The sequence below is a fragment of the Tistrella sp. genome (genome assembly GCF_002684955.1).
Classification (GTDB): domain Bacteria; phylum Pseudomonadota; class Alphaproteobacteria; order Tistrellales; family Tistrellaceae; genus Tistrella; species Tistrella mobilis.
On sequence record NZ_NYWI01000029.1, the window covers coordinates 57,672 to 406,562 of the forward strand.

Below are 348,891 nucleotides of genomic sequence, written 5' to 3' on the forward strand. Positions count from 1 at the left end.
GCTCTGCGGGCCGCGCAGCACCTCGATCCGGTCGACGTCGTCGGCAAGCAGGCGGCCGAGATCGAAAGCCCCGCTGGCGCTGGCGGGATCGTTCACCTCGACGCCGTCGATCAGGATCTTGGTCTGGCTGTCATCGGTGCCGCGCAGCCTGAGATTGGTGGCGGCCCCGGGGCCGCCGGTGCGGCTGAACGATACGCCCGGCGCCCGGCGCAGCGCATCGACCACGAAGACGGTGCCGGCTCGGCGCAGGTCGTCGCCGTCGATCACCGTCACCGAGCTGCCGACGGTGGCGGGATCGACGGCCGTGCGGGTGGCGGTCACCACCAGAGGTGTCAGGGTTTGACGGGTTTTTTCGTCATCGGCGAATGCCGGGACGGCACCGGTGGTGGCGGCAAGGGCGGTGCCGAGCAGAAACAGGCGGACGGCGGCGGTCATGGGTCTGTTATGGTCCCGCGATGGCTGGCGCACCGACGCGAACGGGATGGCCGGCGCGTGTCCGGGTCTCCCTGCCGCCGGTCATGCCCGCCCGGCGACCGCGCGATACGCGGGGGTGCGACGGCAGGTCTCCTGGCTCGCGGGTCCAGGCCCGGGCCCCCGGCCTTCCCGGCCTGTTACCGCCAGTGGCTGTCATGGGGGTGGGCTCACCGCCTACAGTTGCGGGTACAGCCGCGGCCTGGGCGCCCTGGCGCCGCACCGCGTTCCCTCTTCGCCGGCCGCCTTTCCGAGGAAAGGCGGCACGGAACCGTCGCCCCGCACCATAAAGACCGGGATGCCCTGGGGCAAGCGGCACGAAAGAAGGGCGCCATCCTCGCGGGGGGAGGATGGCGCCCGAAGTGATCAGGCAGGGAGACGTTCGGGAGGAGAACGTCGGTGGTCCAGGGGAAGGTCGGTGGTCCAGGGGAAGACCGTCGTCAGTCAGTCATGGTCGTCGTTCATGGTCGGCCCGGATCAGCCGCCCGACGGGGCGGTGGTGGGGGCGGGGGTGCTCATCGGCTGGGCGCCGGTGGCGGCATCAGCGTCGCTCTTCACGGCTTCCTGTGACTTGAAGGCCGGCATCTGCTCCAGCTGCTCGGGCGTCACCGAGGCGACCAGGGCCTGTTCGGCCGGCTCGGCCTTAAGCTGATCCCAGGGCACCATCACTTCCTTGGCGCCGAAGCCCAGCACGCCGCCATAGGCGAGCACCGCATGGGTGATCTGACCGTCGGTACCGAAGATCACGCCCTGAAGGGAGGCGACTTCCTCACCGTCGGGGGTCCGGACCACGGTGTCGTTCGACAGCAGGGTATCGGCCGGCTGCGGATCCTCGGCCTCGGCGGTGTCGGCACCGCCAGCCGGCGGGGTCGCGGGCATGGCGCCCGACGGGGCTGCCGTGCTGCCGGCACCTGCACCCATCCCGCTGCCGGCCGGGGCCTGCTGTTCCGTGGGGGCAGCACCCGGCGAGGCGGCCTGTGCCAGTGCGCTGCCGGCCGCGAGGGGGGCGGCACCCAGACCGACGATGATCGCAAGAGCCGAGGTCGTGCCGCGCATGGACTTGAACATGGTCAATTACTCCTGTGTTCGGCGATCCGGCAAGTTCTCTTGCCTTCCTCAATGATCTGGGAACTTGAGCGAAAATTGTTAAGTGCTGCGCTGTGGCATAATCATGTGAGGTTTGGTCTTCGAATACTGGTAGAAGATGATGAAGCCCCCCCGGCTGTGAGCGGGCGATGTCAGAAGGGCCGGATCGGGCCTCCCCCGTGTCGGCATGGTGTCGCGGCCGTGCTTGACGCCGGCCGCGGCGCGTCGCAGGCTCCGGCGCAGGAGGGACGACGGCTGCCCGCAACCCCCGCGGGGCCGAATTTCTGCGCAGGAGATCTGCCGATGCGTATGGACGTTCTGGGACTGGCCGGTGCCGCGGTGATCGCGGTGGGCATTGCCGCCGGCGGCTGGCTGGTCGGCCAGGGTGTGGTCGAGGCGCGGCTCGGCAACCGCACCGTCCAGGTGAAGGGCCTGGCCGAGCGCGAGGTGAAGGCCGACCTGGCAGTCTGGTCGCTGCGCTATGTCGCCTCCGGCAACGATCTGAACGAGGTGCTGGGCCAGCTGAAGCGCGATACCGAGACGGTGAAGCGTTTCTTCACCGATGCCGGCCTGCCGGCCGAGACGATCGAGATGCTGAGCCTGGAGGTGACCGACCAGAACGCGCAGCTCTATCGCTCGGGCCCGGTCGAGGTGCGCTATATCGTGGCGCAGACGGTGTCGGTGCGGACCACCGATGTCGACAAGGTGGAGGCCGCATCGCAGAAGGTGGGCGATCTGGTCGAGGCCGGGGTGGTGCTGTCCAACGACATGGGCGCCTGGGGCAGCGGCCCGTCCTATATCTTCACGAAGCTCAACGATCTGAAGCCCGGGATGATCGCCGAGGCGACCGCCAATGCCCGCGACGGTGCCGCCCAGTTCGCAACCGACAGCGGCAGCCATGTCGGCGCGATCCGCAATGCCTCTCAGGGGCTGTTCCAGATTCTGCCGGCGACCGATATCCCGAACATGCCCGAGAACCGCCAGGTGACCAAGACCGTGCGGGTGGTGACGACCATCGACTTCTTCCTGGAAGACTGAACCCCGCCTTGACGTCGGACGCCCCCCTGCCTGATCCCGCATTGCCCGACCGGATCGCCCGTGCGATCCGGTCGCTGCCCGTGGCGGAGCTTGCCCGCCCGATCCGCGAGGCTCTCCATCAGGGCCGCGATCTGGTGATCGAGGCGCCGCCGGGTGCCGGCAAGACCACCGCGGTGCCGCTGCTGCTGCTGGATGCCCCCTGGGCGGCAGAGGGGCGCATCCTGATGCTGGAGCCGCGCCGGCTGGCGGCACGCGCTTCGGCGGCACGCATGGCCGCGATACTGGGCGAGGCGGTGGGGGAGACGGTGGGCTACCGGGTCCGGCTGGACCAGAAGGTCGGCCCCCGGACCCGGATCGAGGTGGTGACCGAGGGCATCTTCACCCGCCGCATCCAGGGCGATCCTGAGCTTCAGGGCGTGGCGGCGGTGATTTTCGACGAAATTCACGAACGCAGCCTGGATGGCGATCTGGGCCTGGCGCTGGCGCTGGAGGCGAAACAGGCCCTGCGCCCCGATCTGCGGCTGATCGCCATGTCGGCGACCCTGGATGCCGAACGGGTGGCGGCGCTGATCGGTGGGGCCGAACGGCTGCGGGCCGAGGGCCGGATGTTCCCGGTGACGGTGATCCATGACGATCGCCGGCCGGAGTTGCGCGACCTGGCCCCGGCCATGGCGGGCGCAGTGCGGCGGATGCTGGCGGCGGAGCCGGGCGACATCCTGGCCTTTCTGCCGGGTGCCGGAGAGATTGCACGCACCGCCGAGCTGCTGGCCGGTGGCGGCGGGCCTGCGGTCGACATCCTGCCGCTGGCGGGGGAGCTGACGGCAGAGGCGCAGGACCGTGCCATCCGCCCCTCGCTGCCCGGCCGGCGCAAGGTCGTTCTGGCCACCGCCATCGCCGAGACCAGCCTGACGATTGAGGGCGTGCGCGTGGTGATCGATGGCGGCTTCGCCCGCCGGCCGCGTTTCGACCCTTCGACCGGCATGAGCCGGCTGGAGACGATGCGCGTGTCGCGTGCCGAGGCCGAGCAGCGCCGTGGCCGTGCCGGCCGTGTCGCCGAAGGCATATGCCTCAGGCTCTGGCCCGAGGCGGAGACCCGTGCCCTGGCGGGGTTCGCCGCCCCGCAGATCACCGTTGATGATCCGGCGCCGCTGGCGCTGGAACTGGCGGTCTGGGGCGTGGACGACACCCATGCCCTGGCTTTTGCCGATCATCCGACGCCGGCGGCCTGGGGCCAGGCGCGGGAACTGCTCGGCCGCCTGGGCGCGCTCGACGCGGCCGGCCGCGTGACCGGCCATGGCCGGGCGATGGCCGAGCTGGGCCTGCATCCGCGGCTTGCCCATCTGGCGATCGAGGGGGCCAGGCGGGGGGCCGGGCGAGAGGCGGCGCGCCTGGCCCAGATCCTGGCGGAACGCGACCCGTTCAAGCGCGCCCGCGCCGATGCCGATCTTGCCCGGCGCTTGACCCTGGTGGCGGAGGGCCGCGACCCCATGGGCGGTGCCGATGGGGCGGTGGTCGATCGCGGCACGCTCGCCCGGCTGCGTGACGGCGCTCGGGCGCTGGAACGGCGACTGCCGAAGCCGGAGGCGCCGGATGGGGCGGAGCCGCCCTCGCTCGGCCAACTCGTGGCGCTGGCCTATCCTGAACGGCTGGCGCAGGCGCGCGGGCGCGACGCGGTGTTCCGGCTGATGGGTGGCGGCGGGGGTGCGCTTGATCCGCTCGACCCGCTGGCCGCAGAGGACTGGCTTGCGGTCGCGACGACTGGTGGCGGCACACAGGGTGGGGGCGACGTTCGCGCCTTTCTTGCCGCCCGGATCACCCCGGCTGAGATCGTGGAGAGCTTTGCCGACGAGATCCGCACGGTGGACCGGGTGGAATTCGACCAGCGATCCGGCGGCCTGGTGGCGGTGCGCGAACGGCGGTTGGGCCAGCTGGTCATCGATGCGAAGCCGCTGGCGAAGCTTGCGCCCGAGCATCATGCCGCGGCGGTGGCCGAAGGGGTGCGCGGGCTGGGCCTCGACCGGCTGGACTGGAGCGAGGCGGCGAAGGCGCTGAGGGCCCGTATCGCCTTCCTGGCGCGGATCGACGGGCCCGGGGCCGGCTGGCCGGATGTGTCGGATGACGGCCTGCTGGCCAGGCTCGACGACTGGCTGGGGCCGGATCTGGGGCGGGTGCGGCGGCTGGACGATCTTGCCCGGATCGACCTCAAGGGCGCGCTGCTCAGGCTGCTGGACTGGCGCCAGCGCAGCCGGCTGGATCAGGCGGCGCCCGAGCGGGTGACCGTGCCGTCGGGCCGCAGCCATGCGGTGGACTATGCGAGCGACCCGCCGGTCCTGGCGGTGAAGCTGCAGGAGATGTTCGGCGCGGCCGAAGGCCCGCGGGTCGCCGACGGCCGGGTGGCGCTGCTGGTCCACCTGCTGTCGCCGGCGGGCCGGCCGGTCCAGGTGACCGCCGACCTCGCCGGCTTCTGGACCGGCAGCTACGCCCAGGTGAGGTCGGAGCTGCGCGGCCGCTATCCCAAACATCCCTGGCCCGAGGATCCGACCGGTGCGGTCGCGACCCATCGGGCCAAGCCGCGCGGCAGCTGAGCCGCGCGCGCCCCGGGACGGATCAGCCCTTGGCCGGCCGGGGCACCACCGGCGCGCCCGCGGCCTTCCAGCCGCCGAAGCCGCCTTCCAGATGGGCGACGGGTTCAAGCCCCATCTGCTGCAGGGTGTCGGCGGCCAGCGCCGAACGCCAGGCGCCGCCGCAATAGAGCACGAAGCTCTTGCCCGAGGCGAAGACCGGCTTGTGATAGGGGCTTTCGGGGTCGACCCAGAATTCCAGCATGCCGCGCGGGGCGTGGAAGGCGCCGGGGATCATGCCCTCGCGCTCCAGCTCGCGGACGTCGCGGATGTCGACGAACAGGGTGTCCGGGTCGTCGAGCAGGGTTTTGGCCTCGTCGATCGGGATGGTGCGGATGCGGGCGGTCGCCTCGTCCACCATCTGCTTCACGGTCTTCTTCAGCGCCATCGGGGGATCTCCTGGTGTTTCCGTGCCCGCAGCATAGCCCGTCCATGCCCGGCCGGGCTTCGATAAACCGATGGGCGGTGCTAAGGTCCGGGGATCCTGCATCCGGATGCCGCCGATGAAACCCCTGCCGCCCTTCCGATCGATCGAGGCCTTTGCCGCCGCCGTGGAGCTGCGGAGCCTGACCGCGGCCGCCGAGGCGCTGGGGCTGTCGCTGCCCGCACTCAGCCGGCGGATCCGGATCCTGGAAGAGCATCTGGGCGCGCCGCTGCTGGAGCGGCTGCCGCGCGGCGTGGTGCCGACCGCCCGGGGGGCCGCCTATGCCGCCGAGCTGCTGCCGGCGCTCGATGCCCTGCGCCAGGCGACCGAGCGGGCGCGTCAGGCCGATCGCCGGGCGGTCAGGATCAGCCTGATCCCGACCCTTGCGATGACCTGGCTGCTGCCGCGGCTGCCGGGCTTTCAGGTGGCCCATCCGGGCATCCGGCTTGATCTGCACGGCTCGGCCGACTGCGTCGAGCCCGGCGCCGGTATCGCCGATCTGGCGCTTCGCCTGGGGGAGGGCGGCTGGCCGCGGGTGATGCGGGTGGCGTCGATGCCGCTGCATCTGGTGGTGGTGGCGAGCCCCGATCTGCCTTTGGGGCAGCCGCAGGATCTGCTGCATCTGCCGTTGCTGGGCCCCGCCCACCGCCCGGAATTCTGGCCCGAATGGGCGCGGGCGGTCGGCATCGACCCCGCCCTGTTGCCGCCGGTGCGGGGCTTCGACAACCTGCAGATGCTGTATGAAGCGGCGGCCCATGGGCTGGGTGTGGCCATTGCGCTGGATCACCTGGTGCGGCCCTGGATCGAGAACGGGCGGCTGGTGGCGCCGCTGGATCATCGGGTGGCGAGTTCGCGCGGCATTCATCTGCTGACCGGCAGCCGGCCGGCACCGCCGGTGCGGGTGGTGCGCGACTGGTTGCGGGCGGAAATGACGCGCAGCGCCGCCTGAGCGGCCAGGCGCCTTCAGCTTTCCGGAAGGCCCGCGGCCGCAAAGCGAATTGTGGCGACATATGGCGGGGCCCAGGATCGGCAGGCCGTGACCACCTGCCCGGGAGCCCCGCCATGGACGCCACCGATCTCTGTTTTCTGGACGCGACCGCGCTCGCCGCGATGATCCATGCCCGCGAGGTCTCGCCGGTCGAGGTGGTCGCGGCCCATCTGGAGCGGATCGCGCGGATCGATCCGCTGCTGGGGGCCGCCGTCGAGGTCATGGCCGACAGCGCGCTCGGCGCGGCCCGCGCTGCCGGGGCGGCGGTGATGGCGGGGGAGGCGGCAGGTCCCCTCCACGGCGTGCCGTTCTCGATCAAGGATTGCATCGACACCGCAGGCGTGCCGACCCGGCGCGGCTCCAGGCTGTTTGCCGACCGGGTGCCCGGGCGCGATGCGACCGTGGTGGCACGGCTGAAAGCTGCGGGTGCCATTCCGTTGATCAAGACCAATCTGCCAGAATTCTCGTACTGGACCGAGACCGACAACCCATTGTCGGGGCCGACCCGCAACCCCTGGGACAGACGCCGCATCCCCGGCGGATCGAGCGGGGGCGAAGCGGCGGCGATCGCGGCCGGGCTGTCGCCGCTGGGGCTGGGCAGCGATGTGGCGATCTCGGTACGCGGGCCCGCGGCGATGACCGGCATCCTGGCGCTGAAGGCGACCCATGGCCGGATCCCCGTCACCGGCCACTGGCCGGGGCTTCGGCGCTGGTGGCATGTCGGACCGATGGCGCGCAGTGTCCGCGACCTCGCGCTGGCGCTCGATCTGCTGGCGGGGCCGGATGGTGCCGACGGCTATGCGGTGCAGGCGGCACCCCTGATGCGCGGCGACGCCAGCAGCCTGCGGATCGGCTGGATGGCGGCAGAGGGGTTCGGGCCGGTGGATCCCGAAATCGTCGCCACGGTCGCCCTGGCCGCCGACGCCCTGGCCGCGGCCGGACACCGGGTGGCGCCGGCCGGCATTCCGGCGCTGGCGGATCACGACTGGACGGAGGCGAGTGCGGTGCTGCACGCGCCCGAGATCGGCCCGCTCTTCCGGGCCGTGGTCGGCGGGCGGGTGGAGGAGGTGCATCCGGTGATCCGTCATGTCATGACCCGGGCCGAGCCGTCGCTGGCGGATTTCGTCGCCGCGGAACAGGTGGTGCAGGGGCTGCGGGATGCCTTCGCCGGCTGGTTCGGGGCCAATGATCTGCTGCTTTGCCCGGTGTTGCCCATGACCGCCCCCCGTCCTGGGCAGGCCGGGTACGAGGTGGCGGAGGCAAAGGTCCCGGCCCGTCATGTGATGCGCGCCACCGTGCCCTTCAATCTGACCGGCCTGCCGGCCTTGTCGCTGCCGTTCGGGTTGAGCCGCGAAGGCTTGCCGATCGGCGTGCAGCTGGTGGCTCCCTGGTGGCGGGAAGACCGGCTGCTTGCGGTGGGCCGTCAGCTGGAAGCCCAAAGCCCGATGCGAAACCGGCGACCGCCGCTCTGACGGGTCCGAAATCCCTGGGCCGGCCGTCACCGCTCTGGACGTCACCCCCACCTCCGGTGTAGGAATGCAAGTCATTCGCACTTGCGGAATGGCATGTGCGGGACGGCACCATGGACCGAGGGAGCGACAGATGGTGGGCAAGACGGGCAGGCTGGGCGGCATGCTGCTGGGGGGCGTTCTGCTCGCCTCCGGTTCGGCGCTGGCGGCGACGGGCGGTGACGCCCGCGCGGTGGTGACCAATTACGCGAACATCGCCGAGGCGGCCTATGGCGACAGCCTGACCGCGGCGAAGACGTTGCAGACGGCCGTGAAGGCCTTCATCGCCAAGCCCGGACCTGAGACGCTGGCGGCGGCGAAGGCCGCCTGGATTGCGGCCAATGTGCCCTATAAGCAGACCGAGGCCTTCCGCTTCGGCAATGCCATCGTCGACGAGTGGGAGGGGCAGGTGAATGCCTGGCCGCTCGACGAGGGCCTGATCGACTATGTCGACAGCTCGTATATGGGTGCCGAGGGCAATGCGGCGGCGGCGCTGAACGTGATCGCCAACAAGAGCTTCACACTTTCGGGCAAGACGGTCGACGCTTCGAAGATCACCCCCGACCTGCTGCGCGCGCTGCACGAGGCGGAAGGCGAGGAGGCGAACGTCGCCACCGGCTATCACGCCATCGAATTCCTGCTCTGGGGCCAGGATCTGAACGGCACCGGCCCGGGCGCCGGCAACCGCCCGTGGACCGATTACGACACCGCCAACTGCACCGGCGGCAATTGCGACCGTCGCGCCGCCTATCTCCAGGCGGCGACCGACCTGCTGGTCGAGGATCTGTCGTGGATGGCTGCCCAGTGGGGCAAGGATGGCGAGGCGCGCAAGGCGCTGGCCGATGTCACCCCCGAAGCCGGTCTCAGCACCATGTTCACCGGCCTCGGCAGCCTGTCCTATGGCGAGCTGGCGGGCGAGCGCATGAAGCTGGGCCTGCTGCTCAACGACCCGGAAGAGGAGCATGACTGCTTCTCGGACAACACCCACAACTCCCACTATTACGACGCCGTGGGCATGTGGAACGTCTATACCGGCCATTATGTCCGCATCGACGGCTCGGTGGTCGAGGGACCGTCGCTGTCGTCGCTGGTGGCCGCGGCGGACCAGAAGGTCGATGCCGATGTCCGCGCCCATATGGCGGCGACGCTGGCGGCGCTGGGCTCCGTGAAGGCGACGGCAGAGGCCGGCACCCATTACGACCAGCTGCTCGCCCCCGGCAATGATGCCGGCGCGGCGCTGCTGAACACCGCCATCGATGCCCTGGTTCAGCAGACCCGCTCGATCGAGCGCGCGGTGACGGCGCTGAAGCTGGAGCCGGTGGCGATCGAGGGGTCGGACAGCCTGGACCAGCCGACGGCGGTGTTCAAGTAAGCGACCCACGTCCAGCCAGACGGCCGGCGGCGCTCTGCGTCGCCGGCCATTGGCGTTCAGGGACAAGAGCAGCTTTGGGGAGCAGGCAGGGGTGGTGAGGACCGGACTGGTCGCTCTGGCGGTGTTGGCCGGGGTTGCCGTGGCGAGCGATGCATGGGCAGGGGATGCAATTCCGTCCGATGTGCTGGAACAGCCCGACCCGCATCTGAACCAGGTGCCGCGCACGGCGGCAGAACGTGCCCGCATCCTGACGGTCGTGGAACCGACCCGCGATTTTACCCGGCCGGAAGATTACGAGCTCAACATGGGTGGGGCGGCCACGACGCGGGCGGCCGTCAATCGCGATGTCTTCTCGCAGTTCTCGGCCAACATGCCCTTCGCGCATGAGATGGATTTCAAGCTCGGCAACGGGCTGTTCCGCAAGTTCTGGGTCTCGTCGCCGTCGTCGACCAAGGCGTCGGACGGGCTGGGGCCGCTGTTCAATGCCCGGTCCTGCCAGAGCTGCCATGTCAAGGACGGCCGCGGCCATCCGCCGGCAAACCCCGACGACGACCGCATCTCGATGTTCCTCAGGCTGTCGATCCCGGCCGATACCGACGAGCTGAAGGCCGCCATCGCCAGCCACCGGCTGATGGTGGTGCCGGAACCGGTCTACGGCACCCAGCTTCAGGACATGTCGATCCAGGGCATTCCGGCCGAGGGCCGGATGGAGATTGCTTACGACGAGATCCCGGTTGAACTCGCGGGCGGCGAGGTCGTGCATCTGCGCCGGCCGAGCTACAGCATCGCCGACCCGGCCTATGGGCCGCTGCACCCGGATGTGATGCTCTCGCCGCGTGTGGCACCGCCGATGATCGGGCTGGGCCTTCTGGAAGCGATCCCGGCCGAAGACATCCTGGCGCTGGCAGATCCCGACGACGCCGATGGCGACGGCATCTCCGGCCGACCCAATTTCGCCTGGAGCCCGGAATACGGCCGGGTGATGCTGGGCCGCTTCGGCTGGAAGGCCGGTACCCCCACCGTGCATCAGCAATCGGCCGATGCCTTCGCCGGCGATATGGGCATCTCCAACCCGCTGCATCCGGCCGGTTACGGTGAATGCACACCCGCCCAGACCGATTGCCGCGCGGCCCCCGATGGGGGAGATGCGCCTGGCACCGACGGGCTGGAGATCGACGCCGCGGCGATGGATCTGGTCAGTTTCTATGCCCGCAATCTGGCGGTGCCGGCCCGGCGCGATCTCGATGACCCGGTCGTGCTGCGCGGCAAGCAGCTGTTTGCCGAGGCGAATTGCATCGCCTGCCACCGGCCGAAATTCGTCACCGCACGGCTGAAGGACCGCCCGGAACAGAGTTTCCAGCTGATCTGGCCCTATAGCGACCTGCTGCTCCACGACATGGGGCCGGGCCTGGCCGATGGCCGGTCCGAAGGCATGGCCGACGGCCGCGAATGGCGCACCGCGCCGCTCTGGGGTATAGGTCTGACGGCAAGCGTTGCCGAACCGGCCAGCTATCTCCATGACGGCCGGGCGCGCAGCCTGCTGGAGGCCGTGCTCTGGCACGGCGGCGAGGCGGAGGCCGCGAAACAGGCGGTGGTCGCCCTGCCGAAATCCGATCGTGATGCCCTGATCCGCTTCCTGGAGTCGCTCTGATGCGCCGCCCGATCCTGCTCGCCACGCTGGCCGCCGTGCTTGCCGCCACCTCGCCTCTGTCTGCCGCCCTGGCCGCTGACGCACCGGCCGCGGCAACGGCCGAGGCGGCCGGTCCGGACCATGCGGCGCTGACCGCACGCGCGCTGGACGGCTATATCCGCCCCGAATTCGACCGCTTCGTGGCGGCGACCCGGGCGCTGGCGGAGAAGGCCGAGACCGACCAGAGCCCCGAGAAGCTGCTGCCGCTCTATGACGCGGCCTATGACGCCTGGATGCGGATCTGGTTCTTCCGCTTCGGTCCGCTGGAGGAAGAGGGCCGGCGCTTCCGGCTGGAATTCTGGCCCGAGCGCAGCGGCATCGCCTATCGGGCGATCGGCGCCCTGGTCAAGGCGAAGAACCCGATCGTCGACGATCCCGAGGCCTTTGCCGGCGCGTCGGCCGGGGCGCAGAACCTGGTGTCGATGGAACGGCTGCTGCGCCCGCGCGAGGCGGTGCCCGCCGCCGGCACGCCTGCGGCCGAGTATCGCAACCGGCTGATCCGGGCGGTGGCCCGCAATCTGGCCCGGATGGCGGTCTCGGCGCGCGAGGGCTGGGAAGGACCGGAAGGGGCGGCACATGTGCTGACCACGGCCGGCGACGACGAGAACCAGATCTATCTCTCGGCCGACGAGACCACCTTCGCCTTCTTCAACGCCTTCCACGGGGCATTGCAGGAGCTGGAGGAACTGCGCCTGGCGGCCATCACCGCGGATCAGACCGGCGGCAGCCCGCGGGCTGCGCACGAGCGGGCGGGCGCGTCGCTTGAAAACATCCGCGCCGGCATCGGCGGGCTGATCGATTTCGAACGGGTGGTCTTCGCCCCGGCGGCCAGCGATCAGGTGGCGCAGGTCGACATGGCCGCGGCGCTGGAGAAAGCGGCTGCGGCCGCGGATGCGGCCCTGGCCCGCGGCCCGGGCGATGCCGAGGCGATGAAGGCGCTGAAGACCGCGCTTGCCGCTGCCCGCCGGCTGGCGGTGGCCGAACTCGCCCCGGCGCTGGGCGTGCGGGTCGGCTTCAATTCCTTCGACGGCGATTGAGGGGGGAGAGGGATCATGACCGGCACCATCCCCCGCCGCACCATGCTGCGTGGCCTTGGGCTGGCCGCGGGGACCGCCGCCATGCTCAGGCCCGATCATGCGCTCTGGGCGGCGCCGGGCGCCCCTGACTTCCTGGCGGCGGCGAAACAGGCAGACGGATCCTATGCGCTCCACGGGCTGATGCGGAGCGGCGAGATCCGCTTCACCATCCCGCTCGGCCAGCGCGGCCATGGCGGCGTCGTCCACCCCGCCCGGCCCGAGGCGGTGGCCGTTGCCCGCCGGCCCGGCCGCGAAGCCGTGGTGGTGGACTGTGCCACAGGGCGGGAGCGGCTGCGCTTCACCCCGCCCGAGGGCCGGGTGTTTTATGGCCATGGCGCCTTCTCGGCCGATGGCCGGACCTTCTTCACGCCCGAGAATGATTACGAGAGCGCGCGCGGCCGGGTCGGCATCTGGGATGTGGAGGCAGGCTATACGCGGCTGGGAGAGGTGTCCTCGGGCGGGGTCGGCCCGCACGAAATCCGGCTCGAAGCCGGCGGCGCCACCCTGCTGGTCGCCAATGGCGGCAATGCCACCCATCCCGACATGGGCCGCGAGGTGCTGAACCCCGGCACCATGCAGCCCAATCTGACCCGGATCCGCGTCGCGGACGGGGCCGTGATCGATGCGGTGGAGAACGAGCCGGCGCTGCGCATGAACAGCATCCGCCATCTCGCCACCCGTCCCGACGGGCTGGGCGCGGCGGTGATGCAGTGGCAGGGCGACGGCCATGAACGCCCGCCGCTGATGATGCTCCATCGGATGGGCGAGGCCGTGCGGCTGCTCGCGGCACCCGAGCCTGCCCATGCGGCGATGCGCAATTATGCCGGCTCGGTCGCCTTCAACCGCAGCGGCGATCTGGTCGCGATGACCTCCCCGGTCGGCGGGCGGCTGCAGGTGTTCGAAGCCGAGACCGGCCGCTTCCGCGCGGCGCTGGTCGCCGCCGATGTCTGCGGTCTGGCGGCGGATCCGGAGGGCGAGGGCTTCATCGCCACCGACGGCCGCGGCCGGGTGCTGGCAGTGGTGGCCGATCCGGCGGCGGAAGCGGGCTTCCGGTTGAAGCTGCGCGCCACACATCCGGTCGCCTGGGATAATCACGTCGTGGTGCTCTAGGAGAGCACGCGGCCCGGCCGTCGGGGAGGCGGACCGGGCCGGCCTGCGGTCAGGCGATCTGCTTCAGGCGGATCACCTCGAACTTCGCGATGCCCTTCAGCGCCCGGCCCAGGGCGCGGAAATGGTCGGACTTGCCATGGGCGACGGTGGCCGCCTCGTCGGCCCATTCTTCCAGCATGACGAAACGATGGTCGTCGGTGACGTCGACATGCAGGTCATAGCGATGGCAGCCATCCTCGGCGCGGCTGGGACCCGTGCATTCGGCCAGGGCGGCGCGCACGGTTTCGGCATGGCCGGGCTCGGCGGTGATGATCGCGGTGATGACCAGATTGGGGGTCATGGGAACGTTTCCTCCGGTGTGTTCTGGTTGGCGGCTCAGACTACAGCAATCCGTAACTTGACGCGACGGATTGCTGGTCTTCACGCTATTTCACCGTTTTGATCGGTGTTTGAACGGGGACTTGTCAGAGAGCCCGCGCCATCGCGTCGATCGCCCCGGCCAGCTGACCGGGCTCGTCGACCAGGCCGTCGGCCCCGGCGGCCTCCAGCTCTTCGCGCCCGCCATAACCCCAGAGCACGCCCAGCGCCCGCACCTTGTTGGCATGGGCGCCCGAGATGTCGTAGCGCCGGTCGCCGACCATGATCGCGCGGGCGGGATCGATGGCTTCGCCTGCGATCGCGCGGGCGATCACCTCGGGCTTCTCGCCGCCGGTATCGTCGGCATTGGCACCATAGGTGCCGGCAAACAGTCCGATCAGCCCGTGACGATCCAGGATCATCCGGGCGGCGGGCAGGGCCTTGGAGGTGGTCAGCACCAGCTGGCGGCCTTCGGCGGCGAAGCCGTCCAGCACCTCGCGGATGCCGGGGAAGAGCGGGCTTTCCTTCAGCACCAGCTCGTCATGGTGGCGCTGGAACACGGCAACGCCCTCCGCCACCCGGTCGTCGCCATGCCGGCCCAGCAGCAGGGCCATGGTGTCGGTCAGCGGCGGGCCGATCGTCCAGCCCAGATCCTCCGTCCGATCCGCCGGATGGCCCATTTCTTCCATGGTCATATGGATGCAGCGGACCACGGCGTCGTGAGAATCGATCAGCGTGCCGTCCATGTCGAGCAGGACGGTGACATCGGCAGGTACAGCCAAGACGGATACTCCGGACATTCGCGAACCGGTGGCCGGTTCTGGTTCTGACGCGGCGATCCCGCAACGCAGCATCACCGCACTCTTCGAGTTCTACGCCCCGTGATGCCCGGGGACACGTGAAAAAAATGCGGCCCTCCCGTTCGGGGAGGGCCGCATTGCAGGAATAATGACGAGTCGGATCAGGCCTTGCCGGCCATCTCGCGCAGCATGCGGACGATGCCCGAGAAGTCGGCGCCGCCCTGGCCGGCGTCGGAGTACTGCTGGTAGAGGGCAGCGGCAGCAGCGCCGAGCGGCGTGGCGGCGCCTGAGGAGCCGGCGGCGTCCTGGGCGAGCTTCAGGTCCTTCAGCATCATGTCGACCGCAAAGCCGGGCTTGTAGTCGTTATTGGCCGGCGAGGTCGGCACCGGGCCCGGGACCGGGCAATAGGTGGTGAGCGACCAGCACTGGCCCGAGGCGGTCGACGAGATGTCGAACAGGGTCTGGTGCTCGACGCCCAGCTTTTCGGCCAGCGCAAAGGCCTCGCAGACGCCGATCATCGAGATGCCGAGCAGCATGTTGTTGCAGATCTTGGCCGCCTGACCGTTGCCGGCGCCGCCGGCATGGACGATCTTCTTGCCCATCTTCTGCAGGTAAGGTTCGGCCGCCGCGAAGGCGGCCCCGGTGCCGCCGACCATGAAGGTCAGCGTGCCGGCGGCCGCACCGCCGACGCCGCCCGAGACCGGGGCGTCGACCATCGGCCGGCCGGCGGCTTCGGCGGCCGCGATCACCTCGCGTGCGCTGTCGACGTCGATGGTCGAGCAGTCGATGAAGAGGGTGCCGGGGCGCGAGGCGGCAATGATGCCGGCATCGCCCAGATACACGCCCTTCACATGGCGCCCGGCGGGCAGCATCGAGACCACCACGTCGACATCCGTCGCGGCCGCGACGGCGCTGTCCGCCTTGCTGCCGCCGGCATCGACGATGCGCTGCACCGCCTCGTCCGAGAGGTCGAAGCCCTTCACCGCATGGCCGGCCTTGAGCAGGTTGAGCGCCATGGGGCCGCCCATATTGCCGAGGCCGATGAAACCGATGGTCGCCATCTTCGGAACGTCTCCCTGAAGTCGTCGATCTTGTGTGATCGGGTCGATCTTGTCTGATCTTTAAGGTCGTGCAGCGTGTGGTGGCGCCTGTCCGGCGCGGGCCAGGCTCAATCGATCGCCATGCCCTGAAGCAGGCGGCGGGCGATGATCACACGCATGATCTCGTTGGTGCCTTCCAGGATCTGGTGGACCCGGGCGTCGCGCAGATAGCGCTCGATCGGATAGTCCATCAGATAGCCATAGCCGCCATGCAGCTGCAGCGCCTCGTTGCAGATCCGGAAGCCGGCATCGGTGGCAAACCGCTTGGCGGACGCACAGATCGCGGTCTTTTCGGGGTGCTGGCTGTCCAGCGACCAGGCGGCCCGGCGGATCATCAGCCGGGCGGCCTCGAGCTCCGTCATCATGTCGGCCAGGCGGAACTGGGTGGCCTGGAACTCGGCCAGCGCCTTGCCGAACTGCTGGCGGCCCTGAACGTATTCCCGCGCGGCGTCCAGCGAGGCGCGTGCGGCACCGATCGAACAGGCGCCGATATTGATGCGGCCGCCATCCAGCCCCATCATCGCGATCTTGAAGCCGTCGCCCTCTTCGCCGAGGCGATTTTCCACCGGCACGCGGCAGTCTTCGAAGATCACCGCCGCGGTCGGCTGGCTGTTCCAGCCCAGCTTGCGCTCGTTGGCGCCGAAGGACAGGCCGGGCGTGTCCTTTTCGACCACGAGGGTGGAAATGCCCTTCGGGCCGTCGCCGCCGGTGCGGACCATCACGACATAGATGTCAGAGCGGCCGCCGCCGGAAATGAACGCCTTGGAGCCGTTGAGGACATAGTGGTCGCCATCGCGCACCGCCCGGGTGCGGAGCGAGGCCGCATCGGAGCCGGCCCCCGGTTCCGTCAGGCAGTAGCTGGCGAAATGTTCCATGGAGCACAGCTTCGGCAGGAAGCGGTTGCGCTGCTCGTCATTGCCGAAGCGGTCGATCATCCACGCGGCCATGTTGTGGATGGAGATATAGGCCGCGGTCGAGGTGCAGCCGGCGGCCAGCTCCTCGAAGATGATCGCGGCGTCGAGGCGGGTAAGGCCCGAGCCGCCGACGTCGTCGCGGACATAGATGCCGCCGAAACCGAGGGCGGCCGCCTCGCGCAGCTCCGCCTCGGGAAAGATCTTCTTCGCGTCCCACTCCGCGGCCCCGGGGGCCAGCCGGTCGGTCGCGAAACCGCGGGCCATCTCCTGGAAGGCGCGCTGGTCTTCGGTCAGGGAGAAATCCACGGATGTCACCTCCACGATCTTATTGCACCCCACCGCCCCGCGATCCGGAAGATCCGGTCCGCGAGGCGGTGCGGCGAAAGCCGGACGCGACGGGCGATCAGCCCATGGTCGGGATGTGGAAGTCCGCACCCGAGCGGATGCCGGTCGGCCAGCGGCTGGTCATGGTCTTGATCTTGGTGAAGAACCGCACGCCCTCGGGGCCGTGCTGGTTGGTGTCACCGAAGGCCGAGTTCTTCCAGCCGCCGAAGGTGTGGAAGGCCACCGGCACCGGGATCGGCACGTTCACGCCGACCATGCCGACCTGGACGTTGCGGGCAAACTCGCGGGCGGTGTCACCGTCGCGGGTGAAGATCGACACGCCGTTGCCGAACTCGTGCTCGGTGGGCAGGGCTGCCGCCTCGTCGAAGGACTTCGCACGCACGATGCTCAGCACCGGGCCGAAGATCTCTTCCTTGTAGATGCGCATCTCAGGGGTGACCCGGTCGAACAGGCAACCACCCATGTAGAAGCCGTTCTCGTAGCCCTGGATGTTGACCTCGCGGCCATCCACGACCAGCTCGGCGCCTTCCTGCACGCCCAGATCCACATAGCCGCGGACCTTGCGCAGGTGGTCGCCCGAAACCAGCGGGCCGAAATCGCCATCGGCCATCGAGGGGCCGAACTTCAGGTTCTGGACCCGCGGAACCAGACGCTCGCGGAGGGCTTCCGCGGTCGCCTCGCCCACCGGCACCGCCACCGAGATCGCCATGCAGCGCTCGCCGGCCGAGCCGAAGCCGGCACCGATCAGCGCGTCGGCCGCCTGGTCGAGGTCGGCGTCGGGCATGATGATCATGTGGTTCTTGGCGCCGCCCATGGCCTGGACGCGCTTGCCGTGCGCCGCACCGGTCGCATAGACGTATTTCGCGATCGGGGTCGAGCCCACGAAGCTGATCGCCGGCACGCGCGGATCGGTCAGGATGGTGTCCACCGCTTCCTTGCCGCCGTTGACGACGTTGAGCACGCCGGCCGGCGCACCCGCTTCCATCATCAGCTCGGCCAGACGCATCGGGACCGAGGGGTCCTTCTCCGACGGCTTCAGCACGAAGGTGTTGCCGCAGGCGATCGCCACCGCGAACATCCACATCGGCACCATGGCCGGGAAGTTGAACGGCGTGATGCCGGCGCAGACGCCCAGCGCCTGACGCATCGAATAGACGTCGATGCCGCGGGCGACGTTCTCGGAATACTCGCCCTTCAGCAGATGCGGGATGCCGCAGGCGAAATCGACCACGTCGAGGCCGCGGGTGACGTCACCCTTGGCGTCGGTGAAGGTCTTGCCATGCTCGCTGGACAGCAGCTCGGCGAGGCTGTCCATGTTCTGCTCGACGAGCTGCTTGAACTTGAACATCACCTTGGCACGGGCCATGGGCGAGGTGTTCGACCAGATCGGGAAGGCTTCCGCCGCATTGGCGATGCCGGCCTCGACCTCGGCCTTGGTCGCCAGCGCGACCTTCGCCGACAGCTCACCGGTCGACGGATTGAACACGTCGCCGAAATTGCCGCTGGTGCCCTCGACGATCTTGCCGCCGATAAAGTGATGGATCTGCTTGACCATCCCGCGTTTCCCCAACGTTGCGAGGGTGTAGGACCGAGCCCGTTCCCCGGCTTGAACGGGGGGTGAGGCTTTCGGGCCCGCACCGCCCTGATTGTGACGCCGCCGGTAACCCGGACAATCTCTGTCCGGACGGCTTGGTGACGCTACGATAACGATGTAAAACTGCACGGCCAGCCCAAAACGCGCAGAGGCCGTCTGCGCGGATGCACACCTGACACGAGGCCCGGATGTTCGACTGGAACGACCTCCGCTTCTTCCTGGAAGTCAGCCGCCGCGGCCGGCTGGTGACCGCTGCGCGTCATCTGGCGGTCGATCATACCACCGTCAGTCGGCGTATCCAGGCCCTGGAAGAGCGGATGAACACCAAGCTGTTCGATCGTACCCCCGCAGGCTACAGCCTGACACCGGCGGGCGCACAGCTGGTGGAATATGCCGAGGCGATGGAAACCACCGCCTTCGCCATCCAGGAAAGCATCGCGGGCCAGGATCTGCATCTGTCGGGCACCGTGCGGGTCGGGGCGCCTGAAGGCTTCGCCACGGCCTTTCTTGGGGCCCGGCTGCAACCCTTCTTCGCCACCCATCCGGGTATCCAGATCGATCTTGTGGCGGCGCCACGGTATCTCAGCCTGTCGAAGCGCGAAGCGGATCTGGCCATCGGGCTCGCCCGGCCGACCTCGGGCCGGCTGGTGGCGCGCAAGCTGACGGATTATCGCCTCTGTCTTTATGCGACGCCCACCTATCTGGAGCGGGCCGGCACGCCCCGCACGCTGAAGGAGCTGGAGGGGCACGATTTCATCGGCTATGTCGACGACCTGATCTTCGCCCCCGAACTGCGCTATCTGGACAAGCTGGTCCGGGCGCCGCAGGTGGTGATGCGATCCACCAGCCTGGTGGTGCAGCGCGATGCGACGCTGGCCGGGCTCGGCCTCTGTATCCTGCCCTGTTTCGTGGCGGCGACCGTGCCCGGGCTGGTGCCGGTGATGCCGCGCGAGACCAGCATCCAGCGCAGCTTTTGGCTGGTGACCCATGCCGATCTGCGCGACATCGTGCGGGTGCGCACGGTCGCCGAATACATCCGCGATCTGGTCCGCCGGGAACAGGACCTGCTGATCGGCCGCGGGCTGGACGAGACGGCGTGACCGGCCCCGCACGGTTGTGGACCGCCGGGCCGGTTTGCGCCTAGAGTCGGCTCCATGACGGGGTGTCTCGCGTTTCGGTTGGGGGCCGGGCGCAGAGCTGGCACAAGACACGACGGCAGTGGGGGCAGGGGCATATGGACGGAATGACCGGGGCGTCGTTCGGCGGCGTTGCGCAGAGCGCGTTCGGCGTGCTGGCGCTGGTGGCGCTGGCCTGGATGATCGGCCGGGCGCCGAAGGGGGTGCCCTGGCGGGCGGTGGGCATCGGCATCGTGATCCAGGTGGTGATCGCGCTGATCCTGCTGAAACTGCCTCCGGTGCAGGCGGTGTTCGTCTGGATCAACCAGGCGGTCTCGGCCCTGGTCGCCGCCACCAAAGCCGGCACCTCGGTGGTCTTCGGCTATCTGGGCGGCGGTGCGGCCCCGTTCGAGGCGACCAATCCGGCCAATTCCTTCGTGCTCGCCTTTCAGGGCCTGCCGCTGATCCTGGTGGTGGGCGCCATTGCCGGGCTGCTCTATCACTGGGGCGTGATCCCGTTCTTCGTGCGCGCCTTCTCCAGGCTGCTGCGCCGGACCATGGGCATCGGCGGTGCGGTCGGGGTATCGACCGCGGCCAATGTCTTCGTGGGCATGGTGGAAGCGCCGCTCTTCGTGCGGCCCTATCTGGCGCGACTGTCGAACCCCGAGCTGTTCATGGTGATGACGGCGGGCCTCGCGACGCTGGCCGGCAATATGATGGTGCTTTATGCCGCCTTCCTGACCGGCACGGTCGAAGACCCGATCGGCCAGCTGCTGACCGCATCGCTGATCTCGGCGCCGGCGGCGCTGGTGGTGGCGATGGTCATGATGCCGCCGGCGCATGGCGAGCGGACTGTGGACGATGATGCGACCGCCCCGCCATCGGATGCCGCGACCAGCCTGGAAGCGGCGGTCATGGGGGTGATCAACGGCGTCAACCTGCTGATCAGCGTGGTGGCGATGCTGATCGCCGGCATCGCGCTCGCCGCCCTCGCCAACATGATCCTGGGCCTTGCCGGTGACATCTGGGGCGCGCCGCTGACGCTGGAGCGGATGCTGGGCTGGATCATGGCGCCGGTCGCCTGGGCGATGGGGATGAGCTGGCCGGAAGCCCTGGCGGCGGGCCCGCTGCTCGGCACCAAGGTGGTGATCAACGAACTGGTCGCCTATCTGCAGTTCACCGCCGACCCCTCCGCCTTCAGTCCGCGGGCGCGCGTGATCCTGACCTATGCCCTGGGCAGCTTCGCCAATATCGGCAGCCTGGGCATCATGATCGGCGGCATGGTGGCCATGGTGCCGGAACGCCGCACCGACATCGTCCGGCTGGCGCCGCTGTCGCTGGTGTCGGGCACGATCGCGACCTGCATGACCGGCGCGGTGGTGGGGCTGGTGGTCTGGTGATCTTGAACTGCGATATGTCTGCAAAGATTCTGCAATTTTTGGTTGATGGTGATTGGTGATTCAAAATATCATCATCCCAAGACGATGGCCTGTCGCGACAAAGACGACAACGGTCAACCGCTGACCATCATGCGCCATCGGACCTGATGCCGGAGTGGTGAAACTGGCAGACACCGGAAGTGCGGCCCTGGTCGTTCTTCCGCCGGGGCCTTCGTGTCCTTGCAGGTTCAAGTCCTGCCTCCGGCACCACCTTCCTCTTCCGCTCAAGTGCTGCCCTGATGATTGTGCCGTGCTGCCGACGGCCGATGGGGCACCCCTGCGTCGATTTCGAGGAACGTGCCCGATGACCGATGCCGTGCTGGTCTTCCCGCCCTCCTATTGCCCGTGGTTCGTGGCGCCCGGCCTGTCGCACCTCACCGCCTGGTTGCGGTCGCGCGGCTGGCAGGTGGTGCAGCGCGACGCCAACATCCCCGCGATCGAACATGTGCTGCGCCCCGAAGCGCTGGCCCGCGCCGGCGCCCCGGCCGAGCTGGTGTCGGGGATCGGCCCGGCGCTCGCCACCATGCGCGACTGGCAGGCGCATCACGCGCTTGAACCCTATCTCGCCGCCAAGCAGGTGATCGAACAGGCCTCGCTGGTGATCGATGCGGCGGTGCCCGACACCTTCCGCATCTTCCGCAACACGCTGCAATACATCTCGGCCCATGATGCCCGCCGGCGTGCGGGGGTGATGGCGGCGGTGCGCGACCGCGAGACCCATCTCTTCCACGACTATTACCGCGACGTCGAGGTGCCGGCGATCCGGGCGCTGCAGCCGCGACTGGTCGGGCTGTCGGTGAACGACCATCACCAGCTGATCCCGTCGATGGTGCTGGCCTCGATGCTGCGCGAGGCGCTGCCCGACACCCATATCACCATCGGCGGCAATCTGATCGCGCGGCTGAAGACCTCGCTGGAAGCCGACGAACCCGAGACCGCGGCGCTCTACTCCGTGGTCGACAGCTTCATCCATCACGAGGGCGAACAGCCGCTGGACCAGCTGCTCCAGGAACTGGTCCATGGCCGGGTCGCCAACCGGCCGGTGCCGCAGGTGATCCGCTTCGACGGCGCCCGGCCGGTATCCGGCCCGCCCTCGGTGCCGATCGCGCTCGACCGCCTGCCGCGGCCCGACCCCGAGGCCTATGCGCCCTGGACGCCCGAGCCGGTGACGGCACTGAACATCTATCGCGGCTGCTATTACTCGGGGATCTGCAGCTTCTGCGACATTAACGAGGGCTATGACAGCGTCACCCACGAGACCCAGCCCGACGGGGCGGTGAAGGTGAAGTTTCGCAAGCGCCTCCGGCCGATCGAGATGGTTGCCGAGGATCTGGCGGTCTGGCATGGCGAGACCGGCCGCACCCGGTTCAGCTTCACCGATGAATGGTTTCGGGTCTCGGAAATGCTGGAACTGGGGGAACACCTGGCCAGGCGCGGCCTCTCCGAGATCCATTGGGAGGCCTATGCGCGGTTCGAGCGCGCCTATCTGGAGCCCGATACCTGCGTGCAGATCCGCGAGGCCGGCGGGCGTTTCCTGCAATTCGGGCTGGAGAGCATCGCGCCCGCCACATTGAAGGCGATGAAGAAGGGCAACACGCCCGACGAATATGCCCGCAGCCTGGCCAACACGACCGCGGCGGGCATCTGGAATCATGTCTTCTTCATCGTGGGCTATCCGGGTGAGCCCATCCACCATGTCCTGCCGCTGTTCCGCTTCCTGACCGAGAAGGGGCGGGACGTGCTGACCGTGAAGCCGACCCGCTTTCAGCTGGCCCGACGCGCACCTCTGATCCACTCCCCGCCCGAGGGTATCGAGGTGGTGCCCGAGGCCGATTGGGATTTTTTCATCAACATCCCATTCCAGTACAGCCAGAGCTGGTGGTGCAAGCGCTGCCGCACCGAACTTGCCGAGGACGCCATGGTCATGAAGCAGGGCCGGCCGAAATGCGCTGCCTGCAACAGCTGGGCCGAACGCTGGGCGCCCCTCAGCCGTAAGGCGGTGGACGGGATCTATACCCTGTCGGAGGTGTTGTGCGAGCGGCACTGGTCGCATCCCGCCACCAGCCTGTTCCCCTATGTGGCGCGGCTGTTCCTGTCGGAAGCACAGATGACCGACTTCGCCGCCCGCCTGCCCAGGCTGTCGACGGTCGATGCGTCGGCGATCGATCAGGCGCTGGTCAAGGTCCGCGGCGCGCTTGCCCGCGAGGCCGAGATGATCGACGGCATCGGCCGGGTCTATGCCGACAGCGGCTTGAAACTGCCGAAAAAATTCGACGGCTATGACGACTTCCTGGACCATTGCATGGCCTGGACGGAAGCGGCGGCGGCCTGACCCTGCGCTTGATCAGTCGACGCAGGCTCAGCTGTCGGGCAATATGCGCGGACAGACGTTTCGAACGAACGTCTGAATGACAGAGCCGCCGCGCATCTTCCGGCAGGGCATCCGCCCGCCGGGCGGGCCGAGGCGGCCGCCCAGCGGAGGAATGCCCGTCGATGACCGCCGATCCCTTCGACCTGGCCCGGCCAGAGGTGCAGGACCGCCTGACCGCCCATCTGGAACGGGCGGTGCCCGGCTTCCGCGGCCCCGCGCGCCTGCATCGCTTCACCAATGGCCAGTCGAACCCGACCTTCCGGCTGGATACCGATGGCGGGTCCTATGTGCTCCGCAAGCAGCCGGCCGGCAAGCTGCTGCCCAAGGCCCATCAGATCGATCGCGAATACCGGGTGCTCTCGGCGCTGGGGCCGACGCCCGTGCCGGTGCCGGCGGCGCTGCATTACTGCGAGGACGCATCGATCCTGGGCACGCCCTTCTATCTGATGGGCCATGTGCAGGGCGCCACCTTCGGCGATATGCGCCTGCCGGAGCTGACGCCCGATCAGCGCCGCACGGTGTGCTTCCGGCTGATCGAGACGCTCGCCGCCCTGCATGAGGTGGATGTGGCGGCGGTGGGGCTTGGCGATTACGGCCGGCCGGGCGGGTTCTACGAGCGGCAGATCGCGGTCTGGACCCGCAATTACCGCGCGGCCGAGACCGACCGGATCGAGGGCATGGAGGCCCTGATCGCCTGGTTGCCGGCCAATATGCCCAAGGATCCCGAGCGCACCACCCTGGTCCATGGCGATTTCCGGCTGGAAAACTGCATCGCGGCCGAAGACGGCTCCGAGATCCGCGCCGTGCTCGACTGGGAACTGTCGACGCTGGGCGAGCCGCTGGCCGATCTGGGCTATCATCTGATGCACCACTACATGCCGGCGGATGACTTCGGCGGCTATGTCGGCATCGATATCGCAGCCCTCGGCCTGCCGGCAGAGGCAGAGCTGCTGGACCATTACGCCCGGCTGACAGGGCGGCCGGCAATCAATGACTGGACCTTCCACGTCGCCTTCGCGCTGTTCCGTTCGGTCGGCATCCTGCAGGGGGTCTATGCCCGCGCCCTGCAGGGCAATGCCTCGTCCCCTTACGCACTTGAACGCGGCCGCAAGGCCCGGCTGGTGGCCGATGTCGGCCGCCGGCTGATCGAGGCGCGCGGCTGACCTTTGCCTATACGTTCCGCTTTCCAAAACGATCAGACCCGGGAACCGATGATGACCACGCCCACCCGCAACACCTTCGACGTCGCCGGCCGCGGCATCCTGATCACCGGCGCCAGCCAGGGGCTGGGGGCGAATTTCGCCCGCACGCTTGCGGCCCATGGCGCGAAGCTGGTGCTTGCCGCCCGCCAGGTGTCGAAGCTCGAAGCGCTTCAGGCCGAGATCGAGGCGGCCGGCGGCAGTGCCGCAACCGTGGCCATGGACGTGACCTCGGGTGCCGCCGCCATCGATGCCGCAATCGCCGAGATAGCGGAGAAGCTGGGCGGGCGGATCGACGTGCTGATCAACAATGCCGGCATCGCCGTATCCAAGCCCTTCCTGAAGCTGACGGAAGAGGATTGGGATGCGACGGTCGACACCAACCTGAAGGGCGCTTTCCTGGTCGCCCAGGCGGTGGCGAAGCGGATGGTCGAGACCGGCGGCGGCAGCATCGTCAACATCGCTTCGGTGCTGGGAACCGAGGTGATGGGCAATCTGGTGCCCTATTGCGCGTCGAAGGCCGGCGTCAACCACATGACCCGGGCCATGGCGCTGGAACTGGCCCGCTACAACATCCGGGTCAACGCGATCGCCCCCGGCTATATCGAAACCGACATCAACGCCTCGTTCTTCGAGACCGAGGGCGGCCAGAAGCTGCTGCGCAAGGTGGCCCAGCGCAAGCTGGGGGCCGCGGTCGATCTGGACGGCGCGCTGCTGCTGCTGTCGTCGGACGCTTCGGCCTTCATGACCGGGTCGGTCGTCACCGTCGACGGCGGCTTCGGTCTGGCGTAATCTCTGGTCCCATGTCACGGGCCGATTACACATATGTCCACCCCTTCGAGGTGCGCTTCTCCGAGGTTGACATGCATGGGCATGTCTTCAACGGCCGCTATCTGGATTTCTTCGACACCGCCGTCACCGGCTTTCTGGTGGCGCGCGGCTGCGACGAGATCCTGGCGGTGACGGGCGCCGAAGGCGGGGAGGGCGATGCAGGGGCTGCCGATCCGGCGGCCCCGGTCTATTTCGTGCGCCGGGCGGCGGTGGATTTCCTGGCCCCCGTGCGCTTCCGCCACAGCATCGAGGTTGGGGTGGGGATGGCGAAGCTCGGCCGGTCCTCGCTCGTCTTTGCGCTGGAGGTGTTCGGCGCGGGCGAGGATGTGCCACGCGCCCGGGGCGAACTGATCTGGGTGGCGGTGGATCGCAGCACCGGCCGCAGCGCCGAACTGCCGGCCAGCCTGCGCGCGAGGCTTGAACCCACGCTTCTGCCGGGCGGCGCATGACCGCGATGACGGATCGGGCCCTGATCTTCCGAGGCTTCGGCGACCCGGCCGAGGTGCTGGCGCTGGAGGCGCAGCCCGCACCGGCACCGGCTGCCGGAGAGGCGGTGGTGGCCATGACCCATCGCTCGATCAATCCGTCGGATCTGATCCCGATCACCGGCGCCTATGCCCATCGCGTGGCGCCGCCGCGCATCGCGGGGTACGAGGGCGTCGGCATCGTCGAACGGGCGCCGGGCGGATCGGCTCTGGCCCCGGGTGACCGGGTGCTGGCGCTGCGCGGCAGCGGTACCTGGGCCAGCCGGGTGACGGCGCCGGCATCGTTCTGCGTGGCCGTGCCGGCGGACATCCCCGACGAGGCCGCGGCCCAGGCCTATATCAACCCGCTGACCGCCTGGGCGCTGCTGGTCCACGAACTGGCCCTGCCGGCCGGTGCGGTGATCGCGATCGACGCCGCCGGATCGGCCTTCGGGGCCTGCGTGCTGGCCTTTGCCCGGCGGCATGGCTGGCAGGTGGTGGCGGTGACCACGGCGGCCGCACGAACGGCTGCCCTGCAGGCGGCCGGCGCTGCCGCTGTGGTGGTGACCGAAGCGGGCGAGCCGGCGGTGGAGCTGGCGGTCCGGCTGCGCCGGGCCGCGGGCGGGCGGATCGATGCCGGGCTGGACGCCGTGGGCGGCGAGATCGGGACGGGCGTGGCGCTTGCCGTGTCGCCGGGCGGCGCGTTCCGCTTCTATGGCCTGCTTTCCGGCCGCAGCCTTGGGGCCGGTCTTGCCGGAGAGGTCGCATCCGGTGTAACGGTAAGACCGTTCTGGTTGCGGCATTGGCAGGATCAGGCCGGCGCCGATGCCTGGCGGGATGGCTTTGCGGAGATCTTCGATGCCATCCGGTCGGGCGATCTGTGCCTGCCGGCCGAGGCGGCCTTCGCGCTCGACGACTGGCGGGCGGCGCTGGCCGCGGCCGGGCGCCGCGACCGTCGGGGCAAGATCCTGCTGACGGGCGGCTGACATCGCCCGCGCGGCCTGCCCCATCCGAGGGGAGATGCGCAATGCGGGCCAGCGGCAACACACGGCACCACGCCATGTTTCAGGCCTTCGTGGAGCGCGCCCGGGCCCGCCCTGCCGACGAGGCCCTGGTGCTGGGCCAGGTCCGGCTGGATTATGGCCGCCTGCTGAGCCGCGGCCTGTCGGTGGCGGGCGCCATTGCCGGCCTGCCGCGCCCGTCGCCCTCTGCCATGGCGCGGCGGCCGCGCCCTTTGCGTCCATTGCGGCTGGTCGCCCTGGTCGCCGGCAACCGGATCGAGTTCGTCGAAGCCTTTCTCGGCACCGTCATGGCCGGCGCGGTGGTGCTGGTCGTCGACCCCAAGCTGACCACCGCCCAGGGGCTGAAACTGTTCGAGCGGCTGGCACCGGATCTGGTGATCCACGACCCCGCCGTCGCCGGCTGGGTATCGAGCCCCGAGGCCGGGCTGCTGGCGGGCGGATTTCTGGCGCTGACCGGCGGCATGGGCTGCCCCTACCGGCTGTGGCGCGACCGGGCGATGGGGGAGCAGCCTGCAACCGCAGATCTGCCGGCCGCGGTGGCACCCGATCAGCCCTTCCTGATCGCCACCACATCGGGCACATCGTCCGAGCCCAAGGCATTCATCCGCGATCATCAGAGCTGGGCCGAGAGCTTCCGCAACAGCATCGCCGAATTCGCCATCGCATCTGGCGAGACGGTTCTGGCGATGGGGCCGCTGGTCCATGGCCTGTCGCTCTATGCGACCATGGAAGCGCTGGCCGCCGGCGCAACGGCGGTGCTGCTGGACCGGTTCGACGCGACCCGCGCCGCCGCGGTGGCCGCGGCGGAACGCGCCGATCTGCTGGTCGGCGTGCCGACGATGTTCGAGGCGCTGGGGCGGGGGCTGGACCAGGCGCGCGCCCGGCTGCCGGGCGTGCGGGCGGTGGTCTCGGCCGGGGCGAAGCTGCCGCCGGCGCTGGCCCGAAGCCTTGGCGCCGCCCTGCCGCGTGCCGAGATCCACGAATATTACGGCGCGTCGGAGCTGAGCTTCGTGACCCTTGCCCGCAGCGGCCGGGGCGACCCGGCCGAGTCGGTCGGGCGTGCCTTCCGGGGCGTGGAGCTGCGCATCACCGGCCCTGCGGGCGAGGCGCTGCCGGCGGGTGAGGTGGGGCGGATCGACATCCGCAGCCGCATGGTTTCGGCCGGATATGTGATGGGGGGCGAGGACGGCAGCGGCTTCGTGGCGCTGGAGGACGGCTGGTCCACGGTGGGCGATCTGGGCCGGCTGGATGCAGACGGGCATCTGTACATTCTGGGCCGGGCCGGCGGCATGATCATCACCGGCGGGCTGAACGTCTATCCGGGCGAGGTGGAGGCGGCGATCGCCGCCCTGCCCGGATTGGGAGAGGCGCTGGTCTTCGGCGTGCCCGACCCCTATTGGGGTGAGGCGGTGGCCGCCGTGCTGCGGGCAGGGCCGGAGACGCCGCCGGTCGATCTGATCGAGCTGCGCAGCCGGCTGGCCGGGCGGCTGGCGCGCCACAAGCTGCCGCGGATGCTGTGGCATGTGCCGGACTGGCCGCTGGGCACTTCCGGCAAGATCGCCCGCGGGCGCGTGCGCGCGGCGATCGCCGCCGGCGAGGCCGGGCCGCCGCAGCTGCTGGACGAGGGCGTGGCGGGGGCCCTGCCCACCCGCTGACCCCCAACCCGGTGACGGCCAACCCGGTGACCACACATCGAGATTTCGGCGACGGGTCCATTGACGCCTGAAGACTGACGAATTATCTCTTTCGTCAGGAATCAGTCGTCAGACCCGGAGATTGAGGCTCGCCCGCACGCCATGGCCCCCCGCACCGACCACGACGAAACCCGCGTCCGCATCGCCGACGTCGCCGAAGAGCTGTTCCGGCGGCTGGGCTATGCCAAGACCACGGTCGCCGACATCGCCGCCGAACTCGGCATGTCGCCGGCCAATGTCTATCGCTTCTTCCCGTCGAAGGGCGCGATCGTCGAAAGCATCTGCAGCCGCTATCTGGAAGAGGTGGTGGTGCTTTGCGATCGCATCGCCGACCGGCCGGAGCCGGCGGCGGCACGGATCGAGGCGCTGGTGCTGGGCGTGCTGGACTATCACCGCAGGATCGTGCTGCGCGAACAGCGCATCCACGATGTGGTGGTGATCGCGATCCGCGAGAACTGGCAGGCGATCCTGGCCCATAAGGACCGGATCCGTACCGTGATGGCCCGGATTCTGGCCGACGGCGTCCGGCGCGGCGAATTTCCGGGCCTGGATGCCGAAGATGCGGCCTCTGCCTTGTTGAGCGCCGGGACCCGCTTCTGTCATCCGATGATGATCGCCGACCACCTGGACGACGATCTGGATGCCGAGGCAAGGCAGATGTTGCGCTATCTGCTGGCGGGCTTCGCAACCGCCGGACGCCCTGCCGGTTGACAACCGGACTCGCGCTGCGGCCGCCACCCCCACCGGCCGTGGTTCATAAAGCCTGACCGCCGCAGAGCGCGGCCGAGGAGCCAGACGATCCATGAACCGCACCGAAACCGGGCCTGCACGCCCTGACCTCGCCCGTTCTGCACGGCGCCCGGCCGTCCTGTTTCGCAGCGTGTCCGCCGCGGCGCTGATCGTGGCGGCGGTGGGGCTTGCCGGCTGCAAGGAGCAGACCCGCGCCGATGCCCCGCCGCCGGAACGGCCGGTGAAGGTGGCGACGGTGCGTTATGCCTCTACGGCCGAGACCCGCGATTTCGTGGGCGTGATCCGTGCGCGCACCGAAAGCGCGCTGGGCTTTCGGGTGGCGGGCAAGCTGGTCGAGCGGCCGGTGGATGTGGGCGACCGGGTGACGGCGGGGCAGGTGGTGGCCAGGCTGGACCGGACCGATCTGGCCCTGCAGGTGCGCAGCGCCGAGGCCGAGCTGGATGCGGCGCGGTCGAACTACACCCAGGCCAAATCCGACGAGGCGCGCTATGCCAGCCTGCGCTCGCGCGGGTTTGCCCCGGTGGCCGAATACGAACGCAAGAAGGCGGCACTGGACGCCGCCGCCAGCCGGGTTGAACAGGCCCGCCAGTCGCTGGATCTGGCCCGCAACCAGCTGGCCTATGGCGACCTGGTCGCCGATGCCGACGGCGTGGTGGTCTCGGTGGGCGCCGAGCCGGGGCAGGTGGTGGCGACCGGCCAGACGGTGGTGACGGTCGCCCGCGACGGCCCGCGCGAGGCCGAGGTCGCCCTGCCGGAAAGCTGGCTGACCGAGGCGCGGCGCGCCAACGCGGCTGTCCGGCTCTGGGCCGATCGGGGCGATGCCTGGCCTGCCAGCCTGCGCGAACTCGCCCCCCAGGCCGACCCGGTGACCCGCACCTATGCCGCCCGCTTCACCATCGATGCGGCCGGGGCCGAACTGCCGGCCTTGGGCATGACCGCGACCGTGACGCTGGCCCTGCCGGGCAATGGCGAGGTGGCGCGCCTGCCGCTGGCGGCGGTGATGAATGACGGCTCGGGGCCGTCGGTCTTCGTGGTCGACCCCGATACCTCGATCCTGCATCGCCGCAAGGTGGCGCTGCGCAGCTTCACCGAAGAGGTGGCGCTGGTCGAAGCCGGGCTGAAGCCCGGCGAACAGGTGGTGACGCTGGGCGTTCACCAGCTGCGAGACGGCGTGGCCGTCCGGACGCTGAAGGACGGCTGAGCCTCCGCTTCGCCGCCGTCACCCGCTGCTGAAGGCCCGCCGTCGAGAGGCCCCGATGTCCGAAGAGACGCCGCACCGCACCTCCGGTGCCGACGCCCCCTCCACCCATGATGCCCCCTCTGGTCATGGTGCCCCCTCTGGCCATGACGCTGCACCTGCCAAGGATCAGGGGCCGGTGCGCTTCAACCTGTCCGCCTGGGCGATCAGCCACCGGGCGCTGGTGCTGTTCATGATCCTGATCCTGGGTGTGGGCGGGATCTGGTCCTATATCCAGCTCGGCCGGGCCGAGGATCCGTCGTTCACCATCAAGACCATGGTGGTCTCGGCCCGCTGGCCGGGGGCGACCACGCTGGAGATGCAGTCCCAGGTCGCCGACGAGATCGAGAAGAAGCTTCAGGAACTGCCCCATCTCGAACGGCTGGACACCTATTCCCAGCCCGGCGCCACTTTCGTGCAGGTGACGCTCTCGGATGCGACCCCGCCGCGCGACGTGGCGGGGCTGTGGTATCAGGTGCGCAAGAAGGTGGGCGATATTCGCAACCGCCTGCCGTCGGGCGTGCTGGGGCCGTTCTTCAACGACGAATATGGCGACGTCTATTCGGCGCTCTACATGATCACCGCCGACGGGCTGGACCCGGCCGCCCTGGAAAAGGTGGCCGAGGGCATGCGCAGCCGGCTGCTGAAAGTGCCCGACGTCACGAAGGTCGATGTGATCGGCAACCAGGATCAGCGGGTCTGGGTGGAATTCAGCCACACCCGGATCGCGACGCTGGGCATCACCCCCCAGGCGATCTTCGAAAGCGTCGCCCGGCAGAATGCCGTGGCGCCGGCGGGCTCGGTCGATACCACCGCCGACCGGATCTATCTGCGCGTCACCGGCGCCTTCGACGCGGTGGAGCGGATCGCCGCCACGCCCATCCAGGCCGGTGGCCGGGTGTTCCGGCTGGGCGACGTCGCCGATGTCCGCCGCGGCTATGAAGACCCGGCCGACTATCTGGTCCGCCAGGGCGGCAAGACCGCGGTGGGTGTGGGCGTCGCCATGGAAGACGGTGCCAACATCCTGACGCTGGGGGAGAATCTGGCCGCCGCCATGGCCGACATCCGCGCCGAACTGCCGGTCGGCATCGATGTGGTCCAGATCGCCGATCAGCCGCATGTGGTGGATGAATCGGTCGCCGAATTCGTGAAGGTGTTCATCGAGGCGCTGGTAATCGTGCTGGCGGTGAGCTTCCTGTCGCTGGGCCTGCGCACCGGCATCGTCGTCGCCTTCTCGGTGCCGCTGGTGCTCGCGATCGTCTTCCTGGTGATGTTCGCGATCGATATGGACCTGCACCGCATCTCTCTGGGGGCGCTGATCATCGCGCTCGGCCTGCTGGTCGATGATGCGATCATCGCCATCGAGATGATGGTGGTGAAGATGGAACAGGGCTGGAGCCGGGCGCGCGCCGCCACCTTCGCCTGGACCTCCACCGCCTTCCCGATGCTGACCGGCACGCTGGTCACCGCCGCGGGCTTTCTGCCGGTCGGTTTCGCCAAATCCAGCTCGGGCGAATATGCCGGCGCGATCTTCTGGGTGGTGGGCATTGCGCTGATCGCGTCCTGGTTCGTGGCGGTGATCTTCACGCCCTATCTGGGCTATAAGCTCTTGCCCGATTTCTCGAAGAAGAAGGGCGCCCATCACGACCCGGATGCGGTTTACGACACCCGGATCTATCGCATTCTGCGCCGGATGATCGGCTGGTGCGTCGGCCACCGGATCATCGTCATTCTGATGACGGTCGGCATGTTCGCGGCCTCGATCGTCGGCACCGGCATGGTGCAGCAGCAGTTCTTCCCGACATCGACCCGGCCGGAACTGTTCTTCGAACTGCGCATGCCCGAGGGCACGGCGATCGGGGTGACCGATGCCGCCGCGCGCACGGCGGAACGGCTGCTGGTCGGCGACGAGGACATCCTCTCTTACACCACCTATGTCGGCCAGGGCTCGCCGCGCTTCTGGCTGGGCCTGAACCCGGTGCTGCCCAACACCGCTTTCGCCCAGATCGTGATCCTGACCCGCGACACCGAGGCGCGGGAACGGGTGAAGGCGCGGCTCGACAAGGCGATCGAAGAGGGCGCCGTCACCCAGGCGCGCGCCCGCGTCGACCGCTTCGTCTTCGGCCCGCCGGTGGGTTTCCCGGTCCAGTTCCGGGTGGTGGGCGACGACCCGCTGAAGGTGCGCGAGATCGCCTATCGGGTCCGCGATGTGATGCTGCAGAATGACAAGGTCGTCGACCCGCATCTGAACTGGAACGAGCAGCAGAAAAGCCTGCGGCTGGTGGTGGATCAGGATCGCGCCCGGGCGCTGGGCATGACGCCGGCCGACATTTCGGAATCGCTGCGCACCCTGCTCGACGGCTACACCATCACCCAGTATCGCGAGGGCAATGATCTGATCGACGTCGTCGCCCGGGCGGTGCCCGAGGAACGGCTGGATCTGGACCATCTGGCGGGGCTGACGATCGCCACCCGCGACGGCGTGCCGGTGCCGCTGGATCAGGTGGTGCGCATCGACTATGTCTTCGAAGAGCCGATCATCTGGCGCCGCAACCGCGAGATCGTGCTGACGGTGCGCGGCGACGTGATCGATGGCGTCCAGCCGCCCGACGTCACCAATGAACTGCTGCCGGCCCTGGCCGGGCTGAAGGCGGAGCTGCCGGCCGGCTACCGGATCGATACCGGTGGCTCGATCGAAGAGAGCGCCAAGGCCAACAAGGCGATCGCGGCGGTGATGCCGGTGATGCTGATCGTGATGCTCACCATCCTGATGGTTCAGCTGCAGTCGTTCTCGCGGCTCATCCTGGTGATCCTGACCGCACCGCTGGGGCTGATCGGCGCGGTGGGCGCCCTGCTGGTGACCAACCAGCCCTTCGGCTTCGTCGCCCTGCTGGGGCTGATCGCGCTCGCCGGCATGATCATGCGCAACACGGTGATCCTGATCGACCAGATCGAGACCGATGTCCGTGCCGGACACAGCCGCGCCCAGGCGATCGTCGATGCCACGGTGCGCCGCTCCCGGCCGGTGGTGCTGACGGCGCTGGCCGCCATTCTGGGCATGATCCCGCTGTCGCACAGCGTGTTCTGGGGCCCCCTGGCGCTGACCATCATGGGCGGGCTGATGGGGGCCACCGTGCTGACCCTGCTGGCGCTGCCGGCCATCTATGCCCTGTGGTTCCGGGTGCCGCGCACCGAGGTGAAGGCGACCGTCCAGGCCGAGAACCAGGCGGCCCGCGAGCATGGCGGACATGATCACGGCTGAAGACCGGAGACCGACGAAAGAGGCCCCGCCTTCCGAAGGGAAGGCGGGGCCAGTCGCTGCTCAGGCGGAGCAGAAGCGGAAGCGTCAGGAACCGACTGCTCCCGCCCGGCGCGTCAGGCGCCGGGGGCGAGGCAGTCGGTCATGGAACGCGCAAGAGCGGTGATCAGTTCCGGATAGGCGTCGGGGCCGGGGGTGAGATCGGCGCCGACCGGGTCGAGCACGGCGCTTTTGGCCGATGTGCCCTCGGTCAACGTCTTCACCAGGCGTGGATCGAATTGCGGTTCTGCGAAGACGCAGGCGACGCCGCCATCGGTGATCCGCTGGCGCAGCTCGGTGATACGGCGCGCACCCGGCGGCTGCTCCGGATTGAGGGTCACCGAGCCGACGCCGGCCAGGCCATAGGCGGTTTCGAAATACTGATAGGCATCGTGGAAGACGATGAAGGGCCGCGTTTTCACCGGCGCCAGTTCGGCCGTGACTGTCTGGTCCAGCTTTGCCAGACGCGCATCATAGGCGGCGGCGTTGTCGCGATAGCGCGCGGCATGCTCCGGATCGGCTTCGGCCAGCACATGGGCGATTTCAGCCACCATCGCGCGGGCATTGGCCGGCGACAGCCAGACATGGCCGTCCATGGCGCCGTGATCATGGTCGTGATCCCCGTGCCCATGGTCGTCGTGCCCGTGGTCGTCGTGCCCATGGTCGTCATGGTCATGCCCGTCGTCGGCATGCCCATGCTCTTCATGATCATGATCGTCGTGATCACCATGGGCATGCTCATGCGGTTCCCAGACCCCGCCTTCGCGGATCGGCAGGGGCTTCACCCCCGGCGCGTCGATCATGGCGAGCGTGCGGGCCTTGCCGGCCAGACCGTCGACGATCCGGGGCATGAAGCTTTCGACCCCGGGGCCGGCCCAGATCACCACGCCGGCCCGGTCGAGCAGGCGGGCATCAGAGGGCTTCAGCGCATAGTCGTGCGGGCTGGCAGCGCCCTGGACCAGCAGGTCGGGCGTGCCCACACCGGCCATCACGCCGGCCGCCAGCGCGTGCAGCGGCTTGATCGTCGCCACGACCACCGGCACGTCAGCCCGTGCCGAAGACGCACCACCAAGGGCGGTTCCGGCCAGCAGCAGGGCCGCCACCGCGGTTGCCTGCACACCCGTCATGCCTTGCATAGGCCCTCCTAGGATCTGCCCGGGCTGGCAATGATCCGGGCATCGATATAACATAACTCACTGAACCCGCAGAGTACGGAATGTTATAGCGTAGCGCAAGATGGCCGATCACGCTCACGACCACGCCCATGCCAGCCCGCATCCCGCACCCGCCGAGGGCGCGGCGGAGGCTTTTCCGCAGGGCGACCATGATCATCACGCCTGTGTCGCCACCGCGCTGGATGCGGCGGAGCGGATCTGTGCGGCCAATGGCGCGCGGCTGACCGATCTGCGCCGCCGGGTGCTGGAGCTGGTGCTGGAGGGGCACGAGCCGGTGCGCGCCTATGACGTGCTCGACCGGCTGAAGGACGAGCGCAGCGGCGCCGCACCGCCCACGGTCTATCGGGCGCTGGATTTCCTGCTGGAACAGGGGCTGGTGCATCGGATCGAGTCGATGAACGCCTTTGTCGGCTGCGGCCTGGCCGGGCGCAGCCATGCCGGCCAGTTCCTGATCTGCGATGCCTGCGGCCGCGTGGCCGAGGTGACCGATGCCGGCACCAGCGACCGCCTGGCGGCGCTGGCCAGGGCGGCCGGCTTTACGCTGAAGCGGCAGATGGTGGAGCTGCACGGGCTTTGCCCCGCCTGCACCACCGCGGCCGGCGAAGGGGATGCCGCATGACCGCGGTCGGCCTGATGTCGGACAGCCGCGACAGCCGCCCGGCGACCAGGCCCTCAGGGCCGCCGCTGGTCGAGATCCGCAACCTGCTGGTCGAGCGCGACGGCCGCCGGCTGCTGGACGGCATCGACCTTGCCATCGCCCCGGGGCGGATCGTCACCCTGATCGGCCCTAACGGGGCCGGCAAGTCGACGCTGGTCAAGGCGGCGCTCGGCCTGGTGGCGCCGTCGGCCGGCACGGTGGTGCGGCGGCCGGGGCTGCGGATCGGTTATGTGCCGCAATCCCTCGCCGTAGATCGCACCCTGCCGCTGACCGCGCGGCGCTTCATGACGCTCGCCGATGTCCATGGCCGCCGGCCCAGGGCGTCCGAGATCGCCGAGGCCCTGGCCGAAGCCGGGGCGGAAGGCCTGGAGACCCGGTCCTTCCACAAGCTGTCGGGGGGCGAGGCCAAGCGGGTGATGCTGGCCCGCGCCCTGTTGCAGCAGCCCGATCTGCTGGTGCTGGACGAGGCGGCGGCCCATCTGGACATGCCCGGCCAGATCGCCTTCTACCGCACGCTGCGGGCGATCCGCGACCGGCGCGGTTGCGGCATCCTGATGGTCAGCCATGATCTGCATCTGGTGATGTCGGCGACCGACCATGTGCTGTGCCTGAACGGCCATGTCTGCTGTTCGGGCCACCCCGACGATGTCAGCCGCGACCCGGCCTTCCTTGCCCTGTTCGGGCCGCTGGGGGCGGATGCGCTGGCGCCTTATCACCATGCCCACGACCATGTGCACGACCATGTCCACGGGCCCGGGGGGTGCACCGCGGGCTGCGGGCCGGACGAGGTACCGCATGATCACGCTGCCGCCGGCCACCACCATCACCACTGACCGGACCCTGTCCCCCCGATGATCTTCGACGCATTCCTGCTCCGGGCGCTTGCCGGCGGCATCGGTCTCGCCCTGGTGATGGGGCCGCTCGGCTGTTTCGTGGTCTGGCGGCGCATGGCCTATTTCGGCGACACGCTGGCCCATTCGGCGCTGCTCGGCATCACGCTCGGCACCGTCACCGGACTCGGCTTCGGGCCGGGCATCGTGATCGCCTGCCTGTCGGTTGCGGTGCTGCTGGTGCTGATGAAGCGTCGCCAGCCACTGGCCGAAGACACGCTGCTGGGCATCCTGGCCCATTCGGCGCTGTCGCTGGGGCTGGTCGCGATGGCGCTGGCCGGCAATCCGCGGGTCGACCTGATGGCCTATCTGTTCGGCGACATCCTGGCGATCCATGGCGGCGATCTCTGGTCGATCTGGCTGGGCGGCGCCGCCGTGCTGGCGGTGCTGGCGCTGCTCTGGCGCCGGCTGCTGACCATCACCGTCGACGAGGATCTGGCCCGGGTGGAGGGCGTGCCGGTGCTGGGCATGCAACTGGCCTTCATGGCGCTGATCGCGCTGGTGATCGCACTCGCCATGAAGATCGTCGGCGTGCTGCTGGTGACGTCGCTGCTGGTCATCCCGGCCGCCGCCGCGCGGCGGCTGGCGCCAACCCCTGAGGCGATGGCGGTGATCGCGGCCCTGACCGGCGCCGTGGCGGTCACGCTGGGGCTGGGCGCCTCGCTGCTCTGGGATCTGCCGTCCGGGCCCGCCGTGGTGGTGGCGGCTGCCATGATCTTCGGCCTGGTCACCCTGCTGCCGCAGCGGCTGGTGGCGCCATAGCCCGCAAGGCGCGCCGCACCACCCTGACGTTCGGCATGCGGCAACACCGCGCGTCTTGATTTTATGTGCACCGATCTGAACCTCTCTCCCATCACGGCCGACAGGGAGAGGGGCGAGGCTGATGGCGACCATGATCCATTTCGCAACCAACCGCAAACCGGCACCGAAGACGGTGTTTTCGGAGAGCTTCAACGACGACCCGGATGAGCTGCGCTTCGGCACCGCAAGCTTCGACGGATCAGCACTTTATCGTGCGCCGCTGGACGCGGTCGCCGCCAGTGCCGAGGTGACGATCCGGCCCGAGAATCTGGCCCGCAATCGCCTGGGCAGCACCGATGCCTTCGCCGCCATTCGCCAGGCCGTTTCCGGTAATCGCGATGTGCTGCTGTTTGTGCATGGTTACAATCACAGCTTCCGCGAGTCGCTGGGGCGGGCCGTGCAGATCCAGCAATGGCTGGCCGATGGCGGGCGGGACATGGTGATGGTTCTGTTCGCCTGGCCGTCGCTCGGCCGCGGGGGGAGCGGCCGCACCTATCGGGACGAGCGCGGCCGGGCGCAGATGTCGGGCCCGGCGCTCGGCCGGCTGCTGCTCAAGGCCGCCGATTTCCTGCGCGCCGGCCCGGCCGGGGCGGGGGAGCCCGGGGCGGTGTGCACCGCGCGGATCCACCTTCTGGCCCATAGCATGGGCAACTGGGTGCTGCGTGGGGGCATCGGCCATATGCGCACCTTCGTCGGCGACAACATTCCGCCGCTGTTCGACGAGGTGATCCTGACGGCCGCGGACGAGGACGACGACACCCTGACTGCGCCGAAAAAACTGGCACCGCTGCTGCGCGGCTGCCGCCGGGTGACGGTCTATTACAATCAGCAGGATCTGGCGCTGAAGGCGAGCGATGTGGCGATGGGCAATCCCGACCGGCTGGGCCTGTCGGGTCCGCTCAGGCCCGACACCCTGCCGGCCAAGATTGCCGCGATCAACGTTTCGCCGGCCACCCTGCGCAATCTGACCGGCGATCGGGCCTGGGAGGATGATCCGACCGGTCACCAGTATTTCCGCAACAATGCGGTGGTGCGCGCCGACATGCTGCATGTGATGACCGGCGCGCTGGACGAGGACATCCCGAACCGCAGCCGCCGCCAGGGCTGGTGGCGGCTGGGGTAGGGGAGAGATGGGCGATCAGCCGGCGGGGGCGATGCGCTTGGCGGCCCGCCGACGGTTCAGCTCCCAGATCACCGCGCCCAGAATGGTGAGCGCGATCAGGATCAGCCCCAGCGCATTGACCGCGGGGGTGACACCGGTGCGCACCTTGCTTGCGATATAGACGGTGAGCGGCGTATCGAAGCCGCGCACGAACAGGGTGGTGTTGTAGTTCTCGAAGCTCTGCAGGAAGGCGATGAAGGCGGCGGCCAGCATGGTCGGCGCCAGAAAGGGCAGGGTGATGCGGTGGAACGAGGTCCAGGGGCTGGCCCCCAGATCGCGCGCGGCTTCCTCCAGCCCGCGGTCGAAGCGCTGCAGCCGCGCCTGGACCATCAGCATCACATAGGCCGCGATATAGGTGGACTGGGCGACGATGATCAGGAACAGCCCGCCGCCGACCTCGACCTGACGCCAGAAGACCAGGGTCGAGATGCCGATGATCACGCCCGGCGTCAGCAGGGGGGAGACCATCAGCGCGAAGCCGAAGCTGCGCGCCCGCCCGCGCAGCCCGTCGAGCAGCAGGGCTGCGGCGGTGCCGACCGGCACCGTGACCGCGACCACGCCGGCCGCGGCCAGCAGGCTGGTGGTCAGCCCTTCCCACATCTGCCTGTCGGACCAGAGGGCGTCGAACCATTTGAGCGTGGTGCCGGCCCAGGGCGTGATGGTGGGCAGGCGGCTGTCGTTGAAGGTGGCCGCCCCCATCACGATCAGCGGCAGGAAGAGGTAGAACAGAAACAGGCCCAGATAGAGCCGCATCATCATGCGGCCCAGGCGGTCTTCGCCGGTGGCGGTTCCGGTGCTCATCTTGCGATGTCTCCCACGCCGACCTTGAACACCCGCATCATGATCATGATGAAGCCCATGCAGATCAGCAGCAGCACGAAGGCATAGGCCGCACCCATATGCCAGTTGCCGCCTTCGAAGAACCAGTCATAGATGATCTGGGTGAACCAGCGGCTGCCGGGCGAGCCGAGCAGGGCCGGTACGGCATAGGATCCGGCGGCGAGCATGAAGGTCATGATGCAGCCGGTGGCGATGCCGGGTTTGGCATGAGGGATCACCACCCGGCGGTGGATGCGCGGCCAGCCGGCCCCCAGATCGCGGGCGGCTTCGATCTGCGCCCGGTCCAGGCTTTCGATCGCATTGTAGATCGGGAAGACCATGAACAGCACATAGGCATAGACCATGCCGACCAGCACCGCGCCGTTGCCGTCGATCCACCGCACCGGCCGATCGATGACGCCGAGGCCTAGCAGAAGGCCGTTCAGCGGCCCGTTCAGCGCCAGGATGATGTACCAGGCGAAGGTGCGCAGCACCTCGTTGATCCAGAACGGAACGATCAGGATCAGCATCACGGTCGCCGCCCGTCTGCGGGTGGCGACCTGGGCCAGGTAATAGGCGATGGGGTAGCAGGCGACCAGGGTCAGCAGGGTGACCAGCGCGCTCGCCCAGATCGTCTTGATGAAGATGGCGAAATGGATCTGGTTCGAGAACAGCGCGGCATAATTGGCGACGCTGCGGATGTCCTCCGGCCCGCCGACCTTCGAGGGTGGCAGGTTGGGGCGCAGCGAATAGTCCAGCATCCAGAGCTGCGGCAGCACCACCAGGATCAGTACCCAGACCGCGCTGATCCCCAGAATGGCGAAGGCGAGGGCCGGGCCGCGCCGGCGGATCATGTCACCCATCGGCCAGCACCACCGCATCCTGCGGCCCGAAGGCGAGGCCGATGCGCACACCCGGCGCCAGTGGCGGCAGATTGCCGTCATTGACCAGTTGGGCCAGGAATTCGGCCGGCAGCCCCGGGCCACTGCCCTCGGGTCGGGCAACCAGATGCAGGAAGGGGCCTTCGAAGCGCTGATCGGTCACCACCGCCGGCAGGGCGCCGATGGCGGAGAGACCCTCGGCGGCGGTCAGGCGCATGCGTTCGGGGCGCACGAACAGGGCGGCCGGCTGGCCGGCCTTCAGCGGCGCGGGCGCGATGCCGGCCATCGGACCGAAGGCGGTGTCGACCACCGCCTCGTTGCCGTCCATGCCGGTCACCCGGCCGGCGATGCGGTTGGCCTCGCCCACGAAGCCCGCGACGAAGGCGGTGCGCGGCCGGTCGTAGAGTTCAGCCGGGGCTGCGACCTGCTGGACGCGGCCGGCGCTCATCACCGCCACCTCGTCTGACATGGCCAGCGCCTCGCCCTGATCATGGGTGATGTAGATGAAGGTGACGCCGGTGCGCTGCTGCAGGGCGCGGAGTTCGGCCCGCATGTGCTGGCGCAGCTTCAGATCCAGCGCTGAGAGCGGTTCGTCGAGCAGCAGAACCTGCGGCTCCACCGCCAGCGCGCGGGCGATGGCGACGCGCTGACGCTGACCGCCCGAGAGGTCGGTGACCTTCTTGTCGGCGATGCCGGGCAGGGCGATGACGTCGAGCAGCTTCTCGACCCGCTTGCGGCGCTCGGCGGAGGCGACGCCGCGCACCTCCAGGCCGAAGCCGATATTCTCGGCCACGGTCATCAGCGGGAACAGCGCCAGGTTCTGGAAGATCATGGCGGTCGGCCGCTGTTCGGGCCGCTGGCCGGCCATGTCGCGGCCACCGATCAGCACCCGGCCGGAGGTCGGCTCCAGGAACCCGCCGATCATGCGCAGCAGCGTGGTCTTGCCACAGCCCGAGGGGCCCAGGATCGAGAAGAAATGGCCGGGGGCAATGGTCAGGTCGACGTCGTCGACGGCCGCGGGGCCGGCGCCGAAGCGCATGGTGACGTGTTCAAGGGTGACGCCGTGGCTCATGGGATGCCGTTTCGTCTCCGGTGGGTGGACTCCGAAAGCGGCGCCCCCGGGCCCGGGGGCGCCGCTTCAGGCCGTTCCGGCTCAGGCGGACAGGAACTGGTCCTGATAGCCGTTGCGCTTGGCGACGAACCAGCTTTCCTGCACCGGCCACCACCACAGCTTGTCCAGCGCGTCGCCCGGATAGGCGGCGGCGAAGAAGGCCTTGTTCTCGGGCGTCAGCAGCGCATCGGCGCCCTTGACGGTGGAGTTGTAGCCCATGTGGTTGGCCAGCATCGCGCCCGCTTCCGGGGTCAGCAGCCAGTTGATGAAGGCATAGGCGTTGTCGAGATTCGGCGCCTTCGAAGTGAGGCACACGCCTTCCATCCAGGCCAGCGCGCCTTCCTTGGGCGCCACATAGCCGAAGGGCAGGCCTTCCTTGGACAGGGCCAGCGACGACGAATCCCAGGTCTGGCCGATCACGCAGCCATTGGCGCGGAAGGCGCCCTGGGCCTCATTTTCGTTGCTCCAGAACTGGCCGACATTCTTCTTGTGCTTGATGGCCTCGGCGATGATGACGTCGTAGTTCTTCGTCATCGTGGCCTCGTCCTTGAAGCTGTCGCGATAGGGCGCGGGCAGCTTGCCTTCGGATTCGAGCCAGAGACCCAGGCCGGCGAGCGCCGAATGGGCGCGGACGGTGACCTTGCCGGCGAAGTCCGGCTTCCACAGGTCGCCGAAGCTGGCCTTGCCGTATTCCAGCGGCGCCTGCTGCTTATGGAAGGTCAGCGCCTCGGTGCCCCAGTCGACCGGCACGATATAGCGCTTGCCGCCGATCACGCCGCCCATGCCGGCCGAGCCCGAAATGGTGGCGGGCAGCAGGCGGTCGAAGGCGACCTTGCCCTCGTCGATCGGCTGCACCAGCTCGAACTCGACATAGTTGGGCACGCGGTCGACGGTCGGCCAGATGATGTCGAAACCGCCGCCCTGGCTGGCGCGGAGCTGGTTCAGCAGCTCGTCATTGGTGCCGTATTCGGTGCGCACCGGGGTGATGCCGGTGGCCGATTTGAAGGCGTCCAGCATCTCGTCGGTGACATAGCCGGCCCAGGCGAAGATCCGGACCTCGCCACCCGCCGCGCGGGCCGGGTTCAGGATCGCCGGGCCCGTGAGGGCGAGGGCGGCGCCGCCGAGAGCCGAGGCCTTGAGCAGGCCACGGCGGGTGAAGGCACGGGCCGCGGCGGCGGTCCCGGCCGCCACGGAGTTGGCATCGACCTTGTCGGTCATCGTCGGCTCCTCTCGAACGCAGTCTGGATCCGGCACCGGGGCGTATCGCCCGACCCGGAGGGCTTCTCAGGCAGGGGCTGCGGAGGGTGACGTCGCGACCGGTGCAGATCTCCCGTCGACGGACTGCCGGTGTAGGCCGGCTCTCCCGCTCCCCGAAACGCCGTACGCTGCGCCCGATAGCATCGCACGTCACCGATCATTCGCAAAGTCGGGACCGCGCCACCTGTGGTGGTGGCTGCTCCCGGTTGCGCCAGACGTCCGTCCCGCTCCCTGATCTGGCGCACCATAGTCCGATTGCGTGTCGCTTTTTTGACGACCCGGTATCGATCCGTGACACCGCCGCGAATTTCGGCTTCCGCCGTGGCGCAGGGCCGGCCCGGGCGCTAAACTTCGGCTCCGGAGCCCGTGCTGCCCGCCACGCGGATTGTGCATCTGCGGTGCCGGGGCTCCGGCGCGCGACACCGGACGTTCCGGGGTCCCGGAGCGTCTGACACCTTGGAACGAGGGAAGCCGGCCGATGAAGACGATACTGGTCCCCATGCATGGCGACGATGGCGACGCCGTGGCGCTCGAGACCGCCCATTCCGTCGCGCAGCATTTCAAGAGCCATATCGAAGCCCTGCTGATCCGCCACGATCCGCAGATCCTGGCCGGCGACGGCCTGGTCATCCCGTCGGACTATCTGGTCGAGATGGGCAATCGCTGGCAGAACATGGCCGAGCGGGTGCGCAAGGTCTATGAGGAGACGGTCACCCGGCTGGGCATTCAGAAGGCCGAGATCGACGCCGGCGGTGCCGCACTCGGCTGCCCGACCGCATCCTGGCGCGAGCTTTCGGGCCAGGAAGCCGAGGTGGTCGGCCATCAGTCGCGGGTCTTCGATCTGACCATCGTCGCCCGCCCCGACGATCCGGCGCGCGATCTCTGGCGGGTGACCGCCGAGGCGGTGCTGTTCGACGGCGGCCGGCCGGTTCTGGTCACCCCGCAGGCCCCGCGCGCCGAGCTGGGCCGCAAGGTGCTGGTCGCCTGGAACGGCAGCACCGAAACCGCGCAATGCGTGGCCATGGCGATGCCCTGGCTGACCACCGCCGACGAGGTGCTGGTGCTGGCGGTGAAGGGCGGCATGGTGCCCGGCCCCTCGGCCGAGGAACTGGCGCGGCATCTGGCCCGCAACGGGGTCGCTGCCGGCGCGCGCACGCTGGACGAGGGCGACCGCAGCGTCGCCGAGGTGATCATCGCCGAGGCCCATGCCATGGGCGCCGACCTGATCGTGAAGGGTGCCTATACCCAGAGCCGCTTCCGGCAGATGATCTTCGGCGGCGTCACCAACGACCTGCTGCACCGTTCGCCGCTGCCGGTGCTGTTCGCGCATTGATGTCGGAACCGGAGCGAGGCTCAGCCCTCGCTCCGGCCCGATGCGGCACTTCCTGCAAGGCCGGCCTCGATCCGCGGCAGGCGGGTCCAGGCGTGTGCGGCCCCCGCCGCCGCGATCAGGGCGGCCGCGAGCAGGGGCGGGGTGATGCCGACCAGATCGGCGGCGCTGCCGATGGCGAGCGCGCCCAGCGCCGGCACGCCGCGCATGACAACGAGATAAAGCCCGATCACCCGGCCCCGGCGGTCGGGCGGCGCATGCAGCTGCAGCAGGGTCTGGATCGAGATGCCGTTCGAGGTGATGGCGAAGCCGACCAGGGTCAGCAGGGCGATCGCCACCGGTTCGGTGGGGGCAAGGGCCGACAGCGCCGTACCGGCGGCGCCGAGGGCGGTGGCCACCACCGCCACCTGCACCAGGCGTCGTTCGCCCGCGCCGATCGCCATCCACAGCCCTGCCGCCAGCGCGCCGATGCCGATGGCGGCGGTGAAGGCGGCATAGCCGCCGGCACCGGCACCGAAATGGCCATCGGCCAGGGCCGGCAGGATCTCTGGCAAAGCGCGGGCGCCGAGGCTGGCGAAACAGAGCAGAGCGAGCAGCGGGCCGATACCCCCATGGCGCACGGCGAAGGCCAGGCCGTCGCGGAAATCGGCGATCAGGCCGGGGCGGGTGGCGGTGCGCGCACGGCCGCTGCCGGCATCTTCCGCCACCGGCACGCGCAGGCGGATCAGCTGCACCAGGAACAGGATCAGCGTCAGCGGATAGGCGGCGAAAGCGGCCGTGCCGTCCTCCAGCGCCAGCAGCGGGGCGGCGATCGCCGGGCCCAGGAAGCGCGCCAGGTTAAAGAGGCTGGCATTCAGCGCGACGGCGGCGGGCAGATCGTCGCGCGGCACCAGTTCGGGCACCAGCGCCAGACGTGCCGGCTGACCGAAGGCCGTGACCACGCCCAGCACCAGACCCAGCGCCACCAGCCAGCCGATGGTGATCAGCCCGGTCGCCACCAGGGTGAAGGCGGTCAGAGACTGGACCAGCATCAGGCCCTGGGTGGCGATGATCAGCCGGCGGCGGTCCAGCCGGTCGGCCAGCGCGCCGACCGCGGGGCTCAGGATCACCGTCGGCAGCAGTTCGCACATGGCGAGCACGCCCAGCCAGGCGCCGGACCCCGTCAGCTTCCAGGCCATCCAGCCGATGGCGAGGCGCTGCACCCACATGCCGATCAGCGAGGTGGCATTGCCGATCGTATACTGGCGATAGGCGGGTGCGGCGAGCGCACGGAAAAGCGGCTTCAGCCGGTTGCGGGCCATGGGGGCGTGGGTCCGGGAGCGGTTGGTGCCGGACGGTCACGCCCGGGCAGGTATGCCCCGGGATTGTGGGCCGGCCATGGCGGGGATCGCAAGCCCGGTGACGGGGGCGGCCCGCAGCCATGCGCAGGACGCAGGCTTGATCCCGCCGCCCGGCTCGGGCATGGTCCGGCGTCAGGACGGGAACCAGGACGGGAACCAGGGGGGAGAGGGCAGCTGCCATGACCATCGGGGCGGAACGGCCCAGGATCGAGGCGATCCTGTTCGACAAGGACGGCACGCTGGTCGATTTCGATGCCAGCTGGGGCCCTGTCAATCGCCGGGTCGCCGAGCGTCTGGCGCGGGGCGATCTCCGCCTGGCTCATCGCCTGCTTGAAGCGGCCGGCCACGATCCCGAAACTGACCGGGTGCTGCCCGGATCCCTGTTTGCCATGGGCGACAGCATCAGCCTGGCGCGGGCCTGGTCGCCCTTCCTGCCCGGCCAGCCGGATGCGCTGCGGCTGTCGCGAGAGATCGACCGCATGTTCGTGAGCTTCGGCGCCGGCGCGGCCCAACCGGTCTGCGACCTGCCGGCGCTGTTCGGCGCATTGCGCGCCGGCGGCCTGCGGCTCGGCATCGCCACCAATGACAGCGCCGCAGGGGCCGAGGCCCTGGTCGCCCAGTGCGGGCTGCATGCCCATCTGGATTTCGTCGCCGGCTATGACAGCGGCCATGGCGCCAAGCCCGGGCCGGGCATGCTGACCGCCTTTGCCGCAACGATCGGCCGGCCGGCTTCGGTTGTGGCCGTGGTGGGCGACAGCCTGCACGACGTCGCCCTGGCGCGGGCGGGTGGCGCGGGACTTGCCGTGGTGGTGAAGGGCGGGGCGCGCATCGACCCCACGGTCGCTGCGGCCGCCGATCTGGTGCTTGACCGGCTTGAGGATGTAACCGGGCTGGTCCCGAAGCTCGCGGCCGGCTGAGCGGTCGGCTCACCCGAGAGCGGGGGCCGCCAGAAACAGGATCACCATCCCGGCCGCAAGCCCCGGGCCGAAAGGCAGGCGGCGGTCGGCCGAGACCTTGACCGCGAGCAGCCCCGCCAGGGCGACGGTGAGTGCGGCCCCCAGCGCCAGCCCCCAGGGCAGCGCCGCGCCCAGCCAGGCGCCGCCGGCGGCCGCCAGTTTCACATCCCCCATGCCGATGCCGTCGCGCCCGCGCCCCAGCCGATAGGCCATGGCGACCAGCCACATGCCGCCGAAGCCCGCGGCTGCGGCGAGCGCGCGCTCGCCCAGTGCGGCATCATCGGGAGAGGCGAGCAGGCCCAGGATCAGCAGCCCCCAGGTCAGCGGATCGGGCAGGCGGCCCTGGAGCAGATCTGCCGCGCCGAGTGCGGCACAGCCGGCGGCCAGGATGGCGACCTGTGCCGGCGGCGCGGGCGAGCCGATCAGCAGGCCGACCAGAACCGCCAGGGCGGCGAGCAGCCCGGCACCCAGGGCGGCACGGCCGGGGGAGGCCGGCGGCGTCCAGCCGAAGCCGTCTGCCTCGGGTGCGATCGCCCCTGCATCCTGCCGGTCCTGCTGATGCCGCCAGGCCTCGGCATCCGCTTCGGCCGTGGTGGCGCGGCGGCCGCGGGTGATCAGGCGGCGGAGATGGTCGACGCGCGATCTGACGGGGCCGGCGCGGCCTTCATTGCGGGCGATGGCGGCGGCGATGGCATAGCGGGCAAGGCCCCAGCCACCCGCGGCAGCGGCGAGCGTCGGAACCAGGCCCTGGATCATGCCGCTCATCGCCACCTCCCCATCACAGGCTACATCATCGGCATCGTTCAGCGTGGCGGCAGGGCCGCCGTGCCGGCATCGATCGCCCAGACCACCAGCTCCTGCAGGAACCGGTCGGTCGCGGCGTCGAAGGCGTTGATCACCGGCTGCACGCCGTCGGTCACGGCCGGCTGGCGGATCTCGAACCGTTTCTGGGCCACGATCCGCCGGTCGGGCATGGTGACCAGCCGGGTGTTGACCTCCAGCCGGATCACCGGTGCGCCCGCGCCTTCGGCCGGGTACTGCGCCTGATAGTTCAGCAGTTCCGACTGCAGGGTGAAATCGGGCCTGAGCCCGACCGAGGCCGGCGCCACCGAGACATGCGAGCGGGCATTCAGGAAGGCATCGACCATCAGCGACTGCATCATGCCGGTGGTGCGGTCGGTCCAGTTGGCCTTGGCGAAATAGCCGATCTCGGACCGGCCGCGCTGCAACACCACCCGCGAGGTGTCGAGGGCGGCGGAAGCCGTGGGCCGTTCGACCGACAGCTGCCAGTCCGGGCCGCCGGTCGCCACCCCCGGGATCTGTTCGGGCGCGGTCAGACGATAGAGCTGCGGCGGATCGCCGAGCAGCAGCGAGCCCGGCGAGCAGGCGGAGAGGACGAGCGCCGCGGTGGCGGCGAGCATGCCGGTCCGCAACACGGCGCGACGGTTGATCTGGGGTGCGGTCGCGTCAGTCACCGGGGGTGTATCCCTGTTGCTGGCCGCCGAGCAGGAAGCGCTGCGGGTCGCGCTCGATCTGCACGGCGAGGCTGTTCAAGGTGGTGACGAGGCTGCGGGCCTCGGCCAGCAGCGCCGTCAGTTCATAAAGGCCGTTGGACGTAAAGTCGTTGATCGGCGTGCGGTTTTCGTCGATCAGGCTGTTGAGGTTGCGGTTGGTGCCGCGCAGCTCGGTGAGCAGGGCCGTGGCCCCCTGGTCGACATTGCCGACGGTGGTCCGCAACTCGGTGAGCGTCCGGCTCAGCTGACTGTCGAGATTGCCGGCGGTGCCTTCGAGCTTCGTCATCATGCCGTCGAAGCGCTCGGCGGCGGCGCGGGCGGCGGCGACCGTCGCCTCGGCATCGGCCATCACCTTGTCGAGCCGCTCGGGGTTCTGCGCGATCGCGCCGCTCACCGTCTTCAGATCCGACAGGGTGGCGGTGATCATGGCCCGGTTTTCGGGACCGAAGACCTCGTTGGCCTGATCGAGCAGGGTGATGGCGCGTGAGATCAGATCGGGGGCGCCGGCGATGATCTGGTCGATCCGCGAGGCCTTGGACGGGATCACCCGATGGCCGCTGGGGCTTTCGGCCCGTATCCCCGTGGTGGCGAGTGCACCGGAATCGTCGGTATCGAGCAGGATATAGGCGCCGCCGGTGATGCCCTGCAGGGCGAGTGTCGCCACGGTATTGGGACCGATCGGCGTGGTCTCGGCGATGTCGGCGGTGACCAGGATGTAATCCGGGTTCTGGGGCGCGATGCGGATCGAGGAGATCTGCCCCACCGGAATGCCCCGATAGCTGACCGGATCGCCGGTCCTGAGGCCGGTGATCGCCTGGGCGAAGAAGATGTCGTATTGGGTATAGGACTGGTCGGAGCGGCTGCCCGCCACCCAGAGCACGAAGCCCACGAGCCCGATGAGCAGGACCAGCACGAAGCTGCCGACGATCAGATGATTGGCACGGGTTTCCATCGGTGTCGTCCCCGGTGTTCAACGGGCCGGCGGCGCATCCGGCCGCGCATCGGTCGGGGGATCGCCGGCGGTGGCCCGCGGCATCTCCGTCGCCCTGAGCGCGGCGCGGCCGCGCGGCCCGCCGAAATAGGATTGCAGCCATGGATGCGGGTCGCGGGCAAGCTCGGCGATCGGCGCAATGCGGATCTGCTTGTCGACGAGCGCTGCGACCCGGTCGCAGATGGCGTGCAGGGTGTCGAGGTCGTGGGTGACCAGCATGACGGTCACCCCCAGCGCATGGTTGAGGTCCAGGATCAGCTGGTCGAAGCCCTCGGCCGAAATCGGATCGAGGCCGGCGGTCGGCTCGTCGAGCAGGAGAAGCTCGGGGTCGAGCGCCAGCGCCCGGGCAAGGCCGGCGCGCTTGCGCATGCCGCCCGAAAGTTCCGAGGGCAGCTTGCCGCCATCCCCCGGCTTGAGGCCCACCAGCACCAGCTTCTCGATCGCGAGCCGGTGCGCGGTGTCGGCCCGGACATTGGCATGTTCGATCAGCGGCATGGCGACGTTTTCCGCGATGGTCAGCTGGCTGAACAGCGCGCCGTCCTGGAACAGCATGCCCATGCGCCGCTGGCGGCGGCTGCGCGCGGCATCGTCGGAGCCGGTGATCTCTTCGCCCAGCAGGCGGATGCGGCCCTTGGCCGGATGGATCAGGCCCAGGATCGTCCGCAGCATCACCGACTTGCCCGAGCCTGAGCCGCCGACCACGCCCATGATCTCGCCGCGATCGACGGTGAAGCTCAGATGATCGTGGATGACGGTGCTGCCGAAACGGGTCACCAGACCGTCGACCTCGACGATGGGTTCCCCGGATGGCTTGCGTGTCGAACTGGTCATGTCCTCACACCCCCAGGATCGAGAACAGGACCGAGAACAGCGCGTCGAGCAGGATCACCACGAACACGCCTTCGACCACCGAGGCCGTCGTCGCCCGGCCGACGGCCGCCGCCGAGCGGCCGACCCGGAGGCCCTGGAAGCAGCCGATCACCGCGATCATGGCCGCGAAGATCGGCGCCTTGACCATGCCGACCAGGAAGGTGGTCAGCGTGATCGCCGTGCCGAGCTGGCGGAAATACTGCGAAAACGAGATGTCGAGCGCGAGCAGCGCCATCACCGCGCCGCCGAAGATGCCCATCATGTCGGCGAAGAAGGTGAGCAGCGGCAGGGTGATCATCAGCGCCAGCATGCGCGGCATCACCAGCATGTCGACCGGGTCGAGGCCCAGCGTGCGGATCGCATCGACCTCTTCATTCAGCGTCATCGAGCCGATCTCGGCGGTGAAGGCACTGCCCGAGCGGCCGGCGACGATGATCGCCGTCAACAGGATGCCCATTTCGCGCAGCACGCCGACGCCGACCAGATTGACGGTGAAGATCTCGGCGCCGAACTGGCGGAGCTGGTCTGCACCCTGATAGGCCAGCACCACGCCGATCAGAAAGCCCAGCAGGCCCACGATCGGCATGGCGTCCAGGCCCGTGCGCTCGATATGGCTGACCAGCGCCGTCCAGCGCATCCGCCTTGGCTGGAAGACGGTGCGCATCAGCGCGATGGTCACCAGGCCGATGAAGGCCACCAGGTCGCGCGCTTCCTTGAACGCCCCGATCGTGGCGCGGCCCAGGGTTTCGACCATGCCGAGGAAGCCGCCGGCACGGCGGCGGGTGCCGCAATCGACCGAGGCGGCCGGCATCAAGGTCTTCAGCAGGTCGCGATGGCGGTCGTCGCCGCCGGCGACCGCCAGCCGGCCGTCGGTTTCTTCAGGGGCTTCCGAGACACCGGCGAGGGTCAGCAGCATCAGCCCGCCATTGGCGTCCATGGCGGTGACGTCGCCGATATCGATCTCGCCTGCCGGCGGTTCCTTGCCCCGCCGGATCCGCTCGATCCGGTCGAGCCTTGCGGTCGTCCAGTCGCCGCGAACCACCAGCCTGCGCCCGTGGGGGCCGTCGGTCCAGCTGGCCTCGGGCCATCGGGTCTCGGGCGAATTGGTCTGTGTGATGTCGGAAGCGTCGGATCGACGCGGTCCGGCGCCTGTCGGCATGCACCTCTCCCGGCTGATTGCCTCACATCCGCGCCAACTTAGTCGGTTTCCCGGCCGAAGGCCAAGCCGGCGCGACGTGACTTAATCATGTTACACGGGATCGGACTCTTCGGATGCGCCACACATCACTTTTTTTGCGCCGCAGTGTAAAGCCCGGCATGCTCGCTCCGCAGCCGCGCCTTTTCGATCTTGCCCATGGTGTTGCGCGGCAGCCGGTCGACCACCAGCACCCGCTTCGGGCATTTATAGGCGGCGAGGCCGGCGCGCAGGGCCGGCAGGATCCGGGCCTCTTCCGGCCGCGGGGCCCCCTGGGCCGGCTCCACCACCGCGGTCACCGCCTCGCCGAAATCGGCATGGGGCAGGCCGATCACCGCGCTTTCGCCCACCCCCTCCATATCGTCGAGCAGGATTTCGACCTCGCGGGGGTAGACATTATAGCCGCCGGTGATGATCAGGTCTTTCGACCGGCCGACGATCGACAGCCTGCCGTCGGCGTCGGCGCGGGCGAGATCACCGGTGCGGAAGAAGCCGTCGGCGGTGAAGGCCTCGGCGGTCGCCTCGGGGCGGCGCCAATAGCCGCGGAACACCGCCGGCCCGCGGATCTGCAGCTCGCCGGTCTCGCCGGCCGGCAGGGACATGTCGCCGGCGCCGGCGATCCGCGCCTCGATGCCGGGTAGGGGATAGCCGATGCTACCCGGGCGACGCTCGCCGTCGAGCGGGTTGGACACCACGATGCTCATCTCGGTCGCGCCATAGCGTTCGAGGATGGCATGGCCGGTCGCGGTCTGGAACCGGCGAAACAGATCGGGGCCGAGCGGGGCGGAACCGGCGGTGGCGAGCCGGAGCTTCGAACAGTCGGCGGCCCCGAAACCCGGCAGGTCGAGCAGCCGGGCATAGAAGGTCGGCACGCCCATGAATACCGTCGCCTCGGGCAGGCGGGCACGGACGCTTTCCGCCTCGAAGCGCGGCAGCAGGATCATCCGGCCGCCGGCGGCCAGGATCGTGCCGGCCGCGACGAACAGACCGTGGGCATGGAAGAGTGGCAGGGCGTGGAGCAGAACGTCGGACGAGGTCATGCCCCAGGCGGTGCACAGCGTCTCGACATTGCTGCGCAGGTTCTCGTGGCTGAGCAGCGCGCCCTTGGGCCGGCCGGTGGTGCCGGAGGTGTAGAGCATCGCCGCCGGATCGTCAGGCCCGAGATCGGGTGCTGGCGCTGCGATGCCGCCGGCGATCGCGGCATCGGCCGCAGCGGCCAGGTCACCCTCGCCCCGGGTGCCGAGGGTGCGGAGCGCGGTGGCCTCGGGGATTGCCGCGCGGCACTGATCCACCGCGGCCGGGTCGGTGACGAAGATCCGGGGCTCGGCATCGGCGAGCAGGGGGCCGAGTTCGGCCGGGGTATAGGCCGTGTTCAGCGGCAGGAACACCGCGCCTGCCCGCAGCGTGCCGAGGAAGAGGGCGATGGCATCGACGCTCTTCTCCACTCGCACCGCCACCCGGTCGCCCGGCTGTACCCCGGCCGCAGTCAGGGCAGAGGCGAAGCCCGCCGCCCGTACCCCAAGCGCCCGCGCTGTGACCGTGCCGCCGTCGCCGGCCTCGATGGCGACGGCGTCGGGGCTGCGGGCAAGGCCCGCATCAAGAAGGGCGTGCAGGGTACGGGTCATCGGCTCGGGGCTTCCGGTGGTGGTGCAGGTGAAGGCGCGGGGGATCAGTTGCCGGTGAAGACCGGCGCGCGGCGCCCGGTCAGCGCGGCCAGACCCTCGGCATAGTCGGCGCTGCCATTGCAGGCGGCGATCGCCGTGCGGGCGGCGGTGACGGCGGCGGCGTCCTCGGGGCGGGTGGCGGCGCGAACCGAGCATTTCGACGCCCGGATCGACAGCGGCGCGTTTTCGCGCAGCGTGTCGAGGATCGCCTCGACATGGCCGTCGAGCGCGTCGACGGGCAGCACGGCATTCACCAGCCCCATCGCCTTCGCCGCGGCGGCGTCATAGCGCTTTGCGGTCATCAGCAATTCGCGGGCGGGGGCGGCGCCGATCGCATCGACCAGCCGGCGGACGCCGGTTTCGTGGTAGCCGATGCCGAGCCGGGCGGCCGGGATGCCGAAGGTCGCGCGCTCGTCGGCATAGCGCAGGTCACAGGCCAGCGCGACCCCCATGCCGGCACCGATGCAGGCGCCGTGGATCAGCGCAATGGTCGGCACCGGCATCGCTTCCAGCGCCGCCGAGGCGGCTTCCACCGCCGCATCGTACCGCTTGGGCCCCTCGGTGCCCGACCGGGCCTCGTTGAACTCGCTGAGATCGGCGCCCGACACGAAGGCGCGCTCGCCATGGCCGCGGACGACCACGGCGTGCAGCTCACCCGGCTTCATGTCGCGCAGTCCGGCCAGATGCTCTGCCATCGCCACCCACATGCCGTAGCTGACGGCATTGCGCTTGGCCGGGTTGCGGATTTCCAGCACGGCAACGCCGCGGTCGAGGGAAAGCGTGACCGCCGGGGTCTCGGCGGCCTGGGTCTGGTCGGTCATCTGTCTGCCTTCCGGGGAGGGGATCCTGAGGGGTGTGACGTCCGGGTCGAACGAAAACTCAGCCGGTCTCGGCAAGGCCGGGCGGCGGGCGAAGGATGAAGTCGCGCAGCACATCGCCCTGGATGACGACATGGGCGCGCATCAGATCGGCGGCGCGGTCGGCCTCTCCGGCCAGGATCGCGGCCATCACCTCGCCATGCTCGTCGTCAGACCGGCCGAGCCGGCCGGGGCTGCGGCCCTGATGCAGGCGATAGGGCCGCAGCCGGTCGCGCAGCCGCCGGGTTTCCTGTTCCAGATAGCGATTGTGGGCGGCTTCGTAGATCAGCTCGTGGAAGCGCTCGTTGATTTCGTAATTGGCGTTCACGTCGCCGCCCACCGCCTGGGCATGGGCGTCGGCGCAGGCCTGCTGCAGGGCGACACGGCCACGCTCGGTGATCCGGCGGGCGGCGAGGCGGGCGCAGAGCCCTTCCAGCTCGGCCATCACCTCGAACATTTCCAGCACCGACGACATGGTCGGCCGGGCGACCACCGCGCGCTGCCGGGGGCGGGTTTCGATCAGCCCGCTTTCCGCCATCCGCCGCACCGCCTCGCGCACCGGCGTGCGGGAGACGCCATAGCGGTCGGCCAGATGGGTTTCCTCGATGACGGAACCTGGCGGCAGCTCGCCCGACAGGATGTCGTCGGCCAGGCGCTTCTGAACGCTTTCCGCGATCGTGGGGCGGCGTGGGCGGGTCTGCTCGGTCATCGGGTCCCGGATCCGGTTTGCGGGTGCATGCGTCTGCACATTCTAGGGTGCGGTCGTCCAAAGTGTCGCGGCTTCGGGTGCGGCGCAATAGTATTCCTTTTGCAGTGCAATGCATCCCGTATTTAGAAAAGTATATACACTTTGATCGGCGCCGCCTACACTGATGTTCATCACGAAGCCGGCCGGGCGAACCGGCGGCGATCCCTCGGGGAGGACCTTCATGAAAGTGATCCTGGCCGGCGCCGACCGCCTGGCCCGTGCCGCCTTTGCACTCTCGGCCGTGCTGGTGATGTGCCTGGCGGTGTTCGTGTTCTACGAGGTGGTCGCCCGCTATGTCGTCGGCCGGCCGACCATCTGGGTGAACGAGGTCAGCGGCTATCTGCTGGTCGCGACCACCTTTCTTGCCGGTGGCTGGGTCCTGCGTCAGGGCGGCCATGTCCGCATGGAAATGCTGGAAGAGATGACCGGCCCGCGTGGCCGGGCGGCGCTGGCGCTGTTCGGCAACCTGATCGCCGGTGCCGTGGGCGCCGCCATGACCTGGACCGGCGCCTGGATGGCCTATGACAGCTGGGATTTCGGCTGGGAAAGCCCCACCATGCTCGCCACCCCGCTCTGGCTGCCGCAGGCGGCGATCCCGGTGGGGGCGGCCGTGCTGACCCTGTCGGCGCTTGCCGGGGCGCTGGATGCCGTCACCCGTCTGACCGGTTCCGCCGCGGCACCCGAGGTGCGGTCATGACCGGTGGCATCGTCGCTCTTATCCTGCTGCTGGGCTTCGTCTTCTTTGCAGTACCGATCGGCTTCGCACTGTCGGGTGCGACGCTTGCCGGTCTGCTCGCCTTCGGCGATGCGGGGGCGCTGACGGCGCTTTCCAACATCAGCTGGGGGGCCACCTCGGAATTCGTGCTGACCGCGGTGCCGCTGTTCATTCTGATGAGCGAGATCATCAGCTTCACCGGCATCGGCCGCGACCTGTTCCTGGCGATCGAGCGCTGGCTGGGCCGGCTGCCCGGAGGGCTTGCCATGACCGGCGTGGTGGCCTGTGCCGCCTTCGGCGCCGTCGCCGGCACCGGCGTCGGTGTGGCGGCGGTGATCGGTGGCGTGGCCATCCCCGAAATGGTCCGCCGCGGCTATACGCGCGAGATGTCGACCGGCACGGTCGCCGCCTCCAGCGCACTCGGCATGATCATCCCGCCCAGCCTGCCGCTGATCCTTTATGGCGTGGTGACCGAAACCCCGATCGCCGATCTGTTCCTGGCCGGCCTGGTGCCGGGGGCGCTGATCATCGCCGCCTTCTGCCTGTACATCATGGTCGCCGTCTCGCTGGGCCACGGCATCGAGCCCGACGCGCCGCGGCCGCGCTTCACCTGGGCGGAGCGGCTGGCCTCGATCCGTCTGGCCGGCCCGACGGTGGTGCTGATCGTGGCGGTCATCGGCAGCATCTATGCCGGCATCGCGACGCCGACCGAGGCAGCTGCCGTGGGCGTGATCGGCGCACTGCTGCTGGCGGCCGTGTCGGGCAAGCTCAACTGGCCGGCCTTTCGCACCGCGCTGGTCAATGCCACCCGCACCTCCTGCATGGTGATGTTCGTGCTGATCGGCGCCATGCTGTTCGGCTATCTGCTGGGCCTGCTGCGCGTGCCCCAGGGGTTGAGCGACTGGGTGCTGCATATGGGCCTGTCGCGCTGGGCCGTCTTCGCCCTGCTTATGGCGGCCTATTTCGTGCTCGGCATGTTCCTGGAGGTCACCTCGATCATCCTGATCACCATGCCGATCGTGTACCCGACCATCATCAAGCTGGGCTTCGACCCGGTCTGGTTCGCGATGGTGCTGATCGTGAACATGTCTTTCGCCGTGATCACGCCGCCGGTCGGGCTCTGCCTGTACGTCGCCAAATCCTGCCTGCCCGGTACCAGCATTTCCCAGGTCGTGCGCGGCACGCTGCCCTTCATGGGGCTGCTGGCGGTGGTGATCGTGGTGCTCTGCCTCTTCCCCGAACTCGTCACCGGCTTTATCCGCTGACGCCTGCCGGCCGGCGGCCCCGAGGCTGCCGGCCCAAAACCCAATGACAGTCGAACTCGTCCCAAGGGAGGACACGCCATGCCCCTGTTCCGGACCAATGCGCGCCGCCCGCGGCTGCGCGCCCGGCTCGCCGCCGGTGTCGCCGCGGCGACCCTCGCCCTGATCTCGGCCGGTGCCGCGAGTGCCGCCGAGGTGACACTCCGCTTCGGCCATTATTTCGCGACCGAGGATTTCCGCGGCCGTACTGCGCAGTACCTGGCCGACCGCATCCAGACCCTGTCGAAGACGATCAAGGTCGAGGTCTTCCCGGCCGAGAGCCTGGTGAAGGGGCGCGAAGGGCTGCAGGCCACGGCCCAGGGCACCGTCGACATGTATTCCATCTATGCGGGCTACATCACCGGCCAGGCCAAGCTGCTCAACATCTTCACCCTGCCGTTCCCACCGGCGAGCTATGACGATGCCGCCCAGGCGAAGTTTGCGGCCGATCCGGAGGTCCGTGAGGTCATCGACCGCTCGCTCGGCCGCTTCGGCGTGCGCATGCTGGGCGTGATCAACAGCTCGGGCGATGTCGGCATGTTCATGCGCGACCCGATCGAGAGCGTCGCCGACCTGAACGGCCGCAAGATCCGCGGCGCCGGCGGCCTCTCCGACGAGGCGCTGCGTGCCATGGGCGCCTCGATCGTGTTCATGAGCGCGGCCGAACAGTTCCTGGCGCTGCAGACCGGCACGGTCGACGGCATCGCCACCACCTGGTCGTCCTATGTGAACAACAACCTCGCGACCGTCGCACCGGTGCATGTCGACGCCAATCTGGTGCGCTCGCCCTATCTGCTGATCATGAACGGCCGCAAATGGCAGGCGCTGGATGCCGAGCAGCAGAAGGCGGTGGAACAGGCGGTGGCCGAGACCATCACCTGGTCGACCGAGAACTTCAAGGCCGAGCAGGACAAGCTCTATGCCGAGATCAAGAAGCTGGCCAAGGTGAGCCAGGATCTTTCGGCCGAGGATCGCGCCCGCATCGACGAGCTGATGAAGCCGATCTATCAGGGCTATGTCGATGCCCATGGCGAGGACGGCGCCAAGCTGATGGAGCTGTGGAAGCGCTATGCCGGGGTCTCCTGATCGGGATCAGGCGGGCCGGACGGCAGGCGAGGGGGCCCTGCGCGGCCCCCTTGCCGGGCTGACCGTGCTCGACCTGTCGCGGGTGCGCTCGGGCCCGGCGGCGACGCGACTGCTCGCCGACTGGGGTGCGCGGGTGATCCGCATAGAGCCGCCCGAGACCGCTTCGGGCGGCGACGGCATGATGGGGCGCGAGGGCAGCGATTTCGCCAATCTGAACCGCGGCAAGGCCAGCATGACGCTGGACCTGAAGGCGTCGGAAGGGCTGGATCTCTTCCGCCGTCTGGTCGCGCGCGCCGATGTGGTGATCGAGAATTTCCGCCCCGACGTGAAACAGCGTCTCGGCATCGCCTGGGAAGATCTGAAGCCGATCAACCCCGCCCTGGTGATGGCCTCGATCTCGGGCTTCGGCCAGGACGGGCCCTATGCCGGGCGGCCGGGTTTCGACCAGATCGCCCAGGGCATGGGCGGGCTGATGTCGGTGACCGGGCTGCCGGGGCAGGGGCCCGTGCGAGCCGGCATCCCCGTGGCCGATCTGACGGCGGGGATGTTCTGCGCGCTGGGTATTCTGGCGGCCCTGCTGCATGCGCGTGCAACCGGCGAGGGCCAGTGGCTGCACACCTCGCTGCTGGAAGCCCAGGTCTTCATGATGGACTTCCAGGCCGCCCGCACCCTGGTTGAGGGCGAGGTGCCGGCCCAGGCCGGCAACAACCACCCGACCTCGATCCCGACCGGTGTTTTCCCAACCGCGGACCGGCCGATCAATCTGGCGGTGGCGGGCGAGGTGATCTGGCAGCGCTTCTGCAAGGTGGCGGCGCTGGAGCATCTGGCGGCCGACCCCGATTTCGCCGATCGCGACGCGCGGCTGGCCAATCGCGATCGGCTGAATGCCCTGATCGCCGACCGGCTGAAGGCGCGGCCTGCGGAAGACTGGACGCGGGTGTTCAACGAGGCCGGCGTGCCGGCCGGGCCGATCAACGACATGGCCCAGGTCTTCGCCGATGACCAGGTCCGCCATCTGCGGCTTGCAACCCCCGTCGACCTGCCGGGGCACGAGACGGGCAGCACGGCGCTGCTGCGGCTGCCGGTCACGCTGACCGCGACCCCGGGCGGCATCGCGGGGCCGCCGCCGGCGCTCGGCGCCGATACGGATCGCGTGCTGAGCGATCTGGGTCTTGCCGCCGATGCGATCGACGGCTTGCGGGACCGGGGCGTCATCTGATCTGATCTGACCGGTCCGTCACCGTCCTCGATCGAGGGGAAACACGCCTATGTCCATGCCCGAAGCCGGGCGCATCCGCGTCGACACCCAGGGCGCGGTCGCCACCCTGGTCATCGACAATCCCGACCGGCGCAATGCCATCGGCCTGCACATGTGGCACGCGATGGCCCAGGCGCTGGACGAGCTTTCGGCCGATACCAACATCCGCGCCCTGGTGATCCGGGGCGAGGGCAGCCGCGCCTTTGCCTCCGGGGCCGATATCTCCCGCTTCGACCAGGAACGGTCGGAGCCGGCGGGCGTGCAGGCCTATGCCGAGGCCACGAGGTCGGTGCTGCATCGCATCGCCCGCAGCCGGCTGCCGGTGATCGCGATGATCCACGGCGCCTGCGTCGGCGGCGGGCTCAACCTTGCTCTCGCCTGCGATATCCGGATCTCCGACGAGCATGCGGTCTTCGCCATTCCGGCGGCGAAGCTGGGCGTGGGCTATGGCCGCGAGGCGCTGGCCCGGCTTGCGGCCGCGGTCGGCCCGGCCCGGGCGCGGGAGATGGTGGTCTCGGCCCGCCGGCTGGAGGCGAGCCAGGCCCTGGCCTGGGGGCTGGTCTCGGATGTGGTGCCGCATGTGGCGCTGGCCGATGTGGTCACCGAACGGGCCCAGGTGCTGGCCGGTCTGGCGCCGCTGACGATCATGGCGGCCAAGCTTTCGGTCGAACATGTGCTGCTGGGCGACCCGGCCATGGCCCAGGCCGCCGATCTGGCGGTCGATGCCTGCTTCGCCAGCGACGACTATGTCGAGGGTCGGCGGGCCTTCGGCGAGAAGCGGGTGCCGGTCTTCGACGGCAGATAGAGGCACGGAGCGTTCCCTTAATGCGGCGAGGTTGCAGACTGCCGGCTTGACGCCGGAGGCGCCCTCGCCGGATCATCGGCGGGTCACGCGACCAGCCAGGGGAGTGCCGGTGTTCACTTTCGACGGCCTGCATCCGCAGGCGCAGCTGTTCATCGACATGCTGCGCGCCAGCCCGCCACCGCCCTATGACCAGATGGCGCTGGGCGAGGCGCGCGCCCTGTTCCGCGACACCATGCTCCGCTTTCGCGGCCCCGTGCAGGGCGGTGTGGCGGTGAATGCCCTGGTGCTGAAGGGGGCCGCCGGCGACCGGCCCGCGCGCATCTATCGACCGGATGGTTGCGACGGAAGCCCGGCGCCGGCCCTGCTGTTCCTGCATGGCGGCGGCTGGGTGCTGGGCGATCTCGACACCCATGACGACATCTGCCGCCGGCTGGCGGTCGGATCGGGGGCCGTGGTCATCTCGCTCGATTACCGTCTGGCCCCCGAACATCCGTTTCCGGCCGGGTTCGACGATGCGGTCGCGGCCTTCCGCGATCTGGCGGGGCGGGTGGGCGCGCTGGGGCTGGACCCGGCCCGGCTGGCGATCGGCGGCGACAGTGCCGGCGGCAATCTGGCGGCGGCGGCCGCGATCGCGCTCCGCGATGCCGGCGATGCGGTGCAGCCGGTCTTCCAGCTGCTGATCTATCCCGCGACCGATCTGGGCACCGGCGAAAAGCGCGAGAAGAAGCCCGGCGAGGGGCTGTTCCTGACCGAGCGGCTGCTGCGCTGGTTCCGCGCCTGCTATATCCCCGATCATACGGTTTCGCTGGAAGACCCGCGGCTGTCGCCGATCCACGCGCAAAGCCTGGCCGGGCTGCCGCCCGCCCATATCCTGACCGCGCGTTTCGACCCGCTGCAGAGCGAGGGAGAGGCCTATGCCGCGGCGCTGAAGGCGGCCGGCGTTGCGGCCGACCACCATTGCGCCGAAGGCATGTTCCACGGCTTCCTGCACATGACCGCCTGGTTCGCCGATGCGCGCAGCGCCATCGACGGTCTGGCCCGGCGGCTGGCGCAGGGGCTGGCTGTCGCGACCCCCGGGAGATGAGGCGGTGATGCCTGGCCTGCCGCAGGTTCTGCTGGTCAGACCCGAGGGCGATGCCCTGGCCGCCGCCGCCTGGCGGACCGGCCTTGCCGCCGTGACCGCGGCGCCGCCGATCGAGGTGACGGCGTCGGATCTGCCGGGATGCCTGGCCGATCATCCGGGCCTGCTGATCGTGATGCCGCTGCGCCGGCCGCTGACGGCGGCCGAGGACGAGATCCGCGCCCTGCTCGGGCGGCTGCCGACCCGCCGGCTGCTGGTGGTGGCGGCCGAAGGCGACCGGCCGCCGGCGGTGCTGGCCGCGGGCCTGCTGGCGGCCGGGGCCGCCGGTGTGCTGGATGATCCGGGCACGCCCGAGGCGCTGTTCGCCGCGGTCGCCCGCAGCCTGCTGCGGATCGCCGATGGCGGCCGGGTGCTGCCCGACCAGCCCGACGCCCAGGGCCCGGGCGCCGAGCTTGCCGGCCGGATCGCCGCCGAAATCGCGGCCATCGGCTGGCGCCGCCCTGCGGCCGACGAGGACGACCCCGAACCGGTTTCCTGAGCGCCTTCCTCTCCCCCCTGAAAGGCCGATCATCATGAGCCTGCCCGACGATCTCTGCTTCGCCGACGCATCATCGCTGGTCGAGGCCTATGCCGCCCGGCGGGTTTCGCCGGTGGAGGTGGCCGAGGCCTGCCTTGCGCGCATCGCCGAGGTTCAGCCCGAGCTGAACCCCTGCGCCTTTCTCGATCCCGAAACCACCCGGGCCCAGGCACGGGCTTCGGAACTGCGCTGGATTGCGGGGGAGCCGGCCGGGCCGCTCGACGGTGTGCCGGCCACCATCAAGGACCTGCTGCTCTCGGCCGGCTGGCCGACGCTGCGCGGCAGCCGCGCGGTCGATCCCGGGCAGGACTGGGACGAGGATTCGCCGGCCGTGGCCCGGCTGCGCGAAAGCGGGGCTGTGTTCACCGCCAAGACCACCACGCCCGAATTCGGCCATAAGGGGGTGACCGACAGCCCGCTTGCCGGCATCACCCGCAATCCCTGGGATAGCGACCGCACTCCCGGCGGCTCGTCGGGTGGGGCGGCGGTGGCGGCGGCGACCGGGCTGGGCGTGCTCAATATCGGCACCGATGGCGGCGGGTCGATCCGTATCCCCGCCAGCTTCACCGGCATTTTCGGCCTGAAGCCGAGTTTCGGCCGGGTGCCGGCCTGGCCGGCCAGCCCGCTGTCCAGCGTGTCGCATGTCGGGCCGATGACCCGGACCGTGCGCGATGCGGCGCTGATGCTGGCGGTGCTGGCCCGGCCGGATGCACGCGACTGGTACGCGAAACCGTTTCCGGTCGAGGATTTCACCGCCGAGCTGGAAGAGGGGGTGCGCGGGCTTCGCATCGGCTTTGCGCCGACCATCAATGACGAGCCGGTGGATGACGACGTTGCGGCCGCGGTCGATGGCGCGATCGACGTTTTCCGCGCCGAAGGCGCGGTCGTCGAGCCGGTGACGGTGGATCTGCCCGAAACCCGCCGGATCTTCCAGATCATCTGGACCACGGGCGCGGCCCTGATGGCCGCGGGCATGAGCGACGACCAGCGCCGCCGGCTGGACCAGACCCTTATGGCGGCGGCCAATATCGGCCAGGGCTTCGACGCCGTGACACTCGCCCAGGCGCAATTCCGCCGCGCGGGGCTGGCGGCGCATATGGCCGGGCTGCATCGGCGCTTCGATGTGATCCTGACGCCGACCCTGCCGGATACAGCCTTCAAGGCGGGCCGCAACCATCCGGGCGATCCGGCGGCGACCACCTGGAACGACTGGACGCCCTTTACCTACCCCTTCAACCTGACCGGCCAGCCGGCGGCCTCGATCCCCTGTGGCTTCGATCGCGACGGCCTGCCGGTCGGGCTGCAGATCGTGGGGCCGGTGGGGGCGGATGCGCTGGTTCTGCGGGTGGCACGGGCCTTCGAACGGGTGCGCCCGATCCCCCTGCCGCCGCGCAGCGCCGCGGACTGAGCCCCGCCGTCACTGGCGGGAAAATAAACCATGGGTATAATGATCGCCGGATATAGCTCTCGAAACGAGAAGAGTGCCAGAACGAGACTGGTCCGGACGCTCAGACCTGCGGCGGCCCGCGCCCGGTGGCCGGGATGTCGCGCAGACAGGAGAGGACGATGACGGAGATCATCCTCCATCACTACGACTCGTCGCCTTTTGCCGAGAAGGCCCGGCTGATGCTGGGCTTCAAGGGGGTGACCTGGAATTCGGTGGTACAGCCGATCTGGGCGCCGAAGCCGAAGCTGACGCCGCTGACCGGCGGCTATCGCCGCACGCCGGTGATGCAGATCGGGGCCGATGTTTATGTCGACACCAATCTGATCGCCGAAGAGCTGGAGCGCCGCCATCCGCAGCCGACCCTGTTCCCCGAGAACGGCACCGCCGCCGGCGGCTGGGGCGGCCTGCTCGCCTTCTCGCTCTGGGCCGAGCGCATGCTGTTCTGGCCGGCGGTGCGCTATGCCATGGCGTTCAATGCCGACAAGCTGCCGCCGGAACTTCTGGAAGACCGTGCGCGGATGAACGGCGCGCCGCGGGCCGATGTGGAGCGGATGAAGGCGGCCGCGCCGATGTTCAAGGAACAGCTCCACAATGCGCTCGCCGTGCTCGACGATGCGCTGGGGCAGGGCACGCTCTATCTGTTCGGCGACGAGCCGAGCCTGGCGGATTTCGCCGCCTATCATCCGATCTGGTTCCTTGAGAACAACGGCCGCAAGGTCGGCGGGGTGATGGCCGAATATCTGAACGCCCAGGCCTGGAACGGCCGGGTGCGGGAGTTCCGCCACGGCACCCGCATCGAGATGGAGCCGGATGCGGCACTCGCCATCGCCCGCGAAGCGACCCCGCTGCCGCCCGAGACGGTGGGGGAGGCGGACGACAACGCCCCGCAGCCGGGCACGAGCGTGACGGTCACGCCCGAGGATTTCGGCAAGGACCCGGTGGCCGGCGAGGTGACCGCGATCAGCCGGCGGCGGATCAGCATCCGGCGCGAGGATCCCGAGCTGGGAGAGATCGCCGTACACTTCCCCCGCATCGGCTACGTTGTCCGACCCGCCTGAACGGTATACCGTAAGCGCCGCCTGCCGGATGCCGCCCGCGAGCCCGCTCGCGGGCGGCATCGTCGCGACGGCCGCCCCACATCCCTTGCCGGAGCCGTTTCATGACTCGGATCGTCGACTGCTACCTGCCGCTGATGTCGCCCTGGGCTTATCTGGGCCATGACCGCTTCGTGGCGATCGCCGATCGTGGCCGCGCCGTCATTCGCTGGCACCCGGTGGATTTTCCGAAGATCTTCGCCGCGTCGGGTGGCGTGCCGCTGAAACAGCGGCCGGTGCAGCGCCAGACCTATCGCATGTACGAGCTGAAGCGCTGGCGCGACCGGCTGGGCGTGCCGCTGGAGCTGGAGCCGCGCTTTTTCCCGGTCGACGACACCCGGGCCGCGCATCTGGTGCTGCAGGCCATGGCCGAGGGTGTGGATCCCGCCGGGCTGATCGGCGGCGTGCTCGGCGCGGTCTGGGCCGAGGGGCGTGATATCACGGATGCCGAAACGCTGGCCGACCTGCTGCGGCGTGAGGGGCTGGATGCTGAGCTGCTCGATCGCGCCGATGCGGCGACCGCGGATCTGGCGGCGAAGCGCGCCGCCATGACCGACAACGCCATCGCGGCCGGCGTGTTCGGCGCGCCCACCTATATCTTCGACGGCGAACCCTTCTGGGGCCAGGACCGTCTCGACTTCCTGGCCGAGCGCCTGGGCGTCACGCTGGATTGACGCCTGCCGCCGCCGGACCATCTCTCCCCCCGCATCGGGGGCAAACACAACAAGACGTCCTCCCCTGCGCCGCCCGCGCGCCGACGCGGCGGACCCTATCCTTCCGCTTCCGGAGATGAGCCATGCCTGACCAGACCATCATCGACGTCAAGGGCGCCCGGGTTCCGGCGCTCGGCTTCGGCACCTGGCAGATCACCGGCCGGGCCTGCGTGCGTGCCGTGCGCACCGCGCTCGACCTCGGCTACCGGCATATCGATACCGCGCAGATCTATGACAACGAGGCCGAGGTCGGCGAGGCGATCGCCGAGTCCGCGATCGACCGCTCGGAAGTCTTCCTGACCACCAAGGTCTGGTATGAACGACTGGCCGCCGGCACGCTCGAGGCGTCGGTGGAAGAGTCGCTGAAGAAGCTTCAGGTCGATCAGGTCGACCTGCTGCTGATCCACTGGCCGAATCCGAAGATCGATCTGGCCGAGACCATGCGCGCGCTCGAAGGCGTGAAGGCGGCCGGGCGGGCGAAGCTGATCGGCCTCAGCAACTTCCCGGTCGCGCTGATGAAGCGCGTGGTCGAAGAGCTGGGCGTGGACGTCGCCGCCGATCAGGTGGAATACCACCCCTATCTGAACCAGGATCCGGTGCTGGCCTATGCCCGCGCCCATGGCATGATGGTCACCGCCTACAGCCCGCTGGCCCGCGGCAAGGTCGCCGACGACCCGGTGATCCGCGAGATCGCCGAGGCCCACGACGCCTCTCCGGCGCAGGTGGTGCTGCGCTGGCTGATCGATCAGCCCATGGTCAGCGCCATCCCGAAGGCCGGCAGCGAAGCCCATATCCGCGCCAATCTGGCAGCACTCGACATCCGGTTGAGCGATGCCGAGCGGGCGAAGATCGATGCGCTGCGCGGCAACGGCCGGATGATCAATCCGTCCTTCGCACCCGAATGGGACGCGGCCTGATCAGCCGTGGTGGCCGGCGCAGGGCAGGGGCTGCCCGCGCGCCGGCCTCCGTATTTCAGTCGGCGAAACCCTGGAAGGTTGCGAAGCCTTCCACCGGTTCACGCGGGGTCTGGAGCCGGGCGGTCACGTCGTCGGGGTTGCCATGGCCGATGGCGATGCCGCAGACCACCTGTTCGGTTTCGGGATAGCCGATCTCATCGCGCAGGATGCCGTCATACATGGCGAAGGCCGCCTGCGGGCAGGTCTGCAGGCCCATCGCCTCGGCCGCCAGCAGGACCTGACCGACGAAGATCCCGACATCCACCCAGGATCCCTGTTCCATGTCGCGGTCGATGGTGACGATCAGCCCGACCGGGGCGTCGAAGAAGGCGAAGTTGCGCCGCTCCTGCGCCTGCATGCGGTCCTGATCGCCCTTGCCGATGCCGAGCAGGCCGTAGAGCGACCAGCCGAGCGCCCGACGGCGATCCTGATACGGCGCCCGCCACTTCACCGGATAGTATGTATAGCCCCAGGCGGCGCGCGGGGCGCCGGCGGCGTGGTCTGCGGTCAGTGCAGCCACCACGCGCGCGCGGGTGGCACCGGCCAGAACGTGGACTTTCCAGGGCTGGATGTTTGATCCGCTGGGGGCGCGGGCCGCCAGTGCCAGGATCCGTTCCACCGTTTCCCGCGGGACCGGATCGGGTCGGAAGGCGCGGGTGCTGCGCCGGCCGGCCATGGTTTCTCCCACGCGGCGCGATGCAGCCGCCACGGCTGCGGCGATACGGGCCGGATCTTCTGAATTCGTCATGGGCTCCGTCCATGTTTCCTTTACTCTCCTCGGGCAGAATGCCATGAAAACTGGTCCGTTGCGCCCTGCCCGACGCGCTTCGGAACCATGCGTGGCGCGGCGGCGACGTTCGCGCCGGGTTTCCGGTGACGGCCTTCGGAAGGGCGGCTGACATATGTTTCTGGAGTTCGCCCACGACGCTGGCGGGCATTATGCCGAAAGCGGCTACGATACGCGGCTGGTCGTGCTGTCGGTCGTGGTCGCGCTGTTCGCGTCCTACGCGGCGCTGCAGACCGCCGGCCGGATTCCGACCGCAGGGCCCCGGATGCGCACGGTGTGGATCACAGCCGGCAGCGTGGTGCTGGGCGGCGGCATCTGGTCGATGCATTTCATCGGCATGCTTGCCCATGAACTGCCCTTTCCGGTCGATTACGACCTGGACCTGACCGTCGGCTCGCTGATCATCGCCGTGGCGATGACCTGGCTGGGGCTTGCCTGGGTATCGCGGGCCGGGAACCACCCGGGGGCCCTGCTGGGCGCGGGGCTCGCAACCGGCACCGGTGTCGTGGGCATGCACTATATGGGCATGGAAGCCATGCACATGCCCGCCCGGCTGCTCTACGAGCCCTGGACCTTTGCGCTGAGCGTGGTGATCGCCCTGGTCGCGGCCACCGCAGCCCTGGCCATCGCCCGGCGAGAGGTCTCCATCCCGGCCAAGCTGGGGGCCTCGGTGGTCATGGCAGTGGCGATCTGCGGCATGCACTATACCGGCATGGCGGCGGCGCGGTTCGAGCCGGCCCAGACCATCGCACTCGGCCGGCTGCTGTTCCTCGAAGCCTCGGCCCATGCGGTGCATCCGCAGGTCATCGCCGTGCTGGTGGCGGTCGGCGCGGCACTGGTGGTCACCATCATCATCGCCTCGGCTACCATCGACAAACGCTTCGCCCTGTCGGCCGCGCGCGAGGCGGAGACGCTGCGCCTGGGCAGCCGACGGATGTCGGCACTGCTGGCGACCGGATCGGATCTGATCGTGGTTGCCGATGCCGATCACGCGATCATGGACGTGGTGGGCCCGGCCGATCTGGTTGCGATCGCCCGCGCCCGGCCCCTGGTGCGGATGGTGGTCGCCGAGGATCGGGATCGCCTGCGCGCGCTGTTCGAGCGTGTGCTGACCGGTGGCGAACGCACGGCGACCGAGGAATTGCGTGTCGATATGGGCGCCCGAGGGGTGCGGGCCTGCGACGTGAAGCTCCGCGACCTGCGCGACGAAGCGGCGGTGGCGGCCCTGGTGGTGACCTTCCACGATGTCGAGGAACGCGCCGCAGTGCAGGCGGCGCTTGCCGAGGCGCGGGATCTGGCCGATGCGGCCAGCCGGGCGAAGTCGCGCTTCATCTCGATGATGAGCCACGAACTGCGCACGCCGCTGGCGGCGGTGCTGGGCTATGCCGATCTGATGACGGCGCGCCTGCACGGGCCGCTCGGTTCCGAGGTGTATGACGGCTATGTCGACGAGATTTCCCGCGCGGGCCGGCGGCTGATTTCGGTGGTCGACGCGATCATCGGGCTCGGCCGGATCGATGGCGGCGAAGAGCGCTGCGAACTGCGCAGCTTCGATGCCCAGTCCGCCATCCGGTCGGTGATGCGGAGTGCCGCAGATCGGGCGCGTCGCGGCGGTGTCCGGCTGGACCATGTCGATGACGGGCCGGTGGAGGTTCTGGGCGATCCGCGGCTGGCGGTGCGGGTGCTCGACTATCTGATCGACAATGCCATCAAGTTCACCGAGGCCGATGGCGAGGTGGTGCTGCTGGTGGAGCGGCGCGAGGACGGCACCGGCGCGATCACCATCACCGACAGCGGGTCGGGCATTCCGGCCGAGAGCCTTGACCGGGTGACGGACGCCTTCTTCCAGGCAGATGACGGCCTCTCGCGGCGCTTCGAGGGCGCCGGCCTTGGCCTGACCGTCGCCAAGGCCCTGGCGGAACTGCAGGGCGGGCGGATCGAGATCGAGAGCACCTACGGCTTCGGCACGGTCGCGCGGCTGGTGCTGCCGCTGTCGGACGATGCCGGGCCCGACGGCCCGGCCGGTCCGGACGCCGAGGTGGAGGATGCCCTGGGTTGACTGCCGTGGCGGGCGGGCTTGGCGAGGGCGGCCCAGTTGCTTCATGATGCGTGACAGATGCGGCCGGCTTGGGCCGCAGCCCCTTCACGCCGGGAGTGACGACCGTGATCCAATCGACGACGGCCCGAATGTCGGCGCCCGCGACGCTGCGTCATCGGCTGCGCCATGGTTTGCTGAGGGCCTGTGCCGCCCTGGCCATCGGCCTTTTCGCAGCCCAGGGGCTGCCGGCCGGTGAGGCGCGGGCGGCCACGCCGCCCGACACATTGGTGATGGCTCATTATATTGATGACGTAACAAGTTTCGACCCGGCGGAGAGTTTCGAGCTGGCCACCGGCGAGATTCTGAACAACGTCTATCTGCGCCTGACCGTGCCCGATCCGGATGATTTTACGAAGATCCTGGGCGGGGCGGCCGAGAGCTGGACTATCTCGGATGACGGGCTCACCTACACCTTCACCATGCGGCCGGGGGTGAAATTTCATACCGGACGGCCGCTGACCGCCCATGATGCCGCCTTCTCGTTGCAGCGGGTGGTGAAGCTTGCCAAATCGCCGGTCTTCATCCTGAACGCGCTGGGCTGGACGCCCGAAAACGTCGACCGCATGGTGGTGGCGAAGGACGACACCACCCTGGTGCTGACCATGTCGGAGCCCTTCGCGCCGAGCTATGTGCTGAACAGCCTGTCATCCAGCGTCGGCGCCGTGGTCGACCGCACCGAGGCGCTGGCGCATGAGACCGATGGCGATCTGGGCAATGGCTGGCTGAAGACCAATACCGCCGGCAGCGGCGCCTATCGCCTGGTGACCTGGCGGCCGAAAGAGGCCGTGGTGCTGGAGGCGAACCCGGATTTCTATATGGGCGCGCCGAAGATGAAGCGGGTGATCATCCGCCATGTGCCCGAGCCCACCGCCCAGCGGCTGCTGCTGGAGAAGGGCGATGTGGATATTGCCCGCCGGCTCGGCACCGAACAGCTGAAGGGCATCGCCGGCAATCCCGATCTCAAGGTCGAAACCGAGCCCAAGGCGACGATCTATTATCTGGCGATGAACCAGAAGGTGCCGGCGCTGACCGAGCCCAAGGTGCGCGAGGCGATCCGCCGGGCGATCGACTATCAGGGCATCGCCGCGAACCTGCTGGAAGGGCTCTACCGGCCGCATCAGTCGATCCTGGGCGCCGGCAGTTTTGCGGCCCTCGACGATCTGCCCTATACCCGCGATGTGGAAAAGGCGAAAGCGCTGATGGTTGAAGCCGGCCATCCCGAGGGGCTGGACCTGACCATCGACGTCTCGGGCACGGCGCCCTATCGTGACATCGCCCAGGCACTGCAGGCCAATCTGGCCGATATCGGCATCCGGCTGAAGATCGTGACCGCCGATACCCGGCAGGTGCTGACCAAGTACCGGGCGCGCGGCCACGAGCTGCTGCTGATGTACTGGTCGCCGGATTATGGCGACCCCAATTCGACGGTCGACTATTTCGCCCGCAACCCCGACAACGCCGATACCGGCATCGCCAAGACCATCGCCTGGCGCAATGCCTGGAAGAATGACGAGCTGGGCGAGATGGCCCGCGCGGCGGTGCTGGAACGTGACGATGCCAGGCGGGTCGAGCTTTATCACGACATCCAGCGCCGGCTGCGCGAGGAAGGGCCGGTGGCGGTGATGTTCCAGCAGACCGAGCCGACCGCGATGCGCAAGCCGGTTGAAGGCTGGATCTCGGGCCCGGCCTTCGACACCTATATCTACTGGCGGATCACGAAGTGAAGGCAGCGCCTGCGGGGCTGCGCATGGTGCGGGTGACGGCCGGCTTCATGGCCGGCCTTGCCGTCACCCTGCTCGGCCTGATCGTCGTCACCTTCCTGATCGGCCGGGTGGTGCCGATCGATCCGGCGCTGGTCGTCGCCGGCGACAGGGCCAGCCCCGAGGCCTATGCCGCAGCCCGCACGGCGCTGGGACTGGACCTGCCGCTGTATGAGCAACTGGCGGTCTATGTCTGGAACGTACTGAACGGCGACCTGGGTCGATCGACCATGACCGGGCTGACGGTGGCCGAGGATGTGGCACGGGTGTTCCCGGCCACCATCGAACTCGCGGTTGCAGGCACGCTGATCGGTGTCGGGCTGGGGGTGCCGCTGGGGGTGCTGGCGGCGGCACGCGCCGGCCGGCTGGCCGATCACGTCGTGCGGGCGGTGGCCCTGGTCGGCTATTCGGTGCCGGTGTTCTGGCTGGGGCTGGTGGGACTGCTGGTCTTCTACGCCCGGCTCGGCTGGGTCGCGGGGCCCGGGCGGCTTGATGTCGCCTGGGCCTATACCATCCCCGAGGTGACCGGCTTCGTGCTGATCGACACGGCGCTGGCGGGGGAGCCCGCGGCGATGGTGGACGCCCTGCGCCACCTGATCCTGCCCGCTTCGATTCTGGGTTATTTCTCCATGGCTTATGTGGCGCGGATGACCCGATCGCTCATGATCGGAGAGCTGTCGCAGGACTATGTCGTCGCCGCCCGGGCCAAGGGCGTGCCCGAGGTGCGGATCCTGTGGGGCCATGCCTTCCGCAATGTTGCGGTCCCGCTGGTGACGGTGATCGCGCTGACCTTCGCCCATCTGCTGGAAGGTGCGGTGCTGACCGAAACCGTCTTCGCCTGGCCCGGCATCGGGCTCTACATCACCCAGGCGCTGTTCGCGGCCGACATGAATGCGGTGCTGGGCGGTACGCTTGCCGTCGGGCTGGGCTTCGTGCTGATCAACCGCACGGCCGACCTGATCCATCGCCGGCTGGATGCGCGGATGCGGCAGGAGGTGCGGACATGATCGGGGTCGCGGCCCTTGCCCGCATCGCTGCCCGCACGCCCCGCAGCCGGGCCGAGGCGCGGCGCTATGCGGCGGCGGGCTTCCTGGCCCGGGCGCTGGCCAATCCGGCGACCGTGATCGGCACCCTGATCGTGCTGGCCCTGATCCTGGCGGCCGCCCTGGCACCGGTGCTGGCGCCCTATGATCCGATCGATCAGGTCCTGAACGATCGGCTGCAAGCCCCTGGCGCAGAGCATTTTCTGGGCGCCGACCATCTGGGCCGCGACATCCTTTCGCGCATCCTGTACGGGGCGCGGATCACGCTGGCGGTGGTGCTGTCGGTGGCGGTGATCGTGGGGCCGGTGGGGCTTGCGATCGGCATTGCGGCCGGGTATTTCGGCGGCCGGATCGATGCGGTGCTGATGGGGGTGACCGACATCGTCATGGCCTTTCCGCGGCTGGTGCTGGCACTGGCGCTTGCCGCCGTGCTGGGCCCCGGCATCGGCAATGCGGTGGTGGCGATCGCGGTCACCGGCTGGCCGGCCTATGCCCGGCTGGCCCGGGCCGAGGCGAAGCTGGTGCGGGAGCGGGAATTCGTCCAGGCCGCCCGGCTGGCCGGGGCCTCGGATCTCAGGATCCTGGTGCTGCATGTGGCGCCGCTCTGCCTGTCCTCGGTGATCGTGCGGCTGACGCTCGACATGGCCGGCGTGATCCTGATCTTTGCCGGGCTGGGCTTTCTGGGCCTGGGCGCCCAGGCACCGGCGCCGGAATGGGGGGCGATGGTCGCCACCGGCCGCGACTACATCATCGATCAATGGTGGGTGGCGACCCTGCCCGGGGCGGCGATCTTCGTGGTCAGCATGGGCTTCAACCTGCTGGGCGACGGGCTGCGCGACGTGCTGGACCCGCGCGCCCAGACCGGGAGGGCGGCATGAGAGAGGCCAGGGGTACGAGGGGGGAGAGTGCCCTGCTGGAGATCCGCAACCTGGCCGTGTCGTTCCCGGGGCCCGAGGGGCCGGTCCGGGCGGTGCGCGAGGTCTCGCTGTCGCTGGCCCCCGGGGAACGGCTGGCGATCGTGGGCGAAAGCGGTTCCGGCAAGTCGATCTCCATGCGGGCGGTGATGGGGCTGCTGCCGCGCCAGGCCCGCATGACCGCCGACCGGCTGGCCTTCGACGGTATCGATCTGATCGAGGGCGGCGAGCGGTCCATCCGGCGCCTGCGCGGCCGGCGCATCGCCATGGTGATGCAGGATCCGAAGGCCGCACTCGACCCAGTGATGACCGCGGGCGTGCAGATCGCCGAGGGTCTGCGGCTGCATCGTGGCCTCGGCCGCCGTGCGGCCCGGGCTGCGGCGCTGGACCTGCTGGCCGCGGTGCGCATCGACCGGCCGGAACGGGTGCTGGACCTGCATCCGCACCAGATGTCGGGCGGCATGGCCCAGCGGGTGATGATCGCGATGATGCTGGCGGGGGAACCCGACCTGCTGATCGCCGACGAGCCGACCTCGGCACTCGACGTCTCGGTGCGCGGCGAGATTCTGGAGCTGATCGACGGGCTGGTCACCGAGCGGGGTATGGGGCTGGTGCTGATTTCCCATGATCTGGATCTGGTGGCGGCCTTTGCCGATCGGGTGGCGGTGATGTATGCCGGCCGGGTGATGGAAACGCTGACCGCCGGCGCACTCGATCATGCCGGCCATCCCTATACCCGCGGGCTGATCGGCTGCCGGCCGCGGCTGGATGCCCATGTGGCGCCGCTGCCGGTGCTGGTCCGCGATCCGGCGTGGAAGGAGGGCTGAGGTGATCGAGGTCGAAGGGCTGACCGTGCGCTTTCAGGGCCTCGCCGCGGTCGACCAGGTGTCGCTGAGCGTCGCCCGGGGCGAGGCGGTGGGTGTGGTCGGGGAAAGCGGCTCGGGCAAGTCGACCCTGCTGCGGGCGACCGCGGGCCTGCTGGCGCCGGATGGCGGGCGGGTGATGTTCGACGGACGGGCGGTGGTCACGGCCGGGCGCCAGAGCCTGGCCGACCGGCGGGCCCGGGCGCGGCTGATGCAGATGGTGTTTCAGGACCCCTCCACGGCCCTGCATCCGCGGCACACGGTCGACCGGATCCTGGCCGAGCCGCTGGTGATCCACGGGGTGGGGGAGGTAGAGCGGCGGATTGCGGCGGCGATGGCGGCGGTGGGGCTGGATGCGTCGCTGCGCTTCCGCTTTCCACACCAGCTGTCAGGCGGCCAGCGCCAGCGGGTCGCGATCGCCCGGGCGCTGATCCTGGAGCCCAGGGTTCTGCTGCTCGACGAGCCGACCTCGGCGCTGGACGTGTCGGTCCAGGCCGAGGTGCTGAACCTGCTCGACCGGCTGCGCGCCGATCATGGCCTGACGCTGCTGATGGTCGGCCATGATCTGGCGGTCGTCGCCCATCTCTGCACCCGGGCGCTGGTGATGCATCGCGGCCGGGCGGTGGAGGAACTCACCCGGGCAGATATTCATGGGGCGAAGGCGCGGGATCCCTATACGCAGGCACTGCTGGCGGCGGCCAGGGATCCGCGCGCGGCTCATTCGGCGGCGATGTCGGCGACGGGCGGATCGAAGGCCGTCACCTCGGGCAGCGCCCCGCGATAGGGTTCGACCTCGACCAGGGTCGAATGGGCGGTGGGGGCCTGGGACACGGCCGAGGTCGGGCGATCTGCCGTCAGCACATTCGGGTTGCCGTGCTTGTCCAGGCTGCCCCGGGCCGCCGGGTCCGCCGGATCGTACCAGGCGCCGGTGGCGAGGCGGATCACCCCCGGCATGACATCGGCGGTGACCACCGCGCCGGCGAGCGTGGCGCCGCGATCGTTGAAGACCCGCACCACCATGCCATCGGTGATGCCACGCCGGGCGGCATCCTCCGGGTGGATATGGACCGGCTCCCGGCCATGGATCTTGGCGCTGCGGCTGAGTTCGGCCGAATCGAGCTGGCCGTGCAGCCGGGTTTTGGGCTGGTGGCTCAACATGTGCAGCGGGTAGCGGGCGGCCAGCGGCGCGCCCAGCCATTCATCGGGTTCGATCCAGACCGGATGGCCGGGGCAGTGCGGATCGCCGAACGAGGCGACCCGGGCCGAGAACAGCTCGATCAGCCCTGACGGCGTGTTGAGCGGATGGGCGGCCGGGTCCTGGCGCAGATCGCCGAACATGGTGAAGGGTTCGTCGAGGGGGGGTACCTCGATATGGCCGGCCGCCCAGAAGCTGTCGAACTCCGGGAAAGGTATGCCGCGGGCGGCATTGGCCCCGGCCGCTTCGGCATAGATCCGGCGCAGCCAGCCCATCTCGTCGAGCCCTTCGGTGAAGGCCTCTTCCAGGCCGAGGCGCCGGGCGAGAGCGGTGAAGATGGCGAAATCGTCGCGGGCCTCGCCCACCGGCTCGATCGCCTTGTGCATCGCCAGGATGAAGCGGTCGCGGCCGCTGGCGCCGATGTCGTTGCGCTCCAGCGTCGTGGTGGCCGGCAGCACGATGTCGGCATGGCGGGCGGTCGCCGTCCAGTACTGTTCGTGAACGACCACGGTCTCGGGCCGGCGGAAGGCCTGGACCAGCCGGTTCAGATCCTGGTGATGGTGGAAGGGGTTGCCGCCGCACCAGTAGACCAGGCGGATATCGGGGTAGGTGAGGTCTTCGCCGTCATAGCGATAGCGGCCGCCGGGGGTCAGCATCATGTCGGAGATGCGTGCCACGGGGATGAAGCTGCCGGTCGGGTTCATCCCCATCGGCAGGCGCGGCGAGGCCATGCCCCGCCGCGGCACGCCCATATTGCCCAGCGAGGCGAGGCCGAGGGCGAAGCCGCCACCCGGCAGCCCGACATGGCCGGCCATGCAGGCCAGCGCAATCGCCGCCCAATAGGCCTGTTCGCCGCGATCGGCACGCTGCAGGGACCAGGAGGCATTGATGAAGGAACGCTCGCGCCCGAGGCCGCGGGCCAGCGCCCGGATGGTGTCGGCGTCGAGGCCGGTGATCGCCGCTGCCCAGTCCGGGGTCTTGGGCACACCATCGGTGCGGCCTTCGACATAGGCGATCACCCGGTCGGCGCCGACGGTGCAGCGGGCCAGGAAATCATGGTCGACCGTCCCGTCGCCGAGCAGGACATGGATCATGGCCAGCATGGCGGCGGTGTCGGTATTGGGGCGGATGGTCAGCCATTCCGCGCCATCCGGCACGTCTTCCTTCGACGGCGTGATGCAGACCACGCGAATGCCGGCATCCAGGATCTTCTGCAGCCAGTCGCGGCCTTCATGGGCGCCCATGCCGCCGGCTTCGATCTGCATGTTGATCCGCGGCAGGCCGCCGAAACAGACCATCAGCCGGCAGTTCTGCAGAATCCCGTCCCAGGACGAGACCGGCCCCTGCACCGCATCGATCGACCCCAGGATATGGGGAAGGATCGTGATTGCAGCGGCATAGCTGTAATTCTGTACCTGGGTGGTGAAGCCGCCACCGACATTCAGGAAGCGGTGGAGCTGAGACTTCGCATGATGGAAGCGCCCGGCCGAGGACCAGCCATAGGATCCGCCGAAGATCGACTCATGGCCGTGTTCCCGCCGCACCCGGGCAACCTCCGCCGCGACCATGTCGAGCGCCTCGTCCCAGGGAACGGCGACGAAATCCTCGTCGCCACGGCGCTCACGGCCGCGATCGGGCGCATTGCCGAGCCAGCTGCGGCGCACCGAGGGGCGGGCGACCCGCGCCCGGTTGTGAACCGCGTCCGGCATGGTCCGGACCATGTCCGAGGGGTAGGGATCGCCTTCGCGCGGAATGGCCTCGACCAGACGGCCATCGCGGACGACGGCGGTGAAGGCACCCCAATGGGAGGCAGTCGGAACACGGCGGATATCGGACATGGCGGACACGGTTCTCGGTTCTGATGGCCCGGACGCGGGGGCAGGATGATCAGACGCTCTGGAGGGTCCGGGACTCCCAGGCGGTGGCGACGAAGCCGATACGGTCGCCGGTCGCCACCACCGGGTCGCGGCGGGCGGCGATGACCAGGACCGGCTCGGCAAAGGTCACGGTGTCGACGATATCGCCGAAAATGTCCGTGATCACGCCCAATGGCGATCCGGGCTGAAGAATGTCACCGGGCGTGCAGGCGGCCCGGAACAGACCGCCGGTATCGGCCGTGACGTGGCGACGTTTCAGAACCTTGCGCAGCGTGCCGCCGGGGGCCGGGCGATCCTCGAACATCCCGATCTCGGCGGCGGTCCGGCGCAGACCCGCCGAGCCCTGTTCGACATAGGGCCATTCGATCCGGCTGCCGGCACCCAGCTCGACCATGAAGGCGGTTTTGCCGAGCGCCTGGAACTGGTAGTCGATGGCGCCCGAGATGTTGCCCGGCAGCTCACCCGCGGCCTTCACCGTCGGCATCAGGCAGGCGACGCTGGGGTCGTAGAAGGAGAGGTGGCGCAGCAGCACATCCTCGGCCACCGGACCGTCGGGATGCAGCTTGTAGACGCCATAGGGCTTCGCCTCGAAATGAGCGGTGAGCGTGTGCAGGCTGACCAGACAGTCGCCCGCGCGCTCGATCTCGCGCCAGAGCCGGTCGGCGACCCGCTGGGTGGTCAGGCCGCCGGCGGCGCCGGGGAACTGCTGGTCGATGTCGAGCCCGTCCTGCGGCGCCGTCTTGGCCCGGGCATCGAAGGCGAGCGGGTTGGCGGCCGGGATCACCACACAGGCGCCGCGCATGGCGGCGAGGTCGAGATGGCGGACGAAATCGAGCGCCGCCAGCGTGCCGTTGACCTCGTCGCCATGGACGGTGGCGGTGACCCAGAGGGTCGGGCCGTCGGCTGCACCACGGGCGGCGATGTAGGGGATGGAAATCTCGGCGCCGGTGGCCGTGGAACCGGCGACCAGGCGGCCCTGGCCGCGGCTCGCGGGGGCGAGCCGGGCGAGATGATCGGTGATGATTGTCACGAGGCGGGGTCTCTTCCGTGGGGGGAGGCGGTTCCGGCCGTGGCGGCCCCGGCCTTGCGGCGAAGGTCCAGGGTGTAGCACAGCCAGAAGAGGGCGAAGCTGCCGGCCAGGATGGCGATCTGATAGATCAGGCCGACATGTTCGGAGGGCAGCAGAAGCAGCGCGAAGAGCAGGGCCGCTGCACGGGTCGCGCGCGACAGCGGCACCTTCAGCCAGCCGATCGAGGCGACCGAGATGGCGAAGATCGCGATAGCCATCAGCAGGCAGACATAGGCGATCTCGCCGATCGTGCCCTGGGCCAGGAATTCGGGGTGGTAGATGAAGACATAGGGGATCGCGAAGACCGGCAGGCCCAGGCGTACCGCATGCATGCTGGTCCGCCAGGGATCGGCATTGCCGACCGCGGCTGCTGCGAAGGAGGCGACGGCAAGCGGCGGTGTGATGTTTGAGATCACGGCATAGTAGAAGATGAACATATGCACCGCGATCGGCACCACGCCGAAATCGACGAAGGCCGGGGCCAGGATCACGGCCAGCACCACATAGACGGCACTGGTCGGCATGCCCATGCCCATGATCACCGCGACCACCATGGTGAGCGCCAGCGCGAGCGGCAGGATGCCGTGCGAGGTTTCGATGATGATCGTGGCCATGCGATAGCCGAGGCCGGTCATCGACACCACGCCGACGATGATGCCGCCGACCGCACAGGCGGCGGTGATCGGCGCGATCAGCTTGGGCGCGTTGATCAGGGCGTCGGCGAAGATCCGGGCGAGACCGCGCACGCCCTTGCGGCGATCGAAGATCACGATCATCGCCGCCAGCATGCCGATGGCCCAGACGCCGGCCCGTGCCGGGGTGTAGCCCGAGACCAGGGCCCAGACCATGAAGATCACCGGGACCAGCAGATAGCCGCGCGAGCGCAGCACCGGCCAGACCTTCGGCATTTCCTCGTCTTCGGCGGGCCGCAGGTTCAGCCGCCGGGCTTCCAGATCGACCATCACGAAGACGGTGGCGAAATAGAAGATCGCCGGCAGGATCGCGGCGATCATGATGTCGCCATAGGGGACGCCCAGCGTCTCCATCATGATGAAGGCGGCAGCGCCCATGATCGGCGGCATGATCTGCCCGCCCGTGGACGCCACCGCTTCCACCCCGCCCGCGAATGAGCCCGAGAAGCCGCCGCGTTTCATGGCCGGGATGGTGAAGCTGCCCGTGGTCACCACATTGGCGGTGGAACTGCCCGAGAGCATGGAGAAAAAGGCGGACGAGACCACGGCGGTCTTGGCCGGCCCGCCGACGATCCGGCCGGTAAGGGCGCGGGCCAGATCGGTGAAGAACTCGCCGGCGCCCGAGGCGACCAGCAGCGAGCCGAACAGCACGAACAGGAAGATATAGCTGGCGGTCACCGCCAGCGGCACCGTCCAGATGCCGTCGACCGTGAGGTACATCTGCTCGATGACCCGGTCGATGGAATAGCCCCGGTGCCAGAACGGATAGGGCAGGCTGTCGCCGACCTGGGTGTAGACCAGGAAGACGAGGGTGATCACGACCATCGGCCAGCCGATGCTGCGCCGGACGACATCCAGCACCACCAGCAGCAGCAGGGCGCCCAGCACGCGCTCGGCGGTCAGCAGCCGGGTCATGTATTCCATGCGTTCGGAAATGCGGGTCTGGTCGAAGACCAGGAACAGGGTCGAGGCCAGCACCGCGATCAGCATCGCCGTATCCCAGGCAAGGCCGATCCAGCGCTTCGCGCCGGTCTCCGGCGCCCGCATCGAGGCGGCGGTCAGCAGCAGCACCGCGAAGGCCAGCGCCAGATGGATGGGACGATAGGCCAGCGCCGGCGCTTCGCCGAAGATGCCCGCATGGATGTGGAAGAGCGACATGCCGATCGCGACCGCGTGGGCGGCATGGCGCAGCACGGTGCGAAGGCCTGAGCCCTCGCCCGCTGCGGAGACGGTGGTCATCCTGGATCTTCTTCCGGACGAGGATGCGTCGGACGGGCGCGGGCGGGGCCGGGGTCACCGGCCGCCCGCGCCGCTCACCTCACTTCGCGAGGACGCCGGCTTCCTGATAGGCGCGCAGCGCACCCGGATGGATGGTGATACCGGGCATGGCGGCCATATCGGCCGGCTCCAGCCGGGCCAGGGCGGCATGGGCGCCCTGCAGACGCTTGAACTTTTCGATCAGCGTCTTCGTCAGCCAATAGGCCTCGTCCTCGGGCATTTCGTCCGAGGCGATCATCATCATCGAGGTGCCGACGGTCGGGATCGCGGCATCCTGGCCCGGATAGGTGCCGGCCGGGATCGCGGCGCGGGCATAGCCGGGGTTCAGCTCCTGAAGCTTCGCCGCCAGCGCGTCATCGATGGTCAGGAAACGGATGTCGGAGGTGCTGGCAAGTTCGGTGAAGAAACTGGCCGGGTAGTTCGCGACCGAGACCATGCCCACCGAATGGTGGTCCTTGATCTGGTCGGTCTGGAAGCTGAGACCGCCGCGGACGATGTCGATCTTCGACGCATCGGTGCCGGTTGCGGCAAGCAGGTCGTCGAAGATCAGCGCCGTGGCCTGGCCCACCGGCTGCGAGGCGAAGCGCTTGCCGGCAAGGTCGCCGATCGACTGGACGCCCGAATCACCCGCGACCGCGATATGGGCCAGCATCGAGGTGAACGAGGCGATGCCGCGGACATTGGTGATCGGCTCCTGGAAGGGCGGCTTGCCGGCGGCGGCGACGCTGGGCACGATGCTCATGGTCAGGCCCAGTTCACCCGTCCCGCGCGAGACGCCGACGACGTTGGAGGTGCCGCCGCCCATTTCGGCATTGGCGCGCACGCCCTCGTCACCCAGGATGGCGGCGACGCCTGCGGCGGTGGCATAGAACGAGCTGCCGGTCGGGCCGGCGAGGATGGTGAGCGATTTCGGCTTGCCCTCGTCGGCGGCGAAGCCGGGGGCTGCGTGCAGCATCAGGGCCGCGACGGCGGCGGCGCCGAGCATGCGGCGATCGATGGTCCGGAACATGTAGCCTCACGTGTTTCTTGATGGGCTGCGTCTTGCGCGGTGGCAGTGCCCGCGGGGGCGTGGCACCGGCTTTGCGCGGCGGGTCTCCATCCGGCGGCGGATCTCTGGCGGATCCGTCCGACCGGGATGTGTCGATGTCAGGCGGTGCCGAAGGGATAGGTTTCGGCACCCAGGCGGAAGGACAGGCTGCGCGCGGCAGCCTGCAGATCCGCCACATGGGCCTCGGCCGCGTCGGGCTCGTAGCCCTGAAGCGGCATGATGAAGCTGAGGGCGGCACGGATGTGTTCGTGCTCGCCGAAGACCGGAACCGCGATCGCCACCAGGCCGGGCGCGCTCTCGCCCGCGGTGACGGCGGCGCCGGCGGCGCGAACCTCGGCCAGATGGTCGGCAAGGCCGGCCGGATCGGTGATGGTCTTGGGCGTGATCTGGGGCAGGCCGTGGGCCGCGATCAGCCGGTCGAGCACCTCGGGCGCGTCGAAGGCGGTCAGGATCTTGCCGGCCGCGGTGGCGTGGAACGGCACCGACATGCCCACGCGCCAGCGGCTGTCGACGAAGAACGGCCCTTCCACCGCCAGCAGATGGAAGACGGTGTCGCCCTCGCGCACGCTCAACACCGCGGAATGGCCGCAGCGATCGACCAGCTCCCGCATGATCGGCAGCGCCTGACGGGTGAGGACGTGCGTATGGGCATAGGCGACGCCGACCAGAAAGCTCATCGGCCCGACCCGGTATTTGCGGGTGACCGGATCCTGCTCCAGGAAACCCTGCTCGCGGAAGGTGGCCAGCACCTTCGAGACCTGGCTTTTGGCAAGCCCGGTCCGCTCGCAGATGTCGGTGATACCGAGCGGCTGACGTGTGGTGGAGAAGGCGCCGTAGATGGCGAGGGCCGAGGTCAAAGACTTCATCAAGAAGTTTCCTATTGGGAAACCATGTTTCCAAATAAGCTTAAGCCCCTCATTTCCCGCCCGTCAATCATGTTCTGCATGCATGGGTCGGCCGGGTTGCCCCTGGGTGGAATTCCGCGTATGACCAGAAGACACAATGGTTTACCGGCAACGCACCGGTGGCCCGAGGAACCGCCCGAGGAGATCCCCCGTACCGATGGCGAGCGTGAGCGAGGCCGGCTGCCGGCCGGTGCAGCCCAACCGGCTGGATGCCGGCGCGGCGCTGATGATGGTGGTGCTGTGCGCCTGTTGGGGCCTGCAGCAGGTGGCCGTGAAGATGGCGGTCGCCGATGGGGCCGCCCCCATGGCCCAGGCGGCGCTGCGATCGATCGGCGCCACGGCCATCGTCGGCGTGGTGGTGCTGGCGCTGGGGCGTCGTCGCGGCGTGATCCCGGCGGGCACGCTCTGGCCGGGGATCGGGGCAGGGCTGCTCTTCGCGCTGGAATTCGCGCTGCTCTATACCGGGCTGTCGCTGACCACCGCGTCGCGGGCGGTGGTGTTTCTGTACACCGCCCCCTTCGTGGTCGCGATCGGCGGCCATCTGCTGATCCCGGGCGAGCGGCTGGGCCGCTGGCAGGTGATGGGGCTGCTGGCGGCCTTCGGCGGCATCGTCGCGGCCTTCGCCGACGGGCTGGTCGAAGGCGGCGGATCGATCGCGGGCGACCTGCTGATGGTCGCGGCGGCCGTCGCCTGGGGGCTGACCACGCTGCTGATCAAGGGCAGCGTGCTCTCGCGCACGGCGCCACTGGTGACGCTGCTCTATCAGCTGGGCGTCTCGGCCGTGGCGCTGGTGGTGCTGGCGCTGGTCATGGGCGCCGATCTCGCCATTCCGCTGACCGATACGGTGATCGGCGCCATGGCATTTCAGATCGTCGGCGTGGCGAGCCTCTCCTATCTGGGCTGGTTCGTGCTGATCTCGCGCTATCCGGCCTCCAGGCTCTCGGCCTTCAGCTTTCTGACCCCGCTCTTCGGTGTCGGGGCTGCGGCGGCCGTGCTGGGTGACGCATTGACGCCCGCCTTCGCGATCGCACTGGTGCTGGTCGCGGGCGGGATCTGGATGGTGAACCGGCCGTCCTGAGCGGACGGCCGGCAATCGGTCAATCAGTCAATTGATCAATCAGTCTCAGGCGCCGGCCCGTTCGGGGACCGCAAGCCCCAGCCAGTCGCGATAGAAGGTCGGGATGTCCGGCTCGAAATCATGCAGCACCGGATACCAGGGCGTCGGCGCCTCGACGTCCAGCAGCACGCCGCAGTCGGGGCAGCAGTATTCGCGATAGACCTGCCAGGCGGGGTCAGGGGCCATCAGTTTGGGGTAGACCTCGTTCAGCGCCTCTTCGGTGTCGCGGACGCAGACCAGCGCTTCCAGCTTCCAGTTCCGGTCATGGTCGCAGAAGACATGGCCGCAGCTGCACTTGATCTTCCAGTGCTTCGCTGCATCCTGAACGATGAACAGATGCGGCCCCAGCGGCAGCAGGATCCGGTCCGGCCAGGCGGCGCGCGACTGCAGCACCTCGATATATTTCACGAACCGATCGGCATCCTTGGGCATGGAGAGCATGCGATGGACGACATCGGGGTCCAGGCGGCCGTCGACCAGATCGGCGACCTGTTTCGGGGTATAGCTCGACATCTGCGGACTTCCTTATAAGAGATTGTGATTTCGGGAAAATGAGGGGGCATCGCCGGGGCGGGCGCCGGGGGAGGAAGACCGGCCCGGCGATGCCCGCGCCTCACTCCTCCACCAGACGGATCGTGGTCACGTCGGGCAGGGCCGAAAGGTCCATGCGGTGCTTCGAACCGAAGGAGGGGATGCCCAGTTCGCTCTCCTCGATCGTCCAGTCGGCCGGCAGATCCCAGAAGCTGCGGAACTGGTCGAGGAACTTGCCCGAAAGCCCGAAGCTGGTGGCATACATGTGCCGGACCGGCAGCGATGCCTCCTTGGCCAGGATCCGCTCCCGCTCTTCCGCCATCCACGCGCGGGTCGGGCGGCTGCGGGCGATGCGTTCGCGGCGGATCTCGGCGCGGCGCCGGGCGGTCGCCTCGCGGTCGACCTGCCAGCGGCCGCCGGCGACCTTCATCGCCACGGCGCCATGGACCGAGGCGGCATAGCGGGGCAGCAGGGCGCGCTCGTTCAGATCCTGCTCGATCGCCGCCGGGTCGCGGTCCAGCGGGTCGCCGAAGCCCGGCCCGCCGCGGATGTAGTTCAGGTAGAGATCGTGGTTCTCGAACACCGCCTCGGTGGTCATCGCCTGATGGTCGCGTTTGACCCGGGCGTTGCGATCGATGCGGGTTTCGTATTCCGGGTGATCGGGGTCGAGATCGGCGCCGAAGGGCAGGGGCTCGCCCGCGGCGATCCGGCGGGCGATGCCGGTGTCATGGGCCTCGAAACGATAGCCGGTGGCGGAGGGATAGCCGCCCATCAGCCCCCAGTCGCTGACCATGTAGCCATTGCCCATGAAATACATGGTCCAGTCTTCGGCCTTCCAGACCATGCGCAGGGTCTCGAAGCCGCAGCCGCCGCGGTATTTGCCATAGCCGCCCGAATTGGCCTTCACATTGCGGCCCAGATAGATCAGGGGCTCGGCCAGCTCCCAGATCTCCATGTCGCCCATATCGCCTTCGGGGTTCCAGATCGCGGCCGCATGGTTCAGCCCGTCGCGGATCGCCGAGGCGCCGGTGCCGGTGGCCGCGGTCTCGAAACTGTTGACCGCATGCACCTCGCCGTCCTGGTTGATGCCGCCGCCCTGCAGCCAGTTGGAGGTGTTGCCGTTGCCGGCATTGACCTCTTCCAGATAGCCGCGGCCGTAATAGGCGGTCGACACGCCGCGCCAGAGGGCGCTCCAGCTCGACACCAGGAAATGCCAGGCATAGGCATGGCCGGTGCGCCGGTCGTCGGGGTTCATCCAGGTGCCCTTGGGCAGGCGGAATTTCGTCCCGTAATAGGCGCCGTCGTTGATCCGCTCGGTCGGCACCAGGGTCTGGGTCATCATCACCCAGATGCCGCTGGTGAAGGCGACCTGATTGGCATTGTAGGTGTGCCAGCCCCAGCGGCTCGCGCCCTCGAAATCGAGCCGCCACGAGGCATCGGCATTGATGGTCATCTCGACCGGCGCATGCATGATGCTGTCGATCTTGGCGAAGGCCGAGGGGCAGCCGATGTCTTCATGCGCATAGGGTACGTCGACGAAGGCGACCTTGCGATAGGTGCCGGGGATGGTCATCGCCTTCACCCGGCTCTGCAGGCCGCGGCGGCCTTCCTCGATCACCTCGTAGGCGAAGCTTTCCCAGTGGTCGACGCCGTGTTCTTCCAGCACCTCTTCCACCAGATCGCGGATCATATGGCAGCCGGCGATGCGGGTGCGCTCGTCCAGGATCCAGTATTTGGTGGTGCGCACCGAGCGCTGACTTTCATGCAGCCAGTCGCGCAGCGGCACATCGTTGATGCCGGTCTTGCGGCAGGTGATCTGATAGCCGTCGCCGAAGCGCTGGATCTGGCCGGTGGACATGGAGCCGGGGCCGACCGATCCGGTGTCGATCACATGGGTGACGCCGCCGACCCAGCCGACCAGCTTGTCCTGCCAGAAGATCGGCACGATGGTCGCGATGTCGCAGGGATGGACATTGCCGATCGAGCAGTCGTTGTTGGTGAACATGTCACCGGGGGAAATGCCGGGATTGGTCTCCCAGCCGTTCTCGATCATGTATTTGATCGCCGCCCCCATGGTGCCGACATGGATGATGATGCCGGTGGAGGTCAGCACGCAGTCGCCGGCGGCGTTGTAGAGGGTGAAGCACAGCTCGCCCTCCTGCTCGACGATGGGCGAGGCGGCGATCTTCTTGGCGGTCTCGCGGGCATGAACCAGGCCGCCGCGGAGCTTCGAGAACATCTTCTCATAGCCGATCGGGTCGGACTGCTTGAGCGCCAGGGTCTCGAGCCCGGCGTAATGGCCGGTTTTCGCCGTGAGATCGAGCACCCGGGCCCGGTTCTCCTTCAGGGTCAGGCCGCCGCGGACCAGGCCCTCGCGTCGTTCGGACGACATCACGTTCATCTGATGCAGGTCCTTCGTCTGATGAGGTTTTTCAGGGAAGCGGGCGGCGGTCAGCCGCGGCCGGTCTCGATCAGGTGGAACAGCCGGTGGCCGTCGAGCCGGGTGGCGAAGCCGCGGGGCAGCACGAAGGTGGTGGCCGGGCTTTCGATGATGGCGGGGCCTTCGATCCGGTTGCCGGCCTTCAGGTCTTCCATCCGCCAGATGGTCGCGTCTTCCCAACGGCCGCTGCGATAGAAGCGGCGGGTGCCGAGGCGCGCATCCTCGGGCGGCACCGGCCCGGCCTCGGGCTCTTCCGGCAGGACCGGCTTGGTGGTGGTGACCACGCCGCGCATGATCGCGCCGGTGACGCTGAAGCCGAGTTCGGGCGAGCGGGCGGCATCGGCATAGACCCGGGCATAGGTCTCGTCGAAGGCATCGACCAGCGCATCCCAATCCGCGGGCGTGGCGGCGCTGGTGATCGGCGAGATGATCTCCAGATCGTTGAGCTGCCCCAGATACTGCATGCGATAGCCCGGCCGGAGCATCACGTCCTCGGGCTTGAAGCCGTTGATCGCGAATTCCTCGATCACGCGGTCGGCCAGCTCTGCCCAGGCCTGCTGAAGCGTGGCACAGGCGCGGGTCTTGGCCTCGTCGTCGGCGACCGCCGGGATCGCCACATCGACGCTCTTGTCATAGCGGTATTCGAAATCGGCGGTGGCACAGCCGAAGGCCGAAAACCCGGCGGCCCAGGCCGGGACCACCACGTCGCGGAAGCCCAGCCCTTCGGTATAGCCATAGGTGTGCACCGGGCCGGCGCCGCCATAAGAGAAGCACACGAAATCGCCCGGGCTGTAGCCCTTGGCGCTGATCGTGGCGCGGAGGTAGTCGCGGAGCGACAGATCGAGCAGTTCGATCACCCCGGCGGCCGCGGCTTCGACCGTCAGCCCCAGCGGTTCGGCAAGCTGGCGGCGGATCGCCTCATGCGCGCGGGCGACATCCAGCTTGACCGCCCCGCCCAGGAAGTTGTCGGGGTTGAGATAGCCCAGCACCACATGGCAGTCCGAGACGGTGACCGTGTCGATGCCGCTTTCGGCCCAGCACACGCCGACCCGATAGCCGGCACTGTCGGGGCCGAGCTTGATGGCGCCGGTATGGGGGTCGAGGCGCACGAAACTGCCGGCGCCGGCGCCCACCGAGTCCATCGCCACCAGCGGCAGCGACAGCACCAGCCGGGCCATGTCGGGGTCCGAGGCGATCGCGAAATTGCCCTTTGTGATCAGCGCCATATCGAAGCTGGTGCCACCGATATCCGAGCAGGCGATGTTGTCGTAGCCCAGCATCTGGCCCAGAAAGCGCGCGCCGATCACCCCGCCGATCGGCCCCGAGACCAGGGTCCGGGCCAGTTCCTTGGCCTTCCAGCTGATCGTGCCGCCATGGCTGGCCATGACCCGCAGGTCGAAACGGCCGCCGACCTCGCGCATCCGGTCGCTGATCTTCGTCAGCGTGCGGCGCGAGGGCTCGGCCGCATAGGCCTCCAGAATGGTGGTGTTGGTGCGGTGGCTTTCCTTGCGCACCGGGTAGTAGTCGACCGAGGCGAAGACCGGCACATCCGCGCCCAGCTCGCGGGTGACCTCGATCGCGATGTCGCGGACGCGCCGCTCGTGAGTGCCGTTCTTGTAGGAATGCAGCAGGCTGATCACTAGCGCCTTCGCCCCCGCCGAGACCAGCTCGCGGACGGCGGTGCGGACCTCGTCTTCCCGCAGCGGGATGACGACCTGGCCCTGGCTGTCGATCCGCTCGGTCACGCCGCGGGTCCGCTCGGGCGGCACCAGGGGCTGGTCATAGCGGTGGGTGTTCAGGTGAATGCGGTCTTCGAAACCATAGCCCAGATAGCTCTGGATCGCCCGGCCCATGCGGTGATGGTCTTCAAGCCCGCGATTGACGATCAGCCCGACCTCCAGCCCCTTGCGCTGAACCACGCGGTTCAGCATCGCGGTGCCGGAATAGACGCAGGTGACGAGTTCGTCATAGACCTCTTCCACCCCGCGCGACCATTGCTCCAGCGCGTCGGCGGAGCTTTCCATCACCGCGCGGGCCTCGTCCTCGGGATTGCTCTGCGCCTTGCCGACCACGAAATGGCCGTCGGCGCGCACGAAGAAGGTGTCGGTCATCGTGCCGCCGGCATCGATGCCCATCACCTGCACCGGAACCGGGGTCCGGGCGTCCTCCGTCGTCTGTGCGCGTGTCATGTGTCCTCCCAGGATCTGTCGTTGGCGGGGGCGATCGGCGTCGCCCTCGGGAGACATGAATGGCAAGCGGCGTGCCAGACGGGCGAAATCTTCGCAAAGCCTTATGGCATATCGGATTGCGGATTCTGTTGCGGTGCCGTTTCGCGGCCGCACCGGTCGCGTGCGGCCGTCCGGATGTCGGTCGGGCGTCCGGAAACCGGACGCCTCTCGCGCGGATGGGGGCGTCCTGCGGTATCGAGGCGGGTGGACATGTCGTGGGAGAGTGGTGCAAGCTGCTGTCCCAACGATAAAAATCCGTGTTGGGGAGGACGCCGTCATGCAAGGGGAAACCCAACCCCCGGGCGATCCGCCGTCCGTGCCGTCGGTTTTCGACGCCTGGGAGACGCTGGTCACCGGTGATGCCCGCGCCGTCGCCGGGGTGCGGGATCTGGTCGAAAACAGCTGGCGCCGCTGCCTGAAGACCGGCGTCGACCCGGCCGGACGCGAGGCGCCGCTGGTCTGTTCCGAAGACCGGCTGGGCCTGCGCCGGGAGCGTGCCGAGGATCTGCGCGGCGCCGCCGCCCCGGTGATGGGCGATGCCCGCGCCTTCCTGGCTGAGACCGGCACCATGATGGTGCTGGCCGATCCCGACGGTGTGGTGCTGGATGTCGAAGGCGATGGCCGCACCCGCGACCGGGGCGAGGTGATCCGCCTGATGCCGGGCGCCGACTGGACCGAGACCGCAAGCGGCACCAATGCGATCGGCACGGCGCTGGCCCTGGGGGCGCCCGTGCAGATCCATGCGGTGGAGCATTTCTGCGCCGGCATCAAGCAATGGACCTGTTCGGCGGCGGTGATCCGCGATCCGGTGGACCGCACGGCGCTTGGCGTGCTGGATATCTCAGGGCTTTCGGGCGCCCATAACGCCCATTGCCTGGCGCTGGCGGTAACGGCGGCGGGGCGGATCGAGGGGCGGATCGCCAAGCGCGATCTGAACCTGCGCGCCCGGCTGATCGAGGCGGTGTTGAGCGAGGAGCGCTGGCCGATGGACCGGCTGGTGGTTTTCGATCATCGCGGCCGGCCGGTGCGGATCGGCGATCGCGCCCGGCGGCTGCTGAAGGAGATGGCGCTGGATCCGGCACGGACCGCCACCGGCGGCGCGGCGCTGCCCGACTGGCTGAAGATCGAAGCCGCCGAGCCGGTTTTCGATGCCGCGCGCCGGATCGGGGCGGTCTGCGTGGTGCCGCAGGGCCGGCCGCATCTGCCCGGCGGGGCGCGGGCGCGCGATCTGGCCCCGCCCCCGACCTGCGAGCGGCCGGCCGACCCCTTCGACGAGGTGATCGGCGACAGCCCGCCGATGATCAAGGCCAAGGCCACCGCCCGGCGCCTGGCCGGGGTGGAGGTTCCGGTTCTGCTGACCGGCCCCACGGGCACCGGCAAGGAGGTCTTCGCCCGGGCGATCCATCGGGCGAGTGCGGTGGGGCAGGGCGCGTTCGTTGCGGTCAATTGCGGCGCGCTGGCCCGCGATCTGCTGGCGACGGAGCTGTTCGGCTATGCCGAAGGCGCCTTCACCGGCGCGCGCAAGGGCGGCATGGCCGGCAAGTTCGAGGCCGCCCATGACGGCACGCTGTTCCTGGACGAGATCGGCGAGATGCCGGCCGAGCTGCAGGCCCATCTGCTGCGCGTGCTGGAGCAGGGGGCGGTGGTCCGGGTGGGAGAGGCGCATGAGCGGCCGGTCCGCGTGCGGCTGATCGCCGCCACCCATCGCGACCTGCCGACCGAGGTCGCGGCCGGACGCTTCCGCGCCGATCTCTATTTCCGGATCGCGGTCACCGCCATCACCCTGCCGCCGCTGGCCGAACGCGGCCCCGACATCGCCCGGCTGGCCTGTCATTTCGCCGCGTCGGCCGCCCGGCGCCACGGGCTGGTCCGCCATCCGCCGTCGGACGAGGCGCTGGCCAGGCTCGCCACCCATGACTGGCCCGGCAATGTCCGCGAGCTGCGCAATGTGATCGAACAGGCGACCATCCTGACCCTTGCCGACCGGATCGAGGCCGCCGATCTGCCGGCCACGATCGGGGCCGGCCATGTCCTGCGGCCGCAGCCGGCAGAGACGGCGGTCAGCCTGGACGAGGCCGAGGTTCAGGCGATCCTGGCCGCGGCGACCGAAACCGGCTGGAACCTTGCCGCGACCGCCCGCCGGCTGGGCATCGCCAAGAGCACGCTTTACGAGAAGCTGCGCCGCCACGGCATCCGGCGGCCGGGCGGCTGACGAGGGCTCAGGGCAGGTCGGCCGGATCGTCGATGACCTTGCGGAAATGATGCACCCAGAGCTTGCGGGCGATGGCGGCATCCGGATCGGCCGACGAACCGCGGACCGCGAAGCTGAGCAGGGTGGGGTGCAGCCCGGCATCGAACAGCCGGAAGCCCGCGGCCATCACGCAGGTATCCGCCTGGATGCCGGCCACCAGCACCTGCGCGGGCTTCAGCGCCGCCAGATGCCGGATGGCGGCATCGGGCGGCAGATAGCCATGTTTCACGAACACCCGGTCGACCGGAACCAGACAGCGGTCGCTGGTCTGGGGTGTCCAGCCGATCTGGGCCGCGAACGGCACCTGCGTTTCGTCGTGGAGTTCGATGGTGGCAACCGACGGGTAGCGGCGGGCAAGGGCGGTGATCCGGTCGACCAGCGCGGCCGAGGGCGCGAAGGTTTCCTGGACGTCGACGACGAGCAGGGCGGCGGACGGGTTGGACATGTTGACGGCCGTTGATCTTTCTGCACTCTGGGCGGGTGTTCGACCGTGCGATGATCGGCTAATGAGCGCGGAGCTGTAAACCCGGGGGACGTGCCATTTCCGTGACGACGACATCATCGGCCGATCCGGCCCCGGACGCACCCCCGGCATCCGCCACCCCTGTGACGGTCGATCGCCTGGCACTGCGGGAGCGGGTGGCCCGGGCCGCGATCATCTCGGCCCTGCCGATGCTGGCGCTGACCGCGGTGGCGGCCTTCGGCTCGTCTTCGGTGGCGCTTCTGGCCGATTTCCTGCTGTCGATGCTCGATACCGCCTCGCTGGCGGTGGCCTGGACCGTGGCCCGGCTTGCGCGGCAGGGGCGGCCGATCCGCCTGGAACACGGGCTGGAGCGGCTGGAAAGCCTGGCGGCCGCGGGGACCGGCATCTTCCTGGTGCTGTCGATGATGCTGGTGATCACGCTGGCGGTGATCGATCTGATCGAAGGGGCATCGGCGCCGACCGGTCCGGCGGTGGCGCTGGGGCTTGCGGTCAACGGCGTCTATCTGGTGGTCAACGCCACCATTCTGGCCCGGTTGCGCCGGGCAGTGACATCCGACCCGTCGCCCTTGCTGAAGGCGCAGGCCCGCCTGTTCGTCGACAAGGTGACGTCGAACCTGCTGATGGTCGTGGCACTGGGCCTGGGGTGGGCGATGGCCGGCCATCCGGCCGGGGGCTGGATCGATCCCGTCGCCAGCCTGCTGATCGTGGCCTCCATGGCCTGGTGGGGATTCCAGATCATGCGCAATGCGCTGGGCGAGCTGATCGATGCCGCCTGCGGCGAAGAGGTCCACATGCCGGTGGTGACGGCGCTGGCCCGGCATTTCGACCTGTATGACGATCTGGGCCGCATCCGGACCCGGCGGGCCGGCGGTCAGGCGGTGGTGGAGATCGAGCTTGGCTTCGCCGCGGATCTCTCGATCGGCGAGATCGCCGCCCGCAGCCGCCGGATCGGCGCAGAGATCGAGGCGATGGTTCCGGCAAGCCGGGTGACCATTCATCCCTTCGCCGTCGACTGATCGATGCCTGTTGCATTTTGACGCGGTGCGGAAATCTTTTTCGCATTTGCGGTAGATATACCCTCGCATATTCCGCGGAAAATCACCGGCATAAAAGATCATTGCGCGTGCCCGGGGTGGCGGTAACACTGTTTTCAGAAGAACGAGGTGACGGACATACGCGATGCCGTCCCCGCCCGCGAGGAAACCCCAGCCGAAGAGGGCCGCATGACGCAGTCGTCCCGTCATCCCGAGACCACCGGCGCCAATGTCCCGGTCACCGACGAGCCTGTGCCCTATTGGGCATCGAGCTATCCGCCGGGCATCGACTGGCGGCTGCCCTGGCGGCCGCGGGCGGTGACGACGGTCCTGGCCTCGGCCGTGGCCGAATTCGGCCCGAAGCCGATGGTGTCCTTCGGCGAGACCAGCTTCACCTATGCCGAGATCGACCGGCTGTCGGACCGTGCGGCGGCGGGGCTTGCGCGGCTGGGGGTGGGGCCGGGGCGGCAGCTGGGGCTTTATCTGCCCAACACGCCGGTCTATCCGATCATGTTCTTCGCCGCGATGAAGCTGGGCGCGATCGTGGTGAATATGAGCCCGCTCGACGCACTGCGCGAGCTGCGCCACAAGGTGGAGGACGGCGAGGTCGCCGTGCTGGTGACCCTGGCCCTGCCGCCCTTTGCCGAGACCGCGCTGAAGCTGACCGACGAGACCGGGCTCGGCACGCTGGTGATGGCCCGGCGACCCGACGGTCTGCCCGGCGACGGGCCGGTCCCGCTGCCAGACGACCCACGGGTGCGTGACTATCAGGACATCATCGCCTGTACCGATCAGGTGACGCCGGCCGTGATTGCCGATCCGGCCGAAGAGGTGGCGGTGCTGCAATATACCGGCGGCACCACCGGCGTGCCCAAGGCCGCGATGCTGACCCACGCCAATCTGATGGTGGCGACGGAGATGCAGCATGCCTGGACGATGACCGGAGAGGATGCGCTGCTGAAGCGCGGCGAAGAGACCATGCTGCTGGTCCTGCCGCTGTTCCATATCTACGCGCTGTCCCCCTGCTTCCTGCGGGCGGTCGATGCGGGCTGGCACGTGATCCTGCATCCGCGTTTCGACGCGGCCACGGTGCTGCGCGATCTGTCTGCCTGCAAGGTGACCATCTTCCCCGCCGTGCCCACCATGTACACGGCGCTGCTGGCCCTGCCCGAGTTCCGGCAGGCCGACCTGTCCGCGCTGAAGACCTGCGCTTCCGGTGGGGCACCGCTGCCGGTCGAAGTGCGTGATGCCTTTGAGCGGGCGACGGGCGTGCCGGTGTTGGAGGGATGGGGCATGACCGAGACCTCCCCGGCCGGTAGCGGAAGTCTTGCCGTGGACGGCTATCGCACGCCGCGCGGGTCGTGCGGCCTGCCGTTGCCCGGGCTCATCCTGGAAATCGTGGATCTGAACGACCCTGAGCGGCTGCTGCCGCCCGGCCAGACCGGCGAGCTGTGCATTCGCGGCCCCAATGTGATGAAGGGCTACTGGAAGCGCCCGGACGCCACGGCCGAGGCCTTTGCCGGCGGCCGCTTCCACACCGGCGATGTCGGCTATATGGACGAGAAGGGCTATCTGTATCTGGTGGACCGCAAGAAGGACATGATCCTGTCCGGCGGCTTCAACGTCTATCCGCGGGGGATCGAAGAGGCGATCTACGAGCATCCCTCGGTGTCGGAGGTGATCGTCATCGGCGTGCCCGATGCCTATCGCGGCCAGTCGGCCAAGGCCTTCGTGAAGCTGAAGCCCAGGGCGGAGGAGATGGATATCGAGGGCTGGCGCAGCTATCTGGCCGACAAGCTGGGCCGGCACGAGATGCCGGCGGCGGTGGAATACCGCGAGGAACTGCCGAAGACCCCCGTGGGCAAGCTGTCGAAGAAGGAACTGGTCGCCGAAGAGAAGGCGAAATGGGATGCGGCCGGCGGCGACACCCGGGCACGCGCCTGACGCCGCGTTCTTGTCAGTCGGCCGGGTTCCTGGCCGCCGCCAGGATCCGGGCCACTGCCGGACGCGGCCATTCGATGGCGAAGAAGTGGCCGCCCGGCAGGGTGACGGCGCTGAAACCGCCGGCCGTGAATGCGGCCCAGCCGGCCATCGCCGCCGGCGGGGCCGCCCTGTCGTCGGCGCCCGAAAGCGCCAGGATCGGGCAGGGCAGGGGCGGCCGGTCGATGGTGGCCGTCGGCAGCCGGCTGCCGATGGCGAAATCGGCGCGCATCAGCCGCAGATAATGGGCCCGCAGCGATGGATCGTTGCGCACCGCAACCGGCGTTCCGCCGTAGAGCCGGTCGACGGTATCGAAGAAGCCGTCGTCATCCAGGTCGAGCAGGGCTGCGGCACGGCTGGCCTGATCGGGCGGGATCCGCGCACCCACCGCCAGCAGCCGTGGCGTTCGGCCGGCGGCGTGAAGCCGGTGCGCCACTTCCAGGGCAACCAGTGTCCCCATGCTGTGGCCGTACAGCACCAGGGGCAGGCCGTCGTCGCAGGCGAGCAGTGCAGCCGTCACCGCATCGGCGGCGGCGGTGATCGATGCCACCGGCGCTTCGGCCGCCCGCTGTTCGCGGCCCGGCAGCTGGACCGCCATGACGGCGGCATCCTGACGCGCGACCAGGGCCCAGGGCCTGAAGGCGGCGGGCCCGCCGCCGGCATGGGGAAAGCACACCAGGCGGAGACCGGGTGGCGTGCCGCCGTCAGCGGCGAGTGGCCGGACCAGCCAGCCGGCGGGATCGACACGGGCCCAGCGGGCCGGTGGCGGACGCAGAGCAATCACGGGGCGCAGCCCTTCCCTGGACAACCTTCCCTCGACGACGAGATGCCCGATATCATGCCGCAGTTGCGACATGAAATGCAAAAGGCCCGGTTCCGAAGAACCGGGCCTTTCAGTACTGGCTGGGGGACTAGGATTCGAACCTAGGCTGACGGAGTCAGAGTCCGTAGTCCTACCGCTAGACGATCCCCCATCAGGATTGCGGTATCGCTTTCGCGTCCGCCGGGCAGTGTTTTGTGCCGCCCTCGTCGTGTTGGGGAACCTAATAAGACGGCTTCGTGATGTCAAGCGGGCTTCGCGCATTTTTTGTCCGGGCCTGAAACCACGCCGCGGCCGGCGCCGGCCCCATGGCGGCGCTTTCAAAGCGGATGGAAAGGCGGTAGAACGGCAGGGACGGCCGGTTCATGACGGATCGGCGAGATATTTCTTTCAAGTCAACGACGCGGAGCCGGGATCCGGTTTCCGCGGACGGGAAGAGCAGTGACCGAGACACCTGACGACCGTGCCGCGCGACAGTCGCGGCGGCGGAGGCGGGCGCGTCGCGGCCGGCGGAAGGCCGCAGCAGCCGGCGCCCCGGCGACCGTGCCGCCGCCCCCGCCTGCCGTGCCGCCGCCTGCCGCCGCGCCCCTGCCGTCTGCCGCCCCGGTGGCGGAGCCGGTACGGGCGCGTCCGAAACCCGCAACGTCATCACCGCAAAAGGCAGCACGGGTCGATGGTCAGAAGGCGGCCCCGACGGCGGGGCCCTCTCAGGCGGGTGACCTGCGGCATGACCGCGGATATCCGGCGGCGCGGCCGTCGGTGCCGCCCTTCGCGGCCCTGGACCTTGGCACCAACAACTGCCGCCTGCTGATCGCGCGGCCGTCCGGCGAGGATTTCGTCGTGCTGGACAGCTTCTCGCGCATCACCCGGCTGGGCGAGGGTGTCGAGGCGGGCGGGGGGCTGCTGGAGGCGGCGATGGACCGCACGCTCCGTGCGCTCAAGGTCTGTGCCGCCAAGCTGCGTCGCTGGCCGCTGGCCGGCGTGCGGCTGGTCGCGACCGAGGCCTGCCGCCGGGCCGGCAATGCCACCGAGTTCCGGGCGCGGGTGCGCGACGAGGCGGGGCTCGATCTCGAGATCATTCCCGCCGACGAGGAAGCCCGGCTGGCGGTGATCGGCTGCGCACCGCTGATCGATCGCGGCGCCCGGCGGGTGATCGTGGTCGATATCGGCGGCGGCTCTACCGAACTGACGGTGATCGCCCCCGATCCCGAGGCCCCCGGCGGGCTGCGTCGGGTGGACTGGGTGTCGCTGGCGCTGGGTGTGGTCACCATGGCCGATCGTTTCGGGGGCGGCGAGGTACCGCCCGACACCTATCGGGCGATGCGCGCCGAGGTCTCGGGCCGGCTGGCCGAGCTGGGGGCGCGGGTCGACCTGGACCGTCATATCGCCGATGGTGCCGTGCAGCTGGTGGGCACCAGCGGCACGCTGACCACACTTGCCGGCGTGCATTTCGATCTGGCGAGCTATGATCGCGATCAGGTCGACGGCCGCGAGGTGGCGGTGGCGGCGATGCGGGAGACGGCGGAGCGGCTGAGGGCCATGGACCTCGGCGATCGCGGGCGGCATCCTTGCGTCGGGCGCTCGCGCGCCGATCTGGTGGTGCCCGGGGCGGCGATCCTGGAAGGCGTCTGTGATGCCTTCCCGGTGGCGTCGCTCACCGTCGCCGATCGGGGCCTGCGCGAAGGCATGCTCTACGAGATGATCGCGGCCCATCGGGCCAGCCGCCGCCGGCCGGGGCGGCGTGGCGGGCGGCACGGCCGCTGAACCGGATATCGGCTGCCCCCTGGCAAGGCATAACGGGAGATCCATCCCCATGACGACGGGCAATGGCGGCCGCGGCGGCCGTAACGGATCGGGACGCGGTGGTACCGGCCGGTCGGGGCGCAGTGGCGGCGGCGGCGATCCGATCGCCGGCCAGCGCATGGTCAAGCAGCGGGTCCGCACGGCCGGGCGGCGGTCGGCATCGTCCACCCGCTGGCTGGAGCGGCAGCTGAACGACCCCTATGTCGTGGCGGCAAAGCGCGAGGGATACCGATCGCGCGCGGCCTTCAAGATCCTGCAGCTGGACGAGAAATACGGGCTGCTGAAACCGGGGCAGCGGGTCGTGGATCTGGGCGCCGCCCCGGGCGGCTGGACCCAGATCGCCGTGGACCGGACGAAGGCGGGCCGCGCGGGCGGTGGCCGGGTTGTGGGCATCGACCTGCTGCCGGTGGAGCCGATCGAGCATGCGACGCTGATCCAGCTCGACTTCCTGGACGATGCCGCCCCGGACCTTCTGAAACAGGCGCTGGGCGGGCCGGCCGATCTGGTGCTGTCGGACATGGCGCCCCAGACCAGCGGCCATCCGCAGGTCGATCATCTGCGGATCATGCATCTGCTGGAGATCGCGCTGGATTTCGCCGCCGAGGTGCTGGCGGAAGACGGCGCCTTCGTCGCCAAGGTCTTCCGTGGCGGTGCCGAGGGTGAGCTGGTGAAGCGCATGCAGCGGCTGTTCCGCACGGTGAAGCACATGAAGCCGGCGGCCAGCCGGCCGGAAAGTTCCGAGATGTATGTGATCGCCCAGGGTTTCCGGCCCGAGGTCGCCGCGGCCGAGCGGGCGCGCCAGGGCGGGGGTGCCGCCGAGGACTGAAACGATCGTTCCGGGTGCATGCGCCGCACGAAGGGCGGCCCTGCGTCCGGCGGAACAGAAACCGGCTTCAAGCGCGGCCGCATCGGTGTATATTGCGCGCCCATACACGGTACGCGCTGTTCCCCCCGCCACACTCGGCCCGATCACGGTCTGCCCGGCCTGATCGATCCGGGTTTTCCGCGTACCCGCCGGGCCGGCGCGCGTATGCCGGCCGGGCGCCCACGGCCGAGAACGCGAGGCTGGAAACCGATGACCATTCGTGAAGCCCTCACCTTTGACGACGTCCTGCTCGTTCCGGGCGAATCGGACGTGCTGCCCGCTCAGGTGCAGACGGCGACCCGCCTGACCCGCAACATCGAACTGGGCATCCCGCTGGTTTCGGCGGCCATGGACACCGTCACCGAGAGCGGCCTTGCGATCGCCATGGCGCAGCTGGGCGGCCTGGGTGTCATCCACAAGAACCTCGACGTCGACGCTCAGGCGGGCGAGGTGGCCAAGGTCAAGAAGTTCGAGGCCGGCATCGTCGTCAACCCGGTCACCATCCGCCCGGATGCGCGCCTGGCCGATGCCCACGAGCTGATGAACCGCCACAAGATCAGCGGCATTCCGGTCACCGAGGCCTCGGGCAAGCTGGTCGGGATTCTGACCAATCGCGATGTGCGTTTTGCGACCGATCCGCGCCAGCCGGTGCACGAGCTGATGACCCGCGAGAACCTGGTCACGGTCACCGAGAACGTGACCCGCGACGAGGCCAAGCGCCTGCTGCACCGCTACCGGATCGAGAAGCTGATCGTCGTCGACGACCAGTATCGCTGCGTCGGCCTGATGACGGTGAAGGATATCGAGAAGGCCCAGGCCTTCCCGAATGCCTGCAAGGATGATCAGGGCCGGCTGCGCGTCGGTGCCGCGGTGGGTGTGGGCCCCGACGGCGTCGGCCGCGCCGAGGCGCTGATCGCCGCCGGCGTCGACCTGTTGGTGGTCGATACCGCCCATGGCCACAGCCGTGGCGTGGTCGAGGCGGTGAAGCGCATCCGCCAGATGAAGGGCGACTTCGACGTCGTGGCCGGCAATATCGCGACCGCGGCGGCTGCCGAGGCGCTGATCGCTGCCGGTGCCGATGCGGTGAAGGTCGGCATCGGCCCGGGGTCGATCTGCACCACCCGTGTGGTGGCGGGCGTGGGCGTGCCGCAGCTGACCGCGATCATGGATTGCGCCGAGGTGGCGAAGAAGCGCGACGTGCCGGTGATCGCCGATGGTGGCATCAAGTTCTCGGGCGATCTGGCCAAGGCGCTGGCCGCCGGTGCCAATGCGGCCATGATGGGCTCGCTGCTGGCCGGTACGGACGAGGCGCCGGGCGAGGTCGTGCTCTATCAGGGCCGGTCGTACAAATCCTATCGCGGCATGGGCTCGGTTGGTGCCATGGCCCGAGGCTCGGCCGACCGCTATTTCCAGCAGGAAATCAAGGACACGCTGAAGCTGGTGCCGGAAGGCGTGGAAGGCATGGTCCCCTATAAGGGCCCGGTCGCCGGCGTCGTTCACCAGCTGGTCGGTGGTCTGCGCGCGGCGCTGGGCTATACCGGCAGCCCGACCATCACCGATCTGCAGGAGCGGGCGAATTTCGTCCGGATCAGCGGCGCGGGCCTGCGCGAAAGCCATGTCCATGACGTGACCGTCACCCGCGAGGCGCCGAACTATCGCCAGGGCTGACGTTATCCGGTCACCCGACTCACGACTTTTCCAATCGGGGCGGGCGGCCGATGGCCGTGCGCCCCGATCGGTCATTCATTCCCTGCCTGTCATCGTCCCGCCGTCATCCGTTCAGGAGCCAGAGCCCCATGACCCCCGCCGCCCGTGTCGATGCCGCGATCGAGCTTCTGGACACCGTCTTGCGCGAAACCCGTCCTGCCGATCAGGTCATCGCCTACTGGCTGCGCGGCCGGCGTTATGTCGGCTCCAAGGATCGCGGCTGGATCGTCGAGGCGGTTTATGCCTCGCTGCGCGAAAAGCAGCGGCTGGAATGGTGGGCGGCGCGCGTCGGCCTGCCGGCGCGGGCGCGCAGCCTGGTGATCGTGGCGCTGATGCTGATCGACCACCGCACCGGCAACGAGATGCCGACCCTGTTCGACGGCTCGACCCACGGCCCCTCGAAGCTGTCGGACATCGAACAGATGGCTGTGCAGATGCTCCATGGCCAGGATCTGGCGGTGGAAGGCCAGCCCCGCGCCGTGCGCCTGAACCTGCCGGGCATCGCCGCCGATCGGCTGATGGCCCGGTTCGGCGACCGGCTGGAAGCGCTGGGCGAGGCGATGAACACGCCGGCGCCGGTCGATCTGCGCGCCAACGGCATCAAGGCCGATCGTGACGAGGTGGCGAAGCAGCTGGCACGTGAAGGCGTCGAGTCCGAGCCGACCCCGTTCTCGCCCATGGGCCTCCGGCTCGCCCGGCGCATGCCGATCTTCCACACCCGCGCCTTCAGCAACGGCCTGGCCGAAGTCCAGGACGAGGGCTCGCAGCTGGTGGCCCTGCTGGTCGATGCGAAGCCGGGCGATCAGGTCGCCGATTTCTGCGCCGGTGCCGGCGGCAAGACGCTGGCCATGGCCGCCACCATGGCCAATAAGGGCCGGATCATGGCGCTCGACATCTCGGAAGCGCGGCTGGAGCGGATGTCCGAGCGCATGCGCCGTGCCGGCGTGCACAATATCGAGCGCCGCGCCCTGAAGCACGAGCGCGACCCGTGGGTTCGTCGCCATAAGCTGAAGTTCGACCGGGTGCTGGTCGATGCCCCCTGCACCGGCTCCGGCACCTGGCGCCGCGCGCCCGATGCCAAGTGGAAGCTGACCGAGGAAACCATCGCCGAGCTGACCGAGCTGCAGGGCCGCATCCTGGAAAGTGCCGCCCGGCTGGTGAAGACCGGCGGGCGGATCGTCTATGCCACCTGCTCGCTGCTGCCCGAAGAGAACGAGGCGCGTGCCGAGGCCTTCCTCGCCAGCCATGGCAGCGAATTCCGCCGGCTCGACGCCCGCGAAATCCTGCCCGGCGATCTGGCCGCCGCGCTGAAGCTCGACGGCCCGGATCTCGCGCTCGACCCCGCCACCCATGGCACCGACGGCTTCTATGCCGTCGCTTTCGAGCGCATCGCCGACCCGGCGCCGACCGAGGCGGTGCAGGCGGAGGTGGCGGGCGGCTGAGCGTCTGGTGGGGCCATTTTTTGCCATGATAAGATTACAAGGGGATAGCCGCGCCTCTGCAAAACTATAAGTAGTTTTGGTTCCAGGGGCGTATCATGGAAAACGATGCGACTGAAATTGCGGTTCCTCCGCTGCACGGCGAAATACCCGCAGCTCTGGGGATCGGCGCCGCGATCCGGATCCCGATCCCGGCTACCCATGGGCTAGCCGTAGAATTCAGACCGCGGTGGCCAACTCAATGGCGGCCAAAAGGGGGCACCACGTCGAGCATCCATTTCCAGGACCGCACGGGTCGCAGGCATCTCAGGCTTGACTACGGCTATAATGCCAGAAGCAAATCATGGGAGTTTCACTGGAATCAGAAAGGCACGAAAGCTGTATTCGGCATCGAGAATCACGTCCCGCTCGGAGAGTCTGGAAGGACATTTTATTTAGCGACTAAGTCTTATAAATATTTTGGGCGCGTACTGGTGCTGGTTGGTGCAGCATTGGATGGCATATCGATTGTGCAAGCTTCTCAACCAATAAGACGTGCGACAGAGGTTGTATCCGCTTGGGCTCTTGCCTGGGTCGGCTGCAGAGTTGGGGGCAGCGCTGGTGCAGCTCTGACATTGGCGGCAGGGCCAGCGGCGTTGGCTGCAGGCGGTATAGGCGGGTGCATCATTGGAGCGGGCCTGAGCTATCGGGCTGGTGCCGCATTGGGTGCGAGGGTGTATCAGTGGCTTGATGGCACCAGCTTTCGATCGTTGCCTGAGATGGTGCAGGGATGACCCGGATCATCTCCGTCTCCATCCGGCAGCTTACGACCGGAGATGACCACTGGCTGCAATGGCAGATTGATCCACCGCCGCCGGATGCCGGTCTTCCGGCGATCGTGGCCGGGGTGTTTGCGGAAGGGCTGGTTCGCCGTGCGCGGGTGACGTTGATCGGATGGCAGGATCCGTCACCATCGGGGCACGGCTGGGTGCAACTGCCGGGTGGTGATCTTGCGGCTGCAATGCCGGAAGGTCGGTTTCAGCGACTGGTCGATCGGCTGCGTGGTCTGCCACGGCCAGTGTGCCGGTCGACCACCGATGCCGATGTCGTTGCCGAGATCATCACCCGCGATGCATCCTGGAGCGACGGTGCCCAGATCTGCTTTCTGTCGGCGCGGACTGATCCTCCGCCATCCCCGCGCATCTTTCGCGTCCTGCGGCCGCGGGAAGGGCTGACGCCTGATCGGCGGCAGGTGTTGGTGTCGGAAGGCGTCATCGCGGTTGTTCGCCCCGAAGACGAAGGCCGGGCATGCCGGATTGTCTCGATCAGGCCGGGCGCGGGCGCAGCCGTGCTCGATGATGTGGGAACAAGTGCGCGGGCGGCGGGTTTTGTGGTGGAGACAGGGCCGGATTCTGCCGACACATGATCCGCAGGTGACGGTGGGCCGGCCCCTGACATTCCGGAAGCTGCGAAGCGGGCTGCCGGTCCGCCCTCTGCAAAACACCGTCGTCATGGATACCTCAGAAATCATTCTCCGCCTCGGCATCGCCACCGCCGCCGGTCTGCTGCTGGGCCTCGACCGCGAATTGCGTGGGATTTCGGCCGGTATCCGTACCCATGCGCTGGTGGCGATGAGTTCGGCGCTGATCACGGTGTCGGCGCTGATCCTTTACGACGACCTGCGGGCCTCGGGGCAGTCCGATCTGGACCCGCTGCGCGTGGTTCAGGGCCTGGCACAGGCGATCGGTTTCGTGGCCGCCGGGGCGATCTTCGTCTCGAAATCCGCCGTCCACAACCTGACATCGGCCGCCAATATCTGGCTTGCCGCCGCCATCGGCATCGCCTCGGGCGCGGGGCAGATGCGGCTGGTCGCCGTCGGCGTGGGTCTGGGGGTGGTGATCGTGACCCTGGTCCGGATCCTGTCCAGATTCATCCCCGGCAGCGACAAGGAAGAACAATAGCGCGCCGGCCCCCGTCGACATCTGTTGCCCGGCAGTCTTCCGGGGCTTGCCAGCCGTGCCGACTCCCGATCTTCTGTTAAAAAATGATCAGGGGGTGGCAAATGGTCCGGATCCGGCAACGAAACCGGGATGGCCGGTGGCGGGCAACCGAAACCCGGCGGGCAACCGAAACCGCGCGGCGGGCGGAAGTGGGGGAGGGCCGGTCCCATGGTCTATGACCGGCTTGCAAAACCGCCGCTGCCCGTGGTTCTGGCCGCCGCCGCCCAGCATATGGGGCTGATGGCCGTGACGCTGGTGTTTCCGCTGCTGGTTGCCCAGGCGGCGGGGGCCGATGCCGCGATGCAGGGCCATTACATGCAGCTCTGCATGCTGGCGATGGGGGTGGCGACCCTGATCCAGGCCTGGGGCGGGAAGCTGTTCGGGCGGACCGGGATCGGTAGCGGCTTTCTGCTGCCGGCGGTGTTCGCCGCAGCCTATCTGCCGCCGGCACTTCAGGCGGCGCGCATCGGCGGGCTCGAGGCGGTTGCCGGGCTCACGATTGCCGCGGGCCTCGCCCAGATCGTGCTCAGCCGCCTGATCGGCCGTCTGCGGCCCTATCTCTCGATCGAGATCGTGGGCCTGGTGGTGTTCATGATCGGCATCATCCTGGGCATCGTTGCGTTCAAGCTGATGACCGGGATCGGCCGGCCGCAACCGCTTGAACCGCGCGGCACCGGCACGGCGGTTCTGGGACTGGCGGTGATGGTGGGGCTGTCGGTCTGGGGCGGGGCGCGCCTCCGCAATCTGGCCGTGCTGATCGGGCTGGCCGTCGGAAGCATGGCCTATTTCGGCGCCAGCTGGATCATGGGGCTGCCCCTGGTCGATCGCGTGGCTCCGTTTGAAATGATTCGCTGGCCGCTGGTGGTGCCCGATTTCGAGATCACGGCCCTGCCGGGCTTTCTGGTCGGTGCGCTCGCCTGTACGCTCAGGGCCTTCGGTGACATCGTCGCCAGCCAGAAGGCCGGCGATCGCGACTGGAAGCGGCCCGACTATCCCAATATCGAAGCCGGCGTCCTGGCCGACGGCATCGGCAGCGTGTTTGCCGGGCTGATCGGGACGTTCGGAACCAATACCTATTCCGCCAGCGTCGGCCTTTCCGTCGTCACCGGCATTCGGGCGCGCCGGGTTGCCGTCGCCGCGGGGCTGGGTTGGGTGCTGCTCGCCTTCCTGCCCGGCTCCGCCACCTTCGTGCTGGCGATTCCGCCCGGCGTGCTGGGGGCGGCGCTGCTCTTTGCGTCGTGCTTCGTGGTCCTGGCGGGGATCTCCATCCTGGGCCAGCGCATGCTGGACGCCCGGCGGACCCTCGTCATCGGCATCGGCCTGCTGCTCTGGGTCTCGTTCGATCAGATGCCCGGCTTCTATGCCGACAATCTGCCCGAGATTTTGCAGCCGGTGGTGACCTCGTCCCTGGTGCTCGGCCTGCTGACCGCGCTGGTGTTGAATGCGGCCCTGCGGATCGGCAGCCGGACGACCCGGCAATTCGCCTGGAGGCCAGCCGACGGCTTTGCACCGCTGCGTGATTTTTTGCGCGAAGGCGGCGAGGCCGGCGGCGTGCGCGCCGATGCCATGCTGCGGCTCGTCCAGCTGGCCGACGAATTCAGCCATGCAGCCCCGGCGCTCGCCGGCGAAAGCCCGATCGCGGTGACCACGCGCATGGATGAATACCGCCTGGAAGTGTCGCTGAGCTGGACGGGGACGGCGCTCGAACCCGGGCCGCAGCCAAGCCTTGAGGATCATGTCGACGAAGACGGGGTGATGAACGGCGTCGTGCTGGCGCTGATGACACGCCTCGCCGACCGCCTGGTCCGCCGGCGCCTGCCCGACGGCCGGCATGAAATTCTGTGTGTCGTGGAACAGTGAGGGTCGCGCTCGTACAATCGGACATGCCCTGATGACAACCAGGCCCACTCAACGGGCCGCAGGGAGGCGGGAGGGAAAGTCCATGCACAAATCCATGCTCACCTCGGATGGCGCTACCATCCGCTATGTCGACGAGGGGGCCGGCGAGGTGCTGATCCTGCTGCATGGCTGGGCGCAGTCGGCGGCGATGTTCCGGCATCAGATCGCGGAGTTCGCCGGCACCCGGCGGGTGATCGCGCCCGATTTTCGTGGGCATGGCAGCTCGCCCGACTGTGCGCACGGTCATCGCATCTACCGTTTTGCAGCCGATCTGGCCGAGCTGATCGAGCGGGAAAACATCCGGCGGGCGACTGTTCTGGGCTGGTCGATGGGGGCGTCGGTGCTCTGGGCCTATGTCGATCTTTTCGGCACCGGGCGGATCGACCGCTGCGTCTTCGTCGACGAGCCCGCCTCGGTGATGCGGCAGGCCGGTATGACCGACGACGAAGCGGCTGATGCCGGCGCCCTGTTCGATGCCGCGACCATGATCGGCATCGCAAGCCAGCTGGCGGGGCCCGACAGTGCGGCGGCGCGGGAGGCCTTTCTCGACGGCATGATCACGCCGGGGATCCCGTCGGAGCTGCGGCGTTTCCTGCTGGACGAAAATCTGAGGCCGGCGGCACGCAGCATCGCCGCGCTGTTCGCGGATCATTGTTCGATCGACTGGCGCGACGTGTTCGCGCGGTTCGACGTTCCGGTGCTGGTGATCGGCGGCCGGGTCAGCCATGTCGACATCCGCTCGCAGATCTGGATCCGCGACCGGTTGCCCGAGGCCGAACTGGTGATCCTTAACGAAGCCGATGGCGGGGCGCATTTCCCGTTCATTGAGGCGCCGGAGGTTTTCAACGCCGTGCTCGCAGGCTTCCTCGGCACCCCGGCCGCCGCCGCCGGGGCAGCCTGAACGGGCACGTCCGTAGTCGATCGACCGCACGGAACACTCGGTTTCGCTGTTCGTTGCTCCCGACCCGATACCACTTCCGGTATCGGCGATCGAGGAGGTCTTATGACGGAGGTAACCGGCCGGAAGGCGGCCGTGCGCGCCGCCGATCTGCAAGGTGACGAGGCATCGGGCAGCACGCGGCGTGCCCTGGCGGAACTCGCCCTGGCGATGGTCCTGTTCGGCTCGGCGACGCCGGTCGCCCGGATCGTGACCGCGGCGATGCCGGTCTTCGTGGCCGGCAGCCTGCGGGCGGTGATCGGCGCCCTGCTGCTGTTGCCGGTGATCATCCGGCGGCGCAAGGCGCTGGCCGCGATCGACCGGCGGAGCTGGTGGCTGATCGTCTTCATTTCGGCCTTCGGCATGGTCGGCTTTACCGTCTTCATGCTCTACGGCATGCAGATGGTCTCGGGCATCGAAGGCTCGGTGGTGATGAGCACCACGCCCGCGGTGACGGCGCTCGCCTCGGTTCTGGTGCTGAAGGATCGGGTGAGCTGGCGGACGGTGGTTGCGGTGGCGCTGGCGGTGGCGGGCGTCCTGGTGCTGCAGTTGGGCGCCGGCGGCGTTGCGGGCGAGGGGGCCGGTGGTGGCGGCCAGGGCGGCCAGGGGGGCAATGGCGGTAGTGGCGGGCCGGGCTGGATCGGCATGCTGCTGGTCTTCGCCGCCGTGTGCTGCCAGGTCGCCTATACCCTGCTCGGCAAGCTGGCGGCGCAGCGGGTGGATCCGGTGCTCGTCGCGGCGCTCTCGGCCTGGATGGCGCTGATCGTCTTCCTGCCGCTGGCGCTCTGGCAGCTGCCCGATTTCACCCCGCGCGCGGTGGCGGGCGAGGCCTGGGCGGCGGCGGTCTGGTACGGTGCCGGCACCCTCGCCATGGGCAACTGGCTCTGGTATGCCGGGCTGGCCCGGGTGCAGGGGGCGGTGGCGGCGGGCTTCATGGCGCTGATGCCGATGTCGGCACTGGTGCTGTCCTACATCCTGCTGGGAGAGCCGTTCCGCATGGTGCATCTGGCCGGCTTTGTGGTGGTGCTGGCCAGCGTGCTGATGATCTCGTGGGAGCATGCGCGCATGGCCCGCCGGGCGGTGACCCGGGCCGCGCAGGCGGATCGGGCGGGCGACGAGGAGAGCGAGGTGGTCCGCGGCTGATCGCATGGGCCGCCCGCACCGTCTGCGCCCTTGCCAAACCCGCCCGGTCGTGGTTCTCTCCGCTCCACCGGGCGGTGGCCGGCGCGATGGTCCGGCGGCACCGCCCCGACCCTCAGGAGGCGCGATGACCGACCGCATCCTGATCCTCGACTTCGGCAGCCAGGTGACGCAGCTGATCGCGCGCCGTGTGCGCGAGGCGGGGGTCTATTCCGAAATCAAGCCGTTCAGCGTCGATTCCGCGTGGATCGAGGCTTTCGCACCCGCAGGCGTGATCCTGTCGGGCGGCCCCGCATCGGTGACCGAGGCGGCGACGCCGCGCGCGCCGGACGTGGTCTTCCGTCTGGGCGTGCCCGTGCTCGGCATCTGCTATGGTCAGCAGACCATGGTCGATCAGCTGGGCGGCCGGGTGGAAGCCGATGATCACCGCGAGTTCGGCCGCGCCTATGTCGATGTCCGCGATGCCTGCCCGCTGTTCGACAGCGTCTGGGCACCGGGCGAGCGCCATCAGGTGTGGATGAGCCATGGCGACCGCGTGACCGCGCTGCCCGAGGGCTTCCGCGTGGTCGGCACCTCGGACGGCGCGCCCTTCGCCGCCATTGCCGACGATACCCGCCGCTTCTTCGGCGTGCAGTTCCACCCCGAGGTGGTGCACACCCCCGATGGGGCGAAGCTGATCGGTCATTTCGTCCGCGACATCTGCGGCTGCCCCGGCGACTGGACCATGGCCGCCTTCCGCGAGAGCGCGATCGCGCGCATTCGCGAGCAGGTGGGCCGCGAGCGGGTGATCTGCGGCCTGTCGGGCGGCGTCGACAGCGCGGTTGCGGCCAAGCTGATCCACGAGGCGATCGGCGACCAGCTGACCTGCGTCTTCGTCGACACCGGCCTGCTGCGTTCGGGCGAGGCCGAACAGGTGGTCGACCTGTTCCGCGGCGCCTTCAACATCCCGCTGGTCCATGTCGATGCCGGCCCGCTCTTCCTCGAAAAGCTGGCGGGCGTGGACGATCCCGAGCGCAAGCGAAAGATCATCGGCGCGACCTTCATCGACGTGTTCGAGGCGGAAGCGAAGAAGATCGGCGGCGCCTCGTTCCTGGCCCAGGGCACGCTTTATCCCGACGTGATCGAATCGGTCTCGTTCACCGGCGGCCCGAGCGTGACCATCAAGTCGCATCACAATGTCGGCGGCCTGCCCGAGCGCATGAACATGAAGCTCGTCGAGCCGCTGCGCGAACTGTTCAAGGACGAGGTCCGCGACCTCGGCCGCGAACTGGGCCTGCCCGACGGCTTCGTCGGCCGCCATCCCTTCCCGGGACCGGGCCTCGCCATCCGCGTGCTGGGCGCCGTGGCCGAAGACCGCCTCGCCATCCTGCGCAAGGCCGACCGGATCTATCTTGAAGAGATCCGCAATGCCGGCCTTTACGACGCGATCTGGCAGGCTTTCGCGGTGCTGCTGCCGGTCCGCTCGGTGGGCGTGATGGGCGACGGCCGCACCTACGACAATGTCTGCGCGCTGCGCGCCGTCACCTCCACCGACGGCATGACCGCCGACAGCTACCCCTTCGACCACGCCTTCCTGAGCCATGTGGCGCACAGGATCATCAACGAGGTCAAGGGCATCAACCGGGTGACCTATGACGTGACGTCGAAGCCGCCCGGAACGATCGAGTGGGAGGGAGGGGTCGCGGCTTCTGACAGATCGCTGGACTGAGGGAAACCGCCGGGGCGAAAGCTTTGGCGGTTTTTCTTCGGCCAGGACTCACCGCCCTCCAGAACAATTTGCTCCTGCTCCACCAGGGTGTGATCGTCGGCTTCATCGGGCCCATCAGCGAAAGACCGTCGTCGCCGCTTGGTGCCAGTAGAGCTGATCCCGAGGCCGATATAGCACTGCTATAGACTCGATCCTATAGCGGTGCTATAGTCCGAAAACGGTCAGGAGGGCGGCACCCGATATGGATACGAAGACGGCACTGGTGGCGGCGGTCCTGACGCTGATCGAGAAGGAGGGCGCTGCGGCTTTCTCGACCCGGGCGGTCTGCGACATCGCGAAGGTGACGGCGCCCACCCTTTATCATCATTTCCGGAGCGCCGACGGTCTGTTGAGCGCGGCGATCGCCGAAGCGTTCGAACAGTTCCTGTCATCGAAGAGGGCGGCCATCCGGTCGACGGATCCGGTCGCGGCGCTGATCGAAGGCTGGGACAACTATGTCGGCTTTGCCGCGGCGCGCCCGCGCCTTTACGCGGCGATGATGGCGCGGTTCCTCTCGGGCGCCGATCTGCCGGCGGCGCGGGAGGGACAGGCCATGCTGCGCCAGCGCATCGCGCAGATCGAGGCTGCCGGCCGGCTGGCGATTGCGCCCGAGGCGGCCGTTCAGGTCATCTGGGCCTCGGCCAATTCCGCGGCACTGCTGTTCCTTGGCACCACGCTTCAGCCCGGCGTCGATATGGGCACCCCCGATCCCGTCACCATCGCCCGGCTGCGCGATGGCGCCGTGCAGGCGATCTGCACCCCGGCTCTACCGGAGTAGACGCATGAAAATCTTTGTGACCGGCGGGTCCGGCTTTCTCGGCGCGCGCCTTATCCCCAGGCTGATGGCGGAAGGCCACGAGGTGCTGGCCATGGCCCGCTCTCCATCGGCCGATGGCAAGCTGCGGGCGCTTGGGGCGGTGCCGGTTCGCGGCGACATGAACAATCCCGGCGACATGGCAATGCCGCCGGTCGACGCGGTCATCCATCTGGCGGCTCACTTCCGCTTTGCCGGTCCGCGCGCGCCATACTTCCGCGTCAATGTGGACGGCACGAAAGCGCTGTTGAAGGCCGCGCGGGCAGCGGGGGCGTCATCCTTCATCTATCTGACGGCGGCGGCCGTCATCATGGACGATCATGGCTCGCCGATCCGCAATGCCGACGAGCGGGCGCCGACCTTTCCGAAGAGTTTCTCGCCCTACATCGCCAGCAAGGCGACCAGCGAAGCCGGCGTTCTTGCCGCCAGCGGCTCCGGTCTGCGCACCATCGCCATTCGCCCGCCGGGCATCTGGGGGCCGGGCGACGCTTTCAGCCGAAACATCCCGCACGCGATCAGGTCGGGCCGGTTCGCTTTCATCGCGCGCGGCGACTATCCCTATTCCACCTGCCATGTCGACAATGTCGTCGAGGCGCTGATCTGCGCGCTCGACCGGGGCGAGGGCGGTCGGGCCTATTTCATCCGCGATCCCGAGAACACGACCTTCCGCGCCTTCATCGACGGGTTGGCGAAGCTGCAGGGGCTGTCGATCGACACGCTTCGTTCGGTTCCCTATGGGGCGGCCTTCTTCATGGGGCGGATGATGGAACTCGGCGCCCGCGTCAGGCGCTCGGATCAGGATCCCCCGCTGAGCCGAACGATGGTGCGCCTGATCGGCAGCCCGTTCACGATCGACGACAGCGCCGCGCGGCGGGATCTGGGCTATGTCGGCCGGGTCTCGCGTCTGGAGGGGCTGGCCTCTTATGGCGTGGGGCAACCACCCGGCGGCGGCGCGTCCGACGGCTGCCTGACGGATGCGCGATAGGCCGATGGGGTCATCCCGGTTTCGCGCTTGAAGGCGGCATTGAAGACGGATTTGGAATTGAAACCGGCTTCGAGAAGCACGTCCATCAGGCTGTCCTGCCGCGCCGGGTCGCGCAGGATTTCCTGGGCCGCGGCCACGCGCAGGCGCGCGACGTAGTCGTGATAGCCGATGCCGAAGGCGGTGTTCAGGGTCTGGCTGACGTCGTTCGGGCTGGCGCCCACCGCTTCGGCGAGCCGCGAAAGGTTGAGCAGGGGGTCGCGATAGAGCCGGTCCTGCTCCATCACCCGGGTGATGGTGGCGGCGAGTTCCGACCGGTCGGCCTCGGGCAGGGCGGCGCGGCCGTATTTCGGGCGGGTGGGGGCCAGGATCGCCGCCAGCATCTCGCCCGGCGGCGGCAGCATGCGGTCGGGTTGTGCGAGGCCGAGCAGACCGAGGGCGTAGAGGGCCGCCACCTGCACCACCCCGGCCAGGGCGTCGAAGGGGGCGGTGTCGATGCCCGGCATCAGCCCCGCGACCAGGCTGCAGAGATAGGCGAGCCAGGACACACCGATCAGGACGAGCAGGCCGCGCAGCCAGACGAGCCGGCCGGCGAGCGGATCGCCCGGGCGGAGATCCCGGCTGCGGAACCTGACCTCGCGCAGGCTGAGGACCAGGGCGGCCGCGATCAGCATCGCCGACAGAAGATGCACCGTCACAAGCGACAGCGCGGCCGTGACGACCCCCGGATCCGACGCCCCGGCCCGGTCGCTCAGAATGGCGAGCCGGGTGGGGGCGGGCTGGATCAGGAACAGGAGGGCGGCAAGGCCGGCCGTGACGGTGGCTGTGATCCAGGGCCAGTCCCGCCGCTGCAGCCGCCAGGCAGGGTTGAAGATCGCCGCCACATGGCCCCTGAGACAGGGGCCGATGAGTGGAATGAGCAGCAGGCCGGCCCCGGCCACGGCCGGCGCCTGATCCAGCCAGCCGAACCGCAGAGCGGCATCCTCCAGCCCCGACAGGGTGACGGCGCCGATCAGCGTGGCCAGAAACAGGGTCGATGCGCGGCGCAGATCACGGCGCACCACCAGCAGCCCGGCCAGGAGCAGCCCCTGGCCGAGCCCGATCAGAAGAAGAGCGGCAACGAGATCCAACCAGCGCCTCGACCTCAGGAGAGAGAGGCGGAGCGTTCCAGAAAACCACCGATGCCGCAAGAGACCACCTCTTCAGAAGCGCCAGGCGACCCGCGCATAGGCGCTCTGGTCCTGGTCGGTGGTTGCACCCGCCGCGAGACGCAGCGTTGCGTTGGGGCCGAGGCCGATATCGACGCCTGCGCGAAGCTCTCCCGTTCCCTCGGGGCGGGCGAGCGGCCTGGTGATGTCTCTGGCCGAATTGTCGACCAACCGGCCCCGGATATCCCCGTCGAAGCCGGAGAGCCTGTCTTCCCAGGCGAGACTCGCCCAGGGGGTAAGCCAGCCGGTGGCGACATAGCGCAGGTTGAGCCCGGCACCGCCGAGAAGGCCCGAGGTCGAGACCTCGTCGAAGGCCATTTCAAGCCCTGTGCGGCCGTGTTCGGTGAAGGCGCCGATGCGGCTGTCAGACCAGCGCAGCCAGGCTGCCGGCTGAAGGGTGAGGGCACCTGCGGTGACGACATAGCCGGCCGAGATTTCGGCGAAGCGGCTGTCGATATCCGCCTTGTGATCGGCCCGCATCAGCGCCACCGGCATGGTGCGGAACCCCTTCGCCCGTCCGGTCAGCGTGCCGAGGCTTGCGCCCAGGCGAAACCGCCCGAGACGACGCTCGCCGGAGGCGACCCCCGACCAGCCGCCGACATCCGAGGATCCGGGGCTGTCGGCAAGCCTGCCGTCATGGCGGGCGATATCCAGGCGCACGGTCCAGCCAGGACCGTCGGACCAGCCGAGGCCGAGTGCCGCCAGCCCGGCATCGTCGGTGCCCGCGCCGCCATCGGCCGAAACGCTGAAGCCCGGGGCGGGTGCCGGGTCGGCCCAGGCGGCAAAGCGCTCGTCACGGGCCCTGGCTGCGATCTGGTCACCGGCGGTGCGGGCGAAGCTCGTCATCGATTGGGGAAGGGCGTGGGCGGTACCGGCCAGCTGGCCCAGAAGTGCCCGATAATAGTCGGCCTGCAGGCGCTGTCCCGCCTCGGTCAGATGGAGGCCGTCGAAGAACAGATAGGTGTTCTGAACCGCGCGATCGGTCGAGCAGAGGCTGCCCGACGCCTCGTCGTAACACCCATCGGTGACGTTGGTGAAGCCGAGGGCGGCGGCGTGGGCCAGCACATGGTCGAACAGGCGGCTGACCCTGACCGTCACGATGTCGGGCGCCCCCGGCCGGGCGCTCTGGTCGCGGAGGGCGGCCAGCTGATCGGTGCGGTGGCGGTCCAGCACGCCGTGCATGATTGCGTTGAACCGCTCCTGATCCTCGGGCGGGACCAGCCCGGCGAAGGCCGGGGCCAGATGAAAATCGGGCACGTCCTCGACCAGGATGCGGCGGGCCCCCAGATCGGCGAGCCGGTCGAGACCGGCCCCGATATTGCCGATCACCTCGGCTGAGGTCTCGGTGAGGTCGCGGCTGCCCAGATCGCGGATGAAATCATTGGTGCCGATGGCGACCACGAACAGATCGCCGGGCCGGCCCCGCAGGCCGCGCCCGGCAAAGGCGTCGATCTGGGCGCCGAAGCCGGTGCCGGTGACCGGACCTGCAATGTTGTCGTCGCCCGATGTGGCACCGGAAAAGGCGAAGTTCACCTCTCGCGACCCGGCCGCCGCACCGGCCGAGGGCGCGATCCCCGGCACAAGATGCTCGATCCAGACCGGACCGTTCGATTCGCGGCTGAAGCCGTCGGGGGCGTAATAGGGCGATCCGGTGCGGTCGAAGCCCGGCAGCACGTAGAGATTGCCCTGTTCGACCGAGCTGTCGCCGAAGACGAAGCTGCCGGCCAGGGCGGGCCCGGCCAGAAACAGGGAGAGAAGGCCGGCTGCGGCCGGCAGGGATGAGGCAGGCATGGCAGGTTCCCGAGTGGCGCCACCCGATGCGGTGGCTGCCCCTCTTCCTGCCCGAGCCGCCCGGAAACCGTCGTCCGGGCGGGCAAAACCGGACGTCCTGTCTGTCAGACCGGACGTCGCACGCGGCCTCAGCCGCCCATCAGCGCCGCAAACCGCCCCTTGCGCTTCACCAGCTCGTCATGCGTGCCGGCCTCGACGATCCGCCCGCCCTCCAGCACCAGGATCAGCCCGGCCCGGCGGATGGTCGACAGGCGATGGGCGATCACGATGCGGGTGGCGGGCAGGGCCTGGATGGTCTGCATCACCCGCGCCTGGGTGGGGCCGTCGAGGGCGCTGGTGGGTTCGTCCAGCACCAGGACCGGCGGCCGCTGGACCAGGGCACGCGCCAATGCCAGGCGCTGAAGCTGTCCGCCCGAAAGCATGCGGGTCGCATCGGGCAGCATGGTGTGGAGCCCCATGGGCATGGCCGCGACATCCTGGTCCAGGGCGGCGGCGGCCAGGGCGGCCCGTACCTCGTCGGGGCCGGCGTCGCTGATGCCGCGGACGATGTCGAGGATCGATCCCGGAGGCAGGGCCTCGTCCTGGAGCACCGTGCCGATCTGGCGCCTGAGGGCGGTGGGATGCAGGGTGCGGAGATCGTGGCCGTCGACATAGATCGCCCCCGCCCCGGGGGCTTCCAGCCCCAGCAGCAGCCGGACCAGGGTGGATTTGCCGCTGCCGGAGGGGCCGACGATCGCGACCATCTGCCCGGGAGCGACCCGGAACGAGATGTCGGACAGCACCGGCGGCCCGTTTTCATAGGCAAAGCCCACGGCGGCGAAGCTGATCTCGCCCGAAAGCGGCCCCGGATCGGTCAGGCCCGTCGAGGGCGGCGGCACCCGTTCCAGCAGCGGGCGGGCGAACTGCCAGCCGGGCAGCATCATCCAGGCACCCAGCAGCGCCCGCAGGAATTGCGACAGCCCGCCCGCCATCAGGCCGAAGGCGGTGGCGATGGCGGCAATGGCGGCGATGGACAGGGCTGGTGCGCCCTCGGTCGTCTCGGCCAGCCCCTGCATCACCGCGAACAGCGCCGCCGTGGCCAGGATCGGGAAGGCAGCCTGCCAGCTTTCGAACAGATTGCCGATCCGCCGCGCCCGGACCGAGCGGTCGCGCATGGCGGCAAAACGATCGGCCCAGCGCAGCACGGCCCGGTCTTCCGCCGCGGCGCTGCGCAGCTTGACCATGGCGTTGATCATCTGCAGCAGCTGGGCATCCGCGGTGCCGATCAGCTCCTCGCCATTGCGATAGGCACGCGCCTGGGCATGGCCGGCGACAAGGCCGATCAGAAGGTGCACCCCCGCCAGACCGGCGGCGAGCCCGGCCAGAAGCGGGCTGTGCCAGGCGATGACGGCGAGCGACGAGATCAGCATGCCGAGTGTGCTGCCGCTCAGATAGAGCATCTGGCGGAAGCCCGAAATGCTGCCGAGCCCTGCCCCGAGCTGGGCCGCGAGGAAGGCGGCCGGGCGCGATCTCAGGAATGGCAGGGGCAGGGCGATGATCCGCGCCCAGGCACGATCGAACAGCCCGGCATCGCCGCGCATGGCGATCCGTTCCCGCGCCGCCTCGGTGGCGACCTGGATGAGGTAGCCGGCGCCGGCGACCAGCAGCATCAGCAGCCCGATCTGGACCAGCGCCCCGCGCAGCGCCGCCGGCACCAGCAGCCCGAAGACCAGGCCGGTGACGATCGGCAGGATCTGGCCGATCAGGCTGCCGATCAGCGTCGCGGCCAGGAAGACCAGACTGTCGGGTCCGGCCCTGGTCAGGCCGGCGGCCATCATGGCGGCCAGTCCGGTCTGCCGGGGCAGGGGCCGGAAGATCTGGAAGGCCGCGGGCGCGATGTCGGCGGCAGATGCAGCCGTGACCCGTCGTCGGGCGCCGTGGCGGTCGATCATGTCGTAATGTCCGCCGCGCCAGACGAGCCCCACCGGCCGGCCTTGATGGCGGGCCAGCAGCAGGCCCGCCTCCTGCCGCCACCACCTGTCGGGCAGCTCTATCTGGCGGAGCAGCAGGCCCGAGGCGCGGGCGATCTCGTCCAGCCCGGGCAGCCGGTCCATCTGCGCGCGCCGGGCCGTGGCCGGCCGCCGGACCGCCACGCCCAGTTCGCGGCCGAGCAGGCGCAGCACGTCGAGCAGACCGTCGCCACCATCGGCTTCGGCGAGCGGCGGTACCCGGTTGCCGAGCAGCCCGGCGAAGCGCGCCAGGGTCTGCCGATGGTCCTGGGCCGCCGCATGATCGCGGGCGCGGATCCGGTTCAGCTCGTCGGCCTCGGCCAGTCCGCGCAGGACCGGCAGCAATTCCGCCACCGCCGCCCCCCAGGCGGCGAGCGCATCCGGCCAGTCCGGTCGGGCCAGGCCGTCGGCAAAGGGCAGCAGGTCGATATGCGCGGCATCGTCGAGCGTCAGCCAGCTGCCCGCGGGCAGGGGGACGAGCCCCGAAAACGGCTCCAGGCCGCAGAACCGGGCCCGGGCCCCGGCCGGCAGCTGCACCCAGGTGATGCCGGCGGTGGCGCCGATCACCAATCCGGCACCGAGCCGGACAGCCGTCGCCCGCTGGCCGGTGGTGACCAGATCCGGCACCGGTCGGGGCTCGATCATCCGGCCGAGCCCGCCGCCCAGAGCGGTCAGCCAGCCGGCGATGCCGGCGGTGAAGTCGGGCAGGCCGGCACTGTTGCGCCAGAGCGCGTCGGGGATCTGCCAGATCAGCGTGACGGCGTCGCCGACCGCGATCAGATGCTCGGCCCCGAGCAGGGATGGCGCCGCGCCGAACAGCAGGCCGCCGCTTTCGATCCGGCCGACCGCCATGCGGGCCGTCGGGCGTTCCGAGGACAGGGCGAAGAGGTCGACCGGCCCGCCCATGACCAGATAGCAGCTGCCCGGCCGGTCCAGCACCAGGGGGCGTTCGGTCACGGGGCGCGGCGGCGGCGGCGGTGGTGGTTGCGTGGCGGCGGGCCGATCCATCCGGCTCACCCCTCGGCCATCAGCTGCAGGAAGGGGCCGGGGCGGGAGAGCAGGGCCTCGGGCGTGCCCTCCTGCACGATGACGCCCCGGTCCATCACGATCACGCGGTCGCAGTCACGGATGGCGCTGAAGCGGTGGGCGACGATGATCATGGTCGCGCCCAGCCGGCGCAGACCGGCATGCAGCTTCGTCTCGGTTTCGTTGTCGAGAAAGGCTGTGGCCTCGTCGAGGATCAGAATGCGCGGCTCGCGGACCAGGGCACGGGCGATCTCGATCCGGGCACGCTGGCCGCCGGACAGATCGGTGCCGCCCTCGGCGAGATGGCCGCCATAGCCGCCGGGGCGGCGCAGGATGACGTCGTGGATCAGCGCCATGCGGGCAGCCTCGACGATCCGCTCGTCGGGCAGGGACGGGTCCCAGAGCGCGATGTTGTCGCGGATGCTGCCCTCCAGGATCGCGGCACGCTGATCGACATAGGCGAGCGACTGGCGCAGCCGCGCCCGCGGGATCGCGGTCATCGCCGTACCGTCGATCAGGATCTCGCCCGCCGCCGGCGGATGAATGCCGGCGATCAGCGCCGCCAGGGTCGACTTGCCCGAACCGGAGGCCCCGACGATGCCCAGCCGTTCGCCGGGGTTGAGCGAGAGGTTGAGATCCCCGATCAGCGGCGCCGCGGCCGGGCCATAGCCGGCGCTGACATCCCGAAGCTCGATCGCACCGATCAGGCGGCCGGAGGTCGTGTCGGGGCTGTCGGGCGTCGGGGCGAATTCGGGCGCCGTGGGGTGGCGCAATGTGTCGTCCAGAACCTGGATATAGGCCTGACCATCCTGGATCCGGGCACCGAGCTGGACCAGCTGGGCCATCGGCGCCAGGAAGCCCGCCATCAGGGCCTGAAAGGCGATCAGCATGCCGAGGGTCAGTTCGCCGCGGATCACCATGTCGGCCCCGATCACCAGCACCAGCCCGCCCAGTGCGAGACTGGTGAGGCCGGGCAGGGCGGTCAGCCGCATGCGCCGCCGGGCCAGCCCCTGGCGGAGGTTCAGCACCCGGGCAGACATGGCCGACAGCCGCGCGCGGAACAGATCCTCGAGCCCCGCGGCCTTGTAGGCCTCGATCATGCCCAGCCCCTGCCTGGCGAAGCCGGCCTGCATGGTGCCGGCGACCACCATCCGCCGGTTGTCGTCGGCGAGCGCGCGCGAGGATCGGGTGAGCAGGACGAGATTGACCGCAGCCCCCGCCGCGACCAGCAGGCCGAGCCCGGGGGCATAGAACATCATGGCGGCCAGATAGGCGGTCGCCGTCAGCAGGTTCAGCAGCACCGCGCCGACATCGCCGGCGATCAGCTGAGCCAGCCGGTCGTTCAGCATCACCCGGCTCGCCACCTCGCCCGGATGGCGCTGGGCGAAATAGAGCAGGGGCAGGCGGATGACATGGCCGACGAAACCGGCTGCACCCTGAAGCGCCAGCCGGGTTTCGAGCCGCAGCAGGGCTTCGCGCTGCAGGAAGGTGAGTGCGGCCATCAGCACCGCCGCCAGCCCCATGCCCAGGATCAGCGGCCAGAGCCAGGTTGCGAAGCGGTTGACCAGAATCTGGTCGATGAAGATCTGGGCGAAGACCGGCACCAGCAGCCCCGGCACCACCAGGGCGAGCGAGACCATCAGGATGAAGCCGAAGGCATCGCCGGCACCGTGGAGCCGCCGGGTGAGCCCGCGGACAAGCGAGGGGCGGCTGCCCCGGTGTCGGAAGCCGGGGCCGGGCTGCATGAACAGCACGATGCCGGTGAACATGCGGTCGAATTCGGCGACGCCCACCTCCCGCGGGCCGGTGGCGGGGTCGTTCAGCCGGACGCGGTCGCCGCTGAAGCCTTCCACCACCAGGAAGTGGTTCATGCCCCAATGGATGATCGCCGGCAGCTCGCGGGTGCGGAGATCGGCCGGTTCCAGCCGCTCGGCCTGGGCCTCCAGCCCCATCGCGCGGGCGGCGCGCAGGATGGCGAGTGCGGAACTGCCGTCGCGGGAGACATTGCAGGCCAGGCGCAGTTCTTCCAGCGTCACCCAGCAGCCATGATGCCCCAGAATGATGCCGAGCGCCGCCGCCCCGCATTCTGCGGCCTCCATCTGCAACAGGGTGGGGGTACGCCTCCGCCGGCCGGACATTCAGCGGCCGTCGCGCGGCACGTCCGGGCCGGCATACTGGAGCGCAGGGATGGCGAGGGCGAGCAGCGGCCCCGACCGGATGGTGAAGCGCAGCTCGGCCAGCGTTCCGGGCTCGATCCGGGGCGGATGGGCGCGGGGAGACGACCAGAGCGGGCGATCCGGCCGTGCCGGGTCGGGGTCGATCGCCACCGTCACCTCGAAGGGCGCGCCCATGCCGTCCTGGAAGGTCTGCACCAGCCGGTCGTTCTGCAGGGTCTTGAGCATGCCGGCACTGCTGGCGGGCACGTCGCTGACATGCACCACATGGCCGCGCAGAAAGCCGTGTTCCTCGCGCCGTGTGGTGGTGGGCGAAATCTCGACCGGCTGCCCCGCGCGGATTTTCTTGCCGTCGGCCGCGGTGACATAGGCAGTGACATAGGGCAGGGTGCCTCTGCCATCGGCCGGCTCCGCCTGCCGCTCCAGGGTGACCATGGCGGTGCCGGGCTGGACCATCTGGCCGATATTGACCTTGGCTTCGACCACCCGCCCGGCGAAGGGGGAGCGCACCGTGCTGGTGCGGGCCAGCTGCCGATCCAGGGCCGCCAGTTCCCGCTCGGCCTCGGCGAGCCGCCGTTCGGCTTCCAGCCGCGCCTTTTCGCGCTCGGTCGCCTGGAGGGCGGCTTCGGCCTGCATGGCGACCCGCTCGTCGCGGGCATCGGCGATGCTGCTTTCGACCGCCAGCACTTCCTGATCCACCTGCAACAGCCGGTCGCGGGTGACATTGCCGGTCTTGAGCAGGCGGCGAAGATTGGCCTGCTGGTCGCGGAGGGCGGCACCGCGCAGCTCCAGCGCCTGGATCCGCTCTGCCAGAGAGGCTTCGCGGGCGGCGCGCAGCCGGGCGCGATTGGCGTCGTCGGCCGCCTGGAAGCGGATCAGATCGTCGCGGAATCTGAGTGTATCGGCACGTTCGGCACGGGCGATATCGCGCTTCAGCTCCAGATCCGGCTGGGCGATACGGGCGACCACGGCCCCCTCCGCCACCGGCGTGCCCGGGGCGGCATCGAGTGCCAGCACCTGGCCGGCCGCGTCGGCCACCACGTCGATCATGCCGCCCGGGGCGAGCAGGATGCCCTGTCCGGTCACCGAGACCGGCACCCGGAAGAGGGCGCTCCACACCAGCGCCCCCAGGATCAGGGCAACCAGAAACAGGCCGCCCGCCCAGAGGCGCGGCCGCATGACGCCGAGCGCGTCGCGGTACTGATTTGAGGTCGCTGACGAGTTGACGGCAGCCGGGCGGAAGAGCGCGCTCACCCGTCAAGGCCCCCGCAGCGGATCGGCCGGCCGGTCGCGGCGTATCAACGCATATTGCCGATGATGTTGTTGAAATTGTTCTGCATGCTGTTCATGAACTGCTGCATCAGCGCTATCGCTTCGTTGCGCTTGTCGGTCATGGCCTGCAGGGCCGCCATCTCCATGTCCTGGGCGGCCGTGACCGTGGTGATGCGGTCCTGCAGCAGGCCGGTGATCGCATCCATGTCCGCAGAATCGATGCTGCCGTCGTCGATCCGTTCCTGATCCAGGCCCAGATCGGCGGCGAGGGCGCCGAGCGTGGTCTCCTGGCCCATATGATGGACGAGCGTGTCGGTCGACAGCGGGCCCTGGTCCTCCAGCACGTCGCCCAAACCGTCCAGTTCCTGCAGGGTGCCGTTCATCTGGGCGAGCTGGGTGTTGCGCTCCTGGATTCCATCCATCTGCTGCTGCAGGCTGGTATCCAGCTGACCCTGCCTTTCCTGCTGCACCATGGCCAGGATCTGGTTCACATCCATATTGGACAGATCCATGGAGATGAAGTTCAGGCCGCCCGACGAGCCGCCCGTCACTTTCGCCAGATCCTCGTCCGCGACGATGGTCGACGGCTTGTTCTCTTGCGTCATGTCTGCCTCCCGGTCAGCACCCGATCTCGTCAGCGTCCGATCTCGTGCGGTCACTATGCGGGACATGAGATGCGCCAGTCAATCCAGGGTAATGGGGCTGGTCAACGGCGGGTGACCACGCCGGTGCGCAGACAACGCCGGAAGATACGGTAAGTATCAGTGTATGATTCTGCACCAGTACACATCCGATGTGGTTTGTGACCGCCGTCACGTCTCTCGATGTGGCGGCGGCCGAGCCGGGGTCTCAGACCTTCATTGATCTGAGCCGGAGTGCGTTGCCGATGACGCTCACCGACGACAGCGCCATGGCGGCGGCGGCGATGACGGGTGACAGCAGCAGGCCGAACACCGGATAGAGCACGCCCGCTGCCACCGGAATGCCGGCGGCGTTGTAGATGAAGGCGAAGACGAGGTTCTGACGGATATTCGTCATGGTGGCCTGGGACAGGCGGCGCGCCTTCACGATGCCGTTGAGATCGCCCTTGAGCAGGGTGATGCCCGCACTTTCGATCGCAACATCGGTGCCCGACCCCATGGCGATGCCGACATCGGCGGCGGCGAGCGCCGGGGCGTCGTTGACGCCGTCGCCAGCCATCGCCACCACCCGGCCCTCGGCCTTCAGCCGCTGGACAATTTCGGCTTTGCGGTCCGGCAGGACATCTGCCTCCACCTCGTCGATGCCGATACGCCGGGCGACGGCCTCGGCGGTGGTCCGGTTGTCACCGGTCAGCATGACGATGCGGATGCCGTCTGCATGGAGCGCCGTCAGCGCATCCGGCGTCGTCTGCTTGACGGGATCGGCGATGGCGAAGACACCGGCGGCGCGACCGTCCACACCGATATAGATCGCTGTCGCACCGTCATGGCGCAGGCTATCCGCCTGATCGGAGAGGGAGGAGGTGTCGATGCCCTCTTCCCCTAGAAAGGCCGCATTTCCGAGCACGATCCGCCGTCCTTCGACGATCCCGCGGGCCCCCTTGCCGGTGGGCGACAAGAATGCCGTGACCTGGGGTGGCCGGATGTGTCTGGCCTCGGCTGCCGCCACGATCGCCTGTGCCAGCGGATGTTCCGAGGCGGCCTCGACGGCAGCCGCAAGGCGCAGAATATCGGCCTCGTCGTGGTCCGGTGCGGCGGCGATATGCGTCACCGCCGGACGGCCTTCGGTCAGTGTGCCGGTCTTGTCGACCACCAGGGTATCGACCTTCTCCATCCGTTCCAGCGCTTCGGCGTTCTTGATCAGCACGCCGGCGGCGGCGCCCTTGCCGACACCCACCATGATGGACATGGGCGTGGCCAGACCAAGGGCACAGGGGCAGGCGATGATCAGAACCGAGACGGCGGCGATCAACCCGTGGGCCAGGCGCGGTGACGGACCCCAAAGCCCCCAGGCGGCGAAGGCGAGCAGCGCCATCACGATGACGATAGGGACGAACCAGCCCGACACCTGATCGGCCATGCGCTGGATGGGGGCCCGGGAGCGCTGGGCATCCGCCACCATCTGCACGATGCGTGCGAGCATCGTATCCCGGCCGACTTTTTCGGTGCGGATGATCAGGGCACCCGTCTGGTTGAGCGTTCCGCCGACGACCCGGTCACCGGCGCTGCGGCCGACCGGCATCGATTCGCCGGTCACCATGGATTCGTCCACTGAGGAGCGGCCGTCTTCGACGATGCCGTCCACGGGGACGGTTTCACCCGGCCGCACCCGCAGACGGTCGCCGATGGCGACGTCTTCCACCGCAATATCGGCCTCGGCACCATCGGCCCCGATCTGCCGCGCCGTCTTTGGGGTGAGGTTCAGAAGGGCGCGGAGGGCGCCCGAAGTGCGCTCACGGGCGCGCAGTTCCAGCACCTGGCCCAGCAGGACCAGGACGGTGATCACCGCCGCCGCTTCGAAATAGACCGCGACGGTGCCGTCGGCGCCGCGAAACGCCTCGGGAAAAACGCCCGGTGCCAGGGTGGCGACGACGCTGTAGGTCCAGGCGACCCCCGTTCCCATGGCGATCAGGGTGAACATGTTGAGGCTGCGATTGACGATCGAGGACCAGCCACGACGGAAGAACGGCCAGCCCGCCCACAGCACCACCGGGGTGGCCAGGATGAACTGGATCCAGACCGACACCCCGGCCGGGACCAGGCGATGCAGGGCGGGCACGAGATGGGCCCCCATTTCCAGCAGGAAAACCGGGATCGCCAGCAGAAGACCGAACCGGAAACGTCGGGTCATATCGGCCAGTTCGGGGCTGGGGCCGCTTTCGGCGGTGACCATCAGCGGTTCCAGCGCCATCCCGCAGATCGGGCAGCTGCCGGGGCCGTCCTTGCGGATCTCGGGATGCATGGGACAGGTCCACACGGTGCCGGGCGGGGCGTCGATCGCCCCGGCCTTTCCGGCCGCGTGCATGTGCCCGTGCCCGTGCATGTGATGGTGGGAATGGTCGTGATGCGATTGATGGTGATCGGACATGATGACGATGGCCCCCTTTCGTGTTCCGGGCGCAAAACCGGCGGTATGACGGGATGGACGATGCCCTGAGGGGCGTCGTCCTTCGGTCAGGCCAGAGGTCGCGGCGGACCGGGGGGCGGAGAAAGTGCGATGCCGTCCGGTAAGGGGTCGCTGCGCGCGGGCAGGAGAATGGCCGCAACGGTGCGGATCATGCCGCCGTCGAGGCCCGGCGGCGTCGGGCAGCCCAGGCGACAGATGCCCAGGCGACAAATGCCCAGGCGACAAATGGATGTGGGGCAGGGCTGCGCGTGCGGGGAGGTCTGGCCATCCATGATCGACGATCTGCCGGAGAGGTGGTCGGGGCCGCCGATGATCGGATGTTCCCCCGCGGCCGGCGGCAGGCCGTGATCGCAGCACGCGGCCAGCGGCCCGGTGATCGAGGCCAGCAGAAACACGAGCACCAGAAGGCTCTGAACCAGCATGCCGGCCCGGGCGTGTCGGCGAGGGCGGTCCGTCACGGGTGCGGTCCCTTCAGATGCAGGGCGCCGGCGGATCCGCGGGACATTGCATATGCGTTGACCATTCCGCCCTGAGGCGGCGGTGTCAAGCAGGGCTTGGTGATTTGTTCTTGATATGTTCGGATCCGGCTGAGAGGATGAGGGCCCCCGATATGATGATGGAGGTCTCCGATGACCCTCCCGGCAGCTGATCCCGGCCGCGTCTTCCGCAGGCTCCACGAGGCGCCCGGCGCCTTCATCCTGCCCAATCCCTGGGATGCGGGCACCGCGCGGATCCTGGCGGCGATGGGCTTCCCGGCCCTTGCGACCACCAGCGCCGGCATGGCCTTTTCCGCCGGCCAGCCGGAAGGCGTGGCCGGGCGCGCGCAGGTTCTGGCGCATTGTCGGTCGATCGTCGACGCGACGGCGCTGCCGGTCTCGGCCGATCTGGAGAAGGGGTTCGGCGATGATCCGGACAGCGCTGCCGAACCCGTCCGGGCCGCGGCGGCGGCCGGGCTTGCCGGCTGCTCGCTTGAAGATCACACCGGCGACAGGTCGCAGCCGATCTATGACCATGGGCTCGCGGTCGAGCGCATTGCCGCTGCGGCAGAGGCCGCCCGCGGGCTGGATCGGGATTTCGTGCTGACGGCGCGGGCCGAGAATTTCATGTGGGGTCGCCCGGATCCGGACGACACCATCCGCCGCCTTCAGGCCTTCGAAGCGGCCGGTGCCGACGTCCTCTATGCGCCGGGCCTGCCGGATCTGGAGGCGGTGCACAGGGTCTGTGCCGCCGTGAGCCGGCCGGTCAATGTGGTGATCGGCATCGCGGGCATGGCGGCTTCGGCCGATGAACTGGCTGCGGCAGGCGTGAAGCGGATCAGCCTGGGGTCGACCCTCGCCCGGCTCGCCTTCGGTGCCTTCGTCCGGGCCGCGCGCGAGATGCGCCGCGACGGCAGTTTCGGCTTTGCCGGCCAGGCCATGCCTTTCGCGGAGCTGGAAGGCTTCTTCCGCGATCCGCCCGACGCGTCGGCCCGGCCGGCATAGAGACCGCCCCGGGTCAGCCGCGGCCGCGTTCATACACCCCGACCAGCCCGGCTTCGGCGAGCATATGCGGCCGGGCGGCGGCCCCTTCCTCCAGCCCTGTCCGATTGGCGGGCAGGTCGAACACGGCCCAGTGGCGGAAGGTGCCGCCCGGGGCATCGGGGTCTTCGACGATCAGCAGGAAGCTTCGGGTGCCCTCGGGCGGGGCCTGCCAGTCGAGGGGTGGCGTCAGACATTGCCCGCCAGGGCCGAGGGCGGCCGACCCAGCAGGCGCCGGACCATGGTCGAGAAGGCGGCCGGGCTGTCATAGCCCAGATCCAGCGCCACGGTGGTGACCGGCTGGCCGGCGGCGAGTCTGGAGAGGGCCGCCATCAGACAGGCCTGGCGACGCCAGGCCCCGAAGGAGAGGCCGGTCTGGCTGCGGAAGAAGCGGGTGAAACTGCGCGGGCTCATCGCCAGCCGGCGGGCGATGTCGTCGGGGCGGATGCGGATATCGGGGGCACGCAGGATCTCGCGGCAGAGCGCGCCGAGGCGCGGATCCGGCGGCAGCGGCGCGAAGACCGGCAGCACCGGGGCGGCGGCAAGCTCGTGCAGGATCAGCCCGATCAACGCCCCGTCGCGGCCCGCCTGATCATAGAGGGCGGGCAGTTCCGCAGCAGAGAGCAGCAGCTGGTGGAGCAGGGGCGAGACGGTCAGCACCTCGCAGATCGCCGCCGGACGCGGCGCTGCCGCCGGTTCGATGTACAGGCTGCGGGTCGCGACCCCCACCATCCGCACCGCATGGCGGGCGCCGGCGGGGACCCAGACCCCGGCATGCGGAGGCACCACCCAGGCACCATCGGCGGTCTCCACCTCCATCAGCCCGGTCATGCCGTAGAGAAACTGCGCGCGGCGATGGGTGTGGGGCGGCAGCTGCGCCCCGTGCGGATAGTCGGTGCCGATCGCCAGCACCGGACGCGGGGTGGCGTCGACCGTGTCGAGGGCGATGTTGCGCAAGGGAGGGCAATCTTCCGGAATGTGGCCTGAACGCGAAGATGATCGGCTGATCTTCGAAAGCCGGCAAGGCCTGCCGACGCCATGATGGCCCGGACGCTGCCCCATCCGGATCCACCATGCCATGCATCTTCCGATCGATCTCAATCTTCTGCTTCTGGCCTTCGGCGGGCTCGCCGGGCTCACCACCGTTCTGTTCGGCTTCGGCGGCGGTTTCGTCGCCGTACCCCTGCTCTATGCGATGTTCACGGCCGCCGGTACCGCGCCTGCGCAGGCCATGCATATGGCGGTCGCGACCTCCACGGCGGTGATGATCGTCGGCGCCGGTTTTGCCAGCCTGCGCCATGCCCGTGCCGGCAGCCTGGACATGGGACAGCTGCGGCCGCTGATCCTGCCGGTCAGCCTGGGGGCCGTGATCGGCGCCCGGGCGGCGATCTCGTTCGGGGGCGAAGGCCTCAGGGCGGCCTTCATCGCCTATCTGGGCCTCACCATTCTCGACTGTCTGTTCCGGCCCGGTTTCATGACCCGTGCGGCGAGGCCGGCCCGGCCGATGCGGCGGCGGGCCGCGGCCCTGATCGGGCTGGGCATCGGCGCGATCGCGGCCTTTCTGGGCGTCGGCGGCAGCGTGATGACCGTGCCGCTGCTGCGTCGGCGCGGCGCCGACATGACCACCGCCACCGCGATGGCAAGCCCGCTTTCCCTGCCGATGGCGGTGGCGGGGACGATGGGCTATGTGGGGCTGGCCGAGGGAGCGACGGGATATGTCGATGCCGGCGCCTTTCTGGCCCTCGCCATCGGATCGACGATCGGCGTCAGGCTGAGCGCACCGCTGATCGGCCGCCTGCCCGATCGCCTGCATGCCAGGGCGTATCTTGTGCTGCTCTCCCTGGTGCTGGTGGTGATGGTTCTGCTGTGACCGAGGGCTCGCTTTTCCCGCGGGAAATTGTGTGGAATTTCTCTTGGGGTGAAGGGTTCCGATGCAATAGGGTTCGGTCAAAAGCCGAACCGGAAGGGAACGACCCCATGACCGATACGACCGATGCCCCCTTCGTCGTCGTCACCGGCACCTGCGACACCAAGAGCGACGAGCTGGTCTATCTGCGGGATCTGATCCGCGCGGCCGGCGTGGCCGTGAAACTGGTCGATGTGGCCCCCCGCGGCAGCTCCGGGGCCGCCGACGTCACCACGCGGGACGTGCTGGCCGCGCTGCCTGGGGCGGCGGAAGAACTGGCTGCAACGGCGGATCGCGGTCAGGCGGTGGCCATTGTGGCGCGGGCCTTCGCGGCCTGGGTGGATGCGCAGGCGCCCCGCATCCTGGGCATGATCGGGGCGGGCGGTTCGGGCAATACCGCACTGATCACCCCGGGGATGGGTCGGCTTCCGGTCGGCACGCCCAAGATCATGATCTCGACCGTCGCCTCGGGCGATGTGGCGCCCTATGTGGGGCCCAACGACATCGCCATGCTCTATTCGGTGGTCGATCTGGCCGGGCTGAATTCAATCTCGCGCAAGGTTCTGGGCAATGCCGCCAACATGATGGCCGGCGCCGTCACCCGGCCGCTGCCCGACGCCGTGGTACCAGAGAGGCCCGCGCTCGGCCTGACCATGTTCGGCGTCACCACCCCCTGCATCGAACAGGTGGTGGCGCGGCTGGAGGCGGATTACGAATGCTTCGTTTTCCACGCCACCGGCACCGGCGGCCGGACGATGGAGAAACTGGCCGATAGCGGCCGCCTTGCCGGCATGATCGACGTGACCACCACCGAAGTCGCCGATCTGCTGATGGGCGGGGTGATGAGCGCGGGCGACGACCGGCTGGGTGCCGCGATCCGCACGCGGCTGCCCTATGTCGGTTCGTGCGGCGCGCTCGACATGGTGAATTTCGGCGGGCTGGAGACCGTGCCCGCGCGCTATCGCGACCGGCAGCTTCATGTCCACAATGCCCAGGTCACGCTGATGCGGACCACGCCCGAGGAGAACGACCGGATGGGCCGCTGGATCGGCGAGCGGCTGAACCGCATGGAGGGCGAAGTCCGCTTCCTGCTGCCGCTGGGCGGCGTGTCGGTGATCGATGTGCCCGGCGCGCCCTTCCACGACCCCGAGGCCGATGCCGCCCTGTTCGCCGCACTGCGCGAGACGGTCCGCCAGACCGATCGCCGACGGCTGATCGACCTGCCCCATGCCGTCAACGACCCCGCTTTTGCCGAGGCGGTGGTGGCGGCCTTCCTCGACATTGCCGGGAGATGATGATGACCCGTTTCGATCGTGGCCAGCTGATGGACCGTTTCCGCCGGATGGTGGCCGACCGGATCCCGATCATCGGCGGCGGGGCCGGGACCGGCCTCTCGGCCAAATGCGAGGAAGCCGGTGGGATCGACCTGATCGTGATCTACAATTCCGGCCGCTATCGCATGGCCGGGCGCGGCTCGCTGTCGGGCCTGCTCGCCTATGGCAATGCCAACGAGATCGTGATGGAGATGGCGCGCGAGGTGCTGCCGGTGGTGAAGCACACCCCGGTCCTGGCCGGCGTCAACGGCACCGACCCGTTCTGCATCTTCGATCACTATCTGGACCAGCTGAAGGCGCTGGGTTTCGCGGGCGTGCAGAACTTCCCGACCGTGGGGCTGATCGACGGTGTGTTCCGCCAGAACCTGGAAGAGACCGGCATGGGCTATGCCCATGAGGTGGAGATGATCCGGCTTGCGGCCGCGAAAGACATGCTGACCACGCCCTATGTCTTCGGCGAGGCGGATGCGGTCGCCATGGCCGAGGCCGGTGCCGACATCATCGTCTGCCATCTGGGGCTGACCACCGGCGGCAGCATCGGGGCCGATACCGCCGTGAAGCTGGAAGACTGCCCGGCGATGGTCGACCGCTGGGCGGCGGCTGCGCAATCGGTCAATCCCGATGTCATCGTGCTGGTCCATGGCGGGCCGGTGTCGATGCCCGAGGATGCCGGTTATGTGCTGAAGACCGCCCGCCACTGCCACGGCTTCTATGGGGCGAGTTCCATGGAGCGCCTGCCGACCGAAGTGGCGTTGACCGAGCAGACCCGGGCGTTCAAGTCGATCTCGTTCTGAGCGGGGTGCAGGATGCGGGCGACCTATGATCCGCTGTTCACGCTGAAGCCCGTGGCGGAGGATGTGTGGATCGTCGACGGGCCGGTAATCCGCTATGGCATGCCCTGGCCGAAAATCCCGTTTCCGACGCGGACCACCATCATCCGCCTGCCGGACGGGCGGTTGTTCGTGCACTCGCCCACCGAGCTGACGCCGGAGCTTCGGGCCGCGATCGACCGGATCGGCCGGCCGGCCTGGATCATCGGCCCCAACCGCATCCATTACTGGTGGATCCCCGACTGGGCGGCCGCCTGGCCCGAGGCCGCGGTGTATCTTGCGCCCCGCATCCCCGAACAGGCGGGCGACCGGATCCGCGGCCCCTTTCAGCCGCTGGACGGGCCGGGGCCCTGGCCCTGGGACGGGGTGCTGGACACCATGCCGGTTGCCGGCGATTTCATGACCGAGATCGTGTTCTTTCACCGTCCCAGCCGGACGCTGATCCTGACCGACCTGATCGAGAATTTTGAGCGCGAGCGGCTGGGCTCGCCGCTGCTATGCATCGCCTGCCGGCTGGGCGGGGTGCTGGCGCCGCATGGCTCCATGCCCAGGGATATGCGGCTGACTTTCCGCCACAACCGCGCCGGGCTCAAATCGGCGGTCGAGACCATGATCGGCCAGGCTCCCGAGCGGGTGATCCTGGCCCATGGCCGCTGGTTCGAAACTGATGGGACGGCGCGGCTCAGACAGTCCTTTTCATGGTTGCTGTCCTGCCGCCGCGGCTTTCAGCCGCCCCTTGGAAGGGGGCGGGCCCCCTCTATGAACAGCCGTACCACGACCGCGAATTCATCGCGGAGGGACAGGCCGGGCCCGGTGAGCCAGCGCATGATGGCGCCGAAATAGAGATGGTGCAGCCCATTGGCCAGATGGTCGGCGGAGAGGGTGCCGGTCAGCTCTCCGGCGGCCTGGCCCGCCTCGACCAGCTCGCGCCAGACATGGGTGATGTCGCTCTCGGTGCAGGGGGGGCGTGCAGCGCCGTCCTGAGCAAAGATGGTGAAGCGGTGTCGGATATAGGCCGCCATATAGCCCGGATGAGCCTCGCACCAGGCCGCCGAACTGTCGAGCACCCAGGAGAGGCGCGCGGCCACGCCGTCGCGTCCGGAAAAGCCGGCGCGCAGCATCGCCCGTTCGCGCGCGAATTCCTGGTCCATCCAATGCGCCAGTACCGCTTCCTTGGTGGGGAAATGGTTGTAGAGCGTGCGCTTGGCGACATCGGCTTCGGCGGCGATCTGCTCCATCGTGACGGCATCATAGCCCGCTGCGGCGAACAGGCGCTGTGCGGTCAGGGCCAGATGGTCCAGCATCTGCCGGCGCTTGCGCTCCCGCCGGCCCATTGTCTCGTCCGGGGCCATCGTCTCGTCCGAGGCCGCCGTCCGGTCTGAAAGCGTCGCGACGGCTGTCATCTCCGGGTCCGGGTCATCTCCGGCTCCTGCTCGGTTCCGATCTTTACAAAAGTATACGACGTGCATTTATATACGGCGACGAAGCCCGGGCGTCACCCGGATTCGCCACGCACCCCGCGAAGGCATCCCCCGATGAAGTTCACCATCGTCACCTACGGCACCGAGGGCGACACCCGCCCGCTGGCCGTGCTGGCGCGTGGGCTGATGGATGCCGGTCATCGGGTGCGGCTGCTTGCCGATGCGTCCACGCTGAGCAGCGCCTATGCGCTGGGCGTGCCGGCGACCGGGCTTTCGGGCGACATCCGTCAGGATCTGCAGCCTGGAGAGGTGCTGTCGGACCTGGTCGGCGATCCCGACGGTGTGGACGGCACGGCGCGCGCCGCGGCAAAAGTGGTGAACCCGCTGGTCGAAGGCTGGATGCGGCAGGTTCTGGCGGCTGCGGCCGGCAGCGACGCCATCCTGCCCTCGGCCCTTGCCGCCTTTGTCGGGCTGTCGGTGGCGGAATGCCTGAAAGTGCCGGCCATCGGCCTCGGGACCATTCCGCTGTCGCCGACATCGGCCTTTCCGTCGCCCTTCATCAGGCCCGGGCGGGTGTTCCGGCCGTTCAACCGCCTGAGCCACAGGCTGGTCAACGAGCGGTTCTGGCGAGGCTTTGCCGAGAGCACCAATGCCGCCCGCCGCAGGGTCTGCGGTCTGCCGCCCCGGCTCCACGCCTGGCGGGATCATCCGATGCTCTACGGCATTTCGCCGGGCCTGGTGCCCCGGCCGGGGGACTGGCCGGTCACGGCGCGGGTCTGCGGGCAATGGGTCCGGCCGGCAGCGGCCTGGACGCCGCCGCTGGCGCTCGAGGAATTTCTGTCGGCGGGGCCGCCGCCGGTCTATATCGGCTTCGGCAGCATGGCGGGCATCGATCCGCGGCTGCTGACCCGCGAGCTGTCGCGGCTCGCCCGTCGCCACCGCATCGTCTTCAGCCCGGGCTGGAGCCGCGTCGACCCCCGCGATCTGCCTGACGCCGTGTTCGTGATCGGCGAGGCGCCCCACGACCGGCTGTTTCCGCGGATGTCGGTGGTGATCCATCACGGCGGGGCAGGGACCAGCCATTCGGCGGTGCGGGCCGGCGTGCCCTCGGTGGTGGTGCCGTTTGCGGTCGACAATGCCTTCTGGGCCGATCGTCTGCGCCGGGCCGGCGTGGCGCCACCACCGGTGGATATCGCCCGGCTGGATGCCGACCGCCTGGACGCCGCCATCGCCGCCGCCGGCCGGCCCGAGATGCGCGCGCGCGCCGGGGCGCTGGCCGCAGCCATGACGGCCGAGGACGGCGTCGCCGATGCGGTCGCCGCGATCGAGGCCCTGGTCGCCGCCTGATCGACCCGGCGGCCTACATCCGTTCCTTGATGCCCCGCGACAGCAGCCACCAATTGACCGGATAGGCGGTGGCGAAACCCGCCAGCATGGCGATCTGCATCATGAACCAGAATTCCGGTGTCGCGACCTCCAGCTTCGTGCCCAGCCACTGCCGGAAGATCAGGAACTGGGCCAGGGCCATGAAGCCGTACATGCCGACCTGCCAGGCGGTGAGCGAAGCGGCATCGGCCTTCACCGCCTGGAGCAGCCCCTGAACCACGCCCAGCTGCCGCATCGGCTTGATGGTGAAATACTGGAAGGCCACGCCCAGAACGAAGGCGAACACGAAGTCGAGGATCCAGACCGCGAACATCTTCTCGGCGAAAAGGGTCTGTCAGCCGAACCAGGTGGCCACCACCGGCGCCGCCACCGCCAGCCATTCGGCGGCGAGATCGCCCAGGGCGCAGCCGCTGCCGCAATGGGCCGCCCCCTTGCCGACCATGGCCGGAAACGGGGTCTCGCGGCGATGGGGCGGGTCTTCGTTCCGCTTCATCGCGGCCATGGCGCGGTCACGCGTGGCCAGCCGGCCATAACGGCGATAGGCCCAGAGCGACAGGAAACTGCCGAACAGCGCCGTCACCGGCCAGACGACATTCATGATCCACATGTGCTGGGGGTGGCGCCACTCGTCGACGGCAATGGCGATCGCGACCAGCAGGCCGGTGGCGATCGACAGGATGGCGAGGATATGGAGCCAGGTGGGGATCATCGGACGCTTCCCGTGATGCGGACCAGGTACAGGGGCAACGGAAGGCGGGCCGATGGGTTCCGACACGCCCCGCTTCGCGGCAAACTGGTGGCTTATGCGTTGCCGGGTGTCGAGGGGGCGGAGGAGGGCTGATCCGGCCCCGGGGCCGTCGCGTCGTCCGGCAAGGCGGTGCGGCGGACCACCCGGTCCAGGCTGAGCCCCTGGACGACGATGGTGAACAGCACCACCGCATAGGCCGCGACCAGGATCACCGGCCGGTCGGGTGAGGCGGGGAGCGAGAGGGCGAGGGCGACCGAGATCCCGCCCCGCACCCCGCCCCAGGTCAGCACCGGGACGGTGCCGCGGGCGAAGCTTTTCCAGTGCGCCAGCACCGCGACCGGCAGGCCGACCGAGGCGAAGCGGGCCAGCAGGGCCAGGGGGATCGCGACCAGCCCGATCCAGGCGAGGTCCGGATCGAAGCCCAGCACCAGCACTTCCAGCCCGATCAGCAGGAACAGCACCGCGTTGAGCGTGTCGTCGACCAGCGTCCAGAAACCGAAGACATAGCGGCGGGTCTGGGCACTCATCGCGTCGGCGGCGCCGTGATTGCCGATCAGCACGCCGGCCACCACCACCGAAATCGGGCCGCTCATCTGCAGCATGTCGGCGAGGGCGTAGGTACCGGTGACGAGCGCGAGCGAGATCATCACCTCGATCGAATAGTCGTCGATGGCCCTGAGCGCCCGAAAGGCCAGGAAACCGGTGGCGAGACCGAGTGCTGCCCCGCCGCCCGCTTCCACCACCAGCAGCCGGAGGATGTGGGAGAGGCCGAAACCCTCCGACGGGCCGGTCGCGGCTTCGAGGGTGATGGTGAACAGCACCACGGCGATGCCGTCGTTGAACAGGGCCTCGCCGGTCATGTCGGTCTCGAGCGTTTCGGGCACGTCGACGGCCTTGAGGGTGGAGAGCACCGCCACCGGGTCGGTCGGGGCGATCAGCGCGCCGAAGACCAGGGCCCAGGCGAAGGCGATGTCGATACCGAGCGCCGCCGCCCCGGCCCACAACCCGCCCGCGATGATCAGCGTCGAGATGCCGACGCCGACCGTCGCCAGCACCCCGACCACCGGCGCCCGCCGGCGCAGCCGGCCGAGGTCCACATGCAGCGCACCTGCAAACAGCAGGAAGGCCAGCATGCCGTGCATCACCGCTTCATAGAAATCGATCTGACGGAGCCCCTGCGTCAGCGCGCCGTAGAGATGGGTTTCCGGGAAGAGCAGCTCGATCGCGATCAGCAGCAGCGAGGCGCCCAGCCCCATCACCAGCAGGCCGATATTCGCGGGCAGGCGGAAAATGCGGTGGTTCAGCCAGGCGAAGACGGCGGTGACGGTCAACAGGCTGGCGAGAAGCTGGAAGAGCGAGAGCACGTCGGCGGCTCCGGTGGTTTGGTTGGGGCAGACGCATCGGCAACCGGCCGTCCGCTTTCCTGTTCCGGGACAGATTGATGCGGAACCGATCGGCAGCTCGGCGCTTTCGAGACTGCAACCACTTGTTCGGCGGCAGGGGGCAAGGCTGCCGCCGGACGAAGAGGGCAGGGGCGCAATGCCGCAGATTTTCACCAAATCGGCCGATACACGGCTCAGGGCCGCGCTGCTTCTGGTCGCCCTTGCCGCCGTCGGCGCCGTTCTGTTCATCGGGGGATACATGGAGTCGAGCTATGCGACGCTGATCGGCTGGGTCCGGGACCAGCCGGTGCCGTTCAGCCACGAACATCATGTCGGCGGGCTGGGGATCGATTGTCGCTATTGCCACACGGCCGTGGAGACCAGCGAACATGCCGATCTGCCGCCGACCCATGTCTGCATGACCTGCCATTCCCAACTCTGGACCGGTGCGCCGGTGCTGGCGCCTGTGCGCGACAGCCTGGCCACGGGTCGGCCGATCGCCTGGCAGCGCGTCGCACGGCTGCCCGATTACGTCTATTTCAACCACGCGATCCATATCGACCGGGGGGTGCCCTGCGTCACCTGCCATGGCCGGGTCGACCGGATGCCGCTGACCGCAAGGGCCGAGCCCTTCCAGATGCGCTGGTGCCTGGACTGTCACCGCGATCCCGCCCCGCGGTTGAGACCGCCCGATCAGGTGACCCGGATGGACTGGTCCGAATGGGACGCCCACCCCGAACGCCATGCCCTGTATGGCGAGATGATGATCAAGGTCTATGGCATCGAGCCTGCGAAGCTCGACGATTGCGATGTCTGCCACCGGTGACACCCCGAAGACGGATGCGACGGATGCGGCGGCCCGGTTGAGGGGGCAGTTGCACGGCAAGACCGGCCGTGTGTTCTGGCGCAGCCTGGACGAGCTGACCGCGGCCCCCGGCTTCCGCGAGGCGGTGGCGACCGAGTTTCCCGGTTTCGCCCGGCTGATGCCCGAGGTAGACCGCCGATCGGTTCTGAAGGCCATGGCCGCCTCGCTGGCCCTTGCCGGCTTCACCGGCTGCGAGGGCGAGAGCGACGAGGCGGCGCTGCCCTATGTGAACGCGCCCGAATTCATGGTGCCGGGTGAGCCGCGCTGGTATGCGACGGCGGTGACGCTGTGCGGTTATGCCCAGCCGGTGCTGGGCAAGACCCATGTCGGCCGGCCGGTGAAGCTGGAGGGCAATCCCGACCATCCGGCGACCCGGGGCGGCACCGATCCGTTTCTGCAGGCCGCCCTGCTCGACCTCTATGACCCCGACCGGTCGGCCGCGCCGTTGCGGGACGGGCGGCCGGTGACCTGGGCAGAGGTCGACCGCGCGCTGGCGCGCCTCGTTTCACTGCTGGACGGGACCGGCGGGGAGGGCTTCCGCCTGCTGACCGGGACCGTCACTTCCCCGACACTGGCCCGGCAGATCGGGGCGATGCAGGCGCGCTGGCCGGGCGCGCGCTGGCATGTGTTCGAGCCGCTGGCCGAGGATGGCCCGCGCCGGGCGGCGGCGCTTGCCTTCGGCCGGCCGCTCGACCGCCAGCCGGCGCTGGAGGCGGCAGAGGTGGTCGTGGCGCTGGATGACGACCTGCTGGGGCCCGGGCCGCATCAGATCGTGACGGCGCGGCGCTGGGCGGAGCGGCGGCGGGACTTGCAGGCGGGGGCAGGCGACAGCCGGCTGATGGTGGCAGAGCCCGTGCCCTCGCTGACCGGCACCCGGGCCGATGCCCGGCTGGTGACGCCGGCGCGGCGGATCGGCCGTCTGGCGGTGACCATCGCCGCAGAACTGGGTGTGGGCGAGGTGCCGGCGACCGGGCCTGCGCTGACGGCCCGGGAAAGGGACTGGGCGATGCGTGCGGCCCGGGCGCTTGCCGCCGCGGGCCCGCGCGGGCTGTTCACGGTGGGGCCCCGCCATCCTGCGGAGGTGCAGGCCCTGGCCTTTCTGGTCAATGCCCGGACCGGCGCCCTGGGGCAGACGCTGCGCTTCACCGAACCGGTCGCGGCCCTGCCGCCCGCCGGGTCCACCTCCTTCGACCGGCCCACCTCCTTCGACCAACTGGTCGACGACATGGCGGCCGGGCGGGTGACGACATTGGCGGTACTGGGCGCCAATCCGGCCTATGCCGCCCCGGCCGGCAGCGGCTTCGGCGAGGCGGCGGCGCAGGTGGGCACCATCATTCATGCCGGGCTGCATGTCGACGAGACCGCCGCCATCGCCGGCTGGCATCTGCCGCTGGCCCACGAGCTGGAAAGCTGGAGCGATGCCCGGGCGGTGGACGGCACCGTCAGCATCATCCAGCCGCTGGTGCGGCCCTTCCATGACGTGCGTGGCCGGCACCGGGTGCTGGCCGGGTTGACCGGCATCCTGCCCGGCGGTGCCGAGCCGCCGGAGCGCGCCTGGGTGATGGAGACCTGGCGGCAGCGCTGGGGCGCGGCCTTCGAAGACCGCTGGCGGGCGGCCTTGCTCGCCGGTCTGGTCGAGGGCACGGCAGCACCGGAGGTGAGGCCCGATGCCGTGATCGACCCGCCGGCCGTGGCGGATGAACCGGTGGTCGACGGGTTGAGCGTGGTCTTCGGCCCCGACCCCACCATCTGGGACGGCCGCTTCGCCGACAATGCCTGGCTGCAGGAGACGCCGAAGCCCGCGAACAAGGTGACCTGGACCAATGTGATCGGGATCAGCCCGGCGCTTGCCGCGGCACGCGGGCTGAAGGGCGGCGATGTGGTGACGCTGTCCGCTGCGGGCCGCAGCCTGCAGGGCCCTGTCTGGATCACGCCCGGGCAGGAGGCCGATACGGTGTCGGTCACCTTCGGCTATGGCCGGCGCAAGGCCGGCCGGGTGGGGCAGGGGATCGGCTATGACGCCTTTGCCATCCGCCCGCACGGCGAAATCTGGCATGTGGAAGAAGCCCGGCTTCAGGCGACGGGCGCCAGCCGACGGATCGCGACCACCCAGGCCCATCAGGCGATGGACGGGTTCGATTTCGTCCGCACCGTGCCGCCCGATGCGCAGGACATTTCCCACCACCGCGCAACACCGGGACCGAAGGCGGCCGAAGCGGAACGGGCCCGGGCGCCGACCTTCTACCCCGTGCGGGAGAGCGGCGACGGCCCGTCCTGGGCGATGGCGATCGATCTGGACCTGTGCATCGGCTGCAATGCCTGCGTGGTCGCCTGTGTCGCCGAAAACAATGTCGCCATGGTGGGCGAGGATCTTGTCGCCGAAGGCCGGGAGATGCATTGGCTGCGGGTCGACCACTACCACGAGGGCGACCCCGCGGAGCCACGCGCCTATTTCCAGCCCGTCCCCTGCATGCACTGCGAACAGGCACCCTGCGAGATGGGCTGCCCGGTCAATGCCACGGTGCACAGTTCCGAGGGGTTGAACGTCCAGATCTACAACCGCTGCATCGGCACCCGCACCTGCTCGTCCTTCTGCCCCTATAAGGTCAGGCGGTTCAACTGGTTCGACTATACCGGCGACGATCCGGAAGAGCTGAGGGCGATGCGCAATCCCGACGTCACGGTGCGCGACCGCGGCGTGATGGAGAAGTGCACCTATTGCGTCCAGCGGATCAGCGATGCCCGGATCAAGGCCAAGATCGACGGCCGGCCGATCGGCGATGGCGAGGTGGTGACCGCCTGCCAGCAGGCCTGCCCCACCCGGGCGATCACCTTCGGCAACATCGCCGACCCCGGCGCCGAGGTGACCCGGCAGAAGACCGGACCCCGCAACTACGCCCTGCTGGAAGAGGCCAATACCTGGCCCCGCACCACCTATCTGGCCCGGATCGAGGAGCCTGATGAAACGGGACCGGGGGAGACGGCGCCGGGTGAGAGCAGGGAGGGCAGCGAGGGGGAGGGTGCGGGATGAGCGACACGACCGGCGGCGCCCGCAGCCCCTATGCGGCGGTGACGGCAGAGGTCACCGGCATCCCGCTGCACTATCCGGCGCCGCGGGCCTGGTGGATCTGCTTCGGCGTGGCGCTGCTGCTCTTCGCCACCTTCCTGGTGGCGGCGGGGGTGCTGTTTCTCTACGGCGTCGGGGTCTGGGGCAACAACATCCCGGTCAATTGGGGCCTCGCCATCGCCAATTACGTCTGGTTCCTGGGCATCGGCCATGCCGGCACCCTGATCTCGGCTCTGCTGCTGCTGCTCAACGCCCATTGGCGCAATTCGCTGAACCGCTTCGCCGAGGCGATGACCCTGTTCGCGGTGATCTGCGCCGGGCTTTACCCGATCCTGCATCTGGGCCGGCCCTGGCGGTTCTACTGGGTCTTTCCCTATCCCAACACCATGGAGGTCTGGCCGCAGTTCAAAAGCCCGCTGGCCTGGGATTTCTTCGCGGTGCTGACCTATCTGACGGTTTCGGTGGCCTTCTGGTATATCGGCATCGTGCCTGATCTGGCCGCCACCCGCGACCGGGCGCGCAAGCGTTGCCAGCAGGTGTTCTACGGCCTGCTGGCGCTGGGCTGGCGGGGCTCCGCCCGGCATTGGGCACGCTGGCGGCAGGCCTATCGGCTGACCGCCGCCATCGCCGTGCCGCTGGTGGTGTCGGTCCATTCCGAAATCTCGCTGCTCTTTGCCGCAGGGCCGATCCCCGGCTGGGCCTCCACGGTCTTCCCGCCCTATTTCGTGCTGGGCGCGGCCTTTTCGGGCTTTGCCGTGGTCTCGATGATCGCCGTGGTGCTGCGCCATGCGCTCGGGCTCGGCAATCTGGTCCGGCCGCGGCATCTGGACCTGCTGGGCAAACTGCTGCTCGCGACCGGCATGATGACCGCCTATGGCTACTGTGCCGAGGTGTTCGACGTGCTCTATTCCGGCCGCGAACACGAAATCCGCACCCTGACCGATCGGCTGACCGGCGCCTATGCCTGGAGCTATTGGGGCGCCGTGATCGGCAATTTCGTGCCGCTGCAGCTGCTCTGGTTCCGCCGCCTGCGCAGCAGCCCGACCGCGCTGTTCCTGATCGGCCTGTCGGTCGCGATCGGCATGTGGTTCGAGCGCTACATGCTGCTGGTCAGCTCGCTCTATCGCGACTGGCTGGTCTCGTCCTGGGGCGAATACCACGCGAGTTTCTGGGAATGGGCCCTGTTCGCCGGCATGCTCGGCGTCTTTCTGGTGCCCTTCCTGCTGTTCGTCCGCGCCCTGCCGGTGATTTCGGCCTTCGAGGTGAACGAGGCCGCGCTGGAAGAAAAGGAGGCGCGCCGGAATGCGTGAACCCGCCCCCGTCGGCAATGTCTTCGGCATGATCGCGCAGTTCGACGATCCCGACCGGCTGAAGGACGGCATCCGCCGCCTGCGCGACCAGGGCTATCGGCGGATGGAGGCCCATACCCCGTTCCCGATCGAGGGGCTGGCCGAGATGCTGGACTTCCGGGACAACCGCATCGCCTGGGCCACCCTTGCCGGCGGCGTGCTGGGGGCCGCCACGGGCTATGGCATGCAGGTCTATACCAATCTCGACTATGTGATCGATATCGGCGGCCGGCCGCTGATCTCGAACCCGGCCTTCATGCTGATCACCTTCGAGCTGATGGTGCTGTTTGCGGTGCTGGCGGGGATCGGCGCCATGCTGCTGCTCAACCGCCTGCCGCGGCTGCATCATCCGCTGTTCGACGTGCCCGCCTTCCACATGGCCAGCACCGACCGGTTCTTTCTGGTGGTCTATGCCGATGACGACCGCTTCGACCCGGCAGCCACCCGGGCTGCGCTGGAGGCGCTGACGCCGATCGGCATCGAGGATGTGCTGCAGGGGGAGGCGCCGGAATGAAACGCCTGGTCCTGCTGGCGGCCGCGCTTGCCCTTCTGCCCTCGTGCGACGAGATGAGCTACCAGCCGCGCTATGATTCCTACGAGCCGAGCGGGTTGTTCGCCGACGGCAAATCCCGCCAGGCGCCGCCGGCCGGCACCATGGCGCGGGGCGACGAGGTGCCGCTTGCGGCCCTGAACACCCGGCCAGAGATGAGCATGGAGCTGCTCGCCCGCGGCCGGGAGCGGTACGAAATCTACTGCACACCCTGCCACGACCAGGCCGGCTATGGCCGGGGTATCGTGCCGGCGCGCGGCTTCCCCGAGCCGCCGAGCTTTCATATCGCCCGGCTGCGGGGGGCGCCCGACAGCCATGTGGTCGACGTCATCACCCGCGGCCATGGGGTGATGTTTTCCTATGCCGACCGGGTCGCTCCGGCCGATCGCTGGGCGATCGCGGCCTATATCCGGGCGCTGCAACTCAGCCAGGATGCGCCGGCCGGACTGCTGGACGACCAGGATCTGGCCCGTCTGGCGGAGGGGGTGCCATGACACCCACTCCCAGCACCACCCCTGCCTCCAACACGACCCCCGCCCCCAACACGACCCGCGCGGCCAGAGGCCGGATCCGCGGCCCCTGGATACTGGCCCTGGCCCTGATCCTCGTCTCCCTCGGCTGGATGATCGCAGAGCCGGCGGTGCTGGCCGGCTGGCTCGCCGCCTTGGCCTTCTGGTCGGGGCTGCCGCTGGGCGCGCTGGTGCTGGTCATGATGATCCGGATCATCCCGGGCAGCTGGCGCCAGGAATTGAGCGGGCCGGGAGAGGCGATGCTGCTGCTGTTGCCGCTGATGGTGCTTGCCGCCCTGCCGCTGCTGATCATGCCCGGTGCGGTCTATCCCTGGGTGTCGGGGCCCGAGCGGACCGGTTTCCGCACCCTCTATCTCACCCCCTGGTTCTTCGCCCTGCGGACGGTGATCTTTCTGGCGGTGGTGGCCGGCTTTGCGGCCCTGCTGCTGCTTGCCCGGCGCCGGCCGGTCGCCATACCGGCCGGCGGGCTGATCCTCGTCACCCTGCTGCACACCATGTTCGCGGTCGACTGGCTGATGTCGCTGGAGCCGGGATTTCATTCCTCGGGTTTCGGGCTCTATGTGCTGTCGATCCAGGCCGCCTCGGTGCTGGCGGTGGCGATCCTGATCCGGTTGCGCAGGGGCGGCGGCTCGGCGCGGCCGGGTATTCTGGGCGGGCTGCTGCTCTCGGCCCTGCTGCTCTGGATCTATTTCGCCTTCATGCAGTACTTCATCAGCTGGTCCGATGATCTGCCCGACAGCGTGCTCTGGTATCGGCATCGCGCGGGCGGGATCTGGACGGTGGTGATCTGGATGGTCGCGGCGTTGAGCTTCGTGCCCGCCCTTCTGCTTCTGTTTCCGCCGGTCCGCCACCATCGACGCTGGCTGACCGGGCTTGCGATCGCAGTGCTGGCCGGCCGGATGCTGGAAATGGTCTGGCTGGTGCTGCCGGTCACGGCGGGACGGGCGGGGGCGCCGGCGACGTCGATCTTTGCGGTTACGGGACTGAGCCTTGGAGGTCTGGGCCTGCTGGCGGGGCTGTCGCTGCCGGCGCTGCTGGAACGGGCCGCGCGGCTCCGTGCGCGGCGCAGCCGGGAGGGCCGACCATGACCGCCACCCACCGTAACCGCCGGGACGACCAGGGCTTCGAGCCACAGGACGTACCCGCCCGCGGCGTGGTGCGTGCCGTGATCGGGCTCTTCGCCGGGATTGCACTCTCGGCGGCGCTGGTGGCCGTGCTCGTGGTGCTGCTGACCCCCAGGCTGGGGCCGGAACAGACGCAGGCGATCGGCGATACCCGGCCGGGCCCCGCGGGACCGCGCCTTCAGGTCGATCCGCGCCGCGAACGTGCGGCGGTGGAAGCTGCGGCCGCGGCAAAGCTTCAGGGCTATCGCTGGATCGACGGCCCCGGCCGGCGGGCGCATATCCCGATCGACCGGGCGATGCAGATTCTGGCGGCCCGCGGCTGGCCCGCCCATCCCACCCATCCAGCTCACCCCGCGCCAGACCGGGGGCAGGGGGAAGGGATGACGCCATGATCCGCCTTGCCGCCATTCTGCTGACCCTGATCCTCGCCGCCCTGCCGGCCGGCGCCCAGGCCCCCTTCGACCCCTTCGACCGGGCGGGTATCGATCCGAAGCCCGGGGCGAGTGTCCCGCTGGATCTGGCCTTCCGCGACCAGACCGGCGCGCGCGTCACCCTGGGCGAGCTGGGCGGGGGCCGGCCGATCCTGCTGGCGCCGGTGCTGCACGACTGTCCGAACATCTGCGGTGTGACCATGGCCGGCCTGGCCCGCGCCATTCAGGCGCAGGACTACACCGCCGGCCGGGACTTTGCGGTGGTCGCCTTCGGCATCGACCCGCATGAGGGGCCGGAGACCGCCCGGGCCAGTCTGGACGAGCTGACGCAGGGCTTCCCGGATCTCGGCCATGGCGCCATGGCGGCCGTGACCGGCCAGGCCGCCCAGATCCGGACCGTGACCGATGCGCTGGGCTTCCGCTATGCCTGGGACGAGAGTATCGGGCAATACGCCCATGTCGCCGCCGTGGCGGTGCTGACGGCCGATGGTCGTCTGGCCCGCTGGCTTTATGGTGTGGCGCCGGAGCCGACCGATCTGTCGCTGGCCCTGACCGAGGCCGGGGAGGGGCGGCTCGGCGACTGGGGCGATCAGCTGCTGCTGCTCTGCTATCACTATGATCCGAAGACCGGCCGCTATGGCTCGCTGGTCTCGTGGGCGCTCAGGATCGGCGGCAGCGCCACGGTTCTGGCGGGGGCGGGGCTGATCGGCCTTGCGGTGCTGCGCGAACGGCGCCGGCGGAGCGGGGGGCCGCGCTCATGACCGCCTCCCTTGCCCCCTGGATCACCGAGGCATCGGCCCATGCGGCCGAAATCGACCGGCTGGCCCTGGCCTTCAGCCTGTTGATCGCGGCCCTGTCGATGCCGGTCTTCCTGCTGCTGGTGGTGTTCGCCATCCGCTATCGCCGCGGCCGCAAGGTCGATCGCCGCCATGCCCCCGACCGGAATGTCTGGCTGGAGACCTCTTGGGCGCTGATCCCCTTCCTTCTGATCCTGATCTTCTACGTCTGGTCGACCAGCAGCTATATCGACCTCTACGAGCCCCCTGACGACGCGCTGGAAATCAACCTGGTGGCCAAGCAGTGGATGTGGAAATTCCAGCATCCGGGCGGTCAGCGAGAGATCGACGAGCTGCACGTGCCGGCGGGGACGCCGGTGCGGCTCAACATGGCATCGCAGGACGTGATCCACAGCCTTTATGTGCCGGCGCTCCGCCTGAAGCGCGATGTGGTGCCGGGGCGCTATACCAGCCTGTGGTTCACCGCCGACCGCCCCGGAACCTATCGGCTGACCTGCGCCGAATTCTGCGGCACCGATCATTCCACCATGGGCGGCCGGCTGGTGGTGATGCGCCCGGCCGATTATGCCCGCTGGCTGGCAGAATCGGATCTTGACCTCTCCCTTGCCGAACAGGGGGCGCAGCTGTTCCGCACGCTGGGCTGCAGCGGCTGCCACGGGCCGGGTTCGACGGTTCATGCGCCGCCGCTCGACGGGCTCTATGGCAGCCCCGTACCGCTGGATGACGGCCGGGTGATCACCGCCGACGACCGCTATATCCGCGACTCGATCCTGCTGCCGCAATCCGAGATCGCCGCCGGCTATCCGCGGATCATGCCGACCTTCCGCAACCTGCTCGACGAAGAGCAGGTGATGAAGCTGGTGGCCTATATCAAGTCGCTGCGGCGCCAGGGCTGGAAGGACGGACCATGACCGGAGCGACCGAGACCGCGACCACCGCGACCACGACCGAACGGGCAAGCTATCTGGGGGCGGGGCACACGCTGCGCTCGTGGCTGTTCACCACCGATCACAAGCGGATCGCGATCCTCTACATGATCTCGGTCACCCTGTTCTTTTTCGTGGGCGGGGCGGCCGCGGCCCTGGTCCGCGCCGATCTGCTGACGCCCGAGGGCGATCTCCTGAGCAATGAGGGCTATAACCGGGCCTTCACGCTGCACGGCGTGATCATGGTCTGGTTCTTCCTGATCCCGTCCATTCCCAACACCTTCGGCAATTTCCTGCTGCCGCTGATGATCGGCGCGCGCGATCTGGCTTTCCCGCGGCTGAACCTGATCAGCTGGTACATCTACATGCTGGGCGGGCTGTTCACACTGGTGGTGCTGATCACCGGCGGGGTCGATACCGGCTGGACCTTCTACACGCCGCTGTCGTCGATGTTCGCCAACGGCAATGTCGTGCTGGTGGCGGTGGCGGTGTTCATCGTCGGCTTTTCCTCGATTCTGACCGGGCTCAATTTCATCGTCACCGTCCACAAGCTGCGGGCGCCGGGCATGACCTGGGGGCGGCTCAGGCTGTTCGTCTGGTCGCATTATGCGACCTCGATCATCCTGGTGCTGGCGACGCCGGTGCTGTCGATCGCCCTGGTGCTGATCGCGGCCGAACGGCTGTTCGGGTTGGGCGTGTTCGATCCGGCGCTGGGGGGCGACCCGCTGCTGTTTCAGCACCTGTTCTGGTTCTACAGCCACCCGGCGGTCTACATCATGGTTCTGCCGGCCATGGGGGTGGTGAGCGAGCTGGTCGCCGCCACCGCGCGCAAGCCGGTCTTCGGCTACTGGTTCGTCGCCGGATCGTCCATGGCGATCGCGATCATCGGCTTTCTGGTCTGGGGCCATCACATGTTCGTGGCCGGCCAGTCGATGTATGCAAGCGCGGTGTTTTCCTTCCTCAGCATCGTGGTCGCGGTGCCGTCGGCGATCAAGGTCTACAACTGGACGGCGACACTCTACAAAGGCCATATCGCGCTCGATCCGCCCTTCTTCTTTGCGGCCGGCTTCATCGGCCTGTTCGTTCTGGGCGGATTGACCGGGCTGATCCTGGCCATGCTGGCGATAGACGTGCATCTCCACGATACTTATTTCGTGGTGGCGCATTTCCACTACATCATGGTCGGCGGCACGGTCTCGGCCTATTTCGGCGCGCTGCATTTCTGGTGGCCCAAGATCACCGGCCGGATCTATCCCCGGCTCTGGGGCACGCTGTCGGCCGTGTTCATCTTCCTGGGGTTCAACCTCACCTTCTTCCCGCAATTCATCCTGGGCTATCTGGGCATGCCACGGCGCTACCACAGCTATGACCCGGCCTTTCAGGTGCTGCACATCATGTCGACCACCGGTGCCTCTATCCTGGCGGTCGCCTATGTCATGCCCTTCGCCTATCTGTTCTGGTCGCTGCGCTATGGCCGGCCCGCGGGCCCCAACCCCTGGGGCGTGACCGGGCTGGAATGGACGGTCGCCTCGCCGCCGCCCAAGCACAATTTCTACCCGCCGCCTGTGGTCTCGGAAGGCCCCTATGACGGCTATGAGGTGGAGATGAAGGGGGCGAAACATGGCTGAGAACGTCCGGCTGCACGACCCCTATGCCCGGCCCGCCCAGCAGCGCACCGCCGATCTGATGGGCATGTTCGTCTTCCTCGGCACCGAGATCATGCTGTTCGGCGGGCTGTTCGCGGCGATCTATGTGGTTCGCGGCCTGCACCCGCACGAGGTGGTGGAAGCCTCAAAGCGCCTGCATCTGTTCATCGGGGCCGCCAATACCGCCATTCTGCTGACCTCCAGCCTGGCGGTCGCCGTGGCGGTGCGGGCGGCGCGGGCCGGGCGGGTGCGGCTCGGCTGGATGCTGCTTCTGGGCGCGGCTTTGACCGGGCTTCTGTTCCTGGGCGTCAAGGGCATGGAATGGGGGATGGAGGCAGAGGAAGGGCTGCTGCCGTTCAGGGGGATGTCGGACGGCCTGTCGGGCCCGGCAGGCCGGCTGTTCATGAACCTCTACATGATCGCGACCGGGCTGCATGCGATCCATGTCAGCATCGGCGTGGTGCTGCTTGCGGGCCTTGCCCTCAGGATCGGCCTCGGCCGCCTGCAGCTGCCGGAACGGGCGGTGGTGGTGGAGGTCGCGGGCCTCTACTGGCATCTGGTCGACGTGATCTGGGTCTTCCTCTATCCCGCGCTCTATCTGATACGGTGAGAATGATGACCGGTATCGGACGGCTGATCCTGATCTGGGCGGCGCTGCTGGTGCTGCTGGCGGCCACGGTGGCGGCAAGTGCCGTTCTGCACGGCGCGGCCAGCCTGACCGCCAGCCTGCTGATCGCGGCGATCAAGGTGGGACTGATCTTCTGGTTCTTCATGCATCTGGGCGAAGAGGCGGGGCTCGTCAGGGTGATGGCGCTGGGCGCCATCGCCTGGCTCGGCATCCTCTTCGCGCTGTCGGGCGCCGACTACGCCACCCGCGGCTGGTGGTGAGTGATCATTGCGCCGATGCGGGAAGGGCAGGTTTGGGTTTCGCCAGCCATTCGCGACCACGCAGCATCGCTTTCCAGTACATCCAGGGCAGCATCCGTTCTTTCAGCAGCCAGGCGAGGTGGCTGGGCCGGCGGCCGTCGATCAGCCAGTTCGGGAAGCTCGGCAGCAATTTGCCGCCATAGCCGAATTCGGCGAGCACGATCCGGCCGCGCTCCACGGTCAGCGGGCAGGATCCGTAGCCGTCATAAACCGCGTCGACCCCCGAAATCAGGCCCAGATCGCGCAGCAGATTGTGGGCCACCACCGGCGCCTGCTTGCGGGCGGCGGCCGCCGTCTTGGCATTGGGTGCGTTGCAGACGTCGCCCAGGCCATAGACGCCGTCATACTGCCGGTGCCGCAGGCTCGACGGGTCGACATCGACCCAGCCGTCCGCATCGGCAAGCGGCGAGACCTTCACGAAATCGGGCGCGCATTGCGGCGGCACGACATGGATCATGTCGAAACCGCGCTCCACCGTGCTGGTCTGCCCCGCGGCATCGGTGCGGGTGAACCAGGCGGTGCGGGCGGGCCCGTCGATGCGGGTCAGCCTTTCCTGGAAGCGGAGATGAATGCCGTAGCGCTCTACATAGGACATCAGCGCCGGCACATAGTCTTTCACGCCGAACAGCACCGCCCCGGCGGTGCAGAAATTGATGTCGATCCCTGAGAGCACACCCTGCCGGCGCCAGTGGTCGGCGGACAGATACATCGCCTTCTGGGGTGCGCCCGCGCATTTGATCGGCATCGGCGGCTGGGTGAAGATCGCCCGACCGCTCTTCATGCCCTGGACCAGCTCCCAGGTGTAAGGGGCCAGATCATAGCGGTAATTCGAGGTGACGCCGTTGCGGCCCAGCGTCTCGGCCAGGCCCGGAATGGCGGTCCAGTCCAGCTTGAGGCCGGGGGCGACGACCAGCGCCCGCCAGGTGATCACCCGGCAGCCATCCAGGATGACGGCCCTGGCATTGGGTTCAAAGGCCGCCACCGCCGCCTTGATCCAGGTGACGCCCGGCGGGATCAGCGAGGCCATCGTCCGGGCGGTGGTGCGGGCATCGAACACGCCGCCGCCGACCATGGTCCAGCCCGGCTGATAGTAGTGGATATCGGCCGGATCGATGATCGCGATGTCGAGATCGGGCTTGCGGGCCTTCAGGCTGGATGCGGCGGCGATACCCGCGGCGCCACCGCCGACGATGACCACGTCATGGTGGAGGCTGGTGCCGTCCACCGGCGTGCGGCCGCCATTGGCGATCCGGCGGGCGACGCCGGTCATGTCGTAACCGGCCGCTTTTGCGGCGGCGATGATTTCGGGCAGCGGCCGGCCGCGTGCGGCTTCGGCCAGCGACCAGAGCGTGGCCGAGCGCGTGCCCGAGCGGCAATAGGCGAGCACGGGCCGCGGCAGGCGGTCGATCAGCCCGGCAAAGGCGCCGGCCTGGTCATCCGTCACCTTGCCCGAGGCGACGGGCAGAAAGGCGGCCTCGATCCCGGCAGCCTGTGCGGCCTGGCGGATTTCCTCGAAAACCGGCTGATCAGGGCCTTCGCCGTCGGGCCGGTTGCAGATGACTGCGCGAAAGCCGGCGGCGGCCAGATCGGCCATGTCTTCCGGATGGATCTGGGGCGCGACCGAGACTGTCGGCGACAGGGCGTGCGTGCGGGGCATGGGATGGCTACTCCCGTCGGGAGGGCCGGTATCAGCTGGCGGTTGCGGGCAGGCATGCATCATCGCATGCGGCCCCGATCGTCACGACCGGCCTGTGATGTGTAACCCTTGATTGAGAATGGAGTCGGGCCAAACCGCACACGGTGTGACCCGGACGGCGTGATCAGCCGGTGGCCGGGGACGGGACCATGGGGGTTTCCTCCTGTTCTTGATATGTCTGCGCCTGAGAGGGCCGTGCGTCAGATGCCGAGGCCAAAGGCAGCAGCGTTGCGATAGAGCATGTAGAGGGCGACCACGAAGACGAGACCCGCGAAGATGCGGTTCAGCACGGCTTTACGGGTGGCCAGGCGGCAGGCGAGCTGCATGCCGAGATAGCCGCCGGCCAGGCCGCCGACGATGTATTCGGCCGCAATCGGCCAGTCGACCAGGCCCGAGGCTGCGTAACTGGCGGCGGTGGTAAGGCCGAGCGCACCCACCGCCAGCAGGGACGAGCCCACCGCGTAGAGCATCGGCATACCGGTCGAGAAGATCAGGCCGGGCACGATCAGAAAACCGCCGCCGATCCCGAAGAAGCCCGACAGCAGCCCGACACAGGCGGCGGCCAGGATGACCAGCGGCAGGCGCCGGGGTTCATGAGCGCCGCTTGCGCCACCGCCACTGCCGCGGCGCAGCATCAGCACACCTACCGCCATCATCAGCAGGGCGAAAAGGAAAAGCAGACGCTGGCCATCGACATCCTTGCCGATCCACGACCCGATGGCGGCACCGCCGACACCGATGGCGGCAAACAACCCGGCATCGCGCCAGCGGACATTGCCGGCCCGGGCGTGACCGGCAAAATTGGCGAAGGCATTGAACGAGACCGCGAGCGCGCCGGTGCCGATCGCCGCATGGGGCGGCAGGCCCACGACATAGAGCAGCAGCGGCGTCGCCATGATCGAGCCGCCGCCGCCGATCAGGCCCAGCGTGAAGCCGACGAGACCGCCGGAGGCGACGGCGAGGACTGATTGCAGCACCATCATGAGTCGGGTTCCCTTTCGCCCGCGTGGCGTAACCCGGATGGTCGCGGGGCGCGGGTCTGCCCGGCGGCCGTTGTCTATGGCTTTGCCTTCAGCGCCTTACCGCTCCCCCACCACGGCGAAAGTCGCAGCCGGCGTCAGGCGTCGCGTGGGTGTGGCAGGTCTGGCAGAGGCGGTGGTCGCTGGAACCGCAGCCGGTATGGGGGCAGCTTCGGCGCCACCGAAGCCCTGCCGCAGCAGGCCCAGAAGCTGCTCGGCATGGCCGGGCGTGACACGATAGAAGATCGTCCGCCCCACTCGCCGGCCGGTGATCAGCCCGGCCTCGCGCAGCTCCCCCAGATACTGCGACAGGCTGGGCTGGCGGATGCCCAGGGCTTCCTCTATTCCGCCGACCGCACATTCGCCCTCCATCAGAAAGAAGGCGACACGCAGCCGGGCCGGATGGGCCAGCACCCGCAGCCGGGCGGCGCCTTCGGTGACGGCTTTGGGATCCAGGCTCATCCGCAGTCTCCGGTCGGGCTGTCGGGCAGTGGGCCGGTGCGGAAATACCAGTCGGTTCCGGGCGCCTGGCGGTCGAAAAGGGTGTCGGGCGAGATGTCGACCGGCAGGATCACGTCGTCGCCGGGCATCCAGCCCTCGGGGGTGGCGACATCATGGGCGTCGGCGGCCCGGAGGGCGGCGACCAGGCGCAGCAGCTCTGCGACATTGCGGCCGGTGGTCATCGGATACCAGCTGATGGCGCGGATGATACCCATCGGATCGATCACAAAGGCCGCACGCACCATCGAGGCATCGGGTGCGTTGGGGGCGATCATCCCATAGGCGCGGGCGATGGCCATCGACGGGTCTTCGACGATCGGGAAGGGGATCTTCACCCCGAACTGGTCGTGGATGCTGCGGATCCAGGCGACATGCGAGAACAGGCTGTCGACCGACAGCGCCAGCAGATCGCAGTCCAGGGCCGCAAATCGGTCGGCTGCCCGGGCGAAGGCGATGAATTCGCTGGTGCAGACGGGGGTGAAGTCGGCGGGGTGGGAGAACAGCAGCAGCCAGCGCCCCCGATAATCGGCGATCGCCCGGTCGCCCATCGTCGTCCGCGCCCGGAATTCGGGGGCCGGATCGTGAAGCAGGGGCGGTCCCTGGCGGATGATGGGCTGGTCGATCATCCCGTCTCCTCGCAGCTCGGCATTTCATATTCTATGAAATGGTATATCGATAGAATATGAAAATGCCAAGTATGAGTCCAGGCAGGATTTTTTCCGGCCGGGGTCGGGTCAACGCAGGGGTAGGGCGACGCTCTGCTTCACCGTCTGGCTGGGGACATCGGTCTTGATGTTGCGCACGCCCTTCACCCGGCTGAGGTGATTGGCCTGGAAGCGGCGGTAATCGTCCAGATCGGCGGCGACAACCCGCAGCAGGGCGTCGCAATCACCCAGCATGATGTAGCACTCGACCACCTCGGGAAATTCGCGCACCGCGGCGATGAAGCGGTCGATGGTTTCGGCGTCCTGCGCCTCCAGCCAGATCCGGGCGAAGAGCGACAGCGGCAGGCCGATCTTCGCCGGGTCGACCACGGCGGCGTAGCGACGGATGATGCCGGCCTCTTCCAGCAGCCGCACCCGGCGCAGGCAGGGAGAGGGCGACAGCCCCACCTCGCGCGCCAGTTCCACATTCTGCATCCGGCCGTCGCGCTGCAGGGCACGCAGGATCCGCTTGTCGATCTCGTCCAGTTTTATCGGCATGTGACCGGCTTTCGGCACCAAAAATTGGCATCTGATGCCAAGTATCGGCTGCTGGCTGGCATCTTCGCAACCCGATTGCCGGGCAGCGCGGCTATCGTCTGACGATGAACCTCCGGTGGTGGAGGCGGGGCAGGTGGGGGTGCGGATGGGCTGGGAATGGATGGCCTCGGTGGTGGTCTTCGCGATCGCGATGTCGGCGACGCCCGGACCGAACAACACCATGCTGACCGCGTCGGGGGCCAATTGGGGCTTCCTGCGCAGCTTGCCGCATATGGCCGGGATCAGCCTGGGGGTGACCGTCATCCTGGCGGCCGTCGGTGCCTTCGGCTCGCCGCTGGTTGCGGCACCCGGGGTACATGACGTGCTGAAATGGGTGGGCATCTGCTATCTGCTCTGGTTGGCCTGGAAGATCGCGACGGCCCGGCCCGCGCCGGAGGGCACGCCCGCAGGCAGCGGCGGGCGCGGCCGGCCGCTCAATAGTCTGGAAGCCGCCGCCTTCCAGCTGGTGAACCCGAAATTCTGGGTGATCGCGGCCAGTGCCATGGTCACCTATGTGGGCGAGGGCGAAGGGGCGGGCGGCACGCTGCTGCCGGCGATCACCCTGGCTCTGGTCTTCGGCATCGTCACCTTTCCCTGCTCGGTGCTGTGGACCCTGGTCGGCGTGGGGGCCGGCCGGCTGCTGCGCACGGCCCGGGCACTTCGGACCTTCAACATCGTCATGGCGGCCCTGCTGGTCGCCTCGCTGATCCCGATCGTTCTGGAGTAGGGCAGGGCCGGTCGACGGCGGTTTGCAGGACAGCGGGGCAGGATTGACGCCGGTCGCGGATCGTGGATGAAATCTGCAGTCTGAACCAAGCCGTCCGCTGTCCGGTGTCCCCTTGCTCAAGCTCGCCTTCCTTCTTATCGGTCCGGATGCATTCCGAACGCGATGGTATTCTCTCGCCGGTGCCGGCGCCTTCCTGCTCGCCATCGCTGCCGCGTTGATGGCGGGCCTGTCTCCCACGCTGACCATTGCAACCTATCTGGCGCTTGGCCTCGCATTTCTGGGCTCGGGCCTGCTGATGGCGGTGGTCGCCGTCGCCTCGTCGGGGCCGCGCCGCTGGCTGGCCCTGGCCCGGCCGATGATGGCGATCCTGGCCGGGCTGCTGATCCTGGGCACGGCCTTCGAAACCGGCTGGCTGCTGTCGACGGCTTTTGCGATCGCCTTCATCCTGGACGGGGCGTTCCGCATCCTGATGACCCTGCTCACCCGTTTTACCGGCTGGGTGACCTCGATCGCCTGCGGCATCGCCGAACTGATCCTGGCGGTGATGATGCTGGCGGGCTGGCCGTTTTCCGGAGCGTGGAACGTGGCGTTCTGCATCGGCCTGTTCATCGGCCTGTCGGGCTGGCTGCTGATCCGGCTGGGCCTGCTGCTGCGCGGGCTGGAGGACGAGGCCGCGATCCTGCTGCTCCCGGTCTTCTCGGGGCGCGGCTGGTATGATCATGCCCCGGTATTGATCGGCGAGGCGCCGCCGCGCGGCCCTGACGATCCGCCGATGGTGGTGCGTATCTGGATGCCGGCGGGGCCGGAGCGGACCCGGGCGGGCCGGCCGGTGATCGATCGCTATCTGGGGGCGCAGGATGACGAGGGGGTGTTCTCGGGCGGCCATGCCTCTCTGGAGCTGGCGCCGGACCTTTATATCAGCCATTGGCCTGCGACCGATTTCGACCTGAACGGGCGGGGGCTGATGACCGTGTTCAGTTCGCGCGCTGACAATGACATGGCCGGAAGTTTTCAGCGCAGTTACGAGGAAGAGGCTGCCGACTGGCGACCGGCCGATCTCAGGATCGAGGTCCACCGTTTCAACCCGCGGCGGCTGAAGGCCTTCTGGGCCGGCTATAAGCAGGATGCCACCTACAACATCACCAACCGCAACTGTTCGGTGGTGGTGGCGGCCGGGCTGGACGCGGCACTGGAAGGCGTACTGGCCGGGCGTCACCCCTGGCTGCGCCTGCTGGGGCTGATGATCGACCCTGATCTCTGGGTGGCGGCGATGATCCGCACCCGGGCCTCTTCGATGACCTGGACGCCGGGGCTGGTGCTGGACTATGTCCGCATCCTGGTCCGGATCGTGGAGCGGCGGGATGTGTCCTGGGGGCAGCGGTTCCGCGGCTTCCTTGGGCGGGTCGATGGTGAGATCACCGATAGGGGAGCGCCGGCGGCATGACCGGAACCGAGGCGACCGCGCCCGAAGACGGCGCGACCGAAGATGAGGGCACCCCGCGGGGCAATCTGCTGTCGCGGGCGGCGGTCATCGCCACCGCGACCATGTTCGGCCTGACCTATTCACTCAGCGCGGCGCTGATCGCGCTCGACCTCGACCGGCGGGATCTGGATCCGGCCGCGATCGGGGCGAATGCGGCGATGCATGCGTTGGGCGTGCTGGCCATGGCCTTCCTGCTGCCGCGGGTGGTGCCGCGTCTCGGCATCCGTCGCATGGTCATCCTGTCGCTGGTGCTGGCGGCGGTGGTGCTGGTGCTGTTTCCGGCGACGCCGGTCTGGGTGTGGTTCGTGCTCCGCCTGCTGCTCGGAGCCTCGTCCGAAACCCTGTTCGTGCTCTCGGAAACCTGGACCAATGCGCTCGCCACCGAACGCACCCGTGCGCAGGCCATGGCGATCTACACCGCGGCACTCTCGGTCGGTTTTGCGGCCGGCCCGGCCATCCTGGCGGCGATCGGCTCGGAAGGCGCGACCGCCTATATCGTCGGTGCGGCGATCGCGGCCGGTGCGGCGCTGTTCGTCGCGGCCCCCAAAGTGAGGGCGCCGGCCTTCGAACACCCGGTGAAGAAAAGCCCGCTCTACTTCATGCGGCTCGCCCCGGTCGCGATCGCGGCGATCATGCTGAATGCGGCGCTCGAAACCTCGGGCCTGTCTTTCCTCGCGCTTTATGCCGGCAATCTGGGCTGGAGCGAGAGCGGGGCCACGGGGCTCATGTCGGTGATGATGGTCGGCGCCATCCTGCTGCAACTGCCGATCGGCTGGATCGGCGACCGCATGGACCGGATGATGCTGGTTCGGATTCTGGCGGTCGTCGCGGGGCTGGGCGCCCTGGTCTGGCCGCTGGCGCTGGGCCACCAGATCGTGACCTGGGTGCTGCTGTTCGTCTGGGGCGGTGCCTTCGTCGGCGTCTATACCATCATGCTCGCCGTGGTCGGCAGCCGCTTCAAGGGCGGCGACCTGGTCGGCATCTATGCGGCGATGGGGCTGATGTGGGGCGTGGGCGCGCTGCTTGGGCCGGTACTTGCCGGGGCGGCCATGGATGCCACCCGCCACGGCCTCGCCTTCTTCGCGGCGGCCGCCTGCTTCGCCTTCGTGGCGGCAAGCCTGATCAGGCCCCGGGCGGCCTGATCAGGGAGGGGGCTCACCCGATCCGGTGGCCAGCGGCGCTGAGCGCTGCAATCACCCGCTCCCGGTCGGCCGCCTGGACCAGCAGATAGTCGGTATCGAAAGTCGAGACCAGGAAGATGCCGATCCCGTCGGCCGCCAGCGGCTGCAGAACCGCGGCGGCGATGCCGGTCTCATCGAAGGCGAAGGGGCCCTGGAATTTGAAGCAGGACCAGGCCCGGTCTGCCCTGACATCATCGGGCACCCGCTCGGCGAGGCACACCACCGACAGCTCGTCGGCGGTGCGCGAAATCGAGACGAAGCCCGGCCCGTCGGCCCAGCCCGGAATGGGGGCAAGGGGATCGAGCCGGGCGACGGCGTAGGTTCCGGACAGAGGAATAAGGGCAATCTGCTTCATGATCGGGAACTTTCTGCAGGGTGGCCACGCCTGACGGCCCAGCCGCAAGGTATCAGGCGAGTATGTCTTCTCGCCGTCATAACCCCTGAAGTCACCTTCCGATCATGAAAGCCACCGGATGACTGGCCGACTCTTTGGGGCATGTCGGCTGTCTCTGCCGTGTCGCCCGGCGATCAGAAAACTGAACGATCTTATCCCCTTACATTTCGGGCGTTTTTCATCGTATAGCCGTTATGCATCAACTTACTGATTGAAATATGTTAAAAAATATAACTTTGTGTTGCGTTTTGCTTCGAGTGGGGCCATTAATTTAAAATGTCTTCACGTGAAAACGTGATTAATTGATACACGAAAAGTTCCGGACATTGTCCGGCTGTGCCTCCAAGTCCAGTGGCATGCAGGTCAGGCCGAATCTCTTATCTGCCAATGGGTTACAAAATAAAGGAGCTTGGCGGCACGATAGAGGCGGCCGCGCTGCGTGCGCAAAAATCGCCGCAACGCCAACTTTGTTCCGTACTCAAGGTGAATCAACACCAACAGCCTCCCGCACAGTATGTCCCGGCGAAAGGTGAGGCAAACCCAAAGGTGAATAATGTCATCCAATGTCTATGTCTCGGCCGACATCGCGGTGCCGATCGACCTGCAATTAACCAATTGCGGGCCCGATGAATTCCCGGCGCACCTCATGTCCCATAAGATAAAATCGCGGGTGACAAAGGCGAAGATTATGGAGATTGAACGCCATACCCACAGATACGCTGTGCTGGATGTTGCCTTTTTTCTAAGTGGAATCTATGCGGCGTCGTTTGGAGTAATGGTGCGCGGGCATCAAATTGGAAGTGGTATCTGGTGGCGCTCCAGAACCGCAAGCACCACTCTCAATTGGGTCGGAGGTCATCGTTGCCACGATATCCGAGTCCAGATCGGGGCCAACGCGTTCGATTTTTCGATGGTTGAAGATCAAAAATGGGGCAGGTTTAGCGATTATATGATTAAAATCAGGAGCAGTAAGTGATGGGTAGCAACCTGTATATCACAAATCACTCCTCGCTGGGTTTGAGTGTTGAGCTCGTCAGGCAAGGGCCGGTCCACAGCTTCGATCATAAAGTGGAACTGGCCACAAATTTTGTCAATGCCGGTCGGAAACGCGCCAAGGTGGTTCATATCGACCGCAGTCTGATTTTCGTCGGCGGCGATGCGATTGAGACCTTCGAGATTCAGATGCGCATTCACGGGAGGTTCGTCGGCGCTGTGGTCATCATGCTCGACGGCCGCAGCCAACCCTGGAAGAATGAGATGTTCTGGGCGCTGCGAAGCGCCGGCGCAGCGCTCACCAGATTCGTTAACGACAAATCAACTCAAACGTTACCTTATCAAACCTTTGGTTTCGACGTGACCGCCACAATTGCGGGAGAGCCGCATGGTCTCGGCTTCTATGACATCGTTGTGACGTTCGAGGCGGTCGCAATGAAGCCTCGCGACATCGATATCGATCTCTCGCTGAAATCACTCACCGGCACTGAGCAAGACTATCAGCTGTCAATGACAAGAGGGCATTTTGCTCTTGAGTCGGTGAACGGGCAACTCTCTGAGATTCAAACGAGTATGATCGTCCAGGACGGCGCCCATGTACGTTTGAAAGCGCAAACCCTTCCCGGTGCGCTATTAACCATAGCCACCAGCAGCGGCATCCTGAGCGAAATCCCAGTCGATCAGGTCGGCCAGGAGCCGCTGACTTTGACGGTTCATGCCGCCCCTTTGGCACGTATAAATACCCACACAAGGCCGACCATCACGCCGATCACCCTTGTCTCGGATCCTGTATCCACGCTGCCGCCTGGTGGAACCTCGCCAATTCCAGCCGATTACACTTATGAGCAATGGATTGACCTGTCGAAGCCTGATCATCGGCAATGGGCTATAGATACGTTCGGCGGTATGTTGGCTTATGTTGCCGAAAATAGACAATACCTTTGGAATGGTTTCGCCATCTTTGACCCCAACACCGGGGGCATCAATCCGCGCGTGGTCACTGCCCGGGTCGTGAGTGTCCGAGGCGTGCCACGTGTCGTCTTCGCCGGGTATCACAGAAATTTCAACACGGTGTTCAATCGCGGCTTTTTTGGCGCCGGCAACAATAAGTTCATCGCCCTGTTCAATGGCTATGGAACGCTTGCAGGCGCGAAGGAGGCGGTCTCCGCAGGTATTGTCCCGGAAGTACCGTCAATGATCCTGTTCGGGGTATCCGTTGCCCATAAAATCTATTCATCCCTCAGTGAAGAGGACGTATCCGCTGGGCAATTGCTCTCGATTCCGATTGGAGAATATCTTCAGAATCAAGTAACCAATGGTATCGCCGTCGCGCTGACGTCAGGCGTCATGTATATGCTCTGGGGCAGCCCAAGACAGGCACGAGGCCCTCGTGTCCCGGTCGTTGTTCTCGTCGCAATCAACTATGCCTCCAACTTCTTGGCGACGTATATCGTCGATTATGTGACCTCCTGGGAGGACTGAATTCATCACGGGTGGCGTCAGGAGCGGAGGCGTGATGGTGAGGCGCTGAGAGCAGGCGCGTCGGCGCATGAACGGCTGATGAAGAAGGCCGGCATCTTTGGATGCCGGCCTTCTTCATCGCTTGAAACGGAAGCCGCAGCCCTCAACGGCCGAGGGTGTAGAACTCGTCATTCGGCCGCATGCGGGTGACATTGGCCATGCGGTTCGACAGGCCGAAGAACGAGGCGATGCCGGCGATGTCCCAGGCATCTTCTTCGGTGAAGCCGTGGGCGGCGAGGGTGGCGAAATCCGCTTCTTCCACCGCATAGGCTTCGAACGACACCTTCATCGCGAAATCGAGCATGGCGCGCTGACGTTCGGTGATGTCTGCCTTGCGATAGTTGATCGCCACCTGATCCGCGATCAGCGGGTTCTTGGCCCGGATGCGCAGGATGGCGCCATGGGCGACGACGCAATACTGGCACTGATTGAGATTGCTGGTGGCGACCACGATCATCTCGCGCTCGGCCTTGGTCAGGTTGCCGGGCTTGTCCATCAGCGCGTCGTGATAGGCGAAGAAGGCGCGGAATTCATCCGGCCGGCGCGCCAGTACCACGAAGACATTGGGGATGAAGCCCGATTTCTCCTGCACCTTGAGCAGGCGGTCGCGGATGTCTTCGGGCATCTCGTCGAGCGAGGGCACCGGGAAGCGGCTGATCGGCAGGGTGGCGGGTGCGGTGTCGGTCATGGCGGGGCGTTTCCGTTGGGGAGGGATTCTTAAGGGGCGGGCGGAGGCGATCGTCAGCCGAGCTCCGGGTTCACAGGCACGACCACGCGGCCGCGGACCTTGCCTTCAAGAATGCGGGCGGCGGTGGGGATCACCTCGTCGAAGCCGATTTCGGTGGTCAGCTCGTCGAGAAGCGCCGGGTCGAGGTCGCGGCCGAGGCGCTGCCAGGCCTCCAGCCGGTCGGGCCTGGGGCACATCACACTGTCGACGCCGGCAAGTGTCACGCCGCGCAGGATGAAGGGGGCGACGGTCGCCGGCAGCGACATGCCGCCGGCCAGGCCGCAGGCGGCGACCGTGCCGCGATACTTCATCTGGGCGCAGATGTTGGCGAGGGTCTGGCCGCCGACCACGTCGACCGCACCGGCCCAGCGCTCTTTCGCAAGCGGCTTGCCCGGCTCGGCAAAGGGCGCGCGGTCCATGATCTCGGCGGCGCCGAGTCGCGTCAGATAATCGGCCTCTTCGGGCCGGCCGGTCAGGGCCACGACCCTGTAGCCGAGCTTCGCCAGCACGGCGACGGCCACAGAGCCGACACCGCCCGCCGCACCGGTGACCAGCACCTCGCTCTTGTCGGGGGTGACGCCGTGTCGCTCCAGCGCCAGCACGCAAAGCATGGCCGTGTAGCCGGCCGTGCCGATGGCGGCCGCCTGACGCAGGGTGAAGGGGCTGGCGAGCGGCACCAGCCAGTCGCCCTTCAGCCGGGCCTTGCCGGCAAGCCCGCCCCAATGCACCTCGCCCACGCCCCAGCCGTTCAGCACCACCCGGTCGCCGGGCTTCCAGTCGGCATGTTCCGAGCTTTCAACCACACCGGCCAAGTCGATGCCGGGCACCATGGGGAAGCTGCGCACTACCGGGCTCTTGCCGGTGATGGCGAGGCCGTCCTTGTAGTTCAGCGTCGACCAGCCGACCTTGACCGTGACATCGCCGGCGGGCAGCCGGTCGTCGTCGAGATCGGTCTGCCGGGCATGGTAGCCGCTGTCGTCCTTGTCGATCAGGATCGCCTTGAACATCGGGGAGAGGCTCCGTTCGGGTGATGGGGTCAGATTGATGACGTGGCCGGCACCGGCGGCGGCACATGGCCGAGCAGGGCGAAGAAGCCGGCGGCGAACAGCCGGAGCGGCGCCGGGTCGCGGTCGAGCTTGGTGCGCAGAACCGCCCCTTCCCAGCCGATCCAGAAGAAGGCGGCGAGGCGGTCGCAGTCATGGGCCGGGTCGATTTCGCCTGCGGCCTGTGCCGCCCGCAGGCAGGCGGCGGTGCGGGCCTGCCAGTCCTGGAACACCGCGGCGATCTGCGCGCGGAAGCCTTCGGGCAGGGTGCCCATCTCCTGGCCCAGATTGCCCACCAGGCAGCCGCGCCGCCAGCCATGGCGGGCCATGCCCGCCTCGGCATCGGCGATGAAGCGGCCAAGCCGGGTCATCGGCGTCAGGCTGTCGTCCAGGAACCAGCGGTCGAGCTTGCGGGCGAAATAGGCCGCATAGGCGTCGATCAGCGCGGCGCCGAAGGCCTCCTTGCCGTCGAAGTAATGGTAGAAGGATCCCTTCGGGATGCCGGCCGATTTCAGGATCTCGTCCAGCCCGACGGCTGAGAAGCCCTTCTCGGTCAGGATGGCGACGCCCGAGCGCACCAGCCGGTCCCGCGCATCGACCAGCCCGGCCTTGGGCGGACGGCCCCGGCGGCGGGCAGGCATGGCGGGGGCGGCAGAGATGGTGGCATCGGTCATGCGATGAATTTAGACCGATCGTCTCTAAAATAACAAGACCTCATCCTGCGCCGGCTCGGCGGCGACCTCGATCACCTGCTGCCGCAGCCAGCGCTGTGCCGGGTGATCGTCGGTGCGCCGATGCCAGAGCAGATGAAAGGGGATCGCCGGCAGGGCCAGCGGGGGCGCAGACACGGCCAGATCCGGCCGCGCGCCCGCGACCACGCCGGCCATCAGCGTGGCCACCAGGTCGGTTTCGGCGATGATGGCTGGGGCTGCATACATCTGCGGCAGCATCAGGCCGACCCGGCGGCGGAGGCCCTGCGCCTGAAGGGCCTGGTCCACCACTCCGAAGCCGTCGCCTTCGGGGGAGACCAGCAGGTGGCGGGCGTCGAGGAAGGAAGGGAGATCGGCAAGGGCCGCCTCTGCCGGCCCACCTTTGCGGGCGATGCAGACGAAAGCTTCGGTGAACAGCGGTGCTGACAGGATGCGCGCTTCCGGGCCCGGCGGCACGCCGACGGCAAGATCTGCCACCGCCTCGTCCAGCAGGCGGATCGCATCTTCGCGCCCCTGAAAGCCGAGCACCTGCAGGTCGATCCCAGGTGCCGCCGCCGCGAGGCGCCGCCCCAGTCCCGGCAACAGGCGATGGGCCGGATGCTCCGACAGCGCAAGCGTCACCCTGGTACTGGCAGAGACCGGGTCGAAACCCGGCCTGTGGTCCAGAGCGATGTCCACCGTCTCCAGGATCTGCCCGAAGGGGCGGGCAAGGTCCAGTGCGCGCGGGGTGGGGGCGAGCCCTTTGGGGCTGCGCACGAACAGCTCGTCGCCGGTGGCGCGGCGCAGTCGGGCGAGCGCCGCGCTCATCGCCGGCTGGGTCAGCCCGATCCGCCGGGCGGCCCGGGTGACGTTGCGTTCCGCCATCAGCGCCTGAAAGGCGGCGATCAGATTGAGGTCGAAACCGTTGTGATCCACCAGATCTATGTCCTTATATGATCTGCATCGATTTCAATGATGACACAGGCTGTCCCACCTTCTCCATCGTCACCCGATGATGGAGGCATCATGCCCACGGATATCGCCCGCATTCCCCCGGCCGAAGCGCCGGATCTTTCCCCTGGCCGGCGCCTTGCACTGGAACATCTCTATGGTGGTTTCGGCACCGACGACGTCGATCTGGTCGATCTGGCGCTGACGGCGGACTGGCAGGACATTCCGCCCATGCCCGGCCAGGGCGCGGGGCCTGCCGGCATCAAGCCGATCTTCCGCCTGTTCCGGCAGGCCTTTCCCGATCTGGCGGTCGAGATTGTCGAGGTGCTGACCGGCCCCGACCGGGCGGCCGTACGCCTGATGGCGACCGGTACCCATCTGGGGCCGCTGTTCGGCGTACCGGCCAGCGGCCGGCGGGTCAGTCTCACCATCCACGAATTCCATCGCTTCGAGGACGACCGTATCGCGGTCACCCACCATATGGAGGATCTGTTCGGCCTGTTCCGTCAGATCGGCGCCTGGCCTCTGATGGAAGGAGCGGCGGCATGACCCGGAGCCTGATCCTCACCCGCATGGGGGCCACGCCCGAGCCTGGCCTTGCGGAGCTGCCGCCGCGGGAGCCGGGGCCGGGAGAGCTCCGCGTTGACATAGAGGCGGCGGCGTTGAACCCGCTGGATGCCAAGCTCGCCCGGGGCCATCTGGCCGACTGGTTTCCGATCGCACTGCCCTGGGTACCAGGCACCGATTTCGCCGGTCGGGTGGTGGCCGTCGGCGCCGGCGTGACGGGTTTCACGGCCGGAGACGAGGTCTTCGGGCGCAGCGATCCGGTTGCCGGCGGCGCCTTCGGGCCCGCGATCACCCTGCCGGCCGGCTTCGTGGCGCGGCGCCCGGCGGTGATCGATGCCGCAACCGCGGCGGCCCTGGTCACACCGGCAGCCATCGCGCTGCAGGCGTTGGACGAGGTGGCCGGCGCCGATGATCCGCTGGTGATCCTGGGCAGTGGTGCGGTGGGCACGGCGCTGGTGCAGATCGCCCGCCCTGGGCGTGCCGTGACGGTCAGCGGCCGCCATGCCGCCCGGCTCGCGGCGCCTGGGGTGCAGGTGCTTGCGGCAGAGGGGGCCGACCTCGCCGCCGCGATCGCCGGGGCCGGGGTGGTGATCGACACCGTCGGCGGCCCGCGTCAGCGGCAGGTGCTGGCCCGTCTGCGCCCCGGTGCCCGCTTCCTGGCCATCGCCGAGCCGCTGCCCGAAGATGCGGCGGTACCTGCGGGCGTCGAGGCCGGTTTCGCAGCCCTGGCAGGTGGCGGCGGTCAGCTCGATCGGATCGCCGGACTGGCGGCCGACGGCGTGCTGGTCCCCGAGATTGCGAACCGTTTCGGGATCGGGGACGCCGCGACCGTGTTCAGCGCCTGGACGGCTGGGCGTCTTCCGGCCCGTCAGGTGACGGTGCGGGAGGGCTGACCGGCAGATCAGAATCGGAATTGGCGGCAAAATTTTTCTGTAAAACAGAAAATTTTTGCCGCAACATGCGGGTATCGATGGATGGCACAGCCGAGAGGTGAAGGATCATGCGCCTGCCCGCCGCCAATCAGACGCTCGACGACGATGGTAAGGGCCGGGAGGACGGGGCCCTCTGCCGCCGCAGCCGTCGCCTGGCGCATCTCTGCGCCGCCTTTGCCGTGGCCCTGCCGGTTGGTGTGGTCGTGAGCTGTGCGGCGGGACAGGTGCCGGATCTTCCGGGCCTCTCGAAGACGATCGACCTTGCGGCGCTGGTCTGGTGGCAGGTCGGCATTGTTCTGGCCGGCATGCTGGCGCCGGTGCTGCCGGTCAGTCTGGCCCTGCTGGTGGCGCGGCGCTGCTTTCTGGCGGTCGGCCGGGGAGCCATCTTCACCATTGAGACCGTGGCCGCCCTTCGGCGGATCGCCGGTCTGGTGACGCTCGGCGGGATTGCGGGGCTGATCGCACCGACGGTTGTGGTGCTGGGGGCGACCGTTCTGGCCGCCCCCGGCCAGCGCCAGCTGGCAATCAGCATCAGCAGCGGGCCGCTGCTGACCCTGGTGCTGGGGGCCGTGGTCTATCTGATCGCCGACATCATGCATCGGGCAGCACGCATGGCGGAAGACCATGCGCAGATCGTCTGATGGCCATCGTCGTGCGTCTGGATGTGATGCTGGCCCGCCGCAAGATGAGTTCCCGGGATCTGGCGGCACAGATCGGCATTACCGAGGCCAATCTCTCCCTGCTGAAGCGCGGCCATGTGAAGGGCATCCGCTTCGAGACGCTGGAGAAGATCTGCGAGGCGCTCGCCTGCCAGCCCGGTGATCTTCTGGAGTATGAAGCACAATGACGACACGGCAGGCCCGGTCAATCGGCGGGGCCTGCCGTGTTTCGTCATTTGGCTGACGCAGCGATCAGGCCGGCCGCCTCGGGATCTCGAGCCCCCGCTGCACCGCCAGGCGGGCAAGGCCGCGCTCCAGCCAGGCCGGAACATTCACCAGCTTTTCGAAATGAACCAGATCGCCCGCGCCGTAGAAACCGATCAGGTTGCGCACCCAGCCCAGCAGCGAGATGTCGGCGATGGTGTAGTCGTCGCCCACGATCCAGTCGCGGCCGTCGAGCCGGGATTCGAGCACGCCGAGCAGGCGCTCGCTTTCGGCGCGGTAGCGCTCCAGCGGGCGCTTGTCTTCGATCTCGCGGCCGGCGAATTTGTGGAAGAAGCCGAGCTGGCCGAACATCGGCCCGACCGCCGCCATCTGGAAGAACACCCACTGGATGGTTTCGATCCGGGCGGCGGGATCGGCGGGCAGGAAGCAGCCGGTCTTTTCCGCCAGATAAAGCAGGATGGCGCCGGATTCGAACAGGCCGACCGGCCGGCCGTCGGGGCCGGCGGGATCGATGATCGCCGGGATCTTGCCGTTCGGATTGAGCGACAGGAATTCCGGCGTCCAGGTCTCGTTCTTCATGATGTCGATCAGATGTGCCTCGTAAGGCAGGCCGGTCTCTTCCAGCATGATCGACACCTTCACGCCATTGGGCGTGGCCAGGGAATAGAGCTGGATCCGGTCCGGATGGGTGGCGGGCCAGCTGCGGGTGATCGGGAAGGCGGAGAGATCGGCCATCGGGGCGTCCTTCAACAGGTCGGAACGGACAGGTGGTTGGAACGGACAGGCAGGGGCAGTCATCCTAGGCGGAGCATCGGGGACTGTCTGTCCTGCCTCATGGAAACGCACCGTTCTTTCAGCCGCCCGCCCTGCCTGTGCGGGATGTCCTTTCCGCCGGCGGCGGTTCATGGCCGAAAACGCTCCGGCCGCCATAGTCGTGGGAGCGACGGCGTTCCCCGTCGATGAAGGCGTCCAGCGACGGGCCGTCGGCGGTCTGCTCCAGCCGCCGTGCCTGTGCGTCCAGGCGGCGGATGGCGTCGAGCTTTTCGTCATTGCCGAGGGATGCGGCTTCGACCGCCGATTTCATCACCTGAATGGTCCGGTCATAGACCAGCACGGGCACCGGGAAAGGCTGCCGGTCCTTGCCGCCATGGGCGAGCGAGAAACGGGCCGGGTCGTCGAAGCGGCAGGGCGCGCCGTGGACCAGCTCGGCGACCATGGCGAGCGAGCGCACCGTCCGGGCGCCGACGCCCGGGACCATCAGCAGTTCGGCGAAATCCCGGGGGCCTGCCTCGGCGGCGGCGGCAAGCGCACCGTGCAGGCGGCGCAGGATCACGTCTCCCGGCCGGACCTCGTGACGATCGGGCATCACCAGATGCGGCAGCTCCGGCTGGGCCGTGGCGGGTGCGGGCGGGGCAGGCGTGAGGGCCGCGGCTTCCCGGACGATGCCGTCGGGCCCCAGATCCCGCAGCAGATCCAGCTGTCCGATGCGCGAGGCGGCGGCGCGGCGGTCGGTGAGGTTGACGATCCGGCCCTGATTGCGGCCGTCGATCGCGGCATGCGGGGCTTCGACGAAACTCTTCAGATCTTCCGACAGCCAGTGATAGCGACGGGCGAGGCGGGTGCCGTCGTTCATGCCCTGCTGCACCACCACCCAGCGCCCGTCATCGGCGACGATGAAGCCGTGAAGATAGAGGTCGAACCCGTCCTGCACGGCGGCGCTGTCGACCTTGGCGATCATCCGGCTGGTCCGGGCCAGGGCGCTGCCATCAAGGCCGGTGCGGTTGCCGACGGCCAGAAGTTCATCCGGTGTGGCACGGGAATGGCGGCCTCGGCCACCGCAGACATGCAGACCAAGCTCTGCCGACAGCGGCGTCAGCCCGCGCTTCAGCGCCCCCAGCACCGAGGTGGTGATCCCCGAGGAATGCCAGTCCATGCCCATCACTGCGCCGAAGGACTGAAACCAGAAGGGGTGGGCCAGGCGGCGGAGGAACTCGTCACGGCCGTAATGCAGGATGATCGCCTGCGTGATCACAGTGCCGAGCTTCGTCATCCGCTGGCCCAGCCAGGCGGGCACCCGGCCGCCATGAAGCGGCAGGTCGGCACTGCCGGCGCGTCTGGACATCAGCGGCTGCTCCGGAACGAAAGGGAAACATCCCTATCCTAACCGGCAGAAACCCGTTCTGGCAAGCAGGTGAGGGCGTGTCGCTGATATGCGATCCCGGCCACCCGCACCCCGGCAGATAGTGCTAGCATCATTGCAGATCGCACGAGGTAAGGTGACGGGTGATGGAGAAGAAGACGCAGTTTCACCTCTGGTACTGGTTCGCGGCCCTGTTCGCGCTGCTGGTGTTCCAGTATGTCTTCACCACCGCCCAGCAGGTCGCCGAGATCCCCTACAGCCGGTTCGAAACCTATCTGACCGAAGGCAAGATCGCCGAGGTCGCGGTGTCGGACCGCTTCATTCAGGGCACGCTGAAGGAGCCGCTGGAAGGCGGCCAGACCCGCTTCGTCACCACCCGTGTGGAGCCCGACCTCGCCCGCCAGCTTCAGGACAAGGGTGTGGTGGTGAAGGGGCAGGTGGAGAATACTTTCTTCCGTGATCTGCTCTCGTGGGTGCTGCCGGTCGCCCTGTTCGCCGGCGTCTGGATCTTCATCCTGAGGCGGATGGGGGCAGGGCTCGGCGGCGGCATGATGCAGGTCGGCAAGAGCAAGGCGAAGGTCTATGTCGAACGCGACACCGGCGTCACCTTCGACGATGTCGCCGGCGTCGACGAGGCAAAAGACGAGCTGAAAGAGATCGTCGCTTTCCTGAAGGATCCGAAGGGCTATGGCCGGCTGGGCGCACGCATGCCCAAGGGTGTTCTGCTGGTCGGTCCTCCCGGCACCGGCAAGACCCTGCTCGCCCGGGCGGTGGCGGGTGAGGCGGGGGTGCCGTTCTATTCGATCTCGGGCTCCGAATTCGTCGAGATGTTCGTGGGCGTGGGCGCGGCACGGGTGCGGGACCTCTTCGCCCAGGCGCGGGAGAAGGCGCCGGCGATCATCTTCATCGACGAGCTTGATGCGCTTGGCCGCGCCCGGGCGATCGGGCCGATGTCGGGCGGTCAGGACGAGAAGGAGCAGACCCTCAACCAGCTGCTGGTCGAACTCGACGGCTTCGACCCGTCATCGGGGCTGGTTCTGCTGGCGGCGACCAACCGGCCGGAAATTCTGGATCCGGCCCTGATGCGCGCCGGCCGCTTCGACCGTCAGGTTCTGGTCGACCGCCCCGACAAGCCCGGGCGGATCCAGATCCTGAACGTCCATATGAAGAAGGTCGATCTGGCCCCGGATGTGGATGCGGCCAGGGTGGCGGCGCTGACGCCGGGCTTCACTGGGGCGGACCTCGCCAATCTGGTCAACGAGGCGGCGCTGCTCGCCACCCGCCATGGCCGCGACGCGGTGACCATGGAGGATTTCAACGACGCGGTGGAGCGGATCGTCGCGGGGCTTGAGAAGCGCAACCGGCTGCTGAACCCGCGTGAGCGCGAGATCGTGGCCCATCACGAAATGGGCCATGCGATCATGGCGAGCGTGCTGCCCGGGGTCGATCCGGTCCACAAGGTCTCGATCATCCCGCGCGGCATCGGCGCGCTCGGTTATACCATCCAGCGGCCGACCGAGGACCGCTTCCTGATGACCCGGACCGAGCTTGAAAACAAGATGGCGGTGCTGTTGGGTGGCCGGGCGGCGGAATGGGTGGTCTATCATCATCTTTCAACCGGTGCGGCCGACGATCTCGCTAAGGTGACCGACATCGCCCGCGCCATGGTCACCCGCTATGGCATGTCGGAGACGCTGGGCCAGGTGGCGCTGGAGCGTGACCGGCGATCCTTCCTCAGCCCGGAGGATCTGACCGGCATGCCGCGGCCGCGCGATTTTTCGGATGTGACGGCGGCGGCGATCGATGCCGAGGTCCGCCAGATCGTCGATCAGGCTTTCGAGCGGACGGTGGCCGCGCTGACCGAACGCCGGGCGCTGCTCGACCGTGCCGCCCATCGGCTGCTGGAAGAGGAGACCCTGGACGGCGACACCTTGAAGGCGATGATTGCCGGCACCGCCTGACCGGATTTGACCGGGGTCAAATCGCCCTCCCGGCCCCTGTGCGAGAGTGCCTGCCGAGGTGACGGCACTGCGGGAGATGGCGAGATGAAGGCGATGGTTCTGCAGCGGCCGGGAACGGCGCTGGTCATGGAGACGCGGCCTGATCCCGAACCGGGCCCCGGGCAGATCCTGGTCCGGGTTCTGGCCTGCGCGGTCTGCCGCACCGATCTGCACGTGGTCGACGGCGACCTGCCGGACCCGAAACTGCCGGTGGTGCCGGGGCATGAAGTGGTGGGCGTGGTCGAGGCGCTGGGCGCCGGCGTCGACCCGTCGCTTGCCGGGCGGCGGGTGGGGGTGCCCTGGCTGGGGCATGCCTGCGGCACCTGCCGCTATTGCGGCATGCGGGCCGAGAACCTGTGCGATTTCCCCGAATTCACCGGCTACACCCGCGATGGCGGGTTCGCGACCCACATGCTGGCCGATGCCGGTTTCGCCTTTCCGCTGGCCGATGATCTGGACCCGGTGGCGACGGCGCCGCTGATGTGTGCCGGGCTGATCGGCTGGCGCTCGCTCAAAATGGCGGGGGAGGCCGACCGGATCGGGCTCTACGGCTTCGGCGCCGCCGCCCATATCATCGCCCAGGTCTGCCGCTGGCAGGGGCGGGAGGTCTTTGCCTTTACCAGCCCGGGCGACAGCGCGGCGCAGGCTCATGCCCGGGTCCTGGGCGCGGTCTGGGCCGGCGGCTCGGATCAGGCGCCGCCGGCGGAGCTGGATGCGGCGATCCTGTTCGCGCCGGTCGGCGATCTGGTGCCGAAGGCGCTGGCCGCTGTGCGCAAGGGCGGCATCGTGGTCTGCGGCGGCATCCATATGAGCGACATCCCGTCCTTCCCCTACAGCCTGCTCTGGGGCGAACGCCGGCTGGTGTCCGTCGCCAATCTCACCCGTGCCGATGGTCATGAATTCCTGGAGCTGGCGCCGCGGGCCGGCGTGAAGACCTCGACGACCATCTACCCCCTGGCCGATGCCAACCGCGCGCTCGACGATCTGCGCCATGGCCGGTTTCAGGGGGCGGCCGTGCTCGTGCCCTGACGGGTCCACGTGGCGTCGGAAGCTGTTTCTTCCTGCCTTCGATCCATCGACAATGGGCGGATCGAAGCCGCAGCCCCGAATGCCGCGGCACAAAGCGGGAGGAGACGAGGAGATGGCGAACAACCGGCGGTCCGCCAACATCACCCAGGGCGTGGCGCGCTCGCCCAACCGGGCGATGTATTACGCCCTGGGTTACGAGGCGGCCGATTTCGACAAGCCGATGATCGGCATCGCCAACGGCCATTCCACGATCACGCCCTGCAATGCCGGGCTGCAGCGGCTGGTGGATGCCGCGACGGTTGCCGTCAGGACGGCAGGGGCCAATCCGCAGGTCTTCGGCACGCCCACCATCTCGGACGGCATGGCGATGGGCACCGAGGGCATGAAGTACTCGCTGATCTCGCGCGAGGTCATTGCCGACTGCATCGAGACCTGCGTCCAGGGCCAGTGGCTGGACGGGGTGCTGGTCGTCGGCGGCTGCGACAAGAACATGCCGGGCGGGATGATCGCGCTCGCCCGCTGCAATGTGCCGGGCATCTATGTCTATGGCGGGACGATCAAGCCGGGACGCTGGAAAGGCCAGGACCTGTCGATCGTCTCGGCCTTCGAAGCCGTCGGCGCCTTCATGGCCGGCCGGATGTCACAAGAGGATTTCGAGGGCGTCGAGCGCAACGCCTGCCCGTCGACCGGATCCTGCGGCGGCATGTATACCGCCAACACCATGAGCTCGTCCTTCGAGGCGCTGGGCATGGCGCTGCTCTATTCCTCGTCGATGGCCAATCCGGACGAGGAGATCGTGGCGGGTGCTACACGGGCGGCCGAGGTGCTGGTGAAGGCGGTGGAGGCGAACCTCTGCCCGCGCGACATCATCACCCGCAAATCGATCGAGAATGCCGTGGCGCTGATGATGGCGACCGGCGGTTCGACCAATGGCGTGCTGCATTATCTGGCGATCGCCCATGCCGCCGGTGTGGAATGGTCGCTGGACGATTTCGAGCGGGTGCGCCGCAAGGTGCCGGTGATCTGCGACCTGAAGCCCTCGGGCCGGTTCATGGCGGTGGATCTGCACAAGGCGGGTGGCGTGCCGCAGGTTCTGAAGATCCTGCTGAATGCCGGGCTGATCCATGGCGACTGCATGACCATCACCGGCCGGACGCTGGCCGAGGAGCTGGAGCATGTGCCTGACGAGCCGCGGGCCGATCAGGAGGTGATCCGCCCGATCAGCCGGCCGATCTATGACGAGGGCCATCTCGCCATCCTGAAGGGCAACCTGGCGACCGAAGGTGCCGTCGCCAAGATCAGCGGGCTGAAGAACCCGGTGATCACCGGGCCGGCGCGGGTGTTCGACGACGAGCCTTCGGCGATGGAGGCGATCCTGGGCGACCGGATCCGCCCGGGCGATGTGGTGGTGCTGCGCTATCTGGGCCCGAAGGGCGGCCCGGGCATGCCCGAGATGCTGGCGCCGACCTCGGCGATCATCGGCCGCGGGCTGGGTGAGAGCGTCGGGCTGATCACCGATGGCCGGTTCTCGGGCGCGACCTGGGGCTTGGTGGTCGGCCATGTGACGCCCGAGGCGAGCGAGGGCGGCACCATCGCGCTGGTAAAGGAGGGCGACGAGATCACCATCGACGCCCATCGCCAGCTGATTCAGCTGAATGTGAGCGATGCCGAGCTGGAGACCCGACGGGCGGCCTGGACGCCGCCTGCACCGCGCTATACCCGCGGCGTGCTGTCGAAGTTCGCCAGGCTGGCCCGTCCGGCGAGCGAGGGGGCTGTGACCGACTGAGCCCTTCCCGGGGTGAAGCCGCCGTCTCAGGCGGCGGCTTCGCCTTCCGGGGCACCATAGGGGGCGTTGATGCGCGCCTGATCGGCGAGCCGGGCCCAGACCGGGGTGTGGTCGGACGCCTTGTCGCGACCACGTGGCGCACGATCGATATCGGCGGCTTCCAGCCGGTCGCAGGCTTCGGGCGAGAGCAGAAGATGGTCGATGCGCAGGCCGTGATCCTTCTGCCACATGCCGGCGCGGTAATCCCACCAGCTGTAGCGGCCGGCTTCGGCATGAAGCGCGCGGAAGGCATCGGTCCAACCCTGGTGGAGCACGGCGCGGAAGCGGCGACGTTCTTCCGGATGGAACAGCACGTCGCCGGCCCAGCCCTTGGGGTCGTAGAGATCGCCGGCCTCGGGCGCGATGTTGAAATCGCCGCCGATCACCGCCGGGCGGCTGGCATCGCCCAGCATCGACCGGGCATGGCTGACGAAGGCGTCGAGGAAGGCGAGCTTGTAGGGGAATTTCTCCGACGTCACCGACTGGCCGTTCGGCACATAGACGCTGGCCACCCGCACGCCCTGGTCGCCGATCGCCACCGTGCCCTCGATCCAGCGCGCCTGCTCGTCCTCGAAGCCCGGCAGGCCGCGGGTGACGTCGGTGATCGGTGCCCTGGCCAGGATCGCGACGCCGTTATAGGTCTTCTGGCCGTGGGCGGCGAAATGATAGCCGGCCGCCTCGATCTCCGCCGCGGGGAACCTGTCGGTCTCGAGCTTCAGTTCCTGAAGCAGCACGATGTCCGGCGTCGCTTCGGCCAGCCAGTCGAGCACATGACCAAGACGGGCCTTGAGCGAATTGACGTTCCAGGTGGCGATGATCATCGGGGGCGGGCTGCCTCAGAACACGCTGAACGAGGTGCCGCAGCCGCAGGAGGCCGTGGCATTCGGATTGGTGACCGCAAAGCGCGAGCCGGTCAGATCCTCGACGAAATCCAGCTCCGAGCCGATGATGAACGGGATCGACGCCTCGTCGACCAGCGCCTCGGCGCCGTCGCGGGCGATCACCACGTCTTCCGGCTGCACGCCGTCCTTGTCGATCGAGAATTCGTACTGGAAGCCCGAGCAGCCACCGCCCGAGACGGCGATGCGCAGCCGGACGGTCACGCCTTCCTTCTCGGCGATGCGGTTGATGTGGCGGGCGGCGCGGGCGCTCAGCGTCAGCGGCGGCAGGCCGGGCGCGCCGGCGGAGCCGTTGCCCGAGGTAAGGGCGGCGTCGGAAGCGGCCATCTGCTGGACCTCCTCGCAGGTCGATACCGGATCGCGGGTTTCTCACCCGTTTATTGGATCCAAGATGTAGGGAAGCATGGCGCCCAGGTCAACGACGGCCTGCCCTGTGCCTGTTGATGGCCCGGTGGCTTCGGCGTAGCCTGAAGCGGCTTGCCGGTGCCGTCCTGGTGCCGGCGATGCCGAGAGGTCGACGAGGAAGAGCATGGCCGCAGCGGACCCCCGGGACACATCGTCCCGTCTCGCCCCCTATGCCTGTCGCCCGACCCGCGGCCGACTGATCGACGAGCCCGAAAGCCTGATCCGCTCGCCCTTTCAGCGGGATCGAGACCGGGTGGTTCACGCCCGGGCCTTCCGGCGGCTGATGTACAAGACCCAGGTCTTCGTCAGCCACGAGGGCGACCATTACCGCACCCGCCTGACCCACAGCCTGGAGGTGGCGCAGATCAGCCGCACCATCGCCCGGGTGCTGGGCCTTGATGAGGATCTGGCCGAGGTGGTGGCGCTGGCCCATGATCTGGGCCATCCGCCCTTCGGCCATGCCGGCGAAGAAGCGCTAGCCCAGGCGGCCGCGGATTTCGGCGGTTTCGACCACAATGTCCAGGCGCTTCGGGTGATCACCATGTTCGAGCGGCGCTATGCCGCCTTCGACGGGCTGAACCTCAGCTGGGAAACCATCGAGGGGATCGCCAAGCATAACGGGCCCATGACCGGGCCGCTGGCCGATCCCCGCCCCAAGCCGCCGGTGGTGACCGAGACCCTGGCCGCGATCAGCAGCATCAAGCCGCTGGATCTGGACGGCTGGCCGTCGATCGAGGCGCAGGTGGCGGCGCTTGCCGACGACATCGCCTACATCACCCACGACATCGATGACGGGCTCCGGGCAGGATTTCTGTCGATCGCGGATGTGGCGGAGCAGCCGCTGGCGGGACCACTGCTCCAGCAGCTGGTGGCGGACTATCCGGGGCTTGAACAGCGCCGGCTGATCGGCGAACTTCTGCGCCGCCTGATCGATCGCATGGTCACGGATCTGATCACGGAAACCCGGTGCCGGATCGCTGCGGCGGGCATCGCCCATGCGGATGATGCACGGGCGCTGGGCGCGCCGACGGTTGCGTTTTCCGCCGAGATGGACCAAGACAGGCACGCGATCAAAGCCTATCTGTTCGGCGCGCTCTATCGACATGTCCGGGTCAACCGGATGACATCGAAGGCGCGCCGGGTGGTGCGGGACCTGGTGGCGCTGTTCCTGGCCGAACCGGAATGCCTGCCTGACGGGTGGCGTGAACGGGCGGAAGGGCCGGGGAATGCCGCCACCGCCCGGGTGGTCGTGGACTATGTGGCGGGCATGACCGACAGGCATGCCCGTGACGAGTACGAAAAGTTGTTCAACCCATTCGTCAGGACGTGACGTGAGCGTCTTCGAAGAGTTTCGCGCCAGAATCGCCGGCATCGTCGGGGCGCTCGGGACCGAGGGCCGCCTGCCGGCCGATCTGGACACCGCCAACATCTCCGTGGAACCGCCGCGTGATGCCGCCCATGGCGATCTCGCGACCAATGCCGCTCTGGTGCTGGCCAAGGCCGCGCGCATGAAGCCGCGCGACATTGCGGAGGCGCTGGCCGAGAGGCTGCGCGCCGACAGCGATGTCGAGACGGTGGAGGTTGCGGGCCCCGGTTTCGTGAACCTGCGCCTGTCGCCCGCCTATTGGCAGGGCGTGGTGCGGGGCGTGCTGGCCGCCGGGACCGCCTATGGCGATCTGACTGCCGGCGCGGGCCGGCGGGTCAATATCGAATATGTCTCGGCCAATCCGACCGGGCCGATGCATGTCGGCCATGCCCGTGGCGCCGTGGTCGGCGACGTGCTGGCCAGCCTGCTGATCAAGGCCGGCTATACCGTCTGCCGCGAATACTACATCAATGATGCGGGCAGCCAGATCGAGGTGCTGGCACGGTCGGTCCATATCCGCTACCGCGAAGCGCTTGGTGAGACGGTGGGCGAGATTCCGGCCGGCCTCTATCCCGGCGATTATCTGGTGCCGCTGGGCCAGGCGCTGGCCGCCGAGTTCGGCGACCGTTGGACGGCGGCCCCCGACTGCGAATGGCTGCCGGTGTTCAAGGCCCGTGCCGTCGAGGCGATGATGGCCCTGATCCGCGACGATCTGGCGGCGCTGGGCGTGCGGCACGATGTGTTCTCGTCGGAAAAGGTACTGCACGACAATGGCGCGATCGACGCGGCGCTGGCCGCGCTGACCGAGGCCGGGCACATCTATGAAGGCGTGCTGGAGCCGCCCAAGGGCAAGCTGCCCGACGACTGGGAGCCGCGCCCGCAGACCCTGTTCCGCGCCACCGATTTCGGCGACGATGTCGACCGCGCGCTGAAGAAGTCCGACGGCGCCTATACCTATTTCGCCGCCGACATCGCCTATCATTTCGACAAGTACCGTCGCGGCTGGCCCGAACAGATCGACGTTCTGGGCGCCGATCATGGCGGCTATGTCAAGCGGATGAAGGCCGCCGTGAAGGCGATTTCGGGTGGCGAGGCAGAACTGGACGTCAAGCTCTGCCAGCTGGTCAATCTGATGGCCAATGGCGAGCCGGTGAAGATGTCCAAGCGTGCCGGCACCTTCGTCACCCTGCGCGAGGTTGTGGACGAGGTCGGCCGCGATGTGGTCCGCTTCATCATGCTGACCCGCAAGAACGATGCGACGCTCGATTTCGATCTGGCGAAGGTGACGGAGCAGTCGCGCGACAACCCGGTCTGGTATGTTCAGTACGCCCATGCCCGCGCCCGATCGGTTCAGCGCAATGCGAAGGACCAGATGGGCATCGAGGCGCCGGCCGCCGATGCCGCACCGCTTCATCGCCTGACCCATGATGCCGAACTGGGCCTGATCCGCCGCCTGGCCGAATGGCCGCGGGTGGTGCAGGGCGCAGCCGATGCACATGAGCCACACCGAATCGCCTTTTATCTCCAGGACTTGGCCGCAGAACTTCACGGACTGTGGACGAAAGGCCGAGAGGATGAGAGCCTGCGGATCATCGTGGCTGACGATCCCGAGATCGTCGCCGCCCGCCTGGCACTGATCGAGGCCGCCCGTCTGGTGATCGCCTCGGGGCTCGGCGTGATGGGTGTGCAACCGGTCGAGGAGCTGCACTGATGCCGCAACCGCCGCTCAACGGCGACGACGAGGGCGGGCTTCGCGCCGAGCCGCGCCGGCCCGCCGCAGGGCCGCGGCCGCCGCGCGACGACGACTTCGAACCCGCCGGCCATGTCCCGCTGCCGCGGCGCCATCGCCTGCGTCCGGTCGCCGTGGCGGCGGCGCTGATCCTGTTCGGCGGCCTGGTCTGGTACGCCTTCGATCAGCGCGACGTGTCGATGCGTGATGCCCCGCCGCCGCTGATCACCGCCGATCAGACGCCGATGAAATCCTTGCCCAAGGATCCCGGCGGTATGGAAGTGCCGCATCGCGACAAGACCGTCTACGACGCGCTCGGCGGCGGCACCGAAACAGGAACCGAGCCCGAGCGGGCGCCGGTGGAGCGGCTGATGCCGCCGCCAGAGGACCCCATCCTGCCCGAACCGGATGAAGGTGCGCTGGTGGCCGAGGCGCCGGACGCGGCCGGGCAGGAGGTCGCGCAGGCCCAGAACCAGACACCGGAGCAGCCGGCCGTGCAGGAGGCGCCGGCCCAGGCGGCGCCGGTTCCCGCCCAGCCGCAGCCTCAGGCGCCTGCGGAGACGCCGAAACCGGTGGAACAGGCGAAACCCGCCCCCGAGGCCCCGAAGCCGGTCGAGCCGGCCAGGCCCGTGGAGCCCGCCAAACCCGTCGAGCAGGCCAAGCCCGTCGAGCAGACGAAGCCGGCCGAAGCCCCGAAGCCTGTCGAGCCGCCGAAGTCTCCGGATCTGCGCGACGTGCGCACCGGCGCCGATGCGACGGCCTCGCTGGCCGGCTGGAAGGTTCAGCTGGGCGCCTTCGGCGACGAGGCCGGCGCGCGCAAGGGCTGGGACACATTGCGCACCCGTAACAAGGAACTGGTCGCTGGCCTGCAGCCGGTGATCGTTCCGGTCAAGGTGAAGGACAAGGGTACCTTGTATCGACTCCAGGCCGGTCCGCTGGCCGACGGTGCCGCCGCCAAGGCGCTCTGCGGCCGCTTTGCCCAGGCGAAGCTCGCCTGCTTCCCGGTGGCACCATGAGCACGCCCGCAACCCCCTCGTGTCCGGCCGATCTGCGCCCGATCATCATCGGCTGCCAGGGGCTGAAGCTGACCGCAGAGGAACGGGCGATCATCGCCGGCGAACGCCCGCTGGGGCTGATCGTGTTCGCCCGCAATGTCGACGAACCCGAGCAGCTGTCGGCACTGGTGACAGAATTCCGTGCGGCGGCAGGCAATCCCTATGCCCCCGTCCTGATCGACCAGGAGGGCGGCCGCGTCCGCCGGCTGAAGCCGCCGCATTGGGGTGTGGTGCCGGCGGCGGGGGTCATCGGCCGTCTGCATGCCAAGGATCCGGCAGCGGGGCTGACCGCGGCGCGGCTGACCGGGCGGCTGATCGGTCACGACCTGATTGCGCTCGGCATCGACGTCAATTGTGCGCCGGTGGCCGATATTCGCTTCGCCCACGCCCATGAAGTGATCGGCGATCGTGCCTATTGCGCCGATCCGGTCAAGGTGGCGGCGCTGGCCGGCGCCATGGCGGCGGGACTGGGCGAGGCCGGCGTGCAGCCGGTGGTGAAACATATCCCGGGCCATGGCCGGGCCGAGACCGACAGCCATGCGGAACTGCCGGTGGTCGATGCCGATCTGGACGCGCTTCGGGCAGCCGATTTCGCCCCCTTCCTGGCGCTCAACCGTCTGCCCTGGGCGATGACCGCCCATGTCGCTTATCCGGCGATCGATCCCGACCTGCCGGCGACCCTGTCGGCAAAGGTGATCGACGAAGTGATCCGCCGCGAAATCGGCTTCGACGGCGTGCTGCTGTCCGACGACGTCTGCATGGCGGCGCTGGAGGGCGACATGTCCTGGCGGGCGAATTCGGCCCTGGCGGCCGGTTGCGATGCGGTGCTCCACTGCAACGGCAACACGGCCGAAACCCGTGCGGTGCTGGAAGCGGCCCCCCTGGTGACGGCCGAAGCCCGGCGGCGGCTGACGGCGGCGGCGGCCTGGGCGGCGAAGCGCCGTTCGGCCCAGCTGGATGTTTCAGCCGATCGCAAGGCGCTTGCCGGCCTGATCGGCGACTGACCGGGTTCGGGGGCCGGTGACATGGCCGGCGACATCGGGCATGGCCTCACATCGGACATGACGGCATCGGATGCGGCATCACCGCCGCGTCCGATGCAGCTTGTCCTGGACCTCGACGGTTTCGAAGGGCCGATCGACCTGCTGCTGTCGCTCGCCCGCGACCAGAAGGTCGATCTGCAGAAGATTTCCATCACCCGGCTGGCCGATCAGTATCTGGGCTTCATCGCCGAGGCCCGCCGCCGCCATCTGGAACTGGCGGCGGATTATCTGGTGATGGCCGCCTGGCTCACCTACCTGAAATCGCGTCTGCTGCTGCCGGACGAGGCGCCGTCTGCGGATGAAGACGAGCCGTCGGCCGAGGAGATGGCGGCGGCCCTGGCCCTGCGGCTGCGCCGGCTGGAGGCGATGCGGCGGGCGGGCGAGGCGCTGCGCGCCCGCCCGCGGCTGTTGCTGGACCGGTTTCCCGCGGGCGGGGCAGGGGCGGCGGTCAGAATCGTGGAGCGCCAGGCGACCGACGGCTATGGCGACCTGATCGCCGCTTATGCCCGGATCGCGGAGCGGCGCTTTCGCAATGTGCTGACGGTGACCCCGTCGCGGCTGATGACCATCGATCAGGCGATCGAACGGCTCGGGACCCTGCTGCCGGGGCTGCCGCGGCGCTGGGTGCCGCTGATCGGCCTGCTGCCCGATCTGCCGGCCCCCCGGCCGCTGCCGGCGACGGGCGATCCGCTGGCCTTGGCTGCGGCCGAGGCGGCGGCCGCGCGCGCCAGACGGCTGGAGCGACGCTCTGCCCTGGCGGCAAGCTTCGTGGCGGTGCTGGAACTGGCCCGTCAGGGCCGGCTTGCGGTGGCGCAGAGGCAAGGCGGCGGGCCGCTGATGGTGCATCCGGACGCCCGGGCCCCCATGGACGAGATCCCGACGGATGACGAGGAGGGCGGAGATGAGCGGTGACGACACGGAGCGTTTCGCCCATGCGCGCCGCGTGATCGAGGCGGTGCTCTTCGCCAGCGCCGAACCGCTCGGTCGTGACCGGCTGGCCGAGTATCTGCCGGCGGGGGCCCCGATCGATGCCGTGCTGGACAGTCTTGCCGCCGATTATGCCGGGCGCGGGGTGGAGCTGGTGCGCCGCGACGACGCCTGGGCCTTCCGTACCGCCCCCGATCTGGCCCCGCATCTGCAGGCGCGGGTGGTGGAGCCGCGCCGGCTGGGGCGGGCGGCGCTGGAGGTGCTGGCGATCATCGCCTATCACCAGCCGGTGACCCGGGCCGAAATCGAGGAAATCCGCGGTGTGGCCCTGGCGCGCGGGACGCTGGATCTGCTGATCGAAACCGGTTTCGTGCGCCCCCGTGGCCGGCGGCAGGCGGTGGGGCGGCCGCTCGAATGGGCGACGACGCCCCATTTTCTGGATCATTTCGACCTGGCGTCGCTGGCCGACCTGCCGGGGCTGGACGAATTGAAAGCCGCCGGCCTGCTGGGGCAGGGGCGCGGCATCGCCGATTATGCCGCCGATCAGGAACAGCCGACCCTGCCGCTGGAACCCCGCCCGAAGCCGAGCGGACGGCTTGGCGGCTTCACCGCGGGGCTCGAGGGTGGCGACGTCAACAATGATTGATCCGGTCAACGTCAGCGCTTGCAGAGCTGCCGTCGGCAGGGAAGGTTCGGCGGTCGATGGACAGCATTGGCCCCGGCGGCTAGCTTTGGGGCGGGATGCGGGTACGGGGGGGATGTCGGTCCGACGATGAATGCCAGCGGTATTTTCCGGAAGGCGGCCCTCGACCGTCTGTCTTCCCCCGAACAGCTTGATCAGACACTGACCGTCGCCAGCCCGCGGGGCTGGGCGGCGGCGCTTGTCGTGGCGGCGGCGATGGCCGGGGTCGTGGTCTGGTCGGTGGTGGGGGCGATCCCCGTGCGCAAGGCCGGGCAGGGGTTGCTGATCGCCGAGGGCGGCCGGGTTCTGGATGCACCGGCGCTTGGGGCGGGGACGCTGTCCGAGCTTCTGGTCGGGCTGGGAGACGAGGTCACGGCCGGTGAGCCGGTGGCGCGGATCTCCAACCCGGATCTCGCCCTGCAGCTTGCCAATCTGCGGGCGGTGGTGGCGGAACGCCGCGATGCCCGCACCCGGCTGGAGCAGGATCTTGCCGAGGAAGCGCGCCTGCGGGAGGCGAGCCTGACCGCCCAGCGCGAGGCGCTGGATACCCGCCTCAATGCCGCGCGCAGCCGGCTGGCCTATCAGCAGGGGCGTCTTTCGGATCTGGAGGCCCTGCTGGCCCAGAAGGTGGTGACGCGCGATGCGCTCGCCCGGGCCCGGGACGAGGTCGCCCAGGCCCGCCAGGATCTGGCCGAGGTCGAAAGCGGCACCGCCGATCTCCGCTCACGGAAGATCGAGGCCGAGATCGCCGCCGAGCGCCGCCGCCGCGAGGCCGACGAGGCGATCGCCGAGGCGGAGCGCCGTGTTGCCGAGCTGGAGGCCCGGGCCGCCCGCGGCGCGGTGGTGACGGCACCCGAGACGGGGCGGGTGACCGAGATCAAGCAACTGCCCGGCGCCCAGCTGAGCGCCGGCCAGGCGGTGCTGGCCCTGCAGACCGGCGGCGAGACGCTGGAAGTGGTGATGTTCGTGCCGCCGGCCGACGGCAAGGCGATCCGGCCGGGCATGCCGGTGCAGATCAGCCCGTCGACGGCGCCGCGCGAGAGCTTCGGTACGCTGACCGGCGAACTGGTCTCGGTGTCGGACTTCCCGGTCTCGACCGACGGCATCCGGGCGATCGTCGACAATCCCGGACTTGTCGAGAGCTTCGTTCAGGCGGGCCCGCCCTTCCTGGCCCGGGTCCGCATCGATCGGGATCCGTCGAGCAGCTCGGGCTATCGCTGGACCTCGTCCAAGGGCAGCGATCTTGCGCTTTCGGCCGGTACGCTGGCCTCGGTCGAGGTCGAGACCGCGACCGAGCGGCCCATCGACATGGTGATCCCGCTGCTCAAGGAGTGGACCGGGCTGTGACCGCGCCTGCCGCGGCGCCCGCCGCTCCTGAAAGCCTGATCAAGCCCAACGCGCCGCAGGGCGGGCGCCGCTTCCGTGTGCCGACCATTCTGCAGATGGAGGCGACCGAATGCGGTGCCGCCTCGCTTGCCATGATTATGGCCCATCACGGGCTCTGGCTACCGCTCGAGGTGCTGCGCCGGGAATGCGGCGTGTCGCGCGACGGCTCCAAGGCCGCCAATCTGCTCAGGGCCGCGCGTCGCTACGGCTTCGAGGCCCGCGGCTACCGGCGCGAGCCCGACAGCGTGGTCAACCTGCCCTTCCCGATGATCGTGTTCTGGAACTTCAACCATTTCGTGGTTCTGGAAGGGGTGGATGCGAAGCGCGACCGGGTCTGGATCAATGATCCGGCCATGGGGCCGCGGGCGATGACGGTGGAGGAATTCGACCAGGGCTTCACCGGCGTGTGTCTGGCCTTCCGGCCGATGCCGGAGTTCAAGCGCGGCGGTCGCCCGCCGGGGCTGTTCAAGGCCTTTGCCGAACGGCTGCGCGGCAGCGGCCCGGCGCTCGCCATGGTGCTGATGCTGACCCTGATGCTGGTGCTGCCGGGGCTGGCGCTGCCGGTCTTCTCCAAGCTCTTCGTCGACGGTGTGCTGATCGGCGACGAGCAGGACTGGCTGAAACCGCTGCTGATCGGCATCGGGCTGACCGCGATCATCCGGGCCGGGCTCGATTGGGCGCAGATGCGCTATCTGGCCCGACTGGAACTGAAGCTGGCGATTTCGGGCTCGGCCAAGCTGCTCTGGCATGTTTTCCGGCTGCCGGTGGAGTTCTTCCTTCAGCGCTACCACGGCGACGTGGCGATGCGGGTGGAATCCGGCGACCGGATCGCCCAGCTGCTGTCGGGCGAGTTTGCGACCAATGCGGTCGGGCTGGTCACCATGGTCTTCTATGCCGTGGTCATGATCGGCTATTCGCCGCTGCTGGGGGCCGTGGGCATCGGCCTCGCCCTGGTCAATGCGGTGGTGCTGAAGCTGGCCCAGCGGGCGCGGGAAGATGGCGGCCGGCGTCTTGCTCGCGAACAGGGCGCCCTGGCGGCGACCTCTATGAGCGGCATCCAGCTGCTGGAGACCCTGAAGGCGAGCGGCGGCGAGAGCGATTTCTTCGCCCGCTGGGCGGGTGTCCATGCCCGCTATCTGAACGCCCTGCAGCAGGTGGGCCGGATCACCTCGTGGGTCAATGCGGTGCCGGCCTTCATGGCGGCACTCACCTCGGCCGTGATCCTGGGCATCGGCGGTCTGGAAGGTGATGTCGGGCGCCATCACGGTCGGCGGCCTGGTGGCGGTGCAGAGCCTGCTCGCCAGCTTTTCGGCGCCGATTGCCGGGCTGATGCAGTTCGGCGGCGAGTTGCATGGGATCAAGGGCCAGGTGGCGCGCATCGACGACGTGTTGCGCTATGACGTCGATCCCACGCTCGACACCACCGAAAAGGTGATGCGGATCGATGCGCCCTCGGGCCGCAGGCTGCCGCAGCGTCTGCGCGGCGAGGTGCGGATCGAGAATCTGACCTTCGGCTACAACAAGGCCGAAGCGCCGCTGATCGACGACTTCTCCCTGACCATCCGCCCGGGCCAGCGCGTGGCGCTGGTCGGTGGATCGGGCAGCGGCAAGTCCACCGTGGCGCGTGTGGTCTGCGGGCTTTACCGGCCGTGGAGCGGGCGGGTGCTGTTCGACGGCATTCCCGCCGAAGACCTGCCCCATGCCTATTTCGCCGGCTCCATCGCCTCGGTCGACCAGGACATTTTCCTGTTCGAGGGCACGGTGCGCGAAAACGTCACCATGTGGGACGATACCATCGGCGAGGCCGCCGTCACCCGGGCGCTGCGGGACGCGGCGCTGCTGGATCTGATCGAGGCACGGCCCGGCCGCTACGACTCACCCGTGGCCGAGAACGGCGCGAATTTCAGCGGCGGCCAGCGTCAGCGGCTGGAGATCGCCCGTGCGCTGGTCGGCGACCCGGCGGTGCTGATCCTGGACGAGGCGACCAGTGCGCTCGACACCCAGATCGAGAAGATCATCGACGAGCGCCTGCGCCACCGCGGCTGCACCTGCCTGATCGTCGCCCACCGGCTGTCGACCATCCGCGATTGCGACGAGATCATCGTGCTGGAACGGGGGCGTATCGCCCAGCGCGGCCGGCACGAGGATATGATCCGCGAGGACGGCCCCTATGCGCGGCTGATCCGATCCGAACAGGCCGATGCGGCCAGGGGGCGCGGATGACAGCGGCATCGTCTGAAAGCGCCGGTTTGCCGGCGATCGATCCGGAGCTCGTCGAGGCCAAGGCCGAGCTGCTGGCCAAGATCGATGGCGTGCGGCGCCAGGTCGGCTATCACAATCCCTTCCTGCTCGACCGGCCCGATCTCATCTGGCTGGTGCTGGAAGGCGCGGTCGATCTTTATGCCGTGCCGGTGCGTGACGGCGAGGTGATCGGCGTCGGCATTCATGTCGGCCGGGTGCCGGCCGGCGAACTGGTGTTCTCGCCCGGCCTGGTGCCGTCGGCAGGGGCGCTGGTCGCGGCGGAAGAGGGGGCCGATCTGGCGCTCCGCGCTGTCGCCGTGATGGGCACCGAACTCTTCGAGGCGAAGCGCGCCGACGTTGCCGAGGGCGATTTCGACCTGATCGTGGTCGACTGGCTGGACCGCTGGATCGGCCATATGGCCGGGCTTGCGGTGCCGGGCGCCGGTGCCCGCGCGGCCGAGCTTCTGGAAGCCGACCCGGGCCAGGAGGTGCCGGCCGGCCGGGTGCTGGGGCCGCAGCCCGAAGACGTGATCTGGGTTCAGTGCAACAGCGGCCGGGTGCGGCTGATGGGCCTGCCGGAGCTGGAATACGGTCGCAATGACCCGCCGATACCGGTCGCGCGCCATCTCTGGGTCGAGACGGCCGAGGATGCGATCCTCTCGCCGGCCTATACGCCGACGGTCTTGTTCCGCGACATGGCCTGGGAGGCGCTGGACGCTTTCCACCACATGGTGCTGACGGCCACCGCCCGGCGGCTTGCCGAGGCGGCCGAGCAGGATGGCGGCCGGCTGGAAACCCGTCGGGATGCCAGCCGGCGCCGGTTCGAGACTTCGCTCGGCCGCATCGGACGCCTGCTCGACCGGTACGGGCAGACGGAGACGGCTGGCCTTGCCGAGGGCGCCGGGCCGCTCATCGCCGCGGTCGATCGTGTCGCCCGCGAGACCGGGATCGATCCGGCCTCACGCGGCGCAAAACCGCGTGGCAGACGGGTGCTCGACATCGCCCAGAGCCTGAGGCTCCGCTGTCGGCGGGTGACGCTGAGCGGCGACTGGTGGCGCCGTCCGGGCGCGCCCCTCGTCGCCTTCATCGGTGAGACCGGGGCGGGGGAGCGCGGCCGGCCCGTGGCCCTGCTGCCCGCTGCCGATGGCCGCTGGCGGCTGGTCGATCCCGAGACCGACGGGCCGGACGGTCCGGGCCGGCCGGTCACCCGTGCCGAGGTCGACAGCCTGAGCGGCGAAGGCTGGATGCTCTACCGGCCGTTCCCGGCCAAGCCGATGTCGGTGGGAGAGGTCTGGCGGTTCGGCCTGTACGGCCTGAAAGGCGATGTCCGCACGATCATGGCCTGCGGTCTGCTGGCGGCGCTGACCGGTCTGCTGACCCCGATCGCCAGCGGGGCGCTGTTTTCCAACGTCATCCCGCGGGCCGATCTGCAGACCCATCTCTGGGTGGTGCTGGCGCTGCTGGCGGGTGCGGTCGGCATCCTGACCTTCGCCGTGGTGCGCGGCATTGCGCTGCTGCGGCTGCAGGCGACCATGGACAGCTCGGTACAATCGGCGGTCTGGGACCGGCTGCTTGCCCTGCCGGCACCGTTCTTCCGCCGGTTCACCGGCGGCGATCTGGCCGATCGTGCCAACAGCGTCTCGGCGATCCGTGAATTGCTGACCGGCTCGGCCTTGCAGGTGGGGCTGGATGCCCTGTTTTCGCTGGTCAGCCTGACCCTGCTGTTCTGGTACAGCGCGAAGCTTGCCCTGGTCGCACTGGGCGTGCTGCTGGTCCAGGTGCTGGTGACGGGCATTCTGCTCAGGATCCAGCTGCCCGATCAGCGGGCGCTGCTCAGCCTGGGCGGGCGGATCGAGGGGCTGGTCTTTCAGCTGTTGACGGGGCTGTCCAAGCTGCGTGTGTCTGCTGCCGAACCGCGCGCCTTCGCCCGCTGGGCCGAAGAGTTTTCGGTGCGCAAGCGGCTGACCTATCGGGTGCGGCTGAATGCGGCGGCCCAGGGGGCGCTGGCGCAGCTCTTCCCCGTGCTGGGTACGCTGGCGGTCTATCTCTCGGTCGCGACCCTGCTGACCGGGCCCGACGGCCGGCCGGAATTCGGCATCGGCCCGTTCATGGCCTTCACCGCCGCTTTCGGCCAGCTGACCATGGCGATGACCTCTCTGGTCGCGACGGCCGGCACCGTGCTCGCCATCGTCCCGCTTTACGAACGGGTGACGCCGATCCTGACCGAGATGCCCGAGATCACCCCCGACCGGGCCCATCCGGGCGAGATCACCGGCCGGATCGAGTTCTCTCACGTCACCTTCGCCTACGCACCCGATGCGCCGCCGGTGCTGGACGATCTGTCGCTGACGATCGAATCGGGCGGCTATATCGCCTTCGTCGGCGAAAGCGGTTCGGGCAAGTCGACCCTGCTGCGCCTGCTGCTCGGTTTCGAGCTGCCGCAATCGGGCGGTGTCTATTTCGACGGTATGGATCAGGCCGGCCTGGACCTGACGGCACTCCGTCGGCAGATCGGCGTGGTGCTGCAGAACGGCCGGCTGATGTCGGGCAGCATTTTCGACAACATCGTCGGCTCGTGGCCGCTGACCCAGGACGATGCCTGGGCGGCGGCGCGGCTTGCAGGCCTGGACGAGGATATCCGGGCCCTGCCCATGGGCATGCACACGGTGCTGTCGGAAGGTGGCGGCACACTCTCGGGCGGGCAGCGCCAGCGGCTGATGATCGCCCGGGCCCTGGTCCACCGGCCACGCATCCTGGTGCTGGACGAGGCGACCAGCGCGCTCGACAACCGCACCCAGGCGATCGTCAATGACAGCATTTCGAAGCTGAACATGACCCGGATCGTGGTCGCGCATCGCCTGTCGACCATTCAGGACGCCCATCAGATCTATGTCATGAAATCGGGCCGGCTGGTGGAGCAGGGCGACTATCGCAGCCTGATGGCGCTGGATGGCGAATTCGCGGCCCTGGCCCGGCGCCAGCTGCTGTAGGCCCTCAGCCAGGGGACACGGTCGTCAATCCGCCGTCGGCAGACCGGCCTCGGCTGCAGCGGCGCTCTCGATCATGCCGCGCAGGCTGCCGGTGTTGGCGAAATCCCAGCGGCCGTCATAGACGACGTCATCGATCCGCCAGCCGTCATCGCCGCGCAGGATCGACAGGCGATCGGTCCAGCTGGTCATCAGCGTGCCGGCCTCGTAGGCATAGCGCAGCTCGACCGAGGCGGTGTTGCGCGCCAGGGTCACGGCGCCGACACGGCAGCTCGTGGCGCCCTCGAACAGGCTGGAGAACAGATCGCCATCGGCGAAGGGCGGTTTGTCGCCCGGGGCCTGGCGGATGGCGGCATCGTGAAGATGCCGGGCGGCGGTGAGCGCACCATCCAGGCCGAGGGTGATCAAAGGTTCAAGGGCATGCTGTGCAGCGGGCGACGGCAGACCGCCGCCGTGGAGGTCCGGATAGACGGCACAGAAGGCCTCGGCGAGCTGTGAGACCTCGACGCCGTCTTCGGCGGCTGCCGCACGTGCGGCGCTTGCCTGGGCATCGAGCGTGGAGCCATAGATCTCTTCGGCGCGGGCGACATGCGGCAGGGCATTGCAGATCAGCATCGCCAGAAGCCATGCCGATGCCGTCTCTATTCCCCGGTGACCGGGTTTACGAACACGCGCCATTTGACCGCCTCATAATCGCCAGTCGGATCATGATACGGCACATCGAGCGCGAGTGCGCGCGCTTCCAGCCCGCCGGTCGCCGCCAGAACCCCGAAGGCGGCCACGACCACGTCGCGGCGCGCGCCGGCAAGCGCCTCGCTCGCATCGAGCAGGTCGCGCTGGGCATCGAGCAGGTCGATCAGCGGCCGCCGGCCCAGATCGACCTCGCGCGCGACGCCGTCGAGTGCGGTGGTCGCCGCCTCGACCTGCGCCTCGCGCGCGGCGATGGCCGCACGGGCCGCCAGCATGTCGCGCCAGACCCGCTCGGTCCGCTCCACGATGCTGCGTTCGGTGGCAATGCGGGAGAGGCGGGCTTCGGCGGCGGTCTTGCGGGCCTCGCGCAGCCGGCTCTCGGCGATGCCGGCACTGTAGATCGGCACTGTCAGCTGCAGGCCGACCGCTGCGGCTTCGGTCTCCCGCGGGTTGACATCAAGGCTGGAGCGATTGCGGCTGAGGCTTCCGGTGACGGAGACCTTGGGCAGTAGGGCGCCGCGGCTGACCGCAATCCCGTCCGTCGCCGCCTCGGTGTCATAACCGGCGGCCACGATCTGGGGATTGGCTTCCCTGGCACGGAGCAGGGCGGCGCCCAGGGTGTCGGGCAGATGGGCCGGCAAGGGGGCCGGGGCCGGATCCGTCGGCTCCTGGCCGGTCACCGCAAGATAGGTGGCCTGCGATTTGGCGAGAGCGGCTTCGGCGGCGACCACCCGTGCCTCTGCATCGGCCACGCGCGCACGGGCCTGGGCAAGATCCGCGGCCGTGGCGTCGCCCAGATCGTGGAGGGCGCGGGTCTGATCCAGCCGTCGCACCAGCAGGTCGCGGGCCTGGCGGTTCAGGTTCAGGACGTCCAGGTCCCGCGCGACATCCACATGGGCGGTGACTGCGGCGAGCAGCACCTCGCTCTCGGTGGTTCTGAGGCGGGCCCGCTCGGCCCTGATGGTGTTCTCGGCCCGGTCGAGCCCGGCGGAGGCGGCGCCGCCGCTATAGACCGGCTGGTTCAGCGTCAGCGCCTGCTGGTCCTGGCGATTGGTGCGGTTGACCACGCCGTCATAGGTCAGGTCCTGTACGTCGCGGCTGGCCGCGGCCGACAGGCTGGGCAGGAAACCGCCGAGCGCCTGCGGGCGCTGCTCGTTGACGACGTCGAGCCGTGCCCGCCCGACCGCCAGATCCGGATTGGCGAGATAGGCGGCGGCCAGGGTTTCACGCAGGGTCTGTGCACAGGCCGGCGTTGTCACGGCCATGACAGCGGTGAGGATGACGGCAAAGGGCCAGGCATGAGGCTGCCGGCCTGGCCGGTGCCGGATCGGGGACCCGGCGCTCATCGGCTGCTGTCGGTCCTCGGGAAGAGACCCGCGGCAAAGGCCGCATCGCCGACGGTGACCACATCGCCGCCGACATCGGCGGCCTGGTCGATGTCGTCATAGGCCATCAGCGGCGAGGGCAGAACCAGATGCATCCGGTCACGCCGGTCTTCCAGCACCACGACTTCGCAGCCTTCGGGAACGTCCAGCCCGGCTTCGGCGAGGACAGCGGCCGGATTGGCCTTCAGCCGGTCGCGAAGGGCGGCGTCCCTGGCGGCACGGCGCAGCAGATCGGCCAGCATCCGGGTCACTTCACTCACGACCTGTCACCTTCCGCCCAGAGTGAATGTCACGCCGTCGGAGCCGAAAACCAACAGCATGTCGTCTCCAACGGGTGCAACGACCGGACCACCGACACCGCCGGCGACGGCATCGAGGGCATCATCCGCCAGATCGCCTCCGTCGGTATCCTGGGCGACCGGCGGAATGACCAGATGCACGCGATCCGGCGTATTTTCGACCACGACGAGGCTGACATCGGCCGGCAGGTCGATGCCATGGGCCGCCAGTGCCTGACGCGGATCGGTCCTGCACAGGGCGCGGAATTCCGCATCCCGCCAGGCATGGTCGATGATGTCGCCAATGCGCTTGCGCAATTCGTCCGTCACCTGATCGTGAGAGGCTGTGCCCTTGTCCATGTTCCCGCCGCGATGGGCCCTTTGTTGCGGAGCCCGCACGCGCCCGCTTTCGCATTCAACGCTATGATCGACCTGTTTGGTAAATCCCACCACTGCCTGGGTCAATGGCCGTTTATGCGACATGCAAGATATCATGCGCATTGACGTACGATGCCATGCCGGCTGTGGCCGGAAGGTCGCGCCTGTTGCGCGAAGCGTTGCGTTCGTCAGGCCATCGGTGGTGGTCTGACCCGCCTGACGTCCTTTTCAGGATGCAAGCTTCGGCGCCCCGGTATATAAGGCGAGATAACAAGCAGTCCAAGGGTAGAGGCTGGCGGAGGACTATCCGCCGTGCGGGATGGATCGGGGGCAGAGGCGTGACTCTGCGGCATAACGGGGCGGCACTTCCGTCTGAACCTAGAGATCGCGTTGCCGTGCTGTCGGAAGACATCGGCGAGGCGCGTCGCATTGCCGACTACCTTAAAACTTCAGGATTAATATCTGTCGCCCTGATCGCCAATCGCGCAAGTTGTGATCAGCTTGCCGAACGGCCGATGGATCTGGTGGTGCTGGACTGCGATGGTCGCACCGTCGACGGCCTGGCGCTCGGCCGGCGGATTCTTGCGCAGGGTCAGCCCGGTCTCGTGTTCGTCAGCAAGCGTGACGACGAGGTGGAGCGGGTGATCGGCCTCGACATGGGCGCCGACGACTTCCTGGTCCGCCCTTTCAGCCTGCGGGAGCTGACCGCCCGGGTCCGCGCGGTCCTGAGGCGTCGGCGCATGGTGCCCGAGACGATCGGCGCCGACATCCGCCATGTCCGCGGCTGGACCATAGACCTCACCCGCCGCGAGATCGCCGATCCGGATGGTGAGGTGGTGCGGCTGACCCGCGGGGAATTCGACCTGCTGGCCGCCATCGTTCAGGCGGGCGGTCGGCCCGTCACCCGGGAATATCTGCTGGAAGTGGTGTCGAAGCGGGCGGATGCGGTGTCCGACCGCACGGTGGTGACCCTGATCAGCCGCCTGCGCCGCAAGCTGGACCGCGGCGCTGGGGATCTGGACCTGATCCGCACCGAGCCGGGTGTCGGCTACCGGATTACCGCCGACTGACCCTGTCGGCCCATTCGCCATAAAGTTCCCTGCATACTGAATATGACACAGATCCCGCCGCGCCACGTGCTGTAAAGCACACCTCCTGTCCGGTGTGTCATGAAAAGGGCGTGGCGTGTCGCTGAGTATTGTGGTGTAGAGGAAGATGCGGCGGTTCAAGGCCCTATCTTTGCTTCATGCAATCGAAGCCGGTCGACCCTACATTCTCCTCATAGCCGAGGCGCACACGACCTGCTGATGTCAAGACATCGACCGTGGCGCTACAGATCGTCGAACCGGCCCGCGCGTCCCCCGATGCGCACCGCTCTTGCAACCAGATCATGCAATGGCTGGCCCATTCCCGGCGACGGTCCCCTGAAGGAGGAGCACCGAAACCATGTCCGCCATGAAGCATAGCCCCAAAGCCCTTGCCGCCGCCGCCGTCTGTGTTGCGGCCCTTGCCCTGGCTGCCTGCGGTAACTCGCCTGAACGCCGCGGTCTGACCGGTGCCGGCCTGGGTGCCGGTGCGGGTGCCGCGATCGGTGCCGCCACGGGCGGCAGCGTGCTTGGCGGCGCCCTGGTCGGCGGTGCGGCCGGTGGCCTGACCGGCGCGCTGACCGACAAGGACGACATCGACATCGGCGACTGATCGCCACACCGACGGTTCCCGTCGCAAAAATATCACGGGGCGGTACGGTCGACGTGACCGGCCGCCCTCCTCACATATCGGTCAGCTTTCGCACCCTGCGCGAGCCGCCTTTCCCGAAAGACGGAGGTCCATCCATGGAGGGACGCAACGACAGCTTTCTGGGCGACCTGTTCCGCATCATCGTCGCGGTGATCCTGCCGCCGCTGGGCGTGTTGCTGGAGGTTGGCCTGACCAAGCACTTCTGGATCAACATCCTGCTGACGCTGCTTGGCTGGCTGCCCGGCATCATCCATGCGGTGTGGGTCATCAGCCGTCGCTGAGGCCGCCCGTCATAAGGAAAGGCCCCGATCCTTGGCCGGATCGGGGCCTTTTTCATGCGGCGTTGTTGAAGGGCGCTGTCACCACTCCGGATCGGGAAGATCCAGATAGGCCGCACGCAAGGCCTCGGACCAGCGCTGGCGGATGGAAAGGAAATAGGGATCGGTCTCGTCGATCCGCCGCTCGAGGTCGTATTCGAAGGTGTCGGTGCGGATCACGGTCAGATCGATCGGCATGCCCACCGACAGATTGCTGCGCAAGGTGCTGTCCATCGAGATCATGGCCAGCTTGATCGCGTCGTGAATGCGGGTCTCCGGCCCCATCACCCGGTCGAGGATCGGCTTGCCGTATTTGTGCTCGCCGATCTGGAGGTAGTGGGTATCGCTCATCGCTTCGATGAAATTGCCGGCCGAATAGATCTGGAACAAACGGATCTCGCCGCCGCGGATCTGGCCGCCGAGCAGGAAGGTGACGTTGAAGGCGGTATCATGGGCTTCCAGCGCCGGGCCGTCGGCACGGTGGACGGCCCGGATCGACTCGCCGACGATCTCGGCTGCCGAAACCATGTCCGGGGCATCGTCCAGGTGGCGGCCGTCTTCCAGCCCGCGCCGCAGGCGATTGACCACCGCCTGCGTGATGGCGAGGTTGCCGGCAGCGGTCAGGCAGAGCACCGACTTGCCGGGGCGTCCCCAAAGCGTGGTCTTGCGATAGGTCGAGATGTTGTCGACGCCGGCATTGGTCCGGGTGTCGGAGAGCATCACCAGTCCGGCGCGCATCTTCAATCCGACGCAGTATGTCATGAGGGTGGGGATCCGTCTGAGGGGCGCGGTGTCGAAGGGGCGGGCTGTCGGAACCCGGCTTCGTCCCGCCTTCATTGTTGGGCCTGTTCCGTAACGTGGACGCGGACGGCGAGGTGTTCCTCGTCGCCGGCGATACGGATGCCGCGCACGGGCGCTGCATCCAGATAGTCGAGACCGTGGGCGAGGCGGATATAGGATCCGGTCGGGCTGATGCCGTTGGACGGATCGAAGCCGACCCAGCCCAACCCGTCCAGCCAGGCTTCCGCCCAGGCATGGCTGGCTTCGCTGCCGGGATTTTCGGCGTGGTCGTCGTCATTGGGCGAGAGATAGCCGCTGACATAGCGGGCGGGAATGCCCAGCTCCCGCACCAGAGTGATGAAGACGTGCGCATGGTCCTGGCACACGCCGCGCCCGTGGGCCAGCGCCTCGGCGGCGGTGGTGCGGGCATCGGTGGCGCCCTTGACATAGGCCACGCGCCCCGCGGTCAGGCGCAGGACGGCATGCATGGCCGCCACCGCCCCTTCGGCCTCCAGCACCGGGCGGACCTCGTCGGCGATGGCCTTCAGCGCGTCATCGGCGGTGGTCAGCGGCGTTTCGCGCAGGAACACCTCGGGCGACAGCGTGTCGGGCAGGTCACTGCCGACGACCCCGGCGGTGTCGGTCGTCTCGACGATCCCGCGTACCGTCACCGCCAGCCGGTCGTGGTCGCGATCGAGGGTCAATTGATGGACGCGGTTGCCGAAACCGTCGGTGAGCGGCACCAGATGGGCAGTGGGCTCGACCTCGATCCGCCACGAGATCACACGCTGGGCCGCCAGGTCGGGCGGGGTAAGGCGCAGCGCCTGGATCGCATACCGGGCGGGCCGCCCATAGGTGTATATGGTCTGGTGCTCGACGGTCAGGCGCATGAATCCCTCGACGATATGGACGGGAGCGACGGGGTATACCCGCCGCAGATCCCGGTCAAGACAGATAGCAGCGCTGAATCTCGTCGCTGAGCCGCGCATTGCGCATGATGAAGTCTGTCAGGAACTCGTGCAAGCCGGCCTGAAAGATGTCCTCGGTCCGGCCATAGGTCAGCTGGGCGTGAAGCTGTCCGGCCTGACGGTGGCATTCGGCCCTGCGGCCGTAGAGCTTGGCCAGGTAGTCCAGCTGGGTATCGACCTCTCCCACGCAGGCGACCAGCGATCGCGGCATCTCGGGCCGCAGGATCAGGAACTCGGCCACCAGCCAGGGCCGGACATTGGTCCGGTACAGCCAGTGGAACGAGCGATGCGCCGAGACCGCCCGCAGGATCGACATCCACTGGTATTCGTCGACCGCGCCGCCGACGGTCTCTTCCGGCGGCAGCAGGATGTTGTATTTCACGTCCAGAATCCGGGCGGTGTTGTCGCCGCGTTCGACATAGGTGCCAAGCCGCACGAAGGCATAGGCGTCGTCACGGATCATGGTGCCGTAGGCGCTGCCCCGGAACAGGGTGACGCGCTCCTTGATCCAGTCCAGGAAGTTGCGCAGCTCCGTGCCGGTGATGGCGGACGGGTCGAGGCGGTTCATCTCCATCCAGGTGCTGTTGATGCTCTCCCACATTTCAGAGGTGAGGGCGGTGCGCACCGAACGGGCATTGCGGCGGGCGTTTTCGACACAGCTGCGGATGCTCGACGGGTTGTCGCGATCGAAGGCGATGTAGTCCACCACCCGGCGCTGATCGACGGCCTCCTCGCCATGGCGGGCCACGAAGCCGCCGGCGACACCGGCGCTGATCAGGGCCGACTTCCACTCGTCATAGCCGCCCTCAGCGGCGGATGAGGGCAGCAGGGCCATACGATGGGCGGCTTCGATGATACGGGCGAGATTTTCCGCCCGCTCCATATTGCGGGAGAGCCAGTAGATATTGTCGGCGGTACGGCTGAGCATCGAGGGGGTTCCCCGGGAAGATCGGTCGAGAGGGCCGCCGGAACGGCCCCTGCGGCAGGGCTGACGGCGGGCGCCGGGCGGCGCCTCAGCGGGCGAGCACCCAGGTGTCCTTGGTGCCGCCGCCCTGGCTGGAATTCACCACCAGAGAGCCCTTCTTCAGCGCCACGCGGGTCAGCCCGCCCGGCACCAGCGAGACGCCGTTGGCGCCGACCAGCAGGAAGGGCCTCAGGTCGACATGGCGCGGGGCCACCCCTTCCTCGACCAGGGTCGGGCAGGTCGACAGGGCCAGGGTCGGCTGGGCGATGAAGTCTTCCGGGTTCGCCTTGATCCGCTCGGCATAGGCCGCCTGTTCGGCGCGGGTCGATTTCGGGCCGACGAGCATGCCATAGCCGCCCGATCCGCGGACCTCCTTCACCACCAGCTCGTCCAGATGTTCCAGCACATAGCGGCAGTCGTCGTTCCGGCCGCACCAGCGGGTCGGCACGTTGTTGAGCAGCGGCTCCTCGCCCAGATAGAAGCGGATCATATCCGGCACGAAGGTATAGATCATCTTGTCGTCGGCGATGCCGGTGCCCACCGCATTGGCAAGCGTCACATTGCCTGCACGATAGGCGTCGATCAGCCCGGGCACGCCCAGCTGGCTGTCGGGCCGGAAGACCAGCGGGTCCAGGAAGGCGTCGTCGATGCGGCGGTAGATGATGTCGACCCGCTTCGGCCCCTCGGTCGTCCGCATGAAGACCTTGTTTTCCGAGACGAAGAGGTCGGGGCCCTCGACCAGTTCGACACCCATCTGGTCGGCCAGGAAGGTGTGCTCGTAATAGGCGCTGTTGTAGATGCCGGGCGTCAGGAGAACCACCGTCGGCTGGCCGGCGGCCATGTTCGGCGGCGCCACCGAGCAAAGCGTGTCGCGCAGGCTGGACGGGTAATGGTCGACCGGGCGGACCTGATGCGCCGACAGCAGATCGGGGAAGAGCCGCATCATCACGTCGCGGTTCTCCAGCATGTACGACACGCCCGAGGGCGTGCGGACATTGTCTTCCAGCACGAAGAAATCGTTCTCGTCGGTCCGCACCAGATCGATGCCGGCTATGTGGGTATAGACATTGCCGGGGACCTTGAGCCCCTGCATCTGCGGCAGATAGCCCACATTGCGCAGCACCAGATCCGGCGGAACGATGCCGGCTTTCAGGATGTCCTGGCCGTGATAGATGTCGGTCAGGAAGGCATTGAGCGCCCGGACGCGCTGGGCCAGACCGCGGGACAGCGTGGACCATTCCTCGCCGGTCACGATCCGTGGCACCAGGTCGAAGGGCAGGATGCGCTCCGGGTCGCCACCTTCGCCGTAGACCGCGAAGGTGATGCCGATCCGCCGGAACAGCACCTCGGCCTCGCGGCGCTTCAGTTGCAGGCGGTCATGCGGTGTCTGTGTCAACCAGGCTCTGATTTCCGCATAGGCAGCTCTGACGTCCTCCGGTGACCTGACTTCGTCCGGTGTGCAGGCTTCTTCGGGCGCATCGGTCCCCGCCGTCGCCCAGCCGTTCATCTCGTCGAAGATCCGGATGTCAGTCGTATTGCTCAAGAGAGCATCCTCCGCCGTGTTGACGTTCGACGGCATGACCAGCAAATGCCGTGCCATCGATCTGCGGCCGGATCTTCCCCGGAAACCGGCCGCTCCCCATCTGAATCCTGCCCATCTTTTCGGCAGAGAACAACAGTGCTGCGCAGCGCAGTGGCGTCGAAAGGGGGGTGGCCTGCGGAAACCGGGGCGGGAGCGGGCGGAAAACGAAGGCGGAAACCAAAACGGGCCCGGCGATGCCGGGCCCGATATGCGATGATCCGTTCGTGGACGATCAGTCGTCGGCCATGCCGGCCGGGATCTGCTTGCGGAGCGTCACCACATTGCGGCCGTCGATGCGGGCATAGTCCACCTGATCCATCATACTGCGGACCAGATGCACGCCCAGGCCGCCGATCGGGCGGTCTTCGATATCGCCCTCGAGCACCGGCGGCGGGGCCTCGGCGAAGGGGTCGAAGGCGGGGCCGTCATCGACGATCACGACGGTGACCGAGGCGCCGTCGCCCTCTCCGGCGGCAAGCCGCACCGTGATCGGCAGGCCGGTGGCGCCATCGGGAAAGCCATAGCTGATCACATTGGTGATCAGTTCGTCAGCCGCGAGCGAGATCTGGTACGAAACCGCCGGCGGCAGCGCATGCGCGTCGCAGAAGGTCTCGATCGCATCCGCAAGCCGGGTCAGTTCGCTCAGATCGGCCGCAAGGGCCAGTTCGGTCACTGCGGTCATGGCGCGGTTCCCTGATCCGGGGCGCGTGTGGCGCGGCCGGGCCCGCCGGCCGCGCGAGGGGTGAGCGATCAGGCGAAAGCCGCGATCGCCTCGTCCCGGCCCGGCAGGATCTGGAAGATCGCGCTGAAGCCGCTGATGTCGAAGACCTCGCGGATCTCGGGCCGCATGCCCGACAACACGACCTTGCCGCCGCTCGCCTTGGACCGCTTGGCGGCGATCAGCAGCACCCTGAGGCCGGCACTGCTGATATAGTCCAGCCCGGCAAGATCCACCGCCAGCCGGCCCGCGGAGGAGTCCAGCGCCGCCAGAACCTCGGCTTCGAAAGCCGGACAACTGGTGCCGTCCAGCCGGCCCTTCGGGCTGAGGACGACGACCGTTCCGATGGACTGACGCTCGATCTGCATCTTCGCTCCCGTCAACTTGAGCCCGGGGCCGCCGGTAGCCGTCAAGAACACTGACGCGCGGCCCCTGGAACCGTTCCGGATTCCATATCAGGTGGCAGCTCTTTGCCCAAGGGATTTTGTCCGGTCCCGACAGTATATGACAGTTGAATGACGTTGCGGGGTGAGGATTGCGGCAGGTGTGGCGGTGCGGCACACTCCGCAGCCTGCGGGGCCGGTGGTCTGGTCCCGATCTTCTGCGGCTCAGGTGGAATGCTGCTCGACGTTACCACGGCCCTGGCCGGGCTGGGCCTGTTCTTCCTCGGTGCCCGCACGCTGGGCGATGCCCTGAAACGCCTGGCGGGCCGCCGGGTCCGGGTGGCGGTCGCCCGCAGCACCGACGGCCCGCTGAAGGCGGCCGGCATGGGGCTGGTGATGGCGGCCGTCACCCAGTCCACCCAGGTCGCCACCTTCATTCTGGCGGGCATGATCCGCGCGGCGCTGATCCGGGCCGAACGGGCGATGATGGTCATGACCGGCGTCAATGTCGGGGTCTGCGGCCTGCTGTTCGTGGCGACCTTCGATGTCCGGATCGTGGTCTATGCCGTCATCGGCCTGTCGGGCATTGCGATGACCCGCGCCCGCTTCGCGCCCTGGCGGGACCAGTTCTCGGCCCTGTTCGGCGCCGGGCTGCTGCTGTTCGGGCTGGGCTTGCTCCGTCAGGGCACGGTGCCGATCGCCGGGCTGGAGATCGTGACCGGCACCATGGCGGCGATCAGCGGCCACGACATCCTGGTCTTCCTGGCGGCCGCTCTGCTGATCCTGGCGGTGCAGTCGTCGTCGGCCGTGGGCATGATCGGCATCTCGCTGGCCGGTGCCGGCCTGTTCGGGCCCGAACAGGCGATCGCGCTCGCCTTCGGTGCCAATTTCGGCACGGCGCTCAACATGGCGTTGCTGACCCGCGGCATGGCCGGCCGCGCCCGCCAGCTCGCCATGTTCCAGGTGCTGGTCAACCTTGTCGGCACGGCGGTGACCCTGCCGCTGCTGCTGGCGGAAAGCGCGGGGCTGATCGCCTTCGGTCCGATCGGCGTCATCGCGGCGCTGACCGGTGATGCGGGGCGCAGCGTCGCCTGGGCCTTTCTGCTGTTCAATCTGATCGGGGCCGGGCTGTCGGGGCTGCTGCTGCCCTGGATCGCGCCGGTTCTGGCACGGAGCTGGCCGGTGACGCGGGTGGAGGCCGATGCCCAGCCGGCGTTCCTGGAAGACGGCATGCTGCGTGACCCGGCCGGTGCGCTCGATCTGGCCATTCTGGAGCAGCGCCGGCTGGTCGCCCATCTGGCGCATCTGTCGGCGATTGCGGCCGATCCGGGGGATCCGGCGGCCGGCAGGGTGGCGATGGCCCAGCGGGTCGACGGGCTGTTGACCCTGCATGGGCGGATCGCCGAGGTGCTGCGGGATCTCGGCGCCGCCGACATCTCCGCTGCCGCCTATGAGCGGCTGGCCCGCGCGGTGGCCAATCATCAGCGTCTCGACGGGGTGATCCACACCTTCGCCGAGCTGGCCGGCATGCTCATCGATCGGCTGACCGATCCGGGGGTGATGGGGCGGGTCTCGCGCGGCATGCTGGACGGCATCGATGCCGTGGTGATGACGCTGGCCGAGGTGGCGCAGAGCGCCGATGCGGACGAGCGGATGCTGCTGCGGGCGATGACCGGCGATCGCGCCGAGACCATGGGGCGCATCCGCAGCAGCTATCTGGCGGCGGAAGAGGCGCTGGCACCGGCCGATCGCGGGCGCCTGCTGCTGGCAACCAATCTCTGCGAGCGGTTGTTCTGGATGCTGGGCAGCCTGGTGGAAGGGCTGGAGGCCGAGTTCGAGGCCGGCAGTGAGGATGGGGTGGCGCTGCCATTGCCCGAGGCGGCCTGAACGGGCCGGGACCTCCCGGCAGCTGTGTCTTCGGTGCCATGTCGTCGAAAATCGTCACCCCCCGGTGGATTGTCGGCATCGCCGGCAAGGCTCCGACGGTTATGCTGACCGCAACGGCATGTTCTTGTTTCAGGAAGGCGCACGGGCTCCATGCTCGATCTGCTCACCGATCCGCAGGTCATTCTCAGCTTCCTCACCCTCGCGGTGCTGGAGATCGTCCTCGGTATCGACAACCTTCTCTTCGTCCAGATCATTGCCGGACGGGTGGCCCCTGAACGGCGGGACACCGCCCGGCGGGTGGGGCTGGCGCTGGCCCTCGTCACCCGGCTGATTCTGCTGGCGGCCATCTCGTGGGTGGCCGGCCTGACTGCACCGCTGGTGGACATCCAGGGCTTCGCCCTGTCCTGGCGGGACGTGATCCTGATCGCCGGCGGCCTGTTCCTGCTTGCCAAGGCCACGACCGAGATCCACCACACGGTGGACGGCGATGAAGAACACGGGGCAGGGGAGCCGAAGATCCATCTCAGCCTCGCCGCTGCTGTGGTACAGATTGCCCTGCTCGACATCGTGTTTTCGCTCGACAGCGTGATCACGGCGGTCGGCATGGCGCAGCATCTGCCGGTCATGGTGGCCGCGGTGATCGCGGCCATGATCGTGATGATCGTGGCCGCCGCCCCGGTCGGCCGCTTCGTGGAGCGGCATCAGTCTGTGAAAATGCTCTGCCTCTCCTTCCTGCTTCTGGTGGGCGTGGCCTTGATCGCAGACGGGCTGCATTTCCATATACCGAAGGGCTATCTCTACTTCGCCATCGCCTTCTCGGCACTGGTCGAAGGTCTCAACATCCTGGCCAAGAGCCGCCGGCGTCGCCGCCGGGCCATGAGCAACGTCGCACCGTCGTGATCTTCGAAATACTGATCGTCTTCGCGCTGATCCTGCTGAATGCGGTTTTCGCGATGTCGGAAATGGCCCTGGTCTCCGCCCGCCGCCCGCGGCTGATGGAGCGGGCCTCGGCCGGTGACCGGTCGGCAGCCGCCGCATTGCGGCTCGCCGACGACCCGACCCGGTTCCTGTCCACCGTGCAGATCGGCATCACCCTCGTGGGCGTGCTGGCCGGTGCCTATTCCGGCGCCCCCCTCGCCGGGCCGCTGGCCGATATGCTGGCGACCATTCCGGGCTTCGAACCCCATGCGCGGCCGGTGGCCGTGGGCCTTGTCGTCGCCGGCGTCACCTATGTGTCGCTGGTGGTGGGAGAATTGATCCCGAAGCGGCTGGCGCTTGCCCATGCCACCACGATCGCCATGGCGGTGGCGCGGCCGATGTCGGTGCTGGCGGTGATCGCCACCCCGGCGATCTGGCTGCTGCGTGTGTCGACCGAAGGCGGGTTGATGCTGCTCAGGGTCGACACCGCCTCGGCCGAAGCGGTCACCGAGGACGAGATCCGGGCCATGGTTCGCGAAGGGGCGGACAGTGGTGCCATCGATCGTGCCGAACAGAACCTGATCGACAGCGTCTTTGCCCTCGACGACCGGCCGGTGCGCACCGTGATGACCCCGCGCCACGACGTCATCTGGCTGGATGCCGACCGGCCTTTCGGCGAACAGCTGGACCGGATCTCGGGCAGCGCGCGCTCTCGCTATCCGGTTGCCCGCGGCAGCCTGGACGAGCCGGTGGGCATCGTCGCCACGCGCGACATCCTGGACGTCGTGCTGGCCGGCGGCACCCCCGATATGGCGACGCTTGCCCGGCCGGTGCTGGTGGTGCATGAAGCGGTGCCGCTGTTGAAAATGATCGCCATGCTCCGTGATGAACGTGAGCCGATGGCCCTGGTGGTCGATGAGTATGGCGGTGTCGAGGGCGTGGTGACCGCCACCGACATCCTGTCGGCGATTGCGGGTGAGACCGCGCTGGGTTGGGATGATGACCGGCCTGCGGCGGTTGCGCGGCCCGAGGGCGGCTGGCTTGCCGATGGCCGCATGGCGATCGGCGAGGTGGAGCGCCTGCTCGACCGTCAGGACCTTCACGGCGAAGGAGACTACGCGACCCTCGCCGGTTTCCTGCTCTGGCATATGGAGCGGGTGCCGGTGGCCGGCGACGCCTTCGACTGGCAGGACATCCGCTTCGAAGTCGTCGATATGGACGGCCGCCGGATCGACAAGGTGCTGATCCGGCTGCGGCCTGTGGATGATGTGCTGCCGGGCGAGGGGATCTGAGCCGCAGGTGCCGGCTTAGCGCAGCACACCGCCGCGGAGATCGGGGGCCAGACGCCGGATGCCGGCATCGGCCTCCGCCATCGCGCGTTCCCCCTGATTGCCGTCGCAGGCGCGGTTGGCGCGATCCAGATGCTGACGCGCCGCGATGTAGTCGGCGACGCGACGATCCCGCCGCGGCGGATCGGCCACCAGCTTCGCCAGGGTCTGCACGGCCGATCGACATGAAGATCGTGTGGCGTCCTGGGCGCGGGCCTCGCCCGAAGGGAGTGCGGCCGCAAACACGCCTGCCATGAGACCGGCCAGGAAGATGCTGTGCAGACGGATCCGCCCGGGGCGGGCGGTACGAAGGCAGCGGATGGTCATCGCGAAGGCGCCTCGTCGATCAGGCGGGAGCACATGCACCGGGCAGGAGCGTAGATCGCGTCCCGATCAGGTGGGGAAAGGACATCTATGTTTCACTGTGCGCCTCTGTGCACCAGAAGGCCGTGGAACGATCCTTTCGCGTCGCAGTATCTCCATGCAGGGCTGTGCTGTAAACGGCGAAGTCCACGAAATCCGACGGCCGATATCGCAGGGCGGCGAATCGCCGCGTATCGCAAATCAGTCTCACCCGCGCTTGAAGCGACGCTTCCGGAATGATAGGCAAGAGCTGATAGGAATTCGCATTCGCACGTCGCCGGCGCATTGGGCCCGGCGGCCCGGATTCCGCCTGCCCCGCTTATCGACGAGACTGCCATGACCGACATGTTTCGCCGTCCCGCCCGTCATCGCCTGTTCGGCAGCATCGGCGGCGCTGCCGCGGCCCTTGCCCTGCTGGTCGCCGGTCCGGCGGCGTCCGCTGCAGAGGTCAACCTCTACTCGGCGCGCCAGGAACAGCTGATCCGCCCGATCCTCGACACCTTCACCGCCGAAACCGGCATCAAGGTGAACCTGCTCTCCGACAGCGGTGAAAAGCTGCTGGCGCGCATCCAGGCCGAGGGGGAGAACAGCCCCGCCGACATTCTGCTGACCGTCGACGTGGCGCGGCTGGAGCAGGCGAAGGAAGCAGGCATCTTCCAGCCCGTCTCGTCCAAGGTGCTGGAAGACGCGGTACCGGCGCATCTGCGTGACAGCGACAATGCCTGGTTCGGCCTGTCGAAGCGCGCGCGTGTGGTCGTCTACGCCAAGGATCGGGTGAAGCCCGAAGAGCTGTCGACCTACGAACAGCTCGCCGACCCGGTGTGGAAGGGGCGTCTCGCCATCCGCTCGTCGAGCAACACCTACAACCAGTCGCTGACCGCGGCCATGATCGTGGCCAACGGGCCCGAGAAGACCGAGGAATGGGCGAAGGGGCTGGTGGAGAATTTTGCCCGCAAGCCGCAGGGCGGCGACCGTGACCAGATTGGTGCGGTCGCCTCGGGCGAGGCCGATATCGCGGTGGTCAACACCTACTATCTGGGCGGCATGCTCGCCGGCAAGGACGAGGCCCAGAAGGCGGCTGCCGAGAAGGTGGCCGTGTTCTTCCCCAATCAGGACGGCCGCGGCACCCACGTCAACGTTTCGGGCGCCGGTGTGGTCAAGACCGCACCCAATCGTGAGGCGGCGGTCAAGCTGCTGGAATTCCTGGTCTCGGAAGAGGCTCAGAAGTTCTACGCCGAAGTGAACCAGGAGTTCCCGGTGCGGCCCGGCGTGCCGTCCTCGGCGATCATCCAGTCCTGGGGGCCGTTCAAGGAAGACACCGTGGCGATCACCCGCCTGGGTGAGCTGAACCGTCAGGCCGTGGAGATCATGGACCGCGCCGGCTGGCGCTGATCCACCAGGCAGCAACGTTTCGGAAAGGGGGCCGTGGCGGCAGTGTCGCGGCCCCCTTTCATCGTTTCAGGCCGGCAATACTTGATCCATCGCCGGGTGACGTGTACCCATCTTCGATCCCGGGGCTGCGGATGTGTCGCAGTCACGATCACGACATGCTCCACAGGCAGGACGCCTGGCACCCACGGCAGCTGACGGAGGCGTATCCGCCCCATGGCCACCATCTATGCAGGCAAGCCGGAGGACGAGCCGCCCGCGGCCGGCCGCGCCGCTGTAGCACCGGTCCTGCAGGCCCGTCGCGGCGGGCGGGGCGGGTTGGCCTGGCCGCTTGCGGCGATGCTGCTGGCGGCGCTGGTGGCGGTACCGGTGGTGGTGGTGCTGAGCGCCGGGCTCACCCCCGATCTCGCCGTCTGGTCCCATCTGATCGACACCGTGCTTGGCCGGTATCTGGTCAACACTCTCTGGCTGGCGCTTGGGGTCGGTGCCGGTACGCTGACGCTGGGTGTGGGCACGGCCTGGCTGGTGACCATGTGCCGCTTTCCCGGGCGGCGGAGTTTCGAATGGGCGCTGCTGCTGCCGATGGCGGTGCCGGCTTATGTCATCGCCTATACCTATTCCGGCCTGTTCGACTATTCCGGGCCGGTGCAGGAGACGTTGCGTCTCCTGATCGGCGCCACCAGCCGCCGCGACTATTGGTTTCCGCAGATCCGCAGCCTGGGCGGCGCCATCGTGGTGATGACGCTGGTGCTCTACCCTTACGTTTATCTGCTCGCCCGGGCGGCCTTTCTTGAACAATCGATGTGCGTGCTGGAGATCGGCCGCACGCTTGGCAATGGCCCCTGGTCCTGCTTCCGGCGTATCGCCCTGCCGCTGGCCCGTCCCGCGATCGTTACCGGCGTCAGCCTGGCGCTGATGGAGGTGCTGGCGGATTTCGGCACGGTCGATTATTTCGCCGTCGACACCTTCACCACCGGCATCTACCGTACCTGGTTCGGCCTGGGAGAGCGGGCCGCAGCGGCGCAGCTGGCTGCGGTGCTGCTTTCGGTGGTGCTGATCCTGGTGCTGCTGGAGCGGGCGAGCCGCGGCGAACGGCGCTTCCACCACACCTCGCGCCGCTATCGGCCGCTGCCGGGCTGGCAGCTCCGCGGCCTGCGCAAGGCGGGGGCCGTTGCGGCCTGCGCCCTGCCGATCCTGTGCGGCTTTCTGATCCCGGCCGCGGCGCTCGGCTGGTGGGCGCTGACCTCGCGGCTCGATTCCGGCAGCGGCTTTCCGCGCCTTGTGGTCACCAGCCTGCTGCTGGCGGCCGCAGCGGCGGTGATGGCGGTGGCGGCGGCCCTGATCGTCGCCTATGCCCGCAGGCTGGCCCCCGGTCGTGCCTCGGCATTGGCGGCGCGGGTGGCGGCCATGGGCTATGCCGTGCCGGGGGCGGTCATCGCGGTCGGGATCGTGGTCCCCCTGGCGGCGGCCGACGGGGTGATCATCGACATCGCCCGTGCCCTTGGTCTCGGCAATCCGGGCCTGGTTCTGACCGGCACGCTCGTCGGCCTGCTTTACGCCTATATGGTCCGCTTCCTGGCGGTGTCGCTGAACACGGTGGAGGCGAGCCTCGGCAAGGTGACGGCGTCGATGGATGATGCCGCGCGGGTCTTCGGCCTGGGACCCGGGGCGACGCTGGTCCGGGTTCATGCGCCGCTGGTTTCGGGCGGCCTGCTGACCGCGGCCCTGCTGGTCTTCGTCGATGTGCTGAAAGAATTGCCGGCGACCCTGATCCTCCGGCCCTTCGGCATCGGCACGCTGGCCATGCGCACCTATGAACTGGCCGGCGATGAACGCCTCGCCGATGCCTCTTTGCCCGCTCTCACCATCGTCGCTGCCGGCATCCTGCCGGTGATCCTGTTGTCCCGGGCGATCGCCCGGTCCCGTCCCGGTGCCCGGAATTGATGAACCCGTCTTCCACCACGCCTTCGCGACTGATCCTCGACGACATCGTCCATGCCTATGACGGGCGGGTGGCGGTCGACCATGTCTCGGTCGGTATTGCGGCGGGCGAAATCCTGTGCCTGCTGGGCCCGTCGGGCTGCGGCAAGACCACCTGTCTGCGGCTTGCGGCGGGGCTTGAAGACGTGCAGCACGGCCGGGTGATCATCGATGGCCGGACAGTGGCCGAGCCGGGCCGGGCGGTGAAACCCGAGGCCCGGGGAGTGGGGCTGGTCTTCCAGGACTATGCCCTGTTTCCACATCTGACCGTGCGCGACAATGTCGGCTTCGGCCTGAGACAGGCCGGCGCCGCCGAACGCCGCCGGCGGAGCGAGGCGCTGCTCGATCTGGTCGGGCTCGGCGGTCGGGGAGGGGACTACCCGCATATGATGTCCGGCGGCGAGCAGCAGCGCGTGGCCCTGGCCCGGGCGCTGGCGCCCGAGCCGCAGGTGATGCTGCTGGACGAACCGTTCTCGGGGCTCGACATCGCGCTGCGCGACCGGTTGTGCGCCGATACCCTGGCGGTGTTGCGCGAGGTGGGTGCCGCGGCCCTGATGGTGACCCATGATCCGGATGAAGCCCTGCGCATGGGCGACCGGATCGCGGTGATGAATGGCGGTCGGATCGTCCAGGCGGGACATGCCACAGAACTTTATCAGGCGCCGGCAACCCCCTTTGTTGCCAGACTTTTCGGCGAACTGAATGCCATCAGCCTGCGAGTTGCGGGCGGGCGGGTTTCAACGCCGCTCGGCCCGTTGCCGGCACCGGGCTTTGCTGATGGCGCAGCGGTGACGGTGATGATCCGGCCCGAGGCGCTGATCGAGGATGCGTCCGGGGTGATCGAGGCCGAGGTCGTCGAGGTCCGGGCGCTCGGGCCGGTGACGGCGCTGGGGATACGGGTTGCGGGCTGGCCCGGCCGGCTGGGGTTGCGGCTCGGCGGTGTGCCGCGCCATGGCCGGGGCGATCGTCTCAGGCTGACTCTCGACCTGGGCCAGACTTTCGTATTCGCAGCGGATGGGCGCTGACGGCTGCATTGCACAGCCCCCGTGCTTCTGCCATCATGCGCCGCACGATTAGGCAGTCCGGGGGACTGCGGAGGAGGGGTACCCGATGAGCATCGGTATTTGGCAGATCGTCCTGATCCTGGTTCTGGTCCTGATCCTGTTCGGGGCAGGCAAGCTGCCGCGGGTGATGGGCGACGTGGCCAAGGGCATCAAGAGCTTCAAGGCCGGCATGAAGGACGAGGAGACCGAGAACAACAGCTCGTCGTCTCAGGATCCGAAAGTGCTGAACAAGCCGCAGGATGCGCGCATGGCGGACGAGGTCCGTCGTGATGAGGTCAGCGGCCCGAAGGCCTGATCCGGTGACGCATTCGAGGAGCGGACGCAGGCTGCTGCGTTCGTCTGCGTGACTCCATGTTCGACATCGGCTGGGCGGAACTCGCCCTGGTGTTCGTCGTCGCCCTGATCGTGATCGGCCCGAAGGACCTGCCTGTCGCTTTGCGTGCGGCCGGCGTCTGGATGGGACGGCTGAGGCGGATGGCGCGCGAATTCCAGTCGAGCGTTGACGAGGTTCTGCGCGAATCCGAACTCAAGGAGTTGCGCGACCGGGCCGAGAAGGCGTCGCGCTTCGACATGGGCGAGGCGACCCGCAGGGCGATCGATCCCGATGGCGCGCTGGAGCGGGCGACATCTCCGGTTCGTCTGGATGATGACGCCCCGGCCGCGAAGCCCGCGGCTGCGGATGCGGCGACGCCTGCCGCGGCCCAGGCTGCCGCCCATCCGGCTCCTGCATCTCCGGCGCCCGCATCTTCGGCCCCCGCACCTGCGGCACCGACGGATGCCACGCCCGCCGCACCGGTCGGACCGAAACCGGCCGCGCCGGATGCGGTACCCGACGATGCCACCACCCCGAAGGCCTGACGCTTCATGGCGACCCATGACGATGACGACGAGGTCGAGAACTCCAAAGCGCCGCTGCTCGAGCATCTGATCGAGCTTCGCAACCGGCTCATCTATTCGGTCGTGGCGCTGCTGATCGCCTTCGGCGTCTGCTACATGTTCGCCGAGGACATCTTCGGCTTCCTGGTCGAGCCCCTCGCCAAGGTGCTCGGCCACGACAAGCGCCTGATCTACACCGGCCTGACCGAGGCGTTCTTCACCTATGTGAAGGTCTCGTTCTATGCTGCGCTGTTCATCTCGTTCCCGATCATCGCCTCCCAGCTCTACATGTTCGTGGCGCCGGGGCTCTACCGGAACGAGCGCAAGGCGTTCATGCCCTTCCTGATCGCCACGCCGTTCCTGTTCGTGCTCGGTGCGGCGCTCGCCTATTACTTCGTCTTTCCGCTCGCCTGGGGCTTCTTTGCCGGCTTCCAGACCACCGGTAGCGAAACCAATATGGCGATCGAGCTCGAGGCGAAGGTCGATCAGTATCTGTCGCTGGTGCTGGCGCTGATCTTCGCCTTCGGTCTGGCCTTCCAGCTGCCGGTGGCCTTGAGCCTGCTGGTGCGTGCCGGGCTGGTGAGCGCCGAAGCTCTGGCCAAGAAGCGCCGGTTTGCGATCGTCATCGTCTTCCTGGCTGCGGCGGTGATGACCCCGCCGGATCTGATCAGCCAGTGCTCTCTGGCCGTGCCGCTGCTGGTCCTCTATGAAATTTCGATCTTCATCGCGCGGCGGATCGAGAGGGCGCGGGCAGAGCGGGAGAAGGCCGAGGAGGCGGAACTCGCCGCGACGCTCGCCGACAAGGACGACAGCGGCGCTTGACCCGAAGGGATCGGGGCCGTTAGATGGGCGCGCTTCGGCCAGATGGCCGGCGCGCCCTTCGTCGTTTCCGGAACCATCGTTCATTCAGCGAGCGAACCAATGCACGACATACGCCTTCTGCGCGATGCGCCCGACGCCTTCGACGCCGCCCTTGCTCGTCGTGGCCTCGATGCGTCGTCGGGGCGTCTCGTGGCGCTCGATGAACGGCGCCGCGCCCTGATCCGCGAGCTGCAGGAATTGCAGACCCGGCGCAATGTCGCCTCGAAGGAAATCGGCCAGATCAAGCGCACCGGCGGCGATGCCGCGGCCCTGGTCGCCGAGGTTCAGGCGATCAAGGAACGGATGCCCGAGCTGGAGGCAGAAGAGGCGGCGCTTGGCCGCGAACTCGACGATGCGCTCTCCAGCCTGCCCAACCATCTGGATGCGGACGTGCCCGACGGGCCGGACGAGACCGCGAATGTCGAACTGCGCCGCTGGGGCACGCCCCGCGCCTTCGATTTCGCGCCGCGCGCCCATTATGAACTGGGCGAGATGATGGCTGCCGGCCCGGTTCTGAAGGCGATGGATTTCGAGCGGGCGGCCAGGCTTTCGGGCGCGCGCTTCGTGGTTCTGGCCGGCCAGATGGCACGGCTGGAGAGGGCGCTGGCGCAGTTCATGCTGGACCTGCACACAGGCACGCATGGCTTCATCGAGGTTCAGCCGCCGCTTCTGGTCGGCACCGACGCCCTCTACGGCACCGGCCAGCTGCCCAAATTTGCCGAGGACCTGTTCCGCACCACCGATGACCGCTGGCTGATCCCCACTTCCGAGGTGCCGCTGACCAATCTTGTGGCCGGCGAGATCCTGGACGAGGCGGCCCTGCCGCTGCGGCTGACCGCACTCACCCCCTGCTTCCGGTCGGAAGCAGGCTCCGCCGGTCGTGATACCCGCGGTATGCTCCGTCAGCATCAGTTCTCGAAGGTGGAGATGGTGTCCATCACCACCGCCGAAGCCTCGCGCGACGAGCAGGACTACATGACGGCCTGCGCCGAAAAGGTTCTCCAACTGCTGGAACTGCCCTATCGGGTGGTGGTGCTGTGTTCGGGCGATACCGGTTTTGCCGCAGCGCGCACCCACGACATCGAAGTCTGGGTGCCGGCGCAGAACACCTATCGCGAAATCTCCAGCGTCTCGAACACCCGCGATTTCCAGGCGCGGCGGATGAAGGCCCGCTGCCGCAAGGCCGGCGAGCGCGATACCCGCTTCGTTCACACGCTCAACGGCTCGGGTGTTGCTGTCGGTCGCGCATTGATTGCGCTGGTCGAGAACCATCAGCAGGCGGATGGCAGCATCCGCATCCCGGAGGCGCTGCGCCCCTATCTGGGCGGCGCCGAGGTCGTCGGTGCCTGATCCGTTCGCCTGTCCCCTGCAGACGATACGCATCACATCATACCGGAATACCGGAAACGAGTGCCGCCGCCCCCTCGGCGGCACTTCCCATGAAGGCCAAGAACGGGTATCCAAGCCCGACTTTCCCGATCCTGAAGGAGTTCGGCACGTGCGCATCCTGATCAGCAACGACGACGGCATCAACGCCCCCGGGATCGCAATCCTGGAGCAGATCGCGCGCGAGCTGTCCGACGACGTCTGGGTCGTCGCGCCTGAGACCGATCAGAGCGGCGTGTCGCATTCGCTGACCATCCATAACCCGCTGCGTGTGCGCAAGATCGCCGACAAGCGCTATGGCGTCAGCGGCACCCCCACCGATTGCGTGCTGATCGCCACCCGCCGGCTGATGCACGAGACCGCGCCGGATCTGGTGCTCTCGGGTGTCAATCGGGGCGCCAATCTGGGTGAGGATGTGCATTATTCCGGCACCATCGCTGCCGCCAAGGAAGCCACGCTGCTGGGCCTGCAGGCGATCGCGATGAGCCAGGTTTTCGTCGATCCGCAGGATGTGCCCTGGCGCACGGCTCGTGCTCATGGCCCCGCGCTGGTCGAGAAGCTGATCGCCACCAAATGGCCCAAGGGCGTGCTGGTCAACGTCAACTCCCCGCCGGTCGAGCCCGAGGCGGTGACCGGGGTCAAGGTGGTCTCCCAGGGGCAGCGCGTTCTGGGGGAGATGATCGTCGAAGGCCGCGACCCGCGTGGCGTGCCCTATTACTGGATCGGCGGACTGCGCCGCGACGGTCACGAGACCGAAGGCACCGATCTGTCGGTGATCCGCAAGGGCGCCATCTCGGTCACGCCGCTGCATATCGACCTGACCGCCCGCGACTATATGGGCGCGCTCGAGGACGTGCTGGGGGCCTGACGATGGAGACGCTCGCCGAAGCGAAGATCAAGCTGTTGATGCAGCTGCGTTCGGCGGGCATCACCGACACGCGGGTGCTGAAGGCCATCGAAACGGTGCCGCGCGAGATCTTCGTGCCGACACCTCTGGTGCCCAAGGCCTATGCCAATCGCGCCCTGCCCATCGGGCAGGGCCAGACCATCAGCCAGCCCGAGGTGGTGGCGCTGATGACCCAGGCCCTGGAGCTGGGCGACCGGCACAAGGTGCTGGAGATCGGCACGGGATCCGGCTACCAGACCGCGATTCTGTCGCGGCTGGCCCGCCGGGTCTATACGGTCGAGCGTCATCGCAGCCTGGCGCGGGAGGCACAGACCCGCTTCGGCGAGCTGGCGATGCATAATGTCGTCAACCGGATCGGCGACGGCATGCGGGGCTGGCCGGAACAGGCGCCCTTCGACCGGATCATCGTCACCGCCGCCTCGGACGAAGTGCCCGAAGACCTGCTCGATCAGCTGGCGATCGGCGGGCTGATGGTGATGCCGGTCGGCGGCCATGGCCGCGAACAGCGCCTGATGAAGCTGATCCGCAACGAAGATGGCGTCGACGACGTCGAGATTGCCCGCGTCCGTTTCGTGCCGCTGATGCCCGGCGTGCCGCGCGAAGATGATCCGGGCTCGCCGGCGGGTTGACACGCGCTGGCGGCTTGTGCCGGATCACGCTTCCGTTGCCGCAGTGCGACATGCGGCTTAGACTGGGCGCGCCATGAACGGGGCCGCCATGATCAGACCCAGCCTGTCCTTTCGCCATGCCGCCGCAGCGGCGCTCGTGCTTCTTGTTGCCGCCTGTGCCGGGCGCGACGAGCCGGCGCCGGTCGATTTTCGCGGTGCCCAGCCTGCGGGGATCGCGCTCCCCGCTGGGGCGAGCGAGATCGTCGTGGAGCGGGGCGATACGCTGTATGCCATTGCCCGGCGCAACAATGTGCCGTTGCGGGCGCTGATCGAAGCGAACCATCTGCAACCGCCCTATACCATCTATCCCGGCAACCGGCTGGTGCTGCCGGCGAACCGCATCCATACCGTGCGCCAGAACGAGACGCTCTACGGCATTTCGCGGGCCTATGGTGTGGAGATGACGGCGCTCGCCCAGGCCAACGGATTGCAGCCGCCCTATCCCGTGGTGCCGGGCCAGCGCCTGGTCGTGCCTGAAGGGCAGGGGCCGGGGACCCGGGCAGCGGCGGCGGCCGTGGCCGCAGCGGGGCCGGAAGGCCGGCCGCCTTCGACCCGGATCGAGGGGGCAGAGACGATTTCGGTGTCGCCCGCGGTCGGCGGCACGGCCGTCGCATCCGCGGGAACCGCTGCCACCGGAGGCACCGGCATCTCGGCCGCTCCTCTGCCGCCGCCCGGAACCGAGACCACGTCCGCGGCATCGACGACGGTTGCGCCCGTCACGACGGCACCGGCTTCGGCCGGCGAGCCCGCGACCGGTGGCGCGCCGGTGACGCTTGCTCCGCGCGCGGAAGACGCCGCCCCGCCAGCCGCGGCACCTCCTGCAGCACCGGCTGCCGTAGCCGTGCCGCAGCCTGCCCCGGCCCCGGTGGAGCCGCCCAAGGCGGAACCGGCACCTGCGGCCGCACCCACACCTGCACCGGCCCAGCCGGCAGCTGAACCGGCGCCTGCGCCGGTGAAGGCCAAGCCCGTGGAAACCGGCGATCTGGGGCCGGCGCCGAAACGTTTCGTCTGGCCGGTCAACGGCCGGGTCGTTTCGGGCTATGGCGACAAGGCCGGGGGTCTGCACAATGACGGGGTGAACATCCAGGCGCCGCGCGGCACGCCGATCCGCGCGGCCGCCGACGGCGTGGTGGTCTATGCCGGCAGCGACCTGAAGGGCTTCGGCAACATGCTGCTGATCCGCCATGGCGGCAACTGGCTGACCGCCTACGCCCATGCCCAGGCGGTGCTGGTGGATCGCGGCCAGCGGGTGAAGCAGGGCGAGGTGATCGCCCGGGTCGGCTCCAGCGGCAATGTCGATCAGCCGCAGCTGCATTTCGAGCTGCGCCGGGGCCGCGAAGCCGTTGATCCCGAACGTTATCTGCCCCGGCGATGAGCCGGGGCAGGCTGGGGTGTCGATGATGGGGCCGGCTGTCAGCGATAGCGGCTGAAGATCACCGAGGCGTTGACGCCACCGAAGCCGAAGCCGTTCGACAGCACATGATCGACGGAGCGGTGCCGGGCCTCGGGCCCGATCAGGTCCAGCCCGGCCGCCGCAGGGTCGGGATCGGTGAGGTTCAGCGTCGGCGGCAGTATGCTGTCGCGCAGCGCCAGCACCGAGAACATCGCCTCGATCGCGCCGGCGGCACCGAGCAGATGGCCGGTGGCGGATTTGGTCGAAGAGATCGACACGCCCGCGCCCTCGCCGAACACCGCGCGGATCGCCGCCAGCTCGCCGGCATCGCCGACCGGTGTCGAGGTCGCATGCGCGTTCAGATAGCCGATCTCTTTCGGATCGAGACGGGCAGAGGCGAGTGCCGCCCGCATCGCCCGCTGGGCGCCTTCACCGTCTTCCGGGGCCGCGGTCATGTGATGAGCATCGGCGCTGGTGCCATAACCGGTGAGTTCGGCGATCGGAACCGCGCCACGCGCCAGGGCATGATCCAGTGCCTCGATGACCAGCATGGCAGCACCTTCACCCATCACGAAACCGTCGCGCGCCGCATCGAAGGGCCGGGAGGCTTCGGCCGGGCGGTCGTTGAAGCCGGTCGAGAGGGCGCGCGCTGCCGCAAAGCCACCAAGGCTGACCCGGTCGATGCTACCTTCGGCGCCGCCGGCCAGGGCAATATCGGCTTCGCCGGACTGGATCAGTCGGGCGGCATCGCCGATCGCCTGGACACTGGCGGCGCAGGCGGTCACCGGCGCGCCGAGGGGGCCACGCAGCCCGAAGCGGATCGAAACCTGACCGGCCGCCATGTTGGGCAGGAAGGACGGAACGGTGAAGGGAGAAAGCCGCCGCGGGCCCTTGCCGTCGGTGGTGCGCACGGCCTCTGCCATGGCGGGCAGGCCGCCGACACCGGTGCCGATGATGGTGGCGGTGCGATCGCGTTCCGCCTGTGACGCCTCCAGCCAGCCGGCCTGGTCCAGTGCCTCTTCGGCTGCGGCCAGGGCGAGCAGGATGAAGCGGTCCATCTTCTTGTGGTCTTTGGGCGGCACCGTGCGGGCGGGATCGAAACCGCCCTCGGCATCCTCGGCTGCATCCGGCACCACGCCGGCGATCTTCGCCGGCAGATCCTGGACCATGGTCTCGGGCAGGGCGCGAATGCCCGAGCGCCCCTCGATCAGGCGCCGCCAGACCGTGGGCGCGCCCTGACCGAGCGGCGAGACCACGCCGATACCGGTGACGACGATGCGTCTCATGGGGGTGTCCTTCATCTTGACCCTGAGGACAGCAGCGTCCTGAGGTCGTTGAGGGCTGCGGCGATCCCGTCGGTCATCGGCGCGGGATCGCCGGCGAGAAAGGCGAGAACGGCGTTGCCGGCCCAGCGTGCGGTGAAATCGCGGGCAGCGATGTCCGCCCTGTCTGCGTCGATACCGCCCGCCGTCAGTTCGGCGGCCACGCTGGTGCGCAACAGGGTTGCTGCCCGGATGCATGTCTCGCGGGCGGCGCGCTCCGCCTCGCCGCCATTGGCCAGGTCGCGGGCCAGCCGCTGGATCGGGCAGCCATGGCGGGCGGCGAGGGGGGCACCGGCGGCCAGCCCGGTTGCGATGATCGTCAGCCGCTCTTCCGGAGACCGGCCCTCGGCCGCCCGGGCCAGAATCTCCTCCGCCCGGTTTAGTTGCGCATCGGCCGCCACCGTCGCAAGGGCTGCCTTGGTCGGGAAATGATAGAACACGGCACCGGCCGGCACGCCGGCCCGGGCGGCGATGTCCCGCAGGCTGACGGCATCATATCCCCGTTCATGGAAGAGATCAGCCGCCGCTCGCGCCAGGCGCTCACGGCGGTCTCGGGCAGGGAGGCGCACGCCGGTGGTTCATCCAGTTTTAGTTAGTCAACTGACTTAACAGGACCATCAAAAACGGGCCGCGTCAAGCGCGGCCCTTCGGGTGGTTCAGCCCTTGCGGGTTCCCAGTTGGCGGCCCAGCCGGCCGGCCAGATCCTGGATATACTGCCAGGCCACACGGCCCGACCGGCCGCCGCGGGTCTGGGCCCAGGCGAGGGCCTCCCGCTCTACATCGACATCCCTGGCGCCCAGGCCATAGGCGGCGACATAGCCGTGCACCATCGCCAGATAGGTCTTCTGATCGCAGGCATGGAAGCCGAGCCAGAGGCCGAAACGGTCGGAGAGCGAGACCTTTTCTTCGATCGCTTCCGACGGGTTGATCGCCGTCGAGCGCTCGTTGTCGATCATGTCGCGCGGCATCAGATGGCGGCGGTTGGAGGTGGCGTAGAACAGCACCTCGTCGGGCCGGCCTTCGATGCCGCCGTCGAGCACGGCCTTCAGCGACTTGTAATCGGTATCGTCGTGATCGAAAGAGAGATCGTCGCAGAACAGCAGCGCGCGGGTATCACCCCCGCGCAGAACCGCCAGCAGATCGGGCAGCTGCGAAATGTCTTCGCGGTGGATTTCGATCAGCTTGATCGGCCGGTGGCCGGCCGGCGTCTCGGACACGATCTTAGCGTGCACCGCCTTGACCAGCGAACTTTTGCCCATGCCGCGCGCACCCCAGAGCAGGGCATTGTTGGCCGGCAGGCCGGCGGCGAAACGCCGGGTGTTCTCGAGCAGCTGATCGCGGGCGAGGTTCACGCCTTCCAGCAGGCCGATATCGACCCGCGAGACGCGGGGGACCGGCTGCAGGCTGCGATTGGTCGAGACCCAGACGAAGGCGTCGGCGGCATCGAGATCGATCGTGGCGGCCGGCGGCGGCGCCATGCGCTCCAGTGCCGAGGCGATGCGGTCGAGCACCGACAGAAAGTCGGGGGAAGCAGAGGCGGTATCGGTCATCGGGGCAGGATCCTGCAGGCGGATGTCGGACAGAGGGCAGTGACGCGGTGTTATATCGCGTTGATGATGCGGGCCCAAGCGGCGGGCCACGATGGGGACCCCCACACCGCAGTACCGGCCCGGTCCCCTGACCGCCGGGTTCGCTTTGCAAAGCTGCGGGGCACCGCTATAGTCCGCTCACGACTGCGCCGGAGCCGGTTTGCGGCTGCGGCCTCCTCTTGCCAACGCAATATACACCCACGGGGACGTATCGATGTTCATCTCTCCGGCCTATGCGCAGGCCGCCGGTGCCGACGGCGGTGCCGGCATGCTCATGCAGCTGCTGCCGCTGCTCCTGATCTTCGTCGTCTTCTATTTCCTGCTGATCCGGCCGCAGCAGAAGAAGGCCAAGCAGCACCGCGAGATGATCTCGGCGCTGCGTCGCGGCGACCGTGTGGTGACCGCGGGCGGCATCGTCGGCACGATCGCCAAGGTCGATGACGACACCTACGCCACCCTCGAGATCGCGCCCGACGTGCGCGTGAAGGTGATGCGCCACACCATCACCGACAAGATCGCGGCGACCGAGCCGGCCCGCTCGGCCCGCAAGGGCAAGGAGGCCGACGAGGCCGCCGACGCCGACGCCGACGCCGAGAAGAGCGGGAAGTGACGACCAGGCCGCCGCCGGAGGTATCCGGCGGCGGCCTTCCCGATAAGACGTCTCCCCGAGGTCCGCTTCCCGGCCGCCTCTCTGCCTTCCGCCCAGACGACGGTATCCATGCTGCAATTCGCCAAGTGGAAGACGGCGCTGATCATCGGCATCTGCCTGATCGGCGTTCTCTTCACCGCTCCGAACCTGATCGGCCGGCAGACGCTCGACGCGCTGCCCGACTGGTTGCCCAAACAGCGCCTCAGCCTGGGGCTGGATCTGCGTGGCGGCTCGCACCTGCTGCTCGAAGTCGAGATGGGGGCGGTGCCGCGCGAGCGCCTGGCCTCGGTTGCCGATGATGTGCGCTCGAAGCTGCGCGAGGACGGAACCGGTTATGCCGCGATCGGCGTCGACGGTGACGCCATCGTGGTCCGGGCGCGTGATGCCGCCGATGCCGGCAAGATCGCGGATGCGATGCGCGGCCTGAATGCCGGCCTCGACGTGTCGACCGATGGCGGCGTGATCCGCGCCACCTTCACCGAGGCCGAGATCGCCCATCGCCGCGACCAGACGCTCGCGCAGTCGATCGAGGTCGTGCGCCGGCGCGTCGATGAACTCGGCACCCGCGAAAGCTCGATTCAGCGCCAGGGCGACGACCGGATCATCGTTCAGCTGCCGGGCGTCGAGAATCCGGGCGAGATCAAGGCCCTGCTCGGTACCACCGCCAAGATGAGCTTCCGCCTGCTCGACCCCACGGTCAGCGCGGCCGAGGTGCTCTCGGGCGGGCGGCTGCCGCCGGGTTCGGAACTGCTGGACGGTACCGGCCCGGGTGGCCAGCCGACCAAATATGTGGTCCAGCGCCGGGTTCTGGTGTCGGGCGAACGCCTGACCGACAGCCAGCCCAGCTTCCAGAACAACGAGCCGGTGGTGAGCTTCCGCTTCGACAGCGTCGGTGCCCGCCGGTTCGGCGAGGCCACCCAGCAGAATGTCGGCCGCAACCTCGCCATCGTCCTCGACGACAAGGTGATCAGCGCGCCGGTGATCCGCGAGCCCATTCTGGGCGGTTCGGGCGTCATCTCCGGCACCTTCACGGTTCAGGAAGCCAACAATCTGGCCGTCCTGCTGCGTGCCGGTGCTCTGCCCGCACCGCTGACCGTGATCGAAGAGCGCACGGTGGGGCCCGACCTGGGTGCCGACGCCATTGCCCGCGGCGAATTCGCGAGCGTGCTGGCCTTCGTTCTGGTCATCGCCTTCATGGCGCTCTACTACCGTCGTCTCGGCCTTTACGCCGATGTCGCACTGCTCGCCAATCTGGTGCTGCTGCTGGGCGCCCTGTCGGCCCTGCAGGCGACGCTAACCCTGCCGGGCATTGCCGGCATCGTGCTGACGATGGGCATGGCGGTCGACGCCAATGTGCTGATCTATGAGCGGATCCGCGAGGAACGCGCTGCCGGACGATCGGTGATCGCCGCGGTGGAGGCGGGCTTCAAGGGTGCGATGACCACCATCATCGACAGCAACCTCACCACGCTGATTGCCGCGGCACTGCTGTTCCAGTTCGGCTCGGGGCCCGTCAAGGGTTTCGCGGTCACGCTGTCGATCGGCATTCTGACCACGCTGTTCAGCGCCGTGTTCGTGACCCGTCTGCTTGTGGCCAGCTGGCTGCATCGGGCGCGTCCGAAGACCCTTGCCCTCTGACCGCGCCGGGATCGATCACATGTTCAAGTTCTCGCTCCACCCCGGCAAGACCAATATCGACTTCCTGCGTTACCGGATCGCGGCCCTGGTCTTCACCGCCCTTCTGACGGTCGCCACCATCGGTCTGGTGGTCGGCAAAGGGCTGAATTTCGGCATCGACTTCACCGGCGGCGTGCTGGTCGAGGTCGAGACCTCCGGCCCTGCCGATCTGGGGGCGATGCGCGAAGCGCTGGGCGACGGCAGCTTCGGCGATGTGTCGCTGCAGAATTTCGGGGCCGACAACGCCGTGCTGATCCGCCTCGGCCAGGATGCCGGCGAAGGCGACGCCCAGGGGCGGATGGTCGAGGCGCTGCGCCAGACCCTGTCCGAGAAGGTCGACCCGAATATCCAGATCCAGCGTGCTGAATTCGTCGGCCCGAAAGTGGGTCAGGAACTGATCGAAGGGGCGGTGATCGCCTTCGTGGTCGCGATTGCGGCCATGATGATCTATGTCTGGTTCCGCTTCGAATGGCAGTTCGGCGTGGGCGCCGTCGCGGCCCTGTTCCACGACGTGATCATGACCATCGGCATGTATGCGGTGACCGGTTATGAGTTCAATCTCACCAGTGTTGCGGCGGTGCTGACGATCATCGGCTATTCGCTGAACGACACGGTGGTCATCTTCGACCGGGTGCGCGAAAATCTGCGCAAGTACCGCGACATGACGATCCTGGAGCTACTGAACCGGGCGCTCAACGACACGCTGTCGCGGACGATCATGACCGGGTTCACCACGCTGATCGCACTGTTCGCGCTCTATTTCGTGGCCGGCTCCGCGCTTGCGGGCTTCACCTTCGCGATGATCGCGGGCGTGTTCATCGGCACCTATTCCACGATCTTCATCGCGGTGCCGATCCTGGTCTATCTGAACCTGCAGAAGCGCCAGCGGGGCCGTGTGGGCACCGATGGCAACGGTGACGGGGAGGCGGAGGCCGAGGTGAAGGCCTGACGCCGCCACCGTCCAGCCCATTTCCCCTCAGACCGGAGTATTCCACCGATGATGGACCTGACCCCCAAGCTCGCCGACGGCGCCAAGGTGGTGCAGGGCTATGCGGAAGGCCGTTTCCGTATCGGCGGCGAGATTTTTCCACATTCGGTGCTGGTGATGCCGGGTGTGGTCGAGGCCTGGCAGGTGGCGGATCTCGCCACCGCCTCGGTCGACAGCCTGGAGCCGGTATTGGCCGCCGGCCGCGCCGGGCTGGTCGAAGTGCTGATCATCGGCTGTGGCCCGCGTACCCAGCTGGTGCCGCGGCCGCTGCGCGAGGCGCTGAAGGCCGCCGGCATCGGTGTCGAAGGCATGGACACCGGCGCCGCCGCCCGCACCTACAACGTCATGACCATGGAAGACCGCAAGGCGGCGCCCGCCCTGATCGTTCTCTGACCACAGAACGGCGCCAAACGAAAACCCCCGCCCGGAGCTGCCGGGCGGGGGTTTTCATATGCAGGACAACCTGCGCCGGCCGGATCAGGCCTTGGCGAGGTTCTCGGCTGCGAAGTCCCAGTTCACCAGATTGTCCAGGAAGGACTGGACGAAATCCGGGCGACGGTTCTGATAGTCGAGGTAGTAGGCATGCTCCCAGACGTCGATGGTGAGCAGCGGCGTGGCGCCGGTGCCGACCGGGGTCTCGGCATTGCCGGTCTTCACGACCTCGAGCTTGCCGTCCTTCACCACCAGCCAGGCCCAGCCCGAGCCGAACTGGGTGGTGGCGGCGTTCTTGAACGCCTCCTTGAACTTGTCGAGGCCACCGAAATCGGCATCGATGCGCTTGGCAAGGTCGCCCGAGGGGGCGCCGCCGCCATTCGGCTTCATCGAATTCCAGAAGAAGGTGTGGTTCCACCCCTGCGCGGCGTTGTTGAACACGCCGGCCTTCGCCGCATCGCCGCGGCTCTTGACGATGATGTCCTCGAGGCTGGCGTCGGCGAGATCGGTGCCCTCGACCAGCTTGTTGAGGTTCACGACATAAGTGTTGTGGTGCTTGCCGTGATGGAACTCGAAGGTCTGGGCCGAGATGTGCGGCTCCAGAGCGGTCTTGTCGTAGGGCAGGGCGGGAAGTTCGAACGCCATGACGATCCTCGTCCTCAATTGTCATTATGCCCAGGCGGCGGACCCCTCTTGTCGTGGGCTGCCGCCGGATGACAGGCCCCGCTGGCCACATGCCGCAGACCGGCATGCCGTCGGGAGGAGCCCGATGGGGTGATACCGCGAAATGCCGCCCCCTGCCAACCGTCGCTGTGCCAACCATCGGTGGGCCGGGCCACCCTCGGACCGGAATGGACCCAGGCGGGGCCTTTGCGGCAAAACCCCTTCAACAGCCACCCGGTTCCGCCTGCTGGCGGGCCCGGGTCACCGTTCCGCCCGAATATGGGGCGAGTCGCGGCCCGGGCCAAGGGCTGCCTTCGACATGTCACGGGTTGTTATGTGCCGATGGTGCGCCGGATCAGCGACGGCGAAGCACGGCCGCTGCCGCCCGCCGCCCCGAGACCACCGCGCCTTCGATCGTGGCCGGCAGGCCGGTGGCGGTCCAGTCGCCGGCAAGCACAACATCCGGCCGGGGGCGGGTGCGATCGACAGGGCCCGGACGCAGGGCCTCGCCGCCCGGATCGTGGCGCATGGTCGCCCGCTTCTCTTTCACAACCCGGACCGGCGGCATCGCGGCCGGGAGCCCGGCCATGGCGAGGCAGGTCCGGATTTCCGCCCAGCCGGTTGCCGCCAGCGCCTCTGCCGGCCGGTCCATCAGCGCATCGGCGGCGCTGGTGGTGATGGACAGGATACCGTCCCGATGAAAGATCCAGTCGGCCATCCCGCCGGTCACCATCAGCGCCTCTGGCATGCCGGGGGGCAGCTGATCCGGGGCGTAGTGGATGTTCAGGATGGCGGAGCTGGTGCGGGGTACCGTGATGTTGGGCAGCAGGCGGTGGGCGGCCGCCGGCGGCAAGGCGAGCACGATCATCCGGTCGGGATCGGGCGGCGGCAGCCGGTCGAGCGGCGTGGTCGGATACAGACAGACGCCCAGTGCCCGCAACCGCGCGACTGCCGGGGCGATCAAGGCGGCGTCCAGCCCGCCTTCGGCCAGGTGCAGCCGGAAGCCGCGGGGGCCGGCGAGCGCAAGCCGGCGAAGCATGCGGGCGACCAGCCGGGCATCGGCCGCCGCGGGATCGATGTTGAGCGCGGCGCGGACCAGCGGAGCCAGCACCGCCTGACCCAGCTTGCGCGAGAGCAGGCCGGGGCGGGCCGTCCCGAGTGGGCCGTTCACGCGGCCGTCGAGCAGAAGACCGGCAAGGGCCAGCAGATCGCCCGCACCGAGCCCCAGGCTGCGCATCAGCTGCACCGGACTGCCGAGCCGGATCTCGTGCCGGCTGGTGATCTCGCCGCCGGGGCCATCAAGGGCGACCGCGGGATAGATGGCCGGCAGCTCGCGAAACCGCCCGCCGACCCTGCGCACGAAATCGAGCGCGGCCGGATTGGCGCCGAGCAGGACATGGGTGCCGTTGTCCAACCGATGGCCGGTGACCGGGTCGTCGAAGGACCGGCAGCGGCCGCCGGCCTGGGGCGCCGTCTCCAGCAACTCGACCGTCAGCCCGGCTTCGGCCAGATCGAGTGCCGCGGCGAGGCCGGCAATGCCGGCGCCGGCAACCAGCACGCGGGTCGGGCGCGGGGGACGAGCGGGCAAGGCGGTCAGCCGCCGATCCGGGCGAGCACGGCGTGGCGCAGGGCTGCGCGGACTGCCCGCCGTTTCAGCTGCCGGCGCAGATCCGGGGGCAGGGCTGTGAAGCGCCGCGCCTCCAGCACCGCCAGCAGGCCGCGATAGGCATCGGCCATGGCCATGGCCGGGCGCAGACGGCGGCGCAGATGCGGATCATCGGGCAGGGCGGCATCTGCGGCAGCAAAGGCATCGCGGGCAGCACGGCCAAGGGCGCGTGCGGCCGGCAGGCGTGCTGGTCCTTCGGCGATGACCACGGGTGCCGCGCGCGGATCGGCACCGGCGGCCATCAGGGACTCTGCCGGCAGGTAGATCCGCCCGTGGATCGCATCCTCGTCGATGTCGCGCAGAATATTGGTCAGCTGGAGCGCCCGGCCCAGATGACGGGCATAGGCCCGGCCTGCAGCCCGGGGAACACCGAAGGCCACCAGGGCGGCCTCGCCGACGGCGCCGGCCACGCGATCGGCGTAGCGCAACAGATCCGCCCAGGCAGGGGCACCGCCGGGATGATCGCTGCAATCGCTCAGGCAGCCGGCGACGATCTGTCGAAGGGCGTCGACCGGCAGATGATGGTGGCGGACGGCATCGTTGAGCAGCGCCGCATCGGGCCCGGTCGGTGCATGGTCGGCACCGAGGGCCAGCAGATCCGCATCGATCGCGTCCAGGAGCTGCCGCCGCCGGGCGGCGGGTGCATGGCCGTCGGCAATGTCGTCGACCAGCCGGCTGACGGCATAGAGGGCCTGCATGGCCGGTCGGCCATCCGACGGCATCAGGCGGATGGCCATGCCGAAGCTGCTGCCGGCGGTCTGGCTTTCGGGCGCCGGCACTCGCAGGGCCGCGAGGCCGGCATCGGCAAGGGCACCTGCCCAGTCCCGACGGCGCGGTCGGATGCGCCGGGCCAGGGGGTCGGCACCGGTGAAGCGGCGACGATGGCGGCGGGCTATGCCGAGCGTGAGGGCAGCCTGAATGCGCAGCCGGCGCACCGGTGTGGCGAGCAGCGGCCGCGCCCGGTCGAGCAGCTCGTCCACCGCTTCGAGCATCCGCCCGATCGCGGCGAGCAGGCGCGGCGGTGCCGCAGGCGCACCCAGCACCGCGGCGCCGAGCCCGGCATCGGCCAGCCAGCTGCCCGGCAGCCAGACCCTACCGGCGGTGCGATAATCGGCCCCCAGATCGCGAATGTGGTTCAGCAATTGAAGGGCGACGGCCAGATCGTCGCCGGCCTGGCGACGGGCGGGATCCTGGTCGCCGGACACCGCCATCAACACGCGGGCGACCGGCGCGGCCGACAGCCGGCAATGGCCGTCGAGTGCCGCCCAGTCTGCCGGAACGAACCCGTCGACATCGCGGCGCGAGGCTTCTGCCAGATCGCGCAGCGGGGTGATGTCGATGCCAGCCTGTGCGAAGGCGGCGGCCGCCTCGGCCGCAAGCCGCCGCAGTTCGTCGCCGGCCGGCGTCGCCGTCAGCTGCGGCTGCCCGTCCCCTTCCAGACCATCCATGAAGGCGGCAATGGCGACGTGGCGGTCGGCCTTCGGCAGGTTGCGGTCGTCGGCGATGTCGTCGAGCCGCCGTGCTGCCCGGTAGAAGGCCTGAACCGCCGCCCGGCCCGGCCCGGGAGGGGCGGCCATGCCCAGCACGGGGAAATCCTCGCGCCCTGCGGCCAGCGCGCGCACCGGCAGGGTTACCCGGTCAGGGGCGGCGGACGCCACGGTCAGACGGGTAGCGACGGCGGATGGGCGTGGATCGGCATCAGCCGTCATCGGCGGCGGGTCTCCGGCAGGGAAGGGATCCGGGATGAGGAAGGTCGCGCGCCTTCAGAATAGCATCACGCGGTTTGCGGTGGAGCCCCCGAAGCCTATATGGTCGGCCAAAACCCGCCGGAGCATGCTTCGGCCCCCACGCCCGGCCCGGAGAGACGGATGACCACGGTTTCCGATACCGAACGCGCAGCGGCATTGACGGCGAGTGCGGAAGAGCTGACCCGGCTGGATCCGGATCGCTTCGCCTGCCTGATGCTGGCCGATCCGGAGCGGCGTGCCGATCTGGTCGCCCTGCTCGGCTTTGCTTTCGAGACTGCGAAGACCGCCGAGGTGGTGAGCGAAACCATGATCGGCGCCATCCGCCTGCAATGGTGGCGCGAGGCCCTGGACGGAATCGAGGCCGGCACGCCGCGGCGCCATCAGGTGATCGACCTTCTGGCCCCGGCGATCGCGGCCCATGATCTGCCGCGGGACCGGCTGGAGCGGATGATCGATGCCCGCGAGGCGGATTTCGAACCGACACCCTTTGCCGATGCCGCCGCGGTCGAAGCCTATGCCCGCGACACGGCGGGACAGCTGGCGCGGCTGCAGGCCAGGGTGCTGGGGGTAACCGATGACGCACGGCTGGATGCGGCTGAGGCGATCGGCACCGGCTTTGGTCTGGCGGGTGTGCTCAGGGCCCTGCCGCACCAGGCGCGCCGCCGGCGGGTGCTGTTGCCCCGGGACCGGATGGCGGCGGCCGGGCTGGGAACCGGCCAGGTGATCGAGCCGCATCTGCGCGACCAGGCGGTGACGGCGGTGATTGCGACCATGGTCGCAGATCTCGCCGGGCGTGCCGGGGGGCTGATCGCCGATGCCCGCAAGGCCGGCCGCCTGCCACGGCCTGTGGCGGGGCAGGCGGCGCTCGCCCGGGTGCATCTGGCACGGCTGGCACGGGCGGGTCATGATCCGTTCACGGCCCCGGCCGTGCTCAGCCCGGCACGCCGGGCTTTCACCCTGCTGCTTGCCCGGGGCTGAGACCGGCGGATCGGTCCTCAGGCGGCCGCGGGCCGGGCATCGGCCCAGGCTGCGATGTCTTCGAGCGCCCGGCGGGCCATCACCTGCTTGCGCTCATTCTTGCGGATCTTGCCGTCGAGCGGCGCAAACAGGCCGAAGTTCACGTTCATCGGCTGGAAGGTGTCGGGGTTCGCGGCGCCGGTGATATGGGCGAGCAAGGCACCCATGGCAGTGGTGGCGGGCGGCGGCACGATCTCCTGGCCCAGCGCCTCGGCGGCGGCGAAGCGGCCGGCAAGCAGACCCATCGCCGCGCTTTCGACATAGCCTTCGACGCCGGTTACCTGGCCTGCAAACCGCAGATGCGGGGCCGCCTTCAGCCGCATCACCCCGTCCAGCACCCGCGGGCTGTTGATGAAGGTGTTGCGGTGGATGCCGCCCAGCCGGGCGAATTCGGCGTTCTGCAGGCCCGGGATCATCCGGAAGATCCGGCTCTGTTCGCCGTATTTCAGCTTGGTCTGGAAGCCGACCATGTTCCAGAGCGTGCCCGAGGCATTGTCCTGGCGCAGCTGGACCACGGCATGGGGTGAGCGGCCGGTGCGCGGGTCAGTGAGGCCGACCGGCTTCATCGGGCCGAAGCGCAGCGTTTCGGGGCCGCGTTCCGCCATCACTTCGATGGGCAGGCAGCCTTCGAAATAGGGCGTCGACTTCTCCCACTCCTTGAAGTCGGTCTTCTCGCCGCCGATGATCGCGGCAATGAAGGCTTCATAGGTCTCGCGGTCGAGCGGGCAGTTGACGTAATCGGCACCGGTGCCGCCCGGTCCCGGCTTGTCGTAGCGCGACTGCATCCAGGCGATGTCGAAATCGATGCTGTCGCGATGGACGATCGGCGCGATGGCGTCGAAGAAGGCGAGGCTGTCCTCGCCCGTCGCCGCCCGCACCGCCTCGGCAAGGGCGGGGGATGTCAGCGGGCCGGTGGCGACGATCGTCCGCCCCCAATCCGCCGGCGGCAGGCCGGTGACCTCTTCCCGACGGATCTCCAGCAGCGGATGGGCGCGCAGCCGCTCTTCGACCGCGGCCGAAAAGCCGTGGCGGTCGACGGCCAGCGCGCCGCCCGCCGGCACCTGATGGGCATCGGCCGCCGCCATGATCACGCTGTCGGCCCGTCGCATTTCGGCATGCAGCACGCCCACCGCATTCGAGGTGGCGTCGTCGGACCGGAAAGAATTCGAACAGACCAGTTCCGCCAGACCGTCGGTTGCGTGGGCCTCGGTCTTCCTGACCGGGCGCATCTCGTGCAGGATCACCGGCACGCCTGACTGCAGCAGCTGCCAGGCGGCCTCGGAACCGGCAAGACCGCCGCCCACGACATGGACGGGAGCGATGTGAACCGGGGCAGAGGTCTTCACGGGCACCAACCTTTCCTGTGGCCGACGGCGGAGACATGCCGTCGTCTCAGGACATATTACAGTCGGGCCCGACCCTCAAGCGGGAGCCGCAGCTTGCGGGCCTGCGGTCAGACCCGGCGCGGTGCGCGGCTGGCGGATTCGAGAGCGGCGGGTGCGGTGGCGGCGTGGAAGCCAGCAAGGCCAAGGGCCGCCACGATCACCGCCACGTCGTCGGGGCGGGCGGCATCGGAGGTGACGCCGTCGCGCCCGGTGAGGGCGAAGAGCGCGCCCCCAACCAGAAGGGCGGTCACCAGACCGGCGCGGCGCCGCGCCTCGGCCGGCGCGATCATCGGCTGGGTCAGCTCCCGACGCTGGGCACCGCGCGAGATCAGGTCGGCGATGGTGTCGGCAATCATCGCCATGTCGGCCGGTGCCGGTGCCTGGACCGGATGGGCGGCGTCGCCCCCGTTCGCAGGACGGGCGGCATCGGTGAGCAGACGGCGACCGATACGGGCGATGCCCTGGGCGGCGGCATCGGGTGCCAGCCCGGCAAGGCCCGGGGCACGGGGATCACTGGCGGCGAGTATCGCGGGCAATGTATGGACGGAGTCTCCGTGGCGTGTGGAGCCCGCATGTTGCGCGCATGAATCGTTCTTCGCCGCCGATGCTCCGAGCATGTGGCAAACCCCCCGGTCTGTCCCGATCATCACGTTCCGCTACCAGCCGGACGCGCAGTTCTGGTCGCGACGCGTTCCGTCCTGTGCCCACGCTATGACAGGATGCCGGTGACGGCAAGTCACCGGCGTTCCACAGTCAACATTTTTTGCGGAATCGGCCCATTCATGCCCGTTGGGGGGAGGTGACAGGCGCAAAATCGCGGGAAATCTCGCAAATCCGGCGAAATTTATGATGAAGGCCGATTTAATTGATCCGGCATCTATCCTTCATTCAGCTGAAATGATCTGGTCGCCGCCGCGTTTTGCGTCTTCCATGGCGAGATGCCGGCCCAGATAGTGTCCGGTATGGCTGGCGGGATTGTGGATCACATCCTCGGGCGTGCCCTCTGCCACGATGCGCCCCCCGCCGGACCCGCCCTCGGGGCCCATATCGATCAGCCAGTCCGCGGTCTTGATGACATCCAGATTGTGCTCGATGACCACCACGGTATTGCCCTGGTCGACCAGGGTGTGGAGGACTTCGAGCAGTTTGCGGACGTCGTCGAAGTGGAGACCGGTGGTCGGCTCGTCCAGGATGTAGAGTGTCCGTCCGGTCGCCCGCCGCGACAGCTCTTTGGCGAGCTTCACACGTTGAGCCTCCCCCCCCGACAGGGTGGTGGCGGATTGGCCGAGGCGGATATAGCCGAGACCGACCTCGGCGATGGTGCGAAGCTTCTCGCGGATCGACGGCATGGCCTGGAAGAAGTCCAGCCCTTCGTCGACGGTCATGTCGAGCACGTCGGCGATCGACTTGCCCTTGAACTGAACCTCGAGCGTCTCGCGGTTGTAGCGCTTGCCCTTGCAGGCGTCGCACTGGACATAGACGTCGGGCAGGAAGTGCATCTCGATCCGGATCACGCCATCGCCCTGGCAGGCCTCGCAGCGCCCGCCCTTGACGTTGAACGAGAAGCGGCCCGGCTTGTAGCCGCGCGCCTTTGCCTCGGGCAGGCCGGCGAACCAGTCGCGGATCTGGGTGAACAGACCGACATAGGTCGCCGGGTTCGACCGGGGGGTGCGGCCGATCGGCGACTGGTCGATGTTGATGATCTTGTCGATATGCTCCAGCCCGTCGATGCGGTCGTGCTGGCCCGGATGGGTGCGGGCGCCGTTCAGGCGGCGCGCGATCGCCTGATAGAGCGTTTCGATCACCAGCGTCGACTTGCCGCCGCCCGAAACGCCGGTGACGCAGGTGAAGGTGCCGAGGGGGAAGCTTGCGGTGACGTCGTGGAGGTTGTTGGAACGGGCGCCGACCAGGGTGATGCTCTCGCCCGTGCCCTTGCGCCGCTCCTCCGGTACCGGGATCAGCCTGGAACCGGTGAGATAGCGGCCGGTGAGCGACGCCGGATTGGCCATGATCTCGGCCGGGGTGCCTTCCGCCACCACCTTGCCGCCATGCTCGCCGGCGCCGGGGCCCATGTCGATGACATGGTCGGCGGCGCGGATCGCATCCTCGTCATGCTCCACCACGAGCACTGAATTGCCCAGATCGCGCAGATCCTTCAGCGCCGCCAGCAGCCGGTCGTTGTCGCGCTGATGCAGGCCGATCGAGGGTTCGTCGAGCACGTAGAGCACGCCGGTCAGGCGCGAGCCGATCTGCGAGGCCAGGCGGATACGCTGGCTTTCACCACCCGACAGCGAGCCGGAGCCGCGGGCGAGGGTGAGATAGTCCAGCCCCACTTCGGTGAGGAAGCGCAGCCGCTCGTTGATCTCCTTCAGGATCCGCTGGGCGATTTCCTGGCGCTTGGCATCCAGGCGGCCGTCGAGGGCGCCGAACCAGGATCGTGCCTCGCCGATCGACAGGGCGGAGACTTCGGCGATGTTCTTCATGTCGATCTTGACCGCGAGCGCCGTATCCTTCAGACGCTGGCCGCCGCAGGTTTCGCAGGGGCGGTTGCCCTGGAAGCGTGACAGCTCTTCGCGGATGAAGGCACTGTCGGTCTCGCGCCAGCGCCGCTCCAGATTGGGGATCACGCCTTCGAACGGCCGATCGACGGTGTAGTTGCGCGCACCGTCTTCATAGCGGATCTTGATGGCCTCTTCGCCGCTGCCGAACAGAATCGCCTGGCGGACCCGGTCGGGCAGTTTCTCCCAGGACTGGGTCAGCGTCACCTTGTAATGCGCGGCGATGCCGGCGAGCGTCTGGTTGTAGAACTGGGTGGTCGACTTGGCCCAGGGCGCGATCGCGCCGTCTCGCAGGCCCAGCGACGGGTCCGGCACCACCAGTTCGGGATCGAAATGGCTTTTCACCCCCAGCCCGTCGCAATCCGGGCAGGCACCATAGGGGTTGTTGAAGCTGAACAGCCGGGGTTCGATCTCGTCGATGGTGAAGCCGGAGACCGGGCAGGCGAAGCGGGCCGAGAAGGTCGTGCGATCGCCGGTATCGGCATTCTCGGCGATCATGATGCCGTCGGCGAGGTCGAGCGCGGTCTCGACGCTGTCGGCAAGCCGGTTGCCCAGCCCCTCGCGGATAACGATGCGATCGACCACCACCTCGATGTCGTGCTTGCGCTTTTTGTCGAGCGCGGGCGCGTCTTCGATCTCGTGGATCTCGCCGTCGATCTTCACCCGGGTGAAGCCGCGCTTCATCAGCTCTGCCAGTTCCTTGCGGTACTCGCCCTTGCGGCCGCGCACCACGGGGGCGAGCAGCAGCAGGCGGGTGCCGTCGCCCATCTCCATCATCCGGTCGACCATCTGGCTGACCGTCTGACTTTCGATCGGCAGGCCGGTGGCGGGAGAATAGGGAATGCCGACCCGCGCCCAGAGCAGGCGCATATAGTCGTAGATTTCGGTGACCGTGCCCACCGTCGAGCGCGGGTTGCGCGAGGTGGTCTTCTGCTCGATCGAAATGGCGGGTGACAGGCCGTCGATGCGCTCGACGTCCGGCTTCTGCATCAGCTCAAGGAACTGACGGGCATAGGCGGACAGGCTTTCGACATAGCGGCGCTGCCCTTCGGCATAGATGGTGTCGAAGGCCAGCGACGACTTGCCGGAGCCGCTGAGGCCGGTGATCACCACCAGCCGGTCGCGCGGAATATCGACGTCGACGTCCTTGAGATTATGTTCTCGCGCCCCGCGGACGCTGATCAGTCTGGTCGTGTCGCGCATCTGATCCCGCACCATGTGCCTCGCCGGCCGGATGTCGTTCCAGCGCCCCGCGCTGCAGGGCAGCACACGAACAAATAGTGCACGGATGCCTGATCGTCACGTGGCAAATCATGTCAGGAGGCCCGGTATATTCGCCGCGGCCATGGCGGCAGCCATGCGCTGACGGCATGGCTGCGCCGGGATGTGGCGTATCAGGGCCGCGGCTCAGGCCTCGCGGATATGGCGGATGAAGGCGCCGACGCGGGCGGTCAGCTGTTGGCCTTCCTCGACGAGCGCCGTCGAGGTGTCGAGCACCCGCCGCGCCATGACGCCAGTATCCTCGGCGCTCCGCGAGACACGGCCGATCTCGGTGCTGACCCGGTCCGCCCCGGCCGCCGCCTGGCCGATCGAGGCGGCGATCTCGCTGGTGGCGCTGCGCTGGCGGTCGACCGCGCCCGAGATGCCCTCCACCACCTGGCTGATCCGATCGATGGTCGCACCGACCGTGCTGATCGTGGTGGCGGCTTCGCTTGCGACCGTGCGGATCTGGGCGATCCGTGCATCGATATCGGCGGTGGCGCGGCTGGTCTGGGTGGCGAGGCTCTTCACTTCGGAGGCCACGACCGCGAAGCCTTTTCCGGCCTCGCCGGCACGGGCAGCCTCGATCGTCGCGTTGAGGGCGAGAAGATTGGTCTGTTCCGCGATGTCGCTGATCAGGCGGACGACTTCGCCGATCTGGTTGGCGGCCTCCACCAGCCCGGTCACGGTGTGGTTCGAGCGGCGGGCTTCACCCACCGCCTCGGTGGTGATGGTCGAACCTTCCGCCACCTGGCGGAGGATGTCGCTGATCGCGGCGCTCAGCTGTTCGGTAGACCCTGCCACGGTCTGGACGCTGCGGGCGGTTTCACCGGCCGAGCCGGCGACGCCGGAACTGGTCTCGCGGGCCTGATCGACACCGGCACTCATGGCGCGCGCGGTCTCGCGCATCTGTTCCGAAGATTGGCGCACGGCGGCGACCACTTCGCCGATAGAGCGCTCGAAATCGGCGGCGAGGCGGTCCATTGCGGCGGCTTTCTCGGCCTCCGCCTGAAGGCGCTGGGTCTCGTTGACCTCGCGCAGGCGCTCGGTTTCGGCCATGCCGTCGCGGAAGACCAGCAGCGCGCGCGCCATCTCGCCCAATTCGTCGCGCCGCTCGAGCCCGCCCAGATCGACCGTGGTGTGGCCGTCGGCCAGTTCGCGCATGGCGCCGATCGCACGGGCGAGCGGGCGGGCAAGCAGGGTGCGCAGGCCCAGGATCAGGGCGATCATGAGCGCCAGCATGGCCGCCGCGGTCAGAAGGGCGCTCTGCCGCAGGGCGGTCGCGGTTGCGGCCTCGACCTCCGCCAGCGACCATGCGGCCGCAACGGCACCGACCAGTTTCTGATCCTTGCCGGCGAAGACCGGGCGCACCAGCAGCGTGGCTGCCGATGTCTCTTCGTCATAGGCCTCGCCCCGATCAAGGGTCGCGGCGGCGCGGCCGTGAAGGGCGGCGAGATCGGCTGCCGTCAGGCGCGGATCATCCACGGCGACGATCTGGCTGCCGTCGAGCGAGAAGGCGGCGAAGGAGGCGAGGCGGTTGCCGTCGCGCTCCATCAGCGGGCCGACGATCGCCTGGATGCCGGCCGCCTTGGCGTATTGCACGCCGCCCGACACCTGGCCCGCAAGCATGTCGGTGAGCGTCCGGTCGGATCGGCGGAAGGCATCGGAGAGCGCGTCGGCCCGGTTGAAGGCTTCACGAAGGCCGACGGCGGTGAGAACCATGCCGACCATGATGACGGTCATGATCGTGATGCGCAGATGCAGTTTCACCGGGCGGCGGCGGAGCTTTGAGGACATGTTTCGGGCCTCCGTCTGGGCAAAGTGCGCCTGGGCAAGGGGCGTCTGGGCAAGGGGCATCCGGGCGGCCGCGATCCGGGGAGAGATCGCGGCCGTCGGCAGGCACAGGGGCTGGAACGATCAGGGCTTCGGAGGGGCGTCGGCCGTCAGAGATTGCCGAGTGCCTCGGCATCGAGGCCGAGGGTGAGGGCACCGATCGGCTTGCCGCTGTCGGGGTCGATCACCGGTTCGCTGAGCTGGATGATGTAAGTCTGGCTGCTGTCGTCGAAATCGACGTCAGAGACATGGCGGGCGCCCGGCCCCTTGAGGAAGGTCTCCTGCCATTTCGGCTCGTCGCCCTGCCAATAGTCCGAGGTGGTGTCGCTCATACCGACATTCAGGCCCCGGTTGTCCATGACGAAGGCCTCGGTGATCAGACCCTCCGAGCCTTCCTTGGCCTTGTGGAGAATGGCGGAGGCCGGATTAGCCGCGACGGCCGAGATGGTGGGCGTGCTGGCGGTGCCGACCTCTGCGCGCCAGGCCTTGTCCTGCGCCAGGATATCGGCCTCGGTCAGCCCGGCATTGGCCGTGTTCTGCGCCCGGATCGCGGCGATGATCCCGGGATCGGTCGCGAGCTGGTGCATCAGGCCGGCATCGACCTTCGCAAGCCCCGCCTCCAGTTCGGCCGGCGGCCCCTCGGCACGCACCGGCAGGGCAAGGCAGAGTGCTGCGAGGGCGATGCCGGCGGCGAGACCGGCCTTCATCATCAGCGGCAGAGGGGTACGCGCGGCGGTGGAGGCCGGCACGCGGCGATGGGAACGGGGAGGGATGACGGTACGGGGCATGGGGACACTCCCTTCTTCGACCGGCTTAGGTGAGGATCATCCTGCCCCGAAAACCTTATCAATTCTTTTAAGTGCGCCAGAAAATCGATCGATGTTCGAGAAAAACGGCGACCTGAACCGTATAGGATTCGCGCAACGGTTCAGGTGCCTTGCATATATCAGGTCACTGGTCGATGGGTTCCAGGCCGCACCATTCGGCGATGAAAAGAGCGATGGCGCCGGTGACGCGCTCTATGGAGGCGATGGAGACCCGCTCGTCGAAACCGTGAATGCCCGCCGTGACGGGGCCGTAGACGAGGCAGGGACAATCGCCGTAGAGCACGAAGACCCGGCCGTCCAGATAGCTGGGGGTCACGAAGCTCTCCAACCCGCGGCCGAAGGCGCGGGCATGCGCGCGCCCCAGGGTCTTCTCGGCATCACTGCCTTCTTCCAGCACATAGCCTTCGGCGAAGAAGCCGTTGTAGTCGATCTCGGGCGGGTTGTTGGCCAGGAAGGCGTCGCCCTTGGCGGCTTCCGACAGGCAGGCCTCGATTTCTGCGGCGGCATCGCGGGGATCCACGCCGGGATAAATCGAGATCCGGCAATCGAAGGTGCACCAGGCCGGCACCGAGGATGCCCAGTCGCCGCCTTCGATCTTGCCGAAATTGAGGTTGATCGGGTGATCCAGCTCTTCGAAATAGCGATGCGCGGCCTTGCGCGCGTTCCAGTCGGCTTCCAGCCGGCGCAGGGCCTGCATCAGCCGGTAGGCGGCTTCGATGGCATTGGCGCCCGATCCCGCTTCGCGGACATGGACGGGAATGCCGCGCACGGTGACCTTGAACCAGATCACGCCGACATTGGCGCGAACCAGCATCTCGTCTTCGGGTTCGGGGATGATCGCGGCATCAGCGCGATAGCCGCGGACCAGGCAGGCGAGGGCGCCGTTGCCGGTGCATTCCTCTTCCGTCACCGACTGGACATGGACGGTGGCGGCCGGCTGATAGCCCAGACGCCGGAGGGCATCCATGGCGAAGACATTGGCGGCGATGCCCGCCTTCATGTCGCCCGATCCGCGGCCATAGAGCCAGTCGCCCTCGATCACCGGTTCGTAGGGCGGGTTGGTCCACATGTCGTGCGGCCCTTCGGGCACGACGTCGATATGGCCGTTCAGGATCAGCGAGCGCCCGGTCTCGTTGCGCGGCCGGTGGGTGCCGACGACGTTGAGGGCGTTCTGATAATCGACCTTCACCGGCGAAAAGCCCGGGTGATGGCAAATCTCGTCGACATCGATCGCCCAGCGGTCGACGGCATAGCCGCGGTCGCGCAGGGTCTTCGCCATGAAGTCCTGGGCGGTGTGCTCGCGGCCGCGCAGTGACGGCAGGCGGATCAGATCCTGGGTGAAGGCGATCTGCTCTGCAAAGCCCTGTTTCACCGAGGCGAGGATCGCCTCGGCCAGAGCGGGAGCAAGCCGCGAGCCTTCGGTATGTGCCCCGGCGGGGGCGGCGGATGCGGGGGTGATGGTATCGGTCATCTGAGGTCCGGCCTCCCTTGGTCTTATGCCTCTGATGTCGAGCGTAGAAGGCCGGTTTGCTTCGATAAATATCGATGTGATAAATCTCGTTTCGATAAATATCAAAGGAAGCGGAGCATGGCCCTGCCCAGCCTGTCGACGGTGGATCTGAAGCTCCTGGGCGTCTTCCTGGCGGTGGTGAAGGCGGGCGGCTTCGCGCCGGCCCAGGCCGCGCTCAACGTTGCCGCGTCGACGATCAGCATCCAGATCGGCACGCTGGAGAAGCGGCTGGGGGTGGTGCTGTGCCGTCGCGGCCGCGGCGGTTTCGCGCTGACCGAAGATGGCCGGCGGGTGCACGAAGCGGCGCAGGCGCTGTTTGCCCAGATCGAGGATTTTCAAGCCCGGATCGGCGGTCTGGGCGGAGGCATGACCGGCAGGCTGAACCTCGCAGTGATGGAGAACCTGATCACCCACCCGAGTTTCAGCCTGAGCGCGCTGATCGCGCGCTTCAGAGACGGCGCGCCGGGTGTCCGGGTCAGCATCGACACGGCCTCACCGGCACGGCTGGAGGAAATGGTGCTGGGCGGGGCTGCGCATCTGGCGATCGGCTATTTCCCGCGCCGGCTTGCCCAGTTCACCTATGCCCCGGCCTGCGAGGTGGTGATGGAACTCTGCGCCGGGGCGGGGCATCCGCTGTTCGATGTGGCGGAACCGACGCCTGACATGGTCCGGGCCGCCGAACATGCCCATCGCGGCTATGTCTCGACCGAGCAGACCCCGGATGCCCATCGCGGCTTTGTGTTTACGGCCGAGGCACAGAGCGTCGAGGCCCTGGCGATCCTTGTGCTGTCAGGGCGTTATCTGGCCTTCCTGCCGACACACTTCACCCGGCGGCCCGGCTATGCCGGGCGCATCCGGCCGATTCTGCCCGAACGCTATGCCTATCGGTCATCGATCGAGATCGTGCGTAACCGCGCGGCACCGATGACGGCGCCGGCGGCACGGTTCATGGAGCTGGTGGCCGCTTGTCAATGACCGCCGCCGCGGCGGCGAATGGCCCCTTCGGCCCGACGTTCGACGATCAGCTTGGCAAGGATGGTGACCAGGGCGAGCACGGTGAGGGTGGAGGCGGCCGCAAAGGCGCCAATGGCATTGTAGTCGTTATAGAGCAGCTCGACCTGGAGCGGCAGCGTGTTGGTCTGGCCGCGGATATTGCCCGAGACCACCGAGACCGCCCCGAATTCACCCATCACCCGCGCATTGCACAGGATTGCGCCGTAGAGCAGTGCCCATTTCACATTGGGCAGGGTGACGCGCAGGAAGGTCTTGAGACCCGAGGCGCCGAGGGTGATGGCGGCCTCTTCCTCGTCGGTACCCTGGGCCTGCATCAGCGGCACCAGTTCGCGGGCGACGAAGGGGCTGGTGACGAACAGGCTGACCAGGAAGATGGCCGGGATGGTGAACATCACCTGGATGCCGGCGGCGTCGAGCGTCGGCCCCAGCAGGCCCTGGGCGCCGTAGACGAAGAGATAGGCGACGCCGGCGACGATCGGCGAGATCGAGAAGGGAAGCTCGATCACGGTCATCAGCAGCTTGCGTCCGGGGAAGGTGAATTTGGCGATCGCCCAGGCGGCGGCGAGTCCGAAGCCGATATTGATCGGCACCACCACGATGGCGGTCAGGATGGTGAGCCCGATCGCATGCAGCGTGTCGGGGGCGACGACATTCGAGGCCCAGCCCTCGATGCCGGCGGCAAAGGCCTGGGCGAAGATCACCGCCAGCGGCACCACCAGAAACAGGGCGGAGATGCCGAGGGCAAGAGTGATGAGCAGGATGCGCAGCCAGCCTTCGCCCGCCACCCCCTTCCAGGCTTCGGGGGTGCGGCTGCTCTGATGGCGGTTTGCGGTCGCGGGGATATCGGTCATCGTCCTGTCCTCATCCTGTCCTTGTCATCCCCGGCCTGAATGGCGGGCCGCCCAGAATTGCAGGATGTTGATCAGCAGCAGCATCACGAAGGCGCAGACCAGGATCATGGTCGCGATCGCCGCGGCGGCCGGATAATCGAACTCTTCCAGCCGGATGAAGGTGAGCAGGGCGGTGATCTCGGTCTGGAAGGGGCGGTTGCCGGCAATGAAGATCACGCCGCCGAACTCGCCCAGGCTGCGGGCGAAGGCCAGGGCGGCACCTGCCAGGAAGGCGGGCAGGATCGCCGGCATGATCACGCGCAGGAAAATCGCCCGATCGGGGGCGCCCAGCGAATGGGCGGCCTCTTCCGCTTCGCGCGACAGGTCCTCCAGAACCGGCTGAACCGTGCGCACCACGAAGGGAATGCTGGTGAAGGCCATGGCGACGGCGATGCCGAGCGGGGTGTATGCGACCTTGATGCCCAGATCCTTGAGCGGCGCGCCGAGCCAGCCGGTGGGGGCGAGCAGATTGGCAAGCGCAATGCCGGCCACGGCGGTGGGCAGGGCGAAGGGCAAATCGACCAGAGCGTCGAGCACCCGGCGGCCGGGGAAGCGGTAGCGCACCAGCACCCAGGCGAGCAGCAGGCCGAAGACGGCATTGAAGACGGTGGCGCCGGCGGCGGCGCCCAGCGTCACCTGATAGGTGGCCACCGCCCGCCGCGAGGTCACGATCGCCCAGAACTCCGCCGGTCCCAGGCTCGCGGATTTGAGCACCAGGGCGAAGATCGGCAGCGCGATGATGATTGCGGTGTAGAACAGTGTGATGCCGAGCGTCAGGCCGAAGCCCGGCAGCACGCCGCGGGAACGCGAGAGAGCGGTGGCCATGGCCGGATCAGCGGCTCTGTGCCGCGAAGAGCTGGTCGAGCTTGCCGCCCTCGGCGAAATGCTCGGCCTGGATCTTGTCCCAGCCGCCGAAGACGTCTTCGACGCGAACCAGCTTCAGCTCGGGGAACTGGCCAGCATACTTCGCGGCGATCTCGGGGTCGACCACGCGGTTGTAGCGCTTCGCCGCGATCTCCTGAACCTGCTTGCCGTAGAGGAAGTTCAGATAGCCTTCGGCCGCCTTGCGGCTGCCCCGCTCGTCGACGACCTTGTCGACAACGGCGACCGGGAATTCGGCCACCAGGCTCTGCGACGGCGTCACGACCTCGTAGTCGTCCTCGCCATATTCCTTGCGGATCAGGTTGGTCTCGGCCTCGAAGGTGATCAACACATCGCCGATGCCGCGCTCGACGAAGGTGGTGGTGGCACCGCGTCCGCCGGTGTCGAACACCGCAACATGGCCGAAGATCTGCGACACGAATTCATCGGTCTTCGCAACATCGCCCTTGAAGGCATCCAGACCATAGGCATAGGCGGCCAGATAGGTATAGCGCGCATTGCCTGAGGTCTTGGGGTTCGGGAAGACGATCTCCACCCCGTCGCGGACCAGATCAGACCAGTCCTTGATGTTCTTGGGGTTGCCCTTACGCACCAGGAAAGACGGCATCGAATACCAGGGTGAGGCGTTGTTCGGCAGTTCCGACTGCCAGCCCGGCTGAATCAGGCCGCCATGCTTCACCAGGAAGTCGATGTCGGTGACCTGATTGAAGGTCACGACATCCGCCTTCAGCCCTTCGAGGATCGCACGGGCCTGGCGCGAGGTGCCGGCATGGGACTGGTTCACCTCGATCGAGCGACCGGTTTCGGCCTTCCAGGCAGGCACGAAGCTCTCGTTGATCTCGGCGAACAGCTCGCGGGCGATGTCGTAAGACGCGTTGAGGAGGGTGTCGTCGGCGGCCCGCGCCGGCGCGCCGGCGGCGAGGCCGAGCGCGAGGGCGGCGGCAAAAGCGAGGCGCTTCATCTGGCAGGCTCCAGAAAGGCGGGGATGGGAAGCTCGCGGGCCGGTGTGCTGCGCAGGCCGTGGGGCGTGCCCTCAGGCCGGTCGCCTTCGGACATATTCTCCCTCGCGCCCGCAGCCCATCCGGGATGTGTGACGAGAATGTGCATCCGTAGCCGTGGATGTCAACAATTAAACACGGACATGATGTTTTATGAGTTATTTCACAGTATGTTTCAGTTTATTCCATCAGCTCTCCCGCAAGGCTGCGGGCGAGGGCGGCGACCTGGTTGCGGATGTCGGGTACGGCGGTGCTTTCCCAGAACACGCCCTTGGTGAGCGGCCCCAGGGCGGCAAGCTGGCGATTTGCCATGCCGTCGGCCGAGATGACCCGCAGATCCGTATCGACATCGAGGCCGAGCGCCAGCGCATCGGCCCGGATGGCGCCATGGGCGAACAGGCCGGCCAGCAGGGGCTCGGGCGTGCAGGCGAGGTCGGAACCGGGGCCCGTGCAGTCGATGGCGCGGGCGGCCACGATGCGTTCCACCGCCCCGCCGCCCCGCGGGATCAGGTCGAAGGCGACCCGGTCGGGCGTCACATGGCGGGCGCGGATGCGCATGGCCCGGATCAGCAGCTGGCCGCGGGCGCGCGCATCGGCGATGCGGTCCGCGACATCCGGTGCCATGCGATGGCGATGACTGTCCCACCAGGGGCGGAGATGGCGCAGGAAACGGCGCTTCTCTTCGGGAGCCAGCCCCTGCCAGAGCGGCTGTGTCACCGGCCGCAGCCCGTCGATCACCGCCCGCCAGCCGCCGCCTTGGCCGCGGGTCGACAGATCGGTTTCTGCGGCCCGCACGGCCTGACGCACGGTCTTCACCAGGGCGCTGAGCCGGTCGGGCGCGGTTTCCGGCGTGAGTGAGGGGATGGGGGCCGGCACCGGGGCATGGGCACGGGGCAGCAGCCCACGGCGAGAGATGGCATGAATGGTGCCGCGATGGCCGCGGTCCAGCAGGCTGATCACGACGTCGACCGCAGTCAGGCCAGTGCCGACCAGGATGACGTCGGCCTCGCGATCCAGCCCGTCGAGGGCGTTCGGCGCCCATGGATCCGGCGCATAGGCGGGGCCGGCCGGCATATCGCAGCCGGGCGGGAAGTTGCCGAGCGCCAGCACGGCAGCATCGACCCGATAGCTGCGACCGCCATCGACCTGCATCGCGAAACCGCCACCCTCCACGGCGTCGAGCCGCACGGCGGCATCATGGATCAGCTGCAGATTCATAGCCTTGCCCTGGCGCCAGATCCGGTCGCCGATCAGATCCTGAATGTAGGAGCCATAAATCCGTCGCGGCACGAAGCTGTCGCGCCCGGCCGGGCCGTCGGGCAGGAAGGCGGTGAGGGTGCTGCGGTTCGCCTCCAGCCACTGGACGAAATGGCCCGGCTGGTCGGGAAAGGCGCTCATATTGCCGGCCCGGACGTTGAGCAGGTGGTGCGGATTGCCGGTGGCATAGGCGACGCCGCGACCGAACTGGCTGTTCCGCTCGACCAGCAGGATCCTGTCCGTCCGCCGGCAGCGGTCCAGCAGGTGCACGGCAAGCAGGGCCCCGCTGAAACCGGCCCCGATGATCGCAATGGTGGTGCCGCGTTCGCTCATGCGCAGGGTCCCCGGCGGTTGAGATGCAGGCTCAGCCTAGCGCGTGGCGGGCGGTCCAGTCATCAGACACAGAATAGCCGATTGCAGGATGGAACCGGCTGTCGCAGGATGCGGCCAATTCGCGGGCGCCCCTTGTCGGTGCGGCGCCTCCAACCGTTAGGTCGAGGGAAGACAGAGCCATGGCTGGCAGCGTCAACAAGGTGATCCTGATCGGCAATCTGGGCCGGGACCCGGAGGTGCGCAGCACCCAGGACGGCATGAAGATCGTGAACCTTGCGGTCGCGACCAGCGAAAACTGGCGGGACCGTCAGAGCGGTGAGCGCCGCGAGCGGACCGAGTGGCACCGCGTGGTGATCTTCAACGAACGCCTGGCCGAAGTGGCGGAAAAGTTCCTGCGCAAGGGCTCGAAGGTCTATGTCGAAGGGGCGCTTCAGACCCGCAAATGGACCGATCAGCAGGGCCAGGAGAAGTACACCACCGAGGTGGTGCTGCAGCGGTTCCGCGGCGAGCTGACCATGCTCGACGGCCGCGGCGAAGGTGGCGGTGGCGCTGAATTCGGCGGCGGCGACGATTTCGGCGGTGGGTCGGGCGGCGGCTTCGGCGGCGGCCAGGGCGGCGGCGGTCGCCGGGCTGGCGGTGGCGGCTATGGCGGCGGTCGCGGCGGCCAGGGTGGAGGCATGGGCGGTGGCCAGGGCGGCGGCGGCTTCGGCGGTGGCTATGACGATTACGGCTCGGATTATGGTGGCGGCTCGTCCGGTGGCGGCCGCGGCGGCGCCGGTGGTGGCGCCGGTGGTGGCGGTAGCTCGAACGATCTGGATGACGAAATTCCGTTCTGAGCTGCGCCAGATCGACAGACCGACATGAAAAGCCCGGCTGATGCGACACACATCAGCCGGGCTTTTTGCGTTCAGGTGCGGGTATCAGCGGTCGACATATCCCATCTCGCGCTCACCGTAGCGCGGGCCGGCGGTGATGCCCGGCGGCAGGGCTGCGTCGAGGCGGGCGGTCTCTTCTGCCGTGAGCGTCAGGTCCAGGGCCGCCCAGTTGTCCTCCAGATGGCTGCGGCGGCGGGTGCCGGGAATGGGGATCACGTCGTCGCCCCGGCCGAGCAGCCAGGCGAGCGCGACACGGCCCGGGGTGACGCCGCGTTCGGTCGCGATCTCGCGTACCGTGGCGGCGGCCGCCATGTTGGCATCGTAATTGGCGCCGATCAGTCGCGGGTCGGTGCGACGGCGATCGCCTTCGGGATAGTCTTCGGCCCGGGTGACGCTACCGGTCAGGAAGCCGCGGCCGAGCGGCGCGAAGGGCACCAGGGCGATGCCCAGCCGGCGCAGGGTCGGGATGATCCCGGCTTCGAGGTCACGCTCCCAAAGCGAGTATTCGCTCTGCAGGGCCGCAACCGGCAGCACCGAATGGGCCCGGGTGATGGTCGCGGCCGAGGCTTCCGACAGGCCGAAATGCAGCACCTTGCCGGCCTTTACCAGATCGGCCACGGTGCCGGCCACCTCCTCGATCGGCACGACCGGATCGACGCGGTGCTGATAAAGCAGGTCGATGCGGTCGGTACCGAGGCGCGAGAGCGAGCCTTCCACCGCCTGGACGATCCGCTCCGGCCGGCTGTCGACGCCGATGCTGCGGCCGCCCTCGATCTTCCAGCCGAATTTGGTGGCGATGACGACCCTGTCCCGCAGCGGACCGGTGGAGTCGCTGCCGGCGAGGGCGCGGCCGATCAGGCTTTCGTTGAGGAACGGTCCGTAAACTTCCGCTGTGTCGAGGAAACTGCAGCCGAGCTCGATGGCGCGATGGATGGTGGCGATCGATTCTGCGTCATCGGTGGCGCCATAGGACTGGCTCATCCCCATGCAGCCGAGGCCGAGGGCGGAGACCATTGGGCCAGTGCTGCCGAGGCGTCTTGTCTGGATCATTTCCGGACGTCCTGCATCTTGTTTGGCGGGGAGATCGGTTCCCCGCGGCGGCGTTCAGGGGCAACAGCATGCGCCTCGGGCCGGGGCTTGGCCAGCCTGCGGCGTTGTGCAAAACCGGACGCGCGACCATATTCCGCCCAGGACCAGCCGCCACCGGAGGGCCGCTCATGGCCGACGACATCAATGATCCGCTGCGCCTCGACGCGCAGCTCTGCTTTGCGCTCTATGGCGCCTCGCTGGCCATGACCAAACTCTATCGTCCGGTGCTTGAAGGGCTGGGGCTGACCTATCCGCAATATCTGGCGATGCTGGTGCTGTGGGAGAGCGACGATGTCACGGTCGGTGATCTGGGGCGCAGGCTGGGGCTCGATTCCGGCACGCTCACCCCGCTGTTGAAACGGCTGGAAGCCGCAGGACTGGTGACACGGCGTCGCGACCCGCGCGACGAGCGCCAGGTGCGGGTCGCCCTGACCGAGGCGGGCAGGGCGCTGAAGGCGCGGGCGCGCCATGTGCCGGAGCGGATGTTCTGCGCCATGGGGCTGGAACTCGACGAGCTGGGCGATCTCCGCCGGCGCCTGCACGCCCTTCAGGCGCGGCTGAGCGATGCCGCCGCCGAGCCCGACAGCGGCAGCTGAAGGTCGGGCATGGGTGATGTGTCATACTCTTTTATATTGCGTACAATTAAATTGATGCCAATATGAAATACGAAACGACGACATGACCGGCACCGGAGAGGGCCGGCCGAGCCAAGGAGACAGGCCATGCAGATCCTCTACACCGCCAATGCCACCGCCACCGGCGGCCGTGACGGCCGCGCCGCCAGCGACGACGGTCATATCGACCTGCCGCTCGCCATGCCCGCCGCCCTTGGCGGTAACGGCAAGGGCACCAACCCGGAACAGCTGTTCGCCGCCGGCTATGCCGCCTGCTTCCTGTCGGCGCTGAAGCTCGTCGCCGGTCAGAAGGGCGTGAAGCTGGGCAACGACGCCCAGGTCGCGGCCGCAGTGTCGATCGGCAAGGACGAGACCAGCTTCGGCCTGGCCGTGATGCTGACCGCCAGCCTGCCCGGCATCGATGCCGCTGCGGCGCACGCGCTGGTCGAAGCCGCACATCAGGTGTGCCCCTATTCCAAGGCAACCCGCGGCAATGTCGAGGTTGATCTGAAGGTCGCCTGAGGCTTCCGGGGCCCCTGCATCCGCCCGGAATGCAGGGGCCGGCCGGCGTGGTTGTTCGGCGGCGCAAAATTGGGTAGCTTCGGGGACGATTTCACGACCGGCCGGTGACGCGCGGATCTCCGAGCGGCCCGGCCGATGCGTGTAAGCCTTCGACTGATCGCCCGCCGACGCCGCGCCCCCGCGTTTCGACGGCAGGCGTCGCCCCCTTTTCCGGCGCCGTCCATCGACGGCGGCACCGGTTCAAGTTCCGGGATCGTACCTTGTCCGACACGCCCGTTCCGCCCATCGCTTCCGACATCGCTCCGGTCACGATCGAAGACGAGATGCGGCGCTCGTACCTCGATTACGCGATGAGCGTGATCGTGGCGCGTGCGCTCCCCGACGTCCGCGACGGCCTGAAGCCCGTGCACCGGCGGATCCTGTTCTCGATGCACGAGAGCGGCTACGAGTGGAACAAGCCGTTCCGCAAATCGGCACGCGTGGTCGGCGACGTCATGGGTAAGTATCACCCCCATGGCGACAGCGCGATCTACGACACCATGGTCCGCATGGCGCAGGATTTTTCGATGCGCCTGACGCTGATCGACGGCCAGGGCAATTTCGGCTCCATGGACGGCGATCCCCCGGCGGCCATGCGTTATACCGAGGCCCGCCTGACCAAGGCCGCCAGCACCCTCCTGTCGGATCTCGACAAGGAGACGGTGGACTTCCAGAACAATTACGACGACACGACCCGCGAACCGACAGTTCTGCCCGCCCGGTTCCCGAACCTGCTCGTCAACGGTGCGGGCGGCATCGCCGTCGGCATGGCGACGAACATCCCGACCCATAATCTGGGCGAGGTGATCGACGCCGCCATCGCGATGGTCAACCGGCCCGAGATCACCGATCTGGAGCTGCTGCGGATCGTGCCCGGCCCGGACTTCCCGACCGGCGGCATCATCGTCGGCCGCGGCGGCAGCCGCGAGGCCCTGCTGACCGGCCGCGGGTCGGTGCTGCTGCGCGGCAAGGTCGAGGTGGAGGAGATCCGCAAGGATCGCATGGCGATCATCGTTCGCGAGATCCCCTACCAGGTCAACAAGGCCCGGATGATCGAGCGCATCGCCGAAGCGGTGCGGGAGCGTAAGATCGAGGGCGTGGCGGATCTGCGCGACGAAAGTGACCGCGACGGCGTCCGCGTGGTGGTGGAACTGAAGCGCGATGCGACGCCCGAGGTGGTCGTCAACCAGCTCTATCGCTTCACCCCGCTGCAGACCTCGTTCGGCGTGAACATGCTGGCGCTGAATGCCGGCAAGCCCGAAATGATGACGCTCCGCGACATGCTCCAGGCCTTCCTGGAGTTCCGCGAAGAGGTCATTACCCGCCGGACGATCTATGAACTGCGCAAGGCGCGCGAGCGGGCCCATGTGTTGATGGGCCTGGGCGTGGCGGTCGTCAACCTCGACCCGGTGGTCGAGCTGATCAAGGCCTCCCCCGACAGCGCCTCGGCCCGCGACGCTCTGATGGACCGGCCCTGGCCGGCCGGCGACATCGCGCCCTATATCGCGCTGGTGGGCGAGCCCGACCGCAGCGTGGTCGACGGCATGTACAGCCTGTCGGAAGCCCAGGCCCGCGCCATTCTGGATCTGCGCCTGCATCGCCTGACCGGGCTGGAGCGCGAGCGCATCGGTGCCGAGCTGCGCGAGATCTGCGACAAGATCCTGGAATATCTCCGCATCCTGAATGATCGCGCTCGCATGCTCGAGGTGCTGCGCGAGGAGCTGATCGAGGTCCGCGACGAGTTCGCGACGCCGCGGCGCACCGTGATCGAGGAATCGGAGTTCGACTACAATGTCGAGGATCTGATCGAGCGCGAGGAGATGGTCGTCACGGTCACCCATGGCGGCTATATCAAGCGCGTGCCGCTCTCGACCTATCGCGCCCAGCGCCGCGGCGGCAAGGGCCGGTCTTCGATGGCGGTGCGTGACGAGGATTTCGTCTCGCAGATCTTCGTGCTCAACAGCCATGCGGCCGTGTTGTTCTTCTCCACCGCCGGCCAGGTCTACAAGCTGAAGGTCTGGCAGCTGCCGGCCGGGACGCCGCAGAGCCGCGGCAAGGCCATGGTCAATCTGCTGCCGCTGAAGGAAGGCGAGGTCATCGCCACCCTGATGCCACTGCCCGATGATCCGGACATGCCCGAGATCGCCGAGGTCGACGAGGCCGCGGCCGACGAGGCGGCGGAAGAGGCGGCCGAGGCGCTGGATGCCATCGCCGACGGCGACGCCTATGTGATGTTCGCAACCGCGAAGGGCAATGTCCGCCGCAACCGCCTGGCCGATTTCGTCAATGTGATGAGCAATGGCAAGATCGCCATCCGTCTGGGCGAGGGCGACCGTCTGGTCGGCGTGCTGCCGTGCAATGGCGGTGACGACGTGGTGCTCGCCAGCCGGGCCGGCAAGGCGATCCGCTTCCCTGTGGGGGCCGTGCGGCTGTTCAAGAGCCGCACCTCCGATGGCGTGCGCGGCATCTCTCTGGCCGGCAGCGACGAGGTCGTGTCGATGTCGATCATCCGCCACCGCGAGGTGGACGTCGATACCCGCGACAATTACCTGCGCTTCGCCAATGCCAAGCGCCGCTGGCTGGCGCAGTTGAAGGCGCTGGAGACCGGTACTTCGGCAGTGGTGGACGGCGAAGAGGCGGCACCGGTCGAGACCGGTGACCTGCCCGGGGACGAGGCCGAACTCGCGGCCCGCTACGGGCTCGACCTCGAGACCGCCCAGCGGCTGGAGGCCGAGGAGGAGGTCCTGCTGGCCGTCACCACCCGCGGCTATGGCAAGCGCACCTCGGCCTATGAATACCGCACCACCAATCGCGGCGGGTCGGGCATCGTCAACATGACCACCGGAGCGCGTAACGGCCACATCGTGGCCTGTTTCCCGGTGGCGCAGGGCGAGCAGATCATGCTGGTGACCGATGGTGGCCAGCTGATCCGGACGCCGGTGGCGGATATCCGCATCGCCGGCCGCGACACCATGGGCGTGATCGTGTTCAAGACCGCCCAGGACGAAAAGGTCGTCTCGGCCGCCCGGCTGAGCGAGACCGCGGAAGAAGATCAGAACGGCGCCGGCGAGGCCAATGGTGATGGCGAGGCCGGTGACGAGGGGGAGCAGGACGCGACGGAGACGACCGATCTTCGCGGAGACGAAGACGAGGCGTAAGCCGGCGCGGGTGGAGACCCAGTGGAGGACCAGGCATTGAGCGGCAAGGGCATCTATCCGGGGACGTTCGACCCGGTGACCAACGGGCATATGGACATCATCCGACGCAGCCTGAGGGTGGTGGACAAGCTCGTGGTGGCCGTGGCGGCCAACCCCGGCAAGGGACCGATGTTTTCGCTGGAAGAGCGGGTGAGCCTTGTGCTCGCCGAGCTCCAGACCCTGCCGCCGGATCAGGCAGCCCGGGTCGAGGTGAAATCCTTCGACACCCTGCTGATGCATTTTGCGGTGGAGCAGGGGGCCGGCGTGATCATGCGTGGCCTGCGCGCCGTTTCGGACTTCGAGTACGAATTCCAGATGGCGGGCATGAATGCCCGGCTGAACACCCAGGTCGAAACCGTCTTCCTGATGGCGTCCGAAAAGGTGCAGTTCATCTCCTCGCGCTTCGTGAAAGAGATCGGCCGGCTGGGTGGCGACATCTCGCAGTTTGTCAGCCCGCAGGTGAAGAAGATCCTCGATGTCCGGTTCGAGGAAGAACGAAACGGCCTTCGTCCGCTGGACTGAGTTGCCGCCAGATCCGATGAATATCGCGGGACGGTGTCCGCCAGGGCGGTCACCGTCCCGCGCCGTTCTAAGCTATATCAACCCTTTGCATCGGTTACTTCAGTTTCGATGAAAGTCGACCTGTTCGATTTCGATCTGCCGCGCGAGCTGATCGCCCAGCGCCCGGCCGAGCCCCGCGAAAGCGCCCGTCTGCTTCGGATCAAGGCGGATGGGCTTTCGGATCATCGCGTCGCCGATCTGCCGGATCTTCTCCGCCCCGACGACCTGCTGGTGGTCAACGACACGCGGGTGATCCCGTCGCGCCTGTTCGGCCGGCGGGGCGACGCAAAGGTCGAGGTGACCTTGCACAAGGCCGAAGGGCTGGATGTCTGGGCGGCCTTTGCACGCCCGGCCCGTAAGCTTCGCCTGGGCGACCGTTTCGAGGCGGAGGCCGGCGGGCGGGTGCTGGGAGCCGAGGTCATCGAACGGCGCGATGCGGGCGAGGTGGTGCTGCGCTTTGATCTGGCCGGTGGCGAGCTGATCCAGGCGCTGGAAGAGGTCGGCCGCCTGCCGCTGCCCCCCTATATCGAACGGCCGGAAGGCGCCGATGCCCGCGACACCGACGACTATCAGACGATATTCGCCCGTGATAAGGGAGCGGTTGCCGCACCCACCGCGGGGCTGCATTTCACCGACCGACTGCTTGCAGCGCTTGATGCCCGGGGCATCGAGCGACTGGCGTTGACGCTGCATGTCGGTGCCGGCACCTTCCTGCCGGTGAAGGCCGAGGATACGGTCGACCACCATATGCATGCCGAATGGGGCCGGCTGACGGCAGAGACGGCCGACCGGCTGAATGCGGCACGTGCCGCCGGCCGGCGCATCATCGCCGTCGGCACCACAGCCATGCGTCTGCTGGAGACGGCGGCCGGCGAGGATCGCAGGTTCCGGCCGTTCGAGGGCGAGACCCGGATCTTCATCACCCCCGGCGGGCGGCCGATCCGCGGCACCGACGTGCTGATGACCAATTTCCACCTGCCGCGCTCCACCCTGTTCATGCTCGTCTCGGCCTTTGCCGGGCTGAACCGGATGCACGCGGCCTATGCCCATGCCATCGCAGGCGGCTATCGCTTCTTTTCCTATGGTGACGCCTGCCTGATCGACCATTGTCCGGACGACGTCGCATCATGACCACGACCCCGCACGACCAGAACCCGACCCGCGCCATCGCGGGCGAGGGGGCCGAACCCCGCTTCGGTTACACGCTGATGGCCGAGGACGGCATGGCCCGGCGCGGCCGGATCGTCACGGCCCACGGCGCCATCGACACGCCGGCCTTCATGCCGGTGGGCACGGCCGGGACCGTGAAGGGCCTGACGCCCGAACAGGTGGCGGCGACCGGGGCACAGATCCTGCTGGGCAACACCTATCACCTGATGCTGCGCCCGGGGGCCGAGCGGGTCGACCGCCTGGGCGGGTTGCACCGCTTCATGAACTGGCCGGCGCCGATTCTGACCGACAGCGGCGGGTTTCAGGTCATGTCGCTGGCGGCGCTGCGCAAGCTGGATGATGACGGCGTCACCTTCCGCTCGCATCTGGACGGCAGCAAGATCCGGCTGACGCCGGAGCGGTCGATCGAGATCCAGCGCCTGCTGGATGCCACGGTCACCATGTGCTTCGACGAATGCACGCCTTATCCTGCGACCTATGATCAGGCCGCAAGCTCGATGCGGCTGTCGATGCGTTGGGCGGAACGCTGCCGCACCGCTTTTACCGACCGGCCCGGCTACGCGCTGTTCGGCATCGTCCAGGGCGGGGTTCATGGCGATCTGCGCGCCGAAAGCGTGGAACGGCTGACGGAGATCGGCTTCGAGGGCTATGCCGTGGGCGGGCTTGCGGTGGGCGAGGGGTTCGAGCTGATGTGCTCCACCCTCGACGTCACCACGCCGCTGATGCCCCGGGACAAGCCGCGCTATCTGATGGGCGTGGGCCGTCCGCAGGATCTGGTGGCTGCGGTCCGGCGCGGCATCGACATGTTCGACTGCGTGATGCCGACCCGCTCCGGCCGGACCGGCCAGGCTTTCACCCGCCGCGGCCCGGTCAATATCCGCAATGCCCGCCATGCCGACGACCCGCGGCCGCTGGACGACCGCTGTGGCTGCCCGGCCTGCACGCAGTATTCCCGCGCCTATCTGCACCATCTGCACAAGGCGAGCGAGATTCTGGGGGCGGTGTTGCTGACCCAGCACAATCTTTGGTATTATCAGGATCTTATGCGCGAGATGCGCGCCGCCATCCCCGAAGGTCGGATGGAGGTCTTTGCGGCGGAATTCGAGGCCGGCCTCGCCGCGGGGGACATTCCGCCGCTCTGATGTCCCCCCGGGCGAAGGTGGCCGGCCCCTCGGGTCAGCCCTTGAGGTCGGGGAAGTCTTCTTCGCGGAACTCGACGCCGCCGCGGCTTTCGGGCGCCTCGCCCGCATTCTCACCGCGGCGGAGTTCGACCCGGCGGATCTTGCCCGAAATCGTCTTGGGCAGGTCCTCGGTGAACTCGATGCGGCGGATGCGCTTGAAGGGTGCCACCCGGCTGCGGACATAGGCCAGAATGTCCCGTGCCGTCTCAGCATCGGGCTCGAAGCCCTTGATCAGGGAGATATAGGCCTTCGGCACGGCCAGACGGACGGGGTCTGGTGCGGGAACCACGGCCGCCTCGGCGACGGCGTCGTGTTCGATCAGCACGCTCTCAAGCTCGAAGGGGCTGATCCGGTAGTCCGACGCCTTGAAGACGTCGTCGGCGCGCCCGACGAAGGTGAAATAGCCGTCATCATCACGGATGGCGACGTCTCCGGTGCGGTAGAATTCGCCCGAGGTGGCGAGCAGGGCCTTGCCCTCGGCGGCTTCGTAGCCGCGCATCAGGCTTGCCGGACGGCGATCGCCCAAGGCGAGTGCGATCTCGCCCTCCTCGACCTGGTTGCCGTCGGCATCGAGCAGGGTTGCGACATAACCCGGCAGCGGCCGCCCCATGGAGCCGGTTTTGATCGGCTGGCCTGGCGGGTTGCCGAACTGGGCGCTGGTTTCGGTCTGGCCATAGCCGTCGCGGATGGTCAGGCCCCAGGCCTCCTGAACCTGCTCGATGATCTCGGGGTTCAGCGGCTCACCCGCGCCACAGACCTCGCGCAGGCTGGTGCGGATCGACTTCAGATCCTGCTGGATGAACATCCGCCAGACGGTCGGCGGGGCGCAGAGGGTGGTCACGCCCCCCCGTGCAATGGCGTCGAGCAGGCTGGCAGCCTCGAAGCGCGGTTGATTGGCGATGAAGATGGTCGCGCCGGCGATCCAGGGGGCGAAGAAGCAGCTCCAGGCATGCTTCGCCCAGCCGGGCGACGAGATGTTCAGATGCACATCGCCGGGCTGCAACCCCAGCCAGTACATCGTCGAAAGATGGCCGATCGGATAGCTGGCATGGGTGTGGATCACCAGCTTGGGCTTGGCCGTGGTGCCCGAGGTGAAATAGAGCAGCAGTTCATCCTCGGCCCGGGTCTCGCCATCCGGGGTGAAGCCGTGGGCGAAGCGGGGATCTTCATGCGCATCCGCGAAGTCGGTCCAGCCCGGCGCGCTGCCATCGGCGGCGATGCGGGTCAGGCCGCGGGCCCGTTCCAGCGCCTCGAACTTCGAAGCATGCTCAGCGCCGGCAATGATGTGGCGCACGCGACCACGCTCCAGCCGGTCGTCAAGATCCTCGGTGGAAAGCAGGGTGGTGGCCGGGATGACCACGGCACCCAGTTTCATGGCCGCCAGCATCGTCTCCCAAAGCGGGACCGTGTTGCCCAGCATCAGCAGAATCCGGTCGCCGCGCGCGACGCCCAGATAGCGGAGATGATTGGCGACCCGATCCGAACGATCGCGCAGCTCGGCAAAACTCAGCGAGGTCTCGGCGCCGGTCGGCACGTCGACGATCCGAAGCGCCGGACGGTTGCGGCTTTCGGCCTCGGTCGCGAGCACGGCATCGAACCAGTCAAGCGCCCAGTTGAACCGCTCGGGTCGTGGCCAGGAAAATCCGGCACAGGCGCGGTCGTAATCCTCGCGATGGGCCAGCAGAAAGGCGCGGGCCTCGGCATAGTTCATGGTCATGACGACAGAGTCCTCTCAGGTCGTACCTCCGGCCGCGACCGGTCGCAGGTGCGGTGCGCCGGCCGTTCTCGTCCATCGATCATTGACACAGCACGCCCCGCGTGACCAGACCCGTCGCTGCACGCGCCCGAGGTGCGATGTCGCACGACGTTTGAACCGGATCGCATCGGCGTGTGTTTCGCGGCGTTCCACGGCTTGACCGATCGCAGCCTCGCCCCTATGGTTACGCCCGTTCGCAGCCGGGGCGGTCTTCTCCCGGGCAGTCGGTGGCGGCGAACCGCAGATCCTGCGAGCCCGTAGCTCAGCCGGTAGAGCATCTGACTTTCGATTGGGAGCGCCGGCCGGAAACGGCCGTATGAAACAGGCGTCAAAGTCGGGGAACCCGTCCGCGTCGCGGCGACGGCAATCCCGAGCCAAGCCGATCCCTCGGTTCGAGGAATCGGAAGGTGTAGAGGCCAGACGGCGCCCACCTAACTCAAGCGCCCCGTCTGGGGGCGTTCCGACAGGGTGAAGGGATGGTCCGGGCCACAAACGCACCGGTTGCGGTCGCGGCGGCGAAAGCCGTGGTGGTGGAGTAATCAGAGGGTCCTGGGTTCGAGTCCCAGCGGGCTCACCATCTTTGGAAAGCGGCATGCTCTCAGGAGTGTGCCGCTTTCTTCGTTACGGCACACTGGCGAGATCACTTTTATCGGAAACATCTTGTCGCCGATGGTGGATATTTCTTCAACCTGATTGAAATACTGAATTTTGGTTCAGGATCGATCATTCTTGATGAATGGTCGTTTACTGTTCATTTACCGGGCATTCTCGATTTATTTACCAGATTCATTTTAAGCTGTATGGGACAGCGGGCTGCAGCCGCGGCCGCACGATTGCGATGTGGATGTTGACGATGGATCGAATTCTCGGACGGATGACCATCACGATCAAATCAGCCCTGCTGATCGTGATCATGGCGGTGGTGGCCCTGATCATCGCCGTGTTGAGCTATGACGGGCTGATGGTCAGCGAACGCCACGGCGAGACGATGCGCAATGCCTCGGAGCGCGCCACCTATGGCGAACGCGCCAACGGGCTGGTGATGTCGGTCGTGTCCGACAGCCGCGGTATCTATATGTCCGCCGATTCCCAGAAGGCAGAGAAGTTTGCGGTGACGCTGATGGCCGCCCTCGACAAGCTGGGCGAGACCATGGCCGCCTGGGAGCGTGCGGTTCCCGAGGCACAGCGCGCCGATTTTGTGCCTGTGATGGCCAAAGCGCAGGAATTCATCGCGTTCCGCAGCGAACTGGTGCGTCTGGGGCAGACCGAAGGGCCTGCAGCGGCACGTGCCTATGGCGACAACGAGGCCAACCGTGCGAACCGCAAGGCGTTCAACGACCAGCTGGAAAAGCTGGCCGTGCAGAACGCGGCGGCCGTCGAGGCCGGGGTCGACGCCATGCGCGATTTCCATGATGGCCGGGTGCTGCTGCTGCTGGGCGTTGCCGCGGCCGGTATTCTGCTCGGCCTGGCCGCGGCTGGTGTGGTCGCGATCGCGGGCATCGGCCGGCCGCTGGGGCGGATCAGCGGCGCCATGGAGACCATTGCGGCCGGCACCGACGATGTGACGGTCCCCGGCACCGATCGCCGGGACGAAGTGGGCGTGATGGCCCGGGCGCTCGAGGTGCTGCGGGGCGCGCAGGCGACGGCGCGGCGGCTTGGCGAAGAGCGTGAACGGGCCCAGGTCGAGCGCCTGAAGCGCGCCGAGGCATTGGAGCGGCGCATCCAGGGCTTCGACCGCGAGGTCGTGGCGATCCTGTCCGAGGTCGACAAGGCGATCCGGCACCTGCAGGAGACCGCCGGCACGATGTCCGGGCTCGCCGACGATCTGCGCGGCCGGGCCGGGTCCTCTGCTGCGGCGGCCGAGGAGACTTCGGCCAATGTCCAGACCGTGGCGGCAGCCGCTGAAGAAATGGCCGGCACGCTGCGGGAAATCTCCAACCAGGTGGTGCGCTCGACCGATGTCGCGGCCAAAGCCAGCGCACAGGCGGAAGGGGCCGATCAGACCATCCAGAGCCTGGCCGAGGCTGCCGGACGGATCGGCGACATCGTTCGGCTGATCGAGGATATCGCCGGCCAGACCAATCTTCTGGCACTGAATGCCACCATCGAGGCCGCGCGCGCAGGCGATGCCGGCAAGGGCTTCGCCGTGGTTGCGGGCGAGGTGAAGAGCCTGGCCGGCCAGACCGGCAAGGCCACGGCCGATATCGCCGCCCAGATCTCGGCCATTCAGGCAGCGACCGAGCGCTCGGTGGAGGCCTTCCGGGCGATCGGTGGCACGATCGACAACATCAACGAAATCTCCACTACCATCGCCAGTGCCGTGGAAGAGCAGACCGCCGCCACCGGCGAGATCGCCCGGAACGTTCAGCAGGCGGCCGTGGGCTCTCAGGAGGTGTCGACCACGGTTTCTCAGGTTAATCGTGCGGCCGACGATACCGGTTCTGCCGCCCGCAGCCTGGCCCAGGCGACCGATCTGCTGTCGGCGCAGGCGGGGCGGCTGCGGCACGACATCGATGCCTTCCTCACCGATATGCGCAATCAGAGCCTGTCTGCGGCATGACATGAGGATATCACCACAGCTCTCTGATATATCTGTGCTATGAGATGAGCAGGGCGTCGCGGATCAGGCGGCGCCCTGTTTTCGTGTTGCTGTAACCCGTCTCCTGTCAATGAAGGGGGTGTGCGGACGTCATGGGCTTGCCGTTTCCGCTCCGTCCGGCTGTGACCGCCGGGCTTCTGGGCGCCGTGCTGTTGACCGGCTGCCTGCAGTTTCCGGCCGAGCGCGACATGCGGTCGGACATCATCGTCAAGGATGACCGGCACTTCGTGTTCGAAGCGACGGCCTTCGATCGCGGGCGCTATGCCAAGGACAGCGACCAGGGGGAGGCGACACGAACCGGACTCCTGATCGGAGAACTCGACCGTAAGCGCCTGTGCCCGAACGGTTATCGCATCGTGAAGCGCGAGGAACGGGTGATCGGCAATGCACCGGCATCCCAGGGCCGGGAATGGCTGCTGCAGTATATCGGGGAGTGCCGCTGAGCCCGGCGGATGCCGGCCTCCGCCCATGGTAGGTCCGGTAGGGCAGGGGGGTCCGGACAGCGTGTGACCTGGGGTCACACAGGGGCCGATATCGATGGCAGATCAAGGGTATGGCCGGGATGACCGGCATGGCGCCCCCTGTGAATCAGGGCTTGGCGAAGCGGTCGGACCGTGCCATTGTGTCCCTCGACACCGGCGGCGGATACATGCCGTCGACCGGGCTGGCACCGATGCTGCGGCAGTGATTGATGCGGCGGGCGGTGCCCGCGTTTCGACCTGCTCGTGAAGTTTCCGACCTGCTCGTGAAGCCGGAGTTCGCCTCGATGACCGTGAAGTCCCCGATCCGTGCCGGGCTGTTCGCCGTGACGATCGTCGCGCTGGGTGCCGCCCTTCCGCTCGCACCTGCCGCTCAGGCGGCCGCCGCGAAGGCCAAGCCCGTCCAGACCGCGGCCCTCGCCCCCGAACCGCGCCCGACCGCCAAGCCGACCCCGCCGGCCGGCAGCACGGTGGTGGCTGCGGTGTCGCCGTCCGTGGTTGCGGGCGCTGCGGCCTATGATCCGAACAAGGTGAAGTCCGAGATCGACGCGGCCCTGGCCAGCTGGGCCTGGTCGCTGAACAGCGGCCAGCAGGGCGTCGTGGTCACCAACATGTATGGCCCCGATGCCATCATGATGAGCGACGATCAGAGCCAGGTGATGTTCAACAATGGCGGTATCGTGCGCTATTACGGCGCGCTGGTTTCGCACCGCCCTGACTTGAAGGTGACCTTCGGCGACGGCTGGATTACCGTGCTCGGCCCCGATATCGGCACCGCCACCGGCTTTTACACCTTCACCTATACCCAGGGCGGCAAGCAGGTGACGGAACCCGCGCGCTACACCCTGATCTACCGCAAGACCGTGGATGGCTGGCGTATCGTGTCGCACCATTCCTCGCGGCTCCCCCAGGCGCAGAGCTGATCCTTCACGGATCCGGTTCCGGCCGGGCACGAGATGAAGACGGCCCCGCAGGCGACTGCGGGGCCGTCTTCGTTCATGGCGTCAGCGCAGCATCACCGTCCGGCTCTGCTCACGCATGAACTGGGGCAGATACCAGGGACCGAGGCCGCCCTTGCCGCCGGCGCCTCCGGAGCCTTTCCAGCCGCAGAAGGGCTGGTGCCCGGGCCAGGCACCGGTGGTGGCGCCGCTTGCCCGGTTGACATAAAGCGCGCCTGCCTCTGCCTGGTCGAGGAAGAGGTCGATCTCCGCCTGCCGTCCTGCATAGCAGCCGGCGGTGAGGCCATAGGCGACGCGGTTGCCGTCGGCGATTGCGGCAGCCAGGTCGTCGAAGGGCTGTACGGAGACGAAAGGCAGAAACAGCTCGTCTCTGTTCAGGCGATGGTCGGCGCCGAGGCGGTCGACGATCACCGGCGCCAGATAGCAACCCCGATCGTAGATCCCGCCGCCGAGGCGCTCGCCCCCCATGATCACCCGGCCGTCGCGCCGGGCCTCGTCGACTGCAGCAGCCTGACGGGCAGCGGCCCGGTCGTCGATCACCGGCCCCATGAACACCTCGCGACGGCGTGGATCGCCGAGGGTCAGCATTGCGGTGCGGGCGGTCAGCCGGTCCAGGAAGTCGTCATAGATCGCGGCCGCGACATAGACCTTGGACAGTGCCGAGCATTTCTGACCCTGAAGGCCGAAGCCCGATCGGGCAACACCTTCTGCCGCCCGGTCGAGATCGGCCGTCGCGGTCACATAGGCCGGATTCTTGCCGCCCATCTCCACGATCACCGGCCGGGCGAACCGTCCGGCGGCGAAGCGGCGATGGATCTCCATGCCGACGGCATGGCTGCCGGTGAAGGCGATGCCATCAAGTCCCGTGTCGGCGACCAGCGCTTCGCCGGTTGCGGCACCGCCGGGCAGGAAGGCGAGCACGTCCGCCGGCACCCCGGCCTTCAGGAAGGCCTGTACCAGCAGGGCGCCGGTCAGGGCATTGATCTGGCCGGGCTTGTAGACCACCGCGTTGCCGGCAACCAGGGCGGCCGAGATCATGTTGACCGAGAGCGCCACCGGGAAGTTGAACGGCGCGATCACGCCGAAGACGCCATAGGGGCGCAGCAGAGAGCTGCAGCTTTCCTCGGGTTTTGCACGGGGCAGCAGGCGCTCGTAGCCGAGGTTCCGCTCCATCTCGGCGGCGTAATAGCGGGCAAGGTCGGCCGCTTCCTCGGCCTCGCCCATCGCCTCCAGTCGCGATTTGCCGACCTCCAGAACCAGCAGCGGGCCCATCCGCCATTTCATCTCGGCCAGAATGTCGCCGGCCCGCCGGATGATTGCGGCACGCTCCGGCCAGGGCAGGGCGGCCCAGGCCGGCTGTGCTGCCCGGGCAACGGCGACTGCGCGTGCAACCGTTACAGCATTCGCCTCCACCACCTCGGCCAGGGTCATGTCGCGGTCGATCGGGCTGCGGATGGTGGTCGTGACGGTCCCGGTGACCGGATATCCCTCGACCAGAGGAAAGACGGTTTCACGGCCCAGGCCGGCCTCCAGGGCCGGGAAAAGCTGGTCCAGCCGGTCGTGCACCGGGCTGAAGTCGGTGCCGGTGTTGGAATAGGTGACACGCGGCGGGGCGGTGTCGTCGAAGATGTCACTCATCTGGTCTGGCGTCTCCCAAGGGCGACGGCCTGGCGCCGTTTCGCATTCTGAGGGGGCGTCGATCGGCGGAGATCAGTCGGCGGGAGAGCGGATACCCCAGGGGGCGGCCCAGCCCAGGCCGTCCTCCGTCCGGCCGCGGGGCCGGTATTCAAGCCCCACCCATCCGTCATAGCCGAGTGTGTCGAGCCGGTCGAGCAGATGTGCCGGGGCGATCTCTCCCTGATCGGGCTCTGCGCGGTCGGGCACGCCCGCGATCTGGACATGGCCGATCAGCGGCAGCTGGGCGTCCAGGCGCCGGGTCAGGTCACCGCGGGTGATCTGGGTGTGATAGAGGTCGAACTGGACCTTCAGCGCCGGATGGTCGATCTCGCGCACGATGGCGGCCGCCTCGTCCGGGTCGGCCAGAAAATAGCCGGGCATGTCGCGCGGATTGATCGCCTCGATCGTGGCGACGATACCGGCTGCGGCTGCGGTCTCGGCGGCCTCGTGCAGGTTGCGCATATAGCTCGCGCGCGCGTACGCGAGATCGGTGCCGGTTTCCGGGATGCCGGCCAGGACATGCAGGCGTCGGGCACCCACGGCAACGGCACGCTCCACGCTTTCGATCAGCGCCCGACGAAAGCGATCCTCCTGCCCGGGCAGGGCCGCACAGCCGCGGCCACCCGCCGCCCAGTCGTCGACGGCGATGTTGATCAGGGCCGTCTCGAGCCCGGCGGCGTCGAGTGCGGCCCTGAGTGCCGGGGCGGGCATGCGGTCGGCAAACAGCATTTCGATGCCCGGGAAGCCGCAGGCCGCAGCCGCATCGAAGCGTGCCTCCAGCGGGCGATCGGTGAACAGGAAGTCGAGATTGGCGGCAAGGCGGGGCATGGGGCAGGGCGGCTCCGTGGCAACGGCATCGAGGGCGGGATATATGCGCCGGGGCTTGCCAAGCGGCCCGGCCGGGCCCAGTCTGGCACCCGGCCGCAATCTTCGTCGAGCCCGGATGACGTCGCTTCCTTTTGATCCCGCCCTGCCCGCAGCCGATCCCGTCGACGCCGTCACGGGGCCGGTGCCCAATCACCCGCTGGACCATCGGCTGAAGACGCTGGGCACGGTTGCGGCGCTGGCCACCCGCTGGCGGCTGCTGGGACGGCTGAACGGCGCCGGGAAGGCGGTGCGGGGGCTTGCAGCGTGCCTGGGGGCCGAGGTCACCATCGGCCGCCGGATGCGCACCCGCGCCGGCAGTGCCTGGCCCGGACGGCGGCTGATCATGCTGCACCCCGATCTGCTGAAGCCGGGGCACGAGACCGACCGCGATCAGACCTTTCTCCACGAATGCGCCCATCTGATCGCCGATCTGGAGCATGGCCGGTCCTGTGGCCATGATGCCCGCTGGCGCGCGGTGATGCTGGCGATCGGCGAGGTGCCCGCCACCACGCACCGGATCGACTATCTTTCCGCCTCGGCCCAGGCGCGGGTGATCTGGCGCTGCGTCTCCTGCGGGCGGGAGCACGCCTTCGTCCGCCGGCCGCGCCGGCCCGTCGCCCGCTGTCATTGCCGGGCCTGTGGTCCTGATCGCGGACGGCTGGAGGAGCTGGTGCCTCTGCGCGACGACGGTCCGGCCGCGAAAACATGAGCTTCCGCCACGGGGACTGTCATATTTCTGGGCGCCGCTGAGCGGCTGCTGGCGAGGCCTTGGGCTTTCCCCTGAGAAGGCTCAATTCCGCATGCGCCCCCTGGAGGGCCAAAATAGCGCGTCGGGGTCATTTCCGTAGCTTGCATCGGACGCGGGGGCGGGGTCCTGAATCGGCCGTTCAGGGGTCATTCGAGGTCCCGAATTTTTCTGCAGAAAAATCCCATTTTTCTCTTTTCCTGCCCGTGGGTTGCCCGTATAAACCGCCTCCACCGACGTACCCCCCCGAAATGACGGGCCGACATGGCGCCCGTCCGCTACGTGACCAGGGACGACGGCAGCGGAATGGGAACAACCTGAGCGTCCCGGTCCATGCCGGGCCGCCGCCGGTTTGTAGGGGATCAGCCAATGATGACTCCGAAGATCGAGCGCTTTCTCGCCGGCCGACGAGAATACGACAGCAATCCTTGTGTGGTTGTCGATCTCGACGTGATCGCCGAGAAGTATCGGGAGATCAGCGAGCAGATGCCGCTCGTGCGGGTGTTTTACGCCGTGAAGGCGAACCCGGCTCCTGAAATCCTGTCCATGCTGGTCGAGCTCGGCTCGTGCTTCGATACCGCCAGCTTGCAGGAAATCGAGATGGTGCTCGCCGCCGGTGCGAGCCCGGATCGGATTTCCTTCGGGAACACGATCAAGAAGGAACGGGACATCGCCCGCGCCTATCAGCTTGGTGTGCGCCTGTTCGCCTTCGACAGTGCCTGTGAACTGCAGAAGATCGCCCGCTCGGCCCCCGGGTCGAAGGTGTTCTGCCGGATCCTGGTCGATTGCCAGGCTGCCGACTGGCCGCTGTCGAAGAAGTTCGGCTGCGCGCCCGAGATGGCGCTGGAGCTGCTGACCGACGCAGCTTCTGCGGGGCTGGATGCCTATGGCATCTCGTTCCATGTCGGCTCGCAGCAGACCGACCCGGAGCAGTGGGATCGGGCCATCAGCCAGGCGGCGGCGATCTTCCGCGACCTGGGGGAGCGGGGCGTGTCGGCGCGCATGGTCAACCTGGGCGGCGGCCTGCCGGCGCGCTACCAGGACGAGGTGGCCCCGATGGCCGCCTATGCGCTGGCGATCTCGCAGGCGATGACCCGTCATTTCGGCAATCAGCTGCCCGAGATGATCATCGAGCCGGGCCGCGGCCTGGTCGGTGACGCCGGCGTGCTGGAAGCAGAGGTGATCCTGATCGCCGAAAAGAGCTTCGACGACCCGGTGCGCTGGGTCTATCTGGATGTCGGCAAGTTCAATGGTCTGGCTGAGACCATGGACGAGGCGATCAAGTACCGCCTGCGGACCGAACGCGACGGCAGCGAGACCGGCCGGGTGATCCTGGCGGGCCCCACCTGCGACAGCGTCGACGTGCTGTACGAGAAGGCGGGCTACGAGCTGCCGCACGCCCTGCAGGTGGGTGACAAGATCACCTTCCTGTCCTGCGGCGCCTATACGACCACCTATGCCACGACGGGCTTCAACGGCTTCCCGCCGATCCAGGCCTACTATATCTGACCCGTGGACGGTATCTGATCCGTGCAGGGCCACCGGGGTGCCGCGGCACCCCGGCACAGACGCGAAAACGCCGGCAGGGGAGGCCCCTGCCGGCGTTTTCGTCGTGCATGGATATATGTGATGTGGGCCTTCAGGCCCTGCCAAGCAGTGCCGGCAGCTGCGACAGGCCGCCCAGCACCGCCTTGGGCGCGCCCGGCAGGCCATCGGCCGGCAGGTCGCCGCGGTTGATCCAGACGGCGCTGTAGCCGAAATGGGCGGCACCGGCGATGTCCCAGCCATTGCTAGAGACGAAGGCGATCTCGTGGGGCGCCATGCCCAGCGCCTCGGGGCCGAGGGCATAGACCTCTCGCGCCGGCTTGAAGGCGCCGACGCTTTCCACCGACAGCACCTGAGAGAAATGGCCGGTAAGGCCGGCGGTGGCCAGCACCGCCGACAGCATCACCGGTGTGCCGTTGGACAGGATGCCGAGCGGCATGCCGGCGGCCGAAAGCGCCTCGATCACCGGACGGGTGTCGGGGAAGGGCGGCAGGGCCAGATAGGCTTCCATCAGCTTCGCGCGCAGGACCTTGTCATTCAGCCCGACCGAGGCCATCGCATAGTCCAGCGCCTGGCCGGTGATGGTCCAGAAATCGACATGCTCTCCCATCACCGTGCGCAGCCAGGTGTATTCCAGCTGCTTGCGACGCCAGGTATCGCTGAGCGCCCGCTCCACTGCCGGATCCCCGACGCGGATCAGCCGCGAGCTGACCGGGGCATGGACGTCGAACAGCGTTCCGTAGACGTCGAACAGACAGGCGCGGATGCCTGTCAGCGGTTCAGCCATGGTGGACATGCCGTCTCTTACCCCTCCAACAAATGACGTGCCAGGGATCTGGCGTTCCGGAACCCGGCCGTCAATATGCCGGATAGGCGAAGTCTGGTCCGCCCGTCACTCCCGCAGGCGGCTGCGATCGAGCATAGCGGCATCGAAGGTGCCGGCGGCCGTGCCGAGAGCCAGCGTCGGCACGAGGCCCGGATCCGGCCGCCCCAGGCGGTGGCGATAGACCGTGAGCGCTTCCATCACCCGCTGCACATAGTTGCGAGTCTCGCCATACGAAATCTTCTCGATCCAGTCGATGACGTCGATGGAGGGATCGCGCGGGTCGCCGAAGCGGGCGATCCACTCGTCGACCTTGGCGGGGCCGGCGTTATAGGCCGCAACCGCCAGTACCAGATTGCCGTTGAAGCGATCGATCATCTGCCCCAGATAGGCGCGGCCCAGGGTCATGTTGTAGAGCGGGTCGGTCAGTCGCTCGGGCTGATAGGCCACCGCAATCTTGCCGGCGGTGGTGCGGGCGGTCCCTGGCATCAGCTGCATCAGCCCGATTGCGCCAGCCGGGCTGACGGCTTCGGGATTGAATTCGCTCTCCTGGCGGGCGATGGCATGGACCAGGGCGAAATCGACCGGATCATCGGGGCGCGGATCGCGGCCGACACCGGGCGTGACGCCGGCATCGTCTCCCACGGCCGGATAGCGCAGTTCCACCGCCAGACGATCGTCGATTTCGGCAAAGCGCTTGGCGAAGCGCAGCGCCAGATCCGGGCGGCCCAGGGCGCGCACCGCTTCGATATAGGCGTGCTGCTCGTCGGGCTTGGCCAGGCTGTCGGCCAGCGCATAGGCGAAGGTCGACAGCAGCCGGCTGTCGTCGGTGCGGGCGATCAGCGCCACCATTACCGCCAGCGGCCGGCCGGTGATGGCGGCGAAGGCCTCTGCCGGCGCCCGCGCCTCGTTGGGGGCGGCAAAGCTTGCGAGGGTGGTCGGCAGATCGATGCGCTCGGCGGCCAGCTGGCCGTAGAAGGTGGTGCGGTCGCGTGCCGCCTCCATCAGCCAGTCCTGGGCGGCCTGGGCGTCGCCCAGCGCGCCCGCGGCGCGCCCGGCCCAATAGGCGGCGCGTGCCCGGCTGATCGGCCGGCTGACCCGCTCATACATGGCGCTGAAGTGCCGCAGCGCCGCATCCGGGCGATCGAGGAAGCGGAGCGCGATCCAGCCCGCCAGCCATTCGGCTTCGGAGAAACCCGACGGGTCGGACTGTTCATGCGAGGCAACCAGGTCATAGGCCTTGGCGACGTCGCCCCGCTCCAGCAGCATCCGGGTCACGATATGGCGCTCGCGCCACCAGTCATCGGGGGCCAGATCGACGGCCCCCGCCTTGGTTGCCGCCGTGATCAGGGCTGCGGCGTGATCCAGGTCTTCGGCCCGGCGTGCCGCGCGCGCCTGAGAGAAGGTCAGGCCCGGATCCGCGCGCAGTACGGGCGGCAGGGCCGCGATCAGCGCATCCGCCTTACGGCTGCCGGCATTCAGCGCCAGGCGCGCCTCGGCGAGCGCCCGGGCATCGGCGTCGACCAGCGGCATCACCATGCGGGCGGCGCCTTCCTGGCCGCGCCAGAGCATGATGTCCAGCCGCCGGCGGTGATCGGCAGGGCCAAGAAGCCCTGCTGCAGAGACGAGCAGGGCGCTCTGCTGGCGCTGGCTCATCACCATCCGGTCCCAGACGTCCCGGGCCACCTGGCCGGCCTCGGCATCGCGACCCAGCCGCCGCAGCGCATCGATCAGCCGCACCGCCCCTTCTGCGGTGCGCGGCTTGTCGGCGCCGAACCAGCCGACCACCTGCTCGGGCGTCCAGGTGTCGGGCAGCACCGTTTCGGCGCGGGCCATCAGCCGCGAGATCCGCGGCCATTCGGGATGGGCGGCGGCAAAGCGCTCCAGCCGGTCGTAGATGGCCGGGGTGCGGCTGTCCTGAAGCTCTGCCCAATCGACGTAATCGTCCAGCGGACGCAGGTTCAGTCCGGCGGCAAGACCGCGTGCATCGTCGTAGCGGCCGTCATCGACCGCCGCAAAGACCGACCGCACCGCCGACATGTCGCGCACGGGCGGGACCAGGGCGATGGTCGCGGCACGTGATGCCCTTGCGGCGGCCGGGGCCGCCACGGGCTGGGCCGACCAGGCGATGGCGGGCGCGGCGAGCGCCAGGGCCAGCGCGGCGCCGGCGACGAGATGACGGAGGGGGCGGAGCTGAGCGGAGGGCATCGGAAAGCTTGTCCTCGTGGCCGGGGCGACGGCCTTGACTGCGGGAGGCGGTATCGCGCGACACCGGGCCGGACCGGCCACGAAACAGTGTATCATGGCCCCCGGGGCGGGCAAGGGCGGGGGCCGGGTGCCGCCCTGGCCGCAGATTGAAAGGAATTCGGGCAGATCCGGCTGCCGCGCGCCTTGTCGAAGCCTGCCGGCGGGGCTATGTTGCGCGGACCTGCCGATGACCCGTCACAACCCGCGGGTCACGGCCGGACCCGAACGCCCGGCTGCGCGCGCCCGGAACAAGCCGGAGCCGCCATCGACCGGGATCTTGACCCCGCAAAGGCCAGTCGCCGCCCAATCAGGCTTGACGCCTTCCGCTTCGAGGACGGACCCCCATGAACGCCGAACGCTTCCACGGCTCTATCGTCGCCACGCTGACCCCGTTCAAGGACGGCAAGGTCGACGAGAAAGCCTATGCGTCGTTCGTGGACTGGCTGATCCGCGAAGGCAGCGACGGCCTTGTGCCCTGCGGCACCACCGGCGAATCGCCCACCCTGTCGCATGACGAGCATATGCGGGTCACCGAGATCTGCATCGAGGCCGCAGCCGGCCGGGTGCCGGTCATCGCGGGTGCCGGCTCGAACTCCACTCATGAAGCGCAGAAGCTGGCGATCCATGCGGAGAAGGCCGGCGCTGATGCGCTGCTGGTGGTGACGCCCTATTACAACAAGCCGACCCAGGCCGGCCTCTATGCCCATTTCAGGGCGGTGGCTGAAAGCACCTCGCTGCCGATCTTCATCTACAACATCCCCGGCCGTTCCGTGATCGACATGACCGTCGATACCATGGCCCGGCTTGCCGAACTGCCGAATATCCGCGGCGTGAAGGATGCGACCGCCGATCTGGTGCGGCCGCTGGCGGTGCGCCAGACCATCGGTACCGAGTTCGTTCAGCTGTCGGGAGAGGACGGCACGGCGCTGGCCTTCCTGGCCAATGGCGGCCATGGCTGCATCTCGGTGACCGCCAATATCGCGCCCAGGCTCTGTGCCGAGATGCAGGCGGCCTGGCGGGCGGGCGATGCCAGGACCGCGCTTGAGATCCACGAGCGGCTGATGCCGCTGCATCGTGCGCTGTTCACCGAGACCAGCCCGTCGCCGGTGAAGTATGTCGCGGCGAAGCTGGGGCTCTGCGACGCCGAGATCCGTCTGCCGCTGGTGCCGGTGACGCCCGGCACCGAGCGTGTGCTCGACGCCGCCATCGCCCGTACCGGCCTGGAGCCGGTCGGCCCGTCGCGTATCGGCAACTGAGCCGGCACGACGCCCGAGGCCCGACATCCAAGGGGGCCTGAAGCCCGAGGAATCCCATGGCCCGCAAAAGCGGCTTGATCAGTCACGGCGACGTCGCCGTCAATCGCAAGGCACGCTTCGACTATTTCATCGAGGATACGGTCGAGGCGGGTCTTGTGCTGACCGGCACCGAGGTGAAGAGCCTGCGCGGTGGCAAGTGCAACATCGCGGAAAGCTATGCTTCGGTGGAAAACAACGAAGCCTGGCTGATCAATGCGAACATCCCCGAATACGGTGGCGGTAACCGCTTCAATCACGAACCCCGCCGCAAGCGCAAACTCCTTCTGCACCGCAAGGAGATCAACCGGCTCTTCGGTCTGATCAAGCGGGAGGGGGTTACCATCGTGCCGCTGGTGCTCTATTTCAACGACAAGGGCATGGCCAAGCTGAAGCTGGGCCTGGCCAAGGGCAAGAAGCTGCACGACAAGCGCGCGACCGAGCGTGACCGCGACTGGGACCGCCAGAAGGGCCGGCTGATGCGCGAGAAGGGGTAAGGTCATGGCCAGTGACGACCGCAATACCGGTGGAGACCGCACGACCGGCGACGAGGATGGCCTGCTTGGTCAGGTCCGTCGCAAGCTCATCGATACCAAGCGGAAATGGGCGGCGGAAGGCCGCGGGCTGAGCGGTCGCACCGGGCCCCGGCCCGAGGCCGAGCGTCTGCCGACCGGCCAGCGGCTCGTCACCAACTTCCCGGTTCTCGACCTCGGGATCCAGCCGGAGATCCGGCCGGGCGACTGGGAGCTGACGGTCGCAGGTGCGGTCGAGAACCCGGTCACCTTGCGCTGGGCCGATTTCCAGGCTCTGCCGCAGGTGCGGATGCGGTCCGACATTCATTGCGTCACGACCTGGTCGCGCTATGACAACGACTGGGACGGCGTGTCGGCCTTCGCTCTGATGGATCTGGTGCAGCCCAAGCCCGAGGCGCGGTTCGTGCTGCTGCATTCTTATGACGGCTACACCACCAATCTCGACCTCGACGGCTTCGCGGATGACGACGTTCTGCTTGCCCATGCCTGGCAGGGTGAGCCGCTGACCCGCGAGCATGGCGGGCCGGTGCGCCTTGTCGTGCCCAAGCGCTATTTCTGGAAGAGCGCCAAGTGGATTCGCAGGATCGAGTTTTCTGAGACCGATCAGCCGGGCTTCTGGGAGGTCCGTGGCTATCACAACTACGCCGATCCGTTCGAGGAAGAACGCTATTCCTGAACAAGGCCTTCCGCGGCAGGCAGGCGGCGGCGGATTTCCGCCAGGACGGCATCGAACATCTCTGCCGTAAGCCGACCGGTGTTCACGTTATAGCGTGAACAATGGAAACTATCCGCCAGCAGCAGGGGCCGCGTCACGGGAGACGCGGCCTTTTTTCCGGACGGTGCCGGTGCCAGCGCGTGCAGCGCGCCATGGCTGAAGGGGTGATCGGCCAGCCGCCTGCCCAGGGTCCGCAGCACGGCATCATGGGCGATGCGCCCCAGTGCCAGGATGACCTGCAGCCCGGGCATCGCCCCGATTTCAGACACCAGGAACGGCCGGCAGGTATTTGCCTCGGCAGGTGTCGGCTTGTTCTCAGGCGGCACGCACCGCACGGCATTGGTGATCCGGCAGTCGACCGGCTCCAGACCGTCATCGGGCCTGCGGTCGAACCGGCCGCGGATGAAGCCGTGGTCGATCAGGGTCGGGTAGAGCAGGTCGCCGGCGTAATCGCCGGTGAAGGGGCGTCCCGTGCGGTTGGCGCCCCGCAGCCCCGGCGCCAGCCCCACGACCAGCAGGCGTGCCGACAGCGGGCCGAAAGCCGGCACCGGCCCGTTGTGCCAATCCGGTTCGCTGACCTGCCGTTCGGCCCGCCAGGCGGCGAGGCGGGGGCAGAGCGGGCAGTCCGGATCCGGAACCATAAGCAGGGGGGCGGCAATGGCTGGCGGCATGAGGGGCATCCATTACGAAGACGGCGGCGACGTGACGATGGCCAGGCAACGACGAGGGCGGGGAACGACGAGGGCCCCGAACGACGACGCCACCCGGCGGTTCTCCGCGCGGGTGGCGTGACATCGTTGACCGGGACGACGTCCAGGATCAGAGGCCGGCGTTCACGGACGGATCAGCTCTTGCGACGCGGCGGCGTGCGGGGCTTCACCGGTGCCGGCGCGGGTGCGGGCTTCGCAGGTGCCGGGGCCGGCTCGTCCTCTTCGTCCTCGTCCTCGTAATCCTCGTCGTCCTCGTAGTCGTCATCATCCTCGTAGTCGTCGTCGTCCTCGTAATCCTCGTCGTCCTCCAGATCCTCGTCCTCGGGTTCCGGCTCCGAGGCGGGGAGGGGCACGTCTTCCATCAGCTTCCGGCGACGTTCACCGCGCTGACGGCCGGCCTCTGCCTCGGCGCGCGAGCGGGCGATCACCGGCTCCAGATCCTTGAGGTCGAGGAAGACGTCGGCCTGGCGGCGAAGTTCGTCGGCCACCATCGGCGGCTGGGTGCGGATGGTTCCGACCACGGTCACACGCACGCCGCGGCGCTGGATCGCCTCGACCAGACGGCGGAAATCGCCATCGCCCGAGAAGATCACGATGTGATCCACATGATCGGCCATTTCCATGGCGTCGACCGTCAGCTCGACATCCATGTCACCGCGCACCCGGCGGCGGCCGGTGGCGTCGGTGAATTCCTTCGCCGGCTTGGTGACCATGGTGTAGCCGTTATAATCCAGCCAGTCGACCAGCGGCCGGATCGGCGAGTAGTCCTGCTCGTCCAGCAGGGCGGTGTAGTAGAAGGCACGCACCACGTAAGCGCGTGACCGGAAGTAATCCAGCAGCCGGCGATAGTCGATGTCGAAGCTGAGGCTGCGGGCCGCACCGTAAAGGTTGGCACCGTCGATGAACAGCGCAACACGCTCGCCTTCGTGGAAAATACTGTCGATGGACCGTGGCATGAGTATATCTTTCCCCAGAATTCGCCTATGGGTCGTCGTCAGGAGAGGCCGGTTGGGTCGCGTATCGGATCATCCGCCGGCGCGACGTACTTAATCCCTCATGGCCCCAGATTACAAGACGGAACACGTCCGATCATGATGGAATTGCGTAAAGACACGATATTTATCGCAGTTGGCGCCAATCTCCCCGATGCCGAAGGTAGAATGCCGCGCGCTGCTTGTCAGGCTGCGGTGGTGCGACTTGGGGAGATGGGCTTTGATGTGATCGGCGTGTCGCGCTGGTACGAAAGTCCGCCCCTGCCGGACAATGGCGGGCCGTGGTACGTAAACGGTGTCGTGCATGCCGAAACGGCACTGGAGCCGGTCGAGGCTCTGAAGCGGCTGCACGCGATCGAGGCGGCGTTCGGCAGGGTGCGTCGCCAGCGTTGGGAGTCGCGGCCGCTGGATCTGGATATTATAGACCATGGTGGCGTGGTCCGTCGCCCCCGGATCGCAGCGGTGCCCATCGTGCCGGGTGCCCCGGTTCAGACCACGGGCGGGGTGCCGGACCCGGAACTGCCGCATCCGCGGATGCATGAGCGCGCCTTCGTTCTGCTGCCGCTTGCCGATGTGGCGCCGGGCTGGCGTCATCCGACCCTGGACCGGTCGGTCGAAGAGTTGATTGCCGCGTTGCCTGCAGGGCAGATCATCCGTCCGTGCATGGAGGAAGCCCCGGATTCCGGCGGCGAGGCTTTGACTTCCGCATAGTCGTGTCATAGTGTTCCGCGCCCGACGCGGGAGTACGGCCTTGCGGTCGCTTCTCCGTCGTCATACCTTTTTTGAGCGACTCTAAAAGTCATCGGAGCAACCAGCCATGGCCCGCGTCACCGTCGAAGATTGCGTCCGTCTTGTCCCCAACCGGTTCGATCTGGTGCTGATGGCCGCTCAGCGTGCCCGCGAGATCTCGTCGGGTGCGGCACTGACCGTCGATCGCGACAACGACAAGAACCCCGTCGTCGCCCTGCGCGAGATTGCCGACGAGACCATCGATCTCGATACCGTCTCGCGGCAGCTGGTGCAGACCCATCAGCGCGTTCCCGAGGTCGACGAGCCGGACGAGGACATCCTCGATGCCATCGGCGAGGTCGCCTCGATCGCCAGCCGTCAGCTGGCCGAGGACGAACTGTCGGGCGGTGGTTCGCTGTCGGTGTCGGATGACGAGGGCGATGGCTTCGGCGCCCCGCGGTTCGAGGATGCCGACCCCGAAGACGATTGATGCGTCCGGGGTATCTGCGTCGCAACCCAGCAGCGGCCGGGCCGGCCGGCCGCGCACGGGTTTCGCTTGGAAGGCCGGTCATACGGGGGCCACGGCTTCCGTCGACGGACCGGCCCCGCGCGGGCCTGGCCGGAGACGTGCGAAGATGTGGCGTCCTGCCATGCGGGTGACGCTGTTCGGTGATCAGGCAATACGAGCTGGTGGAGCGGGTCAAGGCCTATGACCCGGATGTGGACGAAACGGCGCTGAACCGCGCCTATGTCTACGCAATGAAGATGCACGGCAGCCAGAAGCGTGCATCGGGCGATCCCTATTTCCTCCATCCGCTTGAAGTTGCCGGCATCCTGACCGAGTTGAAGCTCGACAGCCGGTCGATCGTGACGGCATTGCTGCACGACACGATCGAGGATACGCCCGCGACGCTCGACGAGATCGAGCAGATCTTCGGGGGCGAAGTCGCCCGGCTGGTCGACGGCGTCACTAAACTGTCCAAGATCGAACTGCAATCGGAACAGGCCAAGCAGGCGGAAAATTTCCGCAAGCTGCTTCTGGCCATGTCCGACGACATCCGCGTCTTGCTGGTCAAGCTGGCCGACCGGCTGCACAATATGCGGACGCTGCACTATATCGCCAAGCCGGAAAAGCGCCGCCGGATCGCGCTGGAAACGCTCGAGATCTACGCCCCGCTGGCCGAGCGCATCGGCATGCAGGCGATCAAGGACGAACTGGACGACCTGGCCTTCAAGGAACTGCACGGCGATGCGCGGGATTCGATCCTGAAGCGGCTGTCCTTCCTGCGGGAGAACGGGTCCGAGCTTGTGGCCCGGATCGTCGCCGAACTGAAGGCGGTGATCGCGGAGACCGGTATCGGCGCCGAGATCTACGGTCGCGAGAAGCGGCCCTATTCGATCTGGCGCAAGATGCAGCGCAAGAATGTGGTGTTCGAGCAGCTGTCGGACATCATGGCCTTCCGGGTGACCGTCGACAGCATCCGGGACTGTTATGCCGTTCTGGGTGCCGTTCACGGCGCGTATCGCATGGTCCCGGGGCGGTTCAAGGATTTCATCAGCAACGCCAAGCCCAACGGCTATCGCTCGCTGCACACCACCGTCATCGGGCCAGAACGCCAGCGGATCGAGATTCAGATCCGCACCCGCGAGATGCACGAGGTTGCGGAGTACGGCGTCGCCGCCCACTGGCTCTACAAGCAGGAGAGTGGCGGCCACGAAGGCTGGCAGTATCGCTGGATCCGCGGCCTGCTCGACATCCTGGAGCAGGCGTCGAACCCCGAGGAATTCCTCGAGCATACCAAGCTCGAGATGTTCCAGGATCAGGTCTTCTGCTTCTCGCCCAAGGGTGACCTGATCGCGCTGCCACGTGGCGCCACGCCGATCGACTTCGCCTATGCGGTCCATTCCGAGATCGGCGACACCTGCGTCGGCGCCAAGATCAACGGTCGCATGATGCCGCTGCGCACCCAGCTGCAGAACGGCGATCAGATCGAGATCATCACCTCGAAGGCGCAGACCCCGTCGCCGGCCTGGGAACGCTTCGTCGTGACCGGCAAGGCCCGGTCCCGGATCCGTCGCTTCATCCGGCTGCGGGAGCGCGAGCAGTATGTCAGCCTGGGCCGGGCGATCCTGCAGAAGACCTTCCGTCAGGAACAACGGCCGCTGACCGAAAAGGGGCTGGACCGGGCGCTGCGGGTCTTTACCCACAAGACGTTGGAAGACCTCTACGCAGCGGTGGGCAAGGGTGACATCACCGCCCGCCAGGTCATCGACACCGTCTTCCCCGAGGCCCGTGTGCCGAAGGATGAGGGGGAGACCGGCAATGTCGTGCCGCTGAAGCGCATGCGCAGCGGCAAGAGCGGCGTCAACGGCCACGCCATCCCGATCCGCGGTCTGATCCCGGGCATGGCGGTGCATTATGCCGGCTGCTGCCATCCGATCCCGGGCGACCGGATCGTCGGCATCGTCGCCACCGGCAAGGGTGTCACCATCCATACCATCGACTGCGAGACCCTGGAGCAGTATGTCGACGAGCCCGAACGCTGGCTCGACGTCGCCTGGGACACGGGCTCGACCGGTGATGCGGGGCACACCGCGCGGCTTGCGGTGATGGTGTCGAACGAGCCGGGTGGTCTTGCGGCCTTGACCACGATGATCGCCAAGAATTACGGCAATATCACCAATCTCAAGATCACCAACCGCACCTCGGAATTTTTCGAGATGATCGTCGATGTCGAGGTGCATGACGTGAAGCATCTGACCCATATCATCGCGGCCCTGCGGGCCGATCCGATGATCAATTCGGTCGACCGCGCCCGCGGCTGACCACCGGTTTCCGACCCCTCGGGGCCGCGTGTCGCTCGGGCGATGCGCGGCTTCCACGCATCCCTATCACGGAGTTCGCCCGACCCATGGACACCGAAGAAGTCCTGGACGTGTTCCGCGCCTGCGGCGCGCTGCTCGAAGGCCATTTCATCCTGTCCTCCGGCCTGCGCAGCCCGCGCTATCTGCAGTGCGCGCGGGTCATGATGCATCCCGTCCAGGGCGAACGGCTGTGCCGGGCGCTGGCGGAGCGGATCAATGCGCGGCTGGCCGACGGCACCATCGCCGGCGGCGGCATCGACTGCGTGGTGTCGCCGGCCATGGGGGGCGTGATCGTCGGTTACGAGGTCGCCCGCCAGCTTGGCGTGCCGGCCATGTTCACCGAACGGGTGGACGGCAGCTTCACCCTGCGCCGCGGTTTCGCGATCGAGGCGGGCTGGCGGGTGCTGATGGCTGAAGACGTCGTCACCACCGGCAAGTCGAGCCGGGAATGCATCGCGGCGATCGAGGCGGCCGGCGGGCGCGTGGTCGCCGCCTCGGCATTGATCGACCGGTCGGCCGGCAAGGTCGATCTGGGGGTGCCGCTGGTGTCGCTCACCGGCCTCGACGTCCCGAGCTATGACCCGAACGATCTTCCGCCTGAACTCGCGGCCCTGCCTGCCGTCAAGCCGGGCAGCCGCGGCCTCGCCTGAGCGCGGGGCCGCTTCCGGTGCCGGGCGGATCCTGTCTCCCCGGCACCAAAGCACGAGAAGGAATGCAAGCCAGTGACCCAGAACCGACCGCTCGCGGCCTGGTCCGCACCCCTGCAGGCCCATGGCGGCCGGCGTGGCGACGGGCCGCTCCGCCTGGGGCTCCGGCTCAATCATGCAGCCTTGCTTCGTCAGGCGGGCGACGGCCAGCGCCCGGATATGGCGCGGCTGGCCGAGGCAACGGTGAAGGCCGGCGCCGACAGTGTGGTTCTGCGTGTTGATGACGGCAGCGGCCTGATCACCGCTGATGATGTGCGCCGCATCGCCGAACGTGCCCGCGTGCCCCTGACGCTGGAGATGCGTCCCGACCCGGCGCGGGTTGCCTGGGTCACCTCGCTCAACCCCGCGGCGGTGATGCTGCTGCCCGAACCCGAGGCCGATGTCGCGCGCATGGCCGAGGTGGCGAGCAGCCTCCACGAAGCCGGCGTGCCGGTGCTGGCGCTGGTGGCGCCCGAGATCGAGGCGATCGATCAGGTGCAGGCCTCGGGCATTCGCGGCATCGAGCTGGACACCACATTCTATGGCGAAGCCGCCGAAGAATTGCGGGCACCGCTGCTTCAGCAGATCCGCCATGCCGCCAGCCACGCCCACGGGATCGGCCTTGGCCTGCAGGCCGGCCACGCCCTGGACTATTCGACGCTGGCGCCGATTGCCGGGCTGCCGCATATCCAGGGCATCACCTGCGGCCGTTTCCTGATCACCGAAGCGCTGTTCATCGGTATCGAAGAGGCCGTGCGCCATACCCGCCGGCTGATCGACGCCGCTCGCCGGCAGGCGCGGCGCCATGCGACACGCGGGGCCGACTGACCTTATGATGCGGATCATCGGCACCGGGATCGATATGGTCGACGTCCGGCGGATCGAGAAGACGCTCGACCGCTTCGGCGACCGTTTCGTGCATCGCTGCTTTACGGTGACGGAGCGAAACCTGTCCGACGGACGTGTGCGCCGGGCGGACAGCTATGCCAAGCGTTACGCCGCCAAGGAGGCGGGGGCCAAGGCGCTCGGAACCGGGCTCGATCGTGGTGTGGCCTGGCGGGATATCGGCGTCGTGAACCTGCCCGGCGGCAGGCCGACCCTGCAGCTGACCGGCGGGGCTGAACGCCTTCTGGCGCAACTGGTTCCGGCGGGGTACCTTCCGAAGATCGATTTGACGCTGACCGACGAATATCCATATGCTCAGGCGCTCGTGATCATCAGCGCCGTGCCGGATATCTCGGCGCAAGACGGGAGTTCAACGTGACGCGCGACACGAGCCGGACGGACGGCGACAATCCGCGGAACCGCAAGCCGCGGGCAGCCGAAGACCGCTCGGGCGGTTTCGGCGAGATGGTGAAGACGGTGGTCATCGCCGTCTTCTTCGCCCTGGTGATCCGGTCCTTCGCCTTCGAACCGTTCAACATCCCGTCCGGGTCGATGAAACCGACCCTGCTTGTCGGCGACTATCTGTTCGTGTCGAAGTACAGTTATGGCTACAGCCGCTATTCCTTTCCGGGCAGCCTGCCGCTTTTCGAGGGCCGGATCCTGTCGAGCCCGGTGAAGCGCGGCGATGTGGCGGTCTTCCGCCTGCCGACCGATCCTTCGGTCGACTACATCAAGCGCATCGTCGGCCTGCCGGGGGACCGGATCCAGGTGATCGACGGCATCCTGCATATCAACGGCACGGCCGTGGAACGGCGCCGGATCGAGGATTTCGTCGAGACGGGCCCGGGCGGTCAGGAGATCCGCATCCCGCGCTATGTCGAGACGATGCCCGATGGCGGCCCGTCCTACGAGACACTGGACCAGACGCCCTATGGCGCGCTGGACAACACGCCGGTCTATACCGTTCCGGCCGGGCATTATTTCGCGATGGGCGACAATCGCGACAACTCCCAGGACAGTCGTGTTCTGTCGGCCGTGGGCTTCGTGCCCGAGGAGAACCTGATCGGCCGGGCCGAAGTGCTGTTCTTCTCGATCGACGACAGCGCTGCGTGGTGGCAGGTGTGGAAGTGGCCGTCGGCCATCCGCTGGTCGCGCCTGCTGGACGGCGTGGGTTGAGGATGAGCCGGGTGAAGAAGACCAGAGGCATGAGGGCGGCGGCGGTCGAGGCCGGCCGCGGACGACGGCATGGATGAACAACGCCAGGCCACCACGCTTGCGGAATGCGCGCGTGAGATCGGCCACGACTTCGACGACCCGTCGCTGCTGGAAGCGGCCCTGACCCATCCGAGCGTCGATGGCGGCGGTCGCGATCGCAATGGCCGGGTCCGGCTGAATTACGAGCGGCTGGAGTTCCTGGGCGACCGGGTGCTTGGGCTGGCGGTGGCCGACCAGCTCTATCACCGCTTCCCGGGAGAGAGCGAAGGCGCGCTTGCCCGCCGCTTCGCAGCCCTGGTCCGACGCGAGAGCCTGGCGCGGGTGGCAGAGATGCTGTCGCTCGGCCGCTATCTGCGTCTGTCGCGGGGCGAAGACGACAGCGGTGGCCGCAGAAACCCGGCCAATCTTGCCGATGCCTGCGAAGCGGTCATCGCGGCCCTGTATCTCGACGGCGGGTTCGATACCGCCCGCCGCTTCGTCGAACGCTATTGGGCGCCGCTGATGGAGGAAGACCTCCGTCCGCCCAAGGACCCGAAGACCGCGCTCCAGGAATGGGCGCAGGCGCGGGGCCTTGAGGCGCCCGTCTACACCGTGATCGGCCGTGAAGGCCCGGATCACGCCCCGTCCTTCCGCGTCCGTGCCCAGGTGGCACGGCTCGGCGCCGAGGAGGCCACCGGTGCCTCCAAGCGCATTGCCGAGCAGGCCGCGGCCCAAAGCCTGCTGAGCCGCGCCGAGGGGCGCGGTGGAGACCAGAAATGACGATTGAAACCCCCGGCAAGACCCCTGGGACGCCCGCCGAAGACGAGATCCGCGACGAGGACCTGCAGGAAGGCGGGCTCGCCTCCGATCTCGACGACGATTGGGATGACGACGAGGACGAAGACGACGGCCTCGACATGCTGCCGCCGCCCGAGGCTCCGGCCTCGGTGCCGGTCGACGAGCAGAAGACCGGCTTCTTCGCGGTCATCGGGGCGCCCAATGCGGGCAAGTCGACGCTCGTGAACCGCCTCGTCGGCTCCAAGGTTTCGATCGTCAGTCCGAAGGTACAGACCACCCGCAGCCGGATCGTCGGCATCGCGATGCACGGGCCGGCCCAGCTGGTGTTCATCGACACCCCCGGCATCTTCCGGCCCAAGCGCCGGCTGGAAAAGGCCATGGTGCAGGCCGCCTGGAGCGGTGCCGGCGATGCGGGCGACGGGCTGCTGATGATGATCGACGCCAAGCGCGGCATCACCGACGACGTGCGGCTGATCGTGGACGGGTTGAAGGCCGAAGGGCGCCGCGCCTGGGCGGTGCTGAACAAGGTCGACCTGCTGGCGCGCGAGAAGCTTCTGCCGCTGGCGGCAGAGGTGGACGGGCTCGGCATCTTCGACCGGATCTTCATGATTTCGGCCGAGAACGGGTCTGGCGTCGACGATCTGGCCGATGCCCTGGCCGCGATCGCCCGCAAGGGGCCGTGGATGTATCCGGAAGATCAGGCGAGCGACGTGCCGCTCCGCTTCCTGGCCGCCGAGATCGTCCGCGAGAAGCTGTTCCTGAGCCTGCATGAGGAACTGCCCTATGCGCTGACGGTGGAGACCGAAGCCTGGACCGAGAAGCCGGACGGCAGCGCCCGGATCGATCAGGTGGTCTATGTCCAGCGCGAGAGCCATCGCAAGATCGTGCTCGGCGCCGGCGGGCGGACGATCAAGCATGTCGGCAGCGCAGCGCGGACGGAACTGCAGCAGATCCTGGAACGCCGGGTGCACCTGTTCCTGTTCGTGAAGGTCCGCGAAAGCTGGGCCGACGATCCCGAACGCTACCGCGAGATGAACCTCGACTACCCCCGCTGACCGCACCGGATCCCCTCAAGGGATTGATGTTGCAGCATTCAATAACGGCTTGATCACTCGCATGTACCCGACCACCTCCTGAAAAGGAGGGCGGGTTTCCTGCGAGAGGTCCCGGTCCGGTTCATGGACCCCGCAGCGCCGATCCGGCTGCCGGTCCGGTGATGTGCGCGCAAGCGCCCGCCGGGCCGGACACGCCCGGCCGGCCCCCGATCCCGCCCCCCGTCCCACGCCGATGGCGCGGCCAGACCCGCGCCCGCGGCGCGCGTGTCCGAGGGGGTGGTTTGCATGCATCATCGCTATCTTCTGATCTATCGTTTCCTGCTGGTGAACATGGTGGCGGCAGCAGGGCTGGCCATGGCCTGGGTCCATGGCTGGATCGACCGGGTGCTCGCCTCGGATTCGAGCCGGATTTCGGTTCTGATCTTTGCGGTGTTTCTGGTCGGCCTGACGCTCTGTGCCTGGCGGATCATCCAGATCAGCGACGGCCTGAACGATCTGAAGCGGGCTCAGCCGGCAAAGAACGGCCGGGTCGCCGCCTATCTTGCGACGCTGACCCGCGTGCCCGAGGCACGCCGCCCGGTGGTGGCCGAAGGGCTGAAGGCCAAGCTCTACGCCCGGGCATCCAATGTGCGCTACATCGCCGACAGCCTGGTTCTGCTGGGCCTGATCGGCACGGTGGTGGGCTTCATCGTGGCGCTGTCGGGCGTTGATCAGAACCGTGTCGCCGACGTCTCGGCGGTCGGGCCGATGGTCGCCCAGCTGCTCGACGGCATGGCGATCGCTCTCTGGACGACGCTGGTCGGCAGCATCCTGCACATCTGGCTTCGGCTGAACTATCAGATCCTTGCGGGCGGCACCGTCACCCTGGTCGCGGATCTTGTCGCGCGGGGTGAAGGCGATGCTGTATGACGACCCTCTCAAACCCGATGGTGACGATGGCGCGGGAACCGTCTTTCGCGACGTCATCACGCTCACCCTGCTCGGTTTCGTGGCTGTGGTCATCCTGCTGCTGCCGCATCTCAACCCGCCGCGCAAACAGGATCAGGCGGAAGTCACAGCACCCGGCAATGTGATCGTCGAGGCGCTGTGGGAAGCCGATCTCGATACCGATGTCGACCTCTGGGTCAAGGCGCCGGGCGATGTGCCGGTCGGCTATTCCAACAAGGGCGGGGTGATCTTTAACCTGCTGCGTGACGATCTCGGCCGCTATGGCGACGCCACCGACAGCAATCACGAAGTCTCGTACAGCCGCGGCATTCCGCCGGGCGAGTACATCGTGAACGTCCATCTGTTCCGCAATCAGAGCCGGCAGCTGCCCGTGCGGGTGAAGGTCGTCGCCAGCGTCAAGAGCGACCAGCAGTCCTCGGCCCGGCAGATCCTGGCGACCGAGGTGGCGCTGAACCGCGAGGGCGAGGAAATCACCGCGATGCGGTTCCGGCTCGACGACAAGGCGCGGCTGGTGCCGGACAGCGTCAACAGCCTGTATCAGCGCCTGCGTAGCAATCGCGGGTGAGGGAAGGAGAGACGCATGAACGATGTCGTCTATGTCTTCGCCGCCACAGCCGGCATCACCGCCCTGCTTGCGACGCTTGCGATCTGGGCGCCCCGGCGCCTGCCGGTCCGGATGGCCGCCATCGGGCTGACGGCCTTGCTGCTGCCCGCAGCCTATCTTGGCTTCACGACGCTGCTGTCACAGCCGAAGCCGATCACGATGGAATGGCTCGACAAAGGGGCGGGCGAGGCCACGGGGCTGGGCTCCGTGATACGAGAGGGTGAGGGGATCTATCTCTGGATCCAGCCCGAGGGCGGCAATATCCCGCGCTATTACGTCTTGCCGTGGGACCTGAAACAGGCCCAGCAGTTGCAGAACGCGATGCGCGATGCCGATAAGAACCAGAACGGGCTGAAGATGCGCTCGCCCTATGAACCCACCTGGGACCGGCGCGAGCCCCGCTTCTACGCGGCCCCGCAGCCGGCCCCGCCGCCCAAGCGCGGCCCCGAGGAGGAGGATGACGGGCCGATGATCTATCGCCATCCCGGCTGGGACGTCTGAGCCCGGGGCAGGCAGCCGAGACCGGTCAGGGTCCGACGGACGGCCTCGTCCAGCGGCGTGTGCGGCTCGTCGCCGATCAACCCCCGCAGCCGGTCATTGGTCATCCGGATCGGGATCTGCCACAGATGACGCATCTCGCGCAGATTGCGGATCAGCGGCACGAACGGCGCGGCGAGGCCAAGCAAACGCCAGGGCAGGTGGATCGTCCTGACCGGCCGGCCGACGGCCCGGGCGATTGCCGCGGTCATGGCGGTGCCGTCCGGGTCCCAATGACCCGCCATGTGCAGGGTGGTGAAGGCGGGCAGCCGGTCGCGGATCGCCACCAGGCGCAAAAAGGTGGCGGCCATGTCAGGCAGATAGGTCCATTGATGGCCGATGCCCGGCCGGCCGGGGTGGATCATCCGACGGACCGGCCCGCCGGGCTGTACCAGGCATTGCGAGAACCAGTTGTTGCCGGGCCTGGGCCCGAAGAAGTCCCCGGCGCGCAGGACGATGCTGCGCACACCACTATCTGCCGCCCGTTCGAGACGGCGCTCCATTTCGGTGCGGATGGCACCTTTCGGCGTATCGGGGTGCTGCGGGGATGTTTCGGTGAGGATGGGGTAGGCATCGGTGCCATAATTATAGATGGTGCCCGGCAGCAGAATGGTGGCGTCGACGGCGTGGGCGGCGGCGATACTGGCATCGATCATCGGCAGCACCAGCCGGTGCCAGTCGCGATAGCCGGGCGGGTTCACCGCGTGCAGGATGAGGTTGCACCCCGCCGCAGCCTGGCGGACATCGTCCGGCGACATGGCGTCACCCGACACCCAGGTGACGCCCGGTGTGACCGGCATCGAGGTCGCGCGGCGGCTGAGGGCCCGGACCTGCCAACCCGCCTCGACCAGTTGCCGCGCCGTCTCTCCACCGATTCCGCCCGAGGCCCCCAGGACCAGGGCCTGACCGCTCATGCTCATCTCTTTGCTCCGTCTGATGGCGACGGCCCCAGCATCCCCCCGATCCGACTGCCAGAAAATTGACGAGGTTTCTATGGCAGCTATACTTCCATGTATGGCCATGGATGACCCGAGCTGGGATCTGTATCGCACCTTTCTTGCGGTTCTGCGGGAAGGGTCGCTGTCGGCCGCCGCCCGCCATCTGGGGCTGGCCCAGCCGACGGTCGGGCGTCATGTCGATGCACTGGAACAGGCCGTCGGTCAGCAGCTCTTCACACGCTCTCTGCACGGGCTGATGCCGACGCCGGCGGCACTCGAACTCGGCCCCTATGCCGAAACCCTGCAGGCGACCGCATCGGCCCTGCTGCGGGCGGCCTCTGCATCGGTTGCGGAGGTGGCCGGCACGGTACGGGTGACGGCGAGCGAGGTGATCGGGGTCGAGGTTCTGCCGCCGATTCTGGCCGCCCTGCAGGAGACCCATCCGGGCCTGACGATCGAGATCGTGCTGTCGAACACGGTGGAAGATCTGCTGCGCCGCGACGCCGATATTGCGGTGCGCATGGTCGCGCCGATGCAGGAGGCGCTGGTTGCGCAGCGCGTGGGCTTTGTGCCGCTGGGGCTGCATGCCCGCCGCGACTATCTGGAGCGCCACGGCATGCCACGCACGCCGGCGGATCTGGAACGGCATCGGCTGATCGGCTTCGACCGCGAAACCGCCATAGTCCGGCGATTTATGGCCGGTGCGGCGGCGCAGGGGCTGGCCGGGTTCACCCGCGCCCGCTTCGCGCTCAGGACCGACAATGATCTGGCGCAGCTGGCGCTGATCCGGGCCGGGGCCGGAATTGGCTTCTGCCAGCTGGCCGTCGCCCGTCGAAGCCCGGAGCTGGTCCGCATACTGCCCGAGGTGAACGGGCTGGTGCTGGACACCTGGGTTGCGATGCACGAGAACCTGCGCCGGGCCCCGCGCTGCCGGGTCGTCTTCGATGCCCTGGTGGCGGGGCTTCGTCGTCATGTCGCGGCGGGAGAGCCCGGATGATCGAGTGGACCGAGGAGGCCATCGTGCTTGCCGCCCGTCGCCATGGCGAGGCCGATGTCGTGCTGTCGGCCCTGACCGACGGTCATGGGCGGCATCAGGGGCTGGTTCGCGGCGGGGCAGGGCGGCGCATGCGCGGCACGATCGAGCCGGGCAACCGGCTGCTGGTCACCTGGCGGGGGCGCCTGGACGATCAGCTTGGCGGCTATACGATCGAGGCGCTGGATGAACCGGCCGGACGGCTGATCGACGACGGCTTGAGACTGACGGCCCTTGGTGCATTGTCGGCGGTGCTGGATCGCAGCCTGCCCGACCGGCTGCGCATCGGCGGGCTTTTCGAACGGACCGCCGCCCTGATCGCGGCCATCGAACATGCACCTGAAACGGTCTGGGCGGCCGCGTTCGTGCTGCTGGAGCGCGATCTTCTGGCCGATCTGGGCTATGGGCTTGACCTCGGCAGCTGTGCCTTGACGGGGGTGACCGAGGATCTGAGCCATGTCTCTCCCCGCTCCGGCCGGGCGGTGTCGCGGGCGGCTGGCGCGCCCTGGGCCGGGCGGCTGCTCCCCCTGCCGGGCTTCATGACCGGCAGCCTGCCGCTGGATGCGGTGGAGGTCGCCGAGATCGTTGACGGCCTGCGTCTGACCCTTTACTTCCTCGATCGACACCTGTTTTCCGGTGCCGGCCAGCCCGTGCCGCCGCTCAGGATCGCGCTGGCCGACCGGCTGGCGCGCCGGAGCGGCCGGGGACCATCCTCCGCAGACGGCACCAACCCGATGGAGATCCGATGAGCGACGAGACCGGAAGCCCGGACAATGCGGGGCTGATCGAGACCGTACCGTTGGCCGACGCGCTGGGTGAGCGCTATCTTGCCTATGCCCTGTCGACCATCACCTCGCGCTCGCTGCCCGATGTCCGCGACGGGTTGAAGCCGGTGCAGCGGCGGCTGCTCTACGCCATGCGGCAGCTGAAGCTCGATCCCGCTCAGGGCTTCAAGAAATGCGCCCGCGTGGTCGGCGACGTGATCGGTAAATACCATCCGCATGGCAACACCGCGGTCTACGACGCCATGGTCCGCCTGGCGCAGGATTTCGCGCTCCGCTACCCGCTGGTCGACGGCCAGGGCAATTTCGGCAACATCGACGGCGACAATGCCGCGGCCATGCGATACACCGAAGCCCGGCTGACCGAGGTCGCGATGCTGCTGCTGCAGGATCTTGATCGCGACACGGTCGGGTTCCGTGCCAATTACGACGGCACCGACGAGGAACCCGTGGTGCTGCCGGCGGGCTTTCCCAATCTGCTTGCCAATGGCGCGACCGGCATCGCGGTCGGCATGGCAACCAGCATCCCGCCGCATAACGCCGCCGAGCTGGCCGAGGCGGCACGCATGATGCTGGGCCATCGCAAGACCGACGGGGACTTCCCCGACGGCACGGCCATCCGCCCCGAGGATCGCTATCGCGACTGCCCGCATGAAACACTGCTGAGCCATGTTCAGGGCCCCGACTTTCCGACCGGCGGCGTGCTGGTGGAGAGCAAGGCCTCGATCGCGGAGGCCTATGCCACCGGCCGTGGTGGCTTCCGGGTCAGGGCGCGGTGGCATCGCGAGGATCTGGCCCATGGCCGCTACCAGATCGTCGTCACCGAGATTCCGTTCCAGGTCCAGAAGGGCCGGCTGATCGAGCGGGTGGCGGAGCTGCTGACCGCCAAGAAGCTGGCGCTGCTGGCAGATATTCGCGACGAATCGGCTGAAGACGTGCGCATCGTGCTGGAGCCGCGCTCGCGCGATGTCGACCCGGCTCTGCTGATGGAAAGCCTGTTCCGCCAGAGCGATTTCGAGAACCGCTTCAGCCTGAACATGAACGTGCTCGACGCCGAGGGTGTGCCACAGGTGATGAGCCTGCGCGGCGTGCTGGCCGCCTTCATCGAGCACCGGATCGAGGTGCTGCGCCGGCGCACCAGGCACCGCCTCTCGGAAATCGCCCGGCGCCTGGAAGTGCTGCAGGGCCAGCTGATCGCCTATCTGAACCTCGACGAGGTCATCCATATCATCCGCACCGCCGACGAGCCGAAGGCGGGGCTGATGACGCGGTTCGAGCTGACCGAGGTCCAGGCCGAAGCCATTCTCAACATGCGACTGCGCGCCCTGCACAAGCTGCAGCAGATCGAGATCGAGCGCGAAAGCAAGCAGCTGACCACCGAGCAGAAGAAGCTCAAAGGGTTGCTCGCCGATGAAGGCCGCCAGCGGGATGCGCTGGATGTGGAATTTGCCGATCTGGTGAAGCGTTTCGGCCCCGAAACCGAACTGGGTCGCCGACGGACCACGCCGGGTGAGGCGCCGAAGACCGAGATGGTCTCGATCGAGGCACTGGTCGAGCGCGAGCCCATCACCGTCGTGCTGTCGACCATGGGCTGGATCCGGGCGATGAAGGGCCATATCGGGCCCGACCAGGAGCTGCGTTTCAAGGAGGGTGACGCCGAGGCGCTGCGCATCGAGGCCCAGACGACCGACAGGATCCTGGTCTTCGCCGATGACGGCCGGGTCTATACGCTGCAGGGCGACAAGCTGCCGCCCGGCCGCGGTTTCGGTGAGCCGCTGCGGCTGATGGTGGATCTTGCAGCCGACGCCCAGATCGTGACCCTGACACTGGCTGGAACCCCGGGCGACCTGCTGCTGGTGGCGAGCGACGGCCGCGGTTTCATGGTGAAGCCCGAGGATGCCGTTGCCCAGACCCGCACCGGCCGCCAGGTGCTGGTGCCGGGCGAGGGACAGAAGCTGAAGCTCGTGCGCCGGATCGACGCCGATGCGACCCATCTCGCCATCGTGGGCGAGAACCGCAAGCTTGCGATCTATCCCATCGATCAGGTGCCACATATGACGCGGGGCAAGGGCGTGCGGTTGCAAACCTATCGCCAGGGCGGTCCGTCGGATGTGCGGGGCCTGAAGCTGGTGGAGCCGCAGGATGGCCTGTCCTGGCAGAGGGGGCCGCAGACCCGCAAGGTGCTGATGCCTGAACTGGCGCGCTGGATCACCAAGGCCCGGGGCGGCCCGGGCGCGCTGGCCCCCAACGGCTTCCCGCGCGACAACCGGTTCGGCGACTGAGCGTTCAGCACGTCTGATCGGACGCAAAGAAACGGCCCGGCGGATCCCCATCCGCCGGGCCGTTTTTCGTGGAGACTGCTCCTTCCGGCCGTCCCGTCCCCCGACAGGGCCGACCGGAAGCCGGGTCGTTACCGGTAAAGCAGATCGGGCAGGAAGGTGGTGATGCCCGGGAAGATCCACAGGATGGCCAGCGCCACGATCTGGATGAGCACGAAGGGGATAACGCCCTTGTAGATGTCCCAGGTCTTGACCGACGGCGGTGCGACACCCCGCAGATAGAACAGCGCAAAGCCGAAGGGCGGGGTGAGGAACGAGGTCTGCAGGTTCATTGCCATCATGACGCCGAGCCAGACCGGGTTCACATCCAGCTGGAGCAGCACCGGGGCAACCAGCGGGACCACCACGAAGGTGATCTCGATGAAGTCCAGGAAGAAGCCCATGATGAACATGACGAACATCACGATCATCAGGGCACCGAACGTGCCGCCGGGCATGCCGGTCAGCAGTTCGTGAACCAGGTCGTCACCGCCCAGGCCACGGAAGACCAGCGAGAACGCCGCCGCACCGATCAGGATGACGAAGACCATCGAGCTGACCCGGGCGGTGCCGCGCATCACCTCGTTCAGCATGCTCGTCCGTGCCGCACGCAGGATCGAGATGATCAGACCCCAGGCGATCAGCACCAGCAGGATTGCGGCGACGATGATACCGATATTCTCGGCCGTGCTGATCACGCTGCGCTGGAAGCGCAGATCCATCAAGCCGGTCAGGACAAGGATCGCGATCAGGGCGGCGCCCGAGATATAGATCGGGATGGGGCTGCGATCCGGATGGCGGGCTGCACCCAGCATCAGCGAGCCGACGGCGCCAACCGCAGCCGCCTCGGTCGGCGTCGCCAGACCGCCCAGGATCGACCCCAGCACGGCGATGATCAGCACCAGTGGCGGGACCAGGGCGCTGAAGATGCGCTTGCCGAAACCAGGACCACGGCCGACCGCAACTTCTTCTTGAGAGAGTGCGGGGGAGCCGGCCGGGTTGATGATGCCGGCGAACACCTGATACAGGATGTAGATGCCGACCAGCATCAGGCCCGGGATCAGCGCACCGGCAAAGAGATCGCCGACCGAAACCGTATCCGGCGAGAAGATGCCCATCTTGAGCTGCGCCTGCTGGTAGGCGGAGCCCATGACGTCACCCAGCAGCACCAGCACGATCGAGGGCGGGATGATCTGGCCCAGCGTGCCGGCCGCGGCGATGCCGCCGGTGGCGAGGCGCGGGTCGTAGCCGCGCTTCAGCATGGTCGGCAGGGCGATCAGCCCCATGGTCACCACGGTTGCGCCGACGATACCGGTCGACGCCGCAAGCAGGGCACCCACCACCGAGACCGAGATGCCGAGACCGCCACGCAGGCGGCCGAACAGCAGACCCATGGTCTCGAGCAGTTCCTCGGCAACCTTGGACCGTTCCAGTACCACGCCCATGAACACGAACAGCGGCACGGCGACCAGGGTCTCGTTGGTCATGGTGCCGAAGATGCGCTGGGGCAGGAAGCTGAGGAACGACAGGTCGAAGACGCCGAGGGCGTTGCCGATAAAGGCGAAGATGATCGATACGCCGCCCAGCGTGAAGGCGACCGGAAAGCCCATGAGCAACGCCCCGACCAGGACGAGGAACATGGCGATGTCGAGATAGTCCTTGATCAGCATGGCGTTACGCAGCCCCGCCCGTCCGAGACTTGTTGGTTTCCGCCAGGCCGGCGATCACCAGGATCGAGCGCAGCGCCAGCGCCACGCCCTGAAGGCCGACCAGGACCGTGAAGGCCAGGATCGTTGTCTTGAACAGGTAGATGCCGGGCAGGCCGCTGGTCTCGTTCGACGCTTCCTTCACCGCCCAGGACGAGGCGACGTAAGGAAAGGCGACGTCCCAGATGACGTAGATGAACGGAGCGAGGAAGACGATGCAGCCGATGAGATCGACCATCGCCTTTTTGCGGGGTTTGGCTTCGCCGTAGAACACGTCGACCCGGACGTGCGCGTCATAGAGCAGCGCATAGCCCGCAGCGACGAGGAACAGGACGCCGTGCATGATCAGGATCGATTCCTGAACCGCGATCGCGCCGACGCCATAGACGTAGCGCATCAGCACGATTCCGAACTGCACGACCACCAGCACGAGAGCAAGCCAGGAAACGACTCGTCCGATCCCTTCGTTCACCGCGTCCACGGCGCTTGCAAGCGCTCTGAGGGCGTTCACGGTGTTCCCTCCTAATGGGTTCTTTCTGCCTTCACAGGCGGCTGCTGGGGGAGCGATCGGCCATAACCCGGCCGAAACGTGCTCCTTGTATAGAAGAAGCGCTCTGAAATTGCAGTCTTTTTGTCATTTTTTGACAGATCAGGGCGCGTTTTCGTTCCTGCGAACGATCCGACTTAAAGTCGGCGAAGTAATTAGCGCAAGATGTCCTGGCGTCGTCGATTTGTGAAACGACGTTTCAAGGCCTGTCCACCAGAGAGCGCATCGGTTGAGCTGCGATGCATAATAGTGCCGTAATGTGGAACGCTGCCGCCTGTACAGGAAAGCCCGTGTCTCCGCAATCAGGCAGGCGGCGACACGGGCTCGGTTATCTGCGCTGGAAGACGACAGGGTATGGACCGTCGCCCATACCCCGCGCGACCTCACACCGCGAACTTCGGACCGGCGGCCCGGATGTTCAGATACGGCTGCTCGGCATGCTGCTGCCAGGCCATGCTGCTGTTGCGGAACGAATAGTAGCTCTTGACGATCCGCTTCAGGATATCGTCGCCACCGCCGCTCAGCTCGCTGATGAAAGATTCGGCCGCGTCGCCCAGCGCCTTGTAGACCGGATCGGGGAACGGACGGACCTTCACTCCGTGTTCGTTGACCAGGGTGCCGATCGCCGCGGCGTTGCGGACGATGAACTGGCCGACGCCTTCCTGGAAGTCGCTATAGGCGGCCTGACGGACGATCGCCTTCAGATCATCGGGCAGCTCGTCCCAATGCTTCTTGCCGATGCCCATCTCGATCGTCGCCGAGGGCTCGCCGATGCCGGGGGTGTAGTAGTTCTTGGCGACGCGGTGAAGGCCGAAAGCCAGATCGTTCCAGGGGCCGACCCAGTCGGCCGCGTCGACGGTGCCGGACTGCATGGCCTGGAAGATCTCACCGCCCGGCAGCTGAACCACGTTGCAGCCAAGCCGACGGAAGATTTCCGCGTTCAGGCCGGCGGTGCGGAACTTCAGGCCCTTCAGGTCGTCGGGGGTGTTGATTTCCTTGGCGAACCAGCCGACCGCCTGGGCGCAGGTGTTGACCGCCGGGAAGGCCTTCACGCCGAACGGCGCATAGAGTTCGTCCTGGAGCTTCTCACCGTCGCCGACCGCCCACCAGGCGAACTGCTCGGCCGCATAGAGGCCATAGGGTGCGGTGGTGAAGAAGTGGAAACCGGGATGCTTGCCGCCGTAATAATAAGCGGCCGAGTGATAGGCCTCCGCAGCGCCCTGCTGGACGGCGTCGAAGGCACCGAAGGCCGGCACCAGTTCACCGGCGGCAAAGACCTTCACGGTCAGGCGTCCGCCGCTCATGGTGGTGATCTTCTGCGCGATGCTCTCCGCGGCCGTCCCGAGGCCGGGGAAGTTCTTCGGCCACGAGGTGACCATGCGCCACTCGATCTTGCCCTGCGCGATGGCCGGCGCCGGGAAGTTGGAAGCGGCGACGGCGGCAGCAGCGGCACCCGCGGCGGCCGATCCCTTGAGGAACGAACGACGATCCATCGATCGGTCTCTCCCTGATGAATTTTTTGGCAGCTTTTCGTGCGTTTTGGTCGGTTGCCCGACGTCCCCGGATCCGGCGGGGGGCGGATCGCCGGTGAACGTAGAGATACCCCCGAAACCATCGCCGGTCCGGCCCCTCCCTGGCCGCGGGTCTCCGCCGCGATCAGGCCCCGGCCCGACGATCTGGGGGTAGTATAAGGGGTCATCGAGTGAACGCAAGCTGACATGGTGAGATTGGGTCAGTAATGTTCACCCAATCGGATCAAGGCTTCTGTCACGCTGCAGCGCAAAATTTAATGATGCAACGCAATACAACGGTGACCGGGCCGCCTGTATGGTGCCGCCGGAATGTACGGCCCTTGCGCTTTTACCAGGGGGATACACGCAAGGGCCGTGATTACAATAGAGAATTCGCGCGTGGGTATCAGTCGGTGAAGGTGGGGCCTTTGGCCCGTGCATTCAGATAGGGCTGTTCTGCATGCCGGGTCCAGGTCATGCAGTCGTTCCTGAAGCCGTAATAGCTTGCCCACACCTTTTTCAGCAGGTCGTCGCCGCCCTCGCGCAGGCGGCGCATGACGGTCTCGCCGGCGGTGGCAAGCGTCTCGTTCACCGTTTCCGGGAACGGGCGGACGGTCACGCCATGCTCCGTCTGAAGTGCCTTGAGGGCCGAGGCGTTGCGGGTCAGGAATTCCGACACATTGGCCTGGTATTCCGAAATCGCCGCCTCGCGGACGACCGCCTTCAGATCATCGGGCAGGGCATCCCAATGCTTGCGGCCGATGCCGATCTCGACCGCGCCCTGTCCCTCGCCGATACCGGGGGTATAGTAGTTTTTCGCCAGACGATGCAGCCCGAAGGCCAGATCGTTCCAGGGCCCCACCCATTCCGCCGCATCGATCATGCCGCTCTGGAAGGCCTGAAACATCTCCCGTCCCGGCAGCTGGACAACGTTGCAGCCGGCCTCACGCCAGAGTTCGCCGTTCAGCCCCGCGGTGCGGAACTTCAGCCCCTTCAGGTCATCCGGGCCGGTGATCTCACGCGCAAACCAGCCGGCGGCCTGGGCGCTGGTGTTCGCGGCCGGGATGGCCTTGATGCCGAACGGGGCGTACAGTTCGTCCTGCAGCTTTTCGCCGTCGCCATACAGCCACCACGCCATGTGTTCGGGCGCATACATGCCGAAAGGCACGCTGGTGTAAAAGTTGAGCGCGGGGTGCTTGCCGCCGTAATAATAGGCGGCTGAATGGTAGGCTTCGGCAGCCCCTTGCTGGACGGCATCGAACACGCCGAAAGCCGGCACGAGTTCATCCGCGGCATACAGTTTCACGGTCAGCCGGCCGCCGCTCATTCTGGTGATCTTTTGTGCGAGGCGTTCGGCTGTCGTTCCCAGGCCGGGGAAATTCTTCGGCCAGGACGTGATCAGCCGCCATTCGATGCGGCCCTCGGCGATGGCCGGGGCGGCGAAGGTGGTGGCGGCGGCTGCAGCGCCGGTGGCGACGCTGCGCTTGATGAATGAACGGCGGTCCATCGGCCGGTCTTCCTTGCACGGTTCCTGAAACCCGAGGGACATACTGCAATGGTATACCATCGGGCGACCTGTCTAGGCCCGTGCGCCGCCGCTGTCCAGGAGCATCTGCAGAAAAATGATGCGCCGCACCATCATCTGGTGCGGCGCATTCCTGCGTCTGGCAGGCTGGAAGATCGTATCCGGATCAGCCGACCGGGATCGGGTCGAACTTCGCCCGGAGTGCCAGATAGCCTCCCTCGGCGCTGCTGCCATAGGTGCGGGCGTGGTCCAGATAGGTCATGTACGAGGTCCAGGCCCGCCGGGTCACGTCGTCGCCGCGATCGCGCAGTTCCAGGGCCACGGCACGGGCGGCATCGGCCAGCACCTTCTGGACCTCGTCCGGGAAGGTCCGGACCTGCACGCCATGCTCGTTCTTCAGCACCACCATCGCCTCGGCGTTGCGGGTGAAGTACTCGGTGAAGGCGGTCTCGTATTCGGCGGCGCAGGCACTGCGAACGATCGCCTGCAGATCCTCGGGAAGCTCGTTCCAGTGCTTCTCGGAGATGCCGAGCTCGGCCACGGCGCAGGGCTCGTTCGTGCCGGCGACGTAGTAGTTCTTGGTGATGCGATGCAGGCCGAAGGCCAGATCGTTCCAGGGACCGATCCATTCCGCCGCGTCGACGGTGCCCGACTGCATGGCCTGGAAGATGTCTCCGGGCGGCAGGGTCACGACATTGACGCCCAGCCGGCGCAGGATTTCGGCGTTGAGGCCGGCGGTCCGCATCTTGAGGCCCTTCAGGTCCTCGACCGTCTTGATTTCCTTGTTGAACCAGCCGGCGGCCTGGACGCCCGTATTGATGCAGGGCAGGGCCTTGATGCCGAACGGCTTGGTCATCTCGTCCTGCAGCGCCTCACCACCACCATGCAGCCACCAGCCATGGGCCTCCCAGGCAGTCATGCCGAGCGGGATGGAGGTGAACAGGGTCAGGCCCGGATTCTTCCCGGCGAAATAGTAGCTGGGGCTGTGATAGCACTCGGCAGCGCCCTGCTGGACCGCATCGAAGGTCCCGAAGGCCGGGGCGAGTTCGCCTGCGCCGAACACCTTGATTACCAGACGGCCCGCGCTCATCGCCGCGATGCGATCGGCCAGCCGCTGGGCAGAGGTGCCGACACCCGGGAAATTCTTCGGCCAGGACGTGACCATGCGCCATTCGGTGCGCGACTGGGCAAGCGCGGGTGCCGCAAGGCCGCTGGCGGCCGCAGCTGTGGTTGCTGCGGCGGCGACGGCGCCACCGCGGAGGAAGGAACGGCGATTCATTTTGGACGGGCCTCCCCACGTGGATGCTGTTCGGCCCGTTGCCGACGGCCACCGCCGCGCTCTCCCGATGCGGTGGGACCTGGATCTGCCGGTGCCGGGCCGATGGGCGCGCATACCCCGTCTGCGGGACGGACGAGCCGCGCGACCATTCTTGGTCGCCGATTATAGGAGGCGTGCGCCGAAAGTGAATAGGTCAACCATGCGTTCGCGAATACGACCATGCATGTAACGTGCTTTCGCCACCGCTGCGTGCCGCGGTCATAGCGTGACGGGCGAACAGTCTTCGATGGTTTCGAATACCGGCATTATGCCTGACGGGGCAGGGGCACCCAGGCGCCATCGACCAGGGCTTCCATCGGGGCGAAGCGGGCCTTGTAGGCCATCTTCCGGCTCTCGGCGATCCAATAGCCGAGATAGACATAGGGCAACCCCAACTCGCGTGCGCGGTCTATGTGCCAGAGCACGATCCGCGTTCCCAGGCTGCGGCGTGCCGCGTCGGGATCGTAGAATTTATAAACGGCCGAGAGCCCGTCGCGCACCCGGTCGGTCAGGCAGACGGCGATCAACTGCCCCTCTTCGCCCCGGAATTCGACAACCTGCGTATCGATGGGGCTTTCTTCCACCATCATGCGGTAGTCGTGGAAGGTCATGGTCGCCATTTCACCGTCGGCGTGGCGGCTTTTCTGATAACGCAGGAACAGCTGGTACTGCTCCTGCGTCGCCGTCAAGGGCACGATGGTGTGGGCGAGATCGGCGTTCCGCCGCAATACGGTCCGCTGGCTGCGGGTCGGCTCCATGCCTGCCACCCGGATGCGCACCGGCACACAGGCCGAGCATCCGGGGCAGGCCGGCCGATAGGCCATATGCTGCACACGCCTGAAGCCCGAGCGCAGCAGCCAGTCGTAGAAGGACTGGGCGTTGGGCACATTCAGATCCGCCACGACGTCCCGTTCCAGCCGGCCTTCGATATAGGGGCACGGATGGGCGACGGTCATGGTGAACAGATGTTGCGCCCGATGCGGCCACTCCCTCATGGCGATCTCCGAAGGCGGGAGCACGCGCGGCGTGTGACGCGCGTTCACTGACGATAACTATAGCAGTCGCTTCCACCCCGGACCAAGGCCCCGCGGGGGCCTTACATCTGAAGAGAGCCGCTCTCGCTGATGTCGTGATCCAGGCGCTGAACTTCCAGCCCTTCTTTTTCGAGCCGGCCGATCAGTTCCCGGGCATGGTCGGGGCCGCGTGTCTCCACGACCAGGTCGACCTCGACCGCCTTGATCGGCACGTGAGAGAAGGCGCGTTGATGATAAACCTCGAGGATGTTGGCGCCGGCATCGCCGATCAGCCGGGCGATCAGCGCCAGCTCTCCCGGCCGGTCATACGAAATCACCCGGAGCCGCATGACCTTGCCGTCCCGTACCAGGCCGCGGAGCAGGATGGAGGACAGGATGCGGGTATCGATATTGCCGCCCGAGACCACGAGACCGACGGTGCGGCCCACGAAGCGTTCGTGATGGGCAGGGTCGAGCAGGGCGGCGAGGCCAACCGCACCGGCACCCTCGACCACCGTCTTCTCGATCTCGACGAACAGCTGAACCGCGCGCTCGATGGCGGTTTCATCGACCAGAAGCAGGTCGTCGACGCAGTCGGCGATCACCTGCCGGGTGAACTGGCCGGGGCTCTTGACCGCGATGCCTTCGGCGATGGTCATGCCCTGGGCAGCCGGAACCTCGCGGCCCAGCGCCTGCACCATGAACGGATAGCGATCGGCCTGAATGCCGATCACCTCGATCTCCGGCTTGAGCGCCTTGGCGGCCGCGGCGCAACCGGCGATCAGACCACCACCCCCCACCGGTACCAGCATCACGTCGATATCCGGTGCCTGTTCCAGCATTTCCAGCGCCACCGTCCCCTGACCGGCCGCGATCAACGGATCGTCATAGGGGTGGACGAAGGTGAGGCCCCGCTCGGCTGCAAGCGAATCCGCCCTGGCACGGGCCTCTTCCAGCGTGTCGCCTTCAAGCACGACCTCTGCGCCCAACGCGCGGGTGTGGCCGACCTTGGTGAAGGGTGTGAAGCGGGGCATCACGATGGTGGCGGGAATGCCGAGCCTGCGCGCCTGAAGGGCGACACCCTGGGCGTGGTTGCCGGCCGACATGGCGATCACACCCCGCGCCCGGGTCGCGTCATCCAGGGCGAGCATGCGGTTCAGCGCGCCGCGTTCCTTGAACGAGGCGGTGAACTGAAGGTTTTCATACTTGCAGACCACCTTCGCGCCGGTGAGGTCGCTGAGCGTTCGGGAGGCCTTGCAGGGGGTACGCTCGATCGATCCTGCAAGGCGGGCAGCCGCCTCGCGGATCTGGTCGAGCGTCAGCAGGGTGGAGGCTGGCACGTCGGGGGCTCCGGTACAGGGCCCGTGCCGCGTCCGGTCAGTTGGCCGGTGCGGTCGCGGGCGCCAGGGTCAGTCGCTTCGTCCCGGCCGCGGCGTCGATCCGCGACCAGTCGGTGATCATGGGGATGAAGCGGGTCTCGGTCCAGCGCGATGCGAAGGCATCATAGCCGGCGGAGAGCGGATTGCCGCTCTGCCCGGTGCTCTGGATGAACATCGAACGCTGCGGGTCGGCAAGATCGTAGATCGCGCGATAGCCGGGGCCGTGGGTCGATCGGAACATCTGCGGCCCTTCCGGTGCATCGGCAGCCCAGCGCTGGGCGTTGACGGTGAACGGGTCGCCGCCGATCGGCTGCGAGATGGCGAGCACATCCTTGAGCACCGGCACGGCCGACAGCACCCGGTTCTCGGAGACTGCAGGATGCGCCTTGCCCCATGTCCAGGCGGAGATGTCTTCACCCTGGGTGCGGATCAGCAGGGCCATTGCGTCGTCGAGCGCGCGGGCGATCTGAACGGCGCAGCTCTCCGTCTCCGTGGTCCGCCGGTCGTCGCACCAGACCGGGTCGCGGGTCAGCGCGACCCGCAGGAATTCGGTGCGGTGGCCACGATAGTCGCCGAACAGATCGTCGCCCAGCTCGTCGGCTGCGATGCGCGGCAGCAGGGCGTCATACCAGGCCGAGAAGATCAGCGGTGCGGTCTGATCGGCCGCCATGTCGCCGTCCCAGCGCTTCAGGATATCGAGTGCCTCCGCGGCGGCCGGGTGCTCCGGGCTGGCGTCGCGGATGCCGGCCATCATCAGCGGCATGAACTGGCGGGCCATCAGAGAGACGGTATCGCCCATGATCGCGCGGAAGCTCTCGGTATCGTGCTTGTCCGTCTCGTCGAGCATCTGGTCGATGCGGTCGGCGCGATAGGGGGCGGTCCATTCCCGGCTGATGAAATAGGGATAGCCCTCGGGCGTGATCCGCTGATTGGCGGTGACGATCCGGCCATCTTCCGGGTCTGTCAGCTGTGGCAGCTCGTCATAGGGAATCCACCCGGTCCAGTCTCCCTCGCCGGTCCAGCCGCGGCTGGGGAGAAAGCCGTCGCCCGAGGCCCGGATCGGCACCCGGGCCGGCGCCAGATAGGCGATCCGGCCGCCGGTGTCGGCGAAGACGATGTTCTGCTGCGGCCAGTAGAAGTCGCGCAAGCCTTCGCGGAAGCTGGGGAAATCGGTGGCGGTGTTGGCGGCGAAGGCTGCACGCAGGGTGGGGTCGTCATCGGTCAGCGCCACCCAGCGGAAGGCGAGCACATGGCGCCGGTCGGTCAGTTCCCCGCCGCCATTGACGACATCGGTCACGATCGGGCCGTTGCGGCTTTCGCGCACCGTGAAGCTCTCGGGCTCCGCCCCCTTGACCTGGATGGTCTCGCTGCGGGTGGTGAAGGCCAGGGGGCCATCCGGTGTTTCGTAAGTGTCGGCGCCCGGCGCCGTCAGCTGTTCGATCACGAAATCCTGGGTGTCGGGACCGGTATTCGTGAAGCCCCAGGCGAAACTGTCGGTGCGCCCCAGCATGACGCTGGGCAGGCCGGGCAGGGTGGCGCCGATCACCTCCAGGCCGGGTGCGGAGAGATGGGCGAGGTACCAGAGCGACGGTGCGCCCAGCCCCAGATGGGGGTCGTTGGCGAGCATCGGCTTGCCGGTCGCCGTATGGGCGCCCGACAGCACCCAGTTGTTGGACCCGATACCGTCGATCGGCGGCGCCGCCCCCTGGTCCAGCAGGGTTGCAAAGGGCGTTGCGGCATAGATCTTCGTCAACGCGTCCAGATCGGTGCCGAGCCCGGCGATTTCCGGCAGGGCGACATTGCCGTCGGCATCGTAATCCGGCCAGAGATCCGAGATCTGCTCCGGCGTGATGCCGGCTGCAAGCATGCGGGCGCGCAGCAGCTCGTCGCGCCAGTTCTTGGCCAGGTCCCAGGCCATCATCTTCAGCCAGACCATCGAATCGGCGGGCTTCCAGGGCGTCGGCGTGATGCCGGTCAGCACGAATTCCAGCGGCCAGGCGCCGTCATGGCTGGCGATATAGGCGTTCACACCGGCGACATAGGCATCCAGCCGGCGACGGGTCTGATCGTCGAGCTTTGCATAGGCCCGTTCGGCATGGCCGTAGACACCGATGGTGCGGATGAAGCGGTCGATCGACAGCGTCGACTTGCCGGCGAATTCCGACAACCGGCCCGATCCGACCCGGCGCTGGAACTCCATCTGCCAGAGCCGGTCCTGGGCGTGGAGGAAACCGAGGGCAAAGACCGCGTCCTCGATGCTCCGGGCCTTGATATGGGGCACGTCGTTCTCGTCACGGATGACCGTGACCTCGCCCGAAAGCCCCTGCAGGGCCAGGCGCCCCTCGGTCTCGGGCAGGCTGGTGCGCAGCCAGATCACGCCGATCACCACGGCGGCGATCACGATGAAGACGAGACCGCCCAGAATTCGACCGATCCAGCGCATGAAGATCCCCGCCTCTTGCCGTCAGAACGCCGCGGAATCCGTGCCGCGTCACGGCGGCAGTCTGATGGAGGCGCGGCTCCGGATCAACCTCTGCGTCACGCGACGGGGGTAAGAAGAACGGATCGACGGTCGCGGATCCGCAACGTCATCCCCATATGATGCAGAAGAGCCATGACCTTCCGCCCCCCAGATCAACGAGGAGCAGAACCGGATGTCGGACCTCTTCCCCACCCGTCGACGCAGCACTCCGGGCCGTTTTCCGGATGTCGATACGATGGTGACGCGGCTGAAGCCCAGCTATCCGGTCTATTGTTTGAAACCGTCGCGGCTGGCCGATGCCGCCCGTACCTTTATCGAAGGCTTTCCGGGCGAAGTCCTCTATGCGGTGAAGTGCAATCCCGAACGTGCGGTCATCTCCACACTTTATGAGGCGGGGATCGCCGGCTTCGACGTCGCTTCGCTTGCCGAGGTGGCGCTGGTCGCCGATCTCTTTGAAGAGGCGGAGCTGCATTTTCATCACCCGATCAAGAGCCGGGCGGCCATTGCCAATGCCTATCGGGTCTATGGCGTGGAACGCTTCGCCGTCGATCATCCCGACGAGCTGGCCAAGATCCACGCCGAGACCCGCGGCGGGCCGGTGGTGATGATGGTGCGACTGACCACCGACAGCAGCCGCAGCACCTATGACCTGTCAGCCAAGTTCGGCGCCTCGGTGCCCGAGGCGGCGGCGATGATGCGTGAGGCCCATCGCCTGGGCCATCAGGTCGGGCTGTATTTCCACGTCGGGTCGCAATGTCCGGACCCGCAGGCCTATGACGAGGCCATGGCGGTGGTGCGGGCGGCGATGGATCACGCACCGGAGGTGCCGGTTGTGGCGCTCGATGTCGGGGGCGGCTTCCCGGGACGCTATGATATGGGCGTGGAGATGCCGCCGGTCGGCGACTATTTCGCCGCCGTCCGACGGGCGCTCGATACCATCCCGCCGCTGCCCGGCCGGCGCATTCTGTGCGAACCGGGGCGTGCGCTGGTGGCTGACGGGCTGTCGCTGGTGGTGCAGGTGCATCTGCGCAAGGGCGACCGGCTGTTCATCAATGACGGCATCTATGGCAGCCTGTCGGAGACCGTGACCGGCCAGCTGCGCTTCCCCGCCCGCGCCATCCGCCCGGCCGGGCCGCTGGATGCAGAGCGTCAGCCCTTCACCATCTTCGGGCCCACCTGCGATTCGACCGATGTGCTGCCGGCGCCGCTGCTGCTGCCCTCGGACATTCGTGAGGGCGACTGGATCGAAATCGACATGATCGGGGCCTATTCCAACGCCCTCGCCACCCGGTTCAACGGCTTTCTGCCCGAAGCCGTGGTCGAAATCGGCGAACCCGCCGCAAGGGCGGCGGGTTCGGTGTTGCGGCGGGCCGAGGCGGTGCTTCCGGTCACTTGACCGACAGCTGCGCCTCCAGCGGCCCGCCCGGCAGGCCGGTATAAACCGCGCGCACGACCTGGCCTTCTTTCAACGGCAGCGGCCGGCTGATGGCGCCCAGCGTGATCAGATCGCCCGGCTTCAGGCTTTCGCCGCGGGCCTTCAGATGGCCGATCAGCCAGACCAGGGCATTCAGGGGCTGGCCCATGATGGCCGAGGACCGGCTTTCGACGATCAGCCCGCCATGACCGTCGAGGACCTTGACCTGCATCTCGGCCATGGCGGCGACGAATTCCGGTGTGGGCTGAACCGGCACCGCCTTGCCGACCACGCCGGTACGCATGCCGGCATTGATCATCGCGAGCGTCTCGGCGTTCAGTGGCTCGCCTGAGGCCAGCAGCAGGTCGGGAACGTCGATATAGGCCGAGACCGTGGCGAGATGGGCGGCCACCTCCAGCGGGTTGGTCGCCTGCATGATGCCGGCATCCTTGACCGTAACCGCCAGATCGACCTCGACCGTCGGCCGCGCGCCGACATCGCGCGGCACATCGGCGCCGTTCTCCAGGATCTGGCCGGCGAAGATCCGCCCCACCACCGGGGCGCGGGCCCCGAACATCTCCTGCGTGGTGCGGGCCGTCAGCGTCAGCTTCCAGCCCAGCTGTGCCGGTCGCGACGGCATCGCGGCAGCAAGGAAGCGGTCCTGGGCGGCGTAGGCCTGCGCAAGATCCGGCTTCACCTCAGGCGCCTTGGGCTGGATGCGCGCCAGCCAGGCCCGGCCGAGACGTTCCGCCTCTTCCGCGACCTTGGGTGGCAGGGCGACGGAGGCGCGCCGCGTCGCGGGCTGCTGCTGACCTGCCGGTTGTGACACACCGGGCTGGGTGGGTGCCGCAGGGGCGGTGGGTGCCACGGGTGCCTGCGGGACAAGAACCCGCGGCCCCGACTGCTGTGCCACGGCGGGCAGGGCGATAACGGCGGCCACAAGGCCGGTTGCGGCCGCCATGGCCGGAAGACGGAACGAGATCGGCACCTGGAACTCCGGAAACCGTCAGGGATAAAGAGAAAGGCCGTGCAAGGCGGCTCAGCCGTTCAGCTTCGCCGCCACGTCGCGGGCATAATAGGTGAGAACACCGGCGGCACCGGCCCGCTTGAAGGCCAGCAGGCTTTCGACCACCACTTTCTCGCCGTCCAGCCAGCCATTCGCAATGGCTGCCTGAAGCATGGCGTATTCGCCGCTGACCTGGTAGGCGAAGGTCGGCACGCCGAATTCCTGCGACACCCGCTGCACGACGTCGAGATAGGGCATGCCGGGTTTCACCATCACCATGTCGGCACCCTCGGCCAGATCGAGCGCCACTTCGTGCAGGGCCTCGTCGCTGTTGGCGGGGTTCATCTGATAGGTGCGTTTGTCGGCGGCGCCCAGATTCTTTGCCGAGCCCACCGCATCCCGGAAGGGGCCGTAGAAGGCGGAGGCATATTTGGCGGCATAGGCCATGATGCCGCAGCCGGCGAAGCCGTCGGCATCCAGCGCGTCGCGGATGGCGGCGATGCGGCCGTCCATCATGTCCGACGGCGCGATGACGTCGGCGCCGGCACCGGCCTGAACCAGAGACTGCCGGCACAGCATGTCGACGGTCGGGTCGTTCAGGATCTGGCCGTTCTCGACAATGCCGTCCTGGCCGTGGCTGGTATAGGGATCGAGGGCGGCATCGACGATGACGCCGATATCGGGGACGGCGTCCTTGATCGCCCGGATCGCCCGGCAGGTCAGATTGTCGGGGTTGGCGGCCTCGCGGCCGTCGGGGGGCTTCAGCGCCTGATCGATCGAGGGGAAGAGCGCCACGGCCGGAACACCCAGATCGCGCGCCTCACGCACCGCAGCGACCGCGCGATCGATCGACAGCCGTTCCACCCCGGGCATTGAGGCGACCGGCTGCGCGACCCCTTCGCCATCCACCACGAAAAACGGCCAGATCAGGTCGTCGGGCGAAAGCCGGTTCTCGGCGACCAGCCGGCGCCACCAGTCGGTCCGGCGATTGCGACGCATGCGGGTGCGCGGGAAACGTCCGAGGGGGGTCGGTGCCACGACACGATACTCCTGATCGAAAGTCCGAAAGGCTCTGCCGGGGCCAGAGAATGCACCCGCCGGGGCCCGACGTAAACCGGATGCCGCCGCGCCGCGGCAAAATCGCCCGGCAGGGCGTGCATGGGGGCCGCATCCGGGTGAAATTGACAGCGATCCGGTGGCCTCTATGATGCCCGGCATATCATGGCCTTTGCCATGACCGCGGGCCGGGCCGGTTGCCACGCCGCCGGCTTCGTCAACACAAAGGATCAGAGGAAACCAGATGAGCGACGCGCAGATCCTGTTCGACCGTGCCGGTTCGGCCGGTATCATCACCCTGAACCGGCCCAAGGCTCTGAACGCGCTGACCCTGCCGATGATCCGCCTGATGGCGCCGCAGATGAAGGACTGGGCTGCGGATGATGCGGTGGCCGTGGTGGTGGTGCGCGGGGCACCGCGCCCCGATGGCCGACCCGCCTTCTGCGCCGGTGGCGATGTTCGCGCCCTCTGGGACGAGCGTGAGGACCCGACCAGCACGCTGGCGGCAGAGTTCTTCGGCGAGGAATATACCCTCAACCGCGAGATCTTCCGGTACGCCAAGCCCTATGTGTCGCTGATCGACGGCGTGGTGATGGGCGGCGGTGTCGGCCTGTCTGCGCATGGCCGCTGGCGGGTTGCGACCGAGAACACGCTCTTCGCCATGCCCGAAACCGCCATCGGCATGCTGCCGGATGTGGGCGGCACCTATATTCTGCCGCGCCTGCCCGGTCTCTCGGGCACCTATCTGGCGCTGACCGGCGCCCGGCTGAAGGCGGCGGACTGCCTGGCGCTGGGCATCGCGACCCATTTCGTGCCGTCGGCGAAGCTGGGCGAACTGACCGAGGCGCTGTCGCAGGTGACGGCCGGTGCCGGTGCCGACGCCGAGGTGGAGGCGGTGCTGAACCGCTTCTCGGACGCGGCTGCCGCCGGCACCCCGCAGATCACCCAGCATCTGCCGACGATCAACGCCTGCTTCGCGGGCGACGATATGGCCGGCATCCTCGCGCGGCTGCCGGTCGAGGGCGGAGAGTGGGGTGCGGGCGTGGCGAAGGAGCTGTCGCACAAGTCGCCGACCAGCATGGTGATTGCGCTCCGCCAGATGCGCATCGGCGGCAGCCTGTCCTTTGAGGACTGCATGATCACCGAATTCCGTGTGGCGACCCGCATCGTGCGGACCCATGATTTCGGCGAGGGAATCCGCTCGGTGCTGGTCGACAAGGATCATGCCCCGGTCTGGTCGCCGGCACGCGTCGAGGATGTCGACCCGGCAGCCATCGACGCGCTGTTCGCGCCCCTCGGCAACCGTGACCTGCATTTCGACTGATTTTGCGTCGATTCTGCGTCAAAGTAGATGGCCGCGCCGGAGAACCGGCGCGGCCATCTTGACTTCGGCGTCGTGGTCGAGATGATCGCCTATTGGACTGCCACGCCGGCGGAGAGACCGGCGACAGCAGGACGTTCGTCAAAGTAAACGGCCCCGCTCATGGCGGCACGGGCAGCGGACCGGCGACACCCGCAGCCCCGACCCATGGCCTGAACTCCCGCCGGGCAACGCCGAGGACAAGGTGCGACAGTCTTATCTGGAGACAATTCGTCTGATCGAGCGGCTTCACCGCCGCTTTCTCGACGTGATCAAGGCCGAGCTGGATCGTCTCGGTATCAGCGACATCAACAACGTCCAGGCACTGATCCTGTCGAATATCGGCGAGGAACAGCTCACCATCGGCGAGCTTACCGTCCGTGGCTATTACCTGGGCTCGAACGTGTCGTACAACGTGAAGAAACTGGTCGAGAATGAATATCTCGAACAGGAACGCTCCCCTCATGACAAGCGGGCGATGCGCATTCGCCTGACTCAGAAGGGGCGGGATCTTTGCGACCGCGTCAATGAACTCTACGAGCGCAACTGCACGGCCCTGTCCAAGGGCGTGCTGGAAGCCGATGATCTCACCGAGGTGAATGAGAGCCTGCGGACCCTGGAGCGGGTCTGGTCCGACTATATCAATTACGGCCGGTTCTGAGCCTGGCCATATAAAAGACGACAGCCAAAGAGAAAAGGGCGCCCGACGAAGCGGGCGCCCTTTCTCGTGGCCTGGTGAATAACGCGGCGCTCAGAGGCCGTCGAGGACCGGTGCCAGATAGCCCGACAGCGTCATCAGCGACACATGCACGCCGCGATTGTAGTAGCGGGTCGGGAAGGCGCAGGTCTCGATATCGTCCCACCGCACGCCATCGTTCAGCTTCCGGCCCTTGCGGGCGATGGAAGACGACCAGGTGCCACCGCCATAAATGACGGTGGGATAGGTCATCGGGTGGCTGTCGATGAAGCCGGCACCGCGCAGGCAGCGATGGATCTCCTTCAGGCGGCCCTGATGGAAGAGCGGCGATTCGCTCTGGACCACCACCATGCCGCCATCGGTCAGGATCCGGTGGCAGTCGGCATAGAAGGCGGCGCCGAACAGCCCTTCCGCCGGGCCGACCGGATCGGTGCTGTCGACGATGATCACGTCATAGCTGCCGGCGGCTGCGTTGCGCACCCAGGCGACGCCGTCCTCGAAACGGATCGACGCTCGCGGATCATTGTTCGACGCCGTCAGCTCGGGGAAGAATTTCTCCGACACCCGCACGACGCGCTCGTCGATCTCGACCATGTCGACATGCCCGATCCCGGGGTGGCGCAACACCTCGCGCAGGACCCCGCAATCGCCGCCACCGATGATCAGCACCCGACGGGGCCGTTCATGAATGAACAGCGCCGGATGGGCCATGACCTCGTGATAGAAGAACTCGTCCTTGTCGGACACGTTCACAAAGCCGTCGAGCACCATGGCCGTGCCGAAGCCGGTGGTGCGAAACACCTCCAGGCGCTGGAATGGCGTCCGCTCGGCGTGGAGGACTTCCGCCACCTGCAGACTGTACTGGAAGCCGGTGCCGGCCATGCGTTCAGTGAACCACAGCTCGCTGTCCGCAGCTGCGATGATCTTTTCCATCTTGTCCGATACCTGAGCTGGAGCGTCGGAAAGGGCGGGTGACCCAGGGTCAGCCGTTGACGACCTTCTTGGGCGCTTCGACAGGCACGCGACCGGCAAGCATCGCCTGATGGCCGCGCTCCAGCGACATGGTCGAGAAGGTTCCCGACTTCAGCGCTTCGCGCAGATAGTGGAAGGCCTGTTCGGTGTGCAGGCTGTCGCCGCAGGTGAACAGGTCCACCGCCGCATAGCCGTATTCGGGCCAGGTGTGGATGGCCAGATGGCTTTCGGCGATGATGATCGCGCCACTAACACCCAGCGGCGAGAAATGATGGAAGGTATGGGTGACGATGGTCGCCTTGGCGCGCTTGGCGGCCTCGAGCATCGCATCGGTCACGTAGTCGACATTCGCCAGAAGATCGCCGTCGCAGTCGTAGAATTCAGCGATGATCTGATGTCCGAGAGCCTTCACGGCACACCCCCCTTTTCAGAGAAGGTGGCGATCCACCCCAGGTCTCACGCCACAGTTCGTTACACACCCAAGAGGACGAAAGCCGGGCCGCCCGATCTTCACACGATCGGAACACGGTCCGGCCATCGGAACGGGTCACCAGCATTGCCTCGTGCCCGGATAAAGTGGCTGGAACCTAGGGATGGGGGGAGGGGGTGTCAACCGAATTTCATGTGACGATCATTCCCGATCGTCGCGGATGCGACGGACGCACGGGCGGGCACGAGGTTATGCTGTCAGACAGAGGTCCGCATGGCGGCGGTGACGGACCGGTGCATGTCAGACGCAATGCCGCGACAGGAGGAGACGACCAACCCAATGTCTACAAGCTTTTATGATGATCGCTTCACCCGCCGTCGCATCACCGTCGACGACGGGATCGGCATTCATCTGGTCGAAGGCGGCGAGGGGCCGCCCCTGCTGTTGCTGCATGGCTACCCTGAAAGCCATGTGATGTGGCACAAGGTGGCGCCGGCGCTGGCGGCGCATTTCCGGCTGGTCATCCCGGATCTGCGCGGCTATGGCGACAGCGACAGACCGGCCGGCGATGCGGCCCATGCGACCTATTCCAAGCGGCGCATGGCGGCCGACATGGCACAGGTGATGACCGCCCTTGGCCATGAGCGGTTTTCGGTTGCGGGCCATGATCGCGGTGCGCGGGTGACCCATCGGCTGCTGCGCGATCACCAGCAGCGGATCGTGAAAGCCTCGGTGATGGATGTGGTGCCGACGCTCGACGTCTATGAGGCGACGGACATCACGGTGGCCACCAGCTATTTCCACTGGTTCTTCCTCATTCAGGAGGGTGGGCTGCCGGAGCGGCTGATTGCGGGCGATCCCGGCTTCCTGCTCGACTGGGCCTGTGACCGGCTGTGCGTCGACCCGGCGGCGATCGGCCCCGAAGAGCGGGAGGAATACAAGCGCTGGTTCGTTCTGACCGAAACCATTCATGCGACCTGCGAAGACTATCGCGCCGGGGCGACGATCGATCTGGAGCATGATCGAGCGGATCGGGATCTGAAACTGACCGTGCCGCTGCTGGTGTTGTGGGGCGCCCATCGTCTGGTCGGGAAACGTTTCGATCCGCTCGCGATCTGGCGCAGTTACGCCGAGACGGTAGAGGGCGAGGCGCTCGACTGCGGTCATTTCCTGCCGGAAGAGGCACCGGACGAGGTGGCCCGACGGATGATCGCTTTCTTCACCACATAAAAACCAGCCGGACGCCATGTGTCCCAAGCTTGTCCCTTGAGCCCTGCCGCGGGCGATGCCCATGATGAGGCATTCGCCCGTGCAAAACATGCAGGGCATCAGGGGACCGGCCAGACCATGAGCAGACGCGACCGACACGCCGAGAGCGACACAGCCGAGCGACCGCATGGTGGCGGGCGGCTCAGGCGCTATTTCCTGGCCGGAATCGTGGTGACGGCGCCGATCGCCATCACTTTGTATGTCGGCTGGTGGTTCATCGCCTTTGTCGACGATCTGGTGCTGCGTTTCGTGCCGCCGGCCTACCACCCGGACCAGTACCTGCCGTTCAGCATTCCGGGCGCCGGTCTGATCGTGGTCGTGATCGGCATCACCCTGATCGGCGCCTTTGCTGCCGGTCTGGTCGGCCGCGAACTGGTGCGGCTGGGCGAGGGCATCGTTGCCCGGATGCCGGTGTTGCGCAGCATCTATGCGGCCCTGAAGCAGATCTTCGAGACGGTGCTGACCCAGGGATCGCAGTCGTTTCGAGAGGTGGTCCTGATCGAATATCCCCGCCGCGGGCTCTGGTCGCTGGCCTTCATCACCGGCACCACCGGCGGGGAGATCCAGCGGCTGACCAAGGCGCGGATGGTGAACGTCTTCGTACCGACCACCCCCAACCCGACCTCGGGCTTCCTGCTGTTCGTGCCCGAGACCGAGATCGTCCGACTGGCGATGACCGTGGAGGAAGGCGTGAAACTGGTCATTTCAGGGGGGCTGATCACGCCGCCGGATGCGGCGGATCCCGAGGCGCAGGCAATTGCCGCCCCGCGCGGGACCGACCGGCGCGAAGGGCTTGATAAACCCGATCGGAATGCGCATGTTTAATCCATCATGATGCATTTCGGCGTTCATCATCGGTCCGCCTGCCTGTTGCGCGGCGGCAATCTCGTCACGGGCTGACCGCCCGGACCGTTCGCGTCCATTGAACCGGCGCCCGGTCCGGGTGCCTGCGCCGTTGCGGCGCCGTGGCCGTGCCCGTATTCGGGACATAGGTCACATTCAAAATCCGGAACCGTCGATCCGCCCAGGCAACCGAGGTCGCAGTCTCGGGGCCGGGGGCGCCGCCGCCCGGTCTACCGCCCTCGCGACGAGAGAGCCGTCAGGATGTCCGCCCGTCATGATCCGTCACGGGGCCCCGAAAGCCGGGCCACCGTGATCTGTTTCGTCTGTCATCGCGCCGTGGGGGCCGATGATTTCCACCGCGATGGCTGCCCCATTTGCGGGGCCGGCCGGCATCTGCCGCCGATCCGGTTGCTGCCGGACGATGCCCGCCGGCTGGCCGCGCTTGCCGGCCGGCTGGTGACGCAAAATCCAACGCTTGTGGGGGCTCTGACCCGTGAACTGGCCCGTGCGGTGATCGTGCGCGATGCGCATGGCGCCTGGGGAACCGCACGGATCGGCGCGGAACTGCGTTTCCGCCTTGATGGAAGCGCAGAACCCGTCCGCCGGCGTCTCCATCTGCCCGAGACGGCGGGGCAGGCCGCCCAGGGCTTCGATCTCTCCCTCGCAACCCCCCTCGGCATCGCACTGGTCGGGCTGGCCGCGGGCGCGGTCATGCCCTTCACCGACCTCTGCGGCACCCGACGCCTCGTCCGGCTGGACGGGGTGCGTGACGCCGCCTGAACCATCATCCGAAAGAAACGGAGACAACATCATGATGACCAATGAAAACCTTCAGCACGCCCCGGCCATTCCCGCTCAGCCGCCGCCGGTGATGCTGGGCGAAAGCGATTACGACCGGTTGAGCGCGCTGGCCGATATGGCCGCTGTGGAACCCGGCAGCGCCGTCGCCTTCCTCGCCGCCGAACTCGATCGCGCAACGATCGTGGCCGATGACGAACTGCCGGGCGACGTGGTTGCGATGCACCGCCGTCTGGCCTATCGCGCCGATGACGGTGCCGAGCATCAGGCGATGCTGGTCTTCCCCCGTCAGGCCGATATTGCGGCCAACCGGGTATCGATCCTGACCCCGGTGGGCGCTGCGCTGATCGGCCTCAGGACCGGTGCGTCGATCGCCTGGCGCGACCGCATGGGGCGCGAGCGCCATCTGACCGTGACGGCGGTCGGCTGATCAGCCCGAGCGGAGATAGCGCACGGCCTGATCGCGCTCGAACAGATAAAGCAGGGTTCTGAGCGCCTGGCCGCGCGGCCCGTCGAGTTCCGGCGTGCGCTCGATCTCCAGCCGGGCCTGTGCCTGGGCGGTCTCGATCAGGTCGGCATGCAGATCAAGATCGGCGAACCGCATTTCCGGTTCGCCGCTCTGCTTCGTCCCCAGCGCATCACCGGCCCCGCGGAGCTTCAGATCCTCCTCGGCGATCACGAACCCGTCCTCCGTCGCCCGCATCACCTCCAGGCGCTTGCGGGCGATTTCGCCCAGCGGGGCGGCGTAGAGCAGCAGGCAGCTCGCCTGATCGTCGCCCCGGCCCACCCGGCCGCGCAGCTGGTGGAGCTGGGCCAGCCCGAAGCGCTCGGCGTGCTCGATGATGATCACCGTCGCATCGGGCACGTCGACGCCTACCTCGATCACCGTCGTCGCCACCAGTACATCGGTGCGGTCATCGGCGTCCCTGGCGCGGAAGCGGGCGATGGCGGCATCCTTGTCCGCGCCCTTCATCTTGCCGTGGATCAGGCCGACCCGCGGCCCCAGCTGATCCACCAGATCCTCGGCACGGGCGCCGGCCGCCGAGAGATCCGCCTTCTCGGAGACGTCGACCAGGGGGCACACCCAATAGACCTTGTGGCCCTCGTCGATGGTCCGACGCACGGCATCGATCACCTGATCCATGCGGTCCATCGGCAGCACTCGGGTCTGGATGGGCTTGCGGCCAGCGGGCTTCTGCCGGATCCGCGAGACATCCATATCGCCATAGGTGGTGAGCGCCAGGGTCCGCGGGATCGGCGTCGCCGTCATGACCAGGGTGTCCACCCCCCGGCCCTTGGATGAAAGCTGCAGGCGTTGATGGACGCCGAAACGGTGCTGCTCGTCGATCACCGCCAGGCCCAGATCGCGGAAGGCCACGCCCTCCTGGAACAGGGCGTGGGTACCGACCAGGATGTCGATCTCGCCGGCCTCCAGTGCCGCCAGCACGTCGCGCCGCGCCTTGGCCCGTTCGCGCCCTGTCAGCAGGCCGAAGCGAAGCCCGGCCGGGGCGCCGAGCCTTGCCAGCGTTTCCATGTGCTGGCGGGCAAGCACGTCGGTCGGCGCCATCAGCGCCGCCTGTGCCCCCGCTTCGACCGCGATCGCCATGGCGATCAGCGCCACCACCGTCTTGCCGCTGCCGACATCGCCCTGAAGCAGACGAAGCATGCGCAGGGGCCCTGCCATGTCGCCGGCAATCTCCGACAAGACCTGACGCTGATCCTGGGTCAGACGGAAGGGCAGGCCGGCTTCGATCGGCCGGGTCAGCCGCCCGCTCCCGGCCAGATGGCGGCCGGCCGCCCGCCGCTGACGGTTGCGGACCAGCGCAATCGCCAGCTGATTGGCGAAGAGCTCGTCATAGGCCAGGCGGCGCCGGGCCGGATGAAGCGGTGACAGATCATCGGCATCGGTCGGCGCATGGGCCGTGGCGAGCGCGCCCCGCCAGTCGGCCCAGCCTTCACGGGCAAGCACGCCGCGATCGATCCATTCCGGCAGCTCGGGCAGGCGGGAAACCGCGAATTTTGCGGCCTTGCGCAACAGCTTGGGCGACAGACCGTCGGTGCCGGGATAGACCGCCTCGACCGTCTCCACCTCGGCCCGCTTCTCGGGCGGGACGATATGGTCGGGATGGGGCATCTGCACCTCGCCGCCATAGCGTTCGACCTTGCCGCTGACGATACGAACCTCCCCGTCGGGCATGAGCCGCCGCCAGTCGGCCTCGCGGCCGTGGAAAAAGACCAGGGTCACGCCCGTGCCGTCGGGATCCGCGCACCGCACTCGGTGCGGCTGGCGCGGGCGTTCGGCCGGCTGATGTTCAAGGATGGTGAGCGTGAAGGTGACGATCCGTCCCGCTGGTGCGATCACGGCGGGCGGCGCGTAACGCCTGTCGACCACGGAGATCGGCAGCGTGTTGATCACGTCGATCACCCGGTTGCCGCGTGCGGCACGCTCCACCAGTTTCAGCACGCGCGGGCCGATGCCGGGCAGGCTGGTGGCTTCGGCAAATAGCGGGAAGAGGGCTTCGGGGCGCATCTGGTCCGGTCAACAGGCACGGTCGGGCGTGGTGGGCGCATCGGGCGCCAACGATAGGGGCGGGGCCGGGCCGTGACAAGCTGCATGGCCGCAAGGCCCCGAAGCCGCGCCGGGGGGTGACAGCGAAGGGCGCGCGGGCTATATCACGGGACGCAGACGACAAGCAGGAAGGGCACCAGCTCTCATGGCCGAAGACCTCGAAATCCGTCGCCGCCGGCTGCGCTATCAGAGCTGGTATCGCGGATGCAAGGAAACCGACATCCTGTTCGGCAAATTCGCCGATGCCTGGATCGACCGTTTCGATGCCGACCAGCTCGATGCCTTCGAAGCGCTGCTCGACGAAAGCGATGTCGACCTCTACAACTGGTTGAGCGGCCGTGAGCCTCTGCCCGAAGATCTGGCGGACAACCCGGTCATGAAGATGATGATGCAGTTCGACGTGGCAACCGCGCCCGATCGCGGTCTGGCCGAGGGTGGCCTCGGCGGCGCCTGAGAACTGACCTCTGAGATCGGGCCTCCAAGACCGGGGCCCCGCCGGAACCTCTCCATTCCCGCCAACCTTTCATGCCCCAGACCGTTTCGAATGAACGACGTCGCCGCCTCGCTCTGGTCCTTTTCGGGGCCGGTCCTTCGGGGACGGAGGACGCGCTTGAAGGATGCGACGCCCGTGCTGATCGATCCCACGCTTTTCGACCGCCCCGGACGCATCCTGCTGACCGAGGCGCCCGACGGTCTGGTCTGGCAGCTGGCGGCAGAGTTCGCAGCCGGCAGACCAAAGCGTGATCTGGTTCTGGTGATGCGTGACGACGCCCGGATGGCGGCCGCGGCCGACGCGCTGAAAGTTCATCTGCCCGAGGCGGAGGTGCTGCGCCTGCCGGCCTGGGACTGCCTGCCCTACGACCGGGCGTCCCCCAACGGCATGATCGCCGCCGAGCGGATGGATACGCTGACCAGGCTGGCCGGCGGCCCGGCGGCGGACGACCCGAAGGCGGGGACGGGAAGCCGGCCGCGCGCGATCGTCGTCACCACGGTCAATGCGCTGGCCCAGCGCGTGCCGCCGCGCGAGAGCCTGGCACTGGCCAGGCTTCGGCTGGAGCCGGGACACCGGCTGTCGACAGAGCGTCTGGTCGACTATCTGATGCATAACGGCTATGTCCGCGCCGGCACCGTGATGGAGCCGGGTGAGTTTGCCGTGCGCGGCGGCATCGTCGACCTGTTTCCGGCCGGTGAGCCGGACCCGGTCCGCCTGGACTTTTTCGGCGACGAGGTGGAGGCGATCCGGAATTTCGACCCCGTCACCCAGCGGTCCAATGCCCGCATCCGCCGGCTGGATCTGAAGCCGGTGAGCGAGATCCTGCTGACCGAAGGGGTGATCCAGCGCTTCCGACAGGGATATCGCCAGGCTTTCGGCGCGGTCGGCACCGGCGACCCGCTCTACGAGGCGATCAGCGCCGGGCGGCGCCATGCCGGTATGGAGCACTGGCTGCCGCTGTTCCACACCCATCTGGAGCCGGTGACCGCCTATTTCGACCGTCCGGTGATGGTGTTCGATCATCTGGCCGATCAGGCCTTCACCGAACGGCGCGTGCTGATCGAGGACTATTACGAGGCGCGACGCACGGGGCCCGTGTCGATCATCGGCGGCGAGCGCGAGGCCCCTTATCGGGCGCTGCCGCCCGATCAGCTGTACCTGACCGCGAAGGAATGGGCCGAAATCGGCCGCAGCGAGACCCTGGTTGCCGTACAGCCCGGTGCTGCGGAGCGGCCGCTCGAGCAGGGCTGGCAGGCGGCGCGGCTTGCCGGGCGGGCCGCCCGCGACTTCGCACCCGAGCGCAAGGACGAGGACGTCAACCTCTTCGAGGCGCTGAAGGCCCATGTCGATGCCGAGCGGTCGGCCGGGCGGCGGGCGGTGGTCTGCTGTTACAGCGCCGGCTCGCTCGACCGTATCCGGACGGTCTTTGAAGATCATGGTCTGAAGCAGCTGGAGCAGGTGGAGACCTGGGCCGATATCGGCAAGGCGAAGCCCGGCGCGCTGGTGCTGATCGTGCTGCCGCTCGACCACGGCTATGTTGCGGGCGATCTTTCGGTCCTGACCGAGCAGGACATTCTGGGCGACCGTCTGCACCGCAAGACCCGCCGCAAGCGGCGGGCGGAGAATTTCCTGCGCGATGCCGACAGCCTGACCGTCGGCGATCTGGTGGTGCACGTCGATCATGGCATCGGGCGCTATGAGGGGCTTGAGACCATCACCGCCGGCGGCGCACCGCATGACTGCGTGCTGGTGGTCTATGAAGGCGGCGACCGGCTGTTCGTGCCGGTCGAGCATATCGACATGCTGTCGCGCTATGGCACCGCCGACGGGCCGGCGCCGCTCGATCGGCTGGGCGGCAGCCAGTGGCAGCAGCGCAAGGAGCGCACCAAGCGGCGGCTGAAGGACATGGCCGACGCGCTGATCGCGGTCGCGGCCGAGCGGCAGCTGAAAGGCGCTGCCCGGATCGAGCGGCCACAGGGGCTGTATGACGAGTTCTGCGCCCGTTTCCCGTACACGGAAACCGAAGATCAGCTGCACGCGATCGAGGATGTGATCGACGATCTGGCATCGGGCCGGCCGATGGACCGGCTGATCTGCGGTGATGTCGGCTTCGGCAAGACCGAGGTGGCGCTACGGGCGGCCTTCATTGCCGCGATGAGCGGGGTCCAGGTTGCCGTGGTCGCGCCCACGACCCTGCTCTGTCATCAGCATTTCCTGGGCTTTACCAAGCGCTTCCAGGGATTTCCGATCAAGATCGTCGAAGTGTCGCGGCTGGTCGCCGGCAAGCGCGCCACCGAGGCGAAGAAGGCGATCGCCGATGGTACGGCCGATATCGTCATCGGCACGCATGCGCTGCTCTCCAAGGGCATCTCGTTCCGCGATCTCGGCCTGATGATCATCGACGAGGAACAGCATTTCGGCGTGAAGCACAAGGAACGGCTGAAGGAGCTGAAGGCCGATGTCCATGTGCTGACCCTGACGGCAACGCCGATCCCGCGCACCCTGCAGCTGGCGCTGGCCGGTGTGAAGGAATTGTCGATCATCGCTACACCGCCGGTCGACCGACTGGCGCTGCGCACCTTCACCATGCCCTATGACAGCGTCATCGTCCGCGAAGCGATCCTGCGCGAGCATTATCGCGGCGGCCAGACCTTCTTCGTCTGCCCGCGGATCGAGCAGGTCAAAGAGGTGGAGGAACGGCTGCGCAGCCTGGTGCCCGAGGTCAAGATCGCGGTCGCCCATGGCCGGCTGGCGGCGGGCGAGCTGGAAGACGTGATGGGCGGCTTCTATGGCGGCGAATACGATGTGCTGCTCTCCACCAGCATCGTGGAAAGCGGGCTCGACATTCCGCGGGCCAATACGATCATCATCTATCGTGCCGATCTGTTCGGCCTGGCCCAGCTCTATCAGCTGCGCGGACGGGTGGGGCGCGGCAAGCTGCGCGGCTATGCCTATCTGATGCTGCCTGCCAATCACGGTGTCACCCGCACCGCCGAGAAGCGGCTGGATGTGATGCAGACCCTGGACAGCCTGGGGGCGGGCTTCACCCTGGCCAGCCACGATCTCGACATCCGCGGCGCCGGCAATCTTCTGGGTGAAGAGCAGTCGGGCCATATCCGCGAAGTCGGGCTCGAACTGTTCCAGCAGATGCTCGACGACGCGATCGAGGCGGCAAAGACCGGAGGCGGTGACGCCCCCGCACGGGCGCCGGTGCGCGACTGGTCGCCGCAGATCAATCTCGGCGCCGCCGTGCTGATCCCCGAGACCTATGTCTCGGATCTGGATGTGCGCATGTCGCTCTACCGCCGTCTGGCCGATCTGGACGAGGGCGACGAGCTGGATGCGTTTGCCGCCGAACTGGTCGACCGCTTCGGGCCGCTGCCCGACGAGGTCCGCCAGCTGCTGCAGATCGTCGCGATCAAGCGGCTGTGCATCGCCGCCGGTGTGGAAAAGGTCGAGGCGGGACCCAAGGGTGCCACCATCGCCTTCCATCTCGACCAGTTCGCCCGGCCGGACGGGCTGATCCAGTTCATTGCCGGCCAGTCGGGCACGATCCGGCTGCGGCCGGATCACAAGCTGGTGGTGATCAGGGCGTGGGCGACCGTCGACGACCGGCTGAAGGGTGCGCGCGACCTGATCGCGACCCTGGCCCGGATCGCCCGGACGGGCAAGGCGGCATAGATCCTGCCGGAGCAGGTCGCGTCCCTGTCACGTCTGCACCCCAAAACGGTCACACGCCACGGGTTACGCCGGACCGACATCCTTCCCATATGTGTGGTGCCTTGAGTTTCATGGCCTGCAGGCACGATGTCTGCAGGTGCACCCCCATCGCGACAGGAAAGGACGTCAGCCATGGCGAACGCCGATACCGCTGCCGGGAAGGCCGTCGACACCGAGATGGAAACCCTGAAGGCCGACCTGGCCGCCCTTAAGGCCGATCTGGCCAAGGTGACCCGACAGGCGGGACGCACGGCCGGCGTCGGCGCCGAGGAGTTGGGCGACAAGGCCAATGAAGAGATCAGCCGCCTGAAGGCCGAGGTCGACCGCCTGATGCATCTGGCGAGCGAGCGGAGCCGCGGTGCGGTTGCAGCCGCCGAGCACAAGATCGAAGAGCGGCCCCTGACCAGCGTTCTGGTGGCCTTTGGCGTTGGCCTGGTGATCGGCAAGCTGATCGATCGCCGGTGAGTGCGGATCATCCGGGGATCATCCGATCCCTTCCGACCTTCCAACGACACCGGAGCCTGCAGCCATGCTGATGAGACGTATCGAAGCGGCACTGGCGAGAGCCGGTGCTGCTGCGGGCCTCTACGGTTTGGCCGGCCTCGTCCTTCTGGGCGCGGCCGGCTTTGGTGTGGCGGCCTTCTACATCTGGATCGACGGCATCACCTGGCATCCGGCCTCGCCTGCGCTGTGGACGGCGCTGCTTCTGGCCGTGATCGGTCTGCTGATGATGGGGGCGGGTCGCGTGGTTCTGCGTGCACCGAAGCCGCCGGTGCGTCAGCAGCCTTCTGCCGCCGGATCTTCAGCCCCCCCGGGCGCGGCCGATGTTGCCGCCATGACCGGCGTGGTCTCGGAACTGATCCGCCGCAATCCGGCCGAAGGCGTCACCATGGCAGCCCTTGCGGGCGTCGCCATCGGCGCGTCCCCGGAAATCCGCCGGATTCTGGCCGATGCCGCCCGCGCGGCGCTCGCGCCCAAGCCGCCCTCGGATGATCGTCAGAGCAGGACCTGACGCGCCCTGAGCAACAGGGAATCGGCCGTGTCCGACGGCTCTAGCGTTGCGTGGCCCATCTGCATCCAGATCGGCGTCGTCGGCAGCCCGCCCAGCCCGTAATCGGTGGTGGCGAGGCTGCCGGCGATCTTGTGCAGCGCCTTCATCGACCGGTCCCCGGGGGTATCGGGCAGAACCACCACCAGGGTGGAATCATCGGCCCGCGCCACCATGTCCTCGACCCGGACAAGCCGTCTCAGGGTCTCGGTGGCGCGGCTCATCACCGACCGGGCTGCGGCGGGACCGCGGCGTTCGATCAGCAGCGAGAGATTGCGGTACGAGACCGTGGCGATGCTGAGCGGCTTTTCCCATTTCGCCGCCTCGAAAACCAGCCGCGACAGATGGACGCGCAGGAATTCGGGCCGATAGGCGCCGGTTTCGGCATCGACGGTCGATGGTGCCTCGAGCGAGGTGAAGAGATCGGTCAACCGCCGCCGGATGCGCCGACGGCGCAGGGCAGACAGCACCCGACCATGAAGTTCGTCGGGCGGGTAGGGACGCTGGATCAGGTCGTCGATCCCGGTCTTGAGCAGGGTACCCGCATCGGGCGCGATCGAGGCATGGCCGACAGCCAGGACAGGCACGTCGTAGAGGGCCGGCGTGTCACGGACATGCAGTGCCAGACCCAGCCAGTCCTCGCTGTTGCCACCGTCGAAGGACAGGATCAGGGTGTCGACCGATTGCTCGTGCAGAAGCTGGGCCGCTTCGGCTGCGCCCGCGGTCCTGAGCAGGCGATAGCGCGATTGCAGCAGCTCCGCCACATCGTCGAGATCCTCGCCCATCTGGGCTGCCAGCAGGAGAGTGGGCGGGCCGTCATTGGCGATCGGGCGGCGCTTGTCCAGTTCAACCCGGAAGCTGCGTGCGGTGGCCGTGCGGCGGCGGAGTTCCGCCTGCATGATGCCGAGGCGCACCAGCTTGGCCATGCGGGCGGCCAGGAAGCCGAGATTGATGCCGCCGGTCAGCAGTTCGTCGACCCCGACCGCAAGCGATCGTCGCCTCAGGGCCGACGAGGCCTGTGTGCCGATCATCAGTACCGGAATGTGCCGGGTATCGGGATCGTTGCGCAGCATGTCGACGAAATCGCAGCCATCACCATCCGGCAGGCGGTCGTCGATGATGATGACGTCGGTCAGAAGCTGTCGGGAGAGGCGGAGCCCCTCGGCGCCGGTCCGCGCACTGAACAGAAACATGTCCTGCGCGCGCAGGCCGTCCATCACCTGTTGCGCCGCGCGAGGATCTTGCATGACGACCAGGACGCGCGCGATATGAGCCATAGGCGCCGGAGTCTCCCGTCGCGAAGGATGCCTCTGCCGTTGCCCTGCGATCATCCGGCGCCGAGAGCCCGCCGGAGTATCTTGCCGTTCACGCCGCGTGGCAGACTGTCGACCAGGATAAGGTCGCGCGGCCATTTGTAGCGGGCGAGGTGCTTGCCGACCCAGGCATTCAGGCCGTCGAGATCCAGCTCCCCGGCACGGCCGGGTTTGGGGACCACATAGGCTGCGATGATGGTCAGCGCATCATCGACCTTCCTGGGGCCGACGGCGACTTCCGCGATCGCCGGATGGGCGCTCAACGCCGCCTCCACCTCGATCGGAGAGACCCGATAGCCCAGCACGGTCATCACTTCGTCCGAGCGACCATCGTACCAGTAGTAGCCGTCACTGTCGACGCGCGCGAGATCACCGGTGAGGAACCAGTCACCCCGCCAGGCGGTTGCGGTATCCTCGGGCCGGTTCCAGTAGCCGATCATCAGCCCGGGCTCGTCGCGATGCACGGCAATCACGCCCACCTCATCAGGTCCCACCGGATCGGTCCCTCCGTCGAGCGGCAGAACCTGGATCCGCCGGCCCGGTTGCGGCCGGCCGGGGCTGCCCAGACGGAGCGGCGTCTCCGGGCCACTGGAGATGTATGTCGATACCTCGCTCATCCCCAGCGCCTCGTAAAGCGGCAGGGACGCGGCATCGAACCAGCGATGGGTGAGCGGCGGCGGCAGGGCTTCGCCGGCTGTCAGGCCGTGGCGGAGCGTCCGCAGACGGTCGGGGGTCAGCGTGCCGTATTTCAGCATCTGTCGATAGACCGAGGGAACGGCGGCGAAAATCGTGGCCTCCGCCCGTTCGATCAGCAAAGGCCAGACTGACGGATCGCGGGGGCCGGCATAAAGAACTGCCGTCGCCCCATGCGCCCAGGGGTCCATCAGGCCGACGCCGAGGGTATAGGTCCAGTTCAACTGGCCGGCATGCAGCACGCGATCCTCAGGCCCCATGCCGTGCCAACCCGGCCCCATCGGCCGGCGGCCCCAGACCGCGCGATGGGCGTGGAGCACGCCCTTGGGGCGGCCACTGGTGCCGGAGGTGTAGATCATCAGCGCGGGATCATGGGCCGGCAGATGCAGTGGCGCCATGTCCCGGCGCCCCCGCACGGCCGCCTCCAGCCAGTCGAGACCGAGCAGACGCATACCGCCGGGATGGGGCGGGGCGATCTCCAGCCCGTCGGCGACGAAGGCGACTGCGGCACCGCAGTCGCGCGCAATGAAACCCGCCTCGGCCGGCGTCAGCTGGGCCGATGTCGGCACGGCGATCAGGCCTGCGGCGGCTGCGGCGAAATAGACCAGGGCGAATTCCAGACGGTTGCCCATCCGGATCATAATCCGCGAGCCCGGGGCCAGATCGAGCGCATGGAGCGCCGCCGTCACCCGGCGGACCTGATCATACATCCGTCCGAAGCTGATCTCGCCACGGATGCCGGTATCGTCCAGCAGGATCAAGGCCGCCTTGTCTGGCTGCCGTTCGGCGTTCCAGGCCAGACAGTATTCCGTGAGGTTGAACCGCTCCGTGTCGAAGATATGCCGGGCCGCAGGCATCGCCGGCTGGTCGGCGGGCGAAGCGGCAGGCGAAACGACAATGGCCCCGTCGGGCTGGCCGACAGGGGCAGAGGCGGCGGGGGCGGTTACGGGCACCGTGGCACCCTCTACGGAAGCGTCACTGATCATGGCGCTGAGGGTAAGCCCGGACGCGCGGTTTCGGAAGTGCCAAAAAACGGCCATCGAAACGTCGCGAAACCACGCGAGCACCGGTCACGAACGACAACCCCCCGCTCCGGGGGAGCGGGGGGCAGCGACGATTGATGATATGAGGATCAGAGGCCCAGGCGTTCGCCGGTTTCGCGGGCCTCGCGGCGGAGCGAATCGACCACATTCTCGACCGACCGGCGCAGGGCTTCCGAGTTGTGGGCGAGATGGGCGGTCGCATCTGCAACCGAAGTCGCAGCTTCGGCCGTGCGCCCGGCACCGCCCGCCACCTCTCCGATGGCCGAGGAGATGGTGCGGGTACCGTCGGCAGCCTGATTGACGTTGTGCGCGATCTCGCCGATGGCGGCGATCTGCTCTTCCACAGCGCTCGCGATGGTGGTGGAGGCCTCCCGCACACGGCCGATGGTCTCGACGATCCGGGCAATGGCGCTGACCGCCTGCTCTGTATCGCCCTGGGTGGCTGCGATGCGGGCGGTGATCTCTTCCGTCGCTTTTGCGGTCTGTGTGGCCAGGGTTTTGACTTCAGAGGCGACCACGGCGAAGCCCTTGCCGGCCTCGCCTGCGCGCGCCGCCTCGATCGTGGCGTTGAGGGCCAGAAGGTTGGTCTGCGATGCGATGTCGTTGATCAGCTGCACCACATCGCCGATCTGCCGGGCGGATCCGGCAAGCCTGCGGACGATCCCGTCGGTGTCCGCTGCACGGCTTGAGGCTTCGGCGATGATGTCCGAGGCGGTGGTGACCTGCCGGCCGATTTCGTGAGCCGAGGCGGTCAGTTCTTCGGTCGCCGTGGCAACGGTCTGGACGTTGACATTGGTCTCTTCGCCGGCCGCGGCGACGGTCGCCGAATTGGCCGAGGTGGTATCGGCGATACCGCGCATCTCGGCCGCACCGCGCTCCAGATCCTGGGCGAGACCGGTCATCTCGTCGGCGATGCCCCGCACTTCGCGTTCCAGGGTGTCGGCAAGACCCAGCGTCGACTCGCGACGGGCTTCCTCCGCCCGGCGTTCGGCGGCAGCCTGGGCAAGACGCAGACGCTCCGCCTCGGCAAGCGTGTCGCGGAAATTCACCAGGGCCCGATTGAGCCCGCCGATCTCGTCGCGGCGATCCGTGCCGGGAATGTCGATGCCGGTTTGACCTTCGGTCAGCCGCCCGATGACGCCCATCGAGGCTGTCAGCGGCCGCTTGATCAGCATGATGACGGTGATGGCGAGCGCGACGACGACCAGGATGACGAGAACGATGCCGCCGAGGATCATGCTGTCACGCACATCCATCGATGCGGCGCGCATCGAATCCTCGGGGATGTTGATGAACAGGCTCCAGGGCTTGTCGTAACCGGTGATCCTGACCGGCACCACCATCCTGAAAACGTTCTTTTCAAGACTGGGAGACCAGGAGACACGTTCCAGACTGCGACCTTCTGTCACGGCGCGGGCATAGTCGGTGATGTCCTCGGTGGTCAGATCTTTCATCGGCCGGCCGCGCAGTTCTGGCTTGGGGTGGTTGACCACAAGCCCCGCATCGGTGAACAGCAGCACATTGCCGGTGTCGAAGGGCTTGGTTTCGTTCAGCCGCTTGTTCCAGCCGTCGAGTTCGACGTCGACACCCGCCACGCCGATCGGCTTGCCACCGACCAGGATCGGCACCGATGCCGACAGCGTCATAACCTTCTGGCCGGCAATGTCATAGATGGTGGGCGGGGTCAGATAGGTTTTCCCGGTGCTCATCGGGATCTGATAATACTCGGAACCGGGGCCGGTATAGACGGTCAGCTGGCTGATGTTTTCAGTGCCGCCGATCCGGTTGACATAGCTGATGAAGCGACCGGTATCGTCCGAACGGGGCGTGTTGCGGAAGGCGGCATCGTTCCCGTCGAGCGCATTTGGCTCGAAGCCTGCCCAGACACCGAGCAAATGGGTCTTGTCCGCAAAAGTCCGGTCGATGATGGCGTCATAGGCACCGCGATCCGTCGTGCCATTGGCCTTAAGCGCGCTCAGTGAGCTGGCGAGCGATGCAGCGGTGCCCACATCAAGGGCAAGATCGCGCCCGACCTCTGCCGCCAGCTGCTTCGACAGGGTCCGTCCCGTCTCCAGCGAGGATTCGAGAACCCTGTTCTCCGCGATCCGGGTGACCGCCGTAATCCCGGCGGTCAGCAAAACGGCGAGCGCTCCGCCGCCGATGAGGATGATCTTCGATGAAAGCCCGAGCGTGAGACGCATACGGTACCCCGCGTTTATTTCCTACGTGTTCCGGACACACGGATACTTGGCTGCCGCCGGTCGGTGCAGCATTCTCGTCCATTGCGAGGTACTTTAGACGAAATGTGTTAATCAACTCCTTCAGTTATCAATGAATTTAGACCCATAAAATCGAAATTTATTCTGCAATACAAAACCAGAAAGGGAGTTTTGTATTTTGTGGTGGGTGGAATGTGCCCTCATGAAAGCCACGGCATCTCCGTATTGTTCAAGACTGTGTGAATATCATTGGTTTGCATCGATCTTTGGGACGATCACGGATTGCCGGTCCCGTCGGCGGACGGTTATACCTGCCAGGCGGATGACAGGCCCGACGGAGAAAGCACCGATGTCGACACCCATTGAGGATCCTGTGGCCGGTGGCTGTTTTGCGATCGGCCTCGACCGGTCCAGCAAGCCCTTCAACGCCGGTACGCTCAACCGGCTGGCGGCGGCGCATGGCGGATCCTACACCTTCACGGCCGGGGCTGACTGGCAGGCGAGCCGGCATTGGCGATTCTGGGAAGAGGCCGCCGCCGCCGAGGCCGCGGCGCCGCGGCCGACGGTGCCGCATCTTGCCTTCGAAACGCCGGCCGCCACGGTTTTCCCCGACGGCTTCACCCTGGTGGCCGTTGAACTGACCCCGGATGCCGTCGATCTGCCGTCGTTTCGACACCCGTCGCGGGCGATCTATGTTCTGGGCCCTGAGCGCGGGATGCTGGCGCCGGAGTTCCTGGACCGGGCGGCCCATGTCGTGAAGATCCCGATGCGCTTCTCGTTGAACGTTGCCATGGCGGCAAGCCTGGTGCTGTTCGACCGGCTGCGCTCCCGCGAACGGCCGGGGCCGGTGCAGAAGCTCAACCGCCGACAGGCGGAGGCGACCATGGCGTCCTTCCTGGACACCCATCGCAGCCTGATGGAGCCGCCGCCGCCGCCCTATGCCGATTGAGCGGGACAGTCAGATCAGGGCTGCATGCCCAGACGCTCCGCCGTCTCCCGGGCTTCGCGGCGGAGCGAATCGACCACGTTTTCAACGGCCCGCCGCAGCGTGGTCGCCGCCCCGGAAAGATGGCCGGTCGCGTCGGCAACCGAGGTGGCGGCTTCCGCCGTACGTCCGGCACTGCCCGCAACCTCTCCGATGGCCGAGGAGATGGTACGGGTGCCGTCGGCGGCCTGATTGACGTTGTGCGCAATCTCGCCGATCGCGGCGATCTGCTCTTCCACAGCGCTCGCGATGGTGGTGGAGGCCTCCCGCACCCGGCCGATGGTCTCGACGATCCGGGCGATGGCGGTCACCGCCTGCTCGGTGTCGCCCTGCGTGGCGGAGATCCTGGCGGTGATCTCTTCAGTGGCCCTGGCGGTCTGGGTCGCCAGCGTTTTCACCTCGGAGGCGACGACCGCGAAGCCCTTGCCGGCCTCACCGGCGCGGGCCGCCTCGATCGTGGCGTTGAGCGCCAGCAGATTGGTCTGCGCGGCGATGTCGTTGATCAGCTGCACCACATCGCCGATCTGCCGGGCCGAACCGGCAAGCCTGCGGACGATCCCGTCGGTGTCCGCCGCGCGGCTCGACGCTTCGGCGATGATGTCCGAGGCGGTGGTGACCTGCCGGCCGATTTCATGGGCCGACGCGGTCAGTTCTTCGGTGGCCGTGGCGACGGTCTGGACGTTGACATTGGTCTCCTCGCCGGCTGCCGCAACGGTCGCCGAGTTGGCCGAGGTGGTATCGGCGATGCCGCGCATCTCGGCCGCGCCCCGCTCCAGCTCGTGGGCAAGTTCGGTCATTTCGTCGGCGATGCCCCGCACTTCGCGTTCCAGCGTGTCGGCGAGGCCGAGCGTCGACTCACGCCGTGCCTCTTCCGCCCGGCGTTCCGCCGCCGCCTGGGCAAGGCGCAGACGCTCCGCCTCGGCCAGTGTGTCGCGGAAATGCACGAGGGCACGGTTGAGCCCGCCAATCTCGTCGCGACGATGGGTGCCGGACACGTCGATCGCGGTCTCCCCATCGGTCAGCCGGCCGATCGTGGTCATCGATGCCTTAAGCGGCCGCTGCACCAGCAGCCAGACCGTGACCGCAAGTGCTGCGACGATCAGGACCACGAGCACGATGCCGCCGATCACCATCGCATCGCGGATCTCCCAGGATGCCGCGCGCATGGCGTCTTCGCGGATGTTGACCAGCACGCTCCACGGCCTCTCTAGACCCGTGACGGCGACCGGCACGGCATTCCGGAAGACCATGGCCTCGACGCTGGGCGACCAGGCGGTGCGCTCCAGCGCCTCCCCCCGACGAACGGTATCGGCGAAATCTGCCGCATCGGCTGAGAGATCAGTCAGCGGCGCCCCGATTTTGGACGGATCGGGGTGGGTTACCGTCAGGGCGCCGTCGGTAAACAGCACCGCGTTGCCCGCATCCAGCGGATGGATCGCGTTCAGGCGATCATTCCATACCTTCAGATTGAGATCGACGCCGGCGACGCCGATCACCTTGCCGTCGAGCCGGATCGGCGCAGTGAGTGAGATGGTTTGCACATCAATGCCCGCAATCCGCCGGATCACCGGCGGGCTGGCATAAGGCTTGCCGGTCTCGATCGGCGAGCGGTAGAAGCCGGCATCCGGCCCGTCGGCATAGCCCGTGACGGCGCCGAGTTCGCGGGCCTTTTTGACCCGGCTGAACCGGGTGAGGTAGCGCCCGGTGTCGTCGGTGTTCTCCTCGCCCTGGAAGAGGATGTCCTGGCCGTCGACGGCATTGGGCTCGAAAGCCGCCCAGACGGCGAGCAGGTCCGGGTGCTCGGTGAAATTCCGTTCCAGGACGGCATCATAGGTCGCCCGGCTGCTGACCCCCTGCGCCTTCAGCGTCTCCATCGTACCGGCGATGCCGCGGGCGATCGAAAGGTCGAGGGAAAGGTTCCGCGCGGCTTCCTGTGCGATCTCCCGCGAGAGGGTGCGACCCGACTCGCGGGAGAGGTCGAGCACACGATCTTCGGCCACCCGGCTGACCGCCAGGATGCCGATCGCCAGAAGGGCTGCGAGCGCCCCGCCGCCGATGAGGATGATCTTGGCGGAGAGCCCGAGTGAGATACGCATGCGAAACCCTTTGGGCGAAGTGGCCGACGAACACCGAGACCCCGAAGGTATGCCGGGCTTGGTTAATCAATCATTACTAGAATCCGATTCACGTGATTTGCGCAAAAGTGCTGCATCATGCAAATCGGTTGGAAGATTCCGGTTCGTGTTTCCGGAAGGGCAGGACAAGAAGTCCGGGCAGCGATGCCTGCCCGGCCGGGTCGTCCTGAAGGCCGATGTTCATCGCGTCATGCCCCCCTGCCGGTGCCGTCCGGGCCAGGCCCGACAGCCTGTCCCAGAGGGTCAGCAGAAAGGCGTAATTGCTGTCGGTCTCGGCCGGAACCGTCGAATGATGGATGCGATGCCAGTCCGGTGTGGCAATGACGCGGGAGAGTGGCCGGTCTGCCCGGCCAAGATCGAGATCGGCATGGTTGAACAAAGCCGCCAGGCTCAGGGCCGCTTCGAAAGCGAGAACTGCCGCGGCCGGTATGCCGAGCACCAGAATGACCAGGATCTTCCAGCCGGCGGAGAGCAGGATCTCGGCGGGGTGAAAGCGCAGGGCCGTCGTCGTGTCGAGGGCGGTATCGAGGTGGTGGATGCGGTGAAGCCGCCAGAGCAGTGGCACACGGTGCATCGCTACATGCTGCGCCCAGATCGCGAGATCAAGCGCCAGGAAACCGACCACGGCGGCCAGCCATCCGGGCAGACCCAGCATCGGGAAGGCGCCCAGACCCTGCGCTTCGAAGCCGAGAGCGGCGCCGACCGCCGCAGCCGGCAGAACAAGACGCAGAACCAGGGTATCGATGACCGCGAGGCCCAGATTGGTGGTCCACCGCCGGCGACGGTCGAGCCTGTGACGACGGCCGCGCCGCGGCCGCCACCGCTCCGCCAGGGCCAGCAGCAGGAACCCGCCGAGGAACAGAAGGCCGCGGACAAGGCCTTCCACGGCGGCGATGCCGGCGGGATCGGATGTGGCGGGCATCTGCGGTAACCTCGACGCGTGATGGGGTGTCATCGTCGATATGGGGCGCAGTCGCCCGGCCGTCACCCTGCCAGTGCAGCCTTTCCGGCGGGCGCCGGCAGACGGGCCGGGGAAAACGGTGCCAGCAGCGCCTGAAAGCGGCTGGCACAGGCGTCCCAGGTAAAACGCTCCGCATGGCTGCGTGCTGCGCTGCCACCCAGAGGCAGGGCCCGGCGGATCGCGGCGCCGAGATCTTCGTCGAGCGCGCCGGCACCGCCGGCCTCGTCGACCACGTCGATCGGTCCGGTGACGGGATAGCCGGCAACCGGAACGCCGCTTGCCATCGCCTCCAGCATCACCAGGCCGAAAGTGTCGGTGCGGCTGGGAAAGACGAAGACATCGGCCTGGGCATAGGCCCAGGCAAGGGCGGCACCGCGGCGCAGCCCCGGGAAGACGGCATCCGGGTGCCGCCGCATCAATTCCGGCCGGGCCGGGCCGTCGCCGATCACCACCCGGGTGCCGGGCAGATCCGGCGTGTTGAGAAAGGCCTGGATATTCTTTTCCACCGCCACCCGGCCGACATAGAGCATCAGGGGGCGGGACAGATGGGGAAGCCGCGCGAGTTCATCATCGCCCTCAGGGGGCGGCGTCCCGCGGAGGGCGGGCGAGAAACCGTCGAGGTCGACGCCGCGGCACCACATGGCGACCCGCGAAAACCCCCGCTGCCTGAGGTCCTCGGCAAGCGAGGGGGTCGCAACCATGGTCCGCACCCCGGCATTGTGAAACCGGCGCATGAAGCCATAGGAGAGGCTGAGTGGCAGGCCGGTGCGGGCGGCGACATATTCCGGAAAACGGGTGTGAAAGGCGGTGGTGAAAGGGATGCCATGGCGCAAAGCCCAACGCCGTGCAGCGCTGCCGAGGGGGCCCTCGGTCGCAATGTGCAGGGCATCGGGGCGGTGGGCCAGGATCCGCCGCCCGACCATGGCCGGGCTGGCGAGTGCGAGCCGGATTTCCGGATAGGTGGGGCAGGGCAGGGTGCGGAAGTCGGCAGGCGCGATCACCCTGACTGCGGCACCACCTGCCGTCATGGCATCGACCATGCGTCCCAGCGTGCGGACCACACCATTGACCTGGGGCGCCCAGGCATCGGTGACCAGGGCGAGGCGCGTGACGGGAGGCGTGATGTCCTGGGTCATCGATCAGGCCGCCGGCTCACGCGCAGGGCGACGGGCATCGGCCGGCGCCGGGAGCAGCCCACCGGTGGTCTGGGACCGGCGGGCACGGGCCAGGGCCACGAGTTCGCGGCGGCGGGCGCGGGCGCCCCAGTCGAGGATCTGCAGACGGCCATCGCGGGTTTCGGCGATGGCCGTGCAGCTTTCGACCCAGTCGCCATCATTGGCATAGACGATGCCATCGGTTTCGCGGATGTCGGCATGGTGAATATGACCGCAGACCACGCCGTCATAACCGCGGCGCCGGGCCTCGTCGGTCACGGCATGCTCGAAGCGATTGATGAAGTCGACCGCTTCCTTGACCCGCTGTTTCAGATAGGCCGAAAGCGACCAGTAGGGCAGGCCGAGGCGCCTGCGCGCGATGTTCAGCCAGCGATTGGTCCGAAGCGCCAGGTTGTAGGCAACGTCGCCCAGCAGCGCGACGCCCTTGGCGTAGCGCACCACCATGTCGAAGGCATCGCCATGGACGATCAGGAAGCGGCGGCCGTCGGCCAGCTCGTGTTCGCTTTCGCGGACCAGTTCGATCCCGCCGAAGGCGAGGCCGGCATAGGCCATCAGACACTCGTCGTGATTGCCGATCACCCAGGTGACCCGGGTGCCCGCCGCGGCCTTGGCGAGGATCGCCTGCACGACCTGATTATGGGGCCCATCCCAGAACCAGGACCGGCGCAGCCGCCAGCCGTCGACGATATCGCCGACCAGAAACAGATGATCGCAGTCGACGGTGTCGAGAAAATCGAGCAGCAGATCGGTGCGACAGAAGCGCGTGCCCAGATGAAGATCGGAAATGAACACCGTCCGATATTGCCGACGCTCGCCACCCGTACGGCTGTCGACTGTTCGCCGGTCCTGGCCTGCCGGCGGCCGTCGGTGGGGATGGCCGGCATGGCCGTGATCGCCCGATGTCGTGGTACCCGGGCGGAAGGAGAGCGGCGGCTGAACTCGTGCGACCGTGGTCATCGGAAGGGCCCTCCGGGCGACTGGCGCCTGAAGCGGCGGAGCACCGCTCCCTCGGCACGTGTCGCTTTCTCGGAGCGAAGTCTTAACCCGTTCGACCGTCAGGTTTTATGGCGTGGCAATGACGTTCCGGTGACGATGGTTCAGGCAAGGAAGAGGTTTCGGAAAGGAAGGGGGTTCGGCAAAGAAGGGGCATCCCGCAACGAAAACGGGCGACAGCCTGCGCTGCCGCCCGTTCTCTCGAAACCCGGGAGCCCGGCTCCGCCTCAGTCGGCGGGAACCAGATCCACGGCCTTGTCACCCTTGCGCTCGGTGAGCAGGCTGTACTCGAGACGCTGCCCCTCGTTCAGCGTCGAGAGGCCTGCGCGCTCAACGGCGCTGATATGAACGAAGACGTCCTTTCCGCCCTCGTCGGGGGTGATGAAGCCGTAGCCCTTGGTGCTGTTGAACCACTTAACGGTGCCGGTCGCCATGTCTGGTCGCTCTTCCTGGTCTTGGTGATCCGACGGCCGCGTCTCCACACGCGATCGGTCCGCCGGACGTGATGATGGAGGCGGAAAGTGACCGGACACTGTTCAGCGTCGATGCGGATCGCCGGTTCCTCCCCGCCGTCCGGCATCTTCCGGTACGCGCACTCCTGGTCCTGCGGCCATCCGACCCCGCATCCGCGCCCCGATCCGGTGCAAACCCGATCCGGCGCAGATGGCTGGCCTGACAGCCACCCGTCATGGCGCTTGTGGAAGCGCCATGCGTCGTCCAGGGTCTCCGTCGCCGGAGACCCGACCGGACACCACCCGCTGCCCCGCCTCCCTGCGGGGCCTGCGGCCGGGATCCGGAAGCCGGGTTGTCAGTCGGCCGGAACGAGATCGACGGCCTTCTCGCCCTTGCGCTCGGTCAACACGTTGTACTCCAGCCGCTGACCCTCGTTCAGGGTCGTCAGGCCGGCCCGCTCAACCGCGCTGATGTGCACGAACACATCCTTGCCGCCGGTATCAGGCGTGATGAAGCCGTAGCCCTTGGTGCTGTTGAACCACTTGACGGTGCCGGTCGCCATGGCGCGTCGCCCTTCCCTTCCGACTGCGGAGCCCGCCGTTCCCCGCGGCGGACGTCACGATACAAGGAGGCGTGGAAACCGGTGAGACGCCGAAAGGTTCCATGTCCCGGATCAGGGCAGGATCCACCACTCCAGGTAGCGCAATCCTCCAGCCTTTTCGGCTGCCGGTTTGGTTTTTGCTTTCGGAGAAACTGAGCGGCGATGGCGCCGTGCCGTTGCCTGAACGGGTAGGTCTGGAACCGCGCTGACGGGATCCGTAAGACTTGGCCGGACGGGGGCTGGGGGCGAAATCGCCTGCCGGTACGCGCGCGCTCCTGATTCCAGAGGTTCCGCCGGAACCCACCCGGAACACGACACCCCGAGCGCTCGAACGAAGACCGGGGTATGGTCGGAGAACGAGGCACGGAACCGTCCTGCGGGCGGGATCGCCTGCGGGTCATCGTCTGATTCGAAACGATGACTTCAACCACTATAGGCAGGTTCCAGGCCGGATGCGACAGCAAAATGGCGCGCAACCCCCTGTACGGCCTGGAATCACGCGCATGGCGGCACGGGGCGGGGGCCGTGCGGATCAGCCCACGCTCTGGCTGATCCGGCGAGCGGCATCGAGCAGTGCCGCCAGATTTGCGGCCGCACGGCTGCCTGCGATATGCGGGGTGAGGCCGGCGAGGGAAACGGCCGCGATCACCCGGCCATCGCGATCGCACACCGGTGCCGCCATGGCCGCCAGGCCTTCAACCACGTCGTCGACGGCGATGACGTGCCCCTGCGTGCGGATCCGACCGAGTTCCTCCCGGAACGCATCGGCATCGGTGATGCTGTGCGGGGTAAGCCGGCTCAACCCCTGGCCGATCGCGCGCTCGATCTCTGCCGACGACTGGAAGGCGAGCAGCAGCTTGGGGGCACCGCCGACATTGGCGGGCAGGGCACCGCCCACCGCCCACCAGCGCACCTGAATCGACCGGTCATGGTGGAACTTCTCAAGGCAAAGCGCTGAATGTTCGCGGTAAATCGACAGAAAGGTCGTCCCGTCGATCTCGCGCGCCAGATCGGTGAGGATCGGGGCCGCAGCCTTGCGCAGCCCCAGATTGTCAGGCACGGCGCTGGACAGCTCGATCATCGCCAGGCTGAGGGCGTAGCGATGGGTCTCGCGGTCCTGGACCACGAGACCCGCTTCGATCAGCGTCACCAGCAGCCGCCGCGTGGTGGCCTTGTCGAGGCCGGTCCGGGCGACGACTTCGGTCAGGGTCGCCCAGGGTTCGACGACGGTGAAGGCGCGCAGCACCTGGACCGCGCGCAGCACGGCACGCACCGTGGTCGGGCCACTGTCGCTCCCTGCCGTCTCGCCGCCCGCAACTGTCGTCTCGGGCTCGTCCCCCATCCGTCCGTTCGCCTTCATGCCTGCCACTTTCACCCATGCCGGCCGCTCGGCCGGGATCGCGTCTGCCGTCATCTGGCGCGGATATACTTATCCTGCAACTCTTCAATGCGCGAGTAGCCGATCAGGCTCTTGAACACCTGTGGCTGGGTGCGGGCGCGGGGCAGGTTGCGGGTGCTGTGGTCGCGCGCCAGCACGGACAGATTGTCGACCAGCGCCTGGGTCGCCGTCATCAGCGGCACCAGGGGGAAGGTGGCGAAGCCTGCGACCTCGGCAATTTCCTCGGGCGACAGTTCATCTTCCAGCCAGCCCAGGATCTGCAGGGACAGCGGCTTGCCCACCGCCTGCCGGAGCGCGACGAGATCGGCTTTCGACTTCACGCAGCGTGAAATCGGCTGGATGAGGTCGGCTCCGGCCTCGGCATAGGCCTGGCCGCGGCGGATGCACTCGTCCATGGTCTCGGCATCGGTGCGGGCGACGATGATGGTGTCCGGATCGCGGCGGGCATCGACGGCCGCCCGGATCTTGGCCGTGGCCTCGTCGATGGGCAGGATCTCGAGCGCACCGGCGACCACCGGGCAGCGCTTGGGCACGACCTGGTCCTCGAAGATCATCGCGGCGGCACCGGCCTTCTCGAAGGCGCGCACGGTGCGCACGATGTTGACCACATTGCCATAGCCGGTATCGGCATCGGCAACCAGCGGCATGTCGATCACGTCGCCGATGGCGCGGACCACACCCACATTCTCGGTCATGGTGTAAAGCTCGACATCCGGCTCTCCCAGCAGGCTGGCCGAGACGCCGAAGCCGGTGGTGAAGACGGCGTCGAAGCCGGCGTCGGCGACCAGCCGGGCCGACAACACGTCATAGGCACCGGCCATCCAGACGGTCTGGCCGGCCTCGATCCGGTCGCGGAGCATGCGGGCATGGGACATCGGTCGGATTCTCTTTCGTGGAAAGGAGCGCATCTGTCGTGCGGCGCGGCCGGCCGGGGGTGTCACCCGGCCGGCCTCAGGCGCGGTTACCTGCCGCCGCGAACCGGGTCGATCACGGCGCCGAGCGAGCGGAAGCCGCCATCCTTGAGCTGCATGAGCACCACGCCGGTCTGGCCGCGGCGCGAATAGGGATCGTCCGAGAGCGGCGCGAAGGTGATTGCGGGGCCGATCTTCTGATCGAAGCCCTTCATGCCTTCGAGCGCGCTGACCAGCTTCTCGCGGGTGGGGTCGTCGCCCGCCTGCTTCAGGGCTTCGGCGAAAGTCGCCGCCGCCGAATAGCCCATCAGCGCCAGGCTGGACGGGGTCGATTTCGGGAAGCGCTTGCCGTATTCCGCGACAAAGGCCTTGATCGCCGGGTTCTCGCCATCGACCGGGTCGTAATAGGAGGCGACATAAAGGGTCTTGCCGGCACCGCCGCCCAACAGCTCGACGAATTTCGGGTCATTCAGCCCGCCTGCGCCGAACACGGTCGGGTTCCAGCCCAGCTTTTCGGCATTCTTGAAGAAGATCGCCGCCTGCTGGCCCAGGGCATAGAGGATGACCACATCCGGCTCGGCCGCCTTCAGCCGCGCCACCTGGCTGGTCAGGTCGGTGGCCAGGCGCTCGAAATTCTGGACCTCGACCAGCTTCATGCCGTGGGTGGCGAGCTGCTTTTCGGTATAGTCCTGCGCGGGTTTACCCCAGGCGTCGTTCTGAACCAGCATCGCGACCTTTTTGGCGCCAAGCTCGTTCACGGCATAGTCGACATAGGCCGGGGCCTCGGTCGACTGCGGCGAGGGCAGGGCGAAAAGCAGCTTCCGCGGCGGATTGGTCACGGCATCCGAGATGCTGAGCGCGCCCACGATCGGCACGCCCTTGGGCTCCAGATATTCATAGGCCGCAAGCACCGTGGCGGTCCCCACCGGGCCGACCAGGGCGAGCACGTCGTCGCGCTCCACCAGCAGCCTGGCGTTGGCGACGGCCTTTGGCGGCTTGAATTCATCGTCATAGGAGACGAGTTCGATCCTGCGGCCGTTGACGCCGCCCTGATCGTTCAGCATGCCGAAATAGGTTTCCATACCCTCCTGCACGGCCTTGCCCATATAGGCGAGCGTGCCCGAGAGGGCGAGGGTGCTGCCGACCTTGACGGCGTCGTCGGAAACGCCGGGATCTGCGGCGAAAGCCGGGTGCGACAGCCCCGCCGGCAGGGCGGATGCAAGGGCGATGGCGGCGGCAGCCGTCAGCAGACGGCGGCGCAGCCGGTCGAAGCGCAGGGTCATCCGGTCTCTCCTCCCTGTGGTGCCGGGGATCTCTTGATGCGGGCGGATCCGCCGGCGGTGCGGATGCGAAGTCTTCAAGGGGGCGGATCAGCCGCCCAGATAGGCACGGCGCAGGGCATCATCGGCGAGCAGCGCTTCGGCCGGGCCCTGGACCGCCAGACTGCCGGTTTCCAGCACATAGCCCCGGTCGGCGAGGTCGAGCGCCAGTTCGGCATCCTGTTCGACGATCAGCATGGTGACGCCCTCGTCGCGGGCGATGTCGGCCAGCGCATCGAAGATCACGGCCTTGATCACCGGCGCGACACCCATCGAGGGTTCATCGAGCATCAGCAGGCGGGGCTGCGACATCAGCCCTCGGGCGACGGCGAGCATCTGTTGCTCGCCACCCGACAGCGTGCCGGCCTGCTGGTCCATGCGCTCGGCAAGCCGGGGGAAATAGGTGCAGGCGCGATCGATGCCCTGGGCCGTGGCGGCACGGTCGCGGGTCCAGCCGCCGACGATCAGGTTCTCGCGCACGCTTAATCCCGGGAACACCATCCGGCCCTGGGGAACATGCGAGATGCCGCGGGCGACCAGTCCTTCGGCCGGCTTGCCCGCGATGTCGTCGCCGTCGAAGACGATCCGGCCGTCGACCGGCTTCAGCAGCCCCGACAGGCAGCGCAGCAGGGTGGTCTTGCCGGCGCCGTTGGCCCCCAGCACGGCCACAACCTCGCCCGGCATGAGCGACAGATCGATCCCGTGCAGGGCACGGATCGCCCCATAGGCGGCGACGAGGCCCGAGACCTCCAGAATGGGCGTATCAGGCATGGGCCATCTCCTTCGTCGGGCCCAGGCGGCGCCGGTCGCGCCGGGGGATGGCATCCGCATCGCGATTGCCCAGATAGGCGGCAATCACGGCTTCGTGGCGCTCGATCTCGGGCGGGGTGCCGGCGGCAAGGAAGCGGCCCTGCTCCATGACCGTGATCCGGTCCGACACCCGCATCACCAGCGACATGTTGTGTTCGATCAGCAGGATGGTCAGGCCGTGGCGGTCGCGCAGCCGCAGCAGCAGGTCGCCGAGGGTGCGCGCTTCGGTCTGGTTCATGCCGGCGGCCGGTTCGTCCAGCAGCAGCAGTCTGGGATCCAGTGCCAGGGCGCGGGCGAGTTCGGCAAGCTTCTGACGGCCATAGGGGAGATCCGCGACGATGGCGTCGGCATCGCCGCCAAGACCCACCTCGTCGATCAGACCAAGGGCATGGTCGCGTTCGCGGCGTGCTTCGCGTCGTTCCGACGGCAGGCGCAGCATGGCCGGCAGAATGCCCGCCGACATCGCCCGGTCGCGGCCGATCAGCACGTTGTCGAGCACGCTCAGTTCCGGGAACAGCTCGAGGTTCTGAAAGGTGCGCGCAATGCCCAGCCGGGCGACCCGGTGGGGCTTGAGGCCCAGAAGTTCCTGGCCGCCGAAGCGGATGCTGCCGCGCGCGGCGTCGTAGAACCGGCTGACACAGTTGAGCACGGTGGTCTTGCCGGCGCCGTTGGGGCCGATCAGGGCATGGACTTCCCCCTGCTCGACGGTGACGTCGATGCCGTCCACCGCCTTCAGGCCGCCGAAAGAGATGGCGAGGTCGCGGATTGTCAGCAGTTCGGGTGCAGCGGTCACGGGCGATGCCTCCGGAACAGCGTGTGGCCGAGGCCCGAAAGGCCGCCCGGCAGGAACATCAGCGACAGGATCATGGCGAGGCCATAGACCGACCGCTGGACCTGATCGAGCCCCAGATAGGTAAGGCATTGCGGCACCGCGATCACGAAGGCGGCGCCCAGGATCGAGCCGCGGATAGAGCCCAGACCACCCACGATCACCATGGACACGAAGCTGATCGAGACCATCAGATCGAAGGTGGACGGGTCGATGAAGCGGATCAGCGGGCCGTAGAGCGCACCGGCGACGCCGCAATAGAAAGAGGACAGCGCGAAGGCGACGATTTTGAGGCGGGCGGTGTCGAGCCCCATGATCCGGGCGGCGGATTCGCTGCCCTTCACCGCCTTGAGCGCACGCCCCCAGCGGCTGGCCCCGAAATTGGCCCCCATCCACATCAGCACCGCGACCACCGCAAGCAGCATCCAGTAGGTGCCGGCGCCGCCGAGTTCCAGGCCGAAGAGATCCGGCGCGGCGACGCCCATGCCGTTCTCGCCGCCGGTCAACTCGCCACCCGATTTGGCGATCTCGGCGAAGATCATCACGAAGCCGAGCGTCGCCATGGCGAGGAAGACCTCTTCCAGGCGCAGCAGCGGGATGGCGAGCAGCAGGCCGACGACCATGGCGACAAGGCCTGCGGCAAGCGCCGCGACCAGCAGAGTGACACCGTATTCCCCGGTCAGGATGGCGGCGCCATAGGCGCCGATGCCGAAGAACACGGCCCCTGCCAGCGAGATGAGATTGGTGTAGCCGGTCAGCAGATTGGTGCCGAAGGCGGCCAGCACATAGACCAGCACCAGGCTGGCGATGAACAGGAAATAGCCGCCGAGGATGAAGGGCAGGGCCAGCAGAACGGCGATGCCGAGCCCGGCGAGGGCAAGACGGCCGGGGCGGCCGCGCGCGGCGGGCAGATCGAGGCTCATGGTCATAGGTCTCCCTCCGCCTCAGATCTTCTTGGTCGCGTGACGGCCGAGCAGGCCGGAGGGCTTGACGATCAGGATCGCGAGCATGACCAGGAAGGGCATGAATTCCTTGAACGCCGAGTCCACATAGGCGCCGGTGAGGTTCGCCGTCAGCCCGACGATGGCGCCGCCGACGAGCGCACCCGGCATCGAGGTCAACCCGCCCAGAACCGCGGCGGCAAAGGCGAAATGCAGGGCCTGCTGCATCATGGTGAAATGCAGGAAGGTCAGCGGTGCGATCAGCAGGCCGGCCACAGCACCCACCATATAGGAGAGCATCCAGGCGAGGCCGTGCATGCGGGCCACTGGCACGCCCTGCAGCCGGGCCGCGGTTTCGTTGCTCATGGCCGCCTGCATGGCGATACCGGTCCGGGCATAGCGGAAGAAGGCGAAGAGCGCCGCTGACAGCACCAGACAGGTCGCGATGATGCCGAGATCGGCAAGACTGACCGCCACGCCGCCGATCAGGATCGGCGCCTGCGAGAACGGCCCGGCCATATCGTGGGGATCTTTGCCCCAGATCCAGACCGCGACGTCGCCCAGGATCAGGTAGAGGCCGAGGGTGGCGATCGCATTGGCGAGCAGCGGCTTGCCGATGAAGCGGCCGATCAGCACCACTTCGATCGCAAGGCCGATCAGGGCGGCGGCGGCGATGGTCAGGATGGCCGCCAGCCAGTAGGGGACCCCGGCTTCGAGCAGGGTCCAGGCGATGAAGGCCGAGATCATGACGCCTTCGCCATGGGCGAAATTGATCACCCCTGTCGCCCGATAGACCAGCACGATGCCGAGCGCGACGAGACCGTAGATGGCACCGAGCGCGATGCCGCTGACCGCCATTTGCGCAAGCATGGGATCAGCCTCCGGCGCGGGCGCGATCGGCATCGACCGCGCGCTTGAGATAGGGCACCAGTCCGCCTGCTTCGAGCATCGCCCGGTCGGCGACCGACAGCGGTTCGAACGGCTTTTCCCAGCCCCTGGTCAGGTTGCGGACGCAGCCTGCCTGCCAGTCGACCTCCAGGCTGTCGAAGCGGTCGGTGGCGGCCGCGACGCCCGGACAGGGGATCAGCGGGAAGCCCATGCTGATTTCACCCCGCCAGAAGCCCGGCGAGAAGCCGTCGGCGATCACGCCCGCGACACCCAGATGGCGCATGGCGCGCATGGCCGGATAATGCGGATGGCCGTAGCCGAAATTGTCGGCGCCGACCAGCAGGTCGCCGGGCCGGACCTTCTGCGGAAAACCGGGCTCGTCATCCTTCATCACCAGCGCGGCCAGCGCGTCGATATCGGTGATCTTGATGTTCTCGACACCGATGATGCGGTCGATGTCGTAGTCGTCCTCGCGGAACACCCAGACGGCGCGACCGCGGAGATCGGGCAGCGACATGGGCTGCACTCCTGGATGGGAAAGATGGCGGAGAAGGGCCGGAAAGGCGGGGCCGGAGATGGGTGCCCCCGGCGGCGGGGCCGCCTTCAGAGATAGCGGCGGGGATCCGTGATCCGGCCTTCGATGGCGGCGGCGGCCACGGCTGCGGCATTGCACAGGAAGATCTCGGACTTCGGATGTCCCATGCGGCCGGGCACGTTGAGTGTGCCGGTAGAGACCGCCCGCTGGCCCTCGGCCATGGTCGCGATCCGGCCGAAGCAATAGTCGCAGGACGGGCTGCTGACGAAGGCACCCGCCTCGACCAGCGTGGTGATCAGGCCCTCGGCCGCGGCCTGGGCCATCAGCGCCCGGCTGGTCGGCACGACATGAAGCGCGAAGCCGGGGGCGATCTGACGGCCTTTCAGCACCTGGGCGGCGGCGCGCAGATCCTCGATCCGGCCGCTGGCGCAGCTGCCGAGATAGCCGGCCTGGACCTCGGTGCCGATCACCTCCGAGAGATCGCGGGTATTGGAGGGCGTGGGCGGCAGGACGACCACCGGCTCCAGCGCCGACAGGTCGACGGTGTGGCGGGCGGCATAGACGGCATCGTCGTCGCTGAATACCGGGTCGAGCGCGAGCTTCGGCCGGTCTCCCAGCCAGTCCGCGGTTTTGTCGTCGGGCATCATGACTGCGGTGGTGGCGCCGGTGAACATCGCAAGGCCGCAGATCGTCTGCCGGCTTTCGATGCTCATCTCCGCAACCGCCGGCCCGCCCAGCTCCAGCACCTTGAAGGCGGCGAATTTGGGGCCGAGCGCCCGGACCAGATGGTGGAAGACGTCCCGCGCCATCACCCCGGGCCGGAGAGAACCGGTCAGATCGATCCGCACCGTCTCCGGCACCCTGATCGAGATGGCGGGGCGGACGAAGGCCTCAAGAAGGTTACGGCGCAGCCCGATCGCCAGCGAACCGAAGGCGCCGAGCTGGCTGACATGACCGTCGAAATGGACCGCGAAGCCGCCGGGCACCGCATAGCCGACCTCGGCCGAGACCTGATGACCGATGCCATGGCGCTCGTAAAGGGCTGCGCCCTGTTCGGCGCACCAGGCCCGGGTCATCTGGTGAAGCTCTTCTTCCTTCGGCGTGGCCGTCGGAACCATGTGGTCGATGAAGATGGCGAAGCGGGATGCATCATCGACACGCTCTATACCGAAATCGTCCTGCATCTGACGGAAGATCACATCGGTATAGCCGGGAAAATCATACGCGATGACGAAATCGGGGCGGGCCTCGATTTCATCTCCGGCCCGAACGTGATCGCGACCTGAGGTCCGCGCGAGAACCTTCTCCGCGAGCGTGTAGCCCATGACTTGTCGTCCTCCCGTCGCGCCACCGGACTTCATGCGCCGGTGATCATCTTGACTTGAATGGATCCTGCGCGGCCTGCCCGTTGGTGTCAATACGCAAATCGTGGTTCATTTAGTGAACCAAATGAGGATCGGTGCATGAACCCCGGCCGAATCCTGAATTGCTTGATCCTGATCAAGGTCGGAGGGAGCATCGGGGTGGAGATTGTGCGTAGCAGCAATGAAGGGCCCGTGAAGGGCCGCAGGCTCAGCAGGAGGTTCCGACTCCATGAGCGGTCCGGGCGTGATCACCGCCGTGCGTGGCGCGGTGCTCGATATCCGTTTTCCCGCGGGCGATCTGCCCGCCATCGGCCATGTGCTTCACGTCCACGACGGCGACGCGCCCGAGATCGTGGCCGAGGTTCAGTCCCATCTGGACCGCGAGCATGTGCGCGCCATCGCCCTGATGCCGACCGGCGGGCTGCGCCGGGGGGCCGAGGCGATTGCGACCGGGGCGCCGGTGATGGTGCCGGTGGGGGATGCCGTGCTCGGCCGGCTGCTCGACGCGACCGGGCGGATCGGCGACAAGGGGGCGGCCCTGCCCGACGACGTGCCCCGCGCGCCGATCCTGCAGGCCGCACCGGCCCTGGCCGATCAGACCGCCGCCACCGATGTCTTCGAGACCGGCATCAAGGTCATCGATCTGCTGACCCCGCTCGCCCATGGCGGCAAGGCCGCGATGTTCGGCGGCGCCGGTGTCGGCAAGACCGTGCTGGTCATGGAGCTGATCCAGGCCATGGTGTCGGGTTATCAGGGCATCTCGGTCTTCGCCGGCATCGGCGAGCGGTCGCGAGAAGGCCACGAGCTGCTGCTCGACATGCGGAATTCAGGCGTGCTGGAGCGGACTGTCCTGGTCTTCGGTCAGATGAACGAACCGCCCGGCGCCCGCTGGCGGGTGCCGATGACGGCGCTTGCCGTGGCCGAGCATTTCCGCGATCAGCGGGGCCGCAACGTGCTGCTGCTGATGGACAATGTCTTCCGCTTCGTCCAGGCCGGCATGGAAGTCTCGGGCCTGCTGGGCCGGTTGCCCTCGCGTGTCGGCTATCAGCCGACCCTGGCGAGCGAAGTCGCGGCCCTTCAGGAGCGTATTGCCTCGGTCGGCGGGGCCGCGGTGACGGCGATCGAAGCGGTCTATGTTCCGGCCGACGACTTCACCGACCCGGCGGTGACCGCGATTGCGGGGCATATGGACAGTCTGGTCGTGCTGTCGCGATCGATGGCGGCCGAGGGCATGTATCCGGCAATCGATCCGATCGCCTCGTCTTCCACCTTGCTCGACCCGCTGATCGTGGGCGAAACCCATGCCCGCACGGCCGAAGAGGTGCGCCGGACCATCGAGCATTACCGTGAACTTCAGGACGTGATCTCGCTGCTGGGCCTGGAAGAGCTGGGGGCCGAAGACCGCCGCCTGGCCGAGCGGGCCCGGCGCCTGCAACGTTTCCTTACCCAGCCCTTCAAGGTGACCGAAGCCTTCACCGGCACACCGGGACGGTCGGTCAGGCTGGCCGATACCATCGCCGGTTGCCGCGCGATCCTCGACGGCAAGTGCGACGACTGGCCGGAAGATGCGCTCTACATGATCGGCGATCTGGAGGAAGGGCGCCAGCGTATGGAGGCCCGGCACCGGGACGAGCGGCGCGGGGATGCGGCAGCATGAGCGGGCGGCGCCTGCATCTGGTGATCGCCACACCCGCAACCGTCGTCCGCGACCTGGACGACGTGGTGTCGGTGCGAGCCGAGGATGCCAGCGGCGGCTTCGGCATCCTGCCCGGCCATGCCGATTTCCTGACCGTCCTCGACGCCTCGGTGATCGGCTGGAGGCGGGCCGACGGGCGTGCGGAATATGGTGTGGTATCGGGCGGTGTGCTGAGGGTCGAGGGCGGGTGCGATATTTCGCTGGCCGCACGCAGCGTGGTGACCGGTACCGATCCGGAACGGCTCAAGGCCGACATCGCCGCGGCCCGCGAGGCACGCGACGATGCCGACCGCAAGGCCCGCACGGCAGAGGTCGGCATGCAGACCCGCGCCGTGCGGCAGATGGTGCGCTATCTGCGCGACCGGCCCGAAGAGGCGACACCATGACCGGGGAGGCGACGCCATGACCCCGCCGCGCGACCGCCGTCAGGACCGGCGGATGGAGCAGGCCGCCGATCGCCAGGCCGCCCGCGAGGCGGCGAAACGCAAGGATCATGAGCCCGGGATCGGCCACCGGCTGGGGCAGATCGGCGTGCTCGGCTGGATGATCGTGACGCCGATGCTGCTCGGCCTGTTCCTCGGCCGCTGGTTCGACCGGCTGGCCGGCACCGGCATCACCTTCGCTGCCGCCCTGCTGATGGCGGGCGTGGCACTCGGCTTCTGGTCGGCCTGGAAATGGATGCATCGCCCATGAACGCCCTCTCGACCCTCACGGTGGATCCGACGGCGCTGGCGCTGGCATTTGTCGCGGGGCTTGCTGCCGGGGCCGGGTTTTTTCTGGTGCTGCGACGGAACACCGATCTCTTCGCCGGCGGCCGCATCGGTCTTGCCATAGCGATGCAGGTGGCGCGCTTCGCCGTTCTGGTGCCGGTTCTGGTGCTGGCGGCCCGCCAGGGGGCGGGGCCGCTGCTGGCGGCGGCCCTGGGTGTCCTGATCGCGCGGCGGGTGGTGGTCGGCCGGGTGCGCCGTCGATCCGCCGCCATGCTGCCCGATGGGGGGCGGTCGTCGTGATCGGATCACCGCTCGAAACCCCGATCGCCTTTCATCTGGGGCCGGTGCCGATCGCCACGCCGGTGCTGGTGACCTGGGGCATCATGATCCTGCTTGCCGGCGGTTCCTGGATGCTGACCCGGCGGTTGGAGCTGATGCCGGGCCGGATGCAGGCCGTGCTGGAACTGGTGGTCGAGGCCATCGACAGTCAGATCCGCGAGACCATGCGGGTGGAGCCTGCGCGGTTTCGCGCTCTGATCGGTACGCTGCTGGTGTTCATCCTGACCGCCAACTGGTCCTCGCTGGTGCCGGGTATCGAGCCGCCGACCGCCCATATCGAAACCGACGCAGCACTGGCCGCCATCGTCGCCGTCTCGGTGATCATCTTCGGCATCCAGGCGCAGGGGCTCGGCGGCTATCTGAAGACCTTTGCCGAGCCCAGCCTGGTGATGGTGCCGCTCAACCTCGTCGAGCAGATCACCCGGACCTTCTCTCTGGTCATCCGCCTGTTCGGCAATGTGATGAGCGGCGTGTTCGTGATCGGCATCGTGCTGTCGCTGGCGGGGCTTCTGGTGCCCATCCCGCTGATGGCCCTCGACCTGCTGACCGGGGCGGTGCAGGCCTACATCTTCGCCGTGCTCGCCATGGTGTTCATCGCCTCCGGGCTGGAAGGCGAGGGCGGCTCACCGTCCGCGCCCGACCATACGTCCACTGCTTCCTCCTCCCCTACCTCCTCCGGGACTGAGTCATGACCAACTGGATCGAGATCGTCAGCATCCTCGCCGCCGCGATGGCGGTGTCTTTCGGCGCCATCGGCCCCGCGCTCGGCGAAGGCCGGGCAGTGGCCGCCGCGATGGATGCCATCGCCCGCCAGCCCGAGGCGGCGCCCACCCTGTCGCGCACCCTGTTCGTCGGCCTCGCCATGATCGAGACCATGGCGATCTACTGTCTGGTGATCGCGCTGCTGGTGCTGTTCGCCAATCCTTTCGTCGGCTGATCGGCCCCTCGCCATGCATATCGACTGGTGGACGCTGGGCATCCAGGCGGTCAACGTCCTGGTTCTGATCTGGCTGCTCGGCCGCTTTCTGTTCAAGCCGGTGACGGCGATGATTGACCGGCGCCAGCAGGCGGCGCGGGCGATCCTCGGCGAAGCCGAGGCCGCGCGGCAGGCAGCCCTTGCCGAACGGGCGACCGCTGCCTCTGAACATGCGGCCCTGAAGGCCGGCCATGCCGCTGCCGAGGCCGCGGCGGTTGCGGCTGCAGATCGGGCGGCGGCCGCCGTGATCGATGCGGCACAGGCCGAAGCGGCGCGGATCACGGCGCGGGCTACGGAAGCGGCCGATCGCGCGGCGGCGGCGCGCACCACTGAAGTCGAGGCTGCAGCCAGGACCCTCGCAGCAAGGATCGCTGCGCGCCTGCTGGATCGCCTGCCGGTCGGAGCGCGCCTCGACGGCTTCATCGACGGGTTCGCTCAAGCCCTGGACGGCCTGCCCGATGCGGTCAAACGACGCTTCACCGATGGCGGTGAAACGCTGGTCCTGCTTGCCGCCACCGAGGTGAGCGCGGCCACCCGTGCAACGCTCGAAGCAGCCATCGGCCGGGTGCTCGGGTCAGTCCCGCCGCTGGAGATCAGGGTCGAGCCCGCCCTGATCGCGGGCTTCGAGGCCGCAGCCGATCATGCCGTGGTCACCAACAGTTTCCGCGCCGATCTGGCGCAGATTGCCCGGGAGTTCGCGCGCGATGACCGCCAGTGATCCGATCGAGGAGGCAGCCAGGGCCGAGGCCGGCGTCTGGCTGGCCGATGGCGAGGCCCGGCTCGATCGTGCCCGGCTGGGGGCTGCCGCCGAAGCGGTCGGCCGGGTGGAGCGTATGGGTGACGGCATCGCCCTGGTCTCGGGCCTGCCCGATATCCGGCTGATGGAGCTGCTGGATATGGGCGAGGGCCGCCGCGCCTTCGCGCTCACCCTCGACACCGGACGGATCGGCGCGGTGATGATGGATGACGGCGCCGGCATCGCAGCCGGCAGCCCTGTGCGCGGCACCGGCCAGGTGGTGACGGTGCCGGTGGGCCCGGGCCTGCTGGGCCGGGTCGTCGATCCGCTGGGCCGGCCGCTGGACGGGGGCGGGGCGGTGAAGGCGACGGAAACCCTGCCGGTCGAACGCCCTGCACCGGCGATCATGGATCGCGATCTGGTCACCGAGCCGGTGGAGACCGGCCTGCTGGTGGTGGATGCCCTGTTCGCTCTGGGGCGCGGCCAGAGGGAGCTGATCGTGGGCGACCGTGCCACCGGCAAGACGGCGGTGGCGGTCGACACGATCATCAACCAGGCCCATAGCGACATGATCTGCGTCTATGTCGCGGTCGGCCAGCGTGCGTCGGCCGTGCGCCGGGTGATCGATGCGGTGAAGCGTTTCGGGGCGCCGGAACGTACGGTGTTCGTGGTCGCCGGCGCAGGCGCGCCGGCCGGGCTGCAATGGATGGCACCCTTCGCCGGCATGACCATCGCCGAGGCGGTGCGTGATGCCGGCGGTCATGCGCTGATCGTGATCGACGATCTGACCCGCCATGCCGCAACCCACCGCGAACTCGCTCTGCTCACACATGAACCGCCGGGCCGTGAGGCCTATCCGGGTGACGTCTTCTATCTGCATTCCCGTCTGCTGGAACGGGCGGCCAAGCTGTCGCCGGAACTGGGCGGCGGCTCGCTGACCGCGCTGCCGATCGCTGAGACCGATGCCGGCAATCTTTCGGCCTATATCCCCACCAATCTGATCTCGATCACCGACGGCCAGATCGTTCTGGACCGCGGGTTATTTGCGGCCGATCAGCGGCCGGCGGTGGATGTCGGCCTGTCGGTCAGCCGGGTGGGCGGCAAGACCCAGACTGCCGCCCTTCGCGGGGCGGTGGGCCGGCTGCGGCTGGACTATGCCCAGTTCCTGGAGCTGGAGATGTTCACCCGCTTCGGCCGCATGACCGACACCCGCGTGCGCGACCGCATTCGCCGCGGCGAGGCGATCCGCGCCTGGCTGCGGCAGCCGCGCTATGCGGCACTCCGCCCGATCGACGAGATCGCCGTGCTGGTGGGGCTGTCGGAAGGCGTCTTCGACGGTCTGTCGAAGGATCAGGTGGAGACCGTCCGGCCGCGGCTGGCGGCACATCTGGACGCGTATGCACCCGGTGCTGCCCGGATCGTGGCGGCTGGCGGCAAGCTGGATGATGCCGCGCGGGCTGAGCTGGTCGCCGCCCTGAAGGAACTGACGGGTCATCTGCCGGCACCCGCTGCCACGGGGATAAACGGATGAGCGGCCGCCTCCACGACGTCGAAGCGCGGATCGGCACGGTTCGTCAGCTGGAGGCGATCGTGACCGCCATGCGCGGCATCGCGTCAGTCCGGGCGCGGGAAGCACGGGAACGGATACAGGCGGTTCGGGCCCATGCCGACATCGTCGGACGTGCGATCGGCGACGCCCTGGCGATGCAGGCGGGTGATGATCGGGGCGGGGTGCCACGGCGGGTGGTGCCGATGCGCACCGCCCTTCTGGTCGTCACACCCGATCAGGGCTTTGTCGGCGGTCTGCCCGACCGGCTGCTCGACCGGGCGATGGAAGTGGCCGGGTCGGCTCCGGTGGATCTGCTGATCGTGGGCGACCGCGGGTTGATGCTGGCGGGCGTGCGCGGGCTGGATGTGGCCTGGTCAGTGCCCATGTCGGCCCATGTGGATGACGTGCCGGCCCTTGCCGATCATGTTGCCGGCGCGCTCTATGACCGGCTCGATACCGGGCGGGTGCGGCAGCTGGCGGTGGTGCACGGGACGCCCTCGGCCGGCGGGGAGGGCAACACCGTCGAAATCATCCATCGCCAGCTGGTGCCGTTCGACTTCTCGCGTTTCCCGGTTTCTGGCCGGCGAGCGGCGCCGCTCATCACGCTGCCGCCTGCCGAGCTGCTGGACGGGCTGGCCGCGGAATACGTTTTCGCCGAACTCTGCGAGGTGTTGCTGCTCGCCTATGCGGCCGAGAACACCGCCCGCATGACCGCGATGATCGCGGCCAAGACGGGGATCGAACGGCGGCGCGAGGATCTGACCAATCTCGCCCGCCGGATCCATCAGGACGAGATCACCGACGAGATCATCGAACTTGCGACGGGCGGCATGGCTGTCGGACGCAACGGCGCCGGCTAGGATCGGGACGGGCCAGCACCGGAAGGGGTCAGGATCGGGAGGGGCGGCTCGCCGGCCTGGTTTCGACCTGCCCCATCCAGGCGGTCACCCGCTCTTCCAGCCGGTCGACTTCGCGATCGAAGGCGGCGAGATCACGAATGCCGTCTTCAAGCCGGGTCTTGAGGGCCCGATAGGCATCGTGCAGCTCCTGCTGATCGCGCGACAGCGCTCCACCCTCATTTCCGTCGTCATGCAGTTTGCGGGCCTGCATTTCGAGCATCGCGCCCATATCCTGAAGCTTCTTGGCGATCTGGTCGTGGCTGCTGCTGGTATCCATGGCGGTGGATCCTCCGACTGTGGCCATTGGCATCAGGACATCGGACCGCATCTTCCGGGATGCCAGAGGGGGGCGGCCGATGTCGCGTGGAAGACGCAGGACCGCCACGCTGCGCTCACTGCCCGCGCCGCATGCCCAGCGCCATCCCCCCGGCGGCCGTGAAGTTCCCCGCCATCGCCACCAGAATCGGCAGCAGATAGCTGCCCGAGGCGTCGTAGATATAGCCGGCGGCCGTGGGGCCAACCAGCGTGCCCACCGCCACGCAGGTATACAGAATGCCGATGATGCCGCTGACATTGCGGCTGCCGAAGGCATCCATCACCACCGATGGAAGCACGGCCACCCAGCCGCCATAGAACACGCCATAGAGGAAGGCGAAAAGGCCGAGCGCCCAGAGGCTGGAGAACCCGGCCCAGATGATCAGCGATGCGCCCATGCCGATATACATGCAGACCAGAGTCGTCCGCCGGCCCAGGCGGTCGGCGATCCCGCCGAGCATGAAGCGGCCGGCAGTGCTGCCGATACCGATCACGCCCAGAAGCAGTGCGGCAGTTGCGGGCGCCGTGCCGCGATCCGTGGCGTAGGGGACGAGATGGACGAAGGGCACGAAAACGCCGAAGGCCGAGATGGTGCCCGACAGATAGAGCTGAAAGAAGGCGCGTGAGCGCAGGGCTTCGGCGACCGACATGCCCGGCGCCGGACCGGTTCCCTGAACCGCGGCAGCTGTGCCGCCATCCGGCGCAAGCCCGCGATGGCGTGGATCCGCCTCCAGGAGCAGGGCCATGCCGGCGCCGAGGACAATCGCCGCGACGCCCATCACCACCCAGGCGGTTCGCCAGCCCAGGGCCTCGATCGCCAGAGACGCTGCCGGCGGAACCACCAGGGTACCGACGCCGATGCCAGCCACGGCGAGGCCCGAGGCGAAGGCGCGTTTGCGGGTGAACCAGCGCTGGACGCAGGCGATCGCCGGAACATAGGAACAGCCGACGCCCAGACCGACACCCAGGCCATAAGCGATATAGACCTGGTTCATGCTGGTCGCCTGTGCCGCCAGAATCATGCCCAACCCGACGAAGACCATGCCGGCCAGGGTGATCGGTCGTGCCCCCCAGCGATCCGCAATCGGACCGGTGATGAGACCGAGCGCGAAATACAGAAAACCGGCCAGGGAGAAGATCAGCGAGACTTCTCCGCGGGAGGCGCCGAACGTGCCCTGCAGCGGGTCGACGAAGGCGCTGAAACTGTAAGCCGCTCCGAAGCCGATGAACATTACGGCAAAGGCTGCGGCAACCACGAACCAGCCGTGGAAGACCGGGGATGCGGGGGAGGTGGTGGTCATGGGGAGCCCGGACGCCTTGATCTTGTTCTTCTGAGGAGGGGGACGAGAGGTCATCCGACCCGAAGGTCTTCTGCATACCCTGCGGTAGATTCCCGGCGAAGTCATCTTCTTCCGGAAGCGGCCGCATGTGGCAACAATTATCGGCCTTTGAAAAAATATGAATCATACGATGTTATAAGCCAGAAAGACGGGGGTAAAATAAGAACATTCCTGGCTATAATCCTTCACCCAGCCAGCCAACAAAACAGAGCTTAGACCTTTGCGAGACAGCCAACGCGCAGGAGACCGGTCATGAGCAGCAGTGGTGACGCCCGCGAACAGGCGCTGGAGGTGGCGGAACGGCTGGCCCCGCTGGGCCCGGTGGTCGTGAAGCGCATGTTCAGCGGGGCAGGGCTGTCCATCGACGGCGTGAACTTCGCCTTCGTGATCGGCGGCACCCTCTATTTCAGGGTCGACGACCAGAGCCGGCCCGCATACGAGGCCATGGGGCTGGAGCCGTTTCGCTATGACCGGCCCGGACGAACCGTCACCGTCGGGTCCTATTACGAGGCGCCGGACGAGGTTTTCGATGACGACGAGGCGCTTTGCGACCACGCATGGGCAGCCTGGCAGGCGGCGCTGACGGCATCTCGTGCCCGTCCTCCGAAAAAGCCCCGCGCCCCGCGACGCCGGGCGGCCGGCTGAGACACGAAAAGCTGCGACCACTGGCCGCGGCCTGGCTGCCATGAAGCTGCCACATGGCCGGGCTAGCATCCTGCACATGCCCATTCGTGCAGGAGCTGAACGGCATGGAGAAGACCGGGGTCGTCGACGCGCTCGGCCAGGTGCAGCTGTTGCTGCCGGCCTGGATCACAACCGCCCTTGCGGCAAATGACCGGCTGAAACTGTATCTGAGCGTCCTGCAGGCCGCCCGACATCGGGCGACCGGGCCCGGCGCTGCACCGGTGGACCTGACGCGCGAGGCGGCGGCTGCCGGCGTCGACGGCGCCTGGGCCAGCGAGGCGGTGGCAACCGCGACCCCCGATGCCGATGGCGTGCACCTGCCGGATCTGCCCCGGCTGCGGCAGCTGCTGGCTCAGGACCTGAAGCTGATGGCCCGACCACTGACCGACGGCGGCCATGACGAGACAGGCAGCTGGGCCCGGCGGGTTGCGGCCTGGGTGATCCGGCTCGACGGGATGGAGGGCAACCGGCTGGAGGATGCCGTGCTGACGGCGCTGACCGCCGGTCGCGACACGGTACCCGACGGCTTCCACCCGCTGGTGATGGATCTGCACAAGAGTCTGAACCGGCTGGCGACGGAACTGGCCGACGAGCAGATCGACGGCGCCCATGTCTGGGCCATCGCCGATGCCGACCGGCCGAGGATCGCCGCCTTCATGCGCGGGCTGAATCGCACCCGGCCGCTCAAATTCGATCACCCGGGCCTCGAGACCGCAGCGACCCGTGACGGGGAGCGGCTGCTGATCCAGAACGACATCGGCACCAACGACGCCCATGTTCTGGTCATCCAGGTTCAGGATCTGCGGATCAGCCTGACCTATTCGGATCTCCATCGCCAGCGCTTCGCCTTCTTTCAGACCATGCTGGGGATGATCGGCGCCGTGTGGTCGGACAGCGAAAGCCGCCGGACCCGCGGGCTGAATGCCGGCGAGGCCTATCACGTCGGCACCGCGATCTTCGATTGTGCGGACGAGGCGGCATTGCTCGGCACGCTGGAAGGTCTGGCCGCGCGGATCGTGTTCCTGATCGACTGGAACCGGGCACGCAAACGGCTGGCCCCCTTCGTGTCGAAGCTCGATGCGATTGCCGTCCTCACCGACGCGGCAACGCGTGAGGCAGGGCACATGGCCTGGCTGGTGGCCGGCGGGCCCGATCTGCTCCATGGTGCGATGCAGGCCGTGGGGCCCGAATACTTCCGCATCGGCGACCGGCTGGACGAGGTCATGGGCCGCACCGCCGCGATGGCCTTTCTGGTCGAGCTGATGGTGCGGGCGAAAGAGGCCCTGCTGCGCAATCAGCCGGCCGGGGTGGTGGCAGATGATGCCCGGGTGATGCTGCTGGCCCATCTTCGCCATCAGGTCAGCGAGTTCGAGGCACTGGCCGATCATGCCGGCTTCTGCCATGCGCTTGCCGAAGGGGTGCGGGACGGGCTGATCCATGGTCTTGAGCACGATGCAACGGCCGCAACCACTTTTGCCGACCGTGCCAAGACCTGGGAACGACAGGCCGACGAACTGGTCATGCGGCTGCGTGAACAGGCGGATCGCCAGCCCCATCGTCTGCCGATGCTGCGCCTGATCGAACGGGCCGACGACGTCGCCGATGCCTCTTGAAGAGGCCGCGTTCCTGCTGTCGGTGATCGCCGAGGGTCATGATCGGGGCTGGACGCCTGAGGTCCGCGAGGTGCTGCGCCGCCTGGCCGAGACCACCTTCACCGCCGCCCAGGACCATGTCCGCGCCCTGGCCATTGCGCGCAGCCTGGGGCCCGATGGCACAGCGGACGATCATGAAGAACTGGTGGCGGTCCTCTGGCGGATCGTCGGTGCCGAACGCGCCGCCGATCAGCTGTTGCGCGACGTCCGCCGCGTGCTCGCCCGCCACCTGACCGATGCCGCGACCCTTAATCTCGCCACCGATTTCGCGGCCGCTTTGGAACTCGCGACCGATGCCCTGCTGGTCACCGGCTATGGGCTGCGCGACCTCGCCTTCAGCCGCATGGGAGCCGGAGCATGACGCGCCAGACTGTGAAAAACGAGGGCATGGCCGGACCTTCCACCACCATCCCCGTCATCCTGCCGGGCGCTGCCCTGGCCGAAGATGCAAGCGCGGCGAGCCTTGGCAACAAGGCCTTCAATCTGGCCCGCATGGCGGCACTCGGCCTGCCGGTTCCGCCCGGCTTCGTGATCGGCACGGCCTGGTGCGCCCGGGCGCAAGATGTCGGGCCATCCCTGTGGCGCCCCGCGCTCGAGCGGCTGGAAGAGGCGACCGGCCGCGGGCTTGGGGATCCCCGCCGGCCTTTGCTGCTGTCGGTGCGCTCCGGTGCGCCGGTTTCGATGCCGGGCATGATGGAGACCCTGCTGAATATCGGGCTCTCAGACGCGACCGTCGATGGCATGCTTCGGCTGACCGGCCATCCGCGGCTCGTCTGGGATGCCTATCGCCGGCTGGTCGCAGGGTTCGGCGAGGTGGTGGCGGGTATCGATCCCGCCGCCTTCGATGCCGATCTGGACGCGATCCGCGGCACGGTGCCGGAGAGGGCGCTGGATTTCGACGCCCTGCGCAGATTGACCCGCCGGCATCTGGACACCTATGCCCGGGCCGCCGGCACGGCCTTCCCTCAGGATCCCGCCGATCAGCTTCAGGCGGCGATCCAGGCCGTGTTCCGCTCGTGGCAGGCGCCCAAGGCACGGTCGTGGCGGGCGTTGCATGCGATCGCCGACAGCATGGGCACGGCGGTGACCGTGCAGCAGATGGTGTTCGGCAATGCCGGCGGGCTCTCGGGTGCCGGTGTGGGCTTCACCCGCGACCCCACCACCGGCGTGCCCGGCCTCTGGGTCGATTTCCTGTTCAATGCCCAGGGTGAGGATGTCGTCGCCGGTCGCCGGTCGGCCGAGGGGCATGAGGCTTTGTCGGCCGCGGCACCGCATCTCTGGGCGGAACTGGTGGCGTCGGCGGCCCGGCTGGAACAGGCCTTCGGCGACATGCAGGACATCGAATTCACCATCGAGGATGGTCGCCTGTTCCTGCTTCAGACCCGCGACGGAAAGCGCACGCCGCTTGCCGCCGCACGCATCGCGCTCGATCTGCTGGACGAAGGGCTGATCGATGCCCGTACCGCCCGCGACCGTCTCCGATCCCTTGATCGCGCAAGCCTTGCCGAGCGGGTGATTGCCACGGCCGATGGACGGGTGGCCGAGCCGCTCGCCCGTGCGGCCAGCGCATCCGCCGGCGTGACGAGCGGGCCCATCGCCCTCGACGAAGCCCAGGTCGCGGCGGCGCGCGCCCGCGGCGAGGTCCCCATCCTGGTGCGCCGAGACGCGGAAACCCGGGATGTCGCCGCGCTCGACCGTGCCGGCGGGCTGCTCACCATGCGCGGCGCCCGCACATCCCATGCAGCCGTGGTGGCCCGGCAGCTCGGCAAGGTCTGTCTGGTCGGTTGCGGAGAGCTGATGATCGACGAGGCCGCGGGCCGGGTGGTGATCGGCGGCCGGATCTTCGGGACCGGCAGCCAGATCACGCTGGACGGCAATACCGGCACGGTTCATGCCGGTGCGCTTGAGGTGGTGACCCGCGAGCCCGAAGATCTTCTGGCCCGCATCGATACGGTCCTAGCCCCGGACTGATCCCAGGCGGGCGAGGCGTTCGAAACAGAGGTCGGTGGTGATGGCGAGCAGCCCGACCAGGACTGCTCCCTGAACCACATAAGCCGGGTTAGAGCCCGACAGCCCCTCGATGATCGGCGACCCCAGACTGACGGCACCGACGGTCGAGCCGATGGTGGCCGTGCCGATATTGATGATCACCGCCGTCCGGATGCCCGCCAGCATCACCGGGAAGGCAAGCGGCAGCTCGATGCGGAGCAGACGGCCGGTCGGGCCGAAACCGGCACCGTCGGCAGCTTCCTTCAATGCCGGCGGCAGGGCGCGGAGGCCGGCTGCCGTGGTTTCGACCACCGGCAGCACACCGTAACAGGCAAGCGCAATCAGCGTCGGCAGCGGACCATAGCCCACCGCCGGCACGGCCAGGGCAAGCACGGCAACCGGCGGAAAGGTCTGCCCCACGGCCGTCGCCATGTCGACCAGGCGGGCGAAATCACGGCCGGCGGGCCGGGTGACGAAAATGCCGACGGCGATGCCGACCAGGCAGATGATCACACTCGAGGCCGCCACCAGCCCGACATGCGAGAGCATGAGCGTCAGGAAATCGGTCCGGGTGTAGATCGGCCGGGGCAGGTCGGGATAGAGCGCCCGGAACAGGGGTTCGGCTGCCGGCATGGCGAGCGTCGCGATCACCAGCGCCGCAGCGGCCCAGGGCAGCGGATCGCGCCAGAGCGGGCGGCCCGGGCGACCGAGGGGCGGGGTGCCGGCAAGGCTCATCCTGCCACCAGCCCGCCCAGGGTCACCACCCCGAGCCGCCGACCAGAGGCATCGGCCACCGCCAGCCGATCGGCCCTGGCCGCCACCATGGCACCCAGGGCCAGGTCCAGCGGCATGTCCGGATGCAGGACCGGCCCGCCCGCGACATCGGCCCCCACCTCGATCCGCTCCGCCACCGTGCGGGTACGAAGCATGCGCAAACCGGCGAGCGGGCCGCCGACGAATTCCCGCACGAAATCATCCGCCGGCCGGGCGAGCAGGGCGGCCGGGCGATCGATCTGCACCAGCCGGCCATCACGCAGGATGGCGATGCGATGGGCGAGGCGAATGGCCTCGTCGACGTCATGGGTAACGATCACGATCGTCTTGCCCGTGGCCGTCTGAATGCGCTGGAGTTCGGTCTGGATCTCGTCGCGCGTGACCGGGTCGAGCGCGCCGAAAGGCTCGTCCATCAACAGAACCTCGGGATCGGCGGCCAGCGCACGGGCAACGCCCACGCGCTGCTGCTGGCCACCTGAAAGTTCATGCGGATGGCGGCCGCCGAACTCCGCCGGGTCCAACCCGACCAGATCAAGGAGTTCATCGACCCGCACCCGGATCCGGCCCCTGGGCCAGCCGAGCAGCACCGGCACGGTTGCGACATTGCGCGCCACCGTCCAGTGCGGGAACAGCCCGATGGACTGGATGACATAGCCGATGCGGCGGCGCAGTGCGACGGGCTCCAGGCTCGCGATGTCGGTGCGGCCGAGCGTGATCCGGCCGGTGTCGGGCTCGATCAGACGGTTGACGAGGCGCAGCGTGGTGGACTTGCCGGAGCCCGAGGGCCCGACCAGCGCACAGATCTCCCCCTCGGGCACCGTGAAGGAGAGGTCTTCGACCGCGGCGCGGTTGCCGTGGAATTTGCTCACCCCTTCGAAGACGATCATGCTCATGACGTGCGGGCTCCGGTCAGGCGGGTGGCGAGCCAGGCCGAGGCGGCGCGCAGCACCACATCGGCGGCGAGGGCGAGGGCGATCGCGGTCAGCGCCCCCAGCAGGACCAGATCGGTTGCGGTCTGACCCAGGCCCTGGAAGACGAAGGCGCCAAGCCCTCCGGCACCGATCAGCGCCGCGACCACCGCAAGGCCGATCGTCTGAACCAGCACGATCCTGAGACCCGCGAGCAGCACCGGCAGGGCCAGCGGCAGCGAGACCTGCACCAGGATCTGACGGTCGGAGAGCCCCATGCCGCGGGCGGCCTCTATCGCCGCCTCGGGCACCGAGGCGAAGCCGGCGACCACGCCGCGCGCCGTCGGCAGCAGGGCATAGAGGGCAAGGGCGATCACCGCCGGCGCCACGCCGATCCCCGACACACCTGCCGCCTTCAGCGCCGGCACGGCGGTGGCAAGGCTGGTCAACGGGCCGATCAGCAGGGCGAAAAGCGCGATCGAGGGCACGGTCTGGAGCAGGTTGAGCACGCCGAAGATCAAGGGCGCCGTGCCGCGCCGTGCCCGCGCCCAAAGGCCGAGGGCAGCACCTGACGGCAGAGCGATCGCAAGCGCCAGCGCCACCAGCTGCAGATGACGTAGGATCTCGACGCCGAACCGGTCGCGGCGAGCCATGTATTCGCGCATCAGCGACAGATCATCGAGCCGGCCAGAGGCGACCACTGCCCAGATCAGGCCGAGCAGGACCACCACACCCAGCGGCCCCAGCACCGGACCGGGCCTCAGCCGGGCCACGGCATCGATCAGGACCAGAAGTGCCGCGGCGGCCAGGATCCAGAAGCCGGCGCCGAAGGAGGTGCGGGCGGCGGTGCCGCGTTCGGCAAGAACCCCGGTGGCGATGTCGCCGGCAGCAAAGAGCAGGCCGAAGAACAGCAGGCCGGCAAGCGCCGCCGCGATCAGATCGGCACCGCGCCCGGGCCGGATCAGCGCGGTGGCACCCAGCCCCGCCAGGATCAGCACCAGGATGGCGAATTCGGCCCCCGGAAGGGCGTCGACGGCGGCCACGGCACGGCCGGACAGGATGCGGTTGGGGGCGATGGTCACGAAGCCCGCGAAAGCGGTCGCCGCCGCCATCGCCATCACCAGAACCGCCAGCAGCCGGTTGCCGCGCGGGGAGGGGCGCCCGGCGGGCGCCGCCTCGTCGTCGACGGCATCCAGGCCGTCGAGCGTGCTCACTTCAGCAGCCCTGCCTTCTTCAGATGGGCTTCAGCGACGGCCCGCGGATCCTGACCCTCGATCTGGACGCTGGCGTTCAGCGCCTGCAGGGTTTCGAGGTCGAGGGTCTGGAAAGCCGGCTCCAGCAGGCCCTCGATATCGGGATGCGCCTTCAGCACCGCACCGCGGATCACCGGGGCGGGTTCGTAGACCGCCTGGACGCCCTTGGTGTCTTCCATGACCTTCAGCCCGACCGCCGCGATGGCGCCGTCGGTACCGTAGACCATGGCCGAATTGACCCCGGAAGTACCTTCGGCGGCGGCCTTGATGGTGGCGGCGGTATCACCGCCCGACAGCACCAGCAGCTGGTCGGCCGAGAGCTTGAAACCATAGGCCTCCTGGAAGGCGGGCAGGGCGGCCGGGCTTTCCACGAACTCCGCCGAGCCCGCGAGCTTCACATCGCCGCCGCCGGCGACCCATTTGCCGAAGTCATCCAGCGTTGCGAGCTTCTGCGCCTCGGCCACATCGCCGCGCACGGCGATCGCCCAGGTGTTGTTGGCCGGCGCCGGCTGCAGCCAGACCAGATCATTGGCCTCGGCATCCAGCTGCTTCGCCTTGGCATAGGCGGTATCCGCCTTCTTCCAGGCCGGATCGGCATCGATGTTGAAGAAGAAGCCGGCATTGCCGGTATATTCCGGATAGATATCGATCTCACCCGCCAGCAGCGCCTCGCGCACGATCTTGGTCGGGCCGAGAGAGATCCGGTCGTTGACGGTATAGCCGGCATTCTCCAGCACCAGGCGGATGACATTGCCGAGCACCGCACCTTCGGTGTCGATCTTGGAGCCGACTGTGATGGCGTCGGCCGCACGGGCGGGGCCCGTCACGACGGCAGCGGTGCCGAGGGCGAGCGTGGCGGCGAGGGTGAGAAGGCCCGCACGGCGGAACAAGGTGCGGCGATCGATGGTCGGCATGGAGCGGCGTCCCCCATTGGTTCCTGACAAGACGGGGGCGGGTCTCTGCCGCGCCACCCCGGAACGTCTGCGACGTCTGTCTCTTTTCCGATGCCGGCGGCCTTTGGGCAGGCTGCCGGCGCGACGCGAACAACGGCAGCGGCGCCGTTCTCGTTCCGTCCATCCTAGCAGCCGTTTCCGCGCTTGCCGAACCCGAAGGGCGGAAATTCGCGCTGGACAGGCACCCAACTGACAGAATGGCGTCAGGAAGTCGCCCGCCCGCACATCATGATCCGACCCGCGCCTCAGATCCTGGCGAGCAGCGCCGCCAACGCCAAAGCCGCCGGTAGCGCCTGGATGAACAGGGATCTTGCGGCTCGCCGTTGCCGCACCGTAGAGCCCCGCCACCACAACCGAGACCAGGAAGAAGAGGAGGAAGGCGAAGCCCTCATCGCCACCGCGCACCAGACCATAGATCAGGCCGGCTGCCAGAAAGCCGTTATAGAGCCCCTGATTTGCGGCCAGAACCCGGGTCTGCGCCGCAAAATCGGCCGTGGTGCCGAAGGCCTTCCGACCGCGCGGCGTGTCCCAGAGGAACATCTCCAGGACGAGAATATAGGCATGGATGGCCGCGACCAGCGCGGCAAGGATCTGGGCAATCATGCGGGCCTCCGCGGGGTGGATGCCGCATGGGACAGTCCAGTCGGCTGTCTCAGTTAAGCCCGATGGTGACCATTGGGTCGATCTCCGATGACGCCAGGATTTCCGAGCCAGGTTCCGTGCTTTGCGACCGTATGCGATACCGCTATGCTCACAACACGAGACGATATCGGAGACGGCGCCCAGGTGAGGACAACACGGATCGGCAGACGGCTCCGACGGGGCGGTATCGCTGCGTGCCTTGCTCTCGGGGCAGCCTGTATGACCCCAGGCGCCGCCACGACGGCGGCAGCAGATCGGGCTTCCGTCGCACTCACCGAAACCGAACGGCTATGGCTGGCGACAAGCGGCCCGGTGACCATGTGCGTCGACCCGGACTGGGAGCCTTTTGAGCGGATCGACGAAGCCGGCCGGCATGTCGGCATCGCGGCCGACCTTCTCCGTCTGGTGGCGACACGGCTCGGCATCGACATCGTGCTCTACCCCACGGCCAGCTGGGATGAAAGCCTCGCCGCTTCGAAGGCCGGGCACTGCCGGATCCTCAGCTTTCTGAACCGGACGCCAGAACGTGAGCGCTGGCTGGTGTTCACCGCACCGATCTTTCGCGACCAGAACATCGTGATCACCCGTGAAGAGCACCCCTATATCGGCGACCTTCACGGGGTCAGCGCCGAGACCGTGGCCCTGCCGCGCGGCACCATGGTCGAAGAGCGGCTGCGACGGCTCTATCCCAATCTTCAGATCACCACCACCGGCAGCGAGCCCGAAGCGGTCGAGATGGTTTCGGAACGCCGGGCCGACATGACCATCCGGTCGCTGATCGTCGCCGCCTATGCGATCCGCAAGGAGGGGTTGTTTAATCTGAAGATTTCGGGCCAGGTTCCTGAATTGACGAATGAATTGCGGGTCGGCGTTCTGGCCGGAGAACCGATGCTGCGCGACATTCTGGACAAGGGCATCGCAACGGTCACGGCGCAGGAGCGGGACGCGATTTCCAATCGTCATGTCGCCGTACAGATCCAGCGCGGGATTGATTATCGCCTCGTCTGGCAGGTCGGTGCCGCAGCGGCGGTGCTCCTGCTGCTTGCGCTCTACTGGAACCGTAAACTGGCGCAGATGAATCGGGAACTGGTCCGCCTGTCGACCACAGACCCGCTGACCGGGCTGTTCAATCGGATGAAGGTCGACGGTTTCCTCGAGGAGGAACTGGCCCGTGGCCGACGAACCGGCCAGAGCTTCGGGGTGATCATGCTCGATCTCGACCATTTCAAGGCCGTCAACGATCAGCACGGCCACCAGCTGGGCGATGCCGTGCTGGTCGATGTGGCAGCCCTGCTGCGTGCCGGCCAGGGCCCGGGCGGCTTGGCAGGGCGCTGGGGCGGCGAAGAATTCATCCTGGTCTGCCCGGGGGCGGATCTGCCCGAAACCGCCCGGCGGGCCGAGGTGCTGCGGGCGGCCATAGCCGCCCATGGCTTCGCGGTCGGCCCCTGCACCGGCAGTTTCGGGGTTGCTGCCTGGCGCCCCGAAGACCGGGTCGAGGACATCGTGCGCCGGGCCGATGCGGCGCTTTACGATGCGAAACGCGCCGGCCGCAACCGGGTCTGCCGCGCGACGGATGAAACCAACGGCATGCGCGCGCAGGCAGCCGGCTGAACGATCAGCCAGCCACCGAGCGCAGCCACCCGGCCATCCCGGCCATGGCCGTATCACATTGCGGGAAACGCGCCACCGACCCCGGATGGACGGGGAAGTTGTGATGCATGTCGGGTGCATGCAGATGCGTCACCGACACCCCCTCCTCCGCCAGCCGGCGGGCGATGGCAATGCCTTCATCCCGCAGCGGATCATATTCGGCGGTCGCCACCAGCACCGGCGGCATATCCGGCAGAACACCCGCCCGCAGCGGCGACAGATCCGGATCCGCCGGATCACCATCGGGCGCATACTGGCGCCAGAACCAGTGCATCGCCTCGGCCGTCAGCCGATAGCCCGTGGCATTCTCGACATAAGAGGCATGGCCGCCCGAGGGATGATCGGTCGCCGGGTAAAGCAGCATCACCCCGGCGGGCCGCACCGCCGCCTGACCATCCGCGCCACCCGCCGCCAGCAGAACCCGGCGGGCCGTCACCATGGCGAGCTGCGCCCCGGCGCTGTCCCCGCCGAGCAATACCCGCCGCGGATCGCCACCGAAACCCGCCGCCTCGGCCACCGCCCAATGCCAGGCGGCGAGGGCATCATCCCGGGCGGCGGGGTAGGGATGCTCGGGCGCCAGCCGGTACTCGATCGAGAGAATGATCACCCCGGCCGCATTGGCCAGCAGCCGGCAGAAGGGATCATGGGTCTCCACCGACCCGAACACCCAGCCGCCGCCATGGGTATAGACCAGAACCGCCGGCGCCGACGTCATCCGCTCGGGCAGATAAAGCCGCCCGGTCAGTCCCGCCCCAATCACCACATCACGCACCCGCACCGCATTCGGCAGACCAGGGATCGCCTCGCGCGCCAAGAGCGCCCGCACCATCCCCTCCCGCGCCTCCCGCACCCGCGCGGCATCATCGGCAGGCGGGGGGCCGGAGACGGCGTCGAGCGCGTCGAGGTATTGGCGCAGGGCAGGGTCGATCGGGTGGCGGGGGGGCATGGGGGCGATCTCCTTGGGGCGTGCTCTGGCATGCGGATGGGCGGCAGATATCGTCGGAGATTGTCGGGAATGAGTCCACTTTTACGGGCACGGGAACGTCCTGCACCCGGAACGAAAAAGGCGTTCCAATATCATCCGGCCCGCCGCAAACTGCTGATGCTCGACGCAGCCGCCAATCGCTTGGAAGCCCTGCGCGGTGACAGGACTCGATCAGGGTCCATGATCGGTGGCTGCCATGCGTCATCTGTACAGAAGTCGGCCCCCGAGACGTCGAAATCGTGGACGCCCATTGAGTCCCACCTTGGCTGAGCCCCGCATGGAGGGCAGGGAGGCCCGACGGTGATGCCGACAAAATACGAGCCCATCCACCCCGGTGAGATCCTGAGCACCGAATTCCTCGACCCCCTCGGTGTCTCCGCAACGGAACTCGCACGCGCCATCCACGTGCCCCCCAATCGCGTGACCCGTCTGATCAACGGACAGGCCGCGGTGACTCCTGACACGGCGCTGCGACTGGCCCGCGCCCTGCGCACGACGCCGGAATTCTGGCTGAATTTGCAGATGCGATTTGATCTGGATATGGCCGCAGATGCGGGTGGAGTGATGGATGATATTCAGCCGATTGTTGCTATGTAAATAAATGCACTATTCGAACGGATCACACCTTGCCATCCCGCCTTTCAATGGCCTGGATCGCGCTCTCTGGCAGTGAGGCGTATAATGCCGCGATGTGCTTGGGTTCGGATACGGTCTTATCCACGATCATGTTCAGAAGCGTGATAGAGTGTCTCGGCAGTTTTCCGGTCGTCACGCAGGTCGATCTGGCCGGGGTGTACCGCGCTGTTTCCCACGACACGCACGATGTCGAGGGCCTGTTGCACCCTCGGGTCGAGCCCGCCCCTCACAAGCGCACCAATATCCTCGTTAATATTCTTTCCGGGCTGACCCAACTCCTTGCAGAGCTTCTGAATTGCAAGACGGATGAGTGCCGCCGCCCCCCTGGGTGACTGATCAAGGATTGCGCTTGCTTCATCATAGTCCCGGCGGATGTCTTCGGGCATGTCCGGATTGGCGGCCGGTGCGCCGCCCGCACGGGGATACACGATCGTGTCGTAAATCCAGACCGCGACCTTGTCGCAACTCATGCACTTGCTAAAATTCATTGCTTGGATCTCACGCCCAGGAAAATTATTCTGTGCGCTGGAGAGTTCCGGTGCCTTCCGTTCTTGTGAAGAGCATAAGAGCCCGTCCGGAATGTTATTAAATCCGGTGAATCTGTTGTGATTCGATGCCGCCCCAAAGGAAATGGGAGCGGACAGAATGTGGACGACGGAACCCCGCCGTGTTTATGAGCGGCCGGGGCTGAGATATCCGAGCGACCTGACGGATGAAGAATGGGCGCTGGTCGAACCGCTGATCCCGCCCGCGAAGCGCGGCGGTCG

The 348,891-nt window shown here is 68.0% G+C and carries 308 protein-coding genes, 2 tRNA genes, 5 pseudogenes and 1 riboswitch (1 of these 316 cut by a window edge); of the genes and pseudogenes, 178 read left to right on the forward strand and 137 right to left on the reverse strand.

Features of this window, described 5'->3' with window-relative positions; genetic code table 11:
- Together CMO28_RS07295 and CMO28_RS07300 are read right to left on the reverse strand one after the other, a co-directional pair.
- Window positions 1-435: the 5' end (the start) of a TonB-dependent receptor plug domain-containing protein gene (locus tag CMO28_RS07295; RefSeq protein WP_296711790.1), read on the reverse strand. It extends 1,461 nt beyond the left edge of the window; the window shows 435 of its 1,896 coding nt (coding positions 1-435); the start codon lies at window positions 433-435; the stop codon falls past the left edge of the window.
- Window positions 436-539: 104 nt separating this feature from the next.
- Window positions 540-762: riboswitch (cobalamin riboswitch) on the reverse strand.
- A 186-nt stretch (window positions 763-948) separates the two neighbouring features.
- A complete protein-coding gene (locus tag CMO28_RS07300) occupies window positions 949-1,539 on the reverse strand; it encodes a PRC-barrel domain-containing protein (protein ID WP_296711793.1) in 591 nt (196 codons plus the stop codon).
- 321 nt (window positions 1,540-1,860) lie between these two features.
- Between CMO28_RS07300 and CMO28_RS07305 the strand changes: the two genes are divergently transcribed.
- Window positions 1,861-2,595 (forward strand): SIMPL domain-containing protein, encoded by a 735-nt coding sequence (locus CMO28_RS07305; RefSeq protein ID WP_296711796.1) that lies wholly within the window; start codon window positions 1,861-1,863, stop codon window positions 2,593-2,595.
- Window positions 2,596-2,603: 8 nt separating this feature from the next.
- Window positions 2,604-5,180: an ATP-dependent helicase HrpB gene (gene hrpB, locus CMO28_RS07310; protein WP_296711797.1), complete on the forward strand. Its 2,577-nt coding sequence runs from the start codon at window positions 2,604-2,606 to the stop codon at window positions 5,178-5,180.
- A gap of 22 nt (window positions 5,181-5,202) precedes the next feature.
- Here hrpB and CMO28_RS07315 read toward each other — a convergent pair whose 3' ends face one another.
- Window positions 5,203-5,604, reverse strand: coding sequence for a rhodanese-like domain-containing protein (locus CMO28_RS07315; protein ID WP_062761001.1), 402 nt, complete (start codon window positions 5,602-5,604; stop codon window positions 5,203-5,205).
- A gap of 115 nt (window positions 5,605-5,719) precedes the next feature.
- Here CMO28_RS07315 and CMO28_RS07320 point away from each other — a divergent pair, with 115 nt between their 5' ends.
- The 6 genes from CMO28_RS07320 to CMO28_RS07345 all read left to right on the forward strand — a co-directional run bounded on the left by CMO28_RS07320 (window position 5,720) and on the right by CMO28_RS07345 (window position 13,384).
- Window positions 5,720-6,589: a LysR substrate-binding domain-containing protein gene (locus CMO28_RS07320; protein ID WP_296711805.1), complete on the forward strand. Its 870-nt coding sequence runs from the start codon at window positions 5,720-5,722 to the stop codon at window positions 6,587-6,589.
- Between the two features lie 113 nt (window positions 6,590-6,702).
- Window positions 6,703-8,100 carry an amidase gene (locus tag CMO28_RS07325; protein WP_296711808.1) on the forward strand — a complete coding sequence of 466 codons (1,398 nt, stop codon included), beginning with the start codon at window positions 6,703-6,705 and terminating at the stop codon, window positions 8,098-8,100.
- Between the two features lie 130 nt (window positions 8,101-8,230).
- Window positions 8,231-9,508: an imelysin family protein gene (locus CMO28_RS07330; protein WP_296711810.1), complete on the forward strand. Its 1,278-nt coding sequence runs from the start codon at window positions 8,231-8,233 to the stop codon at window positions 9,506-9,508.
- A gap of 139 nt (window positions 9,509-9,647) precedes the next feature.
- Complete coding sequence (locus tag CMO28_RS07335; RefSeq protein WP_322111314.1) at window positions 9,648-11,159, forward strand: di-heme oxidoredictase family protein; 1,512 nt, start codon at window positions 9,648-9,650, stop codon at window positions 11,157-11,159.
- Complete coding sequence (locus tag CMO28_RS07340; RefSeq protein WP_296711817.1) at window positions 11,159-12,235, forward strand: imelysin family protein; 1,077 nt, start codon at window positions 11,159-11,161, stop codon at window positions 12,233-12,235. Before CMO28_RS07335 ends, CMO28_RS07340 begins: the two co-directional genes overlap by 1 nt.
- Window positions 12,236-12,250: 15 nt before the next feature.
- Window positions 12,251-13,384, forward strand: a complete 1,134-nt coding sequence (locus CMO28_RS07345; RefSeq protein ID WP_296711819.1) for a DUF1513 domain-containing protein — start codon at window positions 12,251-12,253, stop codon at window positions 13,382-13,384.
- Window positions 13,385-13,433: 49 nt separating this feature from the next.
- Here the strand turns inward: CMO28_RS07345 and CMO28_RS07350 are convergent, their stop codons facing one another.
- From CMO28_RS07350 to CMO28_RS07370, 5 genes are all read right to left on the reverse strand, one after another.
- A complete protein-coding gene (locus tag CMO28_RS07350) occupies window positions 13,434-13,724 on the reverse strand; it encodes a putative quinol monooxygenase (RefSeq protein WP_296711822.1) in 291 nt (96 codons plus the stop codon).
- Window positions 13,725-13,848: 124 nt separating this feature from the next.
- Window positions 13,849-14,523 carry an HAD family hydrolase gene (locus tag CMO28_RS07355; RefSeq protein WP_296711825.1) on the reverse strand — a complete coding sequence of 225 codons (675 nt, stop codon included), beginning with the start codon at window positions 14,521-14,523 and terminating at the stop codon, window positions 13,849-13,851.
- Window positions 14,524-14,702: 179 nt separating this feature from the next.
- A complete protein-coding gene (gene mmsB / locus CMO28_RS07360) occupies window positions 14,703-15,602 on the reverse strand; it encodes a 3-hydroxyisobutyrate dehydrogenase (protein ID WP_014744889.1) in 900 nt (299 codons plus the stop codon).
- A 107-nt stretch (window positions 15,603-15,709) separates the two neighbouring features.
- A complete protein-coding gene (locus tag CMO28_RS07365) occupies window positions 15,710-16,861 on the reverse strand; it encodes an isobutyryl-CoA dehydrogenase (RefSeq protein WP_014744890.1) in 1,152 nt (383 codons plus the stop codon).
- 97 nt (window positions 16,862-16,958) lie between these two features.
- The gene (locus CMO28_RS07370) at window positions 16,959-18,455 is read right to left on the reverse strand and encodes a CoA-acylating methylmalonate-semialdehyde dehydrogenase (protein ID WP_296711837.1); all 1,497 of its coding nucleotides are present in this window, start codon (window positions 18,453-18,455) and stop codon (window positions 16,959-16,961) included.
- A 227-nt stretch (window positions 18,456-18,682) separates the two neighbouring features.
- On the opposite strand from CMO28_RS07370, the gene CMO28_RS07375 reads away from it, so the two are divergent.
- From CMO28_RS07375 to CMO28_RS07430, 12 genes are all read left to right on the forward strand, one after another.
- A complete protein-coding gene (locus tag CMO28_RS07375; protein WP_296711840.1) occupies window positions 18,683-19,594 on the forward strand; it encodes a LysR family transcriptional regulator in 912 nt (303 codons plus the stop codon).
- Window positions 19,595-19,737: 143 nt separating this feature from the next.
- Window positions 19,738-21,009, forward strand: a complete 1,272-nt coding sequence (locus CMO28_RS07380) for a NupC/NupG family nucleoside CNT transporter (RefSeq protein ID WP_296711843.1) — start codon at window positions 19,738-19,740, stop codon at window positions 21,007-21,009.
- Window positions 21,010-21,157: 148 nt separating this feature from the next.
- Window positions 21,158-21,258 (forward strand) — tRNA-OTHER (locus CMO28_RS07385).
- Window positions 21,259-21,352: 94 nt separating this feature from the next.
- Window positions 21,353-23,380, forward strand: a complete 2,028-nt coding sequence (locus CMO28_RS07390; protein WP_296711845.1) for a B12-binding domain-containing radical SAM protein — start codon at window positions 21,353-21,355, stop codon at window positions 23,378-23,380.
- Between the two features lie 161 nt (window positions 23,381-23,541).
- The gene (locus CMO28_RS07395) at window positions 23,542-24,582 is read left to right on the forward strand and encodes a phosphotransferase family protein (RefSeq protein ID WP_296711848.1); all 1,041 of its coding nucleotides are present in this window, start codon (window positions 23,542-23,544) and stop codon (window positions 24,580-24,582) included.
- Window positions 24,583-24,633: 51 nt separating this feature from the next.
- Window positions 24,634-25,410: an SDR family NAD(P)-dependent oxidoreductase gene (locus CMO28_RS07400; RefSeq protein WP_296712641.1), complete on the forward strand. Its 777-nt coding sequence runs from the start codon at window positions 24,634-24,636 to the stop codon at window positions 25,408-25,410.
- A gap of 11 nt (window positions 25,411-25,421) precedes the next feature.
- Window positions 25,422-25,898 carry an acyl-CoA thioesterase gene (locus CMO28_RS07405; protein WP_296711850.1) on the forward strand — a complete coding sequence of 159 codons (477 nt, stop codon included), beginning with the start codon at window positions 25,422-25,424 and terminating at the stop codon, window positions 25,896-25,898.
- The gene (locus CMO28_RS07410; protein WP_296711854.1) at window positions 25,895-26,899 is read left to right on the forward strand and encodes a zinc-dependent alcohol dehydrogenase family protein; all 1,005 of its coding nucleotides are present in this window, start codon (window positions 25,895-25,897) and stop codon (window positions 26,897-26,899) included. The genes CMO28_RS07405 and CMO28_RS07410 overlap by 4 nt, the downstream gene beginning before the upstream one ends.
- A 41-nt stretch (window positions 26,900-26,940) precedes the next feature.
- A complete protein-coding gene (locus CMO28_RS07415; protein WP_296711857.1) occupies window positions 26,941-28,590 on the forward strand; it encodes a class I adenylate-forming enzyme family protein in 1,650 nt (549 codons plus the stop codon).
- Window positions 28,591-28,731: 141 nt separating this feature from the next.
- The gene (locus CMO28_RS07420) at window positions 28,732-29,340 is read left to right on the forward strand and encodes a TetR/AcrR family transcriptional regulator (RefSeq protein ID WP_014744900.1); all 609 of its coding nucleotides are present in this window, start codon (window positions 28,732-28,734) and stop codon (window positions 29,338-29,340) included.
- 91 nt (window positions 29,341-29,431) lie between these two features.
- On the forward strand, window positions 29,432-30,580 hold the full coding sequence (locus CMO28_RS07425; protein WP_296711860.1) for an efflux RND transporter periplasmic adaptor subunit: 1,149 nt from the start codon (window positions 29,432-29,434) through the stop codon (window positions 30,578-30,580).
- 55 nt (window positions 30,581-30,635) lie between these two features.
- Window positions 30,636-33,878, forward strand: a complete 3,243-nt coding sequence (locus CMO28_RS07430; RefSeq protein ID WP_296711863.1) for an efflux RND transporter permease subunit — start codon at window positions 30,636-30,638, stop codon at window positions 33,876-33,878.
- Between the two features lie 113 nt (window positions 33,879-33,991).
- On the opposite strand, the gene znuA is transcribed toward CMO28_RS07430, so the two are convergent.
- Complete coding sequence (gene znuA, locus CMO28_RS07435) at window positions 33,992-35,041, reverse strand: zinc ABC transporter substrate-binding protein ZnuA (RefSeq protein ID WP_322111307.1); 1,050 nt, start codon at window positions 35,039-35,041, stop codon at window positions 33,992-33,994.
- A 109-nt stretch (window positions 35,042-35,150) separates the two neighbouring features.
- Here znuA and CMO28_RS07440 point away from each other — a divergent pair, with 109 nt between their 5' ends.
- From CMO28_RS07440 to CMO28_RS07455, 4 genes are all read left to right on the forward strand, one after another.
- A complete protein-coding gene (locus CMO28_RS07440; protein ID WP_296711869.1) occupies window positions 35,151-35,708 on the forward strand; it encodes a transcriptional repressor in 558 nt (185 codons plus the stop codon).
- Window positions 35,705-36,580, forward strand: a complete 876-nt coding sequence (locus CMO28_RS07445) for a metal ABC transporter ATP-binding protein (RefSeq protein WP_296711872.1) — start codon at window positions 35,705-35,707, stop codon at window positions 36,578-36,580. The genes CMO28_RS07440 and CMO28_RS07445 overlap by 4 nt, the downstream gene beginning before the upstream one ends.
- A gap of 18 nt (window positions 36,581-36,598) precedes the next feature.
- On the forward strand, window positions 36,599-37,399 hold the full coding sequence (locus CMO28_RS07450; protein WP_296711874.1) for an iron chelate uptake ABC transporter family permease subunit: 801 nt from the start codon (window positions 36,599-36,601) through the stop codon (window positions 37,397-37,399).
- Window positions 37,400-37,520: 121 nt separating this feature from the next.
- On the forward strand, window positions 37,521-38,561 hold the full coding sequence (locus CMO28_RS07455; protein ID WP_296711876.1) for an alpha/beta hydrolase: 1,041 nt from the start codon (window positions 37,521-37,523) through the stop codon (window positions 38,559-38,561).
- Between the two features lie 15 nt (window positions 38,562-38,576).
- Here the strand turns inward: CMO28_RS07455 and CMO28_RS07460 are convergent, their stop codons facing one another.
- The 4 genes from CMO28_RS07460 to CMO28_RS07475 form a co-directional block, all read right to left on the reverse strand.
- Window positions 38,577-39,401, reverse strand: a complete 825-nt coding sequence (locus CMO28_RS07460) for an ABC transporter permease (RefSeq protein ID WP_296711879.1) — start codon at window positions 39,399-39,401, stop codon at window positions 38,577-38,579.
- The gene (locus CMO28_RS07465; protein ID WP_296711883.1) at window positions 39,398-40,282 is read right to left on the reverse strand and encodes an ABC transporter permease; all 885 of its coding nucleotides are present in this window, start codon (window positions 40,280-40,282) and stop codon (window positions 39,398-39,400) included. The genes CMO28_RS07460 and CMO28_RS07465 overlap by 4 nt, the downstream gene beginning before the upstream one ends.
- The gene (locus CMO28_RS07470) at window positions 40,275-41,372 is read right to left on the reverse strand and encodes an ABC transporter ATP-binding protein (protein ID WP_296711886.1); all 1,098 of its coding nucleotides are present in this window, start codon (window positions 41,370-41,372) and stop codon (window positions 40,275-40,277) included. The genes CMO28_RS07465 and CMO28_RS07470 overlap by 8 nt, the downstream gene beginning before the upstream one ends.
- A gap of 81 nt (window positions 41,373-41,453) precedes the next feature.
- Window positions 41,454-42,629, reverse strand: a complete 1,176-nt coding sequence (locus CMO28_RS07475) for an extracellular solute-binding protein (protein ID WP_296711889.1) — start codon at window positions 42,627-42,629, stop codon at window positions 41,454-41,456.
- 517 nt (window positions 42,630-43,146) lie between these two features.
- Between CMO28_RS07475 and CMO28_RS07480 the strand changes: the two genes are divergently transcribed.
- Window positions 43,147-44,001: a universal stress protein gene (locus CMO28_RS07480; RefSeq protein ID WP_051045321.1), complete on the forward strand. Its 855-nt coding sequence runs from the start codon at window positions 43,147-43,149 to the stop codon at window positions 43,999-44,001.
- A 20-nt stretch (window positions 44,002-44,021) separates the two neighbouring features.
- Here the strand turns inward: CMO28_RS07480 and CMO28_RS07485 are convergent, their stop codons facing one another.
- The gene (locus tag CMO28_RS07485; RefSeq protein WP_296711896.1) at window positions 44,022-45,299 is read right to left on the reverse strand and encodes an MFS transporter; all 1,278 of its coding nucleotides are present in this window, start codon (window positions 45,297-45,299) and stop codon (window positions 44,022-44,024) included.
- Between the two features lie 218 nt (window positions 45,300-45,517).
- On the opposite strand from CMO28_RS07485, the gene CMO28_RS07490 reads away from it, so the two are divergent.
- Window positions 45,518-46,255 (forward strand): HAD family hydrolase, encoded by a 738-nt coding sequence (locus tag CMO28_RS07490; protein WP_296711899.1) that lies wholly within the window; start codon window positions 45,518-45,520, stop codon window positions 46,253-46,255.
- A gap of 9 nt (window positions 46,256-46,264) precedes the next feature.
- Here CMO28_RS07490 and CMO28_RS07495 read toward each other — a convergent pair whose 3' ends face one another.
- The 8 genes from CMO28_RS07495 to CMO28_RS07530 form a co-directional block, all read right to left on the reverse strand.
- Window positions 46,265-47,059 (reverse strand): prepilin peptidase, encoded by a 795-nt coding sequence (locus CMO28_RS07495; RefSeq protein ID WP_296711902.1) that lies wholly within the window; start codon window positions 47,057-47,059, stop codon window positions 46,265-46,267.
- A 38-nt stretch (window positions 47,060-47,097) separates the two neighbouring features.
- A complete protein-coding gene (locus CMO28_RS07500; protein ID WP_014744916.1) occupies window positions 47,098-47,769 on the reverse strand; it encodes an ABC-type transport auxiliary lipoprotein family protein in 672 nt (223 codons plus the stop codon).
- Window positions 47,762-48,760 carry an MlaD family protein gene (locus CMO28_RS07505; RefSeq protein ID WP_296711907.1) on the reverse strand — a complete coding sequence of 333 codons (999 nt, stop codon included), beginning with the start codon at window positions 48,758-48,760 and terminating at the stop codon, window positions 47,762-47,764. Before CMO28_RS07505 ends, CMO28_RS07500 begins: the two co-directional genes overlap by 8 nt.
- Before the next feature lie 18 nt (window positions 48,761-48,778).
- Window positions 48,779-49,630: an ABC transporter ATP-binding protein gene (locus CMO28_RS07510; protein WP_296711909.1), complete on the reverse strand. Its 852-nt coding sequence runs from the start codon at window positions 49,628-49,630 to the stop codon at window positions 48,779-48,781.
- A gap of 4 nt (window positions 49,631-49,634) precedes the next feature.
- Window positions 49,635-50,828 carry an MlaE family ABC transporter permease gene (locus tag CMO28_RS07515; RefSeq protein ID WP_296711913.1) on the reverse strand — a complete coding sequence of 398 codons (1,194 nt, stop codon included), beginning with the start codon at window positions 50,826-50,828 and terminating at the stop codon, window positions 49,635-49,637.
- A gap of 125 nt (window positions 50,829-50,953) precedes the next feature.
- Entirely contained in the window at window positions 50,954-52,489 is a 1,536-nt protein-coding gene (locus CMO28_RS07520; RefSeq protein ID WP_296711916.1) for an AMP-binding protein, read from the reverse strand.
- Window positions 52,490-52,533: 44 nt separating this feature from the next.
- Window positions 52,534-53,349, reverse strand: coding sequence for an enoyl-CoA hydratase-related protein (locus CMO28_RS07525; protein WP_296711919.1), 816 nt, complete (start codon window positions 53,347-53,349; stop codon window positions 52,534-52,536).
- Between the two features lie 58 nt (window positions 53,350-53,407).
- Window positions 53,408-54,094: a GntR family transcriptional regulator gene (locus CMO28_RS07530; RefSeq protein WP_296711922.1), complete on the reverse strand. Its 687-nt coding sequence runs from the start codon at window positions 54,092-54,094 to the stop codon at window positions 53,408-53,410.
- A 220-nt stretch (window positions 54,095-54,314) separates the two neighbouring features.
- Here CMO28_RS07530 and CMO28_RS07535 point away from each other — a divergent pair, with 220 nt between their 5' ends.
- From CMO28_RS07535 to CMO28_RS07585, 11 genes are all read left to right on the forward strand, one after another.
- A complete protein-coding gene (locus CMO28_RS07535; protein ID WP_014744923.1) occupies window positions 54,315-54,830 on the forward strand; it encodes a TRAP transporter small permease subunit in 516 nt (171 codons plus the stop codon).
- Window positions 54,827-56,113, forward strand: coding sequence for a TRAP transporter large permease (locus tag CMO28_RS07540; RefSeq protein ID WP_296711927.1), 1,287 nt, complete (start codon window positions 54,827-54,829; stop codon window positions 56,111-56,113). The genes CMO28_RS07535 and CMO28_RS07540 overlap by 4 nt, the downstream gene beginning before the upstream one ends.
- A 78-nt stretch (window positions 56,114-56,191) precedes the next feature.
- Entirely contained in the window at window positions 56,192-57,235 is a 1,044-nt protein-coding gene (locus tag CMO28_RS07545; RefSeq protein WP_296711930.1) for a TRAP transporter substrate-binding protein, read from the forward strand.
- Window positions 57,219-58,454, forward strand: a complete 1,236-nt coding sequence (locus CMO28_RS07550) for a CaiB/BaiF CoA transferase family protein (protein WP_296711933.1) — start codon at window positions 57,219-57,221, stop codon at window positions 58,452-58,454. Before CMO28_RS07545 ends, CMO28_RS07550 begins: the two co-directional genes overlap by 17 nt.
- A 49-nt stretch (window positions 58,455-58,503) precedes the next feature.
- Entirely contained in the window at window positions 58,504-59,298 is a 795-nt protein-coding gene (locus CMO28_RS07555) for an enoyl-CoA hydratase (RefSeq protein WP_296711936.1), read from the forward strand.
- Window positions 59,299-59,407: 109 nt separating this feature from the next.
- Window positions 59,408-60,382, forward strand: a complete 975-nt coding sequence (locus CMO28_RS07560; RefSeq protein WP_296711939.1) for an alpha/beta hydrolase — start codon at window positions 59,408-59,410, stop codon at window positions 60,380-60,382.
- 7 nt (window positions 60,383-60,389) lie between these two features.
- A complete protein-coding gene (locus CMO28_RS07565) occupies window positions 60,390-60,917 on the forward strand; it encodes a hypothetical protein (RefSeq protein WP_296711943.1) in 528 nt (175 codons plus the stop codon).
- A gap of 34 nt (window positions 60,918-60,951) precedes the next feature.
- Complete coding sequence (locus tag CMO28_RS07570; RefSeq protein WP_296711946.1) at window positions 60,952-62,364, forward strand: amidase; 1,413 nt, start codon at window positions 60,952-60,954, stop codon at window positions 62,362-62,364.
- Between the two features lie 158 nt (window positions 62,365-62,522).
- Window positions 62,523-63,461 (forward strand): glutathione S-transferase family protein, encoded by a 939-nt coding sequence (locus CMO28_RS07575; protein WP_296711949.1) that lies wholly within the window; start codon window positions 62,523-62,525, stop codon window positions 63,459-63,461.
- A 101-nt stretch (window positions 63,462-63,562) separates the two neighbouring features.
- A complete protein-coding gene (locus tag CMO28_RS07580) occupies window positions 63,563-64,171 on the forward strand; it encodes a 2-hydroxychromene-2-carboxylate isomerase (RefSeq protein ID WP_296711953.1) in 609 nt (202 codons plus the stop codon).
- A gap of 122 nt (window positions 64,172-64,293) precedes the next feature.
- Window positions 64,294-65,127 carry an aldo/keto reductase gene (locus tag CMO28_RS07585; RefSeq protein WP_296711956.1) on the forward strand — a complete coding sequence of 278 codons (834 nt, stop codon included), beginning with the start codon at window positions 64,294-64,296 and terminating at the stop codon, window positions 65,125-65,127.
- Between the two features lie 55 nt (window positions 65,128-65,182).
- Here the strand turns inward: CMO28_RS07585 and CMO28_RS07590 are convergent, their stop codons facing one another.
- A complete protein-coding gene (locus CMO28_RS07590; RefSeq protein WP_416370962.1) occupies window positions 65,183-65,842 on the reverse strand; it encodes a nitroreductase in 660 nt (219 codons plus the stop codon).
- Between the two features lie 226 nt (window positions 65,843-66,068).
- Between CMO28_RS07590 and CMO28_RS07595 the strand changes: the two genes are divergently transcribed.
- From CMO28_RS07595 to CMO28_RS07620, 6 genes are all read left to right on the forward strand, one after another.
- Window positions 66,069-68,012: an MHYT domain-containing protein gene (locus tag CMO28_RS07595; protein WP_296711961.1), complete on the forward strand. Its 1,944-nt coding sequence runs from the start codon at window positions 66,069-66,071 to the stop codon at window positions 68,010-68,012.
- 128 nt (window positions 68,013-68,140) lie between these two features.
- Window positions 68,141-69,775 carry an ABC transporter substrate-binding protein gene (locus CMO28_RS07600; RefSeq protein WP_296711963.1) on the forward strand — a complete coding sequence of 545 codons (1,635 nt, stop codon included), beginning with the start codon at window positions 68,141-68,143 and terminating at the stop codon, window positions 69,773-69,775.
- On the forward strand, window positions 69,772-70,818 hold the full coding sequence (locus CMO28_RS07605; RefSeq protein ID WP_296711965.1) for an ABC transporter permease: 1,047 nt from the start codon (window positions 69,772-69,774) through the stop codon (window positions 70,816-70,818). The genes CMO28_RS07600 and CMO28_RS07605 overlap by 4 nt, the downstream gene beginning before the upstream one ends.
- Complete coding sequence (locus CMO28_RS07610) at window positions 70,815-71,732, forward strand: ABC transporter permease (protein ID WP_296711967.1); 918 nt, start codon at window positions 70,815-70,817, stop codon at window positions 71,730-71,732. The genes CMO28_RS07605 and CMO28_RS07610 overlap by 4 nt, the downstream gene beginning before the upstream one ends.
- Window positions 71,729-72,595 carry an ABC transporter ATP-binding protein gene (locus CMO28_RS07615; protein ID WP_296711972.1) on the forward strand — a complete coding sequence of 289 codons (867 nt, stop codon included), beginning with the start codon at window positions 71,729-71,731 and terminating at the stop codon, window positions 72,593-72,595. Before CMO28_RS07610 ends, CMO28_RS07615 begins: the two co-directional genes overlap by 4 nt.
- Window positions 72,543-73,415: an ABC transporter ATP-binding protein gene (locus tag CMO28_RS07620; RefSeq protein ID WP_322111315.1), complete on the forward strand. Its 873-nt coding sequence runs from the start codon at window positions 72,543-72,545 to the stop codon at window positions 73,413-73,415. The genes CMO28_RS07615 and CMO28_RS07620 overlap by 53 nt, the downstream gene beginning before the upstream one ends.
- On the opposite strand, the gene CMO28_RS07625 is transcribed toward CMO28_RS07620, so the two are convergent.
- From CMO28_RS07625 to CMO28_RS07645, 5 genes are all read right to left on the reverse strand, one after another.
- The gene (locus CMO28_RS07625; protein WP_296711978.1) at window positions 73,349-75,664 is read right to left on the reverse strand and encodes a molybdopterin-dependent oxidoreductase; all 2,316 of its coding nucleotides are present in this window, start codon (window positions 75,662-75,664) and stop codon (window positions 73,349-73,351) included. The two genes, CMO28_RS07620 and CMO28_RS07625, sit on opposite strands and share 67 nt — an antisense overlap.
- 49 nt (window positions 75,665-75,713) lie before the next feature.
- The gene (locus CMO28_RS07630) at window positions 75,714-76,733 is read right to left on the reverse strand and encodes a M14 family metallopeptidase (protein WP_296711981.1); all 1,020 of its coding nucleotides are present in this window, start codon (window positions 76,731-76,733) and stop codon (window positions 75,714-75,716) included.
- Window positions 76,730-78,703: a TRAP transporter permease gene (locus CMO28_RS07635; protein ID WP_296711984.1), complete on the reverse strand. Its 1,974-nt coding sequence runs from the start codon at window positions 78,701-78,703 to the stop codon at window positions 76,730-76,732. The genes CMO28_RS07630 and CMO28_RS07635 overlap by 4 nt, the downstream gene beginning before the upstream one ends.
- A 79-nt stretch (window positions 78,704-78,782) precedes the next feature.
- Window positions 78,783-79,751, reverse strand: coding sequence for a TAXI family TRAP transporter solute-binding subunit (locus CMO28_RS07640; RefSeq protein WP_062760911.1), 969 nt, complete (start codon window positions 79,749-79,751; stop codon window positions 78,783-78,785).
- A gap of 137 nt (window positions 79,752-79,888) precedes the next feature.
- Window positions 79,889-80,656 (reverse strand): IclR family transcriptional regulator, encoded by a 768-nt coding sequence (locus CMO28_RS07645; protein ID WP_296711989.1) that lies wholly within the window; start codon window positions 80,654-80,656, stop codon window positions 79,889-79,891.
- Window positions 80,657-80,921: 265 nt separating this feature from the next.
- Between CMO28_RS07645 and CMO28_RS07650 the strand changes: the two genes are divergently transcribed.
- A complete protein-coding gene (locus CMO28_RS07650; RefSeq protein WP_409351429.1) occupies window positions 80,922-81,773 on the forward strand; it encodes a DMT family transporter in 852 nt (283 codons plus the stop codon).
- 45 nt (window positions 81,774-81,818) lie between these two features.
- On the opposite strand, the gene CMO28_RS07655 is transcribed toward CMO28_RS07650, so the two are convergent.
- The 3 genes from CMO28_RS07655 to CMO28_RS07665 form a co-directional block, all read right to left on the reverse strand.
- Complete coding sequence (locus tag CMO28_RS07655) at window positions 81,819-82,325, reverse strand: acetone carboxylase subunit gamma (RefSeq protein ID WP_062760906.1); 507 nt, start codon at window positions 82,323-82,325, stop codon at window positions 81,819-81,821.
- Between the two features lie 100 nt (window positions 82,326-82,425).
- Window positions 82,426-84,744, reverse strand: a complete 2,319-nt coding sequence (locus tag CMO28_RS07660; RefSeq protein ID WP_296711995.1) for a hydantoinase B/oxoprolinase family protein — start codon at window positions 84,742-84,744, stop codon at window positions 82,426-82,428.
- A 50-nt stretch (window positions 84,745-84,794) separates the two neighbouring features.
- Window positions 84,795-86,972: a hydantoinase/oxoprolinase family protein gene (locus tag CMO28_RS07665; RefSeq protein WP_062760902.1), complete on the reverse strand. Its 2,178-nt coding sequence runs from the start codon at window positions 86,970-86,972 to the stop codon at window positions 84,795-84,797.
- A 316-nt stretch (window positions 86,973-87,288) separates the two neighbouring features.
- Between CMO28_RS07665 and CMO28_RS07670 the strand changes: the two genes are divergently transcribed.
- Window positions 87,289-89,223 (forward strand): sigma-54-dependent Fis family transcriptional regulator, encoded by a 1,935-nt coding sequence (locus CMO28_RS07670; RefSeq protein WP_296712001.1) that lies wholly within the window; start codon window positions 87,289-87,291, stop codon window positions 89,221-89,223.
- Window positions 89,224-89,230: 7 nt separating this feature from the next.
- Here CMO28_RS07670 and CMO28_RS07675 read toward each other — a convergent pair whose 3' ends face one another.
- Window positions 89,231-89,707 (reverse strand): isochorismatase family protein, encoded by a 477-nt coding sequence (locus CMO28_RS07675; protein ID WP_296712005.1) that lies wholly within the window; start codon window positions 89,705-89,707, stop codon window positions 89,231-89,233.
- A gap of 101 nt (window positions 89,708-89,808) precedes the next feature.
- Here CMO28_RS07675 and CMO28_RS07680 point away from each other — a divergent pair, with 101 nt between their 5' ends.
- Together CMO28_RS07680 and CMO28_RS07685 are read left to right on the forward strand one after the other, a co-directional pair.
- A complete protein-coding gene (locus CMO28_RS07680; RefSeq protein ID WP_296712008.1) occupies window positions 89,809-90,762 on the forward strand; it encodes a cation diffusion facilitator family transporter in 954 nt (317 codons plus the stop codon).
- Window positions 90,763-90,909: 147 nt separating this feature from the next.
- Complete coding sequence (locus CMO28_RS07685; RefSeq protein ID WP_296712010.1) at window positions 90,910-92,724, forward strand: long-chain-fatty-acid--CoA ligase; 1,815 nt, start codon at window positions 90,910-90,912, stop codon at window positions 92,722-92,724.
- A gap of 13 nt (window positions 92,725-92,737) precedes the next feature.
- On the opposite strand, the gene CMO28_RS07690 is transcribed toward CMO28_RS07685, so the two are convergent.
- Together CMO28_RS07690 and CMO28_RS07695 are read right to left on the reverse strand one after the other, a co-directional pair.
- Window positions 92,738-93,544, reverse strand: coding sequence for a thioesterase II family protein (locus CMO28_RS07690; RefSeq protein WP_296712012.1), 807 nt, complete (start codon window positions 93,542-93,544; stop codon window positions 92,738-92,740).
- Between the two features lie 116 nt (window positions 93,545-93,660).
- Window positions 93,661-93,734, reverse strand: a tRNA-Gln gene (locus tag CMO28_RS07695).
- 287 nt (window positions 93,735-94,021) lie between these two features.
- Here CMO28_RS07695 and CMO28_RS07700 point away from each other — a divergent pair.
- From CMO28_RS07700 to CMO28_RS07755, 12 genes are all read left to right on the forward strand, one after another.
- Window positions 94,022-95,344 (forward strand): Ppx/GppA phosphatase family protein, encoded by a 1,323-nt coding sequence (locus tag CMO28_RS07700; protein WP_296712015.1) that lies wholly within the window; start codon window positions 94,022-94,024, stop codon window positions 95,342-95,344.
- Window positions 95,345-95,393: 49 nt separating this feature from the next.
- Window positions 95,394-96,209, forward strand: coding sequence for an RlmE family RNA methyltransferase (locus CMO28_RS07705; protein ID WP_322111308.1), 816 nt, complete (start codon window positions 95,394-95,396; stop codon window positions 96,207-96,209).
- 249 nt (window positions 96,210-96,458) lie between these two features.
- Window positions 96,459-97,916, forward strand: coding sequence for an IMP dehydrogenase (guaB, locus tag CMO28_RS07710; protein ID WP_062767895.1), 1,458 nt, complete (start codon window positions 96,459-96,461; stop codon window positions 97,914-97,916).
- Window positions 97,917-98,044: 128 nt separating this feature from the next.
- Complete coding sequence (locus CMO28_RS07715; protein ID WP_296712019.1) at window positions 98,045-99,397, forward strand: RsmB/NOP family class I SAM-dependent RNA methyltransferase; 1,353 nt, start codon at window positions 98,045-98,047, stop codon at window positions 99,395-99,397.
- A 766-nt stretch (window positions 99,398-100,163) separates the two neighbouring features.
- The gene (locus CMO28_RS07720; protein WP_296712022.1) at window positions 100,164-100,799 is read left to right on the forward strand and encodes a hypothetical protein; all 636 of its coding nucleotides are present in this window, start codon (window positions 100,164-100,166) and stop codon (window positions 100,797-100,799) included.
- Window positions 100,800-100,884: 85 nt separating this feature from the next.
- A complete protein-coding gene (locus CMO28_RS07725; protein ID WP_296712025.1) occupies window positions 100,885-101,334 on the forward strand; it encodes an MgtC/SapB family protein in 450 nt (149 codons plus the stop codon).
- Between the two features lie 207 nt (window positions 101,335-101,541).
- Window positions 101,542-103,233, forward strand: a complete 1,692-nt coding sequence (locus tag CMO28_RS07730; protein ID WP_296712028.1) for a uracil-xanthine permease family protein — start codon at window positions 101,542-101,544, stop codon at window positions 103,231-103,233.
- An 82-nt stretch (window positions 103,234-103,315) separates the two neighbouring features.
- Window positions 103,316-104,173, forward strand: coding sequence for an alpha/beta fold hydrolase (locus CMO28_RS07735; protein WP_296712031.1), 858 nt, complete (start codon window positions 103,316-103,318; stop codon window positions 104,171-104,173).
- Between the two features lie 102 nt (window positions 104,174-104,275).
- The gene (locus tag CMO28_RS07740; protein WP_296712037.1) at window positions 104,276-105,352 is read left to right on the forward strand and encodes a DMT family transporter; all 1,077 of its coding nucleotides are present in this window, start codon (window positions 104,276-104,278) and stop codon (window positions 105,350-105,352) included.
- Window positions 105,353-105,476: 124 nt separating this feature from the next.
- Window positions 105,477-107,057, forward strand: coding sequence for a glutamine-hydrolyzing GMP synthase (gene guaA, locus CMO28_RS07745; RefSeq protein WP_296712041.1), 1,581 nt, complete (start codon window positions 105,477-105,479; stop codon window positions 107,055-107,057).
- 241 nt (window positions 107,058-107,298) lie between these two features.
- The gene (locus CMO28_RS07750) at window positions 107,299-107,874 is read left to right on the forward strand and encodes a TetR/AcrR family transcriptional regulator (RefSeq protein ID WP_296712044.1); all 576 of its coding nucleotides are present in this window, start codon (window positions 107,299-107,301) and stop codon (window positions 107,872-107,874) included.
- Between the two features lie 4 nt (window positions 107,875-107,878).
- A complete protein-coding gene (locus tag CMO28_RS07755; RefSeq protein WP_296712047.1) occupies window positions 107,879-108,895 on the forward strand; it encodes an NAD-dependent epimerase/dehydratase family protein in 1,017 nt (338 codons plus the stop codon).
- On the opposite strand, the gene CMO28_RS07760 is transcribed toward CMO28_RS07755, so the two are convergent.
- The 8 genes from CMO28_RS07760 to CMO28_RS07795 form a co-directional block, all read right to left on the reverse strand.
- Window positions 108,832-110,022: a helix-turn-helix domain-containing protein gene (locus tag CMO28_RS07760; RefSeq protein ID WP_296712050.1), complete on the reverse strand. Its 1,191-nt coding sequence runs from the start codon at window positions 110,020-110,022 to the stop codon at window positions 108,832-108,834. The two genes, CMO28_RS07755 and CMO28_RS07760, sit on opposite strands and share 64 nt — an antisense overlap.
- A gap of 72 nt (window positions 110,023-110,094) precedes the next feature.
- Window positions 110,095-111,891: an autotransporter domain-containing protein gene (locus CMO28_RS07765; protein WP_296712053.1), complete on the reverse strand. Its 1,797-nt coding sequence runs from the start codon at window positions 111,889-111,891 to the stop codon at window positions 110,095-110,097.
- Window positions 111,892-112,019: 128 nt separating this feature from the next.
- The gene (locus tag CMO28_RS07770) at window positions 112,020-114,887 is read right to left on the reverse strand and encodes an ATP-binding cassette domain-containing protein (RefSeq protein ID WP_296712056.1); all 2,868 of its coding nucleotides are present in this window, start codon (window positions 114,885-114,887) and stop codon (window positions 112,020-112,022) included.
- A 5-nt stretch (window positions 114,888-114,892) separates the two neighbouring features.
- Window positions 114,893-117,043, reverse strand: coding sequence for a cysteine peptidase family C39 domain-containing protein (locus tag CMO28_RS07775; protein ID WP_296712059.1), 2,151 nt, complete (start codon window positions 117,041-117,043; stop codon window positions 114,893-114,895).
- Window positions 117,044-118,333, reverse strand: coding sequence for an NHLP bacteriocin system secretion protein (locus tag CMO28_RS07780; protein ID WP_296712061.1), 1,290 nt, complete (start codon window positions 118,331-118,333; stop codon window positions 117,044-117,046).
- Window positions 118,334-118,377: 44 nt separating this feature from the next.
- Window positions 118,378-118,956: a hypothetical protein gene (locus CMO28_RS07785; RefSeq protein ID WP_296712064.1), complete on the reverse strand. Its 579-nt coding sequence runs from the start codon at window positions 118,954-118,956 to the stop codon at window positions 118,378-118,380.
- A 244-nt stretch (window positions 118,957-119,200) separates the two neighbouring features.
- Complete coding sequence (locus CMO28_RS07790; protein ID WP_322111316.1) at window positions 119,201-121,375, reverse strand: copper-translocating P-type ATPase; 2,175 nt, start codon at window positions 121,373-121,375, stop codon at window positions 119,201-119,203.
- A 131-nt stretch (window positions 121,376-121,506) separates the two neighbouring features.
- Complete coding sequence (locus CMO28_RS07795) at window positions 121,507-121,881, reverse strand: hypothetical protein (RefSeq protein WP_296712069.1); 375 nt, start codon at window positions 121,879-121,881, stop codon at window positions 121,507-121,509.
- Window positions 121,882-122,088: 207 nt separating this feature from the next.
- Between CMO28_RS07795 and CMO28_RS07800 the strand changes: the two genes are divergently transcribed.
- The gene (locus tag CMO28_RS07800; RefSeq protein WP_296712071.1) at window positions 122,089-122,940 is read left to right on the forward strand and encodes an isocitrate lyase/PEP mutase family protein; all 852 of its coding nucleotides are present in this window, start codon (window positions 122,089-122,091) and stop codon (window positions 122,938-122,940) included.
- Between the two features lie 130 nt (window positions 122,941-123,070).
- On the opposite strand, the pseudogene CMO28_RS07805 reads toward CMO28_RS07800, so the two are convergent.
- Together CMO28_RS07805 and CMO28_RS07810 are read right to left on the reverse strand one after the other, a co-directional pair.
- Window positions 123,071-123,169: pseudogene (locus CMO28_RS07805) on the reverse strand (YbhB/YbcL family Raf kinase inhibitor-like protein); the annotation flags it as partial.
- Window positions 123,166-123,933 (reverse strand): AraC family transcriptional regulator, encoded by a 768-nt coding sequence (locus CMO28_RS07810; RefSeq protein ID WP_296712073.1) that lies wholly within the window; start codon window positions 123,931-123,933, stop codon window positions 123,166-123,168. The gene CMO28_RS07810 and the pseudogene CMO28_RS07805, both read right to left, overlap by 4 nt.
- Before the next feature lie 121 nt (window positions 123,934-124,054).
- Between CMO28_RS07810 and CMO28_RS07815 the strand changes: the two genes are divergently transcribed.
- The 4 genes from CMO28_RS07815 to CMO28_RS07830 all read left to right on the forward strand — a co-directional run bounded on the left by CMO28_RS07815 (window position 124,055) and on the right by CMO28_RS07830 (window position 127,889).
- Window positions 124,055-124,846 carry a sulfite exporter TauE/SafE family protein gene (locus CMO28_RS07815; protein ID WP_296712075.1) on the forward strand — a complete coding sequence of 264 codons (792 nt, stop codon included), beginning with the start codon at window positions 124,055-124,057 and terminating at the stop codon, window positions 124,844-124,846.
- 107 nt (window positions 124,847-124,953) lie between these two features.
- Window positions 124,954-126,177 (forward strand): Tm-1-like ATP-binding domain-containing protein, encoded by a 1,224-nt coding sequence (locus CMO28_RS07820; protein ID WP_296712078.1) that lies wholly within the window; start codon window positions 124,954-124,956, stop codon window positions 126,175-126,177.
- Between the two features lie 2 nt (window positions 126,178-126,179).
- Complete coding sequence (locus tag CMO28_RS07825) at window positions 126,180-127,010, forward strand: phosphoenolpyruvate hydrolase family protein (RefSeq protein WP_062767846.1); 831 nt, start codon at window positions 126,180-126,182, stop codon at window positions 127,008-127,010.
- A 12-nt stretch (window positions 127,011-127,022) separates the two neighbouring features.
- Window positions 127,023-127,889, forward strand: coding sequence for a DUF4336 domain-containing protein (locus CMO28_RS07830; RefSeq protein ID WP_296712080.1), 867 nt, complete (start codon window positions 127,023-127,025; stop codon window positions 127,887-127,889).
- Here the strand turns inward: CMO28_RS07830 and CMO28_RS07835 are convergent.
- Window positions 127,772-128,449 carry a TetR/AcrR family transcriptional regulator gene (locus tag CMO28_RS07835; protein ID WP_296712083.1) on the reverse strand — a complete coding sequence of 226 codons (678 nt, stop codon included), beginning with the start codon at window positions 128,447-128,449 and terminating at the stop codon, window positions 127,772-127,774. The two genes, CMO28_RS07830 and CMO28_RS07835, sit on opposite strands and share 118 nt — an antisense overlap.
- A gap of 132 nt (window positions 128,450-128,581) precedes the next feature.
- Between CMO28_RS07835 and CMO28_RS07840 the strand changes: the two genes are divergently transcribed.
- Window positions 128,582-129,814: a glycosyltransferase gene (locus CMO28_RS07840; RefSeq protein ID WP_296712086.1), complete on the forward strand. Its 1,233-nt coding sequence runs from the start codon at window positions 128,582-128,584 to the stop codon at window positions 129,812-129,814.
- 13 nt (window positions 129,815-129,827) lie between these two features.
- On the opposite strand, the pseudogene CMO28_RS29915 reads toward CMO28_RS07840, so the two are convergent.
- Window positions 129,828-130,562 (reverse strand): annotated as a pseudogene (locus CMO28_RS29915) (DUF4396 domain-containing protein).
- Window positions 130,563-130,654: 92 nt separating this feature from the next.
- Window positions 130,655-131,965, reverse strand: a complete 1,311-nt coding sequence (locus tag CMO28_RS07855) for a cation:proton antiporter (RefSeq protein WP_296712095.1) — start codon at window positions 131,963-131,965, stop codon at window positions 130,655-130,657.
- 175 nt (window positions 131,966-132,140) lie between these two features.
- On the opposite strand from CMO28_RS07855, the gene CMO28_RS07860 reads away from it, so the two are divergent.
- The 12 genes from CMO28_RS07860 to CMO28_RS07915 are packed head-to-tail and all read left to right on the forward strand — an operon-like array spanning window position 132,141 to window position 144,156.
- The gene (locus CMO28_RS07860) at window positions 132,141-132,809 is read left to right on the forward strand and encodes a cytochrome c3 family protein (protein ID WP_062767832.1); all 669 of its coding nucleotides are present in this window, start codon (window positions 132,141-132,143) and stop codon (window positions 132,807-132,809) included.
- Window positions 132,793-135,879 carry a TAT-variant-translocated molybdopterin oxidoreductase gene (locus CMO28_RS07865; protein WP_296712098.1) on the forward strand — a complete coding sequence of 1,029 codons (3,087 nt, stop codon included), beginning with the start codon at window positions 132,793-132,795 and terminating at the stop codon, window positions 135,877-135,879. The genes CMO28_RS07860 and CMO28_RS07865 overlap by 17 nt, the downstream gene beginning before the upstream one ends.
- The gene (nrfD, locus tag CMO28_RS07870; RefSeq protein ID WP_296712101.1) at window positions 135,876-137,225 is read left to right on the forward strand and encodes an NrfD/PsrC family molybdoenzyme membrane anchor subunit; all 1,350 of its coding nucleotides are present in this window, start codon (window positions 135,876-135,878) and stop codon (window positions 137,223-137,225) included. Before CMO28_RS07865 ends, nrfD begins: the two co-directional genes overlap by 4 nt.
- On the forward strand, window positions 137,218-137,778 hold the full coding sequence (locus CMO28_RS07875) for a DUF3341 domain-containing protein (protein WP_296712103.1): 561 nt from the start codon (window positions 137,218-137,220) through the stop codon (window positions 137,776-137,778). The genes nrfD and CMO28_RS07875 overlap by 8 nt, the downstream gene beginning before the upstream one ends.
- Complete coding sequence (locus CMO28_RS07880) at window positions 137,775-138,308, forward strand: c-type cytochrome (RefSeq protein ID WP_296712105.1); 534 nt, start codon at window positions 137,775-137,777, stop codon at window positions 138,306-138,308. The genes CMO28_RS07875 and CMO28_RS07880 overlap by 4 nt, the downstream gene beginning before the upstream one ends.
- Entirely contained in the window at window positions 138,305-139,432 is a 1,128-nt protein-coding gene (locus CMO28_RS07885; RefSeq protein ID WP_296712108.1) for a hypothetical protein, read from the forward strand. Before CMO28_RS07880 ends, CMO28_RS07885 begins: the two co-directional genes overlap by 4 nt.
- The gene (locus CMO28_RS07890; protein ID WP_296712111.1) at window positions 139,429-139,860 is read left to right on the forward strand and encodes a hypothetical protein; all 432 of its coding nucleotides are present in this window, start codon (window positions 139,429-139,431) and stop codon (window positions 139,858-139,860) included. The genes CMO28_RS07885 and CMO28_RS07890 overlap by 4 nt, the downstream gene beginning before the upstream one ends.
- Entirely contained in the window at window positions 139,857-140,660 is an 804-nt protein-coding gene (locus CMO28_RS07895; protein WP_296712113.1) for an SCO family protein, read from the forward strand. Before CMO28_RS07890 ends, CMO28_RS07895 begins: the two co-directional genes overlap by 4 nt.
- The gene (coxB, locus tag CMO28_RS07900; protein WP_296712116.1) at window positions 140,657-141,607 is read left to right on the forward strand and encodes a cytochrome c oxidase subunit II; all 951 of its coding nucleotides are present in this window, start codon (window positions 140,657-140,659) and stop codon (window positions 141,605-141,607) included. The genes CMO28_RS07895 and coxB overlap by 4 nt, the downstream gene beginning before the upstream one ends.
- Window positions 141,604-143,250 carry a cytochrome c oxidase subunit I gene (locus CMO28_RS07905; protein WP_296712119.1) on the forward strand — a complete coding sequence of 549 codons (1,647 nt, stop codon included), beginning with the start codon at window positions 141,604-141,606 and terminating at the stop codon, window positions 143,248-143,250. The genes coxB and CMO28_RS07905 overlap by 4 nt, the downstream gene beginning before the upstream one ends.
- A complete protein-coding gene (locus CMO28_RS07910) occupies window positions 143,243-143,878 on the forward strand; it encodes a cytochrome c oxidase subunit 3 (protein ID WP_296712121.1) in 636 nt (211 codons plus the stop codon). The genes CMO28_RS07905 and CMO28_RS07910 overlap by 8 nt, the downstream gene beginning before the upstream one ends.
- 2 nt (window positions 143,879-143,880) lie before the next feature.
- Window positions 143,881-144,156 carry a cytochrome C oxidase subunit IV family protein gene (locus CMO28_RS07915; protein WP_296712122.1) on the forward strand — a complete coding sequence of 92 codons (276 nt, stop codon included), beginning with the start codon at window positions 143,881-143,883 and terminating at the stop codon, window positions 144,154-144,156.
- Between the two features lie 4 nt (window positions 144,157-144,160).
- Here the strand turns inward: CMO28_RS07915 and CMO28_RS07920 are convergent, their stop codons facing one another.
- From CMO28_RS07920 to CMO28_RS07940, 5 genes are all read right to left on the reverse strand, one after another.
- A complete protein-coding gene (locus CMO28_RS07920) occupies window positions 144,161-145,852 on the reverse strand; it encodes a bifunctional protein tyrosine phosphatase family protein/NAD(P)/FAD-dependent oxidoreductase (RefSeq protein ID WP_296712126.1) in 1,692 nt (563 codons plus the stop codon).
- Between the two features lie 239 nt (window positions 145,853-146,091).
- Window positions 146,092-146,874, reverse strand: a complete 783-nt coding sequence (locus tag CMO28_RS07925) for a sulfite exporter TauE/SafE family protein (RefSeq protein WP_296712129.1) — start codon at window positions 146,872-146,874, stop codon at window positions 146,092-146,094.
- 96 nt (window positions 146,875-146,970) lie between these two features.
- Entirely contained in the window at window positions 146,971-147,372 is a 402-nt protein-coding gene (locus tag CMO28_RS07930) for an ArsR/SmtB family transcription factor (RefSeq protein ID WP_296712133.1), read from the reverse strand.
- Window positions 147,369-148,037 carry a peroxiredoxin gene (locus CMO28_RS07935; protein WP_296712135.1) on the reverse strand — a complete coding sequence of 223 codons (669 nt, stop codon included), beginning with the start codon at window positions 148,035-148,037 and terminating at the stop codon, window positions 147,369-147,371. The genes CMO28_RS07930 and CMO28_RS07935 overlap by 4 nt, the downstream gene beginning before the upstream one ends.
- 108 nt (window positions 148,038-148,145) lie before the next feature.
- Window positions 148,146-148,613 (reverse strand): Lrp/AsnC family transcriptional regulator, encoded by a 468-nt coding sequence (locus CMO28_RS07940; protein ID WP_014745004.1) that lies wholly within the window; start codon window positions 148,611-148,613, stop codon window positions 148,146-148,148.
- 115 nt (window positions 148,614-148,728) lie between these two features.
- Here CMO28_RS07940 and CMO28_RS07945 point away from each other — a divergent pair, with 115 nt between their 5' ends.
- From CMO28_RS07945 to CMO28_RS07955, 3 genes are all read left to right on the forward strand, one after another.
- Complete coding sequence (locus CMO28_RS07945) at window positions 148,729-149,379, forward strand: LysE family translocator (RefSeq protein ID WP_296712139.1); 651 nt, start codon at window positions 148,729-148,731, stop codon at window positions 149,377-149,379.
- Between the two features lie 217 nt (window positions 149,380-149,596).
- Window positions 149,597-150,823 (forward strand): HdeD family acid-resistance protein, encoded by a 1,227-nt coding sequence (locus CMO28_RS07950; RefSeq protein ID WP_296712142.1) that lies wholly within the window; start codon window positions 149,597-149,599, stop codon window positions 150,821-150,823.
- Window positions 150,820-152,004 carry an MFS transporter gene (locus tag CMO28_RS07955; protein ID WP_296712145.1) on the forward strand — a complete coding sequence of 395 codons (1,185 nt, stop codon included), beginning with the start codon at window positions 150,820-150,822 and terminating at the stop codon, window positions 152,002-152,004. Before CMO28_RS07950 ends, CMO28_RS07955 begins: the two co-directional genes overlap by 4 nt.
- 13 nt (window positions 152,005-152,017) lie before the next feature.
- On the opposite strand, the gene CMO28_RS07960 is transcribed toward CMO28_RS07955, so the two are convergent.
- Entirely contained in the window at window positions 152,018-152,398 is a 381-nt protein-coding gene (locus CMO28_RS07960) for an ACT domain-containing protein (protein ID WP_296712148.1), read from the reverse strand.
- 592 nt (window positions 152,399-152,990) lie between these two features.
- Between CMO28_RS07960 and CMO28_RS07965 the strand changes: the two genes are divergently transcribed.
- Window positions 152,991-153,413, forward strand: a complete 423-nt coding sequence (locus tag CMO28_RS07965; protein WP_296712151.1) for a hypothetical protein — start codon at window positions 152,991-152,993, stop codon at window positions 153,411-153,413.
- Window positions 153,413-154,912, forward strand: coding sequence for a hypothetical protein (locus CMO28_RS07970; RefSeq protein ID WP_296712153.1), 1,500 nt, complete (start codon window positions 153,413-153,415; stop codon window positions 154,910-154,912). Before CMO28_RS07965 ends, CMO28_RS07970 begins: the two co-directional genes overlap by 1 nt.
- A gap of 142 nt (window positions 154,913-155,054) precedes the next feature.
- Here CMO28_RS07970 and CMO28_RS07975 read toward each other — a convergent pair whose 3' ends face one another.
- From CMO28_RS07975 to CMO28_RS07990, 4 genes are read right to left on the reverse strand one after another with little or no spacing between them, the layout of a single operon-like run.
- The gene (locus CMO28_RS07975) at window positions 155,055-155,639 is read right to left on the reverse strand and encodes a peroxidase-related enzyme (protein ID WP_014745009.1); all 585 of its coding nucleotides are present in this window, start codon (window positions 155,637-155,639) and stop codon (window positions 155,055-155,057) included.
- Window positions 155,640-155,692: 53 nt separating this feature from the next.
- On the reverse strand, window positions 155,693-156,685 hold the full coding sequence (locus CMO28_RS07980) for an MDR family oxidoreductase (RefSeq protein ID WP_296712161.1): 993 nt from the start codon (window positions 156,683-156,685) through the stop codon (window positions 155,693-155,695).
- 29 nt (window positions 156,686-156,714) lie between these two features.
- Complete coding sequence (locus CMO28_RS07985; RefSeq protein WP_296712164.1) at window positions 156,715-157,395, reverse strand: TetR/AcrR family transcriptional regulator; 681 nt, start codon at window positions 157,393-157,395, stop codon at window positions 156,715-156,717.
- Window positions 157,396-157,419: 24 nt separating this feature from the next.
- Window positions 157,420-158,346, reverse strand: coding sequence for a LysR family transcriptional regulator (locus tag CMO28_RS07990; RefSeq protein ID WP_296712165.1), 927 nt, complete (start codon window positions 158,344-158,346; stop codon window positions 157,420-157,422).
- Window positions 158,347-158,436: 90 nt separating this feature from the next.
- Here CMO28_RS07990 and CMO28_RS07995 point away from each other — a divergent pair, with 90 nt between their 5' ends.
- From CMO28_RS07995 to CMO28_RS08010, 4 genes are all read left to right on the forward strand, one after another.
- Window positions 158,437-158,910 carry an ester cyclase gene (locus CMO28_RS07995; RefSeq protein WP_296712167.1) on the forward strand — a complete coding sequence of 158 codons (474 nt, stop codon included), beginning with the start codon at window positions 158,437-158,439 and terminating at the stop codon, window positions 158,908-158,910.
- Window positions 158,907-159,821 carry an alcohol dehydrogenase catalytic domain-containing protein gene (locus CMO28_RS08000; protein WP_296712170.1) on the forward strand — a complete coding sequence of 305 codons (915 nt, stop codon included), beginning with the start codon at window positions 158,907-158,909 and terminating at the stop codon, window positions 159,819-159,821. Before CMO28_RS07995 ends, CMO28_RS08000 begins: the two co-directional genes overlap by 4 nt.
- 107 nt (window positions 159,822-159,928) lie before the next feature.
- On the forward strand, window positions 159,929-160,501 hold the full coding sequence (locus CMO28_RS08005) for a DUF2975 domain-containing protein (protein WP_296712171.1): 573 nt from the start codon (window positions 159,929-159,931) through the stop codon (window positions 160,499-160,501).
- Entirely contained in the window at window positions 160,501-160,707 is a 207-nt protein-coding gene (locus tag CMO28_RS08010; protein WP_296712173.1) for a helix-turn-helix domain-containing protein, read from the forward strand. Before CMO28_RS08005 ends, CMO28_RS08010 begins: the two co-directional genes overlap by 1 nt.
- A 64-nt stretch (window positions 160,708-160,771) precedes the next feature.
- Here the strand turns inward: CMO28_RS08010 and CMO28_RS08015 are convergent, their stop codons facing one another.
- Both CMO28_RS08015 and CMO28_RS08020 read right to left on the reverse strand, forming a co-directional pair.
- The gene (locus CMO28_RS08015; RefSeq protein ID WP_296712174.1) at window positions 160,772-161,479 is read right to left on the reverse strand and encodes a glutathione S-transferase N-terminal domain-containing protein; all 708 of its coding nucleotides are present in this window, start codon (window positions 161,477-161,479) and stop codon (window positions 160,772-160,774) included.
- 118 nt (window positions 161,480-161,597) lie between these two features.
- Window positions 161,598-162,866 carry a DUF763 domain-containing protein gene (locus CMO28_RS08020; RefSeq protein ID WP_296712177.1) on the reverse strand — a complete coding sequence of 423 codons (1,269 nt, stop codon included), beginning with the start codon at window positions 162,864-162,866 and terminating at the stop codon, window positions 161,598-161,600.
- 164 nt (window positions 162,867-163,030) lie between these two features.
- On the opposite strand from CMO28_RS08020, the gene ftsH reads away from it, so the two are divergent.
- The 3 genes from ftsH (at window position 163,031) to ilvD (ending at window position 167,699) form a co-directional block, all read left to right on the forward strand.
- On the forward strand, window positions 163,031-164,845 hold the full coding sequence (gene ftsH / locus CMO28_RS08025; RefSeq protein WP_296712179.1) for an ATP-dependent zinc metalloprotease FtsH: 1,815 nt from the start codon (window positions 163,031-163,033) through the stop codon (window positions 164,843-164,845).
- 84 nt (window positions 164,846-164,929) lie between these two features.
- Entirely contained in the window at window positions 164,930-165,913 is a 984-nt protein-coding gene (locus CMO28_RS08030; RefSeq protein ID WP_296712182.1) for a zinc-dependent alcohol dehydrogenase family protein, read from the forward strand.
- A 112-nt stretch (window positions 165,914-166,025) separates the two neighbouring features.
- Entirely contained in the window at window positions 166,026-167,699 is a 1,674-nt protein-coding gene (gene ilvD / locus CMO28_RS08035; RefSeq protein WP_296712186.1) for a dihydroxy-acid dehydratase, read from the forward strand.
- 26 nt (window positions 167,700-167,725) lie between these two features.
- On the opposite strand, the gene xth is transcribed toward ilvD, so the two are convergent.
- Together xth and CMO28_RS08045 are read right to left on the reverse strand one after the other, a co-directional pair.
- Window positions 167,726-168,559, reverse strand: coding sequence for an exodeoxyribonuclease III (gene xth, locus CMO28_RS08040; protein ID WP_296712188.1), 834 nt, complete (start codon window positions 168,557-168,559; stop codon window positions 167,726-167,728).
- A 15-nt stretch (window positions 168,560-168,574) separates the two neighbouring features.
- Complete coding sequence (locus CMO28_RS08045) at window positions 168,575-168,964, reverse strand: HesB/IscA family protein (RefSeq protein WP_296712191.1); 390 nt, start codon at window positions 168,962-168,964, stop codon at window positions 168,575-168,577.
- Window positions 168,965-169,166: 202 nt separating this feature from the next.
- Between CMO28_RS08045 and CMO28_RS08050 the strand changes: the two genes are divergently transcribed.
- From CMO28_RS08050 to CMO28_RS08095, 10 genes are all read left to right on the forward strand, one after another.
- The gene (locus tag CMO28_RS08050; RefSeq protein ID WP_296712192.1) at window positions 169,167-170,372 is read left to right on the forward strand and encodes a deoxyguanosinetriphosphate triphosphohydrolase; all 1,206 of its coding nucleotides are present in this window, start codon (window positions 169,167-169,169) and stop codon (window positions 170,370-170,372) included.
- 1 nt (window position 170,373) lies between these two features.
- Window positions 170,374-172,119, forward strand: a complete 1,746-nt coding sequence (gene argS / locus CMO28_RS08055) for an arginine--tRNA ligase (RefSeq protein WP_296712195.1) — start codon at window positions 170,374-170,376, stop codon at window positions 172,117-172,119.
- Window positions 172,119-173,153 (forward strand): SPOR domain-containing protein, encoded by a 1,035-nt coding sequence (locus tag CMO28_RS08060; RefSeq protein WP_296712198.1) that lies wholly within the window; start codon window positions 172,119-172,121, stop codon window positions 173,151-173,153. The genes argS and CMO28_RS08060 overlap by 1 nt, the downstream gene beginning before the upstream one ends.
- Entirely contained in the window at window positions 173,150-174,196 is a 1,047-nt protein-coding gene (gene nagZ, locus CMO28_RS08065; protein ID WP_296712200.1) for a beta-N-acetylhexosaminidase, read from the forward strand. The genes CMO28_RS08060 and nagZ overlap by 4 nt, the downstream gene beginning before the upstream one ends.
- 21 nt (window positions 174,197-174,217) lie before the next feature.
- A complete protein-coding gene (locus CMO28_RS08070; protein WP_296712203.1) occupies window positions 174,218-175,147 on the forward strand; it encodes a segregation and condensation protein A in 930 nt (309 codons plus the stop codon).
- A complete protein-coding gene (gene scpB, locus CMO28_RS08075) occupies window positions 175,137-175,808 on the forward strand; it encodes an SMC-Scp complex subunit ScpB (RefSeq protein WP_296712205.1) in 672 nt (223 codons plus the stop codon). Before CMO28_RS08070 ends, scpB begins: the two co-directional genes overlap by 11 nt.
- Window positions 175,809-175,934: 126 nt before the next feature.
- On the forward strand, window positions 175,935-177,191 hold the full coding sequence (locus CMO28_RS08080) for an NHLP bacteriocin system secretion protein (protein ID WP_296712208.1): 1,257 nt from the start codon (window positions 175,935-175,937) through the stop codon (window positions 177,189-177,191).
- Window positions 177,188-178,630, forward strand: a complete 1,443-nt coding sequence (locus CMO28_RS08085) for a cysteine peptidase family C39 domain-containing protein (protein WP_296712210.1) — start codon at window positions 177,188-177,190, stop codon at window positions 178,628-178,630. Before CMO28_RS08080 ends, CMO28_RS08085 begins: the two co-directional genes overlap by 4 nt.
- Before the next feature lie 34 nt (window positions 178,631-178,664).
- Entirely contained in the window at window positions 178,665-179,453 is a 789-nt protein-coding gene (locus CMO28_RS08090) for an ATP-binding cassette domain-containing protein (protein WP_296712659.1), read from the forward strand.
- Window positions 179,450-182,461, forward strand: a complete 3,012-nt coding sequence (locus tag CMO28_RS08095) for an NHLP bacteriocin export ABC transporter permease/ATPase subunit (RefSeq protein ID WP_296712213.1) — start codon at window positions 179,450-179,452, stop codon at window positions 182,459-182,461. Before CMO28_RS08090 ends, CMO28_RS08095 begins: the two co-directional genes overlap by 4 nt.
- Window positions 182,462-182,485: 24 nt before the next feature.
- On the opposite strand, the gene CMO28_RS08100 is transcribed toward CMO28_RS08095, so the two are convergent.
- From CMO28_RS08100 to CMO28_RS08115, 4 genes are all read right to left on the reverse strand, one after another.
- Window positions 182,486-183,073 (reverse strand): hypothetical protein, encoded by a 588-nt coding sequence (locus tag CMO28_RS08100; protein WP_296712216.1) that lies wholly within the window; start codon window positions 183,071-183,073, stop codon window positions 182,486-182,488.
- A 26-nt stretch (window positions 183,074-183,099) separates the two neighbouring features.
- Window positions 183,100-184,413 carry a TolC family outer membrane protein gene (locus CMO28_RS08105; protein WP_296712220.1) on the reverse strand — a complete coding sequence of 438 codons (1,314 nt, stop codon included), beginning with the start codon at window positions 184,411-184,413 and terminating at the stop codon, window positions 183,100-183,102.
- Between the two features lie 77 nt (window positions 184,414-184,490).
- On the reverse strand, window positions 184,491-184,793 hold the full coding sequence (locus CMO28_RS08110; RefSeq protein ID WP_296712223.1) for a hypothetical protein: 303 nt from the start codon (window positions 184,791-184,793) through the stop codon (window positions 184,491-184,493).
- A gap of 6 nt (window positions 184,794-184,799) precedes the next feature.
- Window positions 184,800-185,294: an NHLP leader peptide family RiPP precursor gene (locus tag CMO28_RS08115; protein WP_197465009.1), complete on the reverse strand. Its 495-nt coding sequence runs from the start codon at window positions 185,292-185,294 to the stop codon at window positions 184,800-184,802.
- 290 nt (window positions 185,295-185,584) lie between these two features.
- Between CMO28_RS08115 and CMO28_RS08120 the strand changes: the two genes are divergently transcribed.
- The 3 genes from CMO28_RS08120 to CMO28_RS08130 all read left to right on the forward strand — a co-directional run bounded on the left by CMO28_RS08120 (window position 185,585) and on the right by CMO28_RS08130 (window position 187,207).
- Window positions 185,585-186,259, forward strand: a complete 675-nt coding sequence (locus tag CMO28_RS08120; RefSeq protein ID WP_296712228.1) for a response regulator transcription factor — start codon at window positions 185,585-185,587, stop codon at window positions 186,257-186,259.
- Between the two features lie 376 nt (window positions 186,260-186,635).
- Window positions 186,636-186,887: a hypothetical protein gene (locus CMO28_RS08125; RefSeq protein WP_014745038.1), complete on the forward strand. Its 252-nt coding sequence runs from the start codon at window positions 186,636-186,638 to the stop codon at window positions 186,885-186,887.
- 134 nt (window positions 186,888-187,021) lie between these two features.
- The gene (locus tag CMO28_RS08130; protein WP_014745039.1) at window positions 187,022-187,207 is read left to right on the forward strand and encodes a YqaE/Pmp3 family membrane protein; all 186 of its coding nucleotides are present in this window, start codon (window positions 187,022-187,024) and stop codon (window positions 187,205-187,207) included.
- 78 nt (window positions 187,208-187,285) lie between these two features.
- On the opposite strand, the gene CMO28_RS08135 is transcribed toward CMO28_RS08130, so the two are convergent.
- From CMO28_RS08135 to CMO28_RS08160, 6 genes are all read right to left on the reverse strand, one after another.
- Window positions 187,286-188,005 (reverse strand): peptidase, encoded by a 720-nt coding sequence (locus CMO28_RS08135; RefSeq protein ID WP_062761339.1) that lies wholly within the window; start codon window positions 188,003-188,005, stop codon window positions 187,286-187,288.
- A gap of 71 nt (window positions 188,006-188,076) precedes the next feature.
- A complete protein-coding gene (locus tag CMO28_RS08140; protein WP_014745041.1) occupies window positions 188,077-188,913 on the reverse strand; it encodes a transglutaminase family protein in 837 nt (278 codons plus the stop codon).
- A 55-nt stretch (window positions 188,914-188,968) separates the two neighbouring features.
- On the reverse strand, window positions 188,969-189,919 hold the full coding sequence (locus CMO28_RS08145; protein WP_296712232.1) for an alpha-E domain-containing protein: 951 nt from the start codon (window positions 189,917-189,919) through the stop codon (window positions 188,969-188,971).
- A gap of 85 nt (window positions 189,920-190,004) precedes the next feature.
- Window positions 190,005-191,462, reverse strand: coding sequence for a circularly permuted type 2 ATP-grasp protein (locus tag CMO28_RS08150; RefSeq protein ID WP_062761356.1), 1,458 nt, complete (start codon window positions 191,460-191,462; stop codon window positions 190,005-190,007).
- Between the two features lie 307 nt (window positions 191,463-191,769).
- Window positions 191,770-192,219 carry an ATP-binding protein gene (locus tag CMO28_RS08155; RefSeq protein WP_062761336.1) on the reverse strand — a complete coding sequence of 150 codons (450 nt, stop codon included), beginning with the start codon at window positions 192,217-192,219 and terminating at the stop codon, window positions 191,770-191,772.
- Between the two features lie 68 nt (window positions 192,220-192,287).
- A complete protein-coding gene (locus tag CMO28_RS08160) occupies window positions 192,288-192,623 on the reverse strand; it encodes an STAS domain-containing protein (RefSeq protein ID WP_014745045.1) in 336 nt (111 codons plus the stop codon).
- Between the two features lie 249 nt (window positions 192,624-192,872).
- Here CMO28_RS08160 and CMO28_RS08165 point away from each other — a divergent pair, with 249 nt between their 5' ends.
- The 3 genes from CMO28_RS08165 to CMO28_RS08175 all read left to right on the forward strand — a co-directional run bounded on the left by CMO28_RS08165 (window position 192,873) and on the right by CMO28_RS08175 (window position 196,735).
- On the forward strand, window positions 192,873-194,525 hold the full coding sequence (locus CMO28_RS08165; RefSeq protein ID WP_296712243.1) for a Na/Pi cotransporter family protein: 1,653 nt from the start codon (window positions 192,873-192,875) through the stop codon (window positions 194,523-194,525).
- A 150-nt stretch (window positions 194,526-194,675) separates the two neighbouring features.
- Complete coding sequence (locus CMO28_RS08170; protein ID WP_014745047.1) at window positions 194,676-195,425, forward strand: TerC family protein; 750 nt, start codon at window positions 194,676-194,678, stop codon at window positions 195,423-195,425.
- Window positions 195,422-196,735, forward strand: coding sequence for a hemolysin family protein (locus CMO28_RS08175; RefSeq protein WP_296712246.1), 1,314 nt, complete (start codon window positions 195,422-195,424; stop codon window positions 196,733-196,735). The genes CMO28_RS08170 and CMO28_RS08175 overlap by 4 nt, the downstream gene beginning before the upstream one ends.
- Window positions 196,736-196,750: 15 nt before the next feature.
- On the opposite strand, the gene CMO28_RS08180 is transcribed toward CMO28_RS08175, so the two are convergent.
- The gene (locus CMO28_RS08180; RefSeq protein WP_296712249.1) at window positions 196,751-197,098 is read right to left on the reverse strand and encodes a hypothetical protein; all 348 of its coding nucleotides are present in this window, start codon (window positions 197,096-197,098) and stop codon (window positions 196,751-196,753) included.
- A 372-nt stretch (window positions 197,099-197,470) separates the two neighbouring features.
- On the opposite strand from CMO28_RS08180, the gene CMO28_RS08185 reads away from it, so the two are divergent.
- The 10 genes from CMO28_RS08185 (at window position 197,471) to CMO28_RS08230 (ending at window position 207,640) form a co-directional block, all read left to right on the forward strand.
- Window positions 197,471-198,526: a Fe(3+) ABC transporter substrate-binding protein gene (locus tag CMO28_RS08185; RefSeq protein ID WP_296712252.1), complete on the forward strand. Its 1,056-nt coding sequence runs from the start codon at window positions 197,471-197,473 to the stop codon at window positions 198,524-198,526.
- Between the two features lie 213 nt (window positions 198,527-198,739).
- Window positions 198,740-200,467 (forward strand): ABC transporter permease, encoded by a 1,728-nt coding sequence (locus tag CMO28_RS08190; RefSeq protein WP_296712253.1) that lies wholly within the window; start codon window positions 198,740-198,742, stop codon window positions 200,465-200,467.
- Window positions 200,467-201,528, forward strand: a complete 1,062-nt coding sequence (locus CMO28_RS08195; protein WP_296712255.1) for an ABC transporter ATP-binding protein — start codon at window positions 200,467-200,469, stop codon at window positions 201,526-201,528. The genes CMO28_RS08190 and CMO28_RS08195 overlap by 1 nt, the downstream gene beginning before the upstream one ends.
- 85 nt (window positions 201,529-201,613) lie before the next feature.
- On the forward strand, window positions 201,614-201,862 hold the full coding sequence (gene tatA, locus CMO28_RS08200) for a twin-arginine translocase TatA/TatE family subunit (protein WP_014745053.1): 249 nt from the start codon (window positions 201,614-201,616) through the stop codon (window positions 201,860-201,862).
- A gap of 56 nt (window positions 201,863-201,918) precedes the next feature.
- Window positions 201,919-202,425 (forward strand): Sec-independent protein translocase protein TatB, encoded by a 507-nt coding sequence (tatB, locus tag CMO28_RS08205; RefSeq protein WP_296712261.1) that lies wholly within the window; start codon window positions 201,919-201,921, stop codon window positions 202,423-202,425.
- Between the two features lie 6 nt (window positions 202,426-202,431).
- Window positions 202,432-203,265, forward strand: a complete 834-nt coding sequence (gene tatC, locus CMO28_RS08210; RefSeq protein WP_062761328.1) for a twin-arginine translocase subunit TatC — start codon at window positions 202,432-202,434, stop codon at window positions 203,263-203,265.
- Between the two features lie 99 nt (window positions 203,266-203,364).
- On the forward strand, window positions 203,365-204,654 hold the full coding sequence (serS, locus tag CMO28_RS08215; protein WP_296712265.1) for a serine--tRNA ligase: 1,290 nt from the start codon (window positions 203,365-203,367) through the stop codon (window positions 204,652-204,654).
- A gap of 148 nt (window positions 204,655-204,802) precedes the next feature.
- Window positions 204,803-205,558, forward strand: a complete 756-nt coding sequence (gene surE, locus CMO28_RS08220; RefSeq protein WP_296712268.1) for a 5'/3'-nucleotidase SurE — start codon at window positions 204,803-204,805, stop codon at window positions 205,556-205,558.
- Window positions 205,559-205,560: 2 nt separating this feature from the next.
- Window positions 205,561-206,226 carry a protein-L-isoaspartate(D-aspartate) O-methyltransferase gene (locus tag CMO28_RS08225; protein ID WP_296712271.1) on the forward strand — a complete coding sequence of 222 codons (666 nt, stop codon included), beginning with the start codon at window positions 205,561-205,563 and terminating at the stop codon, window positions 206,224-206,226.
- Between the two features lie 88 nt (window positions 206,227-206,314).
- Window positions 206,315-207,640, forward strand: coding sequence for a peptidoglycan DD-metalloendopeptidase family protein (locus CMO28_RS08230; RefSeq protein WP_296712274.1), 1,326 nt, complete (start codon window positions 206,315-206,317; stop codon window positions 207,638-207,640).
- Between the two features lie 38 nt (window positions 207,641-207,678).
- Here CMO28_RS08230 and fabF read toward each other — a convergent pair whose 3' ends face one another.
- The 3 genes from fabF to CMO28_RS08245 all read right to left on the reverse strand — a co-directional run bounded on the left by fabF (window position 207,679) and on the right by CMO28_RS08245 (window position 210,530).
- A complete protein-coding gene (fabF, locus tag CMO28_RS08235; protein ID WP_296712279.1) occupies window positions 207,679-208,944 on the reverse strand; it encodes a beta-ketoacyl-ACP synthase II in 1,266 nt (421 codons plus the stop codon).
- 11 nt (window positions 208,945-208,955) lie between these two features.
- The gene (locus CMO28_RS08240) at window positions 208,956-209,549 is read right to left on the reverse strand and encodes a TetR/AcrR family transcriptional regulator (RefSeq protein ID WP_296712282.1); all 594 of its coding nucleotides are present in this window, start codon (window positions 209,547-209,549) and stop codon (window positions 208,956-208,958) included.
- 87 nt (window positions 209,550-209,636) lie between these two features.
- Complete coding sequence (locus tag CMO28_RS08245) at window positions 209,637-210,530, reverse strand: ATP-binding protein (protein ID WP_296712284.1); 894 nt, start codon at window positions 210,528-210,530, stop codon at window positions 209,637-209,639.
- A gap of 253 nt (window positions 210,531-210,783) precedes the next feature.
- Here CMO28_RS08245 and yajC point away from each other — a divergent pair, with 253 nt between their 5' ends.
- The 4 genes from yajC to CMO28_RS08265 all read left to right on the forward strand — a co-directional run bounded on the left by yajC (window position 210,784) and on the right by CMO28_RS08265 (window position 214,276).
- A complete protein-coding gene (gene yajC, locus CMO28_RS08250) occupies window positions 210,784-211,179 on the forward strand; it encodes a preprotein translocase subunit YajC (RefSeq protein ID WP_296712285.1) in 396 nt (131 codons plus the stop codon).
- Window positions 211,180-211,287: 108 nt separating this feature from the next.
- Window positions 211,288-212,856, forward strand: coding sequence for a protein translocase subunit SecD (gene secD, locus CMO28_RS08255; RefSeq protein WP_296712287.1), 1,569 nt, complete (start codon window positions 211,288-211,290; stop codon window positions 212,854-212,856).
- A gap of 19 nt (window positions 212,857-212,875) precedes the next feature.
- Window positions 212,876-213,844 carry a protein translocase subunit SecF gene (gene secF / locus CMO28_RS08260; RefSeq protein ID WP_296712290.1) on the forward strand — a complete coding sequence of 323 codons (969 nt, stop codon included), beginning with the start codon at window positions 212,876-212,878 and terminating at the stop codon, window positions 213,842-213,844.
- A gap of 48 nt (window positions 213,845-213,892) precedes the next feature.
- Complete coding sequence (locus CMO28_RS08265) at window positions 213,893-214,276, forward strand: Mth938-like domain-containing protein (RefSeq protein ID WP_296712292.1); 384 nt, start codon at window positions 213,893-213,895, stop codon at window positions 214,274-214,276.
- 84 nt (window positions 214,277-214,360) lie between these two features.
- Here CMO28_RS08265 and CMO28_RS08270 read toward each other — a convergent pair whose 3' ends face one another.
- The 3 genes from CMO28_RS08270 to CMO28_RS08280 all read right to left on the reverse strand — a co-directional run bounded on the left by CMO28_RS08270 (window position 214,361) and on the right by CMO28_RS08280 (window position 218,353).
- Window positions 214,361-214,960 (reverse strand): superoxide dismutase, encoded by a 600-nt coding sequence (locus CMO28_RS08270; RefSeq protein WP_296712295.1) that lies wholly within the window; start codon window positions 214,958-214,960, stop codon window positions 214,361-214,363.
- 373 nt (window positions 214,961-215,333) lie between these two features.
- Window positions 215,334-216,566 carry a hydroxysqualene dehydroxylase gene (locus CMO28_RS08275; protein WP_296712298.1) on the reverse strand — a complete coding sequence of 411 codons (1,233 nt, stop codon included), beginning with the start codon at window positions 216,564-216,566 and terminating at the stop codon, window positions 215,334-215,336.
- A 5-nt stretch (window positions 216,567-216,571) separates the two neighbouring features.
- Complete coding sequence (locus CMO28_RS08280) at window positions 216,572-218,353, reverse strand: squalene/phytoene synthase family protein (protein ID WP_296712300.1); 1,782 nt, start codon at window positions 218,351-218,353, stop codon at window positions 216,572-216,574.
- Window positions 218,354-218,512: 159 nt separating this feature from the next.
- Between CMO28_RS08280 and CMO28_RS08285 the strand changes: the two genes are divergently transcribed.
- The gene (locus CMO28_RS08285; protein WP_296712301.1) at window positions 218,513-219,370 is read left to right on the forward strand and encodes a phytoene/squalene synthase family protein; all 858 of its coding nucleotides are present in this window, start codon (window positions 218,513-218,515) and stop codon (window positions 219,368-219,370) included.
- A 17-nt stretch (window positions 219,371-219,387) separates the two neighbouring features.
- Here the strand turns inward: CMO28_RS08285 and trmFO are convergent, their stop codons facing one another.
- From trmFO to CMO28_RS08315, 6 genes are all read right to left on the reverse strand, one after another.
- Complete coding sequence (gene trmFO, locus CMO28_RS08290) at window positions 219,388-220,755, reverse strand: methylenetetrahydrofolate--tRNA-(uracil(54)-C(5))-methyltransferase (FADH(2)-oxidizing) TrmFO (RefSeq protein ID WP_296712303.1); 1,368 nt, start codon at window positions 220,753-220,755, stop codon at window positions 219,388-219,390.
- Window positions 220,756-220,862: 107 nt separating this feature from the next.
- The gene (locus CMO28_RS08295) at window positions 220,863-221,330 is read right to left on the reverse strand and encodes a hypothetical protein (RefSeq protein WP_296712306.1); all 468 of its coding nucleotides are present in this window, start codon (window positions 221,328-221,330) and stop codon (window positions 220,863-220,865) included.
- 348 nt (window positions 221,331-221,678) lie between these two features.
- Entirely contained in the window at window positions 221,679-224,555 is a 2,877-nt protein-coding gene (gene uvrA, locus CMO28_RS08300) for an excinuclease ABC subunit UvrA (protein ID WP_231889261.1), read from the reverse strand.
- Window positions 224,556-224,759: 204 nt separating this feature from the next.
- Window positions 224,760-226,409 carry a methyl-accepting chemotaxis protein gene (locus CMO28_RS08305; protein WP_296712311.1) on the reverse strand — a complete coding sequence of 550 codons (1,650 nt, stop codon included), beginning with the start codon at window positions 226,407-226,409 and terminating at the stop codon, window positions 224,760-224,762.
- A 146-nt stretch (window positions 226,410-226,555) separates the two neighbouring features.
- Entirely contained in the window at window positions 226,556-227,233 is a 678-nt protein-coding gene (locus tag CMO28_RS08310) for a cache domain-containing protein (protein ID WP_296712314.1), read from the reverse strand.
- 163 nt (window positions 227,234-227,396) lie between these two features.
- Entirely contained in the window at window positions 227,397-228,743 is a 1,347-nt protein-coding gene (locus CMO28_RS08315) for an ArgE/DapE family deacylase (RefSeq protein WP_296712317.1), read from the reverse strand.
- Window positions 228,744-228,860: 117 nt separating this feature from the next.
- Between CMO28_RS08315 and CMO28_RS08320 the strand changes: the two genes are divergently transcribed.
- A complete protein-coding gene (locus CMO28_RS08320; RefSeq protein WP_296712320.1) occupies window positions 228,861-229,757 on the forward strand; it encodes a LysR family transcriptional regulator in 897 nt (298 codons plus the stop codon).
- On the opposite strand, the gene cysW is transcribed toward CMO28_RS08320, so the two are convergent.
- The 4 genes from cysW to CMO28_RS08340 form a co-directional block, all read right to left on the reverse strand.
- A complete protein-coding gene (gene cysW, locus CMO28_RS08325; RefSeq protein ID WP_197465004.1) occupies window positions 229,751-230,647 on the reverse strand; it encodes a sulfate ABC transporter permease subunit CysW in 897 nt (298 codons plus the stop codon). The two genes, CMO28_RS08320 and cysW, sit on opposite strands and share 7 nt — an antisense overlap.
- A gap of 24 nt (window positions 230,648-230,671) precedes the next feature.
- The gene (gene cysT / locus CMO28_RS08330; RefSeq protein WP_062761310.1) at window positions 230,672-231,511 is read right to left on the reverse strand and encodes a sulfate ABC transporter permease subunit CysT; all 840 of its coding nucleotides are present in this window, start codon (window positions 231,509-231,511) and stop codon (window positions 230,672-230,674) included.
- A 7-nt stretch (window positions 231,512-231,518) separates the two neighbouring features.
- Entirely contained in the window at window positions 231,519-232,529 is a 1,011-nt protein-coding gene (locus tag CMO28_RS08335) for a sulfate ABC transporter substrate-binding protein (protein WP_062761309.1), read from the reverse strand.
- A 217-nt stretch (window positions 232,530-232,746) separates the two neighbouring features.
- Window positions 232,747-234,156, reverse strand: coding sequence for an FAD/NAD(P)-binding protein (locus tag CMO28_RS08340; RefSeq protein WP_296712328.1), 1,410 nt, complete (start codon window positions 234,154-234,156; stop codon window positions 232,747-232,749).
- A 179-nt stretch (window positions 234,157-234,335) separates the two neighbouring features.
- Here CMO28_RS08340 and ssb point away from each other — a divergent pair, with 179 nt between their 5' ends.
- The gene (ssb, locus tag CMO28_RS08345) at window positions 234,336-234,992 is read left to right on the forward strand and encodes a single-stranded DNA-binding protein (RefSeq protein ID WP_296712331.1); all 657 of its coding nucleotides are present in this window, start codon (window positions 234,336-234,338) and stop codon (window positions 234,990-234,992) included.
- A gap of 84 nt (window positions 234,993-235,076) precedes the next feature.
- Here the strand turns inward: ssb and CMO28_RS08350 are convergent, their stop codons facing one another.
- Window positions 235,077-236,081 carry an aldo/keto reductase gene (locus CMO28_RS08350; RefSeq protein ID WP_296712335.1) on the reverse strand — a complete coding sequence of 335 codons (1,005 nt, stop codon included), beginning with the start codon at window positions 236,079-236,081 and terminating at the stop codon, window positions 235,077-235,079.
- 167 nt (window positions 236,082-236,248) lie between these two features.
- Here CMO28_RS08350 and CMO28_RS08355 point away from each other — a divergent pair, with 167 nt between their 5' ends.
- The 6 genes from CMO28_RS08355 (at window position 236,249) to tgt (ending at window position 243,365) form a co-directional block, all read left to right on the forward strand.
- Window positions 236,249-236,716, forward strand: a complete 468-nt coding sequence (locus CMO28_RS08355) for a MarR family winged helix-turn-helix transcriptional regulator (RefSeq protein ID WP_062768687.1) — start codon at window positions 236,249-236,251, stop codon at window positions 236,714-236,716.
- Window positions 236,717-236,842: 126 nt separating this feature from the next.
- Entirely contained in the window at window positions 236,843-237,256 is a 414-nt protein-coding gene (locus CMO28_RS08360) for an organic hydroperoxide resistance protein (RefSeq protein WP_296712340.1), read from the forward strand.
- Between the two features lie 260 nt (window positions 237,257-237,516).
- Window positions 237,517-240,453 (forward strand): DNA gyrase subunit A, encoded by a 2,937-nt coding sequence (gyrA, locus tag CMO28_RS08365; protein ID WP_296712345.1) that lies wholly within the window; start codon window positions 237,517-237,519, stop codon window positions 240,451-240,453.
- A gap of 21 nt (window positions 240,454-240,474) precedes the next feature.
- Window positions 240,475-241,014: a pantetheine-phosphate adenylyltransferase gene (gene coaD / locus CMO28_RS08370; RefSeq protein ID WP_014745088.1), complete on the forward strand. Its 540-nt coding sequence runs from the start codon at window positions 240,475-240,477 to the stop codon at window positions 241,012-241,014.
- Window positions 241,015-241,122: 108 nt separating this feature from the next.
- A complete protein-coding gene (queA, locus tag CMO28_RS08375; RefSeq protein ID WP_296712351.1) occupies window positions 241,123-242,184 on the forward strand; it encodes a tRNA preQ1(34) S-adenosylmethionine ribosyltransferase-isomerase QueA in 1,062 nt (353 codons plus the stop codon).
- Window positions 242,181-243,365, forward strand: coding sequence for a tRNA guanosine(34) transglycosylase Tgt (gene tgt, locus CMO28_RS08380; protein ID WP_322111309.1), 1,185 nt, complete (start codon window positions 242,181-242,183; stop codon window positions 243,363-243,365). Before queA ends, tgt begins: the two co-directional genes overlap by 4 nt.
- 34 nt (window positions 243,366-243,399) lie before the next feature.
- Here the strand turns inward: tgt and CMO28_RS08385 are convergent, their stop codons facing one another.
- Window positions 243,400-245,121, reverse strand: a complete 1,722-nt coding sequence (locus CMO28_RS08385; RefSeq protein ID WP_296712355.1) for an AMP-binding protein — start codon at window positions 245,119-245,121, stop codon at window positions 243,400-243,402.
- A gap of 913 nt (window positions 245,122-246,034) precedes the next feature.
- Between CMO28_RS08385 and CMO28_RS08390 the strand changes: the two genes are divergently transcribed.
- The 3 genes from CMO28_RS08390 to CMO28_RS08400 all read left to right on the forward strand — a co-directional run bounded on the left by CMO28_RS08390 (window position 246,035) and on the right by CMO28_RS08400 (window position 249,161).
- Window positions 246,035-247,720, forward strand: coding sequence for a methyl-accepting chemotaxis protein (locus CMO28_RS08390; RefSeq protein WP_296712357.1), 1,686 nt, complete (start codon window positions 246,035-246,037; stop codon window positions 247,718-247,720).
- A gap of 137 nt (window positions 247,721-247,857) precedes the next feature.
- Entirely contained in the window at window positions 247,858-248,202 is a 345-nt protein-coding gene (locus CMO28_RS08395; RefSeq protein WP_296712360.1) for a hypothetical protein, read from the forward strand.
- A gap of 323 nt (window positions 248,203-248,525) precedes the next feature.
- Window positions 248,526-249,161, forward strand: a complete 636-nt coding sequence (locus tag CMO28_RS08400) for a nuclear transport factor 2 family protein (RefSeq protein ID WP_062763441.1) — start codon at window positions 248,526-248,528, stop codon at window positions 249,159-249,161.
- 81 nt (window positions 249,162-249,242) lie between these two features.
- On the opposite strand, the gene CMO28_RS08405 is transcribed toward CMO28_RS08400, so the two are convergent.
- Together CMO28_RS08405 and CMO28_RS08410 are read right to left on the reverse strand one after the other, a co-directional pair.
- Entirely contained in the window at window positions 249,243-250,835 is a 1,593-nt protein-coding gene (locus CMO28_RS08405) for an aldehyde dehydrogenase family protein (protein WP_296712365.1), read from the reverse strand.
- A 72-nt stretch (window positions 250,836-250,907) separates the two neighbouring features.
- On the reverse strand, window positions 250,908-251,702 hold the full coding sequence (locus CMO28_RS08410) for a hydroxypyruvate isomerase family protein (protein WP_296712367.1): 795 nt from the start codon (window positions 251,700-251,702) through the stop codon (window positions 250,908-250,910).
- Between the two features lie 115 nt (window positions 251,703-251,817).
- Between CMO28_RS08410 and CMO28_RS08415 the strand changes: the two genes are divergently transcribed.
- Together CMO28_RS08415 and CMO28_RS08420 are read left to right on the forward strand one after the other, a co-directional pair.
- On the forward strand, window positions 251,818-252,450 hold the full coding sequence (locus tag CMO28_RS08415; protein ID WP_296712370.1) for a SprT family zinc-dependent metalloprotease: 633 nt from the start codon (window positions 251,818-251,820) through the stop codon (window positions 252,448-252,450).
- Between the two features lie 408 nt (window positions 252,451-252,858).
- The gene (locus CMO28_RS08420; protein WP_041605705.1) at window positions 252,859-253,995 is read left to right on the forward strand and encodes a type III PLP-dependent enzyme; all 1,137 of its coding nucleotides are present in this window, start codon (window positions 252,859-252,861) and stop codon (window positions 253,993-253,995) included.
- A 130-nt stretch (window positions 253,996-254,125) separates the two neighbouring features.
- On the opposite strand, the gene CMO28_RS08425 is transcribed toward CMO28_RS08420, so the two are convergent.
- Window positions 254,126-254,827: a haloacid dehalogenase type II gene (locus tag CMO28_RS08425; protein ID WP_062763434.1), complete on the reverse strand. Its 702-nt coding sequence runs from the start codon at window positions 254,825-254,827 to the stop codon at window positions 254,126-254,128.
- Window positions 254,828-254,923: 96 nt separating this feature from the next.
- Window positions 254,924-257,062, reverse strand: coding sequence for a lytic transglycosylase domain-containing protein (locus CMO28_RS08430; protein ID WP_296712374.1), 2,139 nt, complete (start codon window positions 257,060-257,062; stop codon window positions 254,924-254,926).
- Window positions 257,063-257,445: 383 nt separating this feature from the next.
- On the opposite strand from CMO28_RS08430, the gene dapA reads away from it, so the two are divergent.
- Genes dapA through CMO28_RS08445 form a run of 3 tightly spaced genes read left to right on the forward strand, consistent with a single transcriptional unit; the run spans window position 257,446 to window position 259,602 of the window.
- Window positions 257,446-258,357, forward strand: a complete 912-nt coding sequence (dapA, locus tag CMO28_RS08435) for a 4-hydroxy-tetrahydrodipicolinate synthase (RefSeq protein ID WP_296712378.1) — start codon at window positions 257,446-257,448, stop codon at window positions 258,355-258,357.
- Between the two features lie 56 nt (window positions 258,358-258,413).
- Window positions 258,414-258,890 (forward strand): SsrA-binding protein SmpB, encoded by a 477-nt coding sequence (gene smpB, locus CMO28_RS08440; RefSeq protein ID WP_296712380.1) that lies wholly within the window; start codon window positions 258,414-258,416, stop codon window positions 258,888-258,890.
- Window positions 258,891-258,894: 4 nt separating this feature from the next.
- Window positions 258,895-259,602 carry a sulfite oxidase-like oxidoreductase gene (locus tag CMO28_RS08445; RefSeq protein ID WP_296712384.1) on the forward strand — a complete coding sequence of 236 codons (708 nt, stop codon included), beginning with the start codon at window positions 258,895-258,897 and terminating at the stop codon, window positions 259,600-259,602.
- Here the strand turns inward: CMO28_RS08445 and CMO28_RS08450 are convergent.
- Both CMO28_RS08450 and CMO28_RS08455 read right to left on the reverse strand, forming a co-directional pair.
- A complete protein-coding gene (locus CMO28_RS08450; protein WP_296712387.1) occupies window positions 259,593-260,312 on the reverse strand; it encodes a uracil-DNA glycosylase in 720 nt (239 codons plus the stop codon). The genes CMO28_RS08445 and CMO28_RS08450 overlap by 10 nt on opposite strands.
- Before the next feature lie 455 nt (window positions 260,313-260,767).
- Window positions 260,768-261,307: pseudogene (locus CMO28_RS08455) on the reverse strand (NYN domain-containing protein); the annotation flags it as partial.
- 135 nt (window positions 261,308-261,442) lie between these two features.
- On the opposite strand from CMO28_RS08455, the gene folK reads away from it, so the two are divergent.
- The 12 genes from folK (at window position 261,443) to CMO28_RS08515 (ending at window position 271,608) form a co-directional block, all read left to right on the forward strand.
- The gene (gene folK / locus CMO28_RS08460) at window positions 261,443-262,054 is read left to right on the forward strand and encodes a 2-amino-4-hydroxy-6-hydroxymethyldihydropteridine diphosphokinase (protein ID WP_296712389.1); all 612 of its coding nucleotides are present in this window, start codon (window positions 261,443-261,445) and stop codon (window positions 262,052-262,054) included.
- A 106-nt stretch (window positions 262,055-262,160) separates the two neighbouring features.
- A complete protein-coding gene (gene rpoZ, locus CMO28_RS08465) occupies window positions 262,161-262,562 on the forward strand; it encodes a DNA-directed RNA polymerase subunit omega (RefSeq protein WP_014745107.1) in 402 nt (133 codons plus the stop codon).
- A 179-nt stretch (window positions 262,563-262,741) separates the two neighbouring features.
- On the forward strand, window positions 262,742-264,898 hold the full coding sequence (locus CMO28_RS08470) for a RelA/SpoT family protein (RefSeq protein WP_296712395.1): 2,157 nt from the start codon (window positions 262,742-262,744) through the stop codon (window positions 264,896-264,898).
- Between the two features lie 86 nt (window positions 264,899-264,984).
- A complete protein-coding gene (pyrE, locus tag CMO28_RS08475; RefSeq protein ID WP_296712399.1) occupies window positions 264,985-265,587 on the forward strand; it encodes an orotate phosphoribosyltransferase in 603 nt (200 codons plus the stop codon).
- A 72-nt stretch (window positions 265,588-265,659) separates the two neighbouring features.
- Window positions 265,660-266,451, forward strand: a complete 792-nt coding sequence (locus CMO28_RS08480) for a pyridoxine 5'-phosphate synthase (RefSeq protein WP_296712403.1) — start codon at window positions 265,660-265,662, stop codon at window positions 266,449-266,451.
- 4 nt (window positions 266,452-266,455) lie between these two features.
- Window positions 266,456-266,887 (forward strand): holo-ACP synthase, encoded by a 432-nt coding sequence (gene acpS / locus CMO28_RS08485; RefSeq protein WP_296712406.1) that lies wholly within the window; start codon window positions 266,456-266,458, stop codon window positions 266,885-266,887.
- Window positions 266,884-267,684: a signal peptidase I gene (lepB, locus tag CMO28_RS08490; protein WP_082828424.1), complete on the forward strand. Its 801-nt coding sequence runs from the start codon at window positions 266,884-266,886 to the stop codon at window positions 267,682-267,684. Before acpS ends, lepB begins: the two co-directional genes overlap by 4 nt.
- Before the next feature lie 69 nt (window positions 267,685-267,753).
- Window positions 267,754-268,482 (forward strand): ribonuclease III, encoded by a 729-nt coding sequence (rnc, locus tag CMO28_RS08495; RefSeq protein WP_014745113.1) that lies wholly within the window; start codon window positions 267,754-267,756, stop codon window positions 268,480-268,482.
- A complete protein-coding gene (gene era / locus CMO28_RS08500) occupies window positions 268,479-269,555 on the forward strand; it encodes a GTPase Era (RefSeq protein WP_296712415.1) in 1,077 nt (358 codons plus the stop codon). Before rnc ends, era begins: the two co-directional genes overlap by 4 nt.
- A gap of 285 nt (window positions 269,556-269,840) precedes the next feature.
- Entirely contained in the window at window positions 269,841-270,464 is a 624-nt protein-coding gene (locus CMO28_RS08505; protein ID WP_062763417.1) for a MotA/TolQ/ExbB proton channel family protein, read from the forward strand.
- Window positions 270,454-271,068, forward strand: coding sequence for a hypothetical protein (locus CMO28_RS08510; RefSeq protein WP_014745116.1), 615 nt, complete (start codon window positions 270,454-270,456; stop codon window positions 271,066-271,068). The genes CMO28_RS08505 and CMO28_RS08510 overlap by 11 nt, the downstream gene beginning before the upstream one ends.
- Window positions 271,069-271,083: 15 nt before the next feature.
- A complete protein-coding gene (locus CMO28_RS08515; RefSeq protein ID WP_296712419.1) occupies window positions 271,084-271,608 on the forward strand; it encodes a hypothetical protein in 525 nt (174 codons plus the stop codon).
- On the opposite strand, the gene CMO28_RS08520 is transcribed toward CMO28_RS08515, so the two are convergent.
- Entirely contained in the window at window positions 271,581-272,564 is a 984-nt protein-coding gene (locus CMO28_RS08520; protein ID WP_296712422.1) for an NAD(P)H-binding protein, read from the reverse strand. The two genes, CMO28_RS08515 and CMO28_RS08520, sit on opposite strands and share 28 nt — an antisense overlap.
- Window positions 272,565-272,658: 94 nt before the next feature.
- Here CMO28_RS08520 and CMO28_RS08525 point away from each other — a divergent pair, with 94 nt between their 5' ends.
- From CMO28_RS08525 to parC, 3 genes are read left to right on the forward strand one after another with little or no spacing between them, the layout of a single operon-like run.
- On the forward strand, window positions 272,659-273,579 hold the full coding sequence (locus CMO28_RS08525) for a LysR family transcriptional regulator (RefSeq protein WP_322111310.1): 921 nt from the start codon (window positions 272,659-272,661) through the stop codon (window positions 273,577-273,579).
- Window positions 273,576-274,364, forward strand: a complete 789-nt coding sequence (recO, locus tag CMO28_RS08530) for a DNA repair protein RecO (RefSeq protein ID WP_296712428.1) — start codon at window positions 273,576-273,578, stop codon at window positions 274,362-274,364. The genes CMO28_RS08525 and recO overlap by 4 nt, the downstream gene beginning before the upstream one ends.
- The gene (gene parC / locus CMO28_RS08535) at window positions 274,361-276,679 is read left to right on the forward strand and encodes a DNA topoisomerase IV subunit A (protein WP_296712430.1); all 2,319 of its coding nucleotides are present in this window, start codon (window positions 274,361-274,363) and stop codon (window positions 276,677-276,679) included. The genes recO and parC overlap by 4 nt, the downstream gene beginning before the upstream one ends.
- Before the next feature lie 128 nt (window positions 276,680-276,807).
- Here parC and CMO28_RS08540 read toward each other — a convergent pair whose 3' ends face one another.
- The 8 genes from CMO28_RS08540 to CMO28_RS08575 form a co-directional block, all read right to left on the reverse strand.
- Window positions 276,808-278,385 (reverse strand): TRAP transporter large permease, encoded by a 1,578-nt coding sequence (locus CMO28_RS08540; RefSeq protein ID WP_296712434.1) that lies wholly within the window; start codon window positions 278,383-278,385, stop codon window positions 276,808-276,810.
- A gap of 4 nt (window positions 278,386-278,389) precedes the next feature.
- Complete coding sequence (locus tag CMO28_RS08545; protein WP_296712437.1) at window positions 278,390-278,932, reverse strand: TRAP transporter small permease subunit; 543 nt, start codon at window positions 278,930-278,932, stop codon at window positions 278,390-278,392.
- Window positions 278,933-279,351: 419 nt separating this feature from the next.
- Window positions 279,352-280,461 (reverse strand): TRAP transporter substrate-binding protein, encoded by a 1,110-nt coding sequence (locus CMO28_RS08550; RefSeq protein WP_062763405.1) that lies wholly within the window; start codon window positions 280,459-280,461, stop codon window positions 279,352-279,354.
- A gap of 424 nt (window positions 280,462-280,885) precedes the next feature.
- Window positions 280,886-281,986 (reverse strand): TRAP transporter substrate-binding protein, encoded by a 1,101-nt coding sequence (locus tag CMO28_RS08555; RefSeq protein WP_296712442.1) that lies wholly within the window; start codon window positions 281,984-281,986, stop codon window positions 280,886-280,888.
- Between the two features lie 184 nt (window positions 281,987-282,170).
- Complete coding sequence (locus CMO28_RS08560) at window positions 282,171-283,283, reverse strand: TRAP transporter substrate-binding protein (protein ID WP_062763401.1); 1,113 nt, start codon at window positions 283,281-283,283, stop codon at window positions 282,171-282,173.
- A 305-nt stretch (window positions 283,284-283,588) separates the two neighbouring features.
- The gene (locus CMO28_RS08565; protein ID WP_014745128.1) at window positions 283,589-284,317 is read right to left on the reverse strand and encodes an arginyltransferase; all 729 of its coding nucleotides are present in this window, start codon (window positions 284,315-284,317) and stop codon (window positions 283,589-283,591) included.
- Between the two features lie 101 nt (window positions 284,318-284,418).
- Entirely contained in the window at window positions 284,419-285,675 is a 1,257-nt protein-coding gene (locus tag CMO28_RS08570; RefSeq protein WP_296712448.1) for a threonine ammonia-lyase, read from the reverse strand.
- Window positions 285,676-285,712: 37 nt separating this feature from the next.
- A complete protein-coding gene (locus CMO28_RS08575; protein ID WP_296712451.1) occupies window positions 285,713-288,157 on the reverse strand; it encodes a penicillin acylase family protein in 2,445 nt (814 codons plus the stop codon).
- A gap of 211 nt (window positions 288,158-288,368) precedes the next feature.
- On the opposite strand from CMO28_RS08575, the gene CMO28_RS08580 reads away from it, so the two are divergent.
- On the forward strand, window positions 288,369-289,592 hold the full coding sequence (locus CMO28_RS08580) for a type III PLP-dependent enzyme (protein WP_296712454.1): 1,224 nt from the start codon (window positions 288,369-288,371) through the stop codon (window positions 289,590-289,592).
- Here the strand turns inward: CMO28_RS08580 and CMO28_RS08585 are convergent.
- Window positions 289,585-290,598: a 2-keto-4-pentenoate hydratase gene (locus CMO28_RS08585; protein WP_296712456.1), complete on the reverse strand. Its 1,014-nt coding sequence runs from the start codon at window positions 290,596-290,598 to the stop codon at window positions 289,585-289,587. The genes CMO28_RS08580 and CMO28_RS08585 overlap by 8 nt on opposite strands.
- Before the next feature lie 51 nt (window positions 290,599-290,649).
- Entirely contained in the window at window positions 290,650-291,654 is a 1,005-nt protein-coding gene (gene hemB, locus CMO28_RS08590) for a porphobilinogen synthase (RefSeq protein ID WP_296712459.1), read from the reverse strand.
- Window positions 291,655-291,916: 262 nt separating this feature from the next.
- Between hemB and CMO28_RS08595 the strand changes: the two genes are divergently transcribed.
- On the forward strand, window positions 291,917-292,996 hold the full coding sequence (locus tag CMO28_RS08595; protein WP_296712462.1) for an enoyl-CoA hydratase/isomerase family protein: 1,080 nt from the start codon (window positions 291,917-291,919) through the stop codon (window positions 292,994-292,996).
- A gap of 241 nt (window positions 292,997-293,237) precedes the next feature.
- Window positions 293,238-293,693 (forward strand): MarR family winged helix-turn-helix transcriptional regulator, encoded by a 456-nt coding sequence (locus CMO28_RS08600; RefSeq protein WP_062761829.1) that lies wholly within the window; start codon window positions 293,238-293,240, stop codon window positions 293,691-293,693.
- A 90-nt stretch (window positions 293,694-293,783) separates the two neighbouring features.
- Here CMO28_RS08600 and speE read toward each other — a convergent pair whose 3' ends face one another.
- On the reverse strand, window positions 293,784-294,662 hold the full coding sequence (speE, locus tag CMO28_RS08605; RefSeq protein ID WP_296712468.1) for a polyamine aminopropyltransferase: 879 nt from the start codon (window positions 294,660-294,662) through the stop codon (window positions 293,784-293,786).
- Window positions 294,663-294,711: 49 nt separating this feature from the next.
- Window positions 294,712-295,113, reverse strand: a complete 402-nt coding sequence (gene speD / locus CMO28_RS08610) for an adenosylmethionine decarboxylase (RefSeq protein ID WP_014745137.1) — start codon at window positions 295,111-295,113, stop codon at window positions 294,712-294,714.
- Between the two features lie 357 nt (window positions 295,114-295,470).
- On the opposite strand from speD, the gene CMO28_RS08615 reads away from it, so the two are divergent.
- The 4 genes from CMO28_RS08615 (at window position 295,471) to rnk (ending at window position 298,471) form a co-directional block, all read left to right on the forward strand.
- Entirely contained in the window at window positions 295,471-296,361 is an 891-nt protein-coding gene (locus CMO28_RS08615; protein WP_296712473.1) for an alpha/beta fold hydrolase, read from the forward strand.
- 117 nt (window positions 296,362-296,478) lie between these two features.
- Complete coding sequence (locus CMO28_RS08620; RefSeq protein WP_296712476.1) at window positions 296,479-297,225, forward strand: DUF502 domain-containing protein; 747 nt, start codon at window positions 296,479-296,481, stop codon at window positions 297,223-297,225.
- A 279-nt stretch (window positions 297,226-297,504) separates the two neighbouring features.
- Window positions 297,505-298,023, forward strand: a complete 519-nt coding sequence (locus CMO28_RS08625; RefSeq protein ID WP_296712478.1) for a hypothetical protein — start codon at window positions 297,505-297,507, stop codon at window positions 298,021-298,023.
- Between the two features lie 31 nt (window positions 298,024-298,054).
- The gene (rnk, locus tag CMO28_RS08630) at window positions 298,055-298,471 is read left to right on the forward strand and encodes a nucleoside diphosphate kinase regulator (protein ID WP_296712480.1); all 417 of its coding nucleotides are present in this window, start codon (window positions 298,055-298,057) and stop codon (window positions 298,469-298,471) included.
- Here the strand turns inward: rnk and recG are convergent, their stop codons facing one another.
- The gene (gene recG, locus CMO28_RS08635; RefSeq protein ID WP_296712484.1) at window positions 298,472-300,571 is read right to left on the reverse strand and encodes an ATP-dependent DNA helicase RecG; all 2,100 of its coding nucleotides are present in this window, start codon (window positions 300,569-300,571) and stop codon (window positions 298,472-298,474) included.
- 184 nt (window positions 300,572-300,755) lie between these two features.
- On the opposite strand from recG, the gene CMO28_RS08640 reads away from it, so the two are divergent.
- The 4 genes from CMO28_RS08640 (at window position 300,756) to CMO28_RS08655 (ending at window position 305,835) form a co-directional block, all read left to right on the forward strand.
- Window positions 300,756-301,064 (forward strand): succinate dehydrogenase assembly factor 2, encoded by a 309-nt coding sequence (locus CMO28_RS08640; protein WP_014745143.1) that lies wholly within the window; start codon window positions 300,756-300,758, stop codon window positions 301,062-301,064.
- Between the two features lie 156 nt (window positions 301,065-301,220).
- Complete coding sequence (gene mfd / locus CMO28_RS08645) at window positions 301,221-304,784, forward strand: transcription-repair coupling factor (protein ID WP_296712488.1); 3,564 nt, start codon at window positions 301,221-301,223, stop codon at window positions 304,782-304,784.
- Between the two features lie 171 nt (window positions 304,785-304,955).
- Complete coding sequence (locus CMO28_RS08650) at window positions 304,956-305,288, forward strand: DUF883 family protein (protein ID WP_014745145.1); 333 nt, start codon at window positions 304,956-304,958, stop codon at window positions 305,286-305,288.
- A gap of 64 nt (window positions 305,289-305,352) precedes the next feature.
- Window positions 305,353-305,835, forward strand: coding sequence for a hypothetical protein (locus CMO28_RS08655; RefSeq protein WP_296712492.1), 483 nt, complete (start codon window positions 305,353-305,355; stop codon window positions 305,833-305,835).
- On the opposite strand, the gene CMO28_RS08660 is transcribed toward CMO28_RS08655, so the two are convergent.
- From CMO28_RS08660 to CMO28_RS08670, 3 genes are all read right to left on the reverse strand, one after another.
- Window positions 305,820-307,283, reverse strand: a complete 1,464-nt coding sequence (locus CMO28_RS08660; protein WP_322111311.1) for a response regulator — start codon at window positions 307,281-307,283, stop codon at window positions 305,820-305,822. The two genes, CMO28_RS08655 and CMO28_RS08660, sit on opposite strands and share 16 nt — an antisense overlap.
- Window positions 307,199-308,734 (reverse strand): class I adenylate-forming enzyme family protein, encoded by a 1,536-nt coding sequence (locus CMO28_RS08665; RefSeq protein WP_322111318.1) that lies wholly within the window; start codon window positions 308,732-308,734, stop codon window positions 307,199-307,201. The genes CMO28_RS08660 and CMO28_RS08665 overlap by 85 nt, the downstream gene beginning before the upstream one ends.
- Window positions 308,735-309,009: 275 nt before the next feature.
- Window positions 309,010-311,121 carry a methyl-accepting chemotaxis protein gene (locus tag CMO28_RS08670; protein ID WP_296712501.1) on the reverse strand — a complete coding sequence of 704 codons (2,112 nt, stop codon included), beginning with the start codon at window positions 311,119-311,121 and terminating at the stop codon, window positions 309,010-309,012.
- A gap of 367 nt (window positions 311,122-311,488) precedes the next feature.
- Here CMO28_RS08670 and CMO28_RS08675 point away from each other — a divergent pair, with 367 nt between their 5' ends.
- Window positions 311,489-312,088: a TrmH family RNA methyltransferase gene (locus CMO28_RS08675; protein ID WP_296712503.1), complete on the forward strand. Its 600-nt coding sequence runs from the start codon at window positions 311,489-311,491 to the stop codon at window positions 312,086-312,088.
- A 14-nt stretch (window positions 312,089-312,102) separates the two neighbouring features.
- Here the strand turns inward: CMO28_RS08675 and CMO28_RS08680 are convergent, their stop codons facing one another.
- The 15 genes from CMO28_RS08680 to CMO28_RS08750 all read right to left on the reverse strand — a co-directional run bounded on the left by CMO28_RS08680 (window position 312,103) and on the right by CMO28_RS08750 (window position 327,399).
- Window positions 312,103-314,220 carry a methyl-accepting chemotaxis protein gene (locus tag CMO28_RS08680; protein WP_296712508.1) on the reverse strand — a complete coding sequence of 706 codons (2,118 nt, stop codon included), beginning with the start codon at window positions 314,218-314,220 and terminating at the stop codon, window positions 312,103-312,105.
- Between the two features lie 115 nt (window positions 314,221-314,335).
- Entirely contained in the window at window positions 314,336-315,181 is an 846-nt protein-coding gene (locus tag CMO28_RS08685; protein ID WP_296712509.1) for a sterol desaturase family protein, read from the reverse strand.
- Between the two features lie 62 nt (window positions 315,182-315,243).
- Entirely contained in the window at window positions 315,244-316,356 is a 1,113-nt protein-coding gene (locus CMO28_RS08690; RefSeq protein WP_296712511.1) for a glycosyltransferase family 4 protein, read from the reverse strand.
- Between the two features lie 3 nt (window positions 316,357-316,359).
- Window positions 316,360-317,352: a UDP-2,3-diacylglucosamine diphosphatase gene (locus CMO28_RS08695; protein WP_296712544.1), complete on the reverse strand. Its 993-nt coding sequence runs from the start codon at window positions 317,350-317,352 to the stop codon at window positions 316,360-316,362.
- A 263-nt stretch (window positions 317,353-317,615) separates the two neighbouring features.
- Window positions 317,616-317,822, reverse strand: a complete 207-nt coding sequence (locus CMO28_RS08700) for a cold-shock protein (protein WP_014745155.1) — start codon at window positions 317,820-317,822, stop codon at window positions 317,616-317,618.
- A 374-nt stretch (window positions 317,823-318,196) separates the two neighbouring features.
- On the reverse strand, window positions 318,197-318,403 hold the full coding sequence (locus tag CMO28_RS08705; protein ID WP_014745156.1) for a cold-shock protein: 207 nt from the start codon (window positions 318,401-318,403) through the stop codon (window positions 318,197-318,199).
- Window positions 318,404-318,974: 571 nt separating this feature from the next.
- Entirely contained in the window at window positions 318,975-319,802 is an 828-nt protein-coding gene (locus CMO28_RS08710) for an IclR family transcriptional regulator (RefSeq protein ID WP_296712549.1), read from the reverse strand.
- 50 nt (window positions 319,803-319,852) lie between these two features.
- A complete protein-coding gene (locus CMO28_RS08715) occupies window positions 319,853-320,716 on the reverse strand; it encodes an isocitrate lyase/PEP mutase family protein (RefSeq protein WP_296712552.1) in 864 nt (287 codons plus the stop codon).
- An 86-nt stretch (window positions 320,717-320,802) separates the two neighbouring features.
- Window positions 320,803-322,035, reverse strand: a complete 1,233-nt coding sequence (locus CMO28_RS08720) for an ABC transporter substrate-binding protein (protein WP_296712554.1) — start codon at window positions 322,033-322,035, stop codon at window positions 320,803-320,805.
- 87 nt (window positions 322,036-322,122) lie between these two features.
- On the reverse strand, window positions 322,123-322,842 hold the full coding sequence (locus CMO28_RS08725; protein ID WP_062767631.1) for an ABC transporter ATP-binding protein: 720 nt from the start codon (window positions 322,840-322,842) through the stop codon (window positions 322,123-322,125).
- Window positions 322,835-323,674, reverse strand: coding sequence for an ABC transporter ATP-binding protein (locus tag CMO28_RS08730; RefSeq protein WP_296712559.1), 840 nt, complete (start codon window positions 323,672-323,674; stop codon window positions 322,835-322,837). Before CMO28_RS08730 ends, CMO28_RS08725 begins: the two co-directional genes overlap by 8 nt.
- Entirely contained in the window at window positions 323,671-324,633 is a 963-nt protein-coding gene (locus CMO28_RS08735) for a branched-chain amino acid ABC transporter permease (RefSeq protein WP_296712562.1), read from the reverse strand. Before CMO28_RS08735 ends, CMO28_RS08730 begins: the two co-directional genes overlap by 4 nt.
- Window positions 324,634-324,654: 21 nt before the next feature.
- Window positions 324,655-325,521, reverse strand: a complete 867-nt coding sequence (locus CMO28_RS08740; RefSeq protein ID WP_062767638.1) for a branched-chain amino acid ABC transporter permease — start codon at window positions 325,519-325,521, stop codon at window positions 324,655-324,657.
- A gap of 4 nt (window positions 325,522-325,525) precedes the next feature.
- On the reverse strand, window positions 325,526-326,056 hold the full coding sequence (locus CMO28_RS08745; protein ID WP_062767640.1) for a hypothetical protein: 531 nt from the start codon (window positions 326,054-326,056) through the stop codon (window positions 325,526-325,528).
- An 86-nt stretch (window positions 326,057-326,142) separates the two neighbouring features.
- The gene (locus CMO28_RS08750; protein WP_296712568.1) at window positions 326,143-327,399 is read right to left on the reverse strand and encodes a 3-isopropylmalate dehydratase large subunit; all 1,257 of its coding nucleotides are present in this window, start codon (window positions 327,397-327,399) and stop codon (window positions 326,143-326,145) included.
- 268 nt (window positions 327,400-327,667) lie between these two features.
- Between CMO28_RS08750 and atpD the strand changes: the two genes are divergently transcribed.
- Genes atpD through CMO28_RS08795 form a run of 9 tightly spaced genes read left to right on the forward strand, consistent with a single transcriptional unit; the run spans window position 327,668 to window position 334,304 of the window.
- On the forward strand, window positions 327,668-329,095 hold the full coding sequence (atpD, locus tag CMO28_RS08755) for a F0F1 ATP synthase subunit beta (RefSeq protein WP_014745166.1): 1,428 nt from the start codon (window positions 327,668-327,670) through the stop codon (window positions 329,093-329,095).
- Window positions 329,092-329,520, forward strand: coding sequence for a F0F1 ATP synthase subunit epsilon (locus CMO28_RS08760; protein WP_296712574.1), 429 nt, complete (start codon window positions 329,092-329,094; stop codon window positions 329,518-329,520). Before atpD ends, CMO28_RS08760 begins: the two co-directional genes overlap by 4 nt.
- A gap of 16 nt (window positions 329,521-329,536) precedes the next feature.
- Entirely contained in the window at window positions 329,537-329,827 is a 291-nt protein-coding gene (locus CMO28_RS08765) for an AtpZ/AtpI family protein (protein WP_014745168.1), read from the forward strand.
- The gene (locus CMO28_RS08770; RefSeq protein WP_014745169.1) at window positions 329,824-330,144 is read left to right on the forward strand and encodes an ATP synthase subunit I; all 321 of its coding nucleotides are present in this window, start codon (window positions 329,824-329,826) and stop codon (window positions 330,142-330,144) included. Before CMO28_RS08765 ends, CMO28_RS08770 begins: the two co-directional genes overlap by 4 nt.
- The gene (locus tag CMO28_RS08775; RefSeq protein ID WP_296712579.1) at window positions 330,141-330,875 is read left to right on the forward strand and encodes a F0F1 ATP synthase subunit A; all 735 of its coding nucleotides are present in this window, start codon (window positions 330,141-330,143) and stop codon (window positions 330,873-330,875) included. The genes CMO28_RS08770 and CMO28_RS08775 overlap by 4 nt, the downstream gene beginning before the upstream one ends.
- Window positions 330,872-331,120 (forward strand): F0F1 ATP synthase subunit C, encoded by a 249-nt coding sequence (locus tag CMO28_RS08780; RefSeq protein ID WP_014745171.1) that lies wholly within the window; start codon window positions 330,872-330,874, stop codon window positions 331,118-331,120. Before CMO28_RS08775 ends, CMO28_RS08780 begins: the two co-directional genes overlap by 4 nt.
- 13 nt (window positions 331,121-331,133) lie before the next feature.
- Window positions 331,134-331,877: a hypothetical protein gene (locus tag CMO28_RS08785; protein ID WP_296712585.1), complete on the forward strand. Its 744-nt coding sequence runs from the start codon at window positions 331,134-331,136 to the stop codon at window positions 331,875-331,877.
- Window positions 331,864-333,426: a F0F1 ATP synthase subunit alpha gene (locus CMO28_RS08790; RefSeq protein ID WP_296712587.1), complete on the forward strand. Its 1,563-nt coding sequence runs from the start codon at window positions 331,864-331,866 to the stop codon at window positions 333,424-333,426. Before CMO28_RS08785 ends, CMO28_RS08790 begins: the two co-directional genes overlap by 14 nt.
- The gene (locus tag CMO28_RS08795) at window positions 333,423-334,304 is read left to right on the forward strand and encodes a F0F1 ATP synthase subunit gamma (RefSeq protein WP_296712589.1); all 882 of its coding nucleotides are present in this window, start codon (window positions 333,423-333,425) and stop codon (window positions 334,302-334,304) included. Before CMO28_RS08790 ends, CMO28_RS08795 begins: the two co-directional genes overlap by 4 nt.
- Before the next feature lie 28 nt (window positions 334,305-334,332).
- Here the strand turns inward: CMO28_RS08795 and CMO28_RS08800 are convergent, their stop codons facing one another.
- Both CMO28_RS08800 and CMO28_RS08805 read right to left on the reverse strand, forming a co-directional pair.
- A complete protein-coding gene (locus tag CMO28_RS08800) occupies window positions 334,333-334,620 on the reverse strand; it encodes a hypothetical protein (protein ID WP_296712592.1) in 288 nt (95 codons plus the stop codon).
- A gap of 115 nt (window positions 334,621-334,735) precedes the next feature.
- Window positions 334,736-335,959: an MFS transporter gene (locus CMO28_RS08805; protein ID WP_296712594.1), complete on the reverse strand. Its 1,224-nt coding sequence runs from the start codon at window positions 335,957-335,959 to the stop codon at window positions 334,736-334,738.
- A gap of 291 nt (window positions 335,960-336,250) precedes the next feature.
- On the opposite strand from CMO28_RS08805, the gene CMO28_RS08810 reads away from it, so the two are divergent.
- The 3 genes and pseudogenes from CMO28_RS08810 (at window position 336,251) to CMO28_RS08825 (ending at window position 340,305) form a co-directional block, all read left to right on the forward strand.
- Window positions 336,251-336,643, forward strand: coding sequence for a TfoX/Sxy family protein (locus tag CMO28_RS08810; RefSeq protein WP_296712597.1), 393 nt, complete (start codon window positions 336,251-336,253; stop codon window positions 336,641-336,643).
- A 104-nt stretch (window positions 336,644-336,747) separates the two neighbouring features.
- A pseudogene (locus CMO28_RS08815) lies at window positions 336,748-338,695 on the forward strand (phosphate transport regulator).
- 26 nt (window positions 338,696-338,721) lie between these two features.
- Window positions 338,722-340,305, forward strand: a complete 1,584-nt coding sequence (locus tag CMO28_RS08825; protein ID WP_322111319.1) for a PEP/pyruvate-binding domain-containing protein — start codon at window positions 338,722-338,724, stop codon at window positions 340,303-340,305.
- On the opposite strand, the gene CMO28_RS08830 is transcribed toward CMO28_RS08825, so the two are convergent.
- The 5 genes and pseudogenes from CMO28_RS08830 to CMO28_RS29920 form a co-directional block, all read right to left on the reverse strand.
- Complete coding sequence (locus CMO28_RS08830; protein WP_062767668.1) at window positions 340,291-341,058, reverse strand: ABC transporter permease; 768 nt, start codon at window positions 341,056-341,058, stop codon at window positions 340,291-340,293. The genes CMO28_RS08825 and CMO28_RS08830 overlap by 15 nt on opposite strands.
- Window positions 341,055-341,984 carry an ABC transporter ATP-binding protein gene (locus tag CMO28_RS08835; RefSeq protein WP_322111320.1) on the reverse strand — a complete coding sequence of 310 codons (930 nt, stop codon included), beginning with the start codon at window positions 341,982-341,984 and terminating at the stop codon, window positions 341,055-341,057. Before CMO28_RS08835 ends, CMO28_RS08830 begins: the two co-directional genes overlap by 4 nt.
- 2 nt (window positions 341,985-341,986) lie before the next feature.
- On the reverse strand, window positions 341,987-343,219 hold the full coding sequence (locus CMO28_RS08840; protein ID WP_296712620.1) for an ABC transporter permease: 1,233 nt from the start codon (window positions 343,217-343,219) through the stop codon (window positions 341,987-341,989).
- On the reverse strand, window positions 343,216-344,172 hold the full coding sequence (locus tag CMO28_RS08845; RefSeq protein WP_062767672.1) for an ABC transporter substrate-binding protein: 957 nt from the start codon (window positions 344,170-344,172) through the stop codon (window positions 343,216-343,218). The genes CMO28_RS08840 and CMO28_RS08845 overlap by 4 nt, the downstream gene beginning before the upstream one ends.
- Before the next feature lie 402 nt (window positions 344,173-344,574).
- Window positions 344,575-344,814 (reverse strand): annotated as a pseudogene (locus tag CMO28_RS29920) (DUF1304 domain-containing protein); the annotation flags it as partial.
- Between the two features lie 258 nt (window positions 344,815-345,072).
- On the opposite strand from CMO28_RS29920, the gene CMO28_RS08855 reads away from it, so the two are divergent.
- Window positions 345,073-346,464 (forward strand): diguanylate cyclase, encoded by a 1,392-nt coding sequence (locus CMO28_RS08855; protein WP_296712625.1) that lies wholly within the window; start codon window positions 345,073-345,075, stop codon window positions 346,462-346,464.
- 4 nt (window positions 346,465-346,468) lie between these two features.
- Here CMO28_RS08855 and CMO28_RS08860 read toward each other — a convergent pair whose 3' ends face one another.
- Entirely contained in the window at window positions 346,469-347,449 is a 981-nt protein-coding gene (locus tag CMO28_RS08860; RefSeq protein WP_296712631.1) for an alpha/beta hydrolase, read from the reverse strand.
- A 342-nt stretch (window positions 347,450-347,791) separates the two neighbouring features.
- On the opposite strand from CMO28_RS08860, the gene CMO28_RS08865 reads away from it, so the two are divergent.
- Complete coding sequence (locus tag CMO28_RS08865) at window positions 347,792-348,085, forward strand: HigA family addiction module antitoxin (RefSeq protein ID WP_296712633.1); 294 nt, start codon at window positions 347,792-347,794, stop codon at window positions 348,083-348,085.
- 116 nt (window positions 348,086-348,201) lie between these two features.
- On the opposite strand, the gene CMO28_RS08870 is transcribed toward CMO28_RS08865, so the two are convergent.
- The gene (locus CMO28_RS08870) at window positions 348,202-348,594 is read right to left on the reverse strand and encodes a DUF4145 domain-containing protein (protein ID WP_296712637.1); all 393 of its coding nucleotides are present in this window, start codon (window positions 348,592-348,594) and stop codon (window positions 348,202-348,204) included.
- A gap of 175 nt (window positions 348,595-348,769) precedes the next feature.
- Here CMO28_RS08870 and CMO28_RS08875 point away from each other — a divergent pair.
- A partial coding sequence (locus tag CMO28_RS08875; RefSeq protein ID WP_416370963.1) for a transposase occupies window positions 348,770-348,891 on the forward strand: 122 nt, incomplete at its 3' end.

Coding starts and splice junctions, on each gene's coding strand:
- CMO28_RS07300 (WP_296711793.1), bottom strand. CDS start 1,539: ATGTTCAAGTCCATGCGCGGCACGACCTCGGCTCTTGCGATCATCGTC.
- CMO28_RS07305 (WP_296711796.1), top strand. CDS start 1,861: ATGCGTATGGACGTTCTGGGACTGGCCGGTGCCGCGGTGATCGCGGTG.
- CMO28_RS07315 (WP_062761001.1), bottom strand. CDS start 5,604: ATGGCGCTGAAGAAGACCGTGAAGCAGATGGTGGACGAGGCGACCGCC.
- CMO28_RS07320 (WP_296711805.1), top strand. CDS start 5,720: ATGAAACCCCTGCCGCCCTTCCGATCGATCGAGGCCTTTGCCGCCGCC.
- CMO28_RS07325 (WP_296711808.1), top strand. CDS start 6,703: ATGGACGCCACCGATCTCTGTTTTCTGGACGCGACCGCGCTCGCCGCG.
- CMO28_RS07330 (WP_296711810.1), top strand. CDS start 8,231: ATGGTGGGCAAGACGGGCAGGCTGGGCGGCATGCTGCTGGGGGGCGTT.
- CMO28_RS07340 (WP_296711817.1), top strand. CDS start 11,159: ATGCGCCGCCCGATCCTGCTCGCCACGCTGGCCGCCGTGCTTGCCGCC.
- CMO28_RS07345 (WP_296711819.1), top strand. CDS start 12,251: ATGACCGGCACCATCCCCCGCCGCACCATGCTGCGTGGCCTTGGGCTG.
- CMO28_RS07350 (WP_296711822.1), bottom strand. CDS start 13,724: ATGACCCCCAATCTGGTCATCACCGCGATCATCACCGCCGAGCCCGGC.
- mmsB (WP_014744889.1), bottom strand. CDS start 15,602: ATGGCGACCATCGGTTTCATCGGCCTCGGCAATATGGGCGGCCCCATG.
- CMO28_RS07370 (WP_296711837.1), bottom strand. CDS start 18,455: ATGGTCAAGCAGATCCATCACTTTATCGGCGGCAAGATCGTCGAGGGC.
- CMO28_RS07375 (WP_296711840.1), top strand. CDS start 18,683: ATGTTCGACTGGAACGACCTCCGCTTCTTCCTGGAAGTCAGCCGCCGC.
- CMO28_RS07380 (WP_296711843.1), top strand. CDS start 19,738: ATGACCGGGGCGTCGTTCGGCGGCGTTGCGCAGAGCGCGTTCGGCGTG.
- CMO28_RS07390 (WP_296711845.1), top strand. CDS start 21,353: ATGACCGATGCCGTGCTGGTCTTCCCGCCCTCCTATTGCCCGTGGTTC.
- CMO28_RS07395 (WP_296711848.1), top strand. CDS start 23,542: ATGACCGCCGATCCCTTCGACCTGGCCCGGCCAGAGGTGCAGGACCGC.
- CMO28_RS07400 (WP_296712641.1), top strand. CDS start 24,634: ATGACCACGCCCACCCGCAACACCTTCGACGTCGCCGGCCGCGGCATC.
- CMO28_RS07405 (WP_296711850.1), top strand. CDS start 25,422: ATGTCACGGGCCGATTACACATATGTCCACCCCTTCGAGGTGCGCTTC.
- CMO28_RS07410 (WP_296711854.1), top strand. CDS start 25,895: ATGACCGCGATGACGGATCGGGCCCTGATCTTCCGAGGCTTCGGCGAC.
- CMO28_RS07415 (WP_296711857.1), top strand. CDS start 26,941: ATGCGGGCCAGCGGCAACACACGGCACCACGCCATGTTTCAGGCCTTC.
- CMO28_RS07420 (WP_014744900.1), top strand. CDS start 28,732: ATGGCCCCCCGCACCGACCACGACGAAACCCGCGTCCGCATCGCCGAC.
- CMO28_RS07425 (WP_296711860.1), top strand. CDS start 29,432: ATGAACCGCACCGAAACCGGGCCTGCACGCCCTGACCTCGCCCGTTCT.
- CMO28_RS07430 (WP_296711863.1), top strand. CDS start 30,636: ATGTCCGAAGAGACGCCGCACCGCACCTCCGGTGCCGACGCCCCCTCC.
- znuA (WP_322111307.1), bottom strand. CDS start 35,041: ATGACGGGTGTGCAGGCAACCGCGGTGGCGGCCCTGCTGCTGGCCGGA.
- CMO28_RS07440 (WP_296711869.1), top strand. CDS start 35,151: ATGGCCGATCACGCTCACGACCACGCCCATGCCAGCCCGCATCCCGCA.
- CMO28_RS07445 (WP_296711872.1), top strand. CDS start 35,705: ATGACCGCGGTCGGCCTGATGTCGGACAGCCGCGACAGCCGCCCGGCG.
- CMO28_RS07450 (WP_296711874.1), top strand. CDS start 36,599: ATGATCTTCGACGCATTCCTGCTCCGGGCGCTTGCCGGCGGCATCGGT.
- CMO28_RS07455 (WP_296711876.1), top strand. CDS start 37,521: ATGGCGACCATGATCCATTTCGCAACCAACCGCAAACCGGCACCGAAG.
- CMO28_RS07460 (WP_296711879.1), bottom strand. CDS start 39,401: ATGAGCACCGGAACCGCCACCGGCGAAGACCGCCTGGGCCGCATGATG.
- CMO28_RS07465 (WP_296711883.1), bottom strand. CDS start 40,282: ATGGGTGACATGATCCGCCGGCGCGGCCCGGCCCTCGCCTTCGCCATT.
- CMO28_RS07470 (WP_296711886.1), bottom strand. CDS start 41,372: ATGAGCCACGGCGTCACCCTTGAACACGTCACCATGCGCTTCGGCGCC.
- CMO28_RS07475 (WP_296711889.1), bottom strand. CDS start 42,629: ATGACCGACAAGGTCGATGCCAACTCCGTGGCGGCCGGGACCGCCGCC.
- CMO28_RS07480 (WP_051045321.1), top strand. CDS start 43,147: ATGAAGACGATACTGGTCCCCATGCATGGCGACGATGGCGACGCCGTG.
- CMO28_RS07485 (WP_296711896.1), bottom strand. CDS start 45,299: ATGGCCCGCAACCGGCTGAAGCCGCTTTTCCGTGCGCTCGCCGCACCC.
- CMO28_RS07490 (WP_296711899.1), top strand. CDS start 45,518: ATGACCATCGGGGCGGAACGGCCCAGGATCGAGGCGATCCTGTTCGAC.
- CMO28_RS07495 (WP_296711902.1), bottom strand. CDS start 47,059: ATGAGCGGCATGATCCAGGGCCTGGTTCCGACGCTCGCCGCTGCCGCG.
- CMO28_RS07505 (WP_296711907.1), bottom strand. CDS start 48,760: ATGGAAACCCGTGCCAATCATCTGATCGTCGGCAGCTTCGTGCTGGTC.
- CMO28_RS07510 (WP_296711909.1), bottom strand. CDS start 49,630: ATGACCAGTTCGACACGCAAGCCATCCGGGGAACCCATCGTCGAGGTC.
- CMO28_RS07515 (WP_296711913.1), bottom strand. CDS start 50,828: ATGCCGACAGGCGCCGGACCGCGTCGATCCGACGCTTCCGACATCACA.
- CMO28_RS07520 (WP_296711916.1), bottom strand. CDS start 52,489: ATGACCCGTACCCTGCACGCCCTTCTTGATGCGGGCCTTGCCCGCAGC.
- CMO28_RS07525 (WP_296711919.1), bottom strand. CDS start 53,349: ATGACCGACCAGACCCAGGCCGCCGAGACCCCGGCGGTCACGCTTTCC.
- CMO28_RS07530 (WP_296711922.1), bottom strand. CDS start 54,094: ATGACCGAGCAGACCCGCCCACGCCGCCCCACGATCGCGGAAAGCGTT.
- CMO28_RS07535 (WP_014744923.1), top strand. CDS start 54,315: ATGAAAGTGATCCTGGCCGGCGCCGACCGCCTGGCCCGTGCCGCCTTT.
- CMO28_RS07540 (WP_296711927.1), top strand. CDS start 54,827: ATGACCGGTGGCATCGTCGCTCTTATCCTGCTGCTGGGCTTCGTCTTC.
- CMO28_RS07545 (WP_296711930.1), top strand. CDS start 56,192: ATGCCCCTGTTCCGGACCAATGCGCGCCGCCCGCGGCTGCGCGCCCGG.
- CMO28_RS07550 (WP_296711933.1), top strand. CDS start 57,219: ATGCCGGGGTCTCCTGATCGGGATCAGGCGGGCCGGACGGCAGGCGAG.
- CMO28_RS07555 (WP_296711936.1), top strand. CDS start 58,504: ATGTCCATGCCCGAAGCCGGGCGCATCCGCGTCGACACCCAGGGCGCG.
- CMO28_RS07565 (WP_296711943.1), top strand. CDS start 60,390: ATGCCTGGCCTGCCGCAGGTTCTGCTGGTCAGACCCGAGGGCGATGCC.
- CMO28_RS07570 (WP_296711946.1), top strand. CDS start 60,952: ATGAGCCTGCCCGACGATCTCTGCTTCGCCGACGCATCATCGCTGGTC.
- CMO28_RS07575 (WP_296711949.1), top strand. CDS start 62,523: ATGACGGAGATCATCCTCCATCACTACGACTCGTCGCCTTTTGCCGAG.
- CMO28_RS07580 (WP_296711953.1), top strand. CDS start 63,563: ATGACTCGGATCGTCGACTGCTACCTGCCGCTGATGTCGCCCTGGGCT.
- CMO28_RS07585 (WP_296711956.1), top strand. CDS start 64,294: ATGCCTGACCAGACCATCATCGACGTCAAGGGCGCCCGGGTTCCGGCG.
- CMO28_RS07590 (WP_416370962.1), bottom strand. CDS start 65,842: ATGGCCGGCCGGCGCAGCACCCGCGCCTTCCGACCCGATCCGGTCCCG.
- CMO28_RS07595 (WP_296711961.1), top strand. CDS start 66,069: ATGTTTCTGGAGTTCGCCCACGACGCTGGCGGGCATTATGCCGAAAGC.
- CMO28_RS07600 (WP_296711963.1), top strand. CDS start 68,141: ATGTCGGCGCCCGCGACGCTGCGTCATCGGCTGCGCCATGGTTTGCTG.
- CMO28_RS07610 (WP_296711967.1), top strand. CDS start 70,815: ATGATCGGGGTCGCGGCCCTTGCCCGCATCGCTGCCCGCACGCCCCGC.
- CMO28_RS07615 (WP_296711972.1), top strand. CDS start 71,729: ATGAGAGAGGCCAGGGGTACGAGGGGGGAGAGTGCCCTGCTGGAGATC.
- CMO28_RS07620 (WP_322111315.1), top strand. CDS start 72,543: ATGTGGCGCCGCTGCCGGTGCTGGTCCGCGATCCGGCGTGGAAGGAGG.
- CMO28_RS07625 (WP_296711978.1), bottom strand. CDS start 75,664: ATGTCCGATATCCGCCGTGTTCCGACTGCCTCCCATTGGGGTGCCTTC.
- CMO28_RS07635 (WP_296711984.1), bottom strand. CDS start 78,703: ATGACCACCGTCTCCGCAGCGGGCGAGGGCTCAGGCCTTCGCACCGTG.
- CMO28_RS07640 (WP_062760911.1), bottom strand. CDS start 79,751: ATGTTCCGGACCATCGATCGCCGCATGCTCGGCGCCGCCGCCGTCGCG.
- CMO28_RS07645 (WP_296711989.1), bottom strand. CDS start 80,656: ATGAAGTCTTTGACCTCGGCCCTCGCCATCTACGGCGCCTTCTCCACC.
- CMO28_RS07650 (WP_409351429.1), top strand. CDS start 80,922: ATGATGGTGGTGCTGTGCGCCTGTTGGGGCCTGCAGCAGGTGGCCGTG.
- CMO28_RS07655 (WP_062760906.1), bottom strand. CDS start 82,325: ATGTCGAGCTATACCCCGAAACAGGTCGCCGATCTGGTCGACGGCCGC.
- CMO28_RS07660 (WP_296711995.1), bottom strand. CDS start 84,744: ATGAACGTGATGTCGTCCGAACGACGCGAGGGCCTGGTCCGCGGCGGC.
- CMO28_RS07665 (WP_062760902.1), bottom strand. CDS start 86,972: ATGACACGCGCACAGACGACGGAGGACGCCCGGACCCCGGTTCCGGTG.
- CMO28_RS07670 (WP_296712001.1), top strand. CDS start 87,289: ATGCAAGGGGAAACCCAACCCCCGGGCGATCCGCCGTCCGTGCCGTCG.
- CMO28_RS07675 (WP_296712005.1), bottom strand. CDS start 89,707: ATGTCCAACCCGTCCGCCGCCCTGCTCGTCGTCGACGTCCAGGAAACC.
- CMO28_RS07705 (WP_322111308.1), top strand. CDS start 95,394: ATGACGACGGGCAATGGCGGCCGCGGCGGCCGTAACGGATCGGGACGC.
- guaB (WP_062767895.1), top strand. CDS start 96,459: ATGACCATTCGTGAAGCCCTCACCTTTGACGACGTCCTGCTCGTTCCG.
- CMO28_RS07715 (WP_296712019.1), top strand. CDS start 98,045: ATGACCCCCGCCGCCCGTGTCGATGCCGCGATCGAGCTTCTGGACACC.
- CMO28_RS07720 (WP_296712022.1), top strand. CDS start 100,164: ATGACCCGGATCATCTCCGTCTCCATCCGGCAGCTTACGACCGGAGAT.
- CMO28_RS07725 (WP_296712025.1), top strand. CDS start 100,885: ATGGATACCTCAGAAATCATTCTCCGCCTCGGCATCGCCACCGCCGCC.
- CMO28_RS07730 (WP_296712028.1), top strand. CDS start 101,542: ATGGTCTATGACCGGCTTGCAAAACCGCCGCTGCCCGTGGTTCTGGCC.
- CMO28_RS07735 (WP_296712031.1), top strand. CDS start 103,316: ATGCACAAATCCATGCTCACCTCGGATGGCGCTACCATCCGCTATGTC.
- CMO28_RS07740 (WP_296712037.1), top strand. CDS start 104,276: ATGACGGAGGTAACCGGCCGGAAGGCGGCCGTGCGCGCCGCCGATCTG.
- guaA (WP_296712041.1), top strand. CDS start 105,477: ATGACCGACCGCATCCTGATCCTCGACTTCGGCAGCCAGGTGACGCAG.
- CMO28_RS07750 (WP_296712044.1), top strand. CDS start 107,299: ATGGATACGAAGACGGCACTGGTGGCGGCGGTCCTGACGCTGATCGAG.
- CMO28_RS07755 (WP_296712047.1), top strand. CDS start 107,879: ATGAAAATCTTTGTGACCGGCGGGTCCGGCTTTCTCGGCGCGCGCCTT.
- CMO28_RS07765 (WP_296712053.1), bottom strand. CDS start 111,891: ATGCCTGCCTCATCCCTGCCGGCCGCAGCCGGCCTTCTCTCCCTGTTT.
- CMO28_RS07770 (WP_296712056.1), bottom strand. CDS start 114,887: ATGGATCGGCCCGCCGCCACGCAACCACCACCGCCGCCGCCGCCGCGC.
- CMO28_RS07775 (WP_296712059.1), bottom strand. CDS start 117,043: ATGTCCGGCCGGCGGAGGCGTACCCCCACCCTGTTGCAGATGGAGGCC.
- CMO28_RS07785 (WP_296712064.1), bottom strand. CDS start 118,956: ATGACGCAAGAGAACAAGCCGTCGACCATCGTCGCGGACGAGGATCTG.
- CMO28_RS07790 (WP_322111316.1), bottom strand. CDS start 121,375: ATGCACGGGCACGGGCACATGCACGCGGCCGGAAAGGCCGGGGCGATC.
- CMO28_RS07795 (WP_296712069.1), bottom strand. CDS start 121,881: ATGCTGGTTCAGAGCCTTCTGGTGCTCGTGTTTCTGCTGGCCTCGATC.
- CMO28_RS07800 (WP_296712071.1), top strand. CDS start 122,089: ATGACCCTCCCGGCAGCTGATCCCGGCCGCGTCTTCCGCAGGCTCCAC.
- CMO28_RS07815 (WP_296712075.1), top strand. CDS start 124,055: ATGCATCTTCCGATCGATCTCAATCTTCTGCTTCTGGCCTTCGGCGGG.
- CMO28_RS07820 (WP_296712078.1), top strand. CDS start 124,954: ATGACCGATACGACCGATGCCCCCTTCGTCGTCGTCACCGGCACCTGC.
- CMO28_RS07825 (WP_062767846.1), top strand. CDS start 126,180: ATGACCCGTTTCGATCGTGGCCAGCTGATGGACCGTTTCCGCCGGATG.
- CMO28_RS07830 (WP_296712080.1), top strand. CDS start 127,023: ATGCGGGCGACCTATGATCCGCTGTTCACGCTGAAGCCCGTGGCGGAG.
- CMO28_RS07835 (WP_296712083.1), bottom strand. CDS start 128,449: ATGACAGCCGTCGCGACGCTTTCAGACCGGACGGCGGCCTCGGACGAG.
- CMO28_RS07840 (WP_296712086.1), top strand. CDS start 128,582: ATGAAGTTCACCATCGTCACCTACGGCACCGAGGGCGACACCCGCCCG.
- CMO28_RS07860 (WP_062767832.1), top strand. CDS start 132,141: ATGCCGCAGATTTTCACCAAATCGGCCGATACACGGCTCAGGGCCGCG.
- CMO28_RS07865 (WP_296712098.1), top strand. CDS start 132,793: ATGTCTGCCACCGGTGACACCCCGAAGACGGATGCGACGGATGCGGCG.
- nrfD (WP_296712101.1), top strand. CDS start 135,876: ATGAGCGACACGACCGGCGGCGCCCGCAGCCCCTATGCGGCGGTGACG.
- CMO28_RS07875 (WP_296712103.1), top strand. CDS start 137,218: ATGCGTGAACCCGCCCCCGTCGGCAATGTCTTCGGCATGATCGCGCAG.
- CMO28_RS07880 (WP_296712105.1), top strand. CDS start 137,775: ATGAAACGCCTGGTCCTGCTGGCGGCCGCGCTTGCCCTTCTGCCCTCG.
- CMO28_RS07885 (WP_296712108.1), top strand. CDS start 138,305: ATGACACCCACTCCCAGCACCACCCCTGCCTCCAACACGACCCCCGCC.
- CMO28_RS07890 (WP_296712111.1), top strand. CDS start 139,429: ATGACCGCCACCCACCGTAACCGCCGGGACGACCAGGGCTTCGAGCCA.
- CMO28_RS07895 (WP_296712113.1), top strand. CDS start 139,857: ATGATCCGCCTTGCCGCCATTCTGCTGACCCTGATCCTCGCCGCCCTG.
- coxB (WP_296712116.1), top strand. CDS start 140,657: ATGACCGCCTCCCTTGCCCCCTGGATCACCGAGGCATCGGCCCATGCG.
- CMO28_RS07905 (WP_296712119.1), top strand. CDS start 141,604: ATGACCGGAGCGACCGAGACCGCGACCACCGCGACCACGACCGAACGG.
- CMO28_RS07910 (WP_296712121.1), top strand. CDS start 143,243: ATGGCTGAGAACGTCCGGCTGCACGACCCCTATGCCCGGCCCGCCCAG.
- CMO28_RS07915 (WP_296712122.1), top strand. CDS start 143,881: ATGATGACCGGTATCGGACGGCTGATCCTGATCTGGGCGGCGCTGCTG.
- CMO28_RS07920 (WP_296712126.1), bottom strand. CDS start 145,852: ATGCCCCGCACGCACGCCCTGTCGCCGACAGTCTCGGTCGCGCCCCAG.
- CMO28_RS07925 (WP_296712129.1), bottom strand. CDS start 146,874: ATGATGGTGCTGCAATCAGTCCTCGCCGTCGCCTCCGGCGGTCTCGTC.
- CMO28_RS07930 (WP_296712133.1), bottom strand. CDS start 147,372: ATGAGCCTGGATCCCAAAGCCGTCACCGAAGGCGCCGCCCGGCTGCGG.
- CMO28_RS07935 (WP_296712135.1), bottom strand. CDS start 148,037: ATGATCGACCAGCCCATCATCCGCCAGGGACCGCCCCTGCTTCACGAT.
- CMO28_RS07940 (WP_014745004.1), bottom strand. CDS start 148,613: ATGCCGATAAAACTGGACGAGATCGACAAGCGGATCCTGCGTGCCCTG.
- CMO28_RS07950 (WP_296712142.1), top strand. CDS start 149,597: ATGGCGGGCCTGTCTCCCACGCTGACCATTGCAACCTATCTGGCGCTT.
- CMO28_RS07955 (WP_296712145.1), top strand. CDS start 150,820: ATGACCGGAACCGAGGCGACCGCGCCCGAAGACGGCGCGACCGAAGAT.
- CMO28_RS07960 (WP_296712148.1), bottom strand. CDS start 152,398: ATGAAGCAGATTGCCCTTATTCCTCTGTCCGGAACCTACGCCGTCGCC.
- CMO28_RS07965 (WP_296712151.1), top strand. CDS start 152,991: ATGTCATCCAATGTCTATGTCTCGGCCGACATCGCGGTGCCGATCGAC.
- CMO28_RS07970 (WP_296712153.1), top strand. CDS start 153,413: ATGGGTAGCAACCTGTATATCACAAATCACTCCTCGCTGGGTTTGAGT.
- CMO28_RS07975 (WP_014745009.1), bottom strand. CDS start 155,639: ATGACCGACACCGCACCCGCCACCCTGCCGATCAGCCGCTTCCCGGTG.
- CMO28_RS07980 (WP_296712161.1), bottom strand. CDS start 156,685: ATGTTCAAGGCGATCCTGATCGACAAGGACGACAGCGGCTACCATGCC.
- CMO28_RS07985 (WP_296712164.1), bottom strand. CDS start 157,395: ATGACCGATGCCACCATCTCTGCCGCCCCCGCCATGCCTGCCCGCCGC.
- CMO28_RS07995 (WP_296712167.1), top strand. CDS start 158,437: ATGCCCACGGATATCGCCCGCATTCCCCCGGCCGAAGCGCCGGATCTT.
- CMO28_RS08000 (WP_296712170.1), top strand. CDS start 158,907: ATGACCCGGAGCCTGATCCTCACCCGCATGGGGGCCACGCCCGAGCCT.
- CMO28_RS08005 (WP_296712171.1), top strand. CDS start 159,929: ATGCGCCTGCCCGCCGCCAATCAGACGCTCGACGACGATGGTAAGGGC.
- CMO28_RS08010 (WP_296712173.1), top strand. CDS start 160,501: ATGGCCATCGTCGTGCGTCTGGATGTGATGCTGGCCCGCCGCAAGATG.
- CMO28_RS08015 (WP_296712174.1), bottom strand. CDS start 161,479: ATGGCCGATCTCTCCGCCTTCCCGATCACCCGCAGCTGGCCCGCCACC.
- CMO28_RS08020 (WP_296712177.1), bottom strand. CDS start 162,866: ATGTCCAGACGCGCCGGCAGTGCCGACCTGCCGCTTCATGGCGGCCGG.
- ftsH (WP_296712179.1), top strand. CDS start 163,031: ATGGAGAAGAAGACGCAGTTTCACCTCTGGTACTGGTTCGCGGCCCTG.
- CMO28_RS08030 (WP_296712182.1), top strand. CDS start 164,930: ATGAAGGCGATGGTTCTGCAGCGGCCGGGAACGGCGCTGGTCATGGAG.
- ilvD (WP_296712186.1), top strand. CDS start 166,026: ATGGCGAACAACCGGCGGTCCGCCAACATCACCCAGGGCGTGGCGCGC.
- xth (WP_296712188.1), bottom strand. CDS start 168,559: ATGATCATCGCCACCTGGAACGTCAATTCGCTCAAGGCCCGTCTTGGT.
- CMO28_RS08045 (WP_296712191.1), bottom strand. CDS start 168,964: ATGGCCGCTTCCGACGCCGCCCTTACCTCGGGCAACGGCTCCGCCGGC.
- CMO28_RS08050 (WP_296712192.1), top strand. CDS start 169,167: ATGGCCGCAGCGGACCCCCGGGACACATCGTCCCGTCTCGCCCCCTAT.
- CMO28_RS08060 (WP_296712198.1), top strand. CDS start 172,119: ATGCCGCAACCGCCGCTCAACGGCGACGACGAGGGCGGGCTTCGCGCC.
- nagZ (WP_296712200.1), top strand. CDS start 173,150: ATGAGCACGCCCGCAACCCCCTCGTGTCCGGCCGATCTGCGCCCGATC.
- CMO28_RS08070 (WP_296712203.1), top strand. CDS start 174,218: ATGGCCGGCGACATCGGGCATGGCCTCACATCGGACATGACGGCATCG.
- scpB (WP_296712205.1), top strand. CDS start 175,137: ATGAGCGGTGACGACACGGAGCGTTTCGCCCATGCGCGCCGCGTGATC.
- CMO28_RS08080 (WP_296712208.1), top strand. CDS start 175,935: ATGAATGCCAGCGGTATTTTCCGGAAGGCGGCCCTCGACCGTCTGTCT.
- CMO28_RS08090 (WP_296712659.1), top strand. CDS start 178,665: ATGCGGATCGATGCGCCCTCGGGCCGCAGGCTGCCGCAGCGTCTGCGC.
- CMO28_RS08095 (WP_296712213.1), top strand. CDS start 179,450: ATGACAGCGGCATCGTCTGAAAGCGCCGGTTTGCCGGCGATCGATCCG.
- CMO28_RS08100 (WP_296712216.1), bottom strand. CDS start 183,073: ATGCTGATCTGCAATGCCCTGCCGCATGTCGCCCGCGCCGAAGAGATC.
- CMO28_RS08105 (WP_296712220.1), bottom strand. CDS start 184,413: ATGGCCGTGACAACGCCGGCCTGTGCACAGACCCTGCGTGAAACCCTG.
- CMO28_RS08115 (WP_197465009.1), bottom strand. CDS start 185,294: ATGTCGCATAAACGGCCATTGACCCAGGCAGTGGTGGGATTTACCAAA.
- CMO28_RS08125 (WP_014745038.1), top strand. CDS start 186,636: ATGTCCGCCATGAAGCATAGCCCCAAAGCCCTTGCCGCCGCCGCCGTC.
- CMO28_RS08130 (WP_014745039.1), top strand. CDS start 187,022: ATGGAGGGACGCAACGACAGCTTTCTGGGCGACCTGTTCCGCATCATC.
- CMO28_RS08135 (WP_062761339.1), bottom strand. CDS start 188,005: ATGACATACTGCGTCGGATTGAAGATGCGCGCCGGACTGGTGATGCTC.
- CMO28_RS08140 (WP_014745041.1), bottom strand. CDS start 188,913: ATGCGCCTGACCGTCGAGCACCAGACCATATACACCTATGGGCGGCCC.
- CMO28_RS08145 (WP_296712232.1), bottom strand. CDS start 189,919: ATGCTCAGCCGTACCGCCGACAATATCTACTGGCTCTCCCGCAATATG.
- CMO28_RS08150 (WP_062761356.1), bottom strand. CDS start 191,462: ATGAACGGCTGGGCGACGGCGGGGACCGATGCGCCCGAAGAAGCCTGC.
- CMO28_RS08155 (WP_062761336.1), bottom strand. CDS start 192,219: ATGACCGCAGTGACCGAACTGGCCCTTGCGGCCGATCTGAGCGAACTG.
- CMO28_RS08160 (WP_014745045.1), bottom strand. CDS start 192,623: ATGCAGATCGAGCGTCAGTCCATCGGAACGGTCGTCGTCCTCAGCCCG.
- CMO28_RS08165 (WP_296712243.1), top strand. CDS start 192,873: ATGCTGCTCGACGTTACCACGGCCCTGGCCGGGCTGGGCCTGTTCTTC.
- CMO28_RS08170 (WP_014745047.1), top strand. CDS start 194,676: ATGCTCGATCTGCTCACCGATCCGCAGGTCATTCTCAGCTTCCTCACC.
- CMO28_RS08180 (WP_296712249.1), bottom strand. CDS start 197,098: ATGACCATCCGCTGCCTTCGTACCGCCCGCCCCGGGCGGATCCGTCTG.
- CMO28_RS08185 (WP_296712252.1), top strand. CDS start 197,471: ATGACCGACATGTTTCGCCGTCCCGCCCGTCATCGCCTGTTCGGCAGC.
- CMO28_RS08190 (WP_296712253.1), top strand. CDS start 198,740: ATGGCCACCATCTATGCAGGCAAGCCGGAGGACGAGCCGCCCGCGGCC.
- CMO28_RS08195 (WP_296712255.1), top strand. CDS start 200,467: ATGAACCCGTCTTCCACCACGCCTTCGCGACTGATCCTCGACGACATC.
- tatA (WP_014745053.1), top strand. CDS start 201,614: ATGAGCATCGGTATTTGGCAGATCGTCCTGATCCTGGTTCTGGTCCTG.
- tatB (WP_296712261.1), top strand. CDS start 201,919: ATGTTCGACATCGGCTGGGCGGAACTCGCCCTGGTGTTCGTCGTCGCC.
- tatC (WP_062761328.1), top strand. CDS start 202,432: ATGGCGACCCATGACGATGACGACGAGGTCGAGAACTCCAAAGCGCCG.
- serS (WP_296712265.1), top strand. CDS start 203,365: ATGCACGACATACGCCTTCTGCGCGATGCGCCCGACGCCTTCGACGCC.
- CMO28_RS08225 (WP_296712271.1), top strand. CDS start 205,561: ATGGAGACGCTCGCCGAAGCGAAGATCAAGCTGTTGATGCAGCTGCGT.
- CMO28_RS08230 (WP_296712274.1), top strand. CDS start 206,315: ATGATCAGACCCAGCCTGTCCTTTCGCCATGCCGCCGCAGCGGCGCTC.
- fabF (WP_296712279.1), bottom strand. CDS start 208,944: ATGAGACGCATCGTCGTCACCGGTATCGGCGTGGTCTCGCCGCTCGGT.
- CMO28_RS08245 (WP_296712284.1), bottom strand. CDS start 210,530: ATGACCGATACCGCCTCTGCTTCCCCCGACTTTCTGTCGGTGCTCGAC.
- yajC (WP_296712285.1), top strand. CDS start 210,784: ATGTTCATCTCTCCGGCCTATGCGCAGGCCGCCGGTGCCGACGGCGGT.
- secD (WP_296712287.1), top strand. CDS start 211,288: ATGCTGCAATTCGCCAAGTGGAAGACGGCGCTGATCATCGGCATCTGC.
- secF (WP_296712290.1), top strand. CDS start 212,876: ATGTTCAAGTTCTCGCTCCACCCCGGCAAGACCAATATCGACTTCCTG.
- CMO28_RS08265 (WP_296712292.1), top strand. CDS start 213,893: ATGATGGACCTGACCCCCAAGCTCGCCGACGGCGCCAAGGTGGTGCAG.
- CMO28_RS08270 (WP_296712295.1), bottom strand. CDS start 214,960: ATGGCGTTCGAACTTCCCGCCCTGCCCTACGACAAGACCGCTCTGGAG.
- CMO28_RS08280 (WP_296712300.1), bottom strand. CDS start 218,353: ATGACGGCTGATGCCGATCCACGCCCATCCGCCGTCGCTACCCGTCTG.
- CMO28_RS08285 (WP_296712301.1), top strand. CDS start 218,513: ATGACCACGGTTTCCGATACCGAACGCGCAGCGGCATTGACGGCGAGT.
- uvrA (WP_231889261.1), bottom strand. CDS start 224,555: ATGCGCGACACGACCAGACTGATCAGCGTCCGCGGGGCGCGAGAACAT.
- CMO28_RS08305 (WP_296712311.1), bottom strand. CDS start 226,409: ATGTCCTCAAAGCTCCGCCGCCGCCCGGTGAAACTGCATCTGCGCATC.
- CMO28_RS08310 (WP_296712314.1), bottom strand. CDS start 227,233: ATGCCCCGTACCGTCATCCCTCCCCGTTCCCATCGCCGCGTGCCGGCC.
- CMO28_RS08315 (WP_296712317.1), bottom strand. CDS start 228,743: ATGACCGATACCATCACCCCCGCATCCGCCGCCCCCGCCGGGGCACAT.
- CMO28_RS08320 (WP_296712320.1), top strand. CDS start 228,861: ATGGCCCTGCCCAGCCTGTCGACGGTGGATCTGAAGCTCCTGGGCGTC.
- cysW (WP_197465004.1), bottom strand. CDS start 230,647: ATGACCGATATCCCCGCGACCGCAAACCGCCATCAGAGCAGCCGCACC.
- cysT (WP_062761310.1), bottom strand. CDS start 231,511: ATGGCCACCGCTCTCTCGCGTTCCCGCGGCGTGCTGCCGGGCTTCGGC.
- CMO28_RS08335 (WP_062761309.1), bottom strand. CDS start 232,529: ATGAAGCGCCTCGCTTTTGCCGCCGCCCTCGCGCTCGGCCTCGCCGCC.
- CMO28_RS08340 (WP_296712328.1), bottom strand. CDS start 234,156: ATGAGCGAACGCGGCACCACCATTGCGATCATCGGGGCCGGTTTCAGC.
- ssb (WP_296712331.1), top strand. CDS start 234,336: ATGGCTGGCAGCGTCAACAAGGTGATCCTGATCGGCAATCTGGGCCGG.
- CMO28_RS08350 (WP_296712335.1), bottom strand. CDS start 236,081: ATGATCCAGACAAGACGCCTCGGCAGCACTGGCCCAATGGTCTCCGCC.
- CMO28_RS08355 (WP_062768687.1), top strand. CDS start 236,249: ATGGCCGACGACATCAATGATCCGCTGCGCCTCGACGCGCAGCTCTGC.
- CMO28_RS08360 (WP_296712340.1), top strand. CDS start 236,843: ATGCAGATCCTCTACACCGCCAATGCCACCGCCACCGGCGGCCGTGAC.
- queA (WP_296712351.1), top strand. CDS start 241,123: ATGAAAGTCGACCTGTTCGATTTCGATCTGCCGCGCGAGCTGATCGCC.
- tgt (WP_322111309.1), top strand. CDS start 242,181: ATGACCACGACCCCGCACGACCAGAACCCGACCCGCGCCATCGCGGGC.
- CMO28_RS08385 (WP_296712355.1), bottom strand. CDS start 245,121: ATGACCATGAACTATGCCGAGGCCCGCGCCTTTCTGCTGGCCCATCGC.
- CMO28_RS08390 (WP_296712357.1), top strand. CDS start 246,035: ATGACCATCACGATCAAATCAGCCCTGCTGATCGTGATCATGGCGGTG.
- CMO28_RS08400 (WP_062763441.1), top strand. CDS start 248,526: ATGACCGTGAAGTCCCCGATCCGTGCCGGGCTGTTCGCCGTGACGATC.
- CMO28_RS08405 (WP_296712365.1), bottom strand. CDS start 250,835: ATGAGTGACATCTTCGACGACACCGCCCCGCCGCGTGTCACCTATTCC.
- CMO28_RS08410 (WP_296712367.1), bottom strand. CDS start 251,702: ATGCCCCGCCTTGCCGCCAATCTCGACTTCCTGTTCACCGATCGCCCG.
- CMO28_RS08415 (WP_296712370.1), top strand. CDS start 251,818: ATGACGTCGCTTCCTTTTGATCCCGCCCTGCCCGCAGCCGATCCCGTC.
- CMO28_RS08420 (WP_041605705.1), top strand. CDS start 252,859: ATGACTCCGAAGATCGAGCGCTTTCTCGCCGGCCGACGAGAATACGAC.
- CMO28_RS08425 (WP_062763434.1), bottom strand. CDS start 254,827: ATGTCCACCATGGCTGAACCGCTGACAGGCATCCGCGCCTGTCTGTTC.
- CMO28_RS08430 (WP_296712374.1), bottom strand. CDS start 257,062: ATGCCCTCCGCTCAGCTCCGCCCCCTCCGTCATCTCGTCGCCGGCGCC.
- dapA (WP_296712378.1), top strand. CDS start 257,446: ATGAACGCCGAACGCTTCCACGGCTCTATCGTCGCCACGCTGACCCCG.
- smpB (WP_296712380.1), top strand. CDS start 258,414: ATGGCCCGCAAAAGCGGCTTGATCAGTCACGGCGACGTCGCCGTCAAT.
- CMO28_RS08445 (WP_296712384.1), top strand. CDS start 258,895: ATGGCCAGTGACGACCGCAATACCGGTGGAGACCGCACGACCGGCGAC.
- CMO28_RS08450 (WP_296712387.1), bottom strand. CDS start 260,312: ATGCCGCCAGCCATTGCCGCCCCCCTGCTTATGGTTCCGGATCCGGAC.
- folK (WP_296712389.1), top strand. CDS start 261,443: ATGATGGAATTGCGTAAAGACACGATATTTATCGCAGTTGGCGCCAAT.
- rpoZ (WP_014745107.1), top strand. CDS start 262,161: ATGGCCCGCGTCACCGTCGAAGATTGCGTCCGTCTTGTCCCCAACCGG.
- pyrE (WP_296712399.1), top strand. CDS start 264,985: ATGGACACCGAAGAAGTCCTGGACGTGTTCCGCGCCTGCGGCGCGCTG.
- acpS (WP_296712406.1), top strand. CDS start 266,456: ATGATGCGGATCATCGGCACCGGGATCGATATGGTCGACGTCCGGCGG.
- rnc (WP_014745113.1), top strand. CDS start 267,754: ATGGATGAACAACGCCAGGCCACCACGCTTGCGGAATGCGCGCGTGAG.
- era (WP_296712415.1), top strand. CDS start 268,479: ATGACGATTGAAACCCCCGGCAAGACCCCTGGGACGCCCGCCGAAGAC.
- CMO28_RS08505 (WP_062763417.1), top strand. CDS start 269,841: ATGCATCATCGCTATCTTCTGATCTATCGTTTCCTGCTGGTGAACATG.
- CMO28_RS08510 (WP_014745116.1), top strand. CDS start 270,454: ATGCTGTATGACGACCCTCTCAAACCCGATGGTGACGATGGCGCGGGA.
- CMO28_RS08515 (WP_296712419.1), top strand. CDS start 271,084: ATGAACGATGTCGTCTATGTCTTCGCCGCCACAGCCGGCATCACCGCC.
- CMO28_RS08520 (WP_296712422.1), bottom strand. CDS start 272,564: ATGAGCATGAGCGGTCAGGCCCTGGTCCTGGGGGCCTCGGGCGGAATC.
- CMO28_RS08525 (WP_322111310.1), top strand. CDS start 272,659: ATGGCCATGGATGACCCGAGCTGGGATCTGTATCGCACCTTTCTTGCG.
- recO (WP_296712428.1), top strand. CDS start 273,576: ATGATCGAGTGGACCGAGGAGGCCATCGTGCTTGCCGCCCGTCGCCAT.
- parC (WP_296712430.1), top strand. CDS start 274,361: ATGAGCGACGAGACCGGAAGCCCGGACAATGCGGGGCTGATCGAGACC.
- CMO28_RS08540 (WP_296712434.1), bottom strand. CDS start 278,385: ATGCTGATCAAGGACTATCTCGACATCGCCATGTTCCTCGTCCTGGTC.
- CMO28_RS08550 (WP_062763405.1), bottom strand. CDS start 280,461: ATGGATCGTCGTTCGTTCCTCAAGGGATCGGCCGCCGCGGGTGCCGCT.
- CMO28_RS08555 (WP_296712442.1), bottom strand. CDS start 281,986: ATGGACCGCCGTTCATTCATCAAGCGCAGCGTCGCCACCGGCGCTGCA.
- CMO28_RS08560 (WP_062763401.1), bottom strand. CDS start 283,283: ATGAATCGCCGTTCCTTCCTCCGCGGTGGCGCCGTCGCCGCCGCAGCA.
- CMO28_RS08565 (WP_014745128.1), bottom strand. CDS start 284,317: ATGAGGGAGTGGCCGCATCGGGCGCAACATCTGTTCACCATGACCGTC.
- CMO28_RS08575 (WP_296712451.1), bottom strand. CDS start 288,157: ATGCGCTGGATCGGTCGAATTCTGGGCGGTCTCGTCTTCATCGTGATC.
- CMO28_RS08580 (WP_296712454.1), top strand. CDS start 288,369: ATGTCGGACCTCTTCCCCACCCGTCGACGCAGCACTCCGGGCCGTTTT.
- CMO28_RS08595 (WP_296712462.1), top strand. CDS start 291,917: ATGAGCGACGCGCAGATCCTGTTCGACCGTGCCGGTTCGGCCGGTATC.
- speE (WP_296712468.1), bottom strand. CDS start 294,662: ATGGAAAAGATCATCGCAGCTGCGGACAGCGAGCTGTGGTTCACTGAA.
- CMO28_RS08615 (WP_296712473.1), top strand. CDS start 295,471: ATGTCTACAAGCTTTTATGATGATCGCTTCACCCGCCGTCGCATCACC.
- CMO28_RS08620 (WP_296712476.1), top strand. CDS start 296,479: ATGAGCAGACGCGACCGACACGCCGAGAGCGACACAGCCGAGCGACCG.
- CMO28_RS08625 (WP_296712478.1), top strand. CDS start 297,505: ATGTCCGCCCGTCATGATCCGTCACGGGGCCCCGAAAGCCGGGCCACC.
- rnk (WP_296712480.1), top strand. CDS start 298,055: ATGATGACCAATGAAAACCTTCAGCACGCCCCGGCCATTCCCGCTCAG.
- recG (WP_296712484.1), bottom strand. CDS start 300,571: ATGCGCCCCGAAGCCCTCTTCCCGCTATTTGCCGAAGCCACCAGCCTG.
- CMO28_RS08640 (WP_014745143.1), top strand. CDS start 300,756: ATGGCCGAAGACCTCGAAATCCGTCGCCGCCGGCTGCGCTATCAGAGC.
- CMO28_RS08650 (WP_014745145.1), top strand. CDS start 304,956: ATGGCGAACGCCGATACCGCTGCCGGGAAGGCCGTCGACACCGAGATG.
- CMO28_RS08655 (WP_296712492.1), top strand. CDS start 305,353: ATGCTGATGAGACGTATCGAAGCGGCACTGGCGAGAGCCGGTGCTGCT.
- CMO28_RS08660 (WP_322111311.1), bottom strand. CDS start 307,283: ATGGCCGCGCGACCTTATCCTGGTCGACAGTCTGCCACGCGGCGTGAA.
- CMO28_RS08665 (WP_322111318.1), bottom strand. CDS start 308,734: ATGCCTGCGGCCCGGCATATCTTCGACACGGAGCGGTTCAACCTCACG.
- CMO28_RS08670 (WP_296712501.1), bottom strand. CDS start 311,121: ATGCGTCTCACGCTCGGGCTTTCATCGAAGATCATCCTCATCGGCGGC.
- CMO28_RS08675 (WP_296712503.1), top strand. CDS start 311,489: ATGTCGACACCCATTGAGGATCCTGTGGCCGGTGGCTGTTTTGCGATC.
- CMO28_RS08680 (WP_296712508.1), bottom strand. CDS start 314,220: ATGCGTATCTCACTCGGGCTCTCCGCCAAGATCATCCTCATCGGCGGC.
- CMO28_RS08685 (WP_296712509.1), bottom strand. CDS start 315,181: ATGCCCGCCACATCCGATCCCGCCGGCATCGCCGCCGTGGAAGGCCTT.
- CMO28_RS08690 (WP_296712511.1), bottom strand. CDS start 316,356: ATGACCCAGGACATCACGCCTCCCGTCACGCGCCTCGCCCTGGTCACC.
- CMO28_RS08695 (WP_296712544.1), bottom strand. CDS start 317,352: ATGACCACGGTCGCACGAGTTCAGCCGCCGCTCTCCTTCCGCCCGGGT.
- CMO28_RS08700 (WP_014745155.1), bottom strand. CDS start 317,822: ATGGCGACCGGCACCGTTAAGTGGTTCAACAGCACCAAGGGCTACGGC.
- CMO28_RS08705 (WP_014745156.1), bottom strand. CDS start 318,403: ATGGCGACCGGCACCGTCAAGTGGTTCAACAGCACCAAGGGCTACGGC.
- CMO28_RS08710 (WP_296712549.1), bottom strand. CDS start 319,802: ATGAAGGCGAACGGACGGATGGGGGACGAGCCCGAGACGACAGTTGCG.
- CMO28_RS08715 (WP_296712552.1), bottom strand. CDS start 320,716: ATGTCCCATGCCCGCATGCTCCGCGACCGGATCGAGGCCGGCCAGACC.
- CMO28_RS08720 (WP_296712554.1), bottom strand. CDS start 322,035: ATGACCCTGCGCTTCGACCGGCTGCGCCGCCGTCTGCTGACGGCTGCC.
- CMO28_RS08725 (WP_062767631.1), bottom strand. CDS start 322,842: ATGCCTGATACGCCCATTCTGGAGGTCTCGGGCCTCGTCGCCGCCTAT.
- CMO28_RS08735 (WP_296712562.1), bottom strand. CDS start 324,633: ATGAGCCTCGATCTGCCCGCCGCGCGCGGCCGCCCCGGCCGTCTTGCC.
- CMO28_RS08740 (WP_062767638.1), bottom strand. CDS start 325,521: ATGCTTGCGCAAATGGCGGTCAGCGGCATCGCGCTCGGTGCCATCTAC.
- CMO28_RS08745 (WP_062767640.1), bottom strand. CDS start 326,056: ATGTCGCTGCCCGATCTCCGCGGTCGCGCCGTCTGGGTGTTCCGCGAG.
- CMO28_RS08750 (WP_296712568.1), bottom strand. CDS start 327,399: ATGGGCTACACGCTCGCGGAGAAGGTTCTCGCGCGGACCTCAGGTCGC.
- atpD (WP_014745166.1), top strand. CDS start 327,668: ATGAGCGGTCCGGGCGTGATCACCGCCGTGCGTGGCGCGGTGCTCGAT.
- CMO28_RS08760 (WP_296712574.1), top strand. CDS start 329,092: ATGAGCGGGCGGCGCCTGCATCTGGTGATCGCCACACCCGCAACCGTC.
- CMO28_RS08765 (WP_014745168.1), top strand. CDS start 329,537: ATGACCCCGCCGCGCGACCGCCGTCAGGACCGGCGGATGGAGCAGGCC.
- CMO28_RS08770 (WP_014745169.1), top strand. CDS start 329,824: ATGAACGCCCTCTCGACCCTCACGGTGGATCCGACGGCGCTGGCGCTG.
- CMO28_RS08780 (WP_014745171.1), top strand. CDS start 330,872: ATGACCAACTGGATCGAGATCGTCAGCATCCTCGCCGCCGCGATGGCG.
- CMO28_RS08785 (WP_296712585.1), top strand. CDS start 331,134: ATGCATATCGACTGGTGGACGCTGGGCATCCAGGCGGTCAACGTCCTG.
- CMO28_RS08790 (WP_296712587.1), top strand. CDS start 331,864: ATGACCGCCAGTGATCCGATCGAGGAGGCAGCCAGGGCCGAGGCCGGC.
- CMO28_RS08795 (WP_296712589.1), top strand. CDS start 333,423: ATGAGCGGCCGCCTCCACGACGTCGAAGCGCGGATCGGCACGGTTCGT.
- CMO28_RS08800 (WP_296712592.1), bottom strand. CDS start 334,620: ATGGATACCAGCAGCAGCCACGACCAGATCGCCAAGAAGCTTCAGGAT.
- CMO28_RS08805 (WP_296712594.1), bottom strand. CDS start 335,959: ATGACCACCACCTCCCCCGCATCCCCGGTCTTCCACGGCTGGTTCGTG.
- CMO28_RS08810 (WP_296712597.1), top strand. CDS start 336,251: ATGAGCAGCAGTGGTGACGCCCGCGAACAGGCGCTGGAGGTGGCGGAA.
- CMO28_RS08825 (WP_322111319.1), top strand. CDS start 338,722: ATGGCCGGACCTTCCACCACCATCCCCGTCATCCTGCCGGGCGCTGCC.
- CMO28_RS08830 (WP_062767668.1), bottom strand. CDS start 341,058: ATGAGCCTTGCCGGCACCCCGCCCCTCGGTCGCCCGGGCCGCCCGCTC.
- CMO28_RS08835 (WP_322111320.1), bottom strand. CDS start 341,984: ATGATCGTCTTCGAAGGGGTGAGCAAATTCCACGGCAACCGCGCCGCG.
- CMO28_RS08845 (WP_062767672.1), bottom strand. CDS start 344,172: ATGCCGACCATCGATCGCCGCACCTTGTTCCGCCGTGCGGGCCTTCTC.
- CMO28_RS08855 (WP_296712625.1), top strand. CDS start 345,073: ATGACCCCAGGCGCCGCCACGACGGCGGCAGCAGATCGGGCTTCCGTC.
- CMO28_RS08860 (WP_296712631.1), bottom strand. CDS start 347,449: ATGCCCCCCCGCCACCCGATCGACCCTGCCCTGCGCCAATACCTCGAC.
- CMO28_RS08865 (WP_296712633.1), top strand. CDS start 347,792: ATGCCGACAAAATACGAGCCCATCCACCCCGGTGAGATCCTGAGCACC.
- CMO28_RS08870 (WP_296712637.1), bottom strand. CDS start 348,594: ATGAGTTGCGACAAGGTCGCGGTCTGGATTTACGACACGATCGTGTAT.